This is a genomic window from Mesorhizobium mediterraneum (genome assembly GCF_002284565.1).
Classification (GTDB): domain Bacteria; phylum Pseudomonadota; class Alphaproteobacteria; order Rhizobiales; family Rhizobiaceae; genus Mesorhizobium; species Mesorhizobium mediterraneum.
Map to the genome: position 1 here is coordinate 170772 of NZ_NPKI01000017.1, position 332404 is coordinate 503175.

Genomic DNA, 332404 nt, shown 5'->3' on the forward strand with positions numbered 1-332404 from the left:
GCCCCTCCAGACTGCCGGTATCGTGATCAAGCTCCATCTCAAGTGCCGCGGTACGCACCGTCGAATGCTTGCCCGGCTCCAGTTTCGCCGTCGGCCGCTTCATCCGCATGGAGCCATACCAGGCGAGCGCCGCCGACAGGATCAAGCCGCCGATGCCTTCGCGTCCGACCAGGAGCACGGCGACGCCGATCAGCGCCAACAGGACGGGCCCAAGCGTCCTCATTCCGCTGGCGAGTTTGGCAGGGTCGGCGCGGAGAAAGACCGTGACCACGCCGAGCAGCACCAAAAGCAACGCCACGAATGCGATAATCGCGCCCATCATTTCCTGCCGCCCCGCAGATGCTCGATCATCAGCCGGTCTTCCGCCCTGCCCCTGGCCTCCAGTGCCTTCAGCCCGCCGGTCGCAAACACGGCGACCGCCGAGAGCAGGCTGGCCAAGGTTGCGCCAGCCCGTCGATCAAATCGGAACCAAGCTCCTTTGGACAGCCGCGCAATTTCCTTGAACGCCTTTTCTGCGCCGGAATCATGGCCCTCCTGAAAGACGAAGACAGGAACGCCGTGCAGGCCCAGGCTGCCGGCCTTTTCCGCCAGATCGTCTATATTTTCTTCCATCGCATCGCCGATATAGACCAACGCGTTGACCTTGGCCGCAGCAGTCTGTTTCAGCGTATGGGCGAGGACCTTGCCGATCTGGGTGTGTCCGCTGCGGCAATCGATCCTCGTCATCAACTGTTTCAGCGCCTCCGTATCGCTGACGAATGCGGATGAGCGGCACTCGCCAAGGCCCCGAAAATAGACCAGTTGAACCTTGAGCGCTCCGGCCTTGCCGACCGCGTCGAACATCTCGCCCTGCAGCGCACAGGCGAGATCCCAGGTCGGCTGACGGCTCATCGTCGCGTCGAGTGACAGAATGAGCCTGCCAGAACCGGTCGCGGATGCTGCGAGCGTTTTTGCCTGACGGATAAAGGCGTCGATCTCGCCGGTGCTCGATTGGGGCTCGACCGGCGCAGGATTGGCCTTGGCGGGCACGGGCTGCTTCTTGTCGCTCATGACATTCAAGATGTGGCGTTGTCGCACAGCTTGCAAGCCCAGATGAGGCGACCTGGAGGGCCAGCGGCAGCTTTGAATTTGGGCCTTCCTAGAGAAGGCCGAGATCGGCAAGCTCGCGCCTGAGTTTCGGCGGCATCTCGACCAGCCCCGCTTTGCCCTTACCGAGATCGGCCGGTGCGTCCGACGGTTTCAGGTAGCGCCAGCCTTGAAAGGCCCGGCGCGGCTGCCAGTCGGTGCGCACGACCACAGGATCGAGCATCAGGTGACAGCGGCCAATGCCGTCATCATCGGTGAAAGGGCGGATTTCGGTGATCAACTGGCGGCACTGCACATTGCCCTTGATCACCCAGTAGAGGGAACCGCCATCGGTGACCTCGGCGCCGCGCGTCGGCATCATGCGTGTGGTGTGGTAATGCTCGGCCGGCTCGCCGGCGCGCCGCCGTTCGTCGAGGCGGAAGGCGATCCACTCTTCGAGATCTTCGACGCTGTCGCAGCCGACACAGAGCTTTATGATATTGAGAGACATGGATTAAGGTTTAGTCCTGCGCGCGAAGGCGTCAACGGCCTGGTCGACTTTCTCCACAGTGCCAATCCATGGTGCAAGGTTGGCTCAGCACTCCACGATATTGACGGCCAGTCCGCCGAGGCTGGTTTCCTTGTATTTCTCGTTCATGTCGAGGCCGGTCTGGCGCATGGTCTCGATCGCGGCATCAAGCGGCACGAAATGAACGCCGTCGCCCTTGATGGCCAGCGACGCGGCAGTCACCGCCTTGACGGCACCGAGCGCATTGCGCTCGATGCAAGGCACCTGCACCAGTCCGCCAACCGGATCGCAGGTCATGCCGAGATGATGTTCGAGCGCGATCTCGGCGGCGTTCTCGACCTGCTCCGGCGTGCCGCCCATGACGGCGCACAGCCCCGCCGCCGCCATCGCCGAGGCCGAACCGACCTCGCCCTGGCAGCCGACTTCGGCGCCTGAGATCGAAGCGTTGGTCTTGATGATGCCGCCGATCGCCGCCGCGGTCAGCAGGAAATCGCGGATACTTGGTTGGTCGGCCTCGGGATGGAAATGCAGCCAGTAGCGCAGCACCGCGGGCAGCGTGCCTGCAGCACCATTGGTCGGCGCGGTGACGACGCGCCCGCCGGCGGCGTTCTCCTCGTTCACCGCCATGGCATAGATCGACAGCCAGTCATTCGCGAGCAGCGGGTTGGGCCGGTTCTGCCGCCACTGCTCTTGCAGCTTGTCATGCAATTGCCGCGCGCGTCGGCGCACCTTCAGTCCGCCCGGCATGATGCCGTCCTGCGACAGGCCGCGTTCGATGCAGCTCTTCATGGCGCTCCAGATGCCGTCAAGACCGGCGTCGAGCTCCTCGCGCGACATCTGCGTCTCTTCGTTGACGCGCTTCATGTCGGCGATGGAAAGGCCGCTTTTCGCCGCCATCGACAGCATCTCGACGGCATTCTTGAAGGGGTATGGAACCTTCTTGCCTTCCGTCGTCACCGAGCCCTTCGCCTTCATACGCTGCAGCTCCTCCTCCGAAACCACGAAGCCGCCGCCGATCGAATAATAGATACGCTTGAGCAGCAGCCGGTCGTCGGCATCATAGGCGGAGAAAGCCATGCCGTTGGCATGGCCGGAAAGCGGCGTCTTGCGATCCAGCACCAGATCCGTTGCCGGGTCGAAGCGGTAGGAGGGATGGCCGGGCGGTGAAATCCGCTTCTCGGCAGCGATGCTGGCGACGATTCCATCCGCCTGATCGGGGTCCACCGTCTGGGGCGTCTGGCCGGCAAGGCCGAGCACGACGGCACGGTCGGAACCATGGCCGATGCCGGTATAGGCGAGCGAGCCGTGCAGGCTGGCGGCGATGCGGTCGACCCGGGCGCCGGCCGGGCGCGGCCAGTCATCTCCCGCGATCTCGTCGAGGAAACGCCGCGCAGCCGTCATCGGTCCCATCGTGTGCGAACTCGATGGTCCAATACCGATCTTGAACAGGTCGAAAACCGAAAGGAACACGCGCCGCTCTCTCCTATTGGAATTTACATATAGGAATTCCTGTGATGTTTCCGCTCTTTCGAAGATCGCGGCGCTGCACCTGCCGACCTTGTTTGCTCCGGCAGCGACATCGTTGCGTTCCGCCATCGAAGCGGCACCACCGCTTGTGGTAAAAGGGTCGCATGGGCGATTCCTTCCATTTGTCGACGGCAGACCTCGTGGCGCTGGCCTTCTTCCTTTTCGTATGGGTGCTGCATACGCTCGCCTCCGACGGAAAGCTGGTCAGCCGCATGTCGCTGACGACGGCGATGAACGTGCAGCGTGAAGCCTGGATGCGGACCATGGCCGAACGCGAGATTCGCATTGTCGACACCGCCATCATGGCAGGTCTTCAACAGGGAACCGCCTTTTTCGCCTCCAGCTCGCTGATTGCGATCGGCGGCTGTTTCGCCCTGCTCGGTGCCTCCGATCAGGTTGTTTCGGTGCTGAGCAACCTGCCGCTCGGCGCGACATCATCCCGCTCCGCCTTTCAGATGAAGGTGTTCGGATTGGTGCTGATCCTGGCCTATTCCTTCTTCAAGTTCGGCTGGGCCTACCGGCTGTTCAACTACTGCTCGATTCTGATCGGCGCGGTGCCGATCCCGCATGGCGAAGCCTCACGCAACCCGGTCAGCGAGACGGCGGTATGGCGGGCGGCGCGCATGAACATGCTGGCCGGAAAACACTTCAATTCCGGCATGCGCGGTGTGTTCTTCTCGATCGGCTATCTCGGCTGGTTCGTCGATCCAAGGGTGTTCGTGCTGTCGACGCTGTTGTTGCTGGCGGTTCTGGTACGTCGCCAGTTCTTCTCGGCGGCGCGGCAAGCCGTGATCGGTCAGCCGCCCGAGCCGACACCCGGTCCGGGGAAAAGCCGATCGATGCGGCCCGACAGCCAATAGGTGACGAGCCCTATCCATTCACGGACCGCCGTGGTGGTGACCTCCAACCCGTTGTAAGGGGGAAGCGTGGCTATGTTTTCCTTACCGGAGGTCATGTAGTCGACCGGCCACGCAACGGTCGGAAAACCTGCTTTGTCGAACAGCGCCGTGGCCCGCGGCATGTGGAAGGCCGAGGTCACCAGCAGCCAGGTCTCGCCCGGTTTCGGCGTCACCAATTCCCTGGTGAAGATTGCGTTCTCGTAGGTGTTGCGGGATTTGTTCTCGAGGACCAGCCGATCGGCCGTCACGCCAAGCGCAGTGAGCAGGCGCGGGCCTGTGTCCGCATCGCCCTCACCTGCGGTCATCATCTCAACGGTGCCGCCGGAGATGACGATTTTCGCAGTCGGAAAACGCCGTGCCAGTACGGCCGCCTCGACGATCCGGTCGCCAGCGCCATTGATTTCATAGCCGCCACGCACGGCATTGATGGGGCTCTCCAGACCGCCGCCCAGCACAATGATACCATCAACCTTTTCCGGCAGCGGCGGCTTGGGGAAGCGATCTTCCAGCGGACTGATCATTATTGCGCCGAGCTCCGTCCATTTCGAAAGCGCAAGAATGAGAACGGCAAGGACGGTGCCGGCGGTGGTCCATCGTCGCCGTCCGAACATCGCCGCCACCAGCCCCGCCAGCAACAGGAAGATTGCAAAATTCAACGGCTGGACAAAGAACCAGAGCAATTTGGAAAGATAGAAGAACATCCCTCACCCCCACATCGGCCCAAATCGGAATCGATTCTCGGAAAGCACGATGCGCAGATTCAACGTGCTAGAGCGTACTTTGTGCGTCCAAGTGGACGCACGTCGCTCTAATGCATACCGCTCCATAAGCACGTGGCGCTTTTAGAGTAACGACATGCATAAACCAGGACCAAAGCGCCCCGCATCATTCAAATGCGATGCCTAAGGGACGACACTACCACCACTTTTCCGGCTGGAACGTACCCGCCGCCTGTTCGATGACGTGGGCGGTCTGGAACAAGGTTTCCTCATCGAAGGGCCGGCCGATGAGCTGCAGGCCGAGCGGCAGGCCCTTGGCGTCAAGCCCTGCGGGCACGGCGATGCCCGGCAGTCCGGCCATGTTCACCGTCACCGTAAAGATGTCATTGAGGTACATTTTGACTGGGTCGGCGGCCATGTCCTCGTCGGCGATGCCAAAAGCCGCCGACGGCGTCGCCGGCGTCAGGATGACGTCGACGCCCGCCGCGAATGCATTTTCGAAATCCCGCTTGATGAGGTTCCGCACCTTCTGCGCCTGCAGATAGTAGGCATCGTAGTAGCCGGCGGAGAGCACATAAGTGCCGATCATGATGCGGCGCTTGACCTCGCGGCCGAGGCCGGCGGCGCGGGTCCTCTCGTACATGTCGACGATGTCCTTGCCCGGCACCCGCAACCCGTAGCGGACGCCGTCATAGCGGGCGAGGTTCGACGAGGCTTCGGCAGGCGCAACGATGTAATAGGCCGGCAGCGCATATTTCGTATGCGGGAGCGAAATGTCGACGATCTCGGCGCCGGCATCTTTCAGCCAGGCAATACCCTTCTGCCACAGCGCCTCGATCTCCTCGGGCATGCCGTCGACGCGGTATTCCCTGGGGATGCCGATCTTCATGCCCTTGATCGGCTTGCCGATCGCCGCCTCGTAATCCGGCACCGGCCGGTCGACCGAGGTGGTGTCCATCGGATCGACCGAGGCCATGGATTTCAAGAGGATCGCGGCATCACGCACATCGCGGGCGATCGGTCCGGCCTGGTCGAGCGACGAAGCGAAGGCGACGATGCCCCAGCGCGAGCAGCGGCCGTAGGTCGGCTTGATGCCGACCGTGCCGGTGAAGGCGGCGGGCTGGCGGATCGAGCCGCCGGTGTCCGTGGCCGTGGCGCCGGCACATAGAAACGCGGAGACAGCCGAGGCCGAGCCGCCTGACGAACCGCCCGGCACCAGCTGGGCGTTGTCCAGCGTGCGCGCGGTCCTGGTGCCGCCGGCCGAGACGAAACCGCCATCGCCCTGATGCGTGGTCGGCATCACCACCGTATCGAGCCGCGAACGCCGCCACGGATTGACCACGGGGCCGTAATAGGAGGTCTCGTTGGACGAGCCCATGGCGAACTCGTCCATGTTGAGCTTGCCGAGCATCACGGCGCCGTCGGCCCACAGATTGGCGGTGACGGTCGATTCGTAGTGCGGCTTGAACCCATCCAGCACATGGCTGCAGGCCTGGGTGTGAATGCCTTCGGTGCCGAACAGGTCCTTGATCCCGAGCGGAATGCCTTCGAGCGACCCGCCCTCGCCCTTCGCCAGCTTCGCGTCCGAGGCCTTGGCCATGTCGCGCGCCTTGTCGTCGGTGACCACGACATAGGCGTTGAGCGCCGGATTGGCCCGCTCGATCGCATAGAGATAGGCTTCGGTGATCTCGGTTGCGGTGATTTCCTTGGCGCGCAGCTTGGCGCGGGCCTGCGAAATCGTCAGGTGGGTCAGGTCGCTCATCAGGCAAGGCTCTTTTCGTAAAACACCGACCACTCGGAATGGGGATAGTCCAGCACCGGGCCGCAGCGCGAGAATCCGGCGCGTTCATAAACGGTCCACGCAGCCGGATGGCGGTCGCCCGTTTCCAGCACCAGACGCTTCAGCCCTTCATTGCGCGCCAACGCCTCGATCCGCTCGACGATCTTGGCGCCGATCTTCTGTCCACGATGCGACGGCCGCGTGTACATGCGCTTGATCTCGCCGACAGCGGCATCGTGGCGCTTCAGTGCGCCGCAGCCGATGGCAAGGCTGCTGTCACGGGCGATGAAGACAGTCGTGTCGTTGTCGGCCATCTGCTCGACGGTCATGTGGTAGCAGTGCTCCGGCGGTGTCAGTTCGAGCAGCGTGGCGTTGAGTTCCTCGACCAACCCGCGCACATCGTCCTGCAGCGGCGTCTCGATGGCGATATCGATTGCCATCGGCCCGCTACTCCACGACCTTCGGCACCAGGAAGAAATTCTCTTCGGTAGCCGGCGCGTTGGCGACGATGTCGGCCGCCTTGCTGCCGTCGGTGACGACGTCCTGGCGCTTCTTCATCTCCATCGGGGTCACCGAAGTCATCGGCTCGACGCCGGACACGTCGACCTCGTTTAGCTGCTCGACAAAGCCCAGAATGGCGTTCAACTCGCCGGTCATGCGCTCGGCATCCTCCTCGCTCACCGCAATGCGGGCGAGACGCGCGACGCGCTTCACAGTCAGAAGATCAACGGACATATTTGTTTGTGCCTCGGGAAAACCAGTCCGCGCTATAGCGGCGCGGCGCGTGCCGCGCAACATGCATCGTGCCGAGAACCGGGACCGTAAGGTCTATGGCAGGGCCACGCCGTCGCAGAGGAAATAGCTGCCGCTGTTGCTGCCCCCTTCGCTTTCGTCTTCCGCAGATCGGACCGAAACCAGATCGATCTGCTTCGCGTTCATTTGCGTTACGGAGAGAACGTCCGGAAAGACGTGGCCGGGCTCCTGGCATATGGCTGTCACCGCCCAGCTCGGCGAGAGCGTCGCCTTGGTGATCTGAAGGAACTCGCAATCGTATTCGACGCTTTGCAGGCCACGCGCCGAGAGCACAATGTTGCCAGCGTCGATCAGCGACTGCAGTGTGTCCTTCCTGGCCTGCGCACAAAGATCCTCGGACTGGAGATAGACGCCTTCGATGAAGTCCTCCGCGGCGGACGCCGGGGAAGCCACAGAAACAGAAATGAAAAGAAAGCCCCTCAAAACCATGTTTTCACTCCATTTTGACGCCTTATACCTAGCGTCTTCCTACAAGCTAATCGTCTCGCCGATCTTCGGCAATGCCACTTTCACGTCCGATCCATCCATCCCCGCCACGAACTTTTCGGCAGTCTGATCGATGATCGGGAACGTGCCGAAGTGACTGGGGATGACAGTCTCGAACTGAAAGAAGCGCCGGCAGGCAAGGGCTGCTACCGCGCCACCCATGGTGAAGCGGTCACCGACCGGCACGATCCCGATCTTCGGCTCGTGCAACTCGTTGATCAGCGCCATGTCCGAAAAGATGTCGGTGTCGCCCATGTGATAGAGCGTCTTGTCTTCCGGGAAATGCAGAACGAGCCCGCCCGGATTGCCGAGGTAGGTGTTCTGGCCATTGTCGCGTGGAAACGACGATGAATGGAGCGCCTGGACGAAGGTGGTGGTGAAACCGCCGCAATCCACGGTGCCGCCGATATTGCCGGGATTGATCTTCTTGTCGCTGGCGCCCTGGCCGACCAGATACATGCAAAGCTCGAAATTGGCGACCAGCATGGCGCCGCTTTTCCCAAGCACTTCCAGCGCACCGCTGATGTGGTCGCTATGGCCGTGGGTCAAAAGGACATGCGTGACCCCTTCCGCCGGTCCTTCCCAGCCGCCCGTCCATGACGGATTGCCGACCAGATAGGGATCGATGAGGATTTTCGCGTCGGCGGTTTCGACGCAAAATGCGGAATGTCCGTACCAGGTCAGTTTCATGAATGCTTTCCTCGATTTTTGCTTCGGCAAAGGATAGAACGCCGGCACTAAAATTAAAGTCCCACAGCGTCCTTTGCGACGTGTAATCCAAGGAAAGCCGTTGAGCATCATCACCATCGAAGAGTTGCCGGCGCGGCTCAGCGGCGGCAAGACGCTGGCCGGGCTCGACCTCGGCGACAAGACCATTGGCGTGGCGGTTTCCGACCGGGGCTTTGCCTTCGCCCATCCGCGCCCCGTCATCATGCGCAGGAAATTCTCGCTGGATGCAGCTGTGCTGCTCGCCTTGCTGCAGAAAGAGAATGTCGGCGCCGTGGTGCTCGGCCTGCCGATCAACATGGACGGGTCAGAAGGTCCGCGTGCCCAGAAATCCCGCGCCTTCGCCCGCAACATGGCTGGTATGACCGACCTGCCCTTCGTTTTATGGGACGAGCGACTGTCGACGGTGGCGGCTGAGCGGACATTGATCGAGATGGATTTTTCGCGCCGCAAACGCGCCGGCAAGATCGATTCGGCCGCGGCAGCGTTTATCCTGCAGGGCGTTCTCGACCGGCTTCAGGCGCTCGGCGTCGATGCCTGGTCGAAATAACGGTCGCGCATTATCCTGATCCAGCCACCGATCACCCGGCGGCGGCGAAACGCCCAAAACGCCATCAGCAGCAGACTGTCGAGGATGCAGGCCTTTGCCACCATGCCAGGAATGAGCGCCGGATCAATGCCAAGCATTTCCCCATAGAGCTGGAAAACCAGGTCATGCAATTGGCGGCTCAGCATGACATAGCCGAAATTGATGTCGTTGAGCGACAGGAAGAACCAGCCCCAGAACAGAGCGAGCGGTGCCGCCCATAGCGCGAACAAGGTGCGCATCAGCGGCCATCCCTCAAGTTCGTGTCCGGCCTCAAGTTTGTGTCCGGCCGGCCGGAAATGCGCGAAAGCGCCGAGTTGTGCGCCGCCGCCTTCGCCATCACATGCGCTGCGGCACGGATTTCGCCGGTGCCCGGATCCGCTGCGGCAAAAGCCGACCGCCGCTCTGCGAGCATGGCGACATAGGAAGCCAGCAATGCCGCCAGCTGCACCGCGACGACCATGAACAGCCCGTTGATGCCTTGCGCGGCGCCGCCGACCACGATCAGCGACAGCACGCCGGAAGCGGAGATGAAGGCGACCCGCACAACGCTGTCGGTGGCGTCCGGATTTGTCGGGACGCTGAATAGAGACTCGACAAAAGCCCAGCAGAACAGCACCGCGACGACAAGCAGCGCCACGGCAAGCGGCGCCACCACGATGGCATTTTCGAGGTCGACGAAGCGGGTGTCCTGGACGGCAACGCCGAGCACGCCAAGCGCTGCAGCAACACCGCGATTTCCGTCGATGCAGATGAACGCCAGCAGGGCGAAAACGACCGCCCAGTGCAAGGCCAGAAAGGAGCTCAATATGTGCCGCATGGCGTTCCTGCTTCAGTAAACAGGACAGTGGGCTTTGCGGCTTGCGACCGCAATGGAAACCATTTGTTAAGGTTAACGGCTTTCCACAGAGCGGCGATCGACGAGGAAAATCCGTCCCCGAAGCCTTCTCAGGTGACCGGCGGATAGAGCGTGTCGATGATCATGCGCGCGTCATGGCGCGAATCGAGCATGCCATAGGTGTTGCGCCACTGGCCGGCGAGGCGCGTCTCGACGAAGGCGTCGGCGATCCGCCCTGCCCCCAGCCTGCGAAGCTCCGCCGCTGCCGCCGACAGTGCCAGTTGTTCGGTGAGCAGACGAGCCGAGCCCTCATCGGTTGCCGCGACCTGCATTGCCGCCTTGAGCACACCGACGGTGCCGCGTCCGCCGGCGCCGAGATCGCGGTCGATGCCGGCCAGCACCTCCTCGAACAGGCCGGGCGCACGCCCCAGCACGCGCAGCACGTCGAGCGCCATGACGTTGCCGGACCCCTCCCAGATCGCGTTGACCGGAGCTTCGCGATAGTAGCGGGCGAGCGGCCCCTCCTCGACATAGCCGTTGCCGCCGAGGCACTCCATCGCTTCATAGAGCAGCGGCGGCGCGATCTTGCAAACCCAGTATTTGACGACCGGCGTCATGGCGCGCGCGAAGGCCGCCTCGCCACGGTCGCCGGCCGCCTCGTCGAAGGAGCGCGCCAGCCGGAACGACAGTGCGGTGGCGGCAGCAACGTCGAGCGCCATGTCGGCCAGCACGCGCTGCATCAGCGGCTGCTCGATCAGATTGGTCCCAAACACCTGGCGGTGACGGGCGTGGTGGACGGCCTCGGCCAGCCCGGCACGCATGATCGCCGACGAGGCGATCGCGCAGTCGAGCCGGGTCAGCGTCACCATGTCCATGATCGTCTTCACACCCGCCCCGGGCTCGCCGATCATCTCGCCGATGGCGTTGACGAACTCCACTTCCGACGAGGCGTTGGAGCGGTTGCCGAGCTTGTCCTTCAGCCGCTGGAAGCGGAAGCCGTTGCCCGAACCATCGCCGAGAATACGAGGAACGAGGAAGCACGAAAGCCCTTCCGGCGCCTGTCCAAGTACCAGGAATGCATCCGACATCGGCGCCGACATGAACCATTTGTGGCCGGTCAGCCGATAGAAGCCGCTGCCGGCGCGCTCGGCCCGGGTGACGTTGGCGCGGACGTCGGTGCCGCCTTGCTTCTCGGTCATGCCCATGCCGAGCGTCAGCCCGGCCTTTTCGACCGGCGGCTTCTGGCTCTGGTCGTATTTGCGTGTCGTCACGCGCGGCGCCCATTCGCGAAACAGCTTCGGGCTTGCCATCAGCGCTGCCAGCGATGCGCTGGTCATGGTGATGGGACAGAGATGCCCGGTTTCGAGCTCGGCCGTCAGGTAGAAACGGGCGGCGCGCACCTGATGACGGCGGCCGATCTCGGCGTCGCCATTTTCCCATACCGACGAATGCAGCCCGTTCGCCACCGACCGGCGCATCAGCGCATGATAGGCTGGATGGAACTCGACCAGGTCGATGCGCCGGCCCTGCCGGTCATGGGTTCTGAGCTTCGGCGTCTCGACATTGGCGAGGCGGGCCAGCTCCTGCGCCTCCTGCGTCAGCACGAAACGGCCGAGCCCATCGAGATCCTTGCGCACCGGATCGGAAAAACGCTCGGCAAGCTGGATCAGCAACGGATCGCCCCGCCAGGCGTTGCCGCCTGCCAGCGGCGGCGGCTGGTTCGTCACGTCGTCGGTCACGCCCAATCCTTCTATCGGCAGAAAGGCCTTATCATCACAAGGCCACGAATCCGAAGCCATCAGCTAGATATAGCCCAAGCCGCGCAACGCGCGCGACGAAAATACCGGGGAGAAAGGCCGCAATCCAAAGCTGGTGCTTGCAGCCAAAGGTCCTCCACCCTATAGCAGCGCCTTGAGATGACCGACGCTTCGTCCCTGCCACTCTATCCCCACCGCCATCTTCTGGGCATCCGCGATCTTTCCCCCGCCGACATCGAGCTTTTGCTGGACCGGGCGGACCGAGCGGTCGCGATCTCGCGGCAGTCGGAGAAGAAGACCTCGACGCTGCGCGGCCGCACCCAGATCAACCTTTTCTACGAAGCGTCGACCCGCACGCAATCATCGTTCGAGCTGGCGGGAAAACGGCTCGGCGCCGACGTCATGAACATGTCGGTGGCCAGTTCTTCGGTGAAGAAGGGCGAGACGCTGATCGACACGGCGATGACGCTGAATGCCATGCGCCCAGACATACTGATCATCCGCCACCAGTCGGCCGGGGCTGCGGCGCTGCTGGCGCAAAAGGTCGGCTGCTCGGTGATCAATGCCGGCGACGGCGCCCATGAGCATCCGACGCAGGCGCTGCTCGACGCGCTGACCATCCGCCGCGCCAGGGGTCCGCTGTCGAAGCTGATCGTGGCGATCTGCGGCGATATCCTGCATTCGCGCGTGGCGCGCTCCAACATCATGCTGCTCAACGCGCTCGGCGCCCAGGTCCGCGTCGTGGCGCCGTCGACGCTTCTGCCCGCCGGCATCGAGAAAATGGGCGTGATCGTCACTCGTTCGATGGCCGAAGGGCTCAAGGACGCGGATGTGGTGATGATGCTGCGCCTGCAGCGCGAGCGGATGGAAGGCGCCTTCGTGCCTTCGGTGCGGGAATATTTCCGCTATTTCGGCCTCGATGCCGAGAAGCTGAAGGCGGCCAAGGACGGCGCTCTGGTCATGCATCCCGGCCCCATGAACCGCGGCGTCGAGATCGCCTCGGAAATCGCCGACGGTCCGCAGAGCGTCATCCAGGAACAGGTGGAGATGGGCGTTGCCGTGCGCATGGCGGTGATGGAAGCGCTGCTCGATCCTCGCCGCAATCGCGAGGTTGCATGATGAGCACGACGGTCTTCAGCCAGGCCCGCATCGTCGACCCATCGCGCGGCATCGATGAGGTCGGCACGGTCATTGTCGAAGGCCGCAAGATCGTCGCTGCCGGCAAGGCCGCCTTGAACCAGGGCGCTCCGCAAGACGCTACGGTCATCGACTGCGCCGGCAAGGCTGTTATCCCCGGCCTGATCGATGCGTGCGTCTTCATCGGCGAGCCCGGCGGCGAGCACCGCGAAACCATCGCCTCGGCCAGCGTCGCTGCGGCCGCCGGCGGCGTCACTTCCATCGTCATGATGCCCGACACCGACCCAGTGATCGACAATGTCGCGCTGGTCGAATTCGTGCTGCGTACCGCCAAGGACACGGCCATCGTCAACATTTTTCCGGCTGCGGCGATCACCAAGGGCCTCGAAGGCCGCGAGATGACCGAATTCGGCCTGCTGCGCGAGGCCGGCGCGGTCGCCTTCACCGACGGACGGCACACCATATCAAGCGCGCTGGTGATGCGCCGCGCGCTGACTTACGCGCGCGATTTCGGCGGCGTGATCGCCCATGAAACCCAAGACGCCGACCTCGCTTCGTCCGGCGTCATGAATGAAGGCCTCTATGCCAGCTGGCTCGGCCTTGCCGGCATCCCGCGCGAGGCCGAGTCCATTCCGCTGGAGCGCGATCTGGCGTTGGCGCGGCTGACCGGCGGCGCCTATCACGCGGCCAAGATTTCGACGGCGATGGCGGCAAACGCGGTAACGCGGGCGAAAGCCGACGGCGCGAATGTCACATCAGGCGTCTCAATCCACAACCTGTCGCTCAACGAGAACGATGTCGGCGAATACCGCACCTTCTTCCGGCTGACGCCGCCGCTGCGCGCCGAGGAAGACCGGCTGGCGATGATCGAGGCGGTCAAGGACGGCACGATCGACCTCATCGTCTCCTCGCATGACCCGCAGGACGTCGATACCAAGCGCCTGCCCTTTGCCGATGCCGCGGCCGGCGCCATCGGGCTCGAAACGCTGCTGGGCGCGGCGCTGCGGCTCTATCACAATGGCGACGTGACACTACTTAGATTGATTGAGACCTTGTCCACCGCGCCGGCAAGGCTGTTCGGCCTGCCCGGCGGCACGCTGAAGCCGGGCACTGTCGCCGATCTTGCGCTGATCGATCTCGACGAACCGTGGATCGTCAGCGAAAGCGGAATCCGTTCACGCTCGAAAAACACCTGTTTCGAAGGCGCGCGGCTGCAGGGCAAGGTCTTGCAAACAATGGTGGCGGGCCGCACAGTGTTTTCAGCCTAGGGAGTGTCGATATTCAGGTGATGCCGGCCTGCGAACGGCGGTTTTCTGCGCTTCCGGTACTCACGTACCCAAAAGTACGCTGCGTTCCGGTTCTCGGAAACCACCATTCTCGACTCGGCCTGACCTGAATCTCGACACTCCCTAAAGCCGGCAGTTGGAGTTCAGGGGGAACAATGGCTTACGACATCGTCTTGGCGCTGGTGTTCGGCTATCTGCTTGGCTCGATCCCTTTCGGGCTTCTGATCACCCGCGCCGCCGGCCTTGGCGACGTCCGCAACATCGGCTCCGGCAATATCGGCGCTACCAATGTGCTGCGCACCGGCAACAAGGGCCTGGCCGCCGCCACGCTGTTGCTCGACGCGCTGAAAGGCACGGCGGCTGTGCTGATCGCCGGTCACTTTGCACCGGAGCTCGGGCCTTGGGCCGGCCTTGGCGCCTTTCTCGGCCATCTCTTTCCGGTCTGGCTCGGCTTCAAGGGCGGCAAGGGTGTCGCCACCTATCTCGGCGTGCTGATCGCCCTTGCCTGGCAGGTGGCGCTGATCTTCGCCGTCGTCTGGCTGGCCGTTGCTTTCCTATTCCGTTTCTCCTCGCTGGCGGCGCTGACGGCAGCAGTCGTCGTGCCGATCGCGCTCTATGTCCTCAGCACGCCTGAGATTGCCGGGCTGTTCGCGCTGATGAGCCTGATCGTCATCATAAAACACCGGGCCAATATCGCGCGGCTGCTGGCCGGCACCGAGGGCAAGATCGGGACCAAAGAGTGAGCCAGCGCGCCGCCGGGCCGCGGCTCAGCGACAGGCAGCGGTTGAGCTGGCTTCGTTTGATCCGCACGCCGAATGTCGGCCCGGCCACCTTTCGCGACCTGATCAACCGCTTCGGCTCGGCCGAGACGGCGCTCGAGATGCTCCCCGAGCTGATGATTTCGGGCGGCGCCAGAAAGATCGTCCGCATCCCGTCGATTGCCGAGGCCGAGGCGGAGCTGGAAGCAGCCCGCCGGGCCGGCGCCCGCTTCGTCGGGATTGGCGAGGCCGACTATCCGCCGCTGATGAAGAGCATGGACCATCCGCCGCCGCTGCTCGCGGTCAAGGGCGAAGGCGCGGTGTTCCGGCTGCCGGCAATCGCCATCGTCGGCGCCCGCAACGCTTCGCTGGCCGGCATCAAGATGGCGCGAACGCTCGCCGCCGAACTCGGCCGCGACGGCTACGGCATCGTCTCCGGCCTGGCGCGCGGCATCGACACGGCAGCACATCAAGGCAGCCTTGCGTCAGGCACGATCGGTGTGCTGGCCGGCGGCCTCGACCTGCCCTACCCGCCTGAGAATGCCGGACTATGCAACGAGATTGCCGAGCGCGGCGGCGCCATCATTTCGGAGATGCCGTTCGGCTGGCGGCCACGCGCCCAGGATTTTCCGCGCCGCAACCGCCTTGTCGCCGGCGCAGCATTGGGGCTGGTCGTGGTCGAGGCGGCGCACCGCTCCGGCTCGCTGATCAGCGCCAGGCTTGCCGGCGAGATGGGCCGGCTGGTCTTCGCCGTCCCCGGCTCGCCGCTCGATCCGCGTGCCGCCGGCACCAACGCCTTGCTCAAGGACGGCGCCACCCTGGTCACCGAGGCATCGGACGTTACCAGTGCGATCGCGCCGCTGGTCGGCGCACCGGCACCAAGGACGGCGCCGCTTGGCGAGCCGCCCGACTTTTCGGCAACGCCACCGCCCGGCGAGGACGACCGCGCCCGCGTCATCGAAGCCCTCGGCCCGACGCCGGTGGCGATCGACGAGATCATCCGCCACACCGGCCTGCATCCCGCTCAGGTTTTCATGGTGCTGCTGGAACTCGACCTCGCCGGCCGCCTGGAGCGCCACGCCGGCGGGAACGTGTCGCTGGTTTTTGGGGATATTTAGCAGGGTCGGTAGCCGGAAGCATCGCGTGATTGCGAGAAAATGTTCTCGCATGGCCTCGCATTTTCTCGCACGTTCCGGCGCTGTTCCAGACGCTAAAGCGCTAACTTACTGATTTCTCGCACGAAACAATGGTGAGCGCGCAGGGATTCGAACCCTGGACCTACTGATTAAAAGTCAGTTGCTCTACCGGCTGAGCTACGCGCTCCCGCGGGCTCAGAATGCCGCCCTCGAAATTGCGCGGAACATAGGGAGAGTGCCTCGACCGGTCAACCGGAAAAAGAGGGCGCGCAAGTCGGGCTTTTCCACGCACTTGCAGCGCCTCGCACATCGCGTCAGCAAAGGGCGGAACGGCCTTTGACAGACAAGCCCAATACCGGCTTTTCGTCGAGGCCGAGCAGGAGAGAGAACGTTACAGATCAGCAGCTTGCTACTTTGACGGAACAATTGCGCAGCCTGCCCGTTTTTGTCGCTACAAGGGACGACGCTTTCAAGGAGAAGATCATGAACAGGATCATGTCGGGCCTGCTGGCGACCGCGTTGTCAGCGTCATTCGCTGTAGCGGAGATCGTGCCCGTCAACGCCCAGCCCACCTACGTGCCGCTTGGTCAGAACGTTTCGTCGGATGTCCAGACTGTCGACCACAGGCGGTGGAGGCGTAGTTTCAACCGCGATCGCGATTTTTCCCGCCGCGATTTTCGTCGTGGTTTCGCGCGTGACGACGGCAGGTATTGGCGCGGCCATCGCGGTTATCGCTATTATCGTCGCGGCTATCGCCGTCACGGCGACTTCTGGTTCCCGTTGGCTGCCTTTGCGACCGGCGCGCTGATCACCGGTGCGATCGTCAACCAGAACCGCCGCGTCTATCGAGGCGATTCGCACGTGGAGTGGTGCTACAGCCGCTACAGATCTTACCGGGCATATGACAACACGTACCAGCCTTACTATGGCCCGCGCCGGCAGTGCATCTCGCCCTATTGATAAAGCTCGGGCGGAGCTGAGTAAGAGTTATTGAAGAGCCTGCGCCGGCAACGGCGCGGGCTTCCGTGGTGACATCTTGCTCGAAGAACTTATTGCACGCTCAGCGTCCTGCGCACAGCATCGCGCCAGCCCGCCAGCTTGGCGGAACGGGCGGACGCATTCATCTCCGGCTTGAACCGCCGCTCGAGCGCCCAGCTCTTGGCGAAGTCTCTCGCCTTCGGCCAGACGCCCGCCTTAGAGCCGGCCAGCCATGCCGCGCCGAGCGCCGTCGTCTCCAGGATCGTCGGGCGGTCTACCGGCGCATCGAGGATGTCGGCAAGCCGCTGCATGGTCCAGTCCGAGGCCACCATGCCACCATCGACCCTGAGAACGGTCTTTACTGACGCGCCCTTCCAGTCCTTGCGCATCGCGTCGAGCAGGTCGCGGGTCTGGAAAGCCACAGATTCCAGTGCGGCGCGGGCAAATTCCGCCGGGCCCGAATTGCGGGTCAGCCCGAAGATGGCGCCGCGCGCTTCGGCATCCCAGTGCGGCGCGCCAAGCCCGACAAAAGCCGGCACCAGATAGACTTCCTGCGTCGGGTCGGCGCCCGCCGCCAGCATGCCGCTCTGCTCCGCCTTGCCGATCACCTTGATGCCGTCGCGCAGCCACTGCACGGCTGCACCGGCGATGAAGATCGACCCTTCCAGAGCATAAGTGGTCTTTCCGTTCAGCCTGTAGGCAATGGTCGTCAACAACCGGTTCTTCGAGCGCACCAGATCGCTTCCGGTGTTGAGCAGCGCGAAGCACCCCGTGCCATAGGTGGATTTCATCATGCCCGGCTCGAAACAGGCCTGGCCGATGGCCGCTGCGTGCTGATCGCCAGCCACGCCGAGGATTTTTATCTCTGCGCCGAACAGGCTTTCCTCTGTGATTCCATAGTCGTCAGCGCAATCCTTCACCTGCGGCAGCATTTTTGCCGGTATGCCGAGAATCGCCAGAAGCTCGTCGTCCCAGGTATTCTTTTCGATGTTGTAGACCAGCGTGCGCGAGGCATTGGTGGCGTCGGTGGCGTGAACCTTGCCGCCGGTCAGCCGCCAGATCAGAAAGCTGTCGATCGTGCCGGCCAGCAATTCGCCCTTCTCGGCACGTTTTCTGGCACCCTTCACCTTGTCCAGCATCCAGGCGATCTTGGTGCCGGAGAAGTAGGGATCGAGCAGCAAGCCGGTCTTTCTGGTGAACTTCTTCTCCAGCCCCTGCTTCTTCAATTTCTGGCACAGCGGCGCGGTGCGGCGATCCTGCCAGACAATCGCGTTGTGGATCGGCTTGCCGGTCGCCCTGTCCCAGATGACGACGGTCTCGCGCTGGTTGGTGATGCCGATCGCCGCGACATCCGACGCATGGCGGCCGGCGCTCTTCAGCGCAGCCTTCACCGTCGCCACGACGCTCGACCAGATCTCCTCGGGATCATGCTCGACCCAGCCGGAGGCCGGATAATGCTGGGTGAATTCCTTCTGCCCGCTGCCCACCATCTTCATCTCACGGTCGAACAGGATCGCCCGGCTCGATGTCGTTCCCTGGTCGATTGCAAGGATAAAGCTGTTCATTTCCATTCCCCTCGGCGCAAACAGGGGAGACGGCAAGATGCCGCCTCCCCCGATTGTCGCGATGCGGGCGCGAACGCCCGGATCGATGCTCAGTTGCTCCAGCTCTTGACCAGCTCGTCGTAGTTGATGGTCTGCGCCTTATCCTTCTCCGGCTCGATCTTCAGCTGCGGCGCGAGATTGCCCTTGGCGACGGCATCGGCGTTCCACTCTTCGAGGGTCTTTTCCTCGGCGAGTTTCGGTCCGATGTCGCCCTGCACGCCGGCGCGCTCAAGGCGCTCAAGCACCTTTTCCTGCTCGGCGCAGAGCGAGTCCATCGCCTCCTGCGGGGTTTTGGCACCCGACGAAGCATCGCCGATCGCCTGCCACCAGAGCTGTGCCAGCTTCGGATAGTCAGGAACGTTCGTACCCGTCGGCGACCACTGGACGCGGGCCGGCGAGCGGTAGAACTCGATCAGGCCGCCGAGCTTCGGGGCGCGGTCCGTGAAGCTCTTGTGCTGGATCGTGCTCTCGCGGATCAGCGTCAGGCCAACGTGGCTTTTCTTCACGTCGACTGTCTTCGAGGTGACGAACTGCGCGTAGAGCCAGGCTGCCTTGGCGCGATCGTCAGGCGTCGACTTGAGAAGCGTCCAGGAACCCACGTCCTGGTAGCCGAGCTTCATGCCGTCCTTCCAGTAGACGCCGTGCGGCGACGGAGCGAAGCGCCATTTCGGCGTACCGTCCTCGTTCACGACGGGAAGGCCGTCCTTCACCATGTCGGCGGTGAAGGCCGTGTACATGAACATCTGCTGGGCAATTTCGCCCTGCGCCGGTACCGGTCCGGATTCCGAGAAGGTCATGCCCTGGGCCGCGGCCGGAGCGTAGGCCTTCATCCAGTCGAGATATTTCTGGATGGCATAGACCGACGCCGGACCGTTGGTGTCGCCGCCCCGAGCCACGCAGGAGCCGACAGGCCGCGACTTCTCGTCGACCTTGATGCCCCATTCGTCGACCGGAAGACCGTTCGGCAGTCCCTTGTCGCCATTGCCGGCCATCGAAAGCCAGGCATCGGTGAAGCGCCAGCCGAGCGAAGGATCCTTCTTGCCGTAGTCCATGTGGCCGTAGACCTTCTTGCCGTCGATCTCGCGCCCGGTGAAGAATTCGGCGATATCCTCATAGGCTGACCAGTTGACCGGCACGCCGAGGTCGTAGCCGTACTTCGCCTTGAAGTCCGCCTTGTTCTTCTCGTCGTTGAACCAGTCGTAGCGGAACCAGTAGAGGTTCGCGAACTGCTGGTCGGGCAGCTGATAAAGATCGCCGTCCGGAGCCGTCGTGAACTTGGTGCCGATGAAGTCTGCGAGGTCGAGGTTCGGGTTGGTGACGTCCTTGCCCTCGTTCGCCATCCAGTCGGTCAGGCTGCGCGCCTGCTGGTAGCGCCAATGGGTGCCTATCAGGTCGGAGTCGTTGACATAGGCGTCGTAGACGTTTTCGCCCGACTGCATCTGCGTTTGCAGCTTCTCGACGACATCGCCTTCGCCGATCAGATCATGGGTGATCTTGATGCCCGTAATGTCGGCGAACGCCTTGGCCAGCGTCTTCGATTCATACTCGTGCGTCGTGATGGTTTCCGAGACGACCTTGATGTCCATGCCCGCAAAGGGTTTTGCAGCATCGATGAACCATTGCATCTCGGCTTCCTGGGCAGCGCGATCGAGCGTCGACATGTCCTTGATCTCGGCGTCGAGAAACGCCTTGGCTTCGTCCATCCCGGCATAGGCGTTGCCTGCCCCGAGCAATAGGACAAGCGCTGTCGTTGATGTCAAAAATTGCCGTCTCATGTGTTTCCTCCACTGTTTCAGTTTCAAGTGCGATCGGAGCAGCCGCCGGCACGCGGCCGCTCCAACAGTTTCCCCCTCTATACGTAGCGGAACACGCCAATGGCGTAGACCACGGAGAGAGCGAGAGCCCACCACAGGTTGGGTCCGACAAGACCCAGCCAAGCGAGATGGATAAAGGCGCTGCCAAGCAGCGATAGGAAGAGACGGTCGCCGCGCGTCGTCTCGAACCGCAGCACGCCAACCCGCGGATTGCCGCCCGGCGAGGCGTATTCCCAGATCGCCATGCCGCAGAGCAGCACCAGGATCGTGATGAAAAAGATCGCCGTCGGTAGCGTCCATGCCATCCAGGTAAGGTTCATGGTCATACCCTCCCCAAGGCAAAGCCTTTGGCGATGGTGTTGCGTATGAACTCTTGCGTTCGTTTCATCACACCCTCCCCAGGGCAAAGCCTTTGGCGATGTAGTTGCGGACGAACCAGATCACGAGCGCGCCTGGAAGGATGGTGAGCACGCCGGCGGCGGCCAGAACGCCCCAGTCGAGGCCCGAGGCCGAGACCGTGCGCGTCATGATCGCGGCGATCGGCTTGGCGGCGGTCGTGGTCAACGTTCGTGCGATCAGCAGCTCGACCCACGAGAACATGAAGCAGAAGAAGCAGGCCACGCCTACACCGCTCGCGATCAGCGGCATGAATATCCTGAGGAAGAAACGCGGGAAGGAATAGCCGTCAATATAGGCGGTCTCGTCGATTTCCTTCGGCACGCCCGACATGAAGCCTTCGAGAATCCAGACCGCCAGCGGGACGTTGAATAGGCAGTGCGCCAGCGCCACCGCGATATGCGTGTCGATCAGGCCAAATGCCGAATAAAGCTGGAAGAACGGCAGCGCGAACACCGCCGGTGGAGCCATGCGGTTGGTCAAGAGCCAGAAAAACAGGTGCTTGTCGCCAAGGAAGCGGTAGCGCGAGAAGGCATAGGCTGCCGGAAGCGCCACGGCGACGGAAATCACCGTGTTCATAACCACATAGATGATCGAGTTGATGTAACCCTTGTACCAGGACGGGTCGGTGAAGATCACCATGTAATTGGCGATCGTCGGGTTTCTCGGCCACAGCGAGAAGGCGCCGAGTATCTCCTGGTTGGTCTTGAAGCTCATATTGACCAGCCAGTAGATCGGCAGCATCAGGAAGATGATGTAGATGGTCGGCACCAGCCACCAGAACCGCGACTCCTCGCCCCGTCGCCGCATCTTGCGGGCCAGCGTGGCGTTCGCTATCTGCGCTTCCGCGCTAGCGGGGGTTTGCCGCATCAGCGTTCGTCCGTCGGCCGTGCTTTCCTCGAGTCGCGCCATCTCACTGCTCCGCGTCGTAGGCTGTCATGACGGTGTAGAACACCCAGGACAGGAGCATGATGATCAAGAAATAGACGATCGACATGGCCGCTGCCTCACCGAGGTTGAACTCTCCGATGGCCAGCTTCACCAGATCGATCGACAGGAAAGTGGTGGTGTTGCCGGGCCCGCCGCCGGTGACGACGAACGGCTCGGTGTAGATCATGAAACTATCCATGAAGCGCAGCAGAACCGCGATCAGCAGCACGCGGTTCATCTTCGGCAGCTGGATATAGCGGAAGATCGCCCAGCGCGACGCACCGTCGATCTTGGCCGCCTGGTAATAGGCGTCGGGGATCGAGACCAATCCCGCGTAGCAGAGCAAGACCACGAGGCTCGTCCAGTGCCAGACGTCCATGACGATAACGGTGATCCAGGCGTCGAACGGGTCGTTGACATAGTTGTAGTTGAAGCCGAGCGCCCGCAGCGTATATCCGAGCAGGCCGATATCGACGCGGCCGAACACTTGCCAGATCGTGCCGACGACGTTCCAAGGAATGAGCAGCGGCAGCGCCATCAGCACCAGGCAGACCGGAACGCCCCAGCCCTTCTTCGGCATGTTGAGCGCAATGAAGATGCCGAGCGGAATCTCGATGATCAGGATGATGGCCGAGAAGGCCAGGTTGCGGGCCATCGCTTCCCAAAAACGGTCGGAATGCAGGATTTCCTCGAACCATTCCGAGCCCGCCCAGAAGAAGACGTTGTTGCCGAAAGTGTCCTGCACCGAATAATTCACGACCGTCATCAGCGGGATGATCGCCGAGAAAGCCACCAGCAAGAGCACCGGCAGCACCATGAACCAGGCCTTGTTGTTCCAGGTCCTTTCCATGCTCAGCCTCCCATCTCGACGCGCCAGGAATCGGCATAGATGTTGATGCCGTCCGGGTCGAAAGCGATCTTCGGATCGGCGGGAATGTCCTCATCCTCGCCGACGATCGCCGCGATGTCGCGGCCTTCGAAACTGGCCCGCACCACCTTGTGGCGGCCGATATCCTCGACCTTTCGGATTGAAACCGGCATGCCGGTAGCGCCAAGCCTGACATATTCGGGGCGGATACCAAGTTCGATCACGCCTGAGGTTCCAGCCTTGGGCGCGCCCGGCAATTCGATCGTCTGGCTGCCGAGCCGCGCGCTCCTGCCTTCGACCGCGACCGGCATGACGTTCATGCCCGGCGAGCCGATGAAATAGCCGACGAATGTATGCTTGGGGCGCTCGAACAATTCGGCCGGAGAGCCGATCTGCACGATCTCGCCCTCATACATGACGACGACGTTCTCGGCGAAGGTGAGCGCCTCGGTCTGGTCGTGCGTGACATACACCATGGTGAAACCAAAGCGCCTGTGCAGCTGCTTCAGCTGCGAGCGCAGCACCCACTTCATATGCGGGTCGATGACGGTCAGCGGCTCGTCGAACAGGATCGCGTTGACATCGGAACGCACCAGCCCGCGCCCGAGCGAGATCTTCTGTTTCTGGTCGGCAGTCAGCCCCCTCGCCTTTCTCCGGGCCATGTCGGCCAATCCCGTCATTTCCAGCGTCTCGCGCACCTTGCGATCGACGTCGGGTTCCGGAACGCCGCGGTTGCGCAGCGGGAAGGCCAGATTATCATAGACGGTCATGGTGTCGTAGATGACCGGGAACTGGAACACCTGCGCGATGTTGCGCTCCTGCGTCGACAGATTGGTCACATCCTTGCCGTCGAACAGAAGCTCGCCATGCGACGGGTACAACAGCCCGGAAATGATGTTGAGCAGCGTGGTCTTGCCGCAGCCCGACGGCCCCAGCAGCGCATAGGCGCCGCCATCCTCGAAAGCGTGATGCACCTCCTTCAGCGCATAGTCCTTGTCCGACTTCGGATGCGGCCCGTAGGCGTGGCGGATGTGGTTGCAGTCGATGCGCGCCATGTGCCCTCCTCCCTCAAGCCGCCAGCATCTGTGGCGGCGCGGCCGAGCGGCCGTTCGCGTCGAAAACCATGATGTGCCGCGGATCGATGAACACCTCGATGGTCTGGTCCGGCTCAAACACCAGGATGCCGTGCTCCAGCATCACCCAGCGGACATCGGCGAAGTCGAGATGCACAAAGCTCTCCGAACCGGTGATCTCGGTGACCGAGACCTTGGCTCTCACCGGAACCGCTGACGGGCTCGGCCGAGTAAGAGAGAGATGGTGGGGCTGGAAGCCGATCGTGTAACTCGTATCGGCAATACCGGCGAGCTCAGCCGGCACCGGGAGGTTCACCCCACCATCAAGAAGGAAGCTCGAGCCGCTCTTCTTCAGCACAATCGTGTTGAGCGGCGGATCCGCGAAAGTCTTGGCCGTGACGAGGTCGTTCGGCCTGCGAAAGACGTCGATCGTGGGGCCGAACTGAGTGATGCGGCCTTCGGAAAGCGTCGCCGTGTTGCCGCCGAGCAGCAAAGCTTCGTGCGGCTCCGTCGTGGCGTAGACGAAGATGGTGCCGCTCGCCGCGAAGATTTTCGGCAATTCCGCACGCAGCTCCTCGCGCAGTTTGTAATCGAGATTGGCGAGCGGCTCGTCGAGCAGCACGAGGCTGGCGTTCTTGACGATGGCGCGGGCCAGCGCGGTGCGCTGCTGCTGGCCGCCCGAGAGGCTGAGCGGCGTGCGGTCGAGAAAGGGCGTCAGCTTGAGCAGGGCTGCAGCATTGCGCACCTCCTTGTCGATCTTTGCCCGCTCGGTCCCGGCCACCCTCAGCGGCGAGGCGATGTTCTCGTAAACGGTCATCGCCGGATAGTTGATGAACTGCTGGTAGACCATGGCGACGTTGCGCTTCTGCACCGGGATACCGGTGACATCCTTGCCGTCGAACCAGACCGAACCGGATGTCGGAACATCAAGGCCGGCCATCAGCCGCATCAGGCTGGTCTTGCCGGAGAGCGTCGGTCCGAGAAGGACGTTGAGCGAGCCGTGCTGAAGCGTCAGGGACACGTCGCGTATATGCTCCGTCGCGCCGACCGTCTTCGTCACGTTTCTCAGTTCCAGCATGATGCCTCCTCCCAGGCTTTCTGCATCAGTCAGACCCCACTATTCGGCAGCCGCGACATGGCGCCGGCTTATCCCGCGCATGAATTCGTCGAGCGCTGCCGCCTGCTCGCGGCCCAGATGCAGGCCGCGCTTGGTCCTGCGCCACAATACATCTTCGGCCGTCATCGCCCATTCATTTTGAACGAGGTACCGCACCTCGGCCTCGTAGAGATCGGCGCCGAAGTTCCGGCCAAGGTCGGCATTCGATCTGGCGAGGCCCAGCAGCATCCTTGCGCGAGTCCCGTAAAGCCGGGTCAGGCGGCGCGCCAGGCGCGCGTCGAGGAACGGATAGGCCGTTTTCAGTTTCGCCACTTCGGCATCGAAGCCGCTCGCCGGGAAATCGCCGCCCGGAAGCGGCGCGTTTGCCGTCCACGGCTTGCCGCGCTTGCCGAGAAAACCCTCGATTTTCTCGAGCATCGATTCCGACAGTCGGCGATAAGTGGTGATCTTGCCGCCAAAAGTGTTGACGATCGGTGCCGTGCCCTCGCCGCCGTCGGCTTTCAGCACATAGTCGCGGGTCGCTTCCTGCGCCTTGGAGGCGCCGTCGTCATAAAGCGGGCGCACGGCGGAATAAGTCCAGACGATGTCCGAACGCTTGACCGGTTTCGCGAAATATTCGCTCGCCGCAGCACAGAGGTAATCGATCTCTGCGTCGCTGATCTTCACGCCATGCGGGTCGCCAGGATAGTCCTGGTCGGTGGTGCCGATCAGCGTGAACTCTTCCTCGTAGGGAATCGCGAAAATAATGCGGCCGTCCTTGTTCTGAAAGAAATAGGCGCGCGGATCGTCGAACTTCTTGCCGATGACGATATGACTGCCCTGTACCAGCCGGACATTGTGCACGTCGTTCAAGCCGACCGTGGCGGACAGCACATGGTCGACCCATGGGCCGGCGGCGTTGACCAAAAGCCGCGCCTTGACCTCCTCGGTGTCCCCGGTCTGCGTGTTTTCCAGCCTAACCGTCCAAAGCGCGCCTTCACGGCGTGCGCCGATGACTTTCGTGCGGGTTCGGATCGTTGCGCCGCGATCGGCAGCGTCGCGGGCGTTCAACGCCACCAATCGCGCATCGTTGACCCAGCCGTCGGAATACTCGAAGGCCTTGCGAAACAACGGCTTCAATGGCTTGCCGGCCGGGTCCCTTGCCATGTCCAGCGTCTTGGTCGCCGGCAGCAACTTGCGTCCGCCAATGTGGTCGTAAAGGAAAAGGCCGAGCCTGATCAGCCAGGCCGGGCGCAGACCCTTGGCATAGGGCAGCACGAAGCGCATCGGCCAGATGATGTGCGGCGCGTTCTTCCACAGAATCTCGCGCTCCATCAGCGCCTCGCGCACCAGGCGGAACTCATAGAACTCGAGGTAGCGCAAGCCGCCATGGATCAGTTTGGTCGAGCCGGAGGAGGTTCCGCTGGCCAGATCGTTCATTTCGGCAAGGAAGACCGAAAAGCCGCGCCCAACCGCATCGCGGGCAATGCCGCAGCCGTTGATACCGCCACCGATGACGAAGATGTCATGGATCGGGGGTGCGTCCACAAAAGTCCTCCCGGATTTCGCATTGCAGCATTTTTAGGTTTTTACGAAACCGTGACGGGATTATTTCGAAATGAGAACGAATGTCAAACGAAATATAAACGGCGACAATTGCCGCAACGGCACCCTTTAGGAGAGCGACGTTTCGATCAGTTGAACCTCTGCCTCCTGGCAGATTTTGCGCACCGACGGGATGTCGCAGCGGTCTGTGATGAAGGTGTTGACCTGCGACAGATGACCGATGCGGACCGGCGCCGTCCGCTCGAATTTGGTCTGGTCGGAGACGAGTATGACATGCCTTGCATTGGCGATGATCGCCTGCGCCACCTTCACTTCACGAAAATCGAAATCGAGCAGCGCACCGTCATGGTCGATCGCCGAGGCGCCGATCACCGCGTAGTCGACCTTGAACTGCCTGATGAAATCGACCGCCGCCTCGCCGACCACGCCGCCGTCGGAACCACGCACGACGCCGCCGGCGATCACCACCTCGATCGAAGGATATATGCGCATCCTGTTGGCAACATTGATGTTATTGGTGATGACCATCAGGCCGCTGTGATCAAGAAGCGCCTTGCTGACCGACTCCGTCGTCGTGCCGATATTGATGAACAGCGAGGCATTGTCCGGGATCAGCCTGGCTGCGGCGCGACCGATCGCCTCCTTCTCGTCGGCGGCGATCTTGCGCCGCGCTTCATATTCCATGTTTTCGATGCCGGACGGGAACAGCGCCCCGCCATGAATGCGCGACAGCAGCCGCTGGTCGCACAGATCGTTGAGATCCTTGCGGATGGTCTGCGGCGTCACGTTGAAATGCGTTGCCAGATCGTCGACCAGCACGCGGCCATGGTCCTTGGCCATCTGGATGATTTCGGAATGACGCGGCGACAGGTACATTGGGGAAGCTCCCGTTTTCGTTTTTCTTGTCTATAGAGGAAAACGAAAGCGATGAAAAGGCATAAGCCGGCTAACGAAATCACATGCGTCCAAAGACAAACCTCGGCGCAACTTTGCCGACCAATTCAACTCAACCCAGACCGCGGGCGATTTCGGTGACGACTTCGAAAGCGGTGTCGACATCCGCCGCCGTCGTATCGAACTGGCCGACCTGAAAGCGGATCGCCACCTGTCCGCCCACCCGTGTCTGGGTCAGGTAGATGCGGCCATCGTTGTTGATCGCGTTGACCAGCCGCAGATTGTGTTCGTCCGAATCGATTCCCGCCGCAGCCAGATGCCGGAACGAGAACAACGACAGCATCGGTTCCGTGACGATCTCGAAATCCGGTTCCCCGGCCAGCCGCTCGGCAAGGCCTTCGCTCCAGGCGACATGGTTGCGGATCATGCTCCGGAGATTTTCCAGCCCGTGGGCGCGTAGCAGGAACCATAGTTTCAGTGCGCGAAAGCGCCGCCCGAGCGGCACCGACCATTCGGAATAGTTGATGATGCCGTCGCGCCCGTGCGTCTTCAGGTAATCCGGCTTGATGGCGAGCGTCCGCACCAGGTCTTCCGGCCGGCGGATAAACTGGACCGAGCAGTCGAATTGCGCACCCAGCCATTTGTGCGGGTTGAAGACGATAGAATCCGCGTGCTCCACGCCCGCCCAGAAATGCCGGTATTCCGGACATATCATCGCCGAACCGGCCCAGGCGGCATCGACATGCACATAGAGCCCCTGCCGTTTCGCCACCGCGGCGACTTCGGCGATGTCATCGGTGCCGCCGGTGCTGGTGCCGCCGACACAAGCAATGATGCCGGCCGGCAGCATGCCCGCCTCCCGGTCGGCGACGATCACCGCTTCCAGGGCTGCGACATCCATGGCGCGAAAGCGGCCGGAAACCGGAACACGCACGAGATTGTCCTCGCCGATGCCCGATACCCAGATCGCCCGGTCGATGGAGGTATGGACTTGGTCGGAAGAATAAACGCGCAATATCGGCTGGCCATGCAGGCCCTTCAGGTTGCCCTGCCAATCGAGCGCGCGCTCGCGCATGGTCAACACGGCGGCAAGCGTAGCCGACGATGCCGAATCCTGCATAACGCCGGAAAACCCTTCCGGCAGGCCAAGCGCCTGACGCATCCAATCGACGACGCGCGTCTCGAGTTCGGTCGCTGCCGGCGAGGTCTGCCAGAGCATGCATTGCGCGGCCATCACCGAGACCAGATATTCGGCCACCACCGAAACCGGTGCGGCGTTGGCCGGGAAATAGGCGAAGAAGCGCGGATGCTGCCAATGCGTCATGCCCGGCAGGATTTTTTGCTCGAAGTCGGCGAAGATCTCATCCATCGGCTCCGCCGCTTCAGGCGGCGAAGTCTCTACGCTCCTGAAGATGTCACCCGGCTCGACCAGCGGCCGCACCGGCCTTTCGCGCAGCGAGTTGCGATAGTCGGCGCCCCAATCGGCAGCGCGCCTCGACCATTGCCGGAAATCGTCATTGTTCATCGCACCCTCCGGAAGACTGGCCGTCTACTCAGGAAAATCAGGCAAGCTCGCAAAGGCGGTCTTTAGCGCGTTCGACCAGCCGTCCGAGATGGTGCGGTAGTATTGATCGTCCTGGGCTATCCGCTTCTTCAGGCTGACCTTGTAGGCGTCCTTTTCGTAGAATAGCAGGTCGAGCGGCAGACCGACCGACAGGTTCGATTTCAGCGTCGAGTCGAACGAGACCAGCAGTAGCTTCACCGTCTCGGCGAAACTCATCGTCTTTTCATAGGCGCGGATGATGATCGGCTTGCCGTATTTGGTCTCGCCGATCTGGAAAAACGGCGTGTCGTCGGTCGATTCGATGAAATTGCCTTCCGGATAGATCATGAACAGCCGCGGCGCGCTGCCCTTGATCTGGCCGCCGAGGATGAAGGAGGCATTGAAATAGGAATCCGCCCTGTCGCCGGTTGGTGACGAACTGGCGATGACTTCCTTGACGGTGTCGCCGACCATCCGCACCGTCTGGTACATGGAGGGCGTTTCGAGCAGTGTCGCGTGGCGATCGCCAACTGCCTTGGTGCGCTCGTCGAGCAGGCTGACGACCGCCTGCGTCGTCGCCAGATTGCCGGCCGACATCAGCACGATGACGCGCTCGCCCGGTTCCTCCCAGACATGCATCTTCTTGAAGGTCGAGATCGAATCCATGCCGGCATTGGTGCGCGTGTCGGACATGAACACGAGCCCGCGATCGATCTTCAGGCCGACGCAATAGGTCATCGAATCTCTTTGGCAGCAATCTTGCCGGGGATTACTGCTCTACCGTGACGGTGACCGCAAGCTGTTCTTCCGCTTGTCCCAGCCGAATTCCCGATACGGGCGTGGCGTCGCGGTAATCACGGCCGGTCGCCACCTTTACATAGCGTTCGTCGGGCGAAATGCCGTTGGCGACGTCGAACGCGACCCAGCCCAGGCCCGCAACATGCGCCTCGGCCCAGGCATGGCTTGCCGCCTGCTCGACCGCAGCATCCATCATCAGATAGCCGCTGACGTAGCGGGCCGGAAACCCCATGGCGCGCGCGGCGGCGGCAAAGATGTGGCTGTGGTCCTGGCAGACGCCGGTCTTGAGCGCCAGAGCGTCCTCGGCCGGGGTCGTCGCGTTGGTAGTGCCTGGCGTATAGGCGACACGCTCGCCGATCACGGCCATCAGCCGGTGCAACCTTTCGATATCGGTCCCCTCGCCGACCGACGCCGCGAGTTCGCGAATGCCGCTGCCGATCGTGGTCAACGGCGTTTCATGGCCAAACAGCCAGAGCGGCGCGAAGCCCTGATGTGGCCCGGAGACGCCCGATGTGTCGCGTGTCACCACCTCGCCTGATGCCTCGACGGTGATGAAATCGCGCTCGCCTTCGACGCTCAACAGTCGCGTGTCGTTGCCGAAATGGTCGCTGAAGCGCACTTCCTCGCGAGCCCCTTCGATCTTCAGCGACCAGGACAAGACGGTCTGCGTCGATCCGCTGACCGGAAGCAGCCGCAGCCGCTGCAGCAGATAATGCACCGGCGCATCGTAGCGGTATTCGGTCCGGTGGGTGATCTTCAACCGCATGGCTTCCTCAATAGAATCGATAGTCCTGCGCGATCTCGTCGCCGAGCCTGATGTTGTCGCGGATGAAATTCGCCAGGAATTCATGCAGGCCGGCGTCGAATATGTCCTTGATCGAGCCGGCCGCCAGCATGGCCTGGGTCTTGCCGGCTGTCGCATGACAGGCATGGCGCTCGCCATAATCGTCGCCCAGGAATCTGAGATGCTCCGTCAGGAAACGGTAGCAGAAGGTCAGCGAGCGCGGCATGCGAACGTTGAGGATCAGATAGTCGGCGATGTTGCTCGGCTTGTAGTCGGCCTCGTAGACCCAGCGATAGGAGCGATGCGCCGACACCGAGCGCAGGATCGATTCCCACTGGTAATTGTCGAGCGTGGAGCCGACCCACGAGATCGACGGCAACAGCACGTAGTATTTCACATCCAGGATGCGTGCCGTGTTGTCGGCGCGTTCGACATAGGTGCCGAGCTGCGAGAAATCGAAGATCTCATTGCGCAGCATGGTGCCGTAGAACGAGCCGCGGATCAGGGCCGTCTCGCGCTTGATCGCGTCGAGCACACTGGGCAGGTCGCGCTCGTCGATCGGCCTGGCCAGCATCCGCTTAAGCGACATCCAGGCTTCGTTGATGCTTTCCCAAGTTTCGCGCGTCAGCGCGGTGCGCACCATGCGGGCATTGTTGCGAGCCGTCTCGATCGACGCCATCGTGCTCGACGGGTTGGATGTGTCGCGCAGCAGGAAATCGGCGACGTTGGCGGCGGTATAGTCGGAATATTTCTGCGTGAAGGCAGCATCCGAGCCGGCGCTGAGCAGCACCGAATTCCACTCTTCGGAGGCATTCTGGGTGCGGGTCAGCGCCATGCGCAGCCCGGCATCGACCAGCCGCGCCATGTTTTCCGCCCGCTCGATATAGCGGTTCATCCAGTAGAGCCCGTTGGCGGTGCGGCCTAAAAGCATCAAAAAACCTTCAAGTGAAAATTAATCATCGAGCACCCACGTATCCTTGGTGCCGCCGCCCTGCGATGAGTTGACCACCAGCGAGCCTTCCTTGAGCGCCACGCGCGTCAGCCCGCCCGGCACGATCTGGATGCGGTCGGAAACCAGCACATAGGGCCTGAGATCGACATGGCGCGGCGCCAGTCCTTTGTCGGTCAGGATCGGACAGGTCGACAGCGCCAGTGTCGGCTGGGCGATGTAGTTCGACGGTTTTGCCGCGAGTTTCTTGGAAAAATCCTCGCATTCCTTCTTGGTCGCCGCCGGCCCCACCAGCATGCCGTAGCCGCCGGACCCGTGAACTTCCTTCACCACCAGCTCATGGATGTGTTCGAGCACATATTTCAGGCTGTCCGGCTCCGAGCAGCGCCAGGTCGGGATGTTGCCGAGGATCGCCTTGCGGCCGGTGTAGAATTCGACGATCTCGGGCATGTAGGAATAGATCGCCTTGTCGTCGGCGATGCCGGTTCCCGGCGCATTGGCGATGGTGATGTTGCCGGCGCGGTAGACATCCATGATGCCCGGCACGCCAAGTACCGAGTCCGGACGGAAGGTCAGCGGATCGAGGAAAGAATCATCGACCCTTCGATAAAGCACGTCGATCTGCTTGTAGCCTTCGGTCGTGCGCATCGCGACATGGCCGTCGACGACGCGCAGATCCTGTCCCTCGACAAGCTGCACGCCCATCTGATCGGCAAGGAAGGCATGCTCGAAATAGGCGGAGTTGAAGCTGCCAGGCGTCAGCACGGCGATGGTCGGCGCGCCCTTGGTGCTTTGCGGCCGCACCGCTGCCAGCGACTGGCGCAAGAGCTGCGGATAGTTTTCCACCGGCCGCACCTTGATCTGCTGGAACAGCTCGGGAAAGAGCTGCATCATCGTCTCGCGGTTCTCCAGCATGTAGGAGACGCCGGACGGCGTGCGCGCATTGTCCTCCAGCACGTAGAACTCGTTCTCGCTGATGCGCACGATATCGACGCCGATGATATGGGTGTAGACGCCCGCCGGCGGCCGCACTCCGATCATCTCCGGCAGGAACGCCTCGTTCTTGGCGATCAATTCCTTGGGGACGCGCCCGGCGCGCAAGATCTCCTGGCGGTGGTAGATATCGTCGAGGAAGGCGTTCAGCGCCTGGACGCGCTGCTCGATGCCTTGCGTCAGCCGTCGCCATTCATTGCCGGATATGATGCGCGGAACGATATCGAAGGGAATCAGGCGTTCGGAGGCTTCCTGCTCGCCATAGACGGCAAAGGTGATGCCGGTCTTGCGAAAGACGCGTTCGGCGTCCTGCATCTTTTCAGTAAGCCTGGCCGGATCCTGCTCCTTCAGCCAGCGATCGTAAGCCGAATACGGTTTTCTCAATCCGGAGATTTCCGGAAGCATTTCGTCGAACGCTGCCAATCGCATACTCCCCTGTGAGGCCATTTCACTGGCGTCACCGGAGAAAATCAAGCGCAATCGGCGATTTGGAGGATGCGGGCGATCAGTATGTGGCGGCTGCCTAAAATTAGGGCAGCACCAATATGGCTGCGATCAGGCTTTGCCTTATGTCCAGGCAGGCGGCAGGCGCTGCTCAGAACGCGCGAAAGGTGACGACCGTGAACGTGTCCTTGATGCCTGGAAGAATCTGCACCTTCTCGTTGACGAAATGGCCGATGTCTTCCTCGTCGTCGACATAGAATTTGGCGAGCAGATCGTAGTTGCCGGCTGTCGAGTAGATTTCCGAAGCGATCTCGGCATCGGCCAAAGCGCTGGCAACGTCATAGGCCTTGCCCAGATCGCACTTTATCTGCACGAAAAATGCCTTCATTGACCGGTCCTGCTCAAGCTTGCGCCTACAGCGCCGCTCGTCCTTTAGAACGCGCAAAGGACGCTGTAGCACTTTGATTGCGCATGATCCTTTCCGAAAATCGATTCCGATTTTCGGGGTCATGCGCATAGGCGGCCCTTGTGGCAGACTGCCGCCCGGCTTTCAAGCATCAGGACGGCGCTCAGGCAGAACCCGATTTAAAGGAAGAAGCTTAACTGCGGCCGGACGGCGAATGTTCGCGGCTGCTGAAACCGTGAAGCGCCGCCGACCGATGTTATCGTCGGGCCGGATGGCAAGGATTACACGGCCGTCTACACGCAACAGCCCGACGGCAGCTTCCGCATCACCGGCTGCAGCCTGCGCTGCTTCCACTTCGCTGAGCACCTGAGCGCGTGCCCGAGCCGCGACGGTCTGATCAATCGCGCCGCCGGTAAAGCGTCCAGCTCAGCCCTGAAAGGCCCCAGTTCCTTGACGCATCAATTCGCTCATAGGCAAGTGCGCAAGCCGACGCGGGTTCGACCCGTTTCGATTGTATGTCAGGATCACCCTCCATGATCAGCCAAGCGGGACGTCGAATGCACAGTTCGTCTTTCGGGACGAACCAAGCCTGACGGCCTGTCCGCGCTGCAAAGTAGTCGACGACCATCGCAGTCCGGAAGTCGTGGTTGCTGGCATAGGTGGTGGCACCGTTTTGCGTCATCTGCCCCACGATCGAGGCATAGGAACCGCGGCCATATTCGTAGAACTGCAGCAGCGACGATATGCTGCCGCTCATCATGACCGCGAGCGCTCCTGCCGCCAGATATCTTTTGAACCCGCCCGCATCGAAGCCGCGACCGAGCATCTCGCCAGTCCAAAGCAGCAACAACGTTCCACTGACGATGAAATAGCGTGGGATCTGGAGATTGGGCAGATTCGCTGCGCACATGAGGGCAGGCAATCCCACAATTCCGATGACGTAGAGACTGGCCCGACGATCACGCCATATGCCGGCAGAGATGCAGACCATGCCGCAGGCAGCAGCGATGCAGGCCCAATCGCCAATCCAGGACGGCAGGCCCAGCAGATATCTGATCACCCCGCCATATCCCTTTGCGAACGCCTGGAACGAGAAAGGCGAAACACCCCCGACGACGAAGCCGGACAGCTGGGCGCCGACGACCACGCAGATGGCCAACGGCAGCACCGCAAGGACGGCAGGCGTGAAAGTCAAACCGACGTCAGCGAGTGTGCGGCCAATCCTTTCCGTGCGCAGCCAAGTGACCCATGTGGTCCAGGCTACAAGGACCGGCACCATTTCGATCATCGTGAGGTGAGACAGCAGGCCCAGCAGGATCGCCGCGGCCAAAGCGATGACCGATGAACCTCTTTTGTCGAGCCAGCGTTCCAGAAAAACCACAGAAAGGAGCGTGAACAGCACCAGCCCGGCGTAGCCGCGCGCTTCCGAGCCATAGTGGACCATCGGATAGCTCACTGCAAACAGCAGACTTGTGGAAATCATCGCCCATCGCCCGCGTGGCACTGCCGCAGCTGCAACAATCGTGCTGGCGCCGAACGCGATGGACAGGCCTCGTTGGAGCAGCGGCGAAGTATCAGGGCCGATCAGATACAGATAGGCCGAATTGAGGAAATGATTGTTGTCGTGATTTACGCGCCAGAAGATCTGGTTGATCGAGGTGAGTGGCTCGATGAGAGAAAAACTCCAGATCTCGTCCAGCCAGAGATCGCCGCGTGCGCCCAGCAACCGCAGAACAAGGCCAGCCACAACGATCGCAAAAATCGCAAGCGATGGCTTGGCCATCCATCGCCGGACCGACATGAAAGAAGAGGCGCAAGGTTCGGCAACGCCGTTCGTCCGCGCCGTCACTTCTGAAGCTGAAGCTTGTCCCGAGACGAACAGGTTCTTGGTCCCCGCCCAATGCCATCCCGGCAATGCTTATTCGTCAGTCGTTTCAAAACAGTTCCCGGACAGGCTTTAGCGGGCTGGAATATCGCCCCTTGCCCAGCCCTCAGAAATTTCCACCGCCCGAGCCTCGAAGGCGCCGGCCTCGATGGCGGCACGAATGTCCTGCATCAGCTTCTGGTAGTAGGAAAGATTGTTCCAGGTCAGCAGCATCGCCCCCAACGCCTCTTGCGAGCGGACCAGATGGTGCAGATAGGCGCGCGAATAATCTCTGGCGGCCGGGCAGTCGCTCTCCTCGTCCAGCGGGCGCGGATCGTCGGCATGGCGAGCGTTGCGCAGATTGACCTTGCCGCGCCGTGTATAGGCGAGGCCATGACGGCCGGCGCGCGTCGGCATCACGCAATCGAACATGTCGATGCCGCGCGCCACCGATTTCAAGATGTCGTCAGGCGTGCCGACACCCATCAGATAGCGCGGCCTGTCCGCCGGCAGCTCCGGGCAGGTGATTTCGAGCATTTCGAGCATCACCGCTTGCGGCTCGCCGACGGCCAGCCCGCCTATCGCATAGCCCTTGAGGTCCATCGCTTTCAGCGCCTGCGACGAGCGCAGCCGCAAGGCCGGTATGTCGCCGCCCTGGACGATGCCGAACATCGCCTTGCCCTGCTGATCGCCGAATGCCGCCTTGCAACGCTCGGCCCAGCGCAGCGACAGCTCCATGGCCCGCTCGATCTCTTTCTCCATGGCCGGCAGCGCTGTGCATTCGTCGAGCTGCATCTGGATGTCGGAATCGAGCAGTCCCTGGATCTCGATCGAGCGCTCGGGCGACATCTCATAGGCGGCGCCGTCGATGTGCGAGCGGAAGGTGACGCCCTTCTCGGTGAGTTTCCTCAGCTTCGACAGCGACATAACCTGGAAGCCGCCGCTGTCGGTCAGGATCGGATGCGGCCAGCGGGCGAATTCATGCAGGCCGCCAAGCCGCGCCACACGTTCGGCGCCGGGCCGCAGCATCAGATGATAGGTGTTGCCCAGGATGATGTCCGAGCCGACGCCACGCACCTGATCCATATACATGGTCTTGACCGTGCCGCCGGTGCCGACCGGCATGAAGGCGGGCGTGCGGATTTCTCCGCGCGGCATGGTGATCGCGCCGCGCCGCGCTTTGCCGTCGGTCGCCAGCACCTCGAAGGTAAACGCCTTAGTCATTGAATTCCTTGTGTATACCGGACGCGCGTCCATCGTTCTCCTCCTTGAACAGCAGACTTGCGTCTCCGTAGGAATAAAACCTGTAGCGGTTCTCGATCGCATGCGCATAGGCCGCACGCATCGTCTCCAGACCGCAAAACGCCGAAACCAGCATGAACAGCGTCGAGCGCGGCAGATGGAAATTGGTCATCAGCATGTCGGCGGCCTTGAAACGGTAGCCGGGCGTGATGAAGATGTCCGTCGGGCCGGACCACGCGGCGAGCCGGCCGTCCTCCCGCGCAGCGCTTTCAAGCAGGCGCAGCGACGTCGTGCCGACGGCGATGATGCGCCCGCCACGCGCCTTTGCCGCGTTCAGCGCCTCGGCGGTTTCCGGGCTGACCGAGCCGATCTCGGCATGCATCTTGTGATCGGCGGTGTCGTCGACTTTCACCGGCAGGAACGTGCCGGCGCCGACATGCAGGGTGACGAAGCGCCGCTCGACGCCTTTGGCATCGAGCGCGGCGAAAAGCTCCGGCGTGAAATGCAGGCCGGCCGTGGGTGCCGCCACGGCGCCCTCCTCCCTGGCATAGATGGTCTGGTAGTCGCTGCGGTCGCGCTCGTCGTCATCGCGCTTCGAGGCGATGTAGGGCGGCAACGGAATGTGGCCGACGGCATGCAGCGCCTCGTCGAGGAATGGACCTGACAGGTCAAAGCCAAGCAACGCCTCGCCGGCCTCGCCCTTCTCGATCACCGTGGCATCGAGCTGGCCGAGAAAGCAGGAATTGGTGTCATGGCCGAAATGGATGCGGTCGCCAACGGCGATGCGCTTGCCCGGCCGCATGAAAGCCAGCCAGCGGTCGGGAGCCACCCGCATGTGCAGCGTGGCTTCGACTTGCGCCGCCGCTTCGCCGCGCCGCCTGATGCCTTTCAACTGCGCCGGAATGACCTTGGTGTCGTTGAAGACCAGCACATCACCGGCCTCGAGCAGGGTCGGTAGCTCGCGCACCGTCCGGTTCTCAAGCCCCTCACCCGGCCTGACAACCAGCATTTTGGCGCTGTCGCGCGGTTCTGCCGGTCGAAGCGCGATGCGCTTCTCCGGCAGTTCAAAGTCGAAAAGGTCGACGCGCAAGGAAATCCCAACTCAAGGTTCCGGGCAGGTCACCGCCCAGGCGCCAACACCGTCGATGCTCAGCGTGCCGCCCATTGCGAAATTGGACTGTTCGCGGGCCTTGACCAGTCGCAGTTTGGCGACAATCGAGCTGATACCCTCGTCGGTGAGATCGATCGCCATGTGCTGGTCGTCCTCGAATGCCTGTCCGACGATCACTTTCGTCGATCCCGGCTGACCGTCGGTGGTCCATGTCTTGCCGCCGGCATCCAGCCACACGCGCGCGACTGCGATCGCGGCGGTGTTTCCCATCAGGACATCGATCGACGCCGCGTCGCCTTCAGCGCTGCAAACGATCGATTCCGTCGCCAGCGCCGAAGTGGCCGCCGCGACAAGCATCAGAGTGATAGCCGCGACAGCCCGGTAGATCATTTCACGTCGGCCGCGACCTTCAGCGACACGATCTTGTCGGGATCCGGCACCGGCTCGCCGCGCTTGATCTTGTCGACATTGTCCATGCCTTCGATGACCTGGCCCCAGACCGTGTATTGGCGATTGAGGAAGGCGGCATCGTCGAAGCAGATGAAGAACTGCGAGTTGGCCGAGTTCGGGTTCTGCGAGCGCGCCATCGAGCAGGTGCCGCGGCCATGGTTGGCGTTGGAGAACTCGGCCTTCAGGTCGGGCTTGTCGGAGCCGCCCGTGCCGGCACGGGCGGGCGCGAAAGAGGGCTTGCTGGAATTGCCGAATTTCACATCGCCGGTCTGCGCCATGAAGCCGTCGATGACGCGATGGAACACCACGCCGTCATAAGCGCCTTCGCGCGCCAGTTCCTTGATACGGCCGACATGGCCGGGCGCCAGATCGGGAAACAGTTCGATGACGACCTTGCCCTTGGTCGTTTCCATGATGAGCGCGTTCTCGCGGTCCTTGATCTCGGCCATGTCAGAATATCCTTTGAAACTAATGGGTTTACTTGCCGTCGGCGGCGATACGCACCTTGATCATGCGATCGGGACCGGTGACAACCCCGTTCTGCGCCTCGTCGCCTTTCTTTATCTGGTCCACCAACTCCATGCCTTTCTCGACATTGCCGACGATGGTGTACTGGCCATCGAGCGGCGGCGCCGGCGCGAACATGATGAAGAACTGCGAATTGGCGGAATCCGGGTTTTGCGAGCGGGCCATTCCGACGACGCCGCGCACGTAGCGCTCGGATGTCGAGAATTCAGCCGGCAGGTCGGGAAGATCGGAACCGCCGGTGCCGACAGCATCGGCGTTGAAGCCGTTCTTCATGTTGCCGAATTTCACGTCGCCGGTCTGCGCCATGAACCCGTCGATGACGCGATGGAAAGCGACGTTGTCGTAAGCGCCCTGGCGCACCAGCTTCTTGATCTGCTCGACATGCTTCGGCGCGAGATCAGGCCTGAGTGCGACGGTCACGTCGCCGCCCTTCAGCGTGATGATCATGGTGTTTTCCGGATCGGCGGCGAAGGCCGAAACAGATGCAGCCACGAGGCCGAAAAGAACGACAAAGCAAGTGGCGAGCCTTTTGAGCTGCATGGATCTTTCTCCGAAAACCTTTGTTTCATGCATGTCGATGTCCCGAAACCGGGTTCGACTTTTGGGCGACATGCATTATTTCGCGAATTTGGCAGTGAGCGCGCCGGCCACAGCCGCTGGCACGAAGGGGCGGATGTCGCCTCCCATCGAGGCTATCTGACGGACAAGTGTGGCGGTAATGGTTCGCACCGAAGGGCTGGCGGGTAGAAAAACCGTCTGCAATTCCGGCGCCATGGTCTCGTTCATGCCGGCCATCTGCATCTCATAGTCGAGATCGGTGCCGTCGCGCAGGCCACGGATCATGATCGAGGCGCCGTGCTTCCTGGCCGCGTCGATGACCAGCCCGTCGAAGGCGACGACCTTGATGCGGGCGCCGTCACGGCCGAATTCGGCCTTCGTCGCCGCTTCGATGAGGCCGACCCGTTCCTCGAAGGAAAACAGCGGCTTCTTGCCGGGATGAATGCCGATCGCCGCATAGACGGTGTCCGCCACGGCCAGCGACGCCTTCAGCACGTCGAGATGGCCGTTGGTCAGCGGGTCGAAGGAGCCGGCATAAAGAGCGATGCGTTCTGTCATGGCAGGTGCTTCTAGCGAGCCTGTCTCGCAAAGGCAATCCGATCAGCGAGCCGCCGATGCATGTCGCCCAAAGTGCGCAGCGGTTTTGGGACAACGACATGCACCCAGACAGGGACTCAATGCGCATCGCCTGGGCCACGTTATTCGCGATGCGCTTTGAGTGAACCTTTTGACCGAAATGAACGACAGATGAACGGGCCGATCACAGAGGCTTCACGCAGCGTTCACTAGGTTGCAGATTCAGAAGATGAAACCAAAACCCCATTTAAACGTTGTTAGGCGCAGGAGAACACGCACATGCTGATCTACATGCTCGCCGCCGCAATGACCGTCGCCATGCTGATTGCAACCGTATTCGGGTTGCATCAGGAAGCAGGGCGTGTCCGCGCCAAGGCCAATACCAAACGGTTCGAGGGCTTCGGCATCCGCAAGCCTTATCGCCACTTCTGAACCGGCCGTTATTTGTTGACGGCGCCGGCCCATCGGGCCGGCATTTCCCCATCAAGGCCTACTCGCCGCTGTTGTCCGGGTCAGCACCGGCATCCGGGCTGGCGTTGCCCTCAACACTCTCTTCGGCTTCCTCGTCCGATTGCGGTTCCGATATCCGCTCCACCGAAACGACCTTCTCGCCGTCGGCCGTGTTGAAGATGGTCACGCCCTTGGTGGCGCGGCTGGCGAAACGAATGCCGTTGACCGGCACGCGGATGACGGTGCCGCCGTCCGAGACAAGCATGATCTGATCGTCGTTGCCGACCGGGAAGGTCGCCACCAGGCGACCGATCTCGGCCGCTTTCGACACGTCGGTGGCACGAATGCCCTTGCCGCCGCGCCCTGTAAGGCGGAAATCATAGGAAGACGAACGCTTGCCGTAGCCATATTCCGTCACCGTCAGCACGAACTGCTCATGTGCCTTGAGGAATTCGTAGCGCTCGTCGGAAAGCTCCGTCTCCTCGCCAACCTCTTCATTGGTAAGCTGGATGTCTTCGTCCTCGCCGGCCGCAATGCCGGCGGCGAGCCGCCGTTCGGCCACCACCCGCTTGAGATAAGCGGCGCGCTCGGCCGGCGGCGCCTCGACATGTTCGATCACCGCCATCGAGATCACCCGGTCGGTGGCAGCCATGGCGATGCCGCGCACGCCGACCGAGTTGCGGCTCTGGAAGACGCGCACGTCGCTGACCGAGAAGCGGATGCACTGGCCGGAGCTTGCGGTCAAAAGCACGTCGTCATTGTCTGTGCAGGTCTCGACGCCGAGAATCTCGTCGCCTTCCTCTTCCAGCTTCATGGCGATCTTGCCGTTGCGGTTGACCTGGACGAAGTCCGACAACTTGTTGCGGCGCACCGTGCCGCGCGTGGTGGCGAACATCACGTCGAGCTCGCCCCAGCTGGTCTCGTCCTCGGGCAGCGGCATGATGGTGGTGATGCGTTCGCCCTGCTCCAGCGGCAGCATGTTGATCAGCGCCTTGCCGCGCGACTGCGGGTTGCCGATCGGCAGGCGCCAGACCTTTTCCTTGTAGACGATGCCACGCGAAGAGAAGAACAGCACCGGCGTGTGCGTGTTGGCGACGAACAGCCGGGTGACGAAATCCTCTTCCTTGGTCGACATGCCGGAACGGCCCTTGCCGCCGCGACGCTGCGCCCGATAGAGCGACAGCGGCACGCGCTTGATGTAGCCGGAATGGCTGACCGTCACGACCATGTCCTCGCGCTGGATCAGGTCCTCGTCTTCCATATCCGCCCCGCCCTCGGACAGCTCGGTGCGGCGCGGCGTGCCGAACTCGTCGCGCACGGCGGCAAGCTCGTCCTTGACGATCTGCTGAATGCGGGCGCGGGACGACAGGATGTCCAGGTAATCCTTGATCTCGTCGCCGATCGTGTTCAACTCGTCGGCGATTTCGTCGCGGCCGAGCGCGGTCAGGCGCTGCAGGCGCAGTTCGAGGATGGCGCGGGCCTGTTCCTCGGACAGATTGTAGGTGCCGTCCTCGTTGATGCGGTGGCGCGGATCGTCGATCAGCAGGATCAGCGATTCGACGTCGCCCGAGGGCCAGCGCCGCTCCATCAACTGCTCGCGCGCCGTCTGCGGGTCCGGAGCGCTGCGGATCAGCTTGATGACCTCGTCGATGTTGGCGACAGCAATGGCAAGGCCGACCAGCACATGGGCGCGGTCGCGCGCCTTGCGCAGCAGGAATTTCGTGCGCCGGCTGATCACATCCTCGCGGAAGGCGACGAACGCCTTCAGCATGTCGGTTAGCGTCAGCAATTCCGGCTTGCCGCCGTTCAGCGCCACCATATTGGCGCCGAACGACGTCTGCAGCGGCGTGAAACGGTAGAGCTGGTTGAGGATGACGTCGGCGACCGCGTCGCGCTTCAGTTCGATGACGACGCGGTAGCCTTGGCGGTCGCTTTCGTCGCGGATGTCGGAAATGCCCTCGATGCGCTTGTCGCGCACAAGCTCGGCCATCTTCTCGATCATCGACGACTTGTTCACCTGATAGGGAACTTCGGTGATGATGATCGATTCACGGTCATTGCCGCGTTGCTCAATATTGACGCGGCCGCGCATGACGATGGAGCCGCGGCCGGTCGAATAGGCGCTGTAGATGCCGGAACGGCCAAGCACGATGCCGCCGGTCGGGAAATCCGGCCCCGGAATGATCTCCATCAGCGCCGGCAGGTCGATTGCCGGATTGTCGATGAGGGCAATGGCGCCGTTGCAGACCTCGCCCAGATTGTGCGGCGGGATGTTGGTGGCCATGCCGACGGCAATGCCGCCGGAGCCATTGACCAACAGGTTCGGGAAGCGCGCCGGCAGGACTTTCGGTTCGCTGCCGGACGCATCATAAGTGTCCTGGAAATCGACGGTGTCCTTGTCGATGTCTTCCAGCAACTCATGCGCGACCTTGGTCAGCCGCGATTCAGTATAACGCATCGCCGCCGGCGGATCGCCGTCGATCGAGCCGAAATTGCCTTGCCCGTCGATCAGCGGCACGCGCAGCGACCAGTCTTGCGCCATGCGCACCAAGGCGTCGTAGATCGAGGCGTCGCCATGCGGATGGTATTTACCCATCACGTCGGCGACCGGGCGGGCCGATTTCACATATTTGCGGTTCCAGTGGTAGCCGCTCTCATGGGCGGCGTAGAGGATGCGGCGATGCACCGGCTTCAACCCGTCGCGCACGTCCGGCAGCGCACGGCTGACGATCACGCTCATGGCGTAATCGAGATAGGAGCGCTGCATCTCCTCGATGATGGATATCGGCTCGATGCCGGTGGGGCCGCCGTCGGCGCCGCGCGGTGTCTTCTGGTCGGTCAAATCAGGTCACAATCTAATCAGGAATCACTCGGTGCTTATATAGGAAGCCGGACCGAAACTCCAATGTCCGCGGCAGTTTTCCAGTGGCGATTTTTGTGGTGATTTCAAAAGGATATCACCGATTGCGACGATATGGCCGAGGCGCTTTTCGTGGCCGCGGGCGTAAAGCTGATTGTCAGGCCAATTTTGCTTCATAAAGCCGGAACGGCAGATGCGTTCGGCAATTTATCGCCTAGCCGCCGGGCCCGATAGGCGCCGGGGGGCTCCCCCATCACGCGCCGGAAACGGCGGTTGAAGGTCGACAAATCGTTGAACCCCGCCTCGAAGGCGATCGTCGAGATCGCCTCGTCCGACATGCGCAGCCGCACCGCCGCCCTGTGCAGCCGGGTCTTCAGCAGGAACTGGTAGGGCGTCACGCCCGCCACGTGCCGGAAGCTGCGCAGGAAATGGTAGGGACTGGTCGCCGTCTCGCTTGCAAGCTCGGCAAGCGAGATCGGCCTTTCGGCGTCCTTTTCGATGCGCCGTACCGCCTCTGCGACACGTTTCTGGTCGCGGCGGCTCGGCACCCGGGCAGCAGGCGTGACGCCGGAGGCGACGGCCGCGCCGGCAATGCGCAGAGCGAGTTCCTCGAACGCGTCGATGTCGGCCATCTCGCGCGCGGCTTCCGCCTCGGCCAGCAGCGCTGCCAGCGCCGGCAAGGGCGGCAGGCGCGGCATCTTGAAATTCAGCTTCTTTGCATCCGGCATGCCGGCGACGATCTGTTCCATATAGGCCGGCTCGAAATGGAAGGAGAGGCAACGGTCGCCAGCGCCATGCTCGTGTCCGCATTCATAGCATGTGCCGGGGTTGCCGAGCAGAAGCGCGCCCGGCGCCAGCATCGCTGTTCCCTGTTGCGCTCGGTAGCGGAAGGTGCCGCTGGTCACCACGGCGACGCAGAACTTGCGATGCTCTTCCTCGAACGCGCGATCAGCGGCGCCGGCGGTGCAGACCACGTCCGACACCTGCCAGCCTCGCCCAGACGCCAGTGTATGCGCGCTTGTCGTCATGGCTTGAAAGATAGCAATTTTTCCCAAGCACAGAACCCTGCTGCCGCCTATTCTTCCCAATCTCCTGACAAGATGGGGCTCCTGACAAGACGGGGCTCCTGCCAAGATGAGGTCGAAATCATGCTCAATTCATCTTCCTTTGCCGAAGCCCTGCACAGCGACGGGCCTGCGGGGGACCTTGCCGAAAAACTGAACCTTTACGGCCGCTTCGTCGGCGCCTGGACATTCGATGCCACGCGCCATCTCGAAGACGGTCAGGTGCTGACCGGGCGCGGCGAGGTGCATTTCGGCTGGGTGCTCGAGGGCCGCGCAATCCAGGACGTATGGATCCTGCCAGCACGCGACGCCGGCCCCTCGCCGTCGCTCGGCAAATGGACCTTCTATGGCACGACACTGCGCGTCTATGACCCCGGCGTCGACGCCTGGCACATCTTCTGGAGCGATCCGCGCACCCAATATTACAGCCGTCAGCTCGGCCGCGCCGAGGGCGACACCATCGTCCAGCAAGGCGCAGACGGCACCGGCGCCTCGGTGCGCTGGAGTTTTTCCCGCATTACCGAAAATTCATTCCGCTGGCTGGGCGAACGCTCGCAGGACGACGGCGCGACCTGGCGGCTCGAAGTCGAGTTCCTGGCGCGGCGCACAACTGGAAACTGACGGCCCAACATATTGTAAAAAAGGAGAAAAAGATGCTGGATCATGTCTCGATCGGCGTCCGCGATACCGACGCCTCGAAGCGTTTTTATGATGCCGCGCTGAAGCCGCTTGGCTATACCTGTCTCAGCCAGTCGCCGGGCTCGCTCGGCTATGGTGCGGAGGCGGTGTCGCTGTGGGTGAACGAGGCTCAGCGCCCGGTTTCGGCCGACGGCGAGTCCGGCCTGCATTTCTGCTTTGCGGCGCCGACGCGGAGCAGCGTCGACGCTTTCCATGCGGGCGCCTTGCGTGCGGGCGGCAGTGACAATGGGGCACCTGGCCTGCGCCCCAGCTACGGCGAAGACTACTACGCCGCCTTTGTCATCGACCCGGACGGCTATCGCCTCGAGGCCTATTGCGGAGCGGCCGGCTAGGCTCATCCTGCCCCATCAAGGTTGCCGAATTCCCGCGGCTCAAACGGTTTCCACTGACCCTGCTTTGCTCTACCAATGCCAAGATTGGGCAATGCCAAGATTGGGCAATGCCAATATTGGGGCAATGCCAGTATTCGGGCACGGCCCGGCGGGGAGGGTCAGAGATGCCGAGCTTCGACAGCCTGTTCAACGCCTTCGTCACCATTCTCGTGACCATCGACCCGCCTGGCCTGGCACCACTCTTCCTCGCGGTGACCCGCGGCATGAACCGCGAGGAGCGCAACCAGGTTTCCGTGCGCGCCTCGATCATCGGCTTCCTGGTGATGGCGCTGTTCGCAATCGCTGGCGCATCGATCCTGTCGGTGTTCGGCATCACGCTGCCGGCCTTCCGCGTCGCCGGCGGCTTTCTGCTGTTTTTCATCGCCTTCGAAATGGTGTTCGAGCGCCGGCAGGACCGCAAGGAGAAGATCGGCGATGTCGCCATCACCAAGGATATGATCCACAACATCGCCGCCTTCCCGCTGGCGATCCCGCTGATCGCCGGTCCGGGCGCGATTTCAGCGACCGTCCTGCTGTCCGGCTCCTTTCCGGGCTTTGGCGCGCAGGCAGCTCTTGTCGGCATCATCGCGATCTGCCTTGTCATCACCTATCTGGTGTTCGTGCTGGCCGAGCGCATCGACCGCATCCTCGGCCAGACCGGCCGCTCCATCCTGACGCGGTTGCTCGGCGTCATCCTGGCGGCACTCGCCGTGCAGTTCGTCGCCGACGGCATCAAGGCGCTGATGGCGGCATGATGTCAGATACGGTAACCGACCCCAAGATCGTCGAGCTGGAACTCGCATTGTTGCGGGCGCCGACCCGCTATGACCCGGATTTTCTTGAAACCGTGCTCGACGACGGCATGATCGAGTTCGGAAAATCCGGCAATAAATATGGCAAGAGATCGATTCTGGCAGCGCTTCCTGCGTCGAAAGCCGAACCGGCACCGGATGATGAGCTGGAAATGACCGACGTCAGAACAGTTCAATTGGCGCCTGAGGTGGTGCTTTTGACTTACCGGCTAAGGCCCAAGAAAGAAAAAGCTATTCCATCACTGCGCAGTTCCATATGGAAACGCACCGATGGGCACTGGCGATTGGTATTCCACCAGGGAACCCGAGCCGCGTCCGAAGAAACAAACGGTCCCTGAACGCGGGATTTGTCATACGGGCTTCGTCGTCCAACTCGCGGGGGCGACGCTATCCTATTTCGCCGTCGTATCAATAACTTCGAAGTCGTGGGTGATCTCGGCGGTCTTGGCTACCATCGCCGAAGCCGAGCAGTATTTTTCGATCGAAAGGTTGATCGCCCGCCTCACCTTGTCGGGTGAGAGCGCCCGGCCTTTGACGACGAAATGCATATGGATGCGCGTGAATACTCTGGGATCGGCCTCCGCCCGGTCGGCGTCAAGTTCAACCACGCAGTCTTCGACCGCCTCCCGCCCCTTTTCGAGAATGTGGACGACATCATAGGCCGAGCAGCCGCCGGTGCCGAGCAGAACCAGTTCCATCGGGCTCGGCCCCGGCGTCTTGCCGTCCGGCCCGAACGCGGTTCCCAGCACCAGCTTGTGGCCGCTGCCGGATTCGCCGACGAAAGTGCGCTCCTCAACCCATTTGATCCGCGCTTTCACCTGATACGTCCTTCCACCGCGCATCACTCAAATGCACAACGTCCCGAAAATCCCAGGAGAGATTTCGGGACGCCAATTCGTGGCCTCAAGTAGCTAGCGTTGTGGCAGAGCCGTTCGCTCCGAGGGATCAGAACGGGATTTCGTCGTCCAGTTCGCGCGACGAACCGCCGCCACCACCCTTGTTGCCGCCACCGCCGCCGCGATTGAAACTCTCGCCCGGGCCGGACTGCCCGAAATCGGAGCCGCGACTGCTGCCGCCACCGGCGTAGCTACCGACCTGACCGCCCTCGCCCTGCCCGCGTGCGTCGAGCATCTGCAGCTCGCCGCGGAATTTCTGCAGCACGATTTCGGTGGTGTAGCGGTCATTACCAGTCTGGTCCTGCCATTTGCGCGTCTGCAACTGGCCCTCGACATAAACCTTCGCACCCTTCTTCAGATACTGCTCGGCGACCTTGGCGAGCTGGTCGTTGAAGATGACGACGTTGTGCCACTCGGTCTTTTCCTTGCGCTCGCCGGACGTCTTGTCGCGCCAGCTTTCCGACGTGGCGACGCGGATGTTGACGACCGGCTCACCCGAATTCAAACGGCGGATTTCCGGGTCCGCCCCGAGATTGCCCACCAGAATGACCTTGTTGACGCTACCCGCCATGATACTTCTCCGCGCTCATCCGAAACTAATTTTTGTCGCTGCACCTTATAGAGTGTGGGTTCTCTCCGCTTGCTGTGGCTGGCTTTTCCCACAAGGTTTTTGTTCTCTTTTCGTTCTAGAATGGAGGTACTGCGCTGTCAATGGTTGTCAGTAACAAGTAGTGTCTTGGCGTCGAATTTCCACGCCTATGGGATCGAGGGCGAACCAATGAAGACGGTTGCGCATGACGACCAGCCGCAAGAGGAGTGGCGAGCGGGAGTACAGACTCGCATGCACGTCTCGGCCCGCAACGGCGCAACTCAACTTTGCATATTTGAACAGTGGGTCGAACCGGCAGTTGGCGCCCCGACACATTGGCACCCGGTCGAGGAAGTGCTTACTGTGATCGCTGGGAAGGCCGAGATGTGGATCGATGAAGACCGTGTCGTCTTGACCACCGGACAGTCGCTTGTTGTCTCCGCGCACAGGAAACATGGCTTCCGAAACGTCGGCTCAGAAATGCTTCATATACAGGCCGTGCTCGCGTCACCAATTTTCGAGGCGACGTTCAACGGATCCACGGAGACGGTGAGGCGCTGGCTTCCAACGGCCTTGTAAAAAACCGCGCCTGCCTAAAAACACGGCTTGCCAAACCAATAAGTGTAGACTTATGCTTCTGCCATGATCGAAGCAGAGATTTTTCGAGCGCTTTCCGACCCGACGCGCCGCGCCGTCTACGAACGGCTCGCCGCCGGCGAGATGACCGTATCGGAACTGCGCAGCGGCATGACCGTGTCGCAACCGGCCGTGTCGCAGCATCTCGCGGTGCTGCGCGGCGCCGGCCTGGTGGTCGAGCGGCGAGCCGGCCGCCACGCCTATTATCGCGCCGATCCGCAAGGGCTTGACCCTCTGCTCGGCTGGGTCGAGCGCTACCGTGCGTTCTGGCCCGAGCGTATCGAACGGCTCAAGGCGGTTTTGAAGGATATGGATCAATGACTCCAAAACAGCATTCGGACGCGACGGACTCGATCGAGTTCGAGTGCGAGCTTCCAGACCCGCCAGAAAAAGTGTGGCGGGCGCTGACGGTGCCGGACCTGCTCGCGGCCTGGATGATGCCGAACGACATCAAGCCCGAGATCGGCAGCCGCTTTGCCTTTGCCAAGCCGGACGCACCGATCGAGTGCGAAGTCCTCGACGCCGAGCCTGAACGCCTGCTGCGCTACTCCTGGCGGGAGCGGCCGGAGCCTGGCAATGCAGCGGATCCGCTCGCCGGCCCGCTGGATAGCCCAATGGATAGCATTGTCACCTTCACGCTCGACCGCACCGTGTCGGGCGGCACGCATCTGCGCATCGTCCACGATGGATTTGCGCGGGTAGCTACATCTGCGGTTGCGATGGTGGGCGGCGGTTGCCGGCTTTCGCTCAACGCACACAGCACCAAACAGACAATTGCCGCAAACACGCCTCGCCTGTTCCTGCGCGCGGCCTGAGCCACACAACGGAGAAAAGCGATGAGCGGTTTTGCCAATTTGGTGCCAATGGTGATCGAGCAGTCGAGCCGCGGCGAACGCGCCTTCGACATTTTTTCGCGGCTGCTGCGAGAGCGCATCGTCTTCATCAACGGCCCGATCGACGACAATGTGTCGGCACTGGTCTGTGCTCAGCTCCTGTCGCTGGAATCCGACAATCCCGACAAGGAAATATCCCTCTACATCAATTCGCCGGGCGGCGTGGTGACCAGCGGCTTCGCCATCTACGACACGATGCAGTATATCCGCAGCCCGGTATCCACCGTCTGCATGGGTTTTGCCGCCTCGATGGCCTCGTTCCTGCTGATGGCGGGCACGCCGGGACGGCGCATCGCGCTGCCCAACACCAGCATCGTGCTGCACCAGCCGCTGGGTGGCTTTCAGGGTCAGGCTTCCGATATCCAGCGTCACGCCGAAGGCATCCTGCGCACCAAGAAGCGCATGACCGAACTCTATGCGCATCACTGCGGCCGCACTTACGAGGAGGTCGAACGCACGCTCGACCGCGATTATTTCATGACCGCCGCGGAGGCAAAGACATGGGGCCTTGTCGATCATGTTTTCGATACGCGCAAACAGGCGGCGTGAAGGGGTAACCGAACACCATGAGAGACAACAGCCAAGCCGTTCGGCAAGTTTGATCGCCACCGGTCTGGCTTCGGGCCATGTGCGGCGATATGGTCGTTCGATGGTCGATAAAGATTCACGCATGCGTTTGAACAGGCTTGTCGTCGGCATCGCTGCCGCGGCGATGACATCCAGCACGGCGTTCGCCGAAGACAATTCAACGCCTTCGCACAAAGGCACGCTGCCCGGCGTGGCCGACGACTATCGCATCGCCAAGCCGGCTCCCGAGCCCGACGATGCCGTGCCCGGCAACGGTAACGGCCAATTCAAGATCGGCGATACCGATGTCAGGATTTCCGGCAGCTTAACCTTCGATGTCAGCGCCGGCTCGATCAAGCCCTCCCGGCGATAGGCCATCTGCCTTCATCGCTGCCACAAGGGCAGCCCGTGCGCTTGCGGTCATCTGAAACGAATAGCCCCGCCGTTGCTTCAGCAAAACGGTCGGGGCTTTCTTGGATTTAAAATCCAACTTGCCGGGAATATACTGCCGGCGTTCGATTTCGGATGCTTCGCGGTGTTCAGCCGCTGATCCGACTAGTGGTCTCTGATTTTTATAAGGATCGACAGGTCACGGTTTGTCGGGCGGCGCAAACGCCTGGCCCTGGCACTTATGCCTGCCGCGGCTCCACCGACACGTGGAACCTCAAGGGACTGTCCGGTGGAGTCATTCCTTCTGCTCTCCTCTTCTGTCCATTGCGACCAGTGTCGTCCGAAGCACATATCGCAAAAGCCTGCGACGTCTAGCAGGCCACCTTGGGGTGGCGAGGCCATCGAAAGACGGCCGGCTTCGGTGACGTTTGGGAGTCTGACTCTCTGAGGCTGAGACGTCAACAGTTGGATAGCCGATTACAAAAAATGTGATCGCTTATACGGCAAATCCGAAATCCGCTGCAGTTTTGAGCAGCGCGGCATCGGCCGTGCTGCGTTCGTGAGCTAGCAAACGCGTGGAACTTTAAATCCATCATGATACGGCGGTTTGTGAAGCTGGTTTCATGGACGCTTTTGTCAGGAGCGTGTTCGGTCTTTGTTCTTTGCGCTTGCTCGCCCGCGCGAAAGACGGTTAAAGGCTTTGGTCGAGAGTTGTGGCGTCTCTCGAAAAGGTGACGAAATTACCTACATAGGGGATGGCCGGGACAACCCGCCATCCCATGAGATTCCAGATCTGAGGCGGCGACCGGCGATGGCCGACCATAAATATCTTTCCATTCGCGGGGCGCGCGAACACAATCTGAAGAATGTCGATCTCGACCTGCCGCGTGACAGCCTGATCGTCATGACCGGCCTGTCGGGATCCGGCAAGTCGTCGCTCGCCTTCGACACCATCTATGCCGAGGGCCAGCGCCGCTACGTCGAGAGCCTGTCAGCCTATGCCAGGCAATTCCTCGAAATGATGCAGAAGCCTGATGTCGACCAGATCGACGGTCTGTCGCCGGCCATCTCAATCGAGCAGAAGACCACGTCGAAGAACCCGCGTTCGACGGTCGGCACCGTCACCGAGATCTACGACTACATGCGGCTGCTGTTCGCGCGCGTTGGCATTCCCTATTCGCCCGCCACCGGCCTGCCGATCGAAAGCCAGACGGTGTCGCAGATGGTCGACCGCGTGCTGGCGGTCGAGGAAGGCACGCGCCTATTCATCCTGGCGCCGATGGTGCGCGGTCGCAAAGGCGAGTACCGCAAGGAACTGCTGGAGCTACAGAAGAAGGGCTTCCAGCGCGTCAAGGTCGACGGCGTGTTCTACGAAATTGCCGACGTGCCGGCGCTGGACAAGAAGTACAAGCATGACCTCGACGTCGTCGTCGATCGCATCGTCGTGCGCGGCGACCTGGCGACGCGGCTTGCGGATTCCATTGAAACCGCGCTGAAGCTCGCCGACGGGCTGGCGGTCGCCGAATTCGCCGACCGGCCGCTCGATGCCAGCCAGACCGGCGAGGATTCGGTCAACAAGTCGAAGAACGAGACGCATGAGCGCATCCTGTTCTCGGAAAAATTCGCTTGCCCGGTATCCGGCTTCACCATTCCCGAGATCGAGCCCAGGCTGTTCTCCTTCAACAACCCGTTCGGCGCCTGCCCGACCTGCGACGGCCTCGGTAGCCAGCGTGCGATCGACGCCAGCCTGATCGTGCCCGACGACAATCTGTCCCTGCGTGCCGGCGCCGTCAGCCCGTGGGCGAAATCGACTTCGCCCTATTACGTGCAGACGCTGGAGGCGTTGGGCAAGGCCTATGGCTTCAAGCTCGGCGACAAGTTCAGAGATCTGACCGAAGAGGCAAAGCAAGCCATCCTGCATGGCACCGGCGAGCGCGAGGTCACCTTCCAGTATGATGACGGCCTGCGCTCCTACAAGACGACCAAGACCTTCGAAGGTGTCATTCCCAATCTGGAGCGGCGCTGGAAGGAAACCGAATCCGCCTGGATGCGCGAGGAGATCGAGCGCTTCATGTCGGCCACGCCTTGCCCGGCCTGCCGCGGCTACCGGCTGAAGCCGGAATCGCTTGCGGTGAAGATCGCCGGAAAGCACATCGGCGAGATTACCGAGCTGTCGATCCGCAAGGCCGACCATTGGTTCACCGAGCTACCCGCCTCGCTCAGCGACAAGCAGAACGAGATCGCGGTGCGCGTGCTCAAGGAGATCCGCGAGCGGCTGCGCTTCCTCAACGATGTCGGGCTCGACTATCTGACGCTGTCGCGTAATTCCGGCACGCTGTCGGGCGGCGAGAGCCAGCGCATTCGGCTGGCCTCGCAGATCGGCTCCGGCCTTACCGGCGTGCTCTATGTGCTGGACGAGCCGTCGATCGGCCTGCATCAGCGCGACAATGCGCGGCTCCTCGACACGCTGAAGCATCTGCGCGACATCGGCAACACGGTGATCGTCGTCGAGCATGACGAAGACGCCATCCTGCATGCCGACTATGTCGTCGATATCGGCCCGGCCGCCGGCATCCATGGCGGCCACATCATCGCGCAGGGAACACCGCAGCAGATCATGGCAAGCCCGGCCTCGATCACCGGCAAATATTTGTCCGGCGAGCTCGAAGTCGCGACGCCGGCCGTGCGGCGCGAGGCCAAGAAGAACCGGCGCCTGAAGATCGTCGGCGCGCGCGGCAACAATCTGAAGAACGTCACCGCCGAAATCCCGCTCGGCACCTTCACCGCCGTCACCGGCGTCTCCGGCGGCGGCAAGTCGACCTTCCTGATCGAGACCTTGTTCAAGGCGGCGTCGCGCCGCATCATGGGCTCGCGCGAGCATCCGGCCGAGCACGACCGCATCGAGGGCCTCGAATTCCTCGACAAGGTCATCGATATCGACCAGTCGCCCATTGGACGGACGCCGCGCTCCAATCCCGCCACCTACACCGGCGCCTTCACGCCGATCCGCGACTGGTTCGCCGGCCTGCCGGAGTCCAAGGCGCGTGGCTATCAGCCAGGCCGCTTCTCGTTCAACGTCAAGGGCGGCCGCTGCGAGGCCTGCCAGGGCGACGGTGTCATCAAGATCGAGATGCATTTCCTGCCGGATGTCTATGTCACCTGCGACGTCTGCCATGGCAAGCGCTATAACAGAGAGACGCTCGACGTCTTATTCAAGGGCAAGTCGATTGCCGACGTGCTCGACATGACGGTCGAGGAGGGCGTCGACTTCTTCGCCGCAGTGCCCGGCGTGCGCGACAAGCTGGAGACGCTGAAGCAGGTCGGCCTCGGCTACATCCATGTCGGCCAGCAGGCGACGACTTTGTCGGGCGGCGAGGCGCAGCGCATCAAGCTTGCCAAGGAGCTGTCGCGCAAGGCGACCGGCAAGACGCTCTACATCCTCGACGAGCCGACCACCGGCCTGCATTTCCACGACGTCGCCAAGCTGCTCGAAGTGCTGCACGAATTGGTCGATCAGGGCAACACGGTGGTCGTCATCGAGCACAATCTCGAGGTGATAAAAACCGCCGACTGGGTGCTCGACCTCGGTCCCGAAGGCGGCGACGGTGGCGGCGAGCTGGTGGCGTCCGGCACGCCGGAGGACATCGTTCGCGAGAAGCGCAGCTACACCGGCCAGTTCCTGCGGGAGTTGCTGGAACGGCGCCCCGGAGGCAAGCGCGAAGCGGCGGAGTGAATGAGGACTGGCTGGCGGCGTTTGGAAGAACCTTCAAATGAAGATCAGAAGAGCGCTTGCCGGTGATCTTGATGCTGTCGTTGAACTGACCACCGCTGCCTACGCGCGCTACACTGCGTTGCTGGGCGCGCCGCCGATCCCGGTGATAGAGAACTATGCGCCGCGGATCGAACGCGGCGAAGTCTGGTTGCTGGAAAGCGATGATGAGACGGCCGGACTGCTGGTTCTCGAACGGCATGCAGATCACGCAATGATCTTCTCCGTCGCCGTCGCGCCTGCCTCCCAAGGCAAGGGTTTCGGCATCTCGCTGCTCAATCACGCGGACGAACAGACGCGGCTGCAGGGCTTGCCCGAGGTGCGGCTCTATACCAACGCTAAGATGGAGCGGAACATCGCGCTCTACAAAGAGTATGGCTTTCACGAAACGGGTCGTCGGCCCAATCCATATCGGCCAGGGTGGACGATCGTCGACATGGCGAAGACTGTCGAGACGATCGCTACGGCCTGATCCTTTTCAAACTCGGGAGGACGAAAATGACCCAATCAGGAAAAATCCGCGCCGGCATGGGCGGCTGGACCTTCGAGCCGTGGGACACGTCCTTCTATCCGGACAAGCTGTCCAAGGCGAAGCAGTTGCACTACGCAACCCGGCAGGTGCCGAGCATCGAGGTCAACGGCACCTATTATTCAAGCTTCAAGGAGCCGACCTTCGTCAAATGGGCTGGTGAGGCGCCGGATGGCTTCGTCTATTCACTGAAAGGCAACCGCTTCGTCACCAACCGCCGCGTGCTCGGCGAGGCCGGCGAGTCCATGATGCGCTTCCTGGGGTCGGGCGTCGCCGCACTCGGCGACAAGCTCGGGCCGATCCTGTGGCAATTCGCGCCAACCAAAAAATTCGACCCGGACGATTTCGAAGCCTTCCTCAAGCTTTTGCCTGAAAAGCAGGACGGCGTGGCCCTGCGCCATGCGGTGGAGGTGCGCAACGACAGCTTCGTCGTGCCGGAATTCGCCGCCCTGGCGCGCAAATACAAGGCCGCGATCGTCTACGCCGACCACGCCAAATATCCTGGGATCGCCGATGTCACCGGCGATTTCATCTATGCCCGGTTGCAGACCGGCAGCGACGACAATCCCGACTGCTACACGCCAAAGGCGCTCGACGAATGGGCGGCGCGCGCAAAACTCTGGGCGGAAGGCAAGGTGCCGGCCGACCTATCGCGCGCCGATCCGTCGATCGACGCACCGGTAAAGCCGCGCGATGTGTTCGTCTACTTCATCACCGAAGGCAAGGTCCGTGCGCCGTTCGGCGCCATGGCGCTGATGAAGCGTGTCACAGGCTGACGGCCTGGAATTGTGACATCTTCATCACCATCGTAACCTTATCGATACCTCCTTGCTGCATGAATCCGCGGAGCTAGGGCAGCCGCGGGTTAGGGCATGTCGCTCGACTACCACTCACTTCTGCTGGCTGTCGGTTTTTCCGCCGCCTGCCTGAGCCTGACGTTGTTCGGCATCTGGCTGACGGCACGAACGGAAAAGTTCCTGCTAACATGGGCGATCAGCGCTTTGTTGGTCGTCGGCGATGTTTTTATCTACCAGGACTATATCGAGACGCCCGGACGCATCCTCGGCATTGCGACGTTCGCGCTGCTCCTGGTTGGGTTCTCGACCATGCTGGGTGCCGCCTACCAGTTCAGGTCAGGCCGATCGCCGATCCCGCTGACGGTTCTCGGCAGCTGCATCTCGCTTGCCCTGGCGCTGCCGCCGATGGCGCTCGGATATGACGGGCTCGGCTTCATGTTCGAAAATCTCCTTGCCGCCCTGCTTCTGTTTGCAACGGCCTATCAGTACTGGATCGGGCGCGCCGAAGCCCCAGTCCCGATCATCGGCCTCTCCGTGCTCTACTCGACCACCGGCGTTTCCTTTGTGCTGTGTGCCGTGGCTCTTGCGTGGGATGGGAAGCTTGTCCTCGGACATGCGCCGAGCAACTGGGCCGAGGATCTGAGCCTCGTCATCGTCATCGCCAGCATGACTGGCATCGGTGCCCTTTCGCTGGCGCTCAACCAGGGCCGCCTGGCCCGACATCACCGTCTGGATGCGCTGACCGATCCGCTGACCGGCCTGCTCAATCGCCGCGCTCTGTTCGACCTCAACGGCGGCGCCCCGATCGGGGCTTTCACGGCGGTGGTCGTGTTCGACCTCGACGGCTTCAAGGCCATCAATGACGAATTCGGCCACGCCACGGGCGATCAGGTGCTGAAGGTGTTCGCCAAGGAACTCGTCGAGAACCTTCGCCCGACCGATGTCGCCGCGCGCATGGGCGGAGAGGAATTCGCGCTGGTTCTGAAGCGCACCCTGCCCGAAGCGGTGGAGTTCACCGCCGAGCGTATACGCACCGCCTTCGCCGCGCGTGTCATCGAGACCGAAACCCGTCACCTGACATGTACGGTCAGCGCCGGATACGCTTTCGGCAGCAATGACGGCATGAGCTTCGACAAGGTGCTCAGCGCCGCCGACAAGGCGCTCTATGCTGCTAAGCGCGGCGGTCGCAACCGCGTCGAGGCTTCGACATTCCGACGCGCGAGCTAGCCGCTTGGCGGCACGGGCAGCCGCCCCTCCGCCAGCTCTTATGCCGCCATGACGACCTCGTTGTAGGCATCGAGATCGACGTAAAAGACCTTGGTGATCTCCGCAATCAGCTCGTCGTGATCATATCCCTGCGATTTCAGAATGTTGATGGCGGTCATGATGTCAACGCGCTCGGTGAGCCGTCGTTTCTGGTAGTCCTCGACATAACGTTCCATCGGCTGTCCCGGGCCCAAGTGCCCCAAAATGCATTGAACAACGATCAGATCGCAGGAAGAGGGTTGCTCGCATGGAACATGCCAGCTGAGCCCGCGCCTCACCTTGATCTGTCAACGAGACTGATACGGAAAGCGGCCGACTCAACAAGGCCAAGTAAAGCCTAGCATGCAATCTTCGGCGCGCTAGAGTTGCAAACGATGTGATTGAAGAAAATCTCGTAGGCCTTTGTGATTTCGTCATCCTTGGGCGTAGCGACGCGAAGCGGAGCGAAGACCCAAGGATCCATGCCGAAACTTCCGAGCGTCACAACGGCACAGAATCCAGGATGGTGTGCGCCGGAAAAACGGCTTCTGTTCTTGACCGCTGCATTCTTTGACCGACGGCGCGGCATGGATCCTGGGGTCTGCGCCGCGTCGCTTCGCTCCTTGCTTCGCCCTAGGATGACGACGGGAGAGATGTTTCGGCTAATCCTGGAGGTTTGCAACTAGACGGTCAGGAACTTGCGGACGTCCGCGCGGTCGAGATCCTCGGCCGGGCCGGTGTGGACGATCAAGCCGCGATCCATGATGTTGACCTCGTCCGCCAGTTCACGGCAGAAATCGAGGTACTGTTCGACCAGCAGCACGGCGATGCCTGCCTGGTCGCGCAGATAGCGGATGGCGCGGCCGATATCCTTGATGATCGACGGCTGGATACCTTCGGTCGGCTCATCGAGCACCAGCAGCTTCGGCCGCATCACCAGCGCCCTGCCGATGGCAAGCTGCTGCTGCTGGCCGCCGGAAAGGTCACCGCCCCGGCGGCCGAGCATCTGCTTCAGCACCGGGAACAATTCGAAGATGTGGCCGGGAATGTTGCGATCGGCGCGCTTCAATGGCGCAAAGCCCGATTCGAGGTTTTCCCGCACAGTGAGCAGCGGGAAGATCTCCCTGCCCTGCGGCACGAATGCGATGCCCGACCGGGCGCGATCATACGCCGCGCTCCGGTCGAGCGCCTTCCCCTCGAAGGCAACACTTCCGCTCGTCAGCCGGTGGTGGCCGACGATCGATCTCATCAAACTGGTTTTGCCGACGCCGTTGCGGCCGAGCACGCAGGTGATCTTGCCCGCGCCGGCCTTCAGCGAGACGCCGCGCAGCGCCTGGGCGGCGCCATAGTGGAGCGTGGCGTTGGAGACTTCGAGCATGGTCAGCGCCTTCTCCAACGCCTGAAGAACGAAAGGTCGAAATGATGAAACGGAACGCGCCAGACCATGATCATCTCCCCAGATAGACTTCGACGACACGCTCGTCGGCCGAGACGAAATCGAGCGAGCCTTCGGACAAGACCGAGCCTTCGTGCAGGCAGGTGACCTTGACGCCGAGCTCGCGCACGAAATGCATGTCGTGCTCGACGACGATGACCGAATGGTCGCGCGCAATATCCTTGAGCAGCCGCGCGGTCTCCTCGGTCTCGGCATCGGTCATGCCGGCGACCGGTTCGTCGACCAGCAGCAGCTTCGGATCCTGCGCCAGCAGCATGCCGATCTCCAGCCATTGCTTTTGTCCGTGGCTGAGATTGGCTGCGATTTCGTCGCGTTTGTCGCCGAGCCGGATGATGCCGAGGATGTCGTCGATCTGCCGCACTTCCGCGGCCGACCGGCGATGGAACAGTGCCGGGAAGATCGAGCGCGGGCCTTTCAGCGCCAGCATCAGATTCTCCTCGATCGTGTGGCTTTCGAAGACGGTCGGCTTCTGGAATTTCCTGCCGATGCCCATCATGGCGATCTCGGCCTCGTCATGTTTCGTCAGGTCGACCTCGCCGTCGAAATAAACCTCGCCCGCGTCGGGCCGCGTCTTGCCGGTGACAATGTCCATCATCGTGGTCTTGCCGGCGCCGTTGGGGCCGATGATCGCGCGCATCTCGCCCTTGTCGAGCACCAGCGACAGATTATTGATGGCGCGAAAGCCGTCGAAGGAAACTGAGACGCCGTCGAGATAGAGGATGGTGTTGCTCTTCGACATCGCTCACTCCGCCGGCTGCGGTTCGGGGCTGGATCCAGACCAGTCGCCAGGCGTTCTCGCGGCACCGCGAACGACCTTCGGCGGCGCCGGGACGTCAGGATCGGTGCCGGCTTCCTCGGCGATGGATGCCGCGCGCAGCGCCTTGGCATTGCCGCGCCAGGAATCCCACATGCCGATAATGCCCTTGGGCAGGAACAGCGTGACGGCGACAAACAGTCCGCCCAGCGCAAACAGCCAGAACTCCGGCAGCACGCCGGTGAACCAGGATTTGCCGGCATTGACCACGAGCGCGCCGATGATCGGCCCGACGATGGTGCCGCGCCCGCCGACGGCCGCCCATACCACGACCTCGATCGAATTGGACGGTTCGAACTCGCCCGGATTGATGATGCCGACCTGCGGCACGTAGAGCGCACCGGCAATGCCGGCCATGACAGCTGACACGGTGAAGGCGAACAGTTTGACGTTCTCCGCCCGCCAGCCGAGAAAGCGCGTGCGGCTCTCGGCGTCGCGCACCGCCATCAGCAGCTTGCCGTATTTTGAACCGACGATTGCCCAGGTGACGTAGACGGCGAGCGCGAGCGTGACGGCGCCGGCCGCGAACAATGCCGAGCGTGTTGCATCGGCCTGCACGTTGAAGCCGAGAATATCCTTGAAATCGGTCAGGCCATTATTGCCGCCGAAACCCATGTCGTTGCGGAAAAACGCGAGCAGCAGCGCATAGGTCATCGCCTGGGTGATGATCGACAGATAGACGCCGGTGACGCGGCTGCGGAAGGCGAACCAGCCGAAGACGAAGGCGAGCAGGCCGGGCACCGCAAGCACCATGATCGCGGCAAACCAGAAATGGTCGAAACCGTACCAGAACCACGGCAATTCCTTGTAGTTCAGGAACACCATGAAATCCGGCAGCAGCGGATTGCCGTAGACGCCGCGCGAGCCGATCTGGCGCATCAGGTACATGCCCATCGCATAGCCGCCGAGCGCGAAGAAGGCGCCGTGGCCGAGCGAGAGGATGCCGCAATAGCCCCAGACGAGATCGAGCGCCAAGGCGAGCAGCGCGTAGCAGAGATATTTCCCGGTAAGCGCGACGATATAGGACGGCACGTAGAACGCACTTGTCGGCGAGACCGCAAGATTGAGCAGCGGCACGACGATGGCGACCGTCAGCAGGATGAAGATCGTGATGGCGATGCGGCGGTCGGCGCCAGCGGCGAAGAAGCGTCCCGTGATCATGCTTCCACCGATCTGCCCTTCAGCGCGAACAGGCCGCGCGGGCGTTTCTGGATGAACAGGATGATGAGGACCAGGACGACGATCTTGCCGAGGACTGCACCGGCATATGGTTCGAGGAACTTGTTGACGATGCCGAGCGAGAAGGCACCGACCAGCGTGCCCCAGAGATTGCCGACGCCGCCGAAGACGACGACCATGAAGCTGTCGATGATGTAGCCGCGGCCGAGATTGGGCGAGACATTGTCGATCTGGCTGAGCGCGACGCCGGCAATGCCAGCTATGCCGGACCCCAATGCAAAGGTCAGCGCGTCGACCCATGGCGTTCTGATGCCCATCGACGCGGCCATGCGGCGGTTGGCGGTGACGGCGCGCATCTGCAGGCCCCAGGGCGTGCGCTTCATCACATAGAGCAGCACCGCGAACACGCCGAGCGAGAATACCAGTATCCAGAGCCGGTTCCAGGTCACGGCAAGCTGGCCGATATCGAACGAACCGGACATCCATGACGGATTGCCGACTTCCTGGTTCGTCGGCCCGAAGATGGTGCGCACGGCCTGCTGCAGGATCAGCGAGACACCCCATGTCGCCAGCAGCGTCTCCAGCGGGCGGCCGTAGAGGAAACGGATGACGCCGCGTTCGATGACGAGGCCGACGAGCGCCGCGACGAGGAAGGCGAGCGGCAGTGCGATGGCCAGCGACCAGTCGAACAGGCCGGGAAAGGAATTGCGGATCACTTCCTGCACGACAAAGGTCGTGTAGGCGCCGAGCATCACCATTTCGCCATGCGCCATGTTGATGACACCCATGACGCCGAAGGTGATGGCAAGGCCAATCGCTGCCAGCAGCAGCACCGACCCCAGCGAAATGCCGTACCAGATGTTCTGGCCAGCATCCCACAGCGCCAGCGTCGAATTGATGTTGGCGATCGCCGCCGTCGCCGCGTCCTTGACCGCGCCCTCGGAATTGGCCTCGACGGAGGTGAGCAGGGACAGCGCGTCGCGGTCGCCGCGCGCGCCGATCAGGGCGATCGCCGCCAGCTTGTCGGCCTCCGGCCTGTCCGACACCAGAACGGATGCGGCGCGGGCCTGTTCGAGCAGCGCTTTGACGCTTGCCACCGTTTCGCTGGCGATTGCGGCATCGAGTGGCTCGATATTTGTGGCATCGGGCGTCTTGAACATGGTGTCAGCGGCAGCGATGCGCGCAGCCGGGTCTTTCGCGCCGAGCGTCAGCGTGCCCAAAGCATCGCGGACGGCGCGGCGCAGCGTATTGTTGACCTTGATCTTGGTGATCTCGCCCTTGGCCGCATCGCCGGACTTTTCACCGCTCAGCGGGTCGAGCAGCTCAACGCTACCGCCACCTTCCTTACCGATGAAAACCTGCGAATCGGTCTTGCGGACGTAAAGATCGCCCTCCGCAAGCGCGCCAAGCGGGCGCTCGACGGCGGTATCACCGGTGGCCGCGAGCTCGCGCACGACAGCTTCGATCGCCGAAAAATTCGAGGCAGTGGCGAATTTGGCGATGATGGCACGCAGATCCGCTTCGGCAGCATTCGACGGCGACAGCATCCCCAAGAGGAGCAGCAGCGTCAGCCCAATTGCGCGGATGAAGGTCATCGGTTTCTGGAGGCTCTCGAAGGGTTGAAATTCGCGTCCGGGCGGACTCGAGGAGAGGAGGAGCTCGCCCGGACGCTTCGCGGTCTAGGTCGTGGAGAAATCCACGACCGTCAGACCCGGGAGGATCAGTTGGTTCCCTTGCCGCCGCACTTGCCGGTAGCGACATTGAAGTTGCCGCAGGACAGAGGCGCGCGCCAATCGGAGATCAGGTCCTTGGAATCAGGCAAGTAGTCGGACCACTCGTCGCCCATCACCAGGCCGGGCGTCTGCGAGACGGTCTCGAACTGGCCGTCGGCCTGGATTTCGCCGATTAGCACCGGCTTGGTGATGTGGTGGTTCGGCATCATGGTCGAATAACCACCGGTCAGGTTCGGCACCGAGACGCCGACCACGGCGTCGATGACTTTGTCAGGATCAGTGGTGCCGGCCTTCTCGACAGCCTTCACCCACATGTTGAAGCCGACATAGTGGGCTTCCATCGGGTCGTTGGTGGTGCGCTTGTCGTTCTTGATGAACTTGTGCCAGTCGGCAATGAACTTCGCATTCTCCGGCGTGTCGATGCTCTGGAAGTAATTCCAGGCGGCGAGATGGCCGACGAGCGGCGTGGTGTCGAGACCGGCAAGCTCTTCCTCGCCGACCGAGAAGGCCATGACCGGGATATCCTCGGCCTTGATGCCCTGGTTGCCGAGTTCCTTGTAGAACGGCACGTTGGCGTCGCCATTGACGGTCGAGACGACGGCGGTCTTCTTGCCGGCCGAGCCGAACTTCTTGATCGCCGAGACCTCGGTCTGCCAATCGGAGAAGCCGAACGGCGTGTAGTTGACCATGATGTCTTCGGCGGCGACGCCCTTGGCCTTCAGATAGGCCTCGAGGATCTTGTTGGTGGTGCGCGGATAGACGTAGTCGGTGCCTTCAAGCACCCAGCGCTTCACCGAACCGCCATCCTCGCTCATCAGATAGTCGACGGCCGGAATGGCCTGCTGGTTCGGCGCCGCACCGGTGTAGAACACGTTGCGTTCGCTCTCCTCGCCCTCATACTGGACGGGATAGAACAGGATGTTGTCGAGCTCGCTGAACACCGGCAGCACCGACTTGCGCGACACTGACGTCCAGCAACCGAACACCGCCGCGACCTTGTCCTTGGAGATCAGCTCGCGCGCCTTTTCGGCGAACAGCGGCCAGTTGGAAGCCGGATCGACGACGACCGCTTCGAGTTTCTTGCCAAGCAGGCCGCCCTTTGCATTCTGCTCTTCGATGAGCATCAGCATGGCGTCCTTCAGCGTCGTCTCCGAAATCGCCATGGTCCCCGACAGCGAATGGAGAATGCCCACCTTGATCGTGTCGTCAGCCGCTCTGGCGGGGACGCTCATCAGCAGGCCGGCCGTGACCACGCCTGCCGAAAACATTTTTGTTATTGTCGAGAAACTGCCCCTCATATTTCAAACTCCCAAGCTGGTTGATCGCATCGCAAACAGAACATGCAACGGCTGTGCCAACCGCAGGAGCAAAATTGAGTGGGGTGAGATTTCCTAGCTCTATCAGCCGGTTAATATATTAGCCGCTAAAGATGAGCGCCGCCGCCCGTGTTCCGCTTGAGAGAAAATGACCCGCCGCCGCCTAAATTTTGCTCACATGCCAACTAATGCACTTTTTTTGAGCAACGACACATCGACGATCGCGAACCGTTGCAGCGCTGCAGGAAAATGGGGCAAGCTCGATCTTCAAAAGAGCGACGTCATGGCCCCCAGGATTTCTCGTATTTTCAGCATAGTGCTCCTGGCTGCGGCCACCGGCGGCGCACACGCCGACTTCACCGACGGCAAATTGCCCGACGGCACCTATCACTGCGAAGTCTATCTGCTTGGCATGTTCCTCAGCCTTGGCGATATCACCATCAAAGGAAACGTCTATAGCGGCCCGGTGACCTTCGGGACCGCTCCGCAGGCTTACAATTATCAGATGAATGCAAACGGCGAGATCACATGGCTGGGCCCGTTGGGCGGCTACACGACCGGCGGCAACTCGATCTCGCTTACGCAAGCCACCCTGGACGGCCAAACCAGCCCATCCTTCGACATCATCATGAAGCAGCCTGACGGCGCCTTCACCGCCTCGACCTGCACGAAACGTTGAGCAGCCGACAAGAAGAGGCGCGGAACCTTGCGAGGCTCCGCGCCAGCAGACAGACAGCCGGGAGGGCTAGGCTAGATGCTCTTAGCCGACATCTGTTCAGCGATATAATCGGCCTGACGGATCGCCAGCGACACGATCGTCAAAGTTGGATTTTCGGCGCCGCCGGTGGTGAACTGGCTGCCGTCCGACACGAACAGGTTCTTGATGTCGTGTGCCTGACCGTGCTTGTTGACGACGCCGTCGGCCGCCTTCTCGCTCATCCGGTTGGTGCCGAGATTGTGGGTCGATGGATAGGGCGGCGTCGGGAAAGTCCGCGTCGCGCCCACCGCCGCGTACAGCGCGGAGCCCTGCTTGTAGGCGTGGTTGCGCATCGCGGTGTCATTGGCATGGTCGTCGAAATGAACGTCCGCCACCGCCATGCCGTGCTCGTCCTTGATATCGGCATGCAGGGTGATGCGGTTTTCCTCGCGCGGCATATCTTCGCCGACGATCCACATGCCGGCCATATGGTCGTAGTGATCGAGCGCCGTGGTGAAGGAACGTCCCCAGCCGCCGGGATTGAGGAACGCGGCCATGAACGGCAGGCCGAGCGACAGCGTCTCCAGCTCGTAGCCGCCGACGAAGCCGCGCGAGGGATCGTTGCGAGCTTCGTCGCGGATGATCCCGGCCATGGTGGTGCCGCGATACATATGCACCGGCTTGTCGAAGACGCCGTAGACGGAGCCCGTGGTGTGGCGCATGTAGTTCTTGCCCACCTGCCCTGACGAATTGGCAAGGCCGTCGGGAAACTGGCTCGATGCCGAATTGAGCAGCAGCCGTGGGCTCTCGATCGAGTTTCCGGCGACCGCGACAATGCGGGCCTTCTGTTCCTGAAGCTTGCCGTCCTTGTCGGCATAGACGACGCCGGTCACCTTGCCTGACGCATCGTGGTTGATCTTGATCGCCATGGCATTCGGCCTGACCTCGAGATGACCGGTCGCCTCGCCCTTCGGGATTTCGGTATACAGGGTCGACCACTTGGCGCCCCATTTGCAGCCTTGGAAGCAGAAGCCGGTTTGCTGGCAGGCATTGCGATCGTCGCGCGGCTCGGAATTGATCGCCATCCGGCCGGTGTGGCACTCCTTGTAGCCGAGTTTGTCGGCGCCGGCCTTCATCACCTTGAAGTTGTTGTTGCCGGGAAGGCCTGGGATGTTGTTGGTGAGCGTCACGCCGAGCTTGTCTTCGGCCTTTGCGTAGTAGGGTTCAAGATCGGCAAGCGTGATCGGCCAGTCGAGCAGGTTGGCGCCTTCCAGCTTTCCGTAGGTCGAGAGCGTTTTGAATTCGTGCTCCTGCAAACGCAGCGAGGCGCCCGCCCAGTGCGTGGTCGAACCGCCGACCGACTTGACGATCCAGGCCGGCAAGTTTGGAAAATCCTTCGCCACCCGCCAGTCGCCCGAGGTCGTGCGCTTGTCCGTCCAGGCGAGCTGGGCGAATGAATCCCACTCGTCGTTGATGAAATCCTCGTATTCGTGGCGGGCGCCCGCCTCCAGGATGATGACATCGATGCCCTTCTGGGCGAGTTCATTGCCGAGCGTGCCGCCGCCGGCGCCCGAGCCGATGATGACGACCACGCCATCGTTCTTAAGATCAAATGGTGCTGCCATGGTTTCCTCCCATGATGTCTGTTGTGTGCAGTTGCGACGAGAGGGCTCAGAGCCACTCGATGTCGTCGAACCCGCGCGCCATGTAGCCGCCCTTGGAGTAGGACTCGCCTTCGTAGCCAAAAATCGGCCAGACCTCCTTCTGGTTGTAGAGGCCGACTACAAGTCCGCCGCGGACCGCCTGGAAGAACGGCGTGTCCTCGATCTCTCTCAGCACGGCAACGCGCTGCTCCTCCCAGCCAAGACCGGTGTAGCCGTCCTTGCCAGACTTCAAGTCGAGATCGGCGATGCCCTTTTCGATGAGATCCTTGTGGGCCGGGTCTTTGTCGGCCTGCTCATCGTGGGCCTTGACGGCAATTGCGTAATATTTGTCAGGCACCTGGTCGTGCGGATAGATGTCGCGCGCCATCTGGATCAGGGTCGCCATGGTTTCGGGCTTGAGCGCGGATGTTTGGAGACCCCAGGCATGTTCCGGACTGATGACGGCGCTGCCTGAAATGACCAGCAATGCGCCGACACTGCCGCGTTTCAGAAGCTCGCGGCGCGACAGCCCAGGCTTTTTCTCGTAGATGGTGACCATTTGTTCCTCCCTTGCTTGCTATTTGCACCGTGAAGGTGCCGTGGCTGGCGCCGCGCTGGCCGGCGCGGCCGCGATATCTCCTATTTGAACCGGCCCCGACGCTGCAGGACCTCGATCTTGTAGCCGTCGGGATCTTCGATGAAGAAGAAGCGCGCGAACGGCGCTCCGTCGCGATTGAACTCGACGATCTTTTTCGGGTTCAGGCCAAGCGCGCCCAGCCGGTCGTGTTCGCTGTCCAGATCGATGACCGAAACCGCGAGATGCCCGTAGCCATCGCCGAGCGCATAAGGCTCTTCACGGCCCTTGTTGACGGTGAGCTCGACCTCGAACTCCGCCTCGGCATTGCTCAGATAGACGAGCGTGAAAGTATCGAAATCGAGCCGTTCGGCGACATCCATCCCAAAGGCTTTCCGGTAGAAATCGACGGACCGAGCCTCTTCCAGAACCCGGATCATGGTGTGAATCGCCTTCGCCAAATGACACTCCGTTGCAGCAGCGCCATATGCGCGTCGGCATGATTATGCGCGGGTTTCGGCAAAGATGGTGGCAGCCGATTACCACGCGCTAATCTAACGACGGCGTGGCATACTGCTTAAGGACGAAAGTCCGATTGCTGTTTTCCGCTTTCCAGCTGAAGATAATTGGCCACGATAGGCACTGCTCAAAGGCGCGAATCACTGCTGATTGCGCCCAAAAATCAACAAGAATGGCCAAAGCCAACAAGAAGGGAGGTAACCGATGTGCAGGGTTTTTGCCGGGCAGGATCCGGAGGGCTACCGACAGATCAACCGGTCGATCCGCATCGACGGGCACTCGACCAGCATCCAGCTTGAGGCGACGTTCTGGGCTTTGCTCGACGAGATCGCCGACAGCCAGGGTCTGACGACGCCGAAATTCATCTCGAAGCTCTATGACGAGGTTATCGAGATCAACGGCCAGATTCCGAACTTCGCGTCGATGTTGCGCACGACCTGCGCTCTCTATCTGAAAGGCCATCGGCCAGGTATCGAAGAACACACGGCGCCTAAGCGGCAAGCAGCCTAGTTTTCGGCTGCAACATCGAGCGCCAGCCGGGTCATGTCAGTGAAAAGCGCCTGGCGTTCGGAATAGTCGGTTTGCTCGCCGGTCACCACATTGTCGACGACAGTCAGGATCGACAGCGCCCGGGCGCCGAAATGTGCTGCGATGCGATAGAGCGCGCTGGTCTCCATATCCACGGCGAGCGCGCCATGGGCCTGCGCCTCGGCAAAGCGGTCGCGTCCCTCCGGATGATAGAATATGTCGCTGCAGGCCGTCAGCCCGGCCTGATGCTCGATGTCGAGTTCGGCAGCCTTGGCCAAGGCGCGGACGAATAGTGCCGGATCAGGGGCGGCAACATCGTTGTAGAGCCCGAAAACCTGGCCGCTCTCTGCACTCTCACCTCGCACCGACTGCGAGACCACCAGGCTGCGCAGTTTCAGCCCGGCGGTCAGAGCGCCACAGGTACCGGTGCGGATCAGCGTCCTGACGCCGTAGAAATCGAGCAGCTCATGCACGTAGATCAGGAATGACGGGACACCGATGCCCGTTGCCTGGATGCTGACGGGCTTACCGCGAAACAGGCCGGTAAAACCGAGGGCCTCCCTGCGACGGTTGACGCAGCGCGGCGCCTCCAGAAAGGTTTGCGCCATCCATTCGGCGCGTTGCGGATCGCCTGGCAACAGCACTGTTGCGGCGTAATCACCCTTGCCTGCCTCGTTGTGCGGCGTCACGGCATGCTCCCCAAAACCCGCCGTCCGTTTCACCCGCAATCATGGCAGCCTCGCGTCATTACGCAAGTGCGAGATTAGCAAACCCTAAGATTCAAGCACATCCTTCACGATTGTGGCCAGTTGCTTGAGTGAAAACGGCTTCGGCAGGAAACCGAAATGCGCGTCTGCCGGCAGGTTTTTGGCGAACGCATCCTCGGCGTAACCAGAAACGAAGACGAATTTGATGTCCGGTTGCCGCTTGCGCAATTCGCCAAGCAGCGTCGGCCCGTCCATTTCAGGCATCACCACGTCGGAAACGACGATGTCGACCTTGCCGCCAAGCGCCTCGAAGACTTCCAGCGCCTCGACGCCCGAGGACGCTTCGTGGACAGTGTAGCCGCGCGACGTCAACGCTCGCATGCCGCCCATGCGCACGGCATCCTCGTCCTCGACGAGCAGCACCGTGGCCGAGCCCGACAAATCCTTGGCTGCGTCGGCGATCTTTGCCGGTGCAGCCGGCGCCTCGCCGGGTTCGCCTGCCTTTCTCGCCTCTGCAATGTAGCGCGGCAAGAAGATGCGGAACACGGATCCCTTGCCGACTTCGGAATCGCAGAAGATGAAGCCGCCCGTCTGCTTGATGATGCCATAGACCATGGACAGGCCGAGGCCGGTGCCCTTGCCGACCTCCTTGGTGGTGAAGAAAGGTTCGAAAATCTTCTTGAGCACTTCGGGGGCGATGCCGCTGCCGGTGTCTTCGACTTCGACCACGACATAGTCGGCCGGCGCAAGCTCTCGGTAGGAAAGGCTCTTGCTCTCCTCGGTGGTCACGTTCCGGGTGCGCACGGTGAGGTCGCCGCCGGCCGGCATCGCATCGCGCGCATTGACCGCCAGATTGACCACCACCTGCTCGAACTGCCCGATATCGACCTTCACCGGCCACAGGTCGCGGCCATGATCGACCTTCAGCTTGATGTCGTTGCCGACCAGGCGGGCCAGCAGCATCCGGAGATCGGCAAGCACATCGGTCAGGTTGAGCACCTCCGGCCGCAGCGTCTGCTTGCGTGAGAAGGCCAGAAGCTGCCGCACCAGCGAGGCCGCCCGGTTGGCATTCTGCTTGATGTTCATGATGTCCGGGAAGGACGGGTCCGACGGGCGGTGGTTGGTCAACAAAAGGTCCGACGCCATGATGATGGCGGTCAGCACATTGTTGAAGTCGTGGGCAATGCCGCCGGCAAGCTGGCCGACCGCCTGCATCTTCTGGCTTTGCGCCATCTGGCCTTCGAGCGCCTTCTGCTCGGTGGTTTCGACGGCGTAGACGATGGCCGATTCTTCGGCGCCCTCGCTGGTGCCGTCGGCAACCGCGTTGACGTAGAAGCGCATGTGCCGCTCCTCATTGCCGGGCAGCAGCGTATCGATCGGTTCGATGTCGGCCTGCCGTTGTCGCGCCTTTTCAAACGCCACGGCAAAGGCGGGCCGGTCGCGCTCATGGATCACCGTGTCCAGCCGCACGCGCCGATCGACCGCGTCCCCATCGACGACGGAGGAAAACAGCGACAGGAAAGGCGCGTTGGTGCGCAAGATGCGTCCGCCGTTGTCGACAGCCGCTATTGCCATCGGCGTCGAATTGAAGAAGCGGGTGAAGCGTATCTCCGAGGCGCGAAGATCGGCGGAAGCGTCCTCGCCTTGCGTCCGGTTGAGCACGATGGTGCGCGTCGGACCGTTGACGCCCTCGCGGCTGGCCGAAACCCGATGCATGAAACGCACGGGCAGCGCCTCGCCCTTCACTGTCGTCAGATCGAGATCGATGACCGCGTTGCGCGTGGTGCCGGGATCGGCCTTGACCGAGCGGACCAGTGCCATGCCGTCGCCGGCGACGATCTCCGGAAGCGTGACGGCACCGGGCGTGAAGCTCGTCAGGTCGATGCCCAGCCACTCCGCAAGCGTGGCATTGATGTAAGTGACGCGCCCTTCCTGGTCGGCCGAAAAGAAGCCGGCCGGCGCATGGTCGAGATGGTCGATAGCCTTTTGCAGGTCGAGGAAGAACCGCTCCTGCTCGGCCCGTTCTTCCGAGATGTCGGCGAGTTGCCAGGCGAGCAAAGGCAGCCGCTGGCCCGGGACGCTGAAGGCGCGGGCGCGGGCGCGATACCAGCGCGCGCCCGGCTCGGCGCCGGGTCGAATGGATTGAGCAAGCCGAAACTCCCCGTCGCCGGGCTGGCCGTCGCGCAGGCCGGAGGCGAGCCGGTATATGGTCACCGAGGCCTCGGGAACATCGGACAGCAACCCTTCGACCGTCTTGAGATCCGCCGCCGACGCCGCGCCCGTCATGTCGGCATAGGCCCGATTGGCGTAAACGACACGCCCTTTGGTGTCGGTGACGAGAAGACCTTGCGACATTGAATCGACGAAGGCTTTCGACAGCTCGTCGCTCGTCGAGCGCGGTGTGATCTGCACGAAGCCGATGGCGGTGGCGAACAGGAAGCCGACGCCGATCATCGCCAGCACACCAAGCATTCCAAGCAGGAATGGATCGCCAAGACGCTCGCGGAAAAGGCCGAAGACGATCGCGGCGCCCGTCAAGACAACGATGAAGATGATGAGCCGGGTTACCGCACCCGGTCGCGTGTTCTGGTCGACGATCGGTACCGGATAGAAATCGCCGCGCGCTTCCTTGGCCATGTGCCCCCTGCTCGTGAATTCCGGTACTTGCCCCTGCCCGGTTGAATCACATTCTCAGGGTCCGGAAAAGGCCTTGGCGGCAAATGTCCGCTAAAAATGAGGCCGTTCGGCGCCCGGTGTGGTGAATTCGAAATTCGCGTCACCTTGCTGCAGCGCCAGGCGAATTTTCGGATTCGTCACACCAGCAACTTGCTGAAAATCCAGTGTGGTGTTTCAAGCTGTTCACGAAGCATGAAAGGCAACTTGCAGTGGCGTGCCGCAACAGTTTAGTGTCGCGTCTTCTTCGAAAGACGATTGGGGGCACCGATGCTGCAGTGGCTGGATAGCGTGGCGGGTCCTGGTTATGCCGCGGCGATCCTGTGGACGCTTGTCGCGCTTGTCCTTTTGGTCATCATTCTCCTTATCATCAAGCTGATCCGCAATCTGACCTTCGGAACATTCGTCGCCGGCGGCAGGAACCGCAAGACACGATTGGCCGTCATGGACGCCACCGCTGTCGACAGTCACCGCCGGTTGGTGCTGGTGCGCCGCGACGATATCGAGCACCTGCTGCTGATCGGAGGCCCGACCGACGTCGTCGTCGAACGCGACATCAGGCTGTCGGCGCTGCGCCGTCCTGCACTGACCGGAGATGGCGGTGGCCATCAGCCCGCACCGCGGCCGCGCGCCCCTCAACCCGCTCCTGCGCCAGAGAGGCAAGCACCGCCTCCGCAGCCGGTAAGCGCGGCCCCAACGCCTGTCCGGCCCTATCAGACGGCGCAGGCGCCGAAGCCAGCAGCGCAAAGCCATCAGTCGGCGACCATCACGCCGCTGCCCGCCTATGGATCGGCGAACGCCAATGCCGTTCGACACGCGCCATCGCCGGCAAGACAGGATTCCCCGGCAAGGCAGGATTCTATCGACGATACGTTGATGAGGGAACTCGAGGTCTCGCTTGACGAGCCGCAACCCGCCAAGCCGGAGAGTAAGCCGGCGGCAAAGGTGCCGCCGTCTCTCGATGACGAGATGACGAAGCTTCTCGGCGAGCTCTCCAGCCAGAAACGGTAACCGGCCAGGAACCGGCCCAGCGAATAGCCAACAAAAATGGCCGGACCGGCCATGACAAAGTTCGCTATTTGACCGCTTTTTAGACGCCTCGCCTGTGCTTCAGTCGTCGCGGTAGACCTTCTCGCGGCGCTCGTGGCGCTCCTGCGCCTCGATCGACAAGGTCGCGATCGGACGCGCATCGAGCCGCTTCAGCGCGATGGGCTCGCCGGTTTCCTCACAATAGCCGTAAGTGCCTTCATCAATGCGCTGGAGCGCGGAATCGATCTTTGAAATGAGTTTTCGCTGGCGATCGCGAGCGCGAAGTTCGATGGCGCGGTCGGTTTCCGAAGAGGCGCGATCGGCGAGATCGGGGTGGTTGGCGTTTTCCTGCTGCAGGATTTCGAGGGTTTCGCGCGCTTCGCGCAATATGTCATTCTTCCAGGTGACGAGCTTCAGGCGAAAGTAGGATTTCTGCCGCTCGTTCATGAACGGCTCGTCTTCGGAGGGTACGTAATCGGCGGTAACGATGTCGTTCATTCGACTCACCCAAACTGCCCCAATTTTGGCGCCTATATATTCGCGGAGCGAATGCTGCACAAGCGTAATCGACGACAGTTTCACGCAATTGTTAATGTCGGGCAAAACGGCACTGGCCGCATCATTCGCATGAAGGGCGCGGCCGAATTCGTTTATGATTCGTTGGGTTTGAAGGGTATCAGCCATTGTGCAAGAGGGCTTTCTCATGGCTAATCCTGCAGCGCCTTTTGACGAGTTTCGGTGTTAGGCACAAGCGAGGGGCCGGTGAGCAAGCTTTATCTGTTGAGGCATGCGAAGGCTGGATGGGCCCTGCCGGGCATGCGCGATTTCGATCGTCCGCTCGACGCATCCGGCCTCGCCGACGCCGAAACGATGGGTGCGATCATGCGGGCCCGCAACTACATTCCGGACCTCACCCTTTGCTCCAAAGCAAAGCGAGCGCTGCAAACGCTGGAAGGCCTTGCCGGTCACACCGATACCGGCCGGGTCCTGTTCCTGGACACGCTCTATAGCGAGGATGCCGCCTTCTATCTCAACATCATCCGCGGCAATGGCGGGCCAGGCTCGCTGCTCGTCATCGGCCACAACCCGATGACGGAAGATCTCACTATCGCGCTTTCGGGCGACGGCGAAGAGGCTGCGAGGGGAATGCTGAACCACGGCTTCCCGACCGCTGGCCTTGCGGTCGTCCGTTTTCCAGGCAGTCTTGCCGACGCCGCGCAAGGCACCGGCTATCTCGAAGCCTTCTTGACGCCGGTTGATCTCTGACGCCGTTTCAAATCCAGGTGGCAGCGTCTATATCGGAGCGTACCGAAGCCCCGAGAGAACCGATTTGGCATCATCGCTGACCACTTTCACCGACGAGGCGAAGATTGCCCTGGATACGCTGTCGGGGCGCGCTACCGGGCTTTTTTCGCCGTCGCTGCGGCTGGGGGTGACAGGCCTTTCTCGCGCCGGCAAGACGGTGTTCATCTCGGCGTTTGTCCACAATTTGCTCCATGGCGGGCGCTTGCCGCTATTCGCCGCGCAGAAATCGGGACGCATCGCCCGTGCCTTCCTCGAAGAGCAACCGGATGATGCGGTACCGCGATTCCAGTACGAGGATCACATCGCGGCCCTGGTCAACGACCGCCTCTGGCCGGATTCGACACGTGCCATTTCCGAACTGAGGCTCACCATCGAATATGAATCGGCCTCCGGCTGGAGCCGCATGTTTTCATCAGGCAGATTGTCGGTCGATATCGTCGACTATCCCGGAGAATGGCTGCTCGACCTGCCGCTGCTCGGCAAATCCTACGGCGATTTCTCACGCGAAGCCTTCGAGATGGCCGTGCTGCCGGTGCGCGTCGACCTTTCGCAGGAATGGCGCGCGCTCTCCGCCGCAGTCGACCCGAAGGCGGACGCCGACGAAATGACGGCGCGCCGCCTCGCCGAGAGCTTCGCCGCCTATCTCAAGGCATGCAAGCTCGACGAGCGGGCGCTTTCGACCTTGCCACCCGGCCGTTTCCTGATGCCCGGCGATCTTGAGGGCTCACCGGCGCTGACCTTCGCGCCCTTGCCGGACCTGAGCGAGCGGCGAGCGCGTTCGGGGTCGCTGCAGGCGATGATGGAGCGCCGCTACGAGGCCTACAAGACGCATGTCGTAAAGCCGTTCTTTCGGGAGCACATCACGCGCCTTGACCGCCAGATCGTGCTGATCGACGCCTTGCAGGCCTTGAACGCAGGCCCCGGCGCGATGGCCGATCTCGAACGCGCGGTGACCGAAATCCTCGCCTGTTTCCGCCCCGGCCGCGGCAATTTCCTGACAGACTTTTTTTCAAGGCGCATCGACCGCATATTGGTGGCGGCGACGAAGGCGGACCATCTGCATCACGAAAGCCACGACCGGCTGCAGGCGATCGTGCGGCGGCTTGCCGACCGTGCCGTGGCGCGGGCAAATTTCACCGGCGCCCATGTCGACGTGGTCGCCCTGGCGGCCGTGCGGGCGACCCGGGAGGGCACGGTCAAGCAAGGCCGTGAAACACTGCCGGTCATCATCGGCATACCGTTGAAGGGTGAAAGGATCAACGGCGAAGCATTTGATGGAAAGACCGAAACAGCCATATTTCCCGGCGACTTACCGGAAAAAATTGATGCAGTGTTCGATGTCTCTGGACCAGACCATCGGCAGGGCGTCGACGACCCGGCGATCCGCTTTGTGCGCTTTCGCCCGCCAAAGCTCGAACGCACCGCTGAAGGCGTCACGCTGTCGCTGCCGCATATCAGGCTCGACCGCGCCCTGCAGTTCTTGATCGGAGATCATCTGGCATGACCGCGCCCCGCAAGCCGGCGGCATTTCGCATCGAGCCGGAAGCCGCGCCGAGGAAGGAACAGGCATCCTTGCGCCAGCCCGACGCCCCGTCAGCGCGAAAGCCACGCGCGGTGAAGACGGATGGCGCGGTCGTCGTGCCGGCCGAGATCGACGTCTTCGACGAGCCCGACATCGTCGTCGCCGAACCGCCGCCAGCGATCGCGACGCGGAAGCGTTCGTTGTTCGGCAGCCTGTTCTTCGGCGCATTGGGCGTTCTGGTTTCGCTGGCTGTCGGACTTTGGACCGACCAGCTGATTCGCGATCTGTTCGCGCGCGCCGAATGGCTGGGCTGGCTGGCCGCCGGGATGGCCGTGATCGCGGTGCTGGCGCTTCTGGTCATCCTTGTCCGCGAATTCCTGGCGATCGCCCGCCTCGCCGAGGTTGAAAAACTTCAGAAGCGGGCACTCGATGCCATCGCCCGCGACGACCCGAAAGCCGCTCGTGCAGTGGTCGACGAACTCTCGGCCTTTGTCGCGGCCAAGCCCGAAACCGCGGCCGGCAGACGCGCGCTGGCTGAGCTGCGCGACGAGATCATCGACGGTGGCAATCTGGTGCGCCTGGCCGAGACCGAGATCCTCGGCCCCCTCGATGCGCGCGCCAAGGTTATGATCCTCGAAGCGGCAAAGCGTGTGTCGCTGGTGACGGCGGTCAGCCCTCGCGCCCTGGTCGACGTCGCCTATGTCGTGTTCGAAGCCGGCCGGCTGATTCGCCGCCTGTCGGAACTTTATGGCGGCCGGCCGGGCACGCTGGGGTTCTTCCGGCTGGCGCGCAGCGTTCTCGCCCATCTGGCGGTGACCGGCTCGATCGCCGTCGGCGACAGTTTCGTGCAGCAGATCGTCGGCCATGGCCTCGCTGCCCGGCTCTCGGCAAAACTTGGCGAAGGCGTCGTCAACGGCATGATGACCGCACGCATCGGCATCGCGGCGATGGAAACCGCGAGGCCCCTGCCCTTCAGCGCCACGAGACGGCCCGGCATGGGTGATTTCCTGTCCGCTCTGACATCGTTTGCGACAAAGAAAGAAAGGGAAACGGTGGCCTCCGGCAAGTGAAGAACCACCTACAGCGCCGCGTCCTTTTGGACGCGCAAAGGACGCTGTAGCGCTTTGATTTTGCGCATGATCCTCAACCCAAATCGATTCCGATTTTTAGGGCCATGCGCTAGCGGTGACGAAGCATTAACCAATCTTGTTCATGGTCGGACGTGTTCCAAACCAGTCTCTTTGTTGCCGGGTGTCGTCGATGAAAAGCGTGATCTTGTCCAACGTCCTGCCCCTGGCAGTCGTGGTTTCAACTACTGCCGGCCTGGTCGAAAAGACCTTTGCAGCAGAACCGGACAAGCAGTTCTTTCAATCGGTGGAAGGCAAATGGGTCGGCCCGGGAGAAATCGTCGCCGGCAAGTACAAGGGAACGAAATTCACCTGCAGTTTCACCGGCTCGACACCTGACGGCAAGATCGGCATGTCGCTCGACGGCGGTTGCCGGGTCGGCATGTTCACCCAGCAGATGTCGGCGACGATCCAGCGCAAGGGCCGCGAAGGCTACAAGGGCAGCTTCATGGGCGGCGCCGCCGGTTCCGGCCTCGACATCGTCGGCGGCAACGTGGTCAACGCCAACAAGGTCGTCTTCACCATCAACCGCAACCAGTTGCGCGGCGTCATGCAAGCTCTTGTTCCCAACGACAACTCGATGACGGTGACGATTGCGGTGCGCGTCGACCAGCAATTGGTGCCGGTCATCGGCATGAAGCTGAAGCGCGTCGATACACTCGAAGTCGGCTCCATCGCGCCGAACTGATTGCGCCGGCAGGCCGTGCGATGCCCTACTCTGGTTGCAAAAAAGCGGCAGCCACGGCCACCGCTTTTTGCAAAACTCAAATCGATGCTCAGCTCTTGATGGCGGTGGTCAGCTCATCGTAGGCCTTGCAGGCCTCGTCGGCCGTCGTAGTGCCTTGAAACTTGGTCGTGATCGCCTGGACCTTGGCGGTGAGATCGGCTGCCTTGGCCGGATCCTTGGTAATTGCCTCCTGAAGGGCAGCAGTCATGTCCTGAGCCTTCTTGGTCAGCATTTCGGTCGTGCATTCAGGTGCCTTCGAACAGGCCGAGCCGGCAAGTGCCGCGATGCCGACGGCAACAAGCAAAAACGTCTTCATGTCAGTCTCCCTCAAAAAGGGCCGCGACTTGATCGTCGCTCGCCCTCCACTGGCCGAAGCCGGGCGTCCTTAGCGCCCGATTGCCGAAACAAGCAACGCGGCCGGCGCATAAACTTGTGGAGCGCGCCTGCAACACTGCCGCACCGGTTTCCGGATTCGGACTGTTCGATTTCCGCCGAAGCCCCTATCTTGGCCGCTCGATGCCGCAGCACGTGCAGCGGTCCTTAAAAAGAACGGAACGGCAGGCATGGCGGCAGAAGCAGCGGGCAGCGATCTGATCCACGTGGTGGCGCTGCTCGCCGCAGGTGTTGTCGCCGTGCCGATCTTCAAGCGCATGGGGCTTGGTTCCATCCTTGGCTATCTGGCGGCCGGCGTGGTCATCGGCCCGTTCGGCATCGGCATCTTTTCCGAATCGGAAGCCATTCTTCACGTCGCCGAGCTCGGCGTCGTCATGTTCCTGTTCATCATCGGGCTGGAGATGCAGCCGTCGCGGCTGTGGGGCCTGCGCCGGGAGATATTTGGTCTCGGCGCGCTGCAGGTCGGCGTCTGCGCGCTGTTGCTGACCGGCGTCGGACTGGCGGGAGGTTTTCCGATCGCGCAATCCTTCGTCGCCGGCGCCGGCTTCGTGCTGACCTCGACGGCGATCGTCATGCAGCTCTTGGAAGAACGTGGTGAGATCGCCGTGCCCAAAGGCCAGCGCATCGTCTCTATCCTGCTACTCGAGGACCTGGCGATCGTGCCGCTGCTGGCCCTGATCGCCTTCCTGGCACCGGGCGGCGCCGATATGAGCTTGACCCAGCGGCTGACGGAGGTGGGCATCGGCCTTGCCGCCATCCTCGGGCTGGTGCTGGCCGGGCGTTTCCTCCTCAATCCGTTCTTCCGCGTCCTGGCGGATGCCCGCGCCCGCGAGGTGATGACCGCAGCCGCCCTTCTGGTCGTTCTGGGGTCGGCGCTTGCCATGCAGCTCAGCGGCCTGTCGATGGCGATGGGCGCTTTCCTGGCCGGCGTGCTTTTGTCGGAATCCACCTTCCGCCATCAGCTGGAGGCCGACATCGAACCGTTCCGCGGCGTGCTGCTCGGGCTGTTCTTCCTTGCGGTCGGCATGTCGCTCAACCTGCAAGTGGTCGTCGAGAACTGGCGGCTCGTCGCCGTCTACGTCGTCGCCTACATGGTGATAAAGGCGATAGGCATCTATCTCGTCGCCCGCATCCTCAAGGCTGGTCACCGGGAAGCGATCGAGCGTGCCGTCTTCATGGCGCAAGGCGGCGAATTCGCCTTCGTTCTCTATTCCGCCGCCGCGACCGTCGGCATCATCGACAGCCAGGCCAATGCGACCCTGACGGCGATCGTCATCATCTCCATGGTGCTGACACCGCTGGCCACCCTGGCATTACGGTATTTGACGCCGCGCGACGAGCAGTCGCTCGAAGGCGTCGACATCGCCGACGGCCTTACCGGCAGCGTGCTGATCATCGGCTTCGGCCGCTTCGGCCAGATCGCCAGCCAGCCGCTGCTGTTGCGCGGGATCGATGTGTCGATCATCGACAATGAGGTCGAAATGATCCAGGCGGCGGCCGATTTCGGTTTCAAGGTCTATTATGGCGACGGCACGCGGCTCGACATTCTGCGCGCCGCAGGCGCCGGCCGCGCGCGCGCCGTGTTGATCTGCGTGGACAAGCCCGACGTCGCCGTCCGCATCGCAGAGCTCATCAAGGCGGAGTTTCCCCTGCTGACCGTGCTGGCACGCGCCTTCGACCGCGGAACCGCACTGCAGTTGATACGTGCCGGCGTCGATTTCCAAATTCGCGAAACCTTCGAATCAGCGCTTGTCTTCGGCGGCTCTACACTGGAGGCGCTGGGCGTCGACCCGGCGGAAGTCGCCGAGGTGATCGAGGATGTCCGCCACCGCGACGCCGCCCGTTTCGAGTTGCAGCTTGCCGAAGGCGTTCGCGCCGGAGCGCGCTTCCTCAAGGGCAATATCGGCACGCCCATTCCGACCCCGCTCAGCCAGCCGCGCCGCACCGGTCAGGCGCTTAATGAAGAGACCGCCGACGTTCTGCATAAATCCGAGCCCGCGGACTAAACACGTGGAGCAAATAGATGACCGAACTGGACGAGCGCGCGCTTTCCGTCACCAAATTCTGGCGTGACGCCGGGACGGATGCATGGTTCGAGAAGCATGACGCCTTCGACGCAGAGTTCCGCAACCGGTTTCTCGATCTGCATTACGCTGCCGCACGGCGTGAATGTGACGACTGGTCGGAGCATGCCGAAGGCTCACTGGCGCTGATGATCCTGCTCGACCAATTCCCGCGAAACTGCTTTCGTGGCACCGGCCATATGTATGCCACCGACCCGCTGGCAAGGCATTTCGCCGAAAAGGCGATCGCCGCCGGCCAGGATCTGGCGCTCGACGAAGACCTGCGCGCCTTCCTCTATTTGCCGTATGAGCATTCGGAGCATCTCGCCGACCAGCTCAAATCGATGGACCTCTTTACCGCCAAAGCCCAATCCAACCTGAAATATGCGGTCGAGCACCTGGAGATCATTCAGCGCTTCGGCCGCTTTCCGCATCGAAACAGAATGCTTGGCCGCGAGACGACGCCGGAAGAACAGGTCTTCCTCGACGGGGGCGGATTTTCCGGCTGAGCTCAGTGCGTCGGACCCAAAAGTGGCTACCGGTCTTGCGTCCGATGCTTAGGTCCGCCACCAATCCCGACCAGACGGCAATTGCTCGATGCCGGCGCTGTCGAGAGCGGCAAGCCGCTCCTGTACGCTTCTGCCGCCGACGGTGAGGCCGGGCGCGATCTCGGCCAGCGGTGCCAGAACGAAGGCGCGCTCCAGCATGCGCGGATGCGGCACTTCCAGCCCGGTTTCGTGGATGATCCGATCGCCGAACACCAGAATGTCGATGTCGATCAGGCGTGGACCCCAGCGCTCCTCGCGCACCCGCTTCAGTCTGCGCTCGACGTCGAGGCAGAGATCGAGCAATGCATGTGGTGCGAGAGCAGTCGAAATTTCGGCAGCCACATTGAGAAAATCCGGCTGGTCGAGCTTGCCCCAAGGTGGCGTGCGGTAAAGCGAGGAGACGACGACGACGCGCGTGTTCTCGTCGGCGTCCAGCATGCGCAGCGCCGCGCCCATCGACCTTGCCGGGTCGCCGAGATTGCCGCCAAGGCTAAGGTAAACCGTGTTATTCGGGCCAGACAACGGTCACCTCGACATGATCGAGCACGCCGGGCACCGGCGCGTTCGGCTTGCGCACAGTGATCTCGGCCTTTTTGATCTGGGGAAACCGGGCCGTCAGCGCCCGGGCCACCTCCAACGCCAGCGCTTCTATCAGAAAACGCCTCTCCCCGGTTATGATCCTTTCGATCACCCCGAAGGCGATACCATAGTGGACGGTATCCTCGATGGAATCATCGACCAGCGCGCGGCCGGGTTCGACGGTGAGCGCAGCGTCGACATAGAAGCGCTGGCCGAGTGTCTCCTCCTCATCCAGCACGCCGTGCCGGGCGAAGAAGGCGCAGTTCTTCATGCGGATGACATACATCGCTCAGCGTCCCGCTCGATTAGAGCGAGGCGCGTCCACTTGGATGCACAAAACGACGCTCTAACGCTTTAAATCTACGCATAGGATCGAAAATCGATTCCGATTTTCGAGCCTATGCGGTGGTTTCACGCGCCAGCATAGCATCCGCAAGCGCCAGCGCATCCACATTGATTGCGACATCGTGGACGCGAAAAAGCTGCGCGCCCTTGAGTCTCAGGATGACGCTCGTCGCCGCTGTTCCGGCACCCCTGGCCGAGGCGTCGCGGCCGGTGACAGCGCCGATGAAGCGCTTTCGCGATGTGCCCGCCATCAGCGGAACGCCCAAGGCATCGAGTTCGGAAAACCGTGCCATCAGGTCGAGATTTTCCTCCGCTGTTTCCTTGGCGAAGCCAAATCCCGGATCGAGCACGATTTGGTCGTCGGCAACGCCGCTTCGCCGGGCGATTTCCAACGATTTCCTGAGGAAGAAAAGCTGATCCTCGATCACGTCGGGCAGTTTTTGCCGGTCACGCCCGGTGTGCATGATGATAAGCCCGGCGCCGGTCTCGGCCGCGACCCGCGCGATGCCGGGCTCGCGCTGCAGACCCCAGACATCGTTGACGATGTGGGCGCCGGCGGCGACGGCAAGCCGGGCGGTGTCCTCGCGATAGGTGTCGACCGAAATCAGCGCCTTGCCAAGCCTGGCCAGCGCCTCGATGACTGGCAGCACGCGGGCCTGCTCTTCCTCGATGGTTACCGGAGATGCGCCGGGGCGTGTCGATTCCCCACCGACATCAATGACCGAGGCTCCCTCTTCCACCATCCGGCGCGCCTGGGCCATCGCCTGTTCGGGCGCAACGAACAGCCCGCCGTCGGAAAAACTGTCCGGCGTGACATTCAGGATACCGACGACCACGGCCTTGCTGCCAAGGTCGAGATGGCGCCCATGCGCCAGCTGCCATCGCCCTGTCGTCATTGTCCATCAACCATGTATGATCCGCCAAAGATCAATTCCGTTGCGCCGGCAACGGCCGTAACGCAAGGTGGGCAAAGAGGCAACATGATGAAACGATCCCTGCTTTGCGCCCTGATGCTCGCTTTTTCCGCCTTGCCGGCGGGCACAGCGAGCTTGGTAAAGACATATAGCTACTTCAGCATCGGCGGCAGAACGCTCGATGATATCGGAACCCAGCTTACGAAACTCGGGCCCCAGGTGAAAAGCACGGGGATGCGGCATCCAGGCGCCACACAGATGGCGTTCACCACCCGCGTCAGCTACGCGGAAAAATCGAATTCCTGCCGGATTGCCGACGCCAACGTCACCGTCAAGGTCAAGGTGATCCTTCCCGAATGGCGCCGCTCGGGCAAGGCCGATGCGGGCGTAAGGCTGTTCTGGGACACGTTGTCGGCCGACATCAAGCGCCATGAGGACCGCCATGTCGAAATCGCCAAGAACCATGCCCGCGAACTCGAGGATGCGCTGAAGGCGACCTACCCGCGGAAGAATTGCCAGGAGGCCAAGACCAAGGCTGCGGAAATCGCTGCCGCTATTCTTGCCAAGCACGACCGGGCCCAGGTGCAATTCGATCGCGTCGAAACCATCAATTTCGAAAGTCGCATCTTGCGACTGCTGCGCTATCGCATGGAGCGCATCGAGAAAAGCCGGCTGCCGGGTTAGCTCAGGCCAGATGGTAACGATTTAGGCACCGGCAGGGCCTTCGCCTCGCCTGCTATTGCCACGCCGCTGTTATGCGAAACGCATGCCGGCCGGCGACCCCGCCTGGCGGGATTCGAAGCCCCGTTGCCCTAACGAGGCCCACAGCCCAATTCAGAGGGTCCGATTTCCGGCCTGTCGCCGTCACCGGCGCTTAGTCGGACGACCTCGGCTCTTCCTCTGGAAACGGTGCCGCCGGCGGGCGGACGGAGTGGATCGATTGACAGATCTGTCAGCGAAGCGGCCACGGCGCCGATAGAGGCGCCGTCTCACTTTTCTCCTGCGTGCCCCACGTCTGCATTTGACATCCCCAAGCCGGGCTACCGTATATCCGTGATGTCTCAATAATGTACCGAGGCCAGACGGCTGCCGTAAGCTCCTTGCACTGGCCCTCATTGCGTCTTACGTTTGGCGCATCGATTAAGTAAGGGTATGATAATGCCAGAGACTGCAACCCTGTCCTCGAAGTTCCAGATATCGATCCCCAAGGCGATCCGGACCGCCCAGCATTGGGAAGCGGGTTTGACCTTTGCCTTCATCCCGAAGGGAACGGGCGTGCTACTCGTCCCTGTGCCGAAGCGGGAAGCGCTGAAGGGGCTGGCGAAGGGCGCTTCGGCGACGGAATATCGCGACCGGTCGGACCGTTTGTGATGGTGCTCGTCGATACCTCGGCTTGGATCGAATGGCTGATAGGCTCTCCAACGGGAGAGCAGGTGGCCGAGCATCTGCCCGAGCAAGCCGACTGGCTCGTTCCGACCATGGTGCAGTTGGAACTCGCAAAATGGCTCACTCGCGAAGTAGGCGAAGACAAAGCCGATCAGACCATCGCCTTTACGCAGGTCTGCACGGTGGCCCCGCTTGACACGGAAATCGCCCTCGCGGCCGCCGAAGCCTGCCGGAAGCACAAATTGGCGACCGCAGATGCGATCATTTTCGCAACCGCTCGGGCGCATGACGCGACGCTCCTGACTTGTGACAAGCATTTCGAGAGCCTGCCAGTCGTCACCCTCATCGAAAAGATCTAGCGCTGACATTGTTGGGCCGCGGGATGATGTCGGCTCCGGCAGCTCACGACCCATTGCTGCCGCTCGCCGAAATCGGCGGCGATGTCCGAGGCTGGCCCCATTGCAGGCCCTGAAAAGCTCGCAAAGCCGAACTTTGCGAGCGACTTAGGATTACGTCAGGAATAAATGACGGGTTGGCGCATTCCGCTCTAGGAAAAGGAATTGGCCGAGCGACCGCTTTCCACCCTGAGCTGCCCTACGCGTCGGGTACCAAGCGTCAGGCTTTCACCACTAGCCGGCGACGCCGAGCTTCTTCTGCAGGCTGGTCGACGAGGTCGTATACTGGAATACGATGCGCTCGCCGGGGCTGACGATGCGCTTGGCTGCCTGCGCCATCAGGGCGACCTCATGGAAACCCGATAGGATCAGCTTCAGCTTGCCGGGATACCAGTTGATGTCGCCGACGGCAAAGATGCCCGGTACCGACGTCTGGAATTTCTCGGTGTCGACCGGGATCATGTTCTCATGAAGATTGAGGCCCCACTCGGCGATCGGTCCGAGCTTCATGGTCAGGCCGAAAAACGGCAGCATCCGCGTGCACGGCACTTCGGTGTCGCCGTCTGGTCCCTTGATGGTCGCAGAGGAGAGCTGGCCGTCCGTGCCGGTCAATCCCGTCACCTGCCCGACCTGGAAATCCAGTTCCTTCATCTCCTGCATGGCGTACATCTTGTTGACGCTGTCGGGCGCCGCGCGGAATTCCGGCCGCCGGTGGACCAGCGTCACGCTCTTGGCCACCGGCTGCAGGTTCAGCGTCCAGTCGAGCGCCGAATCGCCGCCACCGACGATGACGAGGTCGTGGCCGCGGAATTCCTCCATCCGGCGAACCGAGTAGAAGACGCTCTTGCCTTCATAAAGCTCGATGCCCGGAATCGGCGGCCGCTTCGGCTGGAAGGAGCCGCCGCCGGCGGCGATAACCACAACCTTGGCTTCAAACACCTCGTTCTCGTCGGTGACGACGCGAAAGCTGCCGTCCTCGAGCTTTTCGAGGCTTGAGACCATGCGGTTAAAGGTGTAGTCGGGCTTGAACGGCGCGATCTGCTCAAGCAGCTTGTCGACCAAGCCCTGCGCCGAGATCGATGGCCAGCCGGGAATGTCGTAGATCGGCTTTTCCGGATAGAGTTCGGCGCATTGCCCGCCGGGCCGGTCGAGTATGTCGATCAGATGGCATTTCATATCGAAGAGGCCGAGCTCGAACACGGCGAACAAGCCGACAGGCCCCGCCCCGACAATCAATGCGTCCGTCCTGGTGATATCGGTCATGAATGCGCCTTCGATGCGCAGGGCCTCGAAAACCGGAATCGATTTTCGCTGGGGATCATGCGCCAATCACAGTGCTACAGCGCCCTTTGCGCGTCCAAGCGGACGCACGGCGCTGTAGAGAACGGCGCGACACTGCATGACCATTGGCCCGCTGCCAAGCCGGGGCCGGAAAAATCGGCTATAAACCCCGCTTCAGCCTTCACGCCTCAGCCTTGGCGGGCGGGCACGCGCACAACCAGGCCGTCGAGTGCGTCGCGCACCTTGATCTGACAGGAGAGCCGCGAGTTCGGCTGGACGTCGTAGGCGAAGTCCAGCATGTCCTCTTCCATGGCTTCCGGCTCGCCGACCTCCGCCGTCCATGCCTCGTCGACATAGACATGGCAGGTCGCGCAGGCGCAGGCGCCACCACATTCGGCCTCGATCCCCGGCACGGCGTTGCGGATCGCGTTTTCCATGACGGTCGAGCCGTTTTCGGCATCCACGTCAAAATGTGTGCCGTCATGGGCGATGAAGGTCAGCTTGGTCATTTGTCACCTGAAGGGAGTCTCAGCCGAGATAATCACTCCGGCAGACAAGTCAACTGCCGCGCAAAAGCGGCGCTCTATGCCGTTTTTTTCGGAAATGGGTTTAACGGCTGATGGCGGCGACGAAATCGCGGACTTCTTCGATCAGCGAGCCAAGCCGCTTGAGGGTATTGGTATCTTCAGGCTGAAGTTCGATCGCGCTGGCGCAATCGGCAATGGCGAAGGCGCCGATGCCGCGCGCCGAGCCCTTCAGCCCGTGCGCCAGAAGCAGTCGTTGCCTCACATCGGCGTCGACGATCTTGTCGCGAACGGACAGCGCCTGCTGCACGAACAGCGCCAGCACCTCCTGCTCGAGGCTCCGGTCGCCCATCGTCTGGCGCGCGAGATGCGCCAGGTCCACCGGCCGCGACCCGGCCGTTCCCGATACGTCGCCGCCGGGCATCGAGAAGGCAATGCCGTTTTCGCCACGCACGAATCTGCAACTCCATTGTTCGACTGCCGAAAAAAATAGGCGCATCCTGTGGACGGCGGGTTAATGATTGGCCCGGAAAAATGTTGCGATAACGGCGCCGGAATCACAGTTCTGTTAACCTTATATTTAAAGTTTTACGTATCGCGCCGAATGCATGTTTTCTTTACCCCGGTGTGTCATTACGATACGACAGGTCCATTTTCAGCCTCTTGCGTGGGACACGACAAGCAGAATCAATAAGTCCCGCGGCAGCTTGTACAGGGTAGCGAAGGCATGGCGAAGAAAACAACGACGACAAGAACGCTCGATAGCGACGTAGCCAGGGAACTCGAAAAAGCACTTGATATCGACCTGAGCGGGGATGCCGGCGGCGACCTCGACATCGCGGCGTCGATGGAAGACCTGGAAGCGCAGATATCGCAGGCTGCCGACGAGTTGGCACGCGAAGGCCGTAACCAGAATGCCGAGCCTGTCGCCAACCAAGGCCAGAATGCCGAGCCTTTCGCCAACCAGAGCCAGAAGGCGGAGCCTGCCGCCAACCAGGACCAGAAAGCCCAAGACCAGAAAGCAAAGCCCGCGGCAAAGGCCAAGCTGGCTGAACTGCGCCCTGTGGAAATGCGCAATAGCCAGCAGCCGGCCGGTTTCACACCAGCCAATGACCCTCTTCAAAAAGATTACAAAACGCTGCTGCACACCCTCAATCGGCGTGCCTCGAACACGATCTACTGGGTCGTTGCGCTCGTTTCGCTCGCCTGGATCGCGGGTGCCGGTGCGCTGGCCAATCTGCTGTTTGGACCTGGCATCTGGCAAATCCGCACGCCCGACCAGTTTTTCGCCCGTCCTGAACTGATCGGCCTGGCGGTCGCTGCGATCCTACCCGTCCTCCTGTTCTGGGCGTTTGCAGCCATGATTCGCCGCGCCCAGGAAATGCGCATTGCCGCTCAGTCGATGACGGAAGTGGCCTTCCGCCTGACCGAGCCGGAAAATATCGCCCAGGATCGTGTCATGATGATCGGGCAGGCCGTTCGCCGCGAGGTGGCGGCCATGGGTGAAGGCATCGAGCGCACGCTTGCGCGAGCCGTCGAACTCGAAACCCTGGTCCACAGCGAAGTCAACCAGATCGAACGCTCCTACTCGGAGAATGAATCCCGCATCCGTTCGCTTGTCGACGGGCTGGGCAGCGAGCGCGAAGCGGTGGTCACCCACGCCGAACGCGTGCGCGCCTCGATCACCGGCGCGCATGAGACGCTGAAGGACGAAATCGGGGCTGCCAGCGATATCATTCGCGACAGCATTCTCAACGCCTCGACCAACCTGTCGATGACCATCACCAATTCCGGCGACACGCTGATCGACAGGATCAACCAGAGCTCGATGTCGATCTTCGATTCGGTCGAAGGCCGGCTCGAATCGATCACGGACCGGCTGTCGACCTCCGGCGAAGCCTTCGCCAGCCTTCTCGATACGCGCATCGCCAAGCTGACGGACACGACCGACGGCCTCACCCGGTCGCTGACCGATCTGCTCGACGATCGGACCTCCGGCATGGTGTCGCTGCTCGGCGGCGCCGCGCGCACGCTCAACTCCGAATTTGAAGCCAGCCTTAACGGCATTGAGCGGACGCTGGCCGAACGCGGCCAGACGCTGATTAGTGAGTTCCAGACCCGCGCCGAAGCGCTGGACACCGGCACCCAGAAGCTCAACGCCGCGCTCGAGGCCCGTGCACGCCAGATCAACGAGACCCTGGTCGAGCGCGCGCGCGAAATCGCCCACACCTTCCAGGAAAGCAAGGAGACGCTGTCGGCGATGATCGATCAGGGCAAGACCCAGATCGGCGCCGACATGGCCGATATCGTTTCGTCGACCTCGTCCATGCTTGAAGCACGCGCCGGCGATTTCGCCGGGCGCATGGAAGCGGCTCGTCATGTGGTGTCACGCTCCTTCGATGCCGATATCCAGCGGCTTGCCGATGCCCGCGTCGGCATCGAGGAAGCCGTTGAGAACCACAGCCGCAAGCTTTCCGAAAGCCGCGAACGCATGGCGGCGGCAATGCAGGCCGATCTGGCGAAATTCGCCGAAAGCCGCGCCGGCATCGACGCGGCTGTCACCGATCAGGTGCAGAAGCTTGCCGAAGGTCGCAGCCTGATCTCGCGCGCGCTCGAAGAGGATCTGCGCAAGGTCAACGAGTCGCGGGCCACCATCGATGCTTCGCTCGGCAGCCATCTCGAAAGCCTCGAAGAGGGCCGTAACAGGCTTTCACAGGCCTTGAACGAAGACTCCGGAAAACTTGTGCAAGCCCGCACGATCATTGATGAAATGGTTGCCGGCCATGTTGGCAAGCTGGCCGAAGGCCGCAGCATTCTTTCACGCGCTCTCGAGGCCGATCTCGGCAAGCTGGCCGACAGCCGCGCCAGCATCGACGGCCTGGTCGCCGGTCAGGTCGAGAAGATCGCCGAAGGTCGCGCCATCCTCGCCAAGGCGCTGGAAAGCGACATCGTCGGCATCAAGGGTCTCATCGAGAACCATTCCGCCAAACTGGCGGAAGACCGCACCGAGCTTTCGCGTTCGCTTGAAAACGACCTGTCCGGCATCAGGGGCCTGATCGAGCAACATTCGGGCAGGCTCGCCGACGATCGCAGCCTGCTTTCGCAGACGCTCGAGGCTGACCTCGCCAAATTGGCGGACAGCCGGTCGAGCATCGACGGGCTGGTCGCCGGCCAGGTCGAGAAGCTGGCCGAAGGCCGCGACATCCTCAAGCGCGCGCTTGAATCCGATCTCAACACGATCAAAGACGTCATATCGAGCCAGTCGGAAAAGCTGGCGGAAGACCGTGGTCAGCTCTCAAGGGCGTTGGAAATCGACCTGCAGAGCGTGAATGGCCTTATCTCCGATCACATGAACAGGCTCGCAGAGGACCGTTCGACCCTGTCGAAGGCGCTCGAAGACGACCTCGCGAAACTGGCCGAAAGCCGGTCGAGCATCGATGGTCTGGTTACCGGCCAGGTCGAGAAGTTGGCCGAAGGCCGCGACATACTCAAGCGCGCGCTGGAAGCCGATCTCAACACGATCAAGGACGTCATATCAGGTCAGTCCGAAAAGCTGGCGGAAGACCGCTCGACCCTGTCCAAGGCGCTCGAAGACGATCTCGCCAAGCTGGCGGAAAGCCGGTCGAGCATCGACGGGCTGGTTGCCGGCCAGGTCGAGAAGCTAGCCGAAGGTCGCGACATCCTCAGACGTGCGCTGGAAGCCGATCTCAACACGATCAAGGACGTCATATCAAGTCAGTCCGAAAAGCTGGCGGAAAACCGCTCGACCCTGTCCAAGGCGCTCGAAGACGATCTCGCGAAGCTAGCGGAAAGCCGGTCGAGCATCGACGGGTTGGTTGCCGGCCAGGTCGAGAAGCTATCCGAGGGCCGCGACATCCTTAGACGTGCGCTGGAAGCAGACCTCAATACGATCAAGGGTGTCGTCGCCGATCAGTCCCAGCAACTGACCGACAATCGTGCACAGTTTACGTGGGCCCTGGAGGCCGATCTCGGCAGCGTCAACGGTCTTGTAAACAGCCATGCCGAGAAGCTGATCCAGGACCGCTCGATCCTCTCCAAGGCGCTCGAAGACGATCTCGCCAAGCTGGCGGAAAGCCGGTCGAGCATCGACGGGCTGGTTGCCGGCCAGGTCGAGAAACTGGCCGAAGGTCGCGACATCCTCAGACGTGCGCTGGAAGCCGATCTCAACACGATCAAGGACGTCATATCAAGTCAGTCCGAAAAGCTGGCGGAAAACCGCTCGACCCTGTCCAAGGCGCTCGAAGACGATCTCGCGAAGCTAGCGGAAAGCCGGTCGAGCATCGACGGGTTGGTTGCCGGCCAGGTCGAGAAGCTATCCGAGGGCCGCGACATCCTTAGACGTGCGCTGGAAGCAGACCTCAATACGATCAAGGGTGTCGTCGCCGATCAGTCCCAGCAACTGACCGACAATCGTGCACAGTTTACGTGGGCCCTGGAGGCCGATCTCGGCAGCGTCAACGGTCTTGTAAACAGCCATGCCGAGAAGCTGATCCAGGACCGCTCGATCCTCTCCAAGGCGCTCGAAGACGATCTCGCCAAGCTGGCGGAAAGCCGGTCGAGCATCGACGGGCTGGTTGCCGGCCAGGTCGAGAAACTGGCCGAAGGCCGCGACATCCTCAGACGTGCGCTGGAAGCAGACCTGCAGAAAATTGCAGCGAGCCGCAGCGACGTAGACGACATCATCGCCGGCCATGTCGGAAAGCTGGCCGAAGGCCGCGACGCGCTGACCCGTGCGCTGGAGGACGATCTCTCCAAGCTCGCCGACACCCGCAAGGATGTCGACCGTTCGCTGTCCGGCCATATCGACCAGATCGCCGCCAGGAGCACCGATATTTCCGCGGCAATCGCCGCCGACGTCGAAAAAATCGAGCAGGCGTTCAGCCGGCAGACCGGCATCATCGAGGAGCGCGCCGGAACCATGGAGCGCGCGCTGTCGACCGGTGTCGACAACGTCCGCAGCGTGCTCGAAAAGAGCGCCGTCTTCGTTGCGGGAGCGCTGCGTGAAAAGGTCATGGAAGTCACCAGCGCGCTGCATGAGCAGGCGGGTGCTGCGTTCAGCGACGCCGATCGCAAGATCGCCGAACGTGCCGAGCAGACCTCGGCCGCCTTGCTCGCCAGGGCGGAGGATATCGCCCGCACCTTCGAGGAGGCGGATCGCCGCCTCGCCGCACGTGCCGAGGATACGTCGAGCGCGCTCATTGCCCGCGCCGAGGACACATCGAGCACCATCATGGCTCGTGTCGACGATACGTCGAACTCCTTGCTGGCGCGCGCCCAGGAAACGGCCGACCAGCTGGCAGCCCGTGCCAGCGAGATCGCCGGCACATTCGATGCGGCGGACCAGAAGCTGGTTGCCCGCGCGGTCGAAACGGCGCAGTCGTTGGCCGCGCGCGCCGGCGACATCTTGCGCAATTTCGAAGGCGCCGACGAACGGCTCGGCGTGCGCATCGGCGAATCGGCCGAAGCGCTCGCGGCGCGGGCATCCGACCTTGGCCGCATTTTCGATGCTGCCGACCAGCAGCTGATGTCGCGCATTGCCGAAGGTTCGGAAGCGCTGTCGGCCCGCGCATCCGAGATCGGCCGTATCTTCGACGAGGCGGATCACCGTCTGGTGTCCCGCATCGCCGACAGCTCGTCGACGATCGGAGAGCATACCGAGACCATCGTCGGGGCATTTGCCAGCACTGAGCAGCGGGTTGCCGAACGTGCGAGGCTGACCGGTCAGGAACTTGCCGTCCACGCCCGCGAAATCGAGCAGGCGCTGGCCGGCGCCGACGAGCGCCTGGCATCCAGCGCAGCAGCGGCGGCGGCTCGTGTCGAGGAGCAGGTTGCCGGCGTCGAAAACCGTCTCGTCTACACCACCGAGACGATCGGCCAGAAGCTCAACGAGCAGGTTTCGACTGCCGAGGCGCAACTCATTTCGCGCGCCAACGCGATTGCCGAAACCTTCACCGCGGTCGGCCAGCATATCGGCCAGAGCACCAACGACGCGGCGAAGACCATCGGCACCAACACCCGCGAGCTCAACACCATGCTTGCGGCACGTTCGGCCGAGATCTCGAAAATCCTCGACGAAACGGCACGGCCGCTGGTCGAGCGTTTCGCCCAGGGCGGCTCGGAACTGCAAAAGAGCATGGAGGAGGTTACCGAGCGCGCGACCGAGAAGTTGCGCAGCGAAAACGCCGCCTTGGTCGACGCGCTCGCCAGCCGCACCGCCGAAACATTGTCGGCCGTCGAAGGCGCACGCTCGACGCTCGCCGACAGTGTCGCCGATCTCATCGGCCGCATGAGCACCTCGAGCTCGCAGCTCGGTCAGCTGATCGAACAGGCGGCGGCCAATCTCGGCCAGGTCGACGAACGCCTGACCGGCAGCACGCAAAGCTTTGCGGCGACAACGGAAAAAGCCGCGCAGACCTTCGCCAGCTCGGCGCGCCTGGTCGATTCGAACACGACGCGGCTTACCGAATTGTCGTCTTCCACCTTGCGCGAGGTCGCCTCGATCGCCACCAAGTTCGACGAGCACAGCCGTTTATTGTCCAGTGCTTCGGACCTGTTGAGTTCGGCCCAGAGCAACCTCGAACACACACTCGAGAGACAGTCGTCGCTGGAGGACCTCGCCGTCGGCCTGGTCAAGAAGTCGGAGGATCTCGAAAAGGTCATGCGCTCGTTCGAGACGCTGGTCGGCCAGACGTTGCAGAACGCCGAAGGCAAGACGCTGGAGTCGGCGGACAAGATCCGTGCCGCCATTTCCGACGTCGTCGATTCGGCAACGAAGCGCTTCGCCGACGCGACCGAGGAGATGCGGCGCACCGCCGGCTCGATCAAGAGCGAGCTCGACCTCACCCGCGCCGAGCTTAAGAAGGGCGTCATCGAGATGCCGGAAGAGGCAAAGGAATCGACCACGGCCATCCGCCGCGCCGTTTCCGAGCAGATCAACGCGCTGAAGGAACTCTCGGATATCGTTGCGAAATCGGGCCGCAGCACCGACACCTCGGAGCCGCGCAACCTGCGCCCGGCACCGCAAGCGCCTGTCGCGCGCGCCGCTGAGCCGCAGCGCCGTCCTCCAGCCCCGCAACCGGAGCCTCGCGCCCCGCAGGCGCCGTCGGGTGACACCGCACTGCGTGGCACGCTCGACCTGGAACGCCCGGCTGAGACCGCGCCGCGCCAGCGCGACCCCAATGGCCGTACGCCGCAAGGCGGCTGGGTGCGCGATCTCTTGACCGGGGCATCGCGCGAAGAGGCCGCCAAGCCCGCGCCGTCGGAAGCGCCACGCTCGGCCCCTGCCCAGCGCTCACCGCTTCATGTCGTGGAGTCACTCAACTCGCTTTCCGTCGATATCGCCCGCGCCATCGATCACGATGCCTCGATCGAGTTGTGGAACCGCTACCGGCGCGGCGAGCGTGACGTGTTCACGCGGCGTCTCTACACGCTGAAGGGCCAGCAGACTTTCGATGAGATTCGCCGCAAATATCAGATGGAGGCGGAGTTCCGTGCCGCCGTCGACCGTTACTGCGATGATTTCGAAAAGCTGCTCAAGGACGTGTCGCGCAACGACCGCGACAACATGATGGCGCAGACCTACCTGACGTCAGACACCGGCAAGGTCTACACGATGCTGGCGCATGCCAGCGGCCGCCTGCATTGATCAGGCGATAAACGAAACGAAAAAAGGCGGGAGATTTTCCCGCCTTTTTTCATGCTGTGCCGACGTCCTCGGGATGATGCTCTATTGATTGATCTCCGGCTCGACGAGCCTTGCCAGGTTTCGCAGCGACTCCTGCCAACCGAGATAACAAGCCTCAGCTGGAATGACGTCCGGAACACCTGCCTGCGTGATATCCAGCTCCGTGCCGACCGATACTTTCTTCAAGATCACTGTCACCTGCATCTCACCGGGCAAGTTAGGATCGTCGAACTTGTCCGTATAGCGCAGGCGTTCGCCAGGAACGAGCTCGACATATTCACCGCCAAACGCGTGGCTTTTGTCCGTTGTGAAGTTGCGAAACGACATTTTGAATGTGCCGCCGACTTTGGGTTCCAGATGATAGACCGTGCAGGTAAAGCCGTTGGGCGGTAGCCATTTCGCAAGCGCGTCCGCCTCAAGGAATGCGCGATAGACTTTTTCTGGGCTGGTTGCCAGAACGCGGTGCAGGCGTACGGTACTGGGCATATCATCTATCCCTATGGTTGGAGTGTCGATCCATGCCAAGGACGAACGCGGCTTGACCGATCCGACAACAAGTTAGGATTTTTTGGAACCGGGGCCGCAGACCTTCATGTTGGCGACTGCTATCGGACCCGTTGCAGACATGAGACCGCGATCACGTTTGAGGCCAACGCTTCTTCGGTGTTTGTGCGGCCAAGGCAATGGTTTCCTCGCCACGTTCGCGAATATCGATCACATGACGGGCGGAAAACGGTAACTCAATCCCACTCCAAAGCTCATCATTCTGAGCAACTGCATACGGATCGTTATTGAGGACCCCCAAGTAGGCTCCGTCGATCCGCTCGCGCACCAGCACCCACATGCGCTCTACGGCGACGGGTTCATTCTCATCATCGACCGAAATTCGAAAGATCAGTTTCGCGTGATCTCCCAGTTGCAATCCTTCTCGTTCATGCGAATCGGGTATCCAGAATGTGTCCGGCGACGCCTGACGATATTCCTCGCCATCATCCAGGCACCACCCGTCCAATTGGAAATCCGGTTCACGCATTGCTCTATCTTAGCGGCCACATGGATGTCGGGAAACCACCCGAAACCGACTGTCGTCGACTACCGAGTTTTCGCACGGTGGTCGCAATCAAAGGAACCTGTTGACCATCATGCCGCCGCCAAGTAGCTGCGCCCGGCGTCCCTGGCTGTGTCAGATCACCGAATCGGTCCAGCGAACGATGTCCTTGGCGGCGTCGCCGAACGCAGCGTCGAGCGCGCCGACATAGGCCTGATTGCCGCTGCCCGAGACGGGCGCGCTCGCGGTAAAGCTCTTTGAGGCGCGTACCTCGCCATTGCGGTCGTTCAGTATCCGCACGAACAGGTCGACCTCGGCATGCTCGCCGCCGTCGACCCGGACTTCGAAGGCACGGACCTCGACGATCACCTGGTAGTCGATCGCCAGCCCCTCGCCCGGCTTGCCGACACCGGCGAAGCTGCCCGAGCGCTGGAATGTCTCGGCCAACCGCGCCTGCACGATCAGCGGCAGCCGATCGGCCCATTGCGCGCCCTTGAGGTACTGGATCGAACGCACGGTCGGCTTGATGACGATGTTCTGGCTGTCCAGCGCCTTGAGCGCGGAAGGCTGGGCGATGAGAATCTGGCGGCGGCTGTGGCCGCGCGCATCGAGCGGCGGTGCCGACAGTTCGAATGTGTCCAGGGGCGCCGGCCCGCCGCCCGGCAAAAACGCGCAACTGGCTAGCGAAAGCGTAAGCAGTGCCACTCCCGCTTTGAGCCCGCCCGATTTGACCCCGCCCAATTTAAGCACGACCGACTTCACACGCGATCCCCGTTGTCCCCGAATCGTATGAGCAATCCGCATCCGTAGCGCACTTGCCTGCTGTTCTTGGGGCGGGCGAAAGCCGAAGTCAACGCCGCACCCTGCCGTCGAATTGCCGGACCTCGCCTTCGCCGCCTGACAGGATCCGCTGCGGATTGCGGCTGAGATCCGTCACCGCCTCTTCAATGCGGGTGATCGAACGGCGGCTGTCCTGGACCAGCGCTTCGACATTCTGCAGGCCCTGACCTGAGAATCGCGCCAGATTGTCGGTGATGGTGCCGAGGCGGGCGTTCAGCGTGTCGGCGACCTGCTTGAACGATCTCAGCGTATTCCTGGCATCGGCTATCATGCCGTCGGCCTGGCCCGAGCCGAGCAATGTATCGACCTTGGCGAGGATGCCGTCGACACGCACCGAAGCGTCGTTGAGGCGCTCCGCGAGCTGCTGCGCGTCCTTGATCGTCTGGTCGATATCGTCGGCCCGGTTAGCGAATTTGTTGGTCACCTTGGCGATGTCGGCGGCAGCCTCGTTGGCGTTTTCGCTGGCCTTCTGGATGTTGGCCAGCGCGGTGCGAACCTGTGCCGGATCGATGCCGTCGAGAACGCCGTCGACCTTGGCCAGCGTGCCTTGCGTCCTTTGGGCGAAATCGTTGATCGATCCCACCGCGGTGTCGACATTCCTAACGACCCTGTCGAATTGCTTGCTGGTTTCCTTCAGGTTCGTGGTCACCGTATCGACGTTGGCGACGATGCTCTTGATCTGGTCCTCGTCGACGGCGTTGAGCAGCCCTTCCGCCGCCTTCAACGTGCCGTCGAGCTTGCCTGAGACGCCCCTCAACTCGTCCGACAGCGAACTGACGCTGGCGAGGAATTTGTCGATGCCGTCGGAATTCTTGGCCAGCGCATCGGAGAAGGTCTGCACGTTGTTGACCGTCTGCGTCAGCGGCCCGCGAACGTCCTTGGTAAAGCCTTCGAGCTGGGTGAGAACCGTATCGGCGCGGGTGAAGATGTTCTGCGCCGTCTGCAACAGGTTGGTGACCGCCGACGGATTGGCGACGATCTCGGCGACCTTGCCCTCCGCTTCCGCCTGGTCGAGAAGCTTCGCTTCCTTGGGGTCGGCGCCCTTGAGTTCGATATTGGCCTGGCCGGTGAGGCCGGCAAGGCCGATATCGGCCTGAGTCGATTTGGTGATCGGCGTCATGCGGTCTATTTCGGTGTCGGCGATGGCGGCGGTCGGATTGTCGACGTCGATATAGACGCGCCTGACATCCCCAACCCTGACGCCGTTGAACAGCACGAAACTGCCGCGACCGAGGCCGGAAGCCGATCCCGGAATGCGCACCCGCAGCATCGCCGTCTCACCCCTGTCGCCAATCGCGGCCGTCCAATAGACGAACGCGAATGCCGCCAGGATCGCGGCTAGCGTGAAAATGCCGACAATGACGTAGTTGGCTCTGGTTTCCATTTACCCACTTATGGCTATGCGCGCGCCGCAAGATCAAGTTGCCGCGCACGTTTTCCGCGGAAATAGGATTTCACCCAGGGTTCCTCGCTTCTGAGCATGTCGTTGATCGTGCCTTCGACCAGCACTTTCTTGTTGCCGAGCACGGCCACCCGGTCACAAGCGGTGAACAGCGTGTCGAGATCGTGCGTGACCATGTATACGGTCAGATCCATAGTATCGCGCAGCTTGACGACCAGTTCGTCGAACTCAGCCGCGCTGATCGGATCGAGGCCGGATGTCGGTTCGTCGAGGAACACGATGTCGGGGTCGAGCGCCAGCGCGCGCGCCAGCGCCGCACGCTTGATCATGCCGCCGGAAAGCTCGGACGGGAATTTCTGCGCCGCATCCGGCGGCAACCCGACCAGTTCGACCTTGAGCATCGCCAGCTCGTCCATCAGCTTTCTGGGCAGATCGAGATATTCGCGCATCGGCACCTGCACGTTCTCAAGAACCGTGAGCGCCGAAAACAGCGCGCCGTGCTGAAAGAGGACGCCAAGGCGCATGTCGATGCGAAGACGCTCCCTCTCGCTCGCCTTTTCGACATCGACGCCGAACAGCTTGATCGTTCCCGACTGTTTGTGCACCAGGCCAAGGATGGTGCGCAGGAGAACCGACTTGCCGGCGCCGGAGGCGCCGACAAAGCCGAGGATCTCGCCGCGCCTGATATCGAGCGACAATCTGTCGAGAATGACCTTGTCGCCGAAGGATACGGTGATGTCGTGCGCGGAAAGCACGATCTCATCTTCGCTGGCCCCTTCCGCAACCCCAGTCGCCTTTGTGCTGCCTTGCGTCGCCATGTCAGAACTCGATCGCCGCGTAGAACATGGCGAAAAGCCCATCGAGGATGATGACCACGAAGATCGACTTCACCACCGAAGCGGTCACGTGCTGTCCCAGCGATTCGGCGCTGCCGCCAACCTTCATGCCTTCGACCGACGCGATCGTGCCGATGATCATGGCCATGAACGGCGCCTTGATCAGCCCGGCAAAGATGGTGCTGAGATCGATAGCGACGCGCAACCGGTCGATGAACGCGGCCGGTGCGATGTCGGAATAGAGCCACGCCGCCGCAATGCCGCCGCCAAGTGCGGCGAAATTGGCGATGATCGTCAGGCAAGGCAGCGCGATCACCAGCGCGACCAGCCGCGGAAACACCAGCACCCCGATCGGATTGAGCCCGATGACCTTCAGCGCGTCGACCTCCTCGCGCATTTTCATCGAGCCGATTTCAGCCGTGATGGCGCTGCCCGAACGGCCGGCGATCATGATCGCGGTCATCAGCACGCCGAGTTCGCGCAGGATCAGCACGCCGACCAGATCGACGACGAAGATATCGGCGCCGAAATAGCTGAGCTGGTAGGCGCCTTGCTGGGCGACGATCGCGCCGACGATGGCCGACATCAGCACGACCACCGGGATGGCGCCGACGCCCATGCGATCGATCTGGTTGAAGATCGCCGCCGGATTGACCGCATGGCCGCGGCCGAGCTTCATCTGCGAGCCGCGTATAGTGGCGCCCAATATGTTCATCGAGGACAGGAAATCGTCGCGCATTTCATAGACGCGCCGGCCAACCGCCTCGAGCGCGCGAATGATGATGTTGGGCGGCTTTGCGCCGCCGGAATCGGGCTCGCGCCGAACTGCGTCGCCAACGGCGCCGAGCAGGATCGAGGCGATCTCGCTTTGCCCTTCCAGCCTGATCTCGACGCCTTTCTTTTCGAACGCGCTGACCAGGCGGTCGATCAGCCAGGCCCCGGCGGTATCCATCTTCTCGATATGCGAGAGGTCGAGCGCTAGCGTCTGGAAACCGCTGCGCTTCTCAATCTTGCGCATATCGGCGTCGACCAGCGTCACGGTGCGCGTCGTCCAGTTTCCGGAGAAGGCGCAGCCCAGAACGCCGCCCTCCTCACCGACCGCGACGCGCGGCTGATGGTCGGCCTCCCTGGCGGTCTTGCCGCTTGCGAAGCGTTTGCGGATGGTCAACATGGCGTCCTGTTTAGCCTGACGGGCCAATCTGTTTAACCTGACGGAACCCACCTGTCGATTTGCCGACAAGCTCGTTGTCGCACAGCCGGAGCAGAAAAATATGGCGCGTGTCATTTCGGTCGAGTCCGAGCGCTTTCCCATCGCCGGAACCTTCACCATTTCGCGCGGCTCGAAGACCGAGGCCGAGGTGATCGCTTGCACGATCAGCCAAGCCGAGCATAGCGGGCGCGGCGAATGCGTCCCCTACAGGCGCTACGGCGAGACCATGGACGGTGTTCGCGATGCAATCGAGGCGATGCGGGAGCAGATTGAAGGCGACATCAGCCGGGCCGCGCTGCTCGACGCCATGCCGGCAGGTGCGGCGCGCAACGCCATCGACTGCGCGCTGTGGGACCTGGAGGCAAAGATCACAGGCAAGCCGGTCGCCACCAGCATCTGCGCGGCTCCGCCGAGGGCGATCGAGACGGCCTACACGCTGTCGCTCGGCGAGCCCGAAGCGATGGCGGCGCAGGCCCGCGCCAATGCCGCGCGGCCGCTGCTCAAGGTCAAGATCGGCGGCGACAACGATATGGCCCGTATCCGCGCAGTAAGAGAGGCAGCACCGGCGAGCCGCATCATACTGGACGCCAATGAGGGCTGGACGGACGACAATGTCATTGCAAACCTGGCCTTTGCCGCCGAGCACGGCATCGCGCTGATCGAACAGCCGCTGCCTGCGGGCCGTGACGGCATCCTTCGCCACATCGCGCATCCGGTGCCGATCTGCGCCGATGAAAGCGTGCATGAGGCAGAGGGCCTTGCCTCGCTTGTCGGCCTCTACGATGCCGTCAACATCAAGCTCGACAAGTCTGGCGGCTTGACCGCAGCCCTCGTCCTTCGCGACCGCGCCCGTGAACTGGGTTTTGGCGTCATGGTCGGCTGCATGGTCGGCACGTCGCTTGCCATGGCGCCGGCCGTGCTGTTGGCGCAGGATGCCGATTTCGTCGATCTCGACGGTCCGCTGCTGCTTGCCCGCGACCGTGTTCCCGGTCTCGTCTACCAAGGTTCGCTGGTGTCACCGCCCGATACGGCGCTGTGGGGCTGAACGCGCTGCAAATCCGATCAGCGCCAAGCCGATCAGAGCGATCGGGATCATGGCAAAAAACCCATCCACGCCGAAGCGGTCATAGAGAGGGCCGGACATGAGCGTCACCACGGCCGTGAAAAAGCCGTTGGAGAAATAGGCGATGCCTTGAGCGGCCCCGGTGCGTTCCTCCGCGACCGTCTCGCCGATCATTTTTTGCAAGCCGATCAGGACCAGCGCCACGGAAACCGCGTGCAGCGTCTGGACTGCGAAAAATCCGGCAACCCCAAGGCCGAGCGGCCAGACCAAGGGGAAGGCAATCCAGCGCACGATCGCGCCTATTCCGGCCATCACCATGATCGACACGACCGAGAAGGAGCCGAAAACCCGGGTGAAGATCATGAACATGCCGATCTCGGCCACCACACCCCAACCCCAAAGCAGCCCGACAACCTGATCGCCGATGCCGATCGATTTCCAGTAGATCGACACGAAGCCGTAGAGAAATGCGTGGCTGGCGGTGATGACGCCGACGCCGATGGAGAAATACAGGAAATAGGCGTTGAGGAGTTTTGGTGCCGATTGCTGAATGTCGGTCGCCGAAAGCGGCGAGGCACGGCGGGGGCGGCCGAGCCGCGGCGCGATCAGTCCGACGACAAGTGCAGCGCCAAACGCCACGAAAATGATCATCGGAACAGCCTGGGCGCCGGTCCGCGACAGGATGAAACCGCCCGCAAGGTTTGCGCACAGATAGGAGATCGATCCCCATTTGCGCATGCTTGCATAGTTGGAGCCGAAGCGGCGCACCCCGGATAGCGCCAGCGAATCGGCGATCGGCGAATGCGGCGTCCAGACGACAGCGAGCGCTAGCGAGACGGCCAGCACAATGGCGTAGGTCGGCGTCAGGAAATAACCCGCGGACAGCGCCAGTGATGCGGCCATCAGCGCGACATAGACCTGGGCGCGGTCGCTCGCCCTGTCGGCCAATGCCGTAAGCAATGGCGTCGTCACCACGCGCAGGAACATTGGTGCTGCGAGAATGACCGCTATCTGCTCGGCATCAAAACCCTTCGCCTGCAGCCACAGCGGAAAATATGGCAAATGCGTCCCGAGCGGCACGAAAAGCGTGAAGAAAATCAGGCCCATGCGCAGTTCGAAATGACGCGGCTTGACGAGCTGTTCGGGCGAAAGCGGTGGCAGGGAGGACATCAGCAGGCAATCCGGCGGCGCGGCGTTCGGCTGAGTCGGCTTGCAGCGCACGCAATCTCATAACATGCTGAAAAAGTCGGCGGAACCGCGTGGACTAATCGATTAGAGCGAGTTGAGGTCGGGTTTGGTCACGCCGCCTGGACTGCCCTGCCCTTGATGTCGATCGGCACCAGCACCTCGCCGCCGACCGGCGCCTCCGGCAGGACATGCGCCCAGTGCAGGATCTCCATCTGGCCGTCGAAATGCTCGACCACCGCGGTGCAGCTCTCCACCCAGTCGCCGGTGTTGATGTATTGCACATCCTCGTAGTTTTCGATCGCGGCATGGTGGATGTGACCGCAGATCACGCCGTCGACATGCGAACGGCGCGCTTCCTCGGTCAGCATGGTCTGGAACGATCCGATGAAATTCACCGCCTTTTTGACGTTGACCTTGGCCCAGGACGAAAACGACCAGTAAGGCAGGCCAAGCAGTTGGCGAAGCCGCGTCACCACGCGGTTGACGAGCATGGCCCCGTCATAGGCGTAGTCGCCGAGATAGGCGAGCCAGCGCGCATTGTGGACGACGGTATCGAACTGGTCGCCATGGATGACAAGAAAACGTTTGCCGTCGGCGGTCTCGTGGGTGGCGCGATCGGCGACGACGATGCCGCCGAAATGCACGCCCTGGAACTGGCGCGCGAACTCGTCGTGATTGCCGGCGATGTAGGTGATGCTGGCGCCCTTGCGTGCCTTGCGCAGCAATTTCTGGACGACGTCATTGTGGCTCTGTGGCCAGTGCCAGCTCCGTCTCAGCCGCCAGCCGTCGACGATATCGCCGACGAGATAGATGATATCGGCGTCGTGATGGCGCAGGAAATCGATCAGGAACTCAGCCTTAGCAGCCTTCGATCCGAGATGGACGTCGGAGATGAACATGCTGCGGAAAGTGCGGGGCTCTGCGCCAGGCATGGGATTCTCACCGTTGCTTTCGCGTTGGCTATGCCCCGATTCATGCAACAACCGTATGACGGTTGCGATTGGTCCAGCCAAAGGGCTAGTTTGCCGCGCAAATCAGAGGAGAAATCGCCATGGATCTCGGTATACGCGGAAAAAAGGCCATCGTCTGTGCTTCGGGCAAGGGCCTTGGGCGGGGCTGCGCCATGGCGCTGGCCGAGGCCGGCTGTGATCTGGTCGTCAATGGGCGCAACGCCGACCAACTGGCAAAGACCGCCGCCGAACTGCGCGAAAGATTTGGCGTCAAGGTGACCGAGATCGTCGGCGACGTGTCGAAGCGCGAGGTGCAGAAGGCGCTGCTTGCCGCCTGCCCCGATCCCGATATCCTCGTCAACAACAATGGCGGACCGCCGTTTCGCGATTTCCGCGAGCTCGACCGCGAAAAGATTCTCGAAGGCGTCACCCAGAACATGGTGACCCCGGTCGAACTGGTTCAGGCTGTGATCGACGGCATGGCCGAGCGCGGCTTCGGCCGCATCGTCAACATCACCTCGCTGTCGGTCTATGTTCCCATTCCGGGCCTCGATCTGTCGTCCGGCGCACGCGCCGGCCTGACGTCGTTCCTTGCCGGCGTGGCGCGGACGGTGATCGACCGCAATGTGACGATCAACAACATGCTGCCGGGCAAGATCGACACCGACCGGCTGCGCCCCCCGCACGAAGCCGGCACTCCCGAAGATCCGGCTGCCGCCGCCGCGCGCAAGACCGAGGCAGCAGCCAACGTTCCGGCCAAGCGGCTCGGCACGCCAGAGGAATTCGGCCAGATCTGCGCCTTCCTGTGCTCGGTCCATGCCGGCTACCTGACCGGGCAGAACATACCGGTCGACGGCGGCGCCTATGTCAGCGCGTTCTGATCGCGCGGCGCAGGGAGCGGCCAGTATGACACTGTTGGTGCGGCTGCTGCTCCCGCAGGACACATAAACGACCCTTCATGGTTCATCCCTCCGGGCGACCGAGAAACCGCTTTACAGCGTCGAGGAACACACCGCGCCCTGCGGCCTCGCGGTCGAGATGGACGAAGTGGGTGGCTTCCGGGATGTCCAGACGTTCCGCTTTTGGTGCTTCGTCTACGATTGTCTTCGCATCCTCCGGCCGGCTCCAGAAATCCCGTCCGGAGCGGATGATGAGCACTGGCATGGTGAGTGCCGCGGCAGACCATTGCCGGCGATCGAATGCCAGTTCGAAGCTGTCGGCCATGGCGCCGCTCGGTGACCGGAAACTCGGCGGCTGGCGCGTCGACGCCGTCTCGTCGGAGGCGAGTGCCGCATCACCATAGGCTGCCGTCACCGCGGGGTCGCGCCACTGAGCCTTGTCCGCGACCGGGATGCTGTCGTCCCAGGCGTTGAATAGGGTCGCACGTGTATTCAGCCGATAACCGCCGAACGATTGGATACTAAACGTCCCAGACCGGTCGGGATTTTCAAGCGGCGAGCCGGTACCAAGGGTGGGATGCCGGTCTGAGCCTCCATACAGGGTGTTGTAGAGGACGAGCCGATCAACCGTCTGCGGAAACCGGCTGGCATAGGCGCCGGCCCAATGCCCGCCGGTGGCCCAGCCGACGAGGCTGACCCTTGAAACGTCGCTCCATTTGGCGATGGCGTCGACCGTTGCGGAAATATCCGCCACGACGTCTTCGGTGCGGATCAGAGGAGCGGACTGGTCGGGCGGCCTGTTCATGGCCGCAGGGCGGCTCGATGCGCCGTAGCCGCGAATATCCAGGACATAGACAAGATGCCCGTCAGCCGCGAGGTCGGCGGCAAGCGATCCGCCCGCAACGGGCAGATCGAAGGACGCAACGCCGGGCACGCGTGCGCCATGGATGAGGAGGACGGCGGAGTTGGCTTCGGACGCTGCGCCAGGACGGCGCACCTCCCGGACGAAGAGGCGCTCGCCCGTCCGAAGTTCGACGAACCTGTCGACCCGGACGAGATCCGGCTCTCCTGCCGATGCTGGAGCGGCGGCCATCATGGCTGCTGTGAGCACGAGGGGGAGGACGGTAAAGTGGGACATCATGATATCTCCGGTCGCAATTGCGTTCCGGAAAGACTGTCAGCTATTCGATATCCTATCGATGACGTGTTCAATGATTTTTGATATCATCAAGATATGGAACTTCGGCATTTGCGACATTTCCTCGCTGTTGCGGAGGAATTGCATATGGGGCGTGCAGCCCTGCGGCTGGCCATGGCGCAGCCTCCGCTTAGTCAATCGATCGGGCGTCTGGAGAAGGAGCTCGGCGTCAAGCTGTTCGAGCGAGCCAACCGCCGCCTAACCCTGACGCGCGCAGGCTCGGCCTTCGTAGACGAGGCTCGGGCATCCGTGCGGCACGCCGATTCGGCGCTTCACATCGCCCGCGCAGCGCATAACGGCGAAGCTGGCGAGATCAGGGTCGGCTTCGTTTCGGCGGCTCTCTACGAGCATCTGCCGCATCTCCTGTCTCGGCTTCGCGAGAAATATCCGGACATCCGTCCAAAGCTCATCGAGGCGTCCACCAATGAGCAGATTGCGGCGTTGTCGCGCAGTGAGATCGACGTCGGTTTCGTGCATCCACCGCTCGGGACCGACGAACGTCTCGACGTCCATGACTATGCTGCTGAAGATCTCGTCGCCGTTCTGCCAGATGACCGGCAGACACACGGGGTGACGCTGGCGGACATTGCCCACCATGGGCTCATCATGTTTCCGGCTGCACAAGGCCCGGCGCTCCATGCCCGCATCATGGACACGTTCACCAAGGCTGGCCTCGACGTGCGGATCGTCCAGGAGGCAACGCGGGCACTAACCATGCTCTCGCTCGTGTCCGCCGGCTTGGGCGCGGCCCTGCTGCCACGATCGACACAGCGCCTTATGTTTCGGGGCGTCCGCTATGCACCGATCACCGGCGTATCGCTGCCAGCGTGGCCACTTGCCGTGATTGCGAAACGGCGGCCACGGCCGACCATTGTCGATAGCGTCTGGAGACTTCTTGATGGTCGTCCAGACGCGACTTGACCGGACCACCCGGCCGCGCGAGGCGCTCGATGACAGCCGCGCCGGCCGCGACGCGGCAGGTGAGAATTTCATTGCAACAATCTGACATAGATGAGTTTTTGATGATTCTTCCGCCTAATTGGCGGTTGCGTCATTTGGCATCGTGAAAAACCAACGCTGCATGCTAAAAGGGCGTCAAGGCAGGATCGCAGGGAGGCCCGTATGGAAGGCAAAAGCAAAAAAGCAGCCCGGTCGGACCTCGACGAAGCCGCCCTCTATTTTCACAAGCATCCAAGGCCTGGAAAGCTTGAAATCCAGGCAACCAAGCCGCTCGGCAACCAGCGCGACCTGGCGCTTGCCTATTCGCCCGGCGTCGCGGCGCCCTGTTTGGAAATCCGCGACAATCCAGCAACCGCCGCTGACTACACGGCGCGAGCCAATCTGGTCGGCGTCGTCTCCAATGGTTCGGCCGTGCTCGGTCTTGGCAATATCGGCCCGCTCGCCTCCAAGCCGGTGATGGAAGGCAAGGCGGTGCTGTTCAAGAAGTTCGCCGGCATCGACGTCTTCGACATCGAGATCGACGCGCCTGACATCGAGCGCATGGTCGAGACGATCTCGGCGTTGGAGCCGACCTTCGGCGGCATCAACCTCGAGGACATAAAGGCGCCCGAATGCTTCGAGGTCGAGGAACGGCTGAAGGCCCGCATGGCCATACCGGTCTTCCATGACGACCAGCACGGCACCGCGATCATCGTCGCCGCCGCCGTGCTCAATGGGCTGGAATTTGCCGGCAAGACGATCTCCGACATCAAGATCGTCACCTCCGGCGCCGGGGCAGCTGCCCTTGCCTGCCTCAACTTGCTGGTTTTGCTCGGCGCGCGCGTCGAAAACATCTGGGTCACCGACCGTTTCGGCGTCGCTTACAAGGGCCGCGTCGACGAGATGGACCGCTGGAAAGACCCCTACGTGAAAGATACCGAGGCGCGCACGCTAGCCGATGTGCTGCCGGGCGCCGACGTATTCCTCGGTCTTTCGGCCGCCGGCGTGCTGAAACCGGAATTGCTCCAGCATATGGCGCCAAAACCGTTGATCCTGGCGCTGGCCAATCCCAATCCCGAGATCATGCCGGAAGTGGCACGAGCTGCACGACCCGATGCGATGATCTGCACCGGCCGCTCCGATTTCCCCAATCAAGTCAACAACGTACTCTGCTTTCCCTATATATTCCGTGGCGCGTTGGACTGCGGCGCCAGCGCCATCAACGAAGAGATGAAGATGGCCGCGGTGCGGGCGATCGCAGCCCTTGCCCGCGAAGAGCCATCCGATGTCGCCGCCCGCGCCTATTCCGGCGAAACGCCGATCTTCGGGCCCGATTTCCTGATCCCCTCGCCCTTCGATCCCAGGCTAATCCTGCGCATCGCCCCGGCGGTGGCCAAGGCCGCCTGCGACACCGGCGTCGCGACACGGCCGATCACCGACATGACGGTCTATATCGACACGCTGAACCGCTTCGTCTTCCGCTCCGGCCTGGTCATGAAGCCGGTGTTCACGATGGCCAAGACGTCGAACGCCAAGCGCGTCATCTATGCCGACGGCGAGGACGAGCGCGTGCTGCGAGCCGCGCAAGTGGTGCTGGAGGAAGGCATCGCCGAGCCGATCCTGATCGGCCGCCCGCATGTCATCGAGGTCAGGCTGAAACGCTACGGGCTGCGCATCAAGCCGGGCGTCGATTTCGGCCTGATCAATCCCGAGGACGATCCGCGTTATCGCCACTACGTCGACCTTTTGATCGAGCTCGCCGGCCGGCGCGGCGTGACGACGGAAGCCGCGCGCACCATGGTGCGCACCGACAACACGGTGATCGCAGCACTTGCCCTCAAGCGTGGCGACGCCGACGCCATGGTCTGCGGCCTGGAAGGACGTTTCGAGCGGCATTTGCGCAATGTCACCCTGATCATTGGCCCGCGCGCCGGTATCAGGGATCACGACCTGTCGACGCTTTCCATGCTGATCTCGCAGCGCGGCATCATTTTCCTCACCGACACCCATGTCACCGTCGATCCGACGGCCGAGGAAATCGCCGAGATGACGGTGCTGGCGGCGGAAGAAATCCAGCGCTTCGGCATAGAGCCCAAGGCCGCCCTGCTGTCGCATTCGGATTTCGGCTCGCGCGATTCGCCGAGCGCGCTCAAGATGCGGCAGGCAGCGGCGATCCTGGCGCGCATCGCGCCCGACCTGCAATGCGACGGCGAGATGCATGCCGATTCGGCTCTGTCGGAGGAGCTGCGCCAGCGCGTCTATCCGCATTCGCGGCTGAAGGGCGAAGCCAATCTGCTGGTGTTCCCCAATCTCGATTCGGCGAACATCACGCTTACCGCGCTGCGCACGATGATGGACGCGCTGCATGTCGGGCCGATCCTGCTCGGTACCGACAGACCGGCGCATATATTGACACCGTCGGTGACGTCGCGCGGCGTCGTCAACATGACGGCACTCGCCGTGGTCGAAGCCGCCCACAAGGCGCAGGCGGTCGTAAATCTGGGCTAAAGCGGGGTTTCGCGGTAAGCTAAATATACAACCGCAAAGCGGTAGCTTTCGCGACGGCCTGTTAAACGGAGTTCACGGCGAATGACGGGCGGAGGGTGGAATCTGACGCGTGCCGCCGTACTGCTCGGTGCCTTGACGTTATCAAGCTTTGCCGTCACCGAGCCGCAGGCCGCCTCCCGTGTTTGCCGCCAGTTGGAGACCGATCTCGCGGCCGCTGCGCGTGGCGGCGGTGGCAAGCCGGCCCTGCTCAGGAAGTACGACGACGCGATCGTGCGGCAGCGCGAGCAGATTTCAAAGGCAAGCCGCCAGTTCGACAGCGCCGGCTGCGGCTTTTCGCTGGTCGGCCGCAATCGCAACGCATGCGCTGCACTCGAGGCCACGCTCGACCGCATGAACGCCAATCTCGATGCCCTGCAGGTCAAGCGCGCGCAGCTCGCCGGCGGCGGCTCGCGACGTGATCGAGCACGCATACTGGCCTCGCTCGACGCCAATGGCTGTCATGATAGCGCCGTGCCTTCGAAGCGTGTGCCTGTCGTCGAAGCGAACCGTGAAAACGGCAAAGGAAATCTGCTCGATCGGCTTTTGGGCGACGCCAGAAGTCAGCCCGATGCGCTGGATGAGCCGAGCGATCCCGATGAACAACGCGGTATCCGCGCCATGATCAATCGGCCAGACGGCATGGACCTGCCACGTCTTGGCGGCGAATTCCGCACAATGTGCGTGCGCACCTGCGACGGCTATTTCTTCCCGATGTCGAACGCCGCCTCGCTGGGCGATTTCGAGCGCGACCAGAAGAACTGCGATTCGAGTTGCCCCGGCACCGAGATGCAGGTGTTCTATACGCGCGGCATTGGCGACGATTCGGCCTCGATGACGTCCTCGATAACCGGCAGGCCCTACAGCGAACTGCCGACCGCCTATCTCTACAAGCAGCCCGAAACATCGCGGCCGTCGGCCTGCGGCTGCAACGCCTCGCGGAATTTCGAGATCATCGCCGGCAATCCGCCAAGCCCGGAGCAGTCCGAGGCCGACGTGGAGACCACGCCGTCCGTTCCGGTGCCTGCCGCCAGACCCGATCCAGGCGCCGACCCGGAGACTTTGGCCAATGTCGAAGGCAGGCTCGATCGCGAAGCCATCAAACGCCTCGCCGTAAAGCCCTCGCCGACGACCTTGCTGCCGCCGGAACAGCGCAAGGTCAGGGCCGTCGGGCCAGCGTTCCTTCCCGACCCAGCAGCGGCAACAGGTCTGCAAGCTCCGGCCCTGAAGGCTGTCCAGTAAGCGCCAGCCTGAGCGGCATGAACAGCGCCTTGCCCTTGCGGCCGGTCGCTTCCCTGATCCTGCCCGTCCACTCCTTCCAGACCGACCCGTTCCAGGGATCTTCCGGCAAAAGATCGAACGCCTGGCGAAGGAAATCGCGGTCGATATCGGAAAAGTCCGGCTGCTCCTGCGGGCCGTCGCGAAGTGTGCGCCACCAGATCGCGGCATCGGCCAGCCTGTCGAGATTGCCGCGCACCGCCAGCCAGAAGGGCTCGGCCTGTTCGCCGGAGATGCCGAGCACGATCAGTCGGTCGCGCGCCTCGGAAAACGGCATATGGTGCAGCAGTGTGCGATTGAGCACGAAGAGCTCGTCCGGATCGAACTTGGCGGCAGATTTCGACGTCGCGGCCGGATCGAAGCGCCGGGCAAGCTCGGCCATGTCAGGCACCGCCACGACATTTTCCGAGGTGCCAACAAGCACGGCCAGCGAGGCGACGGCCATCGGCTCGATGCCGGTCTCGCGCAGGCTCTCGATCGAGAGCGCGCCGCTCCGCTTCGACAGGCCCTCGCCCGATGCGGTGGTCAAGAGATTATGGTGGCCGAACACCGGCGGCTCGGCACCAAGCGCCTGGAACAGGGCGATTTGCACGCCGGTATTGGTGACGTGGTCGTCGCCGCGGATCACGTGGCTGACGCCCATCTCGATGTCGTCGACTACCGAAGGCAAAGTGTAGAGATAGGTGCCGTCCTCGCGCAGCAGAACCGGATCGGAAAGCGAGGCAAGATCGACGGTTTCCTCGCCGCGCACCAGATCGTTCCAGTGGATTTCGGTGCGCTCCGGCGCTAAGGGATCACTGCTGAAATTGGGCAGGAGAAAGCGCCAGTGCGGCCGGCGGCCATCTGCCTGGTATTCGGCGACCTGCTCAGGCGTCAGCGTCAGCGCCTCCCGACCATAGACCGGCGGCAGGCCGCGCGTGCGGCGCACCTTGCGCCTGAGATCGAGCTCTTCCGGGGTTTCGTAGCAAGCATAGAGAAGGCGCGCCGCCTTCAATTTCTCCACCATCGCATCGTAGATCTCGAAGCGCCGTGACTGGTATTCCGTGGCGTCAGGAAAGATGCCCAGCCAATGCAGGTCGTAGAGGATGGCGTCGGAGAATTCCTGCGTCGAGCGCGCGACGTCGGTGTCGTCGAAACGCTGGATGAAGCGGCCCTTGTTGTTCATGGCGAACAGCCAGTTGAACAGCGCGGTGCGCGCATTGCCGATATGAATGCGGCCGGTCGGTGATGGGGCGAAACGGACGGTAACTGTCATGGGCTGGGCGTACCGGATGGTTTTCGTATTGACAAGACACGCCCCCGCGCTCAGCGGCAGACATAGAACATGACGAAGGCGATGAAAAGGCGGCAGCGCCGCGTGTCCATTAAGACACGCGGCGCTGTAACCCGTCAGATCGCCAGCCCTTTGGTCAATTCGAGCGCCTGGCGCTCGAACAGCCGGCGGTAGATGCCGCCTTGCAGCCGGATCAGTTGGTCATGCGAACCCTCTTCGACGATGCGGCCGCGATCGAACACCAGAAGCCTGTCCAGCGCCCGCACCGTTGAAAGCCGGTGCGCGATGACCAGCGTCGTACGGCCGACCATCAACCGCTCCATCGCCTGCTGGATCAGCACCTCCGATTCCGAGTCGAGGCTCGACGTCGCCTCGTCAAGGATGAGGATCCGCGCATCGGCGAGGAAAGCGCGCGCGATCGCCACGCGCTGGCGCTCGCCACCCGACAGTTTCACGCCGCGCTCGCCGACCAGCGTGCCGTAACCCTTCGGCAGATCGACGATGAAGTCGTGCGCGCTGGCCAGCCGCGCCGCATGCTCGATCTCGGCTTGCGTGGCGCTCGGCCGGGCATAGGCGATGTTTTCGGCCAGCGACCGGTGGAACAGAATCGGCTCCTGTTGGACGATGGCGATCTGCCCGCGCAGCGACGCCTGCGCCACCCCGGAAATATCCTGGCCGTCGATCAGGATCGTTCCCGCATTCACGTCGTAAAGGCGCTGGATCAGCTTGACGAAGGTCGTCTTGCCCGAGCCCGAATGGCCGACCAGCCCGACGCGTTCGCCCGGCGCGATATCCACCGAAAAGTCGCGATAGAGCGGCAGGCGGTGGCTGCCATAGTGGAAGGTGACATCGTCGAAGCTGATGCGGCCGTCGGTGATGCGGATCGGCTTGGCGCCGGGCACATCCTCGATCCCGAGCGGCTCGGACTGGAAGTCGACCAGTTCCTCCATGTCGTTGATCGAGCGCTGCAAATTGCGGATATGCGTGCCGATGTCGCGCAAATAGCCTTGCAGCACGAAAAACGAGGTCAGTACGAAGGTAACATCGCCGGCGCTCGCCTGCCCCCACGCCCACAAAAGCAGCGAAAATCCGATCACCGCGGTTCTCAGAAGCAGCAGCATCGCCCCTTGCGTGGTGCCGTTGACGGTGCCGCGCACCCAGGTGCGGCGCGTGCGGGCACGCCATCTGGCGACGACCTTGGCAAGGCGCGTTTCCTCGCGTTCCTCGGCGCCAAAACCCTTGACCACGGCGTTGCAGCTCACCGCGTCGGCCAGCGCGCCGCCCAGGCGCGTGTCCCATGCGTTGGCAAGCCTTGCCGCAGGCGCGACATAGCCGAGCGACAGCAGCGCCGTCACCGCGATGAACAGCACCGAACCTACGGCGACGACAGCACCCATCAGCGGCCAGAACCAGCCGAGCAGCAGCGTCGAGCCGACAAGCATGACGACGGACGGCAGCAGCGCGATCAGGATCGTGTCGTTGAGCAGGTCGAGCGCCCACATGCCGCGGGTTATCTTGCGCACGGTCGACCCGGCGAAGCTGTTGGCGTGCCAGTCGGTGGAGAAGCGCTGGACGCGATGGAAGGCGTCTGCGGCGATATCCGCCATCATCTTCAGGGTCAGTTCGACGATGGCCATGAAAGCGAGGTTGCGCAGGACGACACCGGTGAGCGCCAGCGCCACCAGCATCGAAAAGGCCGCCATCGCCGCATTCCATGCGACATCGTCGGCCGCAGCGCTGCTGGCAACGGCGTCGACCAGGCGGCCGGAATAGAGCGGCGTCAGCACGTCGGCCAAGGTCGACAGCAGGAACGTGCCCATGATGAGCGAAAGCCGCCACGGCTGGCGCCGCCAATGACTAAGCGTGAAGCCAAGGGCGCTGCGAAAGGCGCCTGCGCGCAAATCTATCTGAAAACGAGCCATGATGTCATTCGGGCGCAAACGAGCCCGGTCCCGGTAAGGTCGAAAATTGAAAAAACCGCGTGGGCGAATTAGCGCCCGGGAATGCGGGGGTTCGGCATATTTGGCGGCTCGCCCGAATACGGGCGGCGACCGGCATCGACGAACGCCTGTTGTCAGATAGACCTGGCCGTGAAGGTGAAAACCTTCCAGAGCGCCGTCTGAGACCTAGGCTTCGCGGCCTCGCATAACGATGTCAAATCCTGCCATTCGGTCCGTTAGAGCGACGTGCGTCCATTCGGACGCACAAAGTACGCTCTAACTTTGAATCTGCGCATCGTGCTTTCCGAAAATCGATGCCGATTTTCGGGCCGATGCGTAGGAATCGCGGAGACGTTCTTATAGAGATGCCTCAACGCGTCGCCAAGCCAGCGAGCGATCGAAAGCGCATCTGGTCCAACCAGTGAGACCATTTTGCAACAATCGCGGGTTGTGCGCCGGCGTCGCCGCTCAGGCTGCTGGAATGCGGTCGAGCCGCATGTAGCGGCCATCGGTGGACGGCCTGAAGCCGAGTTTCTCGTAGACCGCGTGGGCGTCGTTCGTCGACAGGCTCCAGTGGGTGACTGTCTTGCAATCCGGATGATTGATAAGCGACTGGACAAGCCGCGTGCCGATGCCTCGCCCGCGATGCCCAGGCCAGACGATGACGTCGGCCAGATAGGCGAAAACCGTGCCGTCGGTGATCGCCCGGCCGAAGCCGATCTGCTTGTCGTTGAGATAGGCTCCCACGCAAAGCGAGTTGGCAAAGGCGCGGCGGTGGACTTCGTCGCTGCGCCCGCTGCCCCAGTAGCTTGCCATCAACAGGTCGGAGGTCGCCCGGAAGTCGATCCGTGACATGTCGAAGCTGATTTCACAGTCAGGCATGGCTACATCGTTGATCGTTTGGAGAGCCGAAATCGCGCCTATCCGCCATCCCTGAACCGGTTGGTGATGGGATAACGGCGGTCGCGGCCGAAATTCTTTTTGGTGATCTTCACGCCGGGCGCTGCCTGCCGGCGCTTGTATTCGGCGATGTAGAGCAGGTGCTCGACGCGCGTCACCGTCGCCCGGTCATGGCCGCGGGCAACGATCTCGTCGACACCCATCTCGTTCTCAACCAGACACTCCAAGATGTCGTCCAGCACCGGATAGGGCGGCAGCGAATCCTGATCCGTCTGGTTCTCGCGCAGTTCCGCCGAAGGCGCCTTGTCGATGATGTTGTTCGGGATCACCTCGCCGGAAGGACCCAGCGCGCCCGGCGGCACGTGCGTATTGCGCCAGCGCGACAGCGCATAGACCTGCATCTTGTAGAGGTCCTTGATTGGGTTGAAGCCGCCATTCATGTCGCCATAGAGCGTGGCGTAGCCCACCGACATCTCACTTTTGTTGCCGGTGGTGACCACCATCGAGCCGAACTTGTTGGAGATCGCCATCAAAATGGTGCCGCGCGCGCGGCTCTGCAGGTTTTCTTCGGTGATGCCTTCCTTGGTGCCCTCGAAAAGCTGCGTCAGCGTATGCAGGAATCCCTCGACCGGCTCGAAGATCGGCACGATATCGTAGCGGCAGCCGAGCGCGCGGGCACAATCCTCGGCATCCTTCAGCGAATCCTTCGAGGTATAGCGGTAAGGCATCATCACGGCGCGCAGCCGTTCCTCGCCGAGCGCATCGACGGCAAGTGCGGCGCAGATCGCCGAATCGATGCCGCCGGAAAGGCCGAGCACCACATTCTTGAAGCCGTTTTTGTTGACGTAGTCGCGCAGGCCCAGCATGCAGGCGCGATAGTCAGCCTCCTCCTTTTCCGGGATTTTCGACCTCGGTCCTTCGGAGCAGACCCAGCCCTCGGAGTGATTTCCACTTCGCGCGCCTGCGGCGGCGCGGTTCCGCTTCCACGTGGTGACGTTGACCGTCTCCTCGAACTGGCTCATCTGGAAGGCCAGCGTCTTGTCAGAACCTATAGCAAACGACGCACCATCGAAGATCAGCTCGTCCTGGCCGCCAAGCTGATTGGCGTAGATGATCGGCAATCCGCATTCGATGACCTGGCGGATGACGATCTGGTGGCGAACGTCGACCTTGCCGCGATAATAGGGCGAGCCGTTCGGTACCAGCAGGATTTCCGCGCCGCTTTCGGCCAGCGTCTCGCACATGCCGACATCGCCCCATATGTCTTCGCAGATCGGAATTCCCAGGCGCACGCCGCGGAAATTGACCGGTCCCTGGATTTCAGGACCAGCCTGGAAGACGCGCTTCTCGTCGAATTCGCCGTAGTTCGGCAGATCGAGCTTGTAGCGCTCGGCAAGGATCTTGCCGCCATCGGCAACGATGATCGAATTGTGCGTGCCGCTCTTGCGCTTCAGTGGCGTGCCGATGATGACGCCCGGCCCGCCATCGGCGGTATCACCAGCGAAATCCTTCGCCGCCCGCTCGCAGGCCTTCAGGAACGCCGGCTTCAGCACCAGGTCTTCGGGGGGATACCCAGCAAGAAAAAGCTCGGTGAACAGCACGAGGTCGGCGCTCTGGCGAGCGGCATCCGCCCTCGCCTCGCGCGCCTTTGCGAGATTACCGGCGACGTCGCCAACCGTCGGATTGAGCTGGGCGACGGCGATGCGCAATATGTCGGAAGCGGTGTTGTCGGTCATGCCTGCTGACTTAGCGCGACAGAATTCGCCGGGCAATGGCGTTCATTTGGACCACCCAGACCGAATGACATATGTCATTCGTGTCAGACCGATCGACGAATGTCGATCGTGTCAGACCGATCAACGGATCGATCGCGGCCTATTCGCCCATATATTCGCGCAGTGCCTCCGGCGAGTGGTTCTCGCCGATCGACATCGCCAGAATGCGCGAAATATGCCGGCGCGGCAGCCGGGTTTGCGCCGCCCAGGCATTGATCTGGTTCTGGATCTTGTCGAGATCCCTCTTCGAGGTCGGGCTTTCGGCGATGTCCAGGCCGGCGTCGCGCAGCGCCGCCGCCATGTCGGTTGAGACGATGAAGGCGTCCCATTCCAGCCACCTCAGAAAATACTGGCCGGTGTTGCCGCCGAGCCGGCTGCCATGCTTGCCGAGATAGGCCATCAGCCCGACCTGATCGTCGGCCGGCCAATCGGCGAGGAATTTGCCGAAGCCGCCATGCTCCTTCGATACCCGCTCGACGAAGGCCGCGTTGTCGCGGACGGATTTGATCTTCTGCGGATTGCGCACGATGCGCTTGTCGGCCGTCAGTTCGTGCCAGAAATCGTCAGGCTGGAACAACAGCCGCTTCGGCTCGAAACCGAGAAACGCCTCTTCGAAACCCGGCCATTTCTGCTCGATGACGCGCCAAACGAAACCAGCCGCGAAAACACGCTCGGCCATGGTCGAGAGGATGCGGTCGTCGGTAATGTCAGCTACCGCGGCGTTGTCAGGCATGGGACCCAGCAGCGACGCCAGCGCAGCTTCCCCGCCCTTGCGTTTGGCCGCGCGGGCGCGGACTTTCTGAAAATCCATCATTGTTTCCTCACCTTATCGCGTCAATCTACCACTTCCCGTGCGAACCGGCAGCCTCTAGGTCTATCGCGGACGCTGACGACGGAGGCGACGATGAACAAGACGATCGAAGAGTTGGCAAACCGTTGGCTGAAGCGAAAGCCGGACGGCCTCAGCGCACTTGAAAACCGGGTGCTGCAATCAACGCTCGAGCGCACCACGATCTCCAAGGATACCAACAAGGCTGTCGCCTTTCACCAGACGTTTGGCGACCGCCTCGCCGACACCATCGCCCGGATCGGCGGCTCGTGGTCCTTCATCCTGACATTCATTGCCTTCCTGATCCTGTGGACTGCGGGCAATGTCTGGCTTTTGACGCGCGACGCCTTTGATCCCTATCCCTTCATCTTCCTCAACCTCGTGCTTTCCATGGTCGCGGCCCTGCAGGCGCCGGTGATCATGATGGCGCAGAACCGCCAGACCGAGCGCGATCGTATCGATGCCGCGCACGACTACGAGGTCAATCTCAAGGCCGAGATCGAGATCATGGCGCTGCATGAGAAGCTGGACGAACTGCGCCACAGCCAGATCGTCGGCATGCGCGACGAGATTGCGCAACTGGCCGAACAGGTGAAGCGGATCGACGAGATTCTGTCGAAGCAGCGGACGCGTCCATGACGGATGCCATCCATAATCTCATCGAGCAATATGGGCTGATTGCCGTCTTTCTGGGCTGTATCGCCGAGGGCGAAAGTGCCGCCCTCCTTGGCGGTTTTTTCGCGCATCAGCATGTCTTCGTCCTGTGGCAGGCCTTTCTCGCGGCTGCCTTCGGCGCCTTTGTCGGCGACACCTTCTTTTTCACCCTCGGCCGAAGCTTCGCCGACCATCCGCTCGTGATTAAATTGAGGGGTCGGCCAGGCTTCAGTCACGCCTATCGTCTCGTCTCCAGCCATCCCGACATTTTCGTGCTGTCGAACCGTTTTATCTATGGCCTGCGGCTGGTCGGCGGCATCGCGGCTGGATTGTCCGGCATCGCCGTGGCGCGCTTTGTCATCCTCAACGCCATTTCATCGATCATCTGGGCCGCATTGTTCGCCGCCATCGGCTATGTCTTCGGGCTGGGCGCGGAGCGAATCGTCGGCCAGGCGCTTGCCCGTCACGAGCGATTGCTGATCGCTCTGGCCATCGGCCTGGCAGCCGCCGTCCTCGGCTGGTTCATCGCCCACCATGTCGCCAAGAAAGAACGTGTCAAGGACGCTAAGGAGACGTGAGGATCAGTCGATGCCGAGCGCGCGGCCACGATCGAGGATCAGCGGAATGATCAAATCTTCCTCATCGGCAAGGTGCCGGGTCAGCATGGCGATCAGGCGGCTGTTCTCGTCGGCATAGGCATCGGCGGCAAAGCGCTGCTTGTCCTCGCTCTCCTGAAGCGTGCGGATGAAGGCGTTCGCCGTCTCGGCATTGCGCTCCAGCCCCTCGTGGATCGTGTGATGATCGGCATCGAGAATCTCGAAGCCGCGTTTCAGCCTTGTCTCCGCCTTGGCGAAGACCGGAAAATAATGATTGTCCTCGACATTGTGGTGGCCGTCGAGATTCCCGAGAAAATGGTTGAGGCGCGGCGCGAACCAGCGCGCAAACTCCGGCGCTGTCAGCCTGCCCTCGCGATAGTCGCCAATGCCATTGGTCAGCATGCCGCCGAGCTCGCGGAACATGTCGTGCCGCTGCAGCCACATGGTGGCGATGCCGTGAATGTTGGAATGTGCCTGCCAGGTCTCGCGCGGATATTTCTCAGTCAGCCAGCCCAGATCGTCCGGCAGGCCTGCCCGCTCGAGCAGCAGAAAATCGGCACCTTCACCCATGACGGTCTCCTTTGGTGACCGTCATATAAGAGGTGAGATACTAGATCGGTAGCCCCAAGATTCGCTCGATGATGGCGATGCCCCAGACGCCGGCAACGATCACCACCGAAATCAGCACCGCCAGCGAGCCGCAATCCTTGGCGAGCTGGATATCGACGTTGAACTCCCGGCTGAACGCATCGCATGCCGCCTCGATGCCGGTGTTCAGCACTTCGACCATGATCAGCAGCAGCACCGAGCCGATCAGCAGCGCATAGCCGCGCCACGACACCGAAACAAACCAGCCGAGCGGCAGCGCCAGCACGAGCAGCATCAGCTCCTGCTGGAAGGCTTTTTCGCTGGCGGCCAATTTCTGAAACGCCCGCACCGAATTGAAGAAAGCATCGATCAGCCGCTGCATACCAAACCTTTCCGAATCACCGGCAGGGGATAGCGCAATGGCCGGATCAAGGGAATAAGGCGATCGCTGCAAAAATCATTCGTCGGCGACCTTGATCGACGGGGCCGACCTTTCGAACTGCGGCAGCGCATCGTCGATCGAATAATAATCTCCCTTGTCGCCGACAAAGATATGGCTTTGGCCGGAAAGGCCGGATGGCCTGTCGAAGGAGCCGGCCATGATCGAAATTGAGTCCAGTTCGCCATGCTTCCAGAACAGCAGCGAACCGCAGGTCCTGCAGAACCCGCGCTTGGCCACATCGGAAGCACCATACCAGGCGAGCGCATCCTTCCCTTCGATATCGATGTCGGCGTCCTTGGCAGCGGTTGCGGCAACGAAATGCCCGGTCTGCTTCCGGCACTGTGAACAATGGCAATAGACGACACCGCGCAGCGGACCCCGCGTCCTGAAGCGCACGGCTCCGCACAGGCATGATCCGCTGTGATTGTCATCCATCTCGGCCTCCAACGAAATCGCCATCCCAATCGCCATCCATGGCATCGGCATCGTTGTCAGGATTCCAGTTTTGCAGCGACTGTGCCCAAGCAAATGCGACATTCGGCGGGCATGTTCCGCACAGCACGGTTTGCGGTTGGGAGCGCGGGCGCTGACCGAACCCTGGCTAAAAACGATGTCGGGCCACAACTAACCGGCGGGTGCGTAGCGCAGCAGCGTCACGCCCTGGGTAAGGCTTTCCGTGCCAAGCGGCTTCAACGTCAGCGACAGGCCGGACTGGAAGTACGGCTTGCCGCCGCCCAGCACAACCGGGTGCAGCGGTGCAGAACCTTTGATGCCGGCGCGAAGGATCGCTACGCAGCAGTTTTATTCCGAACCGCTGCATTCTTCGGCTGATGTAACGGCATGGATCCTGCGGTCTGCATTCCGCTTCGCGTCGCTACGCCCCAGGATGACGAAGGCATGTTGGCTTAAGGCTAATCGCCAGCGTTGGAGATTGGCAGTTGCAGATCAGTCGGCAACCATCACAGCCTCAGCCGTTCACGGCCTGCTTGTGCTGGACCGGGTGGCTCTTTTTGAGCAGATCCGAGACCAGGAATGCCAGCTCGATCGCCTGGTCGGCGTTGAGGCGCGGGTCGCAATGGGTGTGGTAGCGATCCTGCAGCTCTTCGGCGGTGATGGCGCGGGCGCCACCGGTGCATTCAGTGACATTCTTGCCGGTCATCTCGATATGGATGCCGCCCGGATGCGTGCCTTCGGCGCGATGCACCTCGAAGAAGGTCTGCACCTCCTTCAGGATGCGGTCGAACGGCCGCGTCTTATAGCCGGCGGCCTCGATGGTGTTGCCATGCATCGGGTCCGACGACCACACCACGCTGCGGCCTTCTTTTTTTACCGCGCGCAGCAGCTTCGGCAGGTGGTCGGCGACCTTGTCGGAGCCGAAGCGCGCGATCAGCGTCAGCCGGCCGGGCTCGTTCTCCGGATTGAGCAGGTCGATGAGCTGCAACAGGCCGTCCGGCGTCAGCGACGGGCCGCATTTCAGGCCCAGCGGGTTCTTGATGCCACGGCAGTATTCGACATGGGCATGGTCGGGCTGGCGCGTGCGATCGCCGATCCAGATCATGTGTCCGGAAGTGGCGTACCAGTCACCTGAGGTTGAATCGACGCGGGTCAGCGCCTCCTCATAGCCGAGCAGCAGCGCTTCGTGGCTGGTGTAGAAGTCGGTCTCGCGCAGCGCGTAATTGGTCTCCGAGGTGATGCCGACAGCCTTCATGAAGTCCATCGTCTCGGTGATGCGGTTGGCGAGCGACTCGTATTTCTCGCCCTGCGGGCTGTCGGACACGAAGCCCAGCATCCATTGATGCACGTTCTCCAGGCTGGCGTAGCCGCCCTGGGCGAAGGCGCGCAACAGGTTGAGCGTCGCCGCCGACTGGCGGTAGGCCATCTCCTGGCGTGCGGGATCGGGAATGCGCGACTTGGCGTCGAACTCGATGCCGTTGATGATGTCGCCGCGATAGCTGGGCAGCGTCACGCCGCCCTTGGTCTCGTTGTCGGACGAGCGCGGCTTGGCGAACTGGCCGGCGACACGACCGACCTTCACCACCGGCTGCGCGCCGGCGAAAGTCAGCACCACGGACATCTGCAGGAAGACGCGGAAGAAGTCGCGGATGTTGTCCGCGCCATGCTCGGCAAAACTCTCGGCGCAATCGCCGCCCTGCAGAAGGAATGCGTCACCGGCAGCGACGGTCGCAAGCTGCTTCTTCAGCTTGCGTGCCTCACCTGCAAAAACCAGCGGCGGAAAGGTGGCGAGCTGGGCTTCCGTGTTCTTCAGCGCGGCAAGATCCGGATAGGCAGGAACCTGCTGGATCGGCTTTGCTCTCCACGAATTCGGCGACCATTTCGTCATCGTTGCACCCAACGTTCTTTCCAGCGGGTGCTATCGCCCGCCATTTCACCCCAATATGGGATCGCGGCTCCATACACGAAGCCGATTTCCTATTCTAGACCGGATTTGGACGTGTGGCGAATGGCGGCCGCGGCGAAAAAGCGTCGGAATGTTTGCGGCGAAAGGCTCAAGCCGACGCCGTGTTAAGCCACCTTCTCCGCCAATCTTGCCAGCTGCGTCATGACGACGGCGGACCCCGCCAGCCGCTTTTCGGGCGTAGACCAGTCGCGGCTGAAGACGACGCTGTGATCCGGCCGGATCTTGGCCAGCGAGCCCTGCTCGCCGATGAACGTGACCAGCCCGACAGGATTGGAAAACTCGCGCTTGCGGAAATGTATGACGACCCCCTTTGGCCCGGCATCGAGCTTTTCGACATTGGCCTTGCGGCAGAGCGCCTTGATAAAGACGATCTTCAAGAGATGCTTCACCTCCTCCGGCAACGGGCCGAAGCGGTCGATCAGCTCGGCGCCGAAAGCATCGATCTCCTCGGTGTTTTCGAGATCGCCGAGGCGGCGATAGAGCGCCAGCCGCAGCTGCAGATCCGGAACATAGCTTTCCGGGATCATCACCGCCGTGCCGACGGCGATCTGCGGCGACCAACCGCCATCCTGCACTTCGCCGGAATCCTTCACCTCGGCGACCGCTTCTTCCAGCATCTGCTGGTAAAGCTCGAAGCCGACCTCCTTGATGTGGCCGGATTGCTCTTCGCCGAGAAGATTGCCGGCGCCTCTGATATCGAGATCGTGACTGGCGAGCTGGAAGCCGGCGCCCAGCGTGTCGAGCGACTGCAGCACCTTCAGCCGGCGCTCGGCGGTGTCGGTCAACTTGCGATTGGCCGGCAGCGTGAACAGCGCATAGGCGCGCACCTTCGAGCGCCCGACGCGGCCGCGCAACTGGTAGAGCTGCGACAGGCCGAACATGTCGGCGCGATGCACGATCAGCGTGTTCGCGGTCGGGATATCGAGGCCGGATTCGACAATGGTTGTCGACAGCAACACATCGTACTGGCCGTCGTAGAAGGCGTTCATGATGTCGTCGAGCTCGCCGGGCGGCATCTGGCCGTGAGCGACAGCCACTTTCAGCTCGGGCACCGATTCCCGAAGGAAATCATGGATTTCCGCCAAATCGCTGATGCGCGGCACGACATAAAAGGAATGACCACCTCGGTAGCGTTCCCTGAGCAGGGTCTCGCGGATGACCAGCGGGTCGAAGGGCGAGATGAAGGTGCGCACCGCCAGGCGATCGACCGGCGGCGTGGCGATCAGCGACAGTTCGCGCACCCCGGTCAACGCCAGTTGCAGCGTGCGCGGGATCGGCGTCGCCGACAGCGTCAGCACATGCACGTCGCTCTTCAAATCCTTCAGCCGTTCCTTGTGCTTGACGCCAAAATGCTGCTCCTCGTCAATGATTAGGAGGCCGAGATTCTTGAACGAGATCGACGAGCCGAGCAGCGCATGGGTGCCGACGACGATGTCGACCGTGCCTTCGGCGATACCCTTCTTGGCCTCGGCCAGGTCCTTGGCTCCAACCAGCCGCGATGCCTGGGCGACGCGGATCGGCAGGCCGGAAAAGCGCTGCGAAAAGGTCTTGAAATGCTGGCGTGACAACAGCGTCGTCGGCACCACCACCGCGACCTGAAACCCTTCCATCGCCGCGATGAAGGCGGCACGAAGGGCGACTTCGGTCTTGCCGAAGCCGACGTCGCCGCAGATCAGCCGGTCCATCGGCTTTCCCGCGCCCAGATCGCCCATGACCGAATCGATCGCCGTCTGCTGGTCGTCGGTTTCCTCGTAGGGGAAACGCGCGGAGAATTCGCCGTAGAGACCATCTGCCGGCACCAGCGAAGGAGCGGCGCGCATCTGCCGCTCGGCGGCAATGCGGATCAACTGTCCGGCCATGTCGAGCAGGCGTTTCTTCAGCCGCGCCTTGCGCGACTGCCAGGCGCCGCCGCCAAGCTTGTCCAACGTCGCTTCGGCCGAATCCGAGCCATAGCGCGACAGAAGCTCGATGTTCTCCACCGGCAGGAACAGCCGATCATCGCCGGCATAATGGATCTCGAGGCAATCATGCGGCGCACCAACCGCCTCGATGGTGCGCAGCCCGATGAAGCGGCCAATGCCGTGGTCGGTATGGACGACGATATCGCCGGAGGACAACGCCGAGGCCTCGGCGATGAAGTCGGAAGGACGCTTCTTGCGCTTCGAGCGGCGGATCAGCCGGTCGCCCAGAATGTCCTGCTCGGCGACGACGACCAGTTTCTCGGTCTCGAAGCCGGATTCGAGCGGCAGCACGGCAAGTGCCGCCTGCCCCGTCTCGAGCTTTTCCGCCTCGGCCAGCGTGGCGACCGGCTTGAGATTGCCGAGATGATGTTCAGCCAGGATCTGGCCAAGCCGGTCGAGCGAACCTTCGGTCCAGCCGGCGATGACGACGCGGCGGCGGGCGGCCCGCTCATCGGCAATGTGTTTTACGACGACGTCGAAGACGTTGACGTTGGGGTCGGCGCGTTCCTCGACGAAGCTGCGGCCATGCCGCGAGCCGGCATGGAAGATTTTCCTCGCGCCGGCGTCGGGCGCATCGAACGGCGTGAAGTCGATCGCTTCGCGCGGGCCAAGCGAGGCGATGAGGTTTTCGGGCGACAAATAAAGCAGGTCGGGCGGCACCGGCTTATATGGCACGGCATCCTTCAGTGCGCCGTCGGCCTGCTTCCTGCGCGCCTCGTAATGGTCGAGGATCAGCGCATGGCGCTCAGTCAGCGCCTCATGCGCCAGATGGTCGAACACAACAGGCGTGTCCGGCAGATAGTCGAACACCGTCTCCAGCCGCTCGTAGAAGAACGGCAGCCAGTGCTCCATGCCGGCGAAACGCCGTCCCTCGCTGACCGCCGCATAGAGCCCATCGTCGCGCGAGGGCGCGCCAAAGGCTTCGATGTAGCTGCGGCGGAAACGGCTGATGGTCTCCGGCGTCAGCGCCACTTCACTCATCGCCTGCAGCGCCATCGACTTGCGTTGGCCGATGGTGCGCTGCGTGGCGGCGTCGAAGACGCGGATCGATTCCAGCGTGTCGCCGAAGAAATCGAGGCGCAGCGCTTCCGTCCAGCCCGGTGCGAACAGGTCCAGAATGCCGCCGCGCACGGCAAACTCGCCGACGCCGCGCACTGTAGGCACCCGCTCGAAGCCTGATATCTCCAGCCGCGACACCAGCCCATTCATGTCAATCTGGTTGCCGGGTTTTGCGTGAAATGTCTGTGCCTCGACGAGGCTTGCCGGCGGAATGCGCTGCAGCAGCGCATTGGCGGTGGTCAGGATGACGGCGCGGTGCGGTTTTTTCACCAGCGCGATCATCGCGGTGAGCGCGTCCAGACGCCGCGCGGCAGCATCCGCTCCGGGCGAGACGCGGTCGTAAGGCAGACAATCCCAGGCCGGCAGCTCGAGCACGGGCAGGCCTGGCGCTGCGAATGAAAGCGCCTCGATGATCGAAGGCAGGCGCTGGCCGTCGCGCGCCACGAACAGCACCGGCTTGTCGGGCGCAATCTCGTGCGCGGCCTGCACCAGCGCAAAGGCTTCGTAACCGTCGGCGACACCGTCGACGATGAACTGGCCGGCGCGGCCTTTCGGCAGGCCGATGGTGGGGATCAAGCTCATGAAATCACGTATTCAGAATGTCATCGCCTGGCGCGACGCCAGGATCTTTTGCAGGACGGCACAGTCGAAATTTGCGGGAACCGGGCGCTCGCCGGTGATCACGGGCAGGAATTCGGTATCGGGAACGTCGAGGAGCCTTTCATATTGGTCGAGTTCGTCGCCGGTCAAGACGCCGATCTCCGCGTCTGCGAAACTGCCGAGAATGAGGTCCATCTCGCGCATGCCGCGATGCCAAGAGCGAAACAGAAGCTTGCGGCGGCGGGCGTCGAGCCCCTCGCTTGATCGTCTCGTTCCGGTCATTGTCCTGCTTCCTTGCCTGAAGCGGCGCATATAGCGTGGATAGAGGGCGGTGTCAGCCTTGCGCTGCGGCCGTCGCGACATAAGCTGACATCATGCGCCCTTCCCTCCTCGATCCGCTGTTTGTCCCGATCACCTCGCTTGCCGGCGTCGGGCCGAAGGTCGGCGCGCTGATCGAGAAAATCGTGCCGGCCGATCTCGGCGATCGTGCGGCGCGCGCCGGCGATCTTTTGTTCGTGCTGCCCCACACGGTAATCGACCGCCGCAACCGGCCGGGTATCGCCGGCTCGGCCGAAGGCGCGATCGTCACCCTTGATGTGCGGATCGATCGCCACCAGCCGCCGCCGCGCGGCAACAGATCGGTGCCGTACCGGGTCTACGCCCATGACGACACCGGCGAGATCGCGCTGACCTTCTTCCATGCGCACGCCGCCTATCTCGAAAAAGCTATGCCGGAAGGCGAGCATGTCGTGGTCTCGGGTCGAATGGAATGGTTCAACGGCCGCCCGACCATGGTTCACCCCGACCACATCGCGCTGGCCAGCGAAGCGGAAAACCTGCCGCTGGTCGAGCCGGTCTATCCGCTCACCGCCGGGCTCTCGGGAAAAGTGCTGCGCCGGGCAATCGGCCAGGCGCTCGCTCGCTTGCCGGTGCTGCCGGAATGGCAGGATGGCGAGTTTCTGCGCCGCCAGACCTTTCCTGCCTTCGGCGATGCGCTCGCCCGCATCCACAACCCCGCCGACCCGATCGACGTGTCCATCGACGGCGCAGCCTGGCGGCGCCTCGCCTATGACGAGTTTCTGGCAGGCCAGGTGTCGCTGGCACTGGTGCGGGCAAAAGTCCGCCGCTTGTCCGGACGACCATTGGTCGGTGACGGCCGCATCGTCGAAAAGCTGCGCGCCGCCCTTCCCTATTCGCTGACCACCTCGCAGGAAATGGCGCTTGCCGAAATCAACGCCGATCTCGGTGATCCCGAACGCATGCTGCGCCTGCTGCAGGGCGATGTCGGCTCCGGCAAGACGGTTGTCGCGCTGCTCGCCATGGGGCGCGCCGTCGAGGCAGGCGGCCAGGCGGCATTGATGGCGCCAACCGAAATCCTGGCGCGCCAGCATCTTGCGACGATTGCACCGTTGGCAGAACAGGCGGGCCTGCGCGTTGCCATCCTCACCGGCCGCGAAAAGGGCCGCGAGCGCACCGAGACGCTGGCCGGCCTGGCCAGTGGCGAGATCGACATCGTCGTCGGCACCCACGCCCTGTTCCAGGAAACGGTAACGTTCCACGACCTCGTCTTCGCTGTCATCGACGAACAGCACCGTTTTGGCGTCCATCAGCGGCTTGCCATCACCGCCAAGGGCGACGCGCCCGACATGCTGGTGATGACGGCGACGCCGATCCCACGCACGCTGGTGCTGACCGCCTTCGGCGACATGGATGTTTCGAAGCTCACCGAAAAGCCGGCCGGGCGCCAGCCGATCCGCACCGTCACCCTGCCGCTCGAACGGCTCGACGAACTGGTCGGCCGCATGCGCGACGCCGTCGCCGACGGCCAGAAGATCTACTGGATCTGTCCGCTGGTCGAGGAATCCGAAGAGATCAAGCTGATGTCGGCGGAGGACCGTTTTGCCTCGCTAAAGCCGCTGTTCGGCGACTGGATCGGCCTGGTGTACGGGCGCATGAAGGGCGCCGACAAGGACGAGGCGATGCGCGCCTTCAAGGCCGGCGAGACACGCATCCTGATCGCCACCACGGTCATCGAGGTCGGCGTCGATGTGCCGGATGCCACGATCATGGTCATCGAGCATGCCGAGCGCTTCGGCCTCGCCCAGCTGCACCAGTTGCGCGGCCGGGTCGGGCGCGGCGAAAAACCGTCCTCCTGCGTGCTGCTCTACAAGGATCCGCTCGGCGAGACGGCAACGCGCCGGCTGTCGGTGATGCGCGAGACCGAGGACGGCTTCCGCATCGCCGAGGAGGACCTGAAGCTGCGTGGCGAAGGCGAGTTGCTGGGCACCCGCCAGTCCGGTACGCCGGGCTTCCAGGTGGCACGCATCGAGGCGCATGCCGACCTGCTCGAAGCCGCCCGCGACGACGCGCGGCTGATCCTGTCGCGCGATCCCGAGCTGCAATCCGAACGCGGCGCCGCCCTTCGCATGCTGCTTTATTTGTTCGGCCGCGACGAGGCAGTGCGGCTCTTACGCGCCGGCTGAGGCCCGGCACCGACCGGCGGATTGGCGATCTGAACGCCGATCGGCTTGCCGTTCAGCGTCACCATTTTCGTCTTGACCTCCGGCGCCACCAGCCCGGCCGAGACGATCAGCTTGGCGCCGTCCTCGATCGTCATGTCGAGCAGCACGACATCGGATTTCGGCACATACATCAGGAAGCCGGTGGTCGGGTTGGGCGTGCACGGCATGAACACCGCAATCAGCGGGTTGTCTTCCTGGTCGAGCTTCTGGTTGATCTCGGTTTCCTTCTCGCTGGCGACGAAGACCAGCGACCAGACGCCCTTGCGCGGGTATTCCACCAGCCCGACCTGGCGGAACATGTTTCCCTTGTTCGACAGCACGGTCTCAAAGATCTGCTTCAGCGAGCCGTAGACGCCGCGCACCAGGGGCATGCGGCCGAGCAGCCGCTCGCCGAACAAGACGATGGCGCGGCCGACGATATTGGCGGTCAGGAAACCGATCAGGGTGATCAGGATCAGGGCGACGATCAGGCCAAATCCCGGAACCGGCGCCGGCAGATAGCTATCGGGGTTGTAGCGCGCCGGAATGTAGGGTTTCACCCAGGAATCGACCCAGCCGATGAAGGACCAGGCGATGTAGGCGGTGATCGCCAGCGGCGCGCAGACGACAAAGCCTGTCAGGAAATAATTCCGCAGCCGGGTCATGCCTGAGGTCTTGGGAGCATCGGACATGGTTCACCGCAGCACTGGTTGCGGCGCAACATTAGTGAACCGCATTCGGCTTTGGAACTGCGAAATTTTTAAACCACGCCTATTCCACAGTCACCGATTTCGCCAGGTTGCGTGGCTGGTCGACGTCCGTGCCCATGAACACCGCGGTGAAATAGGCCAGCATCTGGATCGGCAACGCGTAGATGATCGGCGTGATGATTTCCGGCACGTCCGGCAGCACGATCGTCTCCATCGTCTTTACCGTGGCGTGCGCGGCACCCTTGCTGTCGGTGATCAGGATGATCTTGCCGCCGCGCGCCGCCACTTCCTGCATGTTCGAGACGGTCTTTTCAAAGATGCGGTCATGCGGGGCAATGACGATCACCGGCATGTTCTCGTCGATCAGCGCGATCGGCCCGTGCTTCAGTTCGCCGGCGGCATAGCCCTCGGCATGGATATAGGAGATTTCCTTGAGCTTCAGCGCGCCTTCCATGGCCAGCGGAAAATTGGTATCGCGGCCGAGATAGAGCACGTTTTTGTAGTGAGAAAGGTCGCGCGCGACCTTTTCGATCTGCCCATCGAGCTTCAGGACCTGATTGGCATAGCGCGGCGCTTCCGACAGTTGGCGGACCAGCGTCGTTTCCTGCTCCGGCGAGATCGTTCCGCGCGCCACGCCCGCCCGCACGGCAAGCGACGCCAGCACCGACAATTGACAGGTGAAGGCCTTGGTCGAGGCGACGCCGATCTCCGGCCCGGCCAGCGTTGGCAGGATAACGTCGGATTCACGCGCCATCGTCGATTCTCGGACATTGACGACCGCGCCAATCTTCATCCCGGCCTTGCGGCAATAGCGCAGCGAGGCCAGCGTGTCGGCGGTCTCGCCCGATTGCGAGATGAAGAAGGCGGCGTCTGTCTTCGACAGCGGCATTTCACGATAGCGGAATTCCGAGGCGACATCGATGTCGACCGGCAGCCTCGCATACCGCTCGAACCAGTATTTGCTGATCAGGCCGGCCAGATAGGCGGTGCCGCAGGCCGAAATCGCCAACCGGTCGATTTTGGCGAAATCGAAAGGCAGGTCGAGCGGCTTCGAGACGCCACCGACGAAATCCACATAATGCGCCAGCGTGTGCGAGATCACTTCCGGCTGTTCATGGATTTCCTTCTCCATGAAATGGCGCCGATTGCCCTTGTCGACCATGAAGCTGGTGCTGAGCGACTGCTGGCGCTTGCGGTCGACCTTGTTGCCGTCCATGTCGAAGATGGCGACCTCGTTGCGGCGCACAACCGCCCAGTCGCCGTCCTCGAGATAGGTGATCGAGTTGGTGAAGGGGGCAAGCGCGATGGCGTCGGAGCCCAGGAACATCTCGCCGTCGCCATGGCCGACGGCCAGCGGTGGGCCGTTGCGGGCGCCGACGATGAGGTCCTCATCGCCCTTGAACATGATGGCCAGCGCAAAGGCGCCTTCCAGCCGCTTCAGCGCCTGGTGCGCGGCCTCGACCGGCTTCAGGCCCCTGGCCAATTCGCGCGCCACCAGATGGGCGACGACCTCGGTGTCGGTCTGCGATGAAAATGTGTAGCTGTCGCGTATCAGCTCGTCGCGCAATTCGGCGAAATTCTCGATGATGCCATTGTGGACAATGGCGACGCCGTCGGAAAAATGCGGATGCGCATTGGTTTCGTTCGGCACGCCATGCGTTGCCCAGCGCGTGTGGCCGATGCCGATCATGCCGTCGAGTGGTTCGTCCTTCAGCCGGCGCTCGAGATTGATCAGCTTGCCCTCGGCGCGGCGGCGCCCAAGCTTGCCATGCTCGATTGTGGCGACGCCGGCGGAATCGTAGCCGCGATATTCGAGCCTTTTCAGCGCATCGACGATGAGTGGCGCGACCGGCGAGTGACCGACAATTCCGACGATACCGCACATAGACGTTGCCCCCGATTCCGGCGTAAACCCCAGCGCCATTTAGGGTTGGCCGGGCTGCCGCGAAAATCACATTGCGTTTCGTTCCGTATCAGCCGGAACTGTTCTTGCACAGATGCACCATGACAGAGCGCCCTTGCAATCCGGTTACCGCAATCGCTCAGTTTCTCCGTACGGGCATCCTATCGCGCCCAACAGTTCCTGAAATCCGTCAAAGACATGATGCAGTCGTCGCGGCTAGGCTTTTTTCCGGGCCGCCTCGGCCGAAGCAAAACGCTCGCGCAATTCCTTGCCCTTGCCGGCCAGCGTCCTCTGGCGGGCGCGGCCGAAGGCCAGCGCATCGTCAGGCACGCTTTCGGTGATCACGCTTCCCGAAGCGATATAACCACCCTTGCCGATTGTAACCGGCGCCACCAGCGAGGAGTTCGAGCCGATGAAAGCACCCTCGCCGATGTCGGTGAAGAACTTCGAATAGCCGTCATAGTTGCAGGTGATGGTTCCAGCGCCGATATTGGCGCCGGCGCCAACGCGGGCATCGCCGATATAGGTCAGGTGGTTGACCTTGGCGCCTTCCTCGATCGTCGCCCCTTTGACCTCGCAGAAATTGCCGACCTTGGCTTTTTGCCGGAGATCGGCGCCCGGCCGCAGCCGCGCATACGGACCGACATCGCAGTTCGAGGCGATCGTGGCGCCTTCGATATGGCTGAAAGCATGGATCTTGGCGCCCGTGGCGATCGTCACGCCCGGCCCGAACCAGACATTGGGTTCGACAATCGTGTCCGCGCCGATCTCGGTATCGTGCGAAAAGAACACGGTTTCCGGCGCGATCAATGTGACGCCAGAGAGCATGGCCTCGCGCCGCCGGCGCGTCTGCCAGATGCCTTCCGCCGCGGCGAGTTCGGCGCGGTTGTTGATGCCGAGCGCATTCTCGAAGCTGGCTTCTGCGGCAACGACATCAAAACCCTGCCCGCCGGCGATCTCGACGATGTCGGTGAGATAATATTCGCCCTTGGCGTTGTTGTTGCCGACTTGGTCGAGCAGCTGCAGCGCGTGCTTGCCCGCAACCGCCATCAGCCCGCCATTGCAGAAGGTGATTTTCTTCTCCTCGCCGGTGCAGTCCTTTTCCTCGCGGATAGCGACGAGCTTGCCGCCTTTTTCGATCAGCCGGCCATAGCCGGAAGGATTTGACGTGCGGAAGCCGACCACAACGACGGCAGCGCCTTCGGCCAGCTTCAGGCGCGCAGCAGCCAGCACCTCCGGATCGATCAGCGGCGTATCGCCGAACATCACCAGGATGTCGTCGTAACCCTTTGATATCGCAGCACGAGCTGCCAGCACGGCATGCGCCGTGCCGAGCCGCTTGTCCTGGACGAAGGTCTCCGCCTTCGGCGCGAACTTTTGCGTGGCCTTGCGCATCTCTTCCGCGCCATGGCCGATCACCAGCGCCAGATCACCGCTGCCTGCGGCTTCGGCAGCCTTGACGACATGGGCGACCATCGGCAGGCCGGCGATCAGGTGCAGCACTTTTGGCACTGCGCTTTTCATGCGCGTGCCTTCGCCTGCGGCGAGGATGACGGACAGGCAGGTTCTCTGGCTCATGGAATGGCAACCATATGAAAAGGGTTGGGAATCAAGGCATGTCTAGCATTTGGCGCCATGCTGCACCAATGCGGTTAAATTCCGGTGAGACGGTCGAGCAACTGACTCTTAATCAGCGGGTCCACAGCTCAAGAGCCCTAACCCAGTTGCCCCAGCACCGGGAAATTTTCCAGCAGCCAATAAGACATGGCCTGCACGCCGCCGGTCAGGAAAAAGACGCCGGCGACGACCAGCAGCGCGCCCATTGCTTTTTCGACCCGGCCGAGATGGACGCGGAATTTTGAGAGAAAGCGCATGAAGGCGCCGGAAAACAGCGCCGCGATCAGGAACGGGATGCCGAGGCCGAGCGAATAGGCGGCAAGCAGAGCTGCGCCCTCGCCCACCGTCTCCCGGCCGCCGGCCAGCGTCAGGATCGGTCCCAGCACCGGTCCGATGCAGGGTGTCCAGCCGAAGGCGAAGGCAAGTCCCATGACATAGGCGGCAACGATACTGGCCGGCTTGCCCTGCGACTGGAAGCGCGCCTCACGCGACAGCAGCGGGATGCGCAATATGCCGAGGAAGTTCAACCCCATCAGGATGATCAGCGCGCCGGCGGCCATTGCCAGCGGCTCCTGCCAGACGCGCAGCAGCCGGCCAATGGTCGAGGCGCCGGCGCCTAACGCCACGAAGACGGTCGAGAAGCCGAGAACGAAGGCGATCGAAGCATAAAGCAGCGCGCTGCGTGCGTCGGCCTTGGCCGTGACGCCGGCATTGCCGCGGAAATCATCGACCGACACGCCGGCCATATAGCAGAGATAGGGCGGCACCAGCGGCAGCACGCAAGGCGACAGGAACGAGATCGCCCCCGCCCCGACCGCGCTGACATAGCCGATATCCAATGCCAATCCCGAAACTCCAACTGTATCGGCGCCGATATAGCGGCGCACGGACTTGTCCGCCAATCACCATTGCGTGGCAAGTTGCCGCCCTGCATCGAGGAAGAAACGATACGCCAAGCGCGTTGATGCAACGGGGCCGCAACTTTCCGCGCGCTTCTCGATCATATCAGGGAGAACCTCATGAAATCGATCACAGTTGGGCTGGCGGTGCTTTTGCTCGGCACCGCCGCCTCATATGCCGCCGAAGCGTGGAAGGAAGCCGATGTCGGCGGCACCAAGATCTACACCGATGCCAATGGCATGACCCTTTACACCTACGACAAGGACGAGACGGGCAAGTCGAACTGCTACGACAAATGCGCCACCAATTGGCCGCCGCTGAAGGCTGAGGCCGACGCCAAGGCCGAGGGCGAATGGACGGTCGTCGACCACACCGACGGCACCAAGATGTGGGCCTATGAGGGCAAGCCGCTCTACACGTTCATCAAGGACAAGAAGGCCGGCGATGTGACCGGCGACGGCGTCGGCGGCGTCTGGCATATAGCCAAGGCCGACTAAGCTCGGACCGAGATCCCCGCATTGACCGGCGGGGAATCGCTGGCTGCCGTGTATCACTGCAGGCCTTCCGGCTGCCAGCTTCTTGCACTGTCCTGCTAGGCATTCCAGCCCACTCGCGGCGCCAGTATCGCCCGCCCGACCGAGCATCATGCCGGATGCCTCTCCGGCTGGGGCTGGCGCATGATCGATGTTTCTCTTATATCCGCGGAAGAATTTGTCCCGTTCTCCCGGATTCATTGCCGGCTTGTCCAACGATAGGCAGCCCGCTCTCTTATCCGAGATTGCGGATATCACATGACTCGCTCTTGGGTTGTGCACTCAATGCAGGACTGCATTTTGGGCGCTTCCCCTTGACCGGATGCAAAAGCCCGGCCATGTGAGCGACAATTGTACGAGATTTCGTCGCGCGCAGCGGAATTCTTCTGCCGCACCACAGCTGATATGAGACCTCATGGACGTCGTCGTCGTCGAATCGCCGGCCAAAGCGAAGACAATCAACAAGTACCTCGGAAAGAACTACAAGGTCCTGGCCTCGTTTGGCCACGTCCGCGATCTGCCGGCCAAGGATGGCTCGGTGCGTCCGGACGAGGATTTTGCCATGTCCTGGGCTGTCGACACCGCCTCGAGCAAACGTCTTGCTGACATCGCCAGGGCGGTCAAGGACGCCGACGGCCTGATCCTCGCCACCGATCCGGATCGCGAGGGCGAAGCCATTTCCTGGCATGTCCTGGAAGTGCTGAAGCAGAAGCGCGCGCTGAAGGACAAGCCGGTCAGCCGCGTCGTCTTCAACGCCATCACCAAGTCATCGGTGCTGGAAGCGATGGCCAATCCGCGCCAGATCGATGCGCCGCTGGTCGACGCCTATCTCGCTCGCCGCGCGCTCGACTATCTCGTCGGCTTCACGCTGTCGCCCGTCCTGTGGCGCAAGCTGCCGGGCGCCCGTTCCGCCGGCCGCGTGCAGTCGGTGGCACTGCGCCTCGTCTGCGACCGCGAATTGGAGATCGAGCGCTTCATCCGCGAGGAGTACTGGCAGGTATCAGCTCTCCTCGGCACGCCGCGCAAGGAAAACTTCGAGGCGCGGCTGACCGCCTTCGACCGCAAGAAGCTGCAAAAGCTCGACATTTCGAACAAGGCGCAGGCCGATGACATCAAGGCGATGCTGGAAGGTGCGACCTTCAAGGCGCTATCGGTCGAAGCCAAGCCGACCAAGCGCAATCCAGGCCCGCCCTTCACCACCTCGACGCTGCAGCAGGCTGCCTCCTCGCGTCTCGGTTTTTCGGCAAGCCGCACCATGCAGGTGGCGCAGCGGCTCTATGAAGGCATGGACATCGGCGGCGAGACCACCGGCCTGATCACCTATATGCGAACCGACGGCGTGCAGATGGCGCCCGAGGCGATATCAGCTGCGCGCGATGCGATCGCCAAGGAGTTCGGCCCAAAATACCTGCCCGAGAAGCCGCGCCAATACACGACCAAGGCCAAGAACGCCCAGGAAGCCCACGAAGCGATCCGCCCGACCGATTTCATGCGCACCCCCGCTTCTGTCAGACAATATCTCGATGCCGACCAGGCACGGCTCTACGAGATAGTGTGGAAACGTGCCATCGCCAGCCAGATGCAGCCGGCCGAGATCGAGCGCACCACGGCCGAGATCGAGGCAGTCAACGGCGCTCGCACCGCGGAACTCCGCGCCATCGGTTCGGTCGTTCGCTTCGACGGCTTCATTGCCGCCTATACCGACCAGAAGGACGAGGATTCGGAAGACGAGGAAGACCGCCGTCTGCCCGAGATCCGTGCCGGCGAACAGCTCGACCGCGAGGCGATCAACGCCACCCAGCACACCACCGAGCCACCGCCGCGCTATTCGGAAGCCTCGCTGATCAAGAAGCTGGAAGAACTCGGCATCGGTCGTCCCTCGACCTACACTGCGATCCTGAAGACGCTCGAGGATCGCGACTACGTCAGCATGGACAAGCGCAAGCTGTTGCCGCAGGCCAAGGGTCGGCTGCTGTCGGCCTTCCTCGAAAGCTTCTTCGAGCGCTATGTCGAATACGACTTCACCGCCTCACTCGAGGAAAAGCTCGACGAGATTTCCGACGGCAAGCTCGCCTGGAAGGATGTGCTGCGCGATTTCTGGAAGGATTTTTCGGGCGCCGTCGCCGACATCAAGGAATTGCGCGTCACCGACGTGCTCGACGCGCTCAACGAGGAACTGGCGCCGCTCGTCTTCCCAACGCGGGAAGACGGCTCAAATCCGCGCATCTGCCCGAAATGCGGCACCGGCAACCTGTCGCTGAAGCTCGGCAAGTTCGGCGCCTTTGTCGGCTGTTCCAACTACCCCGAATGCTCCTTCACCCGCCAGCTCGGCGACGCCGCCAACCCCAATGGCGAAAACGGCAATGGCGAGGACGGCACCAAGGTGCTTGGCAAGGACCCCTACACGGCGGAGGAAATCACGCTGCGCAGCGGTCGTTTCGGCCCCTATATCCAGCGCGGCGACGGCAAGGAAGCCAAGCGCTCCAGCCTGCCCAAGGGCTGGACGGTCGATTCGATCGACCACGAAAAGGCCCTCGCCTTGCTGTCGCTGCCGCGTGACGTCGGCAAGCATCCGGAATCCGGCAAGATGATCTCGGCCGGGCTGGGGCGCTACGGTCCGTTCGTGCTGCATGACGGCACCTACGCCAATCTCGACAACATCGAGGACGTGTTCTCGATCGGCCTCAACCGCGCCGTGTCGGTGATCGCCGAGAAGAAGTTGAAGGGCCCCGGCGGCCGCAATGGCGGCACGCCCGCCGCCTTGAAGGAACTTGGCGAGCATCCGGCGGGCGGCGGCAAGATCGTCGTGCGTGACGGCAAATACGGGCCCTATGTTAATTTCGGCAAGGTCAATGCGACGCTACCGAAGGGCAAGGACCCGCAGTCGGTGACGGTCGAGGATGCGGTGGCGCTGATTGCCGAGAAGGAAGCCAAGGGTGGCAATGGCGGCAGAAAGCCCTTCCGCAAAGCGGCCGCACCTGCCAAAAAGCCTGCGGCAGCCAAAAAACCAGCGGCCAAGAAAGTGGCCAAGAAAAAGGGATAGGCATCGTGGCGCGCAGGGTATCCGGAAGAAGCCATGGCGATCTGCGCACCGCCGACACGAGGGCCAAGGTCAGGGATAACTACCGGCCGTCCCGTGACGAGATCCTGCGCTACATCGCCGAAAATCCGGATCGCTCCGGCAAACGCGACATCGCCAAGGCGTTTGCGCTGCGCGGCGAGGACCGTATCTGGCTGAAGGACATTTTGCGCGACCTGCAGGATGAGGGCCTGCTGACCAAGGAGCGCAATCGGCTGGCCCGTGTCGGCGCCCTGCCCCATGTCGCCGTGCTCGACATCTTTGGCCGCGACGCCGACGGCGTGCTGCTGGCGCACCCGACCGAAGCCGTGGGCAATGGCGAGCCTCCTGTCATAGCGATCCGCGTGTCGCGTGGCGGCGGCGGCCCGACACCGGGCATCGGCGACCGCGTGCTAGCCAAGACCTTTCCAACCGATGACGCGACGGGCCCTGCCTATACCGGGCGGGTGATGAAGATCTTCGAGAAGCGCACCGATGCCGTTCTCGGCGTCTTCCGCGTGCTGCAGGACGGTACCTTTCGCATCGAGCCTGTCGAAAGACGCCAGCCGGAGCTGGTCGTCGACAAGGAATTCCAGAACGGCGCCAAGAACGGCGATCTGGTCGAGGTCGAGCCGGCGCGGGCCTCCCGCTACGGGCTGCCCAGAGCCAAGGTGCTGGCGGTGCTGGGTTCGCTGACCAGCGAAAAGGCGGTCTCGATGATCGCCATTCACGCGCACGACATTCCACATATTTTCCCGGCAGACGTCATCGCCGAGGCAGAGGCGGTCAAACCGGCAACGCTGGCCGACCGCGAGGACTGGCGCGACTTGCCACTGGTCACCATCGATCCGGCCGACGCCAAGGACCATGACGACGCGGTATTCGCCACGCCGGACACGGACGAAAAGAACCCTGGTGGCGTGGTCGTCACCGTGGCGATTGCAGATGTCGCCGCCTATATCCGCTATGGCACTGCGCTCGATCGCGAGGCGCTGAAGCGCGGCAATTCGGTCTATTTCCCCGATCGCGTCGTGCCGATGCTGCCGGAGCGCATCTCCAACGACCTTTGTTCGCTGCGCGAAGGCCAGGATCGTCCGGCGCTGGCAGTCCGCATGACCTTCGCGGCCGACGGCCGCAAGCTCAGGCATTCGTTCCACCGCATCATGATGAAATCGGCGGCGAAACTCGCCTATCCCCAAGCGCAGGCCGCGATCGACGGCGTGCGGGACGACAAGACCGGCCCGATCCTCGACACGGTGCTGAAGCCGCTCTGGGATGCCTACGCCGTCGTGAAGCGCGGCCGTGACACGCGCCAGCCGCTCGAGCTCGACCTGCCGGAGCGGAAAATTCTGCTCAAGGAGGACGGCACCGTCGATCGGGTCGTCGTGCCGGAGCGGCTCGACGCGCACAAGCTGATCGAAGAGTTCATGATCCAGGCCAATGTCGCGGCCGCCGAGACGCTGGAGGCGAAACGACAGGCGCTGGTCTACCGCATCCATGACGCGCCTTCGCTCGCCAAGCAGGAATCGCTGCGTGAGTTCCTGCAGACGCTAGGCCTGTCGTTGGCGCGCGGTGCGCAGATGCGGCCGAATCAGTTCAACGGCATCCTGGATCGCGTCCGCGGCGCCGACCATGAGGGGCTGGTCAACGAGGTGGTGCTGCGCACGCAGATGCAGGCCGAATATTCGCCCAGCAACATCGGCCATTTCGGCCTCAATCTGAAGCGCTACGCGCATTTCACCTCGCCGATCCGCAGATATGCCGACCTGATCGTGCACCGTGGGCTGATTGCCGCACTCGGCTTCGGTGCGGGCGGACTGACGCAGGACGAGGCGGAGCGGTTGGAAGAGGTTTCTGCGCTGATCTCGGCCACCGAGCGCCGTGCCATGGCCGCCGAGCGCGACACGGTCGACCGGCTGATCGCCGCCTATCTGGCCGAGCGTGTCGACGAGCGTTTCGATGCACGCATTTCGGGCGTCACCAAATCGGGACTATTTGTCCAATTGCCGCAGTATGGCGCAGATGGTTTCATCCCGGTGTCAAGTCTGGACGGCGATTACTATATCTACGACGAAACTGCCCGATCGCTTTTCGGAGAACGCACCGGCAAGGGCTATCAGCTTGCCGACCGCGTCGAGGTTCGCCTGATCGAGGTGGCGCCTATGGCCGGCGCGATGCGTTTCGAGATGCTGACCGACCCAAAGCCGCTGCCCGGCTCCAAACGGTCGTTTCACAAGACCAAAGGCCGCGCCCGCGCGTCGCAATCGCGTCCAGGCTCACGCGGCAGGAGACGGTAATGCCAAGCGATCTGAAAATGAACCAACAGGTTTTCGGCGGCGAACATCACTCGGGCCGGGTCGCCCGTCCGCTATGGACGGCGATGAAGCGCGGCGCGCTTGGCCGCTGCCCGCATTGCGGCGAGGGAAAGCTGTTCCGCGCTTTCGTCAAGACTGTCGACAAGTGCGATCATTGCGGCGAGGAGCTTCATCACCATCGCGCCGACGACCTGCCGGCCTATCTGGTGGTGGTCATCGTCGGCCACATCGTGCTCGGCGCCTTCATGGGCGTCGAAGCGACCTCCACCTTGTCCACCTGGCAGCACATCGCCATCTGGGTGCCGCTGACCATCCTCATGGCGGTCGTCTTGCTGCAGCCGGTCAAGGGCGCCGTCATCGGCCTGCAATGGGCGTTCTATATGCATGGCTTCGGCGGGGAAAAAGATCTGATCGAGTCGCATCCCGAGGCTTGAAACCGAGGCTGGCGCAATCGGCATGGCTGGACGCCACTTTCGCATCGGAGAAGATTCCGCTAGGTCGTGCGCATGGACGGTATGACCAGGGTGGAAGTCGACAAGGTCGAGCGGATCGCGCTCGACGCCAAGCCTATACGGCCGCGCGACGCCGCGACGTTGATCCTGCTCGACCGCAAGGGCGGCGAGTTTCTGGTGCTGATGGGCCGGCGCCACGCCCGTCACGCCTTCATGCCTGGGAAATTCGTCTTTCCCGGCGGCCGTACCGATCCGGCCGACAGCCGAATTCCCGTCGCCACCGCGCTGCACCCTGAGGAACAGGCGAGGCTGACCGCCGGCGTTGGCCGCATCAGCCCGGCCCGCGCCCGCGCCATCGCCCTGTCGGCGATCCGCGAGACCTATGAGGAGGCTGGCCTGTTGATCGGTCGGAAAGGCGCCTTCGCGACGAGCAGGCGCGATTGGCAGGGTTTTGCCGAGCACGGCGTAAGACCGTCGCTGGCAGAGCTGCGTTTCATCGCGCGTGCCATCACCCCGCCAAACAGGGTGCGGCGCTTCGATACGCGCTTCTTCAGCGCCTGGCGCGAAGATGTCGCCGTGGAGCTGCCGGACGGCGGTCCGACCAACGAGTTGGAGGAGCTGGTCTGGCTGCCGCTCGCCAAGGCCAGACAGGCCGATATTCCCGACATCACCAGGGCTATCCTGGAGGAGCTGGAAAAGCGGCTCGTCGATGATCCGCTGCTGCGCCCCGGTGGTTCCGTCCCGTTCTACCGGCTTGTCCGCAATCGCTTCGCCCGCGAAATTCTATAAAGCATAGAGCATTCAAATCCATGACGGTCGATACCCAGCAAGAGGTCGAAGAACGCGTACATTGGCTGCCGATGATCGCGGCGATCTCGTCGATCAGCGTCGTCGGCATTGCCATCGGCCTCGGCATGCCGCTGCTCAGCGTCATCCTCGAAACGCGCGGCCATTCGGCGTCGATGATCGGCTTCAACACCGCTGTCGCCGGGTTCGCCTCGATCGCTGGCGCACCGCTCGCCACCCCGCTCGCCATGCGATTCGGCGTCGCCTGGACGATGCTGGCCATGATCGCCACGGGAGTGCTGGCCTTTGTCGGCTTCCATTTCGCGCCGGACTTCTGGATGTGGTTCCCGCTGCGCATCCTGCTGCACATTGCGCTGACGGTGCTGTTCATCCTGTCGGAATTCTGGATCAGCACATCGGCGCCGCCGCACCGGCGCGGCCTGGTCCTCGGCATCTACGCCACGGTATTGTCGCTCGGCTTTGCCGCCGGGCCGTGGCTTTTTGCCCATCTCGGCAGCACCGGCTTCCTGCCCTTCGGCGTCATCATGGCGCTGGTGACGCTGGCCGCCATTCCGGTTCTGGCCGCCCGCAACGAGAGCCCGACGATCGTCTCCAATGGCGAAACCAGCAACTTCCTGCGCTACATCTGGCTGGTGCCGACGGCGACCGCCGCGGTGCTGGTGTTCGGCGCGGTCGAGACCGGCGGCTTTGCGCTGTTCCCCATCTATGGCAGCCGCATCGGCTACTCCGAGGCCGACGCCGCACTTCTGCTCACCATGATCGGCCTCGGCAACGTGCTGTTGCAGATCCCGCTCGGCATGATCAGCGACCGTGTCAGCGACCGCCGTTATCTGCTTCTGGCTTGTGCAACCATTGGGCTTGCCGGCACCATCTTCATGCCCCACTTCGCGCAGAACTGGCACCTGATGGCTGCGCTTCTGTTCGTCTGGGGCGGCGTGGTCGCGGCGATGTACACGATCGGCCTGGCCCATCTCGGCTCGCAGCTTTCCGGCCACGAACTGGCCTCCGCCAACGCTGCCTTCGTGCTCTGCTACGGTGTTGGCATGGTGCTCGGCCCGCAGGCGATCGGCATCGGCATGGACGTTTTCGGTCCCTCGGGCTTCGGCTGGGCGCTCGGCATGTTCTTCGCCTTCTATATCGCGCTGGTCGGCGCCAGGCTGGTCCGAAAAATCCTTTAGAAAGACCGATCGATGCCTCGTGTCGCGCGAGGCTGCTGACATAACCGTGTCAGCAGCACCCGGATAGATTGTCAGCAACACGCCACCAGATTGAGGATGCCATCATGATCGACTCCGGGTTTGAAACGACATCGGTACGGATGGAATTGCTGCTGCTTGTGACCTTTCAATCGCCGGCCTCCGATGTCGACCGCATCATGGAAGCGGTGGTCGCGATCGCGCCGCTCACCATGGGCAAGTACGACAGCAATGCCTACCAGTCGGCGCACGGCATCGAGCGCTACCGGCCACTCGAAGGCGCGGCCGCCGGCGCCGAGACGGAATTGCGCAGACGGCCGGGCACGGTGGAAGTGTCGTTCGAGCTGCCCGACGACCAGGCGCTGGCCGCCCGCATTGTCGAAGCGATTTTCCAGGTCCACAGCTATCAGGAGCCGGTGATCCGCATTCAGCCGATCCTTGCCAGCCGTTCCAAGGGGTTGGACGACCGCTCCAACCCGAACCGCTGGTGGAACGCCACGGGAGACTGGAAGAAGGTGGCTCCGCCGGTTAGGGAAGACGCATAGAAACGGACCGCGGCCTTCCCTTCTCCCCTTGTGGGAGAGAAGGTGGCCGAGCGAAGCTCGGTCGGATGAGGGGTGCTCCAGCTTGGCGCTGCCGGCACTCCGTCCAGCACCCCTCAACCGTCTTGGCGCTGCGCGCCAATCCACCTTCTCCCACAAGGGGAGAAGGAAGAGGCGCTCTCGCGGGGTTGACTTTCCGGGCGCGTTCTTTATGTGTCGCGCCAAGTTTCCCGCGTCCGGGTGTTTCCCCGTGCTCCAGCGGCTAAAACTCCACGAACATAACGGACGAACAACATGGCCAAAGCCGCAAACATCAAGATCAAGCTTCTGTCGACCGCCGACACCGGTTTCTTCTACGTGACCAGCAAGAACAGCCGCACCAAGACGGACAAGCTGTCGTTCCGCAAATACGATCCGGTCGCCAAGAAGCATGTCGAGTTCAAGGAAACCAAGATTAAGTAATCTGGTTTCCTGCTCCAAAAACCAAAACGCCGCCCCTCTGGGCGGCGTTTTGGTTTTCAAGGCTTCGAAAAGTCCGATATTTCCGATGCTTAGCGCAGAGTCTCGATGTCTTTTCGGAAAGAGGGGGCCGGTCGGCGTTTGGCAGCGGTACGAGGAGGCCACTATGTGCCAGCGCCGGCCGGCCGACCCCACGGACCCAGGAGATGCGGCGGACCTGAGAATCATGGGGTATTCTTCGGATCGACCCGGCAACTACCCTCGCGCCGGTTCCGTCATTGGTCTGCACATTTGCGCAACAGCTTACGAAAATCAACAATTTCTTAACCAAGCGCTGCGAATCGCTTGCGTTAAGGTAAATTCGTAACCCTGTCGCACCGACTGGATAATCGGCGCTACGCCGCCTTGGCGACGACGCGATTACGGCCGGCGCTCTTGGCTTCGTAGAGCGCGAGGTCGGCGCGTTTCATCAGCCCGGCAACCGAGTCCACGCCCTTCAGCACCGACGACACGCCGACGCTGACGGTAACCTCGATCGTCTTGCCATCGAGACCGACGGCAAACGGCATCTGGGCGATTTCGGCGCGAATGCGCTCTGCGACCTTTTCGGCGACCGCGCCGTCCGTGTCCGGCATCACCACGACGAATTCCTCGCCACCGAAGCGGCAGGCGAGATCGATGCCGCGCACATTCTTGCGCAGCCGCCGCGCGAATTCGCGCAGCACCTCGTCGCCGCCGTCATGGCCGTGCGCGTCGTTGATGGTCTTGAAGCGGTCGAGATCGGTGATCATCACCGACAGCGGCCGCCGCCGCGCCACGGCACGGTCGAACAACGTCTGCAGATGGCTGTCGAGGTAACGGCGATTGTGCAATCCCGTCAGGGCGTCGGTCACCGCCATCTCAATGGTTTGGGTGACGCTGGCGCGGAGTTGGTCGTTGTAGCGCTTGCGGCGCACTTGCGTGCGCAGCCGAGCGGTCAGCTCCTGCTGGTCGATCGGCCGCATCAGATAGTCGTTGATGCCGAGTTCGAGGCCGCGGATGATGCGCTCTTCCTCACCCTCCTGCGCCAGAAGGATGATCGGCAGGAAACGGGTGCGATCGAGCGAACGCAGTTGCGAGCAGAGCCTGAGCGGATCGAAATCGGCAAAGGCCGTCGAGATCATCACGCATTCATAGGGGGTCTCGGCGGCCTGGAAGAAGCCGGCATGCGGATCGGTGGCAATGTCGAGGTCAGCGCTGCCGCGCAGCATTTTCTGGACGCGCTCGAAGGAGGACTTGCGCTCGTCGATCAGCAGAACTTTCGGCGTTGTGTCTGCGGAAGCGAAGTTGCGGCTCAACAGCTCCTCGATGCCGATATTGCGCGTGGTCGAGGCGCGCAGGCGCAGCTCGTCGGTCAACGTCTTCAGCCTGACCAGGCTTTTGACGCGCGTCATCAATTGCAGATCATTGACCGGCTTGGTCAGAAAATCGTCGGCGCCGGCCTCAAGGCCGCGCACCCGGTCCGAAACCTGGTCGAGCGCGGTGATCATGACGACGGGTATGTGCGACGTCGCCGGATCGCTCTTCAGCCGCCGGCAGACCTCGAACCCGTCCATATCGGGCATCATCACGTCGAGCAGAACGACATCGACCTTGCCGTTTTCGCAGGTCTCGATCGCGTCCAGCCCGTTGGTGGCGGTCAGCACCTCGAAATATTCGGCAAGCAGCCGGACCTCGAGCAGCCTCACATTGGCAGGGATGTCGTCGACGACGAGGATCCGTGCAGTCATCTCACAAAGCTCCGGCTCGGCTGGAAAGGCGCATCAGGCGTCGCCCAGGTAGGATTTGATCGTTTCGATGAAACGCGGCACCGAGATCGGTTTGGAAATATAGGCTTCGCAGCCACCCTGGCGGATGCGCTCCTCATCGCCCTTCATCGCGAATGCAGTGACGGCAATGACCGGTATGACATGGAGGTCGTCGTCCTCCTTCAGCCATTTGGTCACTTCCAGCCCCGACACTTCGGGCAGCTGGATATCCATCAAAATGAGGTCCGGCTTGTGCAGTCGCGCCAGATCCAGCGCTTCCAGGCCGTTGCGCGTGCGTACCGTCTCGTAACCGCTCGCTTCGATGAGGTCCCGAAAGAGCTTCATGTTGAGCTCATTGTCCTCGACGATCATGACCTTCTTAGGCATCAAATTCCCGTTCCGGCCTGCCTTCCACTCGAAGGATACCGCTATGCGCCCTCGCCGGCACGCATCAAACCCTGCTCGACTCTACGGCAATATAATTGACGAAACGGAAACCGGCTGCCGGAAAAGCTTCGGATTTCGCCTAGAATACCGCATTGCCGAGGTAGATGGCTTGCCGCAGGCGACGCTTGCGATTACTGCCAAAAAGAGACTCATTCCACCGCGCAAGAAGGTAGCGATGGCAAACGCAGCGTCAATGCGCGAGGAAGCGGAAACCATCGCCGTGAAGGCGTTGGGCTTTGTCGCCGCCGATCCGGAACTTCTGCCCCGCTTCCTGGCGATCACCGGTATCGAGGCGCATTCCATCCGCCAGGCTGCCAGCGAGCCGGGATTTTTGGCCGGCGTGCTGCAGTTCATCCTCGCCCACGAGCCGACGCTCATGCGGTTCGCGGAGGAAACCGGCACGCCGCCGGCTTCCGTCGGCAAGGCGTTGCGGGCGCTGCCGCTTGGCGACGACAATCATGAGCATTCCATATGAGCGACGATCCCGAAACAGCGCGCCAGATCGAGGAACTGGCCGCCGACGACTGCGTTTCCAAGCGCCCCGGCAGAACCGCTTAGCCGGGGCTCACGAAAGCGCCTACGGCGTCGTTTCTTCTGCTTCATCATTCGCAACCGGATCGGCCGGCTTCAGCATGGCGCCGTTGACCATCACCGAACCGTCGGCCTTGGTGTTAATGATCCATTCCAACCGGCCGTCCGGCAGCGTCTTGCCAAACCCTTTGATCGCCAGCACTACCGGGAAATACTGCGCGGCTTCCGGCTCCGACTTCGCCGCCGCCTGCAGGCTTTCCACGATCTTGTCGTAGCCGGCTATATCGATCGTCACATTTGCCTCGGGCTTCATGCCGGGGAACGTCATCTCGCCTTCCAGTGCAATTTCCACGTCGCGGTTCTTCACCGTGCTGTGGCCGATGACCATCTTCGGCGCTTTGGCCATGAAATCGGCGGTCAGCGTTTCGCCGAAGCCGGCCGCCAGCGGAGGATTCTGATTGAGATCAAAGGCTTCGATCGCCTTTTTCGCCATGCTGTCGAGATCGATGTTGGCGCCGCCGAAATTCAGATCGATGTCGGTGGGCAACAGCGCTGTGCTCCAGCCGGGGACAAGATGCTGAGGGATCGTCAATCCCGCCGCCTTGATCGAATAGTTGATCGCTCCGTTCTGGGCGATGCCGTCGGACCCGAAGCTAGTGCCCAGCTCCGTCGCACCGAAATGTCCCACCGGGCTCTCGACAGTGAAATCCTTGAACCCGTAGTTTCCGTCGATCCGCTCCCACAGCGGCAGCGCGGCGAGCAAAAGGGATTTGAGCTGCGCCTGGTTGGCCTTCAGCTTGGCCTCGTCTTCATTGGCGACCGCAAATGCTAGCAGATCGAGAAACGGCTTTGTCCTCAAGCCTTTGCCGGTCGCATTCACCGACAATTCTGGCGATTTGATCGTAAGCGGGAATTTCAGCCCGCTTTTTGGGTCGTCAACGTCGATCGCTTCAACAAAGCCGGCCATCGTCTGTGTCATGGTGAAATCGACACCGCCATTCGCGGCCTTGGTTGCGTTCATGGAGGCCGTACCCGCGCCGGTCCTTATTTCCATGTGTTGCACGGCATCCCGTGAGATCATGGTCATACCGGTCATCAATGTCGTAGCATTGGCGAAAGTTGCCAGCTCGGGATCATAGACCCCGGCAAACTTGCCGCCTTCGACCGAGAACTGCGTGCTCTGTGGCCCCTGCGGTCCGTTGATCTCGAAGGAAGCTCTCGTCGTGAAATCCCCCGAGATATCCCATGTCGCGTCGCTGCGCGGTTTGGCCAGCAGGACATAGGGCGCAAAATCGAACTTCAGCAAATCCTGCTTCGGCAGCATTCCGGCAAGCGCCTTGAAGTCGAAGGCGATCTTGTATGCATCACCTTCCACCGAGACCTTCAGGACGCCTTTGTCGATCGCCTGGCTACCGACGTAGCGCGACAGATTTTCGGAAAGCTGCTTCGCACCCTCGCCATCGACGGCCTGGGCGAAAGCGGGCGCGCTAAGCGCGAGAACGAAGACGGCCGGCAGAACACGGGTCACGCAGAATCTCCGTTGCTATTCTTGTAGTAGAAAACTCCAACCGCAACCGTAAGCCGAAACGGGCGAGGCGCAATCCCTCCCAGGCGTTGGATTGAGGAGCTTCACGTCGCCTTCTTCGGTGTGACGACGCAAGCGGCCCGGGCATTGAGCAGGCCCCAGCCGAAGACGGCGTCCTTGCCCGGCGCACCGAGATCTTCCGCCGACTTGCCGAGTGCGTCGTGAATGTCGGCTGCGGTGGCGTTGCTGTTTGCCGATTTCATCAACGCCGCTGCGGCGGTAACAAACGGCGCCGCGAAGGAGGTGCCGGTCTTTGGCCGGGCGCCGCTGACCGAAGCGGCCGTCCACACTTCGACACCGGGAGCGGCCAGATCGATATGCTCGCCGCGCCCGGCACGCCTGTAGGGACGTTTCATGCGGTCCACCGCCGTCACCGCGATCACATCCGCGTAGGCCGCTGGAAAGGAAGGTCCGGCCTTTGGGCCGCCATTGCCGGCGGCGGCGACGATCACCATGCCGCGGTCGGCAAGCCTTCGGACAAACTGCTCTAGAAGCGCATTCGCAGGACCCGACAGGCTCATATTCGTCACCTGCACGCCGCGCACGGAAAGAAGATCGAGCGCGCGAAGAAGATCATAGACGTCCGAGCGGTCATCCTGGCGATCGCCCCGGTGAAACGCATCGACCGCGATCAGCCTAGCGTGCGGCAGGAGGCCCGGGGCACGGCTGTCGACGCCGCCGACGAGCAGGGCCGCGACGGCGGTGCCGTGCTGGCGGCCGGACTCGGGAAAGCCGTCGTCCGACAGGCGAAGAACTTCGACCCGGCCTTTCGCGAAGGCGGCATGCGCAGGATTGATCGCCGTGTCGATGAGGCCGATCGTGACATTGCCACCGCAGCCGGCGGGAAGGCCTATATCGGCCGGCCAGCCGATCAGGCCCGCGGCGGCGCAGTGGGGTCCGGCACATTCGGCTTCTTGTCCGGGCCGGTAGTAATGCACGAAATCTGCTGTCGACTGCGGACCGGCGTCGATGACAAGCTCGCGTGCAGCCTCCAGCGGCGTATTGGGTGGTATGCGCAGCCGGACCAGCTCCGTTCCCAGAAGCTGGATGTCGGCGCGGTCCAGGACGGTGAAGCCCGTTGCCTGAAGCCGACCGATCTCAGCCGAACTCAGCCCGGTCGCGACGATCTGGTCCGGCGCCCGGGACGGCAAAGGGACGGCCGGCCGTTGCGCGCGCCTGCCGCCGCCTCGTCTTGGCGGCCGCGGAAGAAACCGATCCGTCAGCGAGAGAAACAGATTAGGTCCGGTCGACCGCCGGGGAGCCGTTCCCGACCCACCAGACGACGGGCCGGATCGACCGCCGTCATCACCACCGCCACCATCGTCGCCGCCACCGTCATCACCACCACCATCATCATCGGCGAACGCCGATCTTGGTCCGAACTCTGCGGGCGCCATCTGGCCGCTCGGCGCTTGGGGATCGACCAGCAACGCGACAGCTACCCAGAACGGCAGCAGAGCCTTTGGTCTCAGCCATGAGGTGGCGTCCATAGTTTCCCTTCCGGCCGTTGCCGATTTTCAACATCGCGAGGCTAGCGGACCTATCCGGCAATAAGCTAGCGTTGCGAGGAACGGGCGCGGGGCCGCTTTATTCCAGAACTTGGAGCAACATGCCGGAAAAAACCGACCGCGTCCAAGATCAGCTAGTCGCTTTTCTCCCGAATCTGCGCCGCTTCGCGATTGCGCTCTGCCGGTCCCGCGATATGGCGGACGATCTGGTTCAGCGAGCCTGCGAACGGGCGCTCGCCAACGAGCAGCGTTTCGAACAAGGGACGCGCTTCGACGCGTGGATGTTCAAGATTCTCCGAAATCTGTGGATCGATGACATCCGCAAGCGCAAGGTCGCCGGCCCGCAGGACGATATCGACGAGCGCCATGACATCGCCGGCGTTTCCGGTGAGCGCGAGATGGAGGCGCGGCTGGCGCTGAGCGGCGTCGCGCAAGCCATCGGCGAGCTCCCCGGCGACCAGCGCGACGTGCTGCTTCTGGTCTGCGTCGAAGAGCTTTCCTACAAGGAAGCCGCCGAAATCCTTGCCGTGCCGATCGGGACGGTGATGAGCCGGCTGGCCCGGGCGAGGAAGAATCTGGCGGAGGCTACTGGAATATCCACGGCGCCCACCCGTTCTGCGGTCACAAAAGGGGCTACGAAATGACCGAAGAGACTTTTTCGGACGAGATCCTGATGCGGTTCGCCGATGGTGAGCTTGATCCGGAGACTGTCGCCAGGATCGAGCAGGCGATGGAGATCGACGACCGTCTGGTTACCAGGGTCGCTATGTTCATCGAAACCAGAGCGCAGGCGCAGGCCGCGCTGAAGCCGCTGCTCGATGAGCCGGTTCCCGAAAAGCTTGTCGCGGCCGTCGAGCAAATGGTCGAGGCCAAGCGTGCCAGCGAGAAGGCGGCATCGGTATTGCCATTCGGCGGCGGGCGTATGGCGGGACCTCCATCCAGATCCCAATGGCTGCTGCCGATTGCCGCCTCTCTCGCGGCCGTCGTCGGCGCGCTCGCCGGGTATTGGGCTGCAGGCACCAACGAACGCGCACAGGGCGGGCTGTGGGTTGCCGGCGTCATCAGGCCAGCCCTCGGCCAAGCCCTTGAAACGGTCGAATCCGGGAAGGAAATCAAGCTCGCCGGGATCAGCGATCGGTTCCGGGCTATCGCCACCTTCCGCAACAATTCGCAGGATTTGTGTCGCGAATTCGAGGTCGACTCGCAGGACCGCTCCACGGTGATGTCGGTCGCCTGCCGTTCCGGCGACGAATGGCGCGTCAGCTTCGCGGTCGTGGCGCCGGGCGACGCCGGAGGCTATGCCCCGGCCTCGTCGGCCGAAGCCCTCGACGCCTATCTTTCGGCGATCGAAGCGGGCGCGCCAATGTCAGCCGAGGAGGAAGTTAAAGCGCTGACCGAGGTCCGCCAGAAGGATCAGAAGTAAAGCTGCGGCGGCCGGCTTCTCTTGAATGGAATAAAGCCGGCGATCGCCCGTTACTCCGCCGGACCGCAACTGCCGGTCCAGTCTGAAAAAGGAGTAACCACCATGACAAGACACTGGAAACTCAAGTCGACACTGGTCGCAGGAATGGCAGCCCTCGCAAGCACCGCGGCGCAGGCGAAGGAGTATCCCGCGGCGCCCCTGGAAACCGAGCGTCCGCCGGCCGCAATGACCAGCCAAAGCGACGGTGCCTTCATCGTCGCGGGCAACAGTTCGTCAAATTCGAGCTCCAATTCGTCGAGCAATTCGAGTTCGAACTCATCGTCCAACAGTTCGTCGAATTCCAGCTCCAATTCGTCGAGCAACTCCAATTCGAACTCATCGTCGAACAGCTCCTCCAACTCGAGCTCGAATAGTTCGGATCGCGGGCCGCGCCACTGGCGGTCCCGCTAGAGCATCGGGCCCAGAGATAGAGCGGCGGTACGCTTCGACTTGAAAGTCCGCCGCTCTATCGATCCACAAAGAAACGGGGGCCCAGCGGCCCCCGTTTCGCATTCTTCTCCGGGAAAGAGTTAGCGGGCCGCGCGGGCCCATTTGCGATACCAGCCTTCGCTCGCAATCGTGTTGCGATAGACCGTTTCGCGTTCCGTCGCCTCGGCTCCGGTCTCCGCCCGGATCTCCGCCTTGAGCGCCGCACCTTCGCGGCGAACCGGTATGACCTGGACGAGCGGCGTGCCCTTTTCAATGACGTAGAGTCCATCAGGCGCAGTCGCGAAGAATGGAAAATGGATGTCGGCTGCATAAGTGTCGGTATCGACGATACCGGCGACGCATTCGAAAGGCTGAGCCGGTCTGTTGAGCGGCGGCAGGAACAAGGAACTCCAGCCCGGCGGGGTACGTATCGACCAGTAGTTGTGAAACTTGCACGGCGGGCCCGGCTCCTTCGGGTTGCCGGCGACCTGATGGGCGCCATGATTGCTCACCATAGTCCTGTCGAACTCCCAGCCGGCATCGACGGTGCGGCCGCCATTCTTGATCTCAAGGCGGACGGTTGCCGCGAGCGGCAGGATCCAGCCGGTTGTCATCGCATCGAGAAACGGCATGCAGCGCTTGACGGTCAGACCGTTGTTGTTGGCCGACGCATGCTGCGAATCGACCGCCGGCAATTTGCGGAACCAGTCCGGCAGGACCGTCTTGGCCGCCACTGGCGGGGCGATGACGCCATGGTCTTCCGGCCGACAGAGAAACCGGATCGAGCGAGAGGTCTGGGGAAAATGGAACATCGATAGCCTCCATGGAAAAATCCGAGGAGGAACGGGCCGCAGGCGGATTTATTCCTGCTGAACGTCAACCGTCTGATTGCAGGCAGGCCACGATAATTCGGGCGCCGCCGAGCGACCGTCGCGACAGCGGCGCGCAAAGCTCACAACTATAGCACCAATCGCATCAGTGGCCGGCCTGCCTTGCGCTCGACCAGCCTCTCGAAGCCGGCTTTCTCAAACACCCGCGACGAGCCGACGAACAGGCCGATCGAACGCGAATCTTTCGACACATCGATCGGACATGCCTCGACCAGTCGCGCCCCATTCTGTCGGGCAAACTCGACGCCGCCTTCGACCAGGCGATGGGTGACGCCCCTGCCGCGCGCTTTAACGCGGATGAAGAAGCACGAAATTGCCCAGACGCCCGGATCCGCGGCATCGGCGGGATCGACCGGCGCCGACCCCCTGCCCTTATTGTTCCATTCGGGCACGTCGGCGCGCGGGCCGATCTGCATCCAGCCAACCGCCTTGCCATCCTCGAACGCCAGCAGGCCAGGTGGCGGCCCAGCCTCGATCCGCGCCTTGATGTGGTCCTTGTTGCGCTCCCGGTTGCTGGCGCGGCGAGCTGCCGGCGACAGCCGGAAATGTGTGCACCAGCAGCCGTAACAGGCGCCTTGCTTACCGAAAAGATCTTCGAAATCCGCCCAAAGCTCGGGCACCAGCGGCGCTATGGTCGTATTCATGAGCTCTCTCCCGGCCCACCGCCTTGTCGTGGCGTCCGTCCTGACGTACCATTGCATTTGTTCTCTTTATGTTCGCAGCGATGGCGGCTTCTGTCAACAATCCCGATCACGGTTTTTGCCGCGACTGCCTGACCTTCCAGCGCAGCGAGGCACGGCGTTGCGATCGCTGCGGCAGCCCGCGGCTTGCTCGCCATCCGGAGCTCTACCGGCTGCATCTTGCCCATATCGATTGCGATGCGTTTTACGCGGCGGTCGAAAAGCGTGACAACCCGACGTTGAAGGACCGGCCGTTGATCATCGGCGGCGGCAAGCGCGGCGTCGTCTCCACCGCTTGCTACATCGCCCGCATCCACGGGGTGCGCTCGGCAATGCCGATGTTCAAGGCGCTTGAAGCCTGCCCGGAAGCGGTCGTCCTCCCGCCGGACATGGAAAAATATGTACGCGTCGGCCGCGAGGTGCGCGCCATGATGCAGGCGCTGACGCCGCTGGTCGAGCCGATCTCCATCGACGAAGCGTTTCTGGACCTTGCCGGCACCGAGCGCCTGCATGGCTTGCCGCCGGCGGTGGTGCTGGCACGCTTCGCGCTTGGTGTGGAGAAGGAGATCGGCATCACCGTTTCATCAGGCCTTTCCTACTGCAAGTTCCTGGCCAAGGTGGCGTCGGATTTTCGCAAGCCGCGCGGCTTTTCGGTGATCGGCGAGGCCGAGGCGGCCGGCTTTCTCGCCGAGCAGCCGGTGACGCTGATCTGGGGCGTGGGGAAAGCCTTCGCCGCCACGCTTGAACGGGACGGCATCCGCATGATCGGCCAGTTGCAGCGCATGGAGCGCGGCGACCTGATGCGCCGCTATGGCGTGATGGGCGACCGGCTCTACCGCCTTTCGCGCGGCGAGGACGATCGCCGCGTCCATCCTGACCAGGATGCGAAAAGCGTCTCGGCGGAGACCACCTTCGACACAGACATCGCGTCGCTGGATGAATTGGTTTCGGTGCTGAGGGCGCTGTCGGAAAAGGTCTCGGGGCGGCTGAAAAAATCCGGCATTGCCGGGCGCACCGTCGTGCTGAAGCTAAAGACCCAGGATTTCAAGACCCGCACGCGCAACCGCCAGCTCGGCGACCCGACACGGCTGGCCGACCGCATTTTTTCGACCGGGCTCGAGCTGCTGCGCAAGGAAACGGATGGCACAAGATACCGGCTGCTTGGCATCGGCGTCAGCGACCTCTCGAATGACGAAAAGGCCGATCCGCCCGACCTCGTCGATATCCAGTCACGCAAGCGCGCCATGGCCGAAGGCGCCATCGACACGCTGCGCGACAAATTCGGCCGCAAGGCCGTGGAGACCGGCTATACCTTCGGCAAGGGCCGCAGCGCTCACCCGCCCGAGCCGATCGAGGACTGAGCATGATGCCGAACCTTCGGCTCGGAAAAGATCATGCTCAAACAAGAAGATAGAGCGGCCTTCAGATGCGCCTCAAATCGATCCGGCTGGTCATCACGCGCTCACCGGTTTTTGGGTCGACGTCGATAACGGTCAGCCGCATGCCGTCCTCGCCGCTCTTCTCGACCGTCATTTGCGCCGTGCGATCGCCGTTGACCTCCTTCGCCCAGCGGATGCCGAGATTGATCGCATTGCCCGAGCGCCTGCCGCTAAGCTGCGCCGGCCCGGTGCGGGATCCGACATAGGTGCCGGTGTACTTCGTCCCGCTGGACTTCAGATCGGCACTGATGGCGCGCGTCACCACGACCAGACCGCGGCAGGTGCCGTCCAGCGACAATGAGTTCGATGTCGCGTCGGAATTGAAGCGGCAGGAGACGTTCACCGTCGGCGCATCGGTGGTTACCTTGACGGTCCCCTTGCCGGCAAAATTCCCCTGGAACGAGCGGAGGAAATCGGCTTCGTCGGCGTGAGCTGCGCCAGCCGCTGCCGCTAGGCAGCCGGCGAGTGCAAATCGTGCGAATGATTTCATCGGATCTCTCCTCGTTGAGATCGGAAACAAGGCACTCCCTGCTAGGCAGGTAAACACTACGAATCAACGCCCGCCACTTCGGCAGGTTCCGCCTTCAACATGACTGTTTTGCAACACGTCGCTTCTGGCCCAGCCGAATGCGTCGACTAGCGGTTGCAGTGAACGTCCCGGCTTGCGACATAGCGCGCATGGCACCCTCACCATCGATACCCAAGGCCGCATTCTGGATGGCGCTGTCGATCGCATCGTTTCTGGCGATGTCGGTCGCCGGCCGTGCCACGACGGCCGAACTCAACGTCTTCCAGGTGTTGGAGCTGCGCTCGGTCATCGGCTTTTTCATCCTCCTGCCGCTGGTGATGATATCAGGCGGTTTTGCGGCAATGCGCACCAAACGGCCCTTGGCCAATATCGTCCGCAACGTCGTCCATTTTATCGGCCAGGCGGCGTGGCTTTACGCCTTGACGCTGATCCCGCTGGCCGTGCTGATCTCCATCGAATTCACGACGCCGATCTGGACGGCCATCCTGGCGGTCGGCTTCCTCGGTGAAAGGCTAAGCCGGCCCAAGGTTGCGGCGATCATGCTGGGGCTGATCGGCGCGATGATCATCGTGCGTCCGGGAGCGGGCTCCGTCGATCCGGGACATGTCGTCGTGCTGGGCGCCGCCGTCTGCTTCGGCATATCCGTGGTTCTGGTCAAGTCGCTGACGCGGACGGACAGCGTCGTGCGCATCATCTTCTGGATGCTGCTTATCCAGTCGGTGCTCGGCCTTGTCCCGGCGCTCTACGAATGGCGCAATCCGCCGCTCGAACTGTGGCCGTGGATCCTGCTGATCGCCTTCACCGGCATGTCGTCGCATTTCTGCATGGCCCGCGCGCTCGCCTATGCCGACGCGACCGTCATCTCGCCGATGGACTTTTTGCGCGTGCCGCTGTCGGCGCTGATCGGCTGGCTGCTTTACCACGAGCAGATCGACGCTTTCACCGCCGGTGGCGCCTTGCTGATCCTGATGGGCAATCTGCTCAATCTGCAACGGAAAGCGACGAAACCGGCTGAGATCGCGGTATCATAGTTCCGTCGGAGCTCAAATACCGTCGTCGGGTATCTTGAGAAGATGCCCGCAGGCCTTGCAGTGGACGGCGTCGGGCTCGTGCCGCTGAAGGCCGCATTGCGGGCACGGGAAGAAGACCTTGGCGGGGCGGAAGAGCGCCTGCGCCAGCCTGACGAACAGCGATATGCCGATGATCATGGTGACAATCGCGGTGAGCTTGCCGGCTATCCCCGGCAGCACGATGTCGCCGAAACCGGTCGTTGTCACCGTCGCGACGGTGAAATAAAGCGCGTCGACATAGCCTTCGAGACCGGCCCCGGTGCGGAAGAAGAAGGTGTAGACGAAGCCGGTGACGACAAACAGGAATGTCAGGAGATTGATGACCGCGTGGCTTGCCTCGCGCCATTTTTTGAGGCCGCGCATCTCGAAATACCGCCACAGCGCGCCGCTGCGCGACAGCGACCACAACCGCAGGATGCGCAGGAAACCCAGATTGGCCAGCGCCGAAGGCATCAGCAACGTCAGCAGGATGAAGGCGTCGATCCACGACGCCGGCTGTTTCAGCAGGCGCAGCATGTCATTGGAGGCTAGCAGCCTGGCAATCATGTCGGCGGCGACAAGTGCTGCGACAGAATAATCAAGCCAGAGGAACGAGGACGACTCCTGGATCACCGGTGTGGCGATGAAGAAGGCGATGATGGCAAGGTCGATGATGATCGCCGCCAGTTGAAACCGGAAAGCCGCAGGTGTGCGCCCGTGATAAAGCTTGCGCAACGTATCGCGCAGCCGCGCCAAGGCTGATAACTCCCGCGCTCCGTCCTTGTCTGCCGCCTTCATGGCAACTGCGATAACGTTCGCTGCAACAGCCGTCCAGTGGGCAGAGCAGGGATAAGCCGCCGTGGGTTGAGAACATCCGGAGAGTTTCAGACCCGGAAAGCAATTCAGACCGGTTCCGCCTCGATGATGCTGATGCGAGGTCCGGCTTCAACAATATTCGCGACCCGGAAATCCGACGCTGCAAGCAGCACCCTGAATTCTTCCGCCGTGCGCTCCTGCCCGCCCGGCATGACCAGCATGTTCAGATCGCCGAATTTTGCGCCGGCGCCTTCGTTGGGCGGCGCCAGAATGCTCTCGAGCACCAGCAGTTTGCCTTCTGGGCGCATTGCCCGGCGGCAGGTTTTCAGGATGCGGATGTTTGTGTCGTCGTCCCAGTCATGCAAGATCCATTTAAGCACAATCGCATCGGCGCCCTCGGGCACCGAGACGAAGAAATCGCCGGCAACGATATCGCAACGATCGGCCACGCCCGCGGCGTCAAAGACCGGGCCGGCCTTTGCCACGACCTGCGGCTGATCGAAAAGAATGCCGCGCTGGCCGGGATTGCGGCAGAGGATTTCGGCAAGCAGCGCGCCCTGCCCGCCCGCGACATCCATGACGACAGAGAACGGCCGGAAGTCATAGGCCGCGATCACCGCGGCGGCGACGCCACGCGACATGGCCGTCATCGCCCGGTCGAAGATGACGGACTCTTCCGGATGCTCCGCCCGATATTCCCAAACGCCCTTGCCATGAGCATGGCGAAAGGCGTTTTCGCCGGTGCTGACACTGTGCAGCAGATCGCTCCATGCCTGACGGAAATAGGGCCGTCCGGCCAGGATAGCCCACGGCGCGACCGAATGCTGAACATCGGATCGCAACGCGCTGCCAACCGGGGTCAGTGAGAAGAGCCGGTCTTCCGCTTCATGGAACACGCCGACCGACGCAAGGGCGCGCAACAGCCGGTAGAGCGCCTGCGGATGGGCATCGGTCAACGCGGCAAGTTCGCCGCTGGTGCGTTTTCCGTCCTTAAGGTGGTCTGCGATGCCCAGCGTGGCGGCGACGCATATCGCCTGAGATACCTGGAACCCATTCACCATCTTCTGGAGTTCGGCAGCGGCTGTCCGCTCGTCCATGACGCACTCCTCCGGCCGCCGAAAGACCCAGGCCGCCGAGCTCACAATACCAGCGGCGTTATCACCGGGCAATGACGGCGCTGGGCATGCCGGCGCTGACTGACGGCATACGGTCGAAACAGACGGAACCGTGCTAATCCCGTTAGGTCACACCAGTTCCACTTCCACCACGCCCGGCACCGCGCGCATCGCCGACGCTATCTGCGGCGAGACACGGTAACGGTTGGGCAGCTCGATCTCGACCTCGCCCTGCGCCTCGTCCTTGATAACGATAATGCTCACCTGACTGTCGCCGCGCTGGGTAAGCTGCGATTGAATCGCCGACGCCGGTCGGTCATTCCTGACAAAGATGCGCAAGGCCTTCTGGATGCGGCTTGCCTCGTCCTCCAGCGACTGCACGGTCTGGATGCGCAGATTGACGCCTTCGGGCCTGTCCTCGGCCGAAACGGTGATCACCACCGAACGGCCGGGCTCGAGCAGGTCTCGATACTGCGCCAGCCCCTCGGAAAACAGCACCGCCTCATACTGGCCTGACGTGTCGGAAAACTGCACGACGCCCATCTTGTTGCCGGTGCGCGTCTTGCGCTCTTGTTTGGTGGTGACGGTTCCGGCAAGCCGCCCGGCGGCAGCACCGCGTTTGACGGCGGCCGAGAATTCGGCCCAGGTCTGCACCCGCATCTTCTGCAGCGCCGCCTTGTATTCATCCAGCGGATGGGCGGAGAGATAGAAGCCGACCACCTGAAATTCACGGTGCAGGCGGTCGGCGGCAAGCCATGGGTCGGTCGCCGGCAGGTTGAGGGCCTGCGACTGCGCGCCGAGCGAGGCGCCGAAAATGTCGTGCTGGCCCGACATTGCATTCTGCTGCGCCAGCGACGCCAGCCCCATCATCCGCTCGACGCCCGCCATCATCGCGGCGCGGTCGTGGCCGAAACAGTCGAGCGCGCCAGCCATGATCAGGCTTTCAAAGACGCGCTTGCCGACGATCTTCGGATCGACCCTTTCGCAGAAATCGGCGAGGTTTTTGAACGGTTTTTCGCCGCGCATGGCGACGATATGCTCGACCGCCGCGTCGCCGACGCCCTTGAGCGCGGCCAGCGAATAGAAGATCCGGTTCTCGCCGACTTCGAAGGCGCGGAAGCTCGTCATCACCGAAGGCGCCACGACATCGATGCCGAGGCGCAGCGCATCCTGGCGGAAATCGGCGAGCTTGTCGGTGTTGCCCATATCCAGCGTCATCGACGCGGCCAGGAACTCGACCGGGTAGTGCGCCTTCAGATAGGCCGTCTGGTAGGAGACGACCGCGTAGGCGGCGGCATGCGATTTGTTGAAACCGTAGTCGGCGAACTTTGCCAGCAGGTCGAAAATAAAGTCGGCTTGCGGCTTGCCGACGCCGCGCTCGACCGCGCCCGAGACGAAGCGCTCGCGCTGCTTGTCCATCTCGGCGCGGATCTTCTTGCCCATGGCGCGGCGCAACAAATCGGCTTCGCCCAGCGAATAGCCGGAGAGCTCCTGCGCGATCTGCATAACCTGTTCCTGGTAGACGATGACGCCTTGCGTCTCCTTCACCAGATGGTCGATCTTCGGGTGGATCGACGCCATCTCCTCCTCGCCATGCTTTCTGGCGTTGTAGGTCGGGATGTTCTCCATCGGCCCCGGCCGGTAAAGCGCGACCAGCGCGATGATGTCCTCGATACAGTCGGGGCGCATGCCGATCAGCGCCTTGCGCATGCCGGCACTTTCCACCTGGAACACGCCGACCACTTCGCCGCGCGACAGCATGGCGTAGGTGTCGGGGTCGTCGAGCGGAATGTGGGCGAGATCGATCTCGATGCCGCGGCGGCGGATCAGCTTGACCGCGGTCTCCAGCACCGTCAGCGTCTTCAGGCCGAGGAAGTCGAACTTCACCAGCCCGGCCTGCTCGACATACTTCATGTTGAACTGGGTGACCGGCATGTCGGAGCGCGGGTCGCGGTACATCGGCACCAGCTCCCACAGCGGCCGGTCGCCGATGACGATGCCGGCGGCGTGCGTCGAGGCGTGGCGGTAGAGCCCTTCCAGCTTCTGCGCCATGTCGAGCAGCGTCTGCACGATCGGCTCGCGCTCTGCCTCTTCGGCAAAGCGCGGCTCGTTGGCGATGGCGTCGGCGAGCTTGACTGGATTGGCCGGGTTCGACGGCACCATCTTGGAGAGCTTGTCGACCTGGCCATAGGGCATCTGCAGCACGCGGCCGACATCGCGCAGCACCGCGCGGGCCTGCAGCGTGCCGAAGGTGATGATCTGGCCGACCTGGTCGCGGCCGTATTTCTGCTGGACGTAGCGGATGACTTCCTCGCGCCGGTCCTGGCAGAAATCGATGTCGAAGTCGGGCATCGATACGCGGTCGGGATTGAGGAAGCGCTCGAACAGCAGCGAGAAGCGCAGCGGATCGATGTCGGTGATGGTCGTCGAATACGCGACCAGCGAGCCGGCGCCCGAACCGCGGCCCGGCCCGACCGGAATGCCTTGCGCCTTCGCCCATTTGATGAAGTCGGCGACGATCAGGAAGTAGCCGGGGAACTTCATCTTCTCGATGATGCCGAGCTCGAATTCCAGCCGTTCGCGATATTGTTCGACCGTGTAGCCAGGCGCCAGTCCGTGTGCGGCGATCCGCGCCTCCAGCCCTTCATGCGCCTGTCTGGCAAGCTCCTGCGCCTCCGCCTTCACCGCCGCATCGGCGTCGGCGACATCGCCGCCGGCAAAGCGCGGCAGGATCGGGTTGCGGGTCTTGGGATAATAAGAGCAGCGCAGCGCGATCTCGACAGTGTTGTCGATCGCTTCGGGCAGATCGGCGAACAGCCTCGCAATGTCAGCCTGGCTTCTCAGAAAATTGTCGGGCGACAGGCGGCGGCGATTGTCGACGGCGACGACCGAGCCTTCGGCGATGGCGATCAGCGCGTCATGCGCCTCATAGTCGTCGCGCGAGGAGAAAAACGCCTCGTTGGTGGCGACCAGCGGCAGGTCATTGATATAGGCGAGATCGACGGACGATTGCTCGATCGCCCGGTCATAGCCGGAAACCCGTTCCAGCTCGACATAGAGCCGGTCGCCGAACAGCGCCTTGAGCGTCAAAAGCCGTGTCTCGGCGAGATCGCGGCGGTCCTCTTTCAAGGCGTTGCCGATCGGACCGCGCGGCCCGCCGCTGAGACAGATCAGGCCGTCGCAATGGCCTTGCAGCATTTCGGTCGACAGATGCACCGCCTCGCCGGGCGGCGTTTCGAGATAGACCCGGCTGACCAGCCTGACCAGATTGCTGTAGCCGGCCTCGGTCGCCGCGATCAAAACCACCGGCCGCATCTCCGGGCCTTGCCGCCTGCGGTCGCGCTGGCTGTCGCTGGCTTCGCCGGAAAAGGCGAGAGTGGTCTGGCAGCCGATGATCGGCTGGATGCCCTCCTTCACCGCTTTCTGCGCGAATTCGAGCGCTCCGAACAGATTATTGGTGTCGGTGACGGCGATGGCCGGAGCCTCATCCTTGACCGCTTGGCCGACAACCGTGCTGAGCTGCAAGGCGCCTTCGAGCAGCGAATAGGCCGAATGCACGCGCAGATGGATGAACGGCCGCGCCGGCACTTCCGGCCGCGACGCCTTCATAAAAGCCTCGCGCCGCAAAGGGTCGCGTGGAAGTGTCTCATTCGCCATGGTTTTTTAGCGCCGCTTGAAAGGACTCAGTCGATGAAATTGCATTGTCCGGCACCGGACGATGCGAGTCCAGCAATTGCCAGTCGAGCCTTGCAAGTTCGCGATCGTTGCTTTGTGACGGCATCTATGCTAGGAATATATGCATGGTGCTGATTTGCGCCAACGACCCCCCGCCGAGGCGGGTTTTCTATTTTCAGCGTCACGCGAATTCCATAATCACCGCATCGACCGCGAGACTGTCGCCCGGCTTCGCCTTGAGTTTCGACACGGTAAGATCGCGCTCGGCGCGCAGCACGTTTTCCATCTTCATCGCCTCGACGACGGCCAGCGTCTCGCCGGCCTTGACCTCCTGCCCCTCGGCAACCGCGATCGATACGACGAGGCCGGGCATCGGGCAGAGCAGCATCTTCGAGGTGTCCGGCGCCACTTTTTCCGGCATCAGCCTTTCGAGCTCGGCGGTGCGCGGCAGCATGGCGCGTGCGGCGACCGACATGCCTTTCCAGGCGATGCGAAACCCGTTCAGCACCGGCCTGATCTGCGCGGCGATTCTTCGGTCGCCGACCGTGCCGCGCCAGATGAGATCGCCCGGCCGCCAGTCTGACATCACCGTAAGCGCCTTGCCGCCGTCGATCGACAGATCGAGTTCCATTGGAATGGAAATCATGCCTTCGAGGACAGAAGCCGAAAGGTAATCCTCGCCGATCTTGACCGCCCAGTCGCGCTTCAGGGCACCCGAATGCGGCGCCAGCCGCCCGCCCAGCCGGTCGAGCCGGTCGCGGCGCAGCAGTTCGACCGCGGTGGCGATCGATGCGAGCACGGCCTTCTCCTCGCTATCAGGCACGATCGGCGCGAACCCGTCAGGATATTCCTCTGATATGAAAGCGGTCGATATCAGCCCTTCCCGCCAGCGCGGATGCTGCATCAGCGCCGCCAGAAACGGTATGTTGTGCTCGATGCCGTCGACGACGAAGCTGTCCAGCGCTTCCGACATGGCGTCGATCGCGGCGAGCCGCGTCGGCGCCCAGGTGCACAGCTTGGCGACCATCGGGTCATAGAACATCGAGATTTCCGACCCCTCGGTGACGCCGGTATCGTTGCGGACGACGATTTCGCCGAACTGCCCCTCTTCCGGCGGCCGGTATCTCGTCAGCCGGCCGATCGACGGCAGGAAATTGCGATACGGGTCCTCGGCGTAGAGCCGGCTTTCAACCGCCCAGCCGTTCAGCTTGACGTCACTTTGCTTGATAGCGAGTTTTTCGCCGGCAGCTATGCGGATCATCTGCTCGACCAGATCGATGCCGGTGACGAGCTCGGTCACCGGGTGCTCGACTTGCAATCGCGTATTCATTTCAAGGAAATAGAAGTTCTTTTCGCTGTCGACGATGAACTCCACCGTGCCGGCGCTCTGGTAGTCGACCGCCCTGGCCAGCGCCACCGACTGCTCGCCCATGGCTTTCCGGGTCTTGGCGTCGAGGAAAGGCGAAGGCGCCTCTTCGACGACCTTCTGGTTGCGGCGCTGGATCGAGCATTCGCGCTCGCCGAGATAAAGCGCGTTGCCATGCGCGTCGGCCAGCACCTGGATCTCGATGTGGCGCGGATCGACCACGAACTTCTCGATGAAGACGCGGTCGTCGCCGAACGAGCTTTTGGCCTCCGACCGCGCCCGGTCGAACCCGTCGCGCACCTCGGCCTTGCTCCAGGCGATGCGCATGCCCTTGCCGCCGCCGCCGGCCGAGGCCTTGATCATCACGGGATAGCCGATCTCACCGGCTATTTTCTCGGCATGGCCGGCATTCTCGATGACGCCAAGCCAGCCGGGCACGGTCGACACGTTTGCAGCGTTGGCGAATTTCTTCGATTCGATCTTGTCGCCCATCGCCCTGATCGCTCTGGGTTTTGGGCCGATGAAGACGATGCCCTCCTTCTCCAGCGCCTCACAGAACGATGCGCGTTCGGACAGAAATCCGTAGCCGGGATGCACGGCTTCAGCACCCGTCGCCTTGCAGGCGGCGATGATCTTCTCCGGCACCAGATAGCTCTGCGAGGCCGGCGAAGGCCCGATATGCACCGCTTCGTCGGCCATCTCGACATGCACGGCGTCGCGATCGGCGTCCGAATAGACCGCCACGGTTGCGATGCCCATCTTGCGCGCCGTCTTAATGACGCGGCAGGCGATCTCGCCACGATTGGCGACCAGGATTTTTGTGAACATGCGGGTTTTGTTCCCTCGGCTGCCTTTCTTTTATGGGCTTCGCCCAGCCGGTCAAGGCCCCGGCTGATCAAGGCAAGTTGGCGCATATCCCGGGCGCAAGTCGCCTAGTGACGACCAAACCCGGCTATGAACTGTCAATTCGTCCCATAGTCCAGAACCTGCAGATACGCTAATGCTCGGCCCCGATTGCAGATTTGCCCTGAGAGGAGGTTCTCGATGAAAACCCGTGCCGCTGTCGCTGTCGCCGCCGGAAAGCCGCTGGAGATCCTGGAGGTCGACCTCGACGGCCCGCGCGCGGGCGAGGTGCTGGTCGAGATCAAGGCGACCGGCATCTGCCACACCGACGAGTTCACGCTGTCGGGCGCCGATCCTGAAGGCATCTTTCCGGCGATCCTCGGCCATGAGGGTGCGGGAATCGTCGTCGATGTCGGCAAGGGCGTCACCTCGGTCAAGAAGGGTGACCACGTCATCCCGCTCTACACGCCGGAATGCCGGCAATGCCCGTCCTGCCTGTCCAGAAAGACCAATCTGTGCACCGCGATCCGCGCCACGCAAGGGCAAGGCCTGATGCCGGACGGCTCGTCGCGCTTCTCGATCGGCAAGGACAAGATCTTCCACTATATGGGCTGCTCAACCTTCTCCAATTTCACCGTGCTGCCCGAGATCGCGGTGGCCAAGGTCAATCCCGACGCGCCCTTCGACAAGATCTGCTACATCGGCTGCGGCGTCACAACCGGCATCGGCGCGGTGATCAACACGGCCAAGGTCGAGATCGGCGCCACGGCCGCCGTCTTCGGCCTCGGCGGCATTGGCCTCAATGTCATCCAGGGACTGCGCCTTGCCGGCGCCGACATGATCATCGGCGTCGACCTGAACAACGACAAGAAGGAATGGGGCGAGAAATTCGGCATGACGCATTTCGTCAATCCGAAGGAGATCGATGGCGATATCGTGCCGTATCTCGTCAACATGACCAAGCGCGGTGCCGACCAGATCGGCGGTGCCGACTATACGTTCGACTGCACGGGCAGCACCAAGGTGATGCGGCAGGCGCTTGAGGCATCGCACCGCGGCTGGGGCAAGTCGGTCGTCATTGGCGTTGCCGGCGCCGGCCAGGAGATCTCGACGCGGCCGTTCCAGCTCGTCACCGGCCGCACCTGGATGGGCACCGCCTTTGGCGGCGCGCGCGGCCGCACCGACGTGCCGAAGATCGTCGACTGGTACATGGACGGCAAGATCGAGATCGACCCGATGATCACCCACACGCTGAAGCTGGAGGACATCAACAAGGGTTTTGACCTGATGCATGAGGGCAAGAGCATCAGGAGCGTGGTGGTTTACTGACGAGAACCACAAGCCGCTGATCGACCGGTCCGCGACCTGGTTTCGAAAAGAAAGGGGCAGATAAAAACGCCGAAAAACTGCATCCGAAAGTCGACAATGGACTGCCCAAGGAAAAGACCGATTGTGCCCGCGAGACGCTGGTCTGCGCCTTCAATTAGAATATGATAAAATTTGGGTTTGATGATTTGAGGTCATGCCACCATGGTCAGAAAAGTTATTCTCGTCGTCGGCATTTTAACTTTCATTTCTACTCTTCAAGCGCTCTCTCAATCGTTTCAGGGCTCTTTTGAATTTCGGTGGACAACAGATCCTCAAAATCAGCACCGCATTATGATGCTACTCTCAGACGCTTCTTTTACCGACAAAGCCGGAAAGATATGGAGCGTTCCCAAAGGCACAAATATTGATGGAGCATCTATTCCGGCGCCACTATGGTCATTCGCTGGCTCACCGTTTGTTGGAAACTACAGACGCGCCTCTGTTATCCACGACCGATTTTGCGACACCAAAACCGAACGCGCATCAGATGTTCACAAAATGTTTCGTGAAGCGATGGAGGCTGATGGCGTCGGGTATTTGGAGCGGCTAAGCAAATATATGGCTGTTAGCGCTTATAGCGTCGTCACCGGCGCATGCGGAAAAGAAGAAGACACGTTAAGAAAACTCTTTTCGTCGAACGACTTTCAAGGAGTGCTTAAAAGTGACGAGCTTTTTAAGCAGCTTGATACTTATAAGGTAGACATGAGAAAATTGGATACCGTTGCCTCAAGAGCTGACACTATTAAATCCATTGCCAAGATTGAAAATCCACTGACATTCGCGGCGCTAACTGAGTTTCGGCGTATCCCGTCCAACCAGAACTACGCGACGCTCGAAACAGCAATTAAGGCAGAGCAACCAACGGAAGCCGAGGCCGATCAACTGGTGTTGTTGGCAAACGCCACCGTTCCAGAAGGCAGTATTTCGTTGCCGGGGCAATAGACCTTGAATTTGACGCGCCCCGCCATTTATGTCGATGCCGATGCCTGTCCGGTGAAGGCCGAGGTCGAGAAAGTCGCCGAGCGCCATGGCGTCGTCGTCACCTTCGTCTCCAATGGCGGCCTGCGCCCGTCGCGTGATCCGATGGTCCGCAACGTCGTCGTGTCCAAGGGCGCCGACGCGGCGGACGACTGGATCGTCGACAATGCCAAGCCCAACGACATCGTGGTGACATCAGACATCCCGCTTGCCGCCCGCACGGTGGCGCTCGGCGCCCATGTGCTTGGGCCGACCGGGCGCCCGTTCACGCCGGAAACGATCGGCATGGCGGTGGCGATGCGCGACCTCAAGCAGCATCTGCGCGAGACCGGCGAGAGCAAGGGCTACAATGCCAGTTTCGCGCCGCAGGACCGCTCGCGGTTTCTCGGCGAGCTCGACCGCATCTTGCGGCGTGCGCTGAAATCCGCCGCACTGGGTTAGCGCTTCGACCTCGAACCGGACGTCAGCGCAGCAAAACCGGGAATCGATCTTCGGCATCATGCGCACAGGCAAAAGTGCTATAATGTCCGAGTCCTAAAAGACGAGCGGCGGTAAGACGGACCGCCATCAGGGGCCGGGCCATGACGACCGAGACGCCGCTGAAGAAACCACTGCATCGCCACATGCAGTTCGCGGTGTCGGCCTGCATCGGTGTAGTGGCACTGGCGATCGCGTTGGTTTTGCGCGCACCCATCGCCTATTCGATCGGCGCCAATGCGTTCTTCGCCGCCTACACCGTCATCGTCGTCGCCCAGATGCCGCTGCTCACCGGCCGCTATCTGAGCAAGAATGCCCGCGCCACCGACCAGCCGGTGCTGGTCATCTTTGCCGTGACGCTGATTGTCGTCGCCGTCGCCATCGTCTCGTTGTTCCAGTTGATCAATCGAGGGGGCAGCCCACATCCTGTCGAACTCACCTTCGCGCTGGTGTCGATCCCGCTCGGCTGGTTCACCATCCACGCCATGACGGCGCTGCACTACGCACATGTTTATTGGCTGAACGATGAAGAGACCGACCCCGGCAGCAAAGCGAAGCAGAAAAAGCCCGTCGGCGGCCTCGTATTTGCCGGTAAGGAGCGGCCGGACGGCTGGGATTTCCTCTATTTCTCGACCACCGTCGGCATGACCTCACAGACCTCCGATACCACTGTCTCGACCACGCATATGCGTCGCATCGTGCTTTTGCATTCGATCGTGTCGTTCTTTTTCAATACAGTGATCGTCGCAGCAGCGGTCAACCTCGCCGTCAGTCTTGGAAGCCAGTAGTATCGGGTAGCTCGTAATAATTCCGTGATCGGATGAAACATCGCTTTGGCTGGCAACGTATTGGGAGGGGAGAACGATCGGAAAGGCCGACTGAGCGGCCGGGAGACGCGAAAAAATGGAATCGGTTGCCAGGAGCCAATCCGCCATCGAGCCAGATACTGCCGCGCCGAAGGATGCAACGCTGATCTACCGGCAGTCGCGCTGGACGCGGCTGACGCATTGGCTCTGGGCCATCTCGCTGTTCTTCATGCTGCTTTCCGGCCTGCAGATCTTCAACGCCCGCCCCCAGCTCTATATCGGCAAGGAGTCGGGATTCGCCTATGACAACACCATCTTTGCCATCGGCGCCGAGAACACCGCAAACGGCCCGCGCGGCTACACCGAAATCTTCGGCAAGCGCTTCGATACGACCGGTGTGCTCGGCTGGTCGGGACCGGCGGGTCGGGAGACGTCCCGGGCTTTCCCGTCTTGGGCGACGATCCCCTCCTATTACGACCTCGGCACCGCCCGCGTCGTCCATTTCTTCTTCGCCTGGATACTAACCACGACGCTGGTCGTGTGGCTGGTCGCCAGCCTCATCAACGGCCATCTGCGCCGCGATCTTGCCCCGCGCATCGACGATCTCAGGCGTTTGCCGCGAGACATCGCCGATCATGCCAGGTTCAAGTTCCGTCACAGACGCGAATACAACACGCTGCAGAAGATGGCCTATGGCGGCGTCATGTTCGTGCTGCTGCCGCTGATGATCATCACCGGCCTTGCCATGTCGCCGAGCATGAACGCGGTGCTGCCGTTCCTCAACGATCTGCTTGGCGGCAGGCAGACGGCGCGGACGATCCATTTCATCGTGATGCTGCTGCTCGTCGCCTTCTTCATCATCCATATCCTGATGATCTTCGCCGCCGGCCCGATCAACGAGCTGCGTTCCATCATCACCGGCTGGTACCGAACCGACCCGCCGGCGCATGGCAGCAAGACGCCTCAGAGGAGTGCGTGAGATGGCGAAGTTTGTGATCAGCCGCAGAAAATTCCTGACCTCGGCCAGCCTCGGCGTCTCCGGTATCATGCTCTCGGGTTGTGACGCCTTCGACAGCCAGCTTCGCGTCGGCGACGGCCTGCGCAGCTTCCTCGAAGGCGCCAACGGCCTGACCTGGCGCGCGCAACGCCTGCTTGCCGGCGATTCGCTGGCGCCGGAATTCACCGAAGCCGACATCCGCCAGCCGCAGCGGCCGAACGGCGTCACCGCGCCGGACGACGATGTCTACAAGGGCCTGCTCGCCAACAATTTCGCCGACTGGCGGCTCGAGGTTTCCGGCCTTGTCGAAAAGCCGCTGTCGCTGACCCGCGAGCAGCTAATGAACATGCCGAGCCGCACCCAGATCACCCGCCACGACTGCGTCGAAGGCTGGAGTTGCATCGCCAAATGGACCGGCACGCCGCTGTCGCTGGTGCTTGATCAGGCGGTGGTCAAGCCGCAGGCGCGCTACGTCATGTTCCATTGCCTCGACACGATCGACCGCAGCCTGTCCGGCGACATCAAATATTACGGCTCGATCGATCTGATCGATGCCCGTCACCCGCAGACGATCCTAGCCTATGGCTTGAACGGCAAGCCGCTGCCGGTCGAGAACGGCGCGCCGTTGCGTGTCCGCGTCGAGCGCCAGATCGGCTACAAGATGCCGAAATATCTCCGCAAGATCGAACTGGTCGACGGTTTCGCCACTATCGGCGGCGGCAGGGGCGGTTATTGGGAGGACAATGGCTACGACTGGTACGGCGGCATTTGACCCCAGAGCATGATCCCCGAACCGAAGGTCAGCGCAGCAAAAAGTGGGAACCGGTTTTCGGAAAAGATCATGTTCAAAAGAAAATAGGCGCGACGCTCAGTAACTGTCATCGCTGTCATCGCCATCGCTGCGCAGGGCCGGATTCAAATCTGGATTGTCATCGGGGGTGACGAGCTTACCCAGTCCGTGCGGGCCTTGATAGTTGCCGTGGGTGTCGAAATTCGGATTGCCCTGATTGTCGAATTGCGGCGTCGGATCGATCCATTGGTCGTTACGGCTATGGCGCGGCCTCGGGTAATAATTGTCGGAATGGCGGCGATGCGAGTTGTTGTTGTCGAGAATGGCGCCAACCACGCCGCCGACGATTATAGCCGCGGCCAGGTCGCCGGCAGAAGGGTTGCGGCCGGAGCCGGCGACCAGGAATTCCGCCGAGCAGCCATCATCGACCCAAATGCCGCCGCGGTCATAATCCCAGCTTCTGCCTTGAACGCAGCGCGACTTCGAAAGCTGAGAGGTCAATTGCACGCCGCGCCGAGTGTCGACACCGCAGTAGGAATAACGGTGGTTCACACTGGAGCAGACCACGCGTCTGGCGCCTGCCGCCTGCGCGGTGTCGGGCAGCAACGAGAGCTTCGCCGGATTGCCCAGGGTGCAGGCCAGGAACACCATCGAGCCGCTGATCGCCATCCGTGCCGACATTGCAATTCTCCAACCCGATCCGCTATCGACAGAATGGCATCCTCGTGTAAATCTGACAACCAGGCGGTTGCAGCGGGATCTATCATGCACTCAAAAATGATCGCCACGATTGCACTTGCGCTTTCCGCCTGGCTGGCGTTGGCGGCGCCATCCGCCTGGGCGGACGACAGTCTCAAGCACATCATCGACCAGAAGACGCTGACGGTCGGTGTGGCGCTCAATCCACCATGGATCCTCAAGAAAGCCGACGGCAAATTCGCAGGCTACGATGTCGACCTGACCAGCGCGCTTGCGTCCGACCTTGGCGTCGACCTGAAGCTGGTCGAAGTGCCTTGGAACGATCTCAAGGCACGGCTGCTCAAGGGCGATTTCGACATGATTGCGGCGGGCTACGCCAGCACTCCGGAACGTGCGCGCGAAGTGGTATTCTCCGACCAGACAGGCGCTGCCGATATTCGCATGGTGGCGACGATCGCCAGCCTCGGCAAAAAGCCGGGAAAGGCGGTGGCCGCGCCGGGATACAAGATCGCCGTGCTATCCAATTCCACGGATGAAGCCGCCGCGAAGGAAGCATTCCCCAAGGCGACCATCCTCTCCTTCGACAATACATCAGATGTTTTCGCCGCGGTCATCGGCGGCGAGGCACAGGCGATGGTCGCCACATCGCCAACGCCGCAGATGGCCGCCAGGCTCTATGATGCGAAGTTGACAATGGTGGGTGGCCCGCTGTTGCGGACGCCGGAGGCGTTTGCGATGCGGCCGGACGATATCCGCCTGATCCAATACGTCAACAACTGGATTGACGCGCGTACCGCAGATGGCACCATCACCGGCGTGCGCCGCTACTGGTTCGGCAGTTTCAAATGGATGTCGCGGTTCGACACCAGCGTCAAGCCGGAGCCTGCCAAGCAATAGTTTTGCGACAGTTCGAGGGTCCTGGCCGGGGTGCAGCCGTCTAAGTGACCTTGTCGCCCAGCGCCCCGAGCGCCGGATGGATTTCCGGCGAGGTCGTTAGCGAAGACTTGTCAGTAAGGTGTCGCTGGCAGGTGACAAGGTGTCGTCCACAGGCTATGGATGACGAGTCGAGGGCTCAAATTGAGTCCTACCTGTTTGCGGGAGAGAGCAGCGAGAGCTGCCGCCGAAGGGGAAATCGCCCGAAATCTCTCAGGCAAAAGAACCGTAGACGGGAAAGACACTCTGGAAAGTCGGGGCTTGCCCCCGCGCCGAAGGTGTAAGCGCTGCCGACAGAGTTACGGGGCGCGAGTCTCTCAGGCTTCAGACAGAGGGGCACGGACTGGCCGCCATTCGCGGCCGATTGCGTGCGACTCTGGAGACGACATGACGGGCGACATCAAACACCTTCCCCTCGAAGACCTTCACGTGGCCGCCGGTGCTCGCTTTGGCGCGTTCGCCGGCTGGTCGATGCCGCTGACCTATCCGGCCGGCGTGATGAAGGAGCACCTTCAGACCCGCGAGCATGCCGGCCTGTTCGACATCTCGCACATGAAGCTGTTCGAGATCAGTGGGCCGGGCGCTGAGGCACTGCTCAATCGTGCCTGCCCGTTCGACGCCGGCGCGCTTGAGATTTCCCAGTCCAAATACACGTTCTTTCTCAACGAAGCGGCCGGCATCATCGACGATCTGATCGTCACCAGGCTCGGCCAGCAACGCTTCATGGTTGTCGCCAATGCCGGCAATGCCGAAGCCGACGACAAGCACCTGCGCGCACTTGCCCTGGATTCTGAAACAAAGGGGGTTTTTGATGCCAAGGTGGACGCACTCGACCGCGTCTTCCTGGCGATCCAGGGGCCCGAAGCCTGGGCCGCCCTGTCCCGCGCCGGCATCGAGACCGGATCGCTGCTGTTCATGCATGGCTTTGAGCCCCGCGAAAACTGGTTCATGAGCCGGTCGGGCTACACTGGCGAAGACGGTTTCGAGATCGGCCTGCCGGAAGCCGACGCGCGAAATCTCGTCGCCAGGCTGCTCGAGGACGAGCGCGTGATGTGGGTTGGGTTGGCCGCCCGTGACAGCCTGCGGCTCGAAGCAGGCCTGTGCCTGCACGGGCTGGACATCACACCGGAGATCGACCCGGCCAGCGCCGGGCTGATGTGGGCGATTCCGAAGGAAGTTCGCGCCTCTGGCACTTTCATCGGTGCCGACGCATTGCGTGCGATCCTGGAGCGCGGCCCGGCGCAAAAACGCGTCGGCCTGAAACCGCAAGGTCGACAGCCTGTGCGGGCTGGAGCGTCGCTTTTCAATGCGGTTGGGAAACCGGTCGGACATGTCACCTCCGGCGGCTTTGGCCCTTCGGCAGGTTTTCCCGTCGCCATGGGTTACGTCGAAACGCCGTTGGCTTCATCGACAAGCCCACTCTTCGCCGACGTTCGCGGGACGAAAATCCCGATCGATATCAATCCCCTGCCCTTCACGCCGCATCGCTATCGCAAAGGATGAATCTTCTCATGGCAAAAACCTATTTCACCGAAGATCACGAATGGCTCCGCGTCGAAGGCGGTGTCGCCACCGTTGGCATCACCGACTACGCACAGGAGCAACTCGGCGATCTCGTCTTCGTCGAATTGCCGGAGCTTGGGAAAAAGCTGGCCAAGGGCGATACCGCCGTCGTGGTCGAATCCGTCAAGGCGGCATCGGACGTCTATGCACCGGTCGACGGCGAGATCACCGAGGCAAACACCTCGCTCTCGTCTGATCCGTCCCTGGTAAATTCCGCGGCGACCAGCGACGGCTGGCTGTGGAAGATGAAGCTGGCCGATGAAAGCCAGCTCGAAGGCCTCCTGGATGAGGCCGCCTACAAAGCCCATATTGGTTGATAGCAGGATCAAGAAGATGACTGCAGCATCTTACCCCTTCTCGGCCCGCCATATCGGCCCCGGCCTCAATGATGTCAGAGCCATGCTGGCGACGATCGGCGTTCCCTCAGTCGAGACCCTGATCAGCCAGGCTGTGCCGAAATCGATCCGGCTCGACCGGCCGCTGGCCTTGCCCGCACCGGCGAGCGAAGCGGAGGCGCTGGCCGAGCTTTCAGCGACAATGGCAAAAAACACGGTGCTGAAGAGCTTCATCGGCGCCGGCTACCACGGCGTGCACGTGCCGCCGGTCATCCAGCGCAATCTGTTCGAGAACCCGGCCTGGTATACGGCCTACACGCCCTACCAAGCCGAGATCAGCCAGGGCCGGCTCGAAATGCTGTTCAATTTCCAGACGCTGGTCACTGAGCTGACCGGCCTGCCGGTAGCGTCGGCCTCGCTGCTCGACGAAGCGACGGCGGTGGCCGAGGCGGTCGGCATTGCGTTGCGCCATCACCGCGACAAGCGGACCAAGGTGGCGCTTGCCGGCACGCCGCATCCACAGACGCTAGACGTCGTGCGCACCCGTGCCGAGCCGCTCGGCATCGAGGTCGACGGCGACACGATCGACGACAACACCGCCGCTCTGCTGGTCTCCTGGCCTGATACGTTTGGCGTCTATGGCGACCATAAGGCAGCAATCGAGAAGGCCCGCGCCACCGGCGCGCTGGTCGTCTTCATTGCCGATCCGCTCGGGCTGACGCTGACCGACGCGCCGGCTAGGCTTGGCGCCGACATCGCTGTCGGCCCAATGCAGCGCTTCGGCGTGCCGATGGGCTTTGGTGGGCCGCACGCCGCTTATTGCGCCGTCTCCGACAGGCTGACGCGGCTGATGCCCGGCCGCCTCGTCGGCCAGTCGACCGACAGCAAAGGCCGCGCCGGCTATCGTCTCGCCTTGCAGACGCGCGAACAGCATATCCGTCGCGACAAGGCGACCTCCAACATCTGCACGGCGCAGGCGCTGCTCGCCAACATGGCGACGGCCTATGCGATTTGGCATGGCCCTGCCGGCCTGCAGGCGATTGCCGGCCGAATCCATGCATTGGCCAACCGCTTGGCAGCCGGCCTTAGGGCATCAGGCGTTTCTGTCGTTGGCGCAAGCCGCTTCGACACGGTGACGGTGGAAGAGAAAGGCAGAGCCGGCGCGATCGCCGCCGCTGCTGAAAAGACCGGCCGGCTGCTGCGTGTCATCGACGCCGACCACATCGGCATCAGCTTCGATGAGACCTCGACCGACGCCGATCTGGACGCGATCGCGGCGCTGTTTGGCGCCAAGGCGGGCGCCGCTGCCAGCAGCACCATGCCCGGACGACCGCGCGGCAAGGAGTTTCTCACGCAGCCCGTCTTCCACGACAACCGTTCGGAAACCGAAATGATGCGCTTCCTGCGCCGGCTGGCCGACAAGGACCTGGCGCTCGACCGCGCCATGATCCCGCTCGGCTCCTGCACCATGAAGCTCAACGCCGCCGCCGAGATGATGCCGGTCAGCTGGCCTGATATCGCCAACCTGCATCCCTTCGCTCCGGCAGGCCATTCGGCCGGCTACCGCGTCATGATCGACGAGCTGGAAGGCTGGCTGGCCGAGATCACCGGCTTCGACGCGGTGACCCTGCAGCCCAATGCTGGCAGCCAGGGCGAATATGCCGGGCTGCTCGCCATTCGCGGCTATCACCGCTCACGCGGCGAAGGCCACCGCACGGTCTGCCTCATCCCGTCATCCGCGCATGGCACCAATCCGGCGAGTGCGGCGATGGCCGGCATGAGCGTCGTCGTCGTGCGCTGCACCGAGGACGGCAACATCGACGTCGACGATCTGAAGGCCAAGGCGGCCGAGCATGCCCAAAACCTCGCGGCGCTGATGTTCACCTATCCCTCGACGCATGGCGTCTTCGAGGAAGGCGCGCGCGACCTCTGCGCCCTTATCCATGAGCATGGCGGCCAGGTCTATTTCGACGGCGCCAATCTCAACGCGCTGGTCGGCCTCGCCCGGCCGGGCGACATCGGCGCCGATGTCTGCCACATGAACCTGCACAAGACCTTCTGCATCCCGCATGGCGGCGGCGGCCCCGGCGTCGGCCCGATCGGCGTCAAGGCGCATCTAAAACCGTATCTGCCCGGCCACGTCACCGAAGGCTCGGGCCATGCCGTGTCGGCCGCACCGTTCGGCAGCGCGTCGATCCTGCCGATCACCTGGATGTACATCCGCATGATGGGTGCTTCCGGACTGAAGCAGGCGACCGAGACGGCGATCATTTCCGCCAACTATGTGGCGACGCGGCTCGAAGCGCATTTCCCGGTGCTCTACAAGGGCCGCCACGGCCGTGTCGCGCATGAATGCATCCTCGACACCCGCGTGCTCAAGGACAGGGCCGGCATCAGCGTCGACGACATCGCCAAGCGGCTGATCGACTATGGTTTCCATGCGCCGACCATGTCGTTTCCGGTGGCCGGAACGCTGATGGTCGAGCCGACCGAGTCCGAGCCCAAGAGCGAGCTCGATCGCTTCTGCGACGCGATGATCGCGATATCGGGCGAGGCGGCCAAGGTGGCGAAAGGCGAATGGCCCTTGGCCGACAATCCGCTGGTCAATGCGCCGCATACCGCCGCCGAGGCGCTGGCCGGCCAGTGGACCCATCCCTATTCGCGCCTGGAGGCGGCCTATCCGGCCGGCGATGCCGACACATCAGCCAAATACTGGCCGCCGGTGTCGCGCATCGACAATGTCGCCGGCGACCGCAACCTCGTCTGCTCCTGCCCGCCGCTGTCGGAATATCTGGGCGCGGCGGAGTAGACCATGATCCCAAACCGAAGGTCAGCGCAGCAAAAAGTGGAATCCGGTCTTCGGATAAGATCATGGTCTAACAAGAAGATAGAAGCCTCAATCAGGCAGAACGCAAGGCCGGCGCATCGGCCTTGCTCGCCTTGTTGTGGGAGATGACGCGATTTCGCCCGGCGCGCTTTGCCGCATAGAGTGCGGCGTCGGCTTCCGCCAACACATCGTCGAGACTGGTGCCGCCGGTCCCGCCGAAGCCGATGCCGCCGCTGACCGTGCTGCGCAACGGACCAAGCTGGGTGGCCACGACTTCCGCGCCGAAGGCGACGCTGATCTTGCTCGCAATGTCGTAAGCCTTCTCTTCCGTCATCCGCGACATGACCAGCACGAATTCCTCGCCGCCCAGCCGGAAGGCGTCGACGCCGGTCCTGGCGTATTTCCTGATGACAGCGGCGAAGCGGCGCAGAACCTGATCGCCGACCGGATGACCGAATACATCGTTGGTTCTCTTGAAGTGGTCGAGGTCGAACATGGCCACGGACATGAACGGACCGAAGACCCGCTCGCCGTAGAATGCCGTCAACGCCCGCCGGTTCATCAGCCCGGTCAATGGGTCGGTCATGGTCTCGGCCTTCAATTCGATCTGCGCCTGTAAATGGTGCAGGGAGAGCGTCAGTGCCCCGAGCCCGGTCATGCAGGCGACCGCCACGACGGAGTTCAACCGTTCGGCCCAATTGTCGGGCGCAACGCCGAGCATCCATTGGCCCTTGACCAGCAGGACCGCGCCGCAAAGTACGAAGGATAGCGCACAGATGCCGCTCAGGAACGAAACGACCAGCAGAATCCGGCGATCGTGACCACCGCCCTTGATCCAGAACATCACCCCGATAAGCGAGAGCAGCGCCGTTACCGTCGCGTAGGTGACGATGAAACCGACACCGTCGAGGCCGAAATACGTCGCGCCTGCGCAAACAGCCATCGCAGCCAAGGTCGGCAGGATGGCGCGCCTGTAGTCGCGCACGCCGAGATACTGCATGGCCGACAGGCAGATGATCAGAAAGCCCAGGCTGAGAAGCGCAAGCACAATCTGGCAAAGCCAGGGGCTGGGATGCCTGGCATAATGCCAGAACAAGACCACATGCGCGACGAGCACGAGAATGCCGCAAGCCACCGTCAGGACGAAGCGGGCCTGCGGCGCGGCGAACCATATCGCAAACATGGTGATGCTGAGGCACATGCCCGACAGCGCCGCCGCGAGCAGGAGCGAACTGTAATCCAACATGCGTAAGCGACAGCCTCTTGAGAGTTCCGCTGCATTCTAGGTCGGCGGCAGTCCGCGGATACCGTTTTCAGCCAACCTTCCGATGCAACCTTCGGAAAAGGTTTACAAAGCGTCGATGCGCTCGACGCATTTCCGCCGCTTGGTTGTCGAATGGTTTTGCGGTAAGAGGCTCAATCCTCGAACGTAACAGGAACCTCCGTCGCCTGCCCGCAAAAAGCGTGGCAGTATCGGGTGGTGATTCGCAGCATCGGAATCCAGGACCAGCATGGACGACAATAACGATCTTTTCGGCACTATGGACAAGCAGCCGCAACCGGTTCGCGCCACCGCGCGCCCGGCCGACCCGCTGGTGCAGGCGGCGAAGCGCCCGGCATCCCGCGACGGCAGCGAGAGCTACAGTGCCGCCGACATCGAGGTTCTCGAAGGGCTGGAGCCGGTGCGGCGGCGGCCCGGCATGTATATCGGCGGCACCGACGACAAAGCGATGCACCATCTGTTCGCCGAGGTCATCGACAATTCGATGGACGAGGCGGTAGCCGGCCACGCGACTTTCATCGATGTCGAGCTTTCAGCCGACGGATATCTGGCCGTGACCGACAATGGCCGCGGCATTCCGGTCGATCCGCATCCGAAATTCAAGAAGCCGGCGCTCGAAGTCATCATGACGACGCTGCATTCGGGCGGCAAGTTCGACTCGAAGGTCTACGAGACCTCAGGCGGCCTGCACGGCGTCGGCGTCTCCGTCGTCAACGCGCTGTCGGACCATCTCGAGGTCGAGGTCGCACGCGGCCGCCAGCTCTATCGCCAGCGTTTTTCACGCGGCGTTCCGGTGACCGGTCTCGAGCAGCTCGGAGAGGTGCATAACCGCCGCGGCACCAAGATCCGCTTCCATCCCGACGAGCAGATCTTCGGCAAGGGTGCTGCTTTCGAGCCGGCACGGCTCTACCGCATGACGCGCTCGAAGGCCTATCTGTTCGGCGGCGTCGAGATCCGCTGGACCTGCGACCCCTCGCTGATCAAGGAGAAGGACACGACGCCGGCCAAGGCCGAGTTCCATTTTCCCGGTGGCCTAAAGGACTATCTAAAAGCGTCGCTCGGCGACGAATTCCAGGTCACCCGCGAAATCTTCGCCGGCAAGAGCGACAGGCAAGGCGGCCACGGCTCGCTCGAATGGGCGGTGACCTGGTTCGGCGGCGATGGATTCCTCAATTCCTACTGCAACACCATTCCGACCGGCGAAGGCGGCACGCACGAGGCCGGCTTCCGTAACGTCTTGACGCGAGGCTTGCGCGCCTACGCGGATCTGGTCGGCAACAAGCGCGCTTCGATCGTCACCTCGGAAGACGTCATGATCTCGGCGGCGGGCATGCTGTCGGTGTTCATCCGCGAGCCGGAATTCGTCGGCCAGACCAAGGACAGGCTGGCGACGATCGAGGCGATCAGGATCGTCGAGACCGCTATCCGAGACCCCTTCGATCACTGGCTAGCCGACAACCCGCAGGAAGCCTCAAAACTGCTCGAATGGGTGATCGCGCGTGCCGACGAACGGGTGCGCCGCCGGCAGGAAAAGGAAGTCTCGCGCAAGAGCGCGGTGCGCAAGCTGCGCCTGCCCGGCAAGCTCGCCGACTGCACGCAGAATGCCGCTGCCGGCGCCGAACTCTTCATCGTCGAGGGCGATTCGGCCGGCGGCTCGGCAAAACAGGCGCGCGACCGCGCCAGCCAGGCGGTGCTGCCGCTGCGTGGAAAGATCCTCAACGTCGCCAGCGCCGGCAACGACAAGCTGGCCGGCAACCAGCAGATTTCGGACCTGATCCAGGCGCTTGGCTGCGGCACGCGCTCGAAGTACCGCGACGCGGATCTGCGCTACGACCGGGTCATCATCATGACCGACGCCGACGTCGACGGCGCCCACATCGCTTCGCTGCTGATCACCTTCTTCTATCAGGAGATGCCGAGCTTGGTCCACGGCGGCCATCTCTATCTGGCGGTGCCGCCGCTCTACTCGATCCGGCAAGGCGGCAAGGTCGCCTATGCCCGCGACGATGCGCACAAGGACGAACTTCTGCGCACCGAATTCACCGGGCGCGGCAAGGTCGAGATCGGCCGCTTCAAGGGGCTGGGCGAAATGATGGCCGCCCAGCTCAAGGAAACCACCATGGACCCGAGGAAGCGCACGCTGCTCAGGGTCGATGTGATCGACGCCGAGGCCGCAACCAAGGATGCGGTCGACGCGCTGATGGGCACCAAGCCGGAAGCCCGCTTCCGCTTCATTCAGGAACGCGCGGAGTTCGCCGAGACGGAAGTGCTGGATATCTGAGCTAACTCGCTAGCGTCGAATGCGGAGATGAGCGTGTGACCTGGGACCGGCTGCGCAGCGATCTTGCCGCGAGGTTCGCCGGCGTCACGCGACCGACGCACTCGGATTGGATTTTCGCTCTGCGCACGGTTTCGGCCGGGCTGATCGCACTTCTCGCCGCCTACGCGCTCAAGCTCGACCACCCGCAATGGGCGATGATGACGGTGTTCATCGTTGCCCAGCCGGTCGCCGGCATGGTGCTGGCGAAAGGTTTTTACCGGCTGCTCGGCACACTGGCCGGCGCGCTGGCGGCGATCGGCACCACCACGGTCTTTGGCGCCAACCTCTGGCTGCTCGTCACGGTGCTTGCCGTCTGGATCGGCCTTTGTACCCTCGTCTCGTCGCTGCTGCGCAACCCGGAAGCCTATGGCGCTGCGCTTGCCGGCTACACGGCGATGATCATCGGCCTGCCGGCTTTCGGCCAGCCACATCTCGTCGTCGATCTCGCCGTGGCGCGCTGTGGGGAGATCGTGCTTGGCATCGTCTGCGCCGCACTGACCAGCCGGCTGATCCTGCCGAAACTGGCGGCTGACGCCATCATCGGCAGGCTGAAGCGCTGCATCCTCGACCTTGCCGTCTATGCTGGCGGCGCGTTCTCCGACAGCGATGCGGCAACCCTTGCCAACCTGCACCGAAAGCTGGTCGCAGACGCCCAGACGCTGGGTGAAATGCGCGCCTATGCGAGGCTGGAAGCGCCGAGCTTCGCGACGCGCGCCTATCCGGTCCGCCGCACTATCGGCCAGCTTTTGTCGGCGCTGTCGGCGGCGCGCGCTCTGTATGCCCATGCCGCACCGAAAAACGCAGTCCTCATACCCATGCGCACCGAGCTGAAGGTTTTCGTCGGCGAATTGGCAGAAAAACCGGGTGCGCTGGACGACACAGCACCCTGGATAGCGCGGCTCGACGCGATCGTTGCCGAAGCACGGCGGATGCCCGACATGCCCGCCGCAAAAGGCGATGACAGGGCAGGCGCAGTCACCCGCCTCACCATCGCCGCCGATTTCGCGGAGGCCCTGAAGCAAGTGCTGCGCGGCCTGGACGCCTTACGAGCGCCGGCCCCGCGCCTTACGCGTGAACGCAGGCAGCCGGCGCTGGTCGTGCACCGCGACTACCATGCGGCGTGGCGAAACGCCGTGCGCGCGGCACTTGCGACACTGCTGGTCGCCGCTTTCTGGCTGACGACAAAATGGTCCGAAGCGGCGGGCACGGTCATCCTTGTCGCCGTCGTCTCCAGCCTGTTTGCCGCGCGCCCCGATCCCGTGCAATCGGCCTGGGGCTTCTTCAAGGGGACGTTGCTGGCCCTGCCCTTCGCATTTCTCGTCGGTCAGGTCGCGCTCCCCGCTCTGCCCGGCTTCGGCTGGTTCACGCTCTTCGTCGTGCCGATCCTGGTTCCCGCGGCGCTGGCGATGGCCAATCCGCGCTATGTCGGCGTGGCAACCGCCTTCGCCATCAATTTCCTTGCCTTCCTCAGCCCACATCAGGCCATGACCTACGACCCCGGACCGTATTTCGCCGGTTCGGCATCGATCTTGGTCGGCATTCTTCTGGCGATCGGCGTCTTCCTCACGGTACTGCCCGCCGATCCGTGGGTCACCGTCGGCCGTATCGTGCGAGCCATGCGGGAAGATCTGGCGCGCCTCTGCCTGCATGAGCGCGTGCCGAGACGCGAGGCCTTCGAAAGCCTCGCCTACGACCGGGTCAACCAGTTGATGCCGCTCATGCAGCGCACCGGCAGCAAAGGCGACGCCGTTCTCGGCGGCAGCATAGCCGCAGTCACGGTTGGCATCGAGATCCTGCGGCTGCGCAATGCGCAGCAAAGTTCAGCGATTCCCGCCGAACCCGCGCTTTCGATCACTAATTTCCTGCGAGGACTGGCGCGCGAACTGCTTTTCCGGCGACCCGGCGAGCCGCAAACGGCGACCATCACTGTCGCGCGGCAATATGCGGCTGGCATCGCCGAGCGAAGCGAGGCGGCCGACATGCTGCAGATAGCGGCCTCATTGCGCATCATCGCCGCGGCGATCGAGGATTTTCCGGATTTCTTCGCGAAGGATAGGGTCTAAGCCGCCGCTATCGCCAGCGCATGGCCGCGCGCATTTTCGCGCAGCGCATCGAGATGGATCGATTTGACCAGTCCGGCGAGATCGCCTTCGGCGGACTGCCCGCCGAGTTCCTTCAGCATCAGCCAACTGACTTCCTGGACGCCGGCCAGGCGCTTGCCATTGGCAACCTCGCGCCAGATCTTCAGCGCACGCAGAATGATCGCGTGCGTGATCGCGGCAAGGCCGGCACTGCGGAACAGCGCCTGCAGCGCCACGTCGTGCCCGCCGGCCAGAAGCGCCCTCACCCGTTGTTCGGATTGCTGGCTGAGCGCGACCAGCGCCGAACCGAAGAAATCGACCTTGCCATGCGCGATGGTGCGAATGATGAAGCTTGCGGTCAGGTCGCCGCGCAGGCGCAGATGCTCGATGAGCGCCGCATGTTCTTCGTGGCGGGTGCCTTCGATCAGCGTCACGGAAGCCTTGACGCAGGCATCGCGCATGACGCGCTCGGCTCTGGCTGCGCCCATAAGAGCCACGACAAGCGGAGATCCTTTTAGGGTTTCTCCGAGCTTAACCAGAAGCATATGCCGGCAATCAGCGGGCAGCCGCGCATCCGATATCAGCGCCTCGCGCACCAAAGGCAGATGGCCATGGCGTTCCGCGATACGGCGGAAGCTGAGTGAAGCGATGTCGGCGCCGCTGTTGGCGAGAAGCGTGGCGCAGGCTTCCGGCTCGCCGATTTCGGCAATCGCCGCGGCGACCGCCATGGAGACGCGCGGACGATCCGCGATCAATTTCTGCGTCGCGTTCTGGCCTCCGGCGATGCGGTCGATCAGGTCGGCGTCGGTAAGAAGCGGCGAACGCGCCAGCACCAGGCTCGCGACCTCCGGCTGATCGGACGCCAGCGCGCTGATGATCTGCAGCGGCGCGTGATGGCTCATCGACAGCGCTTCCGCAATCGCCAGCCGCACTTTGGACGAGGCATCGTCGAGCAGCAGGGTCAGCGCGGCCTCCGCCGCGCAGCGGTCCTCGAAAGGCAGATCGGCATTGATGTAGGCGCGGGCCAGAGCACTTGCTGCCGCAGCGCGCTCCGAGACCCTTGCCGTGTAGATCCATTTCAGGAAATGCGAAACAACCATGCCGTCCGCTACGCCCCTGGCCCGAGTCCGTTCCCGCCCCAGGGAAGACCGTAGGCAGAAATGGTTTACGAACGGTTCACCATGTTTGTTAACTGGCTTGCGAGCGCGGTATGCAGCGCCTATCAACCCTTGAAGAACGAAGGAGATCGACCATGGCCGGGCTTTATCTGGAAGAGTTCGTCGTCGGCCATGTCTTCCGGCACACGCTGCGTAAAACCGTTACCGAAAGCGACAATATGCTGTTTTCGGTAATGACGCTGAATCCGCAGCCGCTGCACATCGATTTCGACTTCGCTGCTAAGAGCGAATGGGGCAAGCCGCTGGTCAATTCGCTGTTCACGCTCGGCCTGATGATCGGGATTTCGGTGAACGACATCACCGTCGGCACCACCATCGCCAATCTCGGTATGAAGGAGACGGTGTTTCCGCATCCGGTGTTCCACGGCGACACCATCCGCGTCGAGACCACGGTGGTGTCGGTGCGCGACTCCAAGTCGAAGCAGGACCGTGGCATCGTCGAGTTCGAGCACCGCGCCTACAACCAGAACGATGTGCTCGTCGCCAAATGCACAAGGCAGGCGATGATGATGAAAAAAGCGGCCTGACCGATGCGTTCGTTGCTCTTCGTTCCCGGCGATTCCGAAAAGAAGCTGGAAAAGGCGTTTGGCGCCGGCGCCGACGTGGTCATCGTCGATCTCGAGGATTCGGTCGCGTCACAAAACAAGGCCTTAGGACGCGACACCGCAGCACGCTTTATCACCGAACACAGGCATCGAACCAAATCCACAATCTATGTGCGCATCAACGATCTCTCGACCGGCTTGACCGATGACGATCTGGCGGCAGTTGTGCCAGCGAAACCCGACGGCATCATGCTGCCCAAGTCGAATAGCGGACAGGATGTCCAGCATCTGTCGGCCAAGCTCAGGGTGCACGAGGCCGAAGGCGGGCTGCCCGATAGTGCGATAAAAATCCTGCCGATCATCACCGAAACAGCCGCCGGCGTGCTGACGGCTGCGACCTACGCCAAGGCAAGTGCGCGGCTTGCCGGCATCACCTGGGGCGCGGAAGATCTATCGGCCGCGATCGGTGCGCGCACGGCGCGCGACGAGAACGGCCGCTACACCGATGTGTTCCGTTTCGCCCGCACCATGACCATCCTTGCCGCTAGTGCTGCGGAAGTCGCGGCGATCGACACGGTTTTCCCGGATTTTCGCGACATGGCCGGCTTCCAGGCGGAATGCGCCAAGGCAGAGCGCGACGGCTTCACCGGCAAGATGGCGATCCATCCGGCACAAGTGCCGGTCATCAACGCCGCCTTCACGCCATCGGCGGAGGCGGTGAAACACTCCAAGGCGATCGTCGCCGCGTTCGAAGCGGCGGGAAATCCGGGCGTGGTCGGCATCGACGGCAAGATGTACGACCGGCCGCATCTCAAACTGGCCGAGCGGCTTCTGGCGCGCGCCAAGGCGGCGGGAATCTCCGTTTAGTCTTTTCCCCAGCCCTAATCTTTTCCCCAGCGTGGCCGGCGCATCGAAAATATCTCGCTGACGCTGGCATAATCCATGTAGCCGAGACGACCGACATTCCCCGCCTTGACGATATCGAACATGCCGTCGTTCAGGAATGTGTCGTCGATATGCACGCCGACGACTTCGCCGGCAACGACGACGGCACTGGTCAGCGTCCCGTCCAGCGCCTTTGGCCGCAGGATTTCCGTTACCCGGCATTCAAGCGCAGCCGGCGCCGCCGCCACGCGGGGCGCCGTAACAAGACGGGACGGCGCCATGGTGAGATCGGCATAGTCGAATTCGCTGACGCCGCGCGGCGCATCGACCGCCGTGCGTACCATTTTTTCCACTAGATCGCGGCTGACGAGATTGGCGACGAACTCGCCTGTCTCTTCGGCGAAGGTGGCGCTGTCCTTCTCACCTTCGGAGGAAAACCAGACGATGAAGGGTCGTGTCGAAAAAGCATTGAAGAACGAATAGGGAGCGAGGTTGAGCTTGCCGGCCTTGTTCACTGTCGAGATCCAGCCGATCGGCCGTGGCGCCACGATCGCCTTGGACGGGTCATGCGGCAGCCCGTGACCTTTTGACGGCTCGTAAAACATTCAGCCGACCCAAGGCCCGGCATAATCGGCATAGAGTTTTGCCGGATCAGGCCGCGGCCGCTCCGGCGTCAGCCCTTGATAGGAGCCGATATGGACGAAGCCTACGACGCGCTCATGCGGGGCCAGCCCCAGGATCGCCCTGCCCTCCGGCACATCGGAATACCAATTGCTGATCATGTTGGTGCCATAGCCCAGCGCATTGGCTGATATCATGAGGTTCATCGCCGCCATGCCGCCGGACAGGAACATTTCCCATTGCGGGATCTTTGGGTTGTCCTTCGGGCTCGACACCACGCCGATCACCAGCGGCGCACGTGAAAAACGCGCCAGTTCCTGGTTGCGGCGGCCTTCCGGCAGCGGCCCTTCGCGCTGTTCGGCAAGTGCTGCCAGCTTCTTGCCGATCTCGACGCGTGCCTCGCCCCGGTAGAGGATGAAGCGCCAAGGTTCGAGCCGGCCGTGGTCCGGCACCCGCGAGGCAGCGGCAATCATCGTCGCGATGTCAGCGTCGCTGGGCGCCGGTTCCTTCAACTCCGGGATCGGTGCGGAATTTCGGGTCAGCAGAAAGTCGATGATCGGCGATGCCATGGGCGCAAGTCTCCTGGAATTTGAGCTGAAGCGCACCATCGGGACATCGGGCGGCTCGGGCATTGGCGCGGCGCGCCGGACAAAGAGTTCTCTAGCAGAAGCTGATCGGACTCTTAAGCCTTGAAATTGCCACCGCCTTGGGCTTCAACGCAAGGCATGTTTGAGGGGACATTCCGTCTTTTCCTGATCTTGCTCGCTGCCGCACTGTTGATGGTGCCGGTTTCGCTTGCCGTCGCGCAGGATGTGGACGGCCTCGGCGATCTGAAGCTTCCCGGAATTTCGAGCTATGCACCTCCGAAAAGCGAGACATCGCTGGCATTGGGGAGCAGTGGGGCAATCACGCTGTCGGCGCAATTGACCGACAACGGCGCCGACATCACGCGCGGCATCGTCTGGCGCGTCTTCAAGCCTGAGCCCACCGGCGACGGCAAGCTGCCGATGGTCGCTTCCGCCCATGGCGGCAGCGCGGTATTCCAGCTCGAGCCCGGCAGCTATCTGGTTCATGCCTCCTATGGCCGGGCCGGCGCCACCAAGCGCATCACCGTCGGCAAAGACGCCAAGCGCGAAAGCCTCGTGCTCGATGCCGGCGGACTCAAGCTCGATGCCGTGCTGTCGGGCGGGGTGCGCATACCGCCGAAGAAACTGCGCTTTTCGATCTATGAGGGCCAGGCCGAAGCCAATCACGATCGCGCCCTGATCATACCCAACGTCGAGCCGAACAGCGTCGTGCGGCTGAACGCGGGCGTCTACCACGTCGTCTCGATCTATGGCTCGGTGAATGCGGTCATCCGCTCCGACATCCGCGTCGAGGCCGGCAAGCTGACCGAAGCGGCCGTCGAGCATCGTGCGGCGGAGATGACCATGAAGCTAGTACGCGAGCCGGGTGGAGAGGCGATTGCCGACACCTCCTGGTCGTTGCTCAACGAATCCGGCGATCCCATCAAGGAAACCGTCGGCGCCTTTGCTTCGATGGTGCTTGCCGAGGGCGACTACACCATCATCGCCAAGAACCGCGACCGCATCTACCAGAAGGATTTTACGGTCGTGGCCGGGCAGAACCAGGAAATCGAGGTTCTCGCCACGGAAGCCTCGGCGATCGATCCCCAAGAAGGCGCGGACTGAACGGCCCGGACACTGCCGTCCAAGGTTAGGGTCCGCCGTATGATTTGCCGATCAGGCGGCTTTGCGCATGCGTCGTGTCAGGAACTGGCCGCGGCCGCGCGATTCGATCGGCGCCAGATCGAAAACGCCACGATAGAGGCGGTCGAGCAAAGTTTTGCGGTCGCGCAGCGGCTCCAGTTCGTCCCATCCCAGCACGTCGCCGACGCGCACGTCGATTGATTTGCCGGACAGCCGCGCGAATTCGTGGATGAGCAGCGAAGTACGTAGCGTCAGCGAAGCCCTGCCGACGAACTTCGCCACGCGCCCGTCACGCTCAGCCATATTCATCGGTCCGCTGACCAGGTGAAACAGCCGGCCGTTCTGACCGGAAAAGTGCATTGGGATAACCGACGCCTTGGCATCTTGGACGAGACGGGCCGGAAACATTTTCCATGGCAGATCGCGCGCCCGGCCAAAACCTTTCGGCGCGGTGGCGACGCCGCCCGCGGGGAAGACGACGATGATGACGCCCTCCTTCAGCAGCCGCACCGCCTCATGGCGGACCGCCATGTTGTTCCTGAGCGCGTCCTTGGTCTCGGAAAAGTCGATCGGCAGCGAATAGGGCTCCATCTCGCGGATCTTGAGCAGATCCTTGTGGATCATGACACGGAACGGGCGCTGAAGCTGCTCGGCCAGCGAGAGCACCGCAATGCCATCGCCGATGCCGAACGGATGATTGGCGACGATCACCAACGGCGTGCCGGGCAGGTTTGCCGGCGGCCATTGGCCGGCGGTTCGGACCAGGACGTCGATCAGTTCCAGCATGCGGCTGAACACGCGCTCGTCGGTCGGCACCACATGACGGCGCCAAAAATCATAGAGCGCCGCGAAACGGTCGCGGCCGGACAGGCCTTCGATGGAATGGATGAACCAGCGCGTCAATGCCGGCTGATGCGGACTGGCATAAGAAAGCTCGGGAAACGGTCTTTCGCGCATCTTCAGCTTGAGCATGAGTGCTCGTTACAAGGCTGGCGTGACAAGCATGTGAAATGGCGGGCATGTGAAAATGGCGGGGGATCGCCCAACCGCCATGAAGCCATCATTGCCACGACGACTGATCGCGCGGCAACCGACCATCTGGATCATGCACATCTACCTTGTCGTCGGCCGTCAGATTGGCGCTGAATATGACGAGATTGGTGCCTCCCGCATGCTGAAGCGAAGGAAAAAGCAGGCCGCGGCAACCGGCCGTGATCAGTATGTCGGAGAGTTTCCACGATGGCGGCGTCTTCTTGTCGATACGCGCGATAAGACGCCATTTACAATCCCATTCCGCCCATTCGGGACCCCAGATGAGGGGATCATACCCCGTCGACAAATCTACAACCTGATCCAACGTGACCTTGTAGGCCGCTAGTGTCGCTGGCGGAGTAATTGAAGCTCCCTGGCGATATTCATCGAGAGCCGTCTGCGGCGCGCGCGAGAGATAAAGCGCTTCGATCCCGGGTCGATTGAACCTACCTCCGTCAATCGCCGCACCGGCGCCGCTTACCGGAACATATGCCCATCTCGGCGTCAGGTAGCGATGGAAGACCTCGTCCGGCCCAATGCGGACGAGATTCATCCGCGCGCGCCGTTTTCCAAGTCGCGGAGATAGCTCAACACTGCTTCAAAATGCCCTTCGGCCACCAATTCGGCTGCGGTCTTGTGATCGTATTCGGCGATCGGCTCGTTTCGATACCAGTAAATTGCTTTGCTAATATCTCCGGTGAGCGTCGCCGCGGCCGTGATCGCCTTGATCATTTCGCGCATCCGGCTTTGCAGTCGCTCAGAGGCCGGATTGCGAAGCGTGTTTCGGTGAACACCCGTCAGATCGGCCAGGTTCGTCACCTGGACACCAAGCGCTTTTGAAAAGCGTTTTGGTGAAATGTAAGGTGTGCGAGGTTCCTGAAGGCTCTCCACGAAGCCCGACACCATGGCGGCCTGCGTATTCTGAGCGATTGTCATCGGTCTTCTCCGGCGCTTGTGATGACACTTGTCTGCACAATATGTGCACATCTCTTTGCATATCAAGTGCCGATTGCCTCGGTCAGCGCTCAGATCAAAGAAAGTAGCCATCAACGGCGACGGAATTCTCGCCTTCTCGAAATGCCAAATACGAAGCGTCTGCTACGTCAACCCTGTCGGCGTGAGCTTCGCCAGCTCACTACCGACAGGGATGCGCCATTAGAGCCAGGTCTAGGCCGCTCGTTTGCGCTTGCGGTCGGGCGTCACCGCCTCTTCGGCAAGCATTGCCACCGCCTGCCCAAGGCCAAGCGATTCCTGGTCGCGCGAGCCGAGCCGGCGGATGTTGACCGTCTCCTCCTCCGCCTCGCGCTTGCCGCAGACGAGGATAACCGGAACCTTGGCCAGGCTGTGCTCGCGGACCTTGTAGTTGATCTTCTCGTTGCGAAGATCGGCTTCCGCCAACAGTCCGGCCGCCTTCAGCTGCGCGACGACCTTTTGCGCGTAATCGTCGGCATCTGAGGTGATCGTCGCCACCACCACCTGCAGCGGCGCGAACCACAGCGGGAAATGACCCGAATAATTCTCGATCAGGATGCCGAGGAAGCGCTCCATCGAGCCGCAGATGGCGCGATGCACCATCACCGGCTGCTTCTTTTCCGAATCGGAGCCTATGTAGAAGGCGCCGAACCGTTCCGGCAGGTTGAAATCAACCTGCGTGGTGCCGCATTGCCAGTCGCGGCCAATGGCGTCCTTCAGCACATATTCGAACTTCGGCCCGTAGAACGTGCCCTCGCCCGGATTGACGCCCGTCTTGATCCGGTTGCCCGACCGCGCCGCGATCTTGTCGAGCACGTCCTGCAGCACGCCCTCGGCATGATCCCACATCGCGTCGGTGCCGACCCGTTTTTCGGGGCGGGTCGCCAGCTTGACGGTGATTTCGTCGAAGCCGAAATCGGCATAGGTCGACAGGATCAGGTCGTTGATCTTGATGCACTCGTCGGCGAGCTGTTCCTCGGTGCAGAAGATGTGGGCATCGTCCTGGGTAAAGCCGCGCACGCGCATCAGCCCGTGCAGCGCGCCGGACGGCTCATAGCGATGCACATTGCCGAATTCCGCAAGTTTTACCGGCAGATCGCGGTAGGACTTCAGCCCGTGCTTGAAGATTTGGACGTGGCCGGGGCAGTTCATCGGCTTCAGCGCAAACACCCGGTCGTCGTCGGTGTCGTCGCCGGCAACCGTCACCTTGAACATATTGTCCCGGTACCAGCCCCAGTGGCCCGACGTCTCCCACAGGCTCTTGTCGAGCACCTGCGGCGCGTTGACCTCCTGATAGCCCTGCTCGTCGAGGCGGCGGCGCATGTAGTTGACCAGGTTCTGGAACATCCTCCAGCCCTTGGCGTGCCAGAAGACGACGCCCGGCCCCTCTTCCTGGAAATGGAACAGGTCCATCTCGCGGCCGAGCTTCCGGTGATCGCGCTTTTCGGCTTCCTCCAGCATGATCTGATAGGCGTCGAGCTGCGCCTGATCGGCCCAGGCCGTGCCGTAGATGCGCGTCAGCATCGGGTTGTTGCTATCGCCGCGCCAGTACGCGCCGGCCACCTTCATCAGCTTGAAGGCGTTGCCGATCTGGCCGGTCGAGGCCATATGCGGGCCGCGGCAAAGGTCGAACCAGTCGCCCTGCGCATAGATCTTGAGATCCTGATCTTCGGAAATGGCGTCGATCAGCTCGAGCTTGTAGCGCTCGCCCTTGTCGGCAAAGATTTTTTTCGCCTTCTCGCGCGACCACACCTCTTTGGTGAACGGCTTGTTGCGCGCGATGATCTCGCGCATCTTCTTCTCGATCACCGGGAAATCGTCGGGCGTGAACGGCTCGTTGCGGGCAAAGTCGTAGTAGAACCCGTTCTCGATCACCGGACCGATGGTCACCTGCGTACCCGGCCACAATTCCTGCACGGCCTCGGCCAGCACGTGTGCTGCGTCGTGGCGGATAAGCTCCAGCGCGCGCGGGTCTTCGCGGGTGATGATCTCGATCTTGCCGGACTTGCCGAGCGGATCGGAAAGATCGCGCACGACGCCATCGATCGCGTAGGCAACGGCCTTCTTGGCCAGCGACTTCGAGATCGATTCCGCCAGGCCGGCGCCGGTCATCGCGGCTTCATAATCGCGGACGGAGCCATCGGGAAATGTCAGGGAAACGGAATTCAGCATAGAGTTCTCCTATCCAGTCCCGCAAACGAGCGCGGGTGGTGAAATGCATGTCGCCCAAAAGTGCGTAGCGGTTTTGGGGCGACCACATGCATAAAAGTAAAAGCCGGATGCGTCCGGCGGCAGTCTTTTATGGGCAGATTCCCGCGTCGTAAAGGCGGGTGGTGGATCACTTAGTCTTGTTTGATGAGATTCGGCAGGTCTTTCAGGAACATCGCACGCGTCTGAGGGCCCTTGGGCGTGTCCGATCGTTTCGTGTCGACCACAAGGCGGGCAAAGACGATCTTGCGGCCATCCTTTTGCGCCCAGCCGACAAACCAGCCAAGCGAGCGGTCATCCCTCACCTTGTCGGCGTCGTTGCGAAGCCTTGTGCTCCCGGTCTTGCCCTGCACCGTCCAGCCACCTGCCTGGAAGGTCGGCAAGATCGCCTTGGTCATCGCGAAGGCCTTGTCCGAAACCGGCAGGTTGCGGTCAAGCAGCCGACGCAGGAAATTCACCTGTTCGACCGGCGAAATCTTGAGGGAAGAATTCACCCAGGACCGGGTGAGGCTATCATTCTTGCCGGCGTTGCCAGAAACATCCGTGTTGCCGTAGTCGAATTTCGACACGTAGCCGGCAAAGCGCTCGCTGCCGAGCCGGCGGGTGATTTCCCGCGAAAACCACAGCACCGAGTCCTTCTCCCAGATCGTCGGGTCGACGGTTTTCTGGTCCCGCTTCACCGCATTGAACTCCGGCTTGTAGTCCCATGCCGGCGTGTGCTCGTCGATTAGGATTCCCGCATCATAGCCGATCAGCGACAATGGGACCTTGAAAGTCGAGGCGGGACTGAAGCGCTGATCGCAAACCCCTTGCCGATACAGCGTTTCGCCGCTTGCAGCATCCAGGATCAGCGTGCATTCAACGTCGTTCTGCGGCTCGGATTGAGCGCGGATCGGAAAGCCCAAAAACCAGGCCAGAAGATAGAGAACCAAGGCGAAGACGAATGGACGGCGGTCTATCTGGCGCATTTGGCAATCTCTCCTGAGGCAGATCAGGAGCGGCTTAGCGAGGCGTCTTGTCTCGATTTTGTCTTAAATGCGCAAGATGCGGTCAAGCTTAGCAAATCGTAAAGATCTGCCCGATTGCCCACGCCCCTACCGCCATCAGTCTTCCGGGTCACGCTTTTTTCCGATCCGCCAATACCGCCAGGGCGTGAACCAGACATAACGGCCTTCCAGCACTTCCGGCACCCGGTCGATACCATGCGTGCCGAACGGTCCGCAGCGCAGCACCCTGAAAAGCCCCATCCAGCCACCCGCCCACAGGCCGTGGCGGGCGATCGCTTCATGCGCGTATTCGGAGCAGGTTGGCAGGTGCCGGCACGAATTGCCGACAAAACCGGACAGCGTCAGTTGGTAAAAGCGCACGAGCGATGTGCCCAGCAGGCGGCCGGGCGTCTTGCGCCACGGGCCGGGCCAGTTGCGCCCGCGCTGGAGCGACCTGGCGACATGCGCATGCCCATGTTGGTCGCGCACCGCATTCTCCGCATCGCGTTTCCTTGCACGATAGATGTGGACTTCGACCCGAGAACGCAATCCCCTTCTGATCACCGCCCTGTTGTCCGCCTCAGGCGCTTGGACGGCGGGCGGGATACCGATCGGCCAAGATATGCAGCGAGCAGCCGCGCTCTCTTCGCAACGTCCGGCATATGGCGGCCTCGCGCCACGCGCTTGAAATGTCGCGACCCGGATGACATCGCCAAAAATGCTCAGAAACTGGATCATGGCCGCATCTCCTTTGAGTGTTGATTTGACCCCTGCTGGCCTTCATCCTCAAACGAGTATAGTTTCCACTTCGGATAACTTGAGATTATGCAAATGAAGCGCGGGCGCCTTCCCCTGACAGCATTGAGGAGTTTCGAAGCCGCCGGCAGGCAGCTGAGCTTCAGCCGGGCGGCCGACGAACTCTTTGTATCCCAAGCGGCGATCAGCCGTCAGATCCGCGAACTCGAGCTGTTCCTGCGCCAGCCCTTGTTCGTGCGCCACCATCGCCGCGTCGAGCTTACCGACACCGGCCGGCGCTTGCTCGATCAACTCGTCAGAAGTTTCGACGCAATCGATGGGCTGCTTTCGGAAATGATGGCGACGCCGGCCCAATCCGTGGTCTGCGTCAGCGTCGAGCCTTCGCTTGCCGCATCCTGGCTTGTGCCGCGGCTCAATCGATTTCGCGAGCTGCGGCCGGATATCGACATTTCCCTCGACGTCGACCCGCGCCTGATCGAGTTCCGCAGCGATCAGGCCGAACTCGCTCTGCGCTTCAGCGCCCACAGCACGTCATGGCCGCGCAGCGAGGCGGAATGCCTTGCTTCGGTCATCTATTCGCCTGTGCTGTCGCCGGCTCTTTCCGCGGCCGGTCCGGCACTGGAAAGCCCGGCCGACCTGCGGCGCTACACCTTGCTGCATGAAGAAAATCGGCAGAGCTGGGCTCGCTGGTTCGAGGCAGCAGGCGTAGCCGCGGATGAGATGCCGGAGCGTGGCCCGTTGCTGGCGGACGCGTCGCTGTCGAAGCAGGCCGCCTTGCTGGGGCACGGCGTTGCGCTGGCTGACCTTCTGCTAGCCAAGGAGGAACTGGCGACCGGTGCGTTGATCAAGCCATTCGGCACCGACATAGTTTGCGGCGCCTATTGGCTGGTTGCCAGGAGCCTGCGCAACCTATCCGAACCGGCTGCGGCGTTCGCCGAATGGGTCCGGGTCGAATTTGCCGAAAGCAGGCGTTCTCTGGAGGGTATTTAGGCTGCCTGTTCGGCGCGCTTCTTCTCGATCTGGCCGATCGCGTCGACCACGGCATCGAAGGTAAGCATGGTCGAGGCATGGCGGGCCTTATAGTCGCGCACCGGTTCGAGATATCTCAGGTCGGCGAAGCGGCCTTCGGGCGGCGCGCCGTTTTCCTTCAGCATCTTCAGCATCGTCTCGCGAACGCTGCGCAATTCATCCGCGCTGGCGCCGACGACATGCTGCGCCATGATCGAGGACGACGCCTGGCCAAGCGCGCAGGCTTTGACGTCATGGGCGAAATCGGTGACAACGCCGTCATCCATCTTCAGATCGACGGTCACGGTCGAGCCGCACAGCTTGGAATGCGCGCGCGCAGTTGCATCGGGACGGTCGAGCCGGCCGATCCGCGCGATATTCCCGGCAAATCCCAGAATTTTCGCATTGTAGACGTCGTCGATCATATTTTTCCAATCCGTCGCCGCCAAGCGAACAGCGATTGCCGCTGGCGGTCTTCCTTTCGCTCGGCACGATCATATATAATGCTGGTAGTCGGGTATGGACAAGGTAACCAAACGACCTCGTCCTTGCTCAAATCAAGTTCACGCCGCTTACGGGCTGGAAACAGGGCACGTTTCTAACACCCGAAAGGTCGTGGTCCGTTCAACTCGTTCCTCCTGAGAGGGGAACTACGGGAGACGCCTTTATGGATGCCGTCATCAAGAAATTCATGCCCCCCTCCGCCTATCTGGAAAAGCCGGTCACCGATCGGCCGAGCGAAGCCGAAGCCGAGGCCGCGGTTCGCACGCTGTTGCGCTGGACCGGCGACAATCCGGACCGGGAGGGCCTGGTCGACACGCCAAAGCGTGTGGTGAAGGCCTATCGCGAAATGTTCGGCGGCTACGACAAGTGCCCGGCCGAGGAACTCGGCCGCACCTTCGAGGAAGTCGCCGGCTATGACGACCTTGTCCTCGTCAAGGATATAACATTCCATTCGCATTGCGAGCACCACATGGTGCCGATCATCGGCAAGGCGCATGTCGGCTATTTGCCGGACGGCAAGGTTGTCGGCCTGTCCAAGATCGCGCGCGTCGTCGATATCTTCGCCCAGCGCCTGCAGACCCAGGAAGCGATGACCGCACAGATTGCCGGCGTCATCCAGGATGTGCTCAATCCGCGCGGCGTCGCCGTCATGCTCGAAGCCGAGCATATGTGCATGGCCATGCGCGGCATCCGCAAGGAGGGCTCCACGACGCTGACCTCGACCTTCACCGGTGTCTTCAAGGACACGCCCGAGGAACAGGTCCGTTTCGTCACCATGGTGCGTGGCGGCAGGGGCTGAAGACCCCCGCGGTCGCTAGCCATGATACCGAAAAGTGGGAACCGGTTCTCGGACAGGATCATGGCCAAACAACAAGACAGAGCCTCGCCCATTCCGATCCTATCGGAATGGGCGAGGCTCTGAACAAGGACCGGCGATGTCGGCAGTGGAATTTCCGAAAGCTCCATCAGACAAGAAGGCACTGGAAGAAAGCACGGTCTTTTCGCCGCGCTTCGATGCCAGCGGCCTCGTCACCGTCGTCGTTACGGATGCCGAAGACGGAATGCTGCTGATGGTCGCGCATATGAACACCGAAGCGCTGGCGCTGACGCTGGAAACCGGCATCGCTCATTACTGGTCGCGCTCGCGCAGCGCTCTGTGGAAGAAGGGCGAAACGTCCGGGAACGTCCAGACCGTCGTCGAGATGCTCACGGATTGTGACCAGGATGCCATATGGTTGCGCGTCAAAGTGATGGGCCACGACGCAACCTGCCACACCGGCCGGCGTTCTTGCTTCTATCGGACGGTGGGACTGATCGACGGCAAGGGGACGCTTGCCAGCGACGGCAGCAAGCCGCTGTTCGATGCGGAAGAAATGTATCGAAAGCCCCGTGAACCATCCAAATGAACCATTCGCCGGCCTGCAACCACGTATATTCATGATTTCGATACTGCCAGCCTCTATGTTGGCAGTCGGACAAGGGAGATTGTGATGCTCGAATGGGCGTCATCGCGCAACCGACTGGACGTTCGAGAGGCCAATGGCCTGTCATCGTCCGCCGGCGCATCCGAAACGAGCCCCGCCAAGAAAACAGGCATTTCGCTGGCATTGGGCGGCGGCTGCGCGCGCGGCTGGGCTCATATCGGCGTGCTGCGCGCGCTTGACGAAGCCGGCATCGAAGTGTCGATGATCGCCGGCACCTCGATCGGCGCGCTGGTCGGCGGCTGCTATCTTGCCGGCAAGCTGGATGAGCTGGAAGAATTCGCCAGAAGCCTGACCAAGCGGCGCATTTTTGGTCTTCTCGATCTCAATCTGCGCGGCAGCGGCCTGTTCGGCGGCATGAAGCTCGACGCACGGCTGCGCGAGCATATGGCCGGCATCCGGTTCGAGGATCTGCCCAAGCCTTTCGTCTGCGTCACCTCGGAGATCCGCACCGGCCATGAAATCTGGCTGTCGGGCGGCTCGCTGATCACCGCCATGCGCGCCTCATATGCACTGCCCGGTGTGTTCGAACCGGTCACTTGCAATGGCCGCGTGCTGGTCGACGGCGCGCTGGTCAATCCAGTGCCGGTCTCGGTCTGCCGCGCCTACGAGCAGCCGCTCGTGGTCGCGGTGAACCTTCACTACGATCTGTTCGGCCGCGCCGCCGTCATCAAGCACAGCGCCGGCGAACTGGTCGTCGAAAAGGATGCGCCAAGGCCCGGCCTGTTTGACGCAGGGCACCAGTACCAAACACGGCTCGGCATCACCGGCGTCATGGTCGAGGCCTTCAACATCATCCAGGACCGCATTTCGCGTGCGCGACTTGCCGGCGACCCGCCCGATATGTCGCTGCAGCCTAAGCTCAGCCATATCGGCCTGACCGAATTCCACCGCGCCGACGAGGCGATCCGCATCGGCTATCAGGTTACGATGGCACAGATCAGCGAGTTGACCCGGCTACAGACGGTTCTGGCCTAGCTCGTCGGCATAGGTGTTTGGCAGGTTGCAGGCTGTTGGCAGGCAGGATTTTCGCCGTTCGTCTGGGTCGACTATCGCCGACATTGGAGATTGGCCGAAGCCTTCCCAACTTCGTCATCCCAGGGCGAAGCAGGAGCGAAGCTCCGTCGCGGAGACCCTGGGATCCATGCCGTAACGCTAGTCAAAGAGTACAGCGGAGCAGAATTCTGCGCAGTGGCGGCGTTCCAATGTCATGGCATGGATCCTGGGGTCTGCGCCGCGTCGCTTCGCTCCTTGCTCCGCCCCAGGATGACGAAGCGATGGGCGTTTCGGCTAATCTCCAAGGCATGCGATCGCCAATACAAGCACGTCCGGCCTGTCAAAACTTCTGCGCTAAGGACCTAAGTCGGCTCACAACGCTCAGGCGCGTGCCGCATCGACGATGCGGAACTGCACCGTGCGGTTGCCGTTCCAGTGATTGCCCGACAGCGAACCGGCGACATGCACCGGCTTGCCCCTGTTCTTGAACAAGAATTCGCCGAGCGCCGTATCGACGGCGCGAAAGGCGATCGCCTGGATGCGGCCGCCGCTTTCCGACTGCAACTCGGCGCGGATGTGATTGGTGCCGACCGGCCTTGCATCGGCAAGGCGATGGCGCGGCAGCGCGAAGATCGGCGCGACATGCCCGGCGCCGAACGGGCCGGCTTTCTCCAATGCATCGAGCAGGCCGAGCGTTGCACCCTCGGCGGCCAGCGCACCGTCGATCGCCAAGCTTTCCTCACCTTGCAGCCGGAACACGTCGGCCGCCGCTCGTTCCTCGAAGAAGGCCCGGAGCGCGCCAAGTTTCGCCCGCTCCACCGTGATGCCGGCCGCCATGCCATGGCCGCCGCCTTTGACGATCAGCCCGGCAATGGCCGCCTCGCGCACCAACCGGCCAAGGTCGAAACCCGACACCGAACGGCCTGAACCCGTGCCGACGCCGTTGGCGTTGAAGGCGATGGCGAAGGCGGGCCGGCGCGCATGGTCCTTGAGCCGCGAGGCCAGCAGGCCGACGATGCCCGGATGCCAATTGGAGCTGGCGGTGACGACGATGGCCGGCCCATTGCCGCCGGCAAGCTCGGCATCGGCCTCCACGCGTGCCGCGGCCAGCATTTCCAGCTCCATCTGCTGCCGTTCCTGATTGAGCCGGTCCAGCGTCTCCGCAATGGTGCGGGCCTCGACGGGATCGTCGGTGGCGAGCAGGCGGCTGCCGAGCGCTGCATCGCCGATGCGCCCGCCGGCATTGATGCGCGGGCCGATCAGATAGGCCAGATGGAAGGTGCTGACCGGCTCGCCGATGCGCGAGACCCGCGCCAGCGCCGCCAGTCCTTCGTTCCTCTGCTGGCGCGCCATCTGCAGCCCTTTGACCACGAAAGCGCGGTTGACGCCGGTCAGCGGCACCACGTCGCAAACGGTCGCCAGCGCCACGAGGTCGAGCAAGCCAAGCAGATCCGGCGGTGCGGCATCCGGCAGCCGGTCGCGCAGGATCTTCGCCGTCTGCACCAGAGCCAGGAAGACGACGCCGGCGGCACAAAGATGGCCCTGCCCCGAAAGGTCGTCCTCGCGATTGGGATTGACAACCGCTACCGCCGCCGGCAACGGGCCGCCTAGCTGGTGATGGTCGAGCACCACGACATCGGCGCCGGCAGCCTTCGCCGCGTCGATGGAAACGGCGCTATTGGTGCCGCAATCGACGGTGACGATCAGCGTCGCGCCGCGCGAGACGAGCTCGCGCATGGCTTCCGGATTGGGGCCGTACCCCTCGAAGATGCGGTCCGGGATGTAGATCTCCGATGGCACCGAGAAATGTGTGAGAAACCGCTTGAGCAGCGCCGAGGAGGCCGCGCCATCGACATCGTAATCGCCGAAGATCGCCACCCTTTCCCTTGCAACGATTGCCGCGGCGATCCGGGCGGCGGCCTTGTCCATGTCGGTCAGCGACGCCGGGTTCGGCAAAAGGTCGCGGATGGTCGGATCAAGGAACCGCTCGGTCTGCTCGGCGGTCACGCCGCGTCCGGCAAGGACGCGCGCGACGATGTCCGGCACGCCATAGCCTTGCGCTATGGCAAGCGCGGTCATGTCCTGCCGCTCGGTCAGCCGGTGTTCCCAGGAAACACCAGTGGCCGACTGCCTTACATCGAGGAAGATACGGTTTTCGCCCGTCATGCGACGCGCCGTCTGCGGATTGTCATTTCTCACAATATGCGACGGCTAGCCGAGTCGGGAATCAAAACTTTTCCAGATCCTGGTGCCTTGCTTTGATCTCGCGCACGGTTCGTGACGACGAGCGCAGCACGATCGTATGCGTGGTGATGGAATTGCGGCCGAACTTGACGCCGGCCAGCATGTTGCCGTCGGTCACGCCGGTTGCGGCGAACAGCACATCGCCGCGCGCCATGTCTTGTGTGCGATAAACCCGCTTCGGGTCGGAAATGCCCATCTTGGCCGCGCGCTCCACCTTTTGCGGCGTGTCGAGGATCAGCCTTCCCAGAATCTGGCCGCCGGTGCAGCGCAACGCTGCCGCTGCCAGAACGTCCTCCGGCGCGCCGCCGGTGCCGAGATAGATGTCGATGCCGGTTTCATCCGGATCGGTGGTATGGATGACGCCGGCGACGTCACCATCGCCGATCAGCCGGATCGCAGCGCCCGTGGCGCGCACCGCTTCGATCAGCGCGCCATGGCGCGGCCGGTCGAGGATGCAGGCGGTGATCTCCGACACCGCCACGCCCTTGGCCCTGGCCAGGCTCGCGATGTTTTCGGCCGGCGAGGCATCGATGTCGATGACACCGTTCGCATATCCCGGGCCAACGGCGATCTTGTCCATATAGACGTCGGGCGCGAACAGGAGGCTGCCCTTTTCCGCAATGGCAATGACGGCCAGCGCATTGGGCAGGTTCTTGGCGCAGATCGTCGTGCCTTCGAGCGGATCGAGGGCGATATCGACCGCCGGGCCTTTGCCGGAGCCGACCTCTTCGCCGATGTAGAGCATCGGGGCCTCGTCGCGCTCGCCCTCGCCGATCACCACGGTGCCGTTGATGGCGAGACGGTTGAGTTCCTCGCGCATCGCGTCGACTGCGGCCTGGTCGGCGGCCTTTTCGTCGCCGCGTCCGCGCAGCCTGGCCGCCGCAACCGCGGCGCGTTCGGTGACACGCACCAGTTCCATGGTGAGTATCCGGTCAAGGCCGGCGACGATGTTCTGGGCAACATTCATCGGTGGACAATCCTCGTTGGTACATTGCCTCCCGCCAGAGGCGCGCTGGTTGTGTCAAAGCTCCATGACAACAGCAAGACCTGAGCGGGTCTTTATTGAAAACACAACGATATCAATCGATTGAAAGGAAAGCGTAAATCTCTACTCTGCCCGCTCGATGCGAATGACTTGAGGCTTGTCGGTCAGATGGTCGTCCTTGGTTATGCCTTCGACGGCCTTGCGCACCGCAGCTTCTGTCGTCTCGTGGGTGACGAGGATGACCGTCTTCTGCAAGGCAGTATCCGGTCCAGCGGCGTGCTGCACGATCGATTCCAGCGAAATGTCGTTGTCGGCCATCCGCTTGGCGATGGCGGCAAAGACGCCGATGCGGTCATGCACCGTCAGCCGGATGAAATAGCCGCCTGCGTGGCTGCGCATCTGCGCCTTCTTGTAAGGTCTCAATTCCTTCGCGGGCAGGCCGAAAACCGGACCGTGCTGGAAACCGGGCCGGCTCTTGGCGATGTCGGCGATGTCGCCAACCACTGCCGATGCGGTGGCGTTGCCGCCGGCACCAGGACCGGAGAGCAAAAGCTCGCCAAGGATGTCGGTTTCGATGGCCACCGCATTGGTGACGCCGTGCACCTGCGCGATGACCGAGGCTGTCGGCACCATGGTCGGGTGCACGCGCTGTTCGATACCGCTTTCCGTGCGTTGGGCAACGCCGAGCAGTTTTATCCGGTAGCCGAGATCGCCTGCCGCGCGGATGTCGGCCTGGCTGATGTTGGAAATGCCTTCCATGTAGATGTCGTTGGCGGCAATCCTCGTGCCGAAGGCAAGGCTGGTCAGGATCGACAGCTTGTGCGCGGTGTCGTGGCCCTCGATGTCGAAGGTCGGGTCGGCCTCGGCATAGCCCAGCCGCTGCGCGTCCTTCAGGCAGGCGTCGAACGACAGGCCCTCGGCTTCCATGCGGGTCAGGATATAGTTGCAGGTGCCGTTGAGGATGCCGAAGACACGGGTTACCGAATTGCCGGCCATCGCCTCGCGCATCGTCTTGATGACTGGAATGCCGCCCGCCACCGCCGCCTCGTAATTGAGCAGCACGCCCTTCTTCTCAGCGATCTCGGCCAGCGCCACGCCATGCTTGGCGAGCAGCGCCTTATTGGCGGTGACGACGTGGCGGCCGGCTTCAAGCGCCGCTTTCACGGAAGAGCGCGACGGCCCCTCGTCGCCGCCGATCAGCTCGACGAAGACATCGATGTCGGCGGTCTGCGCCATTCCTACCGGATCGTCGAACCACTTGGCCGCGCCAAGATCGACGCCGCGGTCGCGTTTGCGATCGCGGGCCGAAACGGCTGCCACAACGACCTCGCGGCCGCATTGCCGCGTCAGTTCCGCCGCCTTGTCGCGCAGCACACGCGCCACCGACGCGCCGACGGTGCCGAGACCGGCAATTCCAACACGCAACGCTTCAGCCATGTCCGGCGACGCCCCTCAAGGATTTGGTCGATGTGATATCGGGCAACTCAACGATGCGCGGCGAGCGGCACCACATTGTTGGGCTGCTTGGCGCTGGACGCCAGGAAACGCTTGATGTTGCGCGCCGCCTGCCGGATCCGGTGCTCGTTCTCGACCAGCGCGATGCGCACATGGTCGTCGCCGTGCTCGCCGAAGCCGACGCCCGGCGCCACCGCCACGTCGGCGTGCTCGATCAGAAGCTTGGAGAACTCGAGCGAGCCGAGATGCTTGAACGGCTCCGGTATCGGCGCCCAGGCAAACATCGACGCCGCCGGCGCGGGAACAGTCCAGCCGGCGCGGCTGAAGGCGTCGACCATGACGTCGCGGCGCTTGTGGTAGATATCGCGCACTTCGGCGATATCGGCGCCGTCGCCGTTGAGCGCGTGCGCGGCCGCCACCTGGATCGGCGTGAAGGCGCCATAGTCGAGGTAGGACTTGACCCTGGTCAGCGCCGAGATCAGCCGCTCGTTGCCCACGGCAAAACCCATGCGCCAGCCGGGCATGGAAAAGGTCTTCGACATCGAGGTGAACTCGACCGCCACGTCGATCGCACCCGGCACCTGCAGCACCGAGGGCGGCGGATTGCCGTCGAAATAGATTTCCGAATAGGCAAGGTCCGACAGGATGATGATGTCGTTCTTCTTGGCGAAGGCCACCACGTCCTTGTAGAAATCGAGCGAGGCGACCTGCGCCGTCGGGTTCGACGGGTAATTGAGGATCAACGCCAGCGGCTTCGGGATCGAATGGCGGATGCCGCGCTCCAGCGCCGGAATGAAGCCATCGTCCGGCTCCACTTGCAACGAGCGGATGACGCCGCCCGACATGATGAAACCGAAAGCGTGGATCGGATAGGTCGGGTTGGGGCACAGGATCACGTCGCCGGGCGCGGTGATCGCCTGCGCCATGTTGGCAAAACCTTCCTTCGAGCCCAGCGTCGCCACCACTTGCGTGTCCGGATCGAGCTTCACACCGAAACGGCGGGCATAGTAACTGGCCTGGGCGCGGCGCAGACCCGGAATGCCGCGCGATGACGAATAGCGATGCGTGCGCGGATCGCGCACGACCTCGCACAATTTGTCGACGATGGCCTTGGGCGTCGGCAGGTCCGGATTGCCCATGCCAAGGTCGATGATGTCGGCGCCGCGCGAGCGGGCACTGGCCTTCAGCCGGTTGACCTGCTCGAAGACATAGGGCGGAAGCCGGCGGACCTTGTGAAATTCTTCCATATCAATTCCAGAGGTGGGTCGATTCCAGGGGTGGTTTTCGGTCGCGCGATATAACCCTATTTGCAGGTAGGGTCGAGGGCGGGATCGCATTTGGCTTCGATCTGCTTCAGTGCATCGGCGCCGTGCTGCTTTGCCAGCGCGTTCAGCGTCGCCGGGTTCGTCACCCTGACAGCGCCGCCTTTCGAGCCTTGGGTCTGCTCGTCGGCCTTCAACTGGGCGAGCTTGGCGTTCTTTTCCGCGTCGGTGAACTGCTGCGCCGCCACCTTCGGCGGAATATTCAGATTGGGATAGGTGCCGGTATCCTTCGGCCCGTCGGTAGCCGAGACCGGCGTGGCGCCCTCGATGTTGGTGCTCGAACAGCCTGCGATCGCCAGCAAAACGACCGCCGCGCCCATGCGGCAAAAACGACCAGTGCCAGAAAAACCGGTTTCGCCAATATTAATCGTCATATTGTTTCCTTAGGCAGCCGAGGCAGAGCGCGTTGGACCCTGTCGGATGTCCCATGATAATATGTCAAGAAAACGCTTCGGGAGGAACCCCGCCAACCATGTCCAAAACACCCGATTCGGGCAAAGCGGAAGATGACCGGCCTTCGACCGTCGAGCAATATCTGGTGAAGGACCCGGAACGCTTCGCCTTGAACATGGCGCGCATGATCGAGCAGGCCGGCAAGGCGGCTTCCGCATGGGCCGAGCCGCGGGAAAAAGGCGAGGTGCGCGACCATATCGCCGAGCCGGTCGTCGACATGGTGAAAACCTTCTCCAAGCTCAGCGAATACTGGCTTTCCGACCCGCAGCGCGCGCTGGAGGCGCAGACGCGGCTGTTCTCCGGCTATATGACCGTCTGGGCCAACTCCATCCAGCGCCTCAGCGCCGGCAGCGAAGATGCCGACGACGCGGTCAAGCCCGAGCGCGGCGACAAGCGTTTCCAAGACCCCGAATGGGGCCGCAACGCTTTCTTCGATTTTCTTAAGCAGGCTTATCTCGTCACCTCGCGCTGGGCGGCCGAGCTGGTCGAGCACGCCGATGGCCTGGACGAGCACACCCGCCACAAGGCCAGCTTCTACGTCAAGCAGGTGTCCAACGCCATTTCGCCGTCGAATTTCATCCTGACCAACCCGGAACTGTTTCGCGAGACCATCGCCTCGAATGGCGAAAACCTGGTGCGCGGCATGAGGATGCTGGCCGAGGACATTGCAGCCGGCAAGGGCGACCTGAAACTGAGGCAGGCCGATTATTCGCCCTTCGAGATCGGCAAGAACCTGGCCACGACACCCGGCAAGGTGGTGGGCCGCAGCGATGTCGCCGAGATCCTGCAATACGATCCGGCGACCGAGACCGTGCTGAAGCGGCCGTTGCTGATCTGCCCGCCATGGATCAACAAATTCTACATTCTCGATCTCAACCCGCAAAAATCCTTCATCCGCTGGGCGGTCGAGCAGGGCCACACCGTTTTCGTCATCTCCTGGATCAATCCGGACGAGCGGCACGGCACCAAGAGCTGGGAGGCCTATATCCGAGAGGGCCTGCAATACGGCCTGGACACGATCGAAAAGGCCACCGGTGAAAAGGACGTCAACGCCGTCGGCTACTGCGTCGGCGGCACGCTTATGGCGGCGGCCCTGGCGCTGATGGCGCAGGAAGGCGACCACCGCATCAAATCGGCCACCTTCTTCACCACCCAGGTCGATTTCACCTATGCCGGCGACCTGAAAGTGTTCGTCGACGAGGAGCAGGTCGCGGCCGTCGAAAAGGCGATGAACGAGAAAGGCTATCTCGACGGCACCAAGATGGCGACCGCCTTCAACATGCTGCGCTCAGGCGACCTGATCTGGCCCTATGTCGTCAACAACTACATGCGCGGCAAGGATCCGCTGCCCTTCGACCTGCTCTACTGGAACGCCGATTCGACCCGCATGGGCGCGGCCAACCATTCCTTCTACCTGCGCAATTGCTATCTCGAGAACAGACTTTCGCAAGGCATGATGGAGCTGGCGGGCCGCGTTGTATCGCTGAAGGACGTCACCATCCCGGTCTACAACCTCGCCTCGAAGGAAGATCACATCGCGCCGGCGCTTTCGGTTTTCCTCGGCTCGAAATATTTCGGCGGAGAGGTCGACTACGTCATGGCCGGCTCCGGCCACATCGCCGGCGTCGTCAATCCGCCGGCGGCGCAGAAGTACCACTACTGGACCGGCGGCAAGCCGGCGGGCGACTTCGACCAGTGGATCGCCAACGCCACCGACCATCCCGGCTCCTGGTGGCCGCACTGGCAACGCTGGATCGAGGCCAGGGACAATACCCGCGTGCCGGCCCGCAAACCCGGCAAGCGCATGAAAACTCTGGGCGATGCGCCAGGCACCTATGTCAAGGTGCGTGTGTAACCTTCTGTAATGTGTGGTGAGTTGACGCGCCGGTAAAAGAGGACGAAATGGTGTCGTCAACCCTTAACTAGCCCCGATTCCTCTCTAGCCGTCGAAATACTCTGGGGCTTGCGGATTTGACACAGGTCTCGTTTCCGTTCGGGGACAAGGAATTATTTCGGCGAGACGTTGCGACGCCGCGCCAATGCCGTACCGGCCGGACATCGAGGGGGAATTTTGTTTTGAAATCAGCAGGATCGCGCCTCGCGAAGGGAGAACGCCGCGCCATTGCCGCCGCGCTTTTCTCCGTGCTCCTGGCGTCCTGCACCTCAGCCGGCGACCCGTCTCTGTCGGTCGGCATGCCGGGGTACAACGCCTCCGCTACGGACATCGGCACCGCCCCCGGCACCCAACAGGTCGCCGCCGATTCGTCGTCGCAGATCACGACTTCACAGATGACGATGACCGCCGAGGGCGATGCAAGCCTTCCCGAGCAGGTCGCTTATGTGCCGATGGCGAAGCCGGGCACCCAGGAGGGCGCCAAGTCCGATGCCGGCTTCCCGGTCACGGCTCCTGCGGGTGCCGAAGCGACTGCGGGCCAGACGCCGCAGCCACAGGAACAGTCCGCGAAGACGGTTGAGCAGGCCGACGCTGCTGCGCAGAAGACACAAACAGCCGATGCCGGCACGAAGTCCAAGGCCGAGGCCTCCGCGCCGGCGGTGAGCAATCCGGTCTATGTGACCGCGGGAGAGCCGCAGCCGCAGGCCTATGCGCCGAAGAAAAAGGGGTTCCTCGCCTCTTTGTTCAGCGCCACGCCCGCCTCGGCGGCCCCGCAGGCCAACAACAGGTCGGGCGAGCAACCGGCGACCGCTCAGCCCAAAACGGAGGCGGCAAAACCGACCATCACTTTGGCCTCGGCCAAATCGGCTGAAAAGCCGGTGCAACTGGCCTCGATCGGCGATACCAGCCATTTCACCGACGACGCGCTGCCCGGCGTGCGCAAGACCGCACTCTTCGAGATCAAGCGCAAATCTGGCCTCGACGACGAGAGCGACGTCGATCTCAACGAGGATGAAGGCGGCGCCTATCAAGTGGCATCCGCTGCCGGCCTTGCCCGGCTGGCGCCCAACGGCCTTTTGAAGCAGACCGAGAATGTCGATGTTGCTTGCCTGAAGCCTTCGCTGGTCCGCGTGCTGAAGACGATCGAGGGTCACTACGGCAAGAAGATGATCGTCACCTCCGGCTACCGCGACCCGGCCCGCAACCGCCGCGCCAACGGCGCCAAGAATTCGCTGCACATGTATTGCGCCGCCGCCGACATCCAGGTTCCAGGCGTCTCGAAAGCGCAACTGGCTAGCTATATCCGCAACATGCCCGGGCGCGGCGGCGTCGGCACCTACTGCCATACCGAATCCGTTCACATCGACGTCGGCCCCGAGCGCGACTGGAACTGGCGCTGCCGCCGCCGGCGGTAAGCTGGTTCTCCCTCCCGTTTGTGTAGCATCCGCAGTGTGCCGTCCGAGGACGGCATGGGATGGCGCGTAGAGCCGGCTAAATCGCCGAAAAGGCGTGGTTTTGCGGCCACTGAAAAAAGTTGTCGCAGGCGGCGGCAGACGGGTTGCCGGTTTGGTGCAACGCAACTATAAGCGCTCACATCTGAGCGCGCCCATCGTCTAGCGGTCAGGACACCGCCCTTTCACGGCGGTAACAGGGGTTCGATTCCCCTTGGGCGTACCAGATAAATCAAGCACTTTAAGCCTCTTCGGCCCGATTTCATCGAATATCCACCGAATAAACCCCCGCGAATTTCAGCGAACAGATTCGGCGTGAGCCGGAATCCGCCTTGTTGCTTTCCAAGGGTTCCCTGCCACTATCGGCAGGTCCGCGCGACATGGCCGCGACATGGGAGGGGCACTCGAATGGCCGACTACCGGGAGATTTCGCAGGAGTATGCGAAGAGCGCTATCGGCGCAGCGATGTTGATCAATGCCGGCGCGTCGGTCGCCGTTCTAAGCCAAGTGGCCGAGCTCTATAAGCTTGACCTGCTGAGTTCCGTTGTCTGGTCAGTCATGGCTTGGACCGTCGGCGTGGTCCTGGCAGCCCTCGCCTGGCCGACCGCCTTTCTGTCTTCGAGATTTGTGGACAAAAGCGAGAGAGACCAAGGCATGGAGCGAGCTTACCTAGAGGTATCAAATCGGTGGATGGCCGTTGGCCTAATCTTGGTCTTTGCCTCTATTCTTTGCTTCGCACGAGGTGCGGCCTACATGGTGGCCCAATCTTCGTTTATATCGGAACATCCGCCGATTCCGGCCGCCTCGCCGTGAAAAAAGCCCGCGACCGTGAGGAAGCGCAAGCGCGCCGATGACAACCCGACCCGCCAACAGAAGATGGCCACAGGATATCGGTTTTTTCTTTTCGATAGCCTGCTTTTCGGCCGGCGTGGTGTGTACCTTTGTCCTCCGGAATCATGACGAGCCTTCTGACTCAAGCGTGGTTTGCACGATATTCCTGCTCATCATGGTGTTTTTTACCCGCTACGGTCGGGCCAAATTCGAGGACCATTTCAGGGGTTTCAAAGAGGCCGGCTGGACGGAGGAGATGATCATCCAGGTTGGGCGCGCTCAAGCAGCGATCGCTGGAATTGTTTCACTGGTCTGCTTGATGACCATAGTCAAAAATTACCTCGTTCAGTAAGGCTTCTTCGGCCCGGCCTCTCGGAACTCGAATGCTGCTGGACCCATGGCAATGGGTTTTCCGTAGAGATTGGAAAGAATTTCCTGCCTGGCACATATTTGAAAAGCCCGCCACCTGAGGCAGCGGGCATTCCGATCAGACTTCGCGGAATAATGGTGGACCTGAGACGTTGTCGATAGAGAACACCCTACCAAAGGAGGTTATCGATATGCGCCTTTTCGTCCTGTTTTCGGTATTACTTTTGACTGCCTGCATGACAGCACCACGCGGCGCGGCTCCACCCGCACCGCCAACCGCGTCTACATCGAGCGGGAGCAATAGTGGCAATGCCGGCGGTACTGGCGGTGGCGGCTACTAAAGACGCGAGCGACACTCAGTTTTGGAAATCGCAGAGAACGTTAATCGCGACGAACTGACCGCCCCAGCAAAAAAAGCCCGCCACCACCGGAGGCAGCGGGCTGTGGCCCTCATTTGAGCGTGATTAGATCCAGCGGTCCCGGCGCTGGCCGCCAGCCACAAGAACAAGGCCCAACAGCAAGCCTACAGCCGCGCCCAGCATGAAGGCTGACGATACCGTGCCAGGATTTTCTTGAACGACACCGGAAGCAGTAGACGCCCTATTGCGAAGTGCTTGCGTTGTCCGAGACACGCTATCGGCCGCGCCCTCATACCAACCAGTGGCTTCCTCGACCACCTCTTCAGCGCGCTCCGCGAGCGTCCGATTGATCTTGTTGATCTCGCGCTTCAGCTGCGCAACTTGCTTCTCCAAGGCTTCCTGAGCTTCGCGCTGCGTCTCCGTCGGTGTTGCGGCTTCGTTTGGGTCGTCGGCCATTGTGATCTCCCCTTTTGGTGGGGCTCAACGGACGCCGCGGCGTAAGGTTCCTCATCGAAAAAAACCCGCCACCGTGAGGCAGCGGGCTAAATCTTCTGCAAATTTGCGATAGATCAAATTATCTGGGGATCGTCCCATGTCGCATACCGCGGATGGCGCCGCGGTTCACCGAACACACGGCCAAGGATGCGGAAGCAGGATTTATCTCTGTTCATCATTCTGTATGAAGTCGCCCTCCCGCCTATAAGCAACTTCTCGTCCTCGCTCCCTTCGGTCGCAAAACGCCCGCCGCAATCCCGGCCGGCGTTGGGGGGTATACCATCTCATTGCATGAGGATTGCCGCCCGCCCACATCGCGACGACAATGCAGCCGAGAAAGCGAAACAGACGGCAGCGCGTAGGTCTTCCGCGATCACGGAAGTTACATGAGTCGCCAAGGTCGGTACTTTCCAACGGCGGACCCCAATCCGCCCGGCCGGCGCCCTACAGGCAATCTACCCCAACGCCCCCCACAGTGGCGCCGGCCACTTTCAGCCCCCTCGTTCGAAAGTTGGCTTCCAATCGCGATTGCGCGCCCGCTGCTGGCCTTCGTAATCAGGAATGCATGTGAAGAACACCTGCCGGCGGTCACGGCCGGCAGCCTTGCAATTTGACCAGACAAAGAGCCCGGCTAGGTCGTCATGCATCGAGCCCTGGTCACGGCCGAGCCTGTCAATCAGCGCCTGGATGTCGAAGCGCTATGATTAGCTCTCACTAATATGCTATACGCAAAATGGTGAGGGGCTAGTTCCATGAGACAGCTAGGACACATTGCATTGGCGTGGCTTGTATTGCCCGGCGATGCAGATGCCCATGATTGGTATACGGGCAAGACTGATCCCGTTCTTTACTATGACTGCTGCGGAAACAAGGATTGCCACCCGATCGATTCCAACGACGTCAGGATGACTAAAGACGGCTATTTCGTCAGGCTGCCGCGCCCCGCTTACTTGAATGAAACCCAGGAAGCGGAGTTGTTTATCCCCAGAGAGCGTGTCCAGACCTCGCCTGATGATCGATACCATATATGCGAACGACTAATGACGTTCTATCGAACGATCATTCCCCGTTTGGAGTTCGAGGCCTATCGCAGATTCAGATGGACGTGCTTCTTCGCACCCCGAGGGACAAGTTCAATCCCGCCGGATGAGATCTACTCCCGGCTTTTGGATTTCAAACTTACCCACGACCCATATTAGAGATGGCTTGAATTTTGTGCTAAGCAGGATCATGAATTCCGGCATTTGTCATCGTCCCAGAAATCCTGCAGCGAAGCGTGCCTTAGGTCTTCCTCGCCGCGCAAGTGCTTCACCCGGGCTTTGATCCCCGGCTTAACCCACTGTGTTGACGGCCGCTTTGGCATATCTTTGGGCGGTGGCCCGGCATGTTCCTGGACGCGCTGCCACAGCCGCTCCCGCATCTCGCGATTGACGCTGACAGAGGCGCTGCCGACATATTTCCGGGTGCCTGGCTCGGCCATCAGGGCGAATGCCGGCTTTCCAGCCTCACGCTCGACGCCGAGCAGCTCGAATTCCCCGACGGTGTAGCATTTTGTCATCAGCCAGTTGGTCGAAGGGCCGCTGCGATACTTGCTGTCTCGACGCTTGGACACCATTCCCTCAAGGCCGGCCTGGTCGATCAGGCGATAGATCGCATTGGCGTCGCCCGGAAGCGCCTGGCTGAACTGGATGTGGATGTTTGGCGGGATGATGCCGGCAAGGATGTCGCGGCGCTCCTGCAGCGCCATGTCGCGCAGGTCGTGCCCGTTGAGGTGCAGCAGATCAAAGGCAACAAAATAAAGATCGTGCTGGCGCCGCGTGATGGCCTTGCGCAAAGCTGCGAAATCCGACAGGCCGGCATCATTGAGCCCGATGATCTCACCGTCGATGATGGCGCTGTCCGCATCGAGCGACTTCGATGCGGCGGCCAGGTCGCGGTATTTCGCCGTCCAGTCCAAGCCACGGCGGGTGAAAATGCGCGTTCCGCTTTCGTCAACGATCATTTGCGACCGGTAGCCGTCGAACTTGAGCTCATGTAGCCACACGCCGCTTTCGGGAGGCTTCTCCACCAAAGTCGGCATTAGTGGCGGCACAAACATCAAACGCATGCATTGACTCGCAAAACTGCGATTCAATTAGCATGCGCTTAATTAGTTCCCATTTTAACGAATCGTTGACCGCGCTGTCCCAGAATAGGACGGCGCGGTCAAACCCAACCGGATTGCGCAGGCGGCTCCGGCAATTCAGCACCCCGCCTCACTGTCGGAGCCGCTTCCACACTCCTCTAAATACCAGCAACGGTTGAATCAACTGTTACCGCACGTGCTTTCCAATGCGCTTTCCCAGTCGTTAGACTTTGATGGAACAGGGCCTCGCCTTCACGGTTGACGCTGAGACAGTCCATCTCTGCGAGGAAGCAGAACGGCCAAGATAACATCTGCAATGCCCGGGCCGCCCTCAAACTGGTCCGTATGGCGATTGAACAGACCTGCCCCGCTGGCGTATTACCTAGCGAGGAGGCTGTCCTGCTGTTCTATCATCCCGAGCCGATCCACGAGGGCGAAGCGCTTGCCAAAGCCGTCATTGAGACGGGTCGAGAGACTAACCCGATGAATGCGCACATGATCGAGAAGACACCATGACTCATGAGTTGCAGAGAACTTGCCCGCGACGCCAGCATAACCTGTATTTCGCCGCAGGGTGTCCGGGAGTTGCTCGATGGCCGGCACGAGAGCGGCCCGGCCAATGTTCTTCGAGGTGAACAAAGGCCGGGCCTGATCTAGTTTCCTGTGCGTAGCTCCGTCAGGTCACAGCGAATGATGCTGCCATGGGAAATGGCTGGCGAGCTGCGTTTGAGCTGCGTCTCCCGTCCCGTCGCTGTCCAAAGAGAGCGACCCGGTTGAACTGTCGTAGCTGACATGGTCGGAACGATCATGCGCAGCCGTACCGGCAGACAGAGCGTCGGAAAGCCCTCCCGACTTGAGCCCGTCGAAGAAGGCCTGGTCGAAGTGAGGCTTGTCCTGCAGCTTGTCCTGGAGCTTTTCCTGAAGCCAGCTGAAGTCGAAGGCGTCGTGGCCACCGCGGCCGGACATGATCTCGGCGGCGCCGCCCTTGCTGGCGTTGGCGCCGACATTTTCATCGCCCTGGACGGTGTGGGCGAACCCGTTGCCGGCCGTTTTATCGTGTGGACCGGCGAGAGACTCCGAGCCGCTAGAAAGGGCGGCCAACACCCGGTCGACACTGCTGCCTGCCTTGTCGCCGGCGACATGGGAGGTGTCGCTGCCGTCATCGCCGGTGGTGACGTCCGAAGGGACAGCCGCAGTGGAGCTGCTGTCGCTCGTGGTGGTGTCGGAAGCGGCGGTCACAGTAGAGCTGTCGTCGCTGATGGTGGCGTCGGAAGCGGCGGCCGCAGTGGAGCTGTCGTCGCTGATGGTGGCGTCGGAAGTAGAGCTGCTGTCGCTGGTGTGGGAGTCAGAAGGGACAGCCGCAGTGGAGCTGCCGTCGCTCGTGGGGATGTCGGAAGCGGCGGCCACAGTAGAGCTGTCGTCGCTCGTGGTGGCGTCGGAAGCCGCGGCCGCAGTAGAGCTGTCGTCGCTGATGGTGGCGTCGGCAGGGGCAATCACGGTAGAGCTGTCGTCGGTCGTGGTGACGTCGGAAGCGGCGGTCCCAGCGGTGCTGAGATTGTGTTCCCGGAAAACGGCTTGCAGTTCCGGGGAGCTCTCAAGTGCGACGTCGCCTTCCTGCGAACCCCAGGCATAGGCAAAGTCGAATTCGGGCGACGGAACCAGTTCGTCCCAGTGGTCCATCATCGTCTGCAGCTGATCCGCCGTCGGCATGACGTATTTGCCGCCCGTGTTGGTCGTCCAATTGCCGCCGCCAAAGGTCTGATGGATCGGAACGATCTGGCTGGTCGGGATGCCCGACTCCACCGCTGCAGCCACGGTTCTGTCGATCATGTCGTAGTCGACCGTGTCTGTGCCCGTGCGCACCGGATAAGCGCTTATTCCAAACAGATCGATATGCGTGTTGTCATAGTTGTAGGTGTTGGAAAAATCCGGGTTTTCGGCAGACCCCATGTCCATCGCGGTGATGAAGGTCTTGGCTTCTGGCATACGAGAGTGGATCCAGTCGGATTCGGCTTTCAAGTCCTCAGCGTCTACCTGTGTGTGGTATTGGCCGGTGGGATCCGGCTCGTCGACGAGAAAAAACCCAAATACCTTCGGATTGCCAAGGAAGGGGGTGACTTTGTCGATAAAGGACTGGGTTACGCCCTCGCCCTCGTTGAGCCAGACCATAGCCTTCGTGCCATCCGGCAGCTCGTTGACCTGGTCAATGTATTGAACGTCAACCAGATTGAAACCGGCGCTTGCGACTTCTGTGGCGGACCCACCTGCTGCGAAATGAAGTGCCATTTATATTCCTTTTTTTCTTAGCGCCCCGCGGTGCCTGCCTACTAGACGGCGTATATTAGCGCCAAATCAAATACCCGCACCCCTCTGATAGAATTTTTGAGATTTTTGGTATTGCATCGAGTGTCGCAGCCCGGATTTCACCGCACAAAGTGCGCGCTCCTGCCAATGTCGATTTCGTGGAAACAATCCGTAGACAGTCTTGATAAACTATCAAAATATTCCTTTTTTGTTCCTAGGCGTACCGATCCGTTCGACGCGCTTGGTAACGCAAATATCAACATTTGTTGTTTCTGACTGCTGCAATCACTGTCTCCTGCTGACGCATCTGCTCGATTTTTGCGCTCTGGCGGGCAGTCACAACGAGGCGACGCTGGCCGCCTCATAGCCAGTTTGGACTATTTGTTTGAACAATCTTGCCCCGGGCGATCGCAGTTTGCGATGTCACGCTGGCGACGGTGCCCATTGCCGCGTTTGAGTTCGGGATAGGTTCGTTGTCTCCCCTGCCGCGGCAAGCCGCTCAAACGACTCGGCGCCGCCTCGTCACGGTGCCGGTTGGGGCCAGCGCTGTAACGCAGCACGGCCAACGTCCGTAAGCGCATACACCCCGCGCTCGGCCCTGGCGAACCAGCCATAGACATTGTGAAGCAGGATATTGGCGGCGCGCGGCGAAATGGTTTTCAGGTCGCGCGGGCGCTTCGGGCCGTCCACCATGGCAGCGGCGCAGGCCAGCGCATCCTGCCGGTAAGCGGTCATTATCGGCGTTCGCGAGCCGCCGCCGACGACAGGGTCGCCGCGCCGGCGCTGATGCTCGTCCACCAGGCGCGATCTTCGCCTCGGATCTCGCCGGGGCGGCAAGGCTGCCGGGCTGAGCAGCAATTCAACGTTGCCGGCGGAACCAACCCCCAGAAGGCCGAAACCGAGCCGCCGGCAGAGTGCGCGGAACCGGCGATCGTGCTCCCGGCCTTTGCCGCGGGCCGACATCCTCGCCGCGAGCCAGACCTCGTCGCACGACGCAGCACGATCGACACCTTGAAGTACGAGTTCGAGGTTGAATTGCAGTTTCAATTCACAGATGACGACCACGGGCGGTTCGCCGTCGCGCAGTCCCACGACATCGCAGCCGCCAACTTCGCCTTTGACGGTGAATTCCAGGCTCTCAAGAAACCGCTTCACCGGCATGTAAAGAGACGTTTCCTGCATGCCGGAGCCATAGCCGATTCGTGAGCGGGTGGCACAGAGCCACTTAGTCATACCAATAACGCACCCAACGGTCTTTGTAGAAACCATTCCAAAAATTGACATCGATACCAGAATTTGTAATTTCTCTATCATCGGCTGAACACGGGAAAGGGAGAGGTCCGGTGTCGATCCGCGAAGAGTTGGCGCATACCACCCTGGTCCTCACATCCGCCGAAGCCAAGATCGTGCAGGTCCTCCTTGCCGACTATCCGATGTCCGGCCTCGGGACTGCCTCGCGCCTGGCAAAGGCAGCGGGCGTCAGCGATCCGACGGTCATGCGCCTCATGGTCAAGCTTGGCTATGGCGGCTTTGCCGCCTTCCAGGCCAAGCTTCTGGCGGAAATCGAATCCCGCCTCCACTCTCCTTTGCTGATGATGGAGGCGAAGCGGCCTGCCAATTCGAGCGAAGGCACGGTCAACGACTACTTCCATTCGGTTTCCGACAGCCTGGAGCGAACGCGCACGGCGGTTCCTTCGCAGAGCTACGGCCGCGCCGCCAGGATGCTGCTCGACTGCAAGGGCCAGGTCGTGCTGCTCGGCGGACGCTTCAGCCGCCACATCGCCTCGATGCTCGCGGGCTATCTCGTGCAGTTCCGTCCCGGCGTGCACGATATCGGCGCACTGGCGCCGACGGATTTCGATCTGCTGATCGATCTCGGCAAGCGCGACCTGCTCGTCGTTTTCGACTATCGCCGCTACCAGTCCGACGTGGTGAGCTTCGCCCGTCAGGCGCGCGAGCGGGGCATGGGCATTCTGCTCTTCACCGATCCTTGGCTCTCGCCGATCTCCGAACACGCCGATCTGACGCTGATCGCGGCAATTGAGGCCAACTCGCCGTTCGACACGCTGGCGACGGCCGTCGTCCAGATGGAGACCGTGTTTGCCCATGCGCTGGAGAGCGAAGGCCAGACGGTGCGCAAGCGCATCGAGGACATCGAAGGGATCCGCCGCGCCAATGGCGTAACGCTCGACGCCTCGGATTTCACCGGGCCGGGTGACCGCAGGACAGTCGCCGGGGACCCGGCCAAATGGGCAGCGCCGTTCGTCAGGGGCAAACCCAAATCGACATAGCCCGCGGCCGATATGATCGGCGCAGCATGAGCGGCTGAGCCACCCTGCACACCAAGAGACAATCGCGAACGCCGCAAAGGCACGAAAGGACATCGACATGCTGGACAGGGATGCGGCCGTCGCCGCCGCGCAAGCCGAGATCGACAAGGATCGCGGCTGGGTGATCGGCCTCACCAGCGATATGGTCAAAATCCCCTCGGTGAATCCCAAGTTCGAAACCCGGCAAGGACTGAACCGCGAGGCCGACGTGCAGGCGCTGCTGGAGCCGATCCTCAAGGCGGACGGCTTTTCGACCGAACAATGGGACGCGCTGCCGGGGCGCCCCAATCTGGTCGGCGAATGGGCCGGCGATGAGGAGCGCAGCCTGATCCTGTGCGGCCATATCGATGTCGTGCCGGTCGGCGAAATGAAGAACTGGTCGGTCGATCCGTTTGGCGGCGATATCACGAACGGGCGCCTCTATGGCCGCGGCGCGGTCGACATGAAGGGCGGTGTCGCGGCTTGCATCGCGGCGGCGCACGCCATCCGCAAGGCCGACATCAAGCTCCAGGGCCGGCTGGCGATCCACACGGTGGTCGACGAGGAAGCCGGCGGCTTCGGCGCCATGGATGCGGTCGCCAGGGGCAAGCTCGCCAAGGCGGTGCTGGTCGCCGAGCCGACCTGGGGCGACGTGCTGCCGGTCGAGGGCGGGCTCGAATGGGCGCGGGTGACGATCCGCGGCCGCAACGCGCATTCGGCGCTGCGCTACAATGAGATCTATCCGCAGCGCCACGACAAGGACCGGCTGGAACCCGGCGTCAACGCAATCGAGATCGCCGCGCGCTTCATCGCCGCCGTGCGCCAATACGAGCTCGACCGCACGCGGGCCAGATCGCATCCGCTGCTGCCGCTCGGCATGAACACGATCAACATCGGGGTGATGCAGGGCGGCACCGGACTAGGCGAGAACGGCCTGCCGACGGTGATGACCAACCCGGCGATCATTCCGGACGTCGCGGTTCTCGATCTCGATATGAAATTCCTGCCTGATGAGAATTCAGCCGATTATCGCCGCGATTTCGAGACTTTCGTGCATCATTTCGCTGCCACCGACGCCTGGCTGCGTGAAAACCCGCCGACCATCCAATGGGAGCTGGGCGGCCTGTACTTCCCGCCGATGAACACCTCGCCGGATCATCCGCTGGTCCGGTCGCTCGTCGCCAACAAGGCGCGCATCGGCAAGAAGCCTGAGGTGAAGGGCTTCGTCGCCGTATGCGACGCCGCGCACTATGCCGGCGCCGGCGTCGACGGTGTCATCTTCGGTCCGTCCGGCGACGGTTTCCATGGCGCCGACGAATATGTCGAGATCGACTCGGTGGTGGAGACCGCCAAGGTCATCGCCGCCTCCGTCATCGACTGGTGCGGCGTCCGCTAAACTCGAGCTGGTTAAGGTGTGTTGAGATTCAGGTCAGGCCGAGTCGAAAATGGTGGGTTCCGAGAACCGGAGCGCAGCGTACTTTTGGGTACGTGAGCACCGGAAGCGCAGGAAGCCGCCATTTGCAGGCCGGCCTCACCTGAATATCAGCGCACCTTGATGCGCTCGGCCACCATCGTCCAGGCAGCGCGGATCATGCCGACCAGGCCGCTCGGGTAGACCAGCATGATGACGATGATGAGCAGCGCCGAGATCATCAGCCGCCATGCGCCGAAATCGGCCATCGCCTCGGAAAAGACGGTGAGCACGAAGGACGCGATGATCGCGCCATAGATCGTGCTCGTTCCGCCGAGCAGCACCATCGACAGGATGATGGTCGCCAGGCTCATGCCGAACACGTCGATCGAGGCGTTACGCTGGTAGGCGGCGTAGAAGGCCCCGGCAATCCCGGTGAAGAAGGCGCTTGCCGCCAGTGTCACCATGCGCTGCCGGACCAGCGAGACGCCGCGGCTGATGGCGTATTCCTCATTGTCGCGCAGCGCCACGATGCTGGCGCCGGCTCGAGAGCGCACGAACAGCCGCAAAAACAGCGTGCTGAGCACCAGAAGTGTCAGTGCGATGTAGAAATAGCCGATCTTGCCGTCGCGGATCATGTTGTGGTCGAAAAGATAGAGGCCGGGCACCCGCACCAGACCTTGCGTGCCACCCGTCAGGTCCGACTGGCTGATGATGACCTGCATGACGAGCTGTGCGAAACCGAAAGTGACCAGGATGATATAGATGCCCTTGAGCCGCAGGATCGGAATGGTCACCAGCACGGCCGCCACGGTGGCGATCACGCCGCTCGCCACAAGCGCGATCCACGGATCGATGCCGGCCTGCTTGGCGAGCAGGCTGTAGGCATAGACGCCGATGCCAAACAATGCCAGGTGGCCGAAATTGAAGACGCCGCCATAGCCGAGGCTGAGGTCCCAGTTCGAGGCGACGATGGCGTAGATGAAGATCATGATCAGCACATGCCGGCTGTAGCTGTCGCCGAAGACGAGCGGCAACAGGGCAAGCAGCAGGAACCCCGCCACGAAGCCGATCGCCTCGCGGTTCCAGGTCACACGGCCGGGAGCAGACGGGATGGCGGTGTCGAGGAGCGTCATGCGAGCCCCCTGGAACGGCTGGCGAAAATACCCTCCGGGCGCACCATGAGCGTCGCGATGAGCACGAGGAAAAGCAGTGCCGGCGTCCAGTAGAGGCCGAAATAGTAGTTGCTCGCCGCCTCGAAGAATCCGATCAGGTAGGCAGCGAAGATCGGTCCTGAAATGCTTGAAATACCGCCGAAAACCACCACGATCAGTGCCTTGAGCAGCGGGTCGGCACCCATCGACGGGTTCATGAAGCGGTAGCCGCCCATGAAGATCCCGGCCAGCCCGGCCAGCGAAGCGGCGATGGCGAAGGCAAGGCCGTAAAGCGCCGTGACGTTGAGGCCGACGAGCTGGCTCGCATCCTCGTTCTGCGCGACCGCCCTGAGCGCTAGGCCGAGCCGGGTGCGGTTGAGGAACGACCACAGCGCCGCAAGGATCAGCGGCGTGATGACAATGATCGCGATCTGGTGCAGCGACACACCGACACCGGCGATGGTGGTGTTGCCCTCGATCAGGCTCGGAAGCTGCTTGGAGCGCGGACCCCAGACCGTCAGTGCCCCGTTCTCCATCAGCGAGCCGGCGGCCAGTGTGGTGATGACGACGACCAGCACGATGTTGGGACGGCCGATCAGCGGCCGCACCACCGAGGCCTGCAGGATCCAGCCGGCGCCAGCCATGACGATGACGGCGAGCGGGAAGGCGATCACCACCGGCAGGCCGAAGGCGACGAGCTGCCAGGCAAAATAGGCGCCCAGCATCATGAACACGCCATGGCTGAAGTTGAACACACCGATCGTCGTCCAGACGAGGGCCAGCCCGACCGCCATCATCGCGTAGAGCGAGCCCTGGAACAGGCCGCCAAAGAAGATATCCGAAAACATGCTCATGCCCGAACCCTGTCCGATCCTGCCTTCAATGCCCGAAATACATCGCCATGATTTCGCTGTGCTCGATGCTCTCGCCCGGCCGGATCTCGGTCTTGACCGCTCCGTGATCGACGAGGAAGAGCTGCCGGCTGAGTTCGAGCAGGAACTCGATGTCCTGCTCCACGACGACGAGCGGCACGCCGCCCTTCGAGATATCCATGACGGCGGTGCAGAGCTCGTCCTTGATCTTCGGCGCCAGTCCAAGCGTCGGCTCGTCGAGGATCAGCAGACGCGGATGGCTCATCAGCGCCGTGCCGATCGACACCATCTGGCGCTCGCCGCCGGAAAGCGTGCGCACCCTTTGCCGCCACCGTTCGGCGAGCTTCGGGAACAGCTTCACCACCTTTTCGCGGTTCTCGGCCTCGTGCGGCCGTGCGCGCGGCGAATAGGCGCCAAGCCCCATGCAGTCGCCGATCGTCAGATCCGGGAACAGCTTGTTGCCCTGCGGCACGTGGATGAGACCGGTGGCGACGATGGCGCGCGCGCTCAAGCCAGTGATGTCCTTGCCGTCGAAGACGACGCGGCCGCGTTTCGGCGCGACCAAGCCGGAAATGGTCCTGAGCAGCGTCGTCTTGCCGTGACCGTTCGGCCCGAACAGACCGACATTGCCGAACCGGCCAGCCTCGAGCGTGATCTCATGCAGAACGGTCACACGGCCATAGCCGGCGGTCACCGCCTCGACACTCAGGATCGGGCTCTCGCTCACGCCGCCGATCTCCTTGTCCCGAGATAGGCCTCTACCACGCGATGGTCGGCGATCACGCTCTTGGGGTCGCCCGCGGCAAGCACACGGCCCTGGTTCAGCACGAGCAGATGTTGCGACAGGCTCATCAGGAAGGTCAGCACATGCTCGATCAGCACCACGGTGATGCCGCGCGCGGCGGTGCGCCTGATCAAACCGATCGACGTCTCGATCTCCGGCTTGGTCAGGCTCGATGCCGGCTCGTCGAGCAAAAGCATGCGCGGCTCCGTGGCGATTGCCGTTGCGAGCATCAGGCACTTGCGGTCGAACACCGACAATTCGCCGGCGAGCCGTCCGAACGTGGCCGACGAAAGGCCGACGAACTCCAGGGCCTCGGCGGCGCGGGTCCGCGCCTCGGCCGCCCCTCGCCCGGGCTTGCCATAGCTTGCGCCGATCAGCGCGTTCTCGAACACGGTCAGCCCGTCGAAGCTGGTCTCGCGCTGGAAGGTCCTGAGAAGGCCGAGCTGTGCAATGGCATTGCCTGTCTTGCCCTGGATCTCCATGCCGTCGAACCGTATCCGGCCCTTGTCGGGACCGAACGGTATGCCGGTGATGACGTTGAACAGCGTGCTCTTGCCACTGCCGTTCGGCCCGGCGACGCCGAAGATTTCTCCGGCCTCGACTGCGAATGAAACATCATCGACCGCCTTGAGCGAGCCGAACGCCTTCGATACGCCTTCGATTTCAAGCAGCGGCATGCCGCTATTTCATCCAGGGCTGCGGCTGGAACTCGCCGGTCGCGTATTTGGCGGGCGAGATCAAGGCGCGCTTGCCGTCCCAGATCTGGAAGAAGGTGATCGGGATGTAGTCGTCGCCCTGCATGGCAAGATGCGTCGCCGGATCGAATTTCAGGCGCCCCTCGGCGACCTGCTTGTCGGTCTCGGACAGCGCCTTCATGATTGCGGCATGGTCGCTCGGGTCGCCGGCCTTTTTCAGCGCGTCGAAATAGACATTGACCATCTCGTAGAGACCGACGCCGTATGTGCCGCTCTCGACGCCGTATTTGGCCTTGAACTTGCCGGCCACTTCGTCGGCACGCGGGTTCTTCGGCGTGGTCAGCGCGCCACCAAGAAGGTTATAGATCACGCCGTTCGACTTTTCCTTGGTCAGCTCGACGAATTCCGGAACGCTCGGCGCATATTGCAGGAACACCAGACTCTTGGTCGGCTGCTCCAGGAACTGGTTGAGGAACGAGGCCGAATTGCCGGGCAGATAGTCGGTGTTGATGACCACGTCCGGCACGTCCTCGCGCACCTTGGCCAGGATCGAACGCCAATCGGTCACCTCGCCGAAGGGCACGAGCTCATCGACGGTGATGGTCCAGCCCTTCTCCTTGAAGGTCTTCTTCATGCCTTCGGAGATGGTCTTCGAATAGGCGTTGTCGGACGAGATGATGGCGACCTTCTTGGTCGGCAGCGTGATCTTGCCTTCGGCTGCCAGCTTCTCGACAAAAACCGTGACGTCGGTGTTGTAGGCGTCGAAGGACGGGGTCAGCGACCAGCAGCAGGCATATTTTTCCGGATCGGGCGCGATGATGTCCTTGGTCTGCTGCGATGTGGCCGCAAGCATGTAAGGCATCTCCGCCTCGGCCATGTTGTCGATCTCGAAATTGGTCAGGCTGGCATAGCCGGTCAGCATGAAATGCACATCCTGGTCGCCGAGCAGGCGCTCGACCGCGCTGGTGACGTTCGCCGCCGACTGGTCCTTCACATCACCCACGACCAGTTCGAACGTATGGCCGCCGACGCCGCCGGCGCTGTTTGCCTCGTCGATCGCCATCTGCGCGCCACGCTGGAATTCCTGGCCGTCGGCCGCCGCCGGGCCGGTCAGCGGCGCCAGCAGGCCGATCTTGACGACATCGGCGAATGCCGGCGCAGTGGCCAGCATCACGCCGAGCGACGTTCCGAGCAGCATATGCCTGAAATGGCGTTTCATCGACTTGGTCATCATTGATCCTGTTCCCCTGTTATTATCGTGACGATGGTTGGATGATTGACAAATTATGCACAGGCGGGTCAATTTGAAAAGATATTTTCATGCGTAGGCGGACAAATTTGCCTGCTAAGCAGTTCGCGGAACTGCAGCGGCCAAGCGAATCGAGACAGATGGAGACAGGGATGGCGACCACGATAAAGACGATCGAAACCAGTCACGGCACGCTCGCCGTGCGCGAAAGCGCCGGCACCGGCATGCCGGTGCTGATGATCCACGGCAATTCGTCGTCGGGCGCCGTCTTCCGCAATCAGTTCGACGGCAGGATCGGCGCAACCTACCATCTGATCGCGGTCGATCTTCCCGGTCATGGCGAGTCCTGCGACGCGGTCGATCCGGATCGCAGCTACTCGATGCCGGGTTACGCCGACGCCATGACCGAGGTGATGAACGGGCTTGGCGTCGAAAAAGCAGCGGTCTTCGGCTGGTCGCTGGGCGGTCATATCGGGTTGGAGATGATCGACCGCTATCCCGGCATGCTCGGTCTGATGATCACCGGCACGCCGCCGGTCGCCGGCGCCGATCTCGACAATGGCTTCAAGCCCAGCCCGCATATGGGCCTGGCCGGCAAGGAGACCCTCACCGAAGAAGATATCGACGCTTATGCGCATTCAACCTGCGGCGAGCCCTATGACCAACTGCTCCGCAATGCCGTCGCGCGCACCGATGGCCGCGCGCGCAGACTGATGCTCGGCAAATTCGCGGCTGGCGAAGGCAAGGACCAGAGCGCGATCGTCGCCGGCAAGACACCGCCGATCGCGGTGCTCAACGGCGCCGACGAGCCGTTCGTCAACACCGACTTCGTCGACACGATTGCCTTCTCCAACCTCTGGGAAGGCAAGAAACACCTGATCAGCAATTCCGGCCACGCGCCGTTCTGGGATTCGCCGGACCGGTTCGACCCGATCTTCGAACGGTTCCTCAAGAACCTGGAGCCCAGCTGGCGCTAATGGATGTCGCGCAAAAATGCGCAGCGGTTTTGCGATAACGACATGCATAAGAACAAGAGCTCAAGCGCGTCGCATGAGCCCGTTCGAACGCGACGCGCTTTAAGCCCTCAGCCCCCTCGCCTCGCCAGAACGCTTGCCTGGAACCATCATATCCCTGGCCAGGAGGCGGCTCACCCGGCAGAACGCCATGAACGCCCGGCAAGCCTCCTCGGTGTCGACCAGGTCGACCGTGGCGCCGAAGCAGGCATTGAACGCAGCCTGATAGACCGGGCCCTGCCGGCGAACCGGCCAGCCTTGCAGGAAATCCAGCGCCTGTTCGACGCTGTATATTTCCTCGACCGGCAGGCCAGGCGCCGTCGTGATGCGCACCGGCACCGCGAATTGCAATCTGTCCATTGGTGTCTCTCCCGAGCAGCGTTCCCGCAGCAACGCCGCTCGTTGCAAAAAGGTTGCCTTGACCGGCTTCTTGCTCGGCCACGCTTCTTGCTCAGAAATATGTCGTCAGTGCGGACGAACACCCTGGACAGGCACAAGGTGAAGCCGCAACGCATGAATTTCGCCGGCTTGTGCCCGTCGCAGGCAGTTCGTCCTTGAACCTGGCGCCGTCCGGTGCCAAATCTGAGTGACTTTTCTCACAGGCTCATTAGAAGCCCTTTCTTCCGGCAAGACGGACACAATGGTCACCTATCTCGACGCCGCCACGGCACCGCTCAGAAACACCGGCCAGATCCGCCTCTATGGCGAAGAAGGCTTTGCCGGCATGCGCAAGGCCTGCGACCTCACCGCGCGCTGCCTCGACGAGCTGGTGTCGATCGTCGCGCCGGGCGTCACCACCGAAACCATCGACCGCTTCGTCTTCGAGTTCGGCATGGATCACGGCGCATTGCCGGCAACGCTCAACTATCGCGGCTACACGAAGTCGTCCTGCACCTCGATCAACCACGTCGTCTGCCACGGCATTCCCGACAACAAGCCGTTGAAGGACGGCGACATCGTCAACATCGATGTCACCTACATCCTCGACGGCTGGCATGGCGATTCCTCGCGCATGTATCCGGTGGGCACGATCAAGCGCGCCGCCGAGCGCCTGCTCGAGGTCACGCATGAATGCCTGATGCGCGGCATCACCGCGATCAAGCCCGGCGCCCGCACCGGCGCCATCGGCGCCGCCATCCAAACCTATGCCGAAGGCGAGCGCTGCTCGGTGGTGCGCGATTTCTGCGGCCACGGCGTCGGCCAGCTCTTTCACGATGCCCCGAACATCCTGCACTATGGCAACGCCAGCGAGGGCGTCGAGATGCGGCCGGGCATGATCTTCACCGTCGAACCAATGATCAATCTCGGCCGGCCGCACGTAAAAGTGCTGTCGGACGGCTGGACGGCGGTGACGCGCGACCGCTCGCTGTCGGCGCAGTACGAGCACACGATCGGCGTCACCGAGACCGGATGCGAGATCTTCACGCTGTCGCCAAAAAACCTCGACCGCCCGGGCCTGCCAGCATAGTGTCAAGTCGGGCGGGCATCTGCCCGGCAAAAATGCTGGATACGGGCGGCTATGGGGAAAACCAGCGACGACGACGAGCGGGGTTTCTTTCCCGAGAGACCGACAAAGTCGCTCGCGAAAGCCAAGTCGGTCGAAAAGCCGCATTATCTCGGGCATCGCGACCGCTTGCGCCAACGGTTCGCGGCCGCGGGTTCCGACGCCCTCCCCGACTACGAATTGCTGGAGCTCCTGCTCTTTCGCCTGATCCCCCGCGCCGATACCAAGCCCGTCGCCAAGGCGCTGCTGGCGCGCTTCGGCACGCTGGCCGAGGTGCTTGGCGCGCCTGTCGCGCGGCTTGAGGAGGTCGGGGGTATCGGTCCGGCGGTGGCGCTCGATCTGAAGGTCGTTGCCGCGACCGCCCAACGCGCGGCACGTAGCGAGATCAAAGGCCGCGAGGTCTTGTCGTCCTGGACGCAGGTTCTCGGATACTGCCGGTCAGTCATGGCCTTCGAGGAGCGCGAGCAATTCCGAATCCTGTTTCTCGACAAGAAGAACGCGCTGATCGCCGACGAGGTGCAGCAGGTCGGCACCGTCGACCACACGCCGGTCTATCCGCGTGAAGTGGTCAAACGCGCGCTCGAACTCTCCGCCACGGCAATCATTCTGGCGCATAATCATCCGTCAGGCGACCCGACGCCGTCGCGCGCCGACATCGAGATGACCAAGCTGGTCATCGAGACGGCCAAACCGCTCGGCATCGCCGTTCATGATCACATCATCATCGGCAAGAAGGGTCATGCCAGCATGAAGGGCCTGCTGCTGATCTGACACCCGATTTGAAATATGCATCGGCTTCTCGTCGGAAGCGTCCGGCGCTGGCTTCACCATGTTCGCGCCTGCCATGATGGCGAACCAGCGGAAGAGCTCGCCAGCCCGCGACTCGACAGCTCGACAGCTCGACCTAGGCGGCGCTCGATAACCTCGGCAATCCGCTTGAAGAGAACGCTTCCATCAGAAACCGACCGCCGACGCGCCATAGCTGCACGCTTCCCGCCAGCCATCTTGAATTTCGATCAATCGGCCCTGCCGATTTCGGTCGCTTGATGCGCCACATTCCTCCATTGCCCATTTTCATGAACGTATACGCGAAGGTGCCGGGCTCTCTTCACTACGGAAGATCCCCCGCTTGTTCTGTACGCATTGTGATAACGTCCAACGACAACGGCGACATTGCAGTAGATCATCGCTTTGTTTTCGTCGATGACGAAGGTGGAAAACAGCGCGCGTTCACCCCTACGGCCTGCGATGAATTGCGATTTGTTGCGAGCGCCACCAGAGCTTTCGACATGAGAATAGTCGTCGGCAGTGATCTCTTCCAGAAACCCCACGTCGTTGCGAAGCAATGCGTCGATGCGCATGGAATCTAGCTCGAGGACTTCCTTCTTGGCTACCTCGCTGTTCACGCATTGCTGACTCACTGGCTGGGCGACCGCGAGCGATATTGGCAGGCAGAGCGAAGCGATGGCCGCTAAGGCACGAAGGTTCCGGGCCAATTGACATCTCCCTCTTGTGCTTGGCGAGGTTCATGGGACTGTTGCGGGAACTCCACCCCGGCCACCGGCAGCCGATGCGCGTGAGCATTCGGGCGCGGCCAGGCTCCCGAGCGGGACCGAAAGAACCTGCCCACCGGGGTCGCCACGTCGCCCGTTCGTCAGGAACCACAGGTTGCCGTCGCTTCCCTCGAATACATGACGAACACGCCCAAACTCGCCGGCGTAGTGTGCCGTTGCTTCGGGATTGCCCGCGGCGTCAATTGTCACCGACCACAGCCGCTGCCCTGTCAGACCTGCAACGAAGAAGGTGCCGTCAACGTAGGCAAGCCCGCTTGGACCCATTTCCTGCGTATGCCACTGCATGACAGGGTCTATGTAAGCGGGGTTGCCTCCCCTGCCTTCGATGACCGGCCACCCGTAATTTCCCCCCGGCTCAACGCGGTTGAGTTCGTCCCATCCATCATCCCCAAAATCGGTCGCCCACAGCTGTCCCCTGTCATCCCACGCCAGTCCTTGAGAATTGCGGTGTCCAAGGGAGTAGACGAGAGAGCCTCTCACAGGGTTATCCGTTGGGACGCCGCCGGTAGGCGTCATGCGGAGGATCTTGCCAGCAAGTGAGTTTGGATCCTGCGAGAGGTTGGGATTTCTCGTCTCGCCCACCGTTGCATAGAGCATCCCGTCAGGACCAAACTCGATGCGCCCGCCGTTGTGACCGCGCCCTCCTGGCAATCCGTCAAGGACGGGTTGCACTTCACCGAGCGCGCCTTCGCTGTACGCCATCCGCACGATGCGATTGCCCGAAATCGTGCTGTGGTAAGCGTAGAGCCAGACGTTCGTGCCCTCTGTGAGCACCGCAAGTCCAAGCATCCCGCCATCGCCTCGGGCTACGACGTCAGGCACGGTGCCGACCGACCGTAGCGTTTCGCCAAGCCGAAACGCCACGATCTCCCCAGTACCACGCTGACTGACGAGTACCTCGCTGCCGACGCGCACGGCGGACCAGGGTATGTTGAGCCCCGAAGCAATCTCGATGGGGGTGGCCGCGGGCATTACGCACGATGTCGGGGAGCCCACTGAGCGAGACGACTGGGCGTGAACGCCGGAGGAGATCAGCAGCGATATGGAGCCGAGCATGGTGAATGCGAGAGCGATCATCGAGGCCCGAACCACTGCGATTGCTACACCGCGCCCGTCCGTTCCCAGCACCTCATCCCGCATGTGGCCAGCACTGGCTCTTCGATCGAAATCTCGACTCTCCATAGACGCTCTCCATTGAATGGCTGTAGGCCGACCACGCGCCAATCACATCACGTCGCCGTCTCCAGGCGGGACGAAGTCGTTCCAGCCTTGCGCTCCCGGATCGCATCCAAGCTCCAGACACCCGGCCCGGCGGCGGAAATGTAGAGAAACAGGAAGCAATACAGCATCGCTGCTTCGCCGTGATTGAGTACCGGGAAGAAACCATTCGAGCTGTGCGCGATGAAGTATGCGAAGGCCATGGATCCCGAAAGCAGGAAGGCAACCGGGCGGGCGAAGAGGCCAAATACTAATAGAAGGCCGCCAACCACTTCGAGAACTCCGGCCGCGGACAGCAACGGGTTGAGAGGATATTCAAAGGGTGCAGGCCAGCTGAAAAGCTTCATGGTGCCATGGGTGAAGAATGATCCTGCTGCAAAAATGCGCAAGACACTCAGAATATGAGGTGCAAAGTTTCGGATGTAGGGTATCTGCAAAGCGGGCATATTTGCCTCCAAGGTAACTAGACGGATTGCAAGTTGGGTTAAAACAAGTGCTCGACGGCTCTCCTTCGTCAGAGCACGTCGTTTATGCGTATCGGCAGTTTTCGTAAGCGTTTGCCTGTTGCGTGATAGATGGCATTAGCGATCGCAGGCGCTGTTCCGAGCATCACCAACTCGCCCATTCCTTTCACACCGACCGAGTTGATCCTGGGATCAGGCTTATCTATCAGCCCGACATCCACCTCACCGATATCGGCGTTCACCGCCATCACGTAGTCGGCGAGATCGTCATTGAGGTAACCGGCAAAGCGCGGATCGACCTCCGACTCTTCCCGAAGCGCTGTGCTGAACCCCCAGACGACACCGCCGTACATCTGGCTCTTCGCGGTCCTTGGGCTAACGACCCGCCCTACGTCCGCGATGCTGACCGCGCGCGGCATACGGATCCGCCGGGTCGTCGCATCGATGTGAATCTCCACGAACTGCGCGATATAGCTCATGGACGTGAAGCCGGGGTAATCGGGCCCTGTGCCTGCACGGCCGCCGGTGCGGTAGGCCTCGATGGCCGACGCGTCTTGACCTGGCGCCAGCTCTGAAACCTTGACCTCGATATAGGGGCGCTTCAGGCGCGCGAGCTGTTGGTGCAAATTGCCGGCTGGCGGATTGGCCCCGGCGAGTTCGGCAAACCTGGCGCGTAGAGCCTCCACCGCCTTTGCGGCCGTTGGGACACAGCTGGCCGTCCCGCGCTCGCCGACCGTGGCGAGCTGTGGGCCCAACGTAGTGTCGCCGAGCAGGACTTCCAGACGATCGGGGTTGATGTCGAGACCCTGGATGATGACATTAGCAATCGCAGTCAGTATTCCTTGGCCCATCTCATGTCCGGAGCTGATCATGCGTGTTGTGCCATCGGCCCTGACCCTGAGGGTTGCCTCGCTCGCAGACATCGACGCACCGAAGATGCCGCACGCCACTCCAAGGCCGACCAACGTCCCGTCGGCCAATCGCATAGATCCCGGTTCAGGAAGACGCCTGCTCCAGCCGAAGCGGCTGGCCCCCTCTCTCAGGCAGTCGTTCAGAAAGTGCGGCGATAGAGGTTGGCCAGCGATGATGTCGTTCTTAGCCTCGTGTTCAAGACGAAGCTCAACGGGGTCCTTGCCAAGCTTGTAGGCCATCTCATCGATCACGCTTTCCAATGCAAAGCCGGCAGGAAAGGGATGCGTGCCCCTTGTGTGGCGCGGCATCTGACGGTCGATGTGGATGTCACCTGCAGTCGCCCGAAAGTTCTCGATCGCATACAAGCGGGCGATATCTTCATGGTAGCCGGTCGAGCGAAAGCCGCCGTCCGGAATGTTTTCTTGCACCACGTCGTAAATGATGGCCTGCAGACGCCCTTCCGCGCTGGCAGCAAGACGGATGGTGTGGACACTGCGCGGCCGATAGTTGGCTATATGGAAGAGTTGCCCGCGAGGCGTCACCAGCTTTACCGGGCGCCGTATCAACCGTGCCGCGTGTGCGACCAGGAACGTCTGCATTTTTGGAGGAGATTTTTGCCCGAACCCACCGCCGACTTGTTCTGATTTCACGGCGATCTGATCGAGTGAAAGCTCGAATGCTTTCATTAGCGCCGCCTTGACGGCGTCAAGATTTTGACATCCCTCGTATACCGTCAGTCGTCCATCAGTCCATTCCGCAACGGTGCCAAACAACTCCATGGCATTGTGATGCTGGGTTGGCGTCTCGAAGATGCCCTCGACGATTGTCGCTGCGTTTTGGAATGCCCGATCGACGTCGCCTGCGTTGAATCCCTCGGCATCTACGCGTTGCGCACCAGGGCTTGTCATCAACGGAATATAGGGCGCCGTCTCGTAAACCGCCGTCACCGCTTCGGCGCCTTCGATCGCCGCTTCGACGGTCTCGGCAACTACCAGCGCAGTGGGCTGGCCCCGATACGATATCTCTGCACGAAGTGCCGGGAAATCTCCTATGCCCAGCACTTGGACAACACCGGGCGTTTCCATGGCAGGCGCTACATCGAGGGCACTTACCTTGCCTTTCGCAATAGTCGCAGGCACCAGCATGGCATATAGCATTCCGGGCTTCTTAACGTCGGCACCGTACTGCGCCCGGCCGAGAACTTTGTCTCTGGCATCGACACGTGCAATTTCCGAGAAGGCTTGCGTAGGCATTACGCCCTCCTTTCAGCGGCGATGATCAGCGCATCGGCGATAACCCTCGCGCCGAGTTCGATCTTGAATGCATTGTGCTGACCGCCGCGGGCGTCGGCGAAAGCCGCCCTTCCGGCCCGAAGGGCAAGTTCCGGTGTGAGTGGTGAACCAGTAACAATTGCTTCGGCGGCGCGGGATCGCCAAGGTGTGGTCGCGACACCGCCGAGCGCAATGCGGGCGGTGCGGACGGTGGCGCCATCCATCTCGAGTGCCACCGCAGCGGAGGCCAATGCGAAGGCATAACTCTCGCGGTCGCGGATTTTATGATAGGTCGATGCACGGCCGGCAGGCGTTTTCCGGACGGTGATCGCCGTCACCAGTTCGCCCGGATGAAGATTGAACTCGCGGTGGGGCGTATCGCCTGGGAGACGGTAGAATTCAGCAATCGGAAGGTTACGCGGACCCTCAGGCCCGAGCATCTCGATCGTCGCGTCCATCGCCATCAGCGCGACTGGCCAGTCGCCAGGCGCCACCGCGGTGCAAGCCTCACTTGTGCCAAGAACGGCATGAGTGCGATCGAGCCCGCCGATGGCCGAGCAACCGGAGCCAGGCTCGCGCTTGTTGCAAGGATAAACGCCAACCATCGAGGTCGATCCCGCACCGTTGCGAAAGTACATGCAGCGGGTGCGTTGCAGAAGGTTGCCGCCCACCGTGGCCATGTTCCGCAACTGCTGTGACGCAGCCTTGAGCAGACTTTCAGAAAGCACGGGATACTGGTCGCGCACGACCGGCGTGTAGGCTACATCGGTCATCAGAGCGCGGCCACCGAAGCGCAGAATGTCGCCGTCTGTTTCGATCGCGTCCATGCCGTCGATTCGGCTGACGTCGATCAGATGAGCCGGGTGCTCAATCCCGAGCTTCATCAGGTCGTACAGGTTGGTGCCACCGGCGATATATCGCGCCGATCCTTGGGCCGCCGCAAAACGTGCCACGGCGGCTTCGGCAGAGGGGGCAACGGTGTAGCTCAACGCCCTCATCCGTCAGCCCTCCATGACCTTGGCTGCTTGCTGGACGGCCGCGAGAATCCCGACATAGGCGCCGCATCGACAGATGTTCCCACTCATGAACTCGCGGATTGCATCTGGACTGGTCGCATGCCCTCCAGTCACGCAGGCGACCGCGGACATGATCTGTCCCGGCGTGCAATACCCACATTGAAGCGCATCATTGTCTATGAAGGCCTGCTGCATTGGGTGAAGGTCCGCGCCTTCAGCGAGGCCCTCGATCGTGGTGACCTGCCGTCCATCGATCTTGGCCGCCAGCGTGAGACAGGACGAGACAGGCCGGCCATCCAGATGAACCGTGCAAGCCCCACACTGTCCGTGATCGCAGCCCTTCTTGGTCCCGGTCAGCTCTCGCCGCTCACGCAGCAAATCGAGGAGAGAAGCGCGGGAATCGATCTCAAGAATCACCGGTCGGCCGTTCACGTTCGCCGAGACTTGAACCGTTTGGCCGGTTTCGGCACGCGCGAACTGCTGTTGTGCTTGGGCTCGTTGCTCGAGTGGCAAGATGCTCGCAGCGGCAGCCCCAGCTCCGCTAGCGAGCACAACGCGACGCGTGACGCCGCAGGTTTGTGTAGTCTCGGACCGTTCGTCTTCCATTATCGGGCATCCCTCTTCGCGCTTCCAAGTTGGAGCCGTGATTGTGCTTGCGAACTTTGCGCCGAAGGTCGGACCATTGTGCGTGTTCGCCGCCGCATTGACCAAGCGTACGAGCCCTAGCACTCGTGCCACATTGGCAGGCTCTGACAATCTTTAGCATCATTGTCAGAGCCTGACAATTGTCGTATGTTCACAAAACTGAGAAGGGTTTGGAATGGTCAAGAGGGCAGAAAATGCGCGCGAGCGGTTCGAGGCCGCCGCATACAGTCTTTTCAGGCAGCAGGGCTACGCTGCAACGACTGTTCCAGAGATTGCTGCGGAAGCCGGGCTAACGGAGCGGACGTTCTACCGCTACTTCACCGACAAGCGAGAAGTCATGTTCTGGCGAGCCGGTGATCACCAGGTCACGATAGCAAACGAAATAGCGAGAGCCCGCGCCGGCGTGCATCCACTGACAATGGTGGCTCGCGCCTTTGAATCGGTCGCTCCCTTCATCGACGGCCACCGCGCTATCGTAAAGCTGCGCCAGCGTCTGATATTCACGCATGGCGACCTGCAGGAGCGGGAACTGATGAAGCTGCATAAGCTCGCTTCCGCAATCGATCTGGCTCTACAGCAGCAGGGTATCCGGCCCTCGTTTTCGCGCGCCGTAGCAGAGATAGGCGCGGCCATCTGGAAAGTTGCGCTGGAGAACTGGCACGCCGACGAAACAGAGAAGCCCTTTTCAAGTCACGTGCAGGCGGCTCTAACCGAGTTTCAGGCAGGCCTGCACCAAGTCGCAGGCTAGGACGCAGATTTGCCGGACGATCCAAGCGGCTTTGACGAGTGAGAACAATTGTAATGACGGGAAGGCCTGCTGCTGATCTGACGCCCGATCTGAACATGCACCGGCATCTCGTCGAAAGCATCCGGGTTGCGTTCGGACTACGGTGTCATGACACGCCAGACATCGAAGGGCGTGCCGCGAGAGCACGGCTTCCAACCGCGATGGCGAGCGCGACGACGATCAGTATCGTCGCGACCGCGAACGTGATCCGCATACCGGCGGCAACGGCCTCTGGGCGCGCCGTCGTGATGTCGGTCGTCGCTGACGCAACCGCGAACACGGCGCCCATGACGGATGCGCCAGTAATGAGCCCGAGATTGCGCGACAAATTGAGCAATCCGGAAATGACGCCCCGCTGGTCCGGGCGGATATCCGACATGACGGCGGTGTTGTTGGCCGTTTGGAACAGCGCATAGCCTGATGTGATGATTGCGATCGGGGCGATATAGCCAGCGAGCGTTGCCGGCATCATGGACAGAATGAAGCAACCGGCCGCTATCGCGATGAGCCCAATGATGGTCATGCGCGCAGCGCCAAAACGGTCCGCTATACGGCCAGCTGGCACACCGGTCAGGGCGGCGACAAGCGGACCGACCGACATGACGATGCCAACAAGAGCCGTATCGAGCCGGAGCGCACGAGACAGATAGAATGGCCCGACCACCAGCGTCGCCATCATCACCGTCGCAACGAGCGCGCTCATGGCCAAGCTGGCACTCAACGTCGCATTGCGGAACGCGGCCAATCGGATCAAAGGCGACGCCACCCTCGCCTCCACAAGCACAAAGAAGCCGGCTCCGAAAACGGCTGCCGCCAATAGGGCCATGTTGAGCGGACCAAAATTGCCACGCCCGGTCGTCATCGCGAGCGCATAAGCGCCAAGCGCCAAGGCAAGCAGCAGCGTGCCCACAACGTCGAAGCCAGCGCGATCCGTCTTCGGCCCCCGGCGATCAGCCGGCAGATAGCGGTAGGCGAGAACAAAAGCCAGAAAACCCAGTGGCACGTTGATGAGGAAGATCGCCCGCCAACCAGCTCCGGCAATCAGAAGACCGCCGAGCGACGGACCGAGAGCGGTGCCGATCGCCGACATCGTTCCAAGCAGCCCCATGGCGCTGCCGGTCTTGGCCCTCGGAACCGTCTCACCGACAAAAGCCATGGTCAGGGTCATCATGATGGCCGCCCCTACTCCCTGCGACGCCCGGGCGGCAATCAGCAGCCAGAGCGTCGGCGCGACGCCACACAGGACCGAGGCCACTGTGAACAGGAAGAGCCCGGCCAGCAGCAGCCGCCGGCCGCCGATGAGGTCGCCGAGCCGTCCGACGCTGACGATCGTGGTGGTGATGGCGAGGAGATACGCCAGCACGATCCACTGGACTTCCTGGAACGAGGCGTTGAACGCCTGCGCCAACGTCGGCAAGGCAACGTTGGCGATGCTGATGCCGAGTGAGGACAGCAACATGGACAGAGAGAGGCTGGCGAGCGCCCACCGAACCGAAGGTCCCCGTCCCGTATCTCCGGCGACTGCCCGTCCTGCATCGATTGGCTTCAACATGAGCTCCGTTTTCTGGCGACTCCCGAAACGGAGCTGGCAGACACGTAGTCCTTTGCTAGACATGGCGGAAGATGCATCATTCGCACTTAATCATTGCGTTTTACGCTATGTTATATCGTGCCGGGCTGCTACGATCCGTCGATGTCGCATCCCGATCTCAATCTGCTTGTCACCCTTGATGTGCTGCTGACGGAAGGCAGCGTTGCGCGCGCCGCCAAGAGGTTGCGACTGAGCCCATCGGCGATGAGCCGCGCGCTGGCGCGATTGCGGGAGACGACGGGCGATCCGCTGCTGGTCAGGGCTGGGCGCGGCCTCGTCCCCACACCCCGAGCCCTCGAGCTCCGCGAGCGCGTCGGTCAGCTTGTGCAGGACGCCGAAGCCGTTCTGCGTCCTGTTGAGACGCTCGACCTGACACGGCTTGTGCGAACCTTCACGCTTAGAAACAGGGATGGCTTCGTCGAGAATTTCGGGCCGGATCTGATCGCGCGCGTCGGTGAACAAGCACCGGGCGTGCGGCTGCGTTTTGTGCTGAAGCCGGACAAGGACAGCACGCCACTACGGGACGGCAGCGTAGACCTGGAAACGGGCGTCGTCGGAAAGGCCACGGGACCGGAGGTGCGCGCGCAAGCGCTGTTCCGTGATCGCTTCGTCGGCGCCGTGCGGATGGGGCATCCACTATGCGAGGCCACGATCACCCCTGCCCGCTATGCAGCCGGCCGCCACATCCTCGTCTCACGTCGCGGGCTCGACAGGGGACCGATCGACGATGCCCTTGAGCCGTCAGGGTTGAAACGGGAGATCGTGACGGTCGTCGGAGGCTTTTCGGAAGCCCTGGCGCTGGCGCGCGCCTCGGACCTGATCGCCAGCGTTCCCGAGCGCTATACGGGGAACCTGCGCGATGGAATGTTCTGTTTCCCTCTGCCGGTCCCCTTGCCGGAAATCACGGTTTCACTTTTGTGGCACCCGCGGCTGGATGCCGATCCGGCGCACCGCTGGCTGCGCGGGTGCGTCCGAGACGTTTGCGCTGGAATAACTCACTGGATCTCTTAGCGGTCAAGGCGAGCGCTGCTGATCCGATCACGGCAACTCGGTGTTGCAGGTGCCGGCGATCTGGCCGACGGCCTCGCTGAACCCGGCAAGGTCGAAATCGGCCTCGCCTCGCCCCGACAGCAGCCCGAACCGCCAGGACAGCAGGAGTCGGTCTGCGGAAACCAAACGCCTGATACCGTCGGCACCATCCCGAACCAGCGTGCGGCCCCGCGGGCCGACCGACCAGCTTTCGTTGACCTTGCTGGCCTTGTCGACGGTAACCGACACGGTGATGGTCCGGCTGGCGGAAACGGCGTCGTTCAACTGCAGCCATTCGCTCCAGCGCGGTTCGCCATTCGCCCGGCAGGCAATGGTCAGGACCGGGCTGTAGCTCAAGGCACCGCCGCCGGTGATGAGCTTGTTGGTGGCATGCAGCGAGGCCGTGACCAGACCACCGCTGCCGGTGTCGAACCGCCAGTTGTCAAGAACGCTGTCGGCCTGGGCGATGCCGCAGACCGAGACGAGGAGGAACGCTGTGGCGACCGCGCCTCCAATACCGACGAATAGCTTCAACGATGCCTCCAACCCTGCACTTTGCAACACAGCGCAGATAATGATCAAAACCTCGTATCGCCAGCCGCCACCACTGGTTGGGCGCGAATCTGTCGCTACCGCATCCGCCCGAAAATCGGAATCGATTCTCGGACAACAGGATGCGTAGAAATAAGAGTTCAGAGTGTACTTTGTGCGTCCAAGTGGCCGCACGTCGCTCTAAGATCACAACGAAAAAGGCCGCATTGAGGGCGTCCTTTCACAATTCGGCGGAATGCCGTGTTGTTCGGCGCTCTCAGCAGGTTTTTTCTTCGCCGCAGCCCTCTTCTTCTTAGGTTTATCCACATCATCGCCATTGCCTTTTCGGCTGACCGGAAGACCGCACTAGAATTTCGACCGGAAATCGAGCTATGATGCACTCGGCATTTCCTGGGACGGCTTCGCGCCCTTGGAGTGCCGGGAGGAAACGGGATATGGCCATCGCGCTTGTACTCGTTTTGGTAGTTGTGGGCTCAGTGTTGTTCCACTTCCTGAGCCCATGGTGGTGGACGCCGATTGCCTCGAACTGGGACTATATCGACAACACCATCATCATCACCTTTTGGATCACCGGCGTCGTCTTCGCCGCCGTCGTCCTATTCATGGCCTATTGCGTCTTCCGCTTCCGTCATCGGGAAGGCAATCAGGCGGCATACAAACCCGAGGACAAGCGGCTCGAATGGTGGCTGACGATCGTCACCGCAATCGGGGTCACGGCCATGCTGGTTCCGGGCCTGTTCGTCTGGAACCAGTTCGTCAACGTCCCAAGCGACGCAACCGAGGTCGAAGTAGTCGGCCAACAATGGCAATGGAGTTTTCGCCTGCCCGGCAAGGACGGCAAGCTCGGCACATCCGACACCCGCAACGTCAGCGCTGAAAATCCGCTGGGCGTCATCGCCAGCGACCCCAATGGCCAAGACGATGTCGTGGTCGAAGCTGCCGATCTGCATCTGCCGGTTGGCAAGCCGGTCAAGATGCTGCTTCGCTCGATCGACGTGCTCCACGATTTCTATGTCCCTGAATTCCGCGCCAAGATGGACATGATCCCGGGCTCGGTCACCTATTTCTGGTTCACCCCGACCAAGACCGGAACCTTCCAGGTCCTGTGCGCCGAACTTTGCGGCCAGGGGCATCCTTTGATGCATGGTGTGGTCATGGTCGACACGCAGGAAGATTATACGGCGTGGCTCGGCGAACAGCAGACTTTTGCGCAATTGTCAGCCCCCCAGCAGGTGGGCTCGGCAGAGTAGACGCCGGGAAGACGGCGACGTGATTGAAATTACGGCAGGGCTCGAACTGTCGCGCCTGGCCGAAAAGGACACGGAGGTGTTCCTATGGTCGATATCACACCTGCAGATGCGGTACCGCCGGCCGAAGTCGCGGAAATGGAGCTCTACCATCCGCACAGCTGGTGGACGAAATACGTTTTCTCGCAGGACGCCAAGGTCATCGCCATCCAGTATTCGGCGACGGCGACGGCAATCGGCCTGGTGGCGCTGGTGCTGTCCTGGCTGATGCGGCTGCAACTCGGCTTCCCCGGCACGTTCGATTTCATCACCCCCGAAGCCTACTACCAGTTCATCACCATGCACGGCATGATCATGGTGATCTACCTGCTCACGGCCCTCTTCCTGGGCGGCTTCGGCAACTATCTGATCCCACTGATGGTCGGCGCGCGCGACATGGTCTTTCCCTATGTCAACATGCTGAGCTACTGGATCTACCTGCTCGCCGTGCTGGTTTTGGTGTCGAGCTTCTTTGCGCCCGGCGGACCGACGGGTGCCGGGTGGACGCTCTACCCGCCGCAAGCGATCATGACCGGCACACCAGGCGGCCAGGACTGGGGCATCATGCTGATGCTCATTTCGCTGATCCTGTTCATCATCGGCTTCACGATGGGCGGCTTGAACTACGTCGTGACCGTGCTGCAGGGCCGCACACGCGGCATGACGCTGATGCGCCTGCCGCTGACCGTCTGGGGTATCTTCACCGCGACCGTCATGGCGCTGCTCGCCTTCCCGGCGTTGTTTGTCGCCTGCGTGATGATGTTGTTCGACCGTGCGCTCGGCACCTCCTTCTTTATGCCGGCGATCGTCGAGATGGGTGAGCAATTGCAGCACGGCGGCGGCAGCCCGATCCTGTTCCAGCATCTGTTCTGGTTCTTCGGCCACCCCGAGGTCTACATCGTGGCGCTGCCGGCCTTCGGCATCGTATCCGACCTGATCAGCACCCATGCGCGCAAGAATATCTTCGGCTACCGGATGATGGTCTGGGCGATTGTCGGCATCGGCGCGCTGAGCTTCGTGGTCTGGGCGCACCACATGTATGTCAGCGGCATGCATCCGTATTTCGGTTTCTTCTTCGCCACCACGACCTTGATCATTGCCGTCCCGACCGCGATCAAGGTCTACAATTGGGTGCTGACGCTGTGGCGCGGCGACATCCACCTCACCATACCGATGCTTTTTGCCCTGGCCTTCATCGTCACCTTTGTCAATGGCGGCTTGACCGGATTGTTCCTCGGCAACGTCGTCGTCGACGTTCCGCTGTCGGACACGATGTTCGTCGTCGCCCATTTCCATATGGTCATGGGCGTCGCCCCGATCCTGGTGATCTTCGGCGCGATCTATCACTGGTACCCGAAGGTCACGGGCAGGATGCTGAACGAGGCGATGGGCCAGTTCCACTTCTGGGTCACCTTCCTCGGCGCCTACCTGATCTTCTTTCCCATGCACTACATCGGCCTGATGGGGGTGCCGCGGCGCTACAACGAATTGACCGACATGACTGTCATGACGGAATCGGCCCAGCACCTGAACTCGTTTATCAGCATCATGGCGTTGATGGTCGGCTTCGCCCAGATGGTGTTCCTGTTCAATCTGATCTGGAGCATCCGCCATGGCCGCGAGGCCGGCGGCAATCCGTGGCGCGCCACGACACTCGAATGGCAGACGCCGCAAACACCACCCGCCCATGGCAATTTCGGCAAGGAACTGCCGATCGTCTATCGCTGGGCCTATGACTACAGCGTGCCGGGCGCCAAGGAGGACTTTATCCCGCAAAACATGCCGGGCTCCTTCGGATCCTCCAGGGGGCCGGCATGAGCGTCATTCTGGTCTTTCTCTTGGTGATCGTCGGCTTTGCCGGATGGTGGCTTTCCCACCAGCGGCTGATGGCCAAGCCATGGCTCGAGCAAGGTCTGATCGGGGATATTATCGGCCCGGAAGGATCGACGCTGCCGACCGCCAAGATCGGCCTCGGCGTATTCCTCGCCGTCGTCGGCTGCCTGTTTGCGCTCTTCACCAGCGCCTATTTCATGCGCATGGCGCTGTCGGACTGGCAGGCGCTGCCGCTGCCGCGCGTGCTCTGGTTCAACACCGGCGTGCTGGTGCTGAGCAGCGTCGCGCTACAATGCGCCGCGGTTGCCGCGCGCCGGGGCCAGATCGACACGGTCAGGCTCGGCCTCGTCACGGCCGGGCTCACCGCGCTTGCCTTCCTGATCGGACAGCTTGTGGCATGGCGGGAACTGACCGCCGACGGCTACCTGCTGACCGCCAATCCGGCCAACAGTTTTTTCTACCTGATAACCGGGATGCATGGCCTGCACATACTGGGAGGGCTGGTGGGCCTGAGCAGAACGACTGCCGGCGCCTGGGACGGAGCGCGGCCGGAGCGGCTTCGTCTCAGCGTCGAACTGTGCGCCATGTACTGGCATTTCCTGCTTTTCGTCTGGCTCGCCATTTTCGCGCTTCTGGCTGGCTGGGCCGCGACTTTTATCGAGATTTGCCGACAGTTGCTGACCTAGGAGGGCCGGGCGGATGGCAGACACGACACTGACGCATATCGGCCGGACACAGCCGCGGCCGGCGGGCTTGCAAGGCGTCGCCGCCGACTGGTCCTCGGATCAGCGCGCGTTCAAGAACGTGTCCTGGGGCAAGGCCATGATGTGGATCTTCCTGCTCAGCGACACCTTCGTCTTCGGCTGCTTCCTGCTCTCCTACATGACCGCGCGCATGTCTACCCGGGTGCCGTGGCCCAATCCGAGCGAGGTCTTTGCCCTTCATATTGGCGGCTCGAATGTTCCGCTGATCCTTATCGCCATCATGACCTTCGTGCTGATCTCGAGCAGCGGAACGATGGCGATGGCGGTGAATTTCGGCTATCGCCGCGACCGCCGCAAAACCGCGATCCTCATGCTTCTGACAGCAGCACTCGGCGCGACCTTCGTCGGCATGCAGGCTTTCGAATGGACCAAGCTGATCAGCGAAGGGGTACGGCCCTGGGGCAACCCGTGGGGGGCGGCACAGTTCGGATCATCCTTCTTCATGATCACCGGCTTCCACGGCACCCATGTGACGTTCGGGGTGATCTTCCTGATCATCGTGGCGCGAAAGGTCTGGCGCGGAGATTACGACACGGGACGGCCCGGGTTCTTCACCAGCCGCAGGGGCAGCTATGAGAACGTCGAGATCATGGGGCTCTACTGGCATTTCGTCGACCTGGTCTGGGTGTTCATTTTCGCATTCTTCTATCTTTGGTGAGAGGCAGACATGGCTTTGGTGAGAGGCAGATATGGCTGAAGCAACCGCAAACGGCCTGGGGCAACACACGCTGCACGGAGCTCAAGCGCATGATCCGGCAGCGACTGGCATCGCCCCGGCGGAGGTTCACCAGGAGCACCCGATTAAGCTCTATCTGGTGGTCTGGGCATGGCTGTTCATCCTCAGCGCCTGCTCCTATCTGGTCGATTATGTCGGCCTCCAGGGCTATCTCAGATGGTCGCTGATCCTGATCTTCATGATGCTCAAGGCCGGGCTGATCGTCGCCGTCTTTATGCACATGGCCTGGGAACGGCTGGCGCTGACATATGCGATCATATTGCCGCCGATACTGGTGCTGGTGTTCGTGGCAATGATGGTCTTCGAATCGGATTACACGCTTCTCACCCGGATGGTGTTTTTTGGGGCCGAGCCCTGACGCGCAATCCGGGCACAGGGTTTGTCGACAGCGTCTCCCCTAAAGAGTTGGGAGCGCTATTTGCGGTCCGCTCCCCTTTGCCTTGAAACAATCGACAGCTGGCCCATTTTCGTTGATACGGGAAACGACAGAAGCAGAATGATTGCCCTCGTTTCCACATGCGTCGCGAACTCCAGCAAGGGAGGCTCAGGATGACGATCGCAAACAGACTGAAGGACTTTATCGACGGGAAAGGAATTTCCTATGAAACCGTCGAGCACCACCGCACGTCGACAAGCAGGCAGTCGGCAATAGCGGCGCATGTGCCCGGCAGCATAATGGCCAAATCGGTGGTCGTTCACCACGACGGCGGCTATGCGCTGGCCGTGGTCCCCAGCACCCACAGGATCGAGCTCGGCACGTTGCAGGACGTCATGGACCAGCGTATCGGCCTGGCCTCCGAAGACGAGGTGGTTTCGCTCTTCGAGGATTGCGACACCGGCGCCGTCCCGCCGATCGGCGGGGCCTACGATGTGCCGGTGATTCTCGATGAAAGCCTCGGCAAGGCCGACGACATCTATTTCGAGGGCGGCGACCACAGGACGCTGGTGCATGTCAGCGGCAAGGATTTCCGCAACCTGACCAGCGACGCTCGCCAGGCCCGCTTTAGCTACCCGGCTTACTAAAAAGGTCTGGCCCGCCGTGCCGGCGCGCTCGCCGGTACGGCAGGCCAGGATTTTCAGCTCGCCGGCTTGGTGGAAGCCGGCGATTCCACAACTTTTCGATAGACGTGCCAGGTGGCGTGACCGAGGATCGGCAGCACGACCGCCAGCCCGGCGAACACCGGCAGCGAGCCTATGATCAGGGCGACGGCGACAATCAGTCCCCAGACAGCCATCACGATCGGGTTCGCCAGGACCACGCGCACCGAGGTGTGGATGGCTTCGTAGGCGCCGACGTCGCGGTCGAGCAACAACGGGAACGCGACGACTGTGGTGCACAACACGACCGCGGCGAAGACGAAACCGATAGCGTGCCCAAGGATAACCAGCGTCCAGCCACGTCCGGTGGCGAATATTTCACTGATGAAGCCGGACAGCGATTCCGGCGGGGCCGGGCCGAAGAGGGTCTGGTAAAATGCCTGGGCGGTCAAAAGCCAGGCGATGAAGATCGCAAGCAGCATGATGCCGACCGCTGCGATGGCCGGCAACGCCGGAGAATTCCTGACCTCGAAAGCGTGGCTCCAGGAGGCGTCCAGCCCGGCCTCCCGTCGCCGGCTGATCTCATAGAGGCCGAGCGCCGCGAATGGACCGATCAGCGCAAAACCCGACACCAGCGGAAACAACAGCGGCAGCGCATTGTTGCCCGATGTCCAGACAGCGAGCACGACGCCGACCAGCGGATAGATCAGGCAGAGGAAAACGATATGCGACGGTTTGACCATGAAATCGTCGACGCCACGCCTGAGCGCGTCGAAAAGGTCGGAAACGCCAATCTTTCGAATTCTGGTGTGTTCCAGCGTCTCGCTGGCGCCTGCAATCACGTGAAAACTTGCCATGACCATTCCTCCAGACCAGGTCCGGTAAGGTCGCGGTTCACGGTGCCGTCGTTCAGCGTGACTGGCCACGCAAAACCGCGACCTGCACCATGATCAACATACTCTCTTGCATGGCGTTTGTCGCCCTTTGTCAGAACAGCGCGGCTCCAGTGATCAGGCTAGCTCTAACGGCCTTTCTCCGATATTCTCCAAAGTGGGTTGCAGGGTGAAGGTCATGGATGGAAAGACCGTTCTCATACTCGGCCTTGGCATAGTTATTCTGCTGTTGCTGGGATTCTGTGCAGTTCCAACGTGAGGTTCGAGCAGGTTCGGGCACACCTCGTTCGGCAATCGCCGACTGACTGTCTCAATCTGGCAAGCAATCCGAGAACATCAGGATTCACTTGAGCCACGAGACAGGCATACCGTCAATTTCCGGCTGACATGACGGCACGCAATACGATGGTGTCGGCAAGCAGCACGGCAAAGATCGCGAAAAGATAGAAAATCGAATAGGCAAACAGCGCCTTTGCGCGTTTCATCTCCCACCCTTCAACCCGCCTTTTGTCGACCAGCAGCTTCCAGGCATGCCAGATGAAGCCTGCGCCCAATGCGGCCGAAACAATCCCGTAGAATCCGCTCGCGAACCCGAAAGCCCAAGGCAGCACGCCGATTGGTGCCAGGATCAGCGAATAGACGAAGACCTGTTTTCTGGTCGAAGCCTGGCCGGCCACGTTCGGCATCATGGGAATGCCGGCCGCGGCATAGTCGCCGATCTTGAACAGCGCGAGTGCCCAGAAATGCGGCGGCGTCCAGAGGAAGATAATGAGAAACAGAATGAGGCTTTCAATCCCGACGGCGCCAGTGGCCGCCGCCCACCCGATGACAGGAGGAAGAGCACCCGCGGCACCGCCTATGACGATGTTCTGCGGCGTCGAGCGTTTCAGCCACATCGTATAGATCACGACGTAGAAGAAGATGGTGAAGGCCAGCAGCGATGCGGCAAGCCACCCCACCAGCACGCCGAGCGTCATGACCGAAAGTACGGAAAGCACCAGGCCGAAGCCGAGAGCTTCGCCTGGCATGACCCGGCCTGAAGGGATCGGCCGCTTTGACGTGCGCGACATCAACGCATCAATATCGGCATCGTACCACATGTTGAGAGCTCCGGCCGCTCCTGCCCCAACCGCAATTGCACCGATTGCAATGACGGCAATGACCGGATTCATCACCCCGGGCGCCACCATCAGACCAACGAAAGCGGTAAAAACAGCAAGCGCCATGACGCGTGGTTTCAGAAGCGCGAAGAAATCACTGACCGTCGCTTCAGAGATCTGGATACCGGTATCCTCGAGGCCGCTTTCCCGAGCCGACATTTCAGGCGACCACCGATGGAGGCAGGCAATCTGGCCGGCGCATCGGCCGGCGGAAGAGCCAGGTTACTTCCTGGCGGAAGAACCGGGTCATTTGGAGAATTGCTTCAGATAGGCGATGACGTTGGCAAGATCCTCGTCCTTCTTGAGGCCGGGAAACGCCATCTTCCCGCCTTTGATCATGGCTTTGGGATCGCGAAGATAATTCGTCAGCGTGGCTTCATCCCATTTGACGCCGGATTTACCCGCCTCGGTCATGGCTTTAGAATATTTGAACCCCGGATGCGTGCCGGCGGTCCGGCCGATGACGCCGCTCAATGATGGACCGACCTTGTTCTGGTCCTTGTCCACGACGTGACAGACCTTGCACTTGGTGAAGACCTTCTCGCCCGCGGCGGCATCTTGTGCCTGGGATTGGTTCGTGATGAACGTCGCAGCGGACACGGCGGCGAAAAACGCGATTGCGCGCATGGCATTTCCTCCCCGATCGCCAAATCTGCCTTGGACGATCTGCGCGTGCCGACACGGCATGCGCCCCTTTGCACGACAGAGCGGAATATCCGTTTCTGGCGTATGGAATTGCGGCATCTACATACCACAGAATCTGGCTGGCAGATAGAAGAAGCCGACCAGCAAGATTGCCGCCGAAGCAATGAGGCAACTCGATCGGCGCACAGCCGGAACGCATCCCGGCCAAAGGCGTTAGACCAGCTACGGTTCAGCGTCAGCAAGATCAAAGATCAGAGAAGCGTCCATGAACGACAGCAGCGTCCTGGAGGTGCGCCACGGCACCCTCACGATCGACGGCGAGACGGTCTTCTACAGAGAGGCAGGCCCTGAAGCCGCGCCGGTGTTGTTGCTTCCGCACGGCTATCCCTGCTCATCCTTCCAATATCGCCGGCTGATGCCGGCGCTCGCCGATCGGTGGCGGACTGTCGCGCCGGACTTCCCCGGCTTTGGCTACAGTGGAACCCCCGATCCCGCACGGTTCGGTTATGATTTCGACGCCTATGCAACTTTTCTGGAGCGGTTCACCGACGCGCTTGGGCTCGGCAGCTACGCGCTGTGGCTGCACGACTACGGCTCGCAGATCGGCCTGCGCCACGCAATAGCGCATCCATCCCGGATCAGGGCCCTGATCATCCAGAACGGCGACATCTACGCGGATGCCCTTGGCCCCAAATACGAAACGATCCAGCGCTTTTGGCGGGATCCTTCACCAGAGAGAAGCGCGCCGCTGGAAGAAGCGGTGAGCGAGGACGGCTTTCGCGCCGAGTTCGTCGGCGAAGTCGATGACGACGTCGCCCGACGTGTCCCGCCCGATCTGTGGAAATTGCATTGGCCGCTGATGGACACGCCGGTGCGCCGTGCGCTTTCGGTCGGACTGATGGAGAAGCTCAAGGCTAACCTCGAATGGTTCCCTCGTTACCAGGAATACCTGCGCGAACAGCGGCCGCCGGCAATGATCCTTTGGGGGCCGAAGGACGAATACATGCCCGAGCCGGCGGCGCGCGCCTATCTGCGCGATCTCCCCGAGGCCGAACTGCATTTGCTGAACGACGCCGGGCATTGGCTGCTGGAAACCCATTTCGAGGCCGCCCTGCCCTTGGTGCGAGGGTTTCTCGGCGAGGTCCTGCATTAATCGCCCGCACAGAGGAGCACTTCATGAACGACAACGCCACAATTGCCCGGATCTGGCGGGGAAGGACGCGCCGCGATCTGGCAGACGCCTACGAGCCATATCTGCGCCGCGAAGGCATTCCGCCGCTTCAGGAGAAGGCGCTTGGCGTGCAGTTGTTTCGCGAAGATCGCGAAGAAGAAACGGAGTTCGTGACGATCTCATACTGGCCAGACGTCGACGCCATGGCGAGCTTCACCGGCGGCGACCCGCGCAAGATCCATCACCTGCCGCGCGACGAAGAGTTTCTCGTTGAACTGCCCGAACGGGTGACCGTGATGCGGATCCTCGTCACTCAATTGCCTCGCGATTAGGGCGGTGGCGGTGACGGTTGCGGTCTTGCGGCATCGACAGCAACGAAAAAGGCCGCCTCGAGGGCGGCCTTTCACCATCCGCAGAACGCGGTGTTATTCGGCGTCCTTGGCAGCCTTTTTCTTCGGCGCGGCCTTTTTCTTCGGCTCTTCCGCATCGTCGGCCTGCTTGGCGTCAGCCTTCTTCGCGGCGGTTTTCTTCGCCGGCTTCGCCTTGGCCGTCTCGGTGTCCTCGTCGTCGGCCATCAGCTCTTCCTTGCTGACCTTGACGTCGGTGACGGAGATCTGGCCGAGCAGATGGTCGACCACCTTCTCCTCGAACAGCGGTGCGCGCAGCGTGTTCAGCGCTTCGGGATTGCTGCGGTAGAATTCGAAGGCTTCCTGCTGCTGGGCGGCCGGATAGCGGCGCACCTGCTCGAACAGGCCGCGCTGCAATTCATCGTCCGACACGGTGACGCCGGCCTTCTCGCCGATTTCGGCGAGAACCAGGCCGAGACGCACACGGCGCTCGGCAAGCCGCATATATTCGGTGCGCGCCTCTTCTTCCGTGGTCTCCTCGTCGGCGAAGGTGCGGCCGGCGGTTTCCAGATCGCGGTTGACCTGGTTCCAGATGTTGTTGAACTCGGCCTCGACGAGCTTCGACGGCGCCTCGAACGAGTAGGCGGCATCGAGCTGGTCGAGCAGTTGGCGCTTGATCTTCTGGCGCGTCATCGAGCCGAACTGGTTCTCGATCTGGGTGCGCACCACTTCACGCAGGCGCTCCAGCGACTCCAGGCCGAGATTCTTGGCCGTTTCGTCGTTGATCTCCAACGCACCGGGCTTGGACACTTCCTTGACGGTGACGTCGAAGGTCGCTTCCTTGCCGGCGAGATGCGCCGCCTGGTAGTTTTCCGGGAACGTGACCGTGACCTGCGTCTCGTCGCCGGCCTTGCTGCCGATGAGCTGATCCTCGAAGCCGGGAATGAATTCTTTGGAGCCGAGCACCAGCGGCTGGTCCGTGCCGGCGCCGCCGCTGAAGGCTTCGCCGTCGATCTTGCCGACATAGTCGATCGTCACGCGGTCGCCTTCGGCGGCCTTGCCGGTCTTCGGCTCATAGCTGCGCGCCGACTCGGCGACACGCTGGACCTGCTCGTCGATCTCGGTGTCGGGCACGTCGAATACCTGACGCGTCACCTTGATGTCGGAGAAATCCTTGATCTCGATCGGCGGAATGATCTCGTAATTCAGCCGGAACTCGAAGTCGGCGCCGCCGGCCAGGATCTTCTCGGCCTCCTTCTCGTCCTCGGTCATGATCACTTCGGGCTGCATGGCGGCCTTTTCGCCGCGCCCGGTAATGACCGAACGGGTCGAATCGTTGAGGATCTCGTTGACCACTTCGGCCATGAACGACTTGCCGTAGACCTTGCGCAAGTGCTGCACCGGCACCTTGCCGGGACGGAAGCCGTTGATGCGGACCTTGTTCCTGGCATCGGAAAGCCGCGCCATTAGCTTGGCTTCCATGTCACCGGCCGGCACGGTGATCTTGATCTCGCGCTTGAGACCGGAGTTGAGCGTTTCGGTGACCTGCATCATAGAACCTTTGTTTTCACCAATGAGGCCGCCAAACGGCTCCTGCCGTTTACAACCTGCCGGTATGATCTTGCCGAGAATGGCTTTTGGTGCGGGACTTGGCGATCTGTCCGCCCAAAGCGGCTCAAATCCTCCAGAAATACGCTCCAAAATGTGAATAAGTCTTTGTTTTTCCTACTTCTTATCACATTCTGCAGAAGCGGATCGTCGCATCCCGTCACATTCGACACGCCTTTTGTCACAGGCGCGGCTAATTTTCAACCATCTTCGCATCTACAGCGCCGCGCGTCCTCTTGGACGCGCAAAGGACGCTGTAGCACCTTGATTTTGGCGCGTGATCCTTTCCGAAAATCGCATTCGATTTCGGGATCATGCGCCGGCCAACGGCCCCTATTTTGACCGCGACATTGACAGAATGATGGCTACATGGGATTGGCCGGGCAATGCGGATGTGGCGGAATTGGTAGACGCCCTGGATTTAGGTTCCAGTGCCGAAAGGCGTGGGGGTTCGAGTCCCTTCATCCGCACCACTATGGGAGCCTACTCCTCAAAGACCTGGCGCGTGAACCATTCGGTCAAATTCGCAAGCTCGGGTCCCAGCACGCGATCCTCGCCGACCGGCGGCACGATGCTCCTGATATCCCCAACGAACGACTGAAGCGCCGGAGGCGCCACGCGCTCGGTGACATGCAGTGCCTGCGAGGCGATCACAGCCAGCATCGCCATCGCGGCATCGAGGCAGCGGCCGGCGCGTGCTTCCTTCGTCCATGCGAGGAAGACCGTCGTCGCGACATCGTCCTGGCCGGCGCCGGCCGATTCCGTTCCCGGGATGAAGGTGCGCTGGGCCGAAAGTTTCGCCTGCTCCAGATAACCCGTGATCGCCATCGGCACATAGCCGACATTGCCGTGACCGTCGCTGTCGCTCCAGTCCCGCCCCGTCAAAAGCAGATCGGGTAGGAGCGACACCTTGCCGTTAAGAAGCTTCGAGGCGTGTCGGTCGCACAAGAGGCAGATATCGGCCCATATCGCCGCCAGATCATCCAGGGCGGGTGTTGCCATGGCATTGTGATAGCCGCCCGTGCTGATGCAACGCCCGAACGGATGCCCGTCGTCAGGCGGGATGTAGACAGGGTTGTCCGAGATCGAAGCGAGTGACACGGTGGCCGCACGCTCTGCCGATGCCAGCGCGCGATGCGCGTGTCCGAGGATGCGAGGGACGATGCGGTAGCTGACCGGCGCCTGATAATTACGGCGCCCGGTGCCGGCACCGGCAAGAAACGCCCTCAATCCCCGCAGCGCCACTGCTTCGTGTTCATCGCCCCAAAGCGCGTCGAGCGCCGGGTCGTAATGTTCGAGCGGCGCGCGAAACGCTTCGATCGAAAGCGCAAAGACTCTTTCGGCAAGGCGAATGCGGCGGCGAGCCGCCAAGGCCGCATCGGCCACAAGTGCGGCAGCGCAAGGCGAGCCATTGATCAGGGAGCCCCGTTCCTTGACCTCCAGGTCGAAGCGCGTCGAAAGCTCTGCAAACAGCGGATAGAGCGCGAGGATTTCACCGGCGCCGCCCTGGCCGGATGATGGCACCATGGGCATCGGTCCGCCGTCCAGCATCGCGGCGACGGCGAGCGCCATGCGCGGTGTGGTCGCGGCGTTTCCTTCGAGGAAATTCGCCAGCCGGGCAAGCACGATCGCCCTCACCACGCGATCTGGTAAAGGCTCGCCGAACGAGGTGGCGGCTGCGAACGCCTTGATGCGTGCATGGCGACCCCGCTCCCCTAGTTCGAGCTGCCGGCTCGCCAGTTCTCCCATGGCGGTGGTCACGCCATAGATGACCGGTACAGGGTCGGTTTCAATGAGACGCAGGAACGACGCGCGGCACTCTGCGATGCGCTGCAAGGCCTTGCCGCTGATTTGCACCCTGTCTTTTTTCCAGGCGACGCGGAAAACGGAGCTGAGATTTATGTCTTCTCGTGTCGTCAGGATAATTGTCATGTTTTGATGCTGTCCGAGCCGGCCACGCTTTTCAATTCTAATAAAGCGGTTCCTCGAACAGCGTCTTGTCGCCGTCCATCAGCGCCTTGATCTGCGCCGTGCCATTGGCTGCGATTGCAACACGGACGCCGAATGGCCGCACCCGCATGTCGTTCTGGATCGCCATCCCCTCGCCTTCGGGCAGATAAAAGCGCTGGATGCCATAGTCCGGCGCGATCGCCGTTGCTTCCGGGCTGAGATCCCACCCCTCGGCTACCTGGCCGACGATATCGACTTCGTCGGATGCTGCCGGCGCAGGTGCTTTACCGAACCAGGCCGTGGTCGCCTCCCAATAGCCGTCGGCGCCCTGCTTCAGCCTGACCACAATAGAGGTGTCGTCACTAGACAGCTTGCCAGCCGGAACGTTGGCGATCAGCTTCACCGGTATCTGCGAAATCTCATAGCCAAGGCGAATAAAGTCACCGCGCAGGAGATCGCGCGGATCGACCGGTTCCACCCTCAGCAGCACTTGCCTGCCGTCGCGCAGGATCGCTGCCCGGCCGGCGATGATCCAGCTCAGGAAACCGATCTGGACGAGCGCCAGCACCACCGCCGAAATGATCAGTTTTTTACCGGTCATCATGCCGCCGCTCCTTCCACGCTCGGGGACCTCATGCGCTTTTCAATGCGGATGATGACAAGGGCAAGGATGCCGAGAAGCACTGCTGCCGCAAGAAAGAAGCCTGCCGTGTCGAGCATCGACTGCAACATCACAACATAGATGATGGCGAGTTCGAAGGCGAAACCGGCATAGGCGATCCAGCGCATACCTCTGCTTTCGCGGCCGCCCAACATGATTGCAGCGACAATGCCGGCAAGCGCAATGGCCGAGGCGATGGCAAAGCCGCTGTTGTTGTTATCGTCGGCCAGCTCGAACTGAATCATCGCCAGGCCGGTGAGAAATCCAATCAGCGCGTGCAGGGGCAGCCGGCCGCTAAGTTGCACGATCCTGTCGACGGACCCCGCGGCGAAGATCGCAGCCGCGAAAAGCAGCGCCGACACGACGACGAGCGGGACAGCGACCAGCAGCGTTTCGTATTCCATTACCATCAGCACGAGATAGAAGATGACCGACAGGATGATCAGGTGCCGCGCCGCCTGGCTGCGCGTCCAAAACGAAATGGCGAACAGCACGATCGCCATGACGACGAAGAGGTGCGGAAATTCCGTGCGCCCGAAATAGTCGAACCCTCTCAGGAACAGCCAGGCATCGGCGATGCCGACAGCAGCAACGGTCAGCGGGTTCGAGCGCAGCGCAACCGCCGCCAAGGCCGTGCCTGCGCCCCAGGTGATCAAGGCCGACGCCTCGTCGCCAGACAAATGATACATCTGACCGATCAGCGCGATCGATCCGCCGAATGCCGTCGCGGCGACGATCCAAAGCGCCTCGCCGATCGCAGCGTGGTCGCGTGTCTTCAGCACCGCGCCGCCGACATAGCCGGCGATGATGATCGCGAAGAGCGCCGCCACCCGCGCCAGCCGCGGGATGACTTCCCAATTGGCAGCGACGAAGATCAGGACGGCCGCGCCAAACAGCAGCGCCGCCATCATCGCCAGGATCGAACCGAAGCTCAGCGATCTCCGTTGATTGGCTTCGACGTCGCGCGTCAGCGCGTCGGCTGTCGGGGCATCGATCAGGCTGGCCTGCAGCCATCGTGCGATATCGGCCCTGACGCGTGACGAATAGCTCGCCATACCTTTCTCCCCCAGCTTGGTCTTTTTTTCAGCCGACCCGGCCAAATCGTTGACGCCACGACATTTTCCGATTCCGGCTTATCTATGTCGAACACGTGAGCGCCGCGTGATGGTGCATTGCACAATTTGCATTGCTGCCATGCACCAATAGCGCTTTTAAATCGATATGACCCCACCTATCTTCAGGGCGTACACAAAGACGGAATGATCCGAAAGAAAGACGAAACGAGAAATACCATGAACCTGATCCGCAACTACCGCAACTGGCGCCGCTACCGGGACACCGTTTCCGAGCTGAGCCGCCTGAGCAACCGCGAACTGACCGACCTCGGCATCAGCCGCAGCGACATCCACTACGTCGCTCGCAAGGCGGTCTAATCCTCTTCGGACCGCAAATGGTCCGAACCAGTTTGACTTGAAAAGAGAACGACAATGAACCTGATCCGCAACTATCGTAACTGGCGCGTTTATCGCTCGACGGTTACCGAGCTGGGTCGCCTTTCGAACCGCCAGCTGCATGATCTCGGCATCGTCCGCGACGAGATCAAGATCATCGCCCGCAAGGCGATCTAATCAAGGAATTTCGCCAGGGTCGACCTCCTCCCCGACCCTGACGAATACGGTCAGCCTTCACCTCCTCCCGAGGGTTGACCACAAAAACGGCGCCCGCCGCACCTCCTCCCGCGGCGGGCGCTGTTTCCCCGGGCGAAACGAGTTTCGTCCCAAGGGTTTCGCCCCCTTTCATCAGGCGAAACGAATTTCGTCAAAGCCGACCTCCTCCCCGGCGATGACGAATACGGTCGATCTTCACCTCCTCCCGAGGATCGGCCAGCAAAACGACACCCGCCGGACCTCCTCCCCCGGCGGGTGTTGTTGTTTTCAGGGTCGATTCACTCTGGGAGCCGTTTTGGCGGGACGTCCCCTGTCGTCAGTCCAGCGCACCGCTTTCCAGCACGCCCCGTTTCTTCCACTGGCTCAGCGGAAAAATGTCCGGCGCGCCGCCCATCGCCGCATACCAGGAATCCACCACCCATTCGGTGCCTCCGCGGTCGCTGATCACCGCCGTCCAATGGGGATAGCGCCCGTCGACAAACAGGCCTCGCGAGGCATTGTCCTCGACCTTGTGAAACCTGAGCAATTTTCGCTCGGCAAGGTAGACCAGCAGCGCATGCGTATTGGTCGATTCGTCGACACAATCCATCTGGCCCCTGATGCGCGATGCACCGAATTCCGACTGCGGCAGATCGCGAACGCCGGTAGCCCGGAGAATGCGCTGCTCGAAATAGCGGACAGCTTTCTTGACAGCGGAACGCTCGGCTTGGGGCGAACCCGCGCCCGCACGCAGGATGGAGCGGAAACGCGCGCCGTCACCGGGGCCAAGCGCCAGCATCGTGCGATAGTTGCAACTATAGCCATGGCATATGGGGATCCGCTTGGAAGCCGTCGCGGCCAGTTCGCCGGCGGCCGCTGATCCGCCCGTGGCGATCACGGCTGTCAGAAAGATCACTTTGGCAAAGATCCCGAGACTCCCGTCCATTCTCCGACAGTAGACGATTGCAGCACTTGGCGCCAACAGCGCGGCTAACTCGGGCAATTGCAATCGCAGCTACAAGCGACTATTTCGGCGCTCATGAACAAGAATCCCATTCACGTCATCGGCGGCGGTCTCGCCGGCTCCGAAGCCGCTTGGCAGGCGGCCGAAGCCGGCGTTCCCGTTGTCTTGCATGAAATGCGCCCCGTCCGCGGCACCGATGCGCACAAGACGGATGGGCTGGCCGAGCTGGTCTGTTCCAATTCCTTCCGTTCCGACGATGCGCAAACCAACGCCGTCGGCCTGCTGCATGCCGAAATGCGGCTGGCCGGATCGCTGATCATGAGCGCCGGCGATGCCCACCAGGTGCCGGCCGGTGGCGCGCTTGCCGTCGACCGCGACGGATTTTCCGAAGCGGTGACCAACAAGCTCGAAGCGCACCCGCTCATCACCATCCAGCGCGAAGAAGTGCCCGGTCTGCCGCCTGCGGACTGGGACCAGGCGATCATCGCCACCGGCCCGCTGACCGCACCTGGGCTCGCCCAATCGATCGCGGAAGTGACCGGCGCGGATGCGCTCGCCTTCTTCGATGCCATCGCGCCGATCGTCCATTTCGACACGATCGACATGGACATTTGCTGGTTCCAGTCACGCTACGACAAGGTCGGACCCGGCGGCACCGGCAAGGATTACATCAACTGCCCGATGGACAAGGAGCAATATCTCGCCTTCGTAGGGGCGCTTCTGGAGGGCCAAAAGACCGAATTCAAGCAATGGGAAGGCACGCCCTATTTCGACGGCTGCCTGCCGATCGAGATCATGGCCGAGCGCGGCGTCGAGACGCTGCGCCATGGGCCGATGAAGCCGATGGGGCTGACCAATGCGCACAATCCGTCGGTGAAGGCCTATGCCGTCGTGCAGCTTCGCCAGGACAATGCGCTGGGCACGCTCTACAACATGGTCGGCTTCCAGACCAAGCTGAAGCACGCCGAGCAGGTGCGCGTGTTCCGCACCATCCCGGGCCTCGAAGACGCCGAATTCGCCCGCCTCGGCGGCCTGCACCGCAACACCTATATCAATTCGCCGACGCTGCTTGACCATTCGCTGCAGCTGAAGTCGCGACCCGGCCTGCGCTTCGCCGGCCAGATCACCGGTTGCGAAGGCTATGTCGAAAGTGCGGCCATCGGCCTGCTTGCCGGTCGCTTTGCCGCCGCCGAACGGTTGGGCCACGCACCGGCGCTGCCACCAATCACCACGGCTTTCGGCGCGCTGCTCAACCACATCACCGGCGGTCATATCGTTTCCGACGACGAGCCGGGAAAGCGCTCCTTCCAGCCGATGAATGTCAATTTCGGCCTGTTCCCACCGGTGGAAGCACCGAAGTCAGAGGGAAAGCGCTTGCGTGGCAAGGACAAGACCGTCGCCAAGCGGCGTGCGGTGACATCGCGCGCGCTGGCCGACTGCCGCGAATGGCTGGGGCTGCCGTCGCGCGCGGAAGCGGCGGAGTAGGCCTCTTCCGGACTTGTCGATCGGGCGACGGAAGAGTAGGATAATATACTACTCTTCATCATAGGGAGCAATTCCATGGAGCCCGCCGAGAAACTGTCCGTCACCGTAACGCCCACGATGGCGCGCATGATCCGCGAAAAAGTCGAGGACGGCTCCTTCGGATCGGCAAGCGAGGTTATCCGCGCAGCACTTCGCGCCTTCCAGCGCGAGGAGGAAGAGCATGCCGAGCGCATGGCCTCGATCAGGGCGCGCGTGAAGGCATCGATCGAGGATACGAGACCGGGCTATTCGGGAGAAGAGGTTCGCGCTCACCTTCGGGAATTCGTCGCCCGACATTCGAGCCGTGCTGATGATTCAGCGGCTTGAAGTCGAGTATTGAGAAAATGCCAGGAATGATCTGGCCGACATTTTCAGGAACATCGTAGAGGCCGGCGGAAGCCTGGACATCGCGCTTAAATTCGTCTTGCGCATCGAAGACCGCTGTCAGAGCATCGGCAATGCGCCTCGTGGCGGCCGGTCGCGCAATGACATTGCGCCAGGATTGCGAACGGTTCCGTTCGAGCACTCCGCCATCATCGCTTACGTTGTCGATGACGATTTCGTACGCATCGTCAACATCTTCTATGGCGGTCGCGACTACGAGATGCTGATGCGCGATGCCGGATCGAGCGATCCATCGTGACAGACCTCAACGGCCGCGGTGGTAGTTCCGGCTTTCTGGATTCCTCATACTTGGCAGCCTTCAGGCGTCCGGCCAGCCTCGCGTCGCGCAACGCAACAGCAGCCAATGCCGGCGCCAGGCCGAAAGCCGTGTCGCGCCGCTCAGAGGCGAATGACGAGAACTTTCCATCTTGCTGAGATAGGCGCGCGAGAGAGCCAGCGGCAGAAATGCCGGGCGCAGCGAAACCGGCAAAGCCGACGCGCCGCCTTCGAATGCCGCAAGATGTTCCCGCGCCAGCGCGATCATCGCCGCCACAGCGCGTTCCGCCCCCAGCCCACCATCGCCCGCAACGAACTCCTCGGGCGACGACCCTGCCGCGGCCAGAATGTCGGCCGGGACAAAGCATTGCCCGCGCTTGCGGTGCTGCGGCAGCAGCAGCAACAGGCCGGTCATCGCCTGTGCGCAGCCTGCCCTGCCCGCAAGTTCGGAAAACCGCGGCGCTTCGACGGGATCGAGCACCATCGCCGCAAGCTGGATGAGCGCCGCTGCGGTCTCGCCGCAATAGCCTTCCAGATCGATGCGAGACGGCATAGGGTCGTCATAGAGATCGAAGATGCGGGCTTCGAGCATATTATCGAAGGCAAGTTTCGGCAGACGGTGGGCGGAAATCGTCGCCTTCAACGCATCCGCGACGGGATGGCCGACGCCTGCCCCGTCGTCCTCGGCTGCGATGACATCGCGCCACCATTGCAGCCGCACCTCGCCCGGCAGCGCCTCGCGGATACGGTCGCGGATGCCAGATATCTCGGCATTGAAGGCATAAAGCGAAAACAGCGCGTCACGCTTGTCCTCAGGCGCATAGAGCGCGGAAACATAGCGGTCATGGTCGGCGGCTCGCACCGTTTCCATGACGATTTTGGCGTTTTCGCTCACGTCACTCGACGGCAATCAGTGCGGCGGCCACCGCACGGTTTTCCGCCAGAAGAACATTGTAGGTCCGCACGGCAGCCCCGGTCGACATCGGATCGGCCGTAATGCCCGCCGTCTTCAGCGCGGCACGCAGCGCTGCCGGCAACGGCTTGAGATCCTTGCCGGCGCCGACCAGCAGGATCTCGACCTTGTCAGCCTCGTTGAGCAGCTTGGCGAAATCCGCCGCCGTCAGCGCCAGGGGGTCGGCCGGCTCCCAACCGTAGATGCCCGACGGCAGGCACAGCAGCGAGCCGCGATGCGACATGTCGGCGAAACGGAACCCGCCATTGCCGTAGGCCTCGATCGGCGCGCGGCCAGGGAAATGCGCTTCGCGGATGACGATGCCTTTTGCCACGGGCGCAGCAATCGTCAGGTTGCCACGGCTTTGCCGCCGCTCACCCGCTTCTCCTCATCGGCCGCCGCGGCCTGTGGCCGCAGCTTGAACAGGATGAGCAGAGGGGCGGCGATAAAGATCGACGAATAGGTTCCGAAGACGACGCCGAACAGCATCGCCAGCGTGAACGAGCGGATCACCTCGCCGCCGAACAGGACCAGCGCCAGAAGCGCCAGGATCGTCGTCACCGCGGTCAGCGTCGTTCTCGACAGCGTCTCGTTGATGGCGTTGTTCAACAATTCCGGCAGCGGCATCTTCTTGTATTTCCTGAGATCCTCGCGAACACGGTCATAGACCACGATCGTGTCGTTGAGCGAATAGCCGATGATGGTCAGGATCGCCGCCAGCGACGATTGGTTGAATTCGAGCCCAGTGATGACGAAGAAGCCGATGGTCATGACGATGTCGTGGACCGTCGCGATGATGGCGCCGACCGCGAACTGCCATTCGAAGCGGAACCACACATAGGCCAGGATGCCAAGCAGCGCGACCAGCATGGCGATCGTGCCTTGCTTGGCGAGCTCGCCAGAAACCGTCGGCCCCACCACTTCGACGCGGCGGAAATCATACTGGTCCTGCAGCTCGCCGCGCACCTTGTCGATGACGGTCTGCTCGGCATTCTCGCCGCCATCCTGTGTGCCGACGCGGATCAAAACGTCGTTCGGCTCGCCGAATTGCTGGACCTGCACTTCGCCGATGTTGAGTTCCGTCAGCCTGCCGCGGATATCGGCAAGATCGGCGGTGCCATCCTTGGCCTGCACCTCGATCAGCGAACCGCCCTTGAAGTCGATGCCGTAATTGATGTCGACGGTCATGAACAGCACGACCGACAGCACCGATAGCAGGCTCGACAGAGCGAACGTCCAGCGGCGGATGCCCATGAACGGAATTCTCGTACCGGGCGGAATGAAGGTCACCGGCGCCCGCGGCAATTCCTTCGGCCGCGCCCGGCGAAGCCAGATCGACACCAGCAACCGGGTGAAGGTGAAGGCGGTGAAGACGGTAGTCAGAATGCCGATGGCGAAGGATATGGCAAAACCCTTCACCGGCCCCGTGCCGATCCAGAACAGCACCACGGTCGCGATCAGCGCTGTGACGTTGGAATCGACGATGGTCGCCAGAGCCTTGGTGAAACCGGTGTCGATCGCCTGGATGACCGAGCGGCCGGCTCTTCGCTCCTCGCGGATGCGCTCGTAGATGAGAACGTTGGAATCGACCGCCATGCCGATGGTCAGCACGATACCGGCAATGCCCGGCAAGGTCAGCGTCGCGCCCAGAAGCGACAGCAGCCCGATGATCATCGCCACATGCACCGCCAGCGCAAGGTTGGCGAGGAAGCCGAGGAAGCCGTAGGCGACGAACATGAAGGCGACGACGAGAATCGACCCGACCACGCCGGCGACCTTGCCGGCGTGAATGGAATCTTCGCCGAGCCCAGGACCTACCGTGCGCTCTTCGATCACCGTCAGCGTCGCCGGCAGCGCGCCGGCACGCAACAGCACGGCGAGGTCGTTGGCGCTCTCGGCGGTAAAATTGCCCGAGATTTGGCCGCTGCCGCCAAGGATCGGTTCGCGGATCTGCGGCGCCGAAATCACCTGATTGTCGAGGATAATGGCAAACAGCTTGCCGACATTCTGCGAGGTCGCCTGGCCGAAGCGCGCCGCTCCCTTGGAATCGAAGGTGAACGAAACCACCGGCTCGTTGGTCTGGGAATTATACGTCGCCTGCGCATCGGTGAGATTTTCGCCCGAAACGATGACCCGGTTCTCGATCAGATACGGAACCGGCGGATCATCCTGCGAATACAACACCGATGATCCCGCCGGCGGGCGCCCGTTGAGCGCGTCCTGCACCGGCATCGACTGGTCGACCATCTGGAAGGTCAGCTTGGCGGTCTGGCCAAGAATGTCCTTCAGCCGCTGCGGATCCTGCAGGCCCGGCACCTGCACCAGAATGCGGTCTTCGCCTTGGCGTTGCACGATCGGCTCGGTGGTGCCGAGTTCGTTGACGCGGCGCTCGACGACCTCAAGCGACTGCGCCAACGCCGTCGACGTGCGGTACTTGATGCCGGCATCGGTGACGGCGAACTTGAGCAGGCCGGGCTCGGAATCATCAAGCGACATCTCCTGGACGGAGCCGCCGCTGAACAGGCCGGCGGCCACCGGGTCGGTCAATGTCTTCAGCGCCGTCTTGGCGGCTTCGACCTGACCGGGATCGGTGATGCGGACCTGCACGGCCCGGCCTGATCCGGAAAGGCCGGTGTAACCGATCTTGGCGTCGCGCAGCCGCGTCCTGATTTCGTCGCGTGTCGTCTCCAGCCGATCCTTGATCAGATCATTCGGATTCATCCTGAGCAGGATATGCGAGCCGCCCTGCAGATCGAGGCCGAGCGTCATCTGGCGCTTCGGCACCCAGCTGGGAAGCTGGGCCAGCGTGCTGGCAGAGAAAAGATTGGGCGCAGCGAGGATCACCGTGGCGGCCACGGCCAGCCAGATCAGGATCATCTTGAAGCGCGAGAAATAAAGCATAGGGCGTCGTCCGTCAGGGCGTTCTGGCGGATCGTTCCGCCTGGAATGGGGTTATTTCTTGGCGTTCTGGTTCGCCAAATGCTCGCCTCGAGCACAAGGCAGTTCACTTTGGTGCTGCCATCGGGCTTTCTTCAACTATTGTCAATCTTGCCGGCAAGGCACCAGCGGGCAATAGCACGACGAGATCGTTGGCGCCTTGGACGGGGCGAGCGGGCTGGCGGCGAGAAGACTGGGCGCATCAAGAGCCCCTGCGATGGCCACAGCCACCGCAGATCAGAGTCATCGGCGTCGTCCGTCAGGGCGTTCTGGCGGATCGTCCCGCCGACATCCGATTATTTCTTGGCGTTCTGGTTCGCCACCGGCTCGCCCTTGACGCGCACGTCTGCGATCGTCGAGCGCAGCGCCGTTACCTTGGTGCCACCGCCGAGATCGATCTCGAGTTCATTGTCGTCGATCACCTTGGTCACCTTGCCGACGAAACCGCCGCCGGTGACGACCGTGTCGCCGCGGCGGACCGCCGCCAGCATCTCGCCGCGCTTCTTCAACTGCGTGCGCTGCGGCCGGATGATCAGAAAATACATGATCACGAAAATCAGGACAAACGGCAAAATGCTGATGAACATATCCGGGGAGGCGCCGACGCCTTGGGCGTATGCCGGTGTCACGAACATCTAGGTACTCCTGAATTTTGAAAGACAGCCGCCAAACCGTCCTGGGGAAATTTGGCGGCCCCGTGAAATTTCGCCGGAATATAGTCGGTAAAGTTGCCAATGCAACTGCGGTCAGGCATTTCAGCTGCTTTTCCGGCTGGTTGAGCCGTGTTAGAGCATGATCCCGAAAACGACGCCCGGTTTTCGGAAAAGATCATGTTCTAACAAAAGGTTGGAACTGGTTCCGAAACGCCGGAACCAAATTAGGTTCCGTGTCATCCCCTCCTGAGTGCAAAGATAAAATGAGCGATAGCACCATCGAAGCCCTGAACAAGAAGCTCGACCGCCTGATCGAGGCGGTCGTCCGCCTCGCTCCGCCGCCGGTGCCGGAAACCGATCTCGGCAAGGCCGATTGCTTCGTCTGGCAGGCCGATCCCGGCAATCTGGAGCCGGTGCTCAAGGTCAACCGCGTCGACATCGGCCTGATCCGCGGCGTCGACCGCGTCCGCGACATATTGGTCGACAACACCGAGCGCTTCGCTTCCGGTTACGCCGCCAACAATGTGCTGTTGTGGGGCGCGCGCGGCATGGGCAAGTCCTCGCTGGTCAAGGCCGTGCATGCGGCGGTCAACGCGTCGGCAAAGCTGGACCTGCCGCTCAAGCTCATCGAGATCCATCGCGAAGACATCGACACGCTGCCAAAGCTTATGAATTTGCTGAAGGCAGCACCTTACCGCTTTATCCTGTTTTGCGACGACCTGTCCTTCGACCATGATGACACGTCCTACAAATCGCTGAAAGCGGCGCTCGAAGGCGGCGTCGAGGGCCGCCCGGCCAATGTGATCTTCTATGCCACCTCGAACCGGCGACATCTATTGCCGCGCGACATGATCGACAATGAACGCTCGACCGCGATCAATCCGTCGGAGGCGGTCGAGGAAAAAGTTTCGCTGTCCGATCGCTTCGGCCTCTGGCTCGGCTTCCACAAATGCTCGCAGGACGAGTATCTCGACATGATCGACGGCTATATCAGCCATCACGGCCTTGCCATCGATCCCGAGACGCTGCGCGCCGAGGCGCTGGAATGGGCGACGACGCGCGGTAGCCGTTCAGGCCGCGTCGCCTGGCAGTTCACCCAGGATCTGGCAGGCCGGCTCGGCAAATCGCTCAAGGATTAATTTGGTTCCTCGGCGCAGAATTTTGACAGGTCGGACGCGCTTGCGTTGACGGACCGCCGCCAACAGGCATCCAACCCGTCAAATTCCCTGTGCCGCGTTACTAGAGCAATTCCAGGAAAAGTGCGCAGCGGTTTTCCGTCCGGAATTGCGTAAAAACAAATACTTAGAGCGGTTCGGCGATTCTATCAAAAGCTGAACCGGTCTAGCGTTCATCCAGAAAACTGAAAAAGCCCGCCCCTTGCGGAGCGGGCTGAGCCGGCGGGCCGGACTGGAGGTCAGGCGGCTCGCAATCGCTTTTCTTTTTCTATTCGAGATACGTCGAATTCTATTCGAGATAGGTCGAAGGATCGACTTCTTTATTCAAGATAGGTCGAAGGATCGACCGGTGCCGAATTCTTGCGGACTTCGAAATGCAGTTTCGGCGAGTCGGTGGTGCCGCTCATGCCGGACTGCGCGATTTCCTGGCCGCGCTTGACCTTCTGGCCGCGCTGGACCTCGATCGAACGGGCGTGGCCATAGACTGTGACCAACCCGTTCTCGTGGCGCACCAGCACCGTATTGCCGAATTCCTTGAGCCCATCGCCTGCGTAGATGACGACGCCGTTCTCGGCCGCCTTGACCGGGGTTCCTTCCGGCACGGCGATGTCGACACCGTCCTTGCCGCCGCCAAAGCTGGAGATCACGCGGCCGCGCACCGGCCACCGCATCTTGCCGATGCCGGTGGCGTTGGGCGCCACCGCGTCATCGTCCTCGGCCTGCTGGATGACCTTCGCATCCTTCTTCGGCGGCGTGTAGGCGGCGAGCGTCTCCGAAGGCGTGGTCTTTGCCGCAGGCGGAGTGGTGGCTGTCGTTACCGGATCGACCTTTGCCGGCTTGGCGCTGGCAACCGTCGCGGTTCCGCCGGCCGGCACCTTCAGGGTCTGGCCGATTTTGAGCAGCCCGTCCTGCATGCCGTTCGCCTGCTTCAACGCAGCCACGCCGACGCCGGTTTTCCTGGCGATCGCCGACAGCGTATCGCCCTGCTGGACCGTGTAGCTGCCATCGGCACCAGCTGCCTTGGGCGCGGTTTTTCCGTCCTTCGGCTGGTTTGCTGCGGCCGATGCATCCATCTGCGCGGCGGACTTGCCCTCCTTGAGCTTCGGCTGCTGCGGCAGCACGGCCACCATCTCCGGCGCCTTGGCCGGCAAATCGCGCTTGGTGTCGTTCGCAGGCTTGGCGTCGGCAAGCTTCGGCGCCGGTTTCTTGCCCGAATAGGCATAGGCCGGGATGACGAGCTTCTGGCCGGTCTTCAGCCCGTTGGTCGCGCTCAGCCCATTGACCTTCATAAGGGCATCGGCGGGCACGCCGTAGCGCCGCGACAGGCCGGAAATAGTCTCGCCATCCCTGACGATGATCTCGGTGGCGCGCGCTTCGCCGCCTGCCGTCGCCATGCGCGGAGCGTCAGGCTGTGCGTCCTTGAACGGCTTTGCCACGGTCCCGGTTGAAGTCCGGTCAACCGGGACGGCGGCTGGCGCCAAAGCGGTGCGGGCCGGCGCCAACGCGGGGGCTGGCTGCGCCTGGCTGACCGGCGGCAATTGCTGTGTCGTAACCGGTTCGAGGCTTGAGCGGCTGACCGACTGGGTATGGCTGCCGTCGAGCGGCGCGGCCGAGACCGGGGCATCGCCGGGATAAGGCTGGGCGGCATCCTGCTTGTCGATGATGGTGCGCTGGTTGTTGGTCGAGGACGTGAAGACGTCATCGACGCTGTTGAACCGCGAGACCTGGGAACTGCATCCCGCCGCGGTGCCCGCAACCATAAGGACAGCGAAACCGCGCGCCAGGTTGCGTCCGTTTGCCTTCAAAATACTGAATTGCATCACATTTACCCGCAGATACCCGGTACAGACTGACCGTGATTAAAGCGCGTTAATGTTACTGGTCGGTTAAACCTCTAGAATCAGACGCGAATTTTCTTAAAATATTTAAGGCTGAACGTAGGGGATCGAGGTTCAGGCCGAGCCGGAGACCGCCCGACGCTCGGATGCTGGCATCACCTGAATATCGATAATCCCTAGATGACCGCGGCTACGCTGCGCAGGATCGGCTGCAGGCGGACGAGGCCGATGTCCTCGCGTTCGAAGCGGCTGCCGACCTTGGTCAGCTTGGCCAGCACCTGCTCGCCCTCCTCGGGTCCGATCGGAGCAATGACGATGCCGCCGCTCGACAATTGGTCGAGCAGGAAGCGCGGCAGGCTGTCGAACGCCGCCCATGCGACGATGCGGTCGAACGGCGCTTCATTGGCCAATCCGTTGGAGCCGTCCGCTTGGCGCACGATGACATTGCCGATGCCGAGCGCCTCGAAGCGCTGTTTGGCCTGCTCGGCCAGCGTCTTGTAGCGGTCGATGGTGACAACCCGCGCCGCAAGCCGCGACATCACTGCCGCCGTGTAGCCCGACCCGGTGCCGATCTCGAGCACGCGGTTGCCCGGCTCGATGGCAAGTGCTGCGATCACCGCTGCTTGCAGATCAGCGCCCTCGATCGCCTCGCCGCATTCGATCGGCAGCATCCGGTCCGACCAGGCGATCGGATGGAACTGCGCGGAAAGGAAGCCGCGCCGCGGCGTCGCCTCGAAGGCGGCGATCAGCGCCTTCGGCACGACGCCCTTGCCACGCAAGCGGAGCAGGAACGCGGCGAAGCCTTCCCGGTCGTCGACCGTCGGACCGTGGTTCAGGTTCATGCGAGCGCCTTGGTCAGTTGATCTCGGATTTCATGAGCGGTGAGATCGAGCTGCAGCGGCGTCACCGATACCAGCCGGTTGCGCAAGGCATAGAGGTCGGTGCCTTGCTTGCCCTCGACCGGCTCGCGCCCGAAGCGCAGCCAATAATAGGGAAGCCCGCGGCCGTCGCGGCGCTCGTCGACCCACAGGCTGTGGACGAGCTTGCCTTGCGAGGTGACTACCGTGCCGGCGACCTCTTCTGGCGCGCAATTCGGAAAATTGACGTTGAGCAGCACGCCGTCCGGCAGCGGCATGGCGACAAGCTTTTTGAGTAGCGCCGGCGCCAGCGCCTCGGTGGTCTCATAGGGAACGACGCGATCCTCGCCGACATAGGAATAGGCCTGGCTGAGCGCGATCGAGCGCACGCCGAGCAACGCGCCTTCCATAGCGCCGGCGACGGTGCCCGAATAGGTGACGTCGTCGGCGATGTTGGCGCCGGAATTGACACCGGACAGGATAAGGTCGGGTGCTGCGGACAGGATCTTCTTCACGCCCATGATGACGCAATCGGTCGGCGTGCCACGCACGGCAAAGTGTTTTTCGCCGATCTTCCTCAGGCGCAGCGGCTCCGAGATCGACAGCGAATGCGCATAGCCGGACTGGTCCTGCTCCGGCGCCACCACCCAGACATCGTCCGACAGCGTCCGGGCGACGCGTTCAAGCGATGCAAGGCCTTCGGCATGGATGCCGTCATCATTGGTCAGGAGGATGCGCATTATTTCGATTCGATCTTTTCCAGACCGCCCATGTAAGGCCGAAGCGCTTCAGGAATGGTTACGCTGCCATCCTCATTCTGATAGTTTTCGATGACAGCAATGAGAGCGCGGCCGACGGCAGTGCCGGAGCCGTTCAGCGTGTGGACGAAGCGGTTGCCCTTGCCGCCCTTGTCCTTGTAACGCGCGTCCATGCGCCGCGCCTGGAAATCGCCGCACACCGAGCAGGACGAAATCTCGCGATAGGCGTTCTGGCCCGGCAGCCAGACCTCGATGTCGTAGGTCTTGCGCGCGCCAAAACCCATGTCACCGGTGCACAGCGTCATGGTGCGGAACGGCAGGCCGAGCCGCTTCAGCACTTCCTCGGCGCATTCGGTCATCCGCTCATGCTCGGCAAGCGAGGAGTCCTGGTCGGTGATCGACACCAGCTCGACCTTATAGAACTGGTGCTGGCGCAGCATGCCGCGCGTGTCGCGCCCGGCCGAGCCCGCTTCCGAACGGAAGCACGGCGTCAGCGCCGTATAGCGCAGCGGCAGTTTTTCATGCGGCGTGATTTCCTCGCGCACGAGATTTGTGAGTGGCACTTCAGCGGTGGGGATGAGCCCAAGCCTGCCGTCTCCACGCGGGGCGAAGAACAGATCCTCCTCGAACTTCGGCAGTTGCCCCGTACCGAAAAGAGCCTCGTCCTTCACCATCAGCGGCGGCTGGATCTCCTCATAGCCATGCTCGGTCGTGTGCAGATCCAGCATGAATTGGCCGAGCGCGCGTTCCATTCGCGCCAGCCCACCCTTCAGCACCGTGAAGCGCGAGCCGGACAGCTTCGCCGCCCGCTCGAAATCCATCATGCCGAGCGCTTCACCGATCTCGAAATGCTCCTTCACCCAGTTCGGACGCGTTGGCACCTTGCCGACGATGCGCTTGACGACATTGTCGTCCTCGTTCTTGCCGACCGGCACGTCGTCGAGCGGCACATTGGGCAGCTCGGCCAATGCGTCATTCAGCGCCTTGTCGAGTTCGCGTTCGCGCGCCTCGCCGTCCTGGATGAAAGCCTTGATCTCGCCGACTTCGGCTTTGAGTTTTTCGGCAAGGGCGGCGTCGCCCGAACGCATGGCATTGCCGATCTCCTTCGAGGCGGCGTTGCGGCGCTCCTGCCTGGTCTGCAGCTCGGTGAGATGCTCGCGCCGCGCCTCGTCCCTGGCGATCAGATCATCGACCGTGGACTGCGCGTCATCGCTGGACCACGAGCGCTTCTTGAGCGCCTCGACGAGGACCTTCGGGTTGTCGCGAATCCATTTGATGTCAAGCATGGTCTTGAACGCTCCTGAGCTAGGTCAGAGGGCGTAAACCGCATCCTTGACCGATGCAAGACGTCAAAGTCGAGTTCCTTCGCGCCCCCTCTGTCCTGCCGGACATCTCCCGCGCGGTGGGGAGATCGGCCGTCACTGCGGCTTTCGCCAACCTCCAGCGCTAAAGAAATGAGCCGTCGCCGAAGCTGCCAATCTCCCTCCGTGTGGGGGAGATGCCAAGTGGCGGCAAGAGGGCAGGACAGAGGGGGCGCTGTCCCGCAAACCTTGATTAAGGCCTCCGGCCAGCCTACGTCGAAGGCGCGTCCGCGGGCTTTTCGGCCACCTCTTCTGCGGCCTCCCGCTTCTCGCGCGCCAGACGTTCCCGTTCCTTGCTACGCTCGATCAGCCGGGCCGACCAGATTGAGACCTCGTAGAGAATGATCGTTGGGATGGCGAGGCCGATCTGGCTTATCGGGTCGGGCGGTGTCAGCACAGCCGCGACGACGAAGGCGATGACGATCGCCCATTTGCGCTTTTCGACCAGCGCCTGCGACGACAGCATGCCGACCCGCGCCATGAGGCTGGTCACCACCGGCAACTGGAACACCAGGCCGAAGGAAAAGATCAGCGTCATGATCAGGCTGAGATATTCCGACACTTTCGGCAGCAACGAAATCTGCACTTGGTCGTCAGTGCCGGCCTGCTGCATGGCGAGGAAGAACCACATCACCATCGGCGTGAAGAAGAAATAGACCAGCGACGCGCCCATCAGGAACAGGATCGGCGAAGCGATCAGGAACGGCAGGAAAGCGTTGCGTTCGTTCTTGTAGAGGCCGGGCGCGATGAATTTGTAGATCTGCGTGGCGATCAGCGGAAAGGCGATCACCATGCCGCCGAACATTGCCAGCTTCACCTGGGTGAAGAAGAATTCCTGCGGCGCCGTGTAGATCAGCTCAACCTTGTGCGGGTCGAGCCCTGCCCATTGGGTCGCCCATTTGAACGGCACGACCAACAGGTTGAACAGTTGCTTGGCGAAAAAGAAGCAGAACAGGAAGGCGACGAAGAACCCGCCGATCGACCACATCAGTCGCCGGCGCAATTCGATCAGATGCTCCATCAGCGGAGCCGCCGATTTATCGATCTCGTCCTTTTCCGAAACGCTCACTTGCTGGCTCCCGCCGTCTTTTTGGCGGCTGCAGTCGGCTTCTTCACCGCTGCCGGTGCAGGCTTCGGCTCGGCCTTTTTAGCTGCGGTCTTTGTCACGGCAGGTGTTGCTGCTGCCGCTGGCTTGGCTGCGGCCTTGGGGGCCGGCATCGCTTTCGCTGGCGCAGGCTTCTTCTTCGCTGCCGAGGCCTTTTGCGGTGCAGCCGGCGTTGCCGTCCCGACAGGCGACGGCACCACCGACTCATCGGTCATCGCCGGAAAGATCGGCGCCGCCGGCGCCGCTTCCGGAGCACTGACGCCCGGCAGCACCGTCGCGCCATTCTTCAGCTCGGTCTCCTGCGGTGGCGAAGCAGCTGGCGTGACCGGGTCGATGGCCGGCTTCGGCTTCATCACCGCATCGACACCTGAACGGACATCGGCTGCCGCCTGCTCGAACGGATTGAGCTGTTTCCTGATCTCGGCGGCCGGGTTGAGGCTCCTGAGTGAATCGACCGACTTCTTGACGTCGTCAAGCTCGGCCTCCTTCAGCGCATCGTTGAACTGTTTCTGGAAGTCGGCTGCCATGCCGCGCAGCTTTGTCGTCGTGCGCCCGAAGGTGCGCAGCATGTTGGGCAAATCCTTGGGCCCGACGACCACGATCATGACGATCGCGATCACCAGCATCTCGGTCCAGCCGATGTCGAACATGGCGATACGTTCCGACTAAAGTTTTGGGCTCAGCTCTTGCTGGCCTTTTCCTTCACTGCCGAAACGGTTTCGTCGGCACGATGTTCGACGGTGCGCTTGTCCTCGGCAACATCGTCGTCGGCCATGCCCTTCTTGAAGCTCTTGATGCCCTTGGCCATGTCACCCATCAGCTCAGGTATCTTGCCGCGGCCGAACACCAGCAGCACGATCACCAGCACGATCATCCAGTGCCAAATCGAAAATGAACCCATAACAATCTCTCTCGAATGTTTTCTCTGACGATGATCTATGCGCTTTCGCGTCGGGATTCAAACACAACCGCGACAGAGTTTATAAATGAGTGGCCGAAGTCACGCACTTTCGGCGCCGTAGCCCGCTACCAATCGGCGCAGCCCCGAAAACCAACGGCTTTCGGCGCGTCGTTTGCGGTCAATCATCCTCGACACGCGGCGTCAACAGGCCGAGTTCCTCAAGATCGATGTCGGTCAGCGGATCCTCGTCGTCGGTCAGCGCATCCGGATCGGCCGGCGGCAGCGGAATGGAGAAATTCGACGGCATGCGGCCCGAAAGCAGCCCGGCGCCCTTCAATTCCTCCATGCCGGGAAGATCGCGGATCTCCTCCAATGCGAAATGGTCGAGGAAAATGTCGGTGGTGCCGTAGGTGACGGGACGGCCGGGCGTGCGGCGCCGACCGCGCATCTTCACCCATTCGGTCTCCATCAGCGTGTCCAGCGTGCCCTTCGAGGTCTCGACGCCTCTGATGTCCTCGATCTCGGCTCGCGTCACCGGCTGGTGATAGGCGATGATCGCCAGCACTTCGAGCGCCGCGCGGGAAAGCTTCCTCTGCTGCACTGTGTCGCGGCTCATCAGGAAAGCGAGGTCGCCGGCGGTGCGGAACGCCCAGGCATCGGAGACGCGCACCAGATTGACGCCGCGCCGCGCATAAATCTGCTGCAGTTCGGCCATCGCCGCGGCAATGTTGATGCCATCGGGCAGGCGCGCGGCAAGCTGCTTTTCGCTGACCGGCTCGGCGCTGGCGAAAACGATCGCCTCGGCCATGCGCACGGCTTCCGCCATATGCAGCCGCTCGCCAGGATTCTGGGAAAAGTTCTGCGCCTGATTTTCTGCCGGAGTCTCGCCGAGCATGCCGTCTTCGGTCTCGTCGTCGACCTTGAACGGAATGACCGAAGCGTTGGCGCGTTCACTCATGATGCCACCTCGACTGCCCTGATGCCTTGCGCACGGCCGCGCAGATAAAGCGGCGCGAACACCTCGTCTTGCCGCATTTCCATTTTGCCTTCGCGCACCAGTTCCAGCGTGGCCGCAAACGAGCTGGCAATCGCGGTACGCCGCTCATCCGGGCCGGTCAGATATTCGACCAGGAAACTGTCCAGCGCCGTCCAGTCGGCAAACGTGCCGATCAGCCTGTTCAGGATATCGCGCGCGTCCTTGAGCGACCACACACCGCGCCTGGCGATGGTCACATTGGTGATCGCCTGTTTCTGGCGCTGCTGCGCATAGGCGGTCAGCAGATCGTAGAGCGAGGCCGAATAGGCGTTGCGTTTCTCGACGATGACCATTTCCGGCATGCCGCGGGCGAACACGTCGCGTCCGAGCCGGTTGCGGTTAACCAGGCGTGCCGCCGCGTCGCGCATCGCTTCCAGCCGCTTCAACCGGAATTGCAGCACCGCTGCCAGCTCCTCGCCGCTTTCGCCGTCGTCTCCAGGTTGTTTGGGGATCAAAAGCTTCGACTTGAGAAACGCCAGCCACGCCGCCATCACCAGATAGTCGGCGGCAAGCTCCAGCCTGAGCGCCCTCACCTTCTCGACGAAGGCCAGATATTGCTCAGCCAGCGCCAGGATCGAGATGCGCGACAGATCGACCTTCTGGTTGCGGGCAAGATGCAGCAGAAGATCGAGCGGGCCTTCAAACCCGTCGACGTCAACGACCAGCGCAGGATCGCCGGTCAGCCGCGAATCGTCGTTCTCGGCCCACAGACGGTCCATCGGTGCGGCCTTACCGGCCTTACTGTCCAATGTTTCCGCCACCTACTGTCGCTTTCTTTTGCTTCTATCTTCTTGTTTGACCATGATCTGTTCCGAAAAACCGGCTCCCACTTTTCGGGATCATGGTCTAGGCCACCGCATCGAAATAGGTGGCGAATTCGGCGCGTATCTCGGCTTCATCAGCCCGATCGCGATTCTTGATATAGGTCAGCGCCCGTTGCGCGCGTTGCAGCGACTTGCCTTCAAGCCCCGTTGTGCGCGAGGCAATGCCGGCCATCTCCTCGAAAACGCCGTTGCAGTGAAGGACCAGATCGCAGCCCGCCGCAAGGATCGCGGCCGCCTTTGTCGGGAAATCCCCAGAAAGTGCCTTCATCGAGGTGTCGTCGCTCATCAACAGCCCGTCGAAGCCGATTTCGCCGCGGATGATCTCATCGATGACCTTGCCGGACGTCGTGGCCGGGTTCTTCGGGTCGATCGCGCTGTAGACGACATGCGCCGTCATCGCCATCGGCAAATGATTGAGCTCCCTGAACGGGGCGAAATCATGCCGCTGCAAGTCGCTCATCGAGGCATCGACGGTCGGCAGTTCGAAATGCGTGTCGGCAAAGGCCCGTCCATGCCCCGGAATATGCTTCATGACCGGCAGCACGCCGCCCGACATCAACCCTTCAGCCGCGGCGCGACCCAGTTCGATGACGGCACGAGGCTCCTTGCCATAGGCGCGCGCGCCGATGACGTCGCTGGCGCCCTCGATCGGCACGTCGAGCACCGGCAGGCAATCGGCTGTGATGCCATAGCGCGAGAGATCGAAGGCATGCAGCCGCGCCATCAGCCAGGCGGCGCGGTTGCCGGCGTCGTGGTCGTTGCGCCACAAGGCGCCGAGCGCACCACCGGCGGGATAGTTCGGCGCCAGCGGCGGTCGCAGGCGCTGCACCCGGCCGCCTTCCTGATCGATGAACACCAGGGCATCCGGGCGCTCGATACAGTCGCGCATTGCGGCGACCAGATCGCGGATCTGCTCGGTCTCGCCGATGTTGCGCGCAAACAAGATGAATCCCCACGGGCATTCATTGCGATAGAATTTGATTTCGTCGCGTGTGAGCGATTTCCCGGCGCAGCCGAGGATCATGGATTTTGATTCGGTCATGGACAGGAGTTTAGAGCTTCACGCGAACAAAGGGAATCGCATCGAGCCACATGCGGTTGAGCCAGAATCCCTTCCCCACAAAGATCTCCCTTCCACATAAAAAAACCGGCCACATAAAAAACCGGCGCGGTCTGTGACCGCGCCGGTTTTTTCCGCCCAAGGGCGGGAGATTTGAAACGGCTAGCGCGACACGAAGCAGTTGCCGCCGGCAGCCTTGTAGCTGGTGCACAGGTTGATCGCATCGTTGCGCGACTGCGCCGGCACCCGGACGCGATAGAACGTTCCCTTGCCGGCGATCTCGGCCTTGACGATGTTGGCGGTGCGACCGGCCAGCACGCTGCCGTAGCGGCGCTGCAGGTCCGCATAGCTGGACTGGGCGCTTTCGACAGTCGGCTGCGAGGCGATCTGCATCGACCACGAGCCACCGCCGGTCGAGGCCGCCGCCGGATTGATGGACGCAACCTGGTCCGGCTTGACCTCGCCGACGACGTCGACAGGCTGGTCGGACGGACGTTGCGGCGCCACCGGAACCGTGGCCGGCGTATTGGCAGGCTGGCTGGTTTGGGCATCGGCCTCAGACTTGGGCGCGGCTGCCGGCTCGGCTGTTTCCGGCCTGGCGGTTTCGGTCTGGTCGCCACCCAGTAAGTTACCACTTGCCTGGTCGGCAACAGGCGGGACCGTGCCGGTCTGCTCCGCTTCGCCGGCCTGACCCGCCGGGGCCACATGCTGCGGCGCCGGATCGACAGGGTCGACGGCAGCCACCTGCGCCACCGCAGGCGCCGGATCCTCCCGCGCAACCAGTGAGCCATCTGATTTGACGACCATGGTTCTCACCTTGCGCGGCGCGACGGCGACGACATCGGGGTCTATGCCTTTGTCAGCCTCTTGCAGAACCTGGGCAATACGATCCTCGGACTTGGGCGTCGGCGCGGCGGCGACGTCGGCATTTCCGGCCGCTTGCGTGCCGCCGGCCGCTTGCGTGCCGCCGGCCGCTTGCGTGCCGCCGGCCGCTTGCGTGCCGCCGGCCGCATCGACGCCTTCAGTCGCGTCGAAGTCGTCGGGCGAAAGATCGACCACACGGCTCTGCGGCGGCTCCTTGGCCGTGACGTCCACGGGCTCTTCGGCGTTGGTGACCAGTTTTTCCTGGACCGGTTCGGCAGGCTTCGCGCCACCCTTGGCCACGGCGTCATAAACCTTGTTTTCCTGGTTCGGCACGACGGTGCCGCCCGGATTTTCAGGCCTGATCTTGATCGGTGCGTTGTCCGCCTTGACGATGACCGGCGCGTCGTTGCCGCCGTTGCCACCGAAAGACAGCGCGAAGGCGCCGAGACCGCCGGCGATCGCCACGGCGCCTACAACCGCGGCGACCAGCAGGCCGCGGCGCCGGGGCCTCGCGGTATCCTGTTCCAGGCCTGGAACCGACATGGCCTCATCCAGCTCGGGATCGTAGTCGAGTTCGTCTAAGCCAAAGTCGTTGGCCTGCGGAGCCGGCCGGCCGGCTGGCAAGTCGCCCAGATCGAAGCCGCTGGCGGCATCGGCATAAGCCGCACTGACGGGCGCTTCTGCGGGTCTCGCCGCATAGGTCCGCGTTTCAACGCGGTCGGGCTCATAGCCTGACTGGAACCCGGCCCCTGACTGGAACCCAGCCCCTGACTGGAATCCGGCATTGTAGGATTCGTCGTCATACGCCGCGCTGCGCGCCGGGGCGGCAGCGACGTCCACGGCATTCATTTCCGTGAGAAGGCTGGCGAACTCGGTGTCGAGATCGTCATAAGCAGGCGCCGCCGGTTCGTCTTCATTGAAGTCGAGGTCCGGAATATCGAGGTCGTCCGCCAGCGCCACGACGCGCTCGGGCACATCGACCGTCTCGACATCGGGCATCTCGTCATACGCCGAAGACTGTTCGCTTTGCGCTGGCGCAGATGCCGCATTGGCGGCATCGTCTTCGGCCGGCTCATCCTGATAGGCCAGGTCGTCCTGATAGGAGGGGGCCGCAGCCATTGGCGGTGTCGTTTCCTTGGTCTTCACCGAGGCCACTTCCGTGGTCCTCGCCGAAGCCGTCGGCTGGGCTGCAAAGGCAGGCTGCGACTGTGCGACCGGCGTTACGCGGCTCCACGAACGCGCCGGCGCCGGCGCGGCGGAGCGTGCCGCCATCCAGTTGAGCGAATCATCCGGATCTTCCTGTTGAGCGGCGGCCGCAACGTTATCGTCGTCGCCATGATCCAGACCGATGTCCTTGGCGAAGGCAGCATGCAATGTATCCTCGTCGAAATCGACATCGGCCGGCCCGGCGGCATCTTCAGCGCCGAAATCCTGGCCCTCGAGCTCATCGAAGAGAACGGTGTCGAGATCGGCATCGGCGGCCTGAACCGCGCCATCCTCCGGCTGCTCCGAAAGGTCTTGCTCGTCAAGGCTCCAGTCCAGTTCGTCGACAGTATCCGTTGGTTTGTCGGCGACCTTTTCAGCCGCGGCCACAGGCTGCTGAACCACGGGGGGCTCGTTGGCCGCGGACGCCGCCACGGGGGCAGTCCGTGTGCTCATGGTGCCCAACAGCGCGTTCAACTCGTCTTCAAGGCTCCGCTCATCAGCGATAGCGGTTGGCGCCGTCGGCTGGGCTGCAACGCCGGAGGCCGGCGCAACCGGCTCTTGGGCTTTCTCGGCAAGCGCGTCCTCGAAACTCAAATCGAAATCGGCGTCGAACGCGTCTTCCAGGGTCGTGGCGGACGGCTCGTCCTTGGCGGCGATAGCCTCCGGTTCGTCAATTTCGGGCGCGTCAATTTCGACTGGTTCATCCGTGCGAACGTCGAAATCCATATCGACATCGGCCATGGCGTCGTCGAAATGGCCGGCAAAGTCCTCCTCGGACTCTTCCGAAACGGCTCGAACAGGCGCAGCAGGAGTTTCAACAGCGGCCTGCTCTAACGGCATATGTTCGTCGAGCATCAACTCGTCTTCGAGCGAGCTTGCGACGGCATTGTCGAATTCGTGGTCGAAGGCGGGCTCGGCGGCCGGCGCGGAGATTTCGGCGGGTTCGGCAGCGGCGCCGTGCTCCGTCGGAACATATTCGTCGAGCGTCAGCTCGTCTTCGAGCGAGCTTGCGACGGCATTATCGAACTCATCGTCGAAGGCGGGTTCGGCGGCCGGTGTGGAGACTTCGGCAACGGCCGCCTGCTCCATCGGCACGTGCTCGTCCAGCATCAGCTCGTCTTCGAGCGAGCTTGCGACAGCGTTGTCGAATTCTTCATCGAAGGCGGCTTCGACCGGCGCGGAAACGGCGGCAGTATTCTGTTCAGCCTCGTCCGTTGCATCGTCGTCGAGCAGGAAATCCGGTTCGAGCGAGGCGGTAAGCTCGTCGTCCCCGAGCTCGACGTCCCCAATCTTGTCGTCCATCGCCAAATCGTCTTCGAATGGCGACACATCTTCGAGCGAACTGGCGAGCGCATCGTCGAAATCGTCATCGAATGCAGCTTCAACAGCCGGCGCGGATGCTTCGGCAACACCAGAACGCATGTCGTCGGCAGCAACGGCATGGGCAGCCTCATCCGCCGCTTCGTCGTCCAGCAGGAAATCCTGTTCGAGCGACGCGGCAAGCTCGTCGTCCCCAAGCTCGTCGTCCCCAAGCTCGTCGTCCACCGCGTCAGTGGCATCGAAAACCGGCTCGCGAACCTCGGCGGCGCTGTCATTATCGTCGGCGCCGAATTCGCCCATCAACTCCTTCTCGAGGTCGATGTCGAAATCGCCGTCGTCCACCGGCTGGGTGACGGGAGCCGCCTTCGGCTTGACCGGCTGGCGCGGGTCGAACCCCATGATCCTGGTCAGTTCCGCGAACGGATCATCGTCGGCGATATCGTTTTGGGCGGCTGCTCTCAGCTGGGTTCTGTCTGCCATTATTGTTCCCGAACTCGCACTCATTCGGACGCCATGGACGTCGCGTAGGGTTGGCCCTTACCAGCGCAATGTGGGCAAAAGGTGACAGGTTTTTTAGTCAAACCTAACGCATTTCGGTGGGCGCATCGGCTCCGATCAGCGTCAGGCCGGACGTCAAAACGTCCGAAACAGCCTGCACCAGCCCTAGTCTGGCATGCGTCAATTGTCGGTCGTTAACCTTAACAAAACGTAAGTCGGGATTCTCGGTGCCGCGGTTCCAATGTCCGTGGAAGCTGGAGGCGAGATCATAGAGGTAGAATGCCAGCCGGTGCGGCTCCAGCGCAAGGGCCGCGGATTCGATCAGCCGCGGATATTCCGCAAGCTTCCTGATCAGGCCGATCTCGCCTTCGTCGGTCAGCAAGGCGGTGGCGGCGGCCAGCCGACTGCGGTCGAAATTGGCCTCGCCCAACTGCTCGCTCGCTTGCCGGAACACCGAATGGCAGCGCGCCGAGGCGTACTGCACGTAGAACACCGGATTGTCCTTCGACTGCTCGGTCACCTTGGCGAAGTCGAAATCGAGCGGCGCATCGTTCTTGCGGTAGAGCATCATGAAGCGGATCGGATCGCGGCCGACTTCCTCCACCACTTCGCGCAGCGTCACGAATTCGCCCGACCGCTTCGACATGCGCACCGGCTCGCCTTCGCGAAAAAGCCTCACCAGCTGGCAAAGCAGCACGGTAAGTTTCACCTCGTCGCCGGCGATCGCCCGGGCGAGCGCTTCCAGGCGCTTCACATAGCCGCCATGATCCGCGCCGAGCACATAGATCAGCTCGACGAAACCGCGATCGACCTTGTCCTTCAAATAGGCGACATCCGCGGCGAAATAGGTGAAGGTGCCGTCGGACTTGACCAGCGCCCGGTCCATGTCGTCGCCGACTGCTGTCGAGCGGAACAGCGTCTGCTCGCGATCCTCCCAATCGTCCGGCTTCTCGCCCTTGGGCGGCGGCAGCTTGCCTTTGTAGATATGGCCCTTGAGCGTCAGGTCGTTGATCGCCGAGCGGATTTTCCGGGCGTTGTCCGCATGCAGCGTGCGCTCCGAGAAAAAGACGTCGTGATGCACGTTGAGCAGCGCCAGATCCTCACGGATCATCGCCATCATCGCATCGATCGTCCTGTCCTTGACGATGGCAAGCGCTTCCTCGTCCGGCATCTGCAACAAGGAGCGGCCAAATTCGCCTGCCAGAGCCTGGCCGACCGGTACAAGATAATCGCCCGGATAAAGCCCGGCCGGAATCTCGCCGATTTCGTCGCCAAGCGCCTCGCGGTAGCGCAGCATGACCGAGCGGCCAAGCACGTCGATCTGCGAACCAGCGTCGTTGATGACATATTCCTTGGTCACGTCATAGCCGGCGAAAGCCATCAGATTGGCGAGCGCATCACCAACCACGGCGCCGCGGCAATGGCCGACATGCATCGGTCCGGTCGGGTTGGCCGAGACATATTCGACATTGGCCTTCTTGCCGCCGCCAACCGTCGAGCGGCCGTAGTTGCGGCCTTCGCCGAGCAGCGCGGTCAGATGCACCTGCCAGAACGCATCCTTCAGCCTGAGGTTGACGAAGCCCGGACCGGCAATTTCGGCGGCGGCAATGTCGGTGTCGGCGCGCAGCGCCTGCGCCAACCTTTCAGCCAGAGCACGTGGCGACTGGCCGGTCGGCTTGGCCAGCACCATTGCCGCATTGGTCGCCAAGTCGCCATGGCTGGCGTCGCGCGGCGGCTCGACGGCGATGCGCGATAGGTCCAGCGTACCGCCGTCCTTGTCTTTCAAATCAAGCGCTTCGACAGCTCTGGTGATTCGCGCGTTGAAATCGGCGAAGATGTTCATTGGTGTGGCTCTGGCGGCTTTGCAGGGATCCGGCTCATTGGCCGGCAAAATCGAGCCCGCCCTAGCTCAATTCAGGCGTATGGTCAAACAAACGGCGGTGTTCTTTCAAAGCGTAGGTATCCGTCATGCCCGCCAGGAAATCGGCAACGCTGCGCGCCTTGATGCGATCGTCGGCCCGGTCGAGCCCTTCGCGCCAGCCATCGGGCATGGCGCGCGGATCGGCGAAATAGACCTCGAACAGGTCCTTGACGATCTGCTCAGCCTCGGTGCGCACGCGCATGACCTCTCTGTGCCGGTAGAGATGCTTGTAGAGAAAGGCCTTCAATTCCTTTTCCGACGCGGCCATTTCGGCGGAAAAGGTCACCATCGTCTCGCCTGCCGCCCTCACCGCGTCGGCGCTCTCCGGCTTGATGCGCGCAAGGTTCGCGGTTGTCGACACGATGACATCTTCGACCATCATCGTGATCTGCCGTCGCATCAGTTCGTGCCCTGTCCTCACATCGTCCAGCGCCGGATAGCGCTGGCGCACGCCTTCGAGGATCGATCCAGGCAAAGAGATCTTTTCCAGCATGTCCAGCGTCAGGAGGCCTGATCTCAGGCCGTCATCGATGTCATGGGTGTTATAGGCGATGTCGTCGGCGATTGCCGCGCACTGCGCCTCGATACCGGCGAAGCGGTCGAGCTCGAGGTCGTGCAACTCCGAATAGTCGCGGATCGCTTGCGGCACCGGCCCCTTCAAGCCCTTTCCCCTGGCGTCGGTCAGCGGTCCGTTGTGCTTGACCAGCCCCTCCAGCGTTTCCCAGGTGAGGTTCAGCCCGTCGAACTCGGCATAGCGGCTCTCCAGCCGCGTCACCACGCGCAGCGATTGTGCATTGTGGTCGAAGCCGCCCCATCCGGCCATCTTCTCGTTCAGCGCGTCCTCGCCGGTGTGGCCGAAGGGCGTGTGGCCGAAATCGTGCACCAGCGCCACCGCCTCGGCCAGATCCTCATCGCCCCGCAGCGCCCGCGCCAAGGCGCGCGCGATCTGCGCCACCTCGATCGAATGCGTCAGCCGGGTGCGGTAATGGTCGCCCTCATGCGCGACGAACACCTGCGTCTTGTGTTTCAGCCGGCGAAAGGCCGTCGAATGGATGATGCGATCGCGGTCGCGCTGGAACGACGTGCGGGTCGGGCTCTCCACCTCGTCGAACAACCTCCCGCGCGACTTCGCCGGATCGCAGGCATAGGCTGCGCGCGGCCGATAGCCGAACCCGATGTCGCCCAACTCGTTGGTCATCGCCGATACCGCAGTTGACTTGCCCCCTCGCGCTTCATACCTATCATGTGAAACCGAAAGCAAGGTGACGCCCATGGGCGCTGATGCCAAGACTGCCATGAAAGTCGAGATGACCGACTCTGCCGCCAGGCGGATCGCCAAGATTGTATCTGGCGAAACCGGCAAGACGGCGCTGCGCGTTTCGGTCGAGGGCGGCGGCTGCTCCGGCTTTTCCTATAAGTTCGACCTGGTCGACACCCGCAACGATGACGACGTCGCGATTGAGAAAGACGGCGCCACCGTGCTGATCGACGACCTCTCGCTGGTCTATATGGGCGGCTCGGTGATCGATTTCGTCGACGATCTGATGGGCCAGTCGTTCCAGATCAGGAACCCGAATGCGGTCGCCTCGTGCGGCTGCGGCACCAGCTTCAGCATTTGAAGATATGAAGCCGCTCCTCGTCGGCCATGAGGATCCGATGACGGTCCTTGTCGCCCGCGAGATAGAAGCGATTTCCGATGTCGATATCGTTGGCTGGGCCAACAGCCACACTGCGCCTCCGAGCTACGCTGAAGACGCTGCCTACGTGCAGCTCGCGCGATGCAACCCGCGGAACGCGGTTAGGCTTGCGAAAGCTCATGGCCGTTTGAGGTCGCTGGTCGCGCGAAGTTTTCCCGATTTCAACGATAAGTCCGATGAGGCCAAGGAAATAGCACGTAAGCTGTTTCTTCGACGCATACGGACTTACCTTGATGGCGAAATCGAACCATTTCAGATCTGCCGTATGGTGTCGCCGATTGAAGACAAATACGATTTTCCCCTCTGGCTTGGAGACCTCTACAACGGCTGCGATTGGATGGATGAGAATGCAACGCGCGAGCAGGCATCGCATCTGCGATGGATGATAGAGCAAATACTCGCGGAAAATGCCGAGCTCCAATCTTTCGGGAGTGAGTGAACATGCGCCGCGTTGGCGCGGTCCGTCAGGTCGCGCTTTCAGCCGGACGCGATCTCGATGCAACGCTGGCGTTCTGGCACGACGTGCTCGGCATGGCGGTCCACGTGCGCTTCGATCCGCCCGGCATCGCCTTCATCATGGCCGGCGACGTGCGGCTGCTGTTCACCGATGGCCTGCCGGCCGGCACCGTCTATCTCGATATATCAGACCTCGACGATTTCCACGCCTCGGCAAAAGCCGCCGGTGTCCCCTTCACTGCGCCGCCGATGCTCGTCTATCGCGATACCGAAGGCCTGTTCGGGCCGGCGGGGGAAAGCGAATGGATGGCCTTCCTAAAGGACCCGGCAGGCAATACGATCGGCCTCGTCGAACGTCATCCGCCGGAACAGCAATGAGGCCGCCATGAAAATCGTCACCTGGAACATCAACGGCGTTCGGGCCCGCATCGGCAATCTGACCCATTGGCTGACGGAGAGCGCGCCCGATATCGCCTGCCTGCAGGAGATCAAGACGGTCGACGAGCAGTTTCCGCGCGCCGAGATCGAGGCGCTTGGCTACAACGTCGAAACTCATGGCCAAAAGGGCTTTAACGGTGTCGCCATCCTGTCGAAGCTGCGCTTCGACGAGGTTATCAGAGGCCTGCCTGGCGACGATGCCGACGAGCAGGCGCGTTTCATCGAGGGCGTGTTCTCAACCGACAAGGGCGCGTTGCGCGTTGCCTCGCTCTATTTGCCGAACGGCAACCCAATCGATGACGAGAAGAAGTTCTCCTACAAACTGTCCTGGATGGCGCGGCTGGAGCGCTGGGCCGAGGAACGGCTCTCGCTCGAAGAGGCGCTGGTGCTGGCCGGGGACTACAATGTCATCCCCGAATTCATCGACGCGAAATTCCCGGAGAACTGGCTGGGCGATGCGCTGTTCCAGCCGCAGACGAGGCAGGCGTTCCGGCGGCTGAAGAATCTCGGCTTCACCGAAGCCGTGCGCGCGGTCACCGACGCGCCGGACACCTACACATTCTGGGACTATCAGGCCGGCGCGTGGCAGAAGAACAACGGCATCCGGATCGATCACTTGCTGCTTTCGCCCGAAGCCGCCAACCGCTTTTCCTCAGCCTCGATCGAAAAGCACGTGCGCGCCTGGGAAAAACCCTCCGACCACGTGCCGGTGGCCGTCGAGCTGGCTTTTGCGCCAATCTGATCATTTCGAGGTTCGGATCGCCCGGATTCCCGGCCGATAGACCGTCATATCGCCACAATCCGGGGTTCCGCTGCAATTCGGGTTCGGCTGGGATTCAGGATGACGATCAGGTTTGCGCTTTGCCCATGTGCTGCGGCGCTCGTCCTCGCGGCGAACCCGGCTTTTGCCGACGCGGAATGCCTGGCCAACGGAAAATCATTCCAGATCGGCCAGGTCGCCTGCCTGACGCTTTCCGGCCAGAGCCACCTCGCCCGTTGCGACATGGTTCTCAACAACACGTCGTGGACAAAGATTCGGGACGATTGTCCGGAAAATGCGACGCCGCGTCCGCACGCCACGCCAATCTCGACACCGGCGCCAAGCCCGGTGCCGGCGGAGCCCATCGAGAACTGATTTTTACGCGGCCGGCGCCGCCCCTCATTGCCCTGCCGGGCATTTCTCCCCGTATAGTGACGGGGAGAAAGACGCTGTCATCACTGATTTCGCCAATCACCAGCGTTGCAGAAAGTGCGCCAAGGCTGCAGCAAGCGCCCTTCTCCCCGTCACTATACGGGGAGAAGCTGCCGGCAGGCGGATGAGGGGCGGCGCAAAGCTTCGAAAACTGAATTCAAAGAGTTCCAGTTCAGTCCTCAGCGAGCGCCAATCCTATTGGTCGCTGCCGCCCTTGGTGAGGATGTCATCGGCCAGCGAAATCGCAGTACGGCGGTCGGCCTCGCCCGCCGCAGCGAACGCCTCTTCCTGCATGCCGCGTATCCATGGCTGGTCGGAAGGTGAGGCCCGTTCAAGTGCCGCGGTCATCATTGCCAGTCCCCGAACGATCTTGCCGCTCTGGAAGAGCAGGTTGCCGAGCGTCGCCTGCGCACCGGCATGGCCCTTTTCCGCAGCGAGCTGGAACCAGCGTCCGGCCTGCTTGATGCTGGCCTTGACGCCGCCCTTGCCGTTCAGAAAGATCTGGCCCATCTCGAACTGCGCATTCGGGTTGCGGTAGTTGGCGGCGGCACGCATGTAATATTCCTGGGCCGCCACCTCGTTCTCTGTGATGGGGCTGCCGGGGATGCCCTTCCTCAAATAATCGCCGAGCGCCACGAGCGCATCCGATACATAGCTCTCTTCCGGCGAGCCGGGCTCAACGTCCTGGTCAACGATCTCTGAGAAGAACTTGAATGCCGCGTAATCGTCGCGCTCCACGCCGTCACCCTCGGCATACATGCGCGCAAGCTTCCAGGTGGCGCCGATCTGGCCATTTTCGGCCGCGTATTTGTAAGCTTCCGCGGCCTGCTCCTTGCGGCCGTTCTTGTAGGCAGAGAAGCCGAACTGGAACACCGCCCACGGGCTCGACTGCGGCTTCACGCCGGTCTTGTCGTCGAACACCTTGTCGTCGAAGGCCACGGCCTGGCCCGCGGCGCCCAAGGTCGCGCCAAAAGTGGTGATCGCGACCAGTGCCGAAAAGACAGACGACCTCAGCAACTCAGATATCCGCATAACAATGTGTTTCTTTCGCACCACCGGGATGGGTGACCGCGCCGTCGCGGGCTGGCCCAACCGTTTGTGCATATTTCCAGATCGCGCCCGACTGATAGTCGGTCGCGCGCGCCTTCCATGCCTTTGCCCTTGCCGCCAATTCGGTATCGGACAGATCAACCTCGATCGTGCCGTTCACCGCATCGATCGAGATCAAATCGCCATTCCTGAGCAACCCGATCGGACCACCCACCGCGGCTTCCGGCCCGACATGGCCGATGCAGAAACCGCGTGTCGCGCCCGAAAAGCGTCCGTCGGTGATGAGAGCCACCTTGCCGCCCATGCCCTGGCCATAGAGAGCCGCCGTCGTCGATAGCATTTCCCGCATGCCCGGACCGCCGCGCGGCCCCTCGTAGCGGATGACGAGAACCTCGCCCTCGCTGTAGCTGCGATCCGTAACCGCCTGGAAACATTCCTCTTCCGAATCGAAGCAGCGCGCCGGACCAGAGAATTTCAGCTCCGACATGCCCGCGACCTTCACGATCGCGCCTTCGGGGGCAAGGTTTCCCTTCAAGCCCACGACACCACCCGTTTGGGTGATTGGTCGGTTGGCGGGACGGACCACATCCTGGCTATCATTCCAGGCTACATGCTCCATATTTTCGGCTAAAGTGCGGCCGGTCACCGTCAGGCAGTCGCCATGCAGATAGCCGTGGTCGAGTAACGTCTTCATCAAAAGCGGAATGCCGCCGGCCTCGAACATGTCCTTGGCTACATATTTGCCACCTGGCTTCAGGTCGGCGATGTAGGGCGTCTTCTCGAAGATCCTGGCCACGTCGAAGAGGTCGAACTTAATCCCCGCCTCATGCGCGATCGCCGGCAAATGCAGCGCTGCGTTGGTCGAGCCGCCGGTGGCCGAAACCACAGTTGCCGCATTCTCCAGCGCCTTCAGCGTGACGATATCGCGCGGGCGGATATTCTTTGCGATCAGCTCCATGATCTTCTCGCCGGAGGCAAAATTGAAGCGGTCGCGCATCTCGTAGGGCGCAGGCGCCCCGCAGGAATAGGGCAGCGCCAGGCCGATGGCCTCGGCGACGGTGGCCATGGTGTTGGCGGTGAATTGGGCACCGCAAGAGCCGGCCGACGGACAAGCGGCCTGTTCGATTTCGAGGAGTTCGGCGTCATCGATGGTGCCGACCGAGTGCTGGCCGACGGCCTCGAACACGTCCTGGATAGTGATTTGCCGGCCCTTGTAGGAACCGGGCAGGATCGAGCCGCCATAGATGAAGATCGACGGCACGTTGAGCCGCACCATGGCCATCATCATGCCGGGCAGCGACTTGTCGCAGCCGGCAAGGCCGACCAGCGCGTCGTAGCAGTGGCCGCGCATGGTGAGTTCGACCGAATCGGCGATGACCTCGCGCGATACCAGCGACGATTTCATGCCCTGGTGGCCCATGGCGATGCCGTCGGTGACGGTGATGGTGCAGAATTCGCGCGGCGTGCCGTTAGCCGCGGCGACGCCCTTCTTGACCACCTGCGCCTGTCGCATCAGCGAGATGTTGCAGGGTGCCGCCTCATTCCAGCAGCTCGCGACGCCGACCAGCGGCTGCGCGATCTCGGCCGCCGACAATCCCATCGCATAGAGATAGGAGCGGTGCGGCGCACGCGCCGGACCGACGGTCACGTGGCGGCTGGGCAGCTTGGCCTTGGAGATGACTCTGGCGTCCATACTCGTCCTTGCCGCGGGCGATGCGGCCCTGCCCCATTGCCGAGCCTGTTGGCACGTATCCCGAGACAAATCCGAGGTGCGCCGGGTTTATGGCGGGAAATAGGCAATGTCCCTGGGCGCCCTTGCGGCGCGAGGGTTGCCCAGAAACTGTTGCCAAAACGTCACAATAGCAGGAGGCATAGGAACGCGGCGTATTTGCGACGCCGCTTGGATGTTCGGGAAGGCCACTCGAACAAAAAAGCCGGGCATTGCCCGGCTCTTTTACTATTGAAAACTTATACTTAGAACTTGACCTTAACCGAAGCTGAGCCTGCAAGGAGCAGATCGTCGCCGTAGGTGTAGGTAATGGCATTTGCCGTGTCGCCAACACCGGTGAAGGTAGACGACCCACCGGTCAGAACACCGATCGAGCCACCAAGTCTAACTTCGATCTTGTCGTTGGGCGAGTAAGAAATGCCGCTGGCCACGGACCAGGTGTCCGACTGATAGCCGGAGGTCGTCGAGGTTCCACGATCCCAGGTCAGCGAAACCGCGCCCGACAATTGGTCGGTGAACTTGTGAGCTATGCCGCCCGAAACCGTCCAGCCATCGCGATAAAGCAGGTCGAAAGAAACGGGCGATGGAGCACCGGTCACAGGACTACGCACGCCATTGATGGGAATGATGCCAAGCCTGCTCCATTCCTGCCAGCGGATAGAGCCAAAGGCCAGCCAGCCAGGAGCTATGCCGCTCTGCAGCTTGAGTTCCACAGCTTGGGGTATCTCGGCCGAGGCGGAGACAGGAAACACCCCGGTAGAGCCTGGAATCAAATCCGCTGGAAAGGCGCCCCTAAAACCGGTCGAGTCGACGGTTCCCGACAGTCCATCATATTTGTAACTCGAAGAGTATATCAGGCTTGCGCGCAAGGCGATTTCGGGAATTTCATAGGCGGTGCCCACGCGCCAACCCCATGCCTCATCGGAAAGCTTGAATTTTCCGAGGCCGGTATTGCCGAAGGCCAGCAGTGTCTGGCGGGACAGAAACGCATCGACCTCCTGGTAGGAGACGCCGCCGATGAACCGGATGGCGCCCTTGCCGAGATTTACCTTGTAGGAGCAGGTAAGGCCGAAATCATTTGTTTTGACGTAGTATTTGACCGCCGTTGGCGAATAGGCGTTGTTCATTCCGAAGTCTGCCTCCGCACCGTACGGTTCCGTATACGTCGCAAGACAATCCACTGGTTCGAAGATGTTGGCCTTGAAGCCGACGCGCGGCACCGCGTAGTCGCCACCAACGTCTATTTCCGACGTCGACATTCCCGAGCCATCCAGGCGCTGCACATTCTTCAGTGTGCGCTGCGGCGAAACATAGGTGATGCCGGCATCGAACGAATACGGTGCGGCATCAAATAACTGGTCGATGTTGACACCGCCGCGGTCGAAGCCGCCGGCATTCGCAACGCCCGAAATCAATAGCGAAAAGCACCCCGCCCCCAGCAGCGCTTTCAGACGCAAATTGTTCATGAATCTCCTCCCCGAACATTAGTGGGGTCAAGCTAGAACCAATTCAGGTTAACGGCGCAACAACGAATTCTCGATGTGTACACGTACACCTGCGACGACCGCATTTTAGACAAAGTGACAGCTTCACCGCAGAGCCGGAAAACGGCCTATTGGGTTGCAAATCGACGAAAAAATTGAGAAAAATCGCATGAAACGACGCAAAAACAGCCCGTTTTGCAAAAATAAGCCCCATTGTTACATTACGGCAACAATAGGGCCAAAACATTCCGTTTACGTCAGGATTTACGCTGCGGAATGCCTATTTTCGTGGCAGGAAGCCCATCCGAAAAGCGGGTTCGGAGACTCGGGAATCCAGAGCATCGGACCCAAAAACGGAACGCCGGTTTTGGAACGATTCGATGCCCGACAGTCCGATGCTCAAACACCAAAGATAGGTTAACCGGCCTCGCGCACCCGCGTCAGCGCCACCGAAAGCTTTTCTTGCGCCTCGCGATACTCGGCGAGTTTTTCGCGCTCGGCTTCCACGACATCTTCCGGCGCGTTGGCGACGAATTTCTCGTTGGACAGCTTCTTGTGCAGGCGGGCGATCTCCTCGGTCACCTTGACCAGTTCCTTCTGCAGCCGCGCCGCCTCGGCGGTAACGTCGATCAGGCTGCCGAGCGGCAGGCAGATGGTCGCCTCGTTGAGCACGATCTGGGCGGAGCCCCTGGGCGCCGTATCGACCAGCGAGATGTCGCCGACCCGCGCCAGCCGCTTGATGGCCGATGCCTGGCGCTCAAGCCTTTCGCGGGTCGTGGCATTGGCGCCGATCACCATCAGCGGTGCGATCGCCGCCGGCGGCACGTTCATCTCCGAGCGCACGGAGCGGATACCCGAGACGAGATCGACCAGCCAGTTGATGTCGGCGGCCGCTGCCTCATCCTCGAAGTCGGGCGACGGCCAGGCGGCATGGCAAAGCAGCGACGGCCGTTCCTTGCCCTCGCCTGATGTCTCAGCCCACAGTTCTTCGGTCATGAACGGCATCATCGGATGCAGCAGCTTATAGATCTCATCGAGCACGAAGGCGACGCAGGCCCGGCTCTCGGCCTTGGCAGCCTCGTCAGTGCCCATGAACACCGGCTTCAGCAGTTCCAGATACCAGTCGCAGAACAGGTTCCAGACGAAGCGATAGGCCGCACCCGCCGCCTCGTTGAAGCGGTATGAGGTGATGCCATCGGTGATTTCGCGCGCGGCGCGCGTCAGTTCGGTCAGGATCCAGCGGTTGACCGCCAGCTTGGCGTCGTTCAGCCAGAAATCGTCGTTCCTTGCGACGTCATTCATCTCGGCAAAACGCGTCGCGTTCCACAGCTTGGTGCCGAAGTTGCGGTAGCCGGCGATGCGAGCCGGATCGAGCTTCACGTCGCGTCCTTGCGCCGCCATCACCGTCAGCGTGAAGCGCAGGGCGTCAGCGCCGTATTCGTCGATGAGATCGAGCGGGTCGATGACGTTGCCTTTCGACTTCGACATCTTCTGCCCGTTCTTGTCGCGCACTAGCGCGTGCATATAGACGGTATGGAACGGCTCCTCGTCCATGAAATGCAGGCCCATCATCATCATGCGAGCGACCCAGAAGAAGATCAGGTCGAAACCGGTCACCAGCACGTCGGTCTGATAGTAGGTCTTCAGTTCCGGCGTCTTTTCCGGCCAGCCAAGCGTCGAGAACGGCCACAGCGCCGAAGAGAACCATGTGTCGAGCACGTCCTCGTCGCGGGTCAGTATCTCGCCCGGCTTGAAGTTCTCGAGCTTGTCCTCGACCCAGGCCTTCCATGGCCCTTCCAGCGCCAGATAATATTCGACGGCGGCTGCGAGCGCCTCCTCTTCGGTCTTCTCGACGAAGACACGCCCGTCCGGCCCGTACCAGGCCGGGATCTGGTGCCCCCACCAGAGTTGGCGCGAGATGCACCAGGGTTCAATGTTTTCCATCCACTGGAAGTAAGTCTTCTCCCAACTGCCGGGTATGATCTTCGTGCGGCCTTCGCGCACGGACGCGATCGCCGGCTTGGCGAGTTCGGCCGCATTGACATACCACTGGTCGGTCAGGAACGGCTCGATCGGCACGCCGCCGCGATCGCCATGCGGCACGGCATGGCGGTGCGGCTCGACCTTTTCGAGGAAACCGCCCGCCTCCATCAGCGCGACGATCTTTTTGCGCGCGGCGAAACGATCGAGGCCGTTGAGCTCATCCCAGACGGCCTGGCGCTCGGGCGTCACCTCCAGCCCGGCGAGAAAATCTTCATTGTCCCCGAGGGTCACCGCCGCCTCGACGGTGAGAATGTTGATCGCCGGCAGCCTGTGGCGCTTGCCGACCTCGAAGTCGTTGAAATCATGCGCCGGCGTGATCTTGACCGCGCCGCTGCCTTTTTCCGGATCGGAATAGCCGTCCGCCACCACCGGGATCCTGCGGCCGACGATCGGCAGGACGAGGTTCTTGCCAACCAGATGCCGGAAACGCTCGTCGTCCGGATGCACCGCCACCGCCGTATCGCCGAGCATCGTTTCGGGGCGCGTCGTCGCCACGGTGATGAAGGTTTTCGGATTTTCCGGATCGAAGACCGCGCCCTCGACGGGATAGCGGAAATGCCAGAGATTGCCGTTGACCTCCTGCTGCTCGACCTCCAGGTCGGAAATGGCCGTGAGCAGCTTCGGGTCCCAGTTCACAAGGCGCTTGTCCTTGTAGATCAGCCCTTCCTTGTAGAGCGTGACAAACACCTCGAGCACCGCCTGCGACAGGCCCTCGTCCATGGTGAAGCGCTCTCGGCTCCAGTCGGCCGAGGCACCAAGCCGCTTCAGCTGGTTTAAGATCGCGCCGCCGGATTCGGCCTTCCACTCCCAGACTTTCTCGATGAACTCATCGCGCGTCAGGTCGCGGCGGTGGATCTGCTTCTCCATAAGCTGGCGTTCGACCACCATCTGCGTGGCGATGCCGGCATGGTCCATGCCGGGCTGCCACAGCACGTTCTTGCCGCGCATGCGCTCGAAGCGCACCAGAATGTCCTGCAGCGTGTTGTTGAGCGCATGGCCCATATGCAGCGAGCCGGTGACGTTCGGCGGCGGGATGACGATGGTGAAGGCTTCGGCACCCTCCTCGGCCCCTGCGCCGGCACGAAACGCGTCGGCCTCTTCCCAGATTTTAGCGATCTTCGGCTCGACGGTTTTGGCGTCGTAGGTTTTTTCGAGCATGGAAAGGCGTCCGAGCTGTCGGGATTGTTGGGTTTGGTGTAAATCGGAAGGCAGTTGGCAAGTCAACCAGCCGCAGATGGCATGGCCAATAGATAGGGGCCTCATAGTTCGAGGCAATTCGCATAAGCGATCCTCCATGAGCCACGCCTCTTGACCGGCGATCGCGAACCGCAATACCTTGCCAACGCTGCTATAGGGCGCATCGGCTTCCCGCCGGAGGGGCATTGCCCGCCTACGACACCTTAACCCTCACCGCGCCCTAGCCGAATTTCGAACATGTCGAATTTCGAAAACTTCAGGAAACAGGCCAAGCTCCACCTGCGCTGGCATCGCGAGCGGTACTATCCCGTCGCGGCCGCGATCGGGTCGATACTGCCGCGTTTCCGCCATCTGACCGATCGCCAGATCCTGGATCACAGCTTCAAGCTTGCCGACGCCCAGGAGCTGGTTGCCAAGAAGGCTGGGTTCGAAAGCTGGCAGGCGCTGAAGAAAGGCCTTCAAACCATGACCGACAGCACGACATCCGATGCCGAAAAACCCTTCCTTGCCTTGGCCGAGCCGCAGCTTTTTGTCTGCGACATTGCTGCCGCCCGGGCGTTCTATGAACAGAAGCTCGGCTTCACGACGCGCTTCACCTATGGCGAACCGCCCTTCTATGCCCAGGTCTTTCGCGACGGCGCGCGGTTGAATCTGCGCCATGTCGACAAGCCTCTGTTCGACAACGGCTTAAGAGCAAGAGAGGACTTGCTGTCGGCAACCATCGCGGTCGACGCCATCAAGCCGCTGTTCCTCGAGTACCAGGCGGCTGGGGCCAGCTTTCATCAGACGTTGCGGACCGAACCGTGGGGCGCCCGCACCTTCATCGTGGCAGATCCCGACGGAAACCTGATCGCCTTTGCCACATCGGTTGAGAGCGGTTGAGCTCCCAGGCCAACGAAACCGCCGCCGCGGTGGTGGTGGTCATCCGCTGTCGGAACTGTTACTGCGCGCCGCGCGCCACGCGTTCGATTTCCTCGCGCACCAGCCGCTCGACCAGCGTCGGTAGATTGTTGTCCAGCCAGTCTTGCAGCATGGGCCTCAGCATCTCTTCGGCCATCTCGTCGAAGGTTTTCTTGCTGCGGCTGGCGAATGCATCGGAAAGCTCACCAAAGGCGGCGGCAACCTGCCGGCCCGTATGTTCGGAAAGGATCGCCGGACGAGCCGACGACGCCTCGTTTGTCGCCGGGCGCGCCAATCCGCTTTGCGGCGGAGCCGGCTCGAAAGCAGGTTCGGCCGCGTCCTCGAAAACCTCGGCCTTTGGCTCCGCATCCGGCGCCAGTCGCACTTCAGCCCTGTCCGGCTTGGCCGCGGTCATCGCTTCGCCGACTGCGGCGATCTCACGCCGCCAGTCGGCAACGATGCTGTCGGTCGTTTCCGCAACCGTTGCCGTCGCATCCGGCTTGGCGGTCGGGGCCGGCTCGCCAGCGACCCCGGCAAGCGTCACGGGAGCTTTGAGCGGAGCCGGATCGGAACGCACCGGCGGCTCCATGCGCGCGACGACGGGCTCGGCGGCCGATGGAGGCCTCTGCACCTCAGCCAGCGTGGCCGGCCTTCTGGCGTCAAATCCCGGACGCAATTCGGCGCGAAACGCATCCACCTCCGGCGGCGTCCCGCCTGCCCCCGACGGCGCCCTGCCTGCCTCCGGCGGCGCCCCGGCCACCGGTGCTGGCACAGTCACCGACGCCAAATCCTGCAGCAGGTCGTCCGCTTCGTCCGGCTGCTTGCGACCGGTATCATTGTCCTCGATGATCCTCCTGATGGAAGCCAGTATCTCTTCCATGGAAGGTTCGCGTTGCACGCTGCTTGCCGTCGCCATCGTCACATCCGCCGCCCTTGTGACTCGTTGCAGATTTCCAGTCCGGCCAAGCCGGATTCGAATCATGGCAACAGCGTAACCGACGGATCGCCTTACGAGAATCCCCAATCTGAGGGTGTGTTGGATTTCAACAGATTAGAGCCCGCGCATTCTTTTGAACGCACGGGCTCTAATACTTTGAAATTGGACGAGATTTGAAACTGGTGGAACGATTAGCGACCGTCTGGGGTGCGCAGACCGATCCACTTGTCCTTGACCGCATTGTAATGCTCTTCAGGTCTGTATTTCGTCACCTGAAGAGCGAGACGATCGACCGAAAGGCGACCGACCGCCGAGAGAATGGCATAGCTCGCCACCACCAAATCGCGTTCGGAACTGGCCTGGTTGATCTTGGCAGTGATCAGGGTGGCTTGGGCATTGAGAACGTCGAGCGTGGTGCGCTGGCCGACATTGCGCTCCTCGATGACGCCGCTCAAGGCAAGTTGCGCGGCGGCGATCACCTGCCTGTTGGCCACCACGGTTTGCTGGGCGGCAGTATATTGCGTCCACGCCGAGGTCACGGCTTGCCGCACGGTGTCGCGGCTGACATCGACCTCGATCCGCGCCTGGCTGAGTGATTCCTTATTCTGGCGCACCGTCGCCGAGTTCCGGCCGCCCGAATAGATCGGTATAGTCAGTGTGGCACCGATGCTGGCCGAATTGGTTGTGCCATCCTGCGCCGAATCGGGAACGCCCAGACCCGCCCTCGTGTCGCGATAGGTGCTGGAAACGCCGGCGGAAGCCGAGACCTGCGGCAGCAGCGCGCCTTCGGACGATTTCACCGAAAATGCCGCCGCGTCGACCAGATGCTGGGTGGCGAGGATGGCGGGGTGCTCAATGGATGCAATCGCGATTGCCGCGTCGAGGTTTGAAGGCAACAGCTTCGACAGCGGCGAAGCGGCCCTGAGTCTGCCCGGCTCGTCGCCGACGATCTGGCGATAAGTCGCAGCGCTCGCCAGCGCCTGCGCGCGGGCCGCGGCCAGTTCCGCCACGGCGGAGGAGCGCTCGGCGTCGGCCTGCGCCACGTCGGTGCGGGTGCCTTCGCCGACCTCGAAGCGCGAGCGCGCCGCGCGCGCCTGCTCGGTCAGGAATTGCAGGTTCTGCTCGGTCAGCACCGCCACTTGCCGATCGCGAATCACGTCCATGTAGGCGCTTGCCGCGTTGAACAAGATATTCTCTTCGGTGTTGCGCAGGCTCTCGACCGAGGCGCGGACTCGCGATTCAGCGGCGGCGACGTTGTTCTTGGTCTGAAAGCCGTCGAACAGGGTCTGGTCGATCTGGACGCCAAAGTTACCCGTGGTCAAGTTGACGCTTTGGTTCAAGCGAGTGTTGCGGCTGCTGGAGTAGTCGATGCTCGCGGAACCGGTGATGGTTGGGCGCCAGCCGGACTTGGCGATGGCGACGCCCTCATCGGTGACGCGGACGCCGGCGCGGGCCGAATTGAGTGAAGAATTGTTCTGGTAGGCTTTTGAAAGTGCACCAAGGATGGTTTCCGCCGAGGCGGCCAGCGGAGAAAGCGCGGTCGCGGAAACAAGGACGGCGGCAAAAAGACTCTTGCGTAAAGACGGCACGTTATTCCCTCATTCGTTTTGCATGGGAACCGCACCGCGCCGGCTTCTCTCATTCGAGCAGCCGGCGCGGTGTGTTTCAGGTTCCCTGCTGTCAGCCCCCAAGAGTACCCCAGTCATGCGGATCAGCAACGATTGTTCAAGCGCAAGCGAACATGACAACGCCTCTGCTGCAAGCCAAAATCATTCAGAACTCAAACGCACGGATACGTTCAAATCCCGGTAGTGGCTTAATTGCCGCATTAAATGCGCCTCTTCCGGTTACACCCCCCCCTGTCTTAAGAAACAATCGGGCCACACCCGAATTCCCCTGCCCTTCGACGGCGACGAGACGGCCGCCCTCCGCAAGCTGGTCGAGCAGCGATGCCGGCACTTTCTCCACGCTGCCGCCGATGAAAATAACATCGTAGGGCGCCTCCGCGGCATGGCCTTCCGGCAGCGATCCCTTGACCACGCTGACGTTGTCGCAGCCCAGCGCCGAAAGCGTCGACATGGCGGTCTCGGCCAATGCCGGATCGCTTTCCAGCGCGACGACCGACTTTGCCAGCCGCGACAGGATCGCCGCCGCATAGCCGGTGCCGCAGCCGACATCGAGCGCCGAATCGCCAGGGCCGATCTCGGCCAATTGCATCAGCTTGGCCAGCGGCGAAGGCTCCATGAGATAGCGTGGGCCATCCGCTCCATTGGCAATGCGGATGTCTTCGTCGATATAGGCTAGATCGCGCTGGCCGGGGGCGACAAAGGCCTCGCGCGGCACGACGAGCATCGCGTCGAGCAACGGCGCGCTGGTCACGTCGGTGGTGCGGATCTGGCCATCGACCATTTTCACCCGGCGTTCGGCAAAATCAGCGCTCATATCCCAACCAATCTGCCCAAAACCAATCTGCTCGCCGCGCCGGGGCCGCGGCTCATTTCGACCGGAACTCGAGCCCCCTGGCGCTGGTGCGCGGGAGCTTGGGCAATTGGAGGCCTCGCCCGGAATCGAACCGGGGTGCAAGGATTTGCAGTCCTCTGCGTAACCACTCCGCCACGAGGCCTCATTGCTCCCGGCGTTCCACCCGGTTCCAATAGGTTGCGGCGAAAATGCCGTCAAGCGGCCATGGTGCATTCCGGACGGTTTCCTCTGGGCCATGATGCCACGTGTCGAATCGTCGACACGCATGCTGCAATTAATACATTAGTTAACCGTTAAGTATCGAATATGGCAAAGAGAAGCCCAGGGCCTGGACTTACGTCGGGTAAGCAGAAGGCTCCGCCATTCTGAAGGAGAATTGCGAGGGCCGGGAAAGCGCTCCGGGCATTAGCCGGGTCGAGTCGGGCTGGAAAGACGCGCCCCTCACAGAGGCTTGCCACGTCGTCAGTTCGGCCGCCGCCGCCGCTCCCACCACACGACGAGCCGGCGCCGATGGCGGCGCACCAAGGCAAACTCGTAGGAGAGCACCAGCAATCCGATCGGAATCATCCAGAAGCCCAGGATCGGCAGGAAGCCGAGAATGCCGCCGAAGATCAGCACGACGCCGATCGCAATCCTGAGGCCGCGCGAGCGCGGCATGGTGAATTGACGGCCGAAGACCGATATTTTCCGTGCCGGTGGATGGTTGTGGCTTGCTGCGCTCATGTCTGGTTGGTGGTCCGTTCGGGCAAAGTAAAAGCACCAACTGACGAATGCCGCAACCACCTTTTCGGTTCCGCGCAGCCCGTCAGACGGCTCATATGAGGACGCGCGCACATGATTGCGAGAAGTCGTCGCGCGAAAAAGCGCCGAAAAATACGAAATGCTTCTTTGCAAAGCCGAAACGGGTTTGCTATAGGCTGCGCCACTCACATGAGAGCGTCTGTTCCCCGGTAGCTCAGTGGTAGAGCAACCGGCTGTTAACCGGTTGGTCGCTGGTTCGAATCCGGCCCGGGGAGCCAACATTTCCAAAGACTTAGCTGCCGTTCAATAGCTCTCGCCACAAGGCGAAACGTCGCCAGGGCAACACTTGGGGCAACAATGAGAGAGCAGCGGCCATTCTACCGAGTCTTCACTATCACTAAGCAGGAAGCAGCGGTTCAACAGATCGAAGCCGCGATTGCTGCATTCCATGCTGGGCAGTTTGCCGCCGCGGTAACCTTGGCTGGTGCAGCGGAAGGTATGGCGCCGGAGAAACCGGGAGGCCTTTGGGCAATCCTTCGCGATAATCCGAATCGTCCGATGCCAGAAAGCAAGGAGTGGATCGGCCGTCTCAACGAAACGCGCGACTGGCTTAAGCATACGAGGCCGCCCGAGACGAGAGCCTTAATCGCCTTTGAAACCGGATTGTCGATCCTGCGAGCGATGGACAAATGGGAGCCCTGGACCGGCCCAATGAACGAATTCAAAGATCTCTGGTTCTCATCCCCGATGCTGCTTCGACCCGAGGACTATTCCCCCGAAGCTTGAGCACTCCTTGCATTTCCGCGCCGTCCTGCGACTATCGGCGGGGCCACGCGACATGGATGCGACATAAAAAGACCGGCGACACCGGTCGTTCATGGCGCATGTCGCGACCACACCAACCACTTGTTTAATCTTTTTGTTGACTTATATGGCAACACTTGATGAGTTATGTCAGAAGGGGGCGTTGGTCAGGATCGAACTGGCCTTGTCTCCTCGTGAGTTCGAAGACCGAGTTTTTTATGCTTACCCCGATTTTCGCGATTGGCTTTTCGGCCCTGTTAAGAAAGCCAAGCCCCTTGATAGGTTCAACCTTGCTCCTCGCTTCCAGGCCCATGCTCTGCTGCATGACTTCGTGGTTGGGAAACCGCTGCGCGTGGGCCGCGCGTTCAAGAGAATGCGCCCCCATGAGCATGACGTATTCGAGCTCGTTACGCCTGATTTGAGGATCTTTGGCTGGTTTCCAAAGAAAGATGCCTTCATCGCTGTAGCAGGTGACTTCATGGAGAAAACCCACGGCCACGATTTGTATGAGGGCTACCGCAACAAGGTTGTTCGAGAGCGGGAGCGTATTGAACTTGATGAACCCAAATGGCTTCTTGGAGCAAGCGAAGATGACGTCATTTCGTTTTGAGCTCGACCCGAAGGAGGAGGCGGCGGCTACCTTCGTATCGGAAACCGGTCGTGACTTGCAGCAGGCCTTGATTGATAGGAAGCAAATCCGAAAACTTACGCAGCAGGAAATGGCAGGCACGCTTGGCGTCGGCAGGTCCCGCGTGAACAGGTGCTTTTCCGGATTCGCCAATCTAAGCTTGGCGAGTCTGGCTGAACTTTGCTGGGCGATGGATGTTAAACCACACATCGTGTTTGAACAGCTTCTCGATCCAAAAATTGGAAACCATGTGCCTGTTCCGGCCGCTGTTGTCCGCAACATAGCCGTCGGGCAGCCGACAATAGTGGCGGCGCCCGCCAATATCGGTAGCAGCGCGTATACCCGCTCACCAACTTCGTTCACGAGCACCACCACGGTCACCGTTTCTCGATGACCGCGATCGCAAAAGTCACATCAGTCGTTTTTGCAGATGATGTACGCCGTGAGGTTTCGGGCAAGGATATTCTGATCGGTGTCTTTGGCGGCGACGTTATGGTTCCCGCACTCCCTACTCCTATGCAGATCGCGCTTTGGGTCCAAATGGACGTGAAGGGGAAAAGTGTCGCGGTCGAGGTTGAGATCACTATGCCAAACGGCGCACCCGATGGGGTAAGTGTACGTTTTGATCTGCAGGGTGAAATGGATGGGTCTGCGTCCATCAGCACGCCTCCGATCGGGACTATTGTGACCAGCGAGGGAGACATAGTCGTGCGCTTCAGAATGGCCGACGGAAAGGACACCTTCACTGAGGTAGCGCGGAAAAAGATCCGAGTCGCAGTTCCATCACCAACCTGACAGCCCGCCACCGTGAGGCAGCGGGCTTACCAAATCCAGATGCAGTATTAGTTGATGGTGCCGCTTGGCGTCAGGCCGAGCGATTCATTGGAAACTGTGCGCTTCTCGACCGTCGCATGTGACATGGCCATCAGCGTTTCGAATGTGACGACGAATTTGGCTACGACGTTCAGTTGCGTCTCGCCGGTGTAGGTATCCCGCTGTTTCGCGTAGTAGGTGACGCGGAATAGGTTCGGTGACAGTTCTTCCATATCGCCAACGCCGGAGACGAATATGTCAAGGATTGCGATGGGCTCGCAAAGTGGTAGAGGTGCGGTGCTCATATTCCCCGTTCCCTCTTCCAGTCCATCTGATTTTGCTGCGACCGGGTTCTGACAAAATTCCTGATCGTTTGGAAATCTTCCCCTCGGGCACACATCTCTTTGACTGCGGCGATGATCGCGATCATTTCTACCCTCAATCGGTGCGCCTCTTCCGGCGCCAGATCCAGCAGCATTGCATCGAGACTGGTCTTCTCCCGCATAGCTGGAATCGCGTCAGCGACAGACGACGCGGCGGTCGCGTCGATGATCGTAAAGGCTGCCGCTGCGGCGGCGGTGGAAGCAGCCGCGAGGCCAAGCAGAAGGCGACGGCGGTTGATATCGGGCATGCCTTCGGCGGCTGCCCGAACAGTGGTGTTCGGCATTTGGAATTCCCCCGGAACTGTGCTATTTGCACACTGTGTAATTTACACATGTGGAATTAGCACACAGGAGACTATGTGACAAGCGCACAGATGAGAGCCGCCCGCGCCTTAGTGAATTGGAGCGTCCGCGACCTTTCAGAACGGTCGGGCGTTCACCGGAATACGATCACCAATTTCGAGACCGGCAAGTCCGGAGGCGATCCAGACACGCTTGCTAAACTTCAACGAGCGCTCGAAGCCGCTGGCGTCGAGTTCATCCCCGAAAACGGCAGCGGCGCTGGCGTGAGGCTTGCGAAGCCGAAGTCGCCGGGTGTCGTGCCGGTCGGGGGTTAAGTATTTTGCCTCAGCCTCTTCGCCGCCCCGATGCCCCTATTGATTGGAGCGTCTTGGCCGTTGCCAATCATCCCATCCTTACATCCGGCGTTGGGGCCTGCATTCTCGCGATGGCATCGACAGAAGCTGCCATGGGCGTCTTCCTAGCGGCCATTCGATGGCAGCACGCGCCCAAGGCAGTCGAGGCATGGTCGAAGCTCCGGACCGTGCGAGGAAAGATCGATCTGATAGAGGCCGAAGCATCTCTATCCAGCAAAGCGCACAAAGTTCTGGCGGTCCAGACCATGGACAAGTTCATTTCCATATCGAGACGCCGAAACAAGCTCGCCCACGGGTTCTTCGGCATTGTGACTGATCGGGAAAACCAGTTCGCGTGGAGAGAGGGGGCTTCCGCAGGGCGGCGCATGGCGGCCGGATTAGCGACCTCGAGCATGCGCGAAACGCCAAAGCCACCCACTTGGATTTATACCCCACGTGACTTTTCTTCGCTTGCCCAAGACTGCGGAGACACCTTCGCTCTGATCTCTAAGATGGTCGATATTTTGCCAATCATGCATGCCTTTCAGGACGAACCGATCTGACGCAGCCCTCGGGCGGTAACGGCGCCCATCACTGCGAACGCTCGACTGCAAATGTTGGCGCGTCATCGTTCTCGCCGGCCTGGTGAAATTCGGCGAGGGCTTCGTTGACAGCCTGCTTCCCGAGCTTCGGGCGGACAGTCGGGGTTAACCAGCTCGCAAAGGACGGTGGCAGCATCTCGCAGAACCCCCCTTATCTCATCCGGCGTCAGCTGCTCGAGACATCTCGCGGCTTCCAGAAGATCAACGACAAGATCATCGGCATGCGCGGGCACGTGCGGCATTTTGAAAACCCCAATGTGGACGGCAGATTAGACGCACTAACATAAAGGTTTGGCAATCAACCGACGGTCGCGCTTTTGAACGGGCTACAGCAGCACGTGTGCTCATGGCGCGAACAGACGGCAGCGCGTAGGTCTTCCGCGATCACGGAAGTTACATGAGTCGGCAAGGTCGGTACTTTCCAACGGCGGACCCCAATCCGCCAGGCCGGCGCCCTACAGGCAATCTACCCCAACGCCCCCCAAGCGGCGCCGGCCACCCCCTAGTCTGGCGTTGCCAATCAGCAATCTTCGGTCGTCTTCTTCATTTGGCCGGGGGCGGCGGTCTTGGCGTCCGTGTCCTGCTGACCAGGTGCGGCCTCCTGCGCGCTGCCGGTCTGCTGGCCAGGTGCGCAATCCTTGGCAGAGTTCGGGTTCGTGCCGCTGGTGGTGGTGGTGGTGTCAGTTCCCTGATCGGTTGTAGTGGTTGTGGAATTGGCTCCCTGATCGGTGGTGGGCGTGGTCGTAGTCGTGGTCGTGGAGGTTCCACCCGAAGTTCCGCTCGTCGTCTGGGCAAAGGAAAGCCCGGCGGAAAGCGCCAACACGGCCGAGGCTAAAAGGATTCGTTTCATGTTCTTTCTCCTGTCTCAAAGCGCACGACGCGCTCAGAAACCAACACGCGCACAGAAGGAATGTTCCAGTGAGAACATCATGACTGAGGGCGTGGTTGAATTACTCGTCTTCGTCTATTTCTTTGGCCTCATCCCATCGAAGCAGCCATGCATAGCGCTGCGGCTTCCATGGTGGATATGGGCACGCTGAGCGCGGCATGCCTAGGCAATAGGCGTCGACGCCTTCGTCTCGAGGGTCGATCTTATGCTCTATGGCTGATTCCATGGCCATAATGGTGCACGACGGGAGCACGTCGGCAACTTTTAGCCATCCCTTCCCTGATCTACGGCCGCGCGATGCCACTACCTCTCATCCCAAAAATCCTGCAGCGAGGCGTGCCGAAGGTCTTCCTCGCCCCTGAGATGCTTCACGCGGGCTTTGATCCCCGGCTTGACCCATTGCGTTGCCGGCCGCCTTGGCATGTCCTTTGGCGGTGGCCCGGCATGTTCCTGGACGCGCTTCCACAGCCGCTCCCGCATCTCGCGATTGACACTCACGAACGCGCTGCCGACATATTTCCGGGTGCCTGGGTCAGCCATCAGAGCAAACGCTGGCTTGCCTCTCTCACGTTCAACTCCGAGAAGTTCAAAATCGCTTTCAGTGAAGGATTTTGTCTTCAGCCAATTGGTGGTCGGGCCGCTGCGGTATTTGCTGTCTCGACGCTTGGATACCATCCCTTCCAGGCCCGCCGCGTCGATCAGATGATAGATCGCGTTGGCTTCGCCTGGCATTGTCTCGCTGAACTGGATGCGACTGTCGGACCCTATAAGACCGGCCAAGATTTCCCGTCTGTCCTCCAGCACCATGTCGCGCAGGTCGTGGCCGTTAAGGTGCAGCAGATCGAAGGCGACGAAATAGAGGTCGTGCTGGCGCCTGGTGATTGCCTTGCGCAAAGCGGCAAAATCCGAAAGGCCAGCCTCATTCAAGACGACGACTTCGCCGTCAATGATGGCATTCTCGACGTCCAGCGTTCGCGCCGCCGCAGCTAGATCGCGGTACTTCGATGTCCAGTCGAGTCCGCGGCGGGTGAAGATCCGCACACAGTCGGCGTCGATGATGATCTGGGAGCGGTAGCCGTCGAACTTGACCTCGTGGGACCACGCGTCGCCCTGGGGCGGCTTGGAAACCAAGGTAGGCATCATCGGCGGAATGAACTCGAGCCGGCCGACGCCGGTACTTACAATTTTACGCACTTATTCGATTCTAGGCATCAGGCTTATATTAGCCAGAGTGAACGGAACGTGATTCTGGCCAGCCATCGCAACAAAACCTGCCGCGCTCGCGTTGCGAGGCATGGAAGCTCACGACAACACTCAGAATGCCTGGGCCGCCCTCAAGCTGGTGCGTATGGCTATTGAGGAGACCTGCCCTGCTGGCGTGTTGCCGAGCGAGGACGCGGTCCTGCTGCTCTATGGTCCCGAGCCGGTCCATGAGGGCGAAGCGCTCGCCAAAGCCATCATTGAGACGGTGGAAAAGCTGAATCGTTGAACGCTACCCACCGCTCAGTGCGCTTGGTGCGGACCGAGCCGCTATACCTGCCACCACGCCAGCGCAAGCACGATCCCAATTGCACCAATGAGGACAATTGTCCCGATGAGCCAACGGTGCTTCGCCGAGATCCGGCGGCGAGGCTGGGATGCTGGTGCGTAGGCGCTGTAGATGCGCCGACCGTCCTCTTCAAAGCGGTCGCTATTTGGGTAAGCCTTCTTTGGCTTGCGTCGCGGTCGAAGTATTCGCATGGCACCAGCCCCTCCCTCGAGCATGCTATCCTGTTGCTGCTTGCTCGTCACAGGGCCCCGTTGCAATGGCGCTGGCGGATTGGCCTGCCGATGATGCCTTTTTCCGCTGCTTGGTCGCGTTCATCTGCTTGCCGCGATGCTGATTGCAGTGCCAGCAGGCGGCGGCCAAGTTCTTGAGATCGTCCTTGCCGCCTTTCATCTTGGCCTTCAAGTGCTCGATGGTCAGTGCCAGTTCGCCGGTCTTGGTAAACTCGCGGTCACAGTAGAAGCATCTCCCGCCCTGACGCCTATAAAGCTCGCGTCGTGCAAATGCTCGGTACTGCGGATCCCTCAGTGTCGGCATGTTTCCCCCCGCGAAAAAAGGACCATGCCAGCGAAGAAACGTCAATACTTCCATTAGAGGATGCTTGACTAATCTGCCGGCCGCGACGCATTCTCCCCATCGGGAGAATGGGCGTGGGCAAGGCCTACCGGGCAGACAATCGCTATAACCGCCGCCGTAGGGACGGTGGGCGCCGTCGCACCTGGTTTTACCGAGCAAAGATTGCTGCCGGCATCGCGGTGATCGGTGGCCTCCTGGTCCTGCAGTTCGGCCCCGCGCTTATGGACTGCAACGCTCGGTACAACTCCGTTTCACGCTTCTACAGCGTCCCGGGTCAGACTCTCTTGGTCAACCTTGTGAAGGGCAGGCGATGGTTCTGCGATTGAGCCGTTTGCGTTGGTGCCTTTCAGGGGTTGTCCACGATGTCGCCGGCTGAAGAGATGACGGCATCGACCACGAAGGCGTCGCCGGTGAAGGCGCGCTTGAAAATGATTTGCCCAGCCCGCTCGAAGATCGCGATCGAATAAGGCTCGCAGATTGCGCGCGCTATGTCGCGGACGCCGGCAGTCATGTCGATGACTGCACCGTCGATCACGTCGTCAATGTTGATCGTCTGGATTTCGGCCGGATCGAACCCGCCGGCGGCCATGAGTGCTTCCAGGAAATCCGACAGTTGGCGCTGCGTTCCGTCGCCGGATGCGTCAAACAGGCGGCGCTGCGGAACCGCAAAATTGTCCGTCGTGACCACAGTGTTGGTCACACCATCGAAAACATGCCGCCAAGCGGATACTTCGCTCGCCTTGGCAATGGTTCGCGTCAAGCCGGTGTCGAGATTGGTGAAGTAGTAAAGCAACGTGCCTTGGATAAAGAACTCATCGTCAAGACGGTTCGAATCTGGTGGCGACAGGCTGCGCAGCGATGCCGCTGGAATCTGATACGGAACGGCTACGGTCCAGACCACTGCGCCGGTCACGCCATCGATGCGGATGACCTCGAGATTGTCGGTCCACACAATAACGTCGTCGTCATGCCAGACCGCATAGACAGGGGCGTCAACGAAGGTTGCGTGTTCGGTGACGATGGTCGTTAGACCCGACGTGTTAACGGTGTTCCTCCATAGGCTGTTACCGGCGCAAATCCATATGTCAGCGTCGCCATCGCGGATTTCGCCAGGAGCTAAGCATTCCGGCCGGCCGCGAGCGTCCCAAGACGCTCCGGAGATCGACATGCGGGTGATGGAATCGGCCGTGAATGTGTAGATCGACACATATCCGATGTGGAAAGACGAGGCCATCAGGATGCCGGTGCCGCCAATCATCAGGCTGACGGAGGCGTTGACGCTCTGGCCCAGCCCAATGTGAAACATCGCATCGACGGCCTCGGCGACCGATGTGCCGGACACAGGATCGAGGAGAATAGGCCATGCGCCACCCAGGAAGCCGGGTGTTGAGCCGACTGCGAGAAGCCTGTCAATTTCGGGAATATACCGAAAGAGGTTCTCCGCGATGCTGGTATAGGCACGCCCAAGCCCGTTGATCTCGATGGCATAAAGCTCGCGCAGGAACCCGATGGAAAAGCGCCGGATCATGCTGGACGAATCGGAGAAGCCGTAAAAGCTGCTGCTATCCCAATCGACGGCGGCGAACGTGTTGATCGTGTCCGCATAGAAGGTCTGAAAGCTATCGACATCGACCGCGGCAACGCCGTCCTGAATGATTTCGGCCTCAAAGACCGGAGGCGCCCCAAGGCCAACGATATCGAAATTGCTGACGACGAGATCGATGTAGCCGCGATGCGCGCAGACGTTTGTTTCGCCCTCTTCAGCAACCATCGTCGGGTCGCGGCCTTGCGTGCTGCGCCCATCATAGAAGCGGAAGTTCAGCCCCTTTTGCCTGTAGCCCGACGTGCCGTCGTAAATCACCTTGCCGTTCGCATAGAGCTTGCGGAGCGACCACGACGAATCCGGCACAAGCGGGCGAGCAAAGCGCAACCGTGCCGACATCTTGGCCGTGGTTTTGGTGATCGTATCCCAATACTCAATGTGCGTTGACGTGACGGTCAGGATCGGCGGAACCCAGATATAGGCCGCCGGCAGTTTTGCCTTGCCGTACACGACTGGAATGGTCTGACCATAGGCCGATGTCGGAAGCGTGGTCTGGACAGTAGGTACTTCCGGGACAGTAGGCGATGACGGCGTCGGCCAGCCGCCCCATCTTCCAAGCTTAAAAGCCATTCTATTGCCCAGCTCCGATTGCAAATTCGGTGATCAGCGCTGCCGGGTCGTGGGGCTGGCCGACCAAACTTATCTCGTCGATCCTAGTCACTTCCGTCAGGATCTTTATCCCGCAGCGCATCATGTCCCAGGCGGCGCCCTTCGGGCCGAGCGAAAGGCCGGTGAGACAGCCATCGTTGAAAAGCTCGATTGCCTCAATGGCGCCCGGGTTGTCCCATAGCCGGCCAGTGACGAAAAGGCCGCGTTCATCGTCGGAAATGGTCATCCATTCGCCAATTTCCGGGCCTTCATGGTTGCAAAGCATTTTCGGCCGAGTGCCACGCCTTACAAGGTCAGCGAAGGCGCCGGACGCGACGATGTAGCGTCCGCAAAGAACGCCGTAGTTCGATGCGCGGCCGGCGATCATCATCGACATGCCGCTTCCAATTCCCGCTGCAAACCGACGGCCTGCTGAAACGACTGGCTCCAAAGCAGATCGGATGCCAGGGGCGGGTTGGCCGGATTGCAGCCAAGCGGCTCGAACTGAGCCGGTATCGGTGACATTTCCCAAGGATAGAGATTCAAGGCTCGATGCAGGGCGAGATAGTCCCGCGCGCGGTAAGCGTCGATCGCGGCGTTTGTGATCTTGAACGGCTTGCCCTTCGCCCTGCGACGCTTGACCGGCATCATGGTTCTCCAAATTCTTGAAGCGCCCAAGGCGTTTCGCGCACGTCGGTCGGCCGCCAATCGCCGAGAAAGGCAACACCCAGGCGCGTCCAAGCTTCCTTCGCCGCCGCCTGAATATTTCGATCATCCACCAGACCGAACGGCGCCAGATCGCCGAAGAAATCGAAACCGCTGGTGAAGGTTTCCGACCAAGCATCAAGTTCTGCCGTCGAATCCTGTCGCCGCTTGGCAACTCGCCTTTTGACTGGCATCAGAGATCCCTCCGGTTGGACCGCAAGCCTGGTGGCCGTGAGCGGCTGGGAGGAAGGTCAACGTCCAAATCCAATTCCCGAACCAAGCGTGCAAAGCCTGTCCGAGCGTCCTTTTCTATGCCGACTGCAGGGTGCGCCCGGACGTTCTTGCGGTCGTCGGTGGTTGTGATGCCCTCTTTGTCGATGACGGCTCTTGCCTGTTGCGAACGGTCCCACGCTTCGGCCGCGAGCTGCAGGAGCCGAAGGTGATGACCTTCCAGTTCGAAATCGGTGACGACGCTACGCCACCAGGTCTTAGCCTGGTGGCTTAGGTGTTCCGGTGGGTTTGGGCCTCGGCGTTTCATGGCTCAATCATTGGTGTGGGGAAACGGGGGACGCGGCGTTGCGTGTGAATGGGGCGGACCGGTAGCTGATGTTTGTCGGCCAGGGGTTCGACCCTCCCCCCGGTGGTCACGTCTTTATCCATCTGTCTGGCTTTGCCTTGCGTCGCCATTGATCGGCCCCTGTCCGCTCGACAGTGTCAGGATCAAGATCGGTAACCGCTTCGCAGACGCTCTGGAGGAAGAGGGCATCACCGGCATAGCCGTGGAGCAAGACGGTGCGGCGATCCTCGCAGAGCACGACGTCGACTTGGTCGAATGGCAATGGTGCAATCATCATCATTTCGCGTTCTCCAGCTTGTGGGCCTCGCCACGCTTCACTGCGAGCTTCCAGCACCCCGGCGCCGTGCCTGGCTTGACGCCCTTGGTCTCTATTTGGGCGTGCCAAAGCGAACCGTCGTGGGTGGTGAACTGGCCAGGCTGATATTGTTCGGCGTCTTTCCAGACACCGGCATACGGCAACGACGAATTCACTTCCGCTTTGGAAGCGGTAACGTCCCAGAACTTCTTGCCGTCGTCTCCGTGGCGCAGGATTTCGAATAGGCAGTCAGGATTGGCGCCTTCCCGAACGAGCGAAATCTCCTTGCACAGCCATTGATCCTTGAACCGAAAGCCATCGACGACTGATTCCGCACTCCAATCGGTATCAGGCACATCCGCGGACAGCACAGAGAACGCCGAAACCGTTTTCTCTTGGATAAGCGACCATGCAAAATCAGCGGCCGGCGTGTCGAAGAGTGAGGCGCGAACATAGACCAGTCGGTCTGTGCGCCTGATATGGTAGACCTCGCCTATTGGGCCGCCGCTGTCATGCTGCGAAAGCAAGGGAATCGGCAGTTCCGCAACGACGCCGCGACTATTCAGGGACAGCTTGTTTCCTTTGCCACTAGTGCAAGGCTTCGGAGTACTGGCAATGCCATGAATGCGGCGGACGCCTTTGGTCTCGACCGTGACAAAATCCTGTCCGTTGAACGTGTCGGCAGCGGCGTTCGCCTTCTTAGGCGTGGCATACATCGCCTCTAGTTTAGCTTGTTCATCGGCTTCGATCTCGGCCCAGATCTTGGCCATGATTTCATCGTGCGTTCGCATTCACACCCGCTCGCCGTAACGGCGCCGATAGTTGTCCTTCATCAGCTTAACGACCTGGCTGTTGCCTTCGGTCAGGCCTGCGCGCTCCAGCTTGCGAATCCAGAAAAGTTCGTTCGCCTTCCTCTTCTCGTCGTAAAGCCGAACCACCCGAACGGGCTTTGGTTGCGGCCGGACGCTGGTCAGCTTCACAGGCACCGTCTTGGTGGTTGCCGGTGGCCGGCCATAGAGCCCGTTGCGTGTGGCCTTTTGGTTCATCGACATCATTTTGTTGAGCACGTCGGTTCTCCTCTGCTCACTCGGTCCCATTCAAGATTTTCCGCGTCATCGCGATGCCGTGCTGCAGCATGCCTTGGCATCGCCCGGGCAACTTGCTCGGGAGCTTAACGTTCGCCTGAACCGAAGCGGCATAGAACAGCACGCCGACACCGATCAGATCCTCGAGCTCGTCGAGCTTCGTTCCGATGGCATTGCGGTATGCGTCAATCTTCGGCTTGAGAGATGCCAGTTCCGCCTCGAAGGCCGCGCGCTGTCCTTCGAGCGCCTTCATCGCGTCTCGCTCTTTCTGCTGGTAGGGAGCGATCTCTTGGCCGGCCTTGTCGACGTCGGCGCCGGTGATGCTCGGTGGCTGTCCCGGCACTTGGCCAAAGTAGCTACGATGCATCTCACGGTGCCTAGCCTGGGCTGCCTGGAGTTCGGCGACAGCCTCTCGCCACGCCCCCTCGGCTTCAGCGATCGCCGCCGGCTTTGGCGGAATCCTTAGAGCGGCGGCGAAGTCCATTTCCGTTGCCTTTGGTGTGCGTGCGAGCATTGGTTTGTTCCTATTTCTCAGGTTCGAATTTACGCCCGCCGGCGACAGCTTCGGATAACGCGTTAATCAAAATGCGGAGGGCTGCATTGCCTAGGCGCTTTCGGCTGCGGCTGCCGGCCTCGTCTATCGCGCCGGCCTCCAGCATCAGGTTGACCACCAGGTGGTCGATCTCGAGCGGCAGAACGATACCCCCTCTGGCTTCGCGTTCTTTCCGATGCTGCTGGCGCTCGCGGTTGAGGCGCCGGCGGCGCTCGACGCGCTCTTGTGGCGTGCCGATCGGTCGACGCCCGCGACGTCGATCAGACGCGATCTCGTCCGGTGGCGAGTTCCCCGGCACAGTCAGATCGCTCCGTGCCGGCACTGCGCCGCGGGCGGTCGGAACAAATGGGGTCGACGCCGGTTAACAATCGAAGGGACCGCAAACGAAGCGGTATGATGATGATTGAGATTTTTAGCTTCGAACTGGCCAATGCCAGGCTGCGCGTTAAACGGGCCGAGCGCTCGCTGAAGCGTGCGAATGAACTGTTGTTGAACGATGGCTGTGTCGCCGTCAATCTCGCGTTGTGCGACCGCATACGGTCTGAGCAAAAACGCGTCATTGAGGCCAGGGAACGCATGACGAAGATCGATCGGAAGGATTGACCCATGAGGCTCGCGACCCTCCACCTTGAAACTGCGAGATACGGCGACGAATATCGTGCCGCAAGGCTGGCGCGGCTGAGGCAGCAAATGATCCGGCACATCAAACGCGCGGACGCGTCGGCTCAAAAAGTTGAACTGGCGCTGGCAAGGTTGGCCGAAGCAAACACGTTGGGAGACTGGCGAGCGCATCAGTAGGGCCGCGGTCATGAGGCCGTCATGCGGCAACCCGTTTCGCCCGACATCAGGGAACGATATTGCCCACGATGTGTTAGAAACTTATGGACACCATGGAACCCCACGGACGCGGGATGGCTGCCGATACCGCCGAGCAGCGCATCAAACGGGCCGAGCTCGCGCTTGCACGCACAGAAGAAATGATCGCCGAGAATATCGCGCTGCGCAGCAGGATACGCGCGCGACGGTGTCTGGTCGAGGCCGCATACCGCTTGGTGCAGATCGATCCGGCCAGCAATGAAGGTGCCGCCGGCGGTCATCATGCGCCACCGACATCGAGAACACTGCCAATCTCTTCGAACAGCCTTCGAGCCCTGCCATAGTTGGCGTCGTCATTGGTCAGGGATGCTGTGTTGCCGACAAGGCCGTCCAGCCAGTCGAACCAGTAGTTAAGCCTGGCCTTCTCGGCGCCGTTCTTCATCGAGCGCTCGGCCATCGCCAGCATGGCGCCGACGCTCGTCGAGTTCACCCGTTCCTTGCCCCTTTTGCAGGGCTCAAGCGTCGATGACGCCGTTTCAACGGGATCTATTAAAACCGTTTCAACGGGATTTATTAAGGCTTCGCCTAATATATTATACGGCGCATCCGATTGATGTTGTTCAGCTATTTCTGAGAGTCGGTTACCTATGCCGCCACTTTCGGGAACGAACTGGTTACCTATCGGCGCCGAATAGGTAGCAGCTTCGTTACCTGTGTAGGTAACAGGCTGGTTACCCTTGACGGTCTTCATGATGGCCTCGTCCGTCGAATTGTAGATGACGAAGTAGCACCTCGATTTCGGGTTGAGCGGGTTGGCGCGGCCGCCGACGTAGCCACACTCAGCGAGCGTCTTGATAGACCTGGACAAGCTCTTCAGATGGCAGCCAACGAGGCTTGCCAATCGGCCATGGCCGGCGGTGCAGCCGACGCCGTTTTTGCTGAACCGGTCGTGGAAAGAGATCGCCATCAGCACCCGGATGTCGAGCGATGAAAGGCGCTGATCCGCCATGGCGCGCGGCGGATCAGGGCAGAAGACGGGGCCGTTCTTAGACATTCGCACCGCCTTTGCGCCGGCGCGCGTGATGTCGGGCGTGACAGGCCCTGCACCAGAATTTCACGTCCAGGGCATGGCGGTGATCGTCGTGGTGAGCATCAAGCGGCTTCGCTTCACCGCACTTTTCGCAGCACGTGGGCTTCACCAAGATGCCGCGTCGGATTGCACTGGCAACAGCGACGTGCGACCAGCGCTCCAATGGGTGCGCCTCTCTCCACCGCGCTTGCGGGGTAGACCTAGCTAGGGTATTCTTGAAAGTCTCAGATGCTGCCAAGCTTGAGATTTCGGAGCCGGTTCGCGTTTCCAGCGCGGCCGGCTCCTTCGCATTCGAGTGCTCCATCAGCCTGCCCTCGCCATCTTCATGCCGTGGATGCGCAGCACCTCGCAGGCATCCTTGGCGCTGAGGCCAAGGCGCTTGAGCGCCGGCACCGATGGGCCGCGCAGATGGCGTGGCGTCTCGGCGAGGAAGCGCAGGCCGCGTTCAACGTTGTCGGTTTCGAGGTGGTCTTCAGTTTCGGGGCGGCTGGTCATCATGCGGCCACCTCGTCGCGCTGGTCGACGCGGGCCTTCACCCATGCGTCAATCTCGGACTCGACGAATGCGCGGCGGCGTGGGCTCAAAAAGACGGGCTTGGGAAACTTGCCGTCCTTGATCAGTCGGTCGATGTAGTTCCGGCTGTAGTTGATACCCTTGTCGGGCAGTCTGGTGAGCGGGATGAGCGACATGGCTCTAGCGCCTCCTTGCGGTTTCTAGTCACGCAAGGAGGTTGGCCGATACGACCAAACATGTGGGAGTGACGCGTTCGTACTATTTGTCGTCGATTGCGTACCCCCACCGCCCATCGTCGACTACATCTCGGATGATCCGGCTAACATCTTGTGCAAAACCGGCCTCGCCAAAAAGAACATGAACGAACCGGGAGAAGCGCGACCGCTCAGAAGCCGAGACGGTAAACTGTGAATACTCATCGAAGAACCGGGCGCAGAGTTCAACGACAACGCGCTTCTGCCGCGAAGGAGAAGGTCCAGGTGATGTTTCGATGTCGAAGCCCCGCGTTTCCGTTTCGAGCCTTGTCATCAAGGTTTGTATTTCCCAATACAGTTCGTGAAGCTCCCGTTCGCGTTGAAGGCCGGCAATCTCATCGAACTTGCCGTTTTGGTAAGCCAAGTCACTCAGGGCTGCGCCGCCAGTGTGCAATGTTGAAGCTAGGAACCGCGATGCTGCGGCGTTAATTTTATCTATCTCTTTTTTGATCGCGCCAGATGTAGGCGGCTCGCGCTTTCGTAAGAGCTGGGGCGCTGAACCCTTGATCAACTGAAGCTGCAGGATAGCTTCATCATGGCCGCGATCGATGCCCGCGATGTCGGCCAAGTCGCGCACGTCGATGCGCCGAAGGCGACTCAGATCAAGTTCAGCCAATGCTATGCCCTCGCGATGATTGGGATCACGTTATCTGCCCTCTGTGGGCCCACGATGGCCGCCAGGGCGCCCTCCCATCGCGTCAGCGCGTCCCGCTTGACCTTGAGCCGTTCGGACTGGTTGTACGTCCTGACGAGCGCCGTAGGCACATGCCCGATGACGGCCTCGGCTACCTCATCCATTACATCGAGCTCGGACAACCGGGTGCGAACCGTTCGGCGAATGTCGTGGTTGACCCATGCCGGCAGATTGGCGTTGGGATTTTCCTCCCGCATGGCGGCGAGCATGGCTGCATCGATCCGCAGCTTGACCTTGTGGCCGATCGTCACCGGATGCTGTCCGTCGAGCGAGCATAACCAGTTGCACTTTTTGAACCGCGGCAACTTGCCAATGATCTCGATCGCCTCGTCGGTGAGCGGCACGACATGATCGCGGCCGGACTTGAAGCGCGCCGCAGGCACGGTCAAGGTTTTGCGATCGAGGTCGATTTCAGACCATGACGCTTGCGCGATGTCGTTGAGCCGCTGGCCTTGCAACAGCAGAAGCCGGTAGACGGCACACTCAACAGCGCCTAGGCCCTTGGTCGTGCCGTCCGTTGCCTTCCAGAGCGCCCTCACCTCGGCATCGGTCAACACTCTGTTCCGAGAAACCTTCTCGCCGATCGTGGTGCGGACCTTCTTGGCACGGAAAGGCGAGGCGGTAATGAGCTCGTCGTCAACGCACCAGTTGAAAAACGTGCCGATCTTCTGCGCCATGTTCAGGGCCTGCCGGGTCGCTCCGCGCTTGTTGATCTTTGTCAGCACCGCCATCACGTCCGCGCTCTGAATGTCGCCTACGGCCTTCCCTCGCCACGCTGTCAGGCATTCGCGCTTGAAGTCGTTGCGGTCTTCCTCGACCTTCCGGATGCCGTCCCGTCGCCGTGCCGTGATGTAGCGGACAAGCACGCGCTCGAATTGCTTCTTGCGCCGTTCGGCCGCGCCGTTCTCTCGCGCCAGCCGTGCGGCCTCGGCAACTCGCCTTTCCTCGGCCTCTTGTTCTTTCGGATCGATTCCCTTGTCGATAAGGGCTGCCCATTCCCTCGCCTTTTTCCGCGCTTCGTCGAGTGAGATGATGTCGTACTCACCAAGCGCCCTGCGCGCTGGCTGCGCCGCCTTACCAAAGCGGGCAATGTACACGAAGCTAACCTGGCCCGCTTTCATCTTCGAACCGTTCGCAGGCGCCTTATCCGTTACGCGGACGCCCATGTTCGGCACTTGCGCATCCATTATCACGTAGCGCTTGCCAGCATCGGCCGGCTTCAAGGCCTTGAGGCGGACGTCGGTAAGGTTCTCGCGGGGCATTCGGCTCTCCGGGCAACATTGGGGCAACAGGTTTGCCCTGCTGCCTATGTTGCCCTAGTGTGCGCTAGAGCGCAACATGAAAACTGAACGCCTTGGAAAACAAGGATGATTCAGAGGAAGACCAACCGGTAATGGGTTCTGGTTGGCTATCCCTGAGACGGCTGTTAACCGGTTGGTCGCTGGTTCGAATCCGGCCCGGGGAGCCAAATTCCACGCATACCCATTGAAGCTATCAGGAAATGGCAGCCTCCCCGCCGAAGCGGGGTGCGGTGATGCGGTCAGTCGGCATAAAAAGCCCGCGCCGTCGCCGGCACGGGCTCTGTCAACATCTCAGCTCGCCAAATCAGTAGGGCGAATTGCACTGCTGTCGAGGTCCGTAGTTGGGCTGGAACGTATTGTCGGACGCGCGGTAACTGCGGTACCGGTCGTAACACCACTCGACATGGGCGTCGCGACGATTAACACGGTTCTGGTTGTTGTTGATGATCGCACTGCCGATCACCGCGCCGGCGGCGAAGGCAGCCAGCGGGAACCAGTAGTCGCCATGACGGCGATGGCCGCGACGGTACTCACGATAACCGCGATGGCCGTTCCAGTGGGAGCCATCGTGGCGCGAAAATTTGCGGTTTTTGCGGTTGTGGCGCTTCCCCCACGGATTATGGTCAACCGTCTGCACATCAGTCGAAACGGACGGCGCTTGCGGCAGGAATACCTGAGCTGCGTCAGCAGGCACTGCTATGGTGGTCGCGAACGATACCGATAACGCGGCCGCCAGCAAACCCGACATGATCTTGTTCATGATCTCTCCTTAAACGAAAGTTGAGGCTCAGTTCCCTAAAGCGAATGTTACAGGCCACCTTACTATTTCGCCGCCGTTTATCAAAGACAAAAACCGTGAAACCGGGCTAGTCTTGAATAAAGTGGCGAAGTATGGTCAATCGCGATTTAATCCAGTTTAATATAGCCGTCGTAAAACACGAGTCTCGTCCGGCATTACAGCCGAGTGGCCAGATCGTTAGCAGCCGGTATGTCTGAGACCGGCCACGACTCACCGGACAGTCACCGCAAATATGGCGGCGTAGCCTGCTACGAGCGAGCGGATCCTATAGCTTTGGAAAGAAAAATCTCATGACCAAAGTCATGATCGCATATTGGAGCAGCACGGGCGTTCTGCGCCTGTTGTACGCAGCCGGACCCTGATGTATCTCGCCCAGCTCGGGACAGGATCGGAAGCATCGAGGTGCGCCTGCTATGGCTAGACCCGGCGAACTTCCGCGTCACGCCATAATCAATCCGGCGAATTTTGCTACTCTTTCTTCGTGGCGAACCCCAACGCCGCTTGGCCGGCGCCAACCTAGGCAACCCCACCTTCCCCGCCCCCTGCGGCGCCGGCCATCTTTCGCCAGGCACTACATCGGTTAGGCCGTCACGCCACCACGACCGGTTTTCGGTGCCGTCATCCAGGGCATAGCTGCAGAGACGTCCGCTAGGATTTTGGCCGATCTGGCGAAGCCGGCAAAAGCTTCGCGTGCAACTGAAATGGGAACTTGGCTATCATAAGCGCGCTGGCAAGCTCGGAACGCCGTGTCAAAGATTGGCCCTCTACGGTTCTTCGGCCATTCCTCCAGGAACTCGAAAGCATCAGCCAAGCATCCGATTTCCTCCACCATAAACGCCCCTTTCTTGACGAAAACAGGCCGGTCGAAAGTCCTGTCGTTCATTAGAACCTCCATTCAACTGAACGAGTGTTTGAGCTTCCACGAGAGCCGTGAGCGACGGCTGCGGGAAAATATGTGAACAGCACTTTTTGCTGTCAAGGAAGGACATCAATTTGGGGATTGAAGCAAACTCATCGTAAGATTGAGACTGCATGCGGATCTACAGCAGGCTCTCACAACAGCAGAAAGCCCGCGCCCTCGGGGAGAGGACGCGGGCTGATCGGGGCCACCGATCTCGCAGCATTTGTATGAGGGGACAATACGATGCTGCTGGCGTTTAAACTTTCGTGGCGGGACAGTGTTCCATTCTCAAAGGAAAAACCGCAGGCTCATGTTCGGAGATTGGTCGCTGTGGAACGCGTACAGTGCTCCGCCTGGTCAATTCGCCTGGAACAAAATTTCTTGGAGGTGGTTCCCCCCCTGAAGGGACAGACTTTTCGAAGGAGATTATCTCATGAAAAAAGTTCTGATCACCAGTATGCTGGCCATCGGCGTTGGCTGCGGAGCAGCACTTGCTCAGGAACAGCAGCCGGCCGAAATCCAACCGGGCGCCGGCACCGGTTGCGCACCCGGCTCGGCCGATTGTCCGAAGGGCTCGAAGATGGGCGAACAGACCCAGGGCGAGACCGGTACCGCCACCGAGGAGCAGGCTCAAGGCAAAGCGAAGGTGCGGACCGATGAGCAGGCTCAGGGCAAGGCCGGCGCAACCACCGAGCAACAGGCGCAGGACAAGGGGAAGGTCCAGACCGAGCAGCAGACCCAGGGCGAGGCTGGCACCACAACCGAGCAACAGGCGCAGGACAAGGCCAAGGTCCAGACCGAGCAGCAGTCCCAGGGCGAGGCCGGTACCACCACCGAGCAGCAAACCCAGGGCAAGACCTCCACTCAGCAGGATGAGACATCGACCGGCTCGATCGAGAATGTGACCGTTGAACAGAAAACGGAAATCACCCAGGTCCTGAAGGAGGAGAAGGTCGAACCGGTTTCCGACGTCGATTTTGACATCTCCGTGGGCATCGAGGTCCCGCGGCAGAAGGTCAGACTGCATCGTCTGCCACCGCGAATTGTCAAGATCGTCCCGGCTTACGAATCCTACGAGTATTTCGTGTTGGCTGATGGCCGAATCGTCATCGTCGACCCGGATACGCTCAAGATCGTCCTTATTCTGACCTAACGCCTTTGTCGGGCGTGAAGGGGCTCGCCGCACCCGCGGCGGACCCCTCACCATTCATCGTTTGAAGGTGGAGGGCCACTCATCGGACGGCGACAGCCATTTACGTCGCCAATACACCCCGCTGTTCAAGCTGGCGGGCATTTTGCGTGTCGAGGACCCTTCCGGCCGAACCCTCATCGATCATCCCTCGACGGTGCCTTCATCAACCCCGGGCAGGACTTCAGTCTACCGGCTGGCAGACCATGGGCTGGCACAGGCAGTGCTTTGGTCCGGGGCTGCTATCGCAAAAGCCCCCAATAGGGGAGTTTCAGGAACCGGGCTCCGGCAGGCGTCGTTGCGATGCCGACCCCCCTGACAGGAGGCTGCAATGGACCACAGCATTCAGCAGGCACGTTGGCTGCTTTTCCCGGTATTTGGCTTGGTGTTCGGGGTTGCGGCCGTTGGGCTTATTATCGGCTGATGGGACCCGATCGATGAAGGCAACACGCTTGCGCAGCAATGAGTCCCTTCCTGCGCTAGCGAGACCCACCGGTTTCTCCCCTGAGACCGGTGGGCCTTGACATCGCCTTGTGATGGCGGAAGCGTGACAAGTCGGTGCAGCGCACAGAGGATTGGCTCGGAAACAATAGGCATAATGCAGCGCAGACCGTAACGGTTAGAGGATATTTCTAACGTGACATTGGCAAATTTATTGATGACGCCTGTCGTGCGGCGACGAAGGCTTCGCGTCGCCATCTGCCTCACTGCATCGACCTTGGTTCTCGTCATGAGCCCCTACCGTGTGGGACAAGACCGCCTATCCCTGACGCTCAGCCCGCAGGTCGCCTGGGCACAGAATGGTGGCAACGGGAATTCCGGAAACGCTGGAAATTCTGGAAACGCCGGAAACTCCGGGAATGCTGGAAATTCTGGGAACGCTGGAAATTCTGGGAACGCTGGAAATTCTGGAACCCCCGGGAATTCAAACTCCAACGGCGCGGGCAAGGGCAAATCAAAATCACCGAAAGACAATCCCCCCGAAGATGCGGTCACCGCGGTAAACCCCGGCAACAAGCCAAAACTATATATCAATGCGGCCACTGGAGACCGGATCGAAGTGCACGGGCCAAGTGTGGGTGTGGTGCATTCCAACGGGCTCAGCGAGCGCATCGACGGTCGCCATTATGAAATGCGGGATGCCATGGGCCGCACCATCATTCGGCGGCAGGCAACGAACTCCGATCGGGCAAGACTGCTCGCCATGATCGAGTGATGACCAGTTCACGGGCCGCAAGGCCCCATTTGCTTCAGGCAGAATGGGGAACAGGCGAATGCTGACGCTCGGTGGCGTCGCGCAACGTCATCGCAGCTTCGGTCCGGTTGCTCACGTTGAGCTTGGAAAGAATGCGCGTCATGTGGTGCTTTATGGTTTTCTCGTGCAGGTTCAGCTGAAGACCGATCCGTTTGTTGCTCAATCCCGCGGCAACGAGCGTCAGGATCTCTCTTTCGCGACTGGTGAGTTCGGCCAGCACGTCGGCTTTCGCCGTCGTGGTTGATCGGGTAGACAAGTCGACCAGCACACGCGCCGACAATTGCGGGCAAACATATCTTTCGCCTAGCGCCACCGTGCGCAGTATGGCGGCCAGGGTTCTCGACCCGACACCCTTCAGGACATAGCCTCGTGCCCCGCTCTGCAAGGCGGTCACGACGTCCTGGTTCTCCTCCGAAACCGTCAGCATCACAATTTTCAGATCCGGGTGTCGCTGCAGAGCCGGCTCGATCGCACTCAGGCCCCCTCCAGGCACCGAGATGTCCATCAGGAGAATATCGAGCTGCTGGTCTTCCGATATCCGCAGGGCGTCATCTCTGCTGCTGCCTTGCGCAATAATCTCGAAGCCGCCGATCTGCTCGAGAGTGCGCACGACGCCTTCCCTGAACAGCGGGTGGTCATCGATGACGGCGAGTTTTATGGCTGCTGGCATCACGCCTGTCCCATTTCAACTGTATTGAGAACCATTTTCACCATCGTGCCATTTTGTGAAGATGTTACGGCAAACTGGCCACCGAGGCTTTCTACCCGCTCACGCAACCCGACGAGCCCCAGCCCTTCAGGGTGGACGATCTTCGGGTCAAAACCGGGGCCGGTATCGGAAACCTCGATAAAAACGCGCTCCCCGTCGAAATGTTTCGCGACCGATTGGCCGGCACCTCCGGCGTGGCGGAAACCGTTGTTCAGCGCCTCCTGGATGAAGCGAAAGAGGCAGATCTTGGCCGCTGGCGACAAGGATGTGTGCCCCCCGGTCATGGACAGCATCACTTTGACGCCGGTCCGCTCTTCGTGCGCTCGCACGGCAAGCTCGAGTATTTCGGTCAGCTCGGCATTCTCGACATGCGGCAGCACAAGGCCCTTGCTGACGTTCCTGATTTCTCGCATCGCGTCGTCCAAATTGGCCTTGATGGCCTGCAATTCGCGTGCACGCGCCGCAGCCGGCGTGGCGGGATCGGCAAGCACGGGACTGTCAATGCCCAGTGCAGCGAGGGCAACCAGTTGCGCCGGCCCGTCATGCAGGTCCGCGCCGATCCGCCTGAGGTAACGTTCGTTAAGCGCCGTGGCGCGCTGCGAAGCACGCTGCACCCGCAATCTCAACATCCGGTTTTGAGCAAGCAGATCGGAAAGTTCGGCAATGCGCTGCTTCAATGACCGGCTCTGGGAACGAATCGTGCGGCTGCCGCGAAAGACGATCGCCGAAAGCCCGAGGAAAAAAATTGCGGTGACGGCAGCGACATCGAGCCAGGTTCGGACGAGTGCCTGCCGAAGGTTCGTTTCAAAATCGGTGGCGATCTCATAAAATTCCAAAACAGCCACGACTTCGCCCGACCACGGCTGAAGTACCGGATTATAGATTTCAAGAAGATGCAAGCCGCTGTCCCGCTCAGCCTGGCTATCCAGATCATCGAGTTTGTCGAATTCAGCGACCATATCGCCTGCGAATGCGGCCCGGAGATTGTCGCTGGGTGGAAAGCGCTTCCCGACCAAATCTTTGTTGGTCGAATAGAGGATGGTTCCGTCGCGGCGCCAGAGCTTGAAGGATTGGAGCCTTTTGCCGAGCGCGCCTTGCCCCAGCGTTTCATCCAGCGCATGAGCAACGCTCTCCTCCAGCACTTCGCTCCTGCGCATGTCGGGGAGCAGCGGCGCGATAACGCTGTCGACGTAGAGAGCTGTCGCAGAAGCCGAGTTCCGGGTGACCGCGGCTTCTATCTGGCTTGTCACGGAAATTCCCACCACGATCATCGCCGACAGCGAGAATAGTCCGCCCGCGAGCAGAAACTGAGTGGCCAGCGACAGTGCGTTCCATCGATCGATCAGTCCTGTCGCTCTGTATGGCGCCATATCCCCAACGGCCCAATCGGCGGCGCGTCGCGCCAGCGGCGCGATTCGAGAGAACCGGCCAATCTGTTGTCGAACGACGCTAAGCGACGCCATCTTTGATCTGCAACTGATCAATCCCTAGGGAACTTAGGGCTTTACAGACTGGACGGAAACCACACCCGGCGGTTTTTTCGCATAAGCTCCACTGCCCTCGTTGAGCGAGGCAGCAAAGCCATGAAGCGCCAGTTCCGATGCTTTCGATCTCCCCGGCACAGATGGTGCAACGCCTGATCGCCAATCGCGGCGGAAGGTGCGGCGTATTTTTCACTTCTGGTCGCGCAATGCTCTCACCGCTTGAGTGAGCGTCATCCGATCGTTACCGTTCTTTTTGATCAGCCTACTGACTTGGCTCGGCGAAACGCCATTTTCTCGCGCGAAATGTTCCACCTCGTAGTACTCGTCGACCGACAGGCGCCTGCGGTCGAGGAAGTCTTGGTTGCTTTTCTCGTCGGCCATTTCCTTTCTCCTGGCGAGTTTGACACGGGTGAGAAATGTCGGTCGGAAGCGGGCTGCCGAATGAGGGTGGCGGCCACCCCTCTCCATGAACTCGTCCCGTAAATTTGCGCCGAACGAGTCCGGGCAATCGCGGTTCCGGACCGCTCGACATCCGGCCCCATTGCGCGCAGCAGATCAGACTTAAGTCCAACGGCAGGGCCTCACGGGTCGGACCGAAGCCCAGCCAAGGAACGTTTGCAGCGGTCTCATGTTTGAGGGAGTCTAGCGCGAAGAATGATGCCAAGAGAGCTCACATAAGGAGGCAACCATGAAAATGCGTCTTTCCACTGCAGCCGCCGGATTTCTGCTATTGGCAGGTGTCGGCACCGCTGCCGCTCAGGACGTGATCATCGCGCCTGAGCAGGAGACCGTCATTAGGGAATATGTGGAAAAGCAGCCGCTCGCATCGGTGGAGCTCCCCGGGGTGGAACTCAATATCGGCTCAACGCTACCCGATACGGTCGAGCTTCATGAAGTTCCCGACGTCGAATACCGGTACGTTGTCGTGGACAATCGGACCGTTGTCGTTGATCCAGGCACACGCAAGATCGTCAAAATCATTCAGTGACCTGAACGAGAGGGAGGAGACGCCCGCCGCTTCTAAACGAGCGGCGGGCGACTATGTTATGGGCAGCGTCAAATGAGAACAATCAGCAGACTCTTCGATTCCCGCGACCAGGCAGCGCGTGCCGTTGCCGCGCTTCAGGCGGCAGGAGTTTCTCACGAACAGATCAGCGTCATCGGACCCTACGACGACGAAATCGGCGCTGTCCTGCGCGGTCCGGGCGGTGCCGCCCTTGGCGCGGCAGCTGGTCTGTTAATCGGCCTGTGGACTTTTGGAACCACCGGCATTGATCCTGTCGGAGCGGCGGCTGGCCTGACTCTCGTCGGAGGAGCCTGCGGCGGCTTTGCTGGTGGGCTTCTCCAGACACTCGCCAAAAAACCGGGTGAGTCCAACCTTGTTCAAGGAGTTATTCTGGTGATGGCGCATGTCGACGAAATCCAGGCCGATACGGCGCAGGCGGCGCTCGGAAGTCCCGTTCCCGTAGAGCAACTCGAGGCCACGGCCGGGTGAAATGCGCCGGGTTGGCGCGCTGACGACGAAGCGCGTTCAGATCGGCAGTTCTCGCTGGACCATCAATTCCCCTCTGACGGTTCACGAGACGGCAAGCGTTTGCTCAACCAGATTGACGTAATAGCGCATCACAGTCGGCACGATTTCGTCGTTGAAGACATAGCGATCGCCGTGCAGGCCCTCGCCGGGGCCGACATCGCCGGCGCCGATCCACACGTAGCAGCCGCCGGCCTCGCGGATCATGAAGGCGAAATCCTCGCAGCCCAGGCTCGGGCTGAACTCGGTCGAGACGTTATCCCTCCCGACGGTTGCGGCGGCCGCCTTGACGGCGCGAGCTGTCGCGTGGGCGGTGTTGATGAGCGGCGGATAGCCCTTCTTGTAATCGAGCGTGGCCTTGAGCGAATGGGCCGCGGCAATGCCCCGGGCGATCTCGTCGATCAGCTTCTCGCAGTGATCGGAATGATCGGGTTCGAAAAACCGGCAAGTGCCTTGCAGCCAGACCTTGCCCGGCACGATGTTGCCGACATTGCCGCCATGGATCTGTGTCAGGCTGACGACCAGCGCGCTTTGCGGGTCGACCGAGCGGCTGACGATGCGCTGAACGGCCTGGACGAACGCGCCCGCGGCCAGGATCGGGTCGTCGCCGAGCTGTGGCATGGCGGCATGTGCGCCAAGACCTTCGAAAGTCAGCTCGAAATTGTCGACCGCCGCCATCTGAGGTCCAACGCGAGCCGCGATCGTGCCTAGCCTGACGCCCGGCCAGTTGTGGACGGCATACATCGCCTCGACCGGAAAGCGCTCGAACAGGCCGTCCTCGATCATGCGCATGCTGCCGCCTTCGTTTTCCTCGGCTGGCTGGAAGACGAAATAGACGGTGCCGTCGAAGGCGCGGAATTGGCTGAGCAGTCTGGCGGCGCCGAGCAGCATGGCTGTGTGGCCGTCATGGCCACAGGCGTGCATCACGCCCGCATTCCTGGAGGCATAGGGCAAGCCGGTCTTCTCCAGGACCGGAAGCGCGTCCAACTCGGCGCGAAGACCGATGGCGCGTGCGCCGGTGCCGCCGCGCAGGACGCCGACAACCCCGGTGCCGCCGATCCCCTCATGAACCTCGTCAAAGCCGAAGGCGCGCAGTTTCTCAGCGACGAAGTGTGCCGTTTCGTGCTCGTTGAATCCGAGTTCTGGATTGGAATGGATGTGGCGGCGCCAGGCTACGACCTCTGGCGTCAAGGCGGCGATGGGGTCATTGTGCAGCACGATGCTCTCCTTCTACGCCGGCAAAGGGCGGTTTGGTCCGGGATAGATTAGAAGGTCGCGCAAGAGGCGTCTTGAACCAGATTGACCGCAGCAGGGACAAAAACGTGCACGCGAACGAAACCAGTAAATACTGGCGTCATCCCTGCTTCCCTGACCTTGGCCTGTTCAAGGCGCGCTTCACGAAGCATCGTTACGAGTTGCACACGCATCCGACCTATGTGATCGCGCTGATTACTTCCGGCTGCGAACGCATTCGCATCGGACGCCACAGCGTTGTCGCTCCGGCAGGCACTATTGCCGTCGTCAATCCCGAGGAGTGGCATGACGGGGAACAAGGCGCGGATGAAGGCTGGGCCTACCGGACCTTTTATCCCTCGGTTCCGCTGATGACGGCGGTCGCCCGCGAGTTGGGCTGGGATGGCGCTCCGGTTTTCTCGCACGCGATCATCGAGGACGGCGGTCTCGCAGCAGCGTTGGCGGCGGCGCATGAAGGCTCGACGTCTCAGGACGCGACGCAGGCCGAGGCGTCGCTGCTCGTCGCCTTGAGGCATCTCATCGTTCGGCATGGCGATTGGGACGGGCTGGCAGAGGAGGTCGAAAGCTCGGGATCGCGACAGCGGTTCTCGCTCTACCAGAACCTTGTTGAAAGCGAGCTTGGCTCGCAACTCGACCTGCAGCGGCTTGCCGACGCCGCGCGCGTCACCCGGTTCCAGGTCATCCGGGATTTCAAGAAGCTGATCGGCCTGACGCCCGCAGCCTATATCCGCGACCGGAGACGGCGTCGCGCCAGCACCTTGATCGAACAGGGGCTCGGCCTCGCCGAAGCCGCTATTGCGGCAGGGTTCGCCGACCAGAGCCATCTTTCCCGCACGTTTCGGGTTGCGCATGGCATGACGCCAGGCATGTTCAGGAGAGGCGGCTAAGCCTCCCGAAAGGAGACGCTTGCGCGCGGATATTTGCTGCGCGATGGTGAAGCTGGGCTTGGGAGGAATCATGCGAAAAATCCTGGTATCGACGACGCTGCTGCTCGCGGCCGCGCTATTTGCGAATGCCGCTCAAGCGCTGGACAGCAGCGGGACGCCGGTTGTCGTGTCTCCACTTGCGTCACGCACGCAAACCGCATCCGGCCAGCCGATAACACTGCCGCAGAAAAACGTGCAGGTTCTGGTTTCGTCCTTTGAGATAGCGCCGGGCGCGACCTTGCCGGTCCACAAGCACCCGTTTCCCCGCTATGCGTATGTCGAGGCCGGGACCCTTCAGGTCACCAATGTCGAGACCGGCAAGAGCAACACATACAAGTCAGGCGATTTCATCATCGAAATGATCGGGCAGTGGCATCAGGCTACCAATGTCGGCGCCGATCCGGTGAAGCTGCTGGTCATAGATCAGGTCGAAGAAGGCACCAAAAACACGGTGTTGCGCCAGTAGCTGGCATTTCTGAACACAGCGTCCGTGGCGGACCCCTCAGAGGGCGTCACTGAGGTCAGAAGGTGAACCCCTCCGGCAAATTGTGAGTCCAATACCCTTCCTCGACGAGTTCACTGATGCGCCAGCCCTCGGGCGTGCGCACGACGCGGTCGCGATACCAGAGCCCCTGGAAGAAGACCTGCCTTTTGCCGTCGCCGAGGTCGACCACCATTGGGCATGAACAATGCACGCGCGCGCTGGCCTCGTCCCCTCGGACTTCAAGAAGAATTGTCGAAATGGCATGCTGCGAGATCAATATCTTCGACAGGGCGCCTTTCATGAAAGCAACATGCTCATCCACGCCGCTCCTGATTCCGCCCGTCACAGTGTCGTCAAGCACGGCATCGGGTGTGAATACGTTCCGATAGGCTTCCCAGTCGCGATCGTCCACGGCGTAGCAATAACGAACAAGCAGTTGTTCGATCTCAAGCCGATCCGAAATCTCCTGCAGTGAAAGGGTCATGTCTTGCCTCCGCAGTTCGCGGCACTGATACCGCATGCGCCAAGCCTACCCCGACATGTCGATCAATATTCCCATTGATGACGCTCCGAGCAACCTCGAATCGGCTGCTCAATTCGCCGCCGCATTCACCCGGTCCGCGGCGGCGGTCAGCACGGCGCGGTCCCCCTCTTCGTATAAGCGATGGATGGAGATGGCGCTGACGCGCCAGCCTTCTGGTGTCCGCACCAGTCGGTGGAGATAGCTTGCGCCGACCGTCCAGAACCGGGTGTCGATCCAGTGGGTCGCGCGAACATGGCTGCGCGCAACGGCATCGTTGCCCGCGCCTTCGACAACGATGTTGGTGATGAGGTGCTGGGTAGCGTCGAAGCCCGGCAGCAGGTCTTGCCACTGGGCAATCAGCGCGTCGCGGTCGCTGGTCGCGACCTCGCCACCGAAAAGGCTCGTATAGTCGGTCGTGACGCGGGCCGCGAAATACGATTTGACCTGGTTCCATTCGCGCAAATCGGCATATAGGCCGATCCCCGCCACTGCCTCGGCAATGGCGATCCTGTCTTCGACCGTCAGCGCAGCTGGGGACGGCGTAGTGCTCAAGGCCGGCGCAGGGGTGGCGGCGAGCGTCGCGACGAAGACTGCCGAGGCCAAGACGTGCCGGCGGCTGACGGGGCTCATTGTCCCGCCTTCCCTGCACTGCCCAGCGTGGTGCGGAAGTGCGCGTCGACAGCGTCGCTCGCCGCCTTCACCGGCGCGGCGCGGTCATAGAAGTCGAACTGGGTAACCTCGTCGAGCCACAGCACCCGCTTGGGCTTGGAGTTGGTCAGCCGCGTGTAAAATTTGTGCGCGCCCTGCGGGATAGCAGCCGCCTCGCTATGCACCATCAGAAAGGGCTGGTGCAGGCGCGGAGCAGCCTGGATCGCATCGAATGTCAGCCACCCTCGCCAGAAGGCCGGATCGGTCTCGTTGCGCCAGGCCGGGATCATGCCGCGATCGGGCTCGGTGTAATAAGGCACCTTGAACATGATCGCGCGATCGTCGGTCAGGCTGGCGGCGGGCAGGAAGGCCTGTTTGCCGGTGCTGCGATACGCGGCCTCGGCCGCATCGCCGACAGCTTCGAGCTGCGCGACGCCGTCCTTGCCGCCATAGGTCCTCTCGACCACCTCGGCATCGTGCAGCCAGGGCGCGACTAGGGCGACCGACTTGATCGCCGTATTTTTAGCGGCGGCAGTGACCATGTAGCCGGAGCTGGCGCAAATGCCGAGCCCGCCGATGCGGTCCTTGTCGGTCTCGGGCCGGGTCGCGAGATAGGCGACCGCCGCCTCGATGTCGGCGATCTTGGCGCTGGGATCCTCGTATTGGCGACGTGCGCCGCCGCTTTCGCCCCAACCGCGAAAATCGAAGGTCAAGGCGACGAAGCCGCGGTCGGCCATCTCGCGGGCGTAGCGGGCCGACATCTGTTCCTTCACCGTCATCCAGGCGCCGGTCACGACCAGCGCGGGCCGAGCTTCCATCGCGTCTAGATCCTCGGGCAGATAGAGGTCGCCGACGATCTGCTCGCCATGCGAGGCGAAAGTGACGCGCTCGACGCGCGGTGCGGCGAAGGCAGTGGAGGCGAGCGCGACGGCGATTGCAGCGGCTAATGTCAAGGTTTTCAGCATCGCAAGTCTCCTCAGCGGTCATCCGCCAGTCGGCCAGGTAGTGGCTTCAGCGGGTAGTGCGCCCAGTAGAAGGCATCCGACTGGTACATGTCGGTCAAAAAATTCTGTGCTTCAGTGATCTTGCCGTCCTGGATGCGGAACATCAGGGCGTAGAGCTGGTCGATCTCGGGACCTGAGCCGACGTTCGACCAGCCGCGATGAATGTCGACGACGAGGTCGCCCTGCGCCTGGAAGAAGATCGGCTCAGCCCTGAATTTGCCGTCGGCCAGGCCGCGGAAAAAGGCGACCACCTCCTCCGGCCCCCGCTTGTCGCCGGCGAGCGGATGATGGCCGGGAATGCGCCACACGATGTCGAGCGCGAGGAAGGGCCGGACCGCCTCCGGATTCCCGGTCGCGTAAGCAGCGTAATAGTCCTTGATGAGCTGGATGTTGCGGTCTTCCTGCGGACCGCTGTTCGCGGGGGAGGTAGACACCGCCAGGAGAGCGCCGGCGGCAAGCGAAGCAAGCCTGGTCATCGGTCCTGTCTCCTTGCCTGTTTCGTCGGACCCAACATGACGCTTTTTGTTCGCCGGAAAAATCCGTATAGTTCGACAAGGCTATTTGGAATTTCCTCACAATGCGCCTCGACCAGTTCAGCGGGATTGTCGCCTTCGTGAAGGTCGCGGAGGCCAAGAGCTTCACCCGCGCTGCCGCCGAACTCGGAGTCGCTCCGGCCTCGTTGAGCGAGGCCGTCAAGGGGCTCGAGGAGCGTCTGGGGGTGCGGCTCCTCAACCGCACGACCCGCAGCGTCGGTTTGACCGAAGCCGGCGCCCACTACCTCGACCACGTGCGCCCAGCGGCCGAGGAGATCTGGGCAGCTGGCGCGGCGCTACGCGAGACCCGCGATCGCCCCGCCGGCACGCTGCGCCTGAGCCTGCCGTGGATCGCCGCGCCGCTGCTGATCGAGCCGCTGATGGGGCCGTTCATGGACGCTTACCCGGAAGTGCGGCTTAGCGTGATCTTCGACGACAATTTCGTCGATATCGCCGCTCAGGGCTTCGATGCCGGTCTGCGGATCGGCGAGCTTCTCGAGAAGGATATGATCGGCGCGCGTCTGGGCGGGCCGCTGCAGACGGTCGTGTTGGGGAGCCCGGACTATCTGGCGAGGAACGGCACGCCGACGCGGCTGGCTGACCTCGCCGCCCACCGCTGCATCGCCTTCGCCTTCACCCGCACCCGCGCAATCTCGCCCTGGGAGTTCGTCGTCGATGGACGCCATGTCGAGTTCACGCCGGACGCACGCCTGATCGTGAACACACTTCCGCTCTGCATTACCGCCGCCGCGCAAGGGCTTGGCCTTGCCTTCGCCGTCGAAGGCCTCGCTGCGCCACTTCTCGCCTCAGGCGCGCTGGTCAAGGTGCTGGAGCCTTTCTGTCCCAGCTACGAACCGCTCCACCTCTATTATCCCAGCCGCCGCCTCGTCCCGCCCAAGCTGCGGGCCTTCATCGACTTCGTGCGCGCGAACGCGCACAATTTGCGGATCTGACGCGCCGCCGCGAAACCAGCCACGGCGCAGATCGGCGAGCCGCTCCGGCTCACCCCCAGGCGCCGACCATCTGTCTGGTGGCGGCGTTGAGGCGATTGAAGGCGTTGATCAGGGCAATCTGGACGACCAGGGCGGCAAGCGCCTTCTCGTCATAGTGCCGGGCGGCCTCGTCCCAGATCGCGTCCGGCACCGGGTCCGGCCGGTCGCAGAGCCGGGTTGTTGCCTCGGCAAGCGCAAGAGCCGCGCGTTCGGCGTCTGTGAAGTACGGCGTCTCCCGCCAGGCGGATACGGTGAAGACGCGTTCGTCCTTTTCGCCGGCCTTCTTCAATTCGCGCGCATGCATGTCGATACAGACGCTGCATCCATTGATCTGGCTGGCGCGCAAATGGACGAGCTTGCGTGTCACATAGGGCAGGTCAGCCGTTTCCGTCGACTTGTCCAGCGCGAGCAGCGCCTGCAGCGCGCCGGGAATGAGAAGCACAGGGTTTTTCAGTCTTGCTTGCATGGTGGTCTCCTTCAGACGTGTTTTGTGCGAGTGCGTTCTGCCGAGCCGGATGTCGCGCCGTCTATGCAAAACAATAACTGATTGGTTATGAATTGACGCATAACTCACGAGTTATGAATGTGTCAAGTGAGGAATTGGCGGCAATGCAAACGGCAACGACCTGTCGCGCGTTGAGCCAATAGTTCCGGCTTTCACGGCAAGGAGCCCGATGCTAGGGCTGCACGTCTTGAATCAGCAACGGATGCCCCCGTGACCGACACCGAACGCCCTCGCCTGCCGCTGATCGAAATCTGCGTCGAAGGCATAGATGGCCTGCTCGCCGCCCAGGCCGCCGGCGCCGACCGGGTCGAGCTGTGCGCCAGCCTCGTCGAAGGCGGCATCACGCCGAGTTTTGGCACCGTGCGCGCCGCGCTTGAGCTGGCGACGATCCCATTCCACGTCATCGTGCGGCCGCGCGGCGGCGATTTTCTCTACAGCGAGGCCGAATACAGCTCGATGCTCGCCGATGTGCTCGCGCTGCGCGAGCTTGGCGTGGCCGGTGTCGTCGTCGGCTGCCTGAGCGCCGACGGCACCATCGACGAAAAGCGCGTGAGCGAATTGGCACAGGCGGCAGGGTCCTTGAACGTGACCTGCCACCGTGCCTTCGACATGACGCGCGATCCGGCAGAAGCGCTGGAAGCGCTGATCCGCAGCAAGGTCGGCCGCGTGCTGACCAGCGGCCAGCGCGACACCGCATTGGAAGGCATAGCCCTGCTGGCGGACCTCGTCCGGCAGGCGGGGAAGCGCATCATCATTCTCGGCTGCGGCGGGCTCGACCCGGGGAATATCGCCGAGGTGCGGGAAAAAACCGGACTGACGGAAATGCACTTCGCCGCACTCAAGGACGTGCCGAGCGCCATGCGCTACCGCAATCCCCAGGTTGGCATGGGCGGCACCGACCTCGACCGCGAGTACCGCAACACGGTGACCGACGCGGCGCTGGTGGCGGCGACGATTGCGGCGGCGAGAGCATGATCCCGGAAGGAAGAAAACACGTGACGCAAGCACGCTTGCCGATCGACCGGGTCTCGCCGCAGGACGAGCCCGCCGTCCTCGCCCTCAACAACGAGCACGCGGCCGAGTTGTCGTGGCTTGAGCCAGAGCGCCTGTCCTTCCTGCTCGCCGAGGCGTTTTATGCGCGTCGCATCGGTGCGCTCGAAGCCTTCATCATGACCTTCGACCAGGACGCCCGCTACGACAGCCCGAACTTCCTGTGGTTTCGCGAGCGTTATCCGCGCTTCGTCTATGTCGACCGTGTCGTCGTCGCGGGAGAAGCGCGTGGTCGCGGCCATGCCCGCAGGCTCTATAAGGACCTGTTCGACCATGCCCTGCGTGCCGGCCAGACCATCATCACTTGCGAGGTGAATGCCGAGCCGCCCAACCCGGCTTCGGATGCCTTTCACGCAGCGCTCGGCTTCGTCGAGGTCGGCGACGCGGTGATCCACGGTGGCAAGAAGGCGGTGCGCTACTATTCCAGGCAGATCACCGGCTGAGGCGACAACTCTACCAGTTGCGGTTCAGCCAAGCGCGAGCCGGCTTTTCGACGATGTAATAGCTGCACAGGGCGCAAGCGAACGCCCCGGCCAGCATCAGCAGCGGCGCACTGCCTTGCGAATAGACGAATTTGTAGAACGGCTGCTGCCACAGATAGAGCGAATACGACCACAGCCCCAGCGTCGCCATCGGCCAGCAGGACAAAAATCCGGTCAGGTAACGAGCGCTGAAGTCGAGCGAATTGACGGCGAGCGCCAACAGCGGCACCGCGACCAGATAGTGGATCGGCGTCGGCACCGCATCCATGAACAGAAGGACCGCCCCGACGGACGCCGCAACCGCGACATGCGGCCCCTTGAACAAGGCCGGCAGTCTGTCGTCGGCCTTGAGCAGGCATATCACCGCCGACAGCAGGATCGAGGCGATGTGCACGTCGGTCCGCCAATAGGTGGTCTCGTAGTCCATTCCGAAGACCCAGTATGAAATCGCGCCATTCGCCATGGCCAGCACCGACAGCGCACTGAGCAGCACGACGACGCGGGCACGCCCCGAAACAACAAAGCTGATCAGCGCCAGGATGACATAGGCATGTTCCTCGACGCACAGCGACCAGATATGGTCGAGCGCGCCGGCGCGGCTGACGAGAATCCCGGCATAATTGTAGGTGAATGTCAGCGCCGTCAGCGCCGCCTTCCATTTGAAGGCGACAAAGGTGCCGGACAAGGCAACCATCGAAGCGACGACGAAAACCAGCAGCGCCGGATAAATGCGGGAGAACCGGCGCTTGAAGAACGCCTTGAGCGGATAGCCTTCGACAAAGAGAATCTCGGCCATCAGCCGGCCGCTGAGCACGAAGAAGAACTCGACGCCCATGACACCGAGGTTGATTCCGGGAACGGGAAAGAAGTGGCCGATCAGCACCAGTGCGATCGACAGGCCGCGCCAGCCGTCGAGATAGGCCAGCCTTGTTCTCGACGATGTGTCGGCGCTGGACCGGGACACGACAAGCTGCGTCGCGGAGATATCCGTCATGCCGGTCCCTTCGCATTTGAACGATGCGAAAGGGCTGCAAGCTATGACTGTGCGCTCCGAGCCCCGGCTCGCATTTCCTCCAGGCATATTGCAGTGCAATAGAATGTTGTGCAAGTGCGAGATAGCAACACTCTGGCATGTCCGGCCATCTGACCCGAGAGCGACGAAAAAAGGGGCCGCGAAGGCCCCCTTTCCCAAAGCTGGCAATCCCAGGGCCGGCAATCGGTATCTTCAGCCGTTGGCGGCAGCCACGGCGCGCTTGGCCATCACCGCGATCAGATTGGCCCGATAATCGGCCGAGGCGTGGATGTCGCTCATCAAATTCTTCGCCGAAATCTTCATGCCGTCGAGGGCGGCGGCCGTGAAACTCTTGGTCAGCGCCGCCTCGATTTCCTTCGAACGGAAGACGCCGTCGTCGCCGGCCCCGGTGACGGCGACCCTGACGCCGTCCTTGCCCTTGGCCACGAAAACCCCGACGATCGCATAGCGCGAGGCGGGATTGCGGAACTTTTCATAGGCCGCCTTGGCCGGCGCGGTGAAGGTCACGGCAGTGATGATCTCGCCGTCTTTCAGCGCCGTCTCGAACAGGCCCGTGAAGAACTTGCCGGCCGCGATCTCGCGCTTGTTGGTGACGATGGTGGCGTCGAGCGCCAGAAGTGCTGCCGGATAGTCGGCCGCCGGATCGTTGTTGGCGATCGAGCCGCCGATCGTGCCCTTGTAGCGCACCGCCGGGTCGCCGATCCGGGACGCCATATGGGCGAGCGCCGGACACGCCCTCTTCAGCTTTTCGTCGCTGGCGACATCGTGATGCGTGGTGGCCGCGCCGATGGTGACGGTCTTGCCCGACACCTTGACGCCTTGCAGGTCCTTAATCCGCGACAGGTCGACCAGGTCGGAAGGCGCGGCAAGCCGCGTCTTCATGGCAGGGATCAGCGTCATGCCGCCCGACAAGAGCTTTGCATCGCCGCTCTTGAGCAGCTTGGCGGCGTCTGCGACGGAGGCGGCGCGGTGATAGTTGACTGAGTACATTGGGAGTCTCCCGTGAAATAGTGGGTAGTTAGTAGTGAGTAGTGAGTAGTAATGCCGGTCGACTTTGCCTCAATCGTAACTATTCACTACTCACTCCTGTTTCAGTGTTTCGTCGCCCGGATCGCTGCCCAGACCGTGGACGGCGATGCCGGCATGGCGATATCGGTGATGCCGATGGCGTCGGTGATGGCGTTGATCACCGCCGGCGGTGAGCCGATGGCGCCGGCCTCGCCGCAGCCCTTGATGCCGAGCGGATTGCCCGGGCACGGCGTGTTCGAGGTCGAGACCTTGAACGACGGCAGGTCGTCGGCTCGCGGCATGGCGTAGTCCATATAGCTCGCCGTCAAAAGCTGCCCGCTGGCGTCGTAGCGAGTGCCCTCCAGCAAGGCCTGGCCGATGCCTTGGGCGACGCCGCCATGCACCTGGCCTTCGACGATCATCGGGTTGATGATGTTGCCGAAATCGTCGGCGGCGACGAACTGGACGATCTCGGTCACGCCGGTTTCCGGATCGATCTCCACCTCGCAGACATAGCAGCCAGCCGGGAAGGTGAAGTTCGACGGATCGTAGAACGACGTCTCCTTCAGCCCCGGCTCCATGCCGCCTGGCAAGTTGTGGGCGGTGTAGGCCGCAAGCGCCATCTGGAACCACGGCACGCTCTTATCGGTGCCGGTGACCTTCAAGGCACCATTTTCGATGACGATGTCGCCCTCGTCGGCCTCGAGCAGATGGGCGGCAATCTTCTTGGCCTTGGCCTCGACCTTGTCGAGCGCCTTGGCGACGGCCGACATGCCGACGGCGCCCGAGCGCGAACCGTAGGTTCCCATGCCCATCTGCACCTTGTCGGTATCGCCATGGACGATCGAGACGCTGTCTATCGGCACGCCGAAGCGCTGGTTGACCAGCTGCGCGAAAGTCGTCTCATGGCCCTGGCCATGGCTGTGCGAGCCGGTCAGCACCTCGATGGTGCCGGCGGCATTGACGCGCACCTCGGCACTTTCCCAGAGGCCGACACCCGCTCCAAGACTGCCGACCGCCGCCGACGGCGCCAGGCCGCAGGCCTCGATATAGTTGCTCAAGCCGATGCCGCGCAGCTTGCCTCTGTTGGCGGCGGCGGTCTTGCGCTTGGCAAAGCCGGCATAGTCGGCAGCCGCCATCGCCGCGTCGAGCGAGGCGGCATAATCGCCGGCGTCATAGTTCATGATGACCGGCGTCTGGTGCGGGAACGATGTGATGAAGTTCTTTCGGCGAAGCTCCGCCGGCGACACGCCCAGCTCGCGAGCGGCGGTCTCCATCGTGCGTTCGAGCAGATAGGTGGCCTCCGGCCGCCCTGCCCCGCGATAGGCGTCGACCGGCGCGGTGTTGGTGTAGACGGCGCGCACATTGGCGTGGATCGTCGGAATATCGTACTGGCCCGACAACAGCGTCGCGTAGAGATAGGTCGGCACACAGGACGAGAAGAGCGACATGTAGGCACCGAGATTGGCGATGGTGTCGACCTTCAGTCCGGTGATCTTGTTGTCCTTGTCGAAGGCCATTTCCACCGTCGAGACATGGTCACGGCCATGGGCGTCGGTGAGAAAGCTCTCGGTGCGGTCAGCCACCCATTTGACCGGCACGCCGGTCTTCTTCGAGGCCCACAGGCAGATGATTTCTTCCGGATAGATGTAGATCTTCGAGCCGAAGCCGCCGCCGACATCCGGCGCGATGACCCGCAGCTTGTTTTCCGGAGCGACATTGTAGAAGGCGCTCATCACCAGGCGCGCGAGATGCGGGTTCTGCGAGGTCGTCCAGCACGTATAGTGGTCCTCGGCCTTGTTGTAATAGCCTAGTGCCGCACGCGGCTCCATGGCGTTGGGCACCAGCCGGTTGTTGACGATCTTCATCCGGGTGACGTGGGCAGCGGCCTTGATCGCCGCGTTGGTCGCCGTGCTGTCGCCGAGCTCCCAGTCGAAGATCAGGTTGCCGTCGGCTTCCGGGTGGATCTGCGGTGCGCTCCTTTCGAGCGCCTTCGGAGCATCGACGACTGCCTTCAGTTCCTTATAGGTGATGTCGACCGCTTCGGCCGCGTCGCGCGCCTGGCCCTTGGTTTCGGCGACCACGACGACCACCGCGTCGCCGACATAGCGGACCCTGTCGAAGGCCAGCGGCGACCATGCCCCCATCTTCATCGGCGAGCCGTCCTTGGAATGGATCATCCAGCCGCAGATGAGATTGCCGATGCCGTCGGCCTTGAGCTCCTTGCCGGTCAGCACACCGATGACGCCCGGCATGCCTTTCGCCTTTTTGACATCGATCTTCTTGATCTGCGCATGCGCGTGAGGGCTGCGCACGAAGGCCGCATGCTTCATGCCGGGAACCACCATGTCGTCGACATAGCGCCCGGCGCCGGTAATGAACCGCCTGTCTTCCTTGCGCGCTACACGAGCGCCAACACCTTCAATGCCCATCGCAGAAATTCCTCCCGAATTGCTGAACTAGGTGAGTAGGGCAGTAGGGCAGTAAGGCAGTAGGGATTTGAGCCAATTTCCCTACTGCCTTACTACCCTACTCCCTTACTGCCCTTATGCTGCTTGCTTGGCCTTGCCCTTCGAAGACATCGTCTCCGATGCGGCGAGGATCGCCTTCACGATGTTGTGGTAGCCGGTGCAGCGGCAGATGTTGCCTTCGAGCTCGGCGCGCACCGTGGCCTCGTCGAGGCCTTCGGGGTGACGGTTGATCATGTCGGTCGCCGCCATGATCATGCCCGGCGTGCAGAAACCGCACTGCAGCCCATGATGCTCCTTGAACGCCGCCTGCACCGGATGCAGGTCGGCGCCATCCGCCAAGCCTTCGATCGTCACGACGTTCGATCCGGAGGCTTGCACCGCAAGCATCGTGCAGGATTTTACCGCCTTGCCATCGACATGGATCACACAGGCGCCGCATTGCGAGGTGTCGCAGCCGACATGCGTCCCGGTCAGGCCGAGATTCTCCCTCAAGAAATGAACCAGAAGCGTACGGTCCTCGGCAGCGCCGCTTACCCGCTTTCCGTTGACCGTCAACGATATGTCCGACATGAAACCTCCCTGGGTGCTACCTTGGTCGTTCTGGCGTCGGTGTTGCCCGAGCCCTCCATCTGTCCGCTATTCTTATACCGCATAACGCACGGGGAAAAAGTGCCGCGGAATGCCGAGATTGCGAGAATGCAGTTCGTCCGAAAATCCGCCTATTGTACTTTCGGTCACGCAAAGACAGGAAATGGCGCAACGAAGCGAAACACGGTCGCTGTGCGATGCCGCCTTCCGGCCATCAGCGGCCGGGCTGGCCAAGCCGATTTCAGCCGATGCCGTGTTTTCTCAGAACCTCCCGCTCGTCGCCTGATACCCACCCAAATACTTTGGGCTCTCCGCCCAGCTTCTGCACGAGGTAGTGGACGTCGAAATCTATCGTGACGTCCGGTCCGTCTTTTCGGGCATAGATCGACGTCCAGGCGACGTGGGCAACGCAATGATGCTCGTCTATCGGCGAGATGCGAACATCCCGTATTCGCATTTCCTTCGTGCCGATCGCCCGATAATGAGCATAGCCTTGCTCCATAGCCTGCTTGAACTGGTCGTCGTTGTTCCCGACCATGACGCCGGCAGGCGACGCCGCGATGAAGGCGGAGGCATAGACCGATGCGACTTCGTCCATGTCGGCATCGCCTGCGAGGGATTTCCGGAAAAGCTGCTCATACCTTTCGAACAGCTTCCTGACCTGGGCGTCCATGAATCACGCTCCCTTCCAGTGTAGTTCTGGCCAGTGTGGTTCTGGATTTGAAGTTTCTGAACGCTGACGCCGTCAAAAATAGCAGAAAATTCAAATCCGTCATGTTGGCTCATTGCCAAAGTGGCGCTTGAAGACAACAATGCCCTCGACGCCGGCGCGCCAGACGCGCACAAAAAGCGCGTCGGAGGAATGGAGGAGGAAGCCGCTGGCCAGTTCACGCACGCGCTATGCATGCGGCCTATCGGTGCTCACTACCGACGAACCCGACGCGGATGCGTTCGCCCGGGCGGTGGCGGTGGAAGCCGCAGCCGTCGATGCCGGCTTCGCCCTGCTGTTTTTCTCGCAGAGCCTCGTCGAGGCAGTCGCCCTTTCGGAAGCGCTGAAAGCCCAAGCGCCGGCACTCCTCTATGCCGGCTGCTCGACGGCCGGCGAGATTACGCCCAAAGGCCTGGAGGACGGCCAGGTCCTGGCCATGCTGCTTCCCTCCGCAACGTTTTCGGCAGCCAGCACCATGGTCGAAAATCTGTCCTCATCGGGCATGGACGGGATCACCGGCGAAGTCGAGGCGCTGAGGCGTTCGTTACGCGGGCGCGTCGGGCACGAGCGAGCTGACACCACTTTCGCGCTCTGCTTCATCGACGGGCTGTCCTATGCCGAAGAAGCCGTGACCTCCGCCATCCATTGGGGACTCGACGACATTCCGCTGATCGGCGGGTCGGCGGGCGATGATCTGAAATTCGAGACGACGCGGCTGATCTCGAACGGCAAGGTTGCCTCCGACAGCGCCATCATCGTGCTGATCACCACGGAAATTCCTTTCCACGTGTTCAAGACCGACAATTTCGTCCCCACCGACGAGAAGCTGGTGGTGACCGCATCCGATCCCGATCACCGCACCGTGCGCGAATTCAACGCCACCAATGCCGCCGAGGAATATGCCGCCTCGGTCGGCGTCATCCCGCAGATGCTGACGCCGCTGAGTTTCGCTTCGCACCCGGTGGTGTTGAAAGTGGGCGGCGAATTTTACTGCCGCTCGATCCAGAAGATGCACGCGGACGGCTCGCTGTCGTTCTTCTGCGCCATCGACGATGGCGTCGTCCTTTCCATCGCCCAGCCCAAGAACATGGTCGAATCGACGCGGGCCGCCCTTAGGGATGTCGAGGAAAGGCTTGGCGGCATCGACATGATCCTCGGTTTCGACTGCGTGCTGCGCAGGCTCGACGCGCGCAACCGCCAGGTCTTTCGAGAGATTTCGGAACTCTACAAGGTCAACAACGTCATCGGCTTCGGCACCTATGGCGAACAGTACCGGTCGATGCATCTGAACCAGACTTTCACCGGCATCGCTTTCGGAGAGCGGCAGGCGGCGGAGTAGGAGGTTCTTATGCCGCTCAGGAACATCAACGACCTGGAGAAGCTGAAGAAGATCAACGCAGCCCTCGTCAGCCGCGTCGAGCGCTCTATGGAACAGCAGGGCAACGCGTTCTCGCTGTTCCAGACCGCGATTTCGCTCGAGAATCGAGTGCGTACGCGCACCGAGGAATTGCACTCGACACTGCGTAGATTGGAACAGTCCAATATCGATCTCAGCGCGGCCAAGGAAAACGCCGAGCTGGCGAACCTGTCCAAGACCAGGTTCCTGGCCGCCGCCAGCCACGACGTGTTGCAACCGCTGAACGCCGCCCATCTCTCCGTCTCGGCGCTGGCCGAAGTGCAGACCAGCGACGAAGGCAAAAAACTGGTCCGGCAGGTCGAGCGGTCGCTGGAGACGATGGAGGATCTGCTCCGCACCCTGCTCGACATTTCCAAGCTCGACGCCGGTGTCGTGCAGCCCGATATCGGCGACGTCAGCCTGGAGATGCTGTTTTCGTCGCTGCGCTCGGATTTCCTGCCGGTCGCCGAAATGGAGGGCCTGACGCTGAAATTCCGGCCGGTCAACGCCGTCGTGCGTTCGGACCGCACCTTGCTGCGGCGCATCCTGCAGAACATCCTTTCCAACGCGCTGCGCTACACCCGCTCCGGCGGCGTGCTGGTCGGCACCAGACATCGCGGCGACACGATCCGCATCGATGTCGCCGACACCGGCTGCGGTATTCCCGACGACCAGCGCGAGGCCGTGTTCGAGGAATTCCACCGCGGCACGATCCCGACCGATGCCGGGCTTGCCGGCGGCGGGCTGGGATTGGGTCTGGCCATCGTGCGCCGCATCGCCGCCGCACTCGGCCATCCCGTGACGTTTTCGTCGAAGGTCGGACATGGCACGATTTTTCATATCGACGTTCCGGTCGGGATCGGCGCTAGCGTCGATGCCATTGCCAGCACCGCCGACATGGAGCGGCCGCGCGGCTACGGTCTGTTCGGCACCAAGGTGCTGCTGGTCGAGAACGACATCGAGGTGCTGCAGGCGATGACGTCGCTGCTCGAGCGCTGGCAATGCCTGGTGCGCCCCGCCACCTCGACCGGTGATGCGCTCGCTATGCTTGGCGATACGGACTGGGTGCCGGACATCGTCATAGCCGACCAGCATCTCGACGGCGGCGATCTCGGCACCACGACCATCGCCGAGGTCCGCGATTACCTCGGTCGCGCCGTGCCGGCGCTGATCGTCACCGCCGACGGTTCGGAAAAAATTGCCAAAGCCGCCCGCGCGGCCGGCATCGAGCTGATGCGCAAGCCGCTGAAACCGGCACAACTGCGCGCGCTGCTGGCGCATCTCCTGGCTTGATCCCCAAAGACACGGGCAGAAGGCGCTAGCGCCAGGAAAAATGGTGCACTGTCACCGTTATTCCCGACACTCGACAGCGCGCAAAGCCAGTGGAAAGGGCAGCGACGACTATCCTTAAGGCACCCTGCCGCTAAGGTCGATATCGTCCTAGCGGTCTATTGGGCCATATTCCTCGTCGATCTTAAGTCCGGTCCAGTTCCCACTGGAATCCGGGTAATAGTGTTTCTGGAGCTTCTGAAACAGCGCGAGATCGATTGTCAGAACCCCAAATGTTTCCTGGACGTATTCGAGAAACCCTTGATAGCTTCCACCAACCTCGGTGAATTGGCTGTTATGGCTTCCGTTTAGTACGCCACTAAGAAAGCTTGGATCTCTAACCAGAGTATCAACCAATTCCGCGTAGCGAGCTTGAATCGTTTCTTTCTCGTCTTTAACGGTGACGATCTTCATATCGCTATATGTGCTAATGAACTGGCACATTTCGTTCTTAAAGGCCATGCGGGTCTGAAACTTTATGTATTCTTCAAATTCAATCCAATATCTGGACACAGATTCCACATCATGAGATACAAGTTTTGACTCCAAATAGCCGTAGTCATCGACATATTTATCAATTAGATTTCCACACTCATACTGCTTGGCAAAGTTAGAAAGACGTAAATAACTTCCGAACCGCATGAGTTCTTTGTCATTCAATACGCTCGATCCGTCCCTCCCGAAGATATCCCATCTGGATAATTGAAAATGGACTTCCCGAGGGTAGACCTCGTTTTTATAAAACGGGGTGCATTCAGAGTGGTATTTCCCTTCAAAGTATCGCTTGATCTTCTCGATGTCCTCTTCCGCAGGCCGCTGCACGGCTATGTTCTTGAGAAAATCAAGGGAGCAATTGTCGCCGTATACCTGAAAAACCGCGGACGCATACTCATCCGAATGGGCGTTAGCCGGAGCAAACGGAGCCAACATGGCTACAACAACTAGAAATTTCGGATTCATATCGGCCCCCACCGCTGTATCGCTACTATATCCCCGAATGCCCCGATCGCACCAGCTCCTTTGGCACCAGCAGACGGAGATCTAATTACGGTGACAGTGCACTTTGTCATGTTGGACAACCGTCATTGTGTGTAGGTTGAGCGCATGGCTCGCCTTGCCCGCATTGTCGCTCCCGGTATGAGCACCGCTGCGGTACAGAATTCTGCTCCGCGGCACCCTTCGGCCAAGGTTACGGCTTGGATCCCAGGGTCTCCGCGACGGAGCTTCGCTCCTGCTTCGCCCTGGGATGACGAAGTTGGGGAGACCTAGGCCAATCCCCAACGTTTGCGGTGGCCAGCACGGCAGGCGCTCGACGTCATCGACCGCGAGAACGATATGATCGATCGCCATGGCTTTCATCGTGGACGTCCTGTAGCGGAACGCCTGCCCGCAACCGGCGCCTAAAACCCCGCCTGGCCGCGAAACAGCTCGGCACTGTCGAGCTTCGAAACCTCGATGACGGCTTGCGTCCGGCTGTAGACGTTGAGCTTGCGCAGGATCTCGGAAACATGTGCCTTGACCGTGGTCTCGCCGACCTGCAGCTCGTAGGCGATCTGCTTGTTGAGCAAGCCCTGGCGCAGCATCTGCAGCACCCGCAATTGCTGCGGCGTCAGCTTGGCAAGCCGCTGCACCATTTCGGCGCGGTCGGCGCTGTTGGCGTCCGGCGGCTGGCCTTCGTAGGTTTCGGGCACGTATATCGCACCTTCCATCACCGAGCGGATGGCGGCGGCCAGATCGCTCTTGCGCGCCGATTTCGGGATGAAACCGGCCGCGCCGTAGGATAGCGCCTCGGAAATGATCTTGGGCTCCTCATGCCCCGAAACGATGACCACCGGCAGGCGCGGATAGCGGGTCCGAAGCTGCAGCAGCCCGTCGAAGCCATGCACATCCGGCATGCTGAGGTCGAGCAGCGCGAGATCGAAGGGCTTGGCATCCGCCAGAAGCTCAAATGCCTCGGTGATCGAACGCGCCTCGACAGTGTCGACGTCCGGATAGGCCATTTGCACAGCGCTGTGCAGCGCCTCGCGAAACAGCGGGTGGTCGTCGATGATCAGAAACCGGGCGCGATCGTTGACTGCGGTCATGGCATTCGTTTCGGTTCAGGCAGGATAGAATAGCCCAGTGACCATGGCCAGATTATTGGCAAATAGTACATCGCCATCTCTAGCCGAAAGGCGGAGATGGCAATTTCCGGACCACCATGCCTTGCCCGGTCGGGCAAATCGGCCGAATGTGCAGGAATGAGCGACCTTGTCCTTCATAATTACTACCGCTCCTCCACCTCCTACCGGGTGCGGATCGCGCTGGAGATGAAGGGCCTGACCTACCAATACGTGCCGCATCATCTTCGGCACGGCGAGCATCTCGAGCCCGCCTATCTCTCGGTCAATCCCCAGGGGCTGGTGCCGGCACTGATCCTGGGCGACGGCACGCTGCTGACGCAATCACTGGCAATCATCGAATTTCTGAACGAGACTTGGCCCGAACCGCCGCTTTTGCCCCAGGACGCCCGTGGCCGGGCCCGCGTCAGGATGCTGGCGCAGATGATCGCCTGCGACATCCATCCGGTGAACAATCTGCGTGTGCTGACATCATTGCGCACTCTGTTCGGCGCCGGCGACGAGGACGTCGTCAACTGGTTCCGGCACTGGGTGAACGAAGGCTTCCAGCCACTTGAAAAAATTCTGGCTTCCTCGTCCGAAACCGGGACATTCTGCCACGACGACACGCCGGGGCTGGCCGACATCTGCCTGGTCGCTCAGGTCACCAGCAACGCCCGTTTCGGCGTCGACTTGGCGCCCTACCCGACGATCACACGCATCCACGCCGCCTGCATGGCGCTGCCGGCCTTCCAAAAGGCGGCACCCGAGAACCAGATCGATGCCGAATAGAGCGAGTTGGATAAAAGCATGAGGAATTGCCGATGAAAGCCGTTGTCTTCGAAAAGTTCGGTGAAACGCCGACGATCCAGACTGTTCCCGATCCGGAGCCGGCGTCGGAGGGTGTCGTCATCAAGGTCGAGGCGACCGGTCTTTGCCGCAGCGACTGGCACGGCTGGATGGGCCATGACGACGGCATCAGCCTGCCGCACGTGCCGGGCCACGAGCTTGCCGGCGTCGTGGTGGCGGCCGGTAGCCAAGTAACCCGCTGGAAGGTCGGCGAGCGCGTCACCGTGCCGTTCGCCGTCGGCTGCGGCCACTGCTTCGAGTGCAGCTCGGGCAATCATCAGGTCTGCGAGCACCAGTCCCAGCCCGGGTTCACCGCCTGGGGCTCGTTCGCCGAATATGTCGCCATCGACCATGCCGACACCAATCTGGTTCGCTTGCCGGACGAGATGGAATTCGCCACCGCCGCCAGCCTCGGCTGTCGCTTCGTCACCTCGTTCCGCGCCATTGTCGACCAGGGCCGGGTGACGCCCGGCGAATGGGTGGCCGTGCATGGCTGTGGCGGCGTCGGCCTGTCGGCGATCATGATCGCCAGCGCCATGGGCGCCAACGTGATCGCCATCGACCTGACCGACGAGAAGCTGGATTTTGCCAGCAAGATCGGCGCCGTGGCGACGATCAACGCCTCGAAGACGCCGAATGTGGTCAAGGCGGTCAAGCAGATCACCAATGGCGGCGCGCATATGTCGATGGACGCGCTTGGCCACCCCACCACCTCGTTCAACTCGATCGCGAACCTGCGCCGGCGCGGCCGCCATGTGCAGGTCGGCCTGATGCTCGGCGATCACGCCAGGCCACAGATCCCGATGGACAAGGTGATCGCCTTCGAGCTCGAAATCCGCGGCAGCCACGGCATGCAGGCCTACCGCTACCAGGCGATGATGGAGATGATCCGCAACGGCAAACTCAAGCCTGAACTGCTGGTCGGCAAGCGGATCAGCCTCGACGAGGCGCCCGCGGCCTTGATGGCGATGGGCACCTTCGAAGGCATCGGCATTGGCGTAGTGACTAGGTTCTAGCCAAGTCGGCTCTCCCTTCTGCCCTTGTTGTGGGAGAAGGTGGATCGGCGCGCAGCGCCGAGACGGATGAGGGGTGTTGAAAGAAACGCGGCGTGAAATATCGAAGAATTTTAAGTGGATTTCGGTGGTCAGTGAGGGCCTTTTTGAAGGCCGGCAGAGCGGTTTTCCGCGGCCCTTGCGGGGCC

The 332404-nt window shown here is 61.9% G+C and carries 328 protein-coding genes, 5 tRNA genes, 2 pseudogenes and 1 riboswitch (1 of these 336 running past the window's edge); of the genes and pseudogenes, 131 read left to right on the top strand and 204 right to left on the bottom strand.

Translation table 11 applies throughout. The features are described 5' to 3' along the window. The 4 genes from CIT25_RS14705 to CIT25_RS14720 all read right to left on the bottom strand — a co-directional run. A protein-coding gene (locus CIT25_RS14705) for a DnaJ domain-containing protein (protein ID WP_206072951.1) crosses the window boundary here: on the bottom strand, positions 1–322 show its start. It extends 380 nt beyond the left edge of the window; 322 of the gene's 702 nt are visible here — the first part of the coding sequence; it begins with the start codon at positions 320–322; its stop codon lies off the left edge, out of view. Next, entirely contained in the window at positions 319–1050 is a 732-nt protein-coding gene (locus CIT25_RS14710) for a hypothetical protein (protein ID WP_095485268.1), read from the bottom strand. Before CIT25_RS14710 ends, CIT25_RS14705 begins: the two co-directional genes overlap by 4 nt. An 88-nt stretch (positions 1051–1138) precedes the next feature. Beyond that, a complete protein-coding gene (locus CIT25_RS14715) occupies positions 1139–1576 on the bottom strand; it encodes a DUF1489 family protein (protein ID WP_095485269.1) in 438 nt (145 codons plus the stop codon). A gap of 84 nt (positions 1577–1660) precedes the next feature. Then, the gene (locus tag CIT25_RS14720; protein ID WP_095485562.1) at positions 1661–3064 is read right to left on the bottom strand and encodes an L-serine ammonia-lyase; all 1404 of its coding nucleotides are present in this window, start codon (positions 3062–3064) and stop codon (positions 1661–1663) included. Between the two features lie 161 nt (positions 3065–3225). Between CIT25_RS14720 and CIT25_RS14725 the strand changes: the two genes are divergently transcribed. Then, positions 3226–3981: a DUF599 domain-containing protein gene (locus CIT25_RS14725; RefSeq protein WP_095485270.1), complete on the top strand. Its 756-nt coding sequence runs from the start codon at positions 3226–3228 to the stop codon at positions 3979–3981. Here CIT25_RS14725 and CIT25_RS14730 read toward each other — a convergent pair. From CIT25_RS14730 to CIT25_RS14755, 6 genes are all read right to left on the bottom strand, one after another. Then, entirely contained in the window at positions 3918–4721 is an 804-nt protein-coding gene (locus tag CIT25_RS14730) for a YdcF family protein (protein WP_095485271.1), read from the bottom strand. The two genes, CIT25_RS14725 and CIT25_RS14730, sit on opposite strands and share 64 nt — an antisense overlap. Positions 4722–4935: 214 nt before the next feature. Further along, entirely contained in the window at positions 4936–6501 is a 1566-nt protein-coding gene (locus CIT25_RS14735; protein ID WP_095485272.1) for an amidase, read from the bottom strand. Then, entirely contained in the window at positions 6501–6959 is a 459-nt protein-coding gene (locus CIT25_RS14740; protein WP_095485273.1) for a GNAT family N-acetyltransferase, read from the bottom strand. The genes CIT25_RS14735 and CIT25_RS14740 overlap by 1 nt, the downstream gene beginning before the upstream one ends. A 7-nt stretch (positions 6960–6966) precedes the next feature. Continuing rightward, positions 6967–7254 carry an Asp-tRNA(Asn)/Glu-tRNA(Gln) amidotransferase subunit GatC gene (gene gatC / locus CIT25_RS14745; protein ID WP_095485274.1) on the bottom strand — a complete coding sequence of 96 codons (288 nt, stop codon included), beginning with the start codon at positions 7252–7254 and terminating at the stop codon, positions 6967–6969. A 93-nt stretch (positions 7255–7347) separates the two neighbouring features. After that, on the bottom strand, positions 7348–7761 hold the full coding sequence (locus tag CIT25_RS14750) for a hypothetical protein (RefSeq protein WP_095485275.1): 414 nt from the start codon (positions 7759–7761) through the stop codon (positions 7348–7350). Positions 7762–7800: 39 nt separating this feature from the next. Continuing rightward, positions 7801–8508 carry a metal-dependent hydrolase gene (locus CIT25_RS14755; protein WP_095485276.1) on the bottom strand — a complete coding sequence of 236 codons (708 nt, stop codon included), beginning with the start codon at positions 8506–8508 and terminating at the stop codon, positions 7801–7803. 100 nt (positions 8509–8608) lie between these two features. On the opposite strand from CIT25_RS14755, the gene ruvX reads away from it, so the two are divergent. Next, positions 8609–9094: a Holliday junction resolvase RuvX gene (gene ruvX, locus CIT25_RS14760; RefSeq protein WP_095485277.1), complete on the top strand. Its 486-nt coding sequence runs from the start codon at positions 8609–8611 to the stop codon at positions 9092–9094. On the opposite strand, the gene CIT25_RS14765 is transcribed toward ruvX, so the two are convergent. From CIT25_RS14765 to CIT25_RS14775, 3 genes are all read right to left on the bottom strand, one after another. Further along, entirely contained in the window at positions 9061–9372 is a 312-nt protein-coding gene (locus CIT25_RS14765) for a DUF6105 family protein (RefSeq protein ID WP_077384057.1), read from the bottom strand. The two genes, ruvX and CIT25_RS14765, sit on opposite strands and share 34 nt — an antisense overlap. Beyond that, positions 9372–9950, bottom strand: a complete 579-nt coding sequence (locus tag CIT25_RS14770; protein ID WP_095485278.1) for a hypothetical protein — start codon at positions 9948–9950, stop codon at positions 9372–9374. The genes CIT25_RS14765 and CIT25_RS14770 overlap by 1 nt, the downstream gene beginning before the upstream one ends. Before the next feature lie 128 nt (positions 9951–10078). Then, positions 10079–11707: a DNA alkylation response protein gene (locus tag CIT25_RS14775; protein ID WP_095485563.1), complete on the bottom strand. Its 1629-nt coding sequence runs from the start codon at positions 11705–11707 to the stop codon at positions 10079–10081. Positions 11708–11884: 177 nt separating this feature from the next. Here CIT25_RS14775 and CIT25_RS14780 point away from each other — a divergent pair, with 177 nt between their 5' ends. From CIT25_RS14780 to dprA, 4 genes are all read left to right on the top strand, one after another. Then, positions 11885–12844: an aspartate carbamoyltransferase catalytic subunit gene (locus CIT25_RS14780; protein WP_095485279.1), complete on the top strand. Its 960-nt coding sequence runs from the start codon at positions 11885–11887 to the stop codon at positions 12842–12844. Next, positions 12844–14130 carry a dihydroorotase gene (locus CIT25_RS14785; protein ID WP_095485280.1) on the top strand — a complete coding sequence of 429 codons (1287 nt, stop codon included), beginning with the start codon at positions 12844–12846 and terminating at the stop codon, positions 14128–14130. Before CIT25_RS14780 ends, CIT25_RS14785 begins: the two co-directional genes overlap by 1 nt. Before the next feature lie 173 nt (positions 14131–14303). After that, positions 14304–14891 carry a glycerol-3-phosphate 1-O-acyltransferase PlsY gene (gene plsY, locus CIT25_RS14790; protein WP_095485281.1) on the top strand — a complete coding sequence of 196 codons (588 nt, stop codon included), beginning with the start codon at positions 14304–14306 and terminating at the stop codon, positions 14889–14891. Continuing rightward, on the top strand, positions 14888–16024 hold the full coding sequence (dprA, locus tag CIT25_RS14795) for a DNA-processing protein DprA (RefSeq protein WP_095485282.1): 1137 nt from the start codon (positions 14888–14890) through the stop codon (positions 16022–16024). The genes plsY and dprA overlap by 4 nt, the downstream gene beginning before the upstream one ends. 129 nt (positions 16025–16153) lie before the next feature. On the opposite strand, the gene CIT25_RS14800 is transcribed toward dprA, so the two are convergent. Beyond that, positions 16154–16229, bottom strand: a tRNA-Lys gene (locus tag CIT25_RS14800). 296 nt (positions 16230–16525) lie between these two features. On the opposite strand from CIT25_RS14800, the gene CIT25_RS14805 reads away from it, so the two are divergent. Further along, entirely contained in the window at positions 16526–17002 is a 477-nt protein-coding gene (locus CIT25_RS14805; protein ID WP_095485564.1) for a BA14K family protein, read from the top strand. Between the two features lie 89 nt (positions 17003–17091). On the opposite strand, the gene glpK is transcribed toward CIT25_RS14805, so the two are convergent. The 15 genes from glpK to CIT25_RS14880 all read right to left on the bottom strand — a co-directional run bounded on the left by glpK (position 17092) and on the right by CIT25_RS14880 (position 33160). Further along, positions 17092–18585: a glycerol kinase GlpK gene (gene glpK / locus CIT25_RS14810; RefSeq protein WP_095485565.1), complete on the bottom strand. Its 1494-nt coding sequence runs from the start codon at positions 18583–18585 to the stop codon at positions 17092–17094. A gap of 89 nt (positions 18586–18674) precedes the next feature. Continuing rightward, a complete protein-coding gene (locus CIT25_RS14815) occupies positions 18675–20399 on the bottom strand; it encodes an ABC transporter substrate-binding protein (RefSeq protein ID WP_095485283.1) in 1725 nt (574 codons plus the stop codon). A 77-nt stretch (positions 20400–20476) separates the two neighbouring features. Beyond that, the gene (locus CIT25_RS14820) at positions 20477–20758 is read right to left on the bottom strand and encodes a DUF2160 domain-containing protein (protein ID WP_164547197.1); all 282 of its coding nucleotides are present in this window, start codon (positions 20756–20758) and stop codon (positions 20477–20479) included. 67 nt (positions 20759–20825) lie between these two features. After that, a complete protein-coding gene (locus CIT25_RS14825) occupies positions 20826–21704 on the bottom strand; it encodes a carbohydrate ABC transporter permease (RefSeq protein ID WP_370453272.1) in 879 nt (292 codons plus the stop codon). A 43-nt stretch (positions 21705–21747) separates the two neighbouring features. Further along, positions 21748–22614: a carbohydrate ABC transporter permease gene (locus CIT25_RS14830; protein WP_095485285.1), complete on the bottom strand. Its 867-nt coding sequence runs from the start codon at positions 22612–22614 to the stop codon at positions 21748–21750. Between the two features lie 2 nt (positions 22615–22616). After that, the gene (locus tag CIT25_RS14835) at positions 22617–23687 is read right to left on the bottom strand and encodes an ABC transporter ATP-binding protein (protein ID WP_095485286.1); all 1071 of its coding nucleotides are present in this window, start codon (positions 23685–23687) and stop codon (positions 22617–22619) included. A 13-nt stretch (positions 23688–23700) separates the two neighbouring features. Further along, entirely contained in the window at positions 23701–24783 is a 1083-nt protein-coding gene (locus CIT25_RS14840; protein WP_095485287.1) for an ABC transporter ATP-binding protein, read from the bottom strand. A gap of 39 nt (positions 24784–24822) precedes the next feature. Beyond that, positions 24823–26349, bottom strand: a complete 1527-nt coding sequence (gene glpD / locus CIT25_RS14845; RefSeq protein WP_095485288.1) for a glycerol-3-phosphate dehydrogenase — start codon at positions 26347–26349, stop codon at positions 24823–24825. 126 nt (positions 26350–26475) lie between these two features. Further along, positions 26476–27243: a DeoR/GlpR family DNA-binding transcription regulator gene (locus CIT25_RS14850; protein WP_095485289.1), complete on the bottom strand. Its 768-nt coding sequence runs from the start codon at positions 27241–27243 to the stop codon at positions 26476–26478. A 130-nt stretch (positions 27244–27373) separates the two neighbouring features. After that, entirely contained in the window at positions 27374–28786 is a 1413-nt protein-coding gene (locus tag CIT25_RS14855; RefSeq protein WP_095485290.1) for a pyridoxal phosphate-dependent decarboxylase family protein, read from the bottom strand. Positions 28787–28810: 24 nt separating this feature from the next. Next, the gene (locus CIT25_RS14860) at positions 28811–29542 is read right to left on the bottom strand and encodes a proteasome-type protease (protein ID WP_095485291.1); all 732 of its coding nucleotides are present in this window, start codon (positions 29540–29542) and stop codon (positions 28811–28813) included. Positions 29543–29573: 31 nt separating this feature from the next. Beyond that, positions 29574–30368 (bottom strand): transglutaminase family protein, encoded by a 795-nt coding sequence (locus CIT25_RS14865; RefSeq protein ID WP_095485292.1) that lies wholly within the window; start codon positions 30366–30368, stop codon positions 29574–29576. A gap of 7 nt (positions 30369–30375) precedes the next feature. After that, positions 30376–31317, bottom strand: a complete 942-nt coding sequence (locus CIT25_RS14870) for an alpha-E domain-containing protein (protein ID WP_095485293.1) — start codon at positions 31315–31317, stop codon at positions 30376–30378. A gap of 21 nt (positions 31318–31338) precedes the next feature. Then, positions 31339–32751, bottom strand: a complete 1413-nt coding sequence (locus CIT25_RS14875) for a circularly permuted type 2 ATP-grasp protein (protein WP_167391060.1) — start codon at positions 32749–32751, stop codon at positions 31339–31341. Between the two features lie 172 nt (positions 32752–32923). Next, positions 32924–33160 (bottom strand): Lrp/AsnC ligand binding domain-containing protein, encoded by a 237-nt coding sequence (locus CIT25_RS14880; protein WP_023674883.1) that lies wholly within the window; start codon positions 33158–33160, stop codon positions 32924–32926. A 273-nt stretch (positions 33161–33433) separates the two neighbouring features. Here CIT25_RS14880 and CIT25_RS38255 point away from each other — a divergent pair. Beyond that, positions 33434–33548, top strand: a pseudogene (locus tag CIT25_RS38255) (DUF4864 domain-containing protein); the annotation flags it as partial. A gap of 27 nt (positions 33549–33575) precedes the next feature. Here the strand turns inward: CIT25_RS38255 and CIT25_RS14890 are convergent. The 7 genes from CIT25_RS14890 to coaD form a co-directional block, all read right to left on the bottom strand. After that, positions 33576–34961 carry a hypothetical protein gene (locus tag CIT25_RS14890; RefSeq protein ID WP_095485295.1) on the bottom strand — a complete coding sequence of 462 codons (1386 nt, stop codon included), beginning with the start codon at positions 34959–34961 and terminating at the stop codon, positions 33576–33578. A gap of 174 nt (positions 34962–35135) precedes the next feature. Continuing rightward, positions 35136–36266 carry a tRNA guanosine(34) transglycosylase Tgt gene (gene tgt, locus CIT25_RS14895; RefSeq protein WP_095485296.1) on the bottom strand — a complete coding sequence of 377 codons (1131 nt, stop codon included), beginning with the start codon at positions 36264–36266 and terminating at the stop codon, positions 35136–35138. Beyond that, positions 36259–37374 (bottom strand): tRNA preQ1(34) S-adenosylmethionine ribosyltransferase-isomerase QueA, encoded by a 1116-nt coding sequence (gene queA / locus CIT25_RS14900; protein ID WP_095485297.1) that lies wholly within the window; start codon positions 37372–37374, stop codon positions 36259–36261. Before queA ends, tgt begins: the two co-directional genes overlap by 8 nt. A gap of 12 nt (positions 37375–37386) precedes the next feature. Next, positions 37387–37785, bottom strand: coding sequence for a hypothetical protein (locus CIT25_RS14905; protein ID WP_095485298.1), 399 nt, complete (start codon positions 37783–37785; stop codon positions 37387–37389). Continuing rightward, the gene (locus CIT25_RS14910) at positions 37782–38294 is read right to left on the bottom strand and encodes a peptidylprolyl isomerase (protein WP_091593716.1); all 513 of its coding nucleotides are present in this window, start codon (positions 38292–38294) and stop codon (positions 37782–37784) included. Before CIT25_RS14910 ends, CIT25_RS14905 begins: the two co-directional genes overlap by 4 nt. A 28-nt stretch (positions 38295–38322) precedes the next feature. Then, positions 38323–38913 (bottom strand): peptidylprolyl isomerase, encoded by a 591-nt coding sequence (locus CIT25_RS14915; RefSeq protein WP_095485567.1) that lies wholly within the window; start codon positions 38911–38913, stop codon positions 38323–38325. A 75-nt stretch (positions 38914–38988) separates the two neighbouring features. Further along, positions 38989–39489, bottom strand: coding sequence for a pantetheine-phosphate adenylyltransferase (gene coaD, locus CIT25_RS14920; RefSeq protein WP_095485299.1), 501 nt, complete (start codon positions 39487–39489; stop codon positions 38989–38991). A 297-nt stretch (positions 39490–39786) separates the two neighbouring features. On the opposite strand from coaD, the gene CIT25_RS14925 reads away from it, so the two are divergent. Continuing rightward, the gene (locus CIT25_RS14925; protein ID WP_095485300.1) at positions 39787–39939 is read left to right on the top strand and encodes a hypothetical protein; all 153 of its coding nucleotides are present in this window, start codon (positions 39787–39789) and stop codon (positions 39937–39939) included. A gap of 58 nt (positions 39940–39997) precedes the next feature. On the opposite strand, the gene gyrA is transcribed toward CIT25_RS14925, so the two are convergent. Together gyrA and CIT25_RS14935 are read right to left on the bottom strand one after the other, a co-directional pair. After that, on the bottom strand, positions 39998–42799 hold the full coding sequence (gene gyrA, locus CIT25_RS14930; protein ID WP_095485301.1) for a DNA gyrase subunit A: 2802 nt from the start codon (positions 42797–42799) through the stop codon (positions 39998–40000). 191 nt (positions 42800–42990) lie between these two features. After that, a complete protein-coding gene (locus CIT25_RS14935; RefSeq protein WP_095485302.1) occupies positions 42991–43845 on the bottom strand; it encodes an AraC family transcriptional regulator in 855 nt (284 codons plus the stop codon). Between the two features lie 120 nt (positions 43846–43965). On the opposite strand from CIT25_RS14935, the gene CIT25_RS14940 reads away from it, so the two are divergent. From CIT25_RS14940 to CIT25_RS14955, 4 genes are all read left to right on the top strand, one after another. Beyond that, on the top strand, positions 43966–44502 hold the full coding sequence (locus CIT25_RS14940) for a hypothetical protein (protein ID WP_095485303.1): 537 nt from the start codon (positions 43966–43968) through the stop codon (positions 44500–44502). Positions 44503–44534: 32 nt separating this feature from the next. Beyond that, positions 44535–44912 carry a VOC family protein gene (locus CIT25_RS14945; RefSeq protein WP_095485304.1) on the top strand — a complete coding sequence of 126 codons (378 nt, stop codon included), beginning with the start codon at positions 44535–44537 and terminating at the stop codon, positions 44910–44912. A 164-nt stretch (positions 44913–45076) separates the two neighbouring features. Next, the gene (locus CIT25_RS14950) at positions 45077–45706 is read left to right on the top strand and encodes a MarC family protein (protein WP_029352879.1); all 630 of its coding nucleotides are present in this window, start codon (positions 45077–45079) and stop codon (positions 45704–45706) included. Next, a complete protein-coding gene (locus CIT25_RS14955; protein WP_245329854.1) occupies positions 45703–46101 on the top strand; it encodes a nuclear transport factor 2 family protein in 399 nt (132 codons plus the stop codon). The genes CIT25_RS14950 and CIT25_RS14955 overlap by 4 nt, the downstream gene beginning before the upstream one ends. Before the next feature lie 54 nt (positions 46102–46155). On the opposite strand, the gene CIT25_RS14960 is transcribed toward CIT25_RS14955, so the two are convergent. Beyond that, complete coding sequence (locus CIT25_RS14960; protein ID WP_095485569.1) at positions 46156–46581, bottom strand: OsmC family protein; 426 nt, start codon at positions 46579–46581, stop codon at positions 46156–46158. Positions 46582–46708: 127 nt separating this feature from the next. Beyond that, positions 46709–47230 carry a single-stranded DNA-binding protein gene (gene ssb, locus CIT25_RS14965; protein WP_095485305.1) on the bottom strand — a complete coding sequence of 174 codons (522 nt, stop codon included), beginning with the start codon at positions 47228–47230 and terminating at the stop codon, positions 46709–46711. A gap of 207 nt (positions 47231–47437) precedes the next feature. Here ssb and CIT25_RS14970 point away from each other — a divergent pair, with 207 nt between their 5' ends. The 9 genes from CIT25_RS14970 to CIT25_RS15010 all read left to right on the top strand — a co-directional run bounded on the left by CIT25_RS14970 (position 47438) and on the right by CIT25_RS15010 (position 56056). Then, positions 47438–47827, top strand: coding sequence for a cupin domain-containing protein (locus tag CIT25_RS14970; RefSeq protein WP_245329855.1), 390 nt, complete (start codon positions 47438–47440; stop codon positions 47825–47827). Positions 47828–47890: 63 nt separating this feature from the next. Next, on the top strand, positions 47891–48205 hold the full coding sequence (locus CIT25_RS14975) for an ArsR/SmtB family transcription factor (protein ID WP_095485306.1): 315 nt from the start codon (positions 47891–47893) through the stop codon (positions 48203–48205). Further along, positions 48202–48699 carry an SRPBCC family protein gene (locus tag CIT25_RS14980; protein WP_095485307.1) on the top strand — a complete coding sequence of 166 codons (498 nt, stop codon included), beginning with the start codon at positions 48202–48204 and terminating at the stop codon, positions 48697–48699. Before CIT25_RS14975 ends, CIT25_RS14980 begins: the two co-directional genes overlap by 4 nt. 21 nt (positions 48700–48720) lie before the next feature. After that, complete coding sequence (locus CIT25_RS14985) at positions 48721–49326, top strand: ATP-dependent Clp protease proteolytic subunit (RefSeq protein ID WP_095485308.1); 606 nt, start codon at positions 48721–48723, stop codon at positions 49324–49326. A gap of 121 nt (positions 49327–49447) precedes the next feature. Next, on the top strand, positions 49448–49717 hold the full coding sequence (locus CIT25_RS14990; protein ID WP_095485571.1) for a hypothetical protein: 270 nt from the start codon (positions 49448–49450) through the stop codon (positions 49715–49717). An 828-nt stretch (positions 49718–50545) separates the two neighbouring features. Then, positions 50546–53467 (top strand): excinuclease ABC subunit UvrA, encoded by a 2922-nt coding sequence (uvrA, locus tag CIT25_RS14995; protein ID WP_095485309.1) that lies wholly within the window; start codon positions 50546–50548, stop codon positions 53465–53467. A 37-nt stretch (positions 53468–53504) separates the two neighbouring features. After that, a complete protein-coding gene (locus tag CIT25_RS15000; protein ID WP_095485310.1) occupies positions 53505–53975 on the top strand; it encodes a GNAT family N-acetyltransferase in 471 nt (156 codons plus the stop codon). Between the two features lie 26 nt (positions 53976–54001). Next, positions 54002–54808: a DUF72 domain-containing protein gene (locus tag CIT25_RS15005; RefSeq protein WP_095485311.1), complete on the top strand. Its 807-nt coding sequence runs from the start codon at positions 54002–54004 to the stop codon at positions 54806–54808. A 96-nt stretch (positions 54809–54904) separates the two neighbouring features. Then, on the top strand, positions 54905–56056 hold the full coding sequence (locus tag CIT25_RS15010) for a GGDEF domain-containing protein (protein WP_095485312.1): 1152 nt from the start codon (positions 54905–54907) through the stop codon (positions 56054–56056). A 38-nt stretch (positions 56057–56094) separates the two neighbouring features. Here CIT25_RS15010 and CIT25_RS15015 read toward each other — a convergent pair whose 3' ends face one another. The 6 genes from CIT25_RS15015 to urtA form a co-directional block, all read right to left on the bottom strand. Next, a complete protein-coding gene (locus CIT25_RS15015) occupies positions 56095–56271 on the bottom strand; it encodes a hypothetical protein (RefSeq protein ID WP_095485313.1) in 177 nt (58 codons plus the stop codon). A 485-nt stretch (positions 56272–56756) separates the two neighbouring features. Further along, positions 56757–57452, bottom strand: a complete 696-nt coding sequence (gene urtE / locus CIT25_RS15025) for an urea ABC transporter ATP-binding subunit UrtE (protein WP_095485572.1) — start codon at positions 57450–57452, stop codon at positions 56757–56759. A gap of 70 nt (positions 57453–57522) precedes the next feature. Next, entirely contained in the window at positions 57523–58269 is a 747-nt protein-coding gene (gene urtD / locus CIT25_RS15030; protein WP_095485315.1) for an urea ABC transporter ATP-binding protein UrtD, read from the bottom strand. A 3-nt stretch (positions 58270–58272) separates the two neighbouring features. After that, positions 58273–59505, bottom strand: a complete 1233-nt coding sequence (gene urtC, locus CIT25_RS15035) for an urea ABC transporter permease subunit UrtC (protein ID WP_095485316.1) — start codon at positions 59503–59505, stop codon at positions 58273–58275. Then, on the bottom strand, positions 59502–61118 hold the full coding sequence (gene urtB / locus CIT25_RS15040; RefSeq protein WP_095485317.1) for an urea ABC transporter permease subunit UrtB: 1617 nt from the start codon (positions 61116–61118) through the stop codon (positions 59502–59504). The genes urtC and urtB overlap by 4 nt, the downstream gene beginning before the upstream one ends. Positions 61119–61243: 125 nt before the next feature. Next, a complete protein-coding gene (gene urtA, locus CIT25_RS15045) occupies positions 61244–62554 on the bottom strand; it encodes an urea ABC transporter substrate-binding protein (protein WP_095485318.1) in 1311 nt (436 codons plus the stop codon). Between the two features lie 301 nt (positions 62555–62855). Here urtA and CIT25_RS15050 point away from each other — a divergent pair, with 301 nt between their 5' ends. Further along, entirely contained in the window at positions 62856–63251 is a 396-nt protein-coding gene (locus tag CIT25_RS15050) for a hypothetical protein (RefSeq protein WP_095485573.1), read from the top strand. 71 nt (positions 63252–63322) lie between these two features. Here CIT25_RS15050 and CIT25_RS15055 read toward each other — a convergent pair whose 3' ends face one another. From CIT25_RS15055 to CIT25_RS15065, 3 genes are all read right to left on the bottom strand, one after another. Beyond that, on the bottom strand, positions 63323–64894 hold the full coding sequence (locus CIT25_RS15055; protein ID WP_095485319.1) for a GMC family oxidoreductase: 1572 nt from the start codon (positions 64892–64894) through the stop codon (positions 63323–63325). A 46-nt stretch (positions 64895–64940) separates the two neighbouring features. Continuing rightward, positions 64941–65471 (bottom strand): Twin-arginine translocation pathway signal, encoded by a 531-nt coding sequence (locus tag CIT25_RS15060; RefSeq protein ID WP_095485320.1) that lies wholly within the window; start codon positions 65469–65471, stop codon positions 64941–64943. A gap of 80 nt (positions 65472–65551) precedes the next feature. After that, entirely contained in the window at positions 65552–65947 is a 396-nt protein-coding gene (locus CIT25_RS15065) for a VOC family protein (RefSeq protein ID WP_095485321.1), read from the bottom strand. 262 nt (positions 65948–66209) lie between these two features. On the opposite strand from CIT25_RS15065, the gene CIT25_RS15070 reads away from it, so the two are divergent. After that, positions 66210–66515 carry a ribbon-helix-helix domain-containing protein gene (locus tag CIT25_RS15070; protein ID WP_095485322.1) on the top strand — a complete coding sequence of 102 codons (306 nt, stop codon included), beginning with the start codon at positions 66210–66212 and terminating at the stop codon, positions 66513–66515. Here the strand turns inward: CIT25_RS15070 and CIT25_RS15075 are convergent. Next, positions 66512–67222, bottom strand: a complete 711-nt coding sequence (locus tag CIT25_RS15075; protein WP_095485323.1) for a purine-nucleoside phosphorylase — start codon at positions 67220–67222, stop codon at positions 66512–66514. The two genes, CIT25_RS15070 and CIT25_RS15075, sit on opposite strands and share 4 nt — an antisense overlap. 84 nt (positions 67223–67306) lie before the next feature. Then, on the bottom strand, positions 67307–69877 hold the full coding sequence (gene cckA, locus CIT25_RS15080; RefSeq protein ID WP_095485324.1) for a cell cycle histidine kinase CckA: 2571 nt from the start codon (positions 69875–69877) through the stop codon (positions 67307–67309). A gap of 306 nt (positions 69878–70183) precedes the next feature. Here cckA and CIT25_RS15085 point away from each other — a divergent pair, with 306 nt between their 5' ends. Then, complete coding sequence (locus tag CIT25_RS15085) at positions 70184–70924, top strand: flagellar biosynthetic protein FliO (protein ID WP_167391061.1); 741 nt, start codon at positions 70184–70186, stop codon at positions 70922–70924. A 99-nt stretch (positions 70925–71023) separates the two neighbouring features. Here CIT25_RS15085 and dksA read toward each other — a convergent pair whose 3' ends face one another. After that, complete coding sequence (gene dksA, locus CIT25_RS15090) at positions 71024–71440, bottom strand: RNA polymerase-binding protein DksA (protein ID WP_006202025.1); 417 nt, start codon at positions 71438–71440, stop codon at positions 71024–71026. A 264-nt stretch (positions 71441–71704) separates the two neighbouring features. Between dksA and CIT25_RS15095 the strand changes: the two genes are divergently transcribed. From CIT25_RS15095 to CIT25_RS15110, 4 genes are all read left to right on the top strand, one after another. Then, a complete protein-coding gene (locus CIT25_RS15095; protein WP_095485325.1) occupies positions 71705–72208 on the top strand; it encodes a SixA phosphatase family protein in 504 nt (167 codons plus the stop codon). Positions 72209–72272: 64 nt separating this feature from the next. Continuing rightward, a complete protein-coding gene (locus CIT25_RS15100) occupies positions 72273–73751 on the top strand; it encodes a YcjX family GTP-binding protein (protein ID WP_095485326.1) in 1479 nt (492 codons plus the stop codon). After that, positions 73748–74839, top strand: a complete 1092-nt coding sequence (locus CIT25_RS15105; protein ID WP_095485327.1) for a YcjF family protein — start codon at positions 73748–73750, stop codon at positions 74837–74839. The genes CIT25_RS15100 and CIT25_RS15105 overlap by 4 nt, the downstream gene beginning before the upstream one ends. Positions 74840–75029: 190 nt before the next feature. Beyond that, the gene (locus CIT25_RS15110) at positions 75030–75584 is read left to right on the top strand and encodes a hypothetical protein (protein WP_095485328.1); all 555 of its coding nucleotides are present in this window, start codon (positions 75030–75032) and stop codon (positions 75582–75584) included. 88 nt (positions 75585–75672) lie between these two features. Here CIT25_RS15110 and CIT25_RS15115 read toward each other — a convergent pair whose 3' ends face one another. Continuing rightward, positions 75673–75939 (bottom strand): hypothetical protein, encoded by a 267-nt coding sequence (locus CIT25_RS15115; RefSeq protein WP_095485329.1) that lies wholly within the window; start codon positions 75937–75939, stop codon positions 75673–75675. 247 nt (positions 75940–76186) lie between these two features. On the opposite strand from CIT25_RS15115, the gene CIT25_RS15120 reads away from it, so the two are divergent. Together CIT25_RS15120 and CIT25_RS15125 are read left to right on the top strand one after the other, a co-directional pair. Then, on the top strand, positions 76187–78022 hold the full coding sequence (locus CIT25_RS15120) for a monovalent cation:proton antiporter-2 (CPA2) family protein (protein ID WP_095485330.1): 1836 nt from the start codon (positions 76187–76189) through the stop codon (positions 78020–78022). 17 nt (positions 78023–78039) lie between these two features. Continuing rightward, positions 78040–78588: a DUF924 family protein gene (locus tag CIT25_RS15125; protein WP_095485331.1), complete on the top strand. Its 549-nt coding sequence runs from the start codon at positions 78040–78042 to the stop codon at positions 78586–78588. 48 nt (positions 78589–78636) lie between these two features. On the opposite strand, the gene folK is transcribed toward CIT25_RS15125, so the two are convergent. The 3 genes from folK to folP form a co-directional block, all read right to left on the bottom strand. Then, positions 78637–79149 carry a 2-amino-4-hydroxy-6-hydroxymethyldihydropteridine diphosphokinase gene (folK, locus tag CIT25_RS15130; protein ID WP_095485332.1) on the bottom strand — a complete coding sequence of 171 codons (513 nt, stop codon included), beginning with the start codon at positions 79147–79149 and terminating at the stop codon, positions 78637–78639. Next, positions 79133–79492, bottom strand: coding sequence for a dihydroneopterin aldolase (gene folB / locus CIT25_RS15135; protein ID WP_095485333.1), 360 nt, complete (start codon positions 79490–79492; stop codon positions 79133–79135). Before folB ends, folK begins: the two co-directional genes overlap by 17 nt. Positions 79493–79604: 112 nt before the next feature. Further along, a complete protein-coding gene (gene folP, locus CIT25_RS15140) occupies positions 79605–80447 on the bottom strand; it encodes a dihydropteroate synthase (RefSeq protein WP_095485334.1) in 843 nt (280 codons plus the stop codon). 84 nt (positions 80448–80531) lie between these two features. Here folP and CIT25_RS15145 point away from each other — a divergent pair, with 84 nt between their 5' ends. The 3 genes from CIT25_RS15145 to CIT25_RS15155 all read left to right on the top strand — a co-directional run bounded on the left by CIT25_RS15145 (position 80532) and on the right by CIT25_RS15155 (position 82210). Continuing rightward, positions 80532–81149, top strand: a complete 618-nt coding sequence (locus CIT25_RS15145) for a DUF922 domain-containing Zn-dependent protease (RefSeq protein WP_167391062.1) — start codon at positions 80532–80534, stop codon at positions 81147–81149. Between the two features lie 468 nt (positions 81150–81617). Next, a complete protein-coding gene (locus CIT25_RS15150; protein ID WP_280953365.1) occupies positions 81618–81836 on the top strand; it encodes an AbrB/MazE/SpoVT family DNA-binding domain-containing protein in 219 nt (72 codons plus the stop codon). Beyond that, positions 81836–82210: a type II toxin-antitoxin system VapC family toxin gene (locus CIT25_RS15155; protein ID WP_095485336.1), complete on the top strand. Its 375-nt coding sequence runs from the start codon at positions 81836–81838 to the stop codon at positions 82208–82210. Before CIT25_RS15150 ends, CIT25_RS15155 begins: the two co-directional genes overlap by 1 nt. 270 nt (positions 82211–82480) lie before the next feature. Here CIT25_RS15155 and CIT25_RS15160 read toward each other — a convergent pair whose 3' ends face one another. The 3 genes from CIT25_RS15160 to CIT25_RS15170 form a co-directional block, all read right to left on the bottom strand. Beyond that, positions 82481–83509, bottom strand: coding sequence for an NAD(P)/FAD-dependent oxidoreductase (locus CIT25_RS15160; RefSeq protein ID WP_095485576.1), 1029 nt, complete (start codon positions 83507–83509; stop codon positions 82481–82483). 206 nt (positions 83510–83715) lie between these two features. Beyond that, a complete protein-coding gene (locus CIT25_RS15165) occupies positions 83716–84036 on the bottom strand; it encodes a 2Fe-2S iron-sulfur cluster-binding protein (protein ID WP_006334837.1) in 321 nt (106 codons plus the stop codon). A 100-nt stretch (positions 84037–84136) separates the two neighbouring features. After that, positions 84137–84505 (bottom strand): Hpt domain-containing protein, encoded by a 369-nt coding sequence (locus tag CIT25_RS15170; protein WP_095485577.1) that lies wholly within the window; start codon positions 84503–84505, stop codon positions 84137–84139. A gap of 273 nt (positions 84506–84778) precedes the next feature. On the opposite strand from CIT25_RS15170, the gene CIT25_RS15175 reads away from it, so the two are divergent. Beyond that, entirely contained in the window at positions 84779–91717 is a 6939-nt protein-coding gene (locus CIT25_RS15175; RefSeq protein ID WP_095485337.1) for a kinesin, read from the top strand. Positions 91718–91798: 81 nt separating this feature from the next. Here CIT25_RS15175 and CIT25_RS15180 read toward each other — a convergent pair whose 3' ends face one another. The 6 genes from CIT25_RS15180 to CIT25_RS15205 form a co-directional block, all read right to left on the bottom strand. Then, positions 91799–92242 (bottom strand): SRPBCC family protein, encoded by a 444-nt coding sequence (locus CIT25_RS15180; RefSeq protein ID WP_029352946.1) that lies wholly within the window; start codon positions 92240–92242, stop codon positions 91799–91801. Positions 92243–92393: 151 nt separating this feature from the next. Continuing rightward, a complete protein-coding gene (locus CIT25_RS15185; protein ID WP_095485338.1) occupies positions 92394–92789 on the bottom strand; it encodes a DUF2314 domain-containing protein in 396 nt (131 codons plus the stop codon). Positions 92790–92939: 150 nt separating this feature from the next. Further along, positions 92940–93608 carry an ABC-type transport auxiliary lipoprotein family protein gene (locus CIT25_RS15190; RefSeq protein WP_185928242.1) on the bottom strand — a complete coding sequence of 223 codons (669 nt, stop codon included), beginning with the start codon at positions 93606–93608 and terminating at the stop codon, positions 92940–92942. Positions 93609–93654: 46 nt separating this feature from the next. Continuing rightward, complete coding sequence (locus CIT25_RS15195) at positions 93655–95028, bottom strand: MlaD family protein (protein ID WP_095485340.1); 1374 nt, start codon at positions 95026–95028, stop codon at positions 93655–93657. 14 nt (positions 95029–95042) lie between these two features. Next, entirely contained in the window at positions 95043–95864 is an 822-nt protein-coding gene (locus CIT25_RS15200; RefSeq protein WP_095485341.1) for an ABC transporter ATP-binding protein, read from the bottom strand. A 1-nt stretch (position 95865) separates the two neighbouring features. Next, on the bottom strand, positions 95866–97053 hold the full coding sequence (locus CIT25_RS15205; protein WP_095485342.1) for an ABC transporter permease: 1188 nt from the start codon (positions 97051–97053) through the stop codon (positions 95866–95868). A gap of 100 nt (positions 97054–97153) precedes the next feature. On the opposite strand from CIT25_RS15205, the gene dgcA reads away from it, so the two are divergent. After that, on the top strand, positions 97154–98137 hold the full coding sequence (gene dgcA, locus CIT25_RS15210) for an N-acetyl-D-Glu racemase DgcA (protein ID WP_095485343.1): 984 nt from the start codon (positions 97154–97156) through the stop codon (positions 98135–98137). On the opposite strand, the gene CIT25_RS15215 is transcribed toward dgcA, so the two are convergent. Next, positions 98108–99325 carry an MFS transporter gene (locus CIT25_RS15215; protein ID WP_095485578.1) on the bottom strand — a complete coding sequence of 406 codons (1218 nt, stop codon included), beginning with the start codon at positions 99323–99325 and terminating at the stop codon, positions 98108–98110. The two genes, dgcA and CIT25_RS15215, sit on opposite strands and share 30 nt — an antisense overlap. A 128-nt stretch (positions 99326–99453) precedes the next feature. Then, a complete protein-coding gene (locus CIT25_RS15220; RefSeq protein ID WP_095485344.1) occupies positions 99454–100275 on the bottom strand; it encodes a UDP-2,3-diacylglucosamine diphosphatase in 822 nt (273 codons plus the stop codon). Positions 100276–100394: 119 nt separating this feature from the next. Here CIT25_RS15220 and CIT25_RS15225 point away from each other — a divergent pair, with 119 nt between their 5' ends. Next, positions 100395–101174: an SDR family oxidoreductase gene (locus CIT25_RS15225; RefSeq protein ID WP_095485345.1), complete on the top strand. Its 780-nt coding sequence runs from the start codon at positions 100395–100397 to the stop codon at positions 101172–101174. 82 nt (positions 101175–101256) lie between these two features. On the opposite strand, the gene CIT25_RS15230 is transcribed toward CIT25_RS15225, so the two are convergent. Then, positions 101257–102330 (bottom strand): alpha/beta fold hydrolase, encoded by a 1074-nt coding sequence (locus tag CIT25_RS15230; protein ID WP_095485579.1) that lies wholly within the window; start codon positions 102328–102330, stop codon positions 101257–101259. A 147-nt stretch (positions 102331–102477) separates the two neighbouring features. Between CIT25_RS15230 and CIT25_RS15235 the strand changes: the two genes are divergently transcribed. From CIT25_RS15235 to CIT25_RS15245, 3 genes are all read left to right on the top strand, one after another. Then, on the top strand, positions 102478–103311 hold the full coding sequence (locus tag CIT25_RS15235; protein WP_245329856.1) for a LysR family transcriptional regulator: 834 nt from the start codon (positions 102478–102480) through the stop codon (positions 103309–103311). Between the two features lie 201 nt (positions 103312–103512). Continuing rightward, a complete protein-coding gene (locus CIT25_RS15240) occupies positions 103513–105837 on the top strand; it encodes an NADP-dependent malic enzyme (RefSeq protein ID WP_095485347.1) in 2325 nt (774 codons plus the stop codon). Positions 105838–105918: 81 nt separating this feature from the next. Then, entirely contained in the window at positions 105919–107115 is a 1197-nt protein-coding gene (locus tag CIT25_RS15245) for a DUF2865 domain-containing protein (protein WP_095485348.1), read from the top strand. Here the strand turns inward: CIT25_RS15245 and gltX are convergent. From gltX to CIT25_RS15270, 5 genes are all read right to left on the bottom strand, one after another. After that, complete coding sequence (gene gltX / locus CIT25_RS15250) at positions 107033–108406, bottom strand: glutamate--tRNA ligase (protein ID WP_095485349.1); 1374 nt, start codon at positions 108404–108406, stop codon at positions 107033–107035. The two genes, CIT25_RS15245 and gltX, sit on opposite strands and share 83 nt — an antisense overlap. 134 nt (positions 108407–108540) lie before the next feature. Beyond that, on the bottom strand, positions 108541–110346 hold the full coding sequence (locus CIT25_RS15255) for an ABC transporter ATP-binding protein (RefSeq protein WP_095485350.1): 1806 nt from the start codon (positions 110344–110346) through the stop codon (positions 108541–108543). Positions 110347–110832: 486 nt separating this feature from the next. Further along, on the bottom strand, positions 110833–111246 hold the full coding sequence (locus CIT25_RS15260; RefSeq protein WP_095485351.1) for a GNAT family N-acetyltransferase: 414 nt from the start codon (positions 111244–111246) through the stop codon (positions 110833–110835). Between the two features lie 38 nt (positions 111247–111284). Continuing rightward, the gene (locus tag CIT25_RS15265) at positions 111285–113000 is read right to left on the bottom strand and encodes an NAD+ synthase (protein WP_095485352.1); all 1716 of its coding nucleotides are present in this window, start codon (positions 112998–113000) and stop codon (positions 111285–111287) included. Positions 113001–113139: 139 nt separating this feature from the next. Next, positions 113140–113853, bottom strand: a complete 714-nt coding sequence (locus tag CIT25_RS15270) for a DNA-3-methyladenine glycosylase I (protein ID WP_095485353.1) — start codon at positions 113851–113853, stop codon at positions 113140–113142. Positions 113854–113943: 90 nt separating this feature from the next. Here CIT25_RS15270 and CIT25_RS15275 point away from each other — a divergent pair, with 90 nt between their 5' ends. Beyond that, a complete protein-coding gene (locus CIT25_RS15275; protein WP_095485354.1) occupies positions 113944–114507 on the top strand; it encodes a DUF1003 domain-containing protein in 564 nt (187 codons plus the stop codon). Then, positions 114504–115100 (top strand): DedA family protein, encoded by a 597-nt coding sequence (locus CIT25_RS15280; protein WP_095485355.1) that lies wholly within the window; start codon positions 114504–114506, stop codon positions 115098–115100. Before CIT25_RS15275 ends, CIT25_RS15280 begins: the two co-directional genes overlap by 4 nt. Positions 115101–115103: 3 nt before the next feature. On the opposite strand, the gene CIT25_RS15285 is transcribed toward CIT25_RS15280, so the two are convergent. The 6 genes from CIT25_RS15285 to CIT25_RS15315 form a co-directional block, all read right to left on the bottom strand. Further along, positions 115104–115688: a hemerythrin domain-containing protein gene (locus CIT25_RS15285; RefSeq protein WP_095485356.1), complete on the bottom strand. Its 585-nt coding sequence runs from the start codon at positions 115686–115688 to the stop codon at positions 115104–115106. A 40-nt stretch (positions 115689–115728) separates the two neighbouring features. After that, positions 115729–116088: a diacylglycerol kinase gene (locus CIT25_RS15290; RefSeq protein WP_095485357.1), complete on the bottom strand. Its 360-nt coding sequence runs from the start codon at positions 116086–116088 to the stop codon at positions 115729–115731. 75 nt (positions 116089–116163) lie between these two features. Beyond that, entirely contained in the window at positions 116164–116583 is a 420-nt protein-coding gene (locus CIT25_RS15295; RefSeq protein WP_095485580.1) for a GFA family protein, read from the bottom strand. Between the two features lie 532 nt (positions 116584–117115). Next, positions 117116–118489, bottom strand: coding sequence for a class II 3-deoxy-7-phosphoheptulonate synthase (locus tag CIT25_RS15305; protein WP_029352996.1), 1374 nt, complete (start codon positions 118487–118489; stop codon positions 117116–117118). Between the two features lie 182 nt (positions 118490–118671). Further along, a complete protein-coding gene (gene mfd / locus CIT25_RS15310) occupies positions 118672–122169 on the bottom strand; it encodes a transcription-repair coupling factor (protein ID WP_095485358.1) in 3498 nt (1165 codons plus the stop codon). Between the two features lie 12 nt (positions 122170–122181). Beyond that, on the bottom strand, positions 122182–122469 hold the full coding sequence (locus tag CIT25_RS15315; RefSeq protein WP_095485581.1) for an FAD assembly factor SdhE: 288 nt from the start codon (positions 122467–122469) through the stop codon (positions 122182–122184). A gap of 92 nt (positions 122470–122561) precedes the next feature. Here CIT25_RS15315 and recG point away from each other — a divergent pair, with 92 nt between their 5' ends. After that, positions 122562–124670 carry an ATP-dependent DNA helicase RecG gene (gene recG / locus CIT25_RS15320; RefSeq protein WP_095485359.1) on the top strand — a complete coding sequence of 703 codons (2109 nt, stop codon included), beginning with the start codon at positions 122562–122564 and terminating at the stop codon, positions 124668–124670. Here the strand turns inward: recG and CIT25_RS15325 are convergent. The 4 genes from CIT25_RS15325 to CIT25_RS15340 form a co-directional block, all read right to left on the bottom strand. Further along, positions 124622–125380, bottom strand: coding sequence for a DUF502 domain-containing protein (locus CIT25_RS15325; protein WP_095485360.1), 759 nt, complete (start codon positions 125378–125380; stop codon positions 124622–124624). The two genes, recG and CIT25_RS15325, sit on opposite strands and share 49 nt — an antisense overlap. Before the next feature lie 79 nt (positions 125381–125459). Continuing rightward, a complete protein-coding gene (gene glmS / locus CIT25_RS15330) occupies positions 125460–127283 on the bottom strand; it encodes a glutamine--fructose-6-phosphate transaminase (isomerizing) (RefSeq protein ID WP_095485361.1) in 1824 nt (607 codons plus the stop codon). Positions 127284–127517: 234 nt separating this feature from the next. Next, on the bottom strand, positions 127518–128879 hold the full coding sequence (gene glmU / locus CIT25_RS15335; RefSeq protein ID WP_095485362.1) for a bifunctional UDP-N-acetylglucosamine diphosphorylase/glucosamine-1-phosphate N-acetyltransferase GlmU: 1362 nt from the start codon (positions 128877–128879) through the stop codon (positions 127518–127520). A 137-nt stretch (positions 128880–129016) separates the two neighbouring features. Beyond that, positions 129017–129763 carry a cytochrome c biogenesis CcdA family protein gene (locus CIT25_RS15340; RefSeq protein ID WP_095485582.1) on the bottom strand — a complete coding sequence of 249 codons (747 nt, stop codon included), beginning with the start codon at positions 129761–129763 and terminating at the stop codon, positions 129017–129019. 174 nt (positions 129764–129937) lie between these two features. Between CIT25_RS15340 and CIT25_RS15345 the strand changes: the two genes are divergently transcribed. The 8 genes from CIT25_RS15345 to rpmG all read left to right on the top strand — a co-directional run bounded on the left by CIT25_RS15345 (position 129938) and on the right by rpmG (position 139183). After that, positions 129938–130315, top strand: a complete 378-nt coding sequence (locus CIT25_RS15345; RefSeq protein ID WP_095485363.1) for a COG4315 family predicted lipoprotein — start codon at positions 129938–129940, stop codon at positions 130313–130315. A gap of 451 nt (positions 130316–130766) precedes the next feature. Further along, positions 130767–133394 (top strand): type I DNA topoisomerase, encoded by a 2628-nt coding sequence (gene topA / locus CIT25_RS15350; RefSeq protein WP_095485364.1) that lies wholly within the window; start codon positions 130767–130769, stop codon positions 133392–133394. Between the two features lie 5 nt (positions 133395–133399). Further along, complete coding sequence (gene rnr, locus CIT25_RS15355) at positions 133400–135706, top strand: ribonuclease R (protein WP_095485365.1); 2307 nt, start codon at positions 133400–133402, stop codon at positions 135704–135706. Then, entirely contained in the window at positions 135706–136158 is a 453-nt protein-coding gene (locus CIT25_RS15360; protein WP_095485366.1) for a DUF983 domain-containing protein, read from the top strand. The genes rnr and CIT25_RS15360 overlap by 1 nt, the downstream gene beginning before the upstream one ends. 72 nt (positions 136159–136230) lie before the next feature. Beyond that, on the top strand, positions 136231–136965 hold the full coding sequence (locus CIT25_RS15365) for an NUDIX hydrolase (RefSeq protein WP_095485367.1): 735 nt from the start codon (positions 136231–136233) through the stop codon (positions 136963–136965). Positions 136966–136985: 20 nt separating this feature from the next. Beyond that, positions 136986–138161, top strand: coding sequence for an MFS transporter (locus CIT25_RS15370; protein ID WP_095485368.1), 1176 nt, complete (start codon positions 136986–136988; stop codon positions 138159–138161). Between the two features lie 104 nt (positions 138162–138265). Then, entirely contained in the window at positions 138266–138724 is a 459-nt protein-coding gene (locus CIT25_RS15375; RefSeq protein ID WP_095485369.1) for a YqfO family protein, read from the top strand. A 291-nt stretch (positions 138725–139015) separates the two neighbouring features. After that, positions 139016–139183: a 50S ribosomal protein L33 gene (rpmG, locus tag CIT25_RS15385; RefSeq protein WP_006201775.1), complete on the top strand. Its 168-nt coding sequence runs from the start codon at positions 139016–139018 to the stop codon at positions 139181–139183. Between the two features lie 392 nt (positions 139184–139575). Here the strand turns inward: rpmG and CIT25_RS15395 are convergent, their stop codons facing one another. Further along, positions 139576–140949: a PleD family two-component system response regulator gene (locus CIT25_RS15395; RefSeq protein WP_095485371.1), complete on the bottom strand. Its 1374-nt coding sequence runs from the start codon at positions 140947–140949 to the stop codon at positions 139576–139578. Between the two features lie 33 nt (positions 140950–140982). Then, entirely contained in the window at positions 140983–141339 is a 357-nt protein-coding gene (locus tag CIT25_RS15400; RefSeq protein WP_287247952.1) for a response regulator, read from the bottom strand. A gap of 250 nt (positions 141340–141589) precedes the next feature. On the opposite strand from CIT25_RS15400, the gene CIT25_RS15405 reads away from it, so the two are divergent. Further along, positions 141590–141889, top strand: coding sequence for a DUF3572 domain-containing protein (locus CIT25_RS15405; protein ID WP_095485583.1), 300 nt, complete (start codon positions 141590–141592; stop codon positions 141887–141889). A 102-nt stretch (positions 141890–141991) separates the two neighbouring features. On the opposite strand, the gene CIT25_RS15410 is transcribed toward CIT25_RS15405, so the two are convergent. Beyond that, positions 141992–143473, bottom strand: coding sequence for a hypothetical protein (locus CIT25_RS15410; protein WP_095485372.1), 1482 nt, complete (start codon positions 143471–143473; stop codon positions 141992–141994). A 101-nt stretch (positions 143474–143574) separates the two neighbouring features. Next, positions 143575–145020: a S8 family serine peptidase gene (locus tag CIT25_RS15415; protein ID WP_245329857.1), complete on the bottom strand. Its 1446-nt coding sequence runs from the start codon at positions 145018–145020 to the stop codon at positions 143575–143577. A gap of 119 nt (positions 145021–145139) precedes the next feature. Between CIT25_RS15415 and CIT25_RS15420 the strand changes: the two genes are divergently transcribed. Together CIT25_RS15420 and CIT25_RS15425 are read left to right on the top strand one after the other, a co-directional pair. Further along, complete coding sequence (locus CIT25_RS15420; RefSeq protein WP_095485373.1) at positions 145140–145682, top strand: RNA polymerase sigma factor; 543 nt, start codon at positions 145140–145142, stop codon at positions 145680–145682. Beyond that, on the top strand, positions 145679–146461 hold the full coding sequence (locus CIT25_RS15425) for an anti-sigma factor family protein (RefSeq protein WP_095485374.1): 783 nt from the start codon (positions 145679–145681) through the stop codon (positions 146459–146461). The genes CIT25_RS15420 and CIT25_RS15425 overlap by 4 nt, the downstream gene beginning before the upstream one ends. A gap of 50 nt (positions 146462–146511) precedes the next feature. Here CIT25_RS15425 and CIT25_RS35835 read toward each other — a convergent pair whose 3' ends face one another. From CIT25_RS35835 to CIT25_RS15440, 3 genes are all read right to left on the bottom strand, one after another. Further along, positions 146512–146859, bottom strand: a complete 348-nt coding sequence (locus CIT25_RS35835) for a hypothetical protein (RefSeq protein ID WP_164759138.1) — start codon at positions 146857–146859, stop codon at positions 146512–146514. Positions 146860–147030: 171 nt separating this feature from the next. Beyond that, entirely contained in the window at positions 147031–147741 is a 711-nt protein-coding gene (locus tag CIT25_RS15435; protein WP_095485376.1) for a DUF6065 family protein, read from the bottom strand. Between the two features lie 146 nt (positions 147742–147887). Next, complete coding sequence (locus tag CIT25_RS15440) at positions 147888–148463, bottom strand: GNAT family N-acetyltransferase (RefSeq protein ID WP_095485377.1); 576 nt, start codon at positions 148461–148463, stop codon at positions 147888–147890. 68 nt (positions 148464–148531) lie between these two features. Here CIT25_RS15440 and CIT25_RS15445 point away from each other — a divergent pair, with 68 nt between their 5' ends. After that, positions 148532–149860 (top strand): DNA polymerase IV, encoded by a 1329-nt coding sequence (locus tag CIT25_RS15445; protein ID WP_095485378.1) that lies wholly within the window; start codon positions 148532–148534, stop codon positions 149858–149860. A 61-nt stretch (positions 149861–149921) separates the two neighbouring features. Here the strand turns inward: CIT25_RS15445 and CIT25_RS15450 are convergent, their stop codons facing one another. Continuing rightward, entirely contained in the window at positions 149922–150428 is a 507-nt protein-coding gene (locus tag CIT25_RS15450; protein ID WP_095485379.1) for a hypothetical protein, read from the bottom strand. A gap of 188 nt (positions 150429–150616) precedes the next feature. Between CIT25_RS15450 and CIT25_RS15455 the strand changes: the two genes are divergently transcribed. Then, positions 150617–151498 (top strand): DMT family transporter, encoded by an 882-nt coding sequence (locus CIT25_RS15455; RefSeq protein WP_095485380.1) that lies wholly within the window; start codon positions 150617–150619, stop codon positions 151496–151498. A 12-nt stretch (positions 151499–151510) separates the two neighbouring features. On the opposite strand, the gene CIT25_RS15460 is transcribed toward CIT25_RS15455, so the two are convergent. The 4 genes from CIT25_RS15460 to CIT25_RS15475 form a co-directional block, all read right to left on the bottom strand. After that, on the bottom strand, positions 151511–152314 hold the full coding sequence (locus CIT25_RS15460; protein WP_095485381.1) for a potassium channel family protein: 804 nt from the start codon (positions 152312–152314) through the stop codon (positions 151511–151513). 104 nt (positions 152315–152418) lie between these two features. After that, on the bottom strand, positions 152419–153429 hold the full coding sequence (locus CIT25_RS15465) for a methyltransferase (protein ID WP_095485382.1): 1011 nt from the start codon (positions 153427–153429) through the stop codon (positions 152419–152421). 147 nt (positions 153430–153576) lie between these two features. After that, on the bottom strand, positions 153577–157056 hold the full coding sequence (gene dnaE / locus CIT25_RS15470) for a DNA polymerase III subunit alpha (RefSeq protein ID WP_206072954.1): 3480 nt from the start codon (positions 157054–157056) through the stop codon (positions 153577–153579). Between the two features lie 247 nt (positions 157057–157303). Then, positions 157304–159316 (bottom strand): acetyl-CoA carboxylase biotin carboxylase subunit, encoded by a 2013-nt coding sequence (locus CIT25_RS15475; protein ID WP_095485384.1) that lies wholly within the window; start codon positions 159314–159316, stop codon positions 157304–157306. 216 nt (positions 159317–159532) lie between these two features. Here CIT25_RS15475 and CIT25_RS15480 point away from each other — a divergent pair, with 216 nt between their 5' ends. The 6 genes from CIT25_RS15480 to CIT25_RS15505 all read left to right on the top strand — a co-directional run bounded on the left by CIT25_RS15480 (position 159533) and on the right by CIT25_RS15505 (position 164729). Beyond that, positions 159533–160660, top strand: coding sequence for an S-(hydroxymethyl)glutathione dehydrogenase/class III alcohol dehydrogenase (locus CIT25_RS15480; protein ID WP_091597176.1), 1128 nt, complete (start codon positions 159533–159535; stop codon positions 160658–160660). A 201-nt stretch (positions 160661–160861) separates the two neighbouring features. Beyond that, positions 160862–161641 (top strand): DUF1353 domain-containing protein, encoded by a 780-nt coding sequence (locus CIT25_RS15485; protein WP_095485385.1) that lies wholly within the window; start codon positions 160862–160864, stop codon positions 161639–161641. 9 nt (positions 161642–161650) lie between these two features. Continuing rightward, complete coding sequence (locus CIT25_RS15490) at positions 161651–162118, top strand: YaiI/YqxD family protein (protein WP_095485585.1); 468 nt, start codon at positions 161651–161653, stop codon at positions 162116–162118. 140 nt (positions 162119–162258) lie between these two features. Continuing rightward, entirely contained in the window at positions 162259–162942 is a 684-nt protein-coding gene (locus tag CIT25_RS15495) for a DUF1345 domain-containing protein (RefSeq protein WP_095485386.1), read from the top strand. 115 nt (positions 162943–163057) lie between these two features. Further along, a complete protein-coding gene (locus CIT25_RS15500) occupies positions 163058–163939 on the top strand; it encodes a cytochrome b/b6 domain-containing protein (protein ID WP_095485387.1) in 882 nt (293 codons plus the stop codon). 1 nt (position 163940) lies between these two features. Then, entirely contained in the window at positions 163941–164729 is a 789-nt protein-coding gene (locus tag CIT25_RS15505) for a molybdopterin-binding protein (protein ID WP_095485388.1), read from the top strand. A gap of 96 nt (positions 164730–164825) precedes the next feature. Here the strand turns inward: CIT25_RS15505 and CIT25_RS37135 are convergent, their stop codons facing one another. Beyond that, positions 164826–165416 (bottom strand): DUF3011 domain-containing protein, encoded by a 591-nt coding sequence (locus tag CIT25_RS37135; protein ID WP_206072952.1) that lies wholly within the window; start codon positions 165414–165416, stop codon positions 164826–164828. Between the two features lie 96 nt (positions 165417–165512). On the opposite strand from CIT25_RS37135, the gene CIT25_RS15515 reads away from it, so the two are divergent. The 4 genes from CIT25_RS15515 to gcvP all read left to right on the top strand — a co-directional run bounded on the left by CIT25_RS15515 (position 165513) and on the right by gcvP (position 171086). Beyond that, complete coding sequence (locus tag CIT25_RS15515) at positions 165513–166343, top strand: transporter substrate-binding domain-containing protein (RefSeq protein ID WP_158302556.1); 831 nt, start codon at positions 165513–165515, stop codon at positions 166341–166343. Between the two features lie 188 nt (positions 166344–166531). Further along, positions 166532–166618, top strand: a riboswitch (glycine riboswitch). A 148-nt stretch (positions 166619–166766) separates the two neighbouring features. After that, the gene (gene gcvT / locus CIT25_RS15520) at positions 166767–167882 is read left to right on the top strand and encodes a glycine cleavage system aminomethyltransferase GcvT (protein WP_095485390.1); all 1116 of its coding nucleotides are present in this window, start codon (positions 166767–166769) and stop codon (positions 167880–167882) included. An 8-nt stretch (positions 167883–167890) separates the two neighbouring features. Beyond that, entirely contained in the window at positions 167891–168259 is a 369-nt protein-coding gene (gcvH, locus tag CIT25_RS15525; protein ID WP_095485586.1) for a glycine cleavage system protein GcvH, read from the top strand. 16 nt (positions 168260–168275) lie between these two features. Beyond that, the gene (gene gcvP, locus CIT25_RS15530; RefSeq protein ID WP_095485391.1) at positions 168276–171086 is read left to right on the top strand and encodes an aminomethyl-transferring glycine dehydrogenase; all 2811 of its coding nucleotides are present in this window, start codon (positions 168276–168278) and stop codon (positions 171084–171086) included. A gap of 91 nt (positions 171087–171177) precedes the next feature. Here gcvP and CIT25_RS15535 read toward each other — a convergent pair whose 3' ends face one another. After that, a complete protein-coding gene (locus CIT25_RS15535; RefSeq protein WP_095485392.1) occupies positions 171178–172350 on the bottom strand; it encodes a GGDEF domain-containing protein in 1173 nt (390 codons plus the stop codon). 265 nt (positions 172351–172615) lie between these two features. Between CIT25_RS15535 and parE the strand changes: the two genes are divergently transcribed. Together parE and CIT25_RS15545 are read left to right on the top strand one after the other, a co-directional pair. Continuing rightward, positions 172616–174667, top strand: coding sequence for a DNA topoisomerase IV subunit B (parE, locus tag CIT25_RS15540; protein WP_095485393.1), 2052 nt, complete (start codon positions 172616–172618; stop codon positions 174665–174667). Positions 174668–174702: 35 nt separating this feature from the next. Continuing rightward, positions 174703–176769, top strand: coding sequence for an FUSC family protein (locus tag CIT25_RS15545; RefSeq protein WP_095485394.1), 2067 nt, complete (start codon positions 174703–174705; stop codon positions 176767–176769). Here the strand turns inward: CIT25_RS15545 and CIT25_RS15550 are convergent. Then, a complete protein-coding gene (locus tag CIT25_RS15550) occupies positions 176766–177887 on the bottom strand; it encodes a DUF2336 domain-containing protein (RefSeq protein ID WP_095485395.1) in 1122 nt (373 codons plus the stop codon). The genes CIT25_RS15545 and CIT25_RS15550 overlap by 4 nt on opposite strands. A gap of 110 nt (positions 177888–177997) precedes the next feature. Here CIT25_RS15550 and CIT25_RS15555 point away from each other — a divergent pair, with 110 nt between their 5' ends. Both CIT25_RS15555 and CIT25_RS15560 read left to right on the top strand, forming a co-directional pair. Further along, positions 177998–178492 carry a MaoC family dehydratase gene (locus CIT25_RS15555; RefSeq protein WP_441338325.1) on the top strand — a complete coding sequence of 165 codons (495 nt, stop codon included), beginning with the start codon at positions 177998–178000 and terminating at the stop codon, positions 178490–178492. Between the two features lie 3 nt (positions 178493–178495). Then, positions 178496–179377, top strand: coding sequence for an HpcH/HpaI aldolase/citrate lyase family protein (locus CIT25_RS15560; RefSeq protein ID WP_095485397.1), 882 nt, complete (start codon positions 178496–178498; stop codon positions 179375–179377). Between the two features lie 14 nt (positions 179378–179391). Here the strand turns inward: CIT25_RS15560 and CIT25_RS15565 are convergent, their stop codons facing one another. Together CIT25_RS15565 and CIT25_RS15570 are read right to left on the bottom strand one after the other, a co-directional pair. Continuing rightward, entirely contained in the window at positions 179392–180000 is a 609-nt protein-coding gene (locus CIT25_RS15565; RefSeq protein WP_095485398.1) for a flavin reductase family protein, read from the bottom strand. Continuing rightward, complete coding sequence (locus CIT25_RS15570; protein WP_095485399.1) at positions 180001–180585, bottom strand: nitroreductase family protein; 585 nt, start codon at positions 180583–180585, stop codon at positions 180001–180003. A gap of 156 nt (positions 180586–180741) precedes the next feature. Here CIT25_RS15570 and CIT25_RS15575 point away from each other — a divergent pair, with 156 nt between their 5' ends. Beyond that, positions 180742–181707 (top strand): hypothetical protein, encoded by a 966-nt coding sequence (locus tag CIT25_RS15575; protein ID WP_095485400.1) that lies wholly within the window; start codon positions 180742–180744, stop codon positions 181705–181707. A gap of 51 nt (positions 181708–181758) precedes the next feature. Here CIT25_RS15575 and CIT25_RS15580 read toward each other — a convergent pair whose 3' ends face one another. The 6 genes from CIT25_RS15580 to yidD form a co-directional block, all read right to left on the bottom strand. After that, positions 181759–182697 carry a lysophospholipid acyltransferase family protein gene (locus CIT25_RS15580; RefSeq protein ID WP_095485401.1) on the bottom strand — a complete coding sequence of 313 codons (939 nt, stop codon included), beginning with the start codon at positions 182695–182697 and terminating at the stop codon, positions 181759–181761. A gap of 88 nt (positions 182698–182785) precedes the next feature. Beyond that, complete coding sequence (locus tag CIT25_RS15585; RefSeq protein WP_095485402.1) at positions 182786–183310, bottom strand: RES family NAD+ phosphorylase; 525 nt, start codon at positions 183308–183310, stop codon at positions 182786–182788. Further along, on the bottom strand, positions 183307–183693 hold the full coding sequence (locus CIT25_RS15590) for a hypothetical protein (protein WP_095485403.1): 387 nt from the start codon (positions 183691–183693) through the stop codon (positions 183307–183309). The genes CIT25_RS15585 and CIT25_RS15590 overlap by 4 nt, the downstream gene beginning before the upstream one ends. Positions 183694–183924: 231 nt before the next feature. After that, entirely contained in the window at positions 183925–185901 is a 1977-nt protein-coding gene (thrS, locus tag CIT25_RS15595) for a threonine--tRNA ligase (protein WP_095485404.1), read from the bottom strand. Between the two features lie 170 nt (positions 185902–186071). Beyond that, entirely contained in the window at positions 186072–186905 is an 834-nt protein-coding gene (blaOXA, locus tag CIT25_RS15600; protein ID WP_095485405.1) for a class D beta-lactamase, read from the bottom strand. A gap of 135 nt (positions 186906–187040) precedes the next feature. After that, positions 187041–187412 carry a membrane protein insertion efficiency factor YidD gene (gene yidD / locus CIT25_RS15605; protein ID WP_095485587.1) on the bottom strand — a complete coding sequence of 124 codons (372 nt, stop codon included), beginning with the start codon at positions 187410–187412 and terminating at the stop codon, positions 187041–187043. A gap of 342 nt (positions 187413–187754) precedes the next feature. Here yidD and CIT25_RS15610 point away from each other — a divergent pair, with 342 nt between their 5' ends. Continuing rightward, positions 187755–188669: a LysR substrate-binding domain-containing protein gene (locus CIT25_RS15610; protein WP_095485406.1), complete on the top strand. Its 915-nt coding sequence runs from the start codon at positions 187755–187757 to the stop codon at positions 188667–188669. Here CIT25_RS15610 and CIT25_RS15615 read toward each other — a convergent pair. After that, the gene (locus CIT25_RS15615; protein ID WP_095485407.1) at positions 188666–189112 is read right to left on the bottom strand and encodes an iron-sulfur cluster assembly scaffold protein; all 447 of its coding nucleotides are present in this window, start codon (positions 189110–189112) and stop codon (positions 188666–188668) included. The two genes, CIT25_RS15610 and CIT25_RS15615, sit on opposite strands and share 4 nt — an antisense overlap. Before the next feature lie 242 nt (positions 189113–189354). Between CIT25_RS15615 and folE the strand changes: the two genes are divergently transcribed. The 3 genes from folE (at position 189355) to CIT25_RS15630 (ending at position 191650) form a co-directional block, all read left to right on the top strand. Beyond that, the gene (folE, locus tag CIT25_RS15620; protein ID WP_095485408.1) at positions 189355–189990 is read left to right on the top strand and encodes a GTP cyclohydrolase I FolE; all 636 of its coding nucleotides are present in this window, start codon (positions 189355–189357) and stop codon (positions 189988–189990) included. Between the two features lie 136 nt (positions 189991–190126). After that, entirely contained in the window at positions 190127–190597 is a 471-nt protein-coding gene (gene hisI, locus CIT25_RS15625) for a phosphoribosyl-AMP cyclohydrolase (protein WP_095485409.1), read from the top strand. 84 nt (positions 190598–190681) lie between these two features. Then, positions 190682–191650, top strand: a complete 969-nt coding sequence (locus tag CIT25_RS15630) for a patatin family protein (protein ID WP_095485410.1) — start codon at positions 190682–190684, stop codon at positions 191648–191650. A gap of 399 nt (positions 191651–192049) precedes the next feature. Here CIT25_RS15630 and recJ read toward each other — a convergent pair whose 3' ends face one another. The 5 genes from recJ to CIT25_RS15655 form a co-directional block, all read right to left on the bottom strand. Next, on the bottom strand, positions 192050–193834 hold the full coding sequence (recJ, locus tag CIT25_RS15635; RefSeq protein ID WP_095485411.1) for a single-stranded-DNA-specific exonuclease RecJ: 1785 nt from the start codon (positions 193832–193834) through the stop codon (positions 192050–192052). Between the two features lie 61 nt (positions 193835–193895). Then, a complete protein-coding gene (gene glpX / locus CIT25_RS15640) occupies positions 193896–194879 on the bottom strand; it encodes a class II fructose-bisphosphatase (RefSeq protein ID WP_095485412.1) in 984 nt (327 codons plus the stop codon). A gap of 141 nt (positions 194880–195020) precedes the next feature. Further along, positions 195021–196334 carry a homoserine dehydrogenase gene (locus CIT25_RS15645; protein ID WP_095485413.1) on the bottom strand — a complete coding sequence of 438 codons (1314 nt, stop codon included), beginning with the start codon at positions 196332–196334 and terminating at the stop codon, positions 195021–195023. A gap of 47 nt (positions 196335–196381) precedes the next feature. Continuing rightward, positions 196382–197599, bottom strand: a complete 1218-nt coding sequence (locus CIT25_RS15650; protein WP_095485414.1) for an LL-diaminopimelate aminotransferase — start codon at positions 197597–197599, stop codon at positions 196382–196384. 56 nt (positions 197600–197655) lie between these two features. Then, entirely contained in the window at positions 197656–198048 is a 393-nt protein-coding gene (locus tag CIT25_RS15655) for a hypothetical protein (protein ID WP_095485415.1), read from the bottom strand. 98 nt (positions 198049–198146) lie between these two features. On the opposite strand from CIT25_RS15655, the gene phaC reads away from it, so the two are divergent. The 5 genes from phaC (at position 198147) to CIT25_RS36265 (ending at position 202655) form a co-directional block, all read left to right on the top strand. Beyond that, positions 198147–199982 (top strand): class I poly(R)-hydroxyalkanoic acid synthase, encoded by a 1836-nt coding sequence (gene phaC / locus CIT25_RS15660; protein ID WP_095485416.1) that lies wholly within the window; start codon positions 198147–198149, stop codon positions 199980–199982. Positions 199983–200320: 338 nt separating this feature from the next. Continuing rightward, positions 200321–201436: a D-Ala-D-Ala carboxypeptidase family metallohydrolase gene (locus CIT25_RS15665; protein WP_245329872.1), complete on the top strand. Its 1116-nt coding sequence runs from the start codon at positions 200321–200323 to the stop codon at positions 201434–201436. Between the two features lie 187 nt (positions 201437–201623). Next, positions 201624–201698 (top strand) — tRNA-Glu (locus tag CIT25_RS15670). Positions 201699–201880: 182 nt separating this feature from the next. Further along, positions 201881–202285, top strand: coding sequence for a hypothetical protein (locus tag CIT25_RS15675; RefSeq protein ID WP_095485418.1), 405 nt, complete (start codon positions 201881–201883; stop codon positions 202283–202285). 37 nt (positions 202286–202322) lie between these two features. Beyond that, positions 202323–202655 carry a hypothetical protein gene (locus CIT25_RS36265; RefSeq protein WP_158302557.1) on the top strand — a complete coding sequence of 111 codons (333 nt, stop codon included), beginning with the start codon at positions 202323–202325 and terminating at the stop codon, positions 202653–202655. 481 nt (positions 202656–203136) lie between these two features. Here CIT25_RS36265 and CIT25_RS15685 read toward each other — a convergent pair whose 3' ends face one another. Both CIT25_RS15685 and CIT25_RS15695 read right to left on the bottom strand, forming a co-directional pair. After that, the gene (locus CIT25_RS15685; protein WP_095485420.1) at positions 203137–203487 is read right to left on the bottom strand and encodes a hypothetical protein; all 351 of its coding nucleotides are present in this window, start codon (positions 203485–203487) and stop codon (positions 203137–203139) included. 1267 nt (positions 203488–204754) lie between these two features. Continuing rightward, positions 204755–205633, bottom strand: a complete 879-nt coding sequence (locus tag CIT25_RS15695) for an ATP-dependent DNA ligase (RefSeq protein WP_095485422.1) — start codon at positions 205631–205633, stop codon at positions 204755–204757. Positions 205634–205996: 363 nt separating this feature from the next. On the opposite strand from CIT25_RS15695, the gene CIT25_RS15700 reads away from it, so the two are divergent. Continuing rightward, positions 205997–206167, top strand: coding sequence for a hypothetical protein (locus CIT25_RS15700; protein ID WP_245329858.1), 171 nt, complete (start codon positions 205997–205999; stop codon positions 206165–206167). Positions 206168–206332: 165 nt separating this feature from the next. Here the strand turns inward: CIT25_RS15700 and CIT25_RS15705 are convergent, their stop codons facing one another. Both CIT25_RS15705 and CIT25_RS15710 read right to left on the bottom strand, forming a co-directional pair. After that, positions 206333–207937, bottom strand: coding sequence for a hypothetical protein (locus CIT25_RS15705; protein WP_095485423.1), 1605 nt, complete (start codon positions 207935–207937; stop codon positions 206333–206335). A gap of 540 nt (positions 207938–208477) precedes the next feature. Next, a complete protein-coding gene (locus CIT25_RS15710; RefSeq protein ID WP_095485424.1) occupies positions 208478–209137 on the bottom strand; it encodes a DUF2161 domain-containing phosphodiesterase in 660 nt (219 codons plus the stop codon). Between the two features lie 161 nt (positions 209138–209298). Between CIT25_RS15710 and CIT25_RS15715 the strand changes: the two genes are divergently transcribed. Then, a complete protein-coding gene (locus tag CIT25_RS15715) occupies positions 209299–210246 on the top strand; it encodes a MurR/RpiR family transcriptional regulator (RefSeq protein ID WP_095485425.1) in 948 nt (315 codons plus the stop codon). A 97-nt stretch (positions 210247–210343) separates the two neighbouring features. Further along, a complete protein-coding gene (locus CIT25_RS15720) occupies positions 210344–211660 on the top strand; it encodes a M20 family metallopeptidase (RefSeq protein WP_095485426.1) in 1317 nt (438 codons plus the stop codon). A gap of 146 nt (positions 211661–211806) precedes the next feature. Here the strand turns inward: CIT25_RS15720 and CIT25_RS15725 are convergent, their stop codons facing one another. From CIT25_RS15725 to CIT25_RS15745, 5 genes are read right to left on the bottom strand one after another with little or no spacing between them, the layout of a single operon-like run. Continuing rightward, positions 211807–212811: a branched-chain amino acid ABC transporter permease gene (locus tag CIT25_RS15725; protein WP_095485427.1), complete on the bottom strand. Its 1005-nt coding sequence runs from the start codon at positions 212809–212811 to the stop codon at positions 211807–211809. After that, positions 212808–213683 carry a branched-chain amino acid ABC transporter permease gene (locus CIT25_RS15730; RefSeq protein ID WP_095485428.1) on the bottom strand — a complete coding sequence of 292 codons (876 nt, stop codon included), beginning with the start codon at positions 213681–213683 and terminating at the stop codon, positions 212808–212810. The genes CIT25_RS15725 and CIT25_RS15730 overlap by 4 nt, the downstream gene beginning before the upstream one ends. A 25-nt stretch (positions 213684–213708) precedes the next feature. Then, on the bottom strand, positions 213709–214428 hold the full coding sequence (locus tag CIT25_RS15735) for an ABC transporter ATP-binding protein (protein WP_095485429.1): 720 nt from the start codon (positions 214426–214428) through the stop codon (positions 213709–213711). Continuing rightward, a complete protein-coding gene (locus CIT25_RS15740) occupies positions 214425–215162 on the bottom strand; it encodes an ABC transporter ATP-binding protein (protein WP_095485430.1) in 738 nt (245 codons plus the stop codon). Before CIT25_RS15740 ends, CIT25_RS15735 begins: the two co-directional genes overlap by 4 nt. 4 nt (positions 215163–215166) lie before the next feature. After that, on the bottom strand, positions 215167–216411 hold the full coding sequence (locus tag CIT25_RS15745; RefSeq protein WP_245329859.1) for an ABC transporter substrate-binding protein: 1245 nt from the start codon (positions 216409–216411) through the stop codon (positions 215167–215169). Between the two features lie 170 nt (positions 216412–216581). Here CIT25_RS15745 and CIT25_RS15750 point away from each other — a divergent pair, with 170 nt between their 5' ends. After that, positions 216582–217406, top strand: a complete 825-nt coding sequence (locus tag CIT25_RS15750; protein WP_095485432.1) for an alpha/beta fold hydrolase — start codon at positions 216582–216584, stop codon at positions 217404–217406. Between the two features lie 99 nt (positions 217407–217505). Here CIT25_RS15750 and CIT25_RS15755 read toward each other — a convergent pair whose 3' ends face one another. Beyond that, complete coding sequence (locus tag CIT25_RS15755) at positions 217506–217775, bottom strand: DUF982 domain-containing protein (RefSeq protein ID WP_370453343.1); 270 nt, start codon at positions 217773–217775, stop codon at positions 217506–217508. A gap of 307 nt (positions 217776–218082) precedes the next feature. Between CIT25_RS15755 and map the strand changes: the two genes are divergently transcribed. Further along, positions 218083–218910, top strand: coding sequence for a type I methionyl aminopeptidase (gene map, locus CIT25_RS15760; RefSeq protein WP_095485434.1), 828 nt, complete (start codon positions 218083–218085; stop codon positions 218908–218910). A 51-nt stretch (positions 218911–218961) separates the two neighbouring features. Then, on the top strand, positions 218962–219717 hold the full coding sequence (radC, locus tag CIT25_RS15765) for a RadC family protein (protein ID WP_095485435.1): 756 nt from the start codon (positions 218962–218964) through the stop codon (positions 219715–219717). 245 nt (positions 219718–219962) lie between these two features. Here radC and CIT25_RS15770 read toward each other — a convergent pair whose 3' ends face one another. The 6 genes from CIT25_RS15770 to CIT25_RS15795 all read right to left on the bottom strand — a co-directional run bounded on the left by CIT25_RS15770 (position 219963) and on the right by CIT25_RS15795 (position 226007). Next, complete coding sequence (locus tag CIT25_RS15770; protein WP_126106248.1) at positions 219963–220442, bottom strand: nuclear transport factor 2 family protein; 480 nt, start codon at positions 220440–220442, stop codon at positions 219963–219965. A 30-nt stretch (positions 220443–220472) separates the two neighbouring features. Beyond that, positions 220473–221702 (bottom strand): PQQ-dependent sugar dehydrogenase, encoded by a 1230-nt coding sequence (locus CIT25_RS15775; RefSeq protein WP_095485437.1) that lies wholly within the window; start codon positions 221700–221702, stop codon positions 220473–220475. 47 nt (positions 221703–221749) lie between these two features. Next, a complete protein-coding gene (locus CIT25_RS15780; protein WP_095485438.1) occupies positions 221750–222184 on the bottom strand; it encodes a DoxX family protein in 435 nt (144 codons plus the stop codon). A gap of 68 nt (positions 222185–222252) precedes the next feature. Beyond that, on the bottom strand, positions 222253–224367 hold the full coding sequence (locus tag CIT25_RS15785; RefSeq protein ID WP_095485439.1) for a xanthine dehydrogenase family protein molybdopterin-binding subunit: 2115 nt from the start codon (positions 224365–224367) through the stop codon (positions 222253–222255). Continuing rightward, positions 224367–225383, bottom strand: coding sequence for an FAD binding domain-containing protein (locus CIT25_RS15790; RefSeq protein ID WP_095485440.1), 1017 nt, complete (start codon positions 225381–225383; stop codon positions 224367–224369). Before CIT25_RS15790 ends, CIT25_RS15785 begins: the two co-directional genes overlap by 1 nt. 3 nt (positions 225384–225386) lie before the next feature. Continuing rightward, positions 225387–226007, bottom strand: coding sequence for a (2Fe-2S)-binding protein (locus tag CIT25_RS15795; protein WP_095485441.1), 621 nt, complete (start codon positions 226005–226007; stop codon positions 225387–225389). A gap of 214 nt (positions 226008–226221) precedes the next feature. Between CIT25_RS15795 and CIT25_RS15800 the strand changes: the two genes are divergently transcribed. Continuing rightward, positions 226222–226794, top strand: a complete 573-nt coding sequence (locus CIT25_RS15800) for a TetR/AcrR family transcriptional regulator (RefSeq protein WP_095485442.1) — start codon at positions 226222–226224, stop codon at positions 226792–226794. A 145-nt stretch (positions 226795–226939) separates the two neighbouring features. Here the strand turns inward: CIT25_RS15800 and CIT25_RS15805 are convergent, their stop codons facing one another. Beyond that, positions 226940–228385, bottom strand: coding sequence for an MFS transporter (locus CIT25_RS15805; RefSeq protein ID WP_095485443.1), 1446 nt, complete (start codon positions 228383–228385; stop codon positions 226940–226942). 141 nt (positions 228386–228526) lie between these two features. On the opposite strand from CIT25_RS15805, the gene CIT25_RS15810 reads away from it, so the two are divergent. Beyond that, positions 228527–229435, top strand: coding sequence for a LysR family transcriptional regulator (locus CIT25_RS15810; RefSeq protein ID WP_095485444.1), 909 nt, complete (start codon positions 228527–228529; stop codon positions 229433–229435). A gap of 27 nt (positions 229436–229462) precedes the next feature. Here the strand turns inward: CIT25_RS15810 and CIT25_RS15815 are convergent, their stop codons facing one another. Continuing rightward, positions 229463–229987, bottom strand: coding sequence for a hypothetical protein (locus CIT25_RS15815; RefSeq protein ID WP_095485589.1), 525 nt, complete (start codon positions 229985–229987; stop codon positions 229463–229465). A 452-nt stretch (positions 229988–230439) separates the two neighbouring features. On the opposite strand from CIT25_RS15815, the gene coxB reads away from it, so the two are divergent. The 6 genes from coxB (at position 230440) to CIT25_RS15845 (ending at position 235647) form a co-directional block, all read left to right on the top strand. Continuing rightward, entirely contained in the window at positions 230440–231255 is an 816-nt protein-coding gene (gene coxB, locus CIT25_RS15820) for a cytochrome c oxidase subunit II (RefSeq protein ID WP_095485445.1), read from the top strand. Positions 231256–231339: 84 nt separating this feature from the next. Beyond that, positions 231340–233109 carry a cytochrome c oxidase subunit I gene (gene ctaD, locus CIT25_RS15825; RefSeq protein WP_095485446.1) on the top strand — a complete coding sequence of 590 codons (1770 nt, stop codon included), beginning with the start codon at positions 231340–231342 and terminating at the stop codon, positions 233107–233109. Next, the gene (locus tag CIT25_RS15830; RefSeq protein ID WP_095485447.1) at positions 233106–233810 is read left to right on the top strand and encodes a cytochrome c oxidase subunit 3; all 705 of its coding nucleotides are present in this window, start codon (positions 233106–233108) and stop codon (positions 233808–233810) included. The genes ctaD and CIT25_RS15830 overlap by 4 nt, the downstream gene beginning before the upstream one ends. A gap of 13 nt (positions 233811–233823) precedes the next feature. Then, positions 233824–234546, top strand: a complete 723-nt coding sequence (locus CIT25_RS15835) for a heme-copper oxidase subunit III family protein (protein ID WP_095485448.1) — start codon at positions 233824–233826, stop codon at positions 234544–234546. A gap of 31 nt (positions 234547–234577) precedes the next feature. Next, positions 234578–234982 carry a cytochrome C oxidase subunit IV family protein gene (locus tag CIT25_RS15840; RefSeq protein WP_095485449.1) on the top strand — a complete coding sequence of 135 codons (405 nt, stop codon included), beginning with the start codon at positions 234578–234580 and terminating at the stop codon, positions 234980–234982. Between the two features lie 191 nt (positions 234983–235173). Then, positions 235174–235647 carry an aminoacyl-tRNA deacylase gene (locus tag CIT25_RS15845; protein ID WP_095485450.1) on the top strand — a complete coding sequence of 158 codons (474 nt, stop codon included), beginning with the start codon at positions 235174–235176 and terminating at the stop codon, positions 235645–235647. A gap of 53 nt (positions 235648–235700) precedes the next feature. On the opposite strand, the gene CIT25_RS15850 is transcribed toward CIT25_RS15845, so the two are convergent. From CIT25_RS15850 to CIT25_RS15860, 3 genes are all read right to left on the bottom strand, one after another. After that, the gene (locus CIT25_RS15850) at positions 235701–236519 is read right to left on the bottom strand and encodes a DUF2189 domain-containing protein (RefSeq protein ID WP_095485451.1); all 819 of its coding nucleotides are present in this window, start codon (positions 236517–236519) and stop codon (positions 235701–235703) included. Positions 236520–236926: 407 nt separating this feature from the next. Further along, entirely contained in the window at positions 236927–237874 is a 948-nt protein-coding gene (locus CIT25_RS15855) for a heme o synthase (RefSeq protein ID WP_095485452.1), read from the bottom strand. Between the two features lie 87 nt (positions 237875–237961). Then, a complete protein-coding gene (locus CIT25_RS15860) occupies positions 237962–238342 on the bottom strand; it encodes a c-type cytochrome (protein WP_095485453.1) in 381 nt (126 codons plus the stop codon). 283 nt (positions 238343–238625) lie between these two features. On the opposite strand from CIT25_RS15860, the gene CIT25_RS15865 reads away from it, so the two are divergent. Next, entirely contained in the window at positions 238626–239513 is an 888-nt protein-coding gene (locus CIT25_RS15865; protein WP_095485454.1) for an alpha/beta fold hydrolase, read from the top strand. Between the two features lie 23 nt (positions 239514–239536). Continuing rightward, positions 239537–239863, top strand: a complete 327-nt coding sequence (locus CIT25_RS15870; protein ID WP_095485455.1) for a hypothetical protein — start codon at positions 239537–239539, stop codon at positions 239861–239863. Between the two features lie 93 nt (positions 239864–239956). On the opposite strand, the gene tig is transcribed toward CIT25_RS15870, so the two are convergent. Next, positions 239957–241429, bottom strand: coding sequence for a trigger factor (tig, locus tag CIT25_RS15875; protein ID WP_095485590.1), 1473 nt, complete (start codon positions 241427–241429; stop codon positions 239957–239959). A 445-nt stretch (positions 241430–241874) separates the two neighbouring features. Between tig and CIT25_RS15880 the strand changes: the two genes are divergently transcribed. Beyond that, positions 241875–241959 (top strand) — tRNA-Leu (locus tag CIT25_RS15880). Between the two features lie 10 nt (positions 241960–241969). Here CIT25_RS15880 and CIT25_RS15885 read toward each other — a convergent pair. From CIT25_RS15885 to CIT25_RS15895, 3 genes are read right to left on the bottom strand one after another with little or no spacing between them, the layout of a single operon-like run. Further along, entirely contained in the window at positions 241970–243418 is a 1449-nt protein-coding gene (locus CIT25_RS15885) for an aromatic amino acid lyase (RefSeq protein ID WP_095485456.1), read from the bottom strand. A gap of 37 nt (positions 243419–243455) precedes the next feature. Next, the gene (locus tag CIT25_RS15890; protein ID WP_095485457.1) at positions 243456–244040 is read right to left on the bottom strand and encodes a GDYXXLXY domain-containing protein; all 585 of its coding nucleotides are present in this window, start codon (positions 244038–244040) and stop codon (positions 243456–243458) included. Then, on the bottom strand, positions 244037–245152 hold the full coding sequence (locus CIT25_RS15895; RefSeq protein ID WP_095485591.1) for a DUF2157 domain-containing protein: 1116 nt from the start codon (positions 245150–245152) through the stop codon (positions 244037–244039). Before CIT25_RS15895 ends, CIT25_RS15890 begins: the two co-directional genes overlap by 4 nt. Before the next feature lie 237 nt (positions 245153–245389). Here CIT25_RS15895 and CIT25_RS15900 point away from each other — a divergent pair, with 237 nt between their 5' ends. Beyond that, complete coding sequence (locus CIT25_RS15900) at positions 245390–245530, top strand: DUF1127 domain-containing protein (protein WP_006335194.1); 141 nt, start codon at positions 245390–245392, stop codon at positions 245528–245530. Between the two features lie 54 nt (positions 245531–245584). Continuing rightward, positions 245585–245725 carry a DUF1127 domain-containing protein gene (locus CIT25_RS15905; RefSeq protein WP_095485458.1) on the top strand — a complete coding sequence of 47 codons (141 nt, stop codon included), beginning with the start codon at positions 245585–245587 and terminating at the stop codon, positions 245723–245725. A 355-nt stretch (positions 245726–246080) separates the two neighbouring features. Here CIT25_RS15905 and CIT25_RS15910 read toward each other — a convergent pair whose 3' ends face one another. After that, positions 246081–246659 carry a hypothetical protein gene (locus tag CIT25_RS15910; protein ID WP_245329860.1) on the bottom strand — a complete coding sequence of 193 codons (579 nt, stop codon included), beginning with the start codon at positions 246657–246659 and terminating at the stop codon, positions 246081–246083. Between the two features lie 123 nt (positions 246660–246782). On the opposite strand from CIT25_RS15910, the gene trmFO reads away from it, so the two are divergent. From trmFO to CIT25_RS15925, 3 genes and pseudogenes are all read left to right on the top strand, one after another. Next, positions 246783–248192, top strand: a complete 1410-nt coding sequence (gene trmFO / locus CIT25_RS15915) for a methylenetetrahydrofolate--tRNA-(uracil(54)-C(5))-methyltransferase (FADH(2)-oxidizing) TrmFO (RefSeq protein ID WP_095485459.1) — start codon at positions 246783–246785, stop codon at positions 248190–248192. A 75-nt stretch (positions 248193–248267) separates the two neighbouring features. Beyond that, a complete protein-coding gene (locus tag CIT25_RS15920; RefSeq protein WP_095485460.1) occupies positions 248268–248558 on the top strand; it encodes a type II toxin-antitoxin system ParD family antitoxin in 291 nt (96 codons plus the stop codon). A gap of 28 nt (positions 248559–248586) precedes the next feature. After that, positions 248587–248874: pseudogene (locus CIT25_RS15925) on the top strand (type II toxin-antitoxin system RelE/ParE family toxin); the annotation flags it as partial. A gap of 60 nt (positions 248875–248934) precedes the next feature. On the opposite strand, the gene CIT25_RS15930 reads toward CIT25_RS15925, so the two are convergent. From CIT25_RS15930 to yajC, 4 genes are all read right to left on the bottom strand, one after another. Continuing rightward, on the bottom strand, positions 248935–249786 hold the full coding sequence (locus tag CIT25_RS15930) for a phytoene/squalene synthase family protein (RefSeq protein WP_164897581.1): 852 nt from the start codon (positions 249784–249786) through the stop codon (positions 248935–248937). A gap of 1 nt (position 249787) precedes the next feature. Further along, on the bottom strand, positions 249788–250177 hold the full coding sequence (locus CIT25_RS15935) for an Mth938-like domain-containing protein (RefSeq protein ID WP_095485461.1): 390 nt from the start codon (positions 250175–250177) through the stop codon (positions 249788–249790). A gap of 14 nt (positions 250178–250191) precedes the next feature. Continuing rightward, positions 250192–252744, bottom strand: coding sequence for a protein translocase subunit SecDF (gene secDF, locus CIT25_RS15940; RefSeq protein ID WP_095485462.1), 2553 nt, complete (start codon positions 252742–252744; stop codon positions 250192–250194). Positions 252745–253076: 332 nt separating this feature from the next. Further along, positions 253077–253415 carry a preprotein translocase subunit YajC gene (yajC, locus tag CIT25_RS15945; RefSeq protein WP_008876289.1) on the bottom strand — a complete coding sequence of 113 codons (339 nt, stop codon included), beginning with the start codon at positions 253413–253415 and terminating at the stop codon, positions 253077–253079. Between the two features lie 281 nt (positions 253416–253696). Here yajC and CIT25_RS15950 point away from each other — a divergent pair, with 281 nt between their 5' ends. Next, the gene (locus CIT25_RS15950; protein ID WP_095485463.1) at positions 253697–254572 is read left to right on the top strand and encodes an ATP-binding protein; all 876 of its coding nucleotides are present in this window, start codon (positions 253697–253699) and stop codon (positions 254570–254572) included. A 356-nt stretch (positions 254573–254928) separates the two neighbouring features. Here the strand turns inward: CIT25_RS15950 and CIT25_RS15955 are convergent, their stop codons facing one another. The 13 genes from CIT25_RS15955 to CIT25_RS16015 form a co-directional block, all read right to left on the bottom strand. Further along, a complete protein-coding gene (locus tag CIT25_RS15955) occupies positions 254929–256428 on the bottom strand; it encodes a peptidoglycan DD-metalloendopeptidase family protein (protein WP_095485464.1) in 1500 nt (499 codons plus the stop codon). Between the two features lie 194 nt (positions 256429–256622). Continuing rightward, the gene (locus CIT25_RS15960) at positions 256623–257288 is read right to left on the bottom strand and encodes a protein-L-isoaspartate(D-aspartate) O-methyltransferase (protein WP_206072953.1); all 666 of its coding nucleotides are present in this window, start codon (positions 257286–257288) and stop codon (positions 256623–256625) included. After that, entirely contained in the window at positions 257285–258043 is a 759-nt protein-coding gene (surE, locus tag CIT25_RS15965) for a 5'/3'-nucleotidase SurE (protein WP_095485465.1), read from the bottom strand. Before surE ends, CIT25_RS15960 begins: the two co-directional genes overlap by 4 nt. Then, positions 258043–259347, bottom strand: coding sequence for a serine--tRNA ligase (serS, locus tag CIT25_RS15970; protein ID WP_095485466.1), 1305 nt, complete (start codon positions 259345–259347; stop codon positions 258043–258045). The genes surE and serS overlap by 1 nt, the downstream gene beginning before the upstream one ends. 286 nt (positions 259348–259633) lie before the next feature. Next, the gene (gene tatC, locus CIT25_RS15975; protein WP_095485595.1) at positions 259634–260443 is read right to left on the bottom strand and encodes a twin-arginine translocase subunit TatC; all 810 of its coding nucleotides are present in this window, start codon (positions 260441–260443) and stop codon (positions 259634–259636) included. Between the two features lie 44 nt (positions 260444–260487). Beyond that, positions 260488–261177 (bottom strand): Sec-independent protein translocase protein TatB, encoded by a 690-nt coding sequence (gene tatB / locus CIT25_RS15980; protein ID WP_095485467.1) that lies wholly within the window; start codon positions 261175–261177, stop codon positions 260488–260490. 29 nt (positions 261178–261206) lie between these two features. After that, entirely contained in the window at positions 261207–261428 is a 222-nt protein-coding gene (locus tag CIT25_RS15985) for a twin-arginine translocase TatA/TatE family subunit (protein WP_013895102.1), read from the bottom strand. Positions 261429–261606: 178 nt separating this feature from the next. Then, on the bottom strand, positions 261607–262386 hold the full coding sequence (scpB, locus tag CIT25_RS15990) for an SMC-Scp complex subunit ScpB (protein ID WP_095485468.1): 780 nt from the start codon (positions 262384–262386) through the stop codon (positions 261607–261609). Next, entirely contained in the window at positions 262383–263183 is an 801-nt protein-coding gene (locus CIT25_RS15995) for a segregation and condensation protein A (RefSeq protein WP_095485469.1), read from the bottom strand. The genes scpB and CIT25_RS15995 overlap by 4 nt, the downstream gene beginning before the upstream one ends. Positions 263184–263310: 127 nt before the next feature. Then, positions 263311–264330, bottom strand: coding sequence for a beta-N-acetylhexosaminidase (gene nagZ / locus CIT25_RS16000; RefSeq protein ID WP_095485470.1), 1020 nt, complete (start codon positions 264328–264330; stop codon positions 263311–263313). A 180-nt stretch (positions 264331–264510) separates the two neighbouring features. Continuing rightward, positions 264511–268218, bottom strand: a complete 3708-nt coding sequence (locus CIT25_RS16005) for an SPOR domain-containing protein (RefSeq protein WP_095485471.1) — start codon at positions 268216–268218, stop codon at positions 264511–264513. 103 nt (positions 268219–268321) lie between these two features. Beyond that, positions 268322–270079: an arginine--tRNA ligase gene (gene argS / locus CIT25_RS16010; RefSeq protein WP_095485472.1), complete on the bottom strand. Its 1758-nt coding sequence runs from the start codon at positions 270077–270079 to the stop codon at positions 268322–268324. A 61-nt stretch (positions 270080–270140) separates the two neighbouring features. After that, a complete protein-coding gene (locus tag CIT25_RS16015) occupies positions 270141–271355 on the bottom strand; it encodes a deoxyguanosinetriphosphate triphosphohydrolase (protein ID WP_095485473.1) in 1215 nt (404 codons plus the stop codon). A gap of 73 nt (positions 271356–271428) precedes the next feature. Between CIT25_RS16015 and erpA the strand changes: the two genes are divergently transcribed. The 5 genes from erpA (at position 271429) to CIT25_RS16040 (ending at position 273883) form a co-directional block, all read left to right on the top strand. After that, positions 271429–271776, top strand: coding sequence for an iron-sulfur cluster insertion protein ErpA (erpA, locus tag CIT25_RS16020; protein WP_095485474.1), 348 nt, complete (start codon positions 271429–271431; stop codon positions 271774–271776). Between the two features lie 37 nt (positions 271777–271813). Continuing rightward, the gene (locus tag CIT25_RS16025; protein WP_128286363.1) at positions 271814–272293 is read left to right on the top strand and encodes a hypothetical protein; all 480 of its coding nucleotides are present in this window, start codon (positions 271814–271816) and stop codon (positions 272291–272293) included. Positions 272294–272295: 2 nt separating this feature from the next. Next, on the top strand, positions 272296–272688 hold the full coding sequence (locus CIT25_RS16030) for a VOC family protein (protein WP_095485476.1): 393 nt from the start codon (positions 272296–272298) through the stop codon (positions 272686–272688). Between the two features lie 7 nt (positions 272689–272695). Next, positions 272696–273490, top strand: coding sequence for an exodeoxyribonuclease III (xth, locus tag CIT25_RS16035; protein ID WP_095485477.1), 795 nt, complete (start codon positions 272696–272698; stop codon positions 273488–273490). Between the two features lie 99 nt (positions 273491–273589). Further along, on the top strand, positions 273590–273883 hold the full coding sequence (locus CIT25_RS16040) for a hypothetical protein (protein WP_095485478.1): 294 nt from the start codon (positions 273590–273592) through the stop codon (positions 273881–273883). Between the two features lie 252 nt (positions 273884–274135). Here CIT25_RS16040 and CIT25_RS16050 read toward each other — a convergent pair whose 3' ends face one another. The 4 genes from CIT25_RS16050 to CIT25_RS16065 form a co-directional block, all read right to left on the bottom strand. Then, the gene (locus CIT25_RS16050) at positions 274136–274972 is read right to left on the bottom strand and encodes a tetratricopeptide repeat protein (RefSeq protein WP_095485479.1); all 837 of its coding nucleotides are present in this window, start codon (positions 274970–274972) and stop codon (positions 274136–274138) included. Further along, the gene (ilvD, locus tag CIT25_RS16055) at positions 274959–276683 is read right to left on the bottom strand and encodes a dihydroxy-acid dehydratase (protein WP_095485480.1); all 1725 of its coding nucleotides are present in this window, start codon (positions 276681–276683) and stop codon (positions 274959–274961) included. Before ilvD ends, CIT25_RS16050 begins: the two co-directional genes overlap by 14 nt. A gap of 281 nt (positions 276684–276964) precedes the next feature. Then, positions 276965–278185, bottom strand: coding sequence for an OmpP1/FadL family transporter (locus CIT25_RS16060; protein WP_095485481.1), 1221 nt, complete (start codon positions 278183–278185; stop codon positions 276965–276967). 435 nt (positions 278186–278620) lie between these two features. After that, on the bottom strand, positions 278621–281404 hold the full coding sequence (locus CIT25_RS16065; protein ID WP_095485482.1) for a valine--tRNA ligase: 2784 nt from the start codon (positions 281402–281404) through the stop codon (positions 278621–278623). A 276-nt stretch (positions 281405–281680) separates the two neighbouring features. Here CIT25_RS16065 and CIT25_RS16070 point away from each other — a divergent pair, with 276 nt between their 5' ends. After that, entirely contained in the window at positions 281681–282325 is a 645-nt protein-coding gene (locus CIT25_RS16070; RefSeq protein ID WP_095485483.1) for a bleomycin resistance protein, read from the top strand. A gap of 58 nt (positions 282326–282383) precedes the next feature. Here CIT25_RS16070 and CIT25_RS16075 read toward each other — a convergent pair whose 3' ends face one another. The 5 genes from CIT25_RS16075 to CIT25_RS16095 all read right to left on the bottom strand — a co-directional run bounded on the left by CIT25_RS16075 (position 282384) and on the right by CIT25_RS16095 (position 286484). Next, a complete protein-coding gene (locus CIT25_RS16075) occupies positions 282384–283259 on the bottom strand; it encodes a PopZ family protein (RefSeq protein WP_095485484.1) in 876 nt (291 codons plus the stop codon). A 212-nt stretch (positions 283260–283471) separates the two neighbouring features. Further along, positions 283472–284869 (bottom strand): TolC family outer membrane protein, encoded by a 1398-nt coding sequence (locus CIT25_RS16080; RefSeq protein ID WP_095485485.1) that lies wholly within the window; start codon positions 284867–284869, stop codon positions 283472–283474. A gap of 184 nt (positions 284870–285053) precedes the next feature. After that, positions 285054–285722 (bottom strand): protein-L-isoaspartate O-methyltransferase family protein, encoded by a 669-nt coding sequence (locus CIT25_RS16085; protein ID WP_095485486.1) that lies wholly within the window; start codon positions 285720–285722, stop codon positions 285054–285056. A gap of 107 nt (positions 285723–285829) precedes the next feature. After that, positions 285830–285903 (bottom strand) — tRNA-Cys (locus CIT25_RS16090). Positions 285904–286223: 320 nt separating this feature from the next. Then, the gene (locus CIT25_RS16095) at positions 286224–286484 is read right to left on the bottom strand and encodes a hypothetical protein (protein ID WP_029353198.1); all 261 of its coding nucleotides are present in this window, start codon (positions 286482–286484) and stop codon (positions 286224–286226) included. Between the two features lie 221 nt (positions 286485–286705). Here CIT25_RS16095 and CIT25_RS16100 point away from each other — a divergent pair. The 5 genes from CIT25_RS16100 (at position 286706) to CIT25_RS16120 (ending at position 288729) form a co-directional block, all read left to right on the top strand. Further along, a tRNA-Asn gene (locus tag CIT25_RS16100) sits at positions 286706–286780 on the top strand. Between the two features lie 79 nt (positions 286781–286859). Beyond that, complete coding sequence (locus CIT25_RS16105) at positions 286860–287288, top strand: hypothetical protein (RefSeq protein ID WP_095485487.1); 429 nt, start codon at positions 286860–286862, stop codon at positions 287286–287288. 91 nt (positions 287289–287379) lie between these two features. After that, entirely contained in the window at positions 287380–287916 is a 537-nt protein-coding gene (locus CIT25_RS36270) for a hypothetical protein (protein WP_158302558.1), read from the top strand. Beyond that, positions 287897–288328: a helix-turn-helix domain-containing protein gene (locus tag CIT25_RS16115; protein ID WP_158302559.1), complete on the top strand. Its 432-nt coding sequence runs from the start codon at positions 287897–287899 to the stop codon at positions 288326–288328. The genes CIT25_RS36270 and CIT25_RS16115 overlap by 20 nt, the downstream gene beginning before the upstream one ends. Next, on the top strand, positions 288325–288729 hold the full coding sequence (locus CIT25_RS16120) for a hypothetical protein (RefSeq protein WP_095485490.1): 405 nt from the start codon (positions 288325–288327) through the stop codon (positions 288727–288729). The genes CIT25_RS16115 and CIT25_RS16120 overlap by 4 nt, the downstream gene beginning before the upstream one ends. Positions 288730–288776: 47 nt before the next feature. Here CIT25_RS16120 and CIT25_RS16125 read toward each other — a convergent pair whose 3' ends face one another. Both CIT25_RS16125 and CIT25_RS16130 read right to left on the bottom strand, forming a co-directional pair. Further along, entirely contained in the window at positions 288777–289052 is a 276-nt protein-coding gene (locus CIT25_RS16125) for a hypothetical protein (protein ID WP_095485491.1), read from the bottom strand. Next, on the bottom strand, positions 289049–289414 hold the full coding sequence (locus CIT25_RS16130; RefSeq protein WP_095485492.1) for a hypothetical protein: 366 nt from the start codon (positions 289412–289414) through the stop codon (positions 289049–289051). The genes CIT25_RS16125 and CIT25_RS16130 overlap by 4 nt, the downstream gene beginning before the upstream one ends. 75 nt (positions 289415–289489) lie before the next feature. Between CIT25_RS16130 and CIT25_RS16135 the strand changes: the two genes are divergently transcribed. Together CIT25_RS16135 and CIT25_RS16140 are read left to right on the top strand one after the other, a co-directional pair. After that, positions 289490–289747, top strand: coding sequence for a helix-turn-helix domain-containing protein (locus CIT25_RS16135; protein WP_245329861.1), 258 nt, complete (start codon positions 289490–289492; stop codon positions 289745–289747). Between the two features lie 53 nt (positions 289748–289800). Then, positions 289801–290328 (top strand): hypothetical protein, encoded by a 528-nt coding sequence (locus CIT25_RS16140; RefSeq protein ID WP_158302560.1) that lies wholly within the window; start codon positions 289801–289803, stop codon positions 290326–290328. A gap of 559 nt (positions 290329–290887) precedes the next feature. Here the strand turns inward: CIT25_RS16140 and CIT25_RS16150 are convergent. Both CIT25_RS16150 and CIT25_RS16155 read right to left on the bottom strand, forming a co-directional pair. Then, entirely contained in the window at positions 290888–291217 is a 330-nt protein-coding gene (locus CIT25_RS16150) for a hypothetical protein (protein WP_095485496.1), read from the bottom strand. A 342-nt stretch (positions 291218–291559) separates the two neighbouring features. Further along, complete coding sequence (locus tag CIT25_RS16155; RefSeq protein ID WP_483423519.1) at positions 291560–292399, bottom strand: ATP-dependent DNA ligase; 840 nt, start codon at positions 292397–292399, stop codon at positions 291560–291562. 151 nt (positions 292400–292550) lie between these two features. Between CIT25_RS16155 and CIT25_RS16160 the strand changes: the two genes are divergently transcribed. Beyond that, complete coding sequence (locus CIT25_RS16160; RefSeq protein ID WP_095485497.1) at positions 292551–292745, top strand: hypothetical protein; 195 nt, start codon at positions 292551–292553, stop codon at positions 292743–292745. Positions 292746–293021: 276 nt separating this feature from the next. Here the strand turns inward: CIT25_RS16160 and CIT25_RS16165 are convergent, their stop codons facing one another. From CIT25_RS16165 to CIT25_RS16220, 11 genes are all read right to left on the bottom strand, one after another. After that, complete coding sequence (locus CIT25_RS16165) at positions 293022–293393, bottom strand: HNH endonuclease (protein ID WP_095485498.1); 372 nt, start codon at positions 293391–293393, stop codon at positions 293022–293024. Positions 293394–293724: 331 nt separating this feature from the next. Beyond that, on the bottom strand, positions 293725–295551 hold the full coding sequence (locus tag CIT25_RS16175; RefSeq protein ID WP_158302561.1) for a hypothetical protein: 1827 nt from the start codon (positions 295549–295551) through the stop codon (positions 293725–293727). Between the two features lies 1 nt (position 295552). After that, positions 295553–295966: an HK97 family phage prohead protease gene (locus CIT25_RS16180; protein WP_095485501.1), complete on the bottom strand. Its 414-nt coding sequence runs from the start codon at positions 295964–295966 to the stop codon at positions 295553–295555. Continuing rightward, complete coding sequence (locus CIT25_RS16185) at positions 295957–296217, bottom strand: hypothetical protein (protein ID WP_158302562.1); 261 nt, start codon at positions 296215–296217, stop codon at positions 295957–295959. The genes CIT25_RS16180 and CIT25_RS16185 overlap by 10 nt, the downstream gene beginning before the upstream one ends. Continuing rightward, positions 296217–296468 (bottom strand): hypothetical protein, encoded by a 252-nt coding sequence (locus CIT25_RS16190; RefSeq protein WP_095485503.1) that lies wholly within the window; start codon positions 296466–296468, stop codon positions 296217–296219. The genes CIT25_RS16185 and CIT25_RS16190 overlap by 1 nt, the downstream gene beginning before the upstream one ends. Then, complete coding sequence (locus CIT25_RS16195) at positions 296468–296812, bottom strand: P27 family phage terminase small subunit (protein ID WP_095485504.1); 345 nt, start codon at positions 296810–296812, stop codon at positions 296468–296470. Before CIT25_RS16195 ends, CIT25_RS16190 begins: the two co-directional genes overlap by 1 nt. A gap of 106 nt (positions 296813–296918) precedes the next feature. After that, a complete protein-coding gene (locus tag CIT25_RS16200) occupies positions 296919–297131 on the bottom strand; it encodes a hypothetical protein (protein WP_158302563.1) in 213 nt (70 codons plus the stop codon). Next, positions 297128–297916 (bottom strand): HK97 family phage prohead protease, encoded by a 789-nt coding sequence (locus CIT25_RS16205; RefSeq protein WP_158302564.1) that lies wholly within the window; start codon positions 297914–297916, stop codon positions 297128–297130. Before CIT25_RS16205 ends, CIT25_RS16200 begins: the two co-directional genes overlap by 4 nt. A 21-nt stretch (positions 297917–297937) precedes the next feature. After that, positions 297938–298213, bottom strand: a complete 276-nt coding sequence (locus CIT25_RS16210; RefSeq protein WP_095485507.1) for a hypothetical protein — start codon at positions 298211–298213, stop codon at positions 297938–297940. A gap of 16 nt (positions 298214–298229) precedes the next feature. Then, positions 298230–298715 (bottom strand): hypothetical protein, encoded by a 486-nt coding sequence (locus CIT25_RS16215; RefSeq protein WP_158302565.1) that lies wholly within the window; start codon positions 298713–298715, stop codon positions 298230–298232. Positions 298716–298755: 40 nt separating this feature from the next. After that, on the bottom strand, positions 298756–299082 hold the full coding sequence (locus CIT25_RS16220) for a hypothetical protein (protein ID WP_158302566.1): 327 nt from the start codon (positions 299080–299082) through the stop codon (positions 298756–298758). A 98-nt stretch (positions 299083–299180) separates the two neighbouring features. Between CIT25_RS16220 and CIT25_RS16225 the strand changes: the two genes are divergently transcribed. After that, complete coding sequence (locus tag CIT25_RS16225) at positions 299181–299387, top strand: hypothetical protein (protein WP_245329862.1); 207 nt, start codon at positions 299181–299183, stop codon at positions 299385–299387. A gap of 203 nt (positions 299388–299590) precedes the next feature. On the opposite strand, the gene CIT25_RS16235 is transcribed toward CIT25_RS16225, so the two are convergent. The 8 genes from CIT25_RS16235 to CIT25_RS16275 form a co-directional block, all read right to left on the bottom strand. Then, the gene (locus tag CIT25_RS16235; RefSeq protein WP_095485511.1) at positions 299591–299884 is read right to left on the bottom strand and encodes a hypothetical protein; all 294 of its coding nucleotides are present in this window, start codon (positions 299882–299884) and stop codon (positions 299591–299593) included. Then, positions 299881–300609: a helix-turn-helix domain-containing protein gene (locus CIT25_RS16240; protein WP_158302567.1), complete on the bottom strand. Its 729-nt coding sequence runs from the start codon at positions 300607–300609 to the stop codon at positions 299881–299883. Before CIT25_RS16240 ends, CIT25_RS16235 begins: the two co-directional genes overlap by 4 nt. A 384-nt stretch (positions 300610–300993) precedes the next feature. Then, on the bottom strand, positions 300994–301188 hold the full coding sequence (locus CIT25_RS16245) for a hypothetical protein (RefSeq protein WP_158302568.1): 195 nt from the start codon (positions 301186–301188) through the stop codon (positions 300994–300996). Further along, positions 301185–301379 (bottom strand): helix-turn-helix transcriptional regulator, encoded by a 195-nt coding sequence (locus CIT25_RS16250; protein WP_095485514.1) that lies wholly within the window; start codon positions 301377–301379, stop codon positions 301185–301187. Before CIT25_RS16250 ends, CIT25_RS16245 begins: the two co-directional genes overlap by 4 nt. An 82-nt stretch (positions 301380–301461) precedes the next feature. Further along, on the bottom strand, positions 301462–302073 hold the full coding sequence (locus CIT25_RS16255; RefSeq protein WP_095485515.1) for a hypothetical protein: 612 nt from the start codon (positions 302071–302073) through the stop codon (positions 301462–301464). 2 nt (positions 302074–302075) lie between these two features. Continuing rightward, entirely contained in the window at positions 302076–303413 is a 1338-nt protein-coding gene (locus tag CIT25_RS16260) for a tyrosine-type recombinase/integrase (RefSeq protein ID WP_095485516.1), read from the bottom strand. Between the two features lie 343 nt (positions 303414–303756). After that, positions 303757–304212, bottom strand: a complete 456-nt coding sequence (locus CIT25_RS16270; protein ID WP_095485517.1) for a BA14K family protein — start codon at positions 304210–304212, stop codon at positions 303757–303759. 619 nt (positions 304213–304831) lie between these two features. Continuing rightward, positions 304832–305134: a DUF982 domain-containing protein gene (locus CIT25_RS16275; RefSeq protein ID WP_095485598.1), complete on the bottom strand. Its 303-nt coding sequence runs from the start codon at positions 305132–305134 to the stop codon at positions 304832–304834. A 451-nt stretch (positions 305135–305585) separates the two neighbouring features. On the opposite strand from CIT25_RS16275, the gene CIT25_RS16280 reads away from it, so the two are divergent. Both CIT25_RS16280 and CIT25_RS36275 read left to right on the top strand, forming a co-directional pair. Further along, on the top strand, positions 305586–306305 hold the full coding sequence (locus CIT25_RS16280; RefSeq protein WP_095485518.1) for a DUF1236 domain-containing protein: 720 nt from the start codon (positions 305586–305588) through the stop codon (positions 306303–306305). Positions 306306–306978: 673 nt separating this feature from the next. Next, the gene (locus tag CIT25_RS36275) at positions 306979–307557 is read left to right on the top strand and encodes a hypothetical protein (protein WP_127294148.1); all 579 of its coding nucleotides are present in this window, start codon (positions 306979–306981) and stop codon (positions 307555–307557) included. A gap of 34 nt (positions 307558–307591) precedes the next feature. On the opposite strand, the gene CIT25_RS16285 is transcribed toward CIT25_RS36275, so the two are convergent. The 3 genes from CIT25_RS16285 to CIT25_RS16295 form a co-directional block, all read right to left on the bottom strand. Continuing rightward, positions 307592–308266: a LuxR C-terminal-related transcriptional regulator gene (locus CIT25_RS16285; protein WP_095485519.1), complete on the bottom strand. Its 675-nt coding sequence runs from the start codon at positions 308264–308266 to the stop codon at positions 307592–307594. After that, positions 308266–309675, bottom strand: a complete 1410-nt coding sequence (locus CIT25_RS16290; protein ID WP_095485599.1) for a sensor histidine kinase — start codon at positions 309673–309675, stop codon at positions 308266–308268. The genes CIT25_RS16285 and CIT25_RS16290 overlap by 1 nt, the downstream gene beginning before the upstream one ends. A gap of 303 nt (positions 309676–309978) precedes the next feature. Beyond that, a complete protein-coding gene (locus tag CIT25_RS16295) occupies positions 309979–310170 on the bottom strand; it encodes a DUF3606 domain-containing protein (protein WP_095485520.1) in 192 nt (63 codons plus the stop codon). 307 nt (positions 310171–310477) lie between these two features. Between CIT25_RS16295 and CIT25_RS16300 the strand changes: the two genes are divergently transcribed. Both CIT25_RS16300 and CIT25_RS16305 read left to right on the top strand, forming a co-directional pair. Continuing rightward, complete coding sequence (locus tag CIT25_RS16300; protein WP_095485521.1) at positions 310478–310777, top strand: DUF1236 domain-containing protein; 300 nt, start codon at positions 310478–310480, stop codon at positions 310775–310777. A 72-nt stretch (positions 310778–310849) separates the two neighbouring features. After that, positions 310850–311284 carry a hypothetical protein gene (locus tag CIT25_RS16305; RefSeq protein ID WP_095485522.1) on the top strand — a complete coding sequence of 145 codons (435 nt, stop codon included), beginning with the start codon at positions 310850–310852 and terminating at the stop codon, positions 311282–311284. Between the two features lie 81 nt (positions 311285–311365). On the opposite strand, the gene CIT25_RS16310 is transcribed toward CIT25_RS16305, so the two are convergent. Beyond that, positions 311366–312538 carry an amidohydrolase gene (locus tag CIT25_RS16310; RefSeq protein ID WP_095485523.1) on the bottom strand — a complete coding sequence of 391 codons (1173 nt, stop codon included), beginning with the start codon at positions 312536–312538 and terminating at the stop codon, positions 311366–311368. A gap of 104 nt (positions 312539–312642) precedes the next feature. Between CIT25_RS16310 and CIT25_RS16315 the strand changes: the two genes are divergently transcribed. Further along, entirely contained in the window at positions 312643–313461 is an 819-nt protein-coding gene (locus tag CIT25_RS16315; protein WP_095485600.1) for an AraC family transcriptional regulator, read from the top strand. A gap of 70 nt (positions 313462–313531) precedes the next feature. Continuing rightward, positions 313532–313966, top strand: coding sequence for a cupin domain-containing protein (locus CIT25_RS16320; RefSeq protein ID WP_095485601.1), 435 nt, complete (start codon positions 313532–313534; stop codon positions 313964–313966). Between the two features lie 55 nt (positions 313967–314021). Here CIT25_RS16320 and CIT25_RS16325 read toward each other — a convergent pair whose 3' ends face one another. From CIT25_RS16325 to CIT25_RS16340, 4 genes are all read right to left on the bottom strand, one after another. After that, positions 314022–314468, bottom strand: coding sequence for a nuclear transport factor 2 family protein (locus tag CIT25_RS16325; protein ID WP_158302569.1), 447 nt, complete (start codon positions 314466–314468; stop codon positions 314022–314024). Positions 314469–314576: 108 nt separating this feature from the next. After that, positions 314577–315137, bottom strand: coding sequence for a nuclear transport factor 2 family protein (locus CIT25_RS16330; protein ID WP_095485525.1), 561 nt, complete (start codon positions 315135–315137; stop codon positions 314577–314579). Next, positions 315134–316120: an alpha/beta hydrolase gene (locus CIT25_RS16335; protein WP_095485526.1), complete on the bottom strand. Its 987-nt coding sequence runs from the start codon at positions 316118–316120 to the stop codon at positions 315134–315136. The genes CIT25_RS16330 and CIT25_RS16335 overlap by 4 nt, the downstream gene beginning before the upstream one ends. An 11-nt stretch (positions 316121–316131) precedes the next feature. Further along, a complete protein-coding gene (locus CIT25_RS16340) occupies positions 316132–316635 on the bottom strand; it encodes a nuclear transport factor 2 family protein (protein WP_095485527.1) in 504 nt (167 codons plus the stop codon). A gap of 101 nt (positions 316636–316736) precedes the next feature. Here CIT25_RS16340 and CIT25_RS16345 point away from each other — a divergent pair, with 101 nt between their 5' ends. After that, positions 316737–317645, top strand: coding sequence for a LysR family transcriptional regulator (locus CIT25_RS16345; RefSeq protein WP_095485528.1), 909 nt, complete (start codon positions 316737–316739; stop codon positions 317643–317645). A gap of 49 nt (positions 317646–317694) precedes the next feature. Here the strand turns inward: CIT25_RS16345 and CIT25_RS16350 are convergent, their stop codons facing one another. After that, positions 317695–318150, bottom strand: coding sequence for a carboxymuconolactone decarboxylase family protein (locus tag CIT25_RS16350; RefSeq protein ID WP_095485602.1), 456 nt, complete (start codon positions 318148–318150; stop codon positions 317695–317697). A 249-nt stretch (positions 318151–318399) separates the two neighbouring features. On the opposite strand from CIT25_RS16350, the gene CIT25_RS16355 reads away from it, so the two are divergent. Both CIT25_RS16355 and CIT25_RS16360 read left to right on the top strand, forming a co-directional pair. Beyond that, positions 318400–319164, top strand: a complete 765-nt coding sequence (locus CIT25_RS16355) for a copper homeostasis protein CutC (RefSeq protein ID WP_095485529.1) — start codon at positions 318400–318402, stop codon at positions 319162–319164. A 20-nt stretch (positions 319165–319184) separates the two neighbouring features. Beyond that, on the top strand, positions 319185–319682 hold the full coding sequence (locus CIT25_RS16360; RefSeq protein WP_245329863.1) for a GNAT family N-acetyltransferase: 498 nt from the start codon (positions 319185–319187) through the stop codon (positions 319680–319682). A gap of 10 nt (positions 319683–319692) precedes the next feature. Here the strand turns inward: CIT25_RS16360 and CIT25_RS16365 are convergent, their stop codons facing one another. From CIT25_RS16365 to CIT25_RS38105, 6 genes are all read right to left on the bottom strand, one after another. Further along, positions 319693–320715 (bottom strand): acyltransferase family protein, encoded by a 1023-nt coding sequence (locus CIT25_RS16365; RefSeq protein ID WP_095485531.1) that lies wholly within the window; start codon positions 320713–320715, stop codon positions 319693–319695. Between the two features lie 231 nt (positions 320716–320946). Further along, positions 320947–321744 (bottom strand): FAD binding domain-containing protein, encoded by a 798-nt coding sequence (locus CIT25_RS16370; RefSeq protein ID WP_095485532.1) that lies wholly within the window; start codon positions 321742–321744, stop codon positions 320947–320949. A gap of 101 nt (positions 321745–321845) precedes the next feature. Continuing rightward, a complete protein-coding gene (locus CIT25_RS16375) occupies positions 321846–324194 on the bottom strand; it encodes a xanthine dehydrogenase family protein molybdopterin-binding subunit (RefSeq protein WP_095485533.1) in 2349 nt (782 codons plus the stop codon). A 114-nt stretch (positions 324195–324308) separates the two neighbouring features. Continuing rightward, entirely contained in the window at positions 324309–324803 is a 495-nt protein-coding gene (locus tag CIT25_RS16380) for a (2Fe-2S)-binding protein (RefSeq protein ID WP_095485534.1), read from the bottom strand. A 259-nt stretch (positions 324804–325062) separates the two neighbouring features. Beyond that, a complete protein-coding gene (locus tag CIT25_RS16385; RefSeq protein ID WP_095485535.1) occupies positions 325063–325494 on the bottom strand; it encodes a hypothetical protein in 432 nt (143 codons plus the stop codon). Between the two features lie 99 nt (positions 325495–325593). After that, complete coding sequence (locus CIT25_RS38105; protein WP_280953366.1) at positions 325594–325716, bottom strand: hypothetical protein; 123 nt, start codon at positions 325714–325716, stop codon at positions 325594–325596. Positions 325717–325738: 22 nt separating this feature from the next. Between CIT25_RS38105 and CIT25_RS16390 the strand changes: the two genes are divergently transcribed. Beyond that, complete coding sequence (locus CIT25_RS16390) at positions 325739–326869, top strand: FIST signal transduction protein (RefSeq protein ID WP_245329864.1); 1131 nt, start codon at positions 325739–325741, stop codon at positions 326867–326869. A 9-nt stretch (positions 326870–326878) separates the two neighbouring features. Further along, positions 326879–328219, top strand: coding sequence for an ATP-binding response regulator (locus tag CIT25_RS16395; RefSeq protein ID WP_095485536.1), 1341 nt, complete (start codon positions 326879–326881; stop codon positions 328217–328219). A gap of 147 nt (positions 328220–328366) precedes the next feature. Here the strand turns inward: CIT25_RS16395 and CIT25_RS16400 are convergent, their stop codons facing one another. Both CIT25_RS16400 and CIT25_RS16405 read right to left on the bottom strand, forming a co-directional pair. Beyond that, on the bottom strand, positions 328367–329215 hold the full coding sequence (locus CIT25_RS16400; RefSeq protein WP_128286545.1) for a hypothetical protein: 849 nt from the start codon (positions 329213–329215) through the stop codon (positions 328367–328369). Positions 329216–329655: 440 nt separating this feature from the next. Further along, on the bottom strand, positions 329656–330339 hold the full coding sequence (locus tag CIT25_RS16405) for a response regulator (protein WP_095485538.1): 684 nt from the start codon (positions 330337–330339) through the stop codon (positions 329656–329658). Positions 330340–330495: 156 nt separating this feature from the next. Between CIT25_RS16405 and maiA the strand changes: the two genes are divergently transcribed. Further along, positions 330496–331146: a maleylacetoacetate isomerase gene (gene maiA / locus CIT25_RS16410; RefSeq protein ID WP_095485539.1), complete on the top strand. Its 651-nt coding sequence runs from the start codon at positions 330496–330498 to the stop codon at positions 331144–331146. 32 nt (positions 331147–331178) lie between these two features. Then, positions 331179–332219, top strand: coding sequence for a zinc-dependent alcohol dehydrogenase family protein (locus CIT25_RS16415; RefSeq protein WP_095485540.1), 1041 nt, complete (start codon positions 331179–331181; stop codon positions 332217–332219). Positions 332220–332404: the final 185 nt, after the last annotated feature.

What these genes read in the sequence shown, in the direction of transcription:
- CIT25_RS15415 (WP_245329857.1), bottom strand. Translation starts at nt 145,020, where the DNA reads ATGGACGCCACCTCATGGCTGAGACCAAAGGCTCTGCTGCCGTTCTGG.
- CIT25_RS16380 (WP_095485534.1), bottom strand. Translation starts at nt 324,803, where the DNA reads ATGTCGGACATATCGTTGACGGTCAACGGAAAGCGGGTAAGCGGCGCT.
- CIT25_RS15610 (WP_095485406.1), top strand. Translation starts at nt 187,755, where the DNA reads ATGAAGCGCGGGCGCCTTCCCCTGACAGCATTGAGGAGTTTCGAAGCC.
- CIT25_RS15700 (WP_245329858.1), top strand. Translation starts at nt 205,997, where the DNA reads ATGGCGATTGAACAGACCTGCCCCGCTGGCGTATTACCTAGCGAGGAG.
- CIT25_RS15145 (WP_167391062.1), top strand. Translation starts at nt 80,532, where the DNA reads ATGATGAAACGATCCCTGCTTTGCGCCCTGATGCTCGCTTTTTCCGCC.
- CIT25_RS15275 (WP_095485354.1), top strand. Translation starts at nt 113,944, where the DNA reads ATGAACAAGACGATCGAAGAGTTGGCAAACCGTTGGCTGAAGCGAAAG.
- topA (WP_095485364.1), top strand. Translation starts at nt 130,767, where the DNA reads ATGGACGTCGTCGTCGTCGAATCGCCGGCCAAAGCGAAGACAATCAAC.
- CIT25_RS16015 (WP_095485473.1), bottom strand. Translation starts at nt 271,355, where the DNA reads ATGACCAACGAGTTGGGCGACATCGGGTTCGGCTATCGGCCGCGCGCA.
- urtA (WP_095485318.1), bottom strand. Translation starts at nt 62,554, where the DNA reads ATGAGGGGCAGTTTCTCGACAATAACAAAAATGTTTTCGGCAGGCGTG.
- CIT25_RS14990 (WP_095485571.1), top strand. Translation starts at nt 49,448, where the DNA reads ATGCGTTTGAACAGGCTTGTCGTCGGCATCGCTGCCGCGGCGATGACA.
- CIT25_RS16205 (WP_158302564.1), bottom strand. Translation starts at nt 297,916, where the DNA reads ATGGCCAAGATCTGGGCCGAGATCGAAGCCGATGAACAAGCTAAACTA.
- CIT25_RS15365 (WP_095485367.1), top strand. Translation starts at nt 136,231, where the DNA reads ATGGACGGTATGACCAGGGTGGAAGTCGACAAGGTCGAGCGGATCGCG.
- CIT25_RS15950 (WP_095485463.1), top strand. Translation starts at nt 253,697, where the DNA reads ATGAGCGATAGCACCATCGAAGCCCTGAACAAGAAGCTCGACCGCCTG.
- CIT25_RS14880 (WP_023674883.1), bottom strand. Translation starts at nt 33,160, where the DNA reads ATGAAGGCATTTTTCGTGCAGATAAAGTGCGATCTGGGCAAGGCCTAT.
- CIT25_RS16345 (WP_095485528.1), top strand. Translation starts at nt 316,737, where the DNA reads ATGCGCCTCGACCAGTTCAGCGGGATTGTCGCCTTCGTGAAGGTCGCG.
- CIT25_RS15200 (WP_095485341.1), bottom strand. Translation starts at nt 95,864, where the DNA reads ATGGCGACGCAAGGCAGCACAAAGGCGACTGGGGTTGCGGAAGGGGCC.
- CIT25_RS14725 (WP_095485270.1), top strand. Translation starts at nt 3,226, where the DNA reads ATGGGCGATTCCTTCCATTTGTCGACGGCAGACCTCGTGGCGCTGGCC.
- CIT25_RS15890 (WP_095485457.1), bottom strand. Translation starts at nt 244,040, where the DNA reads ATGATGACCGGTAAAAAACTGATCATTTCGGCGGTGGTGCTGGCGCTC.
- CIT25_RS15685 (WP_095485420.1), bottom strand. Translation starts at nt 203,487, where the DNA reads ATGGCCGACGACCCAAACGAAGCCGCAACACCGACGGAGACGCAGCGC.
- CIT25_RS15160 (WP_095485576.1), bottom strand. Translation starts at nt 83,509, where the DNA reads ATGACCGATATCACCAGGACGGACGCATTGATTGTCGGGGCGGGGCCT.
- CIT25_RS15265 (WP_095485352.1), bottom strand. Translation starts at nt 113,000, where the DNA reads ATGACCGACAACACCGCTTCCGACATATTGCGCATCGCCGTCGCCCAG.
- CIT25_RS16260 (WP_095485516.1), bottom strand. Translation starts at nt 303,413, where the DNA reads ATGCCCCGCGAGAACCTTACCGACGTCCGCCTCAAGGCCTTGAAGCCG.
- CIT25_RS15780 (WP_095485438.1), bottom strand. Translation starts at nt 222,184, where the DNA reads ATGCCCGCTTTGCAGATACCCTACATCCGAAACTTTGCACCTCATATT.
- cckA (WP_095485324.1), bottom strand. Translation starts at nt 69,877, where the DNA reads ATGGCCAAGGAAGCGCGCGGCGATTTCTATCCGGTACCGATCGTCGAC.
- gcvT (WP_095485390.1), top strand. Translation starts at nt 166,767, where the DNA reads ATGACGGGCGACATCAAACACCTTCCCCTCGAAGACCTTCACGTGGCC.
- CIT25_RS14860 (WP_095485291.1), bottom strand. Translation starts at nt 29,542, where the DNA reads ATGACCTATTGCGTCGGCCTGAAGATCGATCGCGGGCTCGTGTTCATG.
- recG (WP_095485359.1), top strand. Translation starts at nt 122,562, where the DNA reads ATGCGCCCTTCCCTCCTCGATCCGCTGTTTGTCCCGATCACCTCGCTT.
- CIT25_RS15325 (WP_095485360.1), bottom strand. Translation starts at nt 125,380, where the DNA reads ATGTCCGATGCTCCCAAGACCTCAGGCATGACCCGGCTGCGGAATTAT.
- CIT25_RS15480 (WP_091597176.1), top strand. Translation starts at nt 159,533, where the DNA reads ATGAAAACCCGTGCCGCTGTCGCTGTCGCCGCCGGAAAGCCGCTGGAG.
- CIT25_RS15375 (WP_095485369.1), top strand. Translation starts at nt 138,266, where the DNA reads ATGATCGACTCCGGGTTTGAAACGACATCGGTACGGATGGAATTGCTG.
- glmU (WP_095485362.1), bottom strand. Translation starts at nt 128,879, where the DNA reads ATGAGCCAGAGAACCTGCCTGTCCGTCATCCTCGCCGCAGGCGAAGGC.
- CIT25_RS16295 (WP_095485520.1), bottom strand. Translation starts at nt 310,170, where the DNA reads ATGGCCGACGAGAAAAGCAACCAAGACTTCCTCGACCGCAGGCGCCTG.
- CIT25_RS14840 (WP_095485287.1), bottom strand. Translation starts at nt 24,783, where the DNA reads ATGCTGGAACTGAGAAACGTGACGAAGACGGTCGGCGCGACGGAGCAT.
- CIT25_RS15840 (WP_095485449.1), top strand. Translation starts at nt 234,578, where the DNA reads ATGGCTGAAGCAACCGCAAACGGCCTGGGGCAACACACGCTGCACGGA.
- CIT25_RS16285 (WP_095485519.1), bottom strand. Translation starts at nt 308,266, where the DNA reads ATGCCAGCAGCCATAAAACTCGCCGTCATCGATGACCACCCGCTGTTC.
- CIT25_RS14915 (WP_095485567.1), bottom strand. Translation starts at nt 38,913, where the DNA reads ATGCAGCTCAAAAGGCTCGCCACTTGCTTTGTCGTTCTTTTCGGCCTC.
- CIT25_RS15500 (WP_095485387.1), top strand. Translation starts at nt 163,058, where the DNA reads ATGGAATCGGTTGCCAGGAGCCAATCCGCCATCGAGCCAGATACTGCC.
- CIT25_RS15885 (WP_095485456.1), bottom strand. Translation starts at nt 243,418, where the DNA reads ATGACAATTATCCTGACGACACGAGAAGACATAAATCTCAGCTCCGTT.
- urtB (WP_095485317.1), bottom strand. Translation starts at nt 61,118, where the DNA reads ATGACCTTCATCCGCGCAATTGGGCTGACGCTGCTGCTCCTCTTGGGG.
- CIT25_RS15750 (WP_095485432.1), top strand. Translation starts at nt 216,582, where the DNA reads ATGGCGACCACGATAAAGACGATCGAAACCAGTCACGGCACGCTCGCC.
- phaC (WP_095485416.1), top strand. Translation starts at nt 198,147, where the DNA reads ATGTCCAAAACACCCGATTCGGGCAAAGCGGAAGATGACCGGCCTTCG.
- urtD (WP_095485315.1), bottom strand. Translation starts at nt 58,269, where the DNA reads ATGTCGAAGAGCAACACCATCCTCTATCTCGACGGCGTCTCAGTTTCC.
- CIT25_RS15315 (WP_095485581.1), bottom strand. Translation starts at nt 122,469, where the DNA reads ATGACCGGAACGAGACGATCAAGCGAGGGGCTCGACGCCCGCCGCCGC.
- CIT25_RS16340 (WP_095485527.1), bottom strand. Translation starts at nt 316,635, where the DNA reads ATGACCAGGCTTGCTTCGCTTGCCGCCGGCGCTCTCCTGGCGGTGTCT.
- CIT25_RS16280 (WP_095485518.1), top strand. Translation starts at nt 305,586, where the DNA reads ATGAAAAAAGTTCTGATCACCAGTATGCTGGCCATCGGCGTTGGCTGC.
- ssb (WP_095485305.1), bottom strand. Translation starts at nt 47,230, where the DNA reads ATGGCGGGTAGCGTCAACAAGGTCATTCTGGTGGGCAATCTCGGGGCG.
- CIT25_RS15230 (WP_095485579.1), bottom strand. Translation starts at nt 102,330, where the DNA reads ATGTCCCACTTTACCGTCCTCCCCCTCGTGCTCACAGCAGCCATGATG.
- CIT25_RS14735 (WP_095485272.1), bottom strand. Translation starts at nt 6,501, where the DNA reads ATGAGCGACCTGACCCACCTGACGATTTCGCAGGCCCGCGCCAAGCTG.
- CIT25_RS15360 (WP_095485366.1), top strand. Translation starts at nt 135,706, where the DNA reads ATGCCAAGCGATCTGAAAATGAACCAACAGGTTTTCGGCGGCGAACAT.
- CIT25_RS15740 (WP_095485430.1), bottom strand. Translation starts at nt 215,162, where the DNA reads ATGCCGCTGCTTGAAATCGAAGGCGTATCGAAGGCGTTCGGCTCGCTC.
- CIT25_RS16275 (WP_095485598.1), bottom strand. Translation starts at nt 305,134, where the DNA reads ATGAACGACAGGACTTTCGACCGGCCTGTTTTCGTCAAGAAAGGGGCG.
- CIT25_RS15630 (WP_095485410.1), top strand. Translation starts at nt 190,682, where the DNA reads ATGCTCGAATGGGCGTCATCGCGCAACCGACTGGACGTTCGAGAGGCC.
- CIT25_RS16180 (WP_095485501.1), bottom strand. Translation starts at nt 295,966, where the DNA reads ATGTCGATGATGATCGCCGGCCGCGCATCGAACTACGGCGTTCTTTGC.
- CIT25_RS14910 (WP_091593716.1), bottom strand. Translation starts at nt 38,294, where the DNA reads ATGGCCGAGATCAAGGACCGCGAGAACGCGCTCATCATGGAAACGACC.
- CIT25_RS36270 (WP_158302558.1), top strand. Translation starts at nt 287,380, where the DNA reads ATGGCGCATGTCGCGACCACACCAACCACTTGTTTAATCTTTTTGTTG.
- CIT25_RS15515 (WP_158302556.1), top strand. Translation starts at nt 165,513, where the DNA reads ATGCACTCAAAAATGATCGCCACGATTGCACTTGCGCTTTCCGCCTGG.
- CIT25_RS15285 (WP_095485356.1), bottom strand. Translation starts at nt 115,688, where the DNA reads ATGGGTGAAGGTGCCGATTTTCTGCTGCTCGAGCGGGCAGGCCTGCCG.
- CIT25_RS16095 (WP_029353198.1), bottom strand. Translation starts at nt 286,484, where the DNA reads ATGAGCGCAGCAAGCCACAACCATCCACCGGCACGGAAAATATCGGTC.
- CIT25_RS15650 (WP_095485414.1), bottom strand. Translation starts at nt 197,599, where the DNA reads ATGGAAGAATTTCACAAGGTCCGCCGGCTTCCGCCCTATGTCTTCGAG.
- CIT25_RS14740 (WP_095485273.1), bottom strand. Translation starts at nt 6,959, where the DNA reads ATGGCAATCGATATCGCCATCGAGACGCCGCTGCAGGACGATGTGCGC.
- CIT25_RS15565 (WP_095485398.1), bottom strand. Translation starts at nt 180,000, where the DNA reads ATGTTTTACGAGCCGTCAAAAGGTCACGGGCTGCCGCATGACCCGTCC.
- CIT25_RS15845 (WP_095485450.1), top strand. Translation starts at nt 235,174, where the DNA reads ATGACGATCGCAAACAGACTGAAGGACTTTATCGACGGGAAAGGAATT.
- CIT25_RS15590 (WP_095485403.1), bottom strand. Translation starts at nt 183,693, where the DNA reads ATGACAATCGCTCAGAATACGCAGGCCGCCATGGTGTCGGGCTTCGTG.
- CIT25_RS14955 (WP_245329854.1), top strand. Translation starts at nt 45,703, where the DNA reads ATGATGTCAGATACGGTAACCGACCCCAAGATCGTCGAGCTGGAACTC.
- CIT25_RS15215 (WP_095485578.1), bottom strand. Translation starts at nt 99,325, where the DNA reads ATGTCCTCCCTGCCACCGCTTTCGCCCGAACAGCTCGTCAAGCCGCGT.
- CIT25_RS15495 (WP_095485386.1), top strand. Translation starts at nt 162,259, where the DNA reads ATGACGACCGAGACGCCGCTGAAGAAACCACTGCATCGCCACATGCAG.
- CIT25_RS16150 (WP_095485496.1), bottom strand. Translation starts at nt 291,217, where the DNA reads ATGAAACGAATCCTTTTAGCCTCGGCCGTGTTGGCGCTTTCCGCCGGG.
- CIT25_RS14770 (WP_095485278.1), bottom strand. Translation starts at nt 9,950, where the DNA reads ATGCGGCACATATTGAGCTCCTTTCTGGCCTTGCACTGGGCGGTCGTT.
- CIT25_RS15560 (WP_095485397.1), top strand. Translation starts at nt 178,496, where the DNA reads ATGCGTTCGTTGCTCTTCGTTCCCGGCGATTCCGAAAAGAAGCTGGAA.
- mfd (WP_095485358.1), bottom strand. Translation starts at nt 122,169, where the DNA reads ATGAGCTTGATCCCCACCATCGGCCTGCCGAAAGGCCGCGCCGGCCAG.
- CIT25_RS16335 (WP_095485526.1), bottom strand. Translation starts at nt 316,120, where the DNA reads ATGCTGAAAACCTTGACATTAGCCGCTGCAATCGCCGTCGCGCTCGCC.
- CIT25_RS16305 (WP_095485522.1), top strand. Translation starts at nt 310,850, where the DNA reads ATGAGAACAATCAGCAGACTCTTCGATTCCCGCGACCAGGCAGCGCGT.
- CIT25_RS15455 (WP_095485380.1), top strand. Translation starts at nt 150,617, where the DNA reads ATGGCACCCTCACCATCGATACCCAAGGCCGCATTCTGGATGGCGCTG.
- recJ (WP_095485411.1), bottom strand. Translation starts at nt 193,834, where the DNA reads ATGACGGGCGAAAACCGTATCTTCCTCGATGTAAGGCAGTCGGCCACT.
- CIT25_RS15005 (WP_095485311.1), top strand. Translation starts at nt 54,002, where the DNA reads ATGACCCAATCAGGAAAAATCCGCGCCGGCATGGGCGGCTGGACCTTC.
- CIT25_RS15425 (WP_095485374.1), top strand. Translation starts at nt 145,679, where the DNA reads ATGACCGAAGAGACTTTTTCGGACGAGATCCTGATGCGGTTCGCCGAT.
- CIT25_RS15870 (WP_095485455.1), top strand. Translation starts at nt 239,537, where the DNA reads ATGAACGACAACGCCACAATTGCCCGGATCTGGCGGGGAAGGACGCGC.
- CIT25_RS14980 (WP_095485307.1), top strand. Translation starts at nt 48,202, where the DNA reads ATGACTCCAAAACAGCATTCGGACGCGACGGACTCGATCGAGTTCGAG.
- maiA (WP_095485539.1), top strand. Translation starts at nt 330,496, where the DNA reads ATGAGCGACCTTGTCCTTCATAATTACTACCGCTCCTCCACCTCCTAC.
- CIT25_RS15710 (WP_095485424.1), bottom strand. Translation starts at nt 209,137, where the DNA reads ATGCAGGAAACGTCTCTTTACATGCCGGTGAAGCGGTTTCTTGAGAGC.
- CIT25_RS15800 (WP_095485442.1), top strand. Translation starts at nt 226,222, where the DNA reads ATGGTCAAGAGGGCAGAAAATGCGCGCGAGCGGTTCGAGGCCGCCGCA.
- CIT25_RS15475 (WP_095485384.1), bottom strand. Translation starts at nt 159,316, where the DNA reads ATGTTCACAAAAATCCTGGTCGCCAATCGTGGCGAGATCGCCTGCCGC.
- CIT25_RS15865 (WP_095485454.1), top strand. Translation starts at nt 238,626, where the DNA reads ATGAACGACAGCAGCGTCCTGGAGGTGCGCCACGGCACCCTCACGATC.
- nagZ (WP_095485470.1), bottom strand. Translation starts at nt 264,330, where the DNA reads ATGACCGAATCAAAATCCATGATCCTCGGCTGCGCCGGGAAATCGCTC.
- CIT25_RS16400 (WP_128286545.1), bottom strand. Translation starts at nt 329,215, where the DNA reads ATGAATCCGAAATTTCTAGTTGTTGTAGCCATGTTGGCTCCGTTTGCT.
- CIT25_RS15120 (WP_095485330.1), top strand. Translation starts at nt 76,187, where the DNA reads ATGGCGGCAGAAGCAGCGGGCAGCGATCTGATCCACGTGGTGGCGCTG.
- CIT25_RS14935 (WP_095485302.1), bottom strand. Translation starts at nt 43,845, where the DNA reads ATGACGACAAGCGCGCATACACTGGCGTCTGGGCGAGGCTGGCAGGTG.
- dksA (WP_006202025.1), bottom strand. Translation starts at nt 71,440, where the DNA reads ATGAACGACATCGTTACCGCCGATTACGTACCCTCCGAAGACGAGCCG.
- glpK (WP_095485565.1), bottom strand. Translation starts at nt 18,585, where the DNA reads ATGAACAGCTTTATCCTTGCAATCGACCAGGGAACGACATCGAGCCGG.
- CIT25_RS16325 (WP_158302569.1), bottom strand. Translation starts at nt 314,468, where the DNA reads ATGACCCTTTCACTGCAGGAGATTTCGGATCGGCTTGAGATCGAACAA.
- CIT25_RS15695 (WP_095485422.1), bottom strand. Translation starts at nt 205,633, where the DNA reads ATGCGTTTGATGTTTGTGCCGCCACTAATGCCGACTTTGGTGGAGAAG.
- CIT25_RS15985 (WP_013895102.1), bottom strand. Translation starts at nt 261,428, where the DNA reads ATGGGTTCATTTTCGATTTGGCACTGGATGATCGTGCTGGTGATCGTG.
- CIT25_RS16155 (WP_483423519.1), bottom strand. Translation starts at nt 292,399, where the DNA reads ATGATGCCTACCTTGGTTTCCAAGCCGCCCCAGGGCGACGCGTGGTCC.
- CIT25_RS15225 (WP_095485345.1), top strand. Translation starts at nt 100,395, where the DNA reads ATGGATCTCGGTATACGCGGAAAAAAGGCCATCGTCTGTGCTTCGGGC.
- CIT25_RS14825 (WP_370453272.1), bottom strand. Translation starts at nt 21,704, where the DNA reads ATGCGGCAAACCCCCGCTAGCGCGGAAGCGCAGATAGCGAACGCCACG.
- CIT25_RS14835 (WP_095485286.1), bottom strand. Translation starts at nt 23,687, where the DNA reads ATGGCGCGCATCGACTGCAACCACATCCGCCACGCCTACGGGCCGCAT.
- coxB (WP_095485445.1), top strand. Translation starts at nt 230,440, where the DNA reads ATGGCCATCGCGCTTGTACTCGTTTTGGTAGTTGTGGGCTCAGTGTTG.
- CIT25_RS15085 (WP_167391061.1), top strand. Translation starts at nt 70,184, where the DNA reads ATGCTGCAGTGGCTGGATAGCGTGGCGGGTCCTGGTTATGCCGCGGCG.
- CIT25_RS15110 (WP_095485328.1), top strand. Translation starts at nt 75,030, where the DNA reads ATGAAAAGCGTGATCTTGTCCAACGTCCTGCCCCTGGCAGTCGTGGTT.
- CIT25_RS15255 (WP_095485350.1), bottom strand. Translation starts at nt 110,346, where the DNA reads ATGGCTCGTTTTCAGATAGATTTGCGCGCAGGCGCCTTTCGCAGCGCC.
- ilvD (WP_095485480.1), bottom strand. Translation starts at nt 276,683, where the DNA reads ATGGACGCCAGAGTCATCTCCAAGGCCAAGCTGCCCAGCCGCCACGTG.
- CIT25_RS15395 (WP_095485371.1), bottom strand. Translation starts at nt 140,949, where the DNA reads ATGACTGCACGGATCCTCGTCGTCGACGACATCCCTGCCAATGTGAGG.
- CIT25_RS16395 (WP_095485536.1), top strand. Translation starts at nt 326,879, where the DNA reads ATGCCGCTCAGGAACATCAACGACCTGGAGAAGCTGAAGAAGATCAAC.
- CIT25_RS15585 (WP_095485402.1), bottom strand. Translation starts at nt 183,310, where the DNA reads ATGAATCTCGTCCGCATTGGGCCGGACGAGGTCTTCCATCGCTACCTG.
- CIT25_RS15345 (WP_095485363.1), top strand. Translation starts at nt 129,938, where the DNA reads ATGAAATCGATCACAGTTGGGCTGGCGGTGCTTTTGCTCGGCACCGCC.
- CIT25_RS15460 (WP_095485381.1), bottom strand. Translation starts at nt 152,314, where the DNA reads ATGAAGGCGGCAGACAAGGACGGAGCGCGGGAGTTATCAGCCTTGGCG.
- erpA (WP_095485474.1), top strand. Translation starts at nt 271,429, where the DNA reads ATGGGCGCTGATGCCAAGACTGCCATGAAAGTCGAGATGACCGACTCT.
- CIT25_RS15105 (WP_095485327.1), top strand. Translation starts at nt 73,748, where the DNA reads ATGACCGCGCCCCGCAAGCCGGCGGCATTTCGCATCGAGCCGGAAGCC.
- CIT25_RS15575 (WP_095485400.1), top strand. Translation starts at nt 180,742, where the DNA reads ATGTTTGAGGGGACATTCCGTCTTTTCCTGATCTTGCTCGCTGCCGCA.
- xth (WP_095485477.1), top strand. Translation starts at nt 272,696, where the DNA reads ATGAAAATCGTCACCTGGAACATCAACGGCGTTCGGGCCCGCATCGGC.
- CIT25_RS15445 (WP_095485378.1), top strand. Translation starts at nt 148,532, where the DNA reads ATGTTCGCAGCGATGGCGGCTTCTGTCAACAATCCCGATCACGGTTTT.
- CIT25_RS14820 (WP_164547197.1), bottom strand. Translation starts at nt 20,758, where the DNA reads ATGAACCTTACCTGGATGGCATGGACGCTACCGACGGCGATCTTTTTC.
- CIT25_RS16190 (WP_095485503.1), bottom strand. Translation starts at nt 296,468, where the DNA reads ATGCCAGTCAAAAGGCGAGTTGCCAAGCGGCGACAGGATTCGACGGCA.
- CIT25_RS16300 (WP_095485521.1), top strand. Translation starts at nt 310,478, where the DNA reads ATGAAAATGCGTCTTTCCACTGCAGCCGCCGGATTTCTGCTATTGGCA.
- urtE (WP_095485572.1), bottom strand. Translation starts at nt 57,452, where the DNA reads ATGCTCGAAGTCTCCAACGCCACGCTCCACTATGGCGCCGCCCAGGCG.
- CIT25_RS15235 (WP_245329856.1), top strand. Translation starts at nt 102,478, where the DNA reads ATGGGGCGTGCAGCCCTGCGGCTGGCCATGGCGCAGCCTCCGCTTAGT.
- CIT25_RS16065 (WP_095485482.1), bottom strand. Translation starts at nt 281,404, where the DNA reads ATGCTCGAAAAAACCTACGACGCCAAAACCGTCGAGCCGAAGATCGCT.
- CIT25_RS16350 (WP_095485602.1), bottom strand. Translation starts at nt 318,150, where the DNA reads ATGCAAGCAAGACTGAAAAACCCTGTGCTTCTCATTCCCGGCGCGCTG.
- CIT25_RS14815 (WP_095485283.1), bottom strand. Translation starts at nt 20,399, where the DNA reads ATGAGACGGCAATTTTTGACATCAACGACAGCGCTTGTCCTATTGCTC.
- CIT25_RS16270 (WP_095485517.1), bottom strand. Translation starts at nt 304,212, where the DNA reads ATGAACAAGATCATGTCGGGTTTGCTGGCGGCCGCGTTATCGGTATCG.
- CIT25_RS14905 (WP_095485298.1), bottom strand. Translation starts at nt 37,785, where the DNA reads ATGATCTACCGGGCTGTCGCGGCTATCACTCTGATGCTTGTCGCGGCG.
- yajC (WP_008876289.1), bottom strand. Translation starts at nt 253,415, where the DNA reads ATGTTCGTGACACCGGCATACGCCCAAGGCGTCGGCGCCTCCCCGGAT.
- rpmG (WP_006201775.1), top strand. Translation starts at nt 139,016, where the DNA reads ATGGCCAAAGCCGCAAACATCAAGATCAAGCTTCTGTCGACCGCCGAC.
- CIT25_RS16050 (WP_095485479.1), bottom strand. Translation starts at nt 274,972, where the DNA reads ATGCGGATATCTGAGTTGCTGAGGTCGTCTGTCTTTTCGGCACTGGTC.
- CIT25_RS15775 (WP_095485437.1), bottom strand. Translation starts at nt 221,702, where the DNA reads ATGGAGAGTCGAGATTTCGATCGAAGAGCCAGTGCTGGCCACATGCGG.
- CIT25_RS14855 (WP_095485290.1), bottom strand. Translation starts at nt 28,786, where the DNA reads ATGAACAATGACGATTTCCGGCAATGGTCGAGGCGCGCTGCCGATTGG.
- CIT25_RS16125 (WP_095485491.1), bottom strand. Translation starts at nt 289,052, where the DNA reads ATGAGCACCGCACCTCTACCACTTTGCGAGCCCATCGCAATCCTTGAC.
- CIT25_RS15655 (WP_095485415.1), bottom strand. Translation starts at nt 198,048, where the DNA reads ATGACGATTAATATTGGCGAAACCGGTTTTTCTGGCACTGGTCGTTTT.
- CIT25_RS36265 (WP_158302557.1), top strand. Translation starts at nt 202,323, where the DNA reads ATGACAACCCGACCCGCCAACAGAAGATGGCCACAGGATATCGGTTTT.
- CIT25_RS15125 (WP_095485331.1), top strand. Translation starts at nt 78,040, where the DNA reads ATGACCGAACTGGACGAGCGCGCGCTTTCCGTCACCAAATTCTGGCGT.
- CIT25_RS14945 (WP_095485304.1), top strand. Translation starts at nt 44,535, where the DNA reads ATGCTGGATCATGTCTCGATCGGCGTCCGCGATACCGACGCCTCGAAG.
- CIT25_RS15060 (WP_095485320.1), bottom strand. Translation starts at nt 65,471, where the DNA reads ATGGTCACCATCTACGAGAAAAAGCCTGGGCTGTCGCGCCGCGAGCTT.
- CIT25_RS15535 (WP_095485392.1), bottom strand. Translation starts at nt 172,350, where the DNA reads ATGTTGGATTACAGTTCGCTCCTGCTCGCGGCGGCGCTGTCGGGCATG.
- CIT25_RS14985 (WP_095485308.1), top strand. Translation starts at nt 48,721, where the DNA reads ATGAGCGGTTTTGCCAATTTGGTGCCAATGGTGATCGAGCAGTCGAGC.
- CIT25_RS14730 (WP_095485271.1), bottom strand. Translation starts at nt 4,721, where the DNA reads ATGTTCTTCTATCTTTCCAAATTGCTCTGGTTCTTTGTCCAGCCGTTG.
- CIT25_RS15240 (WP_095485347.1), top strand. Translation starts at nt 103,513, where the DNA reads ATGGAAGGCAAAAGCAAAAAAGCAGCCCGGTCGGACCTCGACGAAGCC.
- CIT25_RS14850 (WP_095485289.1), bottom strand. Translation starts at nt 27,243, where the DNA reads ATGTACCTGTCGCCGCGTCATTCCGAAATCATCCAGATGGCCAAGGAC.
- CIT25_RS15165 (WP_006334837.1), bottom strand. Translation starts at nt 84,036, where the DNA reads ATGACCAAGCTGACCTTCATCGCCCATGACGGCACACATTTTGACGTG.
- gltX (WP_095485349.1), bottom strand. Translation starts at nt 108,406, where the DNA reads ATGACAGTTACCGTCCGTTTCGCCCCATCACCGACCGGCCGCATTCAT.
- CIT25_RS15920 (WP_095485460.1), top strand. Translation starts at nt 248,268, where the DNA reads ATGGAGCCCGCCGAGAAACTGTCCGTCACCGTAACGCCCACGATGGCG.
- dgcA (WP_095485343.1), top strand. Translation starts at nt 97,154, where the DNA reads ATGGCGCGTGTCATTTCGGTCGAGTCCGAGCGCTTTCCCATCGCCGGA.
- CIT25_RS15190 (WP_185928242.1), bottom strand. Translation starts at nt 93,608, where the DNA reads ATGCGGATTGCTCATACGATTCGGGGACAACGGGGATCGCGTGTGAAG.
- CIT25_RS15860 (WP_095485453.1), bottom strand. Translation starts at nt 238,342, where the DNA reads ATGCGCGCAATCGCGTTTTTCGCCGCCGTGTCCGCTGCGACGTTCATC.
- CIT25_RS15155 (WP_095485336.1), top strand. Translation starts at nt 81,836, where the DNA reads ATGGTGCTCGTCGATACCTCGGCTTGGATCGAATGGCTGATAGGCTCT.
- CIT25_RS16370 (WP_095485532.1), bottom strand. Translation starts at nt 321,744, where the DNA reads ATGTACTCAGTCAACTATCACCGCGCCGCCTCCGTCGCAGACGCCGCC.
- CIT25_RS15570 (WP_095485399.1), bottom strand. Translation starts at nt 180,585, where the DNA reads ATGGCATCGCCGATCATCGACTTTCTGCTGACCCGAAATTCCGCACCG.
- CIT25_RS14750 (WP_095485275.1), bottom strand. Translation starts at nt 7,761, where the DNA reads ATGGTTTTGAGGGGCTTTCTTTTCATTTCTGTTTCTGTGGCTTCCCCG.
- uvrA (WP_095485309.1), top strand. Translation starts at nt 50,546, where the DNA reads ATGGCCGACCATAAATATCTTTCCATTCGCGGGGCGCGCGAACACAAT.
- CIT25_RS16070 (WP_095485483.1), top strand. Translation starts at nt 281,681, where the DNA reads ATGTCGAATTTCGAAAACTTCAGGAAACAGGCCAAGCTCCACCTGCGC.
- thrS (WP_095485404.1), bottom strand. Translation starts at nt 185,901, where the DNA reads ATGCTGAATTCCGTTTCCCTGACATTTCCCGATGGCTCCGTCCGCGAT.
- radC (WP_095485435.1), top strand. Translation starts at nt 218,962, where the DNA reads ATGGGGAAAACCAGCGACGACGACGAGCGGGGTTTCTTTCCCGAGAGA.
- CIT25_RS16175 (WP_158302561.1), bottom strand. Translation starts at nt 295,551, where the DNA reads ATGGCTTTTAAGCTTGGAAGATGGGGCGGCTGGCCGACGCCGTCATCG.
- tgt (WP_095485296.1), bottom strand. Translation starts at nt 36,266, where the DNA reads ATGACTAAGGCGTTTACCTTCGAGGTGCTGGCGACCGACGGCAAAGCG.
- CIT25_RS16245 (WP_158302568.1), bottom strand. Translation starts at nt 301,188, where the DNA reads ATGATGACCAGCCGCCCCGAAACTGAAGACCACCTCGAAACCGACAAC.
- CIT25_RS15795 (WP_095485441.1), bottom strand. Translation starts at nt 226,007, where the DNA reads ATGGAAGACGAACGGTCCGAGACTACACAAACCTGCGGCGTCACGCGT.
- CIT25_RS15450 (WP_095485379.1), bottom strand. Translation starts at nt 150,428, where the DNA reads ATGAAATCATTCGCACGATTTGCACTCGCCGGCTGCCTAGCGGCAGCG.
- CIT25_RS16105 (WP_095485487.1), top strand. Translation starts at nt 286,860, where the DNA reads ATGAGAGAGCAGCGGCCATTCTACCGAGTCTTCACTATCACTAAGCAG.
- CIT25_RS16385 (WP_095485535.1), bottom strand. Translation starts at nt 325,494, where the DNA reads ATGGACGCCCAGGTCAGGAAGCTGTTCGAAAGGTATGAGCAGCTTTTC.
- CIT25_RS15305 (WP_029352996.1), bottom strand. Translation starts at nt 118,489, where the DNA reads ATGACGAAATGGTCGCCGAATTCGTGGAGAGCAAAGCCGATCCAGCAG.
- CIT25_RS16085 (WP_095485486.1), bottom strand. Translation starts at nt 285,722, where the DNA reads ATGAGCGCTGATTTTGCCGAACGCCGGGTGAAAATGGTCGATGGCCAG.
- gcvH (WP_095485586.1), top strand. Translation starts at nt 167,891, where the DNA reads ATGGCAAAAACCTATTTCACCGAAGATCACGAATGGCTCCGCGTCGAA.
- gcvP (WP_095485391.1), top strand. Translation starts at nt 168,276, where the DNA reads ATGACTGCAGCATCTTACCCCTTCTCGGCCCGCCATATCGGCCCCGGC.
- urtC (WP_095485316.1), bottom strand. Translation starts at nt 59,505, where the DNA reads ATGATCACGGGACGCTTCTTCGCCGCTGGCGCCGACCGCCGCATCGCC.
- CIT25_RS15370 (WP_095485368.1), top strand. Translation starts at nt 136,986, where the DNA reads ATGACGGTCGATACCCAGCAAGAGGTCGAAGAACGCGTACATTGGCTG.
- CIT25_RS14970 (WP_245329855.1), top strand. Translation starts at nt 47,438, where the DNA reads ATGAAGACGGTTGCGCATGACGACCAGCCGCAAGAGGAGTGGCGAGCG.
- CIT25_RS15405 (WP_095485583.1), top strand. Translation starts at nt 141,590, where the DNA reads ATGGCAAACGCAGCGTCAATGCGCGAGGAAGCGGAAACCATCGCCGTG.
- tatB (WP_095485467.1), bottom strand. Translation starts at nt 261,177, where the DNA reads ATGTTCGACATCGGCTGGACCGAGATGCTGGTGATCGCGATCGTCATG.
- CIT25_RS14710 (WP_095485268.1), bottom strand. Translation starts at nt 1,050, where the DNA reads ATGAGCGACAAGAAGCAGCCCGTGCCCGCCAAGGCCAATCCTGCGCCG.
- CIT25_RS15220 (WP_095485344.1), bottom strand. Translation starts at nt 100,275, where the DNA reads ATGCCTGGCGCAGAGCCCCGCACTTTCCGCAGCATGTTCATCTCCGAC.
- CIT25_RS15835 (WP_095485448.1), top strand. Translation starts at nt 233,824, where the DNA reads ATGGCAGACACGACACTGACGCATATCGGCCGGACACAGCCGCGGCCG.
- CIT25_RS15615 (WP_095485407.1), bottom strand. Translation starts at nt 189,112, where the DNA reads ATGATCGACGACGTCTACAATGCGAAAATTCTGGGATTTGCCGGGAAT.
- CIT25_RS15790 (WP_095485440.1), bottom strand. Translation starts at nt 225,383, where the DNA reads ATGAGGGCGTTGAGCTACACCGTTGCCCCCTCTGCCGAAGCCGCCGTG.
- CIT25_RS14940 (WP_095485303.1), top strand. Translation starts at nt 43,966, where the DNA reads ATGCTCAATTCATCTTCCTTTGCCGAAGCCCTGCACAGCGACGGGCCT.
- CIT25_RS15555 (WP_441338325.1), top strand. Translation starts at nt 177,998, where the DNA reads ATGCAGCGCCTATCAACCCTTGAAGAACGAAGGAGATCGACCATGGCC.
- CIT25_RS15900 (WP_006335194.1), top strand. Translation starts at nt 245,390, where the DNA reads ATGAACCTGATCCGCAACTACCGCAACTGGCGCCGCTACCGGGACACC.
- CIT25_RS15955 (WP_095485464.1), bottom strand. Translation starts at nt 256,428, where the DNA reads ATGCAATTCAGTATTTTGAAGGCAAACGGACGCAACCTGGCGCGCGGT.
- plsY (WP_095485281.1), top strand. Translation starts at nt 14,304, where the DNA reads ATGGCTTACGACATCGTCTTGGCGCTGGTGTTCGGCTATCTGCTTGGC.
- scpB (WP_095485468.1), bottom strand. Translation starts at nt 262,386, where the DNA reads ATGAGTGAACGCGCCAACGCTTCGGTCATTCCGTTCAAGGTCGACGAC.
- CIT25_RS15855 (WP_095485452.1), bottom strand. Translation starts at nt 237,874, where the DNA reads ATGTCGGCTCGGGAAAGCGGCCTCGAGGATACCGGTATCCAGATCTCT.
- CIT25_RS15905 (WP_095485458.1), top strand. Translation starts at nt 245,585, where the DNA reads ATGAACCTGATCCGCAACTATCGTAACTGGCGCGTTTATCGCTCGACG.
- hisI (WP_095485409.1), top strand. Translation starts at nt 190,127, where the DNA reads ATGTCGGCAGTGGAATTTCCGAAAGCTCCATCAGACAAGAAGGCACTG.
- CIT25_RS16060 (WP_095485481.1), bottom strand. Translation starts at nt 278,185, where the DNA reads ATGAACAATTTGCGTCTGAAAGCGCTGCTGGGGGCGGGGTGCTTTTCG.
- CIT25_RS16330 (WP_095485525.1), bottom strand. Translation starts at nt 315,137, where the DNA reads ATGAGCCCCGTCAGCCGCCGGCACGTCTTGGCCTCGGCAGTCTTCGTC.
- glmS (WP_095485361.1), bottom strand. Translation starts at nt 127,283, where the DNA reads ATGTGCGGTATCGTCGGAATTGTCGGTCACTCGCCGGTCGCGCCACTC.
- blaOXA (WP_095485405.1), bottom strand. Translation starts at nt 186,905, where the DNA reads ATGCGCCAGATAGACCGCCGTCCATTCGTCTTCGCCTTGGTTCTCTAT.
- CIT25_RS14925 (WP_095485300.1), top strand. Translation starts at nt 39,787, where the DNA reads ATGCTGATCTACATGCTCGCCGCCGCAATGACCGTCGCCATGCTGATT.
- CIT25_RS16225 (WP_245329862.1), top strand. Translation starts at nt 299,181, where the DNA reads ATGATGATTGAGATTTTTAGCTTCGAACTGGCCAATGCCAGGCTGCGC.
- CIT25_RS15290 (WP_095485357.1), bottom strand. Translation starts at nt 116,088, where the DNA reads ATGCAGCGGCTGATCGATGCTTTCTTCAATTCGGTGCGGGCGTTTCAG.
- CIT25_RS15830 (WP_095485447.1), top strand. Translation starts at nt 233,106, where the DNA reads ATGAGCGTCATTCTGGTCTTTCTCTTGGTGATCGTCGGCTTTGCCGGA.
- glpX (WP_095485412.1), bottom strand. Translation starts at nt 194,879, where the DNA reads ATGAATGTTGCCCAGAACATCGTCGCCGGCCTTGACCGGATACTCACC.
- CIT25_RS15195 (WP_095485340.1), bottom strand. Translation starts at nt 95,028, where the DNA reads ATGGAAACCAGAGCCAACTACGTCATTGTCGGCATTTTCACGCTAGCC.
- CIT25_RS16250 (WP_095485514.1), bottom strand. Translation starts at nt 301,379, where the DNA reads ATGTCGCTCATCCCGCTCACCAGACTGCCCGACAAGGGTATCAACTAC.
- CIT25_RS15050 (WP_095485573.1), top strand. Translation starts at nt 62,856, where the DNA reads ATGGCCCCCAGGATTTCTCGTATTTTCAGCATAGTGCTCCTGGCTGCG.
- secDF (WP_095485462.1), bottom strand. Translation starts at nt 252,744, where the DNA reads ATGCTTTATTTCTCGCGCTTCAAGATGATCCTGATCTGGCTGGCCGTG.
- CIT25_RS15000 (WP_095485310.1), top strand. Translation starts at nt 53,505, where the DNA reads ATGAAGATCAGAAGAGCGCTTGCCGGTGATCTTGATGCTGTCGTTGAA.
- gatC (WP_095485274.1), bottom strand. Translation starts at nt 7,254, where the DNA reads ATGTCCGTTGATCTTCTGACTGTGAAGCGCGTCGCGCGTCTCGCCCGC.
- tig (WP_095485590.1), bottom strand. Translation starts at nt 241,429, where the DNA reads ATGCAGGTCACCGAAACGCTCAACTCCGGTCTCAAGCGCGAGATCAAG.
- CIT25_RS15665 (WP_245329872.1), top strand. Translation starts at nt 200,321, where the DNA reads ATGCCGGGGTACAACGCCTCCGCTACGGACATCGGCACCGCCCCCGGC.
- CIT25_RS14765 (WP_077384057.1), bottom strand. Translation starts at nt 9,372, where the DNA reads ATGCGCACCTTGTTCGCGCTATGGGCGGCACCGCTCGCTCTGTTCTGG.
- CIT25_RS15805 (WP_095485443.1), bottom strand. Translation starts at nt 228,385, where the DNA reads ATGTTGAAGCCAATCGATGCAGGACGGGCAGTCGCCGGAGATACGGGA.
- CIT25_RS16185 (WP_158302562.1), bottom strand. Translation starts at nt 296,217, where the DNA reads ATGCCGGTCAAGCGTCGCAGGGCGAAGGGCAAGCCGTTCAAGATCACA.
- map (WP_095485434.1), top strand. Translation starts at nt 218,083, where the DNA reads ATGGTCACCTATCTCGACGCCGCCACGGCACCGCTCAGAAACACCGGC.
- CIT25_RS14870 (WP_095485293.1), bottom strand. Translation starts at nt 31,317, where the DNA reads ATGCTTTTAGGCCGCACCGCCAACGGGCTCTACTGGATGAACCGCTAT.
- CIT25_RS15730 (WP_095485428.1), bottom strand. Translation starts at nt 213,683, where the DNA reads ATGAGCATGTTTTCGGATATCTTCTTTGGCGGCCTGTTCCAGGGCTCG.
- CIT25_RS15895 (WP_095485591.1), bottom strand. Translation starts at nt 245,152, where the DNA reads ATGGCGAGCTATTCGTCACGCGTCAGGGCCGATATCGCACGATGGCTG.
- parE (WP_095485393.1), top strand. Translation starts at nt 172,616, where the DNA reads ATGGACGACAATAACGATCTTTTCGGCACTATGGACAAGCAGCCGCAA.
- folE (WP_095485408.1), top strand. Translation starts at nt 189,355, where the DNA reads ATGGATGCCGTCATCAAGAAATTCATGCCCCCCTCCGCCTATCTGGAA.
- ctaD (WP_095485446.1), top strand. Translation starts at nt 231,340, where the DNA reads ATGGTCGATATCACACCTGCAGATGCGGTACCGCCGGCCGAAGTCGCG.
- CIT25_RS15675 (WP_095485418.1), top strand. Translation starts at nt 201,881, where the DNA reads ATGGCCGACTACCGGGAGATTTCGCAGGAGTATGCGAAGAGCGCTATC.
- CIT25_RS16215 (WP_158302565.1), bottom strand. Translation starts at nt 298,715, where the DNA reads ATGGACTTCGCCGCCGCTCTAAGGATTCCGCCAAAGCCGGCGGCGATC.
- CIT25_RS15705 (WP_095485423.1), bottom strand. Translation starts at nt 207,937, where the DNA reads ATGGCACTTCATTTCGCAGCAGGTGGGTCCGCCACAGAAGTCGCAAGC.
- CIT25_RS14805 (WP_095485564.1), top strand. Translation starts at nt 16,526, where the DNA reads ATGAACAGGATCATGTCGGGCCTGCTGGCGACCGCGTTGTCAGCGTCA.
- folB (WP_095485333.1), bottom strand. Translation starts at nt 79,492, where the DNA reads ATGTATGTCATCCGCATGAAGAACTGCGCCTTCTTCGCCCGGCACGGC.
- coaD (WP_095485299.1), bottom strand. Translation starts at nt 39,489, where the DNA reads ATGACAGAACGCATCGCTCTTTATGCCGGCTCCTTCGACCCGCTGACC.
- CIT25_RS15280 (WP_095485355.1), top strand. Translation starts at nt 114,504, where the DNA reads ATGACGGATGCCATCCATAATCTCATCGAGCAATATGGGCTGATTGCC.
- CIT25_RS15720 (WP_095485426.1), top strand. Translation starts at nt 210,344, where the DNA reads ATGCTGGACAGGGATGCGGCCGTCGCCGCCGCGCAAGCCGAGATCGAC.
- CIT25_RS16040 (WP_095485478.1), top strand. Translation starts at nt 273,590, where the DNA reads ATGACGATCAGGTTTGCGCTTTGCCCATGTGCTGCGGCGCTCGTCCTC.
- CIT25_RS15115 (WP_095485329.1), bottom strand. Translation starts at nt 75,939, where the DNA reads ATGAAGACGTTTTTGCTTGTTGCCGTCGGCATCGCGGCACTTGCCGGC.
- CIT25_RS15055 (WP_095485319.1), bottom strand. Translation starts at nt 64,894, where the DNA reads ATGGCAGCACCATTTGATCTTAAGAACGATGGCGTGGTCGTCATCATC.
- CIT25_RS15295 (WP_095485580.1), bottom strand. Translation starts at nt 116,583, where the DNA reads ATGGATGACAATCACAGCGGATCATGCCTGTGCGGAGCCGTGCGCTTC.
- CIT25_RS15205 (WP_095485342.1), bottom strand. Translation starts at nt 97,053, where the DNA reads ATGTTGACCATCCGCAAACGCTTCGCAAGCGGCAAGACCGCCAGGGAG.
- CIT25_RS15010 (WP_095485312.1), top strand. Translation starts at nt 54,905, where the DNA reads ATGTCGCTCGACTACCACTCACTTCTGCTGGCTGTCGGTTTTTCCGCC.
- CIT25_RS16120 (WP_095485490.1), top strand. Translation starts at nt 288,325, where the DNA reads ATGACCGCGATCGCAAAAGTCACATCAGTCGTTTTTGCAGATGATGTA.
- CIT25_RS16025 (WP_128286363.1), top strand. Translation starts at nt 271,814, where the DNA reads ATGACGGTCCTTGTCGCCCGCGAGATAGAAGCGATTTCCGATGTCGAT.
- CIT25_RS15400 (WP_287247952.1), bottom strand. Translation starts at nt 141,339, where the DNA reads ATGATCGTCGAGGACAATGAGCTCAACATGAAGCTCTTTCGGGACCTC.
- CIT25_RS14975 (WP_095485306.1), top strand. Translation starts at nt 47,891, where the DNA reads ATGATCGAAGCAGAGATTTTTCGAGCGCTTTCCGACCCGACGCGCCGC.
- CIT25_RS14755 (WP_095485276.1), bottom strand. Translation starts at nt 8,508, where the DNA reads ATGAAACTGACCTGGTACGGACATTCCGCATTTTGCGTCGAAACCGCC.
- CIT25_RS15485 (WP_095485385.1), top strand. Translation starts at nt 160,862, where the DNA reads ATGGTCAGAAAAGTTATTCTCGTCGTCGGCATTTTAACTTTCATTTCT.
- CIT25_RS15850 (WP_095485451.1), bottom strand. Translation starts at nt 236,519, where the DNA reads ATGGCAAGTTTTCACGTGATTGCAGGCGCCAGCGAGACGCTGGAACAC.
- CIT25_RS15245 (WP_095485348.1), top strand. Translation starts at nt 105,919, where the DNA reads ATGACGGGCGGAGGGTGGAATCTGACGCGTGCCGCCGTACTGCTCGGT.
- CIT25_RS15175 (WP_095485337.1), top strand. Translation starts at nt 84,779, where the DNA reads ATGGCGAAGAAAACAACGACGACAAGAACGCTCGATAGCGACGTAGCC.
- CIT25_RS14950 (WP_029352879.1), top strand. Translation starts at nt 45,077, where the DNA reads ATGCCGAGCTTCGACAGCCTGTTCAACGCCTTCGTCACCATTCTCGTG.
- CIT25_RS15580 (WP_095485401.1), bottom strand. Translation starts at nt 182,697, where the DNA reads ATGCTCAAGCTGAAGATGCGCGAAAGACCGTTTCCCGAGCTTTCTTAT.
- CIT25_RS16165 (WP_095485498.1), bottom strand. Translation starts at nt 293,393, where the DNA reads ATGGAAGTATTGACGTTTCTTCGCTGGCATGGTCCTTTTTTCGCGGGG.
- CIT25_RS15810 (WP_095485444.1), top strand. Translation starts at nt 228,527, where the DNA reads ATGTCGCATCCCGATCTCAATCTGCTTGTCACCCTTGATGTGCTGCTG.
- CIT25_RS15995 (WP_095485469.1), bottom strand. Translation starts at nt 263,183, where the DNA reads ATGGACCGTCTGTGGGCCGAGAACGACGATTCGCGGCTGACCGGCGAT.
- dnaE (WP_206072954.1), bottom strand. Translation starts at nt 157,056, where the DNA reads ATGAAGGCGTCGCGGCCGGAAGTGCCGGCGCGGCCGTTCATCCATCTG.
- CIT25_RS14830 (WP_095485285.1), bottom strand. Translation starts at nt 22,614, where the DNA reads ATGGAAAGGACCTGGAACAACAAGGCCTGGTTCATGGTGCTGCCGGTG.
- tatC (WP_095485595.1), bottom strand. Translation starts at nt 260,443, where the DNA reads ATGGAGCATCTGATCGAATTGCGCCGGCGACTGATGTGGTCGATCGGC.
- CIT25_RS15785 (WP_095485439.1), bottom strand. Translation starts at nt 224,367, where the DNA reads ATGCCTACGCAAGCCTTCTCGGAAATTGCACGTGTCGATGCCAGAGAC.
- CIT25_RS16130 (WP_095485492.1), bottom strand. Translation starts at nt 289,414, where the DNA reads ATGCCGAACACCACTGTTCGGGCAGCCGCCGAAGGCATGCCCGATATC.
- CIT25_RS16075 (WP_095485484.1), bottom strand. Translation starts at nt 283,259, where the DNA reads ATGGCGACGGCAAGCAGCGTGCAACGCGAACCTTCCATGGAAGAGATA.
- serS (WP_095485466.1), bottom strand. Translation starts at nt 259,347, where the DNA reads ATGCTTGACATCAAATGGATTCGCGACAACCCGAAGGTCCTCGTCGAG.
- CIT25_RS15180 (WP_029352946.1), bottom strand. Translation starts at nt 92,242, where the DNA reads ATGCCCAGTACCGTACGCCTGCACCGCGTTCTGGCAACCAGCCCAGAA.
- CIT25_RS14715 (WP_095485269.1), bottom strand. Translation starts at nt 1,576, where the DNA reads ATGTCTCTCAATATCATAAAGCTCTGTGTCGGCTGCGACAGCGTCGAA.
- CIT25_RS15465 (WP_095485382.1), bottom strand. Translation starts at nt 153,429, where the DNA reads ATGGACGAGCGGACAGCCGCTGCCGAACTCCAGAAGATGGTGAATGGG.
- CIT25_RS15015 (WP_095485313.1), bottom strand. Translation starts at nt 56,271, where the DNA reads ATGGAACGTTATGTCGAGGACTACCAGAAACGACGGCTCACCGAGCGC.
- CIT25_RS16005 (WP_095485471.1), bottom strand. Translation starts at nt 268,218, where the DNA reads ATGGCAGACAGAACCCAGCTGAGAGCAGCCGCCCAAAACGATATCGCC.
- CIT25_RS15420 (WP_095485373.1), top strand. Translation starts at nt 145,140, where the DNA reads ATGCCGGAAAAAACCGACCGCGTCCAAGATCAGCTAGTCGCTTTTCTC.
- CIT25_RS15725 (WP_095485427.1), bottom strand. Translation starts at nt 212,811, where the DNA reads ATGACGCTCCTCGACACCGCCATCCCGTCTGCTCCCGGCCGTGTGACC.
- CIT25_RS16290 (WP_095485599.1), bottom strand. Translation starts at nt 309,675, where the DNA reads ATGGCGCCATACAGAGCGACAGGACTGATCGATCGATGGAACGCACTG.
- CIT25_RS15070 (WP_095485322.1), top strand. Translation starts at nt 66,210, where the DNA reads ATGTGCAGGGTTTTTGCCGGGCAGGATCCGGAGGGCTACCGACAGATC.
- CIT25_RS14780 (WP_095485279.1), top strand. Translation starts at nt 11,885, where the DNA reads ATGACCGACGCTTCGTCCCTGCCACTCTATCCCCACCGCCATCTTCTG.
- CIT25_RS15150 (WP_280953365.1), top strand. Translation starts at nt 81,618, where the DNA reads ATGATAATGCCAGAGACTGCAACCCTGTCCTCGAAGTTCCAGATATCG.
- trmFO (WP_095485459.1), top strand. Translation starts at nt 246,783, where the DNA reads ATGAACAAGAATCCCATTCACGTCATCGGCGGCGGTCTCGCCGGCTCC.
- CIT25_RS15435 (WP_095485376.1), bottom strand. Translation starts at nt 147,741, where the DNA reads ATGTTCCATTTTCCCCAGACCTCTCGCTCGATCCGGTTTCTCTGTCGG.
- argS (WP_095485472.1), bottom strand. Translation starts at nt 270,079, where the DNA reads ATGAACATCTTCGCCGATTTCAACGCGCGAATCACCAGAGCTGTCGAA.
- CIT25_RS16320 (WP_095485601.1), top strand. Translation starts at nt 313,532, where the DNA reads ATGCGAAAAATCCTGGTATCGACGACGCTGCTGCTCGCGGCCGCGCTA.
- CIT25_RS15960 (WP_206072953.1), bottom strand. Translation starts at nt 257,288, where the DNA reads ATGAACCTGAACCACGGTCCGACGGTCGACGACCGGGAAGGCTTCGCC.
- CIT25_RS15645 (WP_095485413.1), bottom strand. Translation starts at nt 196,334, where the DNA reads ATGGCTGAAGCGTTGCGTGTTGGAATTGCCGGTCTCGGCACCGTCGGC.
- CIT25_RS15505 (WP_095485388.1), top strand. Translation starts at nt 163,941, where the DNA reads ATGGCGAAGTTTGTGATCAGCCGCAGAAAATTCCTGACCTCGGCCAGC.
- CIT25_RS16375 (WP_095485533.1), bottom strand. Translation starts at nt 324,194, where the DNA reads ATGGGCATTGAAGGTGTTGGCGCTCGTGTAGCGCGCAAGGAAGACAGG.
- CIT25_RS16235 (WP_095485511.1), bottom strand. Translation starts at nt 299,884, where the DNA reads ATGATGACCGCCGGCGGCACCTTCATTGCTGGCCGGATCGATCTGCAC.
- CIT25_RS16405 (WP_095485538.1), bottom strand. Translation starts at nt 330,339, where the DNA reads ATGACCGCAGTCAACGATCGCGCCCGGTTTCTGATCATCGACGACCAC.
- CIT25_RS15440 (WP_095485377.1), bottom strand. Translation starts at nt 148,463, where the DNA reads ATGAATACGACCATAGCGCCGCTGGTGCCCGAGCTTTGGGCGGATTTC.
- CIT25_RS15260 (WP_095485351.1), bottom strand. Translation starts at nt 111,246, where the DNA reads ATGCCTGACTGTGAAATCAGCTTCGACATGTCACGGATCGACTTCCGG.
- CIT25_RS15550 (WP_095485395.1), bottom strand. Translation starts at nt 177,887, where the DNA reads ATGGTTGTTTCGCATTTCCTGAAATGGATCTACACGGCAAGGGTCTCG.
- CIT25_RS14865 (WP_095485292.1), bottom strand. Translation starts at nt 30,368, where the DNA reads ATGCGGTTGAAGATCACCCACCGGACCGAATACCGCTACGATGCGCCG.
- CIT25_RS15745 (WP_245329859.1), bottom strand. Translation starts at nt 216,411, where the DNA reads ATGACCAAGTCGATGAAACGCCATTTCAGGCATATGCTGCTCGGAACG.
- CIT25_RS16160 (WP_095485497.1), top strand. Translation starts at nt 292,551, where the DNA reads ATGGAAGCTCACGACAACACTCAGAATGCCTGGGCCGCCCTCAAGCTG.
- CIT25_RS15270 (WP_095485353.1), bottom strand. Translation starts at nt 113,853, where the DNA reads ATGATGGATTTTCAGAAAGTCCGCGCCCGCGCGGCCAAACGCAAGGGC.
- CIT25_RS14890 (WP_095485295.1), bottom strand. Translation starts at nt 34,961, where the DNA reads ATGGCCAAGCCATCGCTTGCGATTTTTGCGATCGTTGTGGCTGGCCTT.
- CIT25_RS37135 (WP_206072952.1), bottom strand. Translation starts at nt 165,416, where the DNA reads ATGGCGATCAGCGGCTCGATGGTGTTCCTGGCCTGCACCCTGGGCAAT.
- CIT25_RS16240 (WP_158302567.1), bottom strand. Translation starts at nt 300,609, where the DNA reads ATGGCGGATCAGCGCCTTTCATCGCTCGACATCCGGGTGCTGATGGCG.
- CIT25_RS15185 (WP_095485338.1), bottom strand. Translation starts at nt 92,789, where the DNA reads ATGCGTGAACCGGATTTCCAATTGGACGGGTGGTGCCTGGATGATGGC.
- CIT25_RS16115 (WP_158302559.1), top strand. Translation starts at nt 287,897, where the DNA reads ATGACGTCATTTCGTTTTGAGCTCGACCCGAAGGAGGAGGCGGCGGCT.
- surE (WP_095485465.1), bottom strand. Translation starts at nt 258,043, where the DNA reads ATGCGCATCCTCCTGACCAATGATGACGGCATCCATGCCGAAGGCCTT.
- folP (WP_095485334.1), bottom strand. Translation starts at nt 80,447, where the DNA reads ATGACGACAGGGCGATGGCAGCTGGCGCATGGGCGCCATCTCGACCTT.
- CIT25_RS16195 (WP_095485504.1), bottom strand. Translation starts at nt 296,812, where the DNA reads ATGAAACGCCGAGGCCCAAACCCACCGGAACACCTAAGCCACCAGGCT.
- CIT25_RS14785 (WP_095485280.1), top strand. Translation starts at nt 12,844, where the DNA reads ATGAGCACGACGGTCTTCAGCCAGGCCCGCATCGTCGACCCATCGCGC.
- CIT25_RS16415 (WP_095485540.1), top strand. Translation starts at nt 331,179, where the DNA reads ATGAAAGCCGTTGTCTTCGAAAAGTTCGGTGAAACGCCGACGATCCAG.
- CIT25_RS16365 (WP_095485531.1), bottom strand. Translation starts at nt 320,715, where the DNA reads ATGACGGATATCTCCGCGACGCAGCTTGTCGTGTCCCGGTCCAGCGCC.
- CIT25_RS16030 (WP_095485476.1), top strand. Translation starts at nt 272,296, where the DNA reads ATGCGCCGCGTTGGCGCGGTCCGTCAGGTCGCGCTTTCAGCCGGACGC.
- CIT25_RS16200 (WP_158302563.1), bottom strand. Translation starts at nt 297,131, where the DNA reads ATGATGATGATTGCACCATTGCCATTCGACCAAGTCGACGTCGTGCTC.